The sequence below is a fragment of the Roseovarius halotolerans genome (assembly GCF_900172255.1).
GTDB lineage: Bacteria > Pseudomonadota > Alphaproteobacteria > Rhodobacterales > Rhodobacteraceae > Roseovarius > Roseovarius halotolerans.
Genome location: NZ_FWFU01000001.1, coordinates 1,010,411 through 1,420,803, shown reverse-complemented (window position 1 = coordinate 1,420,803; position 410,393 = coordinate 1,010,411). Strand labels below are relative to the sequence as shown.

Below are 410,393 nucleotides of genomic sequence, written 5' to 3'. Positions count from 1 at the left end.
TGGGGAAGAAGGGCTCAAGACGCGCCATCTGCGCATCCGTCAGCCAGAAAAGATCAGACATGCTCACCGCTCAGTTTTCGAAGCGTGAATCATGCTCCAACGCGGAAATCAATGGGTCCTGAGCCTAAGCGGCACGAACGCTGGAAGCGGCCCGCCGAACATTGCGTCGCGGCGAGTGTGGGAGCCTTATGGACCCGCTGCTTGTTTGCGTGTATGGCGGCTGGGCCCGCGATGGGCGGTCGGCAACTTCGATGGGAGCCACGTTTTCTGAGGGCCTCTGCCGCGTAGCACTGTTCTGTGCGGGGCCGCTGAAAAGAACGATGCCACTATCGCTTATTTGAAGGACGCCGCCTTGACCTCGATTTCTGCCGATCACCGCGAGAACCTGCTCGGCGGGAGCTTCATGATTGGCGCCATGGCCGCCTTCGCCGCCGAAGACGCGCTGATCAAGGCCGCTTCTGAAACGCTGCCAGCCGGCCAAATCCTGATCTTGTTCGGCCTCGGCGGCGCGCTTCTTTTCGCAGCACTTGCCATGATCGATGGGAAACCGCTCTTCAGTGCTGCCGTCGTTTCACGCCCAATGTTGGCCCGTGTCGTCTTCGAAGTCGTCGGCCGGCTGTTCTACGTCCTGGCCCTGGCGCTGATCCCTCTGTCCACAGCGACGGTCATTCTGCAGGCCACGCCGCTCGTCGTGGTGATCGGCGCAGCGGTCTTCTTCGGCGAAAGTGTTGGCTGGCGCAGATGGGGTGCTGTCGTGCTCGGCATGATCGGGGTGCTGGTGATCGTGAAGCCCGGCACGGAGGCATTCTCACTCCTCTCCCTCCTGGCGGTCATCGGTATGATCGGGTTCGCGGGACGGGATCTTGCCAGCCGCGCGGCGCCCCGGTCTCTCGCCACTTCGATACTCGGGCTCTACGGATTCCTTGCCGTTCTGGTCGCGGGAGTGCTCTTCTCATTCTGGCAGCGCGCCCCGTTCGTCGTCCCTGATCGCGACGCTGCGCTCTACCTCACGGTCGCCGTGCCTGTCGGGGTGGGTGCCTATGCCCTTCTCATGCGGGCGATGCGGACCGGTGATGTATCCGCCGTCACGCCGCTTCGCTACACGCGGCTTCTCTTTGGCATTGCGCTTGGAATCGTCCTCTTCGGCGAACGATTGAACACCTCAATAATTGTCGGCTCCGCCTTTATTCTCCTTTCGGGTCTTTTCGTCATCTGGCGCGGGAAGAGAGCCGAGCTTTAGCTCTGGCCCTGTCTCTTGAGAAACGCACGGCCTGTCACCGACTGTCCCCGCGCAAATCGGGAGAATGTCCGCTGAGCCGCCGATCTATGCCGTTCAAAGGTTGGGGATGAATGGCTGGTTCATCGCGTCGAAGCCACCAGCGGGCTACCACCCAAGAGGAAGACCCCACCTGCATAGCCCTTCGACTTTCGCGCACGTAAGCTCTTGATACGGTGGCGGGCCTGAGCTGCCAACAGCGCATATCCAAACAGGATCAGAAAAACGACCGCGCAGGAAATTGCCATAAGGACCTGGAACTGGGGCGCCATTGGGAGTTCCGGGTTCATGAATTGCGCAAGAAAGGCCATGTGGAACCTGATGGTCTTGGGATTGAGAATCCCGGTCAGGAGTCCCGCTCGCAGGTTTGCGGATCGGTACCCGACAAATCCGATGTCGTTCACATCTGCTTCGCGAAGTCAGCGTGCCGTCCGTTTGGACAGTGATCGCACACATGGATACTCGGCGATCAAGAAACTATACTTCTGCCGGGGCAATGTGCTCACATGTCTAGAGGACTGTGAATGGACGATAAATTGATCACCGGACAGTGCCTGTGTGGCACTGTGAAGTTCTGTATATCAGGAGAGTTCGAGAGCTTCTTCCTTTGCCACTGCCGCCGCTGCCGCAAGGACAGCGGTTCGGCCCATTCGGCAAACCTGTTTTCGTCCAAGGCAAAGATCGCTTGGGTCGCAGGTGAGGAGAACATCAAGACATTCCAGCTTTCTGGATCCCGGCACGTGAAGAGCTTTTGCATGGATTGCGGCTCTGCACTGCCGGTTTCTCAAGCAGACGGTGGTCTTATTGTCGTTCCAGCAGGGTCGCTTGATAGCGAGATCGACATACGACCCAACGCACATATCTGCCTTGCCAGCCGTGCGAACTGGGACAACGACCTGGCTTCTGTCGAAAGGATCAACGGACTGCCTCGCTGAGCATGCCTGATGTCAGACACTCATTCTGTCGAAACCGCTCTAGCTGCGAATGGCGGCGATCAGTGTCTCCTGAAATGACTGTGTCTTGGCCGGGTCAAGCCATCGCGTCACGGCGACGATGTCATCCTCGGGATTGATCCAGATGCAATGTCCGCCCGCTCCCAGGGCGCTGAAGGCGTTGGAGGGCAGATTGGGATTGGCGTCAACGCCGCGGTTCAGCCACCAGAGGAAGCCGTACTTGTCGAGTGTCGGTGTCGGGGACACAGATTGCGCCATCCAGTCTTCCGGCAGGATCTGTCGGCCATCCCAGCGGCCGTTCTGGCTGATGAACAGGCCAAAGCGTGCGTGATCATCGGCGCTGATGACCAAGCCGCCGCCCCAGTGGCCGCCGCCGGTAACCGATTGCATGCGCTGGCCGTCAATCTCTACCCAGGATGTGGAGTATCCGTCCCAGCGCCAGCCGTCCGATGCGCCGATCGGGCCCATGATCCGCTCGCGCAGGACATCGGGCAGGGGGCGGCGGAAACGGCACAGCAAGGCATAGGCGAGGGCATTCACTCGCACATCGTTGTATTCATAGTAGCTTCCGGGGCGGCCAACCTGGCGCAGTTGCCCTTTTCGGCTATTGTCCGCGCCGACACCGATCTGCCGAAAATGGTCAATCTGGTCATCCTTGCCGAAGAGCTCCCCGCGCCATTCGCTGTTCATCTGCAGCATGTGGCGCCATGTTATGGCGCGGTTGTGCTCGCTGGAGAAGTGTGGCCCCGCCACGGTGGCGCTGACCGGTTCATCGAGATCCGTGATGAGATTGTCCTGAACGGCGATGCCGGCGAGTACCGAAAGATAGCTCTTCGCGATCGAAAACGTCATGTCGGGACGTGACGTGTCACCCCATTCCGCAACACGTTCGCCGCGATGCAGGATGACTCCGGCAGGACCGCCGCGTTCGGTCACGGGACCGACGACTTCAGCCCAGGGGCCGGACTCGTTCCATTCCGCACTTCCAGCATACCTGCCGTCGGCGTGGTACATGTTCCGGGGCCAGTTGGTTTCATTTGCGAGGGCGATATCGACAACAGATTGAAGGGCCGGGTCTACGGCTTGAGACGTCATGTGGGGTCTTTCTTTTCTTGGGATTGTCGGAGTTTTGAATGCGTGGGCGGGGCGATCTGTGTGGCTGGAACAATGAGAGGTCAAGCGCCTGTATTGACGCGTTCCGCGGAGAGAAGGATGAGTTCCGCCAACCTGTTGATGGCGGGAGTCCGGGTTCGCCAACGGGGGAAGAAGATCACGTATTCCAATGTCAGCTTCGGAACGAAGGGGCGGATCACCATGTTCGGTCTCATACTCGAGCGCGCGACAAACCCATCGGCGACGGAAATTCCCAACCCTCGTGCTGCGAGTTCACAGGCCACGACCCCATTGGGTGTTTCAAGCCGGATGTTTGGCGTCGCTCCCTTCCTTCTGAAAAGCGCGTCAATCCGTTGGCGCATGACCGTGCGGGGACTGTTGATGACCAATGGCTCGTTGATCAGGTCGTCAAGAGACACCTCGTCCTGCGCGGCCAGAGGATGATCCTCGTGCATCACGGCGACGGCATCTACCGATGCCATGGGTTCGATATCTATGGAGCTGTCATCCAGCGGCAGCACCGAAATGCCGACATCGAATTGCTCGCGGCCGAGCCAGATGTCGATGTCGATACGGGTCCGGCTGTCAATCGTGGCGGTGAACTGAGGGTCTTCTTTTGTGAAGGTCGCGATGGCCTCTGCGACGAGGGCATTGGTCACGTGAGGTGCGGTCAGGATGCGCACATGGCTGCGTTGATGGGCTTTGATACGCCGCGCCTCGTTCTCGACTTCGTCAAGAGACGACAGCGCGCGTTCGACCTGTGAGTAGAGTTCGCGCGCTTCGCGGGTCGGATTGAGGCGCCGACCCTTGCGCACGAAAAGGGTGAAGCCGACCTCGTCCTCGAGCATGGACAGAAGCCTGCTGACCTGTGGCTGGGTCCGATGCAGCCTTTCCGCCGCGTCGTTTACCGACCCGCCCTCCATGAAGGCACGGAAGGCCAGAAGACTCTTGTGGTTCACTGCAGCGCCCCCAATCAACACATGCAATTTTCGCATGTATTCGTACGAAAACCGAATTTGACTTATATGATAGGCCTGCGGCAGGTTCGTGCAAAGCATAAAATGCAGCCGGGTCGCCGGCGCGGAAACAGGGTGGTTGATGTCAGACTTCGACGGAAATGGTGCGGCCTGGGTCATGTCCCCGTCGCAATACTTGGAGAAGCGTCCGGCAACATACGCGCTGCCGGAACAGCCGCTCTCGCAGTATGTCGAAATGCATGACGGGTGCAGATTGGCGGTCGATACATACCTGCCGCAATCGGACGACCCAAGTTCCGGCCGCTTTCCGACGATCTTGATCCTGACTCCCTATTACCGCCGGTTCGCGCTTCGGGATGGGTACAGCCCGGCGACAGAGCCCAGCCCGAACATTGCGCTCTACCGTGACTTCTTCGTGCCGCGAGGCTACGCGGTGGTGGTCGTGGATGTCCGTGGCACCGGGGCGAGTTTCGGCACAAGGGACAGCTTTCGCTCGCCGACGGAGCGGGAGGACTTTCACACTATCGCGGATTGGATCGTCGATCAGGATTTTTCGGACGGGACGATCGGTTCCACCGGTATCTCGTATCTCGGGGCCGCGGCGTGTTTCCTTGCAAGTACGGGGCATCCGGCAGTCAAGGCCATCGCGCCGCTTTTCGCGGTCTGGAACACATATGCGGATCATTTCTATCCCGGTGGTGTGCTGCTGAACCAGCTTGCGACGACATATGATGATATCATGGTCGGGCTCGACCACGACCGCCCGGATGTGCTGCAGGCGTTTTCGTATTTCAACAACCCGGATTATGCCGGCCCGCAGCCCGTGGATGAAGACCCCGACGGGGCGCTGAAACGCGCAGCTGTGAAGGAGCATCTGGGCAACTTCCACATGCCGGATTTCATCACCGAATTCAGGTTCACCGATGATCGTCTGCCGTATGATCCGGATTTCGGCAGCCACTCCTTCAGCCCATACCATTATGCCGACACGATCTCGGAAGATGTGGCGATTCTGTCCGTGTCAGGCTGGATGGACGGCGCGGGCTTTGCAAACGGGTCAATTGCCCGGTTCCTGTCCCTGCCAAATCCCGACCAGCATGTGCTGCTGGGGCCTTGGGATCATGGCGCACGCAGCAACGTATCGCCCTGGCGCAAAGAGGCGGGCAGTCAATTTCCCATGATGGGCGCAGTTCTGCGTTTCTTCGACCAATACCTGATGGGGCTTGATACACAGCTGAAAGAGGAAGCGCCCATCCACTATTTCTCGCTGCACGCGGAGGAGTGGCGCGCGGCACAGCAATGGCCCCCGCTCTCCGAGACACGGCGCCTCTACGCTGACAATGACAACACCTTGTCTGCCGATCCGGGTGAGGGGGGTGTGGATCGTTTCCGTGCCGATTTCACCTGGGGAACCGGTTTTGGCACCCGCCACGAGCGTTTGTCGGCGCAGCCGGTCACGGACTACTACACCGACTGGGCGCAAAAGGAGAGCAGTCTGCTGTCGTGGACATCGCCACCGCTGGAATCCGCGTCCGAAATTGCCGGACATCCGGTCGTGAACCTGTCGATAACGTCAAGCGAGGCCGATGCGGTCCTGCATGTCTACCTGTCGGAGCTGGAAGCGGACGGCAGCCTGCGATACGTCACCGAAGGTGTGTTGCGCGCGTTGCATCGCAAGGTCGTTCCTGCGCCCGCGGATCAGAATTGGTCATGGCCGTACCGCGACTACAGTCGCAAGAACAGCGCGCCGCTCGTGCCCGGCGAGCCGGTCGAGCTCAGGTTCGCTCTGTTGCCGACCGCGTGGCGCTTTGAGCGCGGCAGCCGGATCCGCGTCTCCGTCGCGGCAGCGGATGCTGACCATTACGTGCAGTTGCCTTACGGACGCCCGCCCGAGATCGAGATCCTGCGCGGCGCGGATGACGCGACATGGCTCGAGTTGCCGTGGCGCGAAATCGGATAGTCGAACAACAACACCATTAACAAGGAGGAATACCAACCTATGTTACTTTCGAGAACCATATTGGCGAGCGGGATACTTGCGATCACCGCCGCGTCCGCTCAGGCGGGCAAGGAGAACGACACGTTCGTCTGGTCCACATCCACGGAAATGGACACGGCGGACATCTACTATGGCAACCAGCGCGAGGCGCTGATCAATGCCTACGCCATGTGTGACGGCCTGCTGCACCGGGACCCGATCACCAACGAATTCCAGGCTCTGCTGGCGACCAGCTGGGAATGGACCGACGATACCACGCTCGAACTGGAACTGCGTGAAGGTGTCAAGTTCCACGATGGCACCGACTTCGATGCGGAAGACGTGGCCTATACGCTCAACCACGTGGCCGACCCCGACAGCGACATGAAGATCCGCGTCCTGGTGGACTGGATCGACAATGTCGAGGCGGTGGATACCTACAAGGTCCGCATCAACGCCAAGCGGCCGACTCCGGCGGCGCTTCAATACCTGACAGGCACCTCGCCGATCTATCCGTCCGGCCACTATGAGGATGCGCCTGTCGTCCCCGGAGCCGATGGCGCGGAGCGTCGTGACTGGGGCGCTGTTCAACCGGTCTGCACCGGACCCTACAAGCTGGCAGAGTACGTCGCCGGCGAGTCCCTGACGCTGGAGGCCAACCCCGACTATTTCGAGGACAGCCCCAAGGGCAAACCGTCGATCGGGACCCTTGTCTACAAGACGATCAAGGATCCCGAAACTCAGATCGCCGAAGTCGTGACCGGTGGTGTCGACTGGATCTGGGGTGTTCCGCCCGAGAACGCGGAAATGCTTTCGTCCATGGGCAATCTGACCGTTGTTTCCGCGCCTACCATGCGAATGTCGTTCCTGTCTCTGGATGCGGCGGGCCGGACGGGCGATACGCCGATGACTGACCTGAAGGTTCGCCAGGCAATCGCCCATGCCATCAACCGCGAGGCGATCGCCGAGAACCTGGTCGGCGACGGCGCCGAGGTTCAGAAATCCATGTGTGCGCCGGTCCAGTTCGGCTGCGAAACGGATGTGAAGCAATATCCCTACGATCCGGAAAAGGCCAAGGCGCTGCTGGCAGAGGCCGGCTATCCCGATGGCTTCAGTGTCCCGTTCCATGCGTATCGTGACCGCGCATATAGCGAGGCGGTTCTGAACGATCTGCGCGCGGTGGGCATCGAGACCGATCTTCAGTTTCTGCAATGGCGTGCTTTGCGCCCGAAGATCGTCGATGACGAGGTGCAGATCGGCCATCTGACCTTTGGCTCGAACGGGATTCTCGATGTGTCCGCTTCGACAAGCTACTACTTCACGGGCGGCCCCGACGACTATGCGCGTGATGAAGAGGTCAAGGCCTGGCTGGAAGAGGCGGATCGCACCACCGACCAGGAAGAGCGCAAGGCACTGTATTCGAAAGCTTTGAACAAGATCGCGAACCAGGCCTACTACATCCCGCTGTTCATGTACGGCCGGACCTACGCGTTCAACAAGGATCTGGACTATCCGGTAACGCCGGACGAGATGGCACATTTCTACTTGGCCAAGTGGAAGTAACCCAGTCCGATCCAGCAGGAATGCATGTGGAGGGCCAAGTGCCCTCCACATGTTTCGTCAGGAGACCCACATGCTCGTATACCTATCCAAGCGGCTCTTGATGACGTTCCTCGTCATCGCCGTGACATCGGTGATCGCTTTTCTACTCGTCCATCTTTCTGGTGATCCGGCAGCAGCGATGGCGGGCGAGGGTGCCAGCCAAGCCGATATCGAGACTGTTCGGGAGACCTACGGTTTCGATCGACCGCTCTACGTCCAGTACCTGGACTGGGTGAGCCGTGTCGTGACCGGCGATCTTGGCCGGTCCACCTATCTGCGTGCCGACGTGACCGACGTTCTGGCACGACACCTGCCGGTCACCGCCACGCTTGGCGTCTGCGCGTTGGGGTTCGCACTGGCTTTGTCGATCCCGCTGGGGGTTCTTGCCGCTCTGCGGCCCAACACGATGATCGACCGGTTTTCACTCTGGTTGGCCGTCGCGGGGCAGGCCCTGCCATCGTTCCTGTTCGCTTTGGGTTTGATGTATCTTTTCGGTGTCTACCTGCGCGTGCTGCCGATTTCGGGTAGCGAGACCTGGTGGCATTTCATAATGCCGTCGGTCGCGCTGGGCTATTACGCGACACCGGCGATCATGCGCCTTACGCGTTCGGGTATGCTGGACGTGATGCTGTCCGATCATGTGCGCACCGCGCGCGCCTATGGCCTGTCGCCTTGGCGTGTGGTTGTCCGGCACGGGTTGCGCCATGCGATCATTCCCGTCGTTTCGCTGGCTGCCGTGCAGCTTGGTTTCATGCTCGGCGGATCGATCGTCATCGAAACGATTTTTTCACTCAAGGGGATCGGGCATCTCGCGTGGGAGTCTATCCAGCGCGCCGATATCGAGGTGATCCAGGCGATACTCCTCGTCATCGCGGTGGCGTACGCCGTTCTCACCCTTCTTGCCGACCTTCTCAATGCGGCACTTGACCCTCGGATTCGGATCTCATGACTGATTTGACTACGTCCACTCAAGACACGAGCCCGATCTCGATGTCACCGGGCCGGGTCGCGCTGCGTCGCGCCATTCGCCACGGCGGCTTCTGGATTGGCGGCACGATCATTTTCGTGATCGTCCTGATGGCGATCTTCGCGCCGCTCCTGACACCCTACGATCCTTCGGTTCAAAGCCTGTCAGAAGGCTTCGTGCCCCCCGTCTGGGCCGAAGCCGGGAGCTGGGAACACCCCCTGGGCACCGACAATCTTGGCCGGGACTACTTTGCGCGTCTCTTGTACGGCGCAAGGATTTCGCTCGGGCTCGGTCTGCTGACGGTCATCATCTCGGGAACGATCGGAACCGCGATGGGCATCACCGCCGGCTATTGGGGCGGTTGGCCGGATATGATCATCAACTTCTTCATCACGGTGCGGCTGACGCTGCCGGTCGTTCTGGTGGCGCTCGTCGTGGTTGCCCTGATCGGCAGCTCTCTCTGGCTGCTGATCCTTGTGATCGGTCTGTTGCTGTGGGACCGCTTCGCGATCGTGGTGCGAAGCGCGACGCAACAGCTGGCGCAGCGCGAATATATTACGTCAGCGCGTGCAATCGGCAGTTCGACGCCGCGGATCCTGTTCCGGGAAATACTGCCGAATATCACCGGACCGCTGGTGGTGGTGACCTCCATCGAAATCGCACATGCCATTCTGCTGGAAGCTGCGCTGTCCTTCCTGGGACTGGGCGTGCAGCCGCCCGACGTATCGTGGGGGCTGATGGTGGCGGAGGCGAAGGCGCAGCTTCTGTTCCGCCCCTGGATGATTGCGATCCCGGGGGCCGCGCTGGTTTTGCTGATCTTCGCGATCAACCTTGTCGGCGATGCGCTGCGCGACGTTACAACGCCAGAAGGGAAGGCCTGACATGTCCGATGACACGCGAATCCTGAGCGTCCGGGGACTCAATGTGCAGATCCCGATCCCTGGATCGACCTTGTGGCCGGTGCGCGATGTAAACATTGATGTCGGACGTGGCGAGACGGTTGCCGTGGTCGGTGAATCGGGCTGTGGCAAAAGCCTGACGGCCCTGGCCATCATGGGTCTCTTGCCGCGCCAGGCAAAGGTGCAATCCGAAGCCTTGCGCCTGAATGCGGAGTCGCTTGCCGAAGCCAGTCCAAAGCGTTGGCGGCAGCTGCGTGGCGATCGGATCGCCATGATCTTTCAGGACCCGATGACAGCTTTGGACCCCTGTTATCGCATCGGGGACCAGATGTGCGAGATATTGCAGCAGCACCGCAAGATTTCGCGATCCGCCGCAATGAAGCGGTCGCTGGACCTGCTGGGCAAGGTGGGCATTCCCGCGCCAGAGGAGCGGTTGAAGCAATATCCGCACCAGTTGTCGGGCGGGTTGCGCCAGCGTGTCATGATCGCGATGGCGCTGCTGTGTGAGCCCGAACTGATTATCGCGGACGAACCGACGACCGCCCTGGACGTCACGATCCAGGCGCAGATCCTGCGGCTGTTGCGGGACATTCAGCGCGAGACGAATATCGGCCTTTTGCTGATTACCCACGACCTTGGCGTTGTGGCTGGCATGGCTGACCGGATCGTCGTGATGTATGGCGGCGAGGTCGTTGAGGTTGGCACCTGCGACCAGGTGCTGGCCCAGCCGCTGCACCCTTATACCGAAGGGCTGGTGCGTTCGATCCCGGTGCCCGGCGAGACCGAGCAGGGTGAGGCGCTTGGGTATATTCCCGGAATCGTGCCGCGACAGGTGGGCGAGCGCACGGCCTGTGGCTTCGTGGATCGCTGTCCCTATGCGACAAGCGCATGCCGCGAGGAACCGATCGCGATGCGAGACGCCGGCGACGGGCGGCTCATGCGGTGCATTCTGCCTACGGATGGCAGCGCGCGCGATCCGGACGTCTGGATCCTGCCCGATGAAACATCCGCGCAAAGCGCAACCAACAGCGGGAGCCTGTGATGCCCGAAGTTCTGACGATGCGGGGCGTCACCCGCGACTACAGCGTTGGCAGCGGGTTCGCGCGTAAACAGACATTGCGTGCTCTGCGGGGTGTCGACCTGGGTGTTGAACGCGGCAAGACCCTTGGCCTGGTAGGCGAATCCGGCTGCGGGAAAAGCACGCTCGCCAAGATCCTGCTGGGAGTCGAGGAGCCAACGAGCGGTGAAGTTCTGGTCGGCGGCAAACCAATCCAGAGTTATGACCGGATTGAACGTGCGCGCTTGATCCAGCCGGTATTCCAGGATCCGTATTCATCTCTCAACCCGCGCATGACCGTCGAGGCGATCATAGCCGCGCCGATGCGCGTGCGCGGCGAGGGCGGGCGTTCGCTGCAGGCGAAGGTGCACGAACTGGCCGGTGAGGTCGGTTTGCCCAGGCACCTTGTCGAGGCCTATCCCAGCCAGCTGTCGGGCGGACAAAGACAGCGGGTGGCCATCGCGCGGGCGCTGATCGGTGAGCCCGAGATCCTGATCTGCGACGAGCCGACTTCGGCGCTGGATGTCTCGGTGCAGTCGCAGATCCTGAACCTGCTTCACAATCTAAAGCGTCAGTTGAACCTGACGATGATTCTGATCAGCCACAACCTTGCCGTCGTCCACCACCTCGCAGACGACGTTGCCGTCATGTATCTTGGTCAGATTGTCGAGCGCGGACCGAGCCGCGATATCTTCGAGGCGGCGCGGCATCCGTATTCCGACGCCTTGTTGAAGGCTGTGCTGCCGCCGAGAGCCGGCGTGCGCCTGCCCGAAATGGGGCTTGAGGCGGAGTTCCCCAGCCCGGTCAATCCGCCGAGCGGCTGCACCTTTCATCCCCGGTGCCAGAAGGCGCGCGCCCTTTGCGCAGAACAGGCCCCGTGTCGCACCGACGCGGATGCCGAACACAGCTATCGCTGCCACTTTCCAAACAATCTGAAAGATGAAGAATGTCCGCAAGTTTGATCGACTATCGGGTCACCGACTTCCGCGCCTTTGCCGCTGGCAAGCGTTTTGGTGAAACAGGCGCGTATGAGCGTCTGAAGGGCAGGGTGACCTTTCGTGTCGATCCTGCGGCGCCGGGCGTTCGGGATGTGACCGATATAGAGCTGGCCCCCCGTGACGAAACGGGGCGGGTCAGATTTGAGGCGGACTTCTGCATTCTGCGCCCAGTGGACCCGGACAAGGGAAACGGCCGACTTTTTTACGATTACGGTAACAGAGGCGACAAGCGGGCGTTGCAGTTTTTCAACGTAGCCACGGGCAGCAATGACCCGCTGGACGAAGACCATGCCGGCGATGGATACCTCATGAAGCGGGGATACACGGTTGTCTGGATGGGATGGCAGGGCGACCTGCTGCCGGGTGATGGTCGCCTGTTGCTGGACGTTCCGGTAGCCACGCATGAGGGCGCGCCCGTCACTGGAACGATCTGCACCGAATTCATCGCGTCGGAGCATGGACGTCATGAGATGCCGCTCAGTACACAGGCGTCGACGCGAAGCTATCCGGCGGTTTCGCTTGATACGACACGCGCGACGTTGAGCCGGCGCGCCTATGCGACTGCGCAAAGGGAGGAAATCGCGCCGGACGCGTGGGCATTTGCGCGGCTGGAACGGGGTGGAAGTGTCGACAGCAAGAAGACGGATACGGCCCTGATCCCGTCGGACAGCAACATCTATCTGCGCGATGGTTTCGAGTCTGGCTGGATTTACGAGCTGATATACGAGGCACGCGATCCGCTGGTGCTGGGGCTTGGACATGTCGCAGTGCAGCAGTTCATAAGCTACCTGAAAAAGGGTGATGCCAAGGCAGAAGGGCAGCCGGCGCTTGCGCTCTGCCCATATGAAAAAGCCTATGCATGGGGGCGCTCGCAGACGGGGCGGTGCATTCGCGATTTCATCTATCTGGGGTTCAACGATGACGGCCAGGGAAACCGGGTTTTCGATGGCGTGATGCCGCACGTGGCTGGCGCAGGCAAGATGTGGATGAACCACCGCTTCGCGAATCTCACGCTGTTGCCCGGTCAGGAGCATGAGAACCACTTTTCGCCCGTGGACAGTTTTCCGTTTTCGTATGCCCGTAGCAGGGATCACCTGACGGGGGCCGAGGACGCCATTCTGAAGCGGCCCGAGACGGACCCGCTTGTCATCCACACCGATACATCTGCCGAATATTGGCATCGGCGTGCGTCCCTGGTGCATACCGACACGCAGGGCGAAGACCTGGAGCAACCCGACGGCGTGCGGATCTACCTTTGGGCAAGCTCGCAGCATTTCGCGGATCCGCTGATGACTGCGCCTGTTGCCGGGCTTGCTCAGACCATGTGCAACGTGGTCGCGACGCATTACTTCTTTCGTGCCGCGCTCGACCGGCTTGACGCGTGGGCAACCGATGGTGTCTCGCCGCCGCCGAGCCTGTATCCGAAGCGGGCAGAGGGGACGCTGGTGACGGAGGAGGAATGGCGCGCGGCCTTCCCCGCGATCCCGGGCGTGGCCCTGCCGCGGGGGCCAAGCAAGTTGGAACAACTGGATTTCGGCGCCGATTTTGCCGAGACGGGCGCCATTGGCGCGCCTGCGCGCATCGTGTCGGAGCAGGGATACGCGGTTCTCGTGCCTGCCGTGGACGAAGATGGAAATGACCTTGGCGGGCTGCGCGCGCCGATGGCCGCAGCACCCCTGGGAACCTATACCGGGTGGAGCCTGCGTCGGCGTGACATGGGACATGGCGCGATGGTCGGGATCACCGGCAGCTACATACCATTGCCCGACACCGACGAAGAACGCAGTCAGACCGGTGATCCGCGCGCATCCATTCTGTCGCGCTTTGCAGATTCGACCGCCTACGAAAAGGCAATCCGTGAAGCGGCGGAGGCGTTGTGCAAGCAGGGCTACATTCTGGAAAGTGATATCGCCGCCTGTGTCGCACTTGCGCAGGATTGGGGGCGCCCGAGACATCTGACACGCCTGCCGGTCGCAGCTGCACGAAATCGTTCGGGCTTCGGAGGCACCAATAAATGACACGCGATGCGATGATCGTCTGTCCGCAGCCCGAGGCCGCCGAGGCGGGTGCGGATATCCTTCGGATGGGAGGCAATGCCATCGACGCCGCCGTGGCCTGCGCCTTTGCGCAAGGGGTTGTCGACCCGTTGATGTGCGGGATCGCGGGCTTTGGTAGCATGGCCGTCTACCGCCCCGAAACCGGAAAGACGGAGTATCTGGATTTCCACGCCCGCGCGCCGCTCGCTGCACATGCCGACATGTGGGCCGATCTGGTCGAGGGCGAAACCCGTGACGGGTTCGGTTTCGTCTTGAAGGGTCGGATAAATGACCTCGGCTATCAGTCCATCTGCGCACCCCCGGCATTGCGGGCCTATGCAGAGGCTCATGGGAAGTATGGCAGACTGCCCTGGGACACCGTGCTGGCGCCGGCCATCGAATGGGCAGAAGAGGGATATTTCGTACGCCCTGCCATGCAGACCTTCTTTGCCGAAGGATCCGGCATGGGGCGTGCCGCTACCTCCGAGAGACTGGGCTTCAGTGCCGAAGGTCGCGCGCTTTACTGCCGGGAGGATGGCCAGCCCAAGGCGACCGGAGCAGGGATCCGCAATCCGGATCTTGCCAAGACGCTGCGCATCATTGCCAGCGAAGGCGCAGACACGTTCTATAGCGGCCTGATCGCACAACAGATACTTGCGGATATGGAGGCCAATGACGGCTTGCTGACCGCAGCGGACTTAGAGGGTTGCGCAGCCGAATGGAGCGCGCCGCTCGAAGGCAGCTATCGCGGTAGAAGGATCGTGACGAACCCGCCACCGGGTGGCGGGGTGATGCTGCTGGAGATGCTGAACATTCTCGAGAGTTTCGATCTGGCCGATCTGGGGCATAACAGCCCCGCCTATATCGCCCTCGTGTCGGAAGCGATGAAACGCGCCACGATCGACAAGGACCGCTTTGTCGGCGACCCGCGTTTCGTGGATGTGCCGCTCGAGCGCCTCACGGACAAGGATTACGCCGCAGGCCTTGCCGCCGAGATACGTCGTGGCGAACGCGCGACGGTGCAACGCCTGCAGGCGACGGATGTGGTGCCGCGCGACACGACGCATATCTCGGTGACGGATGGCGACGGCAATTGCGTATCCATGACCCATTCGCTCGGGATGCCGTCCGGCGTCATCACGCCCGGTCTCGGCTTCATGTATAACGGATGCATGGGCGTGTTCGATCCGCGCCCGGGCCGGACTGGATCCATTGCCCCCGGCAAGTCGCGTTTCAGCGCGATGTGTCCCACCATCATGTTCGACGATCAGGATCCGACACTGGTGCTCGGCGCGCCCGGCGGGACACAGATCGTGATGGGGGTCCTTCAGACGATCCTGAACAGTGTGGATTTCGGCATGCCGGTTTCCGAAGCTGTCTCGGCTCCGCGCTTTTCATCGACCGGTAATGCGATCGATGTGTCCAACAGGATTCCGCGGTCCGTGACCAGGGCACTGGAGGCCGATGGCCGGGATGTTATCCGAAATCCCTACGGCCATACGATTGGGTGGGTTCACGCGATCAGCCTTGCGGACCGGCGGATCGACGGCATGGCGGATCCGGGCCGTGACGGGGTGGCATACCGTGTGACACCTGCGGAAGTCATGTCGAAATGACCACCGAAGGATCGCTGCGTTGCGCAGAGCGATCGATGGAGATGTATCTATGAACTATGGCGCCACACGGCCCGATTGCCTTGATTTCAACCCGTTCAAAGCGATCGTCTCACCGCGACCCATCGGCTGGATCGGCACGCTGGATGACGGTGGTTGTGCGAATCTGGCTCCCTATTCCTTTTTCAACGGATTGGGCGCCTATCCAGAGCAGGTTTACTTTGCCAGCGATGGCGCCAAGCACAGCTTTGTCAATGCCAAGGACCGCGGCGAATTTACATTTTCCCTGGCGACAGAAGAGCTGGCCCAGGCGATGAACATTTCCGCCGAGAGTTTGCCGTACGGGACGAGCGAGTTCGATGCCGCGGGTCTCGAACGGGGTAATCCGGTTGAGATTGCGACGCCTTTTGTTGCAGCAAGCCCTGCAGCCTTCGAATGCGTTACGATCCAGACCCTGCAGTTGGAGGACCGGAACGGGAAGCTGATCGATCGTTACATGGTCATTGGCGAGGTGGTCCGTACCCATATCCGCGATGAGTTTATCCGCGATGGCCGTTTCGATACATTGAAAGCCCGTCCGATAGCGCGGATGGGTTATCGCGATTACACGACCGTCAACGAAGCCTGGGAACTGATGCGTCCCGATGATTGAAGGCAGATGACCCCCCAACGCAGCTGAAATGCGGTCACGATTGCCAACTGCTGGTGCTGTCAGGCGAATTCGAGCCAGTCCCAGTCGGGGCAGGAGACCTGCTCCTCATGTCATGCTGGGGGCGCGCGACTGGTCGAGAGCGGCGGTGCGGTTCCGTTCGAAATCTGACCTTCCGCAGAGGTTGCGCTCCGGGTCTGACATTGTGCGTCGCTCGTGAAACCGGGGCGCAACGTACCGCAGTGAAAGCGGAAACCGGACATAAAGCTCTGCGATCAGACGGACGATTTCCTGGATGCGATGGCCTGCCCACCTGCTCAAATCGTTCGCGATGAATTGTTCCTGATCGCGGTGACGAGTCCCGGCGGCGGGTGCAGCCTCAATCTGCTTCCAGAACCGGAAAGGAGGATGCGCCACGCATCGGACAACACGATCAGTCCCGCAGAATGCGCCGCATGGAAGTGGGCGCGGGCGAAGTTTACGAAAACCGTAAAAAACTCAATGCATTATGATTCATGTGGTAGGCCCGGAGGGACTCGAACCCCCAACCAAAGCGTTATGAGCGCTCTGCTCTAACCAATTGAGCTACAGGCCCGACCTGGGGCTTTTGCTAAGCTGGCAGAGCAGGGGCGTCAAGGCTTTCAGATTGCGCCGGGGAGGGGGATCGTCTAACGGAGAGCCAGGATTTTCTGGAGGGCCGAGAATGAGCGAACGCAGGAATGGTCTGACCTATGCGGATGCGGGCGTGGACATCGATGCGGGCAATGCCCTGGTCGACCGGATCAAGCCCGCCGCCAAGCGCACCGACCGCCCCGGCGTGATGGCGGGGCTGGGTGGTTTCGGGGCGCTGTTCGACCTCAAGGCGGCCGGATATAGCGACCCGATCCTGGTGGGTGCGACCGACGGCGTGGGCACCAAGCTGCGCATTGCCATCGATACGGGCAACGTGGACGGCGTGGGCATCGACCTGGTGGCCATGTGCGTCAACGACCTGGTGTGCCAGGGCGCCGAGCCGCTGTTTTTCCTAGATTATTTCGCCACCGGCAAGCTTGAGACCGACAAGGCCGCGCGGATTGTCGAAGGGATCGCCGAGGGTTGTGTGCGTGCCGGTTGCGCGCTGATCGGCGGCGAGACGGCCGAGATGCCGGGCATGTATCCAGCGGGCGATTTCGACCTTGCGGGTTTTGCCGTGGGCGCGATGGATCGGGGTGCGGAGCTGCCCGCAGGTGTGGCCGAGGGTGATATCCTGCTGGGGCTGGCGAGCGACGGCGTGCATTCCAATGGCTACAGCCTCGTGCGCAAGCTGGTCGAGATCTCGGGGCTGGACTGGCAGGATGACTGCCCCTGGGCGACGGGCACGCTGGGCGAGGCGCTGCTGACGCCCACGCGGCTTTATGTGAAACAGGCGCTGGCGGCGGTGCGCGCGGGAGGCGTTCATGCGCTGGCGCATATCACCGGCGGGGGCCTCAGCGAGAACATCCCGCGCGTCTTGCCCGAGGGGCTGGGCGTGGCGGTCGACCTTGACGCATGGGATCTGCCGGCGGTCTTTGGCTGGCTCAATGAACAGGGCGGCATGGAGCAGAGCGAGCTGCTCAAGACCTTCAATTGCGGGATCGGCATGGTGCTGGCGGTCGCGCCCGACAGGGCCGCGGCGCTGGAGGCGCTGTTGAGCGAGGCGGGCGAGCGGGTTTGCCGCATGGGCCATGTGATTGCGGGCGAGGGCGTCATCTATAGCGGACGGCTTAAGTGACGCATGAACGGGTCGCCATCCTGATTTCGGGCAGCGGGTCGAACATGGTCACGCTGGCCGACAGTATGGTGGGCGATCATCCCGCGCGCCCGGTGCTGGTTCTGTCCAACCGCCCGGATGCGGGGGGCCTTGAAAAGGCGGCGGCGCGGGGCATTCCCACGGCTGTGGTCGATCACCGGCCCTTCAAGGGTGATCGCGCCGGTTTCGAGGCCGCCTTGCAGGCGGTGCTGGACGCGGCCCGGCCCGATATCATCTGCCTTGCCGGCTTCATGCGGGTTCTGAGCGCGGATTTCGTGCAGCATTGGCAGGGCAGGATCCTGAATATCCACCCGTCGTTATTGCCGAAGTATCGCGGGCTCGACACCCATGCGCGCGCGCTTGCCGCCGGTGAGAGTGAGGCGGGTTGCACCGTTCACGAGGTGACACCGGCGCTGGATGACGGCCCGGTTCTGGGACAGGCAACGGTGCCGGTCAGGCCCGGTGACACGCCCGAAACGCTGGCCGCGCGGGTGCTGGAGCAGGAACACAGGCTTTACCCCGAGGTGCTGCGCCGCTTTGCGGCGGGTGACCGGCGCCCGGTGATGCTGAACTGAGCGGGCGAGCCCATTTTCATTCCGCCGCGCTTTGCCTTATACCGGGTGGAAAGTGCCGCGCGGACGCATTTGCAGGAGCATACACCCTTTGATGAAGACACTGACCACCACCGAGGAGCTTGCCGAATTCTGCACCCGCGCACGGGGCTTCGATTATGTCACCGTCGATACCGAGTTCCTGCGCGAGCGCACCTATTATTCCAAGCTCTGTCTTGTGCAACTGGCCGTGCCGGGCGACACCCGCGACGATGCGGTGCTGGTCGATCCGCTCGAAGGCGGCCTGTCGCTTGAGCCGCTTTACGAGCTGTTCCGCGATCCGTCTGTGGTCAAGGTATTTCATGCCGCGCGCCAGGATCTGGAGATATTCTATGTCGATGCGGGCGTCATTCCCGAGCCGATGTTCGACACGCAGGTGGCGGCGATGGTCTGTGGCTTTGGCGAGCAGGTGGGTTACGAGACATTGGTGCGGCGCATCGCCAAGCAGCAACTGGACAAGACCTCGCGTTTTACCGACTGGTCGCGCCGCCCGCTGACCGAGGCGCAGAAGAAGTACGCGCTGGCTGATGTGACGCATCTGCGCGACATTTACGAGTTTCTCGCACGCAAGCTGGAGCAGACAGGACGCGATAAATGGGTCGCCGAGGAATTGCGCACGCTGACCAACCCCGAGACCTATGTCGTCAAGCCCGAGGATGCCTGGAAACGCATCAAGACGCGCAACGGGTCGGGGCGGTTCCTGGCGGTCCTTCGCGAGCTGGCGCGGTTTCGCGAAGGCTATGCGCAGTCGCGCGACGTGCCGCGCAGCCGGGTCTACAAGGACGATGCGATGGTCGAGCTGGCCTCGACCAAGCCGGCGACGTTGCAGGACCTGTCGCGCTCGCGCCTGTTGTTGCGCGAGGCGCGCAAGGGCGAGATCGCCGAAGGTATCCTGAAGGCCGTGGAGGAGGGGCTGAAATGCCCGCCCGAAGATATGCCCAAGCTCGACACTGCGCGCAGCAAGCTGCAGGTGAATCCGGCGCTGGCTGATCTTCTGCGGGTGCTTCTGAAGGCCAAGAGCGAGGAGTTCGGGGTGGCCTCGAAACTGATCGCCAGCGCCTCGGATCTTGACGAGCTGTCGGCGGGCGCACGCGATCTGCCGGCGTTGAGCGGCTGGCGGCGCGACGTGTTCGGAGGGGATGCGTTGCGGCTGTGCGATGGCGAGATCGCATTGGCGGCACGCGGCAAGGATATCTGCACGGTCGAGCTTTAGCCGCGCGGCAAAGGTAAGCGCGCGGCGTGGCCCATATGGCGCGCCGGGTCTAGCGGCTGCTGGTCTGGCTGTTGCGCAGGCCGACGACGCGAATCGCGGAAATCCGGGACAGGTCCTGATCCGACACGAAACGTCCGGCATGGACGCGGCGCGTGGCCTCGGGGCCCTGGGGTGTGTCGTCGGGCTGCATCGCCCTGAGCTCCAGCGTCAGAAGCCCATCGACCGGCGTGCCATCGTTGGCGGCGACGAGGCGCACGTCATAGGCGCCCTGGCGCAGGGTCCGGCCGGTGACCCGGATGATCGCGCCGCCACCCGAGGGTTCGACCGAAAGTGCGGTGATCTGATCGACGGGGCTGCCCAGATAGGGTGCCTCCTGGTTGCGGCGCTTGAAGATGCTGCTGCTGCGATCGGGGATCAGCGGATTCGTCTGACCGGGATCCTGCGCCGGAACCGGTGCGGAACGGCTGTTGCCGAACCAATTGACCGGATTGATCCGCGAGTCGCGCCAACCACACGCCGAAAGCGCCATCGAAAGGATCACCAGAACTGCAATAGATTTCCGCATCACGACCGCCCCTTTGCCTTTCCCCTCGGTTACCCTATCCGGGCCGAGTTGAAAAGGTGCAAGCTGGGTCTGGACCTTCGCTTCTTGGCGACTTAGGTCTGAGACAGGCAGATCGGAGCGCTACCATGGCCAGCGAGGCATTCGAGGAGATTGTCGCGGATTTCGAGTTTCTCGAGGATTGGGAAGACCGATACCGCTATGTGATCGACAAGGGCAGGGCGATGGACCCGCTTGAGGATGCGTTGAAGGTGCCGGCCACCAAGGTCGAGGGTTGCGCCAGCCAGGTCTGGCTGCATCCGCGCATCGAGGCGGGGCGGTTTTCGTTCGATGGCGACAGCGACGCGATGATCGTGCGCGGGCTGATCGCCGTGTTGCGCGCGCTTTACAACGGGCTCGCGGTCAGCGAGGTGCCGAAGGTGGATGCGGCGGGTGAGCTGGCACGGTTGGGACTCAACGAACATCTTTCGGCGCAACGCTCGAACGGGTTGCGGGCGATGATCGAGCGAATCCGTGGGGTCGCCGCCGAGGCGGCATGAGCGGTGCACCGGTGTGAAAAGGCAGGAATGAGGGGCGCTGCCCCTCATGCTCCCCGGGATATTCTCAAACAGAAGAAGATCAGGTTTTTTCGGCCTCTGCGCGCAGTGCGTGCGCAAGATCGCCATAGCCCGTGAAGCGATATTCAAAGGCGAGCCCGAGCCGGTCGGCGCAGTCGCGCGCCTTGGCCAGCAGCGCGGGGTCTTCTGTCTGGGCCTGGTAGACCAGCTTCGTGTAGTTGCCGAACAGCATGTCGCGCAGTTCGGGGTGGCGGTCGAGCCCCATCGGTTTCCAGACGAAGGCGTCGAACTGCTTGACCAGGAAATCGGTAAGATAAAAGGCGGTGATTTCATCCTCGGCGCGGGCGGCGAAGGCGTCGTTGCCCTCGAAGAAGGCATAGCAATGTGGACCCGCCACCATGTTGACGCCGAGTTCGGTGCATTTCGCCTGTAGTTGCCCGCCGGTGCCGCAATCGGCATAAACCACGAAAATGTCGTCATAGGTGGCGCGGTTGCGCGCCACGGCCTCTTCGACGGCGGTGACGATCCGGTCGGGATAGAGGTGCAGCTTGGCGGGCAGGCATTGCAGGTCCATGTGGTCCCAGCCATTGAGGCGGATGAGCGCGAGGATCTCGCGCGCCAGCGCGCCGCAGGCGATCAGCAGGATGCGCCCTTTGCCTGCGCGCAGATCGAGCCCGGATTCGGTGAGAGTGTTGTCATCGGGCAGATCGGTCATGATGTCCTTGCCTTGCAACGCCAAGCGGCCCGCGAGGGCGGGCCGCTGATCGGTTGCGCCGGGTGGCGAAAACTCAGGCGGTCGCGCCCTGGTTATGCTTGCGCTTGACGAAATCCTTGGCGGTTTCCACCGCCACGGCCGCGTCGCGGCAATAGGCGTCGGCGCCGATGGCCTTGCCGAATTCCTCGTTGAGAGGGGCGCCGCCGACCAGCACGATATAGTCGTCGCGCAGTCCCTGTTCGATCATCGTGTCGATCACGACTTTCATGTAGGGCATGGTGGTGGTCAGCAGGGCCGACATGCCGAGAATGTCCGGCTTGTGCTCGGCCAGGGCCTCGAGATAACTTTCGACCGGGTTGTTGATGCCCAGATCCACGACCTCGAACCCGGCGCCTTCCATCATCATCGACACGAGGTTCTTGCCGATGTCGTGGATGTCGCCCTTGACGGTGCCGATCACCATCGAGCCCATGCGCGGTGCGCCGGTTTCGGCCAGCAGGGGCTTGAGGATGAACATGCCGCCCTTCATGGCGTTGGCAGCGAGCAGCACTTCGGGGACGAAGAGGATGCCGTCGCGGAAGTCCTTGCCGACGATGGTCATGCCGCCGACCAGTGCCTCGGTCAGGATGCGATAGGGCGCCCAGCCGCGCTCGAGCAGGATGTTGACGCTTTCCTCGATCTCTTCCTTGAGGCCGTCGTAAAGGTCGTCCCACATCTGTTCGACGAGTTCCTCGTCGCTGAGATCCGCCAGGATGATGTCGTCTTGGTCTTCCGACATGGCCGGGTTCCTTGCTGTGGTGGCGCTGACACGCGCGGTTGTCTGGCGCAGCTTTCGTCAATTTGTCGCAATCGGACTTTCCGAATTGCGACACTGGCCGCACTTGTACCGACCTATACCCCGGAATTGCAGGGGGTGTTGCTGAAAACTAATCATGAAGTATATGGCCTTATTGCAAGTGTTCCCCATATGTTCCATTCATGGGGCCATGACGCGCGACGATAGCACAGATCCCGGACTACGCCTTGCGGGGCGGGGTGCGAACAGCAATGAGGCTGGGCGCTATGAGCGGCATGGACGCGCCTATGAGAGCGACGGCTGGGCCGGAGAGGACAGCGGAACGCGGGTGTTGCGCACCGAGGTCAGTCTGGAGCGGCCGCGCAGCGTGATCACTTATAACCGCTCGCCCGACCTGCCGTTTGACCGTTCGATCAACCCTTACAGGGGCTGCGAGCATGGGTGCATCTATTGTTTCGCGCGCCCGACCCATGCCTGGCTGGGCCTGTCGGCGGGGCTTGATTTCGAGACGAGGCTGATCGCGCGGCCCGAAGCGCCCGAGGTGCTGGCGCGGGAGTTGCGCAGACCGCGCTACAGGGTGGCGCCGATCGCTATCGGGACCAACACCGACCCCTATCAGCCGATCGAACAGCGCCACGGCGTGACGCGCGCCTGTCTGGAGGTGCTGAGCGATTTCAACCATCCGGTCGCTATCGTGACCAAGGGAACGCTGATAGAGCGCGATCTGGATATCCTGTCGGACATGGCGCGGCGCGGTCTGGTCAGGGTGGGGATTTCGATCACGACGCTCGAGGCAGGATTGGCGCGGCGCCTTGAGCCGCGCGCGCCTTCTCCGGGTCGGCGGTTGGCGGTGATCGCGGCCTTGGCCGGGGCCGGGGTGCCGGTCCGGATCATGGTCTCGCCGGTGATGCCGGGTTTGAGCGACCATGAGACCGAGGCGATCCTGACGGCGGGCCGTGATGCGGGGGCGCAGGCGGCGAGCTGGATCATGCTGCGTCTGCCGCGCGAGGTGGCGCCACTGTTCCGGGATTGGCTGGAGGCGCATTATCCGGAGCGCGCGTCGCGGGTGATGGGATTGGTGCGCGCCATGCAGGGCGGGCGCGATTATGACCCGGAATGGGGACGCAGGATGCGCGGCACGGGCGCATATGCGCAGATGCAGGCGCGGCGTTTCGATATCGCGGCGCGGCGGTTGGGGCTGGATCGCGCGCAGCCGCCGCTGCGCTGCGACCTTTTTGCGCCGCCCGCCAGGGCGGGCGAGCAGATGCAGCTGTTTTAGCGAGGCGCGTGTCAGCGCCGTTCAGCCTCCGCGGCGGCGGTTCCGGCGCTTGGGCGTGGCGCCTTCGTCTTCGCCAGTGCCATCGGCGGCCGAGGAGAACGGGCCGAGCGCGTCGGTGATCTGATCGAGGGTCGGGCGTTCGCCGCGGGGACGGGTGCTGAGCGCTTCATGCATCTTTTCAAGATGTTCGGCGGTGGTGCCGCAGCAGCCGCCGATGATCGTGGCGCCGCAATCGCGTGCCAGCACGGCGTAGTCGGCCATCAGTTCGGGCGTGCCGTCATAATGGATATGGCCGTCATGGTATTTCGGAATCCCGGCATTGCCCTTGGCGATGATCGGGCGTTCGGTGCCTTGCGCGGCAAAGCCCAGGACGGTGCGCAGGAGGTCCGATGCGCCGACGCCGCAATTGGCGCCGAAGGCCAGCGGAGGATAGCGCAGCCCGTCGACGAGGCTGACCATATCCGCCGAGGTGAGGCCCATCATCGTGCGTCCGGCGGTGTCGAAGCTCATGGTGCCGCACCAGGGCATCCCGGCCAGTTTGAAGGCTTCGGCGGCGGCCTTGTATTCCTCGGGGGCCGAGATCGTCTCGAGCCAGAGGACGTCGGCGCCGCCTTCCTTGAGGCCGTCGGCCTGTTCATGGAAGATTTCAACCGCGAGATCATGGGTGAGGGCGCCCATCGGGGCCATGATTTCGCCGGTGGGGCCGACGGAACCTGCCACGACGACGGGGCGGTCGCGCTTGTCGGCGACCTCGCGTCCGATCTCGGCGGAGATGCGCGAGAGGGCGCGGGCGCGCTTCTCCTCGCCATGCAGTTTGAGGCGCGCGGCGTTGCCGCCGAAGGAATTGGTGAGGAAGATGTCGCTGCCCGCATCCACGGCCATCGTGTAGAGCCGGGTGATCCGGTCGGGGTGGGTCTCGTTCCAGAGTTCGGGCGCATCGCCCGATTCCAGCCCCATGTTGAAGAGGTTGGTTCCCGTCGCGCCATCGGCCAGGAGCCAGTCGCGAGAGGCGAGGAGTTTGGACAGGGCGTTGGTCATGGCAGGAATCCTTGGTGATTTCGTGCGCGCGTCACAGGGCACGGATGTGTCATGTTTGGCGTGACTGCGCAATTTCATTCTGCTCACGCAGATGATGAGGCGGACTCAGGCTGAGAACGGGAAAGCCCAATGAAAGCAGGGCCGCCCGGTTGTCCGAACGACCCTTGTCCGCGTGCCGCAGAGAGGCGGAATCAGGCTTCCTTGACCAGCTGCGCCTTGGCGACGCGCAGCAGTTCGGCCATCTTGCCGCGGATCGTGTCGGCATCGGCCAGATCGCCCAGGTCGGCTGCGACCTTGCGCACGACATCCTCGTGACCGGCTTCCTCGAAATCGGAGAGCACCACTTCCTTGGCGTAGGCGTCGGCATCGTCGCCGGTCTTGCCCAGAAGCTCGGCGGCCCAGAGGCCAAGCAGCTTGTTGCAGCGTGCCTGAGCGCGGAATTTCATTTCCTCGTCATAGGCGTATTTGTTTTCGAAGGCGTTCTCGCGATCGTCGAATGTGGTCATGGCTAACCCCTTTGGTGTTCCCGTCGTCAACAGGTATGCGCGGCGTTGATAGAAAAACAGTCCCGAAAAGTATAGTCGCAAATCGGGCCGGATGGTGGCGAAACCACAGACCCGCCCCCGGCCAGCCGACGACCCATTGCCGCAGTTCGGTCGCGTTTCCCTTTTTGCAGGTGTTTCGGGACCATCCTGAGGGACGAGTAGCGCGCAAGGGTTACGATCTTCTTTATGTCCGGCAATTCCGGCCGGTCTGGTCGCGAAGGCCCGGATGTCGCGTGTTTGGGGGCGGCGCGCCCATATCGGTGGTTTTAGCGCAACGCGAACAAACTCCGCTAAAAACGGTCACAATTAAGCCGTTTTAAACCCAAGATGGCGATTTATTCGGGGACTCGCGTTAGTTGGTCGTCGTGTTCGAGAGTTAAATGTCCTTTACCTTCAGTATCATCGAGTGGTCGTCCGTCAACGATCCCGATTCCCTGTTCAGGACAACAGGGACGCACGAGGGCGATAGCGACTCGGGTGGCATCCCGGGTGTTACGCAGGTCAGTTTCGACGCCACCTCCACGCAGCACGTCACCACCGCCACCACGTCGGGCGACCCGGACTATCCCGATGACGGCGGCGCGCGGCTGGATCAGAGTGTCACTCTGAACGGTGTGACCTATCCGGCAGGGTCGGATGTGGAGGCGGATTTCGAGGTTATCCTGCGCGATCCGAACACGGGCTATTATTTTCGCGCCACATGGCTCGCGATCGACAACCAGCCGGTCGGAATCTCGCTGTCGCGCGCCTGGGACGCCTCGACAGGGGAGTTCGTGCCCGGTGCGGCGGGAAACTACGTGCCGGGCACGCAGTTGACGCTGATCGACGGCGACGATCTGGATGGCACGCTGAACATTTCGGCCTTTGCGACCGACAGCAATTATGTCTCGAATGGTGTCGGTAACGATGCGGTTCTGAATGACTCCAACGGCGGTGCCATATGTTTCGCTGGTGGCACCCTGATCAAGACGCGGCGCGGCGAGGTGCGGGTCGAGGATCTGCATGTCGGGGCCGACGAGGTGCTGACGCTGGATCAGGGCTACAAGCACCTGCGATGGATCGGATCGCGGCATCTGTCGCAGAGCGATCTTGCGCGCTATCCCAAGCTGCGCCCGGTGAGGATCTGCAGTGGGGCGCTTGGGGTGAACCTGCCCGAGCATGACCTTGTGGTGTCGCCCCAGCACCGGATCATGCTGCGCTCGAAGGTGGCAGCGCGGATGTTCGGGGTGAACGAGATCCTGGTCCCGGCCAAGGACCTGCTGGCGCTGGACGGGATCGAGACCGCCAGCGACCTGAGTGAGGTCACATATTGGCACTTCATGTGCGACGACCATCAGGTGGTGTTCGCAAACGGGGCCATCGCCGAAAGCCTTTATGCCGGGCCGGAGGCGCTCAGTTCGCTCGATCCCGAGGTGCGAGAGGAGATTCTGGCGATCTTTCCCGAACTGGCGCAGAGCGAAAGCCAGAGACCGGTGCCGGCACGCATGATCGCCAGGGGGCGGCGCGTGCGCCACATGGCGGAGCGGATCGCGCGCAATCGCAAGCCGCTGGTGGCATGATCGCCCCGCACCCGCAGGCCGATTTCCCAAGAGCCCAGCTTGCAGCGTCGTCGGCGTTGCTCTAAGACAGCGCTGTAATCCCCGAGGCACGCCCAAAGGGCGTAACGCTGGAGTGGCCATGGCACGGCGCACAAAGATCTACGAAGGCAAGGCGAAAACTCTGTATGAAGGCCCCGAGCCCGGGACCCTTGTGCAGTATTTCAAGGATGACGCGACCGCTTTCAATGCTCAGAAGAAGGACGTGATCGAGGGCAAGGGCGTTCTCAATAACCTCCTGTCCGAGTATTTCATGACCGGGCTGACCAATGTCGGCATCCCCAATCATTTTCTGAAGCGACTCAACATGCGCGAGCAACTGGTGCGCGCCTGCGAGATCGTGCCGCTGGAAGTGATCGTGCGCAACTACGCCGCCGGAACGATGGCGACGCGGCTGGGTATCGACGAGGGCACGCAATTGCCGCGCCCGGTGGTGGAATATTGCCTGAAGGATGACAAGCTGGGCGATCCGCTGGTCACCGAAGAGCATATCGCCGCCTTCGGCTGGGCCAGCCAGCAGGACATGGACGACATCCTGAGCCTGGCGCTGCGGGTCAATGACTTCCTGTCGGGCGTGATGTATGGCGTCGGCATCAGGCTGGTCGATTTCAAGATCGAGATCGGCCGCGTCTATGACGGCGATTTCCAGCGCCTGATCGTGGCCGACGAGATCAGCCCCGACAGCTGCCGTTTGTGGGATATCGAGACCGGTCAGAAACTGGACAAGGACGTGTTCCGCCGCGATCTGGGCAGCCTGACGGATGCCTATACCGAAGTGGCCAACCGCCTGGGCGTGATGCCCAAGGGCGCCACGCCGATGAACCGGCCGACCCTGATCAACTGACGGGTGGCCAAAAGGGGCGGCGCGCGGCGCCGCGCGACAAAAACGGGAAGACAGACATGAAGGCACGCGTTCACGTCATGCTGAAAAACGGCGTTCTTGACCCGCAGGGCGAGGCCGTGCGCCATGCGCTTGGCCAGCTGGGGTTCGAGGGGGTCGAAGGGGTCCGCCAGGGCAAGGTGATCGAATTGGACCTGGCCGAGACCGATGCCGACAAGGCTCGCGAGACCGTGACCGAGATGTGCGAGAAGCTGCTGGCGAACACGGTGATCGAAAGCTACGCGGTGGAGATCGCCTGATGCATGCTGCAATCATCGTCTTTCCCGGATCGAACTGCGACCGCGACCTGGCCGTCGCCTTCGAGAGGGCAGGCGCCAAGGTGTCGATGGTCTGGCACAAGGACACGGCGCTGCCCGCGGATGTCGATATCATCGGCGTGCCGGGCGGTTTCTCGTTCGGGGACTACCTGCGCTGTGGCGCGATCGCGGCGAATTCGCCGATCTGCCGGTCGGTGGTGCAACATGCAGAAAAAGGCGGGTACGTGCTGGGCATCTGCAACGGGTTCCAGGTGTTGACCGAAACAGGTCTGCTGCCGGGCGTTCTGCTGCGCAACGCCAATCTGAAATATATCTGCAAGCCGGTCGACCTGAAGGTCGAGACCGCCGACAGCCCGTTCACGGCGGGGTATGAGGCCGGGCAGGTGGTGACGGTGCCGATCGCGCATCACGACGGCAATTACTTTGCCGACAGCGAGACGCTCAAGCGGCTGCATGGTGAGGCACGGGTGGCATTCACATATTGCGACAATCCCAACGGATCGCAGGACGATATCGCCGGGGTGCTGTCGCAGAACCGCCGGGTCATGGGCATGATGCCCCATCCCGAGCGCATGTCGGAGCCGTTGCAGGGCGGCACCGATGGCGCCGCGATGTTCGAAAGCCTCGTTGGCCAGCTGACCGAAGCGTGATGCTTGAGCGGCGCCGCGCACCGGCGTAGATTGTCAGGATGAGAAACCCGACCTCGCCCGCATCGTTGCAGGGGCCGCGCACGACTTCGTGGCGGATGCGGCTGGTATTCATCATGCTGGTGGCAGTGGCGGTTGCGGTGGTGTTCGTCACCAACCGCCTGCTGACCGACCGCTTTACCGAATCCACCCGCAACCGGGCCGAGCTGCGGCTCGTGCTCTATTCCGGCAACCTGCTGAGCGAGCTGCGCCAGAACGCGGTAGTTCCGCAGCTTCTCGCCCGCGACCCGACGCTGATTTCGGCGCTCAATACCGGCGATTACGCGCAGTCGACGCAGCGGCTGATTTCCTTTCTCGAAGAGATCGGCGCGGCGTCGCTGACGATGTTGGACAGGGACGGGCGCACGGTGGCGGCGACGGATCGCAGCCTGTTGGGGCAAAGCCATCGGCAGGCGCCGTATTACGTAGATGCGCTGCGCTCGAAGGATACTGTTTTCAAGGTGCTCGAAAGCGAAACCGGGCAGTATCGCTTTACCTATTCGCGCCGCGTCGAAAGCCAGAACCAGGTGGTTGGCGTGATCGTCGTGGATGTGGACCTAGCCAAATACGAGCGGGCCTGGGCGGGCATTTCGGATGCGGTTCTGGTGGCCGACAGCGAGGGGCGCATCATCCTCGCGACCGAGCCGCGCTGGCGCGGGCTGAGCGAGGCCGAGGCGCTGGCGAGAGAGCCGGTGGACAGCGCCATCGAGCGCGCCATCCAGGCGACCCAGAGCTGGACCGCGCTGCCGGCGGATGCCTATGTGCGCGGCGAGGCCGTGATGCGGGTCGAGGGGCGGGTGGCGTTTCGCGGCTGGCGCATCGCCAGCTTCACCACCTATGCCAGCGTGCGCGAAAAGGTGAACGGCTTTTTGGCGCTCGAGATCATGGGCTTCGCGATTCTTCTGGCGCTGGCATTCTGGGTGATGAACCGCAAGACGGTGGTGCGGATGGCGGTCTTTCAGCGTGAATCGGCAGAGCTTCGCGCATTGAACGCCCGCTTGCAGCGGGAAATCGCCGAGCGCGAACGCGTCCAGGAGAACCTTGCGGTGGCCGAACAGACCCTTGCGCAGAGCTCGAAACTGGCGGCCTTGGGCGAGATGTCGGCGGCGGTCAGCCATGAGCTCAACCAGCCGCTGGCGGCGATGAAAACCTACCTTGCGGGGGCGCGGCTGCTGATGAGCCGGAACCGCCCCGACGAGGCGTTGTCGTCCTTTCAGAGGATCGACGACCTGTTGGAGCGGATGGGGTCGATTACGCGCCAGCTCAAGTCCTATGCGCGCCAGAGCGGGGACACGTTCGAGCCCGTGAATCTTGGCGATGCGCTGTCGTCGGCCCTGTCGATGATGGAGCCGCAACTGCGCCAGCGAAAGGTGAATATCACCCGCACGCTGCCCGAGGAGCCGGTGCGGGTGATGGCCGACCGGGTGCGCGTCGAGCAGGTGATGATCAACCTCCTGCGCAACGCGATGGACGCCACCGAAGGGGTCGACGAGCCCACCATCGAGATCCTGCTGGCGGCGGGCGAAACAGCGGTGTTGACGGTGCGCGACAACGGCCACGGGATCGACAATTTCGACAACCTGTTCGAGCCGTTCTACACCACCAAGCAGCCCGGCGACGGCGTCGGACTGGGGCTTGCCATTTCTTCGGGGATCGTCAACGACCTTGGTGGCCGCCTGACTGCAAGAAATGCGTCGGCGGGGGGGGCTGTATTCGAGGTGCAGCTTCCTATCTTGACTGAAGAAACCCGTGCAGCGGAGTAACCTGCCATGCCGAGTGCCATGAAAATCGCGATTGTCGACGACGAAAAGGATATGCGTCAGTCGATCAGCCAGTGGCTTGCCTTGTCCGGCTACGACACCGAGGCCTTCCCGAGCGCCGAAGAGGCGCTGAAGGTTCTGGGGCCGGATTATCCCGGTATAGTCGTCACCGACATCAAGATGCCCGGCATGGACGGGATGCAGTTCCTCAAGAAGCTGATGGGCTCGGATTCGAGCCTGCCGGTGATCATGATCACCGGTCATGGCGATGTGCCGATGGCAGTCGAGGCGATGCGCATGGGGGCCTATGATTTTCTGGAAAAGCCGTTCAACCCCGACCGGATGAGCGAGCTGGCCAAGAAGGCGACCAATGCACGCCGCATGACGCTGGACAGCCGGGCCTTGCGGCGCGAGCTGTCGGATGGCGGGCAGCTGATGAAGAAGCTGATCGGCGCGAGCCCGGTGATGGAGCGCCTGAAAGAGGATATTCTGGACCTCGGGCAGGCGGATGGCCATGTGCTGATCGAGGGCGAGACCGGCACCGGCAAGACGCTGGTGGCGCATGCGCTGCATGCGGTGGGGTCGCGCGCGGGGCGCAAGTTCGTGCTGGTCTCCTGTTCCGCCTACGAAGAAGAGGCGCTGGCCAAGCGGCTGTTCGGCCCCGTCCAGCCCGAGGACAGTCAGCTTCCGGCGGTCGAGGAGGCCCGCGGCGGGACGCTGGTGCTGGAGGATGTGGAGACGCTGAGCGACACGCTGCAAGCGCGCTTGCTGACCTTCATCAATGACGAGGGCACGCCGCCCGAAACCCGCATCGTGGCGATTTCCAACATGCAGGAGCAGGACCGCACCAGCGAGGATGCCTTGCGCGCCGATCTTTTCTACCGCCTGGCCAGCCTGCGCATCACGGTGCCGCCCCTGCGCCAGCGCGGCGAGGATATTCTGACGCTGTTCACCCGCTTCGGCGAGCAGTTCGCCGATGATTACGGCTGTGAGGCGCCGCAGGTTTCCGCGCAGGAGGCCGCGCAGCTGTTGCAGGCCCCCTGGCCGGGCAATGTGCGCCAGCTCTTCAATGTCGCCGAGCGCGCCGTGCTGCAGGCGCGGCGGGGCAGCGGCACGATCGCGTCGCTGTTGATGTCGGATCATCAGGACATGCAGCCGGTGATGACGACCGAGGGCAAGCCGCTCAAGGAATATGTTGAAGCCTTCGAGCGGATGCTGATCGACAACACGATGCGCCGCCACAAGGGCTCGATCGCGGCGGTGATGGACGAGCTGTGCCTGCCACGCCGGACGCTGAACGAGAAGATGGCGAAATACGCACTGCAGCGATCGGACTATCTGGACTAGGCGATGAGGCGGGCCGGGGCGCTTTTTGCGAGCTCCGGCAACGCGATAGTTGGCCCGTGCGCCGCATTTTGCGAGACCCGCCGGGCCGACATGACAGATTTGCCATTGTCAGCCGGGTGCAAATGCCTCTATCAAGGGGAACGGTTGCCCGCGTATTCGCGCCGGGCCCGTACCAAAAAGTTTCGCTGTTTCGGGCCGCGCGGGTCGATCAAGATCCGCAGCCTTTGACAGACCGATCAGGCCTCGCTTCGAGGGGCCGCATATATGCCTGCCCCGGCGAAATCCCGGTCCTGCAGGCCAGAGTAGGCCCCGACAAGGGCCGGAGACCAAGAACCGCGATGCAACGCGCACAACTGACATACCACAGAGCAGGGCCCTTAACAGGCGCTCTTGGATGTGCGACCGTCATCGCCCCCAACTTATACCCGCCGCAGACAGCCGCCCCGCCGGGGTGCGCCGCCTTGCCGCGGAGCAAACGGACATCATGGCCAAGAAAATGCTTATCGATGCCACCCACGCGGAGGAAACTCGCGTCGTGGTGGTGGATGGAAACAAGGTCGAGGAATTCGACTTCGAATCCGAAAACAAACGGCAGATCGCCGGAAATATCTATCTTGCAAAGGTAACACGGGTCGAACCGTCGCTTCAGGCGGCGTTTGTCGATTACGGCGGAAACCGACACGGGTTTCTCGCCTTCTCGGAAATCCACCCGGATTATTACCAGATTCCGGTCGCCGACCGCGAAAAGCTGATGGAAGAAGAGCGCGCCTATGCCGAGGCGATGCGTGCGCGTGACGACGAGGACGAAAAGCCCAAATCCAAGCCGCGCCGCTCGCGTTCGCGCAGCAAGGCCGAGAAGGTCACCGACAAGGATGCCGTTCTCAAGGATGAGAATGGCATCGCCGGGATGGAAACCATCGACCTCGACGAAGATGTGCCCGAAGGCACCTCGCCGATGGAAACCGTCGGCGAAACACCTGTCGAGGAGCCCGACGAGCAGGGCAGCCACAATGGCAATGGCGACCACGACAGCCATGACTCGGATCGCGATGAGCGCCGCTCGGATGCCGCGGCGAAGGACGATTCGATTGAATCCGTCGCCGATGACGACGATCACGATGATATCCGCCCGGTGCACAAGACGCGGCCGCGCAAATACAAGATCCAGGAAGTCATCAAGGTCCGCCAGATCCTGCTGGTTCAGGTCGTGAAGGAAGAGCGCGGCAACAAGGGCGCCGCGCTGACGACCTATCTGTCGCTGGCCGGGCGTTATTGCGTGCTGATGCCCAACACCGCACGCGGTGGCGGGATTTCACGCAAGATCACCAATGCCGTGGACCGCAAGAAGCTTAAGGAAATCGCTGCCGAGATCGACGTGCCCCAGGGCGCGGGCCTGATCGTGCGCACGGCGGGTGCCAAGCGCACCAAGTCGGAAATCAAGCGCGATTACGAGTATCTTCAGCGCCTCTGGGAGCAGATTCGCGAACTGACGCTGAAATCCATCGCCCCGGCGAAGATTTACGAAGAAGGCGACCTGATAAAACGCTCGATCCGCGATCTCTATAACCGTGAGATCGACGAAGTTCTGGTCGAAGGCGAAGGCGGGTACCGCATCGCCAAGGACTTCATGAAGATGATCATGCCGTCCCACGCGAAGAACGTGAAGCATTACGCCGACGCGATGCCGCTGTTTGCGCGCTATCAGGTGGAAAGCTACCTGAGTTCGATGTTCAATCCGACCGTGCAGTTGCGGTCCGGCGGTTACATCGTGATCGGCGTGACCGAGGCGCTTGTCGCCATCGACGTCAACTCGGGGCGGGCCACGAAGGAAGGCTCGATCGAGGAGACCGCGCTCAAGACGAACCTTGAGGCCGCCGAGGAGGTGGCCCGCCAGCTGCGCCTGCGCGACCTGGCCGGTCTGATCGTGATCGACTTCATCGACATGGACGAGCGGCGCAACAACGCATCGGTCGAGAAGCGGTTCAAGGACAAGCTGAAATCGGATCGTGCGCGGATTCAGGTGGGCCGCATCTCGGGCTTCGGCCTAATGGAGATGTCGCGCCAGCGCCTGCGCCCCGGCATGATCGAGGCCACCACCCAGCCTTGCCCGGCCTGCCACGGCACCGGGCTGATCCGCTCGGACGACAACCTTGCGCTGTCGATCCTGCGCCAGATCGAGGAAGAGGGCGTGCGCCGTCGCTCGCGCGAGGTCTTGGTGAAGTGCCCGGTCGCGATCGCGAATTTCCTGATGAACCAGAAGCGCGAGCATGTCGCGCAGATCGAGGCGCGGTACGGCTTGTCGGTGCGCATCGAGGGCGATCCGATGTTGATCAGCCCCGATTTCTCCATCGAGAAGTTCAAGACCGCCACCCGCAGCGTGCCCGAAGCGACCGCGCCTGTCGTGTCGGTAGACAGTTCGCTTATGGATGATGTCGACGACGACAGCGAGACCGAGGCAGAGACCGAGGCCGATAACGCGCCCGAGGAACAATCTGCGTCCGAGAACGGCCAGCCGGAGAATGGCGAGGGTCGTCCCAAGAAGCGCCGTCGCCGTCGCCGCCGCTCGAAATCCAAAGGCAACGGAGGAGAGTCGCAATCCAGCGATGCCAATGGCGACCAGCAGGGTGGCCAAGCCCAGCAGGAGCGACAGCCCGAGTCCGAGCCCGAAGCGGCAACGGCTGAGGCGCCAGCGGATACCCCGGCAGCAGACTCCGAGGCCGAGAAGCCGAAATCGCGGAGCAAATCGGGTTCGAGCAGCCGAAAGCGCCCCGCCGTGTCGCGCAAGAAGAAGAGCGATGCGGATGAGCCTGAGGCGGATGCCGTGGCAGAGCCTGTGAACGAGGCCGCGAATGCGGGTGCGGGCGAAGCTGCCGAGGCTGCGCCCGAAGCCGAGCCCAAGCCCAAGCGCAAGTCACGCGCCCGCAAGTCCCCGGCGGCCAAGGCAGCCGAAGCGGCGCCGGAGGCCGAAGCAGGCGCCGAGGCGCAGGCGCAGGATGACGCGGCCAGTGCAGAACCAACTTCGGCTCCCGAACCGGTTGCCAAGAAGCCGCGCAGCCGCAAGAAGCCTGCTGCGGAACCTGCCAAGGCCGAAGAGGTCGACGAACCCCAAAAGGCGCCCGCGCTGGCCGAAGCTGCCAGCGAGGAAAAGCCTGCTGCCGAGGACAAGCCCAAGCGGCGTGGCTGGTGGTCGATGGGTCGCTGAGAGGCGAGGATATCTTGCAAGGCGCCGCGCGGTCATTCGCGCGGCGTTTTGCGTTTCGGGGTCAGGTCTTGCGCACGCGGTAGAGCTGCGCTCCATCGTGCGTGCTGACCGACATCAGTTCATGACCGGACTGCGCGCAGAAATGCGGTACATCGATGATTGCCGCGGGATCGTCGGCCAGCAGCTCGATGGATTGCCCGGCCGCCAGCCCCTGAAGCCGTTTGCGCAGCTTGAGAACCGGAAGCGGGCACAGCAGGCCGAGAGCGTCGATGCGGTCGGGGGTGTCGTTCATGGCTGCGGCATAGTCGCCTTGTTTCAGCCTGTCCACAAGGATGTGACAATGCGTGGCGTGACGCCGCCCGCAAGATGGATTATGCGGGGCGCATGTTCGGATTTGAAATCATCGATGCGGCCCTGATTCCCGCCATGGCGATCGCGCTGATGGCTGGGGTAATCTCTTTTCTCAGTCCCTGTGTGCTGCCCATCGTGCCACCTTACCTGGCCTATATGAGCGGCGTCGCCATGAGCGATCTCACTGACAGCGAGGATGGTGCGCGCCCGCGCGCAAGCGCGCTGGTGCCAGCGATCTTCTTCGTAATGGGCCTGTCGACGGTGTTCCTTTTCCTGGGTTTCACCGCATCGGCCATCGGCACCCTGTTCCTGCAATACCAGGATTGGTTCAACACCATCGCCGGGGTGATCGTGATGATTTTCGGCGCCCATTTCGTGGGGGTCTTCCGGATCGGTTTCCTTGACCGAGAGGCGCGCATGGATGTGGGCGACCGGGGCGGGTCGTCCTTCGGGGCCTATGTTCTGGGCCTTGCCTTTGCCTTTGGCTGGACGCCCTGCATCGGCCCGCAACTGGGGGCGATCCTGTCGCTGGCTGCGAGCGAGGCCAATGTGGCGCGCGGCACCCTGTTGCTGGCGGTCTATGCCATCGGGCTTGGTGTTCCCTTCCTTCTGGTGGCCGCGTTCCTGCCGCGCATGGCCGGGGTGATGGGCTGGATGAAGCGCCATATGGAGCGCATCGAGAGGGTCATGGGCCTTCTGCTCTGGACCATCGGCTTGCTGATGCTGACAGGCGGCTTCTCGGCCTTTTCCTTCTGGCTTCTCGAGACATTTCCGGCGCTGGCGGTGCTGGGTTAGGGCTTACGCTGGCGGCAGGGCTGCGCTAGACTCGGTCCGACGCGCGCCAGAGACGTGAGGTAGGACAGTTTGGCCAGTTCGAGGGTTCAGCGCAGGCGCGTCTTCTACATTCCCGGATATGATCCGATCCACCCGCGCCGCTATCGCGAGCTTTACCGCAAGGAAGGCGCGATGCAGGCCGCCCTGTCGGACTACCAGTTGACGCTCTCACCCAAGACCGGGGAGGGGCGCTATGGCTGGCAGATCGATGCGCTGATCGGCGGCCAGCAGACGCATAGCGATTTCGAGGTGCTGGTCTGGTCCGATATCGTGCGCGAAAGCATGGATCAGGGGGTTCTGGGCACTTATCTGCTGCTGGTGCGCACGGCCTGGACCTATATCGCTTCAGGTGCGCTGTTCCGGCTGATGCGGTTGCGCAAGGGGCCTCTGATTGCGGCGCTGTATCCGGTGGGATTCCTTTTGGTGCAGCTGGTGCTGGCACTGTTGCTGGCCTGGGGGGTGGGGCGGTTGTTGGCGCTGCTCAATCCCTGGCTGGCCTGGGCGGGGCTCTTGGTGGTGCCGTTCGTGCTGGAGTGGTTCCGGCGCAAGGACAACCGCTTTTTCGTCTATTACCTGATGCATGACTATGCCTATTCGGCGCGCCACCGGGGCGCGAACCCGCCGGAGCTTGAGGCCAGGATGGCGGAGTTCGGCGACGAGATTGCCGCGGCGCTGGCAGATGAGACGCTCGACGAGGTGCTGGTCGTGGGGCATTCATCTGGGGCGCATCTGGCGGTGTCGGTGCTGGCGCAGCTTCTGCGTGACGGGCGTGGGCCGGGGCAGGGGCAAAGCGCGCCTGTGCTCTCGTTCCTGTCGCTGGGGCAGGTGGTGCCGATGGTGTCTTTCCTGCCCGACGCGCATGCGCTGCGGCGCGATCTGCAGTATCTGAGTGCGCGCGATGCGCTGACATGGGTCGATGTGACCGCGCCGGGTGATGGCTGTGCCTTTGCGCTCTGCGATCCTGTCAGCGTGAGCGGTGTCGCGCCCGAGGACAAGCGCTGGCCGCTGCTGGTGTCGGCGGCGTTCACCCAGACGCTGAGCCCCGAGCGCTGGCGCGCGCTGCGCTGGCGGTTCTTCCGACTGCATTTTCAATATATGTGCGCCTTCGATCGCCCCGGCGATTACGACTATTTCCAGATCACCGCTGGGCCGGACACGCTGGCGGAGCGTTACCGGGGGCGCGCGGCCTCTCCCAGCCGGATCGAAACGCCGGTATCGGGCTATCGTGGAGTTTCGGCATGACGCTTCCTCCCAAACCGCAGGCGCGCGCGGGGCGCGTGTCGCTCTGGCGCTATGCGCGGCTCTTTCGCGAGGATCTGCTGTCGGCGCAGCCTGCGCGGCTCTATCACGCCTGGATGGCCGAGTTCCGGACGCCGTTCTTTCGCTCGTTCCTGTGCAATCAGCCCGAGCTGGTTGATCTGGTGCTCAAGGAACGGCCCGACGATTTCCCGAAATCCAACCGTATCCGCGAGGGGCTGGCGCCGCTCCTAGGGAATTCGGTTTTCGTGACCAATGGCGAGACATGGAAACGCCAGCGCCGGATCATCGACCCGGCCTTCGAGGGCGGGCGGTTGCGCGACGCGTTCCCGGCCATGCTGGAGGCGGGTCAGAGCGCGGTGGCTAGGCTGGAAAAACTGGTAGCGCAGGGCGATGCGCCTGTCGAGATTGAGGCCCAGACCAGCCATGTGACGGCGGATGTGATCTTTCGCACATTGTTTTCGATCCCGATCGAGAACGAGGTCGCGGCGCAGGTGTTCGAGAAGTTCCGCGATCATCAGCGAGCGCAGCCAGTGCTGAACCTCGGGGCGCTCTTGCCGCTGCCGCGCTGGTTTCCGCGCTTCCACCGTCGCCGCGCGAAGGAAACCGCCGCCGCGATCCGGGCGCTGATCACCGGGCTGACGGCGGGGCGCAAGGCCGAGATCGAGGCGGGCACGGCACCGGATGATCTGGCGACCAAGATCATGACCACGCCCGACCCGGTGACGGGTGCGCTGTTTGATACCGAAGAGATGGTCGACCAGGTGGCGATCTTCTTTCTGGCGGGACATGAGACCAGCGCCTCGTCGCTGGCATGGGGGCTATATCTGCTGGCGCTATATCCCGAATGGCAGGAGAAGCTGGCCGAGGAGGCGCAGAGGGTCATGCCCGATGGCGCGCCGGGGTTCAGCGATATCGCGCGGCTGAACCTGACCCGCGACGTATTCCGCGAGACGCTGCGCCTTTACCCGCCCGTGCCGATGATGGTGCGCGAGGCGACGCAGCCCGAGCGGTTCCGCAACCGCGATGTGTCCAAGGGTGCGCAGATCGTGCTGAGCCCTTGGCACCAGCACCGCCACGAGCGCCTTTGGGACAATCCCGACGCGTTCGATCCGGCGCGCTTTGCCACAACCAACGGACGGGAGGGACTGCGCCGCGCTTTCATGCCGTTTTCCGCTGGGCAAAGGGTCTGTACGGGGGCGGGTTTTGCGATGATCGAAGGGGTCTTGCTCTTGGCGCTGCTGGCTCGCGCCTTTCGCTTTGAGGCGGTGCGCGAGCTCCCGGCGATGCCGGTGGCGCATCTGACGGTGCGCGGCAAGGACGGGATATGGTTGCGGATCAGGTCGCGCGAGGCATCCTGACAAGGCGCAGCGTCAGCTTTCGCGCCCCTGTGCCTTGAGGCGGGCATGCAGGGTCTTTGCTTCGGCGGCACCGGCCTCGAGCGCGAAAACGTAGGCATGCGTCAGGAAAAAGCAGGATGCATCCCGGTCATTCACGCTGTCGGCGGCCTCGCTATAGAGCTTGATCAGGGCCATGCGATCTTGCGCGGCATGGGCGCTGATCATGCGATGGTCGAGATCCTTCATTGCGCGGCCTTTGCGCTGGCGCGGTGGGTGTCGATCTTGCTGGCGACCCAGTCGTGAAAGCAATGGGTGGGGCTGTCCATCACGGGTGAGAAGCGCCCGCCGTCGAAACGATTGGCGTGGCGACCGCGCTGCATGCCTTCGACGACAAAGATGTCTTCCTCGAAAACGGTTTTCCAGAGCTGTGAGTTGCGCATGCGCAGCCCTTCGTCGCTATCGGGTACGGAGTAATAGAGGTGGATATGTTCGGCCGTGCGCTCGCATCCGCGCGGTTCGAGAATGATCGCGAAGGCGTGGTCGCGATGGGTGCCCAGAAGGACATTGGGATAGACCGCGATGTATTCGGCCTGTTCGTTCCACTTGGCGCCGACATCGGCAAAATCGGGGAAACGCTCGCCGTTTTCGTTGGTCAGCTGGCGATAGACCATCGTGCCCTGGCCGGAATACTGGCCCGGTTTCTCGATATGGTAATGGTCCTCCAGCTTGGAATAGCTGTTGAGGCCGGGATGGACCCAGGGCAGGTGATAGCTTTCGCAGTAATTCTCGACCGCCAGTTTCCAATTGCTGGCAACCTCGAGCGTGAAGCGGCTGTCATGCCCGCCGTGATAGAGCGGCAGGTCGAACTCCCGCCAACGTGCGATGACGTCAGACATGGCATCGGCGAATTCGGGCGCGTCGCCCGAGACGTTGATCCAGACCACGTCGCGCCAGATATGGCTGCGGATTTCGATCAGCCCCAGGTCTTCGCGCCGGATCGCGGGATGGGTGTTGTGACCGGGGCCGCCCACATGCGGGGTGGCCACCAGGTTGCCTTTGGTCGAATAGCACCAGGAATGATAGGGGCAGCGGATTGCGCCTTCGATCTTTCGGGGCTGTTCCACGAGGATCATGCCGCGATGGCGGCAGATGTTCTGGAACACGCGCACCGCGCCGTCCTTGTCGCGCAACAGCAGGAGCGGCATGCCCAGAAAATCAAGCGGCACCGCGTCGCCCGGTTCGGGCACGTCGGCGGCCACCGCGAGCCCTGCCCATTGCGAGAACAGGAGCGCCTCTTTTTCCTCGTCGAAGATCGCGGGGTCGATGTAGTGGGCATTGGGCAGGCCATTGGCCAGTTCGACGCTGCTGCGGACATTGGACAGGTCGGTGACGGGCTCTGACATGTTAAGTCTCCTGATGTACGGATACCCATTGCAGAGCAGGAAACCGACACGTTCAACCGACGAATCGCGACCTCGTTTTCCTCAAGGCGACAGATTCAGCGGAATTCCTCTTGATTCCGCAGAAGGGCCAGATGCGGCGCCTGGATGTCGGTATCGGCCTTCAGCCCCGCTTGGCGTGCGGCGGCGCGGATCGCCGAAGGTGACTCGCCCAAATGCTGGTAGATGACCCGACCGACGCGCCGGGTGGTCGGTTTTTCGCGCGCGGACCGGGCGGCGAAGCCTTCCCAGAGAGGGGCGGGAAAGATGCGTTCGAGCGTCAGGTAAGTGATGGAGCAGGACATCGAATGGCGTCGCATGGTGATTGCCATGACGCCTTCGTCCTGGCGCAGGACCACGCCGCGATACTCGCGTTCTCGCGCGGGGATGCGGATGCCGACATTTCCCAGCACCTTGGACGGTTCGTAGCCGCGAATGAAGGTATAACCCGAGCGGCGAGTGACATGGACGAGACCGACGACGTAATGATCCTCGGAATAGAAGCTCCCCCGGATGAAGCGGTAGAAGCCGCTGGGAAACAGGCTTTCGGGCACTTCGGCGGGCTGACGCCCGAAAAACGCCCTGATCTGGGGGTGATCGAGCAGGCTTTCGTTGGGGTTCTTGATGGTGGCGACTGGCTCCAGGAGGATACGGGCGTCGACACCGAAGAAGCGGCAGATCTTGTGAAGCACATCGGGGCGCGGAAAGCTCTCGCCGGTCAGGTAGCGGTTGAACTGCGTCCGGTTGATCCCGAGCTTGCGACAAAGCGAGGCGATCGAGCTGTGCTCCTTGCTGAGATGGCGCAGGTTCTGCCCGAACACCGCACGCAGTTCGGAAGGATCGGGTTCGGGACAGGTCGGTTTACTCGGACTAATCACTAGGCACATGCTCCGCAGAACGGATGGTAAAACGGCGAGTGTCGCCAAATAGAGCTAGGGCAGAACCGTGAATTTATCCAGCATTTCCGCGCTGCGGCGGGGTGATGTGACGCCAAGTCGCGTCAAAAGCGGCTCTTCCTGATACAAGTTGTTACCTTGCGTCAACCCGAGATGCGTGACCATTTAGAAACGGGTTTTCAGTTTCTTTCGTTGTGTTTTTCAAGGGTGCGATATGTATGGTGTCGTCTTGTGGTCTGATCGCAGTCACGAACATGCGGTCATCTGGTGCGAGGATCATGGTGATCTGGCGTTCCATGTGCCCGATCATGTCTCGTCCGGCTGTGTCAGTCTTGCGCATGGCGATGTGATCGCGTTCGAACTTGATCCCGAGGCCTCATTTCGCCGTATCTGCAATGTCCGGCTTGTCGATTGCGATGCCTACCCCGTGCTGGCCCGATCCCTGAAAGAGATTGCAGAAACGCTTCGGAATATCCCTGCGGACGATCATACCCGTGCCCTCACGGGTGGGGGCAGGTCCAATGTCGTACCGTTCGCGGCCCGAACCCCGGTGCGACGGAGCCAGCGAGTGCGGCGCAGCGCACACTAGCAATACTCTCGAGGTGCGCGAGCTCAGCCTTCGGCGATACGGCCACGGGGCAGGGCGGCAACACCGGTGCGCGCGATCTCGTTGAGGCCCAGCGGGCGCATGAGCTCGGCAAAGGCATCGATCTTTTCGGGCGTGCCGGTCAGTTCAAAAACGAAGCTGTCCAATGTGCTGTCCACAACGCTGGCGCGGAAGATATCCGCGAGGCGCAGCGCCTCGACCCGCTTTTCGCCGCTGCCCTGCACCTTGAGCAAGGCAAGTTCGCGTTCGACCGCACGGCCCTCGGCAGTCAGATCATGCACCTCGTGAACCGGGACGATCCGGCCAAGCTGCGCCTTGATCTGTTCGATCACCTGCGGGGTGCCGGTGGTGACGATGGTGATGCGGCTCATGTGGCCGGTATGGTCCACCTCGGCCACGGTTAGGCTGTCGATATTGTAGCCGCGCCCCGAGAACAGCCCGATCACCCGCGCCAGAACCCCCGGTTCGTTGTCGACGATCACCGCCAGCGTGTGAGATTCGATCTCGTCCGAGAATGTGGGCCGAAGGTTGTAGGCCGAATGCTTGGACGAGCCTTTCTTGATTTTCAGAGCCGACATGTGAGTCATTCCTTGTTCTTGTCGCGCATTCAGAAAGTGGCGCCCGGCCAGAGGGACGGGCGCCGCAGACATGGCATCGGCGTTACACCAGCACCGCGCCGCCTTCCTTGATGGCGCCCTTGGTGCTGGCCTCGCCCAGAAGCATCTTGTTATGCGGCTCGCCCGACGGGATCATCGGGAAGCAGTTCTCGTGTTTTTCCACAAGGCAGTCAAAGATCACCGGCCCGTCATGGTTGATCATTTCCATGATCGCATCGTCCAGATCGGCGGGATCCTTGCACAGGATACCCTTGGCGCCAAAGGCTTCGGCCAGCTTGACGAAATCGGGCAGGGCTTCGGACCAGGAATGCGAATAGCGTTCACCATGCAGCAATTCCTGCCATTGGCGCACCATGCCGAGGCGTTCGTTGTTCATGATGAACTGCTTGACGGGGAGGCGGAACTGCACTGCGGTGCCCATTTCCTGCATGTTCATGAGCCACGAGGCCTCGCCCGCAACATTGATCACCAGCGCGTCGGGATGCGCCATCTGCACGCCGATCGAGGCCGGGAAACCATAGCCCATCGTGCCAAGCCCGCCGCTGGTCATCCAGCGGTTGGGTTCGTTAAAGCCCAGATACTGCGCCGCCCACATCTGGTGTTGGCCGACCTCGGTGCAGATATAGCGGTCATGGTCCTTGGTCAGTTCCTCAAGCCGCTGCAGCGCGTATTGCGGCTTGATCGCCTTGCCGGTCTGTTTGAAGGCAAGGCAATCGACTTTGCGCCAGGCATCGATCTGCGCCCACCACTTCTGCAGGCCTTCGCGATTCATCTTGCGGCCACGCGACTTCCAGACCTTGAGCACGTCTTCGAGCACATGCGCCACATCGCCGATGATCGGGATGTCGGTCTTGATGACCTTGTTGATCGAGCTGGGGTCGATATCGATATGGGCTTTCTTTGAATGCGGGCTGAACGCATCGACGCGCCCGGTGATCCGGTCGTCGAAGCGCGCGCCGATATTGATCATGAGATCGCAGCCATGCATCGCCATGTTGGCCTCGTAAAGCCCGTGCATGCCCAGCATTCCCAGCCAATTCTTGCCATTGGCGGGATAGGCGCCCAGCCCCATCAGCGTCGAGGTGATCGGCATGCCGCTGGCCTCGACCAGCTCGCGCAGAAGCTGGCTGGCGGCATTGCCCGAGTTGATCACGCCGCCACCGGTGTAGAGGATAGGCCGTTCGGCCACCTCAAGCGCCTCGACCAGCTCGGTGATCGCGGCCATGTCGCCCTTGACCTGCGGCTGGTAATGCGCGGTGCGGGCCTTTTGCGGCGGAACGTATTCGGCGCTGGCGAACTGCACGTCCTTGGGCAGGTCCACGAGCACCGGGCCGGGACGCCCCGAGGTCGCCACGTGAAAGGCCTGGTGGATGACATCCGACAGGTTCTTGGTGTCGCTGACAAGCCAGTTATGCTTGGTGCAGGGGCGGGTGATGCCCACCGTATCGGCCTCTTGAAAGGCGTCGTTGCCGATCATGAAGGTCGGCACCTGGCCCGACAGCACGACGATCGGGATCGAATCCATCAATGCGTCGGTCAGCCCGGTCACCGCGTTGGTGGCGCCGGGGCCGGAGGTGACAAGCGCCACGCCGGGCCGCCCGGTCGAGCGCGCGTAGCCCTCGGCGGCGTGAACCGCGCCCTGTTCGTGGCGCACAAGGATGTGACGAATGTCATTCTGCTGAAAGATCTCGTCATAAATCGGTAGCACCGCGCCGCCGGGATATCCGAATACGACGTCCACGCCCTGGTCCTTGAGGGCCTGAACCACCATTTTCGCTCCGGTCATCTGACGTGTCATCGCATTGCTCCGTTCATGACGTCATTCATTGTTTTACGCACAAAAAAGCCCCCGAATTGGCGGGGGCGCATGGGGTACCGTTATGGTGTCCGTTACCGGCCCATGCGCCATTTTCCTACAATGCCTACAAGCGTTGCCATTCGAGGCGACTCCTATGCTGCGTGCGCGGGACATTAGGTTGGGGGGCAAGGGGCGTCAACCACAATTCGACGGAAAAATGTCGCGGTCCGGGGGTGAATCTTTGCATTTGTTGCGCGAAAGGCCGGTCAGCCCGCAATCGGGATCCTTACCGGTGTCAGAGGCTGACCCGTGTGCCGCCCTGGAGGACGCCGTGTTCCAACGCGTATCGGGTCAGGCCCGCTGTCGAACTGATGCCCAGCTTGCGCTTGATGTTCTTGCGGTGCGTCTCCACCGTGCGCACCGAGATATCCAGCGCGGCGGCGACCTCGCGGTTCGACCGCCCCTGCGCCAGTTGCAGGAGGATCGTCTGCTCGCGGTTGGTAAGCTGTTCGCGCGCGGGGTCCTGATAGGGTTCAAGCGAGCCCTGCGCGCCGGTGCAAAGATAACGCTGCCCGGCCATCACCGCGTCGATGGCGCGTTTGATCTCGTCTGTCGGTACGTCCTTCAGCACGTAACCCACTGCACCATGACTGAGCGCCGAAGAGATGTATTCCGGACTGTCATGCATCGAGAGGATCAGGATGCGCGTTTCGGGGCGGCGCTCGAGGATGATCTCGGTCGTCGAAAGCCCGCCGATCCCCGGCATGTTGAGATCAAGCAGGATCACGTCGGGGGCCAGCGTTTCGACCTGGTCGATGATGTCATTGCCGTTCGACAGCGTCGCGATCACTTCGACATCGTCATAGCTTTCGAGGATCGCCTGAATGCCCTCGGCGATCATGGGATGATCGTCGACCACGGCGATACGGATCGGGGCAGGGCGTTTGGTCATGCGTTTGCTTTCGTGTGCGAATCGGAGCGGTCTTCTGGCGGAAGAAGATGCGTCAGCGGCACAGTGGCTTCAATAACCGTGCCGCTGTTCGCCGACAGAATGCGCAGGGTGCCGTCCAGTTGCTCGACCCGTTCCTGCATGTTGCGCAGGCCAAGCCCCGCGCCGGTCGATGGCGCGCTGCGGGTGGCTTCGATCCCCTTGCCGTCATCGGAAATACGCAGGGTGGCGCCCCGGCTGTGGCCGCGCAGGGCGATGGATACGGTGTTGGCGCGCGAATGGCGCTCGATATTGGTCAGCGCCTCCTGGGCAACGCGGTAGAGTGCGATCTTGGCCTCGTCATCGAGCCGGTTGCGGAACACCACGGTATCGAATTCGGTTGCGACCCCGGTGCGCTGGCCGAAATCCTCGATCAGGGCTTTGAGTGCGGGGCCAAGCCCCAGATCGTCCAGCGCGCCGGGGCGCAGGTCGCGGCTGATGCGGCGGACTTCGTGAATGGCGCCTGAGAGATGCGCGATGCCGCGATCGAGATCGCTTTCGGCGCGCGCATCGCCGCTGGCAAGTCGCCGCTTGGCGATGTCGAGCGCATAGCGGACCCCGACGAGGATCTGGCTGATGCCGTCATGCAGTTCACGCGCGACCCGGCTGCGCTCTTCTTCCTGCGCGTCAAAGACGCGTTGCGTCAGTTTCTTGAGCTTGGCATCCGCCAGGCGGCGTTCGCGGATGGTGATGAACAGCCCGCTGCCGAACACCAACAGCAGCGCCGCCAGCGTGATCGCCCCTATATACAGGAACGTGCGCTCGACGCGGGCTTCGACCTGGTCGCGCGCGGCGGCAACCGTGGCCAGCACATCATCCACGAACACGCCGGTTCCCACCGCCCATCGCCAGTCCTGATAGCCGATCACATAGGTGATCATCCGGGCGATCTCGCCGGTGGAGGGTTTGGGCCAGTCATAGCTGTGATAGCCGCCGCCCGAACGCGCGAGACGGATCAGTTCATCGGTGACGGAAACCCCATTGGGATCCGTCAAGCCGCGCCAATTGGCGCCGATCAGGTCGGTTTCGCGCGGGCTGACAAGATTGTTGCCCGCATAATCATAGACGAAGAAATACCCGTCCTGCCCATAGAGCATCGCCGACAACGTCTGCGTGACCAGCAGCTTGGCGACCTCGTCGTCGGGAGCAGCGCGGCCATAGACATTGACCACGGCATTGCGCGCGATCGAGATGTAGTTCTTCAGCTCGGCGCGCTTGGCGTCTATCAGCTGGCGCTCGAGCTGATGGATTTCGCGTTCGGCCAACTGGCGCGACTGAAGCGTCACCAGCACCGAGACCAGCACCGCTGCGGCCAGAAAGGGCAGGGTGGTGATCAGGAACAGCTTTTGTCCGTAGTTCATCCGCTGGCCGAAGCGCCAACCGCCCGTGCCGCCGCGCAAGGGGTGGATATCGCGCAGTCGTGCCTTGGTGGAGCGCCGGAATGGCCAAAGATGCGCTCTTTCGCCGCCATTTTCGCGCTCTTTGGCACCCGATCTACGCAAAAGTAGGTATTTCCAACGGCTTTGCGTCACTGTAGCGTCCTGTCACTCGGAATGATCCAACTGTCGGGCAGTCTGCCCGCAATGGATGTATCTTGTCATGGGAGGATAATACATGGATCGTCGTTCATTCTTGAAGAATTCCGCTCTGGGCGGGTCGGCTGCGGCCGCAACGGCGCTGGCCGCGCCGGCATATGCACAGGGCAAACGCACGCTGACGCTTGTGACCACCTGGGGCCGCGGGCTCGCGGGCGTGCATGACGCCGCGCAATACTGCGCAGATAACATCACCGCAGCAACCGACGGCCAATTGACCGTCGATCTCAAGGCCGGTGGCGAATTGGTTGGCGCCTTCGAGGTGTTCGATGCCGTTTCCGCTGGTCAGGCCGATATCTATCACGGCGTCGACTACTACTTCCTGGGTCAGCACCCGGCGCTGGCGTTCTTCTCGAACATTCCCTTCGGCATGACCTTCCAGGAATTCAGCAACTGGTATTACCATGACGGCGGCCGCGAGCTGCAGGATCAGGTGTCCGAGATCTTCGGTCTCAAGACATTTGCCGCAGGCAATACCGGCCCGCAATCGGGTGGCTGGTTCAACAAGGAAATCAACTCGCCCGCCGATTTCGAGGGCCTGAAGTTCCGCATGCCCGGGCAGGGTGGCGAAGTTCTGGGCCGTCTGGGCGCATCGGTGCAGAACCTGCCCGGCTCGGAAGTTTATCAGGCGCTGGCATCCGGCGCGATCGACGGGACCGAGTGGATCGGCCCCTGGGCCGACGAAAAGGCCGGTTTCCAGGAGATCACCAAGACCTACTACACTGCCGGCTTCCATGAATCCGGTCCCAACCTGTCGCTGGCCTTCAACCGCGAGGTGTTCGACTCGTTCACGCCCTCGCAACAGGCGGCGGTCGAGAATGTCTGCGCGGCCGCGAATATCTGGAACATGTCGCAGTTCATGGCCAACAACTCCGCGGCGCTCGAGCGTCTGCAATCGGGTGGCGTCAAGGTCATGGAATTCCCCGACGAGGTCTGGGATGCCTTTGGCACCAACTCCGTCGAGGTGGTCCGCCAGCATCTGGACGACCCGCTCTACAAGGAAATCTACGACAGCTACATGACGTCGATGAAGAAATCGGCGGCCTGGATCAGCCGCTCGCAAGGGGCCTACACCGCACAGCGCAACCGCGTTCTGGAAGCGATGTAATCCACCTGTCGGCAATCTGCTCCCCCGGTCGCGAGGCCGGGGGAGCAAGTCTGGACTCTGCTGAAAACACGCCCGCCGCGCCATCGGCGCGGGACCGGGGCAGACTCCATGCGAGGGGACCATGCAGCAAGACTCGAGTGTGACGATCCTTGACATTCTGACCGCGCTTGGCGGTGCGGTATTGTCGTTCTTTCAGAACATCGCCCTGGCGTTCTACAATCTCGGATACGCGCTGTCGCACCCGGCGCTCTGGCTGGACTGGTCCAACAAAGAATCGCTGATGCGCTTTGTGTATTACGGCGGCTCGGTCGAGTTCTTCTACGTCGTGTTCACGGCCCTTCTGGTGGCCACTGCTTTCGGCCTGTGGCGCAACAGCGTCATGTGGGCCTATGTGCGCGTGCTCGAAGGTTTCGCCAATACGGTGGGTCGGTTCTTTGCCTGGGCCGGACTCTTGATGGTGCTGCAACAGATCATCATCGTTTTCGTGCAGCGCATCTTTGCACGCCCCGATATCGTCATCGGGCTCGGGATTCCGATCCATCTCGATATCAGCTGGTGGTCCGAGGAGCTGAAGCTTTACAACGCGATGGTCGTCTCGCTTTGCGCCACGTACACCTTCGTGCAGGGCGGGCATGTGCGGGTTGACCTGATCTATTCGGCGGTGCGCTTTCGCACCAAGAAGATGATCGATATGTTCGGCTCGCTTTTCTTCATGATGCCGATGGCGGTGCTGATCTGGCTTTACGGGTGGTTCTTCCTGTGGCGGCACCTGATCGTGCCCAACCCGTCGGCCAGCGAAAGCCTGGAGCGGCTGTTGATGAAATCCCGCGCGCTGCGCTGGAATGTCGAGACCATCGGTTTCTCGCCCAACGGGTTCAACGGCTATTTCCTGTTCAAAATTCTGCTGGTGGGGTTCGCCGCGATGATTTTCCTTCATTCAATCGCGTTTTTCTTCCGCTCCTATCTTGAGTGGAAGGAAGGCGAGGAGAGCGAAAACAAGTATCTCGACAAGGACAGTCTTGGCGAGGGCGAAGAAGCCTTTGAAGGCACGCATTAAAAGGGCGGGACACCATGCTATTCGGACTTGATGGCGTCGAGATCGGGCTGATCATCGTCTTCCTGTGCCTCTTCGGCGGCATTCTCTCGGGCTTTCCGGTGGCTTTTGCCATTGGTGGCGCGGGGGTCATATCGTTTGCGATCATCGCCGCGCTGGACAGTGCGGGGCTGCTCATTCACCAAAGCATCGACACCGCCAGCGACGCCTATCGCGCGCTGGTGGCGGACGGGGTGAGGCCAGACGCGATATCGGTGTTCCGATACCCCGATCTGCCGAGGCTGGGCGAGCCGGTCTTTCCGCGCGGCTGGGAAGTGGCGCTGGATCGCAATGTGAGCTTCATCGTCAATCGTATCAACGAGCGCGTGCTGGCGGGCCAGTCGATCGAAACCCTGCTGGCGGTTCTGATGTTCGTGCTGATGGGGATCACGCTGGAGCGGTCGAAAATCGCCAACGACCTTCTGACCACGATGGCCCGGGTTTTCGGCCCGCTGCCGGGCGGTTTGGCCGTGTCGGTGGTCGTCGTGGGCGCTTTCTTGGCCGCTTCGACCGGGATTGTCGGCGCGACGGTGGTGACGATGGGACTGTTGTCGCTGCCCACGATGCTGCGCAACAATTACAGCCCCGAGATCGCGACCGGCGTCATTGCCGCCAGCGGCACATTGGGGCAGATCATCCCGCCATCGATCGTGATCGTCCTTCTGGGGACGCTGGCGGGCGACCTCTATGCCACCTCGCAGGAGGCGCGCGCGCAGGCGGCGGGCTGCGGGGATGCGCTGACCTATCTGGGCCAGCCTGCCGTGGTTTCGGTGGGCACGCTGTTTCAGGCGGCGCTGTTGCCGGGGATCCTGCTGGCGCTGCTTTATGCCCTCTATGCTTTTGGCTATGCGCTGTTTAATCCCAAGCGCGCACCGGCGGTGGAACTGGGCAGTGCCAATGCCGAAGCCATCACGCGCAGCGAGGCGTTCACATGGTTCCTGGGGGTGCCGGTGGGGCTGATCGCAGGGGTGCTCTTGCTCGCCCAGGTCGGAGTCGTCGGCCCGCAAAGCCTGCAGGTCGACACCTTTACCGACCGCGGCGAAGCGGCCGCCCTGCGCACCAATGTGGGCGAGGAATGCAAGGCCGCGATGATCGAGCTGCACGGGCAGGAGGCCTGGGACGAAGCCGTCGCCCAGCAGGAGGCCATCGACGCCGCAGGCGGGGTGGATGAAAGTCATCGGCTGACCCCCGAAGAAATCGCCGAACGCGTCGCCGAGAAAGAGGCCAATGCCGCACCTATCGGCACGGGCGTCGCCACGATCCTGCTGATCTTCGCGCTGGTATTGGCGGTGGCGCGCGGGGTGATGCCGTCAGCACCCGCCAAACCGCTGCTGATCGGGGCGCTTGGGGTGGTTCTGGGCCTTCTGGCCGATATCCTGCTGATCGCGCCCTCGACTAGTTCGGGCGTGTCGCTGGTGATCCTGGCCATTCCATATGCAATGGCGTTCTACGGCGGTGTGCATGCCGCAGGGCGGTTGGCGCAGAACGACATGATCCGCGTGGTCTTTCCGCCGCTGGTGCTGATCGTCGCAGTGCTGGGGTCGATCCTTGGTGGCATCACCAACCCGACGCCCGCGGCGGCGCTTGGTGCGGGCGGCGCGATCATGCTGGCGGCCTATCGGCGGCTCAAGGATTTGGATCGCTCAGGCATGGTGATCATCTGGTCCACCTTTGCAATCGTGGTGGCGATCTTGCTCGGCATCAATTTCGACCTGCGCATCACCCGCGATGAGGTGCCGCTGGAAAGCTGGATTGCCTTTGTCGGTGCTTATGCCGCGTATCTCTATGCGGTGTTCGGGCTGCTGTATTCCTGTTGGGTGCTGTTCACCGGCGGCGTCCTGACGCCGGTGGTGCGCGAAACCGCCAAGGTCACGTCGATGGTCTTTACCATCCTCATTGGCTCGCAACTGCTGAACCTCGTGGTGATCTCGTTCGGTGGCGAGCATTACATCCAGCAATTCCTGCGCAGCTTCGACAACGAGTACAAGGTCTTCCTGATCGTGATGCTGGTGCTGTTCATCCTGGGCTTCGTGCTGGATTTCCTCGAGATCATCTACATCGTGGTCCCGATCGTGGGGCCGGTGATCTATGGTGGCACCTTCGATCCCAAATGGGTGACGATCATGATCGCGGTGAACCTGCAGACAAGTTTCCTGACGCCACCTTTCGGTTTTGCGCTGTTCTATCTGCGTGGCGTCGCGCCCAAGGAGGTCACGACCGGCCATATCTATCGAGGGGTGGCGCCATTCGTGCTGATTCAGGTGCTGGGGCTGGGAATCCTGTGGTTCTTCCCCGGAATCGTCACCATCGTGCCGTCGCTTCTGGGACGATGACGCGCGCCCCCGGACTATGGGGCGCGCGGCGCTAACGCAGCAATTCGCGCATGCCGCGGTCGATCCCCTCCAGGGTCATCGGCATCATCCGCCCTTCAAAGATATCGGCGATCATGCGGATTGAATGGGTATAGCCCCATTGCGCCTGCGGTACCGGGTTGATCCAGACATGCGCGGGCCACTGGGCGCGGGCGCGTTCAAGCCAGACCTGCCCGGCCTCGGAGTTCCAGTGTTCGTTGGCACCGCCCGGATAGGCGACCTCGTAGGGGCTCATGCTGGCGTCGCCCACGAAGATGCATTTGTAATCCGAGCCATATGTATGGAGCACGTCCCAGGTCGGGGTCTGCGCATCCCAGCGGCGGGTGTTGTCGCGCCACACGCCCTCGTACAGGCAATTGTGAAAATAGTAGTATTCCAGGTGCTTGAACTCGGCGCGCGCGGCGCTGAACAATTCCTCGACCACCTTGATATGCGGGTCCATCGACCCGCCCACATCCAGGAAAAGCAACACCTTGATCGCGTTGCGCCGCTCGGGTCGGGTCTGCACGTCGAGATAGCCGTGCTCGGCGGTGGCGCGGATCGTACCATCGAGATCCAGCTCGTCATGCGCCCCGTCGCGCGCCCATTGGCGCAGCCGCTTGAGCGCGATCTTGATGTTGCGTGTGCCCAGTTCGACGCTGTCGTCGAGATTGCGGAACTCGCGCTTGTCCCAGACCTTGACGGCGCGCTGGTGGCGGGACTTGTCCTGACCGATGCGCACGCCCTCGGGGTTGTAGCCATGCGCGCCGAAGGGCGAGGTGCCCGCGGTGCCGATCCACTTGTTGCCGCCCTGATGGCGCTTCTGCTGTTCACGCAGCCGCTCCTTGAGCGTCTCCATCAGCTTGTCGAACCCGCCAAGGGCCTCGATCTCGGCTTTCTCTTCCGGGGTGAGGTGCTTTTCGGCCATTTTTTCAAGCCAGTCGGCGGGGAGGTCGACGGCATCCAGCACATCCTGTGCCGAAAGCGCCTCGAGCCCCTCGAAACTGGCCGCGAAGGCGCGGTCGAAACGGTCGATCATCCGTTCGTCCTTCACCATCGCGCTGCGGGCGAGGTAATAGAACCCTTCCAGGTCGTAGGTGACCAGTCCGGCGCTCATTGCTTCGAGGAAGGTCAGGTATTCGCGCAGGCTGACGGGAACGCCGGCCTTGCGCAGATTGTCGAAGAAGGGCAGGAACATGCGCGCCGCCTCAGACCGAGGAGCGGTGGACGATCAGCGTGATGAAGAGACCAGCAAGCGCGAAGATAAGCGCATAGACGAAAGCGTATTGCAGGATGTCGGCCACACGCCCCTTGCGGCGCTTGGCGATCAATGCGCCGCTGACGGCGCCAAGGATGGCTCCCAGAATGACAATCATGTGCTAGCGCTACCTGTTCGATCCCTTCATCGGGCTGAGCATCGCGACCTCGCGCAGCTTCGCCCGCACGGCCCAATCCGCCCCGAACCCGTAACGCGCCCAGCCCAGACTGTCCAGACGGACCGCCTGCGCCTCGGCGACGCGGCCGGTCATGTCCAGCGCTTCGGCCCGCAGCATCATGAGCGAGGCCAGAAGCGCGGCGTTCTCATGCTTTTCGGCAACGGCGAGGTAGGGATTGATCAGAAGCAGCGCCTCGGCGCCACGTCCCTGGCTCAGCGAATAGGCGGCCAGCTGAGATGCGGCATAGGCGCGGTGCAGCTGGGTGCCGGGGCTGCGTTCGTAGTATTGATCGGCGATCAGGAATTGTTGCTGCGCCAACTCCGGGTCGACCGATTGCGACAGTCGGCCAAGCGCGAAATGGCTGAACGCGCGGCGATGATCCTGCCATCCCATGACCTGGGCGATATGCACCGCCTCGCGCGCGGCCTCGCGGCGTTGGTTGGGCCGCGCACCCGGCCCGAGGGCGGTCTGGATAGCGTCGATCCAGGCGCGCGGGGTGGAACCCAGATAGCGTGTCGCGCGGGATTCACCGGACGGGTTGAGACGGCTCAGAATTCCCGGCAGACGGGCCGCCACCTGAGCGCGCGTCATTCCCGAACGCAGCGAGGGCGAGTAATAGGCGCGCAGGATCAGCATGTCGAAACCGGTCAGCACGGCATGAACATTATCGTCGTTGAAGACGGAATCCGGCAACCGGTAAAGATCGTTCAGCGGGCCAAGCGCCTGCGCGACTTCCTCGTGCAGGCAGTCGCGCACCTCCTGGGGCGAGGAGTCGTTAGGGATGAACACCGCGAGCTTTTCGCGCTTGGTCATCATGCTCCAGTTGGTGGCGCGGCTGAGACGGGCAGCGCGATATTGTGACAGGCGCGATATGTTGGGCACCACGAAACAGGCTGCCTTGGGCAGGTGGCGGCGGATATCGGCGCGGCTCACGGCCTCGATGGTGATATTGGCCTCACCCGATTGCACCTGGCTGATGTCGATCCCGGCCTCGCTGCGCAGTCGATGGATCAGCCGGTTGAGATCGGGAATGAGCGTTGGCGGCGGTGCGCCGGTGACACGCACGCTGATCGGCTGCTCGAAGCGGGTGAAATAGGGCAGGGTGCGTCCCGATTCCAACTGGAAACTCAATTCCATGAAATCGCGCTTGATGTCGCGATTGGACCGCAGGACGGGCATCGGCTGTGGCGCCGTGAAGGATTTCATCGCCGGCATCGTGCTGGCTTCATGCGTGGCCGCGCGCGACGGCATTTCACTGGATGGGCCGGGCGCACAGGCCCCCAGCAGGAAACTTGCAAACAGAACGATGCGGCGCATATGCCCCCCGATACCTATTGAACTCACACTCAATGGCACACGTGCAGAACCTGCCCGTGCGACACGGCCACCGCGCGGCGTGAGACCGACGGGGGAGTGCGGCCAACTGACATGAGCTTGCTGTCTTGGGTAAGGAAGCATGGGGGCAAAACTGTGACCGGCTTCACGCGCCAAGGCGTCGGCGGCGGGGTCTTGCGGTGAAAGCCGGGAAAATACTGCCATTAATAGGGTCTCGCCTGGATCAACGGGATCGTCGCGCCATGAAGGCGAGTCGTTCGAAAAGATGCACGTCTTGCTCGTTTTTCAAAAGTGCGCCGTGCAATCTGGGCAGCGCATCGGCGCCATCCCGCTTGAGATCCTCGGCATCGAGATCCTCGGCCAGCAGCAGTTTCAGCCAGTCCAGCACCTCGGATGTCGAAGGCTTCTTCTTGAGGCCGGCCTGCTCGCGGATTTCGTAGAACTGCGTCAGAGCGGTGGTCAGAAGTTGCTCCTTGATGCCGGGATGGTGGACGTCGACGATCTGCTTCATCGTCTCGAGATCGGGAAACCGGATATAGTGGAAGAAACAGCGCCGCAGAAACGCGTCGGGCAGTTCCTTTTCGTTGTTCGAGGTGATGATCACGATCGGACGGTGGCGCGCGCGCACGGTCTGGCCGGTTTCGTAAACGTGAAATTCCATCCGGTCGAGTTCCTGCAAGAGATCGTTCGGAAACTCGATATCCGCCTTGTCGATCTCGTCGATCAGGAGAACCATCTTCTCGTCTGCGTCGAAGGCCTGCCAGAGCTTGCCCTTGCGAATGTAATTGTTCACGTCATGAACGCGTTCATCACCCAGTTGGCTGTCGCGCAGGCGCGACACCGCATCGTATTCATAAAGCCCTTGTTGAGCCTTGGTGGTGGATTTGATGTTCCATTCGATCATCTCGAGGCCAAGCCCCTGCGCCACCTGCCGGGCCAGCTCGGTCTTACCCGTTCCGGGCTCGCCCTTGACCAGCAGCGGGCGCTCCAGCGTCACCGCCGCGTTCACGGCCACGGTCAGGTCGCCGGTGGCGACATAGGAGTCTGTGCCCTCGAATTTCATTTCGTTTTCAATCCTTTTTGCGATCTGGTCTCCGGCTGAACTTTGCACATTAAGCCGATCGGCAAAACACATCAATGCAGCGTGATTGCCTAGTGACATTCCCATTCTCGGGGTGTAATCCCTGCGCCGAGGGTGCGCCACGATCTGAGGAGATTACGATGCCAGACGTTGGCCTGGATGAGGGAAGCACGATGAAAGCCGAAGTCTTTCTGCCCGAACATTACCGTCCGGCTGAAGATGAACCGTTCATGAACGAACGGCAATTGGAATACTTTCGCAGAAAGCTGGTCGACTGGAGGAATGATCTTCTGGAAGACAGCCGTGACACGATCGAGGGGCTTCAGGATGGCACGCGCGCCATTCCCGATGTCGCAGACCGCGCCAGCGAAGAAACCGACCGCGCGCTGGAGCTGCGCACGCGCGACCGCCAGCGCAAGCTGGTCACCAAGATCGACGCTGCGCTGCGTCGAATCGATAATGGCGAATACGGCTATTGCGAAGTCACCGGCGAGCCGATCAGCCTGAAGCGTCTGGATGCGCGCCCGATCGCGACCATGACCCTTGAGGCGCAGGAGCGCCACGAGCGCCGCGAAAAGGTTCATCGCGACGATTGACGTCGTTCCCGACAAAAATTCATGGATAAGCAGACGCCGGGGCTTTCGCTCCGGCGTTTTTCGTTCCATTACAACGCTATGAGTCTGTCTGGCATGAATATAATCGTGATCGGTGCGGGGATCGGCGGGTTGGCGGCGGCGCGGGCGCTGGCGCTGCGCGGGGCGGATGTGACCGTGATGGAGCAGGCCCCGGAAATCACCGAGGTCGGCGCCGGTCTTCAGATCAGTCCGAACGGTTTCGTGGTGCTCAATGCGCTTGGCCTCGGCAGTGCTGTCAAGGCGCGCTCGGTCGAGGCCGGCGCGGTGTGCCTGCATGATTATCGCGGTCGTCGTGTGGTGCGCCTGGATCTGGCGCGTCACGGGCTGTCGGACTATCTTTTCGTTCACCGTGCCGACCTGATCGACCTTTTGGCCGAAGGCGCGCGCGCTGCCGGCGCCAAGCTGCGCCTGCTGCAGAAGGTCTCTTCGGTCACGCCCGGCACGCGCCCGCGCATCGACCTTGCCAATGGCGCGTCCCTTTCGGCCGACCTGGTGATCGGTGCGGACGGGCTGCACTCGAAGGCTCGTGAGGCTCTGAACGGCAGTATCGCGCCCTTCTTCACGCGTCAGGTGGCCTGGCGCGCGGTGATTCCCGAGGACGGATCTCAACCCGCCGAGGCGCGCGTATATATGGGGCCGCACCGCCATCTGGTCAGCTATCCGCTGCGCGACGGACGGATACGTAACATCGTCGCGGTGCAGGAGCGCGCAGCCTGGGCCGCCGAAAGCTGGTCACAGGAAGACGATCCGATAGCAATGCAGGCGGCCTTCGGTGATTTCTGCCCTGAGGCGCGCGATCTGCTGGCGCGGGTCGAACGGGTCAATCTCTGGGGGCTCTTCCGCCACCCGGTCGCGCCGTCCTGGCATGGCGGCGGCGTTACAATTCTGGGGGATGCCGCGCATCCGACACTGCCCTTCATGGCGCAGGGCGCCTGCATGGCGCTCGAGGATGCCTGGGTGCTGGCGGATACGCTGGCAGGGCAGGGCGGCGCGCTCGAGGGCAGGCTGGCCGCCTATCAGGCCCGCCGCCATAACCGGACCCGGCGGATCGTCGAGGCCGCCAATGGCAATGCGTGGAAATACCACCTGTCGTTCAAACCGCTCAGATGGGCCGCCCATTCGGCGATGCGCCTTGGCACGACGCTGGCACCCGAACGCATGCTGCGCCAGTTTGCCTGGATCCACGGCCATGATGTGACCGCGCAGGCCTGATACGGCTGCGCCTCAGGCCTCGTCGTCCAACGTGATCCAGATCGGAACGTGGTCCGACGGCTTCTCGCGCCCGCGAACCTCCTTGTCGATCTGGCAATCGCTCAACAGATCGGCCGCCTGGGGGCTCAGCAGGAAATGGTCGATGCGGATGCCGTCATCGCGGTTCCACGCCCCGGCCTGGTAATCCCAGAACGTATAGTGACCGGGGCCTTGATGGCGCGCGCGGAAGGCTTCGGTGAAGCCAAGGTTCAGGATCCGGCGATAGGCCGCACGGCTTTCGGGCAGGGCCAGCGCATCCTTGGCCCAGGCGTCGGGGCGCTTGGCGTCCTCGTCCTGCGGGATGATGTTGTAATCGCCGGCCATCAGGAACGGCTCTTCGCCGCGCAACAGCTCTTCGGCGCGCTGCTTGAGCCGCGCCATCCACGCCAGCTTGTAGTCGTATTTCGGCCCTGGCGCGGGGTTGCCATTGGGCAGGTATAGCCCACAGACCCGCAGCGCGATGTGATCGCCGATCACTGTGGCCTCGATCCAGCGCGCCTGCTCGTCGCTTTCGTCGCCGGGCAGCCCTCGGGTGACATCCTCAAGCGGCAGCTTCGACAGGATCGCCACACCGTTGAACCCCTTCTGACCGTGGGTTTCAACGCGATAGCCGCGGTCTTCGATCATCTCGCGGGGGAAATTCTCGTCGACCGACTTGATCTCCTGCAGCAGCGCCACGTCGGGCTGCGCCTCGTCCAGCCAGTCCAGCAGCGCCTGTGCGCGGGCCTTGATGCCGTTGATGTTGAAACTGGCGATCTTCATGTCGGCGGGTCTCCTTGGCTGCGCGGACTCTATCGCGCAGCACGCGCCGCATGGCAAGAGAGGGCGCCGTCATTCGCTCTGAAATCACACGGAAAAAAAGATCAACAACGCCCCGTAATCACCTGATTACATTGCGAAAGACGTTCCGCAGCCGCACGAGCTGCTGACATTGGGATTTTCGATCGTGAACCGCGCGCCGATCAGCTCTTCGGAAAAGTCGATCACGGCCCCTTCAAGGAACGGCAACGAGACGCTGTCCACGACAACCTTCTGCCCGCCGCCTTCAAGGACCAGATCGTCCTCGGCGGGGCGGTCCAGCCGGATGTCGTACTGGAATCCCGAACAGCCGCCGCCCTCGACGGCGACGCGCAGGGCCTGACCCTGATCACCCGCGCCGATCTCGGCCAGCCGGGCAAAGGCGCGCTCGGTCACTTTCGGGGGCAACTGCATGACGATCTCCTGACGGTTCCGTTGTCTTGCGCTTTGCAATATATGGGTTGCGGAAACAGGCGACAAGGATAGCCGACATGCAAATGCCCTATGCCTCGGATCCCGCGCGCACGCGCGGTCGCCTGGTGGCCGAAGAGGAAAGCGCGTTCCGCTCCTGTTATCAGCGCGACCGCGACCGCATCATCCATTCCAGCGCGTTCCGCAGATTGAAACACAAGACGCAGGTCTTCGTCGAGCATGAGGGCGATTATTTCCGCACCCGCTTGACCCATTCGATCGAGGTGGCTCAGGTGGCGCGCACCATCGCCGGCGCGCTTGGCCTCAATCAGGAACTGACCGAGGCCGTGGCACTGGCGCATGATCTGGGGCATACGCCCTTCGGCCATACCGGCGAGGATGCCCTCGATGCAATGATGCAGCCCTATGGCGGGTTCGATCACAACGCGCAGGCCGTGCGGATCGTGACGGCGCTCGAACGGCACTATGCCGAATTCGACGGCCTCAATCTGACCTGGGACACGCTGGAAGGGATCGCCAAGCATAACGGTCCTGTCACCGGCGTTTTGCCCTATGCACTTGCCGATTACGACGCCCGGCACGACCTGGAACTGCATACTCATGCCAGCGCCGAGGCGCAGGTTGCCGCGCTGGCGGATGACGTGGCCTATAACAATCACGACCTGCATGATGGGTTGCGCGCGCGGCTTTTCGACGAGGCGGAGATCGCTGAACTGCCGATCATCGGTGCCTGCTACGGCGAGGTGGATCGCAAATATCCCGACCTCGATCCCTATCGGCGCCGTCACGAGGCGCTGCGCCGGGTGTTCGGGGTGATGGTGGGCGATGTGATCGAGACCTCGCGCAGCGCGTTGGTCGAGATCGCACCGAGTACCTCCGAGGAGGTGCGCCATCTCGGTCGCCCGGTGATCCGCTTTTCGGACGGCATGTGGGCCGACCTCCAGCAGATCCGCAAGTTCCTGTTCGCGCGGATGTATCGCGCGCCCTCGGTGATGGCGATGCGCGCCAAGGTGACCTGCGTGGTTGAGGAATTGTTCCCCTTCTACCTTGAAAAGCCCGAGCACCTGCCCGACCGTTGGCGTAAGGATGTCGAGGCGGCGCAGGGTCAGACCGCTCTGGCCCGGCTGGTAAGCGACTACATTGCCGGGATGACCGACCGTTTCGCGCTGCAACAGCATGCGCGGCTTCTGGGCGGTCCCGGTGGGGCAGGGGCATGGGGAGACGGCTGAATCATGGCAATGGGAACCTTGGCTGACGGGGCTCTGGCCCCGGTGCTCAGTTTCGCTCTGGTCGGCGCGCTTGGCGTCGGGGCGCAATGGCTGGCCTGGCGGCTGCGTATGCCCGCCATCGTGCTGATGCTTCTGGCGGGCCTGTTGATCGGGCCGGTTCTGGGCGTGTTCGATCCGGCGCGCGATATCGGGCCGCTGATGGGGCCGATGATCTCGCTTGCAGTGGCGATCATTCTCTTTGAAGGCGGGATGACCCTGAGCGCGCACAGCCTGCGTGGCGCCGCGGAGGGGGTGAAACGGCTGGTCTTTTTGGGCGCGCCGCTTGGCTGGCTCTTTTCGGCGCTGGCGCTGCACTACGTGGCGGGGCTTGGATGGGCGTCCTCTGCGGTGTTCGGCGGCATCATGATCGTGACCGGCCCCACCGTGATCGCGCCGCTTCTGCGACAGGCGCGTCTCAAACGCCGCCCCGCGCAGCTGCTGCAATGGGAGGCGATCGTCAACGATCCCATCGGCGCGCTGGCGGCGGTGCTGGCCTTTGAGGTGGTGCTGGTACTCAACACCGCCGAGACGATGGGTGTTGCGGCGTGGGAATTCGCGCGCGGCATCGCGCTGGCGTCGGCTCTCGGGATCGCGGGGGGCTGGATCATCGCGGAATCCTTTCGCCGGGCATGGGTGCCTGAATTCATGAAGGTTCCGGTTCTCTTCGCGCTGCTTCTGGCCGTGTTTGCGCTGTCGGACACGGTGCTGCATGAAAGCGGTCTGTTGGCGGTGACGGTGATGGGCATCTGGATCGCCAATGCGGACCTGCCCAGCTATACCGAGCTGCGCCGTTTCAAGGAACATGCCACGATCCTGCTGGTATCGGGCGTGTTCATCCTTCTGGCGGCGAATATGGATTTTGAAACTCTGGCAAGGCTGAACTGGCGGGCGGCTGCATTTGTCGTCGCGGTGGTGTTGCTGGTGCGTCCGATGACCGTGCTGATTTCGCTCTTGGGCACCGCGATTCCGGTCCGCGAGCGACTTCTGGTGGCCTTTACCGGTCCGCGCGGCGTGGTGCTGGTGGCGGTGGCGGGGCTCTTTGCGGAACGTCTGGTGGCGTCGGGCATCGAGGACGCCGCGTTGCTGACACCGCTCGCCTTTGCCTTGGTGGCGGCGACGGTGGTGTTGCACGGGTTTTCCCTTCGGCCGATCGCGCGCGGGCTCGGGCTGGCGGGGGCGGCGATACCCGGCGTGATCTTCGTCGGTGGGTCGCGCTTTGCCGCAGCGTTTGCCGAGGCGTTGCGCGATCTCGAGGTGCCGGTGCTGATCGCCGACGCCAACCGCGCCCGGCTGCGCTCGGCGCGCGAGGCCGGCCTGCCGGTGTTCTTCGGCGACATCCTGTCCGAGGCAGCCGAACATGGCGTCGAGATCATGAGCTTCGGTCAGGTCATGGCGGTGAGCGACAACGACGCCTACAATACCTTGGTTGCCACCGACCTCGCCCCGGAATTCGGACGCGAGAGCGTATTCCAGATCAAGCGCGCCAAGCAGGAAAGCCGCCGCCATGCGCTGCCCGCCACACTTGGCGGGCGCTCGATCGTCGGCGGCCTGACCTATTACGAGATCGCCGGGAAGATGAACGAGGGCTGGGACGTGCGTAAGACCCGCCTTTCCGAGGACTTCGATTTCGAGGCATGGCGCGCCCGCAATCCCGATGCCGTTCCCGTCGCCGAATACGATGAAAACAGCGGGCTTCGCCTGATTCCGACGGATGAGGACCCGCGCAAGACCTCGGGCATCCAGCTTCTGTCCTTTGCACCCGCCAGAGGCGACGACGCCGACAAGGCCGGCGATGCGCCCGCTGCCCGGCAGACGGCCAATGGTGAACGTTGATCCCGACGCAGCGCGGTGTTAACGATTTGCCGTTTGGTGGGATATGAGTGCCTTTGGTGCCTGAAAGAGAATTCTCTGGTCAGACCGTTCTGATCGCTGCAGCAGGCTGTGAACAGGGCGTGGCCTTGGGTCATGCCTTTTGTGCTGCGGGCGCGCGGGTGGTGCTGGTGGATCGCGACGAGGCGCGCATCATCGAGATCGCGACTCTGGCGCGCGACCGGATCGAGCCGCTGGCGCTTGACCCGCTGCGCCCAGACCTCTGCCGACGTCTGGGCGAGATCTGGGCCGACGAGCCGCTGGCTGCACTGATCCACCTCCAACCGCTGCGTCATCCCGAACGGATCGGTGCAACATTGACCGCGATTCCGGCGCTGACGCGTGATCTGGCCGGTGCGCTGCGCGCGGGGCAGGGCAGCGTGCTGACGCTCTTCAGCGCACCCAATGCGCTGGCGGGGGTTGATCGGCAGTTGTTCGACCGGGCCTTGTCGGCGATGCCGGAAACGCTTCAGGGCAAGCTGGACGCGCGCGGGATCCGGGTGAACGGCTTGCGCCTGCCCGCATCGCGCTGCGAAAGCGTGCCCGAACAGGACCTGACCGCCGCGGCGCTGTTCCTGTGCGGGGTGCGGGGCAGGGCGGTTGGCGGGGCATTGCTGCCGCTTCGGGCGCGTTGCGATTGACGCGCGCCGCTGCGGTGGTAAACCGGCGCGCGACGCAAAAGGAATGATCTGATGAATTTGTTCACCGAAATCCACGCGCTGGTCCTCGAGGCGCTGGCCGCGCTCGAGGCCGAGGGCACGCTGCCCGCCGGGCTCGATTTCGCGAATGTCACCGTCGAGCCGCCGCGCGATCCGGCGCATGGCGACATGGCCACGAATGCCGCGATGGTGCTGGCCAAGCCTGCGGGCCTCAAGCCGCGCGACATCGCCGAGGCGCTCGCTGCGCAGCTGTCCGGCGATCCGCGCATCGAAAGCGCCGAAGTGGCCGGGCCGGGCTTTCTCAACCTGCGGCTGGCCAATGGCGTCTGGCACGCGGTCCTGCGTGACGCCCTGCAGCAGGGTGCCGATTTCGGACGCTCGACCCTTGGCGCGGGCAAGTCCGTGAATGTCGAATATGTCAGCGCCAATCCGACCGGGCCGCTGCATGTGGGCCATACGCGCGGTGCGGTCTTTGGCGATGCACTGGCCAGCCTGCTCGATTTCGCAGGCTACAAGGTCACGCGGGAATACTACATCAATGACGGCGGCGCGCAGGTCGATGTGCTGGCGCGCTCGGTCTACCTGCGCTACCTCGAAGCGCACGGGCAGGCCGTCGCCTTCGAGGACGGCACCTATCCGGGCGACTACCTGATCGCCGTCGGCGAGGCCCTGATGAAAGAGGTCGGCGACGCCTATGTCGACCAACCCGAAGCGGTTTGGCTGGCCGAGGTGCGCAACTTTGCCACCGAAGCGATGATGGAGCTCATTCGCGATGACTTGAAGGCGCTTGGCGTCGAGATGGACGTGTTCTATTCGGAAAAATCGCTCTATGGCACCGGCTTGATCGAAGAGGCGCTGAAGGCGCTCGAGGACAAGGGCCTGATCTATGAAGGCGTGCTCGAGCCGCCCAAGGGCAAGACGCCCGAAGACTGGGAGCCGCGCAAGCAAACCCTGTTCCGTTCGACCGAACATGGCGACGATGTCGATCGTCCGGTCAAGAAATCCGATGGCAGCTGGACCTATTTCGCGCCCGATATCGCCTATCACTACGACAAGGTGCAGCGCGGTTTCGACGTGCTGATCGACGTGTTCGGGGCTGATCACGGCGGCTATGTCAAACGGATGAAAGCGGCGGTTTCAGCGTTGACCGACGGGCGCGTGCCGCTCGACATCAAGCTGTGCCAGCTGGTCAAGCTCTACAAGAACGGCGAGCCCTTCAAGATGTCCAAACGCGCGGGCACCTTCGTGACCCTGCGCGACGTGGTCGATCAGGTCGGCCCCGACGTGACACGCTTCGTCATGCTGACCCGCAAGAACGACGCGCCACTGGATTTCGACTTCGACAAGGTGCTCGAGCAATCCAAGGACAACCCGGTCTTTTACGTCCAATACGCAAATGCGCGGGTGAACTCGGTGCTGCGCAAGGCGCGTGAGGCGGGGATCGACGTGGATGATGCCACGCTGGCGGGCGCCGCGCTCGAGACCCTGACGCACGAGGCCGAACTCAGCGTTGCGCGCAAACTGGCCGAATGGCCGCGCCTCATCGAGATCGCCGGTCGCAGCAACGAGCCCCACCGCGTCGCCTTCTATCTCTATGATCTGGCGTCGGAACTTCATGCGCTGTGGAACCGTGGCAATGACGAACCCGCGCTGCGCTTCCTGCAAGAGGACGATCCGGTCACGAGCCAGTCCAAAATCGCCCTTGTGCGGGCCGTGACCGTTGTTATTTCCGCAGGTCTTGGTATTCTTGGCGTAACCCCGGCCGAGGAAATGCGGTAAAAACCGCGCATGCGCGCCGGGGCGGCAGTAAAGAACCCGGCGGCCACGTATCGCCGGTGCGAGAGCGAGGCGAAACATGGCAGAGATGCAGGGCGCGCAGCCGGATGCTGCGCCGGGGCAGGGCAGCAGAATCGCAGGATTGACCAACCTGGCGGGGGCGGCGGTTTCCATGCTGCTGATCGTCGGGGTCGGTATCTGGGGCTACAAGCTTCTGGTGCGCGATGTCAGCGGTGTGCCAGTGGTGCGCGCCGCCGAAGGGCCGATGCGGGTTCAACCTGAGGATCCGGGCGGGCGTCAGGCGCTCAATCAGGGCCTTTCGGTCAATGCGGTCGCGGCAGATGGCACCGCCGAGAAACCCGCAGACCGTCTGATACTTGCGCCCAAACCCCTGGACCTTACGCTTGAGGACGCACCCGCCAGCGAATTGGCGGCAGCGCGCCCCAAGCCGAAGCCCGAACCCACACCCACAGCCGAACCGGCAGACAAGGTGCAAGCCGAAGCGACCCCGAGCGCCGAGGCGGGCGAACCCGCGCCCGCGGCCGGCCAACCCGTGCAACTGGCCGCCGTCGAGGCGCTTGCCACCGAACTCACCGATCAGGGCGACCTTGCCGAAGCGGCCAGTGTCGAACCCGCCGATGATCCGGTCCCCGAAACCGAGGACCTGGCCGCGCGCGAACCTGCGGTCGAGGCCGCCATCGCCGAGGCGCTGCGCGTCGAAGGCGGGATCGGGCGTTCGCTGCGTCCGCAGTTGCGCCCCGTCTCGCTGGGACAGCAGGCCCGGCAACAGACCGCCACCGCCGCCCCGTCGCAAAGCGGGCCGCGCGATATCGACCCCGAGGCGATCCCGGCAGGCACCCGCCTTGCACAGCTTGGCGCCTTCGAATCCGCCGACATCGCCCGCCAGGAATGGAAGCGCCTTGACGGTCGCTTCGGCGAATACCTGGAAGGCAAGGATCGCGTGATCCAGAAGGCGCAGAGCGGCGGACGCACTTTCTATCGCCTGCGCGCGATCGGTTTCGAAGATCTGAGTGATGCGCGCCGCTTCTGCTCGGCTCTGGTCGCGGAAAACGCCGAATGCATCCCGGTGGTCACCCGTTGAGCCGCCATTTCGGGGCCTCGATCCTTGATGCCGAAGGGCTGCGGCTGAACGCCGGGGAGAAACGGCTGTTCAAGGATGCCGACCCCTTCGGTTTCATCCTCTTCGCGCGCAATATCGATACGCCCGAGCAGGTGCGCGCGCTTTGCGCCGAGATGCGCGATGCCGTGGGCCGTGATGCCCCAATCACCATTGATCAGGAAGGCGGGCGCGTGCAGCGCCTGCGCGCGCCGCTCTGGCGCGAATGGCTTGCGCCGCTCGATCATGTGGCGGCTGTCGGCGACAGGGGCGAAGAGGCGATGTATCTGCGCTATCGCCTGATCGCCGCCGAACTGCATGATCTGGGCATCGACAGCAATTGCGCGCCGCTGGTCGATGTGGCCGCGCCCGAAACCCATGATTTCCTGAGGAACCGCTGCTATGGCTGCGACCCTGACACGGTGGCGCGCCTGGGGCGGGCGGTCGCGGACGGGTTGCTTGCGGGGGGCGTCTTGCCGGTGCTCAAGCATATCCCCGGACATGGCCGCGCACAGGTCGACAGCCACCTCGACCTGCCCGTGGTCGATGCCGCCCATGCAGACCTGAGCAAGCAGGATTTCGCGCCCTTCCGCGCGCTTAACGACTTGCCGATGGGGATGACCGCGCATCTGGTCTACAGCGCCATCGACTCGCGCGCCGCAACGCTGTCGCCAGTGATGATGCGCCTGATCCGCGACGAGATCGGCTTTGACGGGCTGATCATGACCGACGATATCTCGATGAAGGCGCTCAAGGGGTCGCTGGCAGCGAATGCCCGCGCCGCGATCGATGCGGGATGCGATGTGGTGCTGCATTGCAATGGCACGCTCGACGAACGCATCGCCGTGTCGGACGCTTCCGGGCGCCTCTCGGCAGTGGGTCAGGCCCGTGCCGAACGCGCACTGGCCGCACGACGCAAGCCCGACGAGGTTGACATTCCGGCCCTTGAGGCAAAGCTTGACGCGCTGATAAACGGGCGCGGTGATGGTTGAAGATGATTTCGAGGAAGGTCAGGCGCGGGTGGTTCCCGTTGCCGAACGTGTGGCCGCCGAGGCACTGATCGTCGATATCGACGGATTCGAGGGTCCTCTCGACGTGCTCCTGACGCTTGGCCGCACCCAGAAGGTCGATCTGCGCAAGGTGTCGATCCTGGAACTCGCGCGCCAATACCTTGCCTTTGTCGATCAGGCCAAGCAACTGCGCATCGAACTGGCCGCCGATTACCTGGTGATGGCCGCTTGGCTTGCCTTTCTCAAATCGCGGCTCTTGTTGCCGCCCGATCCCGCCGAAGACGGCCCCTCGGGCGAGGAAATGGCCGCGCATCTTGCCTTTCAGCTCGAACGGCTTCAGGCGATGCGTGAACATGCTGCCATGCTGATGGCGCGTGATCAGCTGGGCCGCGATTTCTTTGCGCGTGGCATCCCCGAGGATGTGACCCGCGTCAAGCGCGTGACCTATACCGCGACGCTTCTCGACCTCATGCAGGGCTATGCGCGCATCCGCACCAAGGATGAGTTCCGCCCCTATGCGATGGATCGCGAATCGGTCTTCACCATGGAACAGGCGCTTGAGCGGATGCGCTCTCTCATCGGTTTCGCCGGTACCTGGACCGACATTTCCACCTATCTGCCCGAAGGCTTCACCAGCGATCCCGCCCGCATCCGCTCGGCGACGGCATCGACATTCGCGGCCTCCCTGGAGCTGGCCAAGGAAGGCAAGATCGAGCTGCGCCAATCCGATACATTCGCTCCGATAGAGCTGCGCCGGAAAGATTAGGAACATGTCAGAAGAGACTGAGAGAAAAGAAGAAAGCCTTTTCGCGGCGCCCCCGATAGCCGAGCAGGAGCGCATGTGCGAAGCGATCCTCTTCGCTACTGCGGAACCAGTCACCCTCAAGGAGATCGAGGCCCGGATGCCGCATGGCTGCGATGCGGCCGAGGCGTTGACGCATCTGCGCAAACGCTACGAGGGGCGCGGCGTTCGGGTGGTCAAGGTCGGCGATGCCTGGGCGATGCGCACGGCACCCGATCTCGGTTTCCTGATGCAGAAAGAAACCGTGGAAACCCGCAAGCTCAGCCGCGCGGCGATCGAAACGCTGGCAATCATCTCTTATCATCAGCCGGTGACGCGCGCCGAAATCGAAGAGATCCGCGGCGTCTCGGTCAGCCGGGGCACGGTCGATCAGCTGCTCGAGATGGAGTGGATCCGCTTTGGCCGCCGCAAGATGACGCCGGGGCGACCCGTGACCTTCGTGGTCACGCAGAATTTCCTCGATCATTTCGGCCTCGAATCCGCGCGCGACCTGCCGGGTCTCAAGGAGTTGCGGGCCGCCGGCCTTCTGGAGAACCGCCCGCCGCCCGGCTCGATGCCGCAACTGGGCGAAGACGGCGACGACAATGACGACGCGGATGAGGACGATCAGAGCGAACTTTTCGAGGAGTGATCGCGCCGATCCGAAACGCCCTGAAATCGGCATGGTTTCATGCTATGCCATGCCACAGAGGCAGAAAGCGAGGCTACCATGAACGCTAATCGGATCGTTACGATGATCATCCGCATGGTCATGCGCCAGTTGATGAGCCGCGGCGTGAATGCTGGAATCAGCGCAATGGGCAACCGCAAGGGCAAGTCGCAGGGGCAGGGACAGACGCAGCGCGGCCAACAGCAGGCCGGGCAGGGGCAGGGGCCTGACACGCGCAAGACTCAGCAGCGCGCCCGTCAAGCAATGCGCCTTGGCCGGCGCTTCGGCAAGTTCTGATCCGGCTCAGCGGGCCCGGAAGTGCTTGGACAGTTTCAGCCCCTGGCCTTGGTAATTCGAGCTGATTCCGGCGCCGTATAGCTGCGCGGGTTCCTGATCCATCTTCTCATAGACCAGCCGCCCGACGATCTGACCGTGCTCCAGCACAAAGGGCGCTTCGTGGCAGCGCACCTCCAGCACGCCGCGCGACCCGGCGCCTCCGGCCGCGTCATGGCCGAATCCGGGGTCGAAGAAGCCCGCGTAATGCACACGGAATTCCCCCACCATCGCCAGGTAGGGCGCCATTTCAGCGGCATAGGCGGGCGGGATATGCACGGCCTCGCGGCTGACCAGGATATAGAACGCGCCGGGATCGAGGATGATGCGGCCATTGTCGGAATGCACCTCCTCCCAATACTCGGCCGGGTCATATCCGCCGATATTGTCGAGGTCGATCACGCCGGTATGGGGCTTTGCGCGATAGCCGACCAGTGTGCCACTCTGGGGCTTGAGATCCACCGAAAAGCCCAGGCCGTCACCGATCACCGGCTCGTCATCGACAAGCGGCATGCTGGCATGCAGCGCGCGCAGTTCATCATCGCCCAGCACCGCCTGACCGTCGCGGAAACGGATCTGGTTGAGCCGCATGCCGGGACGCACCAGGACCGAGAAGGAACGCGGGCAGATCTCGGCGTAAAGCGGGCCACTGTAACCTGCCGGGATGCGGTCGAACTCGGTGCCGCCATCGGTGATCGTGCGCGTCAGAAGGTCCAGGCGCCCGGTCGATGACTTGGCATTGGTAACGGCCTGCAAACCGGCCGGAAGGTCCAGAACCTCCATCAAGGGCACGACATAGACGCAGCCCTTTTCCAGCACCGCACCATCGCGCAGGTCAATGCGGTGCATCTCGAATTCGTCCAGTCGCTCGGTGACGCTGCAATCGTGGCCGGCCAGGAACGAGGCGCGCACGCGGTAAGCTACATTGCCAAGCCTCAGATCGAGGCTGGCGGGCTGCACCTGTTCGGGAAGGATTGGTTTTTGTGCCGAAAGTCGGCCATCGGCGATGAGTGCCGAAATCTGCTGGCTCGCAAGAACACCGGTCATGTCATCCATCCCCAATTCACTGGGCACGGGCGCCGCTGGCATCTGCCGGCGCCCCTGCCGGGGCGATTATGGGGGCGGTGAAATGGTCGGGCTAGCAGGATTCGAACCTGCGACCTCCCGTCCCCCAGACGGACGCGCTACCAGACTGCGCTATAGCCCGACATGAGGCCGTTACATACCGGTTTTGACACCGGGAACAAGAGGGGAAATGGGAATTTTCCCATCACCGGCTGCGCTGCGGGCCGCCTTTGTCACTCGCGCTGTGCAGGCGATCGCACAAACTGGCCAGACGGGCGCGCTGCTCGGGGGCAAGCGACCCCGAGAATCGGCTGAGCTGCGTCAGCAACCCGGCAGGGGCAGGGGTATTGTCGGGCGGATCGTCGGGCACCGTAACGATGGCCGGCCGGGGTGCGGTTGGGGGCGCTTCGGTTTCGTCGATGGGGCCGGGCTCCGCGTCAGCCGCGATGTCATCGTTTGAGGTGCCGAACACATCGTCGGCTGTCGGGGGGTGCAGCGCGTCCGCGTCCAAAGGCGGCGCCCCCGCCGCCTCAGGAGCGTCCTCTGTGGCTGCGTCCGCGGTGTCTGTGGTAAAGGTGCTGTCCGTGTCGGTCACGCTCTCGTCACACTCATGCGCGACCGTATCAGGTGCCGGAGTGTCGCTCATGTCGGTTGGCGCTTCGGCCGGTGTCTCGGGTGCAGGGGCAGGGGGCGCGCTTGCGGGCGGGGCGTCTGGCGCGTCATCGTCGTCCGCCCCGGCTGCGCTGGCCTGTCCGTCCCTGAAGTTCAGCACCTGGGCGGATTCGGGTGGTGTCTCGGGCGCAATTTCAAGCCGGGCCTCTTCGATGTCGTGAGCCTCGCCTTCCAACGGCTGCGACAAGGCGGTGACATGCCTGACGCCTTGTTCCCGAAGGATTTTCTGCACGCCCTTGATCGTCATGCCGTCATCATGCAGCAGTTTCTTGATCCCGCTCAGCAGCTGCATGTCGGCAGGCCGGTAATAGCGCCGCCCGCCCGCGCGCTTCACGGGTTTGACCTGGCTGAACTTGCTTTCCCAGAAGCGCAGAACATGCGCGGGTGTTTCCAGCCAGTCGGCTACTTCGCTGATGGTGCGGAAGGCGTCGGCTGATTTGGCCATTTCCGGCTTGTGTCCTAGCTTTTGTTGCCGTCGGCGACCCGGTCCTTCATCAGATGCGACGGACGAAATGTCAGAACGCGCCGGGGGTTGATCGGGACTTCCTCGCCTGTCTTGGGATTGCGCCCGACCCGTGCGGATTTCTCGCGCACCGAGAAGGTTCCGAAGGACGAAATCTTGACTTGCTCTCCGCGCACCAACGCGTCGGACATATGTGACAACACTGTTTCCACGAGCTGCGCGGAATCGTTACGCGAAAGCCCGACTTCCCGGAAGACGGCCTCGCTCAGATCCATTCTGGTGATTGTTTTCTCGCTCATCTCATCCCCTCTGTCATTGCCAGACTTTATGGTGGAAGGAATTTCCGAGTCAATGTCAACGACTTGCGAAGGGCTCTTTAAGCGAAGATCGGTTGGCGAGCCATCTACCAGCGCAGCACGACAGAGCCCCAGGCCAGCCCGCCGCCGATCGCTTCGGACAGCAGCAGGTCGCCGCGCTTGATCTGTCCGCGCTCCACCCCGACCGACAGCGCCAGCGGGATCGAGGCCGCCGAGGTATTGCCGTGGTCCTGCACGGTGACGATCACATGGTCCATCGACACGCCCATTTTCTTGGCGGTGCCCTGGATGATGCGGATATTGGCCTGGTGCGGCACGATCCAGTCCACGTCCGCGCCGCTCAGCCCGATCTTCGCCAGCGCGGTTTCCGCGGTGCTGGCCAGTTTCTCCACCGCCTGGCGGAACAGCGGATTGCCCTGCATGCGCAGCTTGCCCGCCTCGCCGGTGGTGGACACGCCACCATCGACATAGAGCATCTCGCGATAGCGCCCGTCGGAATTGAGGTCGGCCGACAGGATCCCGCGATCCTCGTTGCTGCCCTTGCCCTCTTGGCCGCGCAGCACCAGCGCCCCGGCGCCATCGCCGAACAGCACGCAGGTGGACCGGTCGTTCCAGTCCATGATCCGGCTGAAGGTTTCTGCGCCGATCACCAGCAGGCATTGGGCCTGACCGGCCACGATCAGCGCATTGGCATTGGTCAGCGCATAGACGAACCCAGCGCAAACCGCCTGCACGTCAAAGGCAAAACCGCGCGTCATGCCCAGCTCTTGCTGCACCATCGTGGCGACCGAAGGAAAGGTGAGGTCCGGCGTCGATGTGGCGACGATGATTCCATCCACATCCGAAGCACTCAGCCCGGCATCGCCCAGCGCCGCGCGCGCCGCACGCACTGCCAGGTCCGACGTGGTCTGGTCGTCGGCGGCAAAGTGCCGTCGCTCGATGCCCGAGCGCGTGCGGATCCACTCGTCCGACGTGTCGAGCGATTTTTCAAATTCGGAGTTGGGAACGATACGGTCCGGCAAGTAGTGCCCGACGCCTTCCACGACGGCGCGCAGCGTCATTCGGTTTCACCGTTGTCTGAATTGTTGGTCGCGGCATCTTGGTCAAGCATGCTGGCGGATGCAACCCGTGCGGCCAGCTTTTCGGTAAACCCCGTCTCGGCCAGCTCGAAAGCAAGCTTTACAGCCGCCGACACGCCGGTCGCGTCCGCTGACCCGTGCGATTTCACCACCGTGCCGTTCAGGCCAAGGAACACACCGCCATTGGCGCGACGCGGATCGATTCGTTTCTTGAGGCGCTGGAGGGAGGTATAGGCCAGCACCGAGGCCAGCCGCGAGAGGGGCGAATACTGGAACGCCTCGCGCAACAGCGCCGAGATCAGCGAGGCGATGCCTTCCCCGGTCTTCAATGCGACATTGCCGGTGAACCCGTCGGTCACGATCACATCGCACAGCGTGCCGGGCAGGTCGCGGCCCTCGACGAATCCGACGAACTCGAAATCGGCGTTGCGGGCATTGGCCGAGATCAGATCATAGGCTTCCTTGAGCTCGGCGCGGCCCTTGTGCTCTTCGGTGCCCACGTTCAGAAGCCCGACGCGCGGCTTGGTCAGCCCGAATCCGTTGCGCGCATAGGACGTGCCCATCAGCGCGTATTGCATCAGGTCCTTGGCATCGGCGCGGATATCGGCGCCCCCGTCCAACATGATGTTGAAACCCTGCGGGTTGCGCGAGGGCCACAGCACCGCGATCGCGGGACGATAGATACCGGTCAGCTTGCGAAGCCGCATCACCGACAACAGCATCAGCGCGCCGGTATTGCCGCAGGAAACGCAGACCGTCGCCTCGCCATTGCGCACCGATTCCAGCGCCGACCACATCGAGGTCTCGCGCCCGGTGCGCAGCACATGGCTGGGCTTGTCCTCCATCTGCACCACATCGGGCGCATTTCGGATCTGGCAGCGGCCATGCAGATTCCGCCGCTTGGCGACAAGCGGTTTCAGCACATCCTCGGGACCATGCAGGATGAACCCGATATCGGGGTTCTTCTTGGCCGAATACGAAATGCCGGCAACAACGGTTGCCGGCCCCTCGTCGCCGCCCATGGCGTCTACGGATATGATGGTGCGTCCGGCACCCGCGTGAGATTTTTCCATCCGTGCGGTCATGCGGACGCTCGCCTTCTGAATGTTCAGGCCGCGTCTTCGTCCAGATCGACTTCGTCAACCATGGCAACGACTTCGCGGTCGGCATAATGGCCACACGCCGCACAGACATGGTGCGGACGCTTCAGTTCGCCACAATTGGGGCATTCGTTCGGGTTGGCCGCAACCAGCGAGTCATGTGCCCGGCGGTTATTGCGGCGCGATTTCGATACCTTGTTCTGTTGGACAGCCATGTCGCAACCTCAATTCCTGTGGGCCATCATGGCCCGGTTTCACGAGTGTCCGCGGCTCTTAATCGTTAGCGAGCCTTCGGTTCAACCCCAAATTCCGATGAGAGCGCGAAAATACAGCGAATCCGGGTCAGGGCAAGTGATTTTTTCCAGCTTCACTCATCACGTTCGAGTTTCTGTTTCAACCCGGCAAGTCCGGCAAAGGGCTTGGTCTCTTCGTCCTTGATCGGCTCGGCACCGGGCGGCGTGAATGTGCGTTGTTCCAGTTCGGCTTCGTTGCGACGTGGATAGTCGGGCAGGGCCAGTGTCAGCGCCTCGATCATCACCGCTTCAAGGTCGATCGTATCGCGCAGCGGCTCGACGGATTCGTCTTCGGGCATTTCGATCTCGTCGCTTTCGGGCGTCTGGGGCATATCCGCCACGAAAAGCCGACTCACATCCTCGTCCAGCCGCGTCGTCACCGGGTCCAGCGAAACGACGCAGGGCTGCACCACCGTCGCACCCAGGCGCGCATCCAGCCGCCAATCGTGCTTGCCTTCTGAATGCAATTCGCCTGTGAAAGACAGCTTGCGCAGGGCGATCAGGTCAAGATGGACGCGAATTCGCTCCATCGTGGCGTTGTCCGGCCGCAAATTAAAGCCAAGTGGCCTGTGCGGCGACAGCTCGGTTATGCGAAATACCGTCTTCGGTGTCGTGTCGTGCTGTGCCAAGCCGGAGTCTTCCTTTCTTGAACCAGTGGGCCACCTTGTTGTAAGCGGGATAAAAGGCATGTCGGGCCAAGATCAAGAGGGCGAGGATGATTGGTATCACAAAACGATTGAGCGGCGCACTGGCCGCCATGAGCCTTCTTGCCATGACGGCCTGCTCGGCGACCTACAAGAATCACGGGTATATCCCACCTGAAGAGGATCTTCAGCAGCTGGTCGTCGGCGTCGATACGCGGGCCTCGGTGGATGACGTCGTCGGGCCGCCCACGATGGGCGGAGTGCTCGAGGGTGGCGATTACTACTATGTGCGCAGCCGGATTCGGGAATATGGCATGTTCCGCCCCGAGGTGGTCGAACGCCAGGTGCTCGCGATCAGCTTCAACGAGACCGACACCATCGCCAATATCGAGCGTTTCGGCCTCGAGGACGGTCAAGTCGTGCCGCTGTCGCGCCGGGTCACAGACAACTCGGTCGTGAACAACAACTTCATCCGCCAGATGATCAGCAATATCGGCAATATCGATCCCGGCCAGATCTTCAACTGATCCTGTCACAGCTGCGTCACAGCTTGTATGCTAGGGCTGCGCCGGATACAGATTTCCCGTGGCTTGGGATCATTGTCATGCCGGCATTGAGCAGGGGGCGCTACAAGGCGCGCATCGCAGAGAACGCTGCGGATATTCGTGCCGCGCAGGAATTGCGCGGCGCGGCCTTTCTTCGGACTGCGCCGCCCGGCACGCTTGATCGCGATACCTTTGACGATGTCTGTGCGCATTTCCTGATCGAGGACGTGAACAGCGGGCAGCTCGTCTGCTGCTTTCGCCTTCTGCCCCTGACCGGCGGCGCAGAGATCGGCCGCAGCTATTCGGCGCAGTTCTACGAACTCTCCGCCCTGTCCAGCTTTGATGGTCCGATGGTCGAACTCGGCCGTTTCTGCATCCGCCCCGGCCTTAAGGATCCTGATATCATGCGGGTCGCCTGGGGCGCGATGACACGTTTCGTCGATGCGCGCGGGATCGAGATGCTGTTTGGCTGTTCCTCGTTTCAGGGTGCCGACGCGCAGGCCCACCTGGATGCCTTCACCATGCTTGCGCATCGCCATATCGCGCCCCGACGCTGGCTGCCGCGCGTCAAGGCGCCCGCCGTGTTCCGTTTTTCCCAAAAGCTCGGGCGCCGCAGCCCCGATGCGAAACAGGGAATGTTGCGGATGCCACCGCTGCTGCGCAGCTATCTCGTGATGGGGGGATGGGTCAGCGATCACGCCGTGGTCGACCGTCAGCTCGACACGCTGCATGTGTTTACCGGCCTCGAGATCGCGGCGATTCCGCCCGCGCGAAAGCGACTTTTGCGGGCGGTGGCGGGTTAGCCGCGCCGCGGCTGTGATTCCGACGCGATACCGACGTCATACCGACATGATACCGATGCCGGTTTCGCTGTCGCCGCTTGACGGCTGACAGGCGGCGGGATAGCCCGCTGACATGGCTCGCGCACCGCTTCTGCAACTTTCCGATGTTTCGCTCACCTTCGGCGGAGACCCCGTGTTCGACGGGGTGTCCCTTGTCGTGCAGCCCGGCGACCGCGTGGCCCTCGTGGGCCGCAACGGATCGGGCAAGTCGACCCTGATGAAAGTGATGGCGGGGTTGGTTGAAGCCGACAGTGGTGCGCGCGTGCTCACCCCCGGAATCAGTGTGGGCTACATGGAGCAACACCCTGAAATGTCGGGGTTTTCCACATTGGGTGACTTCGCTTCAAGCGCCCTGGACGCCGCTGAGTCCTACCGCGTCGAGATGGCGGCAGAGGGGCTCAAGTTCGACCCCTCGACACCCGTCGCGACCGCTTCGGGCGGCGAGCGGCGCCGCGCGGCGCTGGCCAAGCTGATGGCCGAAGCACCCGATCTCATGCTGCTGGACGAGCCGACGAACCATCTCGACATCGAGGCGATCGCCTGGCTCGAGGCTGAGCTGAAACAGACCCGCGCGGCCTTTGTTCTGATCAGCCACGACCGCGCATTTCTGCGTGAGCTTACGCGTGCAACCCTCTGGATAGACAGGGGAATTATTCGCCGTCAGGAAAAAGGCTTCGAAGCCTTCGAAAGCTGGCGCGACAAGGTCTGGGAAGAAGAAGACCAAGCCCGCCACAAGCTCAACCGCAAGATCAAGGCCGAGGCCCGTTGGGCCGTCGAGGGAATCAGCGCCCGGCGCAAACGCAATCAGGGTCGCCTGCGAAACCTTCAAGCCATGCGCGCCGACCGCGCCGCCCAGATCAAACGTCAGGGCGCCGCGGCGATGGCGCTGGAATCCGGGCCGAAATCGGGCAAGCGCGTGATAGAAGCGCGAAGTATATCAAAGGCTTACGATGGAAACGTCATCCTGAACGATTTCTCCATCCGCATCCAGCGGGGAGAGCGGATCGCCTTTGTCGGGCCGAATGGCGTTGGCAAGACCTCGCTTCTCAAGATGCTGCTCAAGGAGATCGAGCCGGATAGCGGGACGGTGGATCACGGCACCAACCTTATGCCGGCGGTGTTCGATCAGGCGCGTGCCCAGCTGGAGCCCGAAATGACGCTCTGGGACAGCCTGACAGGCGACAAGGAGATGCGCGTTTCAGGGCAGGCCGACCAGGTCATGGTGCGCGGCAATCCGCGTCATGTGGTGGGCTATCTCAAGGAGTTCCTGTTTGACGAGCAACAGGCGAGAGCGCCTGTTAAGTCATTGTCAGGTGGTGAAAAAGCGCGATTGCTTTTGGCCAAGCTGATGGCGCGGGAAAGCAATCTTCTGGTGCTGGATGAGCCGACCAACGATCTTGATATCGAGACGCTGGACCTGCTTCAGGAACTGCTGGACGATTACGACGGCACGGTGCTGTTGGTCAGTCACGACCGCGATTTTCTGGACCGGGTGGCGACGACGACCATTGCGATGGAGGGCGATGGCCGGGCGACGGTCTATGCCGGAGGGTGGACGGATTACCAGAGCCAGAGGGGTTCGGGGGCGCAAGGACCGGCGGAAAAAAATAGCAAGAAAACAATAGACTACAAGCCGAAGCCAAAGCAGGATAAGGGGCCAGAGAAGACCATGCGGTGCGGGTTGTCCTTTACCGAAAAGCACCGGCTGGAGGCCTTGCCGGCCGAGATGGCGAGGCTCGAGGGGGAGATTGCCAGGCTCGAGGAGTTGCTGGCCGATCCGGAGCTGTTCACCCGTGAACCGATCAAGTTTCAAAAGGCGACCGAGGCCTTGAGCACAAGGCAGACGGCTTTGCAGAAGGCTGAGGACGAGTGGCTGATGCTTGAGGAAAAGGCGGAAAATGCTGGCTGAAAACCCCTCTCGGTATTACGTCGGTATCACGTCGGTATAAGGTCGGTGCGCGGATGCCAGAGGACAAGACAGTCAAGGATCGGATCAGGCTGCTCTATGAGGGCCGCAGCAAGCGTGCCACGAACTTTCGCTACGGGCTTCTGATTTTCGACGCGTGCTCGATTCTCTTCTTCCTTGCGACTGCGCCGTTGCCACTGACGCGGGCGATCTTCATTGCGGATGTTCTGATCGGCGTGGTGATCGTGGCCGATCTGGTGATGCGGTTCTGGATCAGTTCCAACCGGATGCGCCTGTTGCGCCGGATCTATGTGCTGGCGGATTTCGTGGTGCTTGCGTCACTGATCGCGACGCCGTTCTATGGTCAGGAACTGGCGATGCTGCGGGTGCTGAGGTCGCTGCGACTGGTGCATTCCTACCACCTGCTGCGTGACTTGCGCAGGGACGCGACCTTTTTCCGGCGCTACGAGGACCCGATCCTGGCGGCGGTCAACCTGCTGGTGTTCATCTTCGCGACGGCGGCGGTGGTCTATACCCTGCGCGGCGGCAACGAGCCGGATCTGAACAACTATATCGACGCGCTCTATTTCACCGTGGCGACCCTGACCACGACGGGATTCGGGGATATCGTCATGACCACGTCCTGGGGGCGGTTGTTGACGATGGGGATCATGGTGATCGGCGTGGGCCTGTTCCTGCAACTGGTCCGGTCGATTTTTTCGCCTGCCAAGGTCAAGCACAAGTGTCCCGAATGCGGGCTGCTAAAGCATGATACCGACGCGATCCACTGCAAGCATTGCGGTCATGACCTCAAGATCGAGACCGAGGGCGCGATCTAGAGGCGGCGGGCCTATTGCATCCGCAAGGCGCCATCGAGGCGGATCACATCGCCGTTGAGGTAATCGCATTCCACGATGAAGCGCGCGAGCGCGGCGTATTCCGCCGGGTCGCCCAGACGTTTGGGAAAGGTCACGTCCTGCGCCAGTTGATCCTGAACCTCCTGGGGCAGGCCCTGCATCATCGGTGTCAGGAAGATCCCCGGCGCGATGGCCATGACACGGATGCCTTCGCGCGCCAGATCGCGCGCCATTGGGAGGCTGAGCCCGACGATGCCACCCTTGGACGCCGCATATGCGGTCTGGCCCTTTTGCCCGTCAAAGGCGGCAATGGAGGCGGTGTTGACGATCACGCCGCGCGAGCCGTCGGGGCCGGGGTCGTTGCGGGCGATTTCGGCAGCGGCGAGGCGGGCGACGTTGAAGGTGCCCACGAGGTTGATGTCGATGGTTCGGCGGAACGCGTCGAGGTCATGCGGGCCGTCCTTGCCAAGGGTCTTCTGGCCGGTGGCGATCCCGGCGCAGTTCACCGCGGCGGTGATCCGGCCCATATGATTGCGCGCGGCAGATATGGCATCGCGCACAGAGGTCTCGTCGGTCACATCGGTTTTTGCGAAACCTGCGCCGATTTCCTCGGCCACGGCGGCGCCGCGCGACGCGTCACGGTCGAGAATCGTGACATCGGCGCCCATCTGGCGGAAATGGCGTGCGGTGGCCTCACCCAGGCCCGAGGCCCCCCCGGTGACGATGGCGGCGGTTTCGTTAATGCGCATGGCGAGACTCCGATCCTTAAATGAACGTGTGTTCAGATAGCGCAGGCACGGAAACCTGTCAAAGGTGGCGGCGCAGCCAGCGTGCGGAGAGGCCGAGCCCCACCACGGTAATCAGGATGCGCCAGATATGGTGCAGCGTCACCAGCGCCGGGTTGGCCTGAAGCGAGAGCGCGATCAATGCCATCTCGGTCACGCCGCCGGGGGCAAAGCTGATGAGCATGACGTCAAAGGGTTCGCCGACGGCGACATGCAGGATTTCGGCGAAGAAAGCCGCGAGCAACAGCATCCCGCCCACTGACATGAGTGCAAGGCGCGTGCCGCGCAGGATGAGGCGGCGGCTGATACCGGTGAAGCGCATGCCAAGGGCGCTGCCGATCACGATCTGCGCCACATTCACCAGCCATTGCGGAATATCGAGCGGGTAAAGCCCGCTGACCGACAGAATTGCCGCCAGTGCCAGAGGGCCGGTCAATTGCCCGGCGGGCAGGCGCAGCACGCGCCCCAGAAGGTAGCCTGCACCACCGGCCAGCACGATCCAGGGCAGGTCGGACCAAGGCACGGCGTGACGCGCCAGCGTCATGCCACCCGAACTGCCGACCGGCTGGCCCAGCCAGATTTGCAGACCAAGGGGCAGGACCGTCACCACCACGATGATCCGAAGGAACTGCTGCAGCATGAGGCGGGCCATGTCGGCGCCGGCCTCTTCGCCAAGGGCGATGGATTCGTAGAGCCCGCCCGGTGTGGCCGCGTAAAAGGCGGTGGCCCGGTCATAGCCGCCGATACGGCGAAACACCGTGTAGTTGAAAGCATGGGCGGTCACGGTGAACAAGGTCAGCGCCGCGAAGCTGAGCATCAGGCGCGGGGCGGCGGCAAGCAGTTCCGCCGTGACCTGAGCGCCGATCATCAGCCCGATCACCGAAATGAAGACGATGCGCAGGCCGGGGGGAAACTTGTAGCCTTCGGGAAGGCGCTCGGGCAGGGCGGTGGCGATGATTCCGGTCAGGATCAATGGCCCGATCATGAAGGGCAGCGGCAAGCCAAGCGATCGGGCGAGAAGCCCGCTGAGAGAGGAGAGTGCCAGAAGCAGGAGCGTTGTGAGAAGGTGGCGCATGCCTTCTTGAAGCACCAGCGGCGGGGCAAGGCAAGGCCCGCTTCGGTCAGACGAAATCCATGTCCCGGACAAAGGGCATCTGGCGCAGGCGAATGCCGGTCGCGGCGAAGATCGCATTGGCCAGCGCAGGCGCGGCAGGGGGCACCGGGGGCTCGCCGATGCCGCGCACGCGGGAATCGTTTTCCAGCCCGCGCACGATGATCTCGGGGCATTGATACATGCGCATGAAGCGGAAGCTGTCGAAATTCCTCTGTTCGGCCATCCCGTCATCATAGGTGGTTTCGGCAAGGATCGCATGGCCCAGGCCCCAGATGACGCCGCCTTGCACTTGGTTCTCGAAATTCACCGGATCGATGACGCGGCCCACCTCGGCGGCGACATGGACCTTGTCGATACGGATGCCGGACTCGGTGACGGTGACCTCAACGACCTCGGCGCAGGGGGTGCCGAAGGACAGGCAGAAGGCGATGCCGCGCGCGCGCCCCTCGGGCAAGGGCGCACCCCAGTCCGACATCTCGCCCACCGTTTCGAGCACCTTGCGCGAAGGGGCGTGGTTGCACAGGCGCAGACGTTCCTCGAGCGGGTCGGCCCCGGCGGCGTGGATCAGTTCATCAAGGAAGCTCTCGTGAAAGAAGCCATTGGTCGAGGCGCCGACCGAGCGCCAGGAGCTGATCGGCGCAAGGTCGGGCGCGCGGTAGCCGCTCACTCGGTAATCGGGGATGGCGAAGGGCTGGTCCCAGGCGCCCGCGACGATCTGAAGATCGGCACCCATCATCGGCATACCGAGCCGGCGCATCTGAGAGCGCATGATCGAGGGCATGGCGATGCCAAGGTCGAAGGCCTGCACATGGCCGCCCGAAACGGTGCCACGGCCACGCGCCATGGCGATCTGTCGGGGGTAGTCATGCGCCATGTCCTCTTCGCGCGAGAGCGTCAGCTTGACCGGCCTTCCATCGGCTTGCATGGCGAGTTCGGCAGCGCGGCGCACCATCATGTCTTCGAGCCGGTGGCCGAAACTGCCGCCGCTCATCGTGACATGGACATGGACCTGTGCGGGTTTCACGCCGACGACGCTTGCGACGTTCTTCTGAACGAAGCGCGGGATCTGGGTGCCGGTCCAGATATCGACTTTCCCGTCCTTGATCTGCAGGGTCGCGTTCATCGGCTCAAGCGGTGCATGGGCGAGGTAAGGCGCGCGGTACTCGGCCTCGAGCGGGGTGGTGGACGCGAGGGTGGCATCGACATCGCCGTCATTGCGCAACCGGCTGTCGCGGCGCTTGTCGGTGAAGCTGTTTTCAAGCGCGCGCCAGTGTTCGCCCTGATGCGGGCGATAGGGGGCGGGACCCCAATCGATGCGAATGGCCTCGACCGCGCGCATGGCGCGCCAGCTGTTATCGGCCAGAACGCCGACCCCGCCGGTGACCGGCACGATCTTGTGGACGCCGCGCATGGTTTCGGCGCGCGACGCGTCATAGCCCAGCATCTCGCCGCCCTGCCGGGGATTGGTGCGGAGCGCGGCGAACAGCATGCCGGGCAGGGTCACGTCGATGCCGTAGAGCTGCTGGCCGGTCGATTTCGCCGTGATGTCGCTGCGCATGGTCGGCTTGCCGATCAGTCGCCATGCGGATGGGTCGCGCAGGGTAACGTCGGTGACCGGGTCGATCTCGGCGGCGCGGGCGGCCAGCCCGGTATAGGGCAGGCGGGTGCCATCGGGCAGCAGCACCGCGCCGCCACGGGTGCGAAGGTCACTGACCGGCAGGCCGGTTTCAAGCGATGCGGCGGCCTTCAGCGTCTCGCGGGCGACCGCACCGGCAACACGCAGTTTCTGCCAGCCATCGGGCACGGTGGTCGAGCCGCCGGTGATCTGGATGCCCAGGAACTTGATCGGCGCATCCATCAGCGAGCGGGCGGTTTCGGCCAAGCGGGATTCGTTGGTGGATGCGAAGGGCAGCGCTTCGCGTGAAAGGGCGGTGTTGTAGTAGGCGGCACTTGGCGGGCCGGGATCAAGGCCGACCTGGTCAAGTTCGATATCCAGCTCTTCGGCGATCAGGAGGGCCTGGACATGCGCCGCGCCCTGTCCGAGATCGGCGCGCGGTGTGATCAGCGTGACGCCGTCCGGGCGGATGAGCACATAAGGGGTCAGTGCGGCCTCGCCCTCGTGCAGGCCCGCAGCGAGCGGGTTCGCCGAGGGGCGGCGATACATGTAGACGCCAAAGGCGACGCCGCCGGCGGTGGCGATCGAGCCGGTCAGGAACGTCCGGCGCGCGATTTTCCCGGCGCGGCTCATTGGGTGCCCTCTTGCAGGGTCCGGGCGGCGGTCCTGACGGCCGCGCGGATGCGCGGATAGGTGCCGCAGCGACAGAGATTCATGCTCATGGCGTCGTCGATTTCCTGATCGGTAGGGTCCGGCGTCTGCGCCAGCAATGCGGCGGCCTGCATGATCTGACCGGACTGGCAGTAGCCGCATTGCGCCACCTGGTGCTTGACCCATGCGGCCTGCACCGCATGGAGCGTGCCGGGGGCCGCGAGGCCGTGGATCGTGGTCACCTCGCCCCAGACATCGCCGACGAGCGTCTGGCATGAATGCACGGCCTGCCCGTCGATATGAACCATGCAGGCGCCGCATTCGGCGATCCCGCAGCCATATTTCACGCCCGTGAGGCCCAGTTCGTCGCGCAGCACCCATAGAAGCGGCATGTCGGTTTCGATATCGAGCTCGTGCTCGGTGCCGTCGACGGTCAGTTTCATGTCTCGGTCCCGTGGAGAATATGATCATCCTTCAGGGTAAACCGATCCGTTCAGTTGTCCAGAGGCTTGATGCGCGCGCATGTGGGCCGCGGGGTCAGTCAGTTCTCGATTTCCGAAGCATCGCAGCCCGTTTCCACCGGCGTACCAGTTTTCGCAGGGGGCCGATGCGCGGTTCGTCGAGATGCCAATGCCGGACACCGACCGTGGCGAGTTCGTCGCGGTATTCGTCATATTCGGTATTGAAAAGCGTAATGTCGCCATCAACGACGCGCCGCCGCTCCCCGTTGCCGGCAGGGCGCTTTTCGATGATCCGCCAAGGGCTTCCGGCGTGGTCGTATGTGCCGGCAATCATGGGTGTTCTTTCGGGGCGTCCGGTGGTGAGGTTGATCGCCGCGCCAAGATTGGCGGGACCGACCATCTCATAACCGACAAAAGGTCTTTCTGAGAGAACGAGCCCGGTCGCGCGGTCGATCGCGCGCTTGAGGAACGGATGACGGGGTGTTGCGGCGATGAAGGCGTTGAACACGGCCGAGGGGACATTCCCGCCCGTGTCGGGCGCGACGAATGCGTCCTCGGCTCGCAAGCTCCGGGTCAGATCGCTGCGGCAGACCGTGTCGATATCGGCGTAGACCCCGCCATGTATCCAGAGAACGCAATAGCGCCAGAGATCGGCGCGAAAGGCTCCGCCTTCGATCTTCTGATAAGCGGAGAAGACGTCAGGGTCGAAATTGTCCCGGATGAATGCGGCCTGCGCATCGTCGTCAAAGAAGCGGTATTCGAATCCGGGATTATGTTCGATCCAGCTTTGTACGGCCTCATACATGAGGTTGGGCAGTTCGGGGGTCTTGAACGTCTGGAAGATCAGCGGCGGGATGCGGCGGGATTCGCCATGCGGCAAGGGCACCCGTGCCGGAATTGTTTTGTCAATCAACGGCATAAAATGTCCTTTCGCTCTTCCGACGACCGTTCTTTGCAGGTTCAGGTGTCAAATTCACCCGATGAAAAGCCCATTTTTGTGGCGAATTAATGTTTCGGTATGTCAAACCCGTGTAGCATTCGCGGGTTCCTTTAGAGCTCTTGTTGGATAATCTTCAAACTTAAACCGATTTTGCAAAGCAGCATTTTGAAGCGCGCGGCGAGACTCGATGTCCATGATCGTTCGTCACTCAAAGGAGTTCTGAGTTGTTCACATCTCTGATTGTGATGACTCTTCCATCGACAACGAGGCCGGACAACTTGACGAATTCGACGGTGTTTCAGGTCCAGGATCGACGGGTGTCACAACTTGGGACGCATTCAGTTCGGTCATCGGCCGTTGCGTATCCTGTGCGATTACTTGGCAAAAGGACTTCAAAGCCCATTGCACACCAAGACATGAAGGAACTTGAAAGCGATCGCGTCAGCCGGTTTCTGTCAAACTTCTATCGAGATGACTTCGCGCTGCACGAAGCGCTTTCAAGGAAATGGAAGACAGCCTGAATTGTGCTCCGCCATCTTCAGGCGAAGGGCGCAGCGGCAAATGTGGGAGTCATGAAATTCAAGGAGGGGGGTAAGTGGCGGACCGAGGAGGATTCGAACCCCCGACCCCCTGATTCGTAGTCAGGTACTCTATCCAGCTGAGCTATCGGTCCGTGAGGGCGGGATTTAGACTTTGCCGCCGGGCAATGCAAGGGGGCAGAGAAGAAAAACTCAGCCCATTTCGACACCGCCGCGCGGCAGCGAGATACGAAAGGCGGTGCCGGTCTCGTCGCTGCGCTCGAGCGTCAGCGCGCCGCCGTGGCCGCGCACGAGTTCGGCGGCGATATTGAGGCCGAGTCCACTGCCGCCCTTGGCCGCGCGGCCCTGGAAAGGCTGGAAAAGATGCTCGCGCGCCTTTGGCGGCAGGCCGGGGCCGGTGTCGGTGATGGTGATGATCCAGTCGTCATCGGTCTCGGTGGCGGCGACGTTGATCTCGCCCTGCTTGCCTGTGGTGACGATGGCCTGACGCGCATTGCGCACGAGATTGGAAATCACGCGATACAGCTGTTCGGCGTCGGCGCGGATCATGAGCGCTGCGGGGATGTCCTCGGAGAAGCTGACCTCGCCGTCGCCCACGGAGAGGCGTTCGCTGTCGATCACGTCGCTGACGATATCGGCCAGCAACACGCGGCTGAGGGCGGGGGCGGGTTCCTCGGCGCGGCCATAGGCGAGGGTGGCTTCGCACAGATGCACCGCGCGGGTGATGGAATTGACCAGCTTCGGGGCCATGCGCTTGACGGTCGGGTCCTCGCTCAGTTCGAGGCGGTCGGTGAAAAGCTGCGCTGACGTCAGGATATTGCGCAGGTCATGGCTGACCTTGGCGACCCCGCCGCCAAGCTGCGCCAGCCGGTCCTTCTGCTTGAGCGCGCTGGTCAGTTGGGTCTGCATCAGTTTCAGCGTTTCTTCGGCCTCGCGCAGTTCGGTGACGCCGGCGGATGGCGAAATGACCCGGCGCGCATCTTCGGGCGCGGCGGCGTAGGATTGCATGTGGCCGACGACCCGCTTGATCGGCTTTACCAGAAGGCTGCGCACCGCGAGGAACAGCAACAGCGCGGTAACCCCAGAAATCACAGCAGACAGGAGCAGGATGCGCAGGCCGTAATCGATCATGGCGGTGCGCAGTTCGCTGGTTTCGAGGGTGACTTCAATCAGGAGGCCTGCCATGCGCACCGGGTCGCCGATGACACGGATCACCTGTGGTTCGGGCGTGACCAGGCGGGTCATCGCATCGCGAATAAGGTCAATCGCGCTGGCATTCCGCAGGTCATAGGTGGCGGTGATCGGCGAGGGAATCGGCGAGGACAGCACGAGCTGCCGGGCATCGTTGCGCCGCAGGACCACGTTGAAGACGCCGGCATTCTGCAAGAGCTCGTCCTGAAGCTCGGGGGAGATGTCATCATTCGCGAGCAGCGCCAGCGAGGCGATCTGCGAACGCTCGAGCCGCGACATCAGGTAATCCTCGCGGAAACGCGCAATCGAGGGCACGAAGATCAGGACTTCGGCCAGCATGACGAATACGATCGTCAGGATCAGGAAGCGTCCCGAAAGAGATTTCAGAAACCGCATGCGTTATGTCCGCCCCTTTCAGGGTATCCAGCGTTGTACCAGCTTCACGATCGTCTTGATCTTAGGACTATCAAACAGCTTTGGCGAGAAATAGGCCCCAGCCGCACGCTTGTTCAATTCGCCCAGCGTCGGGTAGGGCGCGACCATCTTTGCCACATGCTTCATCTTGAGCCGGTTGGCCATGACAAAGGCCCAGAGGCCGATCAGCTCGCCGGCCTGCGCCCCGACGATGGACACGCCCACGGGGCGGCCAGAGACGACCATCACCTTGATAAGCCCCAGCGGTCTGCGCTCTGCGATGGCGCGGTCGTTCTGGTCATAGGGAAAGCGCACCAGTTCGAGTTTCTCGCCGTGGATTCGTTTCGCCTCGTCCTCGGTCAGGCCGATCTGGGCGAGTTCGGGGGCGGTGTAGGTGACCCAGGGGATATGGGAGGTCTCGGCCTTGGCGGGCAGGCCGAAGAGGGCCGAGCGGATGACGATCCCCGCATGATACCCCGCCACATGGGTGAATTGCAGCCCGCCTGCCACATCGCCGATGGCGTAGACCTTGGGGTTCGTCGTCTTGAGCGCGGCATCGATCTTGATTCCGGTCTTTGTCGTCTCGATTCCGGCTGCCGCCAGGTCGAGGCGTTCGATATTGGGTTTACGCCCGACCGCCATCAGAAGATGGGTGCCCTTGAACAGGCGCCCGTCGCGGGTTTCGATCTCGATAGCACCGGGTTTGCCGCGAATTTCGCTGGCAAGCGCGTCTTCGGCTATCTCGATGCCTTCGGCGCGCAACGCATCAAGCAGGACGGCAGCGGTTTCGGGATCGTCGCGGCCGAGAGCCTTGGCACCCTCGATCACGGTGACCCTGGCGCCAAGGCGGCGCTGTGCCTGCGCCATTTCCATGCCGATGGGGCCGCCGCCGACGATCAACAGGTGCTCGGGCTGATCGCGCTGTTCAAAAAGGGTTTCGTTCGTCTCGTAAGGCACTGAATCAAGGCCGGGAATCGGCGGCACCAGCGGCGAGGAACCGGTCGCGATCACCACCCGGCGGGCGGTGATCAGATGCGCGCCCGCCCGGACCTGATGGGGCGAGACGAAGCTGCCATGCTCGCGGATGACCCGGACGCCGAGGGATTCGAAGCGTTCCTGGCTGTCATGCGGCGCGATCTGGGAAATCACGTCCTGCACATGGTCGATGGTGGCGGAATAATCGACCTTGGGTGAAACGTCGGCGATGCCGAAGGCGGCAGCGTGGGACTGGGCATGGGCGGCCTTGCCCGCCGCGATCAGCGCCTTGGAGGGAACGCAGCCGAAATTGAGGCAATCGCCCCCCATGCGGTTTCCTTCCAGCAGGATGACATCGGCCCCCATCTGTGCGGCGCCCGCGGCCACTGAGAGGCCGCCGGATCCTGCCCCGATGACCAGAAGGTCGGTCTTGAGTTCGCTCATGATCAGATGTCCTTGCGGCCGCGAATGGCCTTGATGAGGATGGGAAGGGCGGCCAGCGCGCAGAGGCCGAGGATGGGGCCGATCACCTGCGGCTCCCAGAGAAGCGAGAGATCGGGGCGTTCGCCGCGGTCGAAGACCTCGCCGATGCCGACCCCGATCCAGGTGAAGACCAGCGCGCCGGGGATGATCCCGAGCACCGTGGTCAGGGCGAAGTTGACGAAGCGGACCCCGACCAGCGCGGGCAGGAGATTGGCCACGAAGAAGGGCACGACCGGCACGAGGCGCATCAGAAAAAGAACCGATATTTCATTGTTGTGCAATCCGTTCTTGATGTTCTTCAAGGTGCCGTCGGATGTTTCGATCCGGGCGCTCAGAACGCGCCCGAGGCCGAGGCGCGCGGCCCAGAAGATCGCGATTGCCCCGATCGAGGCGGCCAGCACGTTGAGCGTGGTGCCAAGCCAGAGGCCGAAGAGGAAGCCGCCGGTCACCGAAGCGACCGCCGCGCCGGGAAGCGAGAAGGCGACGATCAGGATATAGGCGCCAAGGAACAGCGCCACGATCCCCGCGAAATTGGCGTCTCGAAAACCCAGCAGGGCTTCGCGGTGGGTCTGGAGCGTGTCGAAACTGAGGTGGTCGCCCAGCAGGAATGATCCGGCCAGTGCAACAATCAGGATCGCGGCAAGCGGCAGGTGTCGCCAGAGGGCGGGCTTGCGAGGGCGGGTGGTATCCTTCATGGCGGCATGCGCTCCTGATCCTGTATGGATCGAACATGCGCAGGTCGGAGACCTTTGGCCATAGGGCTCACAGGAGGGTGATGCCGGGTGATGGGATCGGGCCGGTTTTCATGGGTTTGTGACAGGTTTGTGCACCCGGCGAAGGTTTTTGTTGCAAAAGGCGCGGGGCGGGTTTGACTTGGGGCGAAGGGGCCACTATAGACCGGGCCTCGAACATATACAGGGCGTGGCCGCGATTCTGATGGCGGTGCCGCCCCGCAAAGACCGGAGACGGAGCGATGAAACGCACCTACCAACCCTCGAACCTGGTTCGCAAGCGCCGCCACGGGTTTCGTGCACGCATGGCCACGAAGGCCGGCCGCAAGATCCTGAACGCGCGTCGTGCGCGCGGCCGCAAGTCGCTGAGCGCCTGAGCAGGCGCAGCAGTAACAGGACTACGGACATGATGCCGCCGGAGGCCCCCGACAGGAATGCGGGGATGAAGCCCCCGGCGGTTTCCGTTTGTCTTCAGACACTTAAAGACCGCCCGGATTTCCTTCGCGCGGCGCAGGCCCGGCGCCAGAGCACCGTTTCGATGGTGGTGCAGGGGCGCGAGCGGCACGATGGCGACCCGGCGATCCGGGTCGGGTTCACCTGTTCAAAGAAGGTCGGCAATGCCGTGGCGCGCAACCGCGCCAAGCGGCGGTTGCGCGAAGCGGCGCGCGCGGTGCTGCCCGAGGCGGGCAGGCCGGGCTGGGACTACGTGCTGATCGGGCGCGCCAATGCCACCGCCGCGCGCCCCTTCGAGGCGCTGAAATCCGACTTGCGAAACGCGCTAAGTTCAATCCACGGAACAAGAAAATGAGCCCGCTGGCGCATGTCTTGTCATGGCCGGTGAGGGCCTATCGGCTGATCCTGTCGCCCTGGGTCGGACATGGCTGCCGGTTTCAGCCCACCTGCAGCCAATATGCGCTCGATGCGCTGAAGCATCACGGCGCGATCAAGGGCGGCTGGCTGGCGCTCAGGCGCATTCTGCGCTGCAATCCCTGGGGTGGGTGCGGCTATGATCCGGTGCCGGGATGCGACGGGGGTGAGGGCGGGTCCTGCGACGACCACGCGAATCATCCCTAAGGCATTGATTAAAGGCAAAAAACACCATCGGTATTGCAACGGTATCGCGTCGGTAACGCGTCGGTATCCTGTCGGAAAACGCGGCGGGTTAACCGACCGCACGATGCGTTGCGTACATTTTGCCCACCCGTTCTGCACAGAACGGAACGCGAAGCACGGGCGCAAATGCGGTGTCGCAGGCGCGTGAAACTGTTTAAGAGGCGGCAGCGACCCAAGGAGACACAGATGCCAAGCGACACCCCTCAGCCTGATTTCGTGCTGGTGCGCCCGCAGATGGGCGAGAATATCGGCGCGGCGGCGCGCGCGATGTGGAATTTCGGGCTGGACCGGATGCGGCTGGTGGTGCCGCGCGATGGCTGGCCCAATTCGAGCGCGGTGGCGATGGCCAGCGGCGCGGGGCGCGTTCTGGACGAGGCGAGGCTGATGGGGGACGTGGCCGAGGCGGTGGCGGATTGCCATTACGTGATGGCGACCACGGCGCGGGCGCGCGGGCTTACGAAGCCGGTGCTGAGTCCCGAGCGCGCCATGCAGGTTGCCGCCGAGCGGATCGCGGCGGGCGAGAAGGTCGCCGTGTTGTTCGGTCCCGAGCGCGCGGGGCTGGAAAACGAGGACGTGTCCAAGGCCAATGCGATCATCAACGTACCCGTGAACCCGGCGTTTCCCAGCCTGAACCTGGCGCAATGCGTGCTGCTGACCGGCTATGAATGGCGCCGCGCTCAGGGCGGGATCACGCCCGAGCGGGTCGACATGGCGCGTGCCGACTGGGCCGAGCAGATCGAGGTCGAGAAGCTGGCCGAGCATTACGAGACACGACTTGAGGACGCCGGGTTCTTTTTCCCCGAGCACAAGGCACAGGGGATGCGCACCAACCTGCGCAACATGTGGAGCCGGATGCCGCTGACGCGGGCGGATGTGCAGATGCTGCACGGCGTCCTGCGGCAGATGGTCCGCTGGAAGGAACGCGGTGATTGAGGCCGCTTGAAGGGGGGTGCGGGGCGCACTAACCTTTGGGCCGATCAGCAGGCAGGGGAAACGAGATGAGTGGCAAGCGCAGCATTTTCGAGGATGTGGGCGAGGGTGAGGCCCCGAAGGCCGCGCCGACGGGCGGGATGATCGACGCACGCCCGCGCGGGGCGCGCCGCGCGATCCGTGCCTGGCTGATGGTGCTGTTCGCGCTGGTGGTGGTGATGATCGCCGTGGGGGGCCTTACGCGGCTGACCGACAGCGGGCTGAGCATCACCGAATGGAAGCCGGTCACGGGTGCGCTGCCGCCGATGAGCGAGGCGGCCTGGGAAGAAGAGCTGGAGAAATACCGCCAGATTCCCGAATACCAGTTGCAGAACAAGGGCATGAGCATGTCCGAGTTCAAGCGCATCTATTGGTGGGAATGGGGACATCGCCAGCTGGGCCGGGTGATCGGGCTTGTCTGGGCTGTCGGTTTCGCGGGTTTCCTTGTGGCGCGCAAGATCCCGGTTGGCTGGAGCGGGCGCTTGCTCATGCTGGGTGTGCTGGGCGGCGCGCAGGGGGCGATCGGCTGGTGGATGGTCAGTTCGGGCCTTGAGGGCGAGATGCTGGATGTGGCGAGTTATCGTCTGGCCACGCATCTGGGGCTGGCCTTTGTGATCCTCGGGTTCATCGCCTGGTATGTGATGCTGCTGGGGCGCGAGGAGCGCGATCTCATGCAGGCGCGGCGCGCCGGTGAAGCGAAGCTGTTCGGGCTGGCGACGGGCTGGCTGCATTTCGCGTTTCTGCAGATCCTGATCGGCGCGCTGGTCGCGGGGATCGATGCGGGGCGCAGTTTCACCGACTGGCCGTTGATGGCGGGGGGGCTGTTGCCGCCCGATATGTGGATGAGCGACCTGGGCTGGCGCAACCTGTTTGAGAATCCGGGGCTTGTGCAGTTCATTCACCGGATGGTGGGCTATGCGCTGTTGGCGTTTGGCGTGATGGTCTGGATCAAGGGCCGGCGCAGCGCCAACCGGGCGACCGGCGCGGCCTTCAGCGCGGCGATGATCGCGCTTCTGGCGCAGGTGGTGCTGGGGATCGCGACGGTGCTTTACATCGCACCCTGGCAGATCGCGATTGTCCATCAGTTCGTCGCGGTGGTGCTGTGGGTGTTGATCCTGCGGGCGCGGTTCCTGAGCGCCTATCCGGTGGCGCAATCGGTGCGGGGCTGACGCGATGAGCGCATATGACGAGCTGATGGCGTTCACGCGCGAGACCGAGGCGCTGGCGCAGGTGGCGGGGCTTTTGTCCTGGGACCAGGAGACCATGATGCCGCGCGGCGCGGCGGCGCAGCGATCCGAGGCGATCGGCGCGATGGAAAGCGTGCTGCATGCGCGGCGCACCGATCCGCGGCTGGGGGAGTGGCTGGCCAGCGCCGAGGCGCCGGACGAGGGCGGGGCGGCGCAGTTGCGCCTGCTGCGCCATGACCATGAACGCGCGCTGCGCGTGCCCGGCGATCTGGCGACGGCGCTGGCGCGGCTCACGAGCCATGCGCAGGGTGTCTGGGCCGAGGCCCGCGCGGCGGATGATTTCGCCGCTTTCGCCCCGGTGCTGCGCGATGTGCTGCGCCTCAAGCGCGAGGAGGGCGCGGCGCTGGCGGCGGGGGGAGATCCCTATGAGGCGCTGCTTGACGGGTTCGAGCCGGGCGCGCGGGCCGATGACCTTCAGGCGATGTTCGACGAGATGCGCCCGGCGCTGGTGGCCTTGCGCCAGAGGGCGCTTGAAGCGCCCGAGCGCGCGCCGCTCTGTGGCGATTTCGATGCGGATGGCCAGATGCGGCTGGCGCGCGAACTGGCCGAGCGGTTCGGCTATGATTTCAGCCGCGGGCGGATCGACAAGGCGGTGCATCCATTCTCGTCAGGTGGCGGGGACGATGCGCGCATCACCACGCGGATCAGTGCCGAGGATCCGTTCAACTGCCTGTATTCCACCATCCACGAGGTCGGCCATGCCTGTTACGAGCAGGGCATCGACAAGGCCTGGCATCTGAGCCCGGTGGGGCATGGTGTTTCGATGGGTGTGCATGAAAGCCAGAGCCGCATCTATGAGAACCAGCTGGGGCGCAGCCGGGCGTTCTGCCATTTCCTTTACGGGCGGATGCGCGACATTTTCGGCGATATCGGGGTGGCGGACGAGGACAGTTTCTATGCCACGGTAAACCGGCTTCATCGAGGGCATATCCGCACCGAGGCCGACGAGGTGCAGTATAACCTGCATGTGATGCTGCGGTTTGATCTGGAGCGCGCGCTGATCGCGGGGGATTTGCAGGTGGATGACCTGGAAGCCGCCTGGAACGACCGGTTCGCGGCCGATTTCGGCTATCCGGTGGGGCGGGCCTCGGAGGGGGTTTTGCAGGATGTGCATTGGTCGGTGGGGCTGTTTGGCTATTTCCCGACCTACTCCCTGGGCAATCTTTATGCCGGCTGCCTGCATGAGGCGATGCGCGCGGAGCTGCCGGGGCTGGACTGCGATCTGGCGAAGGGCGATCCGGGTGCGGCGACCGGTTGGCTGCGCGAGAATGTGCAGCGGCATGGCGGTCTGCGCACGCCGCGCGAGACGATCGCACGCGCCTGTGGCGGCAAGGCGCCAGGGGCGGGGCCGCTTCTGGATTACCTTGAGGACAAGTTCGGGGCGCTTTACCCGGCGTGACGGCGGCCCCTGCGCCGGGGCAGGCCGGTTTCGATCAGCAGCAGGAGGTCGAAGCAGAGGTTGCGCCTGGCGGCCCAGATGAGGTCGAGCCGCGCTTTGCGGGGCACGCAGCGGGCGTTGTAGACGCGGTCGGTTTCCTCGGGCGTGGTGCAGGCGGCGAGCAGGCGTTCCTCGGTGCGGTGATAGCGCAGGGTGGCAAGGCCGGTGACGCCGGGGCGATGGCGCAGGATGCGGGCATAGAGATCGGGGTGGCGGTCGACATAGGCGCGCAGGGGCGGGCGCGGTCCGACGAAGCTCATCTCGCCGCGCAGGATGTTGAGAAGCTGGGGCAGTTCGTCGAGCCGGTGACGGCGCAGGACAGATCCGAGCGGCGTGATCCGCGCGGACTTGTCGCCGCCGGTGACGCCGCTGTCATCGTGCGCGGTGGTCATGGTGCGGAATTTCCACAGGCGGAAGGCGCGCGAGGGGGTCATCATGCGTTCGGAGCGGTAGAAGACCGGGCGCCCGTCGATGAACGCGACCAGCAGGGCGGTGAGCGCGATCACCGGCACGAGAAGCACGAAGAGCACAAGCACCAGCGCGATATCCATGAGCCGCTTGCCGGGGGTCATGACTCGCTCCCGGCGAGGGCCATCACGTCGCTGTCGGGCGGCAGGGCGGGCAGGAGGGCAGAGAGTGCGGATCCGTCGAGCGTCACCGCCGCCAGCGCATCATCGGCTGCGGGCCGCCATGCAAGCTGACACCCCGCCGCGTGTACCAGTGTTTCCATACGCAGCGGCGGGGCGCTGGCGACATTCAGGAGCGGCGGCAGGCGTGATGCCGGCAGGCGGGTGAGCGCGAGGAGCACGCGCGCCAGTGCCGCGGGCGAAATGTAGCTGCGCAAGGGGCCGTGACCATCGGCAAAACGGTCGAGCGTCACCGGCGCGCCGCTGGCGAGCGCGGGCGTGAGACTGTCGGCACCGAGCACATTGGCAAGACGCAGGCAGCAATGGCTGAGCCCTTCGCGGCGCGGAAGGGCCGCGATCGTGTGCTCCATCGCCAGCTTGGCGCGTCCATAGGCCGAGACGGGGCGCGCCGGGTCGCTTTCGCGCAGGTCCAGACCGCCGCCATAGACCGCCGCCGACGACAGGTGAATGACCCGCGACGCGCCTGCGGCGATCGCGGCGCGGCGCGCCTGACGGGCAAGGGCGCTATTGCTGGCAAGCGCGGCATCATCGCCCGATGTCACGCCCCAGAGCGCCAGGACCGCGTCGCAGGTGGGCACGGGCGGGCAGGGCGCGGTGACGGGGCTCCAGACCACATCGGCGCCGGGGCTGCGCGAGAGGGTGACGATGCGCGGCGCATCCGGCGCCCCGGCAAGTGCGCGCAGCACGAGCTGCCCGACCCGTCCGCCCGCGCCGGTCACAAGAATCTGGTTGGGGGGGCGATCGGAAAGGGGCAGGGGCTCGGACTTTTGACGCGAAGTGGATTTTCCGGTTTCTACCATGAATTGAGTGCGCTATGGAAGATGCATGTCAAGAGCTTGGGGGTGATGGGCATGGTGCGAGTTCGCCGATTCTTGGTGCAGGGGGCTTGCCTGTTGCTGCTGGCGGCCTGCAGTCTGCCGCGCGGTGCGGCGCTGCAATCCGAAATCCTGAACGAGACCGGGGCAAGACACCCGAGTTTCCAGGTGGTGAAGGTGACGCGCGAGAGCGCGCCGCGACTGGCGGGCTGGCCGGTCACCGGCTGGTCGGGCGGATACCGCTGGTTCGCCGCCAGCAGAGGACCGGATGCAGCGCTGATCCAGAGCGGTGACAGGCTGGAACTTGCGGTCTGGGAATCGCAGGAGAACTCGCTTCTGGCGGGAGCGGGCAGCAAAATGACGGCGCTTCCGGCGATGATGGTGTCGTCCGGCGGCACGGTCTTTGTGCCTTATGTCGGCGAGGTCGCGGTGCGCGGCCTGACCGAGACCGAGGCCCGCAACAGGATCCAGAAGGAACTTGAGGATATATCGGTATCGTCGCAGGTGCAGATCTCGGTGGTGGCGGGGCGCAACAATTCGGTCGATCTGGTGGGTGGCGTCGGCGCGCCGGGGCGCTATCCGCTGGAGGGCCGCAACGAAAGCCTGCTGGGCGTGATCGCGCAGGGCGGCGGCATCCTGCCCGGATTGCGCAACCCGCTGGTGCGGTTGCAGCGCAACGGGCAGGGGTATGAGGTGCTGGCACGGCGCCTGCTGGAAACACCGGATTACAATGTGTGGTTGCGCGGCGGCGACCAGATCACGGTGGTCGAGGACACGCGCAGTTTCAACGTGCTGGGCGCGGCCGGGCGGCAGGAGCGGATCTATTTCGAGACCGAGCATATGAGCGCGATGGATGCTCTTTCGGCGATGGGCGGGCTTGATGCGGGGCGGGCCAACCCGCGCGGCATCCTGATCCTGCGCGATTACCGGGCGGATGACCTGAACCCCGGTGGCGCGGGGCCGGAGATGCAACAGGTGGTCTTTACCATCGATCTGACCGGCGCTGACGGGCTGTTCGCGGCGCGCAGCTTTCGCGTCAATCCGGGGGATACGCTGCTGGCGACGGAATCGCCGGTGAATGGCGCGCGTACGATCCTTGGCCTTTTGGGCACGGTAATCGGGCTTGGCAATGCGGCGAACGATGCCTGACGCGGGTTTCAGACCGGGGTGAGAACGGCCTTGGGCCGTGCCGGGAGTTCGGGCTGCACGCCGTCCGAAGGGACGGCCTTCACAGCCTCGGCGGCCTGAGCGGCCTGCGCGACGCGACGCAGTTCGGCGCGCTTGGCGGCGGCTTCCTCGGCGGCGAGGCGTTTGCTGGGTTTGCCGGTGGCGATGCGCCGGGGGTGAACCCGCCGGGCCTGACGCAGGGCGAACCTTGCGGGCCTGCCGGGTGCGCGCGGCTGCATCGCCACGGCCCCCGGCAAGACCGCACAGGCAAGGACGACATCCCGCCAGAAGCCCTGAAGATCGGCCGACGCAGGAGAGAGCAGATTCTGCGCCGCACTGGAGCCGATGACGAAGAGCGCAAGACTGGCCGAGAACAACCGCAGGCCGAATCCTGCCATGAAGGCGAGAGCCAGCGCACAGAGTGTCACCGTCCCTGCCAGATCACCCGTTGCGGGACCAAGGGCCGGAACGAACAGCGCCGCCGGATCGACACCGGCCACAAGGCCCAGTGCGATGGCGACGACATATGTCCCGACAACGATACGGATGATGGTCAAAGCGGTGAAATTAAGCCAGCTGTCCTGCATGTCCTGCGCTCTTTCCTTTCGCTGCCGGTTGATCCGGCGCCTGCTTTAGGAGAACTCGCAAGTCGGCAACTCAACTTTAACACTTGCAGAATGCGCTGAGAAATAAGGCTGAATTTTGCCCCGCAATCCGAAGATGCGGGGCAAATTCCGGGCAAAATCGTGGCAATGCCCGTTAAAGGAGATCAATCGCCGCTTGTGGGCGTGCTGCTGTCGCCCGCGCTGTCGGCCACGTTGACGTCGCCGGTTTCGGCGTCGATCTCGTCTTCGTCGCCATTGTCGGCGATCCAGGCGACGCTGACCACTTCTTCGCCCTTGCGGGTGTTGAACACCTTGACCCCGCCAGCCGAGCGCGAGCGGAAGGAGATGCCCTCGACCGGCACGCGGATCGACTGCCCGCGCGAGGTGGCGAGCATGATCTGGTCGTCGGTTTCAACCGGGAAGGAGGCAACCAGAGCGCCCGCGCGCATCGCCTTGTCCATCGCCTGTACGCCCATGCCGCCACGCCCGCGCACGGGGTAGTCGTGGCTGGAGCTGAGCTTGCCTGCGCCCTGCACGGTGATGGTGAGGATCAGGTTTTCGGCGCCATACATTTCCTCGAAACGCTCGGCGGGAATGTCGCCGGCGGGGGTTTCGGGCTCGTCGCCGTCATCGGGTGCACCGGCCATCGCGCGGCGCATCTTGAGGTAGGCGGCGCGCTCGTCGGAGGTGGCGTCGAAATGGCGGATGACCGACATCGACACGACGCGGTCGTCGCCCTGCAGGCGGATGCCGCGCACGCCGGTGGATTTGCGGCCCTTGAAGACGCGCACCTCGGTCGTGGGGAAGCGGATCGCGCGGCCCGCACGGGTGACGAGCATGACATCGTCATCCTCGGCGCAGATGCGGGCGTTCACGAGTTCGATCCCTTCGGGGAGGTCCATGGCGATCTTGCCGTTGCGCTTGACGTTGGTGAAGTCGCTGAGCGCGTTGCGGCGCACGTCGCCCGCCGTGGTGGCGAAGACGATCTGCAGGTCGTTCCATTCCTCCTCGGGGCGGTCCACCGGCATGATCGCCGCGATCGACACGCCAGTCGGGATCGGCAGGATGTTGACGATGGCCTTGCCCTTGGAGGTGCGACCGCCCTGGGGCAGGCGCCATGTCTTGAGCTTGTAGACCATGCCGTCGGTGGTGAAGAACAGAAGCTGGGTATGCGTGTTGGCCACGAAGAGGGTGGTGACCACGTCCTCTTCCTTGGTCTGCATCCCCGAGAGCCCCTTGCCGCCGCGCTTCTGGGCGCGGAAATCGGCCAGCGCGGTGCGCTTGATATAGCCGCCCTGGGTGACGGTCACGACCATGTCCTCGCGCTCGATCAGGTCCTCGTCATCCATGTCGCCGGACCAGTCGACGATCTGGGTGCGGCGGGGCACGGCGAACTGGCCCTGAACCTCGCGCAGTTCCTCGGCGATGATCGCCATGATGCGCTCGCGGCTGGCGAGGATGGCGAGGTATTCCTTGATCTTGCCGGCCAGGTCCTTGAGCTCGTCGGTGACTTCGTTGACGCCGAGCTGTGTGAGACGCTGAAGGCGCAGGTCGAGGATCGCGCGGGCCTGGGTTTCCGACAGGTTATAGGTGCCGTCCTCGTTGGCCTTGTGCGTGGGATCGTCGATCAGGGCGATATATTCGAGGATGTCGCCTGCGGGCCAGCGCCGTGTCATCAGCTTCTGGCGGGCCTCGGCGGCATCGGCGGAGGCGCGGATGGTGGCGACCACCTCGTCGACATTCGAGACCGCCACGGCGAGGCCGCAAAGCACATGGCTGCGGTCGCGCGCCTTGCGCAGTTCGAACGCTGTGCGCCGGGCGACCACCTCTTCGCGGAACGAGATGAAGGCGGTCAGGAAGCGGCGCAGGGTCAGCTGCTCGGGCTTGCCGCCGTTGAGCGCCAGCATGTTGCAGCCGAAATGGGTCTGCATCGGGGTGAAGCGGAACAGCTGGTTGAGCACCACCTCGGCGGTGGCGTCGCGCTTGAGTTCGATCACGACGCGCACGCCGTGGCGGTCGGATTCGTCCTGGACGTGGCTGATCCCATCGATCCGCTTCTCGCGCACGGTCTCGGCGATCTTCTCGATCATCGCGGCCTTGTTCACCTGGTAGGGGATCTCGTCGATGACGATGGCATAGCGATCCTTGCGGATCTCCTCGACGCGGGTCTTGGCGCGGATGACGACGCTGCCGCGGCCCTCGAGATAGGCTTTGCGCGCTCCCGAGCGGCCCAGCATGATGCCACCTGTCGGGAAATCGGGGCCGGGGATGTATTCGATCAGATCCTCGGAGGTGAGATCGGGGTTCTCGATCAGCGCCAGCGTGGCATCGCAGACCTCGCCCAGGTTATGGGGCGGGATGTTGGTGGCCATGCCGACGGCGATGCCGCCCGCGCCGTTGACCAGCATGTTGGGAAAACGTGCCGGGAGGACGGACGGTTCAAGATCCTTGCCGTCGTAATTGTCCTGGAAGTCGACGGTGTCCTTTTCGATATCGGCCAGAAGCGCCTGCGCGGGCTTGTCCATGCGCACTTCGGTATAGCGCATGGCGGCCGGGTTATCGCCGTCCATCGAGCCGAAATTGCCCTGCCCATCCAGCAGCGGCAGCGACATCGAGAAATCCTGCGCCATGCGCACCAGCGCGTCATAGATCGCACTGTCGCCGTGGGGGTGGTATTTACCCATGACATCGCCGACGGCGCGGGCCGATTTGCGATAGGGCTTGTCATGCGTGTTGCCGCCCTCGTGCATCGCGTAGAGAATGCGCCGGTGCACCGGTTTCAAGCCGTCGCGCAGATCGGGAATGGCGCGGCTGACGATCACCGACATCGCATAATCCAGATACGAGGTCTTCATCTCGTCCGAGATCGACACCGTCGGCCCGTCATAGGCGGGGCGCTCTGGCGGCATTTCTTCTGGGTTCTCAGGGGGTTGTGGCGTGTCGTTCAAGTCGCGGCCCGTCCTGTCATGCGTGCTCTATATATTGTTGCCCGGACTATATCAGAGGGCGGATATTGGGTGCAATGCCTGACGCGACGGCCTGTTGGCAGCCAGCGCGGCTGGGTGATAACATACTGTTTTCATTGAAAAACAAAATCATTCGGGCATCATTGGAGGACAAGAAGAAAAAACAGCACCACAGAGGAGCCAGGCGATGCAGATGAGCGAATGCGAAATGTTGCTGAAAGGATACGGGCTGACCACGGCCGAATTCTATTACCGGATGCCCGATTATACCAATGTTCTCAATACTTTCATCTGGCAGGATTACGACACCGCGCCGGATCACCCGCGCCTGTTCGGGTTCGTGGAATTCTGGCAGGGCGAGATCGAGGGCGCGCTGCATTCGGTGCGCTTCACCCATCGCAAGCTGGTCGCGCCGGGCGAATGGCGCAACATGGTGGGCGAATTCACCCTGCACTGAGCGGGAGACGGGCTTCATCTTGCCGGAAACACTCCGGGGGTGGATTGGCCGGAGGCCAAGAGGGGGCGGCGCCCCCTCCACCGATCGGATCAGGGAATGATCCGGGTATATTTCATGCCTTCGAGGCTGGCCCCGGCCATCGCGCCGGCCTGTCCGAAGATCACGGCCACGACAGGCGCGGTGCTGGTGGTGGTGTCGGCGCGGATATTCTCGCCCCTGTCGTTGAAGACATATTCGATATCGGCGCCCGCGACCCAGCCCGAGCCACGGCGGAAACGCTCAAGCGCGTCCTGCGTCATGAAGAACAGCACATGGGCGAATTGCTGCGCGCCGATCTGAAGGCCGAACGAGCCCTTGGTGGACGAATAGTAGTCCACGGTCGAGTTGTTGATCTTGAGCGCGCCGCGCCCGTAGCCGCCGCCGAACATGAAACCGGCTTCGGTCATCAGCGGCATGACCAGCATGCCGGTCGATTTCGCGGCAAGGTCGCGCGTGTTGGGGTAGTTGGAATAAAGGTGGTTCAGGGTCGAATCGACGCGCGCGTCGATCTTCTGTGCGCTGGTGGAGCCCACGCCATTGCCACAGGCCGCCAGAAGCGGGGTGCCTGCGATGACGCCGAGGGTAAAACCGCGTCGTGTGAGTTTGCTCATGATGTTGCCTGTTCGTTGCCTGACATGATGCCGGTCTTATTGAATGACCGGTCGCGCGCAGTATAGGTGGGCAACGCGCCGCTGTCACCCGTTTGTGGCAAGATGGGCGTGTTACTGCAGGGCGCGGGCGGCGGCGGGGGCGAAATAGGTGAGCACACCGTCGCAACCGGCGCGTTTGAAGGCCATCAGGCTTTCGAGCATGGCGCGGTCGCCGTCGATCCATCCCTGCTGCGCGGCGGCCTGGATCATCGCGTATTCGCCCGACACCTGGTAGGCGAAGGTGGGGGCAGCGAATTCATCCTTCACCCGGCGGCAGATATCGAGATAGGGCATGCCCGGCTTGACCATCACCATGTCGGCGCCCTCGGCGAGGTCGCGCGCCACGCAGCGCAGCGCCTCGTCGCTGTTGGCGCAATCCATCTGGTAGGTCTTCTTGTCGCCCCTGAGCGCGCCCGACGCCCCGACCGCATCGCGGAACGGGCCATAGAAGGCACTGGCGTATTTGGCGGCGTAGCTGAGCAGCAGGACGTTGTGATGCCCGCCCGATTCCAGCGCCGTGCGGATCGCGCCGATGCGCCCGTCCATCATGTCCGAGGGGCCGATGATGTCGACCCCGGCCTCGGCCTGGCTCATGGCCTGTTTGACCAGCGCCTCGACGGTTTCGTCATTGACGATCTCGCCATCGACGACGAAACCGTCATGCCCGGTGTCGGAATAGGGATCGAGCGCCACATCGGTCATGATCGCGAGGTCCGGTACGGCCGATTTGATGGCGCGGGTGGCGCGGTTCGAGAGGTTATCGGGGTTCCAGGCCTCGGCGCAGTCGGATGTGCGCTTGTCCGCGCCGGTATAGGGAAAGAGGCAGATCGCCGGGATGCCGAGCGCGTGGGCCTCGCGGGCCACCTCGACCAGCTTGTCGACGCTGCGCCGCACCACGCCGGGCATCGAGGGCACCGGCTCTTCCACGCCCTCGCCGTCGCGGACGAAAAGCGGCCAGATCAGGTCGCCGGGTCCAAGCGTGTTTTCCGCCACCAGCGCGCGAAGTGCCGGGCTCTTGCGCTGGCGGCGCAGGCGGGTGGCGGGGAAGGTGGCTTGGGTCGGTTTCATGGGCGGACTTTCGCAGAATGGGTCGCCGATGTCAGTGGCATGGAAATTCACGCATCTCAAGGGTAGGAATTGCCGCGCAGCGGGTCTAATACCTGTCGGCAGGCAATTCGGGAAGACCTACGGTGAACTGGTACGAGACGGTTTTCGAGCTCATCGACATGCGCAGTTTCAGCAACCTGTGGTTCTGGATCGCGTTGGCGGTGCTGTGGTCATCGACCAGCCACTGGGTGTTGGGCGTGCCCTGGGACATGGTGACGCGCGCCCGCAAGGCCGAGCGCACCGGCGAGGATGACCAGAGCGTCATCGACCTGCATGACATGGTGCGCATCAACACCAATCGCATCCTTTATATCATGCGCGAATCGGGGCTTCTGGCCTCGGGGTTCGCCTGTTTCATCCTGACGGCCACCTTCATGCTGGGTTTCTATTACCGCATCGAGTTCGCACAGGCGGTGTTCCTGCTGGCGATGCCGATGAGCCTGGTGGCGCTGCTGTCGTTCTGGAGCGCGCGCAAGATCCGGCTGCGCGAGATGCAGGGCGCATTGCTGTATCGGCAGATGCACCGGCACCGGCTGGTGACGCAGGTGATCGGCATGGTGTCGATCTTCATCACCGCGATGTGGGGCATGTTGCAGAACATGACGCTGGGCGTTCTGGGCGGCTAGGGCTGTTGCTTGCGCCCTGCGCGCGGGGCTTGTATCGGGCGTGGAATGAGCGGATCTGATCATATCACCCTTGGTGGCGCCCCCGAGGGGTTCGACGCGCGGCTGCTGCTGAACGAGGCGGCGCGGCGCGAGGCGCCCGTCATCCATGTGGCGCGCGACGACAAGCGGCTTGCGGCGATGGCTGATGCGCTGCGCTTTTTCGCGCCCGACATGCCGGTGCTGCGCTTTCCGGGCTGGGATTGCCTGCCCTATGACCGGATTTCCCCCAATGCCGATATTTCAGCCGCGCGCATGGCCACGCTCGCGGGGCTGGTGCATGGGATGCCCAGCCGTTTCGTGCTGTTGACCACGCTCAATGCCGCCACCCAGCGGGTGCCGGCGCGCGAGGTGCTTAAGGAGGCCGCCTTTACCGCGGATTTGGGCCAGCGCATCGACGAGGCGGCGCTCAAGGCGTTCCTGGTGCGCATGGGGTTCAGCCAGGCGCCCACGGTGATGGAGCCGGGCGATTACGCCGTGCGCGGCGGGATCATCGACATCTACCCGCCGGGCGAGGGCGGGCCGGTCAGGTTGGACCTATTTGGCGATGTGCTGGACGGGCTGCGCCGGTTCGATCCGGTCACGCAGCGCACCACCGAGAAGCTGGAGCGCATCGAGCTGGCGCCGGTGAGCGAGGTGATCCTGGACGAGGCGGCGATCACGCGATTCCGGCAGAATTACCGCATCGAGTTCGGCGCGGCGGGCACGGATGATCCGCTTTACGAGGCGGTGAGCGCGGGGCGCAAACATGCCGGGATGGAACACTGGCTGCCGTTCTTCCATGAGCGGCTGGAGACGCTGTTCGACTACCTGCCTGAAGCGAGTGTCACGCTGGACGATCAGGTGACGCCCGCGCGGCTGGCCCGCTGGGAGTCCATCGCCGACCAATACGAGGCCCGCCAGCACGCGCTGAAACAGAAGAGCCGCGAAGACACGATCTACAAGCCGGTGCCGCCGGGGCTGCTCTATCTCGACGATGGGGCCTGGCAGGCTGGCATGAGCGATCGGAGGGTCGTGCAGCTCAACCCGCTGCCGCAGGCCACCGGCCCCGGCGTGATCGACGCGGGCGGGCGCATCGGGCGCAATTTCGCGCCTGAACGCCAGAACGAGTCCCTGAGCCTGTTCGGTGCGCTCAAGGATCACATCGAGGCACGGCTGAAGGACGGCCCGGTCCTGCTGGCCAGTTATTCTGAGGGTGCGCGCGAGCGTCTCGAGGGGCTGCTGGAGGATGAGGGCCTGATCGGCGCGGTCACCGTGAGGGATGCCACAAGGATCGACAAGCGCGGCCTGCATCTGGCGGTCTGGTCGCTGGAACACGGGTTCGAGGCGCCCGACCTGACGGTGATCGCCGAACAGGACGTGCTGGGCGACCGGCTGATCCGCGCCCCCAAGACCCGGCGGCGGGCGGAAAACTTCCTGACCGAGGCTCAGAGCCTCAGCCCCGGTGACCTGGTGGTGCATGTGGATCACGGGGTCGGGCGTTACCAGGGGCTTGAGGTGGTGACGGCGGCGGGCGCGGCGCATGAGTGCCTGTTGCTGGAATATGCCGAGAATTCAAAGCTCTACCTGCCGGTCGAGAATATCGAACTGCTGAGCCGCTATGGTCATGAAGAGGGTCTTCTGGACCGGCTGGGCGGGGGCGCGTGGCAGGCCAAGAAAGCCAGGCTCAAGGAGCGCATCCGCGAGATGGCCGACCGGCTCATCCGCATCGCCGCCGAGCGCGAATTGCGCAAGGCCCCGGTGCTGGAGGCCGAGCATCACGCATGGGAGGCGTTCTCGGCGCGGTTCCCCTATACGGAGACCGACGACCAGCTGCGCGCCATCGAGGACGTGTTGGGCGATCTCGATGCGGGCCGCCCGATGGACCGGCTGATCTGTGGCGATGTGGGCTTCGGCAAGACCGAGGTGGCGATGCGCGCGGCCTTCGTGGCAGCGATGTCGGGTGTGCAGGTGGCGGTGATCGCGCCGACCACACTGCTGGCGCGCCAGCACTACCAGAGCTTCGCCGAGCGGTTTCGCGGCTTCCCGGTCACGGTGCGGCCGCTGTCGCGTTTCGTCAGCCAGCGCGACGCCAACCTCACGCGCGACGGGCTGACCAAGGGCACGGTGGATATCGTGGTGGGCACCCATGCGCTGCTGGCCAAGGGCGTGCGCTTCAAGAACCTGGGCCTGCTGGTGATCGACGAGGAGCAGCGTTTCGGCGTGGCGCACAAGGAGCGACTGAAGCAGCTGCGCTCGGACGTGCATGTTCTGACCCTGACCGCGACGCCGATTCCGCGCACGCTGCAATTGTCGCTGTCGGGGGTGCGGGACCTGTCGATCATCGGCACGCCGCCCATCGACCGCCTGTCGATCCGCACCTATGTGAGCGAGTTCGACGCGGTGACGATCCGCGAGGCGCTGCTGCGCGAGCATTACCGGGGCGGGCAGTCCTTTTTCGTGGTGCCGCGCATCAGCGATCTGCCCGAGATCGAGGAGTTCCTGAAAACCCAGGTGCCCGAGGTCACATATGTGGTCGCGCATGGGCAGATGGCGGCGGGCGAGCTGGATGACCGGATGAACGCCTTTTACGATGGGCGTTACGATGTGCTGCTGGCGACCACGATCGTGGAATCGGGGCTGGATATCCCGACCGCCAACACGATGGTCGTGCATCGCGCGGACATGTTCGGGCTGAGCCAGCTTTACCAGATCCGGGGACGGGTGGGGCGCGCCAAGACGCGGGCCTATGCCTATCTCACGACGAAGCCGCGGATGCGCCTGACCGCCGCCGCCGAAAAGCGGCTGCGGGTGCTGGGCAGCCTGGACACGCTTGGCGCGGGATTCACGCTGGCCAGTCAGGATCTGGACATTCGCGGTGCCGGGAACCTTCTTGGCGAAGAGCAGTCGGGCCAGATGCGCGATGTGGGCTATGAGCTTTATCAATCCATGCTGGAAGAGGCGATCGCCAAGATCAAATCCGGCGAGATGGAGGGGCTGACCGAGGATGACGGCCAATGGGCGCCGCAGATCAATCTGGGCGTGCCGGTTCTGATCCCGGAAAGCTATGTGCCGGATCTCGATGTGCGCCTCGGGCTTTATCGCCGCCTGAGCGGGTTGACGACCAAGGTTGAACTGGAAGGTTTCGCCGCCGAGCTGATCGACCGTTTCGGCAAGCTGCCCAAGGAGGTGAACACATTGATGCTGATCGTGCGGATCAAGGCGATGTGCAAGCGGGCGGGAATCGCCAAGCTGGATGGCGGGCCGAAGGGTGCGACGATCCAGTTCCATAACGACAAGTTCGCATCGCCCACCGGGCTGGTCGAGTTCATCGGGGCGCAGAACGGTCAGGCCAAGGTCAAGGACAACAAGATCGTCGTGCGCCGCGACTGGCGCAAGGACAGCGACAAGATCAAGGGTGCCTTCGCGATTGCCCGCGATCTTGCCGAAAAGGTGGTCGCCGAAAAGAAGAAGGCCAGGAAAGATGCTTGAAGACGGGCTGAATGGCGTGCCTGAGGGGCATACCGCCTCGGTGGTGACGCATCTCGAGATGCTGGAAGAAGCGCCGCAGAGGCCGGAGGCCGACCTGGCGCTGGAGCTTGAGCGCGTGGAGCGGCCCGGCGCGGACTGGTATCTGGACCTGTTTCGCGCGGTCGGGTCGCCGTGGCTGTGGTTCGGGCGGCTGGCGATGGCGCGCGCTGAGCTCGAGGCGCTGCTCAATGATGCGCGCGTGCATGTCCATGTGCTGCGCGACAAGGGCCGCGATGCGGGGCTGCTGGAACTGGATTTCCGCGTGCCGGGCGAATGCGAGCTGGCCTATTTCGGGCTGGTGCCGGGGGCTGTCGGGGGCGGCGCGGGGCGCTGGCTGATGAACCGGGCGATCGGTATGGCCTGGGAGCAGGGGATCGGACGCTTCCATGTCCATACCTGCACGCTGGATCATCCCGCCGCGCTGGATTTCTATTGCCGCAGCGGCTTTGTGCCCTTTCGGCGCGAGGTGGAGATTGCGCCCGATCCGCGCCTGATCGGGCTGTTGGCGCGTGATGCCGCGCCGCAGGTGCCGCTGATCGGGGGGTGAGGGCGCGCGCTTAGCCGTTGCGCGCGAACCAGTCGCGGATTTTCGGCAATATCCAATCCCAGAGCGCGGGGGCGCCGCGGGTGATGGGCGCGCCGACGCGGGTTTCGACCTGCGCGAGCGTCGCGTGATGGTCGCGCCAGCTGATCCCGTCCGAGGCGAGGTTCTGATTGGGCGGCTGGAAGCGGTCGAGCGCCTTGGCGAAACGGGCGTCGGCGGTTTCGGCGGCTTCGAATTCATCCCAGAGCGCGCGCAGATCTGCGGCCTGATCGGCGGGCAGGAGCGAGAAGATGCGCGTGGCGGCGGCCTCTTCGGCGTTGGCGATGGCGGCGCGGTCGGCATCGGCATAGAGCGGCGTGTCGCCCGCGTCGATCTCGACGAGGTCATGCAGGAGCAGCATCTTGATGACCCGTTGGGTATCGACGCCGTCGGGGGCATGTTCGCCCAGCACGAGCGCATAGAGGGCGAGGTGCCAACTGTGCTCGGCCGAGTTTTCATAGCGCGAGCCGTCGCAGAGCGTATTGGCGCGGGTGACGGATTTCAGGCGGTCGGCCTCGCCGAGGAAGGCGAGCTGCGCGTCGAGTCGCGAGGGGTCGCTCATCCCTTGTCGGCCGTGCCGGGGCTGTTGTCCTGCTGGAACTTGCGGGCGCGTTCCATCAGCATCGCGCGCGCCTTCATGTTGGCGCGCCGCACCCGGAGCGAGGTCAGGAAGGCTTCTTCGGCGGTCTGCGACGAGGCGCCGAGCAGCTTGATCATGTCCGACACGACATCTTCGTCGCCGGTCGCCTCGATATACTTGATCACGTCCTGCGCCAGCTGGTCGGCCATGTCCTCGGTCACGCCCATGAGATCACCGTGTCGTTTCGGTAAGGCGGCGTTTCACATAGGTCGTGGTCGTGTCGATCAGCGTCTCCATGTGCGGTTCCTTGAAGAAATGGTCGGCGCCCTCGACCTCTTCGTGGGTGATGGTGATGCCTTGCTGTTCATGCAGTTTGCCCACCAGCGCGGTGGTATCGGCGGGCGGCGCGACACGGTCGGCGCTGCCGTTGATGATCAGCCCCGAGGCGGGGCAGGGCGCAAGGAACGAGAAGTCATACATGTTGGCAGGGGGCGAGACGCTGACGAAGCCGGTGATTTCGGGGCGGCGCATCAGAAGCTGCATGCCGATCCATGCCCCGAAGGAGAACCCGGCGACCCAGCAATGCTTGGAATTGTTGTTCATGGATTGCAGGTAGTCGAGCGCGGATGCGGCATCCGACAGTTCACCCACGCCCTGGTCGTATTCCCCCTGGCTGCGCCCGACGCCGCGGAAGTTGAAGCGCAGCACCGTGAAGCCCATGCTGTAGAAGGCGTAATGCAGGTTGTAGACGACCTTGTTGTTCATCGTGCCGCCGAATTGCGGGTGCGGATGCAGCACGATGGCGATGGGAGCGTCTTTTTCCCTTTGAGGGTGGTAACGACCTTCGAGACGGCCTTCTGGGCCGGGAAAGATGACCTCGGGCATAGGGCCTGTATCTCCTAGGTTCGGCGCGCGACTTTCTTGACGAAATCGCTCAAGCACCTTAGAACGGTTCTAAAGTCCAGCTAAGGGCTGGAATCTTCAAGCCAGATAAGGCTTGCATGGCGTCACGTCAATCTATTCGCGGGGGAATCGGCGATGAAGCTGAGCACGAAGGGACGATATGCGATGGTGGCCCTGGTCGATATCGCGCTTCAGGATGGTGACGATCTGGTGACGCTGAACGAAATCGCGAAGCGTCAGGATATCTCGCTGCCTTATCTAGAGCAACTGTTCGTCAAGCTGCGCCGGGCGGAACTTGTCGCTTCGGTGCGCGGACCGGGGGGCGGTTACAGGCTGGCGCGCCCGACATCGGAAATCCGGGTGGTCGATGTGCTGGCGGCAGTGGACGAGAGCGTGAGCGCCTTGCAGAAAGGGGCCGGGGCTTCGGGTGCGGCCAGCGGCTCGAAGGCGCAATCCATGAGCAACCGGCTGTGGGAATCGCTGAGCGCGCAGGTCTATGTGTTTCTGCACCAGACCCGGTTGAGCGATGTGGTCAGCAATACGCTGGCGCCTTGCCCGGCGGTGCCGACCCTGTTCGCTGTGGTCGACGAGGATTGAGCGGCGCGCGTCCCCGGGGCGCGGGCCAAAGAAGGATGATCGGTGGCTGAGATGGCAAGGGCCTATCTGGATTACAACGCGACGGCCCCGCTGCGCCCGGAGGCGCGGGCGGCGATGCTGGAGGCGATGGACCTTGTGGGCAACCCTTCGAGCGTCCATGCCGAGGGGCGCGCGGCCAAGGCCATGATCGAGCGCGCCCGCGCCGATGTGGCGGCGGCGTTCGGCGCCGAGGGCCATGATGTGATCTTCACCTCGGGCGCGACAGAGGCGGCGGCGATGGCCTGCGCGGGGCGCGGGCTGCACGGTGCCATGATCGAACATGATGCGGTCAAGGCTTGGATCACCGCCGATCTGGCGGTGGATGCTCAAGGACAGGTGACGGTGCCCGATCCGGGGCAGTCGGTGCTGCAGCGCGCGAATTCCGAGACCGGCATTGTTCAGGCGCTGCCCGAGGGGCTGGAAGTGAGCGACATGACCCAAGCGTTCGGCAAGCTGCCCGATGCCTTCAACTGGTCGGGCTGCCGGATGGCGCTTTTGTCGGCGCATAAGCTGGGCGGCCCCAAGGGCGTGGGTGCGCTGGTGGTCAGGCGCGGCACCGATCTGCCGGCGATGATACGCGGTGGCGGGCAGGAGATGGGTCGCCGCTCGGGGACGGAGAATGTGATTGGAATCATGGGGTTCGGAGCCGCTGCCAAGGCGGCGGCGCGGGATCTGGCCGATGGGGTCTGGCAACGGGTCGCGGAATTTAGAAGGATTCTAGAAAATACGGTTGCAGCCGGGGCAAATGAGACTATTTTTGTCGGGAAAGATGCCGCGCGCCTGCCCAACACGTCGTGTTTCATAACGCCGGGTTGGAAGGGGGAAACGCAGGTGATGGCGCTGGATCTGGCGGGGTTCGCGATTTCGGCCGGTTCGGCCTGTTCCAGCGGCAAGGTGCGCAGCAGCGGTGCGTTGCAGGCGATGGGGTTCAGCGAGGCCGACGCGGGCTGCGCGGTGCGGGTCTCGCTGGGGCCGGACACGACCGAGGACGAAATCATGCGCTTCGCCGAGACATGGCTGAAGCTGAGACAGAAACACCGCGCCCGCGCGGCGTAGTCGATCAAGGAGGAATGCCGATATGGCGGCACTGGATGACACCAAGGTCAAGGAAGGCGTCGATCAGGAGACGGTCGATGCCGTGCGCGAAATGGCCGGCACCTACAAGCACGGCTGGGAAACCGATATCGAGATGGATTACGCCCCCAAGGGGCTGACCGAGGATATCGTCAGGCTGATTTCGGAAAAGAACGAAGAGCCTGAGTGGATGACCGAATGGCGTCTTCAGGCCTATGCCCGCTGGCTTCAGAAGGAAGAGCCCGACTGGGCGATGCTGGATTATCCCGAGGTGGATTTCCAGAACCAGTATTACTATGCGCGGCCCAAGAGCATGGCGACCAAGCCCAAATCGCTGGACGAGGTCGATCCCAAGCTGCTCGAAACCTACGCGAAACTGGGCATCCCGCTGAAGGAACAGATGATCCTTGCCGGTGTCGAGGGCGCCGAGGCGGCCCCGGCCGAAGGGCGCAAGGTGGCCGTGGATGCGGTGTTTGATTCCGTGTCGGTGGGCACGACGTTTCAGAAGGAGCTGAAAGAGGCGGGCGTCATCTTCTGTTCGATCTCGGAGGCGATCCAGAACCATCCCGAACTGGTGCGCAAATACCTGGGTTCGGTGGTGCCGGTCAGCGACAATTTCTACGCGACGCTGAATTCGGCGGTATTCTCGGACGGGTCGTTCGTCTACGTTCCGCCCGGTGTGCGCTGCCCGATGGAGCTGAGCACCTATTTCCGCATCAATGCCGAGAATACCGGCCAGTTCGAGCGCACGCTGATCATCGCCGACAAGGGGTCCTATGTCAGCTACCTCGAAGGTTGCACCGCGCCGCAGCGCGATGAAAGCCAGCTTCACGCGGCGGTGGTCGAGATCATCGTCGAGGAAGACGCCGAGGTGAAATATTCCACGGTGCAGAACTGGTATCCGGGCAACGAGGAAGGCAAGGGCGGCATCTACAACTTTGTCACCAAGCGCGCCGATTGCCGGGGCGACCGGGCCAAGGTGATGTGGACGCAGGTGGAAACCGGCAGTGCGGTGACGTGGAAATACCCGTCCTGCATCTTGCGCGGCGATGACAGCCAGGGCGAGTTCTATTCGATCGCCATCACCAACAACTGGCAGCAGGCCGATACCGGGACCAAGATGATCCACCTGGGCAAGAACACGCGTTCGCGCATCGTGTCCAAGGGGATCAGCGCCGGCCAAGCGCAGAACACCTATCGCGGCCTTGTCAGCATGCATCCCAAAGCCAAGAACAGCCGCAACTATACCCAGTGCGACAGCCTGTTGATCGGCGGCAAATGCGGCGCGCACACGGTTCCCTATATCGAGGTCAAGAACAACTCGAGCCGGGTCGAACACGAGGCGACGACATCCAAGGTGGACGATGACCAGCTGTTCTATTGCCGCCAGCGCGGCATGGACGAGGAAGAGGCCGTGGCCCTGGTGGTGAACGGGTTCTGCAAGGACGTGTTGCAGGCCCTGCCGATGGAATTCGCGATGGAAGCGCAGCAGCTGGTCGCGATCTCGCTGGAGGGCTCCGTGGGCTGACGCAAGCCGCCCGCAACGGAATTCAACGAACAATGCGGCCCCCGCGGCCGCCGAAGAGACAGAAACGAGGAATCTCAAAGATGCTGGAAATCAAGAACCTGCATGTCGATCTGGAAGACGAGGAAAAGACCATCCTCAAGGGTGTGGATCTGTCCGTGGAAGCGGGCAAGGTGCATGCGATCATGGGACCGAACGGGTCGGGCAAATCGACGCTGAGCTATGTTCTGGCGGGGCGCGACGGCTATGAAGTGACTGAGGGATCGGCGACGCTGGACGGGGTCGACATCCTTGACATGGAGCCCGAAGAGCGCGCCGCGGCGGGCCTGTTCCTGGCCTTTCAGTATCCTGTCGAAATCCCCGGCGTGGGCAACATGACCTTCATGCGCACGGCAGTGAACGCGCAGCGCAAGGCCAAGGGCCTTGACGAGATGAGCGCCACCGATTTCCTGAAGATGGTGCGCGAAAAGGCCGCGACACTGAAGATGGATAACGAGATGCTCAAGCGCCCGGTCAATGTCGGGTTCTCGGGCGGCGAGAAGAAGCGCAACGAGATCCTGCAGATGGCGGTGTTGGAGCCGAAGATGTGCATCCTCGACGAGACCGACTCGGGTCTCGATGTGGACGCTATGAAGCTGGTGGCCGAAGGCGTGAATGCGCTGCGCAACGAGGGGCGCGGTTTCCTTGTCATCACCCACTACCAGCGCCTGCTGGATCATATCAAACCCGATGTCGTGCACATCATGTCCGAGGGCCGCATCGTCAAGACCGGCGGTCCGGAACTGGCGCTGCAGGTCGAGCGCGAGGGCTATGAGGATATCAAGGCGGAGGTGGCGTAATGGCATTGCCGCAGGCGAAACTGGATGCGACCGAGGCGCGGCTGGCCGTTGCCGCCCGCCCGAGCGGCGCGGCCTGGGCCGATGCGGCGCGCGATGGCGCGCTGGCGCGGTTGCGCGCTCAGGGGCTGCCGCACCGGCGCGACGAATATTGGAAGTTCACCAACCCCGACACGCTGGTTCAGCCCGAAGCGCCCGAGGCGGCGACCTTCGACGAGACCGACGCACCGATCTTCGACGCGGTCGAGCGGCTGAAGATCGTGTTCGTGGACGGTGTCTTTGATGCGGGTGCGAGCGACGATCTGGCGCTTGAAGGTGTCACGATCGAGCGGCTGAGCGAGGCCGCGCAAAGCGATATCCACTGGGCCAAGGAGCTTTATGGCGTGCTTGAAGAGCGCGGGCAGGATCCTGTCGCGCGTCCGCTGGCGGCGCTCAACACGGCGCTGGCCGATGACGGTGTCCTGATCCATGTCACAGGCAAGGCCAGCAAGCCGATCAACCTGATCTATCACCACCAATCGCCCCGCTCGGACGCGATGCTGCATCATGTGGTCAAGCTTGATCCGGGTGCGGAGGTCACATTGCTGGAAAACGGCCCCGCCGCCGCACGGTTCAACGCGGTGATGGAGGTCGAGGTGGCCGATGGCGCCGCGTTCCATCATGTGCGCGCGCAGGGGCGCGATCACGAGCGGCGCACGGCGACGCATCTGTTCGCCCGCCTTGGTGAGGAGAGCACCTTCAAGACCTTTACCCTGACCGCCAACGGGGTGCTCACGCGCAACGAATGCGTGGTCGAGATGAAGGGTGACGACGCGGCGGCACATATCGCCGGGGCCTGTGTGGGCGATGGTGATTTCCACCATGACGACACGGTTTTCGTGACCCATGACGCGGTCAACTGCGAAAGCCGCCAGGTGTTCAAGAAGGTGCTTCGCAACGGTGCGCGGGGTGTGTTCCAGGGCAAGATCCTGGTGAAGCCTGACGCGCAGAAAACCGATGGCTACCAGATCAGCCAGTCGCTGCTTCTGGATGGCGACAGTGAGTTCGACGCCAAGCCCGAGCTTGAAATCTATGCCGATGACGTGGCCTGTTCGCATGGCTCGACATCGGGGGCGATCGACGAGGAGGGGCTGTTTTACCTGCGTGCGCGCGGCGTGCCCAAGGATATTGCCACCGACCTTCTGACGCTGGCCTTTCTGGCCGAAGCCGTGGACGAGATCGAGAACGAGGATTTGCGGGCCGAACTGGTCAACCTGCTTGAGGGTTGGCTGGGGCGTCGACGCGGCTGATGCCCGTCACAACCGATATCGTGGCCACCTACCGGCGGCCACGGACGGTCATGCGGCAGTTGCTGGCGATGCCCGAAAGTGAAGGGCGCGCGCTGGCGATTGTCATGTCGGCCTGTCTGGTGGTGTTCATCGCCCAGTGGCCGCGGCTGGCAAGGGTCGCGCATCTGAACGATCAGGAAATCAACCCGCTTCTGGGAGGGGCATTGATGGCGTGGGTCTTCATCATGCCGCTGGTGCTCTATGCGCTGGCCTTCCTGAGCTTTGTGGTGTTACGCATCTTCAGTGCGCGGGCGAGCGGCTATCGCTGCAGGATGGCGCTGTTCTGGGCGGTGCTGGCGGTGAGCCCCTTGTTCCTGCTCAACGGACTGGTGGCCGGTTTCATCGGCGCGGGCGCGGGGCTGCAACTGGTTGGCCTCGTGACTCTTTTGGTATTCATGTGGTTCTGGCTTGCGAACCTGCGTGAGGTTGGATGGGGCGAGACATGACGGCCAATCACTTCAAGGACCTTGTGCGGCAGACACTGTTCCAGCCGGGAGATGCGGCGCGCCAGCTGATCGAGTTCAGCCTACCGCGCCAATGGCTGTGGATGGCGATTGCACTTGTCTCGGTCCTCGGCTCGATACTGTTTTCGGCGTCGCTGCAGATGTCGCCACCCGATGCGCAATCGGCCGCGCTCATTCCTTCGGCGCTCCGCTCTCCGATCCTTTTTGCGGTGTTGCTGTTCGCGGGTTTCGTGGTCTTTTCCGCCACGCTGTTCTATGTGGGTCGATGGATGGGCGGCACGGCGGAAGCGATCGACGACATCTTCGCCCCGCTTGTGTGGTTCCAGATCCTGCGGCTGGTGGTGCAGGCCATCGTTCTTCTGCTGTCATTCGTCGCCCCGGGTCTTGTGTCGATCATCGTGGTGGTCGTGTTCGTCTGGGAAACCTACATTCTTGTTTGCTTTGTCGATGCGGCCCATCGTTTTGGCAGCGTGTTGAAGGCGGCGGGCGCCGTGATCCTTTCAACCTTGCTGATCGGCATCGCGCTGAGCGTCATTTTCAGTTTCATCGCGCTCACGATGACGGAAGGAGCCTGACATGCTGGACGTCGAGAAAATCCGCGCCGATTTTCCGATCCTTGGCCGCGAGGTGAACGGCAAGCCGTTGGTCTATCTCGACAACGGTGCGTCGGCGCAGAAACCGCAGGTGGTGATCGACGCGATCACCACGGCCTACAGCCACGAATATGCCAATGTGCATCGCGGGCTGCATTACCTTTCCAATGTCGCGACCGAGAAATACGAGGCGGTGCGCGGCATCATTGCGCGGTTTCTGGGCGTTGCGGATGAGGATCAGATCATCCTCAATTCCGGCACTACCGAAGGTATCAACATGGTCGCCTATGGATGGGCCATGCCGCGGATGGAGGCGGGCGACGAAATCGTGCTGTCGGTGATGGAGCATCACGCCAATATCGTGCCCTGGCATTTCCTGCGCGAGCGGCAGGGTGTGAACCTCAAGTGGGTGGATGTGGATTCCACCGGTGCGCTCGACCCGCAAAAGGTGATCGATGCGATCGGGCCGAAAACGAAACTGGTGGCGATCACGCATCTCTCGAATGTTCTGGGCACCCGCGTGGATGTAAAGGCGATCTGCGATGCCGCGCACGAAAAGGGCGTGCCCGTCATGGTCGATGGCAGCCAGGCGGCGGTGCATATGCCGGTCGACCTTGATGCCCTGGGGTGCGATTTCTACGCCATCACCGGGCATAAGCTCTATGGCCCGTCAGGGTCGGGCGCGATCTATGTACAGCGCGACCGGTTGGCCGAGATGCGTCCGTTCATGGGCGGCGGCGACATGATCCGCGAGGTCAGCAAGGATCAGGTGACCTATGCCGATCCGCCGATGAAGTTTGAAGCCGGGACGCCAGGCATCGTGCAGATGATCGGGCTTGGCGCGGCGCTCGAATACATGATGGCGGTCGGGATGGAGAATATCGCGGCCCATGAGGCCGGGCTGAGCGCCTATGCACAGGAACGCCTGACCGGGCTGAACTGGCTGAGCCTGCAGGGCACGACGCCGGACAAAGCGGCGATCTTTTCGTTCACGATGGACGGGGCGGCGCATGCGCATGACATCTCTACCATCCTGGACAAGAAGGGCGTTGCGGTCAGGGCCGGGCATCATTGCGCGGGGCCGCTGATGGATCACCTCGGGGTCAGCGCGACCTGCCGGGCCTCGTTCGGGATGTATAACACGACCGATGAGGTCGATGTCCTGATCGAAGCGCTGGAACTGGCGCATGACCTCTTCGCCTGATCGTCGACACGGTCAACCGGGGCCGAGCAGGCGGGCTATCGGGGCGTAATCGTCGCTGAGCACCACGGGATCGCGCGCCTTCAGCATCGTGTCGACGAAGCGATCCGACAGGGCGCCGTAGCGTGTGGGTTCGGGTGCGGGAAACTGCACGCTGTCGACGGGGCTTGGCCCGTCCGAGGCGACCAGCACGAACACCATCCGCTCGCCCGGTTCGGGCCGGCGCTGTTCGGTCCAGATCTCGACGTTCGGAAAGACGGTGGCCAGCGTCGCATGGATCGCCGCCAGCGCATCGAGCCGGTCCTCGAAATCGATCACATTCATCAGGTAGATGCCGCCCGGATTGAGCCGCTCGCGCACGAGGGTGAAGAACTCCTGTGTGATCAGGTGCGAGGGCACGGCGATATCGGTGAAGGCATCGCCCAGGATCACGTCATAACGGGTATCGGGGCGTGAGGTGAGCGCGCGGCGGGCGTCTTCGTGCAGCACAAGGGCGCTCTTGGGATCGAACCAGAAATCGTCTGCGGCGACGCGGGTCACGACCGGGTCGATCTCGGCCACGGTCAGCGGGCCGATGCCCCGATCCGCCCATGCGCGCGGGATCGTAAAGGTTCCGCCCCCGACGAAGAACGCCGAGAAAGGCCGCGCGCCCATGCGCATCCGCGCCAGCCCGTCGAGCATCGCGCCATGATCCGAGAACATCACCTGCGGCAGGTCGCGCGCGCTGATGCCATGCGCCAGGTGATCGAGCACCATCAGGTTCACGGGGCGCGAGGGATCGGCGGCGATATCCTCGGTGCGGATGCAGAAATAGCGGCTTTCATGGTCGCAGGGGCTCGACATCGTGGCGCCAAACCCGGTCATTGCCAGCACGCCTGCCGCCATCGTCAGCGGCAATGCCTGCCAGGCGCCTCGCGCGAGCCAGAGGCAGGCCAGCGCGCAGATCACGTAGCAGAGCGTCACGATTGCGAGCGTGAGCGTACTGCCGAGCCATGAAATGAACAGGAACCCCGCCAGAAGCGTCCCTCCGATCGCGCCGATTGCCCCGGCGGCGAACATGGCGCCCAGTGCGCGCCCCGAACGGTCCGACGTGGTGACCGCGATCTGCGCCAGCACAGGGGCCGGGACACCGGCAAAGAAGGAAGGCGCAAAGAAGGCCGCCGCGCAAAGCAGGGTGATCGCCCAGACCGGATGCGTGACCATCTCGAGGAGCGGCCCGGCGCTGCTGCGAAGGAGCAGCCCCGCGACCGCCGTGGTTGCCGCCGCCGCCAGAAGCGCCCAGCCGGTCTCGCGCAGGGCGCGGGGCGCGGGCCTTTCGGCAATGCGCCCGCCCCACCAGTGGCCCGCCGAGAACCCCGCCAGGACCACCGCGATCACCGCCGTCCAAGTATATAGCGACATGCCCACATAGGGTGCCAGCATACGCCCCGCGACGATCTCGACGACGAGGCTGGCAGCCGATACGACGCCCTGCAGGAATACAAGAAACCAAAGTCTGGATCGGGACATGATACGGCCTTCACGGTTGAGTCCAGCGCCTATAACGACCGATTTTGCCCAGGGTTTCAAGCTGCTTGCCAGTGCCGGATTTCCGATTGCAGGCTGAGGCGCTTTGCCCTATAGCCTGTGCCGCACGCACCTGTAGCTCAGCTGGATAGAGCGCTGCCCTCCGAAGGCAGAGGCCAAAGGTTCGAATCCTTTCAGGTGCGCCAAATTCCTCTCATTTGTCTTGCCGCGTTACAACAGCACGCCATAGCTCCAGATCACTGCGAACAGCAGCGGTTGGTGGAGGAGGTAAAGCGGCAGCGTGTTGCGTCCCGCCCAGAGCAGCCAGCGGCGGGGGCCTGTCATCGCCTCCGGATCATAGCGCGTGGCATGGTCGAGCCAACCCAGTCGCGTGGCGAGGCGCAAGGTGGCAAGTCCGGCGAGGAAGATGGCGAACCAGGGAAAGAGCGGCTCGAAGTCGAGAGCGGGCGCCGGATCGGGCGAGAGGCCCAGCCACCAGAGCGCCGGATGGGTGAAGGCCTCGCCCTCTACGAAGCGCGGAAGGAGGAACACGCCAAGCGCCGTCAGCACCACCAGGATGAGCGGCAGACGCAGGAACGCAAGGCCCAGGAGGCTGAAGGTGGCGATGGCATGCAGGATGCCGAAATAAACGAAGAATTGCGGCATCATCGCGTAGGTCACCAGGGTGATCAGCAAGGCGGCCAGACCGATCTTGCCAACGCGCTTCAAGGCTTCGGGCCAGCGGATACGCGCCCTGTGAGCCAGATAGAGGCTGGCCCCGGCCAGGAAGATGAACCCGCCGGCCACCAGATGCGCCAGGGCATCCCAGCCGGGCTGATGCACCGTGCCGGGCGGAAGATGGCCGAAGAACTGCAGGTCATAGACGAAATGAAACAGCACCATCCCGGCCAGCGCCGCGGCGCGCAGCGCATCGAGCAGGAGGATGCGCCCGCTGCGCGCGCTCATGCTCATGGCTTCCACACGCGGCCGCGCGGATCGGGGGAGAGCGCCTCGGGCCAACCGAAGAGATGTTCATAAGCGAGGATCGCAAGGCAGATCAGCACGATCGCCAGAAAAAACCTGACCTGCCGCTTGCTGGGCGGGTTCTGGGCCCAACGGGCCATGCGGAAAAGGAAACGGATATTCATGACTTGGTGAACAGCACCGTTCCGATATAGGGCAGGTTGCGCCCTTTGCGGGCATAGTCGATGCCGTAGCCGACCACGAATTCGTCGGGGATTTCAAAGCCGGTCCAGTTGGCGACGGTGGGCATCTCGCGGCGTGCGGGCTTGTCGAGGAGGGCGACGCTGCGCAGGCGGGCGGGCGCGCGGGCGCTCAGAAGTTCGAGGACTTGGGTCAATGTGCGCCCGGTATCCACGATATCCTCGATTACGAGCACGTCGCGCCCTTTGATGTCGGTCCCCAGATCCTTGACGATTTCGACCTGGCGGCGTGACTGGGTGCTGTCCCCGTATGAGGAGAGCTCCATGAACTCCATTTCAACCTCGAGGTCGAGCGCCCGCACGAGGTCGGCGGCGAAGATGAACGCGCCCCGCAGGACGGTGACCACCAGAAGATTCCGGCAACCGGCGAAATCACTTTCAATTTCGCGCGCAAGGCTTTGAACCCTCAGAGAAATTGTCTCGGCCGGGATCATGGGCAGGATCTCGTAGGCCCGGTCCATGATGGGACCCCCCTTGAATTTTTTCCACCAGTCTATGAAAAAGCGCGGCACTGTCACGACAAATCCGGACCACGCCGCAATGCCAGCACATGCCGAAACACGCCAGGTCCCTTATTCGGCCCGGCAAATGTACGACCTTGTGGCCGACGTGGCCAGATACCCGGAGTTCCTGCCCTGGACAGCGGCGGCACGGGTGCGCAAGGTGACACCGCAGGCGGATGGGTCTGAGTTGATGGAAGCCGATCTTGTCATAAGTTTCAAGGTCTTCCGGGAACGTTTTGGCAGCCGCGTGGTGCTTTGGCCTGAAAAGAACCTGATCGAGACCGAATATCTGGACGGCCCGTTTCGCCACATGAAATCAAGCTGGCGGTTCGAGGATGACGCGCAGGGCTGCCTGATCCATTTCGACGTGGATTTTGAATTCCGCAACATCCTTCTGCAGAAGGCCGCAGGGTTGTTCTTCTATGATGCGATGCAACGGGTGGTGAAGGCGTTCGAGTCGCGGGCGCGTGATCTTTACGGCTGAGCGCCGGTCAGCTGAGGGCGCGCGAGAGAAGCACCAATGCGTGATCGCGTGACCTGCGACGCACCTCGGCGCGTCCGATGCTACCGAACTCTCGTGTTTCAGTGAATGTTTTCAATCCCTTGCGGGCCAATCCGAAACAAACGCGCCCCTCGGGTTTGTGCTCGGAGCCGCCCGGACCGGCGATTCCCGTGACCGATACGGAAAGCTGCGCGGCGGAATGGGAGAGCGCGCCATCGGCCATTTCGCGGGCGACGGGTTCGGAGACGGCACCGTGGGTGGCCAGGGTTTCGGGTAGGACGCCGAGCATGTCGGTCTTGGCGGCGTTGGAGTAGGTCACGAAGCCGCGATCCACCACCGAAGAAGAGCCTGCGATATCGGTCAGCGCCGCGATGACCATACCGCCCGTGCAGGATTCGGCAGTGGAGATCATCACGCCCTGCGCCTTGGCCAGTTCAAGAACTTCTTCTGAAATCAACGCATTAAGATCCCATGTGAAAGTGCAGCGAGGGCCATTACGCCAATCGCGGCGAAGGCCCCGGCGATGATATCATCAAGCATCACGCCAAGCGAATCCCCGCGGCGGTCGGCCCAGCCGACGGGGCCGGGTTTCCAGATGTCGAACAGGCGAAACAACAGGAAAGCGGCGATCCAGCCGGGATAGAGCGCGGTGAGCGAGGCGCCGACATGGGCGGCGCCGAGGGACACGGGGAGGAAGGCGAGCCATTGGCCAGCGACCTCGTCGATCACGATCTCGGATGGGTCGTGATCCGATTTTCCCTTTGTTTCCAGTTCTGTAGCCCACCAGCCGAGCGCGAAGACCAGCACGGTCGCCGCGATCAGAAGCCAGGGACCGCCGAGGATGTGCACGCCCCAGGCCACGGGAATGGCCGCCAAAGAGCCCCAGGTTCCGGGTGCGGGGCGCAAGTGGCCGACAAGAAAAAACGTTGTAATGAAATGGGTTACGGTCATGTCTTCACCAATGTGACGGCGGCCTGCGCGGCGATTCCTTCCTCGCGGCCGGTGAAGCCGAGGCGTTCGGAGGTGGTGGCCTTGACGGAAATGCGGGTTGGGCAGAGGCCGGTGATGGCGGCGAGGGTGTCGACCATGGTCGGCGCGTGGGGTGTGATCTTGGGCCGTTCGCAGATAAGAGTGACGTCCATGTTATTGATAACAAAACCATTATCAGATGCCATCCCCACGGCGTGACGCAGGAATATGTGGCTTTCGGCGCCTTTCCACTGGGGGTCGCTGGGGGGGAAGTGGCGGCCGATGTCGCCTTCGGCCAGCCCACCATATATGGCGTCGGTGAGCGCGTGCATCGCAACATCCGCGTCGGAATGGCCCTGGAGGCCACGATCATGGGGGATGCGCACACCGCAGAGGGTGACATGGTCGCCATCCCCGAAACGGTGCACATCATAGCCTTGGCCGATACGTATATCCATTTGATCTTTCAGTATTTTCTCGGCCCGAATGAAGTCTTCGGGGTGGGTGATCTTGAGGTTGTCCTCGTGGCCTTCGAGGATGCGGACGGGGATCTGGGCGGCGCGGGCGATCTCGACATCGTCGGCGGCGTCACTGCGATGCCCGCGGTGCGCCGAAAGAATATCCGCAAAACCAAAGGCTTGCGGGGTCTGTGCGCGCCAGAGCCCGGTGCGGTCACGGGTGCCGGTGACATGGCCATCCGCGCCGGTCCAGAGGGCGTCGGTCACCGGCAGAGCCGGTGCAACGGCGCGGGTGCCGGGCTGTCGGAGAGCGTACAAAACGTCCGTTATGTACGCCGGTTTTGTACAGGCGCGGGCGACGTCGTGGATCAGGACGTACAGAATGCCGGATTCGCCCATATCGGCGGCCAGATGTTCGAGCCCGCAGCGCACGGAGTCGGCGCGGGTCGCACCGCCGGTCGTGACGGTGACGCGCCCGCGGGGCGTGAAGCGGTCGAGGTCGTCGGGATGGAGCACGACGACGATATGGTCGATCTCGGGAACGGCCTCGAAAGCGGCGACGGTCCAGTCGATGACGCGGCGCCCGGCGAGGGGTTGCCACTGCTTTGGCATCTCTCCTCCGGCGCGGCGGCCACGGCCCGCGGCAACGATGATGGCGGCGTTCGTCATGCGATTTGATACCGCGCGGGCGCGGGCAAGCGCAATGGCGCGAACGGCTGCCTATATTTTAGGCAAAGCGCCCTCATGCGGGCTGGAAACACCGTGCAAACATTGTTTAAGACATGGTGAGTGGATAGAACGGCCTACGTGCACAAGGATTAATCACGTGACACCACCCCTGACGACGAACCAACAGACAGTCCCGGTTTTCCTGGCCCCGCTGGCGGGAATCACCGATCTGCCGTTTCGCAACCTCGTGTCGCGCTTCGGGGCGGACCGGGTGGTGAGCGAGATGGTCGCGAGCCAGGAGATGGTGCAGGCCAAGCCGGGTGTGCGTGAAAGGGCCGAACTGGGCCTTGGCAGCGGAAACACGGCCGTTCAGATCGCCGGGCGAGAGGCGCATTGGATGGCCGAGGCGGCGCGACAGGTCGAGGGGCGCGGCGCCAAGATCATCGATATCAACATGGGCTGTCCTGCCAAGAAGGTCACGAGCGCCAGTGGCGCGGGTGCGAGCGGGTCGGCGCTGATGAAGGATCTCGACCACGCGCTGTCGCTGATCGAGGCCGTGGCCGAGGCGGTCAGCATTCCGGTCACGCTCAAGACGAGGCTGGGATGGGATGACAACATGCTGAACGCGCCCGAGCTGGCGCGGCGCGCGGAGGCGGCGGGTGTGGCGATGATCACCATTCACGGGCGCACGCGCTGCCAGTTCTACAAAGGGCGTGCCGATTGGGCGGCGATTGCGCGGGTCAAGGCGGCGGTCGGCGTTCCGGTGATCGCCAATGGCGATATCGTGGATGCGCAGAGCGCGCGCGAGGCGCTGGCGCTGTCGGGTGCCGATGGGGTCATGATCGGGCGCGGTGCGCAGGGGCGGCCCTGGCTGCTGGCGCAGGTGGCCGCGCAGCTGGCGGGCAGGGCGCAGGACGGCCCGGATGTGCCCGAGGGCGCGGCGCTGGCCGATATGGTGTGCGGGCATTACCAGGACATGCTGGCATTCTACGGGGCCGATCTGGGCAACCGGGTCGCGCGCAAGCACCTGGGCTGGTACCTGGCGGATGCGGGGTGCAACGCGGGGTTGCGCAAGCGGGTGCTGACCAGCCGTGACCCCGACGAGGTGCTGCGCCTGTTGCCCGATGCGCTGAGCGATGGCGAGAGGGCGGCGGCATGATCGAGCAGAATGACGCGCTGTGGGTGTCCTTGCCGGTGCCGGCGCTGTTGCTGGACGGGCGCGACCGGATCGTGCAGATCAACCCGGCGGCGGAGGGTTTCCTGATGACCTCGTCGAAGGCGATCGCGGGGCAGCCTGTCTGGGACAAGCTGATGGTGGATGCGCCGCTGGAAGAGGCCTTCGAGCGGGCGCGCGAGAATGACTCGCCGCTGTTCGTCAATGACGTGGATGTGGGAACGGGCGACCGCGCGCCGCTGCATTGCAACTTGCAGATCGCGCCGCTGAGCCATGCGCCGGGGCATATGCTGTTGCTGATTTCGCCGCGTGAGCTGGCGGGCCGGGTCACGCAGGGCCAATCGGTGAAGTCGGCGGCGAAATCGGCCATCGGGATGGCCGAGATGCTGGCGCATGAGATCAAGAACCCGCTGGCCGGGATCACCGGGGCAGCGCAGCTGTTGTCGATGAACCTGAGCAATGACGATCTGGAACTGACCGATCTGATTGTCAGTGAAAGCCGCCGGATCGTCGGGCTGCTGGAGCAGGTCGAACAGTTCGGCAATGTCACCGCGCCGAAGCTTCAGGCGGTCAACCTGCATGATGTGCTGGACCGGGCGCGGCGTTCGGCGATCCTGGGGTTCGCGGCGGACATGACCGTGATCGAGGATTACGACCCGTCGCTGCCGCTGGCGCTTGGGGATCCCGACCAGCTTTTGCAGGTGATCCTGAACCTCTTGCGCAATGCCGCCGAGGCGGCGGGCCGGAGCGGGGGCGGCGGCGTGATCACGCTGCATACCTATTACGAGCAGTCGCTGAGGGTGCGGCGCGGCAATGGCGGGGGCAAGTCGTTGCCCTTGCAGATCGAGGTGATCGACGACGGGCCGGGGCTTCCGCCGGAGATTGCCGAGGACATATTCGACCCGTTCGTCTCGGGGCGCGAGAACGGCACGGGTCTGGGGCTGGCATTGGCAGCGAAGATCATCTCGGATCACGATGGCTGGATTTCGGTCAGTTCGGTGCCGGGGCGGACGGTGTTCCGGATCTCGCTTCAGCGTGCGCCCGACGAGATGCCAGAGACCATGGAGGACAAGGCAGATGGATGGCACGGTACTGGTCGCGGATGACGACCGAACGATCCGCACGGTTCTGACCCAGGCGCTGACGCGCGCGGGATGCAAGGTGCATGCGACCAGTTCGCTGACAACGCTGATGCGCTGGATCGGCGAGGGCAAGGGCGATGTGGTGATTTCGGACGTGATCATGCCCGATGGCAACGGGCTTGAGATGCTGCCCAAGATCGCGCAGGACCGGCCCGGCCTGCCGGTGATCGTGATTTCCGCGCAGAACACGATCATGACGGCGATCAAGGCCGAAGAGGCCGAGGCCTATGATTACCTGCCCAAGCCATTCGATCTGCCGGACCTGATGAAGCGCACGGCGCGGGCGCTGGAAAGCCGCGCGCGCAGCTCGTCGAGCGCCGTCGAGGACGAGCGGCCCGATGAATTGCCGCTGATCGGGCGCACTGCGGCGATGCAGTCGCTTTACCGGGTGGTGGCGCGGATCATGAATACCGACCTGCCGGTGCTGATCACCGGGGAATCGGGCACCGGCAAGTCGCTGATCGCGCGGGCGATCCATGATTTCTCGGACCGGCGTACCTTGCCCTTCATCACGGTGACGCCCGCGGATCTGGCCGACCTGGAAGGCCCCGCCAAGGTGATGGCGCGCGCCAAGGGCGGCACGATCGTGCTGGACGAGGTGACGGATCTCGATGCGGATTCGCAGGGCCGGGTGGTCAGGATGATGGATGCGCCGGGCGATCACGCGCCGCGTTTCATGGCCACGAGCCAGGCGCGTTTGTCGGACCGGCTGGAGGGCGGGCGGCTGCGCGAGGATCTCTATTATCGCCTGTCGGGGGCGGTGATCGAGGTGCCGTCGCTGCGCGAGCGGGTCGAGGACATTCCGCTGCTGGCGGCGCATTTCCTGGCGCGGGCGGAGCGCGAGGGCAACCCGCCGCGCGCCTTGTCGGAAGGGGCCGAGGAGCTGATGCGCGCCTATAGCTGGCCGGGGAATGTGCGCCAGCTGGAAAACGCGGTGCGCCGCATCGGGCTGACCGCGCGGAGCGAGGAGATCAGCCGCGCCGAGGTCGAGGCGGTGCTGGGCAATCAGCCCGCGGCGCAGCCGGTGCTGGGGCAGGGCGATGGCGAGAAGCTGTCGGCGTCGGTGGCGCGCCACCTTCAGCGGTATTTCGACCTGCATGGCAACATGCTGCCGCCGCCGGGGCTTTATCCGCGAATCCTGCGCGAGGTGGAGGCGCCGCTGATCGAGATCGCGCTGGATGCGACCGGGGGAAACCAGGCGAAATGCGCCGATCTGCTGGGGATCAACCGAAATACGCTGCGAAAGAAGATCAAGGACCTTGATATTCTCGTGACTCGCCGCCGCAAGTTGATGTAAAACTGCAACATTGATGTGGCATTTTGGGCGAACGTCGTTACGGCGCCATATGCTGTGGTGCGCCCAGAGAGGCGCCACAACCTGATGGGGGCAGTGCGTGGCGGTAAACACACGCAAATGGACGTGGGAACGGGTGAGCCGGTTGCGGCGCATCCGGCGCGTGCAGACATTCGCGACATTCGGGCTGGTGGTGCTGGGGCCGGTCCTGGCGGTGCTGACCTACATGGTCATGGGCCCGCTGGATCAGGGCTCGTCCTCCAACTCGCTGCGCGTGGTGATGCTGTCCGACCTGGTCTATGTGATCATCGTCGCGGCGCTGGTGCTGCAGCGGGTGGCAAGGATGGTGGCCGCGCGGCGCAAGCGCTCGGCGGGGTCGCGGCTGCATCTGCGGCTGACCGGGGTGTTTGCGCTGATGGCGCTGTTGCCGACGATCACGGTGGCGGTCTTTGCGACATTGTCGGTGAACATGGGTCTGGAGGCGTGGTTCTCGGACCGGGTCGGGCGTGTGGTGGACAGTTCGGTCGCCGCCGCGCAGGCCTATGAGGAGGAGCACCGGCGCGACCTGATCGAGGATGCGCGGGTTCTGGCCTCGGTCATCAACGCGACCAAGCGGGCGACGGTTTTCATGGATGACGGCGACATCCGCGCGGTGCTGTCGCGCGGTCAGCGCGAGATCCAGAGGGGGCTGCGCGAGGCCTTCGTGATCGACGGCACCGGCGATATCCGGGCGCGCGGCGAAAGCTCTTACCTGTTCGATTACGAAGAGCCTGCGCCCGAGCAGATCCGCCGCGCGGCGGAAGAGGGCGTGGTGGTCATCCAGGACTGGGAGAACAACGAATTCCGCGCGCTGATGCCGCTGGAAACGCTGCCCGACCGCTATCTTTACGTGAGCCGCAACGTGGACGGCGCGATCCTGAACCTGCTGGACGAGACCCAGGAAACCGCGCGGTTCTATGAGCAGCGCGAAAGCGAGCGCGGCCGGGTGCTGTTTGAATTCGCGCTGGTCTACCTGGGCTTTGCGCTGATCCTGATCCTGGCGGCGGTCTGGATGGGGATGCTGTTTGCCGAGCGTCTGTCGCGGCCGGTCGGGCAATTGACCAGCGCGGCGCAGAGAGTCGGCGAGGGCGATCTGGATGTGACCGTGCGCGAAGAGGAGGGCGATGACGAGATCGCCCAGCTTGGCAGTTACTTCAACCAGATGACCCGGCAGCTGAAGGGCCAGCGCGAAACGCTGCTGGCCAATACCCAACAGATCGAGCGCCGCCGCCGCCTGTTCGATTCGGTGCTGGGGTCGGTGTCGTCCGGCGTGGTCGGGCTGGATGTGCGCGGGCGCGTGACCTTCGTGAACCGCGCCGCGGAGCGGTTGCTGGACTGGCAGGAGGATCAGGCGTCGACGTCGCTGAGCGTGGCGGTGCCGGAATTCGGGGAGCTGTTTGAAAAGCTGAAATCGAGCCCCGGCGGATTCGTGCAGGAAGAGATCAAGGTCAGTCGCGGCGGGCGGGTCGAGAACCTGCTGGTGCGGATGTCCACAAGGCGCAGCGAGTCGGGCAAGCGCGAAGGCTACGTGGTGGCGTTTGACGATGTGACCGACCTGGTGGCGGCGCAGAGGCTGGCCGCCTGGGGCGATGTGGCGCGGCGCATCGCGCATGAGATCAAGAACCCGCTCACGCCGATCAAGCTGTCGGCCGAGCGCATCAAGCGCAAGTTCAGCAAGGTGCTGGAGCCCGATCAGGCCGAATCGTTGATCCAGCTGACCGATGTGGTGATGCGCCAGACCGACGATCTGCGCCGGATCGTGGACGAGTTTTCAAAATTCGCACGTATGCCGGAGCCCGATGCGAAACCCGAAAGCCTGACACGGCTTGTGCGCGAGGCGGCGTTGTTGCAGGAAGCGGGGCAGCCCGATGTGCATTTCGACATTGCGCTGAGCGAGGACGAGTTGTGTGCGAGTGTCGATGCGACGATGATCAGCCAGGCGCTGACGAATTTGATGAAGAACGCAGGCGAGGCGATCGAGAGCCTTCAGGAGGCGGGTGCGCCCGAAGGGCATGCCCCCGAGATCCGCATCACCAGCGATTTCGAGGACGGCCAGGCGGTGTTGCGCATCGCCGACAACGGCATCGGCCTGCCGGAGGATCGCTCGCGTCTGTTCGAGCCTTACGTCACCACGCGCGAAAAGGGCACGGGGCTGGGGCTGGCGATCGTCAAGAAGATCATCGAGGAGCACGGCGGCAGTCTTGTGCTGGAGGATGCGCAGCCCTTTGCCGAGGGTGCGCGCCGCGGAGCGATGGCAGTGGTGCGGTTGCCCCTGCTGAACGCCGGGGAGGAGCAGGCAATGGAACGGGAAGCGGTGTGAGGCATCATGGGTGACATACTTATTGTCGACGACGAGCGCGATATTCGCGAGCTGATCGCGGATATCCTTCAGGACGAGGGTTACGAGACGCGGCTGGCGGGCACTTCGGATGCCTGCATGGCGGCCATCGCCGAGGCCGCGCCGTCGCTTCTGATCCTGGATATCTGGCTCAAGGACAGCCAGATGGACGGGATCGACATCCTGAAGGCGGTGAAGCGTGACCACCCGGAAATCCCGGTGGTCATCATCTCGGGGCATGGCAATATCGAGATCGCGGTCGCCGCGATCAAGCAAGGGGCGTATGATTTCATCGAGAAGCCCTTCAATATCGACCAGCTTCTGGTGGTGATCCGGCGCGGCATGGAAACCAGCCGTCTGCGGCGCGAGAACCAGCAATTGAAGCGGCGCGAGACCGAACCGGCGCAGATGCTGGGGGAAAGCGCTGCGTTCCGCACGCTGGTGTCGCAGCTTGACAAGGTGACGCGCTCGAACGGGCGGGTGATGCTGACCGGGGCGGCGGGATCCGGCAAGGAGCTGGCTGCGCGCTATATCCACGCCAATTCGCAGCGCGCAGACGGGCCGTTCGTCTGTGTGAGCTGCGCCTCGATCGAGCCCGAGCGCATGGAAGAGGTGCTGTTCGGGCGGGAAACCGAAGAGCGCGGCGTCGAGGTGGGCCTTTTGGAGGAGGCCAATGGCGGCATCATCTATTTCGACGAAGTGGCCGACATGCCGCTTGGCACGCAATCCAAGATCCTGCGGGTTCTGGTGGACCAGACCTTTCTGAGGGTCGGGGGCGGCGACAAGGTGGAGGTGGACCTGCGGGTGATCTCGTCGACGAGCCGCGATCTTGAGGCGGAGATCAGCGCCGACCGGTTTCGCCGCGAGCTTTATCATCGCCTGAACGTGGTGCCGATCGAGGTGCCGGGGCTGGAGGAGCGGCGCGAGGACATACCCGCGCTTGCGAACCATTTCATCGAGATGCTGAACCGCACTCAGGGCCTGCCGCTGCGCGAGATGAGCGAAGAGGCAGCCGCCCTGCTGCAGACGATGAACTGGCCGGGGAATGTGCGCCAGCTGCGCAACATGATCGAACGGGTGCTGATCCTGGGCGAGGCGGGTGGCGAGATCCGCGCCGCCGAGCTGCCCGGCGACAGCGAGGCCCCGGCCGAGGATGGCCGGGTTGTGCTGGCGGGGTCGGTGGCGACGATGCCGCTGCGCGAGGCGCGCGAGGCATTCGAGCGCGAATACCTGATGACCCAGATCAACCGCTTTGGCGGCAATATCAGCCGCACCGCCGAATTCGTCGGGATGGAGCGCAGCGCGCTGCACCGCAAGCTGAAATCGCTGGGGGTCGTGACCGGCGCCAAGAATGGTCGCGCCAAGGGCGAGGACGGCGAGGACGAGGCTGCCGAGGGCTGAGGCTCAGCGCGCGGGGGTGTGGATGCGCCAGTTGCCTGCAGTGGTGCGCAGCGCGCAGCTGTCTGCGCCCAGCACCGGCATCGGATCGCTGGAACGGATCGTCACGGTGCCCGCGACCGAGCCGTCGCAGGGCGGGAGGTTGACGGTCGCATAGCCGCGATCGGCCATGCATTGGCGCACCACCTGTGCGCGCAGCGACTGGTTGGCGTCGTAGCGCTCGTATTGGGCGGGGCGGATCAGCACCCGGCGCCAGGTGCAGTAACCATTGGGAAAGCAAACCGGCTGGGTCGCGTATTCGGGCGGGGTGTAGCGGGTGCGGATGCGCTCGGGCACCTGACGCAGGGCGCTGACCTGGCAGGCGGTTTCGTCGCGATCGAGCTGCGCCACGGTGGTTCCGGGTTTGTAATAGAGCGCGGGCGGCGAACAGGCGGCCAGCGCCAGAAGCGCGATCAGGACGGGCAGGACATGGCGGCGCGATTCAGGCATGTCGCCAGTCTAGCGCGCGCTCGGCCGGGGGACAAAGGAATTGACCCCGGTTGGGGCTTCTGTCATGCAGCATTTCCAGACAGCGATGAGGCGTGAGGCATGAAGGTCATCATCTGCGGGGCGGGCCAGGTCGGCTGGCAGATCGCCCGCCACCTGTCGGGCGAGAACAACGACGTCACGGTGGTTGACAGCAACCCGGACCTCGTGCGCCGGGCGACCGAGACGCTGGACGTGCAGGGCATCGCCGGTTTCGCCAGCCATCCCGACGTGCTTGAGCGCGCAGGCGCGCGCGACGCCGACATGATCATCGCCGCCACCTATTCGGACGAGGTCAATATGGTGACCTGCCAGGTGGCGCATTCGGTCTTTTCCATCGGGCGCAAGATCGCGCGGCTGCGCAGCCAGTCCTATCTGACGGCGATCTATTCCGATCTCTACCGGCGCGAACACCTGCCCATCGACGTGGTGATCAGCCCCGAGCGCGAGGTCGCCGAGGCGGCGATGCGGCGGCTGTCGTCGCCCGCGGCCTTCGATACCGAGATGTTCCTTGACGGCAAGGCGCAGCTTTTGGGGTTGCGCCTGCAGGAGGATTGCCCGGTTCTCAACACGCCGCTGCGCCAGCTGAGCGACCTGTTCTCGACCCTGCGGGTGGTGGTTCTGGCGGTGCGCCGCGAGGGGCGGCTGTTCGCGCCGGATTCGGGCGATCAGCTGTTTCCGGGCGACGAGGCCTACATCCTGGCGCCGCTCGAGGATATTCCGCGCACGCTTGAGGTGTTCGGCAAGTCGCAGAAGAAGCAGGAACGGCTGGTGATCGTGGGCGGCGGCAATATCGGGCTGGCGGTGGCGCAGGCGATGGAGGCGCGCGGCGCGCGCACCCGCACCAAGATGATCGAGCGCGACCGGCGGCGTGCGGAACTCGCTGCCGATGCGCTGGAGCGCACCATCGTGCTGAATGGCGACGGGATGGATTCGTCGCTCTTGCATGAGGCCGGGATCGCGCGCGCCGATGCGGTGCTGGTGGTGACGGATGACGACAAGACCAACATGCTGGCCGCCGTGCGCGCCAAATCCGAGGGCTGCCCGTTTGCGATCTCGCTGATCAACGACCCGACGCTGGTGCCGCTGATGGAGCCGCTGGGGATCGACGCCTATATCAACCCGCGTGCCACCACCGTCAGCTCGATCCTGCGCCATATCCGGCATGGCCGGGTCAAGGCGGTCTATTCCATCGGCGATGCCGAGGGCGAGGTGATCGAGGCAGAAGTGCTGTCCACGTCGAGCATCGCCGGCTCGGCGATCCGCGAGATCGACTTTCCCGAGGGGGTGCTGGTGGGCGCGGTGCGCCGGGGCGAGAAGATCCTCAAGCCGACCGGCGGGATGCGGGTCGAGGCGGGCGACGTGATCGTGGTCTTTGCGCTGGCCGATGACGTGGTGCGGCTGGAACAGCTGTTGCAAGTCTCGTTCGATTATTTCTAGTCCGATGAAAGAGCGTCTGCTGACCTTTCCGCTGATCCTGATCCTGGCCGGGGTCGCGGCCCTTGCGATGATGATTCCGGGGTTGCACGCGCTGGTGCAGGAGGAGCACCGGGTCGCGCGCGCCTTCGTCTATTCCAGCATTCTCGGTCTTGTGCTGCTGTTTTTGGTGGGGCTGGCGATGGCGGGGCGCGCGACGCGGGGCAATACCGACCTGCAGAACCTGTTTTCGCTGCTCATGGCCTATACGCTGTTGCCGCTGTTCCTGGCGCTGCCGTTCTACGAGGGCATCGCCAATACCAGTTTCATCAATGCCTATTTCGAGATGGTCTCGAGCCTGACCACCACCGGCGCGACGATGTTCGACACGCCCGGACGTCTGGTGGACAGCCTGCATCTGTGGCGCGGCATGGTCGGCTGGCTGGGCGGGCTGTTGATGTGGATCGCGGCATCGGCGGTGCTGGCGCCGCTGCACCTTGGGGGGTTCGAGGTGACCGCGAGCGGTGAGCCGGGCCAGGAGGTGAGCGAACTGGACCGGTTCGAGCGCGCCAGCCCCGGCAAGCGGCTCGCGCAGACCACCTATCAGTTGTTGCCCGTCTATGGCGGGCTGACCGCGGCGCTGTGGCTGATGCTGATGATCGGCGGCGACCGACCGCTCGTGGCCTTCATGCATTCGATGTCGACGATGGCGACAAGCGGCATTTCCCCAATCGGCGGCATCGAGAATGCCGGGTCGGGTTATGGCGGCGAGGCGGTGATTTTCCTGTTCATGCTGTTTGCGCTGTCGCGGCTGACCTTTTCATCCGACACGATCACCACGGCCCGTCCCGGCCTGCATCACGACCCCGAATTCCGATTTGGCATGGCGCTGGTGATCGGGGTGCCGCTGCTGCTGTTCTCACGTCATTGGCTGGGCGCTTTCGAGGTCGACCAGACCGAGAGTTTCGCGCTGGCGGCAGAGGCATTGTGGGGCGGGATGTTCACGGTGCTGTCATTCCTGTCGACTACGGGTTTCGAGAGCGCCGCCTGGGAGGGCGCGCGCAACTGGTCGGGTCTGGGCACGCCGGGACTGATCCTGATGGGGCTGTCGCTGGTGGGGGGCGGTGTTGCCACCACGGCGGGTGGCGTCAAGCTGTTGCGTGTCTATGCCCTCTACCTCAACGGGCGGCGCGAGATGGAGCGGCTGGTTTACCCGTCATCGGTGGGGCGCGCACAGGCGGGCAGCCGCCGGATCCGCCGTCAGGGCGCGTTCATCGCCTGGATATTCTTCATGCTGTTCGCGCTGTCGCTGACGCTGGTGACGGTGGCGCTGACCGCGTTGGGGCAGGGATTCGAGCCGGCTATCGTGCTGGCGGTGGCGACGCTTTCGACAACGGGGCCGCTGATAACGGTCGCAACCGAGACGCCTATTCAACTGTTGACACTTGCGGGGCCCACCAAGCTGGTGTTATGCGCGGCGATGGTGTTGGGTCGTCTTGAGACATTGGCGATCATCGCGCTGCTCAATCCCGGCCTGTGGCGCAATTGACGCTCTGGTTTCGCTCGCGCCGGGAAGGATTTGATTTTGGACTGGAAAGTCGCGCGCACCCGCTTCATACTCTGCCGGTGAGGGAGTGACCGTGCCGGTCCGCGGCGCATGCAAGAATAAAGGCTTTGGATTACGATGGCATCTGATAGGCAAAATCTGCAAGACGCATTTCTGAATCAGGTTCGCAAGACCAAGATTCCGGTCACGATCTTCCTGATCAACGGCGTGAAATTGCAGGGTGTGATCACATGGTTCGACAATTTCTGCATCCTGTTGCGTCGCGACGGGCAGGCCCAGCTTGTCTACAAGCACGCGGTGTCGACCATCATGCCGTCGCAGCCGATCAGCCTTTACGAGGGTGACGACGCGTCTTGACGCAAAGCACCGAGAACGCCGAGACCCGCGCCTGGGTCCTGCATCCCGATATTCCTGCAACGGCCCATGGCCGTGATGCCAAGCTGGCGCTGGCGGAAGCCGAATCGCTGGCCCATGCGCTGCCCGGCCTGACGGTTGTGGGCGCCGAACTGGTGCGCCTGCCCAAGCCGCATCCGGGCACGCTGTTCGGCAAGGGCAAGCTGGCGGAGCTGAAAGCCCGGATCGAGGCCGAGGAGATCGGCCTCGTGCTGATCGACGGGCCGGTGAGCCCGGTGCAGCAACGCAATCTCGAGCGCGAGTGGGGCGTGAAGCTGCTGGATCGCACCGGGTTGATCCTCGAGATTTTCAGCGACCGGGCGGCGACGCGCGAGGGTGTGCTCCAGGTCGAGATGGCCGCGCTCAGCTATCAGCGCACGCGGCTGGTGCGGGCCTGGACCCACCTTGAGCGTCAGCGCGGCGGGCTTGGATTTGTCGGCGGCCCCGGCGAGACCCAAATCGAGGCGGACCGGCGCGCCATCGACGAGCAGCTTGTGCGGCTGCGGCGTCAGCTGGAAAAGGTGGTGCGCACGCGCGAGCTTCACCGTGCGGCGCGCGCCAAGGTGCCGTTTCCGATCGTGGCGCTGGTCGGCTACACCAATGCCGGTAAATCCACCCTGTTCAATCGGATGACCGGCGCCGAGGTGATGGCCAAGGACATGCTCTTTGCCACGCTCGATCCGACCATGCGGCGCATCGAGCTGCCGGGTGGCGGACCCGAGGTGATCCTGAGCGACACGGTGGGCTTCATCAGCGATCTGCCCACCGAACTGGTCGCGGCCTTCCGCGCCACCCTTGAAGAGGTGCTGGCGGCGGATCTGATCCTGCATGTGCGCGACATCTCGCATCCCGAATCCGAGGAGCAGGCGCGCGATGTGCGCGCCATTCTCGAAAGCCTTGGCGTGCGCGAGACAACGCCGCAGATCGAGGTCTGGAACAAGATCGACCGGCTGGCACCCGAGGCGCGCGAGGCGGCGCTGGTGCGCGCGGCGCGTCATGACCATGTGCAGGCGCTTTCGGCGGTGACCGGCGAGGGGATGACGGCGCTGGTGGAGGCGATCGCGGACGCGATCACCGAGACGACCCATGAAACCGAGCTGCACCTGCGCTTTGACGAGGGGCGCAAGCGCGCCTGGCTGTTCGATCGGGGGCTGGTCGAGGGCGAGACCCAGACCGAAGAGGGCTTCACCCTGCAAGTGCGCTGGAGCACCAAGCAGGAGGCGCAGTTCGCCCGGCTTTAGGCCCGCGTCAGTGCGGCGTGGCGGAAGAGAACAGCTGGATCACCAGGATGCCGCCGAGGATCATGCCGGTGCCGATGATGGCGGGGGCGTCGAGTTTCTGGCCGAAGACGACGAAACCGATCATCGCGATGAACACGATCCCCAGCCCCGACCAGACCGCATAGGCCACGCCGACGGGGATGTATTTGAGCGTCAGCCCCAGAAGGTAGAGCGCGATGGCATAGCCCACCATCGCCACCAGCGTCGGCACCAGCCGGGTGAATTGCTGGCTGGCCTGAAGCGCGGTGGTGCCGACGGTCTCGGCGGCAATCGCGCAGATCAGCAGAAGATAGACCTTGGTCATGGCGATGAGTCCTTGTGGTGCGGGGCGGGCGATCAGCCCTTGAGGGCGGCGTCGAGATTGCTGTCGATCTTCTCGAGAAAGCCCATCGTCGTCAGCCAGCCCTGATCGGGGCCGACCAGCAGCGCGAGATCCTTGGTCATGTGGCCCGATTCCACGGTGTCCACCACGACCTTTTCGAGGGTCTCGGCGAAATGCGCGAGCGCCGTGTTGTCGTCGAGCTTGGCGCGGTGCTTCAGCCCGCCGGTCCAGGCGAAGATCGAGGCGATCGAGTTCGTCGAGGTCTGCTCGCCCTTCTGGTGCTGGCGGTAATGGCGGGTGACGGTGCCGTGGGCGGCCTCGGCCTCGACGATCTTGCCGTCGGGGGTCATGAGCTGGCTTGTCATCAGCCCGAGGCTGCCGAAGCCCTGCGCAACGGTATCTGACTGCACGTCGCCGTCGTAGTTCTTGCAGGCCCAGACGAAGCCGCCGTTCCATTTCATCGCGCAGGCGACCATGTCGTCGATGAGCCGGTGTTCATAGGTGATCCCGGCCTTTTCAAACGCGTCGCGGAATTCCTCGTCATAGACTTTCTGGAAGAGTTCGAGGAAGCGTCCGTCATATTGCTTGAGAATGGTGTTCTTGGTCGAGAGATAGACCGGCCATCCCATGTTCAGCCCGTAATTGAGCGAGGCGCGGGCAAAATCGATGATCGAGGAATCGAGGTTATACATGCCCATGTAGACGCCCGCGGAGGGTGCGTCATAGACCTCTTCCTCAATCACGGTGCCGTCCTCGCCGACGAACTTCATGCTGAGCTTGCCGGGGCCGGGGAATTTCATGTCGGTGGCGCGATACTGGTCGCCGAAGGCGTGGCGGCCGATCACGATGGGGCGGGTCCAGCCGGGCACGAGGCGGGGCACGTTGCGGCAGATGATCGGCGCGCGGAACACCACGCCGCCAAGGATGTTGCGGATGGTGCCGTTGGGGCTGCGCCACATCTTCTTGAGGCCGAATTCCTCGACGCGGGCCTCGTCGGGGGTGATGGTGGCGCATTTGACGGCGACGCCCACCTCCCTGGTCTTTTCGGCGGCGTCGATGGTGATCTGGTCCTCGGTGCGGTCGCGTTCCTCGATGCCGAGATCGTAATAGAGCAGGTCGATATCGAGATAGGGCAGGATCAGCTTCTGCTTGATGAAATCCCAGATGATCCGGGTCATCTCGTCGCCGTCCATCTCGACGATGGGGTTTTCTACCTTGATCCTGGACATGTCGCGCTCCGCTTGGGGTGGGGTTGATCCGGCTATAGCAGCGATGCGGCGATGCAGAAAGGGTGTTGGGGCGCAGTGCTGGCCGCCGGGTGGGCGATGCAACGTTTGTGGGGTGCAGTTTATGCCTGCCAAGCCCGTCGTCGGTCACATCGATGCGCGACGTTGCAAGAGCGCCCGCCCGAGGGGGCGGCCGGGCGCCGCGCAGGGGCCTGAAGGCCGCTATTCGCGCGAGGGTGGGGAGGGTAGTTTGGAAAAAAAAGGCGACGACCAATGCGGATATTGGCGCGGTGGGCACCGACCCATCCCGAGACCAACCTTGCGCAGGCGTTTCATGGTAGGCACATTACTCAAATCTGATGTGTAGCTCTGGTGAAGACGATGAAATGTGCGTCCAGTTTTGAGGTGTTAAGCGGATGCTCTGTTTGCGACGACGACAAGTTCTTGGAGATAAATCATCCCCGTGGTCTCTATCGCGCCCGCATCAAGAACATCCCGCGTAGGGAGTACACCAAACCGTTCCTTCTGGAGGTTCACCTTTACTTCAGCGCTCCAAATTTGGATGAAGCAAGAGATATTGCTGAAGGTCACTTAGCCGACGTCCTCAATTTCTTGTCCGTTTCTGCCGGAGCACCGTACAAAAAAAGCCGAATTCGGCAGATCATTGATGCCGGAGAGATTGAGGATCCATCTTCGAGAACGATCTTATGCTGGGGTGATCGCCCCGAATACGATGACCCCCAGCCATTTCTGGACGATTTAGTCGTGAATTCCATGGAAACGCTGATGCAGTTCGACCACCCCCCAGCGGTAAGTAGGGCAATGAGATGGTTTAGAACTGGGCTGAATGCTGAGTTTCGGGACGACCAGTTCACGTATTTCTGGTTGGCGATCGAGATACTCGCCACCCACGCCAAAACGAGTTCAAAAGTTCCCGACAAATGCCCACACTGTCGGGGTTCACTTTACTGCCCAGAGTGCGAAAAAACACCGTTACATAAGCCCTACGAAAAGCAGGCCATTCGCGATCTGTTGCTGAAGTTTCAGGACATCTGCGACGAGGAGAAAGCGACGCTTCTGGCACAAACGCGGAATAGCCTAATGCACGGAGCCACACTTCGTGAGATACAGGGCTCCCTTCCTGACGGTTACGATAATGTCGTGGATTGCCTTGGAGAGCTTGTTTGGCGCGCGATTGTCATTCAGTTTCCACCTGAGTTGGTTCACGGTATCCCGCTTGGCCAACCGGGAACATATTTTGAGCCTACGATGACTGCCGTGGCGACAATTCAGACCGCTGTTCCACAAGACTCCGATGGGAACTTTGAAATCGATTTTAGCGGGGTTCAGGTGCAGATGAAACCTTTTGGCCCGCCGCAAAGTGCGCGCCGGTACGCCGTCGAAGTTTCTCAGGAGCAATTTGATCAGTTGAGAGGCCTGTCGTTTAGAACGGGAGACGACCAAGAGATGCTGCAAAGAGTTGCTCATGAACTTTACGAAGGTTCCGACAAACCATTCATCGGCGTCTTGGCTACTGATATGGCCGAGATTCGGCAAAGAGTGGAACAAGGCGAACAAGGCGAATGGCAGACGATATTTCGACAGATATTCGATACCGGAGCGAAGATTGGCCGCATCCAGTAGCGGCGAGCAGGCGGTCCGCCAGAATGAGCGTTTGACTGAGACGAAGGGCCTTTTCCTCTAAAGTCGCATCGCTGCCCCTTCACCCCCCCCAAAAAAAAGCCAGGGGCCGGATGAACCGGCCCCTTTGTCGTTTATCCGATGATCCCGTTCAGGGTTGCGCTTGGGCGCATGACCGCGGCGAGTTTTTCCGGGTCGGGGTGGTAGTAGCCGCCGATATCGGCAGGCTTGCCCTGGGCTGCGGCCAACTCGCCGGTGATCTTGGCCTCGTTCTCGGCCAGGGCCTTGGCCATGGGCGCGAATTCCTCGGCCAGCGTCGGGTTGTCCGTTTGCGCGGCGAGGGCCTCGGCCCAGTAGCGGGCGAACCAGTAATGGCTGTCGCGGTTGTCGGGCTCGCCGACCTTGCGGCTCGGGGAGCGGCCATTGTCGAGAATGCCCTGGGTCGCCTTTTCCGCCGCCTCGCCAAGGATGCGGGCGCGGGCGTTGTCGTGGACTTCGGCCAGGAACTTGAGGCTTTCGCCAAGAGCGCAGAATTCTCCGAGGCTGTCCCAGCGCAGGTGGTTTTCCGACTGGAGCTGCTGCACATGCTTGGGGGCCGAGCCGCCGGCGCCGGTCTCGAACAGGCCGCCGCCATTCATCAGCTTGACGATCGAGAGCATCTTGGCCGAGGTCGCGAGTTCCAGGATCGGGAACAGATCGGTCAGGTAGTCGCGCAGCACGTTGCCGGTGATGGCGATGGTGTTCTCGCCCCTGGTGATGGTTTCGAGGCTGGCGCGGGTCGCTTCGCGCGGCGCCATGATCTCGAACTTGTCGGCAACGCCCTTGGCCTCGAGGAGGGGGCGGACGTATTTGATGAGTTCGGCGTCATGGGCGCGGGTCTCGTCGAGCCAGAAGATCGCGCGGAAGCCGGTGGCCTTCTGGCGTTCGATGGCGAGGTTCACCCAATCCTCGATCGGGGCCTTGCGGGCCGAGGCCGAGCGCCAGATATCGCCCGCCTGAACGGCATGCTCATGCAGCACGGTGCCGTCATCGAGTTCCATGCGCACGGTGCCGTCTGCGGGGATCTCGAAGGTGGTGGGGTGGCTGCCGTATTCCTCGGCCTTCTGGGCCATGAGGCCGATATTCTGCACGGTGCCTGCGGTGGCCGGGTCGAGCTTGCCGTTCTCCTTGAAGAACTTGATCGCCTCGTCATAGACGGGCGCGTAGCTGTCATCGGGAATGACGCAGACGGCGTCATGTTCCTTGTTGTCAGGCCCCCAGCCCTTGCCGCCCGAGCGGATCAGCGCGGGCATCGAGGCGTCGATGATGACATCCGAGGGGACATGCAGGTTGGTGATGCCGCGGTCGCTGTCCACCATATACATGGGCGGGCGTTCGGCGCGCACGGCTTCGATGGCGGCCAGGATCTCGGGCTTGTCCGAGACGCGTTCGAGCAGGGCGCCAAGGCCCGCATTGGGATTGACCCCGGCGGCGTCGAGTTCGGCGCCGAACTTGTCGAAGACGGGCTTGAGCCATTGCTTGACCGCGTGGCCGAAGATGATCGGGTCCGAGACCTTCATCATCGTCGCCTTGAGGTGGAGCGAGAAGAGCACGCCTTCGGCCTTGGTCTTTTCGATCTCGTCGGCGAGGAAGGAATCGAGCGCGGCGGCGCTCATGTAGGTCGCGTCAACGACGGTGCCCGCCGGGTAGCTGACGCCGTCCTTGAGGACGGTTTCAGCGCCATCCGCGCCGGTCAGCACGATCTTGGCGGTGGCCGCGTCGGCCAGCGTCGCGGAGGTCTCGTTCGAGCGGAAATCGCCGCCATTCATCGAGGCGACGCGGGTCTTGCTGTCGGATGACCAGTCGCCCATGCGATGCGGGTTGTTCTGGGCGAAGCTCTTGACGGCGGCGGCGGCGCGGCGGTCGGAATTGCCTTCGCGCAGGACCGGGTTCACCGCCGAGCCCTTGATCGCGTCATAGCGCGCGCGCACGTCCTTTTCGGCATCGGTTGCCGGGTCGGAAGGGTAGTCGGGCAGGGCATGGCCCTGTTCCTGGAGTTCGCGGATCGCGGCTTCGAGCTGCGGGCCGGAGGCGGAGATGTTGGGCAGCTTGATGACGTTGGCGTCGGGGGATTTCACCAGTTCGCCAAGATCGGCGAGGTCGTCATTCACGCGCTGCGCTTCGGTCAGGCATTCGGGGAAGGCCGCGAGGATACGCCCGGCCAGCGAGATGTTGCGCGTGCCGACGGTGATTCCGGCGGCGGAGGCGAAGTTCTCGATGATGGGCAGGAGCGAGGCGCTGGCGAGTTCGGGCGCTTCGTCGACCTTGGTGTAGATGATGTCGGGATTGGGGGTATCGGCCATCTGTGATCCCTTTCGATCTGGTTGTGAGCTTGCCGCCTCATAACGCAATAAGGGCGCGCGGGAAAGATCGTATGCGACAGTATACAAAAAATATTTACACGCGGCGGCGAGGGTCGGGCGGAGGGCGGCGTTCAGGTGGCGAAGCGTTCAGCGCGCTTGAGGCGGATCATTAGAAGCCGCGCCGCGCTGACCGCGCAGAGCACCGCCACGAAGAGCGGAATCGGCGTGCCGTCGAACATGAGCCCCACCGGCACGGTCAGGAGGACCGAGCCCACCGTCGCGATACAGGCGATCACGCTGGCGGCCATGCCGGCGATATGGCCGAGCGGCTCCATCGCGAGCGCGTTGATATTGCCGAGCGTCAGCGCGGCGTGGGCGAAGACCGTGGTCTGCCAGGCGACATAGAGGGGGAATTGCAACGCCGGGGGCAGGCCGAGGGTGAAGGCGAGCACGATGCCGAGCGTGAGGGCGATTTCGATGCCAAGCGCGCCCGCCACCATCCGCCGCATCCCGAAGCGCATCACGATCGAGGCGTTGACGAGGCTGCCTGCGCCCGCGAAGAGCGCCATGCAGAAGAACCAGAACGGAAATTCGGGGCCACGGGCGAAGGATTGTTCAAAGATCTGCTGGATCATCGAGATCGAGCAGAACAGCGTCGTCATGCACAGCATCTGCACGGCGATGGCCAGCCGCACGGTCGGAATGGACAGCACTTCGCGCATGGCAAGCACCAGCGCGGCGCGGCGAAAGGGACGGCGGCGCGCGGGGGGCAGGGGTTCGTCCAGGCGCAGCGACAGCCAGAGGCTGCTTGCCAGCGCGAAGAGGATGAAGGTGAGGAAGATGGCGCGCCAGCCCGCCAGCGCGATCACGCCGCTGCCCGCCAGCGGAGAGACGGCGGGGACCAGCGTGAACACCATCATCACGAAGCTCATGAGCCGGGCCATGTCGCGCCCCGAATAGAGGTCGCGCACGATGGCCATCGCCACGATGCGCGCCGCCGCAGCGCCGAGCCCCTGCACGATGCGCGCGGCGATCATGAGTTCGAGCGTGGGCGCGGCCCAGGCCAGTGCGGCCCCGGCCATATAGACGCCGGCACCTGTCAGGAGCACCGGCTTGCGCCCGAAACTGTCGGACAGCGGCCCGGTCAGCAGCGTGCCGAGTCCGAGGCCGAAGATGAAGGAGGTGACCACGAGCTGCGCGCGGTTGGGCGCGTCGGGGGTCAGGTTCTCGCCGATCTGGGGCAGGGCGGGCAGCATGGAGTCGATGGAAAAGGCGACTGTCGCCACCAGCATCGCCATCATCGCCACGAATTCGACCCGGCCAAGGCGGCTCTGGCCGGTCATGTCTCGGGTCTTTCGGGGTCGTTGGCGGGCTTGTCATCGCCCCGGTGGTGCTTGTCGGTATGTCCGAGCCGCGCGATCAGCCATTCGGTATGTTCTTCGCGCTTGCGCACGGCATAGGCGCCGAACTGCTGGATCGTCACGGCAAAGACACCAAGGCCGAGAAGGATGAAGATGGTGGTGCCGATCTTGCCGAGCGGCGAGGCGGGGACCAGTTCTCCGTAACCCACGGTGGACAGGGTGACGACGGTGAAGAAATAGCTGTCGAGCCAGCTCCAGCCTTCGACATGGCGGAAAAACACCGTGCCCGAGACGATGATCAGAAGCAGCATCGCCAGAAGCGTGAGGGCGTTGATGCCGCGCATGGTTCAGCCCTCGCCGGGTTGGGCGGCAAGCTGCGCGGTGATGTCGTCGATCACCTGCAGCCAGAGCTCGGGCGGCTGTGCGCCGGGAACGGCGTGCTGGCCTGCGACGATAAAGGTCGGCACCGAGCTGACGCCCATCTCGCGAAACTGCGCATCGCGCTTGCGGATCGCGTCCTCGTCGGCGTCCGAGGCCAGCAGGCGGCTGACCACGGCGGCGTCCATTTCGAGTTCGTCCGCCAGGTCGGCCAGCACTTCGTGATCGCCGATATCGCGGCCCTGTTCAAAATAGGCGCGAAACAGCGCCATCGCCATCGGGGTCTGGCGGTCCTCGATGCCGGCCCAATGCAGCAGGCGGTGCGCATCGAGCGTGTTGGGGGTGCGGGTGATCGCCTCGAAGTCGATGTTGAGCCCGGCCTCGGCCGCCTTTTCGGCGACCGGCATATATGCCTTTACCGCGCCGTCCTTGCCGCCGAATTTCTGTTCGAGATAGGCGCGCCGGTCCATGCCCTCGCGCGGCATGTCGGGGTTGAGCTGGAACGGATGCCATTCAATGGTGAAGGGGTGGTCGGGGCGTTCCTTGAGCGCGGCGTCAAGAAGCGCCTTGCCGATATAGCACCAGGGACAGATCGGGTCGGAGACGATATCAAGCTTGACCATTGAGGGCCTCGTAGATCGGGCGCAGTTCGCGCCGCAGGAGTTTACCGTTGGCACCCGTTGGCAGGGCTTGGACGTGGAAATAGCCGCGCGGTCGCTTGTAGGCGGCAAGGTTCTCTTTCACATAGGCATCAAGGGCGGCTTCGTCCACCGGGGCGGGGCCGCTGTAGAAGGCCATGATGAGGCGGGTATCCTGTTTCACCTCGATATCGGTCACCGCGGATTGGGTGATGCCGGGGAAATGGTTGAGCACGGATTCGACCTCGATGGGCGACACGCGATAACCGCCCGCGTTCATCATGTCGTCGGCGCGCCCGAGATAGGTGATCGCGCCGTTTTCATCCATGCAGCCCTGATCGCCGGTCAGGAACCAGCCGTCCTGAAAGCGTGCGGCAGTGTCTTCGGGCGCGTCGAGATAGCCCAGCATCAGCCCCGGATCGTCGCGATCGATGGCGATGGTGCCTTCGGTGCCGAGGGGAACCGGGCCATCGGGGCCGACAATGGCAACGCGGCGTCCGGGCTGTGGACGGCCCAGAGTTCCGGGGGCGGCGGGGTGATCGGGGCTTGCCGAGATGAAGGTCGAGCATTCGGACATGCCGTAAGCCTCGTGGATGGCGGTGCCGGTGGCCTGTTCCCAGGCAAGGCGGATGCTGTCCGAGAGCTTTTCGCCTGCGGCCAGCCCGTGACGCAGTTTCGGCAGCGAAAGCGGCGTGCCGGGTTGCAGCATCTTGCGATAGACGCCAGGGGCGGCGGCGAAGATGGTCGCATCGTGTCGCTTGAGCAGGAGCGGAAGCTGCACGGGATCGATGCCGGGTTCGGGAATGAGCGCGGTGGCGCCGATGGTCCAGGGGTCCATGAGCCCGGTGCCCAGCGTATATGTCCAGTTGAAGGCGCCCGCGTGCAGCATCCGGTCCTGCGGGCCAAGCCCATACCAGCCCGTCATCATCATCTGGCGCGCCCAGATCGCGCGATGCGCATGGCACACCGCGCGCGCCACGCCCGAAGTGCCTGAGGTGTAGATGATATAGGCCAGCCGGTTCGGGTCGCCCATGTCCCAGTCGGCGGCGGGCAGGCCGCGCATCGCCTCGAGGGCGGGCTGGTCGATCACCGGCATGTCGGTTTCGGGGCAGGCGATGCCGGGGCCGCGCAGGATCGCGGCGGGGGCAAGCGTGTCGATCATCCTGGCCACTTCGGGTGCGGTGAGCTGCGAGGATGTCGGCACCGGCACCAGCCCCACGGCGATCGCGCCCAGATAGGCGATGGGAAATTCCACCGTATTGCCAAGGCGCATCAGCACCCGGTCGCCGGGCACGAGCCCGGTGCGCAACAGTCCCGTGCCGGTGCCGAGCACTGCCTGCTTGAGGCGCGCGTAGCTCCAGCGTTCGGCGCCTGAGAGGCCCAGAACCGCCAGCGCCACCTTGTCGGGCGTGTCGTCGGCATGGGCCAGCACATGCGCGGCCAGGTTGAAGGGGGCGGCACAGGGCGGGTGCGCGGCGGTGCGTGTCACAGAAAGCATGTTCACCGATTAGGCCGCGCGCCCCTCAGTTGCAAGTGGCAGGGGCGGGGCTTATAGGATTTCGCTATGAAGCGCACGACGCCAGAGAACCTGATCCGCGTGGCCCGCGAGAATGGCCGGCAGGACAGCGCAGAACCGCTGAACCTAGGCGAGAGGGTGCGCGAGCTGCGCAAGGCGCGGGGCTGGACGCTGGAACAGGCTGCGGGTCAGGCGGGGCTGGCGAGATCGACCCTGAGCAAGATCGAGAACGGGCAGATGTCGCCCACCTACGAGGCGCTGAAAAAGCTGGCGGTTGGGCTGGAGATCTCGGTGCCGCAACTGTTCACGCCGCCCCAGCGCGAAAAGGTCAGTGGCCGCATGGCGGCGACGCGGGCGGGCGAGGGGCAGCACCAGGCGACCACCACCTATGAGCATGAATTGCTGGCCGAGACCCTGACCAAGAAGCGGATGCTGCCTTATCGCGCGCGCATCCGGGCACGGGATGTTAGCGAATTCGATGGCTGGGTGCGCCATGACGGCGAGGAATTCCTTTATGTGCTGACCGGAGTGATCCGGCTATACACCGAGTTCTACGAGCCGATCGAGATGCGGCGCGGCGACAGCGCCTATTACGACGCGACGATGGGGCATAACGTGATTTCGGTCAGCGAAGAGGATGCGACCTTGTTGTGGGTCACATCCCTGACCTGAGCGCCGCGGCGGCGGTCAGAACATGCTGCGCACACCGCGGGCGGCGTCGGAGATATCGCGCCCCATGCCTTCGACGGTGCCGCAGGCGGTGAGTGCGGCGAGAAAGCTGAGAACCAACAGTTTTTTCATGGCTGCCCAGATCCTGGTCTAGTCTTCTTCATACCACCAGACCTCGGGAAGGAAACCGATGCCGTCCCCGTAGATTGGCAGATCGTCTTCTGGATAGCGCAATTCCTTCAGGTGGGCAATCCGGCCCACGGCGTAGTTGTGGATCGGGATGACGTAGCGTCCGGCGGTCAGGACCCGGTCGAGAGCGCGGGTCGCGGCGATGAAATCGGCGCGGCTGCGGGCCTTGAGCATGGCGTCGATCATGGCGTCGGCAGCGGGGGACTTCATGCCCATGAGGTTGCGGCTGCCGGGCTGGTCGGCCACGTCCGAGCCCCAGTAGAAGCGCTGTTCATTGCCGGGGCTGAGCGAGAGCGAGCGGCGCATGAAGGTCAGGTCGAAATCATACTGGCGCTCGCGTTCGCTGTATTGCGCCTTGTCGGTCGATTGGACGTTGAGGCGGATGCCGAGGCGCTCGAGGGCCTTGGCGTAGATATCCATGATCGCGCTGGCCTGCTGGATGAGCGCGTCCTGCTGCAGGAGCACCGTCAGTTCCAGCGCCTCGCCGGCGGCGTTGCGCAAGCGGCCGTCCTGCACCGTCCAGCCCGCCTCTTCGAGAAGCTGCACGGCACGGCGCAGGTTGGCGCGGTTGCGCTTGGAGCCGTCGCCGGAGGGCAGGGTGTAGCCGTCGAGCGTTCCGGGCGGCAGCGTGTCGGCAAAAGGCGCGAGCAGCGCGCGCACCGCGTCATCGGCGGGGCCGGGGCGCATCCCGAGTTCGGAGTTCGAGAAGTAAGAGGTGATGCGCGGCTGGCGCCCGCCGGTGAGCGTGTCGTTGATATAGTCGAAATTGAACGCCAGGATCAGTGCTTCGCGCACACGCCAGTCATCGAGCGGCGGGCGGCGGGTGTTCATGACGAAGCCGGTCATGCCCGAGGGCTTCTGGTGGGGGATTTCGGATTTGACGATCTCGCCGTTCCGGACGGCGGGGAAATCATACTGGGTTTCCCAGCGCTCGGCGTTGAATTCGCGGATCCATGAAAGGGTCTGGGCCTTGAACGCCTCTTTGAGGACGGTGTTGTCGCCGTAGTATTCGATGCGGATCTCGTCGAAATTGTTGGTGCCGCGCCGCAGGGGCAGATCGGCGCCCCAGTAATCGGGGTTGCGCCTGAGCAGGACGAAGCGGCCGATCTCGTGGTCGGCCACCACATAGGGCGCGGAACCAAGGGGGATGTCCTCGCGCCCGGACTCGGCGAAATCGCGCCCGTCCCATTGCGCCTTCTTGAGGATCGGGCGCAACCCTGCGATGAGCGCCAGTTCGCGATCCTCGGTCGAGAAGGTCAGGCGCACCTTGCGCGGGCCGGTCTGTTCGATCCGCGCGACCTGATCCCAGAAGGCGCGGTAGCGGGGGTGCCCATCGGTGCCCAGCACCTCATAGGACCAGATCACGTCCTCGACGGTGACCGGGCTGCCATCGGAGAATCGGGCCTCTTCGCGCAGGGTGAATTCGACCCATTCGCGGTCGGGGCCGGTTTCGACCGATTCGGCCAGAAGGCCGTAAAGCGTGAAGGGTTCGTCCCAGGAGCGGCCCATCAGCGATTCATGCGTGAGATACTGAAGCTGCCAGGGCGGGGTGCCCTTGAGGGTGAATGGATTGAGCGAATCGTAGCTGCCGACATTGCCGGTCGTCACGCGCCCGCCCTTTGGGGCGTCGGGATTGGCATAGGGGAGCGACACAAAATCCGGTGGCAGCGCGGGGTCGCCATACATAGCTATGCCATGTGTGGGCTCTGACGCCCCCGGAAGCGCGCTGGCACAGAGGAAAAGACAGGCCGTCGCGGCGCGTCCCCAGGAGAAAAAATCCGGTCTCATTCTGGCAACAATTCCCGATGGCCCATGTATGCTTGAGCCCGGACCCTAGAGGCGGATTTATGTCTTTTCAAACTTTTAGCTTGGATGATGGCGCCGGATTGCTTATAAAGGGGGCACTGCTCGATAGGTTTCTTGCCTGTATGAAACCTGCCTCAATAACTTAACGCCGGCTTCGCGCCGGCGTTTTTTTTTGGTCATTTCAGACCGAGGCGCGGGGCGGGTCTGCGCTATGTGGCATCTCGTTGCCCGGCGTGCCAGAGCTTTTGTTTTCAGGTGGCATTCGCGGCCATGACGATTATGCTGCAGCTGCAAAACGTCACAGGAGGGCATTGCAATGAGCGTTGCAGGCAAGACGGCCGTCGTCACCGGCTCGAATTCGGGAATCGGTCTGGGAATCGCCGAGGAGCTGGCCAGGGCCGGTATCAACGTGGTCCTGAATTCCTTTACCGATTCGGAGGATGACCACGCGCTGGCCGAGAGGATCGCCAAGGAGCATGGCGTGAAGGCGCGCTATATCCAGGCGGATATGTCGGACCCTGATGCTTGCCGTGCCCTGATCGAAAAGGCGGGGGCCTGCGATATCCTGGTGAACAATGCCGGTATCCAGCATGTCGCGCCGATCGACCAGTTCCCGGTCGACAAGTGGAACGCGATCATCGCCATCAACCTCAGTTCGGCCTTTCACACCACGGCGGCCGCGCTGCCTGTGATGCGCAAGGCGGGCTGGGGCAGGGTGATCAACATCGCCAGCGCCCACGGGTTGACCGCGAGCCCGTTCAAGTCGGCCTATGTCGCCGCCAAGCACGGGATTGTCGGGCTGACCAAGGTGACGGCGCTGGAAACCGCGCAGGAGCCGATCACCGCCAATGCGATCTGTCCGGGTTACGTTCTGACCCCGCTGGTCGAGGCGCAGATCCCCGACACGATGAAGGAATACGACATGAGCCGCGAGGACGTGATCCGTGATGTCATGTTGCAGCGTCAGCCCTCGAAGGAATTCGCCACGGTGGAGCAACTGGGCGGCACTGCGCTGTATCTCTGTTCGGATGCGGCGGCGCAGGTGACCGGCACCACGATCAGCGTCGATGGCGGCTGGACCGCGCTTTGAGCCTGTCGTGACCCGCAGGAGCAAGAAAGCCACCAAGCGCATCAACCTTGCGCTTCAGGGCGGAGGCGCGCATGGGGCCTTTACCTGGGGTGTGCTGGCGCGGCTGCTGGAGGACGAGGATATCGAGATCGCGGCGATCTCGGGGGCCTCGGCAGGGGCGCTGAATGGCGCGGCGCTGAAATCGGGTTTGCTGGAGAACGGGCGCGAGGGCGCGCTGGCCAATCTCAACTGGCTATGGGAGCAGATGGGCGCGGTGCAGGACATGCGGATGCCCGCCTGGATGATCGGCGCACTGCCCGCGCCGGGGATGATGAGCGCGGCGCTGGAGGCGTCGATGCCCTTTGCCGCGGTGGAGTCCCTTACGCGGATGGTGTCGCCCTATGCCTATGGCCCGTTCTATCGCAACCCGCTGGAGCGGATCGCGCAGCAGTTCCATTATGACACGATCTGTGCCGCCGAGGGGCCGCGGTTTTTCGTCGGCGCGACCAATGTGCATAGCGGCAAGATCCGGATCTTCACAGGCGACGAGATTTCGACCGAGACCCTGTTGGCCTCGGCCTGCCTGCCGACGCTGTTCAAGGCGGTGGAGATTGAGGGCGAGCATTACTGGGACGGTGGCTATACCGGCAACCCGGCGCTGTTTCCTTTGTATGCGCAGGACTTGCCGCAGGATGTGCTGATCGTGCATATCAACCCGCTGGAGCGCGCCGAGGTGCCGCGCAATCCGCAGGCGATCCAGAACCGGATCAACGAGATCAGCTTCAATTCCTCGTTGCTGCGCGAGATGCGGGCGATCCGTTTCGTGCATCGCCTGCTGGATGATGGCGCGCTGAGCGAGGGGGCGATGAAGCGGGTGCATGTCCACATGGTCGCCAATGACGACCTGATGCAGGAGCTGTCGCTGGCGAGCAAGATGGTCCCGGCGCCTTACCTGCTGCACCGGCTTCACGATGCGGGCTACGAGGCGGCGGGGACGTTTCTGGCGAACCATCGCGACGATCTCAATACGCGCGGCACGGTCGATCTCGAGGCGATGTTCAGCTAGGTGCGCGGCCGGATGCGTTCGGGCTCGTCGCTTTCGAGATAGGCTTCTTCCTCGGGGGTCAGGGTGACCTTTTCAAAGCCGGTGATCATGGGTTTCACATGCGCGCGGAAGGAATGGCCGACCGTCAGCAGATAGACATGCGCGACGATGAAGGCGGCGATGGCATAGGCCGAGAGCAGGTGGATGTCCGTGACCCAGCCCGCCAGCGCCAGAGCATTCGGGGCGTCCTCCCAGAGGTTCCAGCCCAGCGCGAGAAGGCCGGTGATCCAGATTGCGGGAAAGAGGATGATCTTGAGAGCGAGATAGGTGATCGCCTGAAGCGGGTTGTGCTTGCGCCAATAGGCCTTGCGATAGGGGTGCGGGCCGCCCTTGAAGATGTCCCAGACGTAAAAGCGCGCCACCTTCAGCAGCCCGTCGCGCGAGGGCACATAATGTTTCCAGGTGCCGGTGGTCAGGTGCCAGAAGATCGCGAAGACCCAGAGCACGATCAGCGCGAGCGCGGCCATGGTGTGGATCATTACCGCCGGGCCGAAGGGGATCGCGCCATGCAGCCCGTTGAGCCCGAGACCGGTGAACAGGAGGATCACGATCAGCAGCATCTGTGCCCAATGCCAGAAGCGCTCGAAGCGGGGGTAGACCTTGACGTAACGCTCAGTCATGGGAGGCTCCGTTTTTCGAGGGGCGCAGGACGCGGATGGCGGCGTGGATCAGAACCCCGCCCAGCGCCGAAAGGAACAGCGCAAGGCCAAGCGTGCCGGCCCAGTCAAAGGGTGCCGTGCCGGGCATGTTGATCCCGGCAAGGCCGGCCATGCGGCCATCCCTGGCGTGGCAGCTTTCGCATTCCACCGCATCCTTGGCCGGGGCGACCATGTGGGCGATCGGCCAATACATGTGGGTGTCGACGAAACCGAATTCGCCGGAATATTCCTCGCCCGCGGCCTTCATCCCCGCATCGATCGCCTTGGCCCAGTCGAAATTGGTCCAGAGCGCGGTATCGGTATCCGGCCCCCAGACCTGCGTGTAGACCAGTTCGTTGAGCTGGCTGTCATAGGCCTGCCGCCCTTCCATGCGCTTGAAGGGCCAGATCCGGTTGCCCTCTGCGTCAGGGGTGCCGTGGATCGGGTTGATCTCGACCGTTTGGGTCGGGTCGATCTTGCGGTCGCCGGTGGTGTATTCGACGACGCCGTCGAACCAGGCGTAATGCGGCGTGACGTTCTCGCCCCATTCGAAATCGCCCTTGGTGGACAGGTAGGTGTGGCGGTGGTCGCCATCGGCCTCAAGATAGTCCGAGATGGCGATGGCGCGGCCCTGTTCATCCAGCTTGCCGGCGGTCGACCAGTCCCAGACCGTCTTGGTGGCGACGCCGCCGCGGGCGAATTCGGGAATGTGGCAGGACTGGCAGGCCAGGGTATCGGTATGATCGTTGAGCTTGAGTCCCTTGATGTTGGCGGGGTGGGGCGTATTGCCGTGGCAGCTTTCGCAGGTGGCGGTGGTGCGGGCCTCGCCGGGTTTGCCGGTGCCATGCGGGTCGGTTGCCTGCGCCATGTAGCGCGACCCGGCCCAGTTGTGGCGGTCGCTGACATGGCAGGTGGAGCAGGTGAAGTCGCCGCCCTCGGGAGACATGTGGACATCGGTCGATAGTGCGGGTTCATAGAGCGCCGAGGAAAGGTCGCCGTGTTTCACGTTGTCGCCGCCGCCGCCATAGAAGTGGCAATTGCCGCAATTGGCGCGGGTCGGCTGGCCGACGCTGCGCGCCGCCTTGCCCAGATCGACCGCCCACGCGGGCGCGCCGGTGATGGTCTTGGATTTCGCGGGAACGGGGTCGAGCGGCGGATGGCCCGAGCGGTCGTCGGCCTTGGTGTATTGACCGGAGCGATCGTGGCAGACGAGGCAGTCGGGCGTGGCGCCGGCCTCGGCGGAACTCTGGTGCATGTCGTCCCAGCCATAGCCCGCATGACAGGACGTGCAGCGCGGTTCATTGCCCGGAACCGAGCCGCAGAACGCGTTGATGACGTTGCGCTTGCCGAGCAACTGGCCGGTCTCGGGATGCTCGAATTCCCATTTGAAATGGATCGAATGCATCACCTGGTCGTCGGCGTTGTTATGGCAGCTGAGGCAGGCCTCGGTGACTTCGGGGCCGGTCTTGAAGTCCTTCTTGAGGATTTCGAACTTTGAATGATCCGCCGTGCTGTCCGCACCGGGGAGCGCGGGTGCGCCGCTCTGTTGCGCGGCGAGCGGACCTGCGACGGCCAGCATCGTCAGCAGCAGGGAGAGCAGGAAGCGAATCATAGGCACGGCCCGTTTGTTAAGAAAATCCACATTCCTGATCTGGAATGTATATTTCCCTACCGCATTGATCCAGCGCAAGGCGCGGCCGAGCGCCGATCGCTATAGCGCGCGCCGCGCCAGCGCACCCGGCGCGCGGACAAGAGTGTGTGGCCTGTGCGAAAGCGAATGCGGAATCAGACCGCGCCCAAAATGGCGCGGTGCGAGAATGACGCAGGCGCGATTCAGGTCCTTCGCTTCAGTCTTGGGTCGTCGGGGTTGACTTCGCCGGGATAGACAAGCCCGGCCGAGATGACCAGCTTGGCGGCATCCTCGACGCTCATGTCGAGTTCGATCACGTCCTCGCGCGGGAAGAACAGGAGAAAACCGCTGGTCGGGTTCGGGGTGGTGGGCACGAAGATGCTGAGCAGGTCCGAGCCGGTTTCGGCCTTGGTGTTGACCTCGCCCTTGGCGGCGGTCGAGATGAAGCCGACGGCCCATATGTCCTTGCGCGGATATTGTACGAGGCAGGCTTTCTCGAAGCTGCGTTCGGACTGGGCAAAGACGGTTTCGGCGATCTGCTTCACGCCCGAATAGATCGAGCGCACCACCGGCATCCGGTTGACCAGCGATTCAGCGAAGCGGATCAGGGATTTGCCGATCAGCCCCTTGGCGATCCAGCCGACGATGATGGTGAAGACCAGGAAGATGATCACGCCGACGCCGCGCAGGTTGATGCCGATGTAATGTTCGGGGCGCAGGTTGGTCGGGATGAGCGGCAGCACGAAGCTGTCGACCCAGCCCATCAGGGTCCAGATCAGCCAGATCGTCAGCGCCACCGGCGCGATGACCACGAGGCCCGTGAGGAAGCTGGCGCGCAACCCCGAGAACATGCCCGGTTTGCGCAGCGGTTGGGGCTCTTCGTCGAATGGGGTTGTCATTGGGGTTGTTCTGTCTTCCGTTCACGACATAGATCGCTATCTAAGCTCTTTGCGCGGGCGGAACAATGGGATTTGCGCCGGATTCACGGGCACGACACGCGGAACGCGACCCTCTGCCGGGAAATGAGGCAAAGCGGTGTGCCCGGCGGTTGTCTGGCGGTCGCGAAAAGCCCGGCAAGGGGTTGCGCCCCGTCAAGGGCGGTAGTATACGCGCGCCACTCAACACCGCAGGCATGGGCGGGCCGATGGGGGAGACATCCTCATCCGTCCACCGGTTGAAGCGACGCTTCTCATCCCGTGCCGAGGCTAAAACCGGAAAGGAAACGGACATGGCTCTTCCCGAGTTCTCCATGCGTCAGCTGCTTGAAGCCGGCGTTCACTTTGGTCACCAGACGCAGCGTTGGAACCCCCGTATGGGCGAGTTCATCTATGGTGCGCGCAATGGTATTCACATCGTCGACCTGACGCAGACCGTGCCGCTGCTGGATGCGGCACTGAACGCGGTTCGCGAGACCGTCGCCAAGGGCGGCCGCCTGCTGTTCGTGGGCACCAAGCGCCAGGCCGCGCAACCGGTGGCGGATGCCGCCGATCGCTGCGCACAGTATTACATGAACCACCGCTGGCTGGGCGGCACGCTGACCAACTGGCAGACCGTGTCGAAGTCGATCAAGCGCCTGCAGGAGATCGACGAGATCCTTGCCGGTGGCGCCGAGGGCCTGACCAAGAAAGAGCGTCTTGGCCTGGAACGCGACCAGTACAAGCTGGACGCCAGCCTGGGCGGTATCCGCGAGATGGGCGGCCTGCCGGACATGCTGTTCGTCATCGACGTGAAAAAGGAAGCGCTGGCCGTGGCGGAAGCCAACAAGCTGGGTATCCCGGTCGTGGCCGTGGTCGACACCAACTGCTCGCCCGATGGTGTGGATTACATCATCCCCGGCAATGACGACGCCGCCCGCGCGATCTCGCTCTACTGCGATCTCGTGAGCCGCGCCGCTCTGGACGGCACGGCCGTGCAACTTGACGCCGCAGGCGTTGACGTGGGCGCGCTGAGCGAAGCGCCGGTCGAAGAGGCTGCCGCAGAAGCACCGGCGGAGACGCCTGCTGAGGCTCCGAGCGAAGCGGCCGCAGAGGCACCGGCGGATCAACCCGCGGAAAGCTGAGCGGCGTTCACGAAAACGACACGGGGGCAGGGGTATCCCGCCCCCGGTATAATCCGAATATCCGAAGGAGAGCCAAGATGGCGATCACTGCTGCACAGGTGAAAGAACTGCGCGACAAGACCGGCGCAGGCATGATGGACGCGAAGAAGGCGCTGAGCGAGAACGATGGCGACATGGATGCCGCCGTTGACTGGCTGCGCACCAAGGGTCTGGCGAAAGCCGCCAAGAAATCGGGCCGCACCGCCGCCGAGGGCCTCGTGGCCGTCAAGGTCGATGGCGGAAAGGGCGTTGCCGTCGAGGTGAATGCCGAGACCGACTTCGTCGCCAAGAACGGCGAATTCCAGGAGATGGTCGGCAAGATCGCCGAGGCCGCTCTTGGTGCCGCTGACATCGAGGCGCTGAAAGCCGCCGATCTGGGTGGCAAGAGCGTGGCCGACACGATCACGGACAAGATCGCCACCATCGGCGAGAACATGTCGCTGCGCCGCATGGACGCCATCGAGGGCGATACCGTTGTGTCCTATGTCCATAACGCGATGACTGACGGCATGGGCAAGATCGGCGTTCTCGTCGCGCTGAAGGGCGGCGACGAAGCGTTCGGGCGCCAGGTTGCGATGCATATCGCCGCCACCAACCCCGCCGCGCTGAACGAGGCGGAGCTCGATTCCGCCGTGGTCGACAAGGAACGCCAGGTCCAGATCGACATCGCACGTGAGTCGGGCAAGCCCGAAGCGGTGATCGAGAAGATGATCGAAGGCCGGATGAAGAAGTACATGGCCGAAGTGACCCTGCTGGGTCAGGCCTTTGTCATCAATCCCGACCTGACCGTCGAAGCCGCCGCGAAGGACGCGGGCGCCGAGATCCTGGGCTATGTGCGCCTGGAAGTGGGCGAAGGCATCGAGAAGAAGGAAGAGGATTTCGCGGCTGAAGTCGCGAAGGCCGTGCAGGGCTGAGGCTCGCCGATCCACAATGCAGATCCTGAAATGACCGGTGCCGCCCCTTGGGCGGCACCGGTTTTTTTGCACGAACCATCAATTGGGGATCGAATAGAACGCAGCAAGGTCCGACCGCCGACCTGACGAATAAGACCGGCGGCCGGGGTCCGGTCAAAAACCGGCAGGTCGGAGAGCCTTGAAATGACAAGGAATCCGAACCCAGGTTCCCAGGCCAAAATGCCACCACTCACGGAACGTCATAATTCTGCGCCTTAATGTCGCATAACGGAAGTATGTAATTCCTTACCCTAACGTAAACCATTGACACGGCGGCATACTTTAAGGGTCGAGCACGAACATCTGGTTCTGGAATGCGGCTTTCAGCACTGCCTGTGCGGTGGTTTCGACTCCGAGCGCCTCGCGGGCAAGTCGCAGGTGCTTTTCGACGGTGGCGGGATTGAGCGACATCAGGAGCGCGATATCCTGAATCGTCTTGCCATCGCCGACCCATCCCAGGACCTCTCTCTGGCGGCGCGTCAGGGCGCGTTTCTCGGTGCTGTAGGGCAGGGTCTGGATGCGCAGGTGGACGATATTGTTGAGCGCAAGGATCTCCTGCCCGTGTTCGGTCCAGATCGAATCCAGTGCCGCCTGATCGAGGTCATTTCGCCCGGTCAGCGCGATCGCGCCCTTGCTGCGTGTGGAGAGGCTCTTGAAGCTGATCGAGTAGCCCGCCGTCACGCCCTGGCTGCGGTTGAACTCGACCACGCGGCGTTCGCCGTCATTGAGCACTCCTTCATTCAGCATCCGGCGCAGCACCGACCATGAACAGGCGCCCTCGTGTTCCAGCGCCCAGCGCACCATCGGCGCATGGGTATAGAGGCTTTCGCCGATATAGACGTCGGTATAGTCGCGGCTGTGATTGGTCAGCAGGATGAAATCATCCGGGTCGCCGAGCGATGTAGGGGTGCGATAGCGCGTGTAGCCATAGAGAATGCGGTCGAACCCATAGCCGGCCATGTGCTGCGTGTGCAGATCCCAGAGCTGTTCGATGCTCGAGACGTTGATGAGCTCGTTGATCCGGTCGCAGCAGACCATTCAGCTCTCCAACTGCGCTGTCATCGCTTCGAGCGCCAGTTCGTAGCCCTTGGCGCCGAAGCCGCAGATCACCCCGATGGCGGCCCGCGCGATGAAGGACTCGTGGCGAAACGGTTCGCGCGCGTGGATGTTGGAGAGATGCAGCTCGATCGCGGGCAGTTCGACCGAGAGGAGCGCATCCATCAGCGCGATGGAGGTATGCGTATAGGCCCCGGCATTGAGGATGATCCCGTCATGGGTGCCGCGGGCGGCATGGATCGCGTCGATCAGCGCGCCTTCGCTGTTGTCCTGACGAAAATCCATCGCAATCCCGAGCGCCTTTGCCTTGTCGCGGCAGAGCGCCTCGATATCGGCGAGGGTGGTGGCACCATAGACATCGGGCTGGCGTTGCCCCAGCAGGTTGAGGTTCGGCCCGTTGAGGATCAGGATCGAGGTCATGCGATGTCTTCCCTTGTTCCCTTGGGTTGTAGACCGTCATGCAAGCTCATGTCGAGGGTCCGCGCACGCGCGCTCTGACCGGAGCGGCACGTGTCGCACGCGCGGCACATGACATAGACGTCACAAACAGCTATCGGGATGTGCCATATTGCCGGATTTCTGAACGAAATCAAGAGCAAATGGCGGAGAGACAGGGATTCGAACCCTGGGATCCCGTGAAGGATCAACGGTTTTCGAGACCGCCCCGTTCGACCACTCCGGCACCTCTCCGCGGGGTCTGGAGGGTGCGTTTAATTCGCTTTGCCTGGCATGACAAGGGGGATTTGACGTTGTTTGATCATTGTTTTTGCCTAGCTTAGACTTGCAGGCAGCAAAGGAAAGGACAGCCCATGATCGCCGCGCGCCCCAACGCCCTTGTCCGGCAGGTTGTTTCGCCGGTTCTGATGCTGGCCCTGGCCCTTGTCCTTGTGATGGCGGCAAACGCCGCGCGGGCCGCCGAGAGGGACCGGCTGGTCGCCTTTCTCAACGTCACGGGGTTTGATGTGGCGCTGGACAGTATCGCGCTGTCGGCGGCGAAAGCGCCGGGCATGCTGGGCCTGTCGGCCAGCGATTTCGGCGAGCAGTGGAGCCGGATCGCCGAGGATGTCTTTGGAACCGGCAAGATGCGCACGATGGCGCTGGATATTCTGGAAGAGACCCTGTCGGACGAAGACCTGGCCCATGCCGCGGCGTTCTATGCCACGCCGCTGGGGCAGCGGCTGGTCGAGGTCGAGAATGCCTCGCACATGGTGGGCGAGGAGATCGACAAGCGCGCCATCGGTGAGGAGCTGATTGCCCGGATGGTCGAGACGGGGTCGCCACGCGCCGGACTGCTGAGCGATCTCAACGCGGCCGTGGATAGCGGTGACGTGGCTGTGCGCGCGGTACAGGAGTTGCAGCTGCGCTTCATGATGGCCGCCTCGAATGCCGGGGTGCTGGAGCGGCGGATCGACGAGGGACGGCTGCGCGCGCTGATGCGCGAGAACCGGGATTCGCTGCGGCTGGATCTGAAACGCTCGGGGCTGGCGGCGGCGGCCTACACCTATCGCGACATATCGGATGAGGATCTGCGCGACTACCTGGAGGCGCTCCGGGATCCGCAGATGCAGCGGGTCTATGAGTTGATGAATGCCGTTCAATGGGAGGTGACCGCCGACCGTTACGAGGCGCTTGCCAAGCGGATGGCCGAAGTCGGCACGGGGCAGGAGCTGTGAGCGGCGCCGTGATCGGCCGGATGCTGGCGGGACTTGTCCTGGCGCTTGGCATGATGTCCCAGGCCTGGGCGCAGCAGGGCGCTGAGCGGGGCGCGCAGATCGACGCCCTGATCGCGGCGCTCAGGATCGGTGATACTGTCGCGTTGATGCGTGAGGAGGGGCTGGTCTTTGGCCGCGAGATTGGCAGCGACATGCTGGCTGACGGCGAATCCGATGGCTGGCCGGCGGTGGTGTCGCGGATTTACGATACCGAGAAGATGCAGGCGCTGGTGGCGCAAGGCCTTGGCGAGGCGCTTGACGAGGCGGACCCCGCGCCGATGATCGCGTTCTTCGCTTCGCCGCGCGGACAGGAGATCATCGCGCTGGAACTGGCGGCGCGACGGGCGTTTCTGGACCCGGTGGTCGAGGAGGGTGCGCGCGAGCGGCTGGAAATGCGGCGCGACGAGGATGATCCGCTGCTCGGGCATGTGGACCGGCTGATCGAGGACAGCGATCTGATCGAGCGCAATGTTAGCGGCGCGCTCAATGCCAACCTCATGTTCTACAAGGGCCTGGTGGACGGAGGCGCGCTGGAGATGTCGCAGGACGAGATCCTGGACGATGTCTGGAGCCAGGAGGAAGCGGTGCGCGAAGATGCGCAGGGCTGGCTGCAATCCTTCCTGATGATGGCCTATGACCCGCTGTCCGGGAGCGACCTTGAGGCCTATGCCGCGTTCTATCGCAGTGCCGAGGGGCGGGCGCTCAATCGTGCGACCTTCACGGCTTTTGACCGCATGTACGAGGAGATATCCTATCTTCTCGGGCGTGCCGTGGCGGAGCGTATGCAAAGCGAACGGCTTTGAGGGGAAAAACCCCGGCGGCCCCCTTGACTTTGCGGCCCAGTTTTTGAATAAGCGCGCATCCCGGCGGGGGTTTCCCGTGCGGGTCATGTAATGATCGCCCATCAAGGGCGCGCTGTTCGAGGTGGTCTTGGCCAAGCGGGCCGGACCGGGAACATCGGGAAACCGGGACCGAAGAACGCGGCAAGCGAAAAGGAAATGAAGATGTTTGCGGTTATGAAAACCGGTGGCAAGCAGTACAAGGTGCAGTCCGGCGACGTGCTGCGCGTTGAGAAACTGGCAGCCGATGCCGGTGAGAAAGTTCAATTCAACGAGATCCTGATGCTGGGCGGCGACAAGCCGGTGATCGGCACGCCTTTCGTCGATGGCGCGGCCGTGCAGGCCGAAGTGGTCGACCAGGTCAAGGGCGACAAGGTCATCAATTTCGTCAAGCGCCGTCGTAAGCATGGCTCCAAGCGCACGGTCGGGCATCGTCAGAAGCTGACCCTGCTGCGGGTGACCGAGATCCTCGAGAAGGGCGCCGACAAGTCGGGCGTCAAGGCCGCACTGGGCGCGGGGTCGATCGCGGCTGTCGCCGCAGGTGCCGCCGAAGCCAAGGCACCCGCCAAGAAGGCAGCGCCGAAAAAGGACGCCCCGAAGAAGGCCGAGGCCGAAGCCAAGGCTGCGCCGGCCAAGAAAGCCGCGCCCAAAGCGGCTGCGAAGGCCGACGCGGGCGGCGACGATCTCAAGCAGCTGTCGGGCGTTGGCCCCGCGCTTGAGAAGAAGCTGCAAGAGGCCGGCGTCACCACTTTCGCGCAGATCGCGGCGTGGACCGAGGCCGATATTGCTGATATGGATGAAAAGCTGTCCTTCAAGGGCCGGATCGAGCGCGAGGGCTGGGTCGACCAGGCCAAAGAGCTGACCAAAGGCTGAAGGGCGAAAGGAGTAACACGATATGGCACACAAGAAAGCAGGCGGTTCCTCCCGTAACGGTCGCGACTCAGCGGGTCGCCGTCTTGGCGTGAAGAAATATGGCGGCCAGGCCGTCATTCCGGGCAACATCATCGTGCGTCAGCGCGGCAACAAGTTCTGGCCGGGCGAAGGCGTCGGCCAGGGCAAGGATCACACGATCTTTGCCACTGCCGAAGGCGCCGTGAAGTTCCACAAAGGCCTCAAGGGCCGCACTTTCATTTCGGTGGCTCCAGTCGCGGAGGCTGCCGAGTAAGCCGATCTGAGAGAGTTCAGACAATTTGGGGATCGGCGCCAGCGCCGGTCCCCTTTTCATTTCGGGTCAATCCGTCGGGATGCGAAGGGACGAGGGCAACATGCCCACGGTGAGAGGTGCATTCCCCCGAAAGCGCAATCTGAGGAGAGAACGCGCATGTTACACGACCTGATCGTCAATCAGCCGGTGATCGAGACCGAACGTTTCGACCTGCGCCCGCTGCGTCCGTCGGATGCCGGGCTGATCGAATTCTTTACCGCCGATCAACGGGTGGCCTCTGCCACGACGTCGATTCCCCATCCGCTGCCGCCTGGCACGACCGAGGCCTTCATCGCGCGCGCTCTTTCAAAGGAACGCACCGAGGATGTCTGGGCGCTGGACGGCACGCGCAGCGACGGGCCGGAGGTCATGGGCGTGATCGGCCTTGAACGGGTTGATCTGGGGCAGTGCGAGATCGGCTATTGGGTCGCGCCGGCCTATTGGAACAGCGGTGTCGCCTCGGCGGCGGTGGCCGCGCTGATCGCGGCCAACCCGCTGGAGTGCCGCACGATCTTTGCCACGGTCTTTCAGGATAACCCGGTCTCGGCGAGGGTTTTGACCAAATGCGGTTTCGCCTATCTTGGGGATGCCGAAAGCTTCTCGGTTGCGCGTGGTGCCAAGGTGCCCACATGGACCTACAGTCTGAAAATGGATTGAGCCCGGAGTGGCCTTTGCATAAGGAAACGACATGAAATTTCTCGATCTTGCAAAGGTTCACATTCGCTCGGGTGCGGGCGGGGGCGGCTGCATCAGCTTTCGCCGCGAGAAGTATATCGAATATGGCGGTCCTGATGGCGGCGATGGCGGCAGCGGCGGTTCGGTCTGGGTCGAGGCGGTCGAGGGGCTGAATACGCTGATCGATTTCCGCTATCAGCAGCATTTCTTCGCCAAGAACGGCCAGCCCGGCATGGGCAAACAGCGCACCGGCAAGGATGGCGACGATATCGAGCTGCGCGTGCCGGTGGGGACCGAGATCCTCGACGAGGACCAGGAAACGGTGATCGCCGACCTGACGCTGGTGGGCGAGCGTGTGCTGTTGGCCAAGGGCGGTAATGGCGGCTGGGGCAACCTGCATTTCAAAAGCTCGACGAACCAGGCGCCCCGGCGCGCCAATTCCGGTCAGCCGGGGGTCGAGCGCACGCTGTGGCTGCGCCTGAAGCTGATTGCCGATGTGGGTCTGTTGGGGCTGCCCAATGCGGGCAAGTCCACCTTTCTTGCCGCCACGTCGAACGCGCGCCCGAAGATCGCGGATTACCCATTCACGACGCTGCATCCCAACCTTGGTGTTGTGGGCGTCGATGACGTGGAATTCGTGGTGGCCGACATTCCCGGCCTGATCGGCGGCGCGCATGAGGGGCGCGGATTGGGTGATCTGTTTCTCGGGCATGTGGAGCGTTGCGCGGTGCTGCTGCATCTGGTCGATGGCACATCGGACAGCATCGCCGAGGATTACCGGACGATCATCCAGGAACTCGAGGCCTATGGCGGTCATCTGGCCGACAAGCCCCGGATCACGGTTCTCAACAAGATCGATGCGCTGGACGACGAAGAACGCGCGGCGGCGCATGCAGAGCTGGAAACCGCCTGTGGTGGCCGCGTCCTCGAGATGTCGGGGGTGGCACGAGAGGGCGTCATCGAGGTGCTGCGCGCGCTGCGTGCCCAGATCGACGACGATCGCCTGCGCCAGCGCATAGCAGAGGACGAACCCGAACCGTGGCAGCCGTGAAAGACGCCAGGCGCCTGGTCGTGAAGATCGGCTCGGCGCTGCTTGTGGATCGACAGACCGGCAAGCTGCGCACCGAGTGGCTGCGCGCGCTGGCCGAGGACGTGGCGCGGCTGAGGGCGCGGGGAACGGATGTGATCCTGGTGTCGTCGGGCTCCATCGCGCTTGGCCGTGCGGAGCTCGGCCTGCCCGCGAGCGAATTGACCCTTGAGCAGAGCCAGGCCGCGGCGGCGGTGGGGCAGATCGAACTGGCGCGCGCCTATGCCGAGGCGCTCGCGGCGCATGGGCTGCGCGCGGCGCAGGTTCTGGTCACGCTGGAGGACAGCGCCGACAGGCGGCGCTATCTCAATTCACGCGCCACGCTGGAGCAGTTGTTGAAACTTGGCGTCGTTCCCATTGTCAACGAAAACGACACCGTCGCCACGGATGAAATCCGCTATGGCGACAATGACCGCATGGCCGCGCAGGTGGCGGTGACGGCGGGGGCAGATCAGCTGATCCTGTTGTCGGATGTCGACGGGTTCTATTCCGCCAATCCGGCGCAGGATCCCGATGCACGGCGCTTCGAGGTGATCGAGGCGATCACGCCCGAGATCGAGGCGATGGCGGGCGACGCGGGTTCGGGCCTGAGCAAGGGCGGCATGAAGACCAAGCTGATGGCGGCCAAGACGGCGATCGCGGCGGGATGCGACATGGCGATCACCGAAGGTTCGGTGCTGCATCCGATACAGGCGCTGGAGAATGGCGCGAATGCAACCTGGTTCCGGGCGCAGGGCGATCCGCAGCAAAAGCGCAAGGCCTGGATCGCCGCGATGAAGCCGCGCGGCCGCGTCGTGGTGGATCAGGGCGCCGCTGGGGCGCTGGCGCGCGGGAGCAGCCTGCTGGCGGCGGGGGTGCTGCGCGTCGAGGGGCGGTTCGGGCGAGGTGATCCGCTGGAAATCGCCGATGAGGCAGGACATGTGATGGGACAGGGGCTGACGCGCTACGACGCGGGCGATGCCGGGAAAATCTGCGGGCTGCGTTCGGATCGGATCGAGGACGTTCTGGGTTATCCGGGGCGCGGACCGTTGATCCATCGTGACGATATGGCGTTCTGAGGTGCGGCGGTGATAAGAACCGTCCCATGAATTCAGGGAAGTGAACGATGAAAGACGTGGATGACATTCCCGCATTGATGGCCGGGATCGGCCAGCGTGCAAGGGCCGCGGCCAGTGAACTGGCGAGCGCCGGCGCGGATGCCAAGCGCAAGGCGCTGGAGCTGGCAGCCGATGCGGTCTGGAACGGGCGCGCCGCGATCATGGCGGCCAACGAACAGGATATGGCTTTTGGGCGCGACAAGGGCCTGTCGGATGCCATGATGGACCGCCTGCTGCTGACCGAGGACCGGATCGGCGGCATTGTCACGGGCCTGCGTGCAGTGGCCGCGCAGGACGATCCGGTGGGCGAGGTTCTGGCCGAGTGGGACATGGAGTCGGGTTTGCATATCCGCCGGGTGCGCACCCCCATCGGCGTGATCGGCGTGATCTATGAAAGCCGCCCGAATGTCACCGCCGATGCCGGTGCGCTTTGCCTCAAGGCGGGAAATGCGGTGATCCTGCGGGGCGGGTCCGAGAGCTTCCATTCCTCGAGCGCGATCCATGCCTGCCTTGTCGAGGGGCTGCGCGCCGCCGGTCTGCCCGAGGATGCGATTCAGCTTGTGCCGACGCGCGACCGCGCTGCTGTGCAGGCAATGCTGACCATGGTGGACGATATCGACGTGATCGTGCCGCGTGGCGGCAAGGGCCTTGTGGCGCTGGTGCAGAACGAGGCGCGGGTGCCGGTCTTTGCGCATCTCGAGGGTATCGTGCATATCTTCATCGACCGCGAGGCGGATCCTGAAAAGGCCCTGAAAGTGGTGCTGAATGCCAAGACCCGGCGCACAGGTATCTGCGGCGCGCTTGAGTGCCTGCTGATTCATCGCGATATCGTCGATACGATCGGCCAGGGCGTGGTGCGCGCGTTGATGGATGCCGGGGTCGAAGTGCGCGCGGATGAGACATTGCAGGCGATCGAGGGGACGAAGGCCGCCACTGATGCGGATTGGGGTTGCGAATACCTGGACAGTATTGTCGCCGCGCGCGTGGTGGATGATCTCGATGGGGCCATCGCGCATATCCGCCGCTATGCTTCGCAGCATACCGATTGCATCATCACCGAGGATGATTCCGCCGCCGCCGCGTTTTTTCAGCGGCTCGATTCCGCGATCCTGATGCGCAACGCCTCGACCCAGTTCGCCGATGGCGGCGAGTTCGGCATGGGCGCCGAGATCGGCATCGCGACGGGCAAGCTGCATGCGCGCGGGCCGGTCGGGGCCGCGCAGCTGACCAGTTTCAAGTATCTTGTCGAAGGCGATGGCGCGACCCGTCGCTAGCTCTGGCGCCCGATGGTGATTTCAACGCTGTCGGGGCCGGTTTCAAACGAACAGCGGCGGTTCATAGACGCCATTTGCAGCGGCAGAAGCAGGAACTGCACCGCCGCCGGGGGCACCTCGGCGGTCTGTGCTTCGCCGCGCAGCAAGCCCCAGAAACCGGGATCGAGCCGCAACCGTTCGCCCTGAGCGCGGATATGCCATGCATCATCGCCGATGCGGACGCAAAGCGCGCCGCCATAGGGCAGGGCGTGTTCGCAGCAGAGCGTTGCCAGCAGCACCACCTGCGCGATGCGCCGCGCCATGCTGTCCGCCGGGGCCCAGTCAAGGGTGATGCGGCTGCCGTCATAGATCTCCGAAAGGATGCGGCGAATTTCCTCGGCGCTGACCATCTGCGCATCCGAGGCGATACCGAAGGCGAGGCGAAACAGGCGGATACGGGCATTGGCATGGGCGGCACTGTCGCTGACCAGCGCCATCTCGGGCCGCTCATCCGCGCCGGAAAGCCGCAGCAGTTCGAGGCCATTGGCGACGGCGCCGATCGGGCTGATGAGGTCATGGCAGATCCGCGAGCCTATCAGTGCGGCCAGTGTTTCGCTATGGTGGGGCATGTCGATCACTCCGAAGGGCGCACGCATATGTCGGACCTCAATTCACTTCTCGAACCCGGCATGCTGGTGCGGCATCCGGAGCAGCCCGATTGGGGGATCGGGCAGGTGCAATCCAACATCGGCGGGCGCATCACGGTGAATTTCCGGGAGACCGGAAAGATGGTGATCGACGCGAACCGCGTGGCGTTGCTTCCTGTCATAGAGGACCGATAGAGTTACCAAATGATTAACGCGGCTGCGGGTGCAGGGTGATCGTGCGCGGGCGTTGCCATTGTGCAGAGCCTTCACTACAACCACGCCACATGCCGCAAAGCAGCTCGAGGCACGATGGATTCAGCACATGTTCCTCAGTTTCGCGTGAAGCTGGCCAGCAGCGAAGACGAGCTGCGCGCTGCGCAGCGTCTGCGCTACCGCGTCTTTGTCGAGGAACTGGGCGGCGACGGGCCGCTGGTGGATCACGATGCGCGCCTTGAGCGCGACCGGTTCGACGAATGGTTCGATCACCTCCTCCTGATGGACGATGCAAGGGGCGGCGATGTCATCGGCGTCTACCGGGTGCTGCGCGATGACCGGGCGCGATGTGCAGGGCAGTTCTATTCCGAGGATGAATACGATCTCGACATCCTCAAGCGTTCGGGGCGGCGGCTGATGGAGCTGGGCCGCTCCTGCCTCGATGCCGACTACCGGGGCGGTGCGGCGATGTATCATCTCTGGACGGGACTGGCGGGCTATGTCGCCGAGCACGGGATAGAGATCCTGTTCGGCGTGGCCAGCTTTCACGGCACCGACCCGCAGGAACTGGCGCAGCCGCTCTCGCTACTCCATCACCGGCACCTGGCGCCGCCGCCGCTGCGGGTGCGCGCACAGCCCGCGCATTTCCAGAGCATGGACCTTGTTCCCGAGGCCGATCTCGACCGGCGCGCGGCGATGTTGCAGGTTCCGGCATTGATAAAGGCCTATCTGCGCCTTGGCGGTTATGTCGGCGAGGGCGCCTTTGTCGATCACGATTTCAACACCACGGATATCTGCCTGGTGATGGATACCACCCGCATGAGTGAAAAGCAGAAAACCATTTATACAAAGGATGCTGCGGGGTGAACTTCACCTGGGACTCGGGCGATGTGCCACCCTTGGCCCCGATCGGAGTCGCGGGCTGGCTGCGGGTCGGAATCCGGGGCGGGGCAATGGCTGTTCTGCTGGTGGGCGGTCTGGTGCTGCTGCTTGCGCTGCGCGGGATCGAGCGGCCGATTCACGGGCTTCACCGCCCCTGGACTGCGCATGTTCCAGAACGCGTCAGCCGCGCGATGTTCCGTATATTGGGGATGCGCCATGAAATCGAAGGGCGCCCGATGCGCAAGCATGGTGCGGTGGTCGCCAACCATTCGTCATGGCTCGATATCTTCGCGCTGAATGCACGCAAGCGGATCTATTTCGTGTCGAAATCCGAAGTCGCGGGCTGGCCCGGGATCGGCACGTTGGCGCGTTGCGCGGGAACCGTCTTCATCAGTCGCGACCCGAGGGAGGCTCGTGCCCAGACCGAGCTTTTCGAGGCAAGGCTGCTGGCGGGACACAGGCTCTTGTTCTTTCCCGAGGGCACATCGACCGACGGGTTCCGGGTGTTGCCGTTCAGGACGACCCTGTTTCAGGCGTTCTATGCACCAGACCTTCTGCATGATGTGCATATTCAGCCGGTCAGTGTGATCTACAGCGCACCCGAGGGCGCGGACCCGCGATTCTACGGCTGGTGGGGCGACATGGATTTCGCGCCGCATCTTCTGGCGATGCTGGCTGCGCGCCGACATGGTGCCGTCAGGGTCGTTTATCATGATCCGGTCAGGGTCGATGGTTTTGACAACCGGAAGGCGCTGGCCGCCCATGTCGAGCGTATCGTGCGCGTAGGAATGCCGCCCGACCGTCAGGCTGCGGGCTGAGCAGTCAGCCCATCGCCGCGATCAGCGCGCCAAGCGCTTTGGCGGGATCGTCGCTGCCCCAGATCTCGTCGCCGATGGCGAAGAAATCGGTGACCGGCGCAAGGGCCTCCATCAGCGCCGCGTCCAGCGCACCCTCGGCGACCACCGGCAATTCGATCATCTGCGACCACCATTCAAACAGCTCATGCCCGGCGAGCGACCCGTCGCCAAGCGCGGTTGCGCCGACCGGACCGAAACCGATGTAATCGGCGCCCGCTTCACCCGCGTTCATGCCCTCGTGCCGTGAGGCGGCGCAATAGGCCCCGACGATGGCATCGCTGCCAAGCGCCTTGCGCGCCGTGCGCACGGAACGCGCGCCATCGGTCAGGTGCACGCCGTCCAGGCCCAGTCTTTCGGCCAGGATCAGGTGGCTGTCGATCACCAGCGCGATGTCGCGCGCATGGGTGATCTCGCGGCAGGCATCGGCCGCGCGCGACAGGCGGTCCTCGTCCTGCGTGGCGAGCGCAAGGCGGACACAGGCGATTTCATGCGCATCGAGCACCGCGGCAAGCCGGTCGCAGAACGCCGAGAGCTCGAATTCGCGGGGTGTGACAAGGTAGATCTGGGGCTGCTCGGCTTCGGCCATGGGATTTGTCCTGACTTTGGTTTGCGCCCCTATAGCGCGGAAGCCGGGCCAAGGCCAAGCATCCGATGCGCCCGACAAGGTCAGAATGGTCTTTCACCCGACCGCGATCCATGAAATAGGGAAGCGCCAAACGATCTGTCCATGGAGAAACGCGATGGAGATTCGTGAGGCGCTGACCTTCGACGATGTTCTGCTAGTCCCCGCAAAGTCCAGCGTGCTGCCAAGCACGGCGGATACCCGCACGCAGGTGACCCGATCGATTGCTCTCAATATTCCCTTGCTCAGCTCGGCCATGGATACCGTGACCGAAAGCAGCATGGCGATATGCATGGCGCAGGCGGGCGGCATGGGGGTGGTTCACCGCAACCTGACCGTCGAGGAGCAGGCGAGGGAAGTGCGCCGGGTGAAGCGCTTTGAGTCGGGTATCGTCTACAATCCGATCACATTGACCCCGGACCAGACGCTGGCCGACGCAAAGGCGCTGCAGGACCGTTACAACGTCACCGGCTTTCCGGTGGTCGATGAGGCCGGGCGCGTCGTCGGGATCGTGACCAATCGGGACATGCGTTTCGCCGACCGTGACGACACGCCGGTGCGGGTGATGATGACCTCGGAGCGGCTGGCGATCCTGCAGGAGCCCGCCGACCGCGAGGAGGCGAAATCCCTGATGAAAGCGCGCCGGATCGAGAAATTGCTGGTCACAGACGGGCAGGGCAAGCTGACCGGCCTCCTGACGCTCAAGGATACCGAACAGGCAGTGCTGAACCCGACGGCCTGCAAGGACGAGCTGGGACGCTTGCGTGTTGCCGCCGCCTCGACCGTGGGCGATGCTGGCTTCGAGCGTGCGCAGGCGCTGGTCGATGCGGGTGTGGACATGATCGTGATCGACACGGCGCATGGCCATTCAGAGGGTGTCGCCCATGCGGTCGAACGCGCCAAGGCGCTGTCGAACGAGGTGCAGGTGGTGGCCGGCAATGTCGCCACCGCTGAGGCCGTCAGGGCGCTGATCGGCGCCGGTGCGGATGCGATCAAGGTGGGCATCGGACCGGGCAGTATCTGCACCACGCGGATGGTGGCGGGCGTCGGCGTGCCGCAGCTGACCGCGATCATGGATTGCGCGCAGGCAGCGGGCGACGTGCCGGTGATCGCCGACGGGGGCATCAAGTTCTCGGGCGATTTCGCCAAGGCGATTGCGGCGGGCGCGTCCTGCGCGATGGTCGGCTCGATGCTGGCAGGCACCGATGAAAGCCCCGGCGAGACGATCCTTTACCAGGGCCGCAGCTTCAAGGCCTATCGCGGCATGGGGAGCCTTGGCGCGATGGCGCGCGGCTCCGCCGACCGCTATTTTCAGAAGGATGCCGCCAGCGATAAGCTGGTACCCGAAGGGATCGAAGGGCAGGTGCCCTACAAGGGTGCGGCCGGCAACGTCCTGCATCAGCTTGTCGGCGGTCTGCGCGCGGCGATGGGGTATACGGGCTGTGCGACAGTTGAAGAGATGCGCCGCGACTGCAAGTTCGTGCGGATCACCGGCGCTGGTCTCAAGGAAAGCCATGTGCATGATGTGCAGATCACACGCGAAAGCCCGAATTACCGGATCGGCTAGACCCGGCAGGGCCGCGCCATGACACCCGGCGCGCGGATCGCCGCCGCGATCGGGGTTCTCGATGCGGTGCTGGCGGGCGAGGCGGCTGAAAAGGCGCTGACCGGCTGGGCGCGCGGCGCGCGCTATGCGGGGTCGAAGGACCGCGCGGCGGTGCGTGATCACGTCTACCAGGCGCTTCGCTGTAAACGCTCCTATGCATGTCTTGGCGGCGCGATGACGGGCCGGGGCCTGATGCTTGGGGCAGTGCGGGATGCGAATGAACCGATCGGGGCACTATTTTCGGGTGAGGGCCACGCGCCCGCGCCCCTGACCGCGGATGAAGCCGCCGGCGGTCATCAACCCGAGAGCGATGGCGAGCGGTTGGACCTGCCCGACTGGATGCTGAGCCTTTTCGATGAGTCACTTGGCAAGCGCGCCGAGGAGGCCGCGCTTGCGCTGCGCGGGCGCGCGCCGCTCATGTTGCGGGTGAACGAGCGGCGCGCCACGCGCGACGAGGTCATTGCGATCCTCGCCGAGGATGGGCTGGCCGCCGAGCCGGTCGCCATAGCCCCTATGGCGCTGCGCCTTGATAAAGGCGCCCGCGGGGTTGCGAATTCGCGGGCGTTCATCGAGGGCATGGTTGAATTGCAGGACGGATCGAGCCAGGCCGCGATGGCGGCGCTTGATCTGTCGGGGGCAGGGCGGGTGCTTGACTACTGCGCAGGCGGGGGAGGCAAGGTTCTGGCGCTGGCGGCACGTGCCGATTCCGCCTTTTACGCCCATGACGCGGCACCGCGCCGGATGGCCGATCTGCCGGCCCGCGCCGCGCGTGCCGGGGTCGATGTTCAGCTGCTGGACGATGCCGAGGAAGCTGCGCTTTATGATCTAGTGCTTTGCGATGCACCCTGTTCGGGCAGTGGCACCTGGCGGCGCAGCCCGGATGAGAAATGGCGCCTGTCCGCCGAGCGCCTTGGCGAGTTGACTCGGATTCAGGGCGATATCCTTGATCGGGCGCAGGCGCTGGTCGCGCCGCAAGGGCAATTGGCCTATGCGACCTGTTCGCTGTTTCACGCCGAGAACGAGGCGCAAAGCGATCATTTCATGGCCCGCCATCCCGGCTGGCGCGAGACCCTGAGACGACGGTGGCCCATCGGTGACGAAGGCGACGGTTTCTACCTGTGGGTTGTCCAGCGGCGTTCATGATGCGGGTATACAACCTTGACGGGTGTTTTCGGTCTATCTTAACCTTCGCGAAAGGGTTTTCGGCCAGAACGGTCTGAACCGAATCGAAGACCGGGGGTCAACAGGTGACAGAAACCGCTCAATTCCCGAGGCCGCTGCACCGGGCCACAACGGGCATGCGGTCGCGGGTCGTTGCGATTCTCGCTGCGGCGGTCATCTTTGCTGCGACCGGCGTGATTTTCGGGGCGGGACTGGTGCAGGCGCTGGTCTGGCTGATCGCGGGAACGCTGGCCATGACAGCGGGATGGGTCGCGCTTCTTTCCTATCTGCGGGCGCGGGCGGATCGCGTGCTTCAGCGCAGGCTCGCGCAGCTTCTGGATCATGACCCGACGCCCAGTCTTGTGGCGCGCGAAGATGGCACGCTTGTCCATCTCAATCCCGCCGCCGAGCGCCAGCTTGATGCCGGGAGAGCCAGCACGCTGGCAGGGGTGATTCAGGGTGCGCTCGCCAATCCGGGGATGGTTCTGTTCCGGCTGGAAAGCCGTGCGCGCGCACGCGGGGCAGCGCGCGAGGCGGTCGTCACACGGCAGGGTCATGTGCAGATATCGGTGCATCGCGTCGGACCCGAGGCCTTTCTGTGGCGGGTAGAGAAGCCGCTTGGCGGCGTTCAGATCCATGCCGATCCTATGCCGCTGCCGCTTTTGACGGTGGGGCGAAAGGGTACGGTGCTGTTCATGAATCCGGCCGCGCGCAGCCTGGTGGGGGAGCGGGTGCGCAGCCTTGATGCGATTTTTTCGCGGTTACCGCCGCGCCCCGGTCAGGTGAACGATATCATCACCCGCACCGGACCGATGCCATGCCTCGTGGTCGAGCTTGAAGGAGCGACGGGGCGACGTGAGCTGTTCCTGCTGCCGGGGATCGCCGCGCCCGAGCGACAACCCGATGGCTGGGCGTTCTTCGATGAGCTGCCTGTTCCGCTGCTGAAACTGGCGCCGAGCGGCGAGATTGAATTGTCGAACCGCCCGGCGCGTGATCTGCTGGGTGTCACCGCCTGTCAGGACCGGCGTCTTGGCGACCTTCTGGAGGGGTTGGGCCGTTCGATCACCGACTGGCTGGGCGATGCCGCCGCCGGGCGCGGCGCCAGCCATTCGGAATTCATGCGGGTGCGACGGGACGATAAGGAGGTGTTCGCGCAAGTGACCCTGAACCGCGTGAGCGAGGGCGACAAGATCGTTCTGATCGCGGTTCTGAGCGATGCCACGAAGCTCAAGTCGCTGGAGGCGCAGTTCGTCCAGAGCCAGAAGATGCAGGCAATCGGCCAGCTTGCCGGCGGGGTGGCGCATGATTTCAACAATCTGCTGACGGCGATCACCGGCCATTGCGACCTTGCGCTGTTGCGACACGATCAGGGCGATGCGGATTACGCGGACCTCGTGCAGATCAGCCAGAACGCCAACCGTGCTGCGGCACTGGTCAATCAGCTGCTGGCCTACTCACGCAAACAGACCCTGCGCCCCGAGATCATGGACATGCGCGACATGCTGGCCGATCTGACCCATCTGCTGAACCGGCTGGTGGGTGAAAAGGTGATGCTCGCGCTCAGCCACGACCCGATGCTCGCGAAGATCCGCGCCGACAAGCGGCAGCTTGAGCAGGTCCTGATGAATCTGGTGGTCAATGCACGCGACGCCATGCCCGATGGCGGCGAGATTCGGATCGTGACGGAGAATCTCGATCTTATGCAGCCGATGCGGCGGGGACGGGCGGTGGTTGCAGCGGGGCGCTATGTTTCTGTCAGGGTCATCGACGAAGGCGTCGGCATTCCCGCCGACAAGCTGCAAAAGGTGTTCGAGCCCTTCGTGACGACCAAGCGTCCGGGCGAGGGCACGGGGCTAGGCCTGTCGACGGCCTATGGCATCATGAAGCAGACCGGCGGTTTCATTTTTGTCGACAGCGTGGTTGGTGCGGGCACGACGTTCCAGTTGCTTTTGCCTGCCCATGACGCGCCGGTTGAACCTGCGAAGGCGCCCGAGATCAGCACCAAGGGCAAGGCGCACGCCGATGGTGTCGTGCTGCTGGTCGAGGACGAGGCGCCTGTGCGCGCCTTCGCCAGTCGCGCGCTGCAACTGCGTGGTTACACCGTGCTTGAGGCGGAAACGGGCGAAGACGCGCTTGAGCTGCTGAAGGACCCCGAAATGAGGGTCGACGTCTTCGTGAGCGACGTGGTCATGCCCGGCATTGACGGGCCGAGCTGGGTGGCGCAGGCCCTCAAGGATCGCCCCGACGTGCATGTGGTCTTTGTCTCCGGCTACGCCGAGGAGACGTTCGGGGATGCGCAAAAGGCGATTCCGAATTCGGTCTTCCTTCCAAAGCCGTTTTCGCTGACCGAACTCACCGAGACCGTGCAGCGCCAGATGGCTGAAATCGTCGGTCCGGCCTAGGCGGGCTGCAGAGGACGATAAGCCCCTCCAGTGCCGATCCCCTCCCAAAGGGTGAACTCGTGGGCGCATTTGCGGCGCATCTTTTCTGTGGTCGCCTCGGAGAGGTCCAGCGCCATCGCGGGCGAGGCGTTTTCTTCTGCGGTCTCGAAGGTGATCTCGAGCCTCTCCTGAAGAAAGGCCTTGAGCCCGGCCTGATCCTCGTAGCGGAAAAGATGCGTGACTGCGGTGCCGTTCTTCTGCGGCTCGAGGAACTTTGCCTGCGAACCTACATTGGCGAAAGAGGGTCTTTCGCCTTTGGTATAGGCGTCGACGAAGGTGTCGAAATCGATGTCATGGGTGGCGTTTCGCTGTCCCTTCATGAAGGGGCGGCGGCGATACCGGTACCAGCTTCCCAGCCAGTCGACGGGCTCGCGCATCACCGCCACGACATCGAGCGGCGCGCCGATGAATTTCTCGAGCGCGGGGCGAAAGAAGCGGTTATAGCGGAACACCGGCGCGTGCTTGAGCTCGGGCGGATCGCTCACGACCATCGCCGCATGCGGTGCCAGCGCGGCCTGATAGGCGGTGGTGCCGGTCTTTGGCACCGAGAGGAACACCAGCCTGGCCTTTGAAAACACGAGCATTTCTGCACCTTTCCGACAGCAACCGAACATATCCGCCGCGCGTTAACGACATTTTCATATCTGCGCGAAAAACTGGACGCTGTGAACAATTATCTTGAAATGTTCTCCTTTTGTCTTCATATCTCTGGGAACAAGAGGTGAACACAGGCAGTGATTGCCGCCCGAAACAGGGTGTGAAATAAGGGACCGAAACAATGGCAACGGCAGATCTTTTGACCATGGACAGCAAGAAGAACGCGGACAAGCAGAAAGCGCTCGACAGCGCGCTTGCGCAGATCGAACGCCAGTTCGGCAAGGGCTCGATCATGAAGATGGGATCGGACAACCCGGTCGCTGACATCGAGGCCACGTCGACCGGCTCGCTGGGGCTGGATATCGCGCTTGGAATCGGGGGGCTGCCCAATGGCCGCATCGTCGAGATTTACGGCCCTGAAAGCTCGGGCAAGACCACGCTCACCCTGCACTGCATCGCAGAGCAGCAGAAGAAGGGCGGGGTCTGCGCCTTCGTCGATGCCGAACATGCGCTGGACCCGGTCTATGCCAAGAAACTTGGCGTCGACCTTGACGAGCTGCTGATTTCGCAGCCCGACACGGGCGAGCAATCGCTCGAGATCGTGGACACGCTGGTGCGCTCGGGCGCGGTCAGCATGGTGGTGGTCGACTCGGTCGCCGCATTGACCCCGAAATCCGAACTCGAAGGCGAGATGGGCGATTCCAGTGTGGGTGTGCAGGCGCGGCTGATGAGCCAGGCGATGCGCAAGCTGACCGGTTCGATCAGCCGCAGCAAATGCACGGTGATCTTCATCAACCAGATCCGCATGAAGATCGGCGTGATGTTCGGCAGCCCCGAAACCACCACCGGCGGCAATGCGCTCAAATTCTACAGCTCGGTGCGCCTCGACATCCGCCGGATCGGCGCGGTCAAGGACCGGGACGAGGTTGTCGGCAATGCCACCCGCGTCAAGGTCGTCAAGAACAAGGTCGCGCCGCCCTTCAAGCAGGTGGAGTTCGACATCATGTATGGCGAAGGCATCTCGAAGACCGGCGAACTGCTGGATCTCGGGGTCAAGGCCGGTGTGGTCGAGAAATCGGGCAGCTGGTTCAGCTATGGCGACGAGCGGATCGGCCAAGGCCGCGAGAACGTGAAACAGTTCCTCAAGGACAACACGCAGATCGCTCTTGAGATCGAGGACAAGATCCGTGCCGCACATGGGCTGGAATTCGACATGCCCGAAGGCAAGGGCGGCAGCAAAGGCGATGACGACGCGGATATCCTCGAAGCCTGATCGCGGCACGCAGAAGGCATTGGGTGCAATCTGGCCCGGACGTGGAGAGCGTTCGGGCCTTTTCTTGCTGTGGACACCGGTGCTGGCCGTCGATAAAGCTGCACAACGCAAGGTCAGATGCCCCGATAAAGAACGAGTCCCAGATGCCCACGCTGAATGAAATCCGCTCAACCTTTCTGAATTTCTTCGACAGGAACGGACATCAGATCGTCGACAGTTCGCCGCTCGTGCCGCGCAACGATCCGACGCTGATGTTCACCAATTCGGGGATGGTGCAGTTCAAGAACCTCTTTACCGGGGTCGAACATCGCGATTATCAGCGCGCGGCGACCAGCCAGAAATGCGTGCGTGCCGGAGGCAAGCACAACGATCTGGACAATGTCGGCTATACAGCGCGTCACCATACGTTCTTTGAAATGCTCGGCAATTTCAGCTTTGGCGATTATTTCAAGGATCAGGCGATACCCTACGCCTGGGACTTGCTGACCAAGGACTTCGGGATCGACAAATCCAAGCTTCTGGTGACGGTCTATCATACCGATGACGAGGCTGCCGATATCTGGAAGAAATACGCGGGCCTGCCCGAAGAGCGGATCATCCGGATCGCCACGGATGACAATTTCTGGTCGATGGGCGCGACCGGCCCCTGCGGCCCCTGCACCGAGATATTCTACGATCACGGCCCCGACATCTGGGGTGGCCCGCCGGGCAGCCCCGAGGAAGATGGCGACCGATTCATCGAGATCTGGAACCTCGTTTTCATGCAGAACGAGCGTTTCGAGGACGGCACGCAACGCGACCTCGACATGCAGTCCATCGACACCGGCATGGGGTTGGAGCGGATCGGAGCGCTGCTTCAGGGCAAGCATGACAATTACGACACCGACCTGCTGCGCGCCCTGATCGAGGCCAGCGCCAATATCACCGATTGCGAGCCGGACGGGCCGGGCAATGTGCATCACCGGGTGATCGCGGACCATCTGCGCTCGACCTCGTTCCTGATCGCCGATGGGGTGATGCCCTCGAACGAGGGGCGCGGTTACGTGCTGCGCCGGATAATGCGCCGCGCGATGCGTCATGCGCATCTGTTGGGTGCGCAGGATCCGGTGATGTATCGCCTTGTGCCGAGCCTCGTGACCCAGATGGGCCAGGCTTATCCCGAACTTGGCCGCGCGCAGGCCCTGATCGAAGAGACTCTGAACCTTGAGGAGACGCGCTTTCGCCAGACCCTGGACCGGGGTTTGCGGCTTCTTGATGACGAGCTTGGCAAGCTGTCGGATGGGGCGCCCTTGCCGGGCGAGGCGGCGTTCAAGCTATATGACACGTTCGGCTTTCCGCTGGATCTGACGCAGGATGCGCTGCGCGAGATGGGCCGCGCGGTGGATGTTGCGGGCTTTGATGCCGCCATGGCCGAGCAGAAGGCCAAGGCGCGCGCCGCCTGGAGCGGATCGGGCGAGGCCGCCGATGCAACGATCTGGTACGACATTGCCGATAAGATCGGAACGACTGATTTCCTTGGTTACGATACCGAGATCTCCGAAGGGCAGATCACCGCCCTGGTGCGAGATGGCAAGCCTGTCGACAAGGCGGAAGCCGGGGAAGAGGTTCAGATCGTGCTGAACCAGACGCCGTTTTATGCGGAATCGGGCGGTCAGGTCGGGGATAGCGGGACGCTCAAAACCGATGCGGGTCAAGCGCGCATTACCGACACGCGGAAAGTGGCGGGCGTGTTCATCCATGTCGCCGAAGTGACCAGCGGGGTGATCGCCAAGGGTGAGGCTGCGCAGCTTGAGGTGGACCACGCGCGCCGCAGCGCCATCCGCGCCAACCACTCGGCAACGCACCTGTTGCACGAGGCGCTGCGCGAGACGCTCGGGGATCATGTTGCACAGCGCGGAAGCCTCAATGCCCCGGACCGTCTCAGGTTCGACTTCAGCCATGCCAAGCCACTGAGCGACGACGAACTGGCGCAGGTCGAAGGCGACGTAAACGCCTTCATCCGTCAGAACGCGCCGGTCGAAACGCGGATCATGACCCCCGACGATGCGCGTGCATTGGGTGCGCAGGCGCTGTTTGGGGAAAAATACGGCGACGAGGTGCGCGTCGTGTCGATGGGCACGCAGGATGGTTCCGGCAAGGGCATGGACGGGCGGACCTATTCGATCGAGCTGTGCGGTGGCACTCATGTGCGCCAGACGGGCGATATCGGGGTTTGCGTCATCACCGGCGATCAGGCGTCGAGCGCGGGCGTGCGCCGCATCGAGGCGCTGACCGGGCAGGCGGCGCTCGAGTACCTGGGCGCGCAGGCCAAACGCGTGGATGCGCTGGCAGGTGAGCTGAAGACCCGGCCCGAGGATGTGGTGTCGCGTGTCAAATCGCTGATGGATGAGCGCCGGCAGCTCGCAAATGAAGTGGCGCAGCTGCGCCGCGAGTTGGCGATGGCAGGTGGAGCGGGGCAAGGCGGTGGCGCCGAGCCGCGCGAGATCGGCGGCGTCAAGTTCCTGGCGCAAGTGCTGAGCGGAGTGTCGGGCAAGGACCTTCCAGCGCTCATCGATGAACACAAGACACGGATCGGTTCCGGCGCGGTCTTGCTGATCGCCGAGGCCGATGGCAAAGCGGCGGTCGCGGCAGGCGTCACCGACGATCTGACGGGCCGTATTTCGGCCGTCGACCTTGTGCGTGCCGCAACGCCCGAACTGGGCGGCAAGGGCGGGGGCGGGCGCCCGGACATGGCGCAGGGCGGCGGGCCTGACGCAGGCAACGCCGAGTCCGCGATCAAGGCCGCCGAGGCGGTGCTGGACGCGCGGGAGGCGGCGAAGTGACAGCCTATCTGATCGCCCGGATCGATGTGACCGACCCCGATGACTATCGCGCCTATGCCAGCCAGACCGTCGCGCTGGCCGAAAAGGCGGGTGGCGCGTTCCTGGTCAAGGGTGGCGCGCAGAGCTTTGTCGAAGGCGACGGGCCGGATCGCCATGTGATTATCGCCTTTCCGAGCCGGGAGCAGGCGCTTGCCTGGTATGAGTCGCCCGAATACCAGGAGATTTTGCCGATCGCGCTGCGCAGCTCGCGACGCGACATCGTCATTGTGGAAGGAATTTGACCATGCCAGCACTCTGGATTGCCCATGTTACCGTCACCGACGAGGAGGCCTATGGGCGCTATGCCGCACTGGCCGGACCTGCCATCGCCAAGCATGGCGGGCAGTTCATTGCCCGGGGCGGGCGCTATGTGCAGCTTGAGGGTAAAGAGCGCCCGCGCAACGTGGTGGCGCGCTTTCCCAGTGTCGAAGCCGCCGAGACCTGTTATCACAGCCCCGAATACCAGGAGGCGCTGAGCCATGCGCGAGGTGCCTCGGAGCGTGAGCTGTTGATCGTCGAGACCAGCGAGTAGGAACTGGCCGGCCCGTCGCGTCGCTCTATCCTTTCCTTGAACGGAAAAGGGAAGGGTGCCATGCGAGCTATCCTCATCGCGGCAATGATTTCGCTTGTGGCGGGCCTGACGTCAGGTGCCAGGGCGCAGGATCTCTCGGCGCTCGAACGACCCGGAATAGTGGCACTGATGCGTCATGCGCTGGCGCCCGGCACCGGCGATCCGGCGGGGTTCGATCTGGCTGATTGCTCGACGCAACGGAACCTTGATGAGCGCGGCCGCGAACAGGCACGCCGGATCGGGAGGGCAATGCGCGCGGATGGCGTGCATTTCGATGCGATCTGGTCCAGCGAGTGGTGCCGCGCGCGCGAGACCGCGGAGTTGCTTGGTTTCGACGAAGTAGTGGAAGAGCCTGCGCTCAATTCGTTCTTTGCCGGGCGTGGCGACCGCGCGGCGCAAACCGTCGAGATACTGAAACTGATCGAGGCGCAGCCGACGGATTCCCGGCTGCTGCTGGTGTCTCATCAGGTTAACATCAGTGCCCTGACCGGCAGTTTTGCTGGATCGGGAGAGATCATCGTAACCCGCCGCGCGGATGGCGGCGGGCTTGAGGTGATTGACCGGATCGCGATTGCGCCCTAGGCGGTTTTCGCCGCGCGTTTGCGCTCGTGCGGGTCAAGGTGGCGCTTGCGCAGGCGGATCGCGTTGGGGGTGACCTCGACCAGCTCATCATCATCGATATAGGCGATGGCCTCTTCGAGGCTCATGGTGATCGGCGTTGTCAGGCGCACGGCGTCATCGGTGCCCGAGGCGCGCACGTTGGTCAGTTTCTTGCCCTTGAGCGGGTTCACCTCGAGATCGTTTTCGCGGCTGTGTTCACCGATGATCATGCCCTGATAGACCTTGGCCTGAGCCCCAATGAACATGCGGCCGCGCTCTTCGAGGTTCCAGAGCGCATAGGCCACCGATTCGCCGTCTTCCATCGAGATCAGCACGCCTGCACGCCGGCCCGGAATCGCTCCCTTGTGGGGCGCCCAGCCATGAAATACGCGGTTCAGCACACCGGTGCCGCGCGTATCGGTGAGGAATTCGCCCTGATAACCGATCAGCCCGCGCGAGGGGACAAGGGCGATGATCCGGGTCTTGCCCGCACCTGCGGGTTTCATCTCGGTCAGTTCGCCCTTGCGGGTGCCGGTGATCTTTTCGATCACCGCGCCGGAATACTCGTCATCGACGTCGATGGTGACTTCCTCGATGGGTTCCAGCCGCTTGCCGTCGGCATCTTCGCGCATCAGCACCTGCGGGCGCGAAATGCTGAGCTCGAATCCTTCGCGGCGCATGTTCTCGATCAGGACGCCCATCTGGAGCTCACCCCGGCCAGCCACCTCGAATGCCTCTCCGCCCGGCGTGTCACTTACACGGATGGCGACATTCGATTCGGCCTCTTTCATCAGGCGGTCACGGATCACGCGTGATTGCACCTTCTTGCCGTCACGTCCCGCCAGCGGGCTGTCGTTGATGCCGAAGGTCACCGAGATGGTGGGCGGATCGATCGGTTGCGCTTCGAGCGGTTCGTCGACCGCAAGCGCGCAGATCGTGTCGGCAACGTTGGCCTTCTGCATGCCGGCGATGCTGACGATGTCACCGGCGACGGCCTCGTCGATATCCTGTTGCCCAAGACCGCGGAAGGCACGAATCTTGGTGACGCGGAACTGTTCGATCTTCTGGCCGATCCGGCTGATCGACTGCACGGTCTGGCCGACCTTGAGGCGACCGGTTTCAACCCGACCGGTCAGGATGCGCCCGACGAAGGGGTCGGCGCTCAGCGTGGTCGCGAGCATGCGGAAATCGTCGTTCGCGTGGGCCTGCTGGCGCGGCGGGGGCACGTGGTTCACGACCAGTTCGAACAGCGCCGAAAGATCCTTGCGCGGGCCGTCAAGCTCGGCGTCGGCCCAGCCCGAGCGACCAGAGGCATACATATGCGGGAAATCGAGCTGGTCCTCACTGGCATCGAGATTCGCGAAGAGATCGAAGCATTCGTTCAGCGCGCGGTCGGGTTCGGCATCGGGCTTGTCGACCTTGTTGAGCACCACGATCGGGCGCAGGCCAAGCGCCAGCGCCTTGGAGGTCACGAATTTGGTCTGCGGCATCGGCCCTTCGGCAGCATCGACCAGAAGGACGACTCCGTCGACCATGCTCAGGATACGCTCAACCTCGCCGCCGAAGTCGGCGTGACCGGGTGTGTCGACGATATTGATGCGGGTGCCTTTCCACTCGACGCTGGTGGCTTTGGCAAGGATGGTGATGCCGCGCTCCCGCTCCAGATCGTTGGAATCCATTGCGCGCTCGTCGACGGCCTGGTTGGCGCGGAATGCGCCCGATTGCTTGAGAAGCTCGTCAACCAGCGTGGTTTTGCCGTGGTCGACGTGAGCGATGATCGCGATGTTGCGCAGGTCCATGTGTGTCCGTTCCCGGGAAAGTTTCACAGCGCCCTATAGGCAGAGCGACCGAAAAGCCAGAGGCAAATCGCCAGCACCCGCAGAGGGATGCGGAATGCGGCGCATCGGTCCCGCTAACCGCAGCATGGCAGGGCCGATAGGGCGGGGTTTCGCACCGCTGCCGATCTTGAACCGGGCAAGGCCGGGCGCGCCAGATGTATCGACCAGCCCCAGATCAAGCCGGGTATGACCACGCGCCGCGAGCCAGTTCGCCGCTTCCCAGAGCAGGAGATGATGCGCCGAGAGGCTGCGCCCTTGAGGCCCGGTCCAGCCGATCTGATAGGTCGCGATCGGCGGGTGCAGAAGGAATAGCATGAAGGCGAGGTTTTCGCCACCGCGACGGGCGAGAAACAGCCGCGTGGCGCCTGGCGCGCTGCGCGCCCAGGCCAGCACAAAGCCTGTCGGCAGGGCGGCATAGCCGCGCGCGCGGCGCTGAGCAGCCTCCTGCTGCAACAGCGGCTGGTCACACAGCGGATCGAGCCGTCGCGACAGGATCTCGATCCCGCCGGATTGGGCGCGGCGCAGTCGATTGCGCCATTTGCCGTGCTGATCCGCCAGCATTCGGGCGACCGGGCGGGTCAGGTCGAACTCGGCCGTGTATTGCGGGGTCATCAGGGCGCGAAACCCAACACTGCGAAAGATGGCCGTGTCCGCGCTGCTCTCGGGGGCGGCGAGCCAGAGCGCGCGGGGCAGGCTCCGGAGCATTTCGCGCAGAATCCGGGCGCGGACAGGATCGTCCATTCCCTCTGCCCAGACCGGGCCGCGCGGAAGGTAACAGGTCAGCAACGGCCCGAGGCGTCGTTGCAATATCTGGGCGGATGCCAGCACTTGACCGGCCTCGCGGGCATGAAGCGATACGACCTGGGCACTAGAATCCGCCAAGGCGCGGCCATAGAACGGATGCTGTTGCAGCGCGCAGGGGCCGGGAGGCGCAGCGCAGGGGGCAGAGGCGATGTCCATGCCCCATTAACCGAATGAAAACCTAAAGCGGGGTTAATCAACTCATGAAACCGAAACGAGATACCGTGCTGGGTCACCGCGCGCCGGGCGCGCGGCCGACTGCCCTTGGCGTGGTGCTTTTGATCGGTGCCGTGTCCCTACCGTTTCTGGCGGTGATGGCGCTGCTGGGGCTGGATTTCAAATGAAAAGGCCGCCCCCGGTGGGAGCGGCCCGCGATTGCCTTGGGGCGGGTGTGATCAGAACGGGATCTCGTCGTCGATGTCACGCGACGGGCCGCCCGAGGGGCCGTCTTGCGACGGGCCGCCGCCGTAGTCGCCACCGTAATCGCCGCCATAGCCGCCGCCCTGACTTGAGCCGCCACCGCCGCCGCCTTCGCCGCGGCCGTCGAGCATCACCAGCGTTCCATCGAAGCCTTGCAATACGACCTCGGTCGAATACCGGTCCTGGCCAGACTGGTCTTGCCATTTGCGGGTCTGCAGCTTGCCTTCCAGATAGACCTTCGAGCCCTTGCGCAGATACTGTTCGCAAACCCGCACGAGCCCTTCGGAGAAGATCGCGACGCTGTGCCATTCGGTGCGTTCGCGGCGCTCACCGGTGTTGCGGTCTTTCCAGTTCTCGGATGTGGCGATGCGGAGGTTGCACACTTTGCCGCCGTTCTGGAAAGTCCGAACCTCAGGGTCGCGGCCAAGATTGCCGATGAGAATTACCTTGTTCACTGAGCCGGCCATCGTGACCTCCTTACAGATGTGTTTTTGCTTTGCTGCCAGCGTTACACCATCACGGGGGGATGAAGGAAAGTTTAAAATTCTCCGAAAAGATATGCCTTTGCGGCCAAATGAAGGTTTCACGCGCGCAAGAGGCCTGAATTTCGGTTGAATCTGGAAATCGGAATCGATTCAGGTATAGTGCGCTGCAAGGAAAACGCTGCGAGGGACATGGGGCGAATGCGATATTTCACGATTGCGCTTGTCGCGACGGCACTGATCATGCCTTTTGGTGCGTCTGCCGATGTGCTGTCGACCAAAAACCGAAGCATATTGTTCAAATCCCAGATCGGGGTTCTGGATAACCGCGCAAAGCAGCAATACAACAACTCGGTACGCTTGCAGCCGCAAAAGGTGCATACGCCCACCAAATGGGGCGATGGTCCTGCGAAGGGTTATAGCGGCGAGTATCGCGGGCACTATCTCCAGATGGCCAAGGATGCCGCAAGCCGTCACGGGGTGCCGCAAGATCTGTTCCTGAAGCTGGTGCAACAGGAATCGGGCTGGAACGACAAGGCGCTTTCGCACAAGGGCGCGATCGGGCTGGCACAGTTGATGCCCGGCACGGCGCGGCTGTTGCGTGTCAATCCGCATGACCCTTACGAAAATCTCGATGGCGGCGCTCGCTACCTGGCGGAGCAATACAGGACGTTCCGGTCCTGGCAACTGGCGCTCGCGGCCTATAATGCCGGTCCGAAGGCAGTTGAGAAATACGGCGGCGTTCCACCTTTCGAAGAGACCCGCAATTACGTGCGGATCATCTGGGGAAGCTGACGGGACCCGTCGTCGCGCATGACGCAAGCGTCAGGCCGCGAAACCGATCCGATAGAGATGAATTTCATTTGCCGGGTGACGCTCGGCATTGACCAGTTGCCCGTTATGGTGATTGAAGAGCGCACGCCAGAACGGCTGGATGATCACACCTTCGTCGCGCAGGATGGCTTCGATCCGGGCAATCACCGGGCGGCGTGCCTCGGGATCGGTCAGCGCCATCGCCTGATCGAGAAGCGCGTCGAAGGCATCGTTTGCAAAGCCGGTTTCATTCCACGGGGCGCCTGAACGATAGGCGAGGTTCAGCACCTGCACATCGAGCGGGCGGTGGTTCCATTCAGTCAGCGAGAATGGAAAATCCTTCCAGTTCTCCCAGAAGCTCCTGCCGGGCAGAATCGCCCTTCGCACCGTAAGCCCCGCATCGCGCAGTTGCGCGGCGACCACGTCGCCAGTGTTGCGCTGCCATTCGTCATCGAGGGTGATCAGTTCCAGCTCGAACCCCTCCATGCCAAGATCCCGGATATCCGAAAGTGCCTGAGCGGGGTCGAATGGCGCGGGGCCGATATCGGCATAGGCAGGATGAATCGGGCTGATATGGTGGTTGGCGGCGACGCTGCCCCCGGCCACATAGCCCAGTTCAAGGCAGATTTCGTTGTTTACGGCCAGCGCCAGCGCACGGCGCAGGCGCGGATCGGAATACGGGGCCTCGCCATTCACCTCGGCGCGCGCATTGGCGCGGATCACGGCCGTGGCGGCGCTTTCGGTGCGGGTGCCGGTCCAGCCGATATCGTCCATGACCTCGATGAAGTCGCCCACCGTTTCATAGAGAAGATCGACCGAGTCCGCCTCGGCCGCTGCCACCCAGTTGGCGGGATCGGTACCGAAGTCGATGAACTCGATCCGGTCGAGATAGGGGCCGCCGAAAACCTCGCTGCCCCACCAGTCGTGGTCGGGGTGGCGTTCGAGCACGCATCTATCGCCCGGAACCAGGCTGACCGGGCGGTATGGGCCGGTGCCGATCCCGTGGGCGAAGGGGTCGCCGCCCGCGTAGCTGGCATGCATGACGGCGGCGGGATAGTCGGACATGTTGGCTATCAGGGCGATGTCGGGCTGCGACAATTGCAGCATCACGGTCAGATCGTCGGGCGTTTCGACCGCGCCGTCGCGCAACTGCCCTGTATCGGGTTCGATGAGGCCGGGGAACCGGCCCGACATGGAATTACCCGGCACGCTGCTGTCGCACCAGCGCGCGATATTGCGGGCGACATCCTTCGAGGTGAAGGAATCACCGTTGTTCCACCGGATGCCGGGACGCAGATTTAGAATGTATCGGGTCGCGTCGTCATTCACCGACCAGGATTTCAAAAGCATCCCCCGGAAGGCGCCATCCCTTCCATACTCGACCAGATATTCAAGAAAGCCGCGTGTAAGATTGCCCATTTCGCTCCAGTCATAGGCGCGCGGATCGTCGAGCGCCTTGACGTTCTGCTGTATGCGAAGCGTGCCGCCTTCGGCGATCCGTGCTTGCGCACGGGCAGGGGCGGGCAGCGCCCCAAGCGTCGAGGCCGCCGCGACACTCATCCCGAGGCTGGTGGCACGTGCCAGGAATTCTCGCCGTCCCATGCGCCCCGCCTTGAGAGCACGGGCAAGTCCGGGAGCTGCGGGATGCAGAGAAGATGGCATGGTCAGGGCTCGCTTTCGGGCTGGCGGCGGGGAAAGGACATCGTGTCGCCGCCATTACACATAGAGCCCGACCAGAGATCAACCCACGCCGGGCATCCTTGTTGCGGGTGCGACGGCTGTTTTCGGTGCTGAGGCCTCCGCATCGCGGCGCAGCTGTGTCGGGGTGAAGCCGGTGTGATGCAGCACGAAGCGTGAGAAATAGGCCGCGCTGCGAAAGCCCAGCATCGCTGCTATCAGTTTGAAGGGATGGTCTGACTGCACCAGGAAACCCCGCGCCGCATGGACGATGCGCTGTGTCAGAAGCTGCGCGGCGCTCATACCGGCCACGGTCCGGCAGGTGCGGGTCAGATGTGTCGGTGTGACCCCGAGTGCAGCGGCATAGTCGGCCATTGGCCTGCCGCTGGCGAAGTCGCGTTCGATCAGGGCGGCGTAGGCCCGCACCAGCCGCTCGGACGCGGGCGGGCGTGGCGGGCTCGGGGCATCGATCATGGTGCGGCGCAACCAAACCCCGAGAAGCACCGCATATGCGCTCATCGCTTCGTCGTGGAAATGACGCGCTGTGTTGTCTTCGCGCTGCATCGTTTCAAGGATCGTGGCCAACTCCGCCTGAGCCTGTGAGTCGCGCACGCGCAATTGTTGCGCGGTATCGGGCATCGGCACCGACGCGACCGGCGGGATTGTGCAAACGAGACCGAAACCCTGTTTCCCCAGATCGGTGGCAAAGAGCGTGCCCGCCGGGATCACAAGTGCGTTGTGGACGCCGACGCCGCGGCGCAAACCCTCGAGCAGGCAGCGGCCCTGGCCGCGCGTCACCCAGACGAAGGCATGGGTTTCGCGGCTGTGGGGCAGTTCCGACTGCCAGCGCGCGGGACCTGCCCATTGGGCGAGGGTCATGATTCTGGGATAGTCTTGCACGATCCGCCGACACCTTGAAAACACTATATTTATGACAGTGTATGCGAAAAAACCTATGTATAACAGACTCGATTGTTGAGAATGTCAAAGCCTCGCTGCATCAACTGCCTGCCAGGCCCGCATCCGGGCGCGAAACCAGGTGCGTTGCCGCTTTGCGAATTGGCGGGTGGCAATGGTCGCAGCTTCGCGGGCCTCGTCCAGTGTCATGCGGCCTTGAAGATGTGCGATCAGTTCTGGCGCGCCGATCGCCTTGGAGGACGGGCGGGCGGGGTCCCAGCCCGGCAGGTTGGCACGCGCCTCGTCCAATGCGCCCGCAGCCAGCATCGCATCGAAGCGCTGCGCGATACGGATATTGAGCCACTCTCGGTCGGCATCGACCAGCAGCGCGGTGCAGTCCCCGAGCGGCAGGACAGGTGGCGGTGTCTCGTCCTGCCATGCGGCAAGGCCGCGCCCGGTGGCGCGTTGCACTTCCCAGGCGCGCTGCACCCGCATGGGATTTCGCGTGTCGATCCGAGCGCGGGTGTCAGGATCGAGGTCACGCAGCAGCACGCCTAGGCCCTCATCGCGCAGCAGCGCGTCGGCGGTCGCGCGGATATCGGGCGGGGTTGGCGGGATGGGCGCGAGCCCCTCGGTCAGGGCACTGAAGTAAAGCCCGGTCCCGCCGATGATGATAGGGCGCGCGGGACCTTCGAGCAGGGGGAGGATCTCGCGCAGCCAATGGCCCACGGAATATTCTCCATCCCACGGCACATGACCATAGAGGCGATGCGGCGCCGCGGACTCGTCTTCCGGCGAGGGGCGGGCGCTCAGGATGCGCCAATTGTCATAGACCTGGATCGCATCGGCGTTGAGGATCACGCCACCATCCCGCGCGGCCAGCCGCAGGGCCAGAGCGGATTTACCCGACGCGGTCGGCCCGGCGATCAGAACCGGGCGGTCGGAAGGGATATCGGGCAGGGCGCTCATCGCCATGTCAGATAAGCGAATTTGCCCTCCGATGCGAGAGGCAGGGCGGCAAATCGTCGACATGGCCGGTTTCGGTGATTGAACCCCGCTGCGTTTTACTACATTTTGCGCGCGACCCGGAACCTGCATGGAGCCCCCCGATGTCTGACACAGCCCCCCCCGAGACCAGGTTCAAGCGCGTCATGTTGAAGATATCGGGTGAGGCGCTGATGGGGGATCAGGGCTATGGTTTGCATCCGCCGACGGTGGAGCGCATCGCGCGCGAGGTGAAGTCGGTCCATGATCTGGGGGTCGAAATCTGCATGGTGATCGGCGGCGGAAACGTGTTTCGCGGCCTCGCCGGCAGCGCCCAGGGGATGGAGCGCACCACGGCCGATTACATGGGGATGCTTGCAACTGTGATGAACGCCCTGGCTGTCCAGAGCGCATTGGAGAAGCTGGGCGTCTTTACCCGCGTTATCAGCGCGATCCGGATGGACGAGGTGGCCGAGCCCTATATCCGCCGCCGCGCGGTGCGCCACCTCGAGAAGAAGCGCGTGTGCATTTTCGCGGCGGGCACCGGCAACCCGTATTTCACCACCGATACCGCCGCCACGTTGCGCGCCAACGAGATGGCGTGCGAGGCGATCTTCAAGGGCACCAAGGTGGATGGGGTCTATGACAAGGACCCGCTGACCAATCCCGATGCCAAGCGTTTCGAGCGCGTCACCTATGACGAGGTGCTCGCGCAGCATCTCAAGGTGATGGATGCCAGCGCCATCGCGCTTGCCCGTGACAATAACCTGCCGATCATTGTCTTCAGCCTGGACGAACCGGGAGGCTTCAAGGGAATCCTCGCCGGGAACGGAACCTATACAACCGTGCACGGCTGAGGCAAAAGAGAACGACAGAACGCAAGACCCGCGAGAAGGAAAACGGAACATGGCTGAAGAGTTCGAACTTGACGTGGCCGATCTGGAACGGCGAATGGACGGGGCGATGAGCGCGCTGCGCACTGAGTTCGCTTCGCTGCGCACCGGGCGGGCGTCGGCCTCGATGCTGGAACCGGTGATGGTCGAGGCCTATGGCCAGAAGACACCGATCAACCAGGTCGGCACTGTCAACGTGCCCGAGCCTCGGATGGTGACGATCAACGTCTGGGACAAGTCGCTGGTCAACGCTACGGAAAAGGCGATCCGCGACAGCGGCCTCGGGATCAACCCGCAGCTCAACGGCACCATCATCATGCTGCCGATCCCCGAGCTGAACGAGGAGCGTCGCAAGGAACTGAGCAAGGTCGCCGCGCAATATGCCGAACATGCCCGTGTCTCGGTGCGCAATGTGCGCCGCGATGGCATGGACCGGATCAAGAAGGCCAAGGCCGACGGCATGTCCGAGGATGACCAGAAATTCTGGGAAACCGAGGTGCAGGAGCTGACTGACAAGTTCATTCATCAGGTCGACGAGGCGCTGGAAGGCAAGCAGGCAGAGATCATGCAGGTCTGAGACGCGAGGACAGCGACATGGCAAGGAACAGCCCAGACACGAGCGGACCGCGCCATGTTGCGATCATCATGGATGGCAATGGCCGTTGGGCTCAGGCGCGCGGGCGCCCACGCCTGTTTGGCCACCACGCCGGCGCGCGGCGCGTGCGCGAGATCGTCAGTGCCTGCCCCGATTTGGGGGTCGATTACCTGACGATCTTCGCCTTCTCGACCGAGAACTGGAAGCGCACGCAGACCGAGGTTTCCGGGCTGATGGCGCTTTTCAGGCGCTATATCGTCAAGGAAATGCAGGAGTTCGTGAAAGAGAACGTGCGCGTGCGTTTCATCGGCGACCGCACGCGGCTGGACAAGCCCCTGCAGGACCTGATGGACGAAGCTGAGGAGATGACCAGTCGCTGCACCCGTCTCAACCTGACGATCGCGCTGAATTATGGGGGGCGGGACGAGGTCGCCCGCGCCACGAGGCGGTTGGCGCAGGATGTGGCGGATGGCAAGCTCGACCCTGCCAAGGTCGATCAGGAGACGCTGCCGCGCTACCTTGATACCTGCGTCCTGCCCGACCCGGATCTCGTCATCCGCACCAGCGGCGAAGCGCGGATCTCGAATTTCCTGCTCTGGCAGTCGGCCTATTCCGAATACGAGTTCATCGATACGCTGTGGCCCGATTTCACCCGTGCGATCTTTACCGATGTCCTGCGCAACTATGGTGCGCGCGAACGGCGGTTCGGGGCCGCGACCGGATGAGTCAGCAGGCCCGATGGTCCGATCTTGCGCCACGCGTGCTGTCGGGGCTGGCGATGGCCGGCATCGGTGCGGGCGCGATCTGGATCGGGGGCTGGCTGTTCAACGGCCTGATCTGTGCGCTTGGTGGCCTGATGATATGGGAGGCCGCGCGCATGGCTGGGGCGCGGGGCGCGGTGTCGGCGGGATTGCTTGCTGCGGTCGCGCTGGCGCTGGCGCTCTTGCTGCCGGGGATATTGGTCCTGCCCTTGCTGGCTGCGGCTGCCCTGGTCGGTGCCGGGCAGGCCCCTCGGGACAAGGGGCTACATGTGCTGTTCGCCTTTTGGATCCTGCTGGGATGCTACGTCACTGCGCAATTGCGACAAGAGGCCGGGTTCGGCTGGATGGTCTGGCTTGTGCTGGTGGTGGTGGTCTCGGACGTGGCGGGGTATTTTGCGGGCCGGATGCTGGGAGGCCCGAAATTCTGGCCCCGTGTCAGTCCAAAAAAGACTTGGTCGGGCACGCTTGCCGGATGGGTCGGTGCCGGGTTTGTGGGCTTGCTCTTGGCGGAGTCTCTGGCAGCGGGTGCGGGGCTTGTCGCGGTGTCGATGCTGGTCGGGTTCGCCGGGCAATTGGGCGATATCGCTGAAAGCGCGATCAAGCGGCGTTGCGGCGTCAAGGACAGCTCCGATCTCATTCCCGGACATGGCGGCGTACTGGACCGGTTTGATGCCATGCTGGGCGCGGCAATGATGGTGATGGTGTTGCGGCTGTTGTCTTTGATGCCGGGGCTGCAATGAGGAGGATCACGATTCTGGGTGCCACGGGATCGATCGGGCAGAGCACTCTTGACCTGATCGCGCGCGAACCGGACCTCTTCGAGGTGGTCGCCCTGACCGGTGGGCGCAATATTGAACGGCTTGCCAGCGATGCGCGCGTCTGCGGCGCGCAGATCGCGGTCACCGCGCATGACGATCTGCTCGATGATCTGCGCGCTGCGCTTGCAGGTTCGGGAATCGAGGCCGCGGCCGGAGCGGAGGCGATATCCGAGGCCGCGGCACGGCCTGCCGATTGGGTGATGTCCGCCATTGTCGGTGCTGCGGGCCTTCCGCCGGGATTGAAGGCACTCGAGCAGGGCGCGACCCTGGCGTTGGCGAACAAGGAGTCGCTGGTGGCGGCCGGGCCGCTCCTGATGGAGACCGCAGCGCGACATGACGCACGCATTCTGCCGGTGGACAGTGAGCATTCCGCAGTATTCCAAGCGCTTACCGGCGAAAGCATGGATGCCGTGCGGCGTGTGATCATCACCGCCAGTGGCGGCGCCTTTCGCGACTGGCCGCGCGAACGGCTGGCGAATGTCACGGTCGAGCAGGCTTCGACGCACCCGAACTGGGCCATGGGCCAACGGATCACCATCGACAGCGCTTCGATGTTCAACAAGGCGCTCGAGATGATCGAGGCGCGCGAGTTCTTCGACCTTGTTCCCGAGCAGATCGAGGTGCTGGTTCACCCGGAATCACTGGTCCATGCGCTCGTGGGTTTTTGCGACGGCGCACTGATGGCACATGTCGGCCCGCCAGATATGCGCCACGCCATTGGATATGCCTTGAACTGGCCCGAGCGTCGCGCGCTGCCGGTGGCGGCGCTCGACCTTGCGGCTATCGGAACGCTGAGTTTCAGCGCGCCTGACGCTGGCCGCTACCCGGCCCTGCGCCTTGCGCGCGAGGTCATGGCAAAGCGCGGCCTCGCGGGCGCTGTCTTCAATGCCGCCAAGGAGCGGGCGCTGGATCATTTCATCGCCGGACGCATCGGATTTCTGGCGATGAGCGACGTTGTCGAAGAGGTGCTGACCCGGCTTTGCGCCGAGAAAGGCCTGGTTGATGCAGCGATCAGCCTTGATAGTGTGACCCATCTTGACCATCTGTCACGCAGATGTGCCGACAGGGTCGTCAAAGAGCAGGACAGATAGGACAACAGGCGTGGATATAATAGGGTTTCTGCCGCAATTCGGCAGCATTTTCATGACTTTGCTGGCTTTCGTGGTCGCTCTTTCCGCCATCGTGGCGGTGCATGAATACGGTCATTACATCGTCGGGCGCTGGTCGGGTATCAAGGCCGAGGTCTTTTCACTCGGGTTCGGCCCGGTTCTCTGGGCGCGTCGCGATCGCCACGGCACTCAGTGGCAGGTGGCGCTTCTGCCCTTTGGAGGATACGTCAAATTCAAAGGCGATGCCGACGCTGCGAGCGCGCAAAGCGCCGACTCCGTGCGCGAGATGTCGCCGCAGGAACGGCGCGAAACGATGGCAGGCGCGCCGCTTTGGGCACGCACGGCGACGGTCGCGGCAGGGCCGGTTTTCAACTTCGTCCTTTCTATCCTGATTTTCGCCGCAGTGATGATGGCCCAGGGCAAGGTTTCGGAACCGCTGGCCGTCGGCAGCCTGAATCCCCTGCCGGTCGAAGGGATCACCTTGCAGGAAGGCGATGAGCTGATCACTGTCGCTGGTGTAGATGTGCCCCAGTTCGGCGAATCCGATCAGTTCGATCCCTTCATCGACCAGCTTCCCGCCGAGCCGTTGCTCGACTACCGCGTGCTGCGCGATGGTCGCGAAGTATCTGCCATGGGGCCATATCCGATGCCGCCGATGGTTGCGCAGCTTGCACCGCAATCCGCGGCTTACGATATCAACATGCGCGCGGGCGATGTCATTACCGCAGTCGATGGCACCGCGATCCACAGCTTTTCCGAGCTCAAGGATATCGTCGAGGGTTCCGAGGGACGGGCGCTTGAACTCAGGGTGTGGCGCGATGGCGAGATGCTCGATTTCGTACTCGCGCCGCGCCGGATGGACGAACCGCAATCCGAAGGCGGGTTCCAGAGCCAATGGCGCATCGGAATCGCCGGCGGGCTGGCGTTTGAACCCGCGACCGAACGGCTTGGCCCGCTCGAGGCGGTATCACGTGGAACGGTGCAGGTCGGGCGGATCATCGAAGGTTCGTTCTCAGGTCTCTATCACATGGTCACCGGCGCAATCAGCAGCTGTAACATGTCCGGCCCGATCGGAATCGCCGAGGTATCTGGCGCGATGGCGAGCCAGGGCGCGCAGAACTTCATCTGGTTCATCGCGGTCCTGTCGACCGCGGTGGGGCTGTTGAACCTGTTTCCCATCCCGGTGCTCGATGGCGGCCACCTTGCGTTCTATGCCTATGAGGCGGTCAGCGGAAAACCTCCTAGCGAAACGGCACTCAGGGTCATGATGACAGTGGGGCTGGTATTTGTCCTGAGCCTCATGGGTTTCGCGCTTTTCAACGATTTGTTCTGCCCCTGAGCCGGGGAAAGCGAGACGTAACACATATGAGACCTGTGCGTGCGACGTACGCGGGCAGGGCGCGCGCCATGATCTTGCCTTATTTCAGCCCCTATTGTTGCCGCATTCTGCGCGCACATCTTCATCAGACAGAACCGTCAGGAATTGGTGATGCAACATATCGTAAGCGGATACCGTGGGCTCAGCCTTCTGGTGAACCTCAATTGGGATCGGATTCTTTATCTGGTCACGATTCTGGTTGCGCTTCTGGCCGGTGGTTTCATCGGGTCGTTGTGATCTGTCCGATGCACCGTCGCATCGAAGCAAATTTTGTCTGAAAATCTTGCTCCCCGCGTTTTGACAAGCCTCTACATACCGGATACTGACATCTCTAACAGGGATGTTTGACCGGGGTACTTGAGACATGGGAAATGAGCAGCACCGTTGCATCCGGCGCGCGGATTCCTCGCAAAGCGTATTGTTCGTTGTCCGGGCGTTCTGCCTCGCTCTGCTGACAGCGGCAATCATTGGCCTTCCTGGCGATGCAAACGCCCAGTCCTACCGCTTCAACAGCGTCGTGGTCGAAGGCAATCAGCGCATCGAAGCAGACACGATTCTGAACTACGCCGGGATCGCCCGCGGCGAGACGGTTTCGGCCGGCAAGTTGAACGATGCCTATCAGAGCATCCTCGGCAGCGGCCTGTTCGAAAGTGTCACGCTCGAGCCGCGCGGCGGACAGCTGTATATCCAGGTGGCAGAGTATCCCACGATCAACCGCATCGCCTTTGAAGGCAATCGGCGCATGAAGGACGAGGACATGCGGCGGTTCATCGACAGCCAGCCGCGCCAGGTGTTCAGCCCGGCCAAGGCCGAGCGCGATGCCGCGACCCTGACCGAGGCGCTTTCCCAGAACGGTCGCCTTGCAGCGCGCGTTACCCCCAAGGTCATCCGCCGCAGCGATAACCGCGTCGATCTCATCTTCGAGATTTTCGAGGGCAGCAAGGTCGAGGTTCAGCGCATCGGTTTCGTTGGAAACCGCGCCTATTCGGACCGTCGCCTGCGCCGCGTCATCGACAGCAAGCAGGCCGGGCTTCTGCGCGCGATCATCGAGCGCGATACCTTTGTCGAGGACCGGATCCAGTTCGACCGTCAGCTTCTGACCGATTTCTACAACTCGCGCGGTTACGTGGATTTCCGCGTGACCGGGACCAATGCCGAGCTCGCGCGCGGGCGGGACGCGTATTTCGTGACCTTCAACATCCAGGAAGGCCAGCAGTTCCGCTTTGGCGAGATCACGACCGTCAGCGACCGCAACGATGTCGATCCCGAAGAATATCACAACGTTCTCAAGGTCCGTTCGGGCAGTGTCTATTCGCCTACGGAGGTCGAGAACTCGATTTCACGCATGGAACGCCTGGCGATCAAGAACGGTGTCGATTTCCTGCGTGTCGAGCCGCGGATCACCCGCAATGACCGTGACCTGACACTGGACGTCGAGTTCGCGCTTGTGCGTGGACCGCGTGTGTTCGTCGAGCGGATCGATATCGAGGGCAACACCACCACGCTTGACCGCGTGATCCGCCGTCAGTTCGACCTGGTTGAGGGCGATCCCTTCAATCCGCGCCAGATTCGTGAGGCCGCCGAACGCATCCGGGTGCTGCGTTATTTCTCGGACGTGGACGTGAATGCACGCGAAGGTTCGCGCCCGGACCAGGTGGTCGTGGACGTGAATGTCGAGGAAACCACAACCGGGTCGCTGTCCTTTGGCGCCAGTTATTCGACCAACTCGGGCGTCGGCGTCAGCGTCGGGTTCAGCGAGCGCAACTTCATGGGGCGCGGGCAGAAACTGACGGCGCAGATCGCCGCATCCGAAACCACCGCCCAGTACAACATCAACTTCGTCGAGCCTGCCTTCCTGAGCCGCAATGTCGAGTTCGGTCTGGATTTCTCGCTGATCGAAACCGACAGCGATTTCAGCCTTTATGACACCACGATCGGCGTTTTCCGTCCCAGCCTGACCTTCCCGGTCAGTGAGAACGGTCGCTTCGGTGTCTTCTACAACGCGACCTACAACGACATGAAGGACTACACCGGCAATTCCGGTGTGCTTGCTGCCGAAGTGGCGCAGGGCGAAACATGGGCCAGCGCGATCGGTTATCGCTATACCTATGACACCCGACGCACCGGGCTTGATCCGAATTCGGGCATCATGTTGTCCTTCGGTCAGGAATATGCCGGCTTGGGTGGTGACAGCGAGTATCTCAAGACGAGCGCCCGTGTCATCGCTCAGACGAGGGTGCTGAACGAGGAAGTCACGCTGCGTGCCACGCTTGAAGGCGGTGCGCTGGAGTTCATGGGCAGCAATGAAAGCCGCGCCGTGGACCGCTATACGTCGCAGGTCATGCGCGGTTTTGAACCCAATGGCATCGGCCCCATCGAGGGCACCGAACATCTGGGCGGCAACTACTTCGCCGTGGCCAAGTTCGAGGCCGAGTTCCCGCTGGGGCTGCCGGAAGAATACGGCATCTCGGGCGGCGCGTTCTACGATGTGGGCGCGATCTGGGGCGTCGATTCCACCAATGCTGCCTTCCCGGTCCGTTCCAAGAACTTCGAGCCGCGCCATGTGGTCGGTCTGTCTCTGTTCTGGGAGTCTCCCTTCGGCCCGTTGCGGCTGAACTGGTCCACGGCACTCAAGAAAGAGCCGGGCGACCTCGAACAGAGCTTTGACCTGACCGTCCGAACAGAATTCTGAGCGCGAGATGCCAGCTGGGGCATTTCTCAGAAGTTCTCTCATGGCGCTTTGTCTGACCCTTGGCGCAGGTTCAGCGACAGCGCAGGACGTCGGTGTCGTTCAAAGCGATGTCCTGGTGATCAATCCCGACAGGCTGTTTGCCGAAACCGGGCTGGGTCAGGCCATGAACGACGAGCTTCAGGCGCAGCGCGACAGCCTGATCGCGCATAACCGGAAGCTGGAGGCCGAGCTCGAGGCCGAGGAGAAGGCCCTGAGCGAGTTGCGCAGCGAAACCAACCCGGATGAGTTTCGTGATCTCGCCGACGCCTTCGACACGAAAGTCCGCAGCATCAGGCAGGACAGCGAGCGGCGTGCGCGCGATCTCGATCGGGCGCGTGCGCAGGCACCGGTGACCTTCATGCGCCTCGTCGAGCCGGTGCTGGTCGATATCATGCAGGATGCAGATGCGGCTGTCATCATGGACAGCCGAACGGTTCTGCTGCGGGTCGAGGTGGTTGAGATCACCGACGTCGCGATCTCGCGGATCGACGAGCAGATCGGCAGCGAACTGCCCGAGGGCGTCAGCATGGGCCGCGGCGCACCGGTCAGCGAAGGCAACAATGATGCACCCGACGCGGATTGAGCCGCACGCTTGCCCATCGCAGGGCAAGTTGCTAGTGACATCCAAGCAATCCTTGCAAAGGACCACGCCATGACAGAGCCGCTGAAAGCCGCGGATATCCACTTGATCCAACGGCTTATCCCGCATCGCTACCCGTTCCTTCTGGTGGACAAGGTGGTCGATATCGAGGGCTATGCCAGAGCCCGGGGGATCAAGAACGTCACCATGAACGAGCCTCATTTCCAGGGCCACTTTCCGGGCAAGCCGATCATGCCGGGCGTGACCATCGTCGAGGCGATGGCGCAGACGGCGGCGGTCATGGTGGGAACGGCGCTCGGCATGGAGGACCGCAACATGCTGGTCTATTTCATGTCGATCGACAAATGCAAGTTTCGCCGGATGGTGGTTCCGGGCGATGTGCTTGAAATGAAACTGGAAACGCTGCGTGGCAAGCCGGGTGGCAAGGTCTGGAAATTCGGCGGCGTTGCCGAGGTTGAAGGTGATATGGCCGCAGAGGCCGAGTTCACCGCGATGATGGATTTGCCCAAGGAGTGAGCTCTATGTCCGACGGGGTGGAAACCTTCGTTCATCCGACCGCTTTGGTCGAAGAGGGCGCTGAGCTTGGCGCTGGCTGTCACGTCGGGCCGTTCTGTCATGTCGGCCCGGACGCAAGGCTGGGCGCGCGGGTGGTGCTGAAATCGCATGTGGTGATTGCGGGTGACACCAGCATTGGTGAAGACAGCGTGATCTTTCCCTTCGCCTGCATTGGCGAGGTACCGCAGGATCTCAAGTTCAAGGGCGAGCGCACGCGTCTGGTGATTGGCGCGCGCAACCGTATCCGCGAGCATGTAACAATGAACACAGGCACTGCGGGCGGCGGGGGCGAAACGCGCGTCGGCGACGACGGGCTGTTCATGGCCGGCTGCCATGTGGCCCATGACGTGCAGGTCGGCAACCGCGTGATTGTCGTAAATAATGCTGCATTGGCAGGGCATTGCGTGCTGGAAGACGACGTGATCATCGGCGGATTGTCGGGGGTGCATCAGTGGGTGCGGATCGGGCAGGGTGCGATCATCGGCGCGGTAACAATGGTTACCAACGATGTGATTCCCTATGGGCTGGTCCAGGCGCCGCGTGGCGGGCTGGACGGGCTGAACCTTGTCGGGCTCAAGCGCCGGGGCGTGCCACGGGCGGATATCACCGCGTTGCGGGCAGCGTTTCAGATGCTGGCGCAAGGCGAAGGCGCGTTTCAGGATCGTGCGCGGCGACTGGGTGATGAAACCGAGAGCGACTATGTGCGGCAGATCGTCGAATTCGTGACCAGTGCGAGCGATCGGTCCTTCCTGACACCCGGAGAGGGCTGATCATGGCCGGCAAGCTGGCGATACTGGCCTGTTCGGGCGCGCTGCCGGTGCGGATCGCGGAGGCGCAACCCGATGCCCTGCGGATCGGATTTCAAGGTATTCCCAATGACTTGGAAGGCGAAGTTGAGGTTCATCGATTCGAGAAGATGGGCACGCTTTTCGACGCGCTGAAGGATCAGGGCGTCGAACGTGTGGTGTTTGCGGGATCGCTTGCACGCCCGCCGCTGGATCCGTCGGCCTTCGATGCGACCATGCTGGCGCTGGCGCCGCGGCTGATGGTTGCGATGCAGGGCGGGGATGACGCGCTTCTGAGCCAGGTGATCGAGATTTTCGAGGAACAGGGCTTTGCGGTGATGGGCGCGCATGAGTTGGTTCCGGGCCTGACCGCCGAGGAAGGGCTGTTGATCGGCACGCCGCCGACAGACGCCGATCTATCCGATGTTTCAAGGGCTTGGGACATATTGATGGCGCTGTCTCCGCTGGATGTGGGCCAGGGCTGCGTGGTGGCGGGCGGCCAGTGTCTGGGCATCGAGACGGTGCAGGGAACCGATGCGCTGCTGCGTTTCGTGGCCGAGACGCCGCAGAATTTACGCCGTGGTTTCAAGGGCGTGTATGTCAAAGCCGCGAAGCGCGGCCAGGATCTGCGAATCGACATGCCGGTGATCGGCCCCGCGACGATCGCGGCGGTGGCCGAGGCCGGTTTGGCCGGGCTGGTGATCGAGGCAGGGCGGGTCATGATCATTGATCGCAAGAACACTTTGGAAGCGATTGAAAGGGCAGGACTTTTCCTGACATCAAGGGTGCTGTGATGAAGGTGTTCCTGATCGCCGGGGAAGCCTCGGGCGACAGGCTGGGCGCGGCGCTGATGGCGGGCCTGAAATCCCTTGAAAACGTTGAATTCCAAGGGGTTGGCGGCCCGTTTATGGAAGCCGAAGGGATGCAGAGCCTGTTCCCGATGGATGAGCTCAGCGTTATGGGGCTGGCGGAGATTCTGCCGAAATACCCGCAACTCAGACGGCGCTTGCACCAGAGTGCCGAGGCGGTGCTCGAGGCGCGGCCGGATGTGCTGATCACCATTGACAGCCCCGATTTCTGCCTGCGGATCGCGCGGCTCGTGAAGGCAAAAAGTGACATAAGAACAGTGCATTACGTCGCGCCATCGGTCTGGGCCTGGCGGGCGAAGCGCGCGCGCAAGATGGCAGGGGTGATCGATCATGTGCTGGCGCTGTTGCCGTTCGAGCCGCCCTATATGGAAGCCGAGGGGATGGAATGCGACTTCGTCGGCCATCCGGTGGTCAGCGAGCCACAAGCGAATGCGGAGGAAATTCAAGAGTTTAAGGACCGCCACGACATCACGAACCCGATCTGGATGATCCTGCCGGGATCGCGCAGGGGCGAGATCCAGGGCCTCGGCGCGCGATTCTCGGAGGTGGTCCGGCGGGTCTTGGAAGATAAGCCCATGCTTTCATTGGTGATTCCGACCACGGCCAATGTCGCGCCGCTGGTGCGCGAGATGGTCCGGGACTGGCCGGTGAAGCCCTTGATCCTGAGCCCGGAAGGGATGGACCCCGCGGCGTTCAAGGCCGAGAAGCGCGCGGCCTTCGGTGCGGCGGACTGGGCGCTTGCGGCATCGGGCACGGTGTCGCTGGAACTGGCGGCGGCGGGCACGCCGATGGTTATTGCCTATGACCTCAAGCCATTGAGTCGTATCATTATTTCACGGATGCTGAAGGTCGATACGCTGACCCTTGTGAACCTCGTTTCGGAGACTCGGGTGATCCCGGAATTCATAGGCAATCGCTGTCGCTCCGAGCTGATCGCGCCCGCGATGCTGGCGCTGATGGAGGCGTCGGGGGAGCAGCGCGCGGCGATGGCGCTGACGATGGAGCGGTTGGGGCGCGGCGGCGAGGCGCCCGGATTGCGCGCGGCAAGGGCGGTTCTGACCCGGATGAAGGTGGCGAGAGGTTAACGCGGCGCACCTGTACAAAACGTCCGTTTTGTACGCGGGTTTTGTACCGAAAGCGGAGATTGCGCGCGGCGTTTGGTACAGACCGCGATTTTCTGGACCCGCGTCGGGGGGCCAGCCCCCCGGACCCCCCGAGGTATTTCGGGCCAGATGAAGAGCGGACGGGTCTTGGTCAGGGTGGTGGTCAGTGGCCGCGCCAGATCCAGCCGCCGCCGAGGATGCGGCTGCCGCCGGTCTCGTAGAAGACGCAGGCCTGGCCGGGACTCACGCCTTCTTCGGGGGTGAGAAGTTCGACCGCGGCTTCGGTTTCCGAGAGCGGGCGGATGATCGCCTCTTGCGGGGGGCGGGTCGAGCGCAGCTTGACCGAGACATGCCATTCGGGGCGCGCGGTGAAGGGGGTGTCGCCGAGCCAGTTGATCTCGCGCACGGGCACGGTGCGGGTGGCGAGCATCTCCTTGGGGCCGACGATGACGCGGCGGGCGTCCACATCGAGGCGCACCACGTAGAGCGGTTCACTGAGCCCGCCGATGCCGAGGCCGCGGCGCTGGCCGATCGTGTAGTGGATCACGCCCTCATGGGTGCCCAGAACCCGGCCATCGGCGTGGACGATCTCGCCGGGTTCGGCGGCGCCGGGGCGCAGTTTCTCGATCACGCCGGCATAGTTGCCGTCGGGCACGAAACAGATGTCCTGGCTGTCGGGCTTGTCGGCCACCTGCAGCCCATAGCGCGCCGCCAGTTCGCGGGTGGCGCTTTTCGAGGGCAGGTGGCCCAGCGGGAAGCGCAGGAAGGCGAGCTGTTCGGGGGTGGTCGAAAACAGGAAATAGCTTTGATCGCGGTTGGCGTCGGCGGCGCTGTGGAGTTCGGGCCCGTGCGCGCCCAGCTTGCGCTGGATGTAATGGCCGGTGGCCATGCAATCGGCATCGAGGTCACGGGCGGTTTCCAGCAGATCCTTGAACTTCACCCGCTCGTTGCAGCGGATGCAGGGCACCGGCGTGGCCCCGGCGAGGTAGCTGTCGGCGAATTCGTCGATCACCGCGTCGCGGAAGATGTTCTCGTAATCGAGGACGTAATGGGGAAAACCCATGTCCTCGGCAACGCGGCGGGCGTCGTGGATGTCGATCCCCGCGCAGCAGGCGCCTTTCTTGGCGAGCGCCGCGCCGTGATCGTAGAGCTGCAGGGTGACGCCGACCACGTCATAGCCTTCTTCGGCCAGTTGCGCGGCCACGACCGAGCTGTCGACGCCGCCCGACATGGCGACGACGACACGGGTGTCGGCGGGGGACTTGGCGAAGCCAAGCGAATTGATCGCGGTGTCGAGGGGCATGGGCGTCTCCTTGATGCAGCGGAATATAGGAAAATGCGAGGTAGTCTCAAGGGGCGGTTTCACCGGTCGTTAAGGGGGCAGGCGTCAGTTTGCGGACGGGATCTGTCGAGAAGGGGTGAAACCATGTTCCTGAAGAAGATGAACGGAAAACGGATCGTGAAGCTGCCGGATGGCAGCGTGATGAGCTGTGCCGACCTGCCGGCGCCGGACACCCGGCGCTGGACGGCGGCGCGCAAGCTGGCGGTGGTGCGCGGAGTGGCGCATGGGCTGATGGAGAAGGAGGCGGCGCTTGAGCGTTACGGGCTGAGCGAGGCGGAGTTCCTGGAATGGGTCAAGGGTGCCGGGGCGGGCGGATTGAGCGGCTTGAGGGCAACGATCCGAAAGAAGACGGATACAACCGACGATTGAAAAATATGTTTGCGCCTATCCGGTAACTTGTGGTTAACCAATAAGAGTCAAGGTGATGGCTGACTGACTGGAGTTGAAGTGGAGTTGAGTTAATGCGTGTGCTTTTGGTTGAAGACGACCCCACCACCGCGAAGAGCATCGAGATGATGCTGAACCATGCCAATCTGAACGTCTATACGACGGATCTGGGCGAAGAAGGCATCGATCTTGCCAAGCTCTATGATTACGATCTGATCCTGCTGGATCTGGGGCTGCCGGACATGAATGGCCATGAGGTGTTGCGACAGCTGCGCCTGGCGCGGGTGGAAACGCCGATCCTGATCCTGAGCGGGGCGGATGATACCGACAACAAGATCAAGGGATTCGGCTTTGGCGCGGACGACTACCTGACCAAGCCGTTTCACCGCGAGGAGCTGGTGGCGCGGATCCATGCGATCATCCGCCGCTCGAAGGGGCATTCGCAATCGGTGATACGGACCGGGCGGATCAATGTGAACCTCGATGCGAAGACGGTGGATGTGGACGGGCGGGCGGTGCATCTGACCGGCAAGGAATACCAGATGCTGGAGCTGTTGAGCCTGCGCAAGGGGACGACACTGACCAAGGAGATGTTCCTGAACCATCTTTATGGGGGCATGGACGAGCCGGAGCTCAAGATCATCGACGTGTTCATCTGCAAGCTGCGCAAGAAGCTGGGCGAGGCGACGGGCGGGCAGAACCATATCGAAACGGTCTGGGGGCGGGGTTATGTGCTGCGCGACCCGGAACCCGGACAGGCCAGCGCGGACCGCTTTGCCATCGGCGCCTGAGCGGGCAGGCGCGGGGAGCCTGCTCATGGCGGGGATGATGCCACTACTCACGACTGGACCTCGCACCGCGCGCACCCTATCACTTTGACCGACGGATGCGGGGCCGTGTGGCCCCGGCGCGGATCAAGGCGGAGGGCCGCAATGGGCAGGAAACGCGGGCAACAGGACGCGAAGGACCACACGGGCGCTGATGCCGGGGCGCCGCGGGCGCGGGATGACGCCGAGGGCACCGCGGATGCGCCGGGTGCGGGCGATTCCGGCGGTGATGCCGGTGATGATCTTCGCGCGGCCGACAGCGATGCCGCAGGGGTTTCTGCCGGCGATCAGGCGGGCGCAGGTGATGACGCTGCTGCTGGCGGTGATGCCGGTGATGATGCGGATGCGTCGGGCGGTGAAGATGGACGCGAAAGGCGCGCTGCGCAGGGCCAGGGTTTCGGCAATGTCGCGGTCGCTGAACTGACCCCGGAGCAAGCCGGGGCCGAACTGGAGCGGCTGGCCAGCCTGTTGACGCAGGCCGACCGTGCCTATCACGGCGACGATGCGCCGATCATGGCGGATGCCGATTACGACGCGCTGGTGATCCGCAATCGCGAGATCGAGGCGCGGTTTCCCGATCTCAAGCGCGCGGACAGTCCCAGCGAAAGGGTCGGATTCACGCCCTCGGAGGGGTTTTCAAAGGTCACCCATGCGGTGAGGATGCTGAGCCTTGGCAATGCCTTTGACGAGGATGAGATCGCGGAATTCGACAGCCGCATCCGCCGTTATCTGGGGATGGGGACGGGCGACAGGCTGACCTATACGAGCGAGCCCAAGATCGACGGGCTGAGCCTGAGCCTGCGCTATGAGAATGGTGCGCTGGTACAGGCGGCGACGCGCGGCGACGGGGCGGTGGGCGAGAATGTCACCGCCAATGCCCGCACCATCAAGGACATCCCGGGGCGGCTCGAGGAAGCGCCGGATGTGCTGGAGGTGCGCGGCGAGGTCTATATGGCGCATGCGGATTTCGCCGCGCTCAATGAACGCCAGGCCGACAGCGCGCAGAAGGTTTTCGCCAATCCGCGCAACGCCGCAGCCGGCAGCCTGCGCCAGCTTGACCCGGCGATCACGGCAAGCCGCCCGCTCAGGTTCTTCGCCTATGCCTGGGGAGCGCATAGCGAACCGCTGGGCGAGACGCAGATGGAGTCGATCGAGCGGCTGGCCGCGCTTGGCTTTGTCACCAACCCGCTGACCACACGCTGCGACGGGCCTGACGAGATGCTGGCGCAATATCGCCGGATCGAGCAGATGCGCGCCGAGCTTGGCTATGACATCGACGGGGTCGTCTACAAGGTGGACGACATCGCGCTGCAGCACCGGCTGGGCTATCGCAGCACCACGCCGCGTTGGGCGATTGCCCACAAGTTTCCCGCCGAGCTGGCCTGGACGCGGCTGGAGGCGATCGACATCCAGGTGGGGCGCACCGGCGCGCTGAGCCCGGTGGCACGGCTGCATCCGGTGACGGTGGGTGGTGTCGTGGTCAGCAATGCGACGCTGCATAACGAGGATTACATCGCGGGGCGCGATGCGCGCGGCAACGAGATCCGCGGCGGCAAGGATATTCGCGTGGGCGACTGGGTGCAGGTCTATCGCGCGGGCGATGTGATCCCCAAGATCAATGATGTCGACCTGGAAAAGCGCCCCGAGGGCGCGCAGCGCTATGATTTCCCGAAAACATGCCCCGAATGCGGCAGCCCCGCCATCCGCGAGGAGGGCGATGCGGCGCGGCGCTGCACGGGCGGGCTGATCTGCCCGGCGCAGGCGGTGGAGAAGCTGAAGCATTTCGTGTCGCGCGCGGCCTTTGACATCGAGGGGCTGGGCGCCAAGCAGGTCGAGCAGTTCTATCGCGATGGCTGGATCGGCGAACCGGCGGATATCTTCACGCTGAAGGATCGGTATGGGCCGGGGTGCATGACGCAGCTCAGGAATCGCGAGGGCTGGGGCGAGACATCGGCGGGCAACCTGTTCGAGGCGATCGAGGATAAGCGCAGCATCCCGCTGGCGCGGCTGATCTTTGGCCTCGGTATCCGTCATGTGGGTGAGGTGGCGGCGCGCGATCTGGCGCTGCACTATCGCGACTGGGACGCGATGGCACGCGCAGTCGATCTGGCGCGCCCGGCGGCGCTGGCGCATCGGGCTGCCGACGAAGCCGAGGACGCCGAGCGGATCGCTGCCGGCGAGGAGGGGCGGCGCGCGCGCATCAAGGAAAGCCGCGAGTCGGCCATCGCGGCGCTGGATGTGCCGGACGCGGCGCGCGCGGCCTGGGAGGACCTGATCGGGATCGACGGGATCGGCGCGGTGCTGGGCCTGTCGCTGAGCGATGCCTTTGCCAATGACCACGAGCGCGCGGCCTTTGATGCGCTTTGCAAGCATCTGACGATCGAGCCGCCCGATGCCCCGGCCTCGGACAGTCCGGTTGCGGGCAAGACGGTGGTCTTTACCGGCACGCTGGAAAAGATGACCCGCGCCGAGGCAAAGGCCCGCGCAGAGGCACTTGGTGCCAAGGTCTCGGGCAGTGTCAGCGCCAAGACCGATCTGCTGGTCGCGGGGCCGGGTGCGGGGAGCAAGGCGAAGAAGGCCGCCGATCTGGGCGTCGAGACCATCGACGAGGATGGCTGGCTGCAATTGATCGGCGGGTCATGAGCGGGCGGCCCGAAGCCCTTTTTCCGCTTTTTGCGGGGCTTGATACGCTGGAAGGCGTGGGGCCGAAAACCGTGCAGAACCTGGCGGCGCTTGAGGTGACGCGGCCGCGCGACCTGATCTTCACGCTGCCCTGGACGGGGGTGGACCGGCGCAAGCGCGCCACCGTGCAGGGTGCCGAGATCCCCGGCGTCGTCACGGTGGAGGTGGTCGTGGGCCAGCATCGTGCGCCCGCGCGCCGGGGCGGCGCCTATCGGGTGACGGTCGAGGATGCAGCGACCAGCTTTCAGCTGGTGTTCTTTCATGCGCGCGACGATTACCTGCGCCGCATCCTGCCCACCGGGGCGCGGCGCATCGTGTCGGGCAAGGTCGAGCTGTTCGACGGTGTGGCGCAGATGGTGCATCCCGATCACGTCCTTTTGCCCGAGGAAGCGGGCGAGATCCCCGATTTCGAGCCGGTCTATCCGCTGACCGCCGGTGTCACCCAGAAAATGATGCGCAAGGCGGCGCAGGCGGCGCTGACGCGGCTGCCGGAGTTGAAGGAATGGATCGACCCCGCGCAGAAGGCGCAGGCCGGTTGGCCCGACTGGGCCGAGGCGGTGCGGCGCGCCCATGATCCGCAGGAACAGCGCGACCTGAGCCCGGCCGACCCCGCGCGCGAGCGCCTCGCCTATGACGAGTTCATGGCCCATCAGATGACGCTGGCCCTGGCGCGCGCCCGGCTGCGCCGGGCCAAGGGGCGCGCCACGATGGGCACAGGCGCGTTGCAGGCCAAGGTGCTTGAGGCGTTGCCCTATGAGCTGACCGGCGCGCAGACACGGGCCATTTCCGAGATCGCGGGCGACATGGCGCAGGAGACCCGGATGAACCGCCTGCTTCAGGGCGATGTGGGCGCGGGCAAGACGCTGGTCGCGTTGAAGGCCCTGCTGATCGCTGTCGAGGCGGGCGGGCAGGGCGTGATGATGGCCCCGACTGAAATCCTGGCGCGTCAGCATTTGCAGGGCCTGCGCCCGCTGGCCGAGGCGGCTGGCGTTGTGATCGAGATCCTGACCGGGCGCGACAAGGGCGCCGAGCGGCGCGCCAAGCTCAAGGCGCTTGCAGCGGGCGATATCCAGATATTGGTGGGCACTCATGCGGTGTTCCAGAAGGACGTGGTATTCCATGACCTGCGCCTTGCCATCGTCGATGAGCAGCACCGGTTCGGCGTGCGCCAGCGACTGGAACTGGGCGCGAAGGGCGAGCGCGCCGATGTGCTGGTGATGACCGCAACGCCGATCCCGCGCTCGTTGTCGCTGGCGCAATATGGCGACATGGATGTGAGCGTGCTTGATGAAAAGCCGCCGGGGCGCAAGCCGATCAAGACGGCGCTGATCAACATGGCCCGAATCGACGAGGTGGTCGATCACCTGCGCCGCGCCATTGCCGAGGGGCGGCAGGCCTATTGGGTCTGCCCGCTGGTCGAGGAAAGCGAGGCGGTGGACCTGTCGAGCGCCGTTGACCGGTTCAAGCGGCTGCGCGCCGCCCTCGGCGAGGGGGTGGTGGGGCTGGTGCATGGCCAGATGCCGCCCGAGGAAAAGGATGCCGCGATGGCCGCGTTCCAGCGCGGCGATACGGTGGTTCTGGTGTCGACCACGGTGATCGAGGTGGGGGTGGATGTGCCCAATGCCTCGATCATGGTGATCGAGCGGGCCGAGCATTTCGGTCTGGCGCAGCTTCATCAGCTGCGCGGGCGCGTTGGGCGGGGCGAGGCGGAATCGACCTGTCTGCTGATGTATCAAGGGCCGCTGAGCGAGGGCGGCGAGCGGCGCCTGACCACGATGCGCGATACCGAGGACGGGTTTCGCATTGCCGAGGTGGATCTGGAGATGCGTGGCGCGGGCGATCTGATCGGGACGGCGCAATCGGGCCTGCCGAAGTTCCGCATCGCCGATATGGAGGCGCAGGCGGCGCTGATGGCCGTGGCGCAGAGCGACGCGCGCAAGTTGCTGGCGGATGACCCGGTGCTGGAAAGCGAACGGGGCCGCGCGGCGCGGGTGCTGTTGTGGCTGATGGAACAGGACCAGGCGATCAGGCTGATTTCGGTCGGCTGAAAGGCCTGAAAAGTTTCGTTTCAGATCAAATGCTTGACTCTGGTTGTGCCGGTTTGTTCGCCAATGTTCTCATAAAGTTCTTTACAGGCTCGGCCCAAAATGAGAACAAAGAGGCAACACAGTTAACCGGAAAGGAGCCTCCCGATGCTTCGCCAGATCAAGGCCACTGCCGAACGGTCCTCGGACACCCTGTTTGGGGATTTCCTGGGCGCTGCCGCCTTGATGGTGATGCTGGTGGCGGGGCTTTACCTGCCGGGTCTTGTCTGAGTTTCTGCCTGCGACGTTCCGCGCCCGTCATGAAAATCGGTATCGCCTGTCCCCTTGTGCCGGTGCCGATGTGAGTGACCGTCTGTCCCGAGGTCCTGGCCGGGGGTGATCTGCCTTTTCACCCCGACCGGCCGATGACGGGAACCTGCGGAGCCCGCTTTTCCTGCCGCCGCCACCTGCCTGGGTGCGCGGCGGTTTTTTTATTTGCGGCGGGCCGTGGGCGATGGTCCGCAGATGCCTGAAATCGCCGCCGGATCGCCATCTTGAGGCCGGACTTGGGTGATTGGCTTTGCGGGCGGTTCGAGTTGCGAGGCACGAGACATGTTCAGTTGGCACAGCCTGGTTCTTGTCGTCGTCATGGGATTGACGATGCTGGGCGTCGATATTCATCTCCAGGTGCAGAAATCGGGGGGGTCGTTCCGGGAGCTTGGGCTTGCGGGCTATCGGGAAACGATCCGCGCGCGCATCGAGGCGCGCGGCGGGACGCAGGTGGCGAGCAAGGCGCGCGAGGCACGGGAGGCGCAGCGCCTTCCAAAGGGCGGGCAGCCCTATATGGACGCGATCGCGGAGATGACCAGCCATCCCGCGCCGGGGCGCCGGGCGGATGCGCCGCTGCCTGTCCTGGACCCGCCTGAACGCGCACGCGCCACGGGTGGGAGACCACCGGAGGCAATGCCGGAGCCGACGCCGGAAACGGTGGCGGGCAGGATGGCGGGCGGGAGCGGCATCGGCGAGGCGCGGGGCGGCGCCCTTGGCGCCATGCTGAAGCGGTTCGCGGATGACGGGCTGAGCGGCATGATGGACGAGCTGCGCGGTGGCGCCGGCGCCCGGTTTGACGGCGCGCAGGTTCCGGCGGCATCGCAAGGCACCGTGACCCAGGGCGGCATCGCGGGGTCGGGTGCGGTCAAGCGGTTCAAGGCGGGTGTTGCTGTCTGCACCACGAATGGCGGCATCAAGCGCTGCCGTATCGGGGGGTGACGCGGTCAGGTCAGGCGCAGGAATGCGCAGCGCGGGCCTGTTCCATCGCCTCGACGATGGCATCGAGCGTCAGCATGATCGAGGCGTGGCGGTTCTTGTACTCGCGCGCGGGGCGCAGCACCTCGAGCCCGTCAAAGGGCGCGGGCGGGGTCGGCCCGTCCTGTTTGAGCATGGACTTAAGCGCATCGCGCGCGGCTGAGACCTGATCGTAGCTGCAGCCGATCACATGCGCGCCCACCACGCTGGCGGCGGCCTGGCCCAGGGCGCAGGCCTTCACCTCGGCGGCGTAATCGGTGATGGTCTCGCCATCGGTGGCGATATCCACCGTCACCGTCGAGCCGCAGAGCGGCGCGCGTTTCTTGACGCTGGCATCGGGCGCGTCGAGCCGCCCGTGATGCGGAATGTCGGCGGCCAGTTCGAGAATCCGGGCCGAATAGAGCTTGATAAGGTCGGTTTCGCCGCTCATGGCTTTCCCTTTGCTGCGTGACTCAATAGATAGAAGTCCTGACGCGAGATGCAAAAGGTTTTAGGACATGGCGTTCGATCCGGGCTCATTGAAATACGACGATCGCGGGCTGATCCCCGTCATAGCGCAGGCCGCCGAGGGGGGCGAGGTGCTGATGATGGCGTGGATGAACAGCGAGGCGGTGACGCGGACGCTGGAGACCGGGCGGGTGACCTATTGGAGCCGCTCGCGCCAGGCGTTCTGGGTGAAGGGCGAGAGCTCGGGCCATGTGCAGCACCTGGTCGAGATGCGGGTGGATTGTGACCGCGATTGCCTGCTGGTGCTGGTCGAGCAGGTCGGACCGGCCTGTCACACCAACCGGCGCAGCTGTTTCTACACGGCGCTGCGCGATGGCGAGGAAACCGAGATCATGGCGCCCCTGGGCGCGTGATGCGCGTGGGGGTTTTGCACCCCCACACCCCCACAGAGTATTTCCGGCAAGATGAATCCCGCTCAGAGGCCGAGGCGGGCGCGCAGTGATTGCGGGCTGTCGCCCTGGGCGCGGTAGGTGGCGATGGCGCGGGCATCGTCGCGTTTGGCGAGGCGCTTGCCCGCGGAATCGCGGATCAGGCGATGGTGGTGATAGAGCGGCACCGGCAGTTCCAGAAGCTGTTGCAGGAGAACATGGATCTGCGTGGCCTCGAAGAGGTCCTGGCCGCGGATCACATGGGTGATGCCTTGCGCCGCGTCATCGACCACGACGGATAGGTGATAGGAGGCGCCAAGGCCGGGGCGCGCCAGCGCCACATCGCCGACTCTGCCGGTCATGTCCTCCGGCGTGATGCGCCCGGTTTCGCCCGCAGGGCCGGTGCCGGTTTCGGTGAAGGTGACGGGTGCGTCGAGGCGGGCGAGGGCGCGCGCCATGTCGAGGCGCAGCGGCATGTCGGGCATGGCGCCCGAGGGCGGTGCCTTGGGGCGGCAGGTGCCGGGATAGATCAGCCCGTCGGGGCCGTGGGCGGGCGCGCCTTCCTGCGGGGCGGAGACGGCGGCGCGGATATCGGCGCGCGAGCAGCTGCAGGGAAAAAGCAGGCCCATGTCCCAGAGGCGCTCGAGCGCGGCGCGGTAGGCGGGCAGGCGCTCGGACTGGCGCAGCACGGGGCGGGGCCAGTCGAGCCCGAGCCAGGCGAGATCGTCGAATATCTGCGCCTCGTATTCGGAGCGGCAGCGGGACGTGTCGAGATCGTCGATGCGCAACAGGAAACGCCCGCCTGCCGCATGTGCCATGTCATGCGCCAGAAGCGCCGAATAGGCATGGCCCAGATGGAGCGGGCCGGTGGGGGATGGGGCGAATCGTGTGGTGAAGCTCATGAAGGGATGAGATCGGCGGTTTCGCCCAGCCAGTCGCGCCAGGCCGATTTGGCGCGGTCGGTATAGGCCTTGTAGCGGTCACGCCGCCCGCGCCGCCCGCCCTTGAGGCCTTCGACGGGGCGAAACAGACCGAAATTGACGTTCATGGGCTGGAAGGTCTTGGCCTCGGCGCCGCCGGTGATGTGATGGATGAGCGCGCCCATCGCCGAATCCTGCGGCGGCGGGGGGAGGTCGCGCCCGAGGATCTCGGCAGCGGCGAGGCGGCCCGCCAGCAGGCCCATCGCGGCGGATTCGACATAGCCTTCGACGCCGGTGATCTGCCCGGCAAAGCGGATATGGGGGCGGGCGCGCAGGCGCATCTGCGCATCAAGCAGGCGCGGAGAGTTGATGAAGGTGTTGCGATGAATGCCGCCGAGCCGGGCGAAACGGGCGTTTTCGAGCCCCGGAATCATCCGCAGCACCTCGGTCTGGGCGCCGTATTTCATCTTGGTCTGGAAACCGACGATATTGTAGAGCGTGCCGAGCGCGTTGTCGCGGCGCAGTTGCACGATGGCGTGGGCCTTGGTTTCCGGCTGGTGCGGATTGGTGAGGCCGACGGGTTTCATCGGCCCGTGGCGCAGGGTTTCGCGGCCCCGTTCGGCCATGACCTCGATCGGCAGGCAGCCGTCGAAATAACCGGCGGTCTCGCCCTCGTGGAACTCGGTCTTGTCGGCGGCGAGCAGCGCGTCGATGAAGGCTTCGTAGGTGTCGCGGTCCATCGGGCAGTTGAGATAGGCGGTGCGTTCGGCCTCGGTTTCGCCCTTGTCGTAGCGCGATTGCATCCAGGCCTTGGAGAGGTCGATCGAGTCGAAATAGACGATCGGCGCGATGGCGTCGAAAAAGGCCAGCGCCTCGCGGCCGGTTTCGCGTGCGATGGCCTGACCCAGCCCTTCGCTGGTCAGCGGCCCGGTGGCGATGATCCAATGGCCTTCGGCGGGCAGGTCGTTGATCTCGCCGGGTTCGATGGTGACCAGCGGGTGGTCGCGCAGCGCCTGCGTCACGTCACGCGCGAAGGCGTCACGGTCGACGGCGAGGGCGCCGCCCGCGGGCAGGCGGTGACGGTCGGCCATCGCCATGATCAGCCCGTCGGCGGCGCGCATTTCCCAATGCAGAAGACCGACGGCGTTCTGTTCGTCGTCATCCGAGCGCAGCGAGTTGGAGCAGACCATCTCGGCCAGGTCGCCGGTGCGATGGGCGAAGGTGCCGGTCTTGGGGCGCATTTCATGGATCACCACGGGCACGCCCATATTGGCGGCCTGCCATGCAGCCTCGGACCCGGCCATGCCGCCACCGACGATATGAAGTGTCGTATTCATGCGCCGCGATGTAGGCGATTGCGCGGGCTTTGGAAAGGGCGCGGGAAATGGGGCGGAAATGGGGCAGGGGTGGAAACGGATTGTCGCGTGGACGGAAACAGCCGTCGCAACGTGAAAATCACCTTGCAAGACTTTGATGTCAGGAGGAATCGTGGGGTTGACGCAAGCCGTAATGCTTTGCTGCTAAAAACCCGAATTCGAACCAATCGAATGATACTTGCACCAACCCCGCATCAAAAATGGCAGAATTGTGCCGGGCGGAAAAACCAGTGTTCTGGAAACGGTTTGTTTCCTTTTGGGCAACGAAAGCGGTAAATCCCTGCGCCGGATCAATAAATGCCATCCAGGGCGCGCGGCGATTTCGTCGGGAAATCGACACCAGCTGCGTTTATCGTTGCCTTTCAGGGGACAATTTGCGCCCAGGAGCGTTGATTATGGCGCGGGTGGGGTCAGTCCTGATGCCAGTCGGGGGTGCGCTTTTCGAGAAAGGCGCTGATTCCCTCGGCTGTGTCCTCGACCATCATGTTCTCGACCATCACCGCGCCTGTATGGGCATAGGCCTGATCGAGGCCCATTTCGATCTGGTCGTAAAAGGCGCGTTTGCCGATCCGCACGGCGGTGCCGAGCTTGCTGGCGATCTGGCGCGCCAGGGCGTCGGTTTCGGCGGCGAGGTCTTCATGGGGGACGGCGCGGTTGATGAGTCCGAGCGCCGCGGCGCGGTCGGTGTCGATGAAATCGCCGGTGGTCAGCATCTCGAAGGCCTGTTTGCGCGGGATGTTGCGGCTGAGCGCCACCATCGGGGTCGAGCAGAACAGGCCGATATTGACGCCGTTGACGCCAAAGCGCGTGCCGTTGGCAGCCACGGCAAGGTCGCAGGAGGCGACGAGCTGGCAGCCGGCGGCGGTGGCGATGCCGTGAGGCTGGGCGATGACCGGCTGGGGCAGGGCGCGGATTGCCGTCATCACTCTTGCGCAGCGGGTGAAGAGATCGGCGAAATAGGCGCGCCCGCCATCCTCGGCCTGGCGCCCGGCGGTCATCTCCTTGAGATCATGCCCGGCGCAGAAGGCCTTGCCGGCGCCGTCGATGATGACCACGCGGATCGCGCTGTCACCGGCGAGGCGGTCGAACTGATCCTGCAGGGCGGCCAGCATCGCGTCGCTGAGCGCATTGAGCTTCTCGGGGTGGTTGAGGGTCAGCCGGGCGACGGGGCCGTTATCGCTGCGCTCGAGAATTGCCATCTTGAACCTCCGGTTTCGTTATGGGCAACCTTACGCGCGTATGGGCAGGGAGGGAAGCGGATGAGCCTGAAAATGACACGCGCGGCGCTGGAGGATTTCCTGGCGGCGGAATTTCCGCAGGTCGCGGGGGATTTCGAGATCGAGGAACTGGGTGAGAACCGGATCCGGGTGCGGCTGGCGACGGCGGATCGGCACCTGCGCCCCGGCGGGACGGTGTCTGGGCCGAGCATGTTCGCGCTGGCGGATGTGTCGGTGTACCTGGCGATCCTGGCGATGATAGGGCCGGAGGCGCTGGCCGTGACCACCAATTGCAGCATCGATTTCATGCGCAAGCCCGCCGCGGGGGCCGACCTGATCGCCGAGTGCCGGATCCTGAAGCTGGGGCGGGTGCTGGCGGTGGGCGAGGTGCTGATCTTCTCGCTGGGCGTCGATGCGCCGGTGGCGCGCGCGAGTCTCACCTATTCTATACCGCCCGCGCGGGAGTGAGCGGGAAGGGGGGCTGTCTGCCCCCCGCCGCGCCGCTGGCGCGACTCCCCCCGAGGATACTTGGGAACAGAAGAAGGGTGCGGGCGGTGCGATCTAGGCGGAGAATACAAATATCTGACCGAGTTTCGTGGAGAATCCTCAATGAAGTTGAGGAGGCGTTTGAGCGGGCGCTTGCTAAAATAATCCGCCCAGATGATGCCTTACGAGTCGATTAGTTTTTTCCAACTCCGTCCTTAAATCCTCTTGATTGAACGAAACCCTAAAGCCTTTTTTTAAAGCGGTTTCGTGCAGCCAGGGCCAAGCTGGATCTTCGGTAACGGCCCAGTCATAGTCTTCTTTTCCTCGCTGCCATACTCGAACAAGCCACGCCCACATATCTGCCGCCTGAAGTGGTGGTGATCGATCCTCTCTGTCAAACACAGGGGTGCTACCAAGAAGGCGTTTTATATCGTCTGGAACGCTATCATTCACGTGGTGCCAAGCATTTAAGATCTTCTGTTGCTCACTACGCTCGTCAAAAACAAAGTTCACGGGACCATGAACGCCAAGTTTCACTTGAACTCGAGTAAGTTTTAGCACCATTGCGCGCACTGCGAAAATGTAAGGATTTGTTAGGTCTCGTCTAAACTGCGACCAATTGGTTATCTTGTTAGACGGCCAAATCACCTCATCAAACGCGGCAAGCAGCTCATTCTTTCGCAATGTGCATGACATTGAGATAAGATCAGCGTTCTCAATCAGCCTGTAGAAAGCAAGAGCGCGCTCACTGTAATAATCTGAACCCATAAGATCGCTCATTTTGAATACGCCATCCATGTATGATGGAAGGAACGACAACAAGTCCTCCCATTCACACGAGAACTTATCCCATGTTTCAGCGGTTGCGACATAGCCACCGATGATAAACCAATCATCGTCAGTGCTTTCATCGCAGTAGGCGCGCCAAAACACTATTAGCGATCCAGCCGACTTGCGGCCATAACCACACACTTGACTGTGTATCCAGTCGGCTGCAAAAGACATCCCCCCCTTTGTGGTTGCTGAAGTTGCTCAAAACCTACGTCCCATGATTGGGTACGGCAAATACAATACTGCCAAGTATATGGGGTAAAATGATACCGTAATTGCAAGGCATTGAATTTGCGTGATTTATTGCGGTACATGGCTATTGACCTGCGCGGCGCAGGGTTTATAACCGCGCCATCGTATGAAGGGGCTGCGCGATTGCGCGCCCGGCACGTCAACCAAGGGATTTCCCTGCAATGAAAACATTCTCTGCAACTCCGGCAGATATCGACAAGAAATGGATCCTGATCGACGCCGAGGGTGTCGTTCTGGGCCGTCTTGCCTCGATCATCGCCATGCGCCTGCGTGGCAAGCACAAGGCATCGTTCACGCCCAACATGGACATGGGTGACAACGTCATCGTCATCAATGCCGACAAGGTCCAGCTGACCGGCGCCAAGCGCGACAAGCCGAACTACTGGCATACCGGCTATCCGGGCGGCATCAAGTCGCGCACCACCGGGCAGATCCTGGAAGGCGATCACCCCGAGCGGGTCGTCATGCAGGCCGTCAAGCGGATGCTGCCGGGCAACCGCCTGTCGCGCAAGCAGATGACCAATCTGCGCGTCTATGCCGGCGCCGAGCATCCCCACGAGGCGCAAGGCCCCGAGGTGCTGGACGTCAAATCCATGAACAAGAAGAACACGCGGGTGGCTTACTGATGGCTGAAGAAATCAAAACACTCGAAGGTCTGGAAGCGGTCGCCGACGGCGTCGTCGCCGAGGCCGAGGTCGAAACCCCGCGCGAGCCGGTCCGTGACGATCTGGGCCGCTCTTATGCCACGGGCAAGCGCAAGGACGCGGTCGCCCGCGTCTGGATCAAGCCCGGTTCGGGCAAGGTCAGCGTGAACGGCAAGGAGCTGAACAAGTATTTCGCCCGCCCCGTTCTGCAGATGATCCTGCGCCAGCCCTTTACCGTCGCCGGTGTCGAGGACCAGTTCGACGTTCAGGCCACCGTCAAGGGCGGCGGTCTGTCGGGCCAGGCCGGTGCGGTCAAGCATGGCATCTCGAAGGCGCTGCAGCTGTACGATCCGGCGCTGCGCCCGGCGCTGAAAGCGGCCGGTTTCCTGACCCGCGACAGCCGCGTGGTGGAACGCAAGAAATACGGTCGCCGCAAGGCGCGCCGGAGCTTCCAGTTCTCCAAGCGCTGAGCGTCATCACGACAACGTATGCCGGAAAAGCGCAGCCCGTGGGTTGCGCTTTTTCATTTTGGGGCAGTATCAGGCGGTGCAGGTATCGTTGCAGCTGGCAGGGCGGTGATTGTTAGCATGAAATACAGACGCGAGATTGACGGCCTGCGGGCTGTGGCCGTTGTGCCGGTTATCCTGTTTCACGCCGGGTTGAGCGTGTTTTCAGGCGGCTATGTCGGGGTGGACGTGTTCTTTGTCATCTCGGGCTACCTGATCACGACGATCATCATCACCGAGCGCGAGGAGGGGCGGTTCTCGATCCTGCGCTTTTACGAGCGGCGCGCGCGGCGCATCCTGCCGGCGCTGTTCCTGGTGATGGGGCTGTGCCTGCCCTTTGCCTGGTTCTGGCTGCCACCCGAACCGTTCGACGATTTCCTGCGCAGCCTGTCCTATGCGGCGCTGTTCATCTCGAATGTGCATTTCCTTGAGAATACCGGATATTTCGCCGAGGCCGCCGAGCTGCGTCCGCTGCTGCATACCTGGAGCCTTGCGGTCGAGGAGCAGTATTACATGGTGTTTCCGCTGCTTCTGGCGCTGCTGGGCGCGTTCGGGCGGCGCAAGCACATCGTGGTGATCGGGCTGCTGGCGGTGCTGTCGCTGGCCTTGAGCGAATGGGGCTGGCGCAATTTTCCCGAAGAGAACTTCTTTTTCACGCTGTCGCGCATGTGGGAGCTGTTTGCCGGGTCGATCTGCGCCTTCATCGTGTTTCGCCGCAGCCTTGAACCCAATGGGCCGCTGGCGGCGCTCGGGCTTGGGCTGATTGTCTATTCGATCTTCTTTTACGACGGTGCGGTGCCGTTCCCGTCGGTCTACGCGCTGGCGCCGGTCGTGGGCACCTGCCTGGTGCTGCTGTTCGCCACGCAAGGGACGATGGTGGCGCGGATCCTGTCGATGAAAGTGCCGGTGGTAATCGGGCTGATCAGCTATTCCGCCTATCTGTGGCATCAGCCGCTGCTGGCCTTCGCGCGGGCGCGCTCGATGCATGAACCGGCGCTCTGGCTGTTGCTGGCGCTGGGGCTGGCGAGTTTCGTGCTGGCGGGCTTGAGCTGGCGCTTTGTCGAGCAGCCTTTTCGCGCGGGGCCGAACAAGCTTTTGCGCGGACGCATGGCGCTGTTCGGCGTGAGCGGCGCCGGGATCGCCGCATTCGCGGCCTTCGGTTTCGTGGGGATGGACCAGAACTGGGCGGAAGCGCGCTATGACAATAAGATGCCGCCGTTCTACAAGGAAGTCATCGCCAGCATGAAGGGCCATAACCTGACGCGGGCCTGCTATGCGGGGACCAGGAATGACGAGACCCGTGCCGATCGCTTCTGCAAGGTGTTCGACGGGGCCGGGCCGGGCGAGACGATCGCGATCTTCGGTGACAGCCATTCGCAGGCGATCCTGCCCGCCTTCGGGGCCTATGCCGAGGAAAGCGGTGCGCGGATCATCAAATCCGGGCTTGGCGGCTGTCCGCCGCTGATCGGGACCTATGTGGCCAGCGGCAATTACAGCCTTGGCACCTGCAACACGCTGACGCAGGAACAGGCCGCCTATGTGGCGCAGAACGATGTGACGACGGTGGTGCTGGTGGCGCGCTGGTCGCTTTACGCGCAAGGCGGCTATTCCAACGACCAGCGGCATTTCCTGCTGAATTCGGAGCCGCGCCCGCAGCTGGGCGGGCGCGAGGCATCCTTCGAGGTCTTTGCACAGGCGCTGCCCGCCACGGTGGATTTCTACCGCAGGCTGGGGGTGCGGGTGATCGTGCTGCAGCAATTGCCGGAAATGCAGGTCCATCCACGGCGCGGTGTCTATGCGGCGGTCGCGCGCGGATACACGCCCGAAGAAGCGACGGAGATCTTCGAGGCATCGGCGCTGCCGGTGGCTGAACATGATGCCTTGCAGGCCGCGGCGCGGTCGGTCTTTGACGGGCTCGAGGGGGCCGAGGTGGTCGACCTCGCTGATGTGTTCCGCGAGGACGGGGTCTATCGATGGTTCATCGACGGGCGCTCGGCCTATAGCGATCTGGATCACGTATCGGGCTATGGCGCGTCGCTCCTGAGGGCGCGCATGGCGGAGGCCCTGTCGCAGGACTGAGCCTGATTCAGTCGTCAGGTGCGATGAGGCCAAGACCGCGCAGGTAGATGCCGATGCCGCTTTCCAGGAGGTCTTCGGGCGGGAAGGGCGAGGCGGTGCCGGGCGAATTGCGCGCGAAAAGCTCCACGACGCCATGCGACATGGCCCAGATATGGGCGCTGAACATCGCTGCGGGGGGCCGTTTCGAGGGCGGGATGTGCTGGCTCAGTTCGTCGGCGGCGCGTTCGATCACGGCGCGCGCGCGGGATGCCTCATGCGCCAGTTCGGGGGTCCGGTTGACCGAGATGCCGCTTTCGAACATCGCGATGTAGTGGCCCGGATATTGCCGTGCGAAGGCAAGGTAGGCGCGCCCCGTCGCCTCGAAGCTGGCCAGCGCCGACGGCTGACCCTTTTCATAGGCATAGCGCATGACGTCGGCGAAGATGGCATAGCCCTGACGCGCGGCCTCGGCGATGAGGTCCTCGCGCCCGGCGAAATGGCGATAGACGGCGGCCGGGGTGACGCCGGCCAGCTTGGCGGCCTCCGATAGGGTGAAGCCGGCGGGGCCGCGGCTTTCGATCAGGCCGAGCGCGGCCTCGACCAGCGCCTGGCGCAGGTTGCCGTGATGATAGCCGCGTTTAGACATCCCATATCTCGGGACCGCCGCAGACCAGCGGATCGGGCTTGCCGATGGCGCGCAGGTCCTTGTGGGCGTAATCCACCTGAAGCAGGACGTGGCGCAGGGCTTCGATGCGGGCGCGCCGCTTGTCATCCGAGCGGATGATCGTCCAGGGCGCGTGGTCTGTGTGGGTGCGCGCGAAGGTCTCGCGGATGGCGGCGCTGTACTCGTCCCAGAGGCGCAGCCCCTCGACATCGATTCGGCTGAGCTTCCATTGCTTGAGCGGGCTGGCCTCGCGCTTGAGGAAGCGGCGCAGCTGTTCGGCGCGTCCGACATTGAGCCAGAATTTCACGAGGTGAATGCCCTCATCCACCAGCATCCGTTCGACATCGGGGGTCTGGTCGAAGAAATGTTCGCGCGCGGAGTCCGAGCAGAAGCCGAACACCTTTTCGACGACGCCGCGATTATACCAGCTGCGGTCATAGAAGACGATGTCGCCGCCGGCCGGCAGGTGATCGATGTAGCGCTGGAAATACCATTGCGTCGCCTCGGTCTCGGTCGGTTTGGAGAGCGCCACAAGCCGCGCGCCGCGCGGGTTCAGATATTCGCGAAAGCGCTTGATCGTGCCGCCCTTGCCGGCGGCGTCGCGCCCCTCGAAGACGATGGCGATGCGTGCGCCGCTGTCCTTGGCCCAGGACTGCATTTTTGCAAGCTCGATCTGAAGCGCTTCGAGTTCTTTCTCGTAATGCTTGCGCGGCAGGCGTTCGGAATGAGGATAGCCGGGATCGAGGATATCGCCGCTATCGGCACGCCGGATCGCGTTGCGGATCGGTTCGGGGGCGTCATTGGCAAAGAAGGCCGAAATCGCACCATCGAATGGGAGCTCCATGAGCCTCTCCTTTTTTGGGGATACTATGACGGGTCAGTCGGCGGGGTGCAATCCGGCGCGCCCCGCGGCGCGATCGATGGCGGCGACCACGGCGTCCTCGTCGGCGTGCTGGGGCATGTGGCCGGTGCCGGGCAGGCGCGTGAGGCTGGCGCTGTCCAGCTGGCGCGCCAGGGGTTCGGCATGGATGTGCAGCCCGACAGTGGTGTCGGCGGTGCCGTGGACAAGCTCGATCGGCAGGTCCAGCGCATCGAGCGCAGGTTGCAGCGCGGTGATCTGGTCAAGCAGCTGTGCGCGTTGCAGGGCGTTGGCGCGCAGGCTGTTCCGGCGCAGGGTGAGCGGCGCGCCTATATGGGCGATATAGCCGGGCGGCACCGGGTCGGGCTCGAAAATCGACTCGACGGCGCGTTCGACCCGTTCGTCCTGCACGAAGGCGGTGAGGAAAGGGATCACCAGCGGCCCCAGCACCGGGTGTGAAAGCAGCTTGTAATAGGCCGAGAGGTCGCTGTCCCAGGGTTTGGCCGGAGAGGACAGCGGCACCAGCGCCGCGATGTGATCGGGGCGATGCACCGCCCATGCCAGCGCGACGGCGCCGCCATAGGAATGGCCAAGCACGATCGGGTTCTCGACGCCTATCTGGCGCGCGGCGTCCGAGAGAAGCTCGGCCTGCTGGCGGATGGTCGCGCCGGACCGGTTGATCCGATCCGTGTAGCCGAGACCGGGGCGGTCAAGGAGAGTCACGCGGTAGCGTTTGGCAAGGCGTGGCGCGAGACTCAGCGTCATGTCGCGCAGGTTGCCGCTGGCGCCGTGGATCAGCACGATATCCGGTCCGCTGCCCATGCTGAGCGCATGGACGCGGTGGCCGTTCACCTCGAGAATGCGGCCCTCGGGGGGAAAGGCGGCTTCGGCGCGGGCCTCCTGGGTGCGGGCGCGCGATTGCACCACGACCCAGAGCAGCGCCAGCGCCAGCAGGAGCGCAAGGGCGATCCTAACGGCCAACGGCATGAAGATCGAAGGGCGTTGTCTGGTAGATCTGGTTGATCCAGTTGCCGTAGAGCAGATGCGCATGGCTGCGCCAGCGGTTCTGCGGCGGGCGCTGGGGATCGTCGCCGGGATAGTAGTTGCAGGGCAGGGTGACGGGCGTGCCATTGGCCACGTCGCGATCATATTCCTGCTTCAGGGTGTCGCTGTCATATTCCAGATGGTTGAAGATATAGAGCGCGCGATGCGCCGCATCCTCGACCAGACAGGGGCCGACCTCGTCACTGTGCAAAAGAATATCGAGATCGGGCACCGCTTCGATCTCGTCGCGGCGCATTTCCGTCCAGCGGCTGACGGGGATCACGCAATCGTCGGAAAACCCGCGCAGATAGGGCGAGGCCGGCGCCATGTTGCGATGGCGGAAGCAGCCGAAGGCCTTTTCGTCGAGCAGGTGTTTGGGCACGCCGTGAAGATAGTTCATCATCGCCATGCCGCCCCAGCAGACCCCGAAGGTGGAATGCACATGGGTCCGGGTCCAGTCAAAGACCTGGCAAAGCTCGGACCAATAGGTGACCTCGCTGAAGGGCAGGTGCTCGATCGGTGCGCCGGTGATGATGAGACCGTCGAATTTCTCGCCGCTGGCCAGCACATCCGAGAACGGGCGGTAAAAGCTGCGCATGTGATCGGCGGCGGTGTTGCGGGTGCGGTGCTCGCTCATGCGAATGAGGCTGAGTTCGATCTGAAGCGGCGTCGCGCCGATCAGGCGGGCGAACTGGTTCTCGGTCTGGATCTTCTTGGGCATCAGGTTCAGCAGCCCGATGCGCAGCGGGCGGATATCCTGACGGTCGGCCTGATCCTCGGTCATGACCATGACACCTTCGCGCGTCAGCACGTCGAAGGCGGGCAGGTCGGCGGGGATCTTGATGGGCATCTGTGGTCAGTCCTTGCTTTGGCAGTCAGGTGCGGCGCGCGAGAGCGGCGGCGATGAGGGTTTCAAAGGCGTCGGTGTCAAGGGTGGCGGCGACCTCGTCGGCGGTGATGGTGACACCCCAGCGGGCCATCGCCTCGTAGCGGGGCTGACGATGGGCGAGCGCGCGTGCATAGGTCCAGCGGATGAAGGCATCCGGATCAACTTCGTCCGCTTGAACGTTGTTTTCACGCAGATATTCATCCCAGGCGGCATCGAGAAACTCGGGCTGGTACGCCATCGGCTTGGGCGCGCGGTCAAAGCGGCGAATGAGTTCCTTCGTATGCGCCTCGGAGCCTTCGATATGGATCAGCAGGCAGTGGCGCGAAAGCTCGTTGAGCAGCGGATCGTCGGGATCGTTCCCATCGACCCATTCGCAGATCGACCCGCCGGTATCGCAGACAAAATGCGGATAGCCGTAAAGCTGACCTGCGCGGGTGATGAAATGCGCGGTATCCTGAAGCGCCGCGATCTCGGCATGGCGGAACTGTTCCTGCCGGCGGCGATATTCGTCGATGGGAAAGCCGCCCTTGTCCGGATCGCCCGGCTTGCCGAGATAGGTCGAGACCGGCGCGAGATTGTCGAAGGTGATGTTCGAGCCGATATAGATCGAATCCGTCAGGAGAAGGTCGCGCAAGAACGGGACCTTCATGGCGTGGGCCTTGGCGTTGTCGGCAATGAGTTCGCCCATGTAGCGGGTGCCGATGCGGTAATCGATCGAGTAGTGGAACCAGTCGCCGGACTCGCGCAGCATGTTCGACAGATGCGTCTTGCCAAGCCCCGACATCCCGAAAAACAGGACGCGCTTGTGCGTGGCGTCGCGCCAGGCCTGGGCGGATGGATAGATCATGGGCGGATCCTTTCTGCCGGGATGTCGTAGCCAGCGGCGCAGGGCAGGTCAATGGCAAGCGGGGGACAACGAAAAACCCCGCCCGAGTGATCGGGCGGGGCGATATCTGCCGTGATGGCGCGGATCAGTAGTTCCAGCCGACCTTGACACCGACACCGATGGCCGAGTTGTCGGTGAATTTCGGACGCAGCGGCCCGATGGCGGTGGTGGCATCGCCGATCCAGGTATAGTTGATGCCGGTCGAGACCGAGAAGTTCTCGTTCTTGTAGCGGGCGCCGACGGTGACGCCGAACTTGCCGCTGGTCGGGCCGAGGTTCGAGACCGGGGTGACCGAGTCGCCGTCTTCATAGGTCAGCGAGACCGAGCCGCTCCAGGTGTCGGTGAACCGGCGCCCCACACCCATCGTGTAGGTATAGGTATCGTCGGCATAGGACAGGAAGGCGTTGCCGGTCGCACCGCGATAGATCAGCGGGTCGATGGTGAAGTCGCTCCAGTTGACCCAGCGGATGCCGCCGAAGATCAGGGTGTCCTTGGCGATGCCGGTCTGGAAATCCAGGTTGACGGATTGCGGGGTCTCGACCTCGGTCTTGGTGACCAGGGCGGTGACCGGCGCGGTCAGGGTTTCCAGCGTGGTATGCGAGGTCTTGATCTTGGAGTTGTAGGTCAGGGCCACGCGCAGGGCGATGTCGGGGCGCTCATAGGATGCACCGGCCACGTAGCCGACGCCGTAATCCGAATCTGCCGTGGCGTTGTAGCCCGCGACGATGGGGAAGCGCGCACGTGCCTCGAGGCGCTGCAGGCGCAGACCGCCGTGAATGCCGAAACCGTTATCCATGCGATAGCGCAGAAGACCCGTCAGTGCGGCGGTTTCCAGCGTGGCGTTGCTGGTGGCCAGCGGATAGGGCACGCCGGCGCTGTACTGGACATTGGCGCCGAAGGGCTGGTCGAAGATGACCGCGTAGCTGAGGTTGTCGTTGATCTGCTGCTTGTAGGCCGCGCCCACCTGCCAGTAGGGGTCGGCCATGTTGCCCGAGCCGACGCCCAGCACGCTGCCCGAAACCGAGGGTGAGACCGAGCCGAGGCTGAATTCTGCGTAGTTGCCCTGCTCGAACAGGGCTGCGATCGACTGTCCCGAGCGGTCGATGCCGCCAGCATGTGCCGCGCCGGTGGCGGCGCAAAGGGCTGCGGCGGTCAGTATGGTTCTTGTCATTCTGGTGGCTCCTCCGAATTTCCAGCCATGCTATCGGGAAGCGGGAATGGGTCAATCTTTGACGCGGCGTCAGTTACGCCACGTCGCGAAAAGGTGGTGCGAGCGCAACAGTTAGGCGGGTTTCGGGCCGCAAAACGAGGTGAATCAGCGGGTTCTGGCCACACCCTGACGGCCCTTGCGGGTCTCGGACCAGAGGTTGAGATAGTTCGCGCCAAAGATGATGAGGGCGCCCAGAATCACGAAGAGGTTGATCGGCTCGTCGTAAAACAGCAGACCGATCACCGCGATCAGGGGCAGGCGGGCGAAATCGACCGGGCTGACCAGCGTCGCAGGCGCGATGGAAAGGGCCGTGGTCAGGCAGAAATGCGCCATCAGCCCGCCGCTGGCGATGACCACGAGCCAGGGCAGCGACAGGGCCGAGGGCAGGGCGATATCGCCGTCGATCCCGGCGCAGATGAGGCCGAACAGGCTTTGGCTGAGGGTCATCCAGAACAGGATGCACGCGAGCGTCGCGCCCCGCGTCAGCACCTTGGTCGTCAGGATCGACCCGGCAAAGCCGATGGCGGCGCCCATCGCGGCGAGCGTGCCGATATTGAGCGTGTCAGGGCTGGGCCGGGCGACGATCAGGATGCCGATGAAGCCAAGGCAGGCCGCCAGCACCCGCACCCGCGTCAGTCTTTCGTTGAGCACCAGTGGCGAGAGGATCAGCACCCAGAGCGGCGAGGTGAATTCCAGCGCGAAGACCTGCGCCAGAGGGATCACGGTGATCGCGTAGAACCAGAGGTTCTGGCCGGTGAAGTGAAACAGGTTGCGCACCAGGTGCAGGCCGGGGTTACGAGCGTCGATATGGCGCCACGCTCCGGTCGCAGAGGCCACGAGCATCACCAGCAAGAGCCCGATCACGCTGCGATACATCATGATTTCGAAGGTATCGAGCTCGAAGCTGACCGAGCGCCCGCCCACCGCCATTGCCGAGAACGAGACGACCGCGCCCATCATCCAGAGCGCGGCGCGCAGAACGTCGCCGGTATCGGCCTTGAGCGGGTCGGGAACGCTGGGGGTCATTCCCACTCGATGGTGCCGGGGGGCTTGGATGTCACGTCATAGGTGACGCGGTTGATGCCCTTCACCTCGTTGATGATGCGCGTGGCGGTCTCGCCCAGGAATTCATGGCTGAACGGGTAGTAGTCCGCCGTCATCCCGTCGACCGAGGTCACGGCGCGCAGCGCGCAGGCATAGTCATAGGTGCGCCCGTCGCCCATCACGCCGACCGTGCGCACCGGCAGGATGGCGACAAAGGCCTGCCAGATCTCGTCGTAGAGTCCGTGCTTGCGGATCTGGTCGATATAGACTGCATCGGCCTTGCGCAGGATCTCGAGCTTGTCGCGGGTGATCGCGCCAGGGCAGCGGATGGCGAGGCCGGGGCCGGGGAAGGGGTGACGCCCGATGAAGGAGGCGGGCAGGCCCAATTCGTGGCCAAGCGCGCGCACCTCGTCCTTGAACAGTTCGCGCAGCGGTTCGACCAGCTTGAGGCCCATCTTTTCGGGCAGGCCGCCGACATTGTGGTGGCTCTTGATCGTCACCGAAGGTCCGCCCGAGAAACTGACGCTTTCGATCACGTCCGGGTAGAGAGTGCCCTGCGCCAGGAACTCGGCGCCATCGATCTGTCCGGCGTATTTCTGGAATACGTCGATGAACAGGCGGCCAATCGTTTTTCTCTTTTCTTCCGGGTCACTTACGCCTTCAAGTTCACCCAGGAAAAGATCGGCCTCGTCGGCGTGGATCAGCGGGATGTTGTAATGGTCACGGAACATCGTGACCACTTCCTCGGCCTCGTTGTGGCGCAGGAGGCCGTGATCGACGAACACGCAGGTCAGCTGATCGCCGATGGCCTCGTGGATCAGCACCGCCGCCACCGATGAATCGACCCCGCCCGACAGACCGCAGATCACCTGCTTGTCGCCCACCTGATCGCGGATCAGGCGGATCGCCTCGTCGCGGTAGGCCGCCATCGTCCAGTCGCCCTTGAACCCGGCGAGGCGGATGAAGTTCTCGTAAAGGGTCTTGCCGTTCGGGGTGTGATGCACCTCGGGATGGAACTGCACGGCGAAGAAATTGCGCGACAGGTCCGCGGTGATCGCGAAAGGCGCATGGGGCGAGGTGCCATAGACCGCGAAGCCCGGCGCAAGCTGGCTGACATGGTCGCCGTGGCTCATCCAGACCTGCTCGCGTTCCTCGAGGAACCAGCCGTTCAGGAGGTCGATGCGCGATTCGGAGGGGCTGACATAGGCGCGGCCGAATTCGGCGGTGCCGTGACCGCGCTCGACCCGCCCGCCCAGCATCTCCATCATCACCTGCTGGCCATAGCAGATGCCGAGGATCGGCACGCCGAGTTCAAAGACCTTTTGCGGCGGGCGCGGCGAACCCTCGTCGATCACGCTGGCAGGCCCGCCCGAGAAGATCACGGCGCGCGGCGCGAAGTCGTCGAGAAACGCGTCGGTGACGTTCTGGAAGGGGTGGATTTCGCAATAGACGTTCAGTTCGCGCAGGCGGCGCGCGATCAGCTGCGTCACCTGGCTGCCGAAATCTATGATGAGAAGGCGGTCATGCGATGTCTGGCTCATGCATTGCCTAGTAGGACGCGGCCGCGACTTGCGCAAGACCCGGCGAGAATTCCGCCGAATTCGGCGGTTCTGTCGCGTCACATGTCGCTTTAGCCCCCAATGCGGCGCAAATCTCTGATGAGGGGCGGGTGTGCTGCGCTAAGGATGCCCTCAGCGGCCCCGCGGAAAGGGGCGATTCAGGACCTTTCGGGGGGAACGCATATCATGGTCGAAGCAACAGCCCGCAAACGTGGACGAGGGGGCGGAGGTGCCGCGCGCCGCGCCGAGCGCACTGCCGTCAGCATCGAGACCGCGCGCTTTATCGAGCGCAACGTCCCGCTTTACGATATCCTCGACGATGCCGCGCTGGAGACCATCGAGGCCAATGCCGAGATCATCCTCGAAGAGGTCGGGGTGAATTTCGTCGAGAACCCCCGCGCGCTGGAACGCTGGCGCGAGGCGGGCGCCGATGTTCGGGGCGAGCGGGTGCATATCCCGCGGGGGCTTGCGCGCAAGCTCTGCGCGACCGCACCGTCGCGTTTCACCCAGCACGCCCGCAACAGCGCGCGCAATGTCGAGATCGGCGGCAACACGCTGGTCTGTGCGCCGGTCTACGGGCCGCCCTTCGTGCGCGACATGGAAGGCGGGCGGCGCTATGCCACGATCGAGGATTTCCGTCGCTTCGTGAAGCTGGGCTATATGTCGAAATGGCTGCACCATTCGGGCGGCACGGTCTGCGAGCCGACCGACGTGCCCGTGAACAAGCGCCACCTCGACATGCTGCACGCCCATATGACCCTGAGCGACAAGCCCTTCATGGGGTCGGTCACCGATCCGAGCCGTGCCCAGGACAGCGTCGAGATGTGCGAGATCCTGTTCGGCAAGGAGTTCGTGCAGGAAAACACGGTGATGACCTCGCTCATCAACATCAACTCGCCCCTGACCTTCGACGAGGTGATGATGGGGGCGCTGGAAATCTATGCCGAGAACAATCAGGCCTGCATCGTGTCGCCCTTCATCGTCGGCGGCGCGATGGCGCCGGTTTCGGTCATGGGCACGCTGACCCAGGTCCTGGCCGAGGTGCTGGCCGGTATCGCCTACAGCCAGCTGGTGCGCCCCGGCGCGCCGGTGATCTTCGGCGCCTTCGTCAGTTCCATCGACATGAACAGCGGCGCGCCCACCTTCGGCACGCCCGAAGCCAGCCAGATCATCTATGGCGCCGGGCAATTGGCGCGCCGGATGGGCCTGCCGTTCCGGTCGGGCGGCAGCCTGTGCGGCTCCAAGCTGCCGGATGCGCAGGCGGCTTATGAAACCGCAAACACCTTCAACGCGGTGATGATGGGCGGCGTGAACTTCATGCTGCACAGCTGCGGCTGGCTCGAAGGCGGGCTGGTCGCCGGGTTCGAGAAATTCGTGATGGATGCGGACCAGCTGGGTGCGCTGCATCGCTTTGCCGAGGGCGTTCCCACCGACGAGAACGGCCAGGCGATGGATGCCATCCGCGAGGTCGGACCGGGCGGGCATTACCTGGGCTGCGCCCATACGCAGGCCAATTTCAAGAAGGCCTTCTGGCGGTCGGACGTTCTGGACTACAAGCCGTTCGAGACCTGGCACGAAGAGGGCGAGCGCGACACGATGGTGCTGGCCAATGCCAAGATGCACCAGATGCTGGCGAATTATCAGCAGCCCGCCCTCGATCCGGGCATCGCCGAGGCGCTCGATACCTATATCGCCGCGAAAAAGGCCTCGATGCCCGACGCCTTCAGCTGAGCGTGTCGGCCGTGTTGGCGGATTGCGAGGCGCGCAAAAGACGCGCCTCGCCCATCATGGCGATCAGAACATCCACATGGCGCATGACGCGGTAGCCCGCGTCATCCTGCTTGCGCGCGCGTTCGATCACCGCCTCGAGCAGCATCAGTTCGACCAGCGCGGGGCCGCTGCGCGGCAGCGGGCCATAGCCCAGATGCCGTGGCAGATGCGCTGTGCGGCGGTATTCGGGCAGGCCGAAACGCGCGGCGTTGATCAGCAGGCGGGGGCGGCGCAGATCGTCCAGGGCCGACAGGATGTCTTTCATCGATAATCTCCTTGGTCAGGGGAGAATACCTTGCCACAACCTTAACGCGTGTTGCGCGTTCGCCGGATCGAGCGTGCGCTGCGCTATGAATTTGTTCATGTTTTGGAAACAAGTGTTGATGAAACCTAGCCGATTAACGAACTGGTAACATTTACCCGCTTAGGTTGTGCGAAAACCTGTGGATAACTGGCCGGACTGGCAACGGCCCCGACGGTGGAGGGATCTCGTGAAGGGCAATTCCGGGTGCGACGAAACGCTGGCCGGTGTGCCGGGCTGGCTGCCTCAGCCGGCGCGACATTACCTGGCCCATATCGAGGCCGGAACCCCGATCCGGGCGCTGGCGCGGCGCGCGGGCTGCCATGCCTCGACCGTTCTGCGCCAGATCCGCGCCTGCGAGGCGCTGCGCGACGACATCCTGGTCGACTCCGCGCTTCGGCGCCTGGGCCGACGGGTGCCGCGCGATCGCACCGGACACGGATTGATCAAGGAGACCTGGGACATGGACGGACGACTGGACAAGGACGGCACGTTTCTAAGCGAGGATCGGTTGAACAGCGAGGCTGGCCGCATTCTGCGCCGCCTGTGCGAGGGCGGGTCGGTTCTGGCGGTGGCGGCGGATATGGAAAAGGCGGTTGTGCTGCGCGATTTCGGCAATGGCGAGACCAGCCGCGCGGCGGTTGTGGACCGCGCCGTGGCCGAGGCGATGGCGTTGAAGCAATGGATCGCCTGCGATGCGCCGGGGCGGGTGTCACGCTATCGGATCACTGCGGCGGGGCGCGCCGAGATCCAGCGGATGCTGGCCGAGGATACCGCCGGACCCACGGGTTGCGCCGAAGCGCCGCGCGCGTTTCTGGGGGCGGTGCGCGCGGTCGGGATGGACGGCGCACCGACATCGAAACGCATCCGCTATGGCGCGGCCGAAACCCCGCTGATGGCGCTGGCGCGGCGGCGCGACCGCGATGGCGCACCGTTCCTTGCGCCGGAACTTGTGCGCGCGGGCGAACGTCTGCGCGAGGATTTCGAGCTCTCGGGTCTGAGCGACCGACGCGGCACGCCCTGGGACCGTTTCGTTGCGGAGGCGGCGCCGCAACAGGGCGAACTCTCGCGCACGCAGGCGCTGGCACGGACACGGGTGCTGGGGGCGCTGCGGGACCTCGGGCCGGGGCTGGGCGATGTGGCGCTGCGCTGCTGTTGTTATCTCGAAGGGCTGGAAACAGCGGAAAGGCGCATGGGATGGTCGGCACGCTCGGGCAAGATCGTGCTGCGGATCGCACTGCAACGGTTGCGCCGGCATTTCGAGGACCTGGGCGATGGCGGCGGGCTGATCGGCTAGCCGCCGACGATGGCGCCCACCACATAGGCCACGATGGCACAGACCGAACCGACCATCACCGTTTCCCCGATCGAGCGGCTCAGTCGCTCGCGCGTCGCGCTGAAGCGCAAGAGGCCAAGCCCGACAAGTGCGCTCAGCGTGGTGCCGATCGAGATGTAGAAGGTGCTCTGAGTCGGTTCGAGCAGGAAATAGGGCAAGAGCGGCGCGGAGCCGAACACGACGAAGGACGTGAAGGTGAAGAGCCCGTTGAGTGCAGGGCTTTCCTCGTCGGGGTCCTGCATGCCGAATTCATAGGTCATCATGAGGTCGGCCATGAGCTGCGGGTGGCGCGACAGGATTTCGGTGGTGGTGTCGGCCTCGCCTGCGGGCAGGCCGCGCTGGCGCAGGATCTCGAACAGTTCCATGCGTTCCTGTTCGGGGTCCTCGGCGATGGCACGCAGTTCGTTGTTGCGCTGCGCGCGGTAAAGATCGTGCTGGGAACGCGCCGAAAGGAACTCGCCAAGGCCCATGCTGACCGCATCGGCAAAGAGATTCGCGAGCCCGAAGACCAGCACCGCGATGCCGCCGATCTGCGCAACCCCGTCCGCGGCCGCCCCGGCGAAACCGGCGACGATGGCAAAGGTGGTGACGATCCCGTCATTGCCGCCATAGACGATCTGCTTCAGAAATTCCTGCGTCCTGCCCAAGGCATGCGCATCGCGCCTGTGCGCCTGCCAATCCATATCGCGACTCCTCGTTCTCTTTCCGGTGCCTGGCGCGCACAATAGTCATGGCCGCGCGCATCGCAACCGGGGACTTGGCGCGACCGGGATGCGGTCTGCACGCGGCGCAGGGCGGGGCTGCGCGCGGGAACTGGCACTTGCCTTCGCCATGCTTTAAGGTCGGAGGCGCAAGCCAATGATGTGCGGGGACGATTCCGTGAGAGATCTGAAGATTCCAAGCCAGCGTCACCCCGAAAAGGCCCATCGCCCGGACAATGCGCAGATGCGCAAGCCGGACTGGATCAGGGTGAAGGCGCCGACCGGGCAGGGCTATCGCGAGACCCACAAGATCATGCGCGAGCATAATCTTGTGACGGTCTGCGAAGAGGCGGGCTGCCCCAATGCCGGCGAATGCTGGAGCGCGGGTCACGCCACCATGATGATCATGGGCGATATCTGCACGCGCGGATGCACCTTCTGCAACGTCGCCACCGGCAAGCCGCAGGCGCTCGATGTGTTCGAGCCGGGCCGGGTGGCGGACGCGGTGCAGAAACTGGGGCTCAATCACGTGGTCATCACCAGCGTCGATCGCGACGATGTGGATGATGGCGGCGCCGAGCATTTCGCCCAGACGATCCGCGCCGTGCGCCATCGCAGCCCCGGCACCACGATCGAGATCCTGACGCCGGATTTCCTGCATTGCGATCCTTCGGTGCTGGAAACCGTGGTCGCGGCCAAGCCCGACGTGTTCAACCACAACCTTGAAACGGTGCCGTCGATCTACCCGACGGTCCGCCCGGGCGCGCGTTATTTCCACTCGCTGCGCCTGTTGCAGCGCGTAAAGGAAATCGACCCCAGCATGTTCACCAAGTCGGGGATCATGGTCGGCCTTGGCGAAGACCGCCAGTCGGTGCATCAGGTGATGGACGACATGCGCGCCGCCGATATCGATTTCCTGACCATCGGCCAGTATCTGCAACCCACGCCCAAGCACCACGCGGTCGAACGTTTCGTTCATCCCGACGAATTCGCGGCCTATGAGAAGGCGGCCTATGGCAAGGGTTTCCTGATGGTGTCGGCGACACCGCTGACGCGGTCAAGCTATCACGCGGGCGAGGATTTCGCCCGGCTGCGCGCCGCGCGTCTGGCCAAGCTGGGCTGAGCCGCGCCGAACCGGTTGCCCAAGGAAAACGCCCCGCCAGGGAACTGACGGGGCGTTGATCGTTGGAATGGTGCGGGATGCGCGGGCTCAGCTGCCCCAGGTGCGCACCGGACCGCAATCCATATGCACGAAATTCGAGCCGGAATAGCGCCCGACACCGCCACCGCGGCAGGCCTTGGCGGCATTGTACATCTGCCCGACCGAGCGCGACCCGAGCCGCAGGTCGGCGGCCTGACCCTGAAGGTGGCGCGAATTCTTGGCAACGCCGCTCGAGCGGCTGCGCAGCATGGCGTTGGTCTTGGGGCTGCGATAGCCCGAAAGAAGCATGTAGGGTTCGTCCACATCCAGCAGCCCGTGGGCCGCCGCCATGATGTCGATCGTGCGCAGGTCGATGCTGTGGATGTCATTGGTGCGCCAGTCGCGCATGAACAGTTCGACTTCGCGCACCGCGTCGCGGATATATTCGCCTTCGATCCAGTAGATCGTGTCGATGCTTTCGCCGGTACGTGGCGAGGTCATCCTGATCCGCCGGATATCGCCGGCGCCGCGAAGAAAGCCTGCTGCATTGGAGTAGGTCGGGGCGGTCATCACCGCGGTGGCTGCGAAAGCACCCAATACCGCGCGCCGCGTCATGCTCGAAGAGCTGTAGTCAGTCATTGTAAGTCGCGCCTGTCCCGTCGCTTGCTTGTACGTACCCGCCTGCCAGCGGGCCGTGCTATTTCGATCCCCAAGTGCTGCCCTTGTATTACATATCCGGAATCAGGGACCAAGTGCGTTTTGACGCAGGTTCCCATATTCAAGTTTTTTCGGCAGATTTTTGCGCAAATCACGAAACTGTGCCCGGATTGCGCCAATGGCGATGCGTTTTCGCCGCAGAGGCATGGCCGATTTCCGACCTCTTCAAGAATTGAATGGACAAGAACCGTTGCACACATGCGAGGATTTAAACCAAGAAATGTGAATGAACTTTTACGGGGAACTGCAATGTTTTCGATCTCTGCCACCCGGTTCCGGGCGGTCTTGCTGGGTGTCAGTCTTTGTCTTGGTCTGACCGGGCTCTGGAATGCCCCGGCGCAGGCGCAGGTTACGGCCTTCAAGCAGGCGGTGGCCGAAGCTGCCGCGCGCGACCGCGATCTGGCGGCCTTCTACCAGGCGAACGACTACCAGCCGATCTGGACCGGAGCGTCGGACGCCGACCGCGCGCGGCGGGCCGCACTGTTCGAGGCGATTGCCGCCGCCGACAGCCACGGGCTGCCGGTGGCGCGCTATGATGCCGAAGGGCTGATGGCGCGGCTGAAAGTGGCGCGCTCACCCCGCGAGGCGGGTCTGGCCGAGGTCGAGATGAGCCGCACCTTCCTGCGCCTTGCGCGCGAGATGCAGACCGGCGCACTGATTCCGAGCGAGGTGGATGGCGACATCAAGCGCGAGGTCGCCTATCGCGACCGTGGGTCGTATCTGACCAGCCTGATCCAGAGCAGCCCGCGCGCCTTTTTCCGCGCGCTGCCGCCGCGCAGCAACGAATATGCCCGCCTGATGAAAGAGAAATTCCGCCTCGAGTCGCTGGCGAAGACCGGCGGCTGGGGGCCGAAAGTGCCGGGCGAGGCGCTCAAGCCCGGTCAGTCGGGCGCCGCCGTGGTGGCGCTGCGCAACCGGCTGATGGCGATGGGCTTCATGGGCCGTTCGGCGACCCAGACCTATGACGAGTCGATGATGATCGCGGTGCAGCAGTTCCAGATGGCGCACGGGCTGACACCCGATGGCGTCGCGGGCCCCGGCACCATGGCGCAGGTCAACACGACCGTGAGCGACCGCCTGAAATCGGTGATCGTGGCGATGGAGCGGGAACGCTGGCTGAACCAGGAGCTGGGCGCGCGCCATATCATCGTGAACCTGACTGATTTCAACGCCCGTATCATCGAAGACGGCCAGGTGGCCTTCGAGACCCGCGTGGTGGTGGGCAAGAACACCGGCGACCGGCGCAGCCCCGAGTTCTCGGATTCGATGGACCACATGGTGATCAATCCCACCTGGCATGTCCCGCGCTCGATCGCGGTCAAGGAATACCTGCCCAAGATGCAGCGCAATCCCAATGCCGCCAGCCACCTTCGGCTTTACAACAGCCGAGGCCAGCAGGTCAGCCGCGGCGCCGTCAACTTCAACGCCTATTCGGCCAGCAGCTTTCCCTTCTCGATCAAGCAGCCGCCGTCGCAGGGCAACGCGCTTGGGCTGGTGAAGTTCATGTTCCCCAACAGGTACAACATCTACCTGCACGATACCCCCGCCAAGAGCCTGTTCGAGCGCGAGACGCGCGATTACAGTCATGGTTGCATCCGGGTGCAGAAACCCTTCGAACTGGCCTACGAGCTTCTGTCCCCGCAGGAGGCCGACCCGAAAGGCAAGTTTCATTCGATCCTGAATACCGGGCGCGAGACGCGGGTGAACCTGGAACGCGAGGTGCCGGTGCACATCATCTATCGCACCGCTTTCACCTCGGCCAAGGGTCACATGCAGTATCGCCGGGATGTTTACGGGCGTGACGCAAAGATATGGGATGCCCTTGGCAAGGCGGGGGTTTCGCTGCACGCGGTTCAGGGCTAAACCACCCCCGAACGAAGGGGAGTCCCATGTCCTATACCATCCAGGAAATCGCAGAGGCGCTTGGGGCCAAGGCCCTGGGCGCAATCGATCTGAAGATCGACAGCGTCGCCGAGCCCGCCGAGGCCACCGCCAGTCAGCTGGCACTGGCGATGAAGCCCGAATTCGCCGCGCAGATTGCCGCAGGGCAGGCGCGTGCTGCAATGCTCTGGGAGGGTGCGGACTGGGAATCGCTGGGCCTTGAGGCCGCGATCCTGGCGCCGCGGCCGCGCTTCGCGCTGGCGGGATTGTCGGCGATGATGGATCCGGGGCAGGGCTGGGCCACGGGCATCCACCCGTCGGCCGTGGTCGACCCCGCCGCCGAGCTGGCAGACGACGTGAGCGTAGGGCCGCTGGCGGTGATCTGCGCCGGGGCACGGATCGGCGCGGGCACGGTGATCGGGCCGCATTGTTTCGTCGGCGCGGACTGCGTGATCGGCGAAGGCGGTTTCCTGCGTGAAGGCGTGCGGATCGGCGCGCGGGTGCGGATCGGCGCGCGTTTCACCGCCCAGCCCGGCGCGGTGATCGGCGGCGACGGGTTCTCTTTCGTCACCCCCGAGGTGTCGGGCGTCGAGCGCGCGCGAGAGACCCTGGGCGACCAGGGCGATGTGCAAAAGCAATCCTATGCCCGCATCCACAGCCTTGGCAGCGTCACCATCGGCGACGATGTCGAGATCGGCGTCAATGCCTGCGTTGATCGCGGCACGGTGCGCGACACCCGGATCGGCAACGGCACCAAGCTCGATAACCTCGTGCAGGTCGGTCACAACGTGGTCGTTGGAAACGATACGCTTCTGTGCGGGCAGGTCGGCATCGGCGGATCGACCGTGATCGGCAACAACGTGGTGCTGGCCGGGCAGACCGGCGTGGGCGACAACCTTTTCATCGGCGACAACGCGATAACGGGCGGCGGTACCAAGGTGCTGGCCAATATTCCCGCCGGTCGCGTCATGCTGGGTTACCCGGCGATGAAGATGGAAAGCCAGATGGAAGTCTACAAGGGCTTGCGCCGCCTCAAGCGGCTGTTCGCGGATGTCGCAGAGCTCAAGAAAACTGTTTCAAACGACGCCGAGAGCAATTAAATCCAACGCGACGAAAGCGGGAAGGCGACACTCATGAGCAGCATCAAGGACCGCGTGATCGGAATTATCGCCGAGCAGGCCGTGCTCGACCCTTCGGATGTGACCATGGACAGCACGCTCGAGGATCTGGGGATCGACAGCCTCGGGCTGGTGGAAAGCATCTTCGCCATTGAAGAGGAATTCGATGTCTCGGTGCCGTTCAACGCCAACGAGCCCGAAGCCAGCGATTTCGATATCTCCTCGGTCGCATCGATCGTGGCGGGGATCGAGAAACTGATCGCAGAGCAGTCGTGAAACGGGTCGTCATCACGGGCGCGGGCACGATCAACGCGCTCGGCCACAACGTGCCAGACACGCTCGAGGCCATGCGCGAGGGGCGCTGTGGCATCCGCGAGCTTGAGTTTCGCGATGTCGACCGCCTGTCGATCCGGATCGGCGGGCAGGTGCGCGACTATGACCCAGAGGCGCGTTTCAACCGTCAGCAGATGGCGCTTTATGACCGCTTCACCCAGTTCACCCTGATCGCCGCGCGCGAGGCGATCGCGCAGGCCGGTCTGGTCTTTTCGGGCGAGCTGGCGGCGCGGGCCGGGGTGGTTCTGGGCAATTCGGGGGGCGGCATGACCACCCTCGATGAAAATTACCGCTCGGTCTACGAGGACGGCAAGAACCGGGTGCATCCCTTCGTCGTGCCCAAGCTCATGAACAACGCCGCCGCCAGCCACGTGTCGATGGAATTCAACCTCAAGGGGCCGAGCTTTACCGTCTCGACGGCCTGTGCCTCGTCCAACCACGCGATGGCGCAGGCCTTTCAGATGGTGCATGGCGGCATGACCCCGGTGATGGTGACCGGCGGTTCGGAATCCATGCTGTGCTTTGGCGGGGTCAAGGCCTGGGAAGGGCTGCGGGTCATGTCCAAGGATGGCTGTCGTCCGTTTTCGGCCAACCGCAACGGCATGGTGCAGGGCGAGGGCGCGGGGATCTTCGTCTTCGAGGAATACGAGCACGCCCGCGCGCGCGGCGCCGAGATCCTGGCCGAGGTGGCGGGCTATGCCATGTCATCGGATGCCGCCGATATCGTCATGCCCTCGAAACAGGGGGCCTCGCGCGCGATCAAGGGCGCGCTGGCGGATGCGCGGCTGAACCTATCGGATGTGGGCTATATCAACGCCCACGGGACCGGCACCGCCGCCAATGACAAGACCGAAAGCGCCGCCGTGGCGGACGTGTTCGGCGCGCATGCCGACAGACTGATGATTTCCTCGACCAAGTCGATGCATGGCCACCTCATCGGCGGCACCGGCGCGGTCGAGCTGCTGGCCTGCATCATGGCGGTGCGTGACGGGGTGATCGCGCCCACCATCGGCTATCAAGAGCCCGACCCGGAATGCGCGCTCGATGTCGTGCCCAATGTGGCGCGCGAAGCGGATGTGAATGTCGCACTGTCCAACGCTTTTGCCTTTGGCGGGCTGAACGCGGTGCTGGCGCTCAAGCGTTTCGCGTGACAGGTGCCACGAAAAACGGCGCCGCGTGATCCACGCAGCGCCGTCCTGGGCCTGTCTGGCATTGCCGCGGGGGCCGTGCCTCAGTTCTTCATCACCGACACGTTGCTGTAAGCGGCCGTGAAACCGTCCAGCGACACCTTGATATCGACGGTCTGGTCGGGCGCCTGAGCGGGCACGATCTGCAACTGGCCTTCGGCACCGGCCTTGAGCTGATCGACATCGGCCTGCGTCAGGCCGATCCGGGCAAAGCAGCCGACCATCGTGCAGAAGGAATAGGAATAGGTCTTGGGCCGTCCGCCATCGACCGAGATCTTCAGCTCTTCGGGCAGAAGCGTGCCGAGCGGAACCACGATGGTCGCCCCGGCAGCGGCCTGCGCACCCTCGGGCAGGCGGAACAGGCTGAACTCGGCGACCGGGTTGCCGGCCTCCTCGGTCAGTAGCTGATACATCTGGCAGGGGTCTTCCTCGGCTTCGCTGCGGAAACACTTGAGCTGCCAGTCGCCGTATTCTTCCTTGATATAGGTCGGGTCCTCCTGCGCGGCGCGGCCGGTCTGCACCTGCGGCGTCGCATCGGTGGCCGGTTCGGCCGCAGGATCGCTCGCCTGATCCGACTCCGTCTCGGTGGCTCCGGCCTCGGCCTGTGTATCGGCGGCCGTGTCGGCGGTGGTGTCCTGCGCGCTCAGCGATGTGCCGAGGGCAAGAAGAGCGATCAAGGGAAGGGTCTGATAAATCTTGGGCATTGCGTCCCCGTGATTGGATGTGAAGGTTGCTGGCGCTCTAGCATGGCTGCGCAGCGGTGTCAGGAGAAAAACGAAAACGTTCAGCCGGTTCAAGGCGAAAATTCGCCAGCCGGGCAGCGCCTGACGGAGAGGCCGATCCGGAAAAAATGGAAAAGAGGCCAAGCGGCCTCTTTCCCTTTTATCTCCCCGTCGGACTGGCCGACTTAGTCATTGAAGGGGACGCTAGGACAGTTCTTGCAATCCGTCAACAGGCGAACTGCTTGAGGTGCCGCGAAAAAGCGTCGCGCGAAAAAAGGCCGCGCACAGGGGCGCGGCCAGTCTGACAGGGAGGAAGTCACCGGACCAGAGGACATGCTGTCCGGCGACGCGATTCATGCTGGCAGATAAAAGTTAACTTTGTATGTTCAGAGCGTGAAGAAATTCAGACCGGGGGCGAGTGACGTGGATAACAGGATTTTCATCGGCGGCGGCGGCGAAGGATATGGCACCAAGCAGGGGCTTTCGCTGAAATATGCCAACCGCCACGGGTTGATCGCGGGCGCCACCGGCACCGGCAAGACCGTGACCCTGCAGATCCTGGCCGAGGGGTTTTCATCGGCGGGCGTGCCGGTGTTCCTGTCGGACGTGAAGGGCGATCTTTCCGGGCTGGCCGAGGCCGGAAGCCCCGACGGCAAGCTGCATGAAGCCTTCATGAAGCGTAATGAAACCATAGGTTTCGACGATTTCACCTATGATGCCTTTCCGGTCACCTTCTGGGATATCTTCGGCGAGCAGGGCCACCCGGTGCGCACCACGCTGGCCGAGATGGGGCCGCTTCTGCTCAGCCGCCTGATGGATCTGAGCGATGCGCAGGAAGGCATCATGAACATCGCCTTTCGCGTCGCCGACGAAGAAGGCATGCCGCTGCTCGACCTGAAGGATCTGCAATCACTGCTGGTCTGGGTCGGCGACAACCGGGCCGAACTTTCCCTGCGCTACGGCAATGTTTCGCCACAATCGGTGGGCGCGATCCAGCGTCAGCTCCTGGTGCTCGAGAACCAGGGCGGCAATTCCCTGTTCGGAGAACCGGCGCTTGATCTCATGGACATCATGCGCAGCGATCCTGACGGGCGCGGGCGGATCAACATCCTCGCCTCGGACCGGCTGATGAATTCACCGCGCCTTTACGCAACCTTCCTTCTGTGGCTTCTGTCGGAACTCTTCGAGACCCTGCCCGAGGTCGGCGACCCGGAAAAACCCCGGCTGGTCTTCTTCTTCGACGAGGCCCACCTTCTGTTCGACGACGCGCCCAAGGCGCTGGTCGACAAGGTCGAACAGGTGGCGCGGCTGATCCGGTCCAAGGGGGTGGGGGTCTATTTCATAACCCAGAACCCCGACGACGTGCCCGAGGACATCCTCGGCCAGCTCGGCAACCGCTTTCAGCACGCGCTGCGCGCCTTCACCGCGCGCGACCGCAAGGCGCTGACGCGGGCGGCCGAGACCTATCGCCCCAATCCGCGTTTCGACACGGCCGACGCGATCCGTGACGTGGGCACCGGCGAGGCCGTGACCTCGATGCTCGAGGCCAAGGGCGCCCCCGGCATCGTCGAGCGCACGCTGATCCGCCCGCCGTCCTCCCGGCTGGGGCCGATTGGCGATCAGACGCGACGCGCGGTCATCGCCGCGTCTCCGGTCATGGGCAAGTATGACACGCTGATGGATCGGGACTCGGCCTACGAGATGCTGGCCCGGCGTGCCGATGACGCCGCGCGCGAGGCGGCCGAAGCCGAAGCCGCCGAGGCCGAGGCTCAATCCGCCGCCGAAAGCGAATTCAACGCCGCCCGGCGCTATTCGGGCAAGCGCGTCTCGCGTTCGGGCAGCTCCGCGCGCGAACCGGTCGGGTTCGGCGCCAGTATCGGTCAGGCGCTTGGCAACGCGGTGATGAAAGAGCTCAAGGGCACCACCGGCAGGCGCATCGTGCGCGGCATCCTTGGCGGCTTGTTCAAGGGCCGCTGAGCGGCAAACCCTGCCAGCCCCCGCCTAGATCTTGCGCAGGTCTTCGAGCAGCGCTTCGTACATGGCGTGGGCGCGGCGCACTCGCGAGCGTGTCATGTCGGCATGCTCGACCCGGATCAGCGCCTCGATTCCCAGCATGAAGGGCAGGATCAGCCGCCGCTCGGCCTCGGTCATCGCGAAGGTCTCGCTGAAGGCCTCGATCATCGCGCCATCCACCCCCAGAACGCGCGACCCCGACGGGATCAACCCGCGCCGTCCCATATGCATCAGGAACCGTGCCATGTCCTTGTAGATCGGCATCCGCGCAGAGCCGCCATTGTCGATCCCGGTCATGCGCGCGCCGTCCACGATCAGGTTGTTGGGATGAAAATCGCCGTGGCAGATCGCCGTGCGCCAGTCCAGCCCCTCGATCCGGGGCAGCAGCCGCGCCAGTTCTGCAAGGATCGGGCGCTCCAGCCTGTGCAGCTTGGAGAAGGGTTGTTTGGCGGCGGCGCGCTCGGCCCGCTTGAGCCAGCCTTCGGGCTTGGCGGGCCACCAGCTTTCACTGCTTTCCGTGTAACGGCGCAGCCAGCGCGCTGCCGGGATGATCAGTGCCTCGCGCTCTTCAAGCGGGCTTTGCCAGACCAGCGCCATCAAGGGCGTGCCGGCGATGAATTCCACTGCGACCAGCCCGAATTCAGGCGCATGGTAGAGCGGCGCATTGACCGTGTGGTCGTCATCGCGCATCCCGGCATGGACGCGCTGCAATTCGACCCATTCGCGCCCGGCCACACCGTCCTGCGGGCTGTGAAAAACACGCCAGATGCATTCCCGGCCCTGCACCGTTCCGCGGCAGATGGCGCGCTTGCCCGGCACATGGCGCAGCATCTCGCCCAGTTCCGCTCCCTCAAGCGCGGGGTCCGCCTTGACAGCCGCCTCGAACCGCGCGGCCAGCGCGATCATCGCATCCATCTCGGGAATGTCGGGTTTCGTCATGACGACAACAATCCTTCAGGGCCGGGGGGGGCGTCAACCGAATTGAACCCCGCCAGCGCCCCGGATAAGGTGGCCGCACAATTCCTCAGCCAACAGGATGCCAAAATGACAGACTCGCCGGTTTCCGAAATGTCGTTCGAAGATGCCATGAAGGAGCTGGAGCAGGTCGTCTCGACGCTCGAGCGCGGCGATGTGGCGCTCGAGGAATCGATCAAGCTCTATGAACGCGGCGCGGCGCTCAAGACCCGCTGCGAGGCCAAGCTGAAGGAAGCCGAGGAAAAGGTCGCCGCGATCACGCTCGACGCCGACGGCACCGCCACCGGAACGACACCCGCCGAAGGTCTCTGAACCCGATGAACAGCCAAGGCGCAGGTCAGGCCGCGCGTGTCCATGCCCATCTCGAAGCCGTGCTTGAACCGTTCGGCGATACACCGGTCGTCGCGGCGATGCGCTATGCGGTCGCGGGCGGCAAGCGCATCCGCGCGCGTCTCGTGCTCGAAGGCGCGCGGCTTCACGGAATTCCGGAGACGCGCGCTGTCTGGCCCGCCGCCGCCATCGAGGCGATGCATGCCTACAGTCTCGTGCATGACGATCTGCCCTGCATGGATGACGACGATCTGCGCCGCGGTCAGCCCACGCTGCATGTCAAATGGGACGAGGCCACCGCCGTGCTGGCCGGGGACGCGCTGCAATCGCTGGCCTTCGAGCTCGCCGCCCATCCCGAGGGCGCCGCGACGGACCATGCGCGCGCCGACCTCGCGCTCAGCCTTGCGCGCGCTGCAGGCGGGCAGGGGATGGTGCTGGGGCAGGCGCTCGACATCGCCGCTGAAACCGCATCGAGCGCGCTGACGCTCGATGAAATCACCCGGCTCCAGGCGGGCAAGACCGGGGCGCTCATCGAATGGGCGGCCTGCGCCGGGCCGCGCATGGCGGAGGCCGACACCGGCCCGCTTGCGGCCTATGCCGGGGCGCTCGGGCTGGCCTTCCAGATTCAGGACGACGTGATCGACGTGACCGGCGATGCGGATGCCGCGGGCAAGGCCGTCGGCAAGGACGCCGCCGCCGGCAAGGCCACCTTCGTGTCGCTGCTGGGGCTCGATGCCGCGCGCGCCCGCGCTCATGCCCTTGTCGAAACGGCCTGCGATGCCCTATCTCCCTACGGAGAGGACGCCGACAGCTTGCGGGCGCTCGCCCGCTTCGTTATCTCGCGTCATAGCTGAGTCTTGCCCCAAGGAGGGCGCCTGCCATCATGTCCGAACGCCCCGTCACGCCGCTTCTGGATCAGGTCGCCACGCCGGCCGATATCAAACAGCTGTCCGACAGCCAGCTGGTCACCCTGGCCGACGAGCTGCGCGCCGAGACGATTTCGGCCGTGTCGGAAACCGGCGGCCACCTGGGCGCGGGGCTGGGGGTGGTGGAACTGACCGTTGCGCTGCATGCGGTGTTCGACGCGCCGCGCGACAAGATCATCTGGGACGTGAGCCATCAAAGCTATCCCCACAAGATCCTGACCGGGCGGCGCGACCGCATCCGCACCCTGCGCCAGAAAGACGGCCTTTCCGGTTTCACCAAGCGCAGCGAAAGCCCCTATGACCCCTTCGGCGCGGCGCATAGCTCGACCTCGATCAGCGCGGCGCTCGGCTTTGCCGTGGCGCGCGATCTGGGCGGCGCCTGCGAGACCGGCCTTGGCGACGCCATCGCGATCATCGGTGACGGAGCGATGTCGGCGGGCATGGCCTTTGAGGCGATGAACAATGCCGGGCACCTGAAGAAACGGCTGATCGTCGTGCTCAACGATAACGAGATGTCGATCGCGCCGCCGGTCGGGGCGCTGTCCTCCTATCTTTCTCGGCTCTATGCGGGCGAACCGTTCCAGGAATTCAAGGCCGCCGCCAAGGGGGCGGTATCGCTGCTGCCGCCGCCCTTCCAGGAAGGCGCCAAGCGCGCCCGCGACATGCTGAAAAGCATGACCGTCGGCGGCACCCTCTTCGAGGAGCTCGGCTTCAGCTATGTGGGGCCGATCGACGGGCATGACATGGAGCAGCTTCTGCCGGTGTTGCGCACCGTCCAGGCGCGCGCCAGCGGGCCGACGCTCATTCATGTCTGCACCCGCAAGGGCAAGGGCTATGGCCCGGCGGAAACCCGGCGCGATGGCGGCCATGCCACCGGCAAGTTCGACGTGGTGACCGGCGAGCAGAAGAAAGCCCCCTCGAACGCGCCCAGTTACACACGGGTTTTCGCCGAGGCGCTGCTGGATCACGCGGCGCAGGATCCGCGCATCTGCGCGATCACCGCCGCCATGCCGGACGGCACCGGGCTTGACCTTTTCGATCAGCGCTATCCGTCGCGCTGCTTTGACGTGGGCATCGCCGAGCAACATGCGGTGACCTTCGCCGCTGGGCTTGCAGCCGCGGGGATGCGCCCGTTCTGCGCGCTCTATTCCACCTTCCTGCAACGCGGCTATGATCAGGTCGTGCATGACGTGGCGATCCAGCGCCTGCCGGTGCGCTTCGCCATCGACCGCGCCGGCCTCGTGGGTGCGGATGGCCCGACCCATGCGGGCGCCTATGATATCGCCTATCTCGCCAACCTGCCGGGCTTTACGGTCATGGCCGCCGCCGACGAGGCCGAACTCAAGCATATGGTCGCCACCGCCGCCGTCCATGACAGCGGGCCGATCGCCTTTCGCTACCCGCGCGGCGAGGGCGAGGGCGTCGAGATGCCCGCGCAGGGCACACCGCTCGAAATCGGCAAGGGCCGCATGATCCAGAAAGGCGGGCGCGTCGCGCTCCTGTCCTTCGGCACGCGCCTTGGCGAGGTCATGAAAGCCTCCGAGGCATTGCGCGCACGCGGCATCACTCCCAGCGTCGCCGATGCGCGTTTCGCCAAACCCCTCGATGCCGAGCTGATCCTCGATCTCGCCGCGCGGCATGAGGCGCTCATTACCATCGAGGAAGGCGCCATCGGCGGTTTTGGCAGCCATGTCGCGCAGCTCCTGGCCGAAAACGGCGCCTTTGACGAGGGGCTCAGGTTCCGCTCGATGGTGCTGCCCGACATATTCATCGATCAGGCCAGCCCGGCGGACATGTATGCCGCCGCCCGCCTCAACGCCGTCGATATCGAAGCCAAGGTGCTCGACACGCTCGGGATCGCCCGGATGTCCAGCCAACGCGCCTGACGCCAGCGCCGGACGCCTCCGGCGGGGGAGTATTTGAGGCAAGATGAAGCTGCGCGCCGCTGCCTTCATCTGGCGGAAAATACCTCGGGGGTCCGGGGGCCGCGCCCCCGGTTCCGGCCTATCGTTCGGGGATCAGCCCGCGCGGGCTGAAGCGCAGCACAAGCAACAGCAACAGCCCCATCGTGAACAGCCGCATATGCGCCGCGCTGCCCAGCAGATGCGCCTTCAACGCGCTGTCCTCGGCCAGCGGCGCGGTGATCATCTGCATCAGCCAATAGCCCATCGGCTCGACCTGGACCCAGAGGAACCAGATCAGGAACCCGCCCAGCACGGCGCCGAAATTGTTGCCCGAGCCGCCCACGATCACCATCACCCATATGAGGAAGGTGAAGCGCAGTGGCTGGTAGGAGGTCGGCACCAGCTGCCCGTCAAGCGTCGTCATCATCGCCCCCGCGATGCCGCAGACCGCGCTGCCCAGGATGAAGACCTGAAGATGGCGCCGGGTCACGTCCTTGCCCATCGCCTCGGCGGCAGTCTCGTTGTCGCGGATCGCCCGCATCATCCGCCCCCAAGGGCTGTTGAGCGCCAGTTGCGCCGCCAGCAGGATCACCAGCAGCACCACCGAGAACAGCCCCGCATAGCCCAGCTTGACCGCCAGCGACGATGACGTGACCGGATCGAGGCCAAAGCCCTGCACAGTCTCGACAAAGCCCGGATCGTTCTGCAGGTCGATCTCATAGGGCAGGGGGCGCGGAAGGCCGTTCACGTTCTTGACGCCCCGGCTCAGCCAGTCCTCGTTCTTGAGCACGGCTAGGATGATCTCGGCGATACCCAGCGTGGCGATCGCGAGGTAATCGCTGCGCAGCCCCAGCGCCGCCTTGCCGATGATCCAGGCTGCGCCGGCCGCAAGCAGGCCGCCCACCGGCCAGGCCAGCAGCACCGGCAGGCCCAGCCCGCCGAGATATCCCGTACCCGCCGGGTTCACGGCCTCCACCGCCTCGACGCCCGGATCGAACACCGCGCGATAGACAAAGAAGCCGCCGACAAGGACCACCAGAGTCACCAGCGCACGCGCCCGCCCCGGCCGCATCGCGCGGCGCAGAAGCACAACCGCCACCAGCAGCGCCGCGCCCGTCGCCAGCCCCGCCAGCACCCGCGCACCGCCTGCGGCCCAGGCCTCGCCCACCGGCGGCATCGCCACCAGCACCGTCGCCAGCCCGCCAAGCGCCACGAAGCCCATGACACCCACGTTGAACAGTCCCGCGAAACCCCATTGCAGGTTGACCCCCAGCGACATGATCGCCGAGATCAGACCCATGTTGAGGATCAGCAGCGCCGTGTTCCAGCTCTGGAACAGGCCGGTGAACACGATCAGCCCCGCGACCAGCGCGAAGAGGGCGGTTTTCTTCATCGTCTCGCTCATACCGCTTTCCCCCGGAACAGGCCCGTCGGGCGGAACAACAGCACGATCAGCAGGATCACGAAGCTGACCGCGAATTTGTAATCGGTGCTCAGAAGCTGCACCAACCCTTCAGGCTCCAGGCTCTCGGGCAGGGCATAGCCCAGAACCTTTTTCCAGGCATAGGTGATCGTCACCTCGCTGAAGGCGATGACGAACCCGCCGGCAATGGCGCCGATCGGATTGCCGAGCCCGCCGACGATGGCACTGGCGAAGATCGGCAGGAGCAGCTGGAAATAGGTGAAGGGCTTGAAGCTCTTGTCGAGCCCGTAGAGAACCCCCGCCACCGTCGCCAGCGCCGCCACGATCAGCCATGTGATCATCACCACCCGATCCGGGTTGATCCCCGACAACAGCGCCAGGTCCTCATTATCGGAATAGGCGCGCATGGACTTGCCGCTGCGGGTGCGGTTGAGGAACCAGAACAGCAGCGCCACCACGATCACCGCCGTGATCACGGTGATCCCCTGCGTGGTCTTGATCGCCAGCCCCTCCTCAAGTCCGGTCATGTCCTTGAATGTCCGCGCCGAGACGATGAACCGCTCGCCATCGGCGAAACGCTGGTCGCCGGGGCCGATGATGAAGCGCACAAGCCCGTTCATGATGAACATGACGCCGATCGACACGATCACGAGGATCACGGGCTTGGCTTTCTGCGCGCGGTAGAACCGATAGACCGCCCGATCCGTCACCAGCACCAGCGCCATGCAGCCGAGTATCCCCACCGGCAGCGCCAGCAATGCCGTCGGCAACGGTCCCAGCGACACGCCCATTGCCTGCAGACCCCATGTCGCCAGCACCGTGACCATCGTGCCGAAGGCCATCGTGTCGCCATGCGCAAAGTTGGAGAACCGCAATATCCCGTAGATCAGCGTCACCCCCAGCGCCCCCAGCGCCAGCTGGCTGCCATAGGCGATCGCCGGCACCAGTACGAAATTCGCAAGCGCGACAATGGCATTGAGCGCATCCATCAGGTATCCCCCCCGCGGCGCACCGCGCCTGGCTCTCTGATCCACATCCGCTTCATCCTCCCAGGAAACTGCGCCGCACGTCGGGATCGGCCAGCAACTCCTTGCCGGTGCCGGTATGGGCATTGGCCCCCTGTACCAGCACATAGCCCTTGTCGGCGATGGCCAGCGCCTGGCGGGCATTCTGCTCGACCATCAGCACCGGAAGGCCGGTGCGGGCGATCTCGATGATCCGGTCGAACAGCTCGTCCATCACGATCGGGCTCACCCCCGCCGTCGGCTCGTCCAGCATCAACACCTTGGGCTTCGTCATCAGCGCGCGCCCCACGGCGACCTGCTGGCGCTGGCCGCCGCTCAACTCGCCCGCCGCCTGGCGGCGCTTGTCGCGCAGGATCGGAAAGAGATCGTAAACCTGTTCCATCGTCTCGCCGATATCATCCTCGCGGATGAAGGCCCCCATCTCGAGGTTCTCCTCGACCGACATCGAGGCGAATATGTTCTGGTTCTGCGGCACGAAACCCATGCCCTTGCGCACCCGCTCCTGCGGGCTCAGCGCGGTGATGTCCTCACCATCGAGCCGCACCGCCCCGCGCCGCAGGCTGAGCATCCCGAAGACCGCCTTCATCGCCGTGGACTTGCCCGCACCATTGGGGCCGACGATCACCGCGATTTCGCCCGGTTCCACCGCCACGGTGCAATCATGCAGGATATCCGGCCCCGACTTGCCGTAGCCGCCGGTCATGTTCTCACCGATCAGGAACGCTTCAGCCATGCGCATGGCTCCCGTCTTCTTCTGTTCTCAAATATCCCGGGGGTCTGGGGGCAGAGCCCCCAGCCGGTCGCCCGGAACGGGCGAAACCCTTGATCGCCGGCGCGACCCGCCTCATGCGCCCACCATGTCGCGGTTCTTGAGGCCGGTGCCCAGATAGGCCTCGATCACATGCTCGTTGGCCTTGATCTCCTCAAGGCTGCCCTCGGCCAGCACCTTGCCCTCGGCCATGCAGATCACCGGGTCGCAGATCCGGCCGATGAAATCCATGTCATGCTCGATCACCACGAACGTGTAGTTCCGCTCGCGGTTCAGCTCGAGGATCGCATCGGCAATGGTGTTGAGCAGGGTGCGGTTCACCCCGGCGCCGACCTCGTCCAGAAAGACGATGCGCGCATTGACCATCATGGTGCGTCCAAGCTCCAGCAGCTTCTTCTGCCCGCCCGAGATTTCACCCGCGCGCTGATCGGCCAGATGCTCGATCGTCAGGAACTCCAGCACCTCGTCGGCCTTGGCACGCAGCGCGCGTTCCTCCTCGGCGATGCGCTTGCGCCCGAACCATGTGTTCCACAGCTGCTCACCCGACTGCCCGCCCGGCACCATCATCAGGTTCTCGCGGCAGCTCATCGAGGAAAATTCATGCGCGATCTGGAAGGTGCGCAAGAGCCCCTTGGCGAACAGATCATGCGGTGCCAGTCCCGTGATATCCTCGCCCGCCATGGTGACGCGCCCGGACGTGGGTTTAAGAACGCCTGCGATCACATTGAAAAGAGTTGTTTTTCCGGCGCCGTTCGGTCCGATCAGCCCGGTAATCGTGCCCTCGCGCACGCTCAGGCTCGCGCCATCCACCGCGTGGAATCCGCCGAAATGCTTGTGCAGGTTGTCGACCCTGATCATCGCGTGTCCGTTCCCCTTCCGGCCGCACCGCTCGCCCTGGCATGTCTCGCCGATGCCGCGGAGGCCTTTTATTGGAACAGCCCGGGGAGTCCATCCCCGGGCCGCTCTTTTTCATCTCAGGCGTGGCCGATCAGCGATAGCCGGCAGTGGTCAGTTTACCACCCTCGATCAGGATCTCGCGGTAGGACCCCGCGCTCTCGCCGCCGCCGATCAGTTCGACATCGGTCGCGCCGACATAATCGATATCGCCGCCACCCGCGAGGATCTCGAGACCCTTGGCCAGCTCACCGGGGAAGATCTGCTCGCCGGGCGCATTGGCCACGTCCATGATCTTGCCCTTGTAGTCGCCCGGCTCGACCGACCCGGCCGCCTGCATCGCCAGCAGGATCAGCGCCGCCGCGTCATAGCTTTCACCGACATAAGGGCTGGTGCCGTCGATGCCTGCGGCCGTGGCCATCTCCAGCATCTTGTCGGCGCCTTCGCTCTCGGTGCCCGGCACGGTGCCGATGGACCCGTCGATTTCGGACCCGAACGTATCCTCGAGCGCGCTGCCGATCATCCCGTCAGGCAGCACGAAGGTATCGAACGCCCCGGCATCGAGCGCGGCGCGAATGACGCCCGGACCGCCCTGGTCGACATAGCCCGCGACGACCAGCGCATCGCCGCCTGCCGCGGCCAGCGCGCCCACTTCGGCCGAGTAATCCGCCTTGCCGTCCTCATGCGCGGCGGTGGTGGTCACCTCGCCGCCCGCGGCCTCGAAGGCGGCGCTGAAGCTGTCGGCCAGCCCCTTGCCGTAATCGTTGTTGGTGTAGGTCACGGCAACCGATCCGATCCCGCGATCCATCAGCACATTGGCCAGAACCTCGCCCTGGCGCGCATCCGACGGTGCCGTGCGGAAGAACAGACCCTCATCCGCCGCATCCGACAGCGCCGGCGAAGTGGCCGAGGGCGAAATCATCACCATGCCGTTGGGCACGGCGACATTGGACAGGACCGCGCCGGTCACGCCCGAGCAATCCGCCCCCATGATGCCCTTCACGCCGACCGCGGTAATCAGGCGCTCGGCGGCGGCGCTGGCCGCGCCTGCGTCGATACAGGTCGAATCGGCGCGCTCCTGCGTCACCGTCATGCCATCGAGCAGCTTGCCGCTTTCGCTGACTTCGCTGATCGCCAGTTCCGCACCGCCCGCCATATGCGGGGTGAGGGATTCGATCGGGCCGGTAAAGCCGAGGATAATGCCCAGCGTGACATCTTCGGCGCTCGCGGCACTCGCGCCCACGCTCAATGCTGCGGTGGCGGTTGCCATCAGAAGTTTCTTCATTCTCTGTCTCCCAGTCAGAATTTCGGTCCGAACCGGACCGTATCCCGCCCACGCCGAAAAGCAAGAGGATTAGCGCGCAAGAGTGCGCTTGCAGCCATTGACCCAAGGGCAGGTTGCACCAACATCATGGGATGTCGCCCCCAGCACGATAAGGAGCCACGATGATCCGTCACGCCGCTGTCTGCCTTTTCGCTCTCGGCCTCGTCGCGACGCCCCACGGCGCGCAGGCGCAGACCGGGCTGTCGATCACCCCCGTCGCCGAGGGGTTCGACGCGCCCTGGGCCATCGGCTTCCTGCCCGATGACAGCATTCTCGTCACCGAACGCGGCGGGCGCCTCTGGCGGCTCGCCGATGGAATGCGCCACGAGATCACCGGCATCGGCGATGTCGCGGTCACGGGGCAGGGCGGGCTGCTCGATGTGCTGGTGCCGCGCGATTTCGCGCAGACCCGCGCGCTCTATTTCACCCATGCGAAGCCGCAGGGCGCGGGCGCGGGTACGGGGGTGGCGCGCGCCACGCTTTCCGAGGACGGGCGCAGCCTGACCGATTGGCAGGTGATCTGGGAAATGGAGCCGGGCAGTTCGGGCAGCCGCCATTTCGGCTCGCGCATCGTCGAGGCCCCCGACGGGCATCTTTTCGTCACCATCGGCGAACGCGGCGACCGCCCCTCGGCGCAGGATCTGTCGCGCCAGAACGGCTCTGTCATCCGCATCGCGCGCGACGGCACCCCGCCCGCCGATAATCCCTTTCAGGGTCAGGGCGGCACGCAGCCCGGCATCTGGTCCTATGGCCATCGCAACCCGCAGGGCGCGGCGCTTGATTCGCAAGGGCGACTCTGGGTCGTCGAACACGGCGCGCGCGGCGGCGACGAGGTGAACCTGATCGAGAAAGGCGCCAATTACGGCTGGCCGGTGATTTCCTACGGCACGCATTATTCCGGCGCGAAGATCGGCGAGGGCACATCGAAACCCGGCATGAAGCAGCCCGCCTTCTACTGGGATCCCTCCATCGCGCCCTCCGGCATGACGATCTACACGGGCGCGCTCTTCCCCGACTGGCAGGGCGACATCCTTGTCGGCAGCCTCAAGTTCGACCATATCGCGCGGCTCTCGGGCGACCCCCTGCGCGAGGTCCAGGAAATCAGCACCCCCGAAACCGTGCGCGTGCGCGACATACGTCAGGGCCCCGACGGCGCGATCTGGTTCCTCTCGGTCGGGCAGGGCACGCTTTACCGCATGACCCCCGACTGAGGCACCGCCACGCCTTTCACTGTTCAGGAAATACTCCGGGGGAGTCGCGCCCTGGCGCAGCGGGGGCAGCGCCCCCTCTTGTCCGCTCAGACAGACAGGCGCGCCGACTGTGCACCGCGCTCACGATAGGGCGTGGTGTTGTAATGCGCGCGATAGCATTTCGAGAAATGCGACGGGCTTGCGAAGCCACAGGCCAGCGCGACGTTGATCACCGTCATGTCGGTCTGCATCAGCAGGTTGCGCGCCTTCTGCAGGCGCAGTTCCATGTAATAGCGTTTGGGACTGCGGTTGAGATAGCGGCGAAACAGCCGTTCCAGTTGCCGTGTCGACATGCCCACGTCCTTCGCAAGGATCGACGGGCTGATCGGCTCCTCGATATTGGCCTCCATCATCTGGATCACCTGGCTCAGCTTGGGATGGCGCACACCGATCCTTGTCGGCACCGACAGGCGCTGCGTGTCCTGGTCGGTGCGGATCGAGGAATAGATCAACTGATCGGCCACCGCATTGGCCAGCTTCTCGCCATGCTCGTCGGCAATCAGCTTGAGGAACAGGTCGATCGAGGATGTCCCCCCGGCCGTGGTCATCCGGTTGCCATCCACCACGAAGACCGACTTGGTCAGTTCGACCTCATCGAATTCCTCGGTGAAACTGTCGTGGTTTTCCCAATGGGTCGTCGCGCGCTTGCCCTCCAGAAGTCCCGCGCGCGCCATCACGTAGGCGGCGGTGCACAGCCCCGCGATCTTGAGCCCGCGCCGTGCCTCCCGGCGCAGCCAGCTCAGCATCCGCTTGGTGGTCGCATGCTGCACATCCGCGCCGCCGCAGATCACGATCGTATCCTCGCGCCCCAGTTCATCAAGCCCGATATCGGTCTCGAACACCGCGCCCGCCGAACAGCTGACACGCGCATCCGGCGCCTCGCAGGCCAGCTTCCAGGCATAAAGCTCCTGTCCCGACATGCGATTGGCGATCCGCAGGCTGTCGACGGCGGCGGCAAAACTCAGCAGGGTGAAATTGTCCAGCAGCACGAACACGAACCGGCGCGGGGCCTTTGGGGCGTCGACGGGGACGGTCTGTGGTCCTGCCTGCATCATGCTGGGGCTCCTTGCCAGTGCGGCGCCAGTGTGGCGCATCCAGAACTGCGCCGCGGCGACATCGATCCTCGAGAAAACGCAGACCCGCGGTTTTGCGTCAAGAGGCACAAATCATATATGGTGTCCAGACCAGTGGTTTTGTATAGGAATGGTTCCCAAAGCCTGCAAGCGGAGAAACACCATGAGCGAATGGCACAAATCAGACTGGCGCGCCAAGCCGCGCGTCCAGATGCCCGACTATACCGACCCCGAGGCACTGGCCGAGGTCGAGGGCCGCCTGTCGCAGTTTCCGCCGCTGGTTTTTGCGGGTGAGGCCCGTCGGCTCAGGCAACATCTCGGCGCCGCATCGCGTGGCGAGGCCTTCCTGCTTCAGGGCGGCGATTGCGCCGAGGCCTTCGACCAGTTCTCGGCCGATGCGATCCGCGACACCTTCAAGGTCATGCTGCAGATGGCGATGGTGCTCACCTATGGCGCCAAGGTGCCGGTCATCAAGGTGGGCCGAATCGCCGGTCAGTTCGCCAAGCCCCGCAGCGCCCCGACCGAGGTGATCGACGGCGTGGAACTGCCCAGCTATCGTGGCGACATCATCAACGAACTGGCCTTCACTCCCGAGGCCCGGATTCCCGATCCCGGCCGGATGCTGCAAGCCTATACCCAGGCCGCGGCCACGCTGAACCTGCTGCGCGCCTTCTCGACAGGCGGTTTCGCGGATGTTCACCGCGTCCATGCCTGGACGCTCGGCTTCACCGATGACGAAAAGGCCGCGAAATACCGGGAAATGGCCAATCGTATCCAGGATACGCTCGATTTCATGGCTGCCGCCGGGATGACGGCCGAAACCCAGCACGAACTGGGCACGGTGGAATTCTACACCAGTCACGAAGCCCTGCTGCTGGAATACGAAGAGGCGCTGACCCGGCTCGATTCGACCTCCGGCAAATGGCTGGCGGGGTCCGGCCACATGATCTGGATCGGGGATCGCACCCGTCAGCCCGACGGCGCGCATGTGGAATACGCCCGCGGCGTGCTCAATCCGGTCGGCCTCAAATGCGGCCCCTCGATGGAATCCGACGACCTCAAGCGCCTGATGGCGCGGCTCAACCCCGAGAACGAGGCCGGGCGGCTTACACTGATCGCACGGTTCGGTGCGGGCAAGGTGGGCGATCACCTGCCGCGCCTGCTGCGCACAGTGGAATCCGAAGGCGCGAAGGTGACATGGGTCTGTGATCCGATGCATGGCAACGTCATCAAGTCCTCGACCGGCTACAAGACCCGGCCCTTCGACGCGATACTGCGCGAAGTGCAGGAATTCTTCGCCGTTCACCGCGCCGAAGGCACCATCCCCGGCGGCGTGCATTTCGAGATGACCGGCCAGGACGTGACCGAATGCACCGGCGGGATGCGCGCGCTTGGCGACGAGAACCTCTCGGCGCGCTACCACACCGCATGTGATCCTCGCCTCAATGCCAGCCAGTCGCTCGAACTGGCCTTCCTCGTGGCCGAGGAGCTCTCGAGCCTGCGCGAAAGCCGCCTGCAAGAGGCGCAATCGGCCTGACATGGCGTGCCGGGGCAGGCAGGTCAGCAGGGCGGCCTGAAAGGGCCGCCAGGCCTGCCCCGGCGCTGACCCATGCGCCTTTCTTGCTTCATGTGCCGTATGAAGTTCGCGAAGCAAGGCGCGAAATAGTAATGCAAAAATACAGACGCACCCGCTAAGCGGTTCTCTTTCGCCTGCGTTTCATCTGGACAGGCGATGCCGCACGGCCTCACGCTCGGACGATCCGTCGCCATCCGGCGCGGGCCGGCACCGGGCTTTCCGGGCACGAGAGGACGCGGCATGGCGCTACAGGTCATCGGCTCGGGCTTTGGACGCACCGGGACCAAATCGCTCAAGGCCGCGCTGGAACGCCTGGGTTTCGGGCCTTGTCACCACATGCACGAGATCATCGCCGATCCCGGACAGGTCAACCATTGGCAGACAGTCGCGGCGGGCGGCAAGGTGGATTGGAGCGTCGTCTTTGCGGGCTACCGCGCGCAGGTTGACTGGCCCGGCGCCCATGTCTGGCGCGACACCGCGCGCGCCTTTCCCCATGCGCGCATCGTTCATACGACGCGTCCCGACGATACCTGGTGGGCCAGTTTCGAGCGCACCATCGCCATGCTGATGCAACGGCGCGCCGATCTTGCGCTGCCGCAGCACATGCGCGACATGCTCGATGCGTGGGACGTGATGGTCGGGCAGGGGGTCTTTGGCGGCGATCTCACCGACCGCGACGCCGCGATCGAGGCGTACCACGCCCATACGCTCGCCGTCCGGCAAGAGCTTCCGCGCGAACGCCTGCTGCTGTTCGACGTGGCCGAAGGCTGGGCGCCGCTGTGTGATTTTCTCGGCGTGGATGTGCCGGACGAGCCCTTTCCCCATCACAACCTGCGCGCCGATTTCTGGGAGGCCCTGGGCGGCGATCCCACCTGATCAGTCGGTCTCGATCAGGCGCAGATGGGAACGGTCGCCATTGCCGCGCACCCGCGCGGGGACCACCGGGTCCAGCGGCTGATCGGCGCGGTATGCATCAAGCGTCAGCGGCGCAGCGGCCGCATCAGACGTGGCGCCGATCCGCACCACCTCGCTGCTGGTGATGGTAAAGCGGCGCGGCGTGCGTCCGGCAGGACCGTCGCTGACCAGACAGCCCACGGCGCGCGAAATGTCGCCAAGATCGCTGCGCAGCGGCAGGATCACCAGCCGCCCCGTCAGCGGCGGACGCCCGAAGGACCCGACCGAGGTCAACCCGATCTCCAGCCGCGCAGGCCCGTCGAACAGATCGACCAGCAGTTCCGCGAGTCGGTCCCGATCCTGTGGCTCGATGAGGGCGCTCAGCGGCATGCCGCGCACTTCCATGCCCATCAGGTCGCTCAGATGCATCCCCGCTATACGCAGCCGCGCAAGGCCGGGAGCGATGCGCTCGGCGATGAAGGCCTCGGACAGCAACGGGCTCATCCCGCGCGGGTCGATATCGGCGCGGCGCGGGACATCCGCGCCCTTGCGCATGGCCATCCAGTAGTCGAGGAAACCCGCCAGGTCCTGATCGCGCAGGCGCCGCGCCGGGCCGGTGCCGGGCAGATGGACGATATTGCCCTTGCGGGCGGTTTGGCTGAAGAAACTGTCGGACATCGTGACCATACCTGTCTGAACTGATTACCGGGCAGGGCTTCGATCCGCCCCGCGCAGGCCGCACCTGCTTTGCGTGATCCTCTTTTGGCATATTTCGATCAGGTTTTGTCTAAAAATCCGCATAAATGGTTAAGGTCCCGTGCGGCGCTTGCCAGCCCGCGCGTGACTGGCTAGGACAAGGGCGCAAGCGTCCGGAGGATCAACGTGCTGAATTCGATGACGGGGTTCGCCTCGGCCAAGGGAGCGCATGGTGCCCATGAATGGACATGGGAACTGCGCAGCGTGAACGGCAAGGGGCTCGATCTGCGGCTGCGCCTGCCGGACTGGATCGAAGGGCTGGAACCGGCGCTGCGCGCGCGCCTTCAGCAGGCGCTGGCGCGCGGCAATGTGAATCTCAATCTTCGGGTGCAATCCAGCGATCAGGGCGGGCGGCTGGCGCTCAATGGCGCGCAGCTTGACGATATCCTGGCCGCCCTGGCCGAGGTCGAAACCCGCGCGCTCGAGCGCGGCGTGACCCTCGCGCCCTCGCGCCCGGCCGATCTTCTGACGATCCGGGGTGTGCTGGAAACCGCCACTGCGGATTCCGACACAGCACCGCTTCGCGCCGCCATCCTTGCGGATTTCGAACCGCTTCTGGCCCAGTTCCTCGCGATGCGCCAAAGCGAGGGCACCGCCCTTGCAGCGGTGCTGAACGCTCAGATCGACCGCATCGCGGCACTCACCGACGCCGCCGCCGAGGTCGCCGAGAGCCGCCGCGCCGACATGACCGCCACGCTGCAAAAGCAACTGGCGCGGGTCATGGACAATGCCGAGTCCGCCGATCCGGCGCGGATCTCGCAGGAACTGGCGCTCATCGCCGTCAAATCCGACGTGACCGAGGAAATCGACCGCCTGCGCGCCCATGTCGCCGCCGCGCGCGCCCTTCTGAGCGAGGCCGAACCGACCGGGCGCAAGCTCGATTTCCTGGCGCAGGAATTCAACCGCGAGGCCAACACGCTCTGTTCCAAGGCCCAGTATGCGGAACTGACCTCGGTCGGGCTCGACCTCAAGGCGGTGATCGACCAGATGCGCGAACAGGTGCAGAATGTCGAATGAACGCATGTCCCTTGCGGGCCGCCGGGGGTTTCACCCCCGGACCCCCGAGAGTATTTCAGGAACGATGAAACGCAGGAGCGAAAGATGAGCGAACGGCGCGGGCTTCTGATCATTCTGAGCTCGCCCTCGGGGGCGGGAAAATCCACCCTTTCGGGGCGGCTGCGCGCGTGGGATGCAAGCATATCCTTTTCGGTCTCGGCCACCACCCGCACGCCGCGCGAGGGCGAAGTGGATGGCGAGGATTACCTGTTCCTTGGCGAAAGCGCCTTTCAGCGCGAGGTGGCGGCGGGCGAAATGCTGGAACATGCGCATGTGTTCGGCAATTTCTACGGCTCGCCCCGCGCCCCGGTGCAGGCGGCGATAGATGCCGGGCGCGACGTGCTGTTCGACATCGACTGGCAGGGCGCGCAGCAGATCCAGAACTCGGCGCTCGGGCCGCATACGCTGTCGATCTTTCTTCTGCCTCCCTCGATCCGCGAATTGCACCGCCGCCTCGAAGAGCGCGCACAGGACAGCGCCGAGGTCATCGCCCGGCGCATGCGCAAGAGCTGGGACGAGATCAGCCATTGGGCGGAATATGACTATGTGCTGGTCAATGACGATCTCGACGCCACCGAAAGGCGCCTCAAGACCATCATCGAGGCCGCGCGCCTCAAGCGGATCCAGCAACCGGGGCTGAACGCCCATGTAAAGGCCCTGCACAGTGAATTCGAGGAGATGACATGACCATCTACGCCCTTGACGGCCTCGCGCCGCGTATCGCCGAAGACAGCTGGATCGCGCCCGATGCCAACGTGATCGGCAATGTCACGCTGGAAGAAGGCGGCTCGATCTGGTTCGGCTGCACCCTGCGCGGCGACAACGAGCCGATCGTGATCGGCGCTGGCAGCAATGTGCAGGAAAACACCGTCATGCATACCGATCCCGGCTGCCCGCTGACCATCGGGGCCGGTTGCACCATCGGCCACAAGGCGATGCTGCACGGCTGCACCATCGGCGAGAACAGCCTGATCGGCATGGGCGCGACCGTCCTCAATGGCGCGGTGATCGGCAAGAACTGCCTGATCGGCGCCGGGGCGCTGGTGACCGAGGGCAAGGAGATCCCCGACGGCTCGCTGGTGGTCGGTGCGCCGGGCAAGGTGATCCGCCAGCTTGACGAGGCCGCGATCGAGGGGCTGCGCCGCTCGGCGCTGCACTACCAGCAGAACATGCGCCGTTTCCGCGCCGGGCTCGTGGTGCAGACGGGGCAATGACAGAAGACGGGATTTCGTCGTTTCTGCGGGCGATTCCGCTTCCCTCGCTTCTGATCGCGCATGACGAGCGGATACTTGGCGCCAACGACCTCGCGCTGTCGCTCCTGGGGACGCAGATCGTCGGGCGCCATTTCATCACCGCCCTGCGCCAGCCCGCCATGCTGGACGCGATCGAAGGCACGCTGCGCGACGGAAACCGGCGCACGACCCGCTACCTTGGCAGCGAGGGCAGCCAGGACACGAGCTTCGTCGTCACCGTCTCGAAGGTGGAAACCGATAGTGGCGCCGGGGCGCTTCTGTGTTTCGAGGATGTGACCCATCTTGAACAGGCCGGGCAGATGCGGCGCGATTTCGTCGCCAATGTCAGCCACGAGCTGCGCACGCCGCTGACCGCGCTGATGGGCTTCATCGAAACCCTGCAAGGCCCGGCAAAGGACGATGCGGCGGCCACAGCCCGATTCCTCGGCTTCATGCAGTCCGAGGCCCACCGGATGGAGCGGCTGGTGCGCGATCTGTTGTCGCTGAGCCGCGTCGAGGCCGAGGAACGCGTGCGCCCGATGGACCGCGTGGATCTTGGAAAATGCATCGGTTCGGTGCTGCACAGCCTGCGCGCCGTGTCCGACTCTGCCGGGGTGCGGATCGACCTGCAACAGCCCGAGACCCCGGTGATCGTGCCCGGCGATTTCGACCTTCTGACGCAGGTCGCCACCAACCTGATCGAGAACGCCGTCAAGTACGGCGCGCAGGGCAAGGTGGTGCATGTCACGCTGGAAACCACGCCCCATGCCACCGAACTGCGCGGCCCCGCCGCCATCCTGACGGTGCGCGACGAGGGGCCGGGGTTCGATCCGCTGCACATTCCGCGCCTGACCGAGCGCTTCTACCGCGTCGACACCCACCGCTCGCGCGAGATGGGCGGCACCGGGCTGGGACTGGCGATCGTCAAGCATATCGTCAACCGCCATCGCGGCCGCCTGCGGATCGCATCGGAACCGGGCAAAGGGGCGGAGTTCAAGGTGATCCTTCCCGCCGGCGGGCGCCCCGGCTGAGACGCTGAGGGGCTTTGCCCGACTTGCGTACAAATGCGCCGTACAAAACGGCCATTTCGTACAGGATCGCCGGTCACGGATCTCTATGCGCCGGGCGCAGGCCGCGCAAATGCGGAAATGTCATGGATCAGCGGGGCAGGGGATCTTCGTCCTCGGCCTGCGTCGCCAGCCACTCGCGGAACTTGATGAGCGCCGGGTCGCGCGCCTTTTCCAGTGGCCAGACCAGCTGATAGGCGCCCGGCATCCGCGTCGCCCCGCCCCATGCCATCACCAGCCGCCCCGTCGCCAGATCCTGCTCTGCCAGGTAATCGGGAAGCAAGGCCACACCCAGCCCGTGCAGCGCCGCCTGGGTGATCGTCGAGAACTGATCGTAGATCGTGCCGGTGACGATCTCGGCGGTGATGTCATGTGCCGCGAACCAGGCGCGCCAGGCCTCGGGGCGGGTTTCGATATGCAAAAGCGGCAGGTTCAGCAGATCCTGCGCGGCGCGCGGCGGGCGCGTTTGCAGCAATTCGGGCGAACAGACCGCGACCACCGCCTCGGTCTTGAGCGTGACCGCAGCCGTTCCGGGCCAATCCCTGTTTCCGAAATGTATTGCCGCATCAAATGGTTCCGCGCCAAAGTTGAAAGGTTTGATGCGGGTGGACAGGTTGATTGTCACCTCCGGGTGGCGGCGGGCGAAATCGGGCAGGCGCGGCACCAGCCAGCGCATCCCGAAGGTCGGCAGGATCGCCAGGTCCAGGCTCCCGCCGGCCGGGTTCACCGTCAGCTTAAGCGTCGCCTGGGTGATCTTCTGCAGCGCCGAGCGGATCTCGGCGGCATAGCCCGCGGCCTCGGGCGTCAGCAGCATGCGCCGCCCCCGCCGCAGGATGAGCGCCACGCCCAGCTGCGCCTCCAGCGTCTGAAGCTGACGGCTGACCGCGCTCTGGCTCAGGTTCAGCTCATTCGCGGCCGCCGTGGCGCTGCCCAGCCGGTCCAGGGTCTCGAGCGCGCGCAGGCTGGCGGTTGAGGGCAGGAAACGGCGCGGTGGCGGCGCGTTCAGGGGCCGGGCAGGGGGCACGGGCGTGTCAGCGACCATATATGCGGTTTCCTCATGAATGGATGCAGAATTCTCGATATTCCTTACCGCAAGGTTAATATACCCTGCAAGAAACCTGCAGAAACCGCATAAGGACCGATTTCCATGACCGCCGACGCCCCGACCATCCGTGACAAAGACCGTCCCAACCTTGGAAATTTCGACTGGCAGGACCCGTTTTACATTGAAGATCAACTGCTTGAAGAAGAGCGCATGATTGCGCAAAGCGCCCGCTCGTTTGCGCAGGAACATCTACAGCCGCGGGTCATCAAGGCCTATGCCAACGAGGAAACCGACCCCGAAATTTTCCGCGAGATGGGCGAGATGGGCCTTCTGGGCACCACGATCCCCGAAGAATATGGCGGATTGTCAGCGGGTTACGTCAGCTACGGCCTTGTCGCGCGCGAAATCGAACGCGTCGATTCCGGCTACCGCTCGATGATGTCGGTCCAATCCTCGCTCGTCATGTATCCGATCTACGCCTATGGCAGCGAAGAGCAACGCCGCAAGTACCTGCCGGGATTGGCAAAAGGCGACCTCATCGGCTGTTTCGGCCTCACCGAGCCCGACGCCGGATCGGACCCGGCGGGCATGAAGACCCGCGCAAAGAAGATCGACGGAGGGTATCTCCTCAGCGGCTCGAAGATGTGGATCTCCAACTCGCCCATCGCTGACGTCTTCGTCGTCTGGGCCAAGTCCGACGCCCATGACGGCAAGATCAGGGGCTTTGTTCTGGACAAGGGGACCAAGGGGCTGAGCGCCCCGAAAATTCAGGGTAAACAAAGCCTTCGCGCCTCGATCACCGGTGAGATCGTGCTTGATGGCGTCGAGGTGGGCGAAGACGCGCTCCTGCCCCATGTCGAGGGCCTCAAGGGGCCGTTCGGCTGTCTGAACCGGGCGCGCTATGGCATCGCCTGGGGCGTGATGGGCGCCGCCGAGGCCTGCTGGCACGCCGCGCGCCAGTATGGGCTGGATCGGCAGCAGTTCCGCCGCCCGCTCGCTCAGACCCAGCTTTTCCAGAAGAAACTGGCCGACATGATGACCGAGATCACGCTCGGCCTTCAGGCGGCGCTGCGCGTCGGTCGCCTGATGGACGATGCCCGCGCCGCGCCCGAGATGATCAGCCTCATCAAGCGCAACAATTGCGGCAAGGCGCTGGACATCGCGCGCATGTCCCGCGACATGCATGGCGGAAACGGAATTTCCGAGGAATTTCAAGTCATTCGCCACATGATGAACCTTGAAACCGTGAACACCTACGAAGGCACCCATGACGTTCACGCGCTTATCCTGGGCCGGGCGCAGACCGGGTTGCAGGCGTTCTTCTGATGCGGACGTGATGGCAGAACTTGCCTTCGGCGCGCCCACGGGTAACGTGCGTGGGATCAACGAAAGCACAGCCGCATGAATCACGATCTGACCAGATGCCGTTCTGACGGTGCCGCCAAATGAGCGACCTGGGTACCCTCTGGGCCGACAGCAGCGAAGAGACCTTCGCGGCCCCCACGCTGCAAGGTGAATTCAGCGTCGACCTGGTGATCCTGGGCGGCGGTTTCACCGGTTGCGCGGCCGCCCTGGAGGCCGCGGGGCAGGGTGCCGAGGTGGTCCTGATCGAGGCCGAAACCATCGGTCACGGGGGCTCGGGGCGCAATGTCGGGCTGGTCAATGCGGGGCTGTGGCTTCCGCCCGACGTGGTCTGCAAGACGCTTGGCGCACAGGCGGGCGAGCGCCTGAACAGCGCGCTCGCCGCAGCGCCCGATCGGGTCTTCGGCCTGATCGAGCGATTCGGGATCGCATGCAACCCGCGCCGCAACGGCACCTTGCACCTGGCCCATGCGCCGCGCGGTGTCGCGCAGCTTCAGGAACGCCATGTCCAGCAGGTCCGCCGCGCCGCGCCGGTCACGCTTCTCGATGCCGCGGAAACCCGCGCGCGCACCGGCTCAGACGCCTTTCACGGCGCGCTCTTCGATACACGCGCCGGAACGATTCAGCCGCTGGCCTATGCGCGTGGCCTTGCGCGCGCCGCGCAGGGGCAGGGTGCGCGCATATTCGAGAACAGCCCGGCACTTTCGGCGATCCGGCATGGCGGCCACTGGGTCATCCGCACCTCGGGCGGCAAGCTGCGCAGCAAGGCGCTTCTGGTGGCGACCAATGCCTATCACCAGCCCGTCGGTGACATGACCATCCCCAAGGTGCCACAGGTCAATTTCTTCCAGCTCGCCACCGAACCGCTGGGCGATAATATCGCGCGCGATATCCTGCCGGGCGGTGAAGGCTGCTGGGATACGGCGATGATCATGTCCTCGCTCAGGCGCGATGCGGCGGGTCGTGTCATTCTTGGCGGCATGGGCGACGATGTCGGCGTTCAGGCGGGCTGGGCGCGCCGCAAGCTGGCTCAGCTTTACCCGCAACTGGCCGATGCGGCGATCTCCCATGCCTGGGCGGGCCGGATCTCGATGACCTCAGATCATCTGCCGCGCATCCTGCGGGTCGGCGCAAGCGGTCTGTCGATCTTCGGCTATTCGGGCCGTGGCATCGCGCCGGGCACGGTCTTCGGCCAATCGGCGGCGCGCGCCTTGCTTGTCGGGGACGAGAGCGCGTTGCCGCTCGATCCGGTCGATGCCCATGCAGAACGCCTGACGCGCCTCAAGACCGCGTTCTTCGAGACAGGGGCGCGCATGGTCCACATGATATCCCGCTAGGGGGCGGTTTCGGGGGGTGATCGCCAAGGTCCGCTGCGCTACATCCAATAGGCGCATAATCAGTATTATGTTAACAGTTGCATACGCCAGACCACCGGTGAGACACGCAATATCGCACTGATATCAATACACTACCCGCCAAACCTAACCCAATCCCCCGGCGCCACAATCACGGAATCTCCCTGATTTCGTGCGCTTCACGCGCTGCTCATGCCGCAATTGCCTGTCACGCTCACATCTTGCGGCCATTCTGGCCGGCAGGAGATCGGATCATGCCAAAGGGATCTGCACAGCGACGCGAGCGGCTGTTCGAATATATCCGGCAGGACAACATGATACAGGTGCGCGCCCTGCGCAGGCCATCCCCGCCCGACCTCGGTGCCCCTGACATACGCGCTTTCCTCTCCAGGGCCGAGCGCTCCTTCGCCTTGGCTCAGCCCCTGAAACCCGTGGCGACGACGAATTTCTCCGAACTGTCGGCGCGCGAGGCCGGCGGCTTCATGTTGGCGACCTTGGTAAAGCGTTGCTTGAGAAGCTTCTGGAGCTCGCCTTCGGCGCCACCTGCCAGAACTTTCGAGACGAACGTGCCGCCTTCCTCGAGAATGTCGAATGCCAGCCACGCTGCGGCCTCGCACAGCGCGATGATGCGCAGGTGATCGGTCTGCTTGTGCCCGGAACTTGACGCCGCCATGTCGCTCATCACCACATCGGCCTTGCCGCCCAGCCATTCCTTGACCTGTTCGTCGGCGCCATCCTCCATGAAATCCAGCTGATAGAGATCGCAGCCGGCGATCGGCTCGATTTCCTGCAGGTCGATTCCCAGGATATAGCCCTGCGCCTTGCCCTGTTTCTCGCCAAGCGCATTCACGCGCGGCACCGCCACCTGGCACCAGCCGCCGGGCGCACAGCCAAGGTCCACGACCCGCGCACCGGGCACGAGGAATCGGAACTTGTCGTCGATCTCCATGATCTTGAACGCCGCACGCCCGCGATAGCCCTCGGCCTGCGCGCGTTTCACATAGGGGTCGTTGAGTTGCCGCTGCAACCACCGCGTGGAGGAAGATTTGCGTCCCCGCGCGGTCTTGACCTTGACGGTCAGGTCCCGCTGGCCGCGCCCCGAGGTGTTCTTGCCATCCGGTGTCTTCGCCATCATTCTACCCCTGCCCGTCCTGCAACACGCCATCCGCCGACATCAGCGCATACAGCATCCCTTCGCGCAGCCCGCGATCTGCGACCGACAGCCGGTCGGTGGGCCAGCAGCGCAGCAGCGCCTGAAGGATCGCCGCGCCCGACATGATGAGCGCCTGGCGGTCCATGCCGATCCGCGGGTCCTTGCGCCGCCCCAGCGGCCCGAGCGCCAGGTATTTTCGGATCACCAGGTCGATCTCGTCGCTGGTCATGCACAGCCCGTCCACCTTGTTGCGGTCATAGCGCTTCAATCCCAAGTGGCTCGCCGCCACGGTCGTGACCGTCCCCGAGGTTCCGATGATCTGGAACCCCTCGCGCGGCTGCTCGTTCTTGTAGGGTGCGAATTCGGCCAGGTTCTCCTCGAAGAACCAGCTCATCAGCGCGAAACGCGCGCTGTCATCCTCGACATCGTTGAACTGGTCGCGCAGCGTCGCAACGCCTAGCGGCACGCTGATCCAGTCGACCACCCGCGCCGATGGCCGGCCGGCCTCCTGGCATTTGAACCCGCCATGCATCCGCATGATCGCGCGGGCGCGCTCGGCCGGGGGCACATCGCGCAGGTCGATCCAGACCAGTTCCGTCGATCCCCCGCCGATATCCACGACCAAAAGCTGCTCGGTGCCCGGATTGACCAGCGGCGCACAGGAGACCACCGCCAATTGCGCCTCTTCCTGCGGCGCAATCATGTCAAGGCGCAGGCCGGTTTCCTTCTCGACCCGCGTCAGGAACGACTTGCCATTGGCCGCGCGCCGACAGGCTTCGGTCGCGACAAGGCGCATCCGTTCGACCTTGTGGCGTTTGATCTTCTGCTGACAGACCCTCAGCGCCTGCAATGTGCGATAGATCGCCGAGCGCGACAGACGCCCGTACTTTTCCAGACCCGATCCAAGCTGGACGGATTTGGAGAAACTGTCGACCACCTTGAACTGGCTGCCCTCAGGGCGGGCAATCAGCATACGGCAGCTGTTTGTGCCCAGATCCAGGGCGGCATAAAGACCGTCCGGACAGGGTGAGCTCAGTGCGGGGCTCTCAACCGTTTTCGGGACCGCGCCCGCACTTTCGGGACGCCTGGGCGCCATAACCACGCCCTCCATTTCGAGTTGCCTCCAAACTAATGTCTCGCGTCCCCCGGCGCAAGCTCTGCGGTGCCGCATAAACATCATGAAGGTTTTTCGTGATGGCCCCGGTGGCCCCCCGCGCGGCGCCGCGCTAGCCTTGAAAGGTCGCATGACGCGCCCGTTCTGTCGAAAACCGACTGAGCGACGCGCCCTGCCTGCATTAGACAAGAGCCACCGAGGAAGAGGAATCAGTCAATGGTTGACGTCACTATCGTCTATTGGAGGGACATTCCCGCACAGGTGATCGTCGGCAAGGGCCGCCGGGGCGCTAAGAAACAGCTTCCCGAACGGTTCGAACAGGCCATCGACCGGGCCGCGATGAAAAGCGGCGCCGCCGAGACCGATGACTACCTGGCCGAGTGGCGCAAGGCCGCCCCCTACCAGGTCGAGGGTGATCCTTCCGAAGTGGCCGAGGCCGAAGCGGCCCGGCTCGATACCGAATATGATCAGGATCGCATCAAGGCGCTGATCGGCAATGATGGCTGGGCATGACCCCCGGATCGCTATGGGAGGCCGCAATGGCTCTGTTGAACTTCAAGAAACGTGATGCCGGGTCCGCAGGCCCTGCCCCCGTCAATCCGCATGTCGAGGCCTTTCTCAAGGGCTATTCCATCGAGGTGATGCCGCGCACCTCCGAGAAGGTCGAGTCGTTCCGCGACCTGCTGCCCGAAGGCACCCGCGTCTATATCGCCCATATCGAGGGCACCCCGATCGAGGACATGGTCGCCACCGCCGCCCGCCTTGCACGCGAAGGCTATCCGGTGATGCCGCATTTCCCGGCCCGGATCATCCGCGACAAGGCCATGCTGGCCGACTGGATCGCCCGATACCAGGGCGAGGCCGGGGTCGATCAGGCGCTTTTGCTGGCCGGTGGCGTCGCCAGGCCGCATGGCGATTTCGACAGCTCCATGCAGCTGCTCGAGACCGGCGAATTCGATCGCGCCGGTTTCACCCGGCTGCATGTGGCCGGCCACCCCGAGGGCAACCGCGATATCGACCCGGATGGCGGGATGAAACTCGTCGAAGAAGCCCTTCAGTGGAAACAGAAATTCTCTGAACGTACCGATGCCGACATGGCCCTGGCCACGCAGTTCGCCTTTGACGCCAAGCCGATCATCGCCTGGGCGGACAGGCTCAGCGCGGCGGGCATCACCCTGCCCGTCCATATCGGCATCGCCGGTCCCGCCAAGCTGCAGACCCTGATCAAGTTCGCCATCGCCTGCGGTGTCGGACCGTCTTTGAAAGTTCTTCAGAAACGCGCTATGGATGTCTCCAAGCTGCTGCTGCCCTACGAACCCACCGAGGTTCTGACCGAACTGGCCGCCCACAAGGCCGCCAACCCCGATTTCAACATCGAGGCGGTCCATTTCTTCCCGCTGGGCGGCATCAAGACCAACGCCACCTGGGCTATCGAAAACGGCGGATCTTCCGCCGTCCCCGCAAACGCATCCTGAGCGAAGGACACAAATCAACAATGACCCGCACAGTCGTCGAAAGCAAAACCAAGACCGCCATCATCGGGTTCGATCAGCCCTTCTGCGTGATCGGTGAACGGATCAACCCCACCGGGCGCAAGAAACTCGCTGCCGAGCTTGAGGCGGGCGATTTCTCGACCGTCGAGAAGGACGCGCTGGCGCAGGTCGCGGCAGGGGCGACCGTTCTCGATATCAACGCGGGCGTGGTCTACAACTCCAACCCCAACCCGAACGAGACCGAACCGCCGCTGATGACCAAGATCATCGAACTGGTGCAGGGTCTCGTCGATGTGCCGCTCTGCATCGACAGCTCGGTGCCCGCCGCGCTCGAGGCCGGTCTCGCCGCCTGCGAAGGCCGCCCGCTCCTCAACTCGGTCACCGGCGAGGAGGACCGCCTCGAACTGGTGCTGCCGCTGGTCAAGAAATACAACGTTCCCGTCGTCGCCATCTCGAATGACGATACCGGTATTTCCGAAGACCCCGATGTGCGTTTCGCCGTCGCCAAGAAAATCGTGGAGCGCGCCGCCGATTTCGGCATCCCCGCGCATGACATCGTCGTCGACCCGCTGGTCATGCCGATCGGCGCGATGGGCACCGCCGGGCTTCAGGTCTTTACCCTGGTGCGGCGCCTGCGCGAGGAACTGGGCGTCAACACCACCTGTGGCGCCTCCAATATCAGCTTCGGCCTGCCCAACCGCCACGGCATCAACAACGCCTTCCTGCCGATGGCCATGGGCGCGGGCATGACCAGCGCCATCATGAACCCGGTGGCGCTGCCGGTGAAGCAATCCGAACTCGACGCCAAGAAGGCCGAAGTCGCCGCCGCGGGCATCGTGCTGCCCGAGGACATGGATGACGAGACCTTCTGCCAGCTCTTCGGGCTCGGCTCCACCCTGCCCCGCCCCGGCAAGGAGATGGAGGCCATCCGCGCCGCCAACTTCCTGACCGACAACGACCCGCATGGCGGCGCCTGGATCAAGTTCAACAAGGCCCCCGTCAAACCCGGCGAGGATGAAGCCGGCGCCCGTGGCGGCCGCTCCGGAGGCCGCCGCCGCCGCCGCGCCTGATCTTCAAAAGCCGACAGCATTCCAACGCCCCGCGCCCTCACCGGCGCGGGGTTTTTCGATGGGGGGTGTCGGAACCGCGCGTCGAAGCCGCGCGGCGGCCCGCTTTGGATCTTCAGCTTCTCATTCCGTCATCAAGGCCTTGATGCCGCTGATGAAACTGGCGTCATCCTGCTGTTTGCGCCGATCCAGCAAGTCGACGGCGTCCGGACCCGCGCGGAATCTCAGTTGGTCGCCGGGTTCGTTCGCGGCCTGCCAGATGACGTCGGCTACGACGTCGGGCGACGAAGGGTTTGACGCCAGCTTGCCAAAGAGCCGCCCCATGGCTTCGGCGGTTGGGGCGTAATCGGTCAGCGTTTCATCCATCGCAAAATCGAAGGAGCGACCGCCGAAATCCGTGTTGATCATGCCCGGTTCGACGATGCACACGCGGATACCCAGCGGTTCCAACTCGTAATGCAGCGCCTCGGACAGGCCTTCGACCGCGAATTTGGTGCCGTGATAGAGCGTCCCGAGCGGAAAGGTGATCTGCCCGCCGATGGAAGATATGTTGACGATGCTGCCCGAGCGGCGGGCACGCATATGCGGCAGGACGGCTTTTGTGACCTCCAACAGACCGATTACGTTGGTGTCGAACTGGCGGCGGATGCGGTCGGCCGAAAACGCCTCGAGCGGGCCGTAGGCACCGTAGCCCGCATTGTTCAGCAAAACGTCGATCGCGCCGAAACGGTCGATCCCCGCGGCCACCGCCGCGGCGATCGAGGCGGGATCGGTCACGTCGAGGCGGGTGACCAGCAGGTTGTCGCGCTCGGCGAAATCCGAGCCGGAGGGATCGCGCATCGTGGCGATCACGTTCCAGCCTTCGGCATGAAAGCGCAGCGCCGTGGCCTTGCCGATGCCGGAGGATGCGCCGGTGATGAGAATGGCAGGCATGATTTGGCTCCTTCAGGGGTTGAGGCGCAGCATCTCTTCGATGCCGAAATTGGTCAGGACGGTGCGGGTAACGTCATGCAAAGCGGTGTTGTAGCGCTCGATCTCGGGGCCGACGCCGGTGTGATCGACCACGGTGCGAAAGGGTTTCTGGCCAAAGGGCAACGCCAGCAGCGCGGTGACCGCTTCGGCGATACGCTCGGGGCGCTGGTCGGGCGTGGCCTCAAGCATCTGCGCCAGCCCCTGCGCCGAAAGATCCGGGACGGCGGCAAAATCCCCATATTCAGCCTCGCGCGCGGGATCGTCGGGCGTGACCATGCCGTCGAAAAAGGCCGTGGGCATCGCACCCGGCTCGATGATGCAGGATTCGATGCCAAAGCCCGAGAGTTCCGTGCGGTAGCATTCCACGATTGCCTCCAGCGCCCATTTCGACGCGCAATAGGTGCCGTAGAATGGCGTCGCGATGCGCCCGATCAGGCTCGAGGTATAGAGGACCGTTCCACGCCCCTGTGCGCGGAAATGGGGCAAGGCGGCGCGCATGACCCGCTGCACGCCGGTCACATTGACGTCGAAGACGCGGGCCATGTCCTCTGGCGACATCAGTTCCTGAATACCATAAGAGCCGATTCCGGCATTGTTGAACAGCACGTCCAGCCCGTTCAGCGCGCTGATTGCGTCGGCCACGCCTGCCTCGGCGCTCGCGTTGTCGGTCACGTCCATCTCGACGATCTGCGCGCCGAAGCCTTCCAGCGTGGCGACGGCGTCAGCGTTGCGGCCTGAGCGGTTTCGGACGCTGCCGGCCACCTGATGCCCCTGCGCTGACAGCGCCTTTGCGGTGGGTAGGCCAAAGCCGCCCGCAATTCCGGTGATGAAAATCTTTGCCATGTGCCCTGTCCTTTGTTGGTGATTGAGACACGATACTCCGGGCCATAAGTGGGTTCTTTCTCATTTATCCGAAAAACTTGCCTGATCCTCTGGGTGACGAAATTATCCTTCATGAAAACCGGGCGTGTCATGCTACGACATCCGTGAAAGGAGAGCCGCATGACCGGATTGCTGGACCGCGCCGTGGCGCTGATGGATCAGGCCGGGGAGCCTCGGGGCGGCCTTGCCCATGCCGAAAGCGGGATGCACTTCCTGCGGTTCACGGCGCCCAGCCCGCAGCAGGCAACCGTTTATCGCCCGCTTCTCTGTAGCGTCCTGCAAGGTGCCAAGCAGGTCAGCGCGGGCGCGCACAGCCTGACCGTAGCGAGCGGTCAATCTCTGCTCGTCAGCCATGCGCTGCCGGTCGTCTCCCGGATCACTCAGGCGACGCCCGAGACGCCCTATGTCGCGCTGGTCTTCCCGCTCGACCTCGACCTGCTGCGCGGCCTGGCACCTGCCATGCCGCCCGCGCGCGGAACGCGCAGCCAGGACCCGTTCTCGATCACGCTCTGCCCGACCGATCCCGCGATGCAGGACGCACTGACCCGGTATCTGGACCAATGCGCAGGCGATGCGACACGCCCATTGCTGGCCCCGATCACCCGGCAGGAAATCCACGCCCGGCTGCTTCTCGGTCCCCATGCCGACACGCTGCAAAAGCTGCTCTGGCACGAGACCACCGCCAGCCGCATCTATCAGGCGACGCGCGAGATCCAGTCCGATCTGTCGCGCACGGTGATCGTGGGGGAGCTTGCCGATCGCGTGGGCATGAGCCAATCCGCTTTCTTCGAGCATTTCAAGGCGGTCACCGGTACTTCGCCGCTGCAATACCAGAAAGACCTGCGCCTGCTGCACGCCCGCGACGCGCTGCGCTCCTCCGACGCCAAGGTGTCAGAGGTTGCCTTTCGCGTCGGCTACGAAAGCTCGGCTCAGTTCTCGCGCGAATATGCGAGGAAGTTCGGCCTCTCGCCACGGCAGGATCGGGCGGCTCTGGCGGCTGAGTGATCGTGCTGATGTATCAGGAACGCCCCCACCCCTCTTCCGTACAAACCACCCCGCCATTCATGACGAACTCTTTGTTAACCCCTACCCGGTGCGGTGCATGGCACCGACGCGATACCGACGTGATACAGCCGCAATGCCGATCACCGTTTTTCGTTGTTAATCAGTTGGTTGAAGGGTGATTCTCGGGCGAGGATCAGATTAGCCCCAGATCCCGCGCCAGCATCGCGGCATGGGTCCGGTTTCTTGCCCCCAGTTTGCGCGACAGGGTCTTTACGTGCAGTTTCACGGTGACTTCCTGGATATCGAAGTCACGGGCGATTTCCTTGTTGGATTTGCCCTCTGTCAGTCCCCGCACCACATCCAGCTCGCGCGGCGTCAGGTGCACGGCCTCGCTGCTATCTTCTTGATCCGTAAGGAATTCCTCTGGCCGATAGATGTTGCCCGCCAGCATCTCCCGCACCGCCTCGATCAGCGCCTTCGGGCCGAGGGTCTTGGGCAGGTAGCCCGCCGCCCCGGCCCGCAACGCCCGGCGCGCGATTTCGGGCGTGGCCGTGCCCGACAGGATCGCCACCGGGCAGCCGGTCTCGGCCCGCATCCGCCTCAACCCCGAAAGGGAATCCATCCCCGGCATGGAATAATCAAGTAAAACAATGTCATAGGGGCCGTTCTTGCGTTCGGCTTCCAGCGCGCTTTCCAATGCATCCGCCGACGCAACCTCGAACCCCCCCTGCAATCGCAAGTAATCCGCGATCGTTTCCCGGACCAGTTCATGGTCGTCGGCGATCAATAGCTTCTTCATGTCACGTTCCCGAACCAATCTCCCGCGCAGCGCCACCGCGCGCCCCGCCAGAGCCCCACTCACTTTACAGACCAAGCATGACAGGCTTACAGATAGTTTATGCGCTGCCTGCGGCATTGCATAGGAAAATGCCACCCGCGGGACAATGTTGCGCGGTTCTGGCCGATCTCGACGGAGCGTGCAATACAGTGTCGCGAAGCCATCGGAATACGAATTCGCCAGCGTGGGTCGCGGCGCTGCTCGGGCTGGCTGTCCTTGCCATGAGCGGCCCTGCCCGCGCTGCTGCGGATGAGGCGTCGCGACCTGTTCTTTCCCTTGAAATAATTGATGAATCCTCAGACGTGCGTTGCACGCGACAAACTGTCGAGATGACCTATTCCCAGCTCCTCGCGCTCCCCTCGGCCACCATCGAAACCAGCACCAACTGGACCTTCGGAACGCAGCGTTTTACCGGCGTCTGGCTTGCCACGCTGCTTGCTCATCATGGCATCCGCAGCGGCACGCTCGAGCTTTTCGCCGTCAACGACTACGTCGTGCGCATCCCGGTCGACGCGATCGAGGAAGGCGGTGAACTGCTGGCATATGAGCGCAACGGCAAGATCATGACTCTCCGTCAGAAAGGCCCGCTCTGGCTGGTTTATGACTGGGATCGCAACCCCGCGTACCGCACCGAAACCCACTATTCCCGCAGCATCTGGCAACTGGACCGCATCGTCGCGACGCGCTAGTGTATCGGCCTGCCGTAGAACGGATCGAAACGTGAGCGCGTTTGCACATCTCAAGACCCGCCTGTCCCGCCGCAACGCGCCGCTGGTCCTGTTCGGCGTGCTGTCGCTGGCATGTATGCTCGCAACCGCGTTCCTCGCTTTTCAGGTGTATTTCAAGCTCGATCGCTATGGCAGCGCCGCGCATGACAATATCGAATGGACATTGGCGCAGCTCGAGGTCGATCAGGTTAAACTCGCGCGCGCGCTCGACCGTCTGGACGACCCGGCTCCCGCCGATATCCACGAGGTTCGCCTGCGTTTCGACGTGCTTTACAGCCGCGCGACCACCTTCATGAGCAGCGGCGCATATCGCAAGGCATTCGCCGACAACAGCATGGCCCTCGCCGAGGTCGAAGCAATGTGCGCCACGTTGGACGACATGGCTGCACTGATCGACCTCGATGACGCTCAGATGGTCGCCGCGCGCAGCGCGCTCCTGCACGCCACCACCAGCCTGACGCCTTCGATCCGGCGTCTCTCCAGCGCGGGCATCGCCCTTGATGCCGCGCGTGCCGATGCGGAACGAACCTCGCTCACCACCACATTGCGGCAGATGACGGTCATCAGCCTTCTGATGTTGGCAGCCATGCTGTCGCTGATGTGGGTGCTCTGGCGGCTCAATGCGCTCAACCACCGGCGCGCACTGCAGAACCGGGCGACGCTCAACCGGCTCTCGACGATCCTCAATACCTCGGGGGATGCCATCCTGGTGGTCCGGCCCGATGGAAGTGTCGCCGAGACCAACGACACGGCGCGACGTACCTTTGACCTCGACCGTCCCGGCGACGCGCCTGTCAGGCTCAGCGATATCCTGTTGGCACGGGAGACCGATGGTAGCGTCAGCCCGATCGACAGCAGCCGTCTGCAGGCGCTTTCCGCAGGCCTGTGCAAGGCTCCCCCGCAGTTGCTGGCAAGGGCGGCAGATGGCGCGCTGGTCCCGGTCGAAGTGTCGGCCAACATGGCGATGCGGGCCAGCGATGCGGTCTGTGTCTGTTTCATCCGTGACATTTCGGACCGTGTTGCCGCCGAAGCCGAAGTCCAGGCCGCGCGCGACAAGGCGCTGTCCAGCGAACGCGCCAAGGCCCGTTTTCTGGGCCGCAGCAGCCACGAGATGCGCACGCCGCTACACGGGATCCTGGGGGCGCTCGACCTTCTGGATGGCACCCGTCTGTCGAAGGAGCAGGTGCGCTATACGGCGATCATGAAAAGCTCGGGGCAATTGCTGCTCAACCAGATCAACGATGCGCTGGATATCGCGCGCTCCGATGGGCGCCAACTGACACTGCGTGAAGCCGCCTTCGACCTCGAGGCGCTGATTGACGGAATCGTGACCGGCCAGCAGGCCGAGGCCGAGGCCAATGGCACCAGCATCCGCGTGCTCCCCGGCCGTGCGCCCGTAGGCGAGGTCTTGGGCGATCCCGATCGCGTTCAGCAGGTGCTCTTGAACCTCCTGTCGAACGCGATCAAGTTCACCCGCAAAGGTCAGATCACCATCGAATTCTCGCGCATCGCCAGCCCCGGCCAAGGCACCGATCTGATCGAGGTGCAGGTCGCCGATACCGGGATCGGTATTGACGAACAGGACCTTTCGCGCATCTTCGACGACTTTGTGCGCCTCTCTCCCGACGCCTCCCGTGTCGAGGGCACCGGGCTGGGCCTCGGGATTGCACGCAACCTTGTCACGCTCATGGGCGGCAAGATCGGCGCCGAGAGCATTCCCGGCGAAGGGAGCCTCTTTTGGGTGCGCCTTCCCCTGCCCGGCGTCGGTGACCGGATCATGGATCGTAAGACAGGCAGTGATCGCCCGCTAAAGCGGAGTCCGCCGCTGGACGTCCTGCTGGTCGAGGACAACGCCGCGAACCGGTTCGTTCTCGGCGAGATGCTGGAGCAGGACGGGCATAGCGTCAGCCACGCGCAGGACGGCGCCGCCGGGGTCAGCGCCGCAAATGCCAGGCGGTTCGACCTGATCATCATGGACATTTCGATGCCCGGCATGGACGGGCTCGAAGCCACCAGACGCATCCGTCACGGCCACGGTCTTTCGGCGGATACGCGCATCGTCGCCCTGACCGCCCATGTCGAACGCGAGGCGAGCAAACAGCTGCATGACGCAGGTATCGACGACGTCTATACCAAACCCCTGCGCCTGGCCGATCTGCGCCGTTTGCTGACAAGCACGGGGGCTTCCGACACCCGCAAGGCGCGCGAGGCGATCGATCCTTCGGTCACCGACGAGCTCTGCGCGATCCTGCCAGAGGAACAGTTCATCCGATTGATCGAAGGATTCAGGACCGAAGGCGAGGCCCTGATGAGGGTGCTGTCCTCCAGCGGGCCGAACGACCTCGAAACAATCGCGGGGCGCCTGCATCGTTTCGCCGGCGCTGCGGCAACGATCGGGGCGCTCGAGCTGCGCCGCGCCGCGGCGCGCGCCGAAAGCGCCGCGCACCAAGGCGATGCAGACGCATTGGCGAAAGCCGTTCCTGACATCGAGAGCGCCTGGGCGGCGACCATCGACTGGCTCGCCGCGCGTAATCGCGCCGCCTGAGGCGATATCGGCCCCGCAAGTCCTTATTCAGACCTCGACATATCGAATCCGTGATGCGGAAGGAGTTGCCAATTCCCCTGCCTCCTATACCTTATCCCGAACCGGCTTTAACGCGGGCTATTGCAAAGGGGTGACGGACGTGCCGATTTGGAAACAACTGCTGTTGATCGGCATTCTCGCGGCTATCGGATATGGCGGCTATGAAGGATATCAGAGGTATTTCGCTTCCGGCGAGACCGCAGCCGCAACGTCGGGCCGCGCCGACCGACCCACCCCCATCGAAATCACCACCGCCGAAGTTCGCACCCTCGCCCGCACTGTCGAGGCCGTCGGCACGACCCGTGCGCGCCAATCGGTCGACATCGTCCCCGAAGCAGACGGCCGGATTGTCGAGCTGGCAATTTCATCCGGGGCGATGGTTGAAAAGGGTGCCGTCCTCGTGCGTCTGGACGATGACATTGCCCGCGCGGACCTTGCCGAAGCCGAAGCGCGGCTCAAGGAACGCAGGCAGGCCCTGGAACGGGCCAGACAGCTACGCCTGTCCAACGCCGTGGCCGAAGCGACCCTGGAAGAGGCCGAGGCACGCCTTGCCGAAGCCGAGGCCCAGCTTGACCGCGCGGCCCGCCGCCTTCAGGAGCGCACGATCCGAGCACCGTTTCGCGGAGTTGTCGGGCTGACCAACATAGATCCCGGCGCCCGCGTCGTCCAGGGCACCACGATCACCCGGCTCGATGATCTGAGCGCGGTCGAGGTCGAGTTCGGCCTGCCCGAGGCGTTGTTCGCGCAGGTCTCGCACGACCAACCGCTGACCGCCACCACCGTCGCCTTCCCTGACGAGGTGTTCCACGGCAAGATCGAGGCCGTGGATAACCGCATTGATCCGGTCAGCCGTTCGTTCCGAACCCGCGCCATCATTCCCAACCCCGAAGGTACCCTGCCCGCGGGCATGTTCATGTCGCTGGAACTGACGCTGTCTCAGAACGAGCGCGTCGTCATCCCCGAGGAGGCGCTCGTGTTCCAGGCCGCACAAACGTATGTTTTCGTTGTTGAAAACGGGACTGCAAAGCGCGTTGTCGTGCGAACCGGCCTGCGGCGCGACGGGATGGTTGCGATCCTCGAAGGGGTCGATGAGGGCAGCACCATCGTCCTGCGCGGCCTTCAGAGCCTGCGCGACGGAAGCCCCGTCGAGATCATCGGCCAGAATGGCGACAGCGCTGATGTTGCCGCCGACAACGCGACCGAGGGCGACAACACATGACACTTTCGGACCTGTCCGTCCGCCGTCCGGTTCTGGCGGCTGTGGCCAGCCTGCTTCTGATCGTTTTCGGTGTCAGCGCCCTGCGCGATGTGCCGATCCGCGAACTTCCCGATGTGGACAACGCCGTTGTATCGATCACCACCACCTATCGCGGCGCCGCCCCAGAGGTGATCGACACCGACATCACCGAGACTATCGAGGGCGCCATAGCCTCGATCGCAGGTATCCGTTCGATAAGCTCCGAAAGCCGACAGGGCCGCTCCAGGGTCACGATCGAGTTCGATCCCGGCCGCGATATCGATGTCGCGGCCAATGACGTGCGCGACTCGGTCGGCAGGGTTCTTGACAACCTGCCCGAGGACGCCAATCAACCCGAGGTCGAGAAGGCCGACGCCGATGCAGATCCGGTGATGCGGTTGGCGGTCACATCCGACCGGATGACCACTGCCGAGATCACCGACTATATCGACCGGTTCATCGTCGATCGCCTTGCGACGCAGGACGGCATCGCCAATGTTCGTGTGTATGGCGATCGCTCTTTCGCGGTGCGGATCTGGCTGGACCGGCGCGCCTTGGCTGCGCGCAAGCTGACCGTGTCCGATGTGGAAGAGGCGCTGCGGCGCAACAATGTCGAGCTGCCCGCCGGCGAGGTCGAATCCGAGAACCGGCAGTTGTCGGTGCGTCTCAACAGCCGTCTCGCCAGTGTCGACGATTTCCGCGACGTGGTGCTTGACCGGGTCGCGGGCTATCCGGTCCGGCTCGGCGATGTCGCTCGGGTCGAACCGGGCGTCGAAAGCGATACGACCTTCGCGCGCAGCGACGGCAAGGACGCGGTCGGGCTTGCGATCCAGCGACAGAGCCAGTCCAACACGCTCCAGATTTCCAACGCGGTGCGCGCCGAGATCGCCCGCCTGATCCCGACCCTGCCCGAGGGCATGGAGATCATAATCGGTTCGGATGACGCGCTGTTCGTCGGCGCATCGATCCGCGAGGTCGTGATCGCGCTGTCGATCTCGCTGGCGCTGGTGGTGCTGGTGATCCTGTTGTTCCTGCGCAGTGTCCGGGCCACGCTTATCCCTGCGATCACCATTCCGGTTTCCCTCCTCGGCTGTTTCATCCTGATCGGGATCTGGGGTTTCTCCATCAACACGCTGACCTTGCTGGCGCTGTTGCTGGCCATCGGCCTGGTTGTGGACGACGCCATCGTCGTGCTCGAGAACATCCAAAGGCGGATCGAGAATGGCGAAAGTCCGCTTGTGGCCAGCCTGAAGGGCGCGCGCCAGGTGACATTCGCGGTGCTGGCCACCTCGGTGACGCTGATCGCGGTTTTCGTTCCGCTTTCCTTCATGCCCGGTCAGGTGGGCAAGCTCTTCGTCGAATTTGGCTGGGTCATGGCGGGGACCGTGGCGATCTCAACCTTCGTGGCGCTGACCGCGTGTCCGGCCCTTGCGTCGAAGGTTCTGAAGGCGGGCAAGACAACCGCACGGCGCAGCGAATACGCGCCGCGCGGCTGGCTGCAGGTTGGATACTCTGCGCTTCTGATCCGTGCGATGCGGGCGCCGCTGGTGGTGCTGACCCTTGCGCTGGTGCTCTCCGGGGGCGCGTTCCTGTTCTACGACGGGCTGGCACGCGAATTGGCGCCGCGCGAGGATCGCGGCGTGGGCTTCATACCGTTATCCGCTCCGCAAGGCAGTACCGTCGCCTATACCGACCGCGCAGCGCGTCAGGTCGAGGACATCCTCGCGCCAATGCGCGAGGAAGGCGTCATCGAATCCGTCTTTACCTTCACCGGTTGGGGCAACCGCGCATGGCGCAGCTTCGTCGTGTTCCGCCTCGCGCCCTGGAGCGAGCGTGACCTGACGGTATCCGAAGTGGTCGGACGTATCGCGCCCCAGATGTCACAGATCACCGTCGCGCGCGGCTTTCCTGTCACGCCTGCGGGCCTGGGGCTCAGGGGCAATTCTACGCCGGTCCGGGTTGTGATCGGCGGACCTGATTTCGACAGCGTCAAGACATGGTCGCTCGCCTTGCTGGAACGCGCCGAAAACATCGAGGGTCTGGTCAATCCCGAGATCAATTTTGAGCAGAACCTGCCACAGCTCGATGTCACCATCGACCGTGCGCGCGCCGATGACCTCGGTGTGTCGATCGACACCATCGCCAACACGATGCAGACCATGCTCGCCTCTCGGCAGATGACCACCTTCGTAAGCCGCGGCCGCGAGTACCCGGTGCTCGCACAGGCGATCGAGGAAGACCGCCGGACGCCGTCGGACATCGACAACATCTTCGTACGCTCCGGCGACGGCGAGACGCTGGTGCCGCTCGGAGCGCTGGTGACGGTGCGCGAGAACGCCGCGGCGCCATCTCTAAGACGCTTCGACAGGCTGCCGTCGATCCAGCTGTCGGGTGCGCTTGCGCCGGGTGCGGATCTCGGGACGGTGCTTGGCCGGGTCGAGGCCGCGGCCGCCGAGATCCTGCCAGCTGAAGCCTCGCTTGGCTACGAGGGGCAGTCGCGCACCCTGAAGGATACATCAGCCGGTGCTGGACTTGTCTTCGCCTTGTCGGTTTTGATCGTCTTTCTTGTTCTCTCGGCACAATTCGAGAGTTTCGTCCATCCGGTCACGATTCTTTTGACGGTTCCCGCAGGTGTCGCGGGTGCGATCTATGCAATGGCGATCGGCGGGCTTTCGATCAATGTCTACAGCCAGATCGGGATCATCCTTTTGATCGGGCTGGTGGCGAAGAACGGGATCCTGATCGTCGAGTTCGCCAACCAGCTGCGCGACGAAGGCCTTGATGTGCGCGAGTCGGTGATACGCGCCTCGGTCCTGCGGCTGCGCCCGATCGTGATGACCGTGATCTCCACGGTTCTCGGCGCCCTGCCCCTTGTTCTGGCCAGTGGCGCGGGTGCCGAAAGCCGCAATGCCATCGGCACGGTTATCATCGCAGGTCTGCTCATGGCGACGACCTTGATGTTGATCGTGACGCCGGTTCTCTACGATCTTCTGGGCCGGTTCACCCGTCCGCGCGGCGCTATCGAAGGCGCGCTCGAGAAGGAATTGTCGGAAGCGGATCACGCCATCTGATCCTACGGCATTTTTGCGCCATTCTTGGTGCGGAACGGTCGCATCCCGGTGCGCGTTCAGGTTACATCAGTCGCGGTAACGGAGCTCCATTTTGAACGAATCGATTCACTTGATGAAACGCATTGCCGTCTGTGTCGCGCTGATCCTGACCACGGGCGCGGCATTTGCCACCGAGCTCAAACTGGTCGCGCCGGGCGCGCCGGGATCGCTGGTGGACAAGCTCAAGTCCGCGTCGCTCACGCTTGCTGCGCCCGCTCGCGAAGAGCCGGTTACGCCGCAGGATCTTCTGGCGGCCGCGCGGGCCGATTACGGTCGCCTCGAAAGCGTGCTTTACGCGGCGGGCTATTATGGCGGCGTGATCCGGATCGTCGTGGATGGCCGTGAAGCCGCCGATATTCCACCGCTGGCGCAGATTAGCAGGATCGACCGTGTCGCGCTGCGAGTCCTGGCGGGGCCGCGATTCATCTTCGCCCGCACGAATGTCACCCCGCTTGCGCCGGGCACGGAACTGCCTGACGGCTTCAGGTTCGGCGCCTATGCCGAAAGCGGCCTGATCGCCGACGCCGCGAAAGCTGGCATCGATGGCTGGCGTGACCTTGGGCATGCCAAGGCCGAACTGGCCGGTCAGGATGTGATCGCCAACCACAAGACCAACATCGTGGCCGCTGATATTCGCCTGAATCCCGGACCTCGCCTTCGTTTCGGCGATCTTGTCGTTCGGAAGACCGGGCGCGTTCGTCCCGAACGGCTGCGCGAAATCGCCGGGCTTCCGACCGGTGAGACCTTTTCACCCGACGAGGTGGACGAGGCCGCCACGCGCCTGCGCCGTACCGGAACCTTTCGTTCCGTTTCAGTCACCGAGGCAGAGACACCCGCGCCGGACGGCACATTGGACATCGAGGCCCGCGTGGTTGATGAGAAGCCCCGTCGCATCGGGTTTGGCGCCGAAATCTCGTCTCTCGAGGGGCTGGGCCTGTCGGGGTTCTGGTTGCATCGCAACCTCCTGGGCGGTGCCGAGCGGCTGCGTCTTGACGCCTCGGTCGGCGGGATCGGCGGCGATACGGGGGGCGAGGATTACAACCTCTCGGCACGCTTTGACCGCCCGGCGACATTCACTCCCGATACCGGCCTGTATCTCGAGGCCCGCGCCGCAGAGGAGAACGAGCCGAACTACCGTGAACGCAGTATCGAGGTGGGCGGCGGTCTGACGCATATCTTCTCGGACAGCCTGACGGGCGAGGCCGGGATCGCATATCGCTATTCCGAGGTGGATGACGACCTTGGCGCGCGCACGCTCGAACATGTCCTGCTGCCGGCGCGCCTGACCTGGGACACCCGCGACAGTCAGCTTGACGCACATGAAGGGTATTATCTCGATGTCGAAGCGACGCCCTTTGTCGGCGTCAATGGCGGATCGGCAGGCGCGCGCCTATATGGGGACGCGCGCGCCTATCTCGGCTTTGGCAAGGATGACCGCTTCGTCCTTGCGGGGCGCGCGCAGGTCGGCTCGGTTTCTGGTGCCTCCGCTGCCGAGGTGCCGCCGGGGATGCTGTTCTATTCCGGTGGCGCGGGCACCGTGCGCGGGCAAGCCTATCAATCGCTGGCGGTTGATCTTGGCGGCGGCCGCGAGATCGGCGGGCGCTCCTTCATGGCCTTTTCGGGCGAACTGCGCGCACCGCTGCGCGACGCGCTGTCGCTGGTGGCGTTCTATGACGTGGGTTTCGTGGGCGCGGACAGCTGGGGCACCGAGAATGGCGGCTGGCATAGCGGCGCGGGACTTGGCCTGCGCTACGATACCGGTATCGGGCCGATCCGCCTCGACGTGGCAACGCCTGTCAGTGGCGGTTCAAGCGGCGCGATTGAGGTCTATATCGGCATCGGGCAGGCATTTTGATGCGCATTCTTCTGATCATATCCCTGTTCACCCTCTGGGCGAGCGGTCTTTCCGCCCAGGACACGGATGCGGACACGGCGCGCGATCGTGGACTTCTGCAAGCCTTCATCGAAGACAACCTGTCCCAGGCCGGGCGCGATGTGCGCATCACCGGCTTTCAAGGTGCGCTGTCTTCCGAGGCCAGCCTCGATGAGCTGACGATTGCGGATTCCGAAGGAGTCTGGCTCACGCTTCGCGATGTCACACTCGAATGGACCCGCAGCGCGTTGCTGCGCGGCCGCCTCGAGGTGAACCAGCTGACCGCACAGGAAATCATCCTAGAACGGCAGCCCAACACGGAGGCAAGCGAGCCCCGGCTCGATCCCGAGAATGCCGTTGCGAAGCCTTTCGCCCTGCCCGATCTGCCGGTGTCGGTTAATATCGGCGAAATCAGTGCCGCACGGGTCGAACTGGGTGCGCCGGTGCTGGGCGAGGCCGTGACCTTGTCGCTGGATGGCAGTCTCTCGCTGGAGGGGGGCGATGGTGCCGCCCGGCTTGCGGTCGAGCGTCTTGATGATGAAGGGATGCTGACACTCGACGCGGGGTATTCCAACGAGACCCGAGTTCTTGCGCTGGATGTCGAACTGCGCGAAGGCCCGGGCGGGATTGTCTCGGGTATGCTCAACATGCCCGACCGCCCTGCCCTTGGACTGACCTTGCGCGGCGAAGACCCGATCGAAGATTACGAAGCGCGCCTAGCGCTGTTGCGAAATGATATCCCGCGGCTGACCGGCGTGGTGCGTGTGACCGGTGAGAAGCCCACAAAGGATGCTGAAGGCAATGACAGCCGAGGCCCTGCGACGACAGATGACGGCGCACGATGGTTCGAAGCACGGCTGGGGGGCGATCTGCGGCCATTCTTCACCAATGAACTGCGTGGTTTCTTCGGCGCCCGCTCCCGCGTCGTGCTTGATGGTCAGCGCAATGCCGACGGCGCGATGATGATCGACAGGCTGACACTCAGCACCGAACAGCTGCGCCTTGATGGATCACTTGAGCTCGACCCTCAGGGCTGGCCGCTCAGCCTGTCGCTTGATGGTGAGCTCGATGCCGATGGCGCATTGGTGCGCCTGCCCATGAGCGGCCCACCAACACGGCTTGCAGGCGCGCGGATTTCTGCGCGCTACAACGCCGATGAGGGCCAGGGCTGGCAGGCAAATGCCACAATCGACGATCTGCAGCGGGACGGGATGCGCATTGCGCAGGCGCGCCTTGAGGGCAGCGGGCAGATCATCCTCGACGCCCCGCGCACGCTCGATGCGCTGCTCGACTTTTCGGTCGAGGATTTCAGCCATGACGACCCGGCACTTGCCGAGGCCGTGGGACCCGCCCCCGAGGGCGATGTGCGGCTGCGCTTGCGGGAGGGCGAGCCGTTGAGGGTCGAGCGGCTCCGGATCACCAGCGGCGATGCGACTTTGGACGCGCGGGGCGAACTCGATGGGCTTGCCGAGGGGTTCCCGGTCAGTGGCAAGGCAACGATAGCGGCTGCGGATCTTGCGCGCTTTGCCGCAGTTACCGGACGTGATCTGGCAGGTGAAGCACGCGCCAGCCTGTCGGGCGACGGCACGATTCTGGGCGGTTCATTCGACCTCTCCCTCGAAGCCAGAACCGACGGTTTGGCGGTTGGCGAGCCGCGGCTCGATCCGGTCCTGTCGCCGCCGACCTCGCTGCGCGTGGTTGCGCGTCGCGACGAGGACGGCACCGTGCTTGACCGCCTGCAGCTCGACAATGACGAGGTGAAGGCCGACATCTCGGGTCGGCTTGATGCTCAATCCGGCACGCTCGACCTTGCCGTGTCCCTGCGTGAAGCTGCGCTGATCGAGCCGCGCATCTCCGGGCCTGCGAAGGTCAATGGCGGGCTTGGCTGGACGGCGGGCGGCGCGCTGACCTTTCGCGACATCATAGCGGAGCTGGCGGGTGCCGAGCTGCGCGCGACGGGACAGATCACGCCCGAGGACGAAGCCCTTCCAGCAGCAGGTCGCATTGCGCTGACCGCACCGGATCTGTCGCGTTTCTCGGCGCTTGCGGGCCGGACGCTTGCCGGTGAAGTGGCGCTGCGCGGCGAAGGTGACGGCACGCTTCGCGAGGCGACCGGACGGCTGGACGTAGAGCTTGAAGGGCGCGGGCTGCGCAGTGGCATGCCGGAACTTGACAGGCTGATTGCCGGGCAGCTCGATGCTGCGCTCAGGGCGACGCGCGAACCCGGGCAGGTCGCGCTTGACCTGTTGTCGCTCAAATCCGGGCGCGTTTCGCTGATTGCAAAGGGCGGTGCTGCGGGCGCTCCGATCAACCTGACAGCGCGGCTTGACGATCTGGGCCTGCTGGCGCCTGGCGTTTCAGGACCTGCGGAAGCCTCCGGGCAGATCACCCTTCGCGATGACATGGGCCGAGATATCGGCGTCAACCTTTCGGCCACTGGCCCGGGCGGAACCTCTGCCCGCATCACCGGCGATATCCGGGATCTCGGTGAGCGGCTGAGTCTCAACGCCAGCGGTGCCGTCCCTCTGGCACTGGCCAACAGCTTCATCGCGCCGCGCTCGGTCGCCGGCACGGCACGCTATGATCTTTCCGTGAACGGTCCGCCCGCACTCTCGTCGCTGAGCGGCAAGATCGACCTGTCGGGCGCGCGGATTGCCTTGCCCACCTTTAACGCGGCGCTGACGGATATTGGCGGAGGCATCAGCCTTTCAGGTTCTCAGGCGCAGCTTGACCTGCGGGCCACGGGTGGCGAAGGCGGCGAGATAATCCTGCGCGGGCCGATCGGATTGACCCCGCCCTACCCGGCCGACCTGGCCGTCGTATTGGCTGCGCTGGTCCAGAGTGATCCCGACCTCTATCGCACTGCGGTCGGCGGCAGGCTGAGCGTTGCCGGGCCGCTTACTGGCGGTGCGCAGGTGTCGGGTGACCTGGTGCTTGGGCCTACGGAAATCCGCATCCCCTCATCTGACATTGCCAATGTGGGCCTGCTCCCGCAGATCCGGCATCGGAACGATTCCCCCGAAGTCATCGAAACCCGGCGCCGTGCGGGTCTGATCCGGGAAGAGAGCACGGCCGAAGCGCCTGCCCTTGGCCTCGACATCACGGTATCTGCGCCCAACCGGATCTTCGTGCGTGGCCGCGGGCTTGACGCCGAACTCGGCGGCAACCTCACGCTGAGGGGCACCACCAATGATGTGATCCCAAGTGGAACCTTTGCATTGCAGCGCGGGCGGTTGGACATTCTTGGGCGTCGGCTCGAGCTGACCGAGGGGCTCATCGACCTGCGTGGCGCATTCGATCCCTATCTGCGCTTCGTTGCGCAGACAGAAGCCGATGACACGAGCGTCAATGTCATCATCGAGGGGCTGGCGAGCGCGCCCGAGATCATCTTCACCTCGACACCGGAACTGCCGCAGGAGGAAGTCGTCTCGCGCCTGCTGTTCGGGCGTGACATTAACAACATTTCGCCCTTCCAGGCCGCACAGCTGGCCGCAGCCGTGGCCACGCTGACAGGTCAGCTTGACGGTGGCTTCATGACGGAGCTGCGCAATACCCTCGGCCTGAGCGACCTTGACGTGACCACGAATGCCGAGGGCACCACGGAGTTCACCGCCGGGGCTTATATCAGCAAGAACGTTTATTCAGAGGTCACAGCTGACAGCGAGGGAAATCAGAGGATCGACCTCAATCTCGATGTCAGTGACAACGTGACGGTGCGCGGCAGCGTCGGCACCGACGGCAATACCGGCCTCGGAGTGTTCTACGAACGGGACTACTGAGGCGCGCGGGCGGCCGCGACGCCTGATTCAAACAGGTATCGCGTGATCCGATAGCGTCTCTATTGCCGGTGCCGCAGCGTTGGTGCAGTCGCTGATCAGGGCGCGACCCGCTTCGGCTTCGGCTGTCAGGGTGCCAACGAAACAGGTCGTGCAAAGACCTGTCCATTCGCCCACATCCTGCGCGATCCGTCCCATTGATCCGGCTTGCCACACGTTCAGTATCTTGACTGAGGTGCCGGGATTGCTCAGCGCCGCCGCGCCCATCTGTTGCAAAGCATCAGCACCGGTGCGCGCAGCGATGCGGCGGCGCGTGAACCAAGCCTTGGTGAAGCCTTCGGCCTCATCCATGATCCGTTCTTGCGCTGCGCGCAGTTCATCGACCCGCGGCATCGCCAGGGATGCAAGGGCAACCGACGCGCGGGTCTGGCGCAATGCATGTCGTGTCAATGCTGTGTTCGGGGTGGTATCGGGCATGGACGGCTTCCTCGCATCATGTTTCAGTGAGTCCCAGAGCCCGCAAACTGGCCGGGAGAAATGTCAGGCATCGGCCAAAGCCCGCCGGTGCAGCGCGCCCCGGACGCGGAACGCCGCCGCATTTCTAATGATCGGACAAATGACACATGCGTGTCATTGACCAGGGTCAATACTGGTCCCAAATTTCCTGGCAGAGCCGACCCGGATCGCGCAGCACCCTGCCCGAAATGAAGGGGATTTCCTATGACTGAAATATTGGGCGGCGAGGCCCCACCCTGCATTTGCCAGTCGCTCTCCGCGCGCAACGGCAGCATTACTCAGAAGCTTGGCCCCCTGCCCGGCGAAGCGCTGAGCGCGATGCGCGGATATGGCATGGATGATTCCGAGATTGCCGCCTATTTCGGCGTGACTCTCTCGACATTGCAGCGGTTGCGCCGGACGCTGCCGGTGACCCAGCCCTGGCGCGGCTGACGGTTTCTGTCGCGGACCAGCTAGAGGCGCGCGCTCATACGACCGCGCGTGCGCCTGCTTTCAGCACTCCGTCAAGCGATGGCCCGGAGAGCGCGACCAGTCGCCGTGTATCGCGAATTTCGATCACGTTTGGCGAACTCACGAGCACAGCGCCCTGATCCGCCAGTGAATGCAGGCTGCGACACAGGGTTTCGGGCGTCATGTCCAGAAGACTGGCCAGATCCAGCCGTCCGAGACGTAGATCTATAAAACTGCGCCCGCCTGAGTTGATGGTCATGGCGTCGGCGCTGTCCCCGGTGATCAGTCGGAAGTAGAGATAGGCCGCAACCCGCTCGCGCGCCCTGCGCCCGCGCAGAAGGCACATCCAGACGCGCATCGAATCCATCTGTTCGAGCGTGGCGAGCAGATAACCATGCTCCAGGCTTGGCGAACGCGATAACAGTGCCTCGAACCCCTGCCGGTTGAACAGGCAAAGGGTTGCATCTGTCGCGGCCTCATATGAGAGCGGGATCACGGGTTCAAAGGCCCGCCCCAAGAAATGCCCGGTGAACAGCAGGGCAAGCACCTGCGTGTCGCCCGCCTCGGTCATATGCACGGTCTTGACGACTCCCGACGTCACGACCGCCAGATTCTTGGCGTTGTCGCCTTGGGTCATGATCGACTGCCCGCGCGCCACCCGCACACGGCGCGCAAGGCGACTGATATCGATCCTGGTCTGCGCATCGGCATGGCTGCACAGGCCGGTTTGAAGGATAGGACACTCGCCACACGGGCAGGAGGCGGTTTGCCTGATCGAAACGACGTTCATTTTTGTTCCCCGCTTTCGGTCGTGCCTTGGCGCGCACCGAACAAGATCGGCCGGAAAATGTCCGGTCAGCCCGCAACGGGAAAACTCTGGTTGGCGAAAATACAAGCCATGCGGGCACGACCATTGGACGCCGAATCAGCGGGAATGCAAACCCTTTATTCTGGAAAAACTCGCGGCACCCGCGCGCATGCACCGAACGCCGTGACCCTGCGTGGAAGATAGACGTTCAATCGGAGGGGGTTTTCGGCATGGCATCGATGCGGGCCGGCCCTTCATTCCTTGGTCTCGCCTCGTGCGTTCGCTTCCTGCATCATGTGAATTACCTCTTCATCTGTGACCTGATCGAACACACGATACGCAGCGCCAACCGCGCCAAAGCGAAGTTGGGGCTCAGGACAGATGATGGCGTCAGCCAGTCCGCGAAGGGTTTCCAGGGCCTCGGCGCTGGCAACGGGAACCGCCACGATCACGCGAGCAGGTGCGCGATTGCGCAAAGCCGTCAGAGCAGCGCGCAGCGTCGTACCCGTGGCGACGCCGTCATCGACCACGAGGACCGTGCGCCCCTTCAGTGGAAGGGGTGCGCGCCCGCCCACATAGGCATTGCGGCGCCGTTCAAGTTCCGTGCGCTCAGAGGCAGCCAGAGCGTCGATATCGCTTCGCGACAGGCCAAAGGCCCGCGCGGTCGGGACATTGACCAAGAGCCCCGCGTCGCCCGGACCGGTTACCGCTGCAACAGCCAGTTCGGGGTTGCGGGGCGCGCCAACCTTGCGCACGAGGATCAGGTCCAGAGGTGCGTGAAGCGACTCTGCGATCTCTGCTCCGATTGGCACGCCACCGCGGGGTAGCGCCAGGACAACGACATCCTCCTCCTCAAGGGGCGGCAACACCTGTAGCAATCGGTGCGCCGCATCATGCCGGTCGTCATAGACTGTCACGCCACCCGTCCCGCGAGGAGCAAGATCGCGCACCGCGCATCGCAAGCCCCTCGGTCCTTCATCTTCGATGTGAGGCCCTGGCCCGGGTGACCCCGGACTGAAGCGCCGTCTCTTCATTCTCTCGCCCGGGGTTGGCAACGTCATTGACGATCATCAACACCCGAAGGGCGTCAGAACCGGGCGGCGATCCGGCGCACCTCTTCCTGCCAGAGCGCAGCGAAAGCCGAAGCTAGCGCCGAAGGCGGACGGTGCGCCGGAGTCAGAACGTGAAACTCCACCGTGATCGCTGGCTCAAAGCGGCGAAACACGATCTCTTGCGCCTCGATCCCCCGATAGCCACGATAGCTTTCGGCGCTCATCGTATCGACCACCGCACAGGCCAGGCCGAGTTCAACGAAATTGAGAAGCGGGATGAAATACTGTGTCTCGTAACGCACATCGAACGCAGCGCCCGCCGCTTCAAACGCGCCACGGGTATCGCGGTGCGTTGCATGGTTCTCATGCAGCATCGCCATCGCCCGACCATCGAGGTCGCCGGGCGTCACCACCTCCTTTGCCGCAAGCGGATCATCTGCGGGAAGCGCACAGACGCAGCGGCTGGTCGTGGGGTGACTGGCGACCAGTTGCGACGATCTGTCGAAATCCGCGCTCATGTCGGCGATTCCGAAATCATAGGATTGCGTGGAGATCAGCTGATGCACCTGCGGCGAACTGCGGGTAATGATTGTCACGCGGATATCGTCGCGCCCTCTGGTCAGCCGGCTGACCAGCCGAGGCACCAGAAAGACGGATGGCCCCGGCATCGAAACGATCCGCAACTCGCCGCTGTCCAGCGACTTGAGGTTTCGCAGGTTCTGTCGGGCGCTGTCCAGCCTTCCGAGAATACCTGTCGCCTCGGCCAGCAGGTAATGCGCCTCGGGTACCGGATGGAGGCGGCGCGCGCGCCGCTCGAAGAGCTGCATGCCCAGTTCGGATTCGAGTGTGGCGATGGCGGTGCTGATCGCGGGTTGCGTGCGCCCTAGATTTCGCGCCGCCTGCGAGACGGATCCGGCCAGCATGACTTCGCGAAAGGCACTGAGTTGAGCAATGTTCATGACGAAATAAATATAAGCAACTTTTATGATAATCAATAAACTTTGAATTTGTGTTTATGGTGCGGAATTGGCACCGTGGGCGAACCGGGCGAATAGCGCCCTACGGACAGGCCGGATCAACCGGCCGCTTAAATCAATCGCTCTCAGGGAGACACACGACACATGGGACGTATCAGAAATCTGACAATCGCAACCATCGCAGGCCTCGCTATGGCCCTGCCCGCCACCGCGCAGGAGATGAAGTTCTTCCGCATCGGCACAGGCAGCGCGGGGGGCACCTATTTTCCGATTGGTGGCATCATCGCCAATGCCATCTCGAATCCTCCCGGTTCGCGCCCCTGCGAAGAGGGCGGCAATTGCGGTGTGCCGGGTCTCGTGGCAATCGCGCAATCCACCAACGCCTCTGCGCATAACGTGAACGCCGTCCAGGCAGGTCAGATGGAAGCCGGCCTAACCGGTGCCGCGACGCTGCATTTCGCCTATAAGGGCATCGGCGTTTTCGAGGGCAATCAGAAGCCCGACCTGCGCGTCATCGCCAACCTCTTCCCCGAAGATCTGCATCTCGTGTTGCCCAAGGGCGCCAAACTTGACAGCCTCAAGGATCTGGAAGGCAAGCGCGTCGGAATCGCGCAGGCCGGTTCGGGTACGCAGATCGCGATCGAGCTGATCCTCGCCACGCAGGGAATCACCCGCGACAACATCGAAGAGGCGGAACTCAACAACACCCAAAGCGCGGAGCGCCTGGCAGATGGCCAGCTCGACGCATACTTCTATGCCGCTGGCACGCCCGTGGCCGCGATGATCCAGCTCGACAATACCAAGGGCATGGAGCTCTATGACTGGTCCGAGGAAGAACTGACCGCCGGCAATGAGGCCGTTCCCTACTATATCAAGTCGATGATCCCGGCCGGCACCTATCCCGGCGTGGATTACGATGTGGACACGCTCGCTGTCTCGGGCATCCTCGTGACCAATGCCAATCAGGACGAAGAGCTGATCTACGAGATCACCAAGGCGCTGTGGTCGGATACCGCCCGCAACCTGATGGATAGCGGCCATCCCAAGGCGAAGGTCATCACGCTGGAAAGCGCGCTTGACGGTGTCGACGGCATCGGCGTGCCGCTGCATCCGGGTGCCGAGCGCTTCTACAAGGAAGCGGGCATGCTGAAGTGATCCGCTGACGTGAAGCGGGCCAGCCATCGCGGCTGGCCCATTTCGTTTCATCGCGATTCCATCGCATGGCTTGGCGCGCCCGCGTGCCACGCATTTTCATCCTCTCTGTTACCAAGGACATGCTCATGGCCAGTGATCGTCTGTCCACGGATCTGGACGCCCATCAGCTCGAAGAGCTGGAAAAGAAATACGACAGCGCCCTCAATACCCGCGACAACGGCCCGACGCTGACCCGCGCGATCTATTGGGCGACCATCCTGTTCGCCGCTTACCATGTCTGGACCGCAGGCTTTGGGACGCCTGTCGATCATGTGCATATGGGCATCCATCTTGCTGGACTGTTCCTGTTCATTTTCGTCTATTTCCCCGTCCGGCGCACCCCGCGCAGCCTGTCCTATGAGGGCGCGGGGCCGCTCAGGCCCGGCAACGTGCCGCTTTACGACTGGGCCATTGCGCTTTCGGGGATGCTGGCGGCGCTGTTCCTCTGGATCAGCTGGCGGGGGATCGATGGCTTTGGCCTCAACATCCCCGAGCAAGCATTGCGGCAGGGCAATCCCACCAGCGTGGACGTGATCCTTGGCACGATCCTGATATTCGCCACGCTCGAGATCGCACGGCGCACGATCGGCTTCGTGCTTCCGCTGATCATCATGGTCTTCATGGTCTATGCGCTGTTCGGACCTTCAATGCCGGTGCAGATCCTTCAGCATCCGGGCGTCGACTGGCACCAGTTCGTCAACAACATGTATTTCCCCTCCGAAGGCATCTTCGGCATCACGCTCTGGGTGGTGTCGACGGTCGTTTTCCACTTCGTGCTGTTCGGAGTCGTGGCACAGCGCATGGGCCTCGGGCAATTCTTCGTCGACAACGCGATGATGCTCGCCGGGCGCTATACCGGCGGCCCCGCCAAGGTGTCGGTGGTCTCGTCGGCCTTTTTCGGCACGATCTCGGGCAGCTCCATCGCCAACACAGTTTCGACCGGATCGCTGACCATCCCCAATATGAAGAAGATGGGCTATCCCGGATATTTCGCCGGCGGGGTCGAGGCCGCGTCCTCTGCGGGCGGCCAGATCACGCCTCCGATCATGGGCGCCGCCAGCTTCCTCATGGCCGAGTATCTCGAGGTGCCCTACACAACCATCGTAATCGCAGCCATCGTGCCGGCGCTCATGCATTACATCGGCGTGCTGTCCATCGTGCATTATACGGCCAAGCGCCTTGGCCTCCATGCCTATCCCAAGGACCAGTTGCCCCGCTTCCTCGAAGTCTGGCGCAAGGGCTGGTATACGATCATCCCTCTGATCGCGCTGCTGGTGGTGCTTTTCTCGGGCTATTCGCCCAACATGGCGGCATTCGTCGGGCTGTCACTTTGCATCGTGGTCGGGTTCTGCGGCGTCGACCGGCCACTGACGCTTGCGATTCCACTGGCGCTTCTGGCGTTCATCTTCTGGAAGGCATCACCGGCCAGCGGCGAAGGATTCTCGGCGACGCTGGCAGGCATTCTTGCCGCGCTGACGCTGGTTGGATCGATCCACCGAAATGAGCGCAAGGATTTCAAGGATCTTCTCAACAGCTTCCATGTCGGCGTTCAATATGCGCTTGCGGTCGGCGCCGCTTCGGCCGCGGTGGGGATCGTCGTGGGAGTTATCAATACCACCGGCGTGGGCTTCCGCATGGGCTTCATGGTGACCAACGGCGCCGCGGACATGGCGGCCTGGGTGCATCCCTTCCTCGGCTGGATTCCTTCCGAAGCCTTCAGCCTGACCTCTCTCCAGCAGTTCATCTCCCTGGTGCTGATCGCAATGGCCTGTATCCTGATGGGCGCGGGGCTGCCGACCACGGCACTTTACATCATGCTGGTCGCCGTCGCGACACCGGCATTGACGCAGCTGGGCGTGCCTCCGCTCGCGACGCATATGTTCGTGCTCTACTATGGCGTCATATCCGAGATCACCCCCCCGGTCTGCGCGTCGGCCTATGCGGCGGCGGGAATCGCCGGAGCGAACCCGTTCCGTACCGGGCTGAATGCTTTCACGCTGGGCCTTGGCAAGCTCCTAGTGCCCATGGTCTTCGTCTATGCCCCCACGATCCTGATCGTCCTGCCCGAGCATTTCACGCTCATGTCGTTCCTTCAGGTATCGATCACCTGTGCAACCGGTGTGTTTCTGATCGGGACGGCGGTGGCCGGCTATTTCATCACGGCCATGGGCGTCGGAGGCCGCATCCTGATGATCATCGGGGGGCTGTTGCTGGTGGCGCCAAGCGGCTCGAGCGACCTGATCGCACTCCTCGTCGTGGGGCTGACCGCCCTGCCGCAGGTGATACGCAAGCGCGCCGAAGGGGGCACCAACCATGCCACCCGATGACAGCGCCGGACCAGTCACTGTCCTGGGCGGCGGGGCCGTCGGGCTCTGCACCGCCCTTGAACTGGCCGAACGCGGTATCCCGGTCCGGCTGATCGACCGCGATGCACCGGGCCAAGGCGCGTCGATGGGCAATGCCGGTGTGATCTCACCCTTCTCGGTGGTGCCCCAATCCATGCCGGGGGTCTGGAAGAAGGCTCCCGGATGGCTTCTCGATCCCTTGGGGCCTGTTACGGTGCATGCGCGCCACCTTCCCCGTTTCCTCCCCTGGGCGCTCGATTTCTTGCGCAACGGCAGGAGCGAGCGGGTGCGTCAGATATCACTCGGAATGCACGCGCTGAGCGATGGCAGCGTCGATATCTATCGCCAGCATCTTTCAGGCACCGGCCAAGAGACCCTCTTGCAGGACAGCTGTTACGTGCTGGCGCATCGCAACCCGGCAACCGCCCGTGACACGGGACTGGACAGCGAATTGCGCCGCGCGGCAGGAGCCAGGGTCGAAGTGATCGGCGATGCCGCCCTGCGCGAGATGGAGCCCAACCTTTCACCCGAATTCCGCGCGGCGGTCGTCGTCCACGGGCAAGCACGCTGCACGTCGCCGGGCCGGATGATGCAGGTTCTCGCCGACAAACTGCGCAACATGGGTGGTGAAATCCTGCAGCACGAGGTCAAGACGCTTCAGCCCGTCACCGATGGCGGCTGGCAAGTCATCTGCGCTGGCGCGACATTGCAGGCCACTCGGGTCGTTATTTCCGCCGGCGCATGGTCGGCGCGTCTGCTGGAACCTTTGGGCCTGAAACTGCCCCTCGAGGCCGAGCGCGGATATCATGTGATGTTCGCCGAGCCGGGCGTACGCCTCAACAATTCCGTGATGGATACTGACCGCAAGTTCGTCGCAAGCTCGATGGAGCAAGGCATACGCGCAGCAGGAACTGCCGAATTCGGCGGGCTCGACAGGCCCCCTGACCCGCGCCGCGCCGACGTGATCGCAAAGCTGGCGCGCAAGATGATGCCGGGGCTGAACACCGCCTCTCGCACGACCTGGAGCGGCATTCGCCCGTCCTTTGCCGACAGCCTCCCGGTAATCGGCGAAATCCCCGGTCATCCCGGACTGTTCGGAGCTTTCGGCCACTCGCATTATGGGCTGATGATGGCGCCGCGCACCGGCCGCATCATGGCCGACCTTCTGAATGGCGTTCCACCCAATGTCGATCTGTCACCTTACCGCGCGGACCGCTTCGGATCGGTTTGAAACACCCTGGGTCCAGTGATATGTTATCGCTAACGCAAATCGCATGGACCGCAGGATGCAGCTTCACGCCACCATCGCGGATGTCACCGCCCGGATCAGGACACGCTCTGCGCAAAGCAGGCGCGCCTATCTCGACAGGGTGCGCGCCGCCGCCGAAGAGGGGCCACGCCGCGCGCATCTGAGTTGCAGCAACGAAGCCCATGCCTATGCCGCGATGGGCAGCGACAAGGACCGGCTGGCGCAGCATCGCGCACCGAACCTGGGCATCGTAACCGCCTATAACGACATGCTCTCGGCGCATCGTCCGTTCGAGTCCTTTCCGGAGATCATGCGCGACGCGGCGCGCCGCGCCGGGGGTACCGCGCAGGTCGCAGGCGGCGTTCCCGCCATGTGTGACGGGGTCACGCAAGGCCAGCCGGGGATGGAGTTGTCGCTGTTTTCGCGCGACGTGATCGCCATGTCAGCCGGGGTTGCGCTCAGCCACAACACCTTCGATGCGGCGGCCTATCTGGGTGTCTGTGACAAGATCGTTCCCGGTCTCGTGATCGCCGCCGCCAGTTTCGGCCATATCCCGGCGATCTTCGTTCCCGCCGGTCCCATGACCTCGGGTCTGCCCAATGACGAAAAGGCGACGCTGCGCCAGAAATTCGCCGCCGGTGAAATCGACCGGGACGCGCTGATGCGCGCCGAGATGGCCAGTTATCACGGACCGGGTACCTGCACCTTCTACGGAACCGCGAACAGCAACCAGATGCTGATGGAGTTCATGGGCCTGCATTTGCCTGGGGCGAGCTTCGTCAACCCGGGCACAGCATTGCGCGATGCGCTGACCGAGGCCGCCACCGAACGCGCGCTTGCGATCACTGCGCTTGGAAATGACTATACGCCGGCCGCCTCGGTGCTGGATGAGCGCGCCTTCGTCAACGGGATCGTCGGACTGATGGCGACAGGCGGATCGACAAATCTCGTGCTGCACCTGCCTGCGATGGCGCGCGCCGCCGGGATTGAACTGCGCCCCGAGGATTTCGCGGATATCTCTTCGGTCACGCCCCAGATGGCCAAGGTCTATCCCAACGGCCTTGCGGATGTGAACCACTTCCATGCCGCGGGCGGGCTGCAATACTTGATCGGCGATCTTCTGGCCGAGGGCCTCCTGCATGAAGATGTCACCACCGTGGCCGGACCGGGTCTGGCGCGTTATGCGCGGGAACCCAGCCTTGTGGATGGTCGCATCACATGGGGCAACGGCGCGGTGCGATCGCATAACGACAGGATATTGCGCCCCGCGCGCGATCCGTTCCAAACCACCGGAGGTCTCAGGGAACTGACCGGTAATCTCGGCGCCGGGATCATGAAGGTTTCCGCAGTGGCAGAGGATCTGCACGTGATCGAGGCCCCTGCCCGCGTGTTCGAGGATCAGGACGGGGTCAAAGCCGCCTTTCGCGCCGGAGAATTCAAAGGGGATTGCGTCGTCGTGGTCCGCTTTCAGGGGCCACGCGCCAACGGCATGCCCGAACTCCACGGGCTCACACCGATCCTGTCGGTGCTGCTGGAGCGCGGCTACCGCGTCGCGCTGGTGACGGACGGGCGCATGTCGGGTGCGTCGGGAAAGGTGCCCGCGGCGCTGCATGTCAGTCCCGAAGCCGCTCTCGGCGGCCCGTTGGCGCGTCTGCGTGACGGCGATATCCTGCGTGTGGATGCCAGTGCCGGGCGGCTGGACGTGATGAATGAAGACGCACTTGAGCGCGCCCCCGCGAGCCCTGACCTTGATGCCAACGCCCACGGGATGGGGCGCGAATTGTTTGCGCTTTTCCGTCAGAACGCCGGGCCCGCGACGCTTGGTGCCTCTGCGATCCAGCCGCCGGAGACAACCGGATGACCCCGCAACAGATCAGTCTCCGGACCCGCCAGCTTTGCGCAGTGGCTCCCGTTATCCCGGTGCTGGTTATCGAGGACGCCACGCAGGCCGCGCCTCTGGCACAGGCGTTGGTTGCGGGTGGTTTGCCTGTCCTCGAGGTCACGTTACGCACCCCGGCAGCGCTTGAGGCGATTGCAGCGGTCAGCAAGGTCAAGGGCGCCATTGTCGGCGCTGGCACGGTTCTGACGCCTGAGGATGCGCTGGCGGCGCGTGCGGCGGGTGCACAATTCGCCGTATCCCCCGGTAGCACCCCGCGCCTACTCGAGGCCTGCGAGGCGCTCGATCTGCCACTCCTGCCGGGCGCCGTCACCGCAACCGAAGCGATGCTGCTGCTGGAGCGCGGTTACGACATGCTAAAGTTCTTTCCCGCCGAAGCCTCAGGCGGGATCGCTATTCTCAAGGCCCTGGCCGGCCCCTTACCCAATGTGTCGTTCTGCCCGACCGGCGGCGTGTCACTGGCGAATGCGGGTGACTACCTTCGCTTGCCCAACACAGTTTGCGTAGGGGGCAGCTGGGTTGCACCGGATGACGCCATCGACGCCCGTGACTGGGAGCGGATAACAGGCCTTGCCCGGGATGCATGCCGACTGGTCTGAACACAGGCGCCCTGCTCATAGGGCGTTGTCGGCCGCGCCTTCCAACTTGCGGAAATGACCAACAACGGCTTCGCGCGCGACGCCGATGTGATAATCCATCGCGGCGCGGGCCGCGTCTTCGTCGCCTGAATCCAGCGCCTCGACAATCAGCGCGTGATTGCGCGCGACTTTCCCCGGTTCGTCAAACACCCGCTCGATCAATGCCGTGCAGGCCTGAATCTCCGATGCCAGCTTATCGAACACCGCCAGAAAGCGAAGATTGCCGCTGGTTTCCACGATCAACCGGTGAAACTGAAGATCCCCGCCGATCTGATGGATCAGCTGATTGTCCTCGGACATCACCACCATTTCTTTGATCTGATCCAGAAGACGGTCACGAATCTGCGCAACCCGCCCCTCGCGCACGGTGCGCGCAGCGGCTTCCCGCTCGATGCAGAGCCGAAGTTCATAAAGGGAATCAAGGTCATCGGCGTCGATTGTGCGCACGAAGAACCCGCGATTGGCCTTGGAGACCAGCAACCCCGCGCTTTCCAGCAGGCGCCCGGCCTCACGCACCGGCGCGCGACTGACGCCAAGATCGCGTGCGATTACCGATTCCGCGACGCGGTCGCCCGGCTTGAGCTTTCCGGACACGATGGCATCCGTCAGGATCCGCGCAATCCTTTGGGTCAGAGCATCGCGGGTGAGCGGTTTGAAAAGTGGCTCGGAATCCATCGTCATGCCTGCACGGTAGCTGCTGAATTGTCGCCTGTCGACAATTTCCCTTGACTCAGCGCGGGCCTGCCGATGAACTGTACTCAGGCGGCCTGCTCCGAGAAGAGCGGGTCGTGAACACAGCGTGCCGCAGAACCGGATCACCGGCAAGGCGCTTTACAAGATCACGGCGGGGGTCTGCCCGGCTTGCGATGTATCGCAGGTTAGGCGGTGGTCCTCGTGATTTGCTAACAGGGAGCCACTTGATGAAGAACATTTTAACTGCGTCACTTCTGTCCGCGGGGCTGGTCATGCCAGCCTTTGCACAGGATTCCGGTGGCCGTCTCGATATTGTCGTTCAGCCCGAACCGCCCAGCCTGATGCTGGGCCTCGTACAGAACGGGCCGACACAGCTGGTGGCCGGCGACATCTATGAAAGCCTGCTGCGCTACGATACCGATCTCAATCCGCAACCTTCGCTCGCGAAATCTTGGGAGGTGTCGGATGATGCGTTGACCTATACCTTCAAGCTGCACGAGGGCGTGACATGGCATGACGGCGAGCCTTTCACTGCCGAGGACGTGGTTTTTTCCGTCGACAAGTTCCTGCGTGAGACACATGCCCGGTTAAGGGTCAGTCTCGAGCACGTGGAATCAATTACGGCAGCCGACGATCACACTGTGGTCTTCAAGCTGAAGAACCCCTTTGGCCCGTTCATCGGCGTGTTCGAAGCCGGCACCATGCCGATGGTTCCCAAGCATATCTATGAGGGCACCGACTACGCGAACAACCCTGCCAACAACACACCGATCGGCACCGGCCCTTACAAATTCGAGGCCTGGGAAAAGGGCAATTACATTCACCTGGTCAAGAACGAGGACTATTACCTCGACGGGCAGCCCTATCTTGATGAGGTCTATTATCGGGTGATCCCGGATGCCGCCTCGCGTGCTGTTGCCTTCGAGAACGGTGAGGTCGATGTCCTGCCCGGCGGGTCGGTCGAGAACTGGGATGTGAAGCGACTGACCGAGATGGACAATGTCTGCTCGACCGGCAAGGGCTGGGAGTATTTCGCGCCGCACGCAATGGCATGGATGAACAACCGCGAAGGTCCGACCTCGAACAAGCTGTTCCGCAAGGCGGTCATGTATGCGATGGACCGTGAATTCGTCAAGGACGTGATCTGGAACGGCTTTGGCACCGTCGCCACCAGCCCGGTTTCGTCGAAGACGAATTTCTATACCGACGACACGATCATGTACGATACCAATCCGGAGAAGGCCAAGGAACTGCTCGAGGAGATGGGTTATGATGGCACAACCGTGCGCATCCTGCCCCTGCCCTACGGCGAGACCTGGCAACGCTGGGCCGAAGCGATGAAGCAGAACCTCGAAGAGGTTGGCATCAACGTCGAGGTGGTCGCGACCGATGTCGCCGGCTGGAATCAGAAACAGGCCGAATGGGATTTCGACATCGCCTTCACCTATCTCTACCAGTATGGCGACCCGGCTCTCGGCGTGGCGCGCAGCTATCTTTCGTCCAACATCGCCAAGGGCAGCCCATGGAATAACGTCGCGGGATACGAGAACCCCGAGGTGGATGAGATGTTCGCAGAGGCGGCTGTCGCCTCGACCAGCGAGGCCCGTCAGGAGATCTATACCAAGATCCAACAGCAACTGGTGGACGACGTGCCGGTTGCCTGGCTTCTCGAGATCGAGTTCCCGACGATCTATCGCTGCGAGGTCAAGGACTTGGTGACGACCGCAATCGGTGTGAATGACGGTCTGCGCGACGCGTGGATCGAACAATAAGCCGAACCGACAGATGGCATCCGGCGGGGCATGTTCCCCGCCGGGTGTACAGGGTTTTTCCTGACATTTTCAAACCGGCCGGGGCCAGACCATGACCATTGCCGTTGCGATCCTTGCGCGCGCCGCGAAAGCGGCGATCACGCTTTTGTTGATCGTCATCCTCAATTTCTTTCTGATCCATGCCGCACCGGGCGACCCGGCGATGGTGATGGCCGGCGAAGCGGGCGCGGCGGATGAGCAGTTCATCCAGCAGCTACGCGAGCAGTTCGGTCTCGATCAGCCGCTTTACGTGCAGTTCTGGAACTATGTCTCAGGCGTGCTGCAACTGGATCTGGGCTATTCCTATCGCCAACAGATGCCTGTTCTGGAACTGATCCTCGACCGGCTGCCCGCCACGCTGCTCCTGACTCTGACTGCATTTGGCATGTCGCTGCTTTTGGGCATCGTGTTCGGCCTCGCTGCCGCTGCTCGACAGGGACGATGGAGCGACTCGGCGATCACGTCGATGGCGCTTCTGTTCTATGCGACGCCCCTTTTCTGGGTGGCGCTGATGGCTGTGGTGCTGTTCTCGGTTCACCTTGGCTGGTTCCCAGCATTCGGATACGGAACCGTGGGTGCGGGCTTTACCGGTTTCGAGCTTGTCCTTGACCGGCTCAGACACTTATTCCTTCCCGCGCTGACACTGGGTCTGTTCTTCATGGCGGTCTATCTGCGCATGACACGCTCATCGGTGCTGGAAGTGAGCCAGATGGATTTCGTCAAGACCGCCCGCGCCAAGGGGCTGGCCGAAGGCACGATCCGGCGTCGTCATATCCTGCGCAATGCCTTGTTGCCGGTTGTGACGCTGGCAGGTCTTCAGGCCGGGCAACTGGTGGGCGGCGCGGTCCTGACGGAAACGGTCTTCGCCTGGCCGGGGATCGGACGCCTCATGTTCGAAAGCCTGACGGCGCGCGATTACAACACGCTTCTGGGTGTTTTCCTTGTGTCAGCGGCGATGGTGATCGTTTTCAACATCATCACCGATATTGTTTATCGGCTGATCGACCCACGGATATGAGGAGGCAAACCGATGATTGATTTCCTCAAACGTTTCTCACGCAACCGCGGCGGGTTGATCGGCCTGATCATCTTGCTGACGGTCATTCTGCTCGCGGTGTTCGCACCGCTGATCTATCCCGACAGCCCATGGAAAATGGTGCAGCGCCCATTCCTGCCACCCTTCACGGTCGATGGTTTTCCGCTTGGGACCGACACGCTGGGGCGCGACGTGGCCGCCGGGCTCGTGCATGGCGCGCGTGTTTCGCTGATCGTCGGGCTGGTCTCGACGCTGGTCGCCTTGCTGATCGGAGTCCCCTTGGGTGCTTTCGCGGGCTTTTACGGCGGGCTGGTGGATGATGGCGCGATGCGCTTTACCGAGTTCTTCCAGACCATTCCCAATTTTGCACTTGCCATCGTGCTGGTGGCGATCATGGAACCGACGCTGCCCACCATTACCCTTGCAATCGCGATTGTCAGCTGGCCGCCTGTCGCCCGACTGGTGCGCGCGGAAGTGCTGTCACTGCGCAGACGCGAGTTCGTCGATGCGGCGCGACTGGCGGGGCTTTCAAACACCCGCATCCTGTTTGGGCATATCCTGCCTAATGCAATGTCACCGATCATCGTCATGGCATCGCTGATGGTCGCCACCGCAATCCTGCTGGAAAGTTCTCTATCGTTCCTCGGGCTCGGTGATCCCAACATCATGAGCTGGGGTTACATGATCGGCGCCGCGCGCACGGTCATCCGCAGCGCCTGGTGGTTGAGTTTCATTCCCGGCGTCGCGATCCTCCTGACGGTGCTGGCGCTGAACCTGATCGGCGAAGGCCTCAATGACGCGCTGAACCCGCGTCTGGCCAGAAAGGGGCGCTGAGCATGAAACCCGTTCTTTCGATACGCGACCTGGCGATCTCGCTACCGCCGGGAGCAGACCGTGCCTTTGCCGTGCAGAATGTCTCCTTTGACCTCAACCAGGGCGAAATCCTCTGCGTGGTCGGTGAGTCCGGCTCGGGCAAGTCGATGACCGCCAATGCGCTCATGGGGCTGCTTCCCGACCAAGTCGAGGTGGCGCGCGGCGAAGCCGAGTTCGAGGGCCGCGATATCATGGCCCTGCCTGATGCCGAACGCCGCAAACTGCGTGGCGACCGGATCGGCATGATCTTTCAGGAGCCGATGACAGCGCTCAACCCCCTGATGCGGATTGGCGACCAGATCGCCGAGGTCTTCGAGGCCCATAACCGCCACACCCCGGCCGAGCGGCGCGAAAAGGCGCTGGCCCTGATTGGCGAGGTGGGCCTGCCCGATCCCGAAAAGATCATCCGTGCCTATCCGTTTCAGCTCTCTGGCGGGCAACGTCAGCGTGCGATGATCGCAATGGCGTTGGCGCTCGATCCCGCGATCCTGATCGCGGACGAACCGACAACCGCACTGGACGTGACCACGCAGGCGCAGATCCTCGACCTGATCAAGACGATCCAGCAGCGTCACGGCATGGCGGTGATGTTCATCACCCATGATTTCGGCGTCGTTGCGGAAATCGCAGACCGGGTGATCGTCATGCGTTATGGCGAAATCGTGGAACAGGGCAGCGCCACCGAGGTGCTCCAGTCCCCGCAGCACGACTATACCAAGGCGCTGCTTCGCGCGATTCCGACGGATCATGTGCCGACACCTGAACCCGTCATCGCTCAGCCGGTGCTTGAAGTGCGCGACCTGCGCAAGACCTTCGTCACATCGGGCGGATTCTTCAAACCCAAGCGCAGCGTGACCGCGATCGACGGAGTTTCATTCACCATCGCGCGCGGCGAGGTTCTGGGGATCGTCGGTGAATCTGGGTCGGGCAAGTCCACGGTCGGCCGCGCCATCGTCCGGCTGGTCGAAGCCGATAGCGGCGAGGTGATCCTTGACGGTCAGGACATGAACGCGCTCAACGCCGATCAGCTGCGCCGCGCGCGCCGTCGCGTGCAGATGATCTTTCAAGACCCCTATGCCTCGCTCAATCCGCGCAAGAAGATCCTCCACGCGCTTTCGGAGGGACCCATCGTGCAGGGCGTGCCGCGTGAAAAGGCCCATGCCCGCGCGCGAGAGTTGCTGGAGATCGTCGAACTCGATGCCGGGGCGGCGGATCGGTATCCGCACGAATTCTCAGGCGGGCAGCGCCAGCGCATAGGCATAGCCCGCGCGCTTGCGATGGACCCCGACCTGATCATCGCCGACGAGGCGGTATCCGCACTCGATGTCTCGATCCAGGCCCAGGTGCTGACGCTTCTGCGCGATCTTCAGGAACGGCTGCACCTTTCGTTGATGTTCATCACGCATGACATGCGCGTCGCCGCCCAGCTTTGCGACCGTGTCGCGGTGATGCAGCACGGCAAGCTGGTCGAAATCGGGCCGGTGCAGGATGTGTTCCTGTCGCCCAAGGCTGAATATACGCGAAACCTGCTGGCTGCCGTGCCGGGCACCGATTGGCGAAAGGGCGCCGCATGAACGACCTCTGGGCGTTGACGGCCACCGAGATGGCCACCCTGATCCGCCAACGCGACGTCTCCGCCCGCGAGGTCACCGAAAGCACGCTTTCCCGGATCGACCACGTTAACCCCGGCTGCAACGCCATCGTCGAGCGCTGCGACGACGAGGCTCTGGCCTCTGCCGATGCGATCGACCAGGCGCTGGCGCTTGGCCTCGATCCCGGCCCGATGGCCGGGGTGCCGGTGACGATCAAGGTCAATACCGACCAGAAGGGCTTTGCCACCACCAACGGTTTGCGCATCCAACGCGACCTGATCGCAGCCGAGGACAGCCCAGTCGTGTCCAACCTGCGCAAGGCCGGCGCGGTGATCGTCGGGCGCACCAACACCCCGGCCTTTTCCCTGCGGTGGTTTACCCGCAACGCGCTTCACGGCCACACCACCAATCCGCGAGTTCCCGGAATCACCCCCGGCGGATCCTCGGGCGGCGCCAGCGCTGCGGTTGCCGCAGGTATGGGGCCGATGGCGCATGGCACCGATATCGCAGGTTCGATCCGTTACCCAGCCTATGCCTGCGGCATCCACGGATTGCGCCCTTCGCTGGGCCGTGTACCGGCCTTCAATGGCACCGGACCCGATCGCCATATCGGCGCGCAGCTCATGGCCGTCTCCGGGCCACTGGCCCGCTCGATCGCGGATCTGCGCCTGTCGCTGACTGCGATGGCGCAACCCGATCTGCGCGACCCCTGGTTCATCGCCGCACCCATGCAGGGCTCTCCCCTGCCCCGGCGCGCCGCGCTGTGCCTTGCCCCCGACGGGATGGAGGTGGCCGCCCCTATCAAGGACGCCTTGCGCGCCGCTGCGCAAAGACTGTCGGTTGCAGGCTGGGAGGTTGTCGAATGCGACACTCCGCCTTTGCGCGAAGCGATGGAGCTGCAACTGATCATGTGGCTTTCGGAAATGCGCCGCGGCGCCGGACAGGCGGTGCGCGACGAGGCCGACCCCGATGCCGAGCGGATCTATGACTATCTTCAGGCGATCACCCCCGATGCCGACCTCAACATGCTCATGGACACGCTGCAATCGCGCTCTCGCCTGATGCGGGCATGGCGCGGCTTTCTGTCCGACTATCCCGTGATGCTCTGTCCGGTCTCAGGTGAGCTGCCCTTCGCTGATCTGCGCGATGTTGCAAGCCAGGCGGATTTCGAGGCAATCATCGCAGCGCAGATGCTTCAGATCGGCCTGCCCTTCCTTGGTCTGCCGGGTCTCACCGTGACCAACGGCGCTGCCAATGGCCTGCCCGTAGGCGTGCAGCTTGTCGCCAACCAGTTCCGCGAAGATATCCTGCTTGATGCGGGCGAGCTGATCGGCGAAACCGTTCCGACCACCGCCTGACCTTTCCCACCACTGAATCACCTGTCCACGCGCGCGATTTTGACCTTTCGGCAGAAACGCTCTTCTTCAAGAACGAAGTAAAGTCATGCACGCCGCCCAATCCGGGGCGAACTATCGCACGTCATGTCCCGCGACCTCGGTGCAGGTCTGCTTACCGTTCTCTTTTCCCGTCATTTCGCTTATTCCGGTTTCATGGATATTGTTCTGATCCTTACCATCCTCGCGGCGCTTTTCGTGGTGATCGGCATGGCCGAGCCGCTGGCCGCGCGTTTGCGGGTGCCCTTCGGGGTGATCCTTGCGGTGATTGGCATCCTGATCGGGGTGTCGGCGATCTTCTTTCTGCGCACAGACCTTACCGACGCGCTTGATCCGGTTGCCGAAGCGATCATGCAACTGCCGATCCGCTCGAACGTGTTCATCTACGTCTTTCTGCCGACGCTGCTGTTCCAGGTAACGCTGGGGATGAACCTGCGCCGGATGCTCGATGACTGGGTGCCGATCATCGTCCTGGCGGTGGTGGCTGTGATCGTCGCGACACTGAGCGTTGGATACGCCCTGCACTGGGCCAGCGCTCTGCCCCTCGCGGCGTGCCTTCTGGTCGGAGCGATCGTGTCGACAACAGATCCCTCCGCCGTCGTGGGCATCTTCCGCTCGATCTCGGCGCCGCGCCGACTGGCACGCATCATCGAGGGCGAAAGCCTGCTCAATGACGCCGCAGCCATCGCGCTGTTCGGTCTCTTCATGGGCTTCGTGATGCTGGGCGTTCCCGACCCGGCACTTGGGGATACATTCACGCGCTTTCCTATCCTGATCGCAGGCGGCGCGCTGGTCGGCTGGTTCGCTGCACGGATCGCGGTCTGGCTCATGGCGATGTTCTCTGAATACGAGCTGGCGCAGATATCGATTTCAGTCGCGCTCCCCTATCTTGCCTTCATCGGCGCGGAACAAAGCATCGGTGCCTCGGGTGTGATCGCGGTGGTCGTGGCGGGCATGACACTGAACCTGACCGCGCCCGGACGCCTGCCGCCGCAGACCTGGGCGAATATGCGTGAAGTCTGGGGGCTTCTGGCGCATTGGGCGGGGGCGCTGATCTTTATCCTGGCCGCTTTGCTCATTCCGCGCCTGCTCGAGGATGTGCGGGCTGATGATTTCCTGTTGATCGGTGTGGTCGTTCTGGCCGCGATCGCGGCGCGCGCGGTCATTCTGTTCGGCCTCTTGCCGACACTGACCGTGCTACGCCTTTCACCCGCTGTCGAGCGCAGCTACCGCACCGCGATCCTTTGGGGCGGTTTGCGTGGCGCGGTCACGCTGGCGCTGGCACTCGCGGTCACCGAGAGCTTCCGGGTTCCTCTCGAGATCAAGCGCGTCGTAGGCATCCTCGCCACCGGTTTCACACTGTTCACCCTGATAGTTCAGGGCACGACGCTGCGCTGGCTGATCAGCCGTCTTCGGCTGGATCAGCTTTCGCCCCTCGACAAGGCGTTGTCGCGCCAGGTCATCGCCGTCGCCCTGCAGACCGTGCGCGAGGATGTCGCCAAGACGACCGAGAATTACGAATTGAACCACGATATCGTGCGTGCCGAGGCAGTGCGTTTCGGCGAACGCCTGGAAGCAGCGGTGAAAACCGCCGAGGACAATCCGGAAGTGGCCGACCGCGACCGCATCACCCTTGGCCTGATCGCGCTGGCGGGAGCCGAGCGCGATACCATCCTCGCGCGGGTCCGCGAACGCACCCTTTCGGCCCGTCTGGCCGAACAGGTCCTGTCGGATGCCGGGCGCCTCATTGAATCCGCTCGCTCGTCCGGGCGCAGCGGCTATCAGCAGGCCGCGCGGCGCGTTGTCAGCTTCGGGCGCGGCTTTCGTTGGGCGGTTTTTCTTCACAACCGGTTGGGCATCTCTTTCCCGCTGGCGCGCTTGATGGCCGACCGGTTCGAGCTTCTGCTGTCGCAACGCCTGATTTTGAGGGACCTTGGCGGTTTCATCGACAGTCGTATCCGGCGCATCCACGGGCGTCGCGTGGCGGAACTGCTCAACGAGTTGCTGGCGCGCCGCGTCGAGATGGTCGAGACCGCGCTCGAGGGGTTGCGCCTGCAATATCCGGGCTATGCCGAAGAACTGGAACGCCGCTTCATCCGCCGCACCGCTCTGCGCCTTGAAGAGCGCGAATACGCCGCCATTCGCGAAGATGGTTTGATCGGGTCCGAAATCTATACCGCCCTGATGCAGGGGATCGCGCGCCGCCGTGCCGCTGCCGAAGACCGCCCGCCACTCGATCTGGCACTGCAACGGATCGAACTGGTCAAGAGATTCCCACTCTTCGCCGATCTCGATGCGCCGGTGCGCAAACGCCTCGTCCGCGCGCTCAGAACCCGTTACGTCAACGCGGGCGATCATATCCTGCGCAAAGACAGCCCTTCGCGACGGGTGTTCTTTATCGCCTCGGGAGCGGTTGAACTCCAGGCCGCCGGCCAGACATGGCGGCTGGGACGCGGCGAGATGTTCGGCCAGCTTGGGGTGCTGATGCAAAAACCACGCCGCACGGAAGCGCGCGCCATTGTCCCCTCGACGCTCCTTGTGCTGGACGAGACCAGGTTCCGCCGCCTTGTGAAGCGCAGCCCGATTCTGCGCGAGACCGTCCGCAAAAGCGCCGAAAAACGCGGCATCACCCTTGATCAAAGCCTCTCGGACAGCGCCCAGGCCGATTCCTGAATCCGTCTCAGGCGGTTTGCAGCCGACAGCCCTCTGCCGCCATGGCACGGGCCAGGTCCGGTTCAGGCGCGCAGTCCGAAACCAGGGTCATATCCGGGCCGAAGCGGGCCACCAGATCGGAATCGGTTCGCCCGAACTTGTGGCTGTCTGCCATGACGACCAGATGTTCGCTTTGCGCCAGCATCGCTCGCCTGACCCCGGCGAAACCCGGCACCGCCTCGCTGAAGCCGCGCTCGCTGATCCCCGACATGCCGACAAATGCTTGCGTGGCATGAAACCTGCGCAGGAAATCGATGGTCTCCGGCCCCACGACCGCAGCCTCGGCGGGCATGAAATCGCCGGGACACAGCAACACATGAGCGGCCCGGCTCTGGCCAAGGATGATCGCGGCGTTGACGCTGTTGGTGATGACCCTGACAGGGGTTTCGGAAAAGGCCAGTGCGCGCGCAAACTGGATCGTGGTCGATCCCGCGTCGATCATCACCAGATCGTCGGGACGCACCATTGCAGCGGCAAGCCGGCCGATCCTTTCGCGCTCGCCCAGATGCGAGCGGTTGCGGGTTTCGACATCCGGGCGCATGCCGGGCGTCGTGGCCGTGACCCCGCCGAAATCCCGGCTGACCTGCCCTGCCCCTTCCAATGCGGTCACATCCCGGCGAATCGTCTCGCTGGTTACGCCGAAGCGTTCGGCAAGATCGCTGGTCCGAAGATGCGGCCTGAGCCGCAATTCCAACAGAATCCGCTCGCGGCGGGTCTTCTTGTTCAGCTTGAGGTCCGGGTTGTTCATCGCGGTCTCCGGCACGCAGTTTGGCACGGCTTCATGACAATTCTATTGCATGACGCAATCTATAATGCTTGAAATATTGGAAGTCCCACATTTTTGCTTTGAAAAATCGGTTAAATCGGGGCGCTAGGAGGAGGAAGATATGACACCCACAACATTGATCCGCGGCATGGCCGCGGGCGCCGTCGCCATGCTCATGGCCAGCACGGCACAGTCTCAGGATTGCGAGCGCGGCGCTCTGGACAAGATGTTCTGCGATACCAACGGAGACATGGTCGCCGACGCGCCGGACGAGGGGTTGAAGAATCCCGACACCCTCGTCTTCGCATATACGCCCGTCGAAGATCCGGCCATCTACGAAGACATCTGGGCGCCCTTCATCCAACATCTTGAAGATGTCACCGGCAAAGACGTTCAGTTCTTCGCCGTTCAGTCCAACGCTGCCGAGGTCGAGGCGATGCGCTCGGGCCGCCTGCATATCGCCGGCTTCTCGACCGGGCCGACACCCTTCGCCGTCAACCTGGCGGGCGCTGTGCCTTTTGCCATCATGGGATCGGACGCGGGCGAGTTCGGCTACAAGCTGCAGGTCTACACCCGCAAGGACTCGGGCATCGACACGATGGAAGACCTTGCAGGCAAGCGCGTCGCGCATACCTCGCCCACGTCGAATTCCGGCAACCTTGCCCCGCGCGCGCTGTTTCCAAATCTGGGCGTGACTCCGGATGAGGATTACGAGGTGACCTATTCGGGTTCACATGACCAGTCGATGCTGGGTGTCGTCGCGGGCGATTACGACGCCGCGCCTGTCGCCTCGGAAGTTGTCGACCGGATGGCGGAACGTGGGCTCTATGACCCTGAGGAGGTGAAGATCGTCTGGGAATCCAAGCCCTTCCCGACCACATCCTATACCTATGCTCATGACCTCGACCCCGAACTGGTGGACAAGATCAAGCAGGCATTCTTCGATTTCAGCTTCGAGGGCACCGTTCTCGGCGAGGAATTCTCGGGCGTCAGCAAGTTCGTTCCGATCACCTACAAGGACGACTGGGCGGTGATCCGCGAGATTCACCAGGCCAACGGCGTGCAATATACGCCCGAAGGCTTGGCCTCGTCCAAGTGAACCTGCCGCGGGCCTGCCACAGCGCGGGCCCGCCGCACCCCTGCCGGAGAAATCCATGCTTCAGATAACCGATCTGGTGAAACGCTATGGCGCGGGTGAGCCCGTGCTCAAGAACCTCGACCTGAAGATCGAAGGCGAAAGCATCGTTTCGATCATCGGTTCGTCCGGTGCGGGCAAAAGCACCTTGCTGCGCTGCATCAACAAGCTGGTCGAACCAACATCCGGCAGCATTGTCCTGAACGGCACCGAACTGACCGCGCTCAAAGGCCATGCCCTGCGCGAGGCGCGCCGCAAGATCGGTATGGTCTTTCAGGGCTTCAACCTGGTCGATCGGCTGACTGTCATGGAAAACGTGCAATCGGGGCGGCTTGGCTATATCTCGTCCTGGGCCGCGATCATGCGCCGCTATCCCAAGGACGACATCCGCCACGCCTATGAGCTGATGGAGCGGGTCGGCATCGCCCATTACGCCAACAAGCGCGCCGATGAGCTTTCGGGCGGCGAACGCCAGCGCGTCGGCGTCGTGCGTGCGCTGATGCAAAGGCCTGAAATCCTTCTGGCGGACGAACCCACGGCTTCGCTCGATCCCAAGACATCGGAGCAGATCATGCAGCTTCTGCGTGACCTCTCGAAGGAACTCAAACTGCCGGTGCTCATCAACATTCATAACGTCGCCGAGGCGCGCGAATATACCGACCGTATCGTCGGTATGCGCTATGGGCGGATCATCTTTGATGGTCTGCCCGGCGAACTCGTGCCCGAGGCGATGGAGGAGATCTATGCCGGCGTCCCGTCTCAGGACCGTCAGCAAGGCACCGCCCCGAGCGCCGCGTTGAAGGCCGCGACATGAGCGACAAATCCTATCCCGACCATTGGCAGAAGCCGCCCTTCATCGCCAACCCGCTGCTGCGCTGGGGCGTATGGTTGGGCGTTGCGGCCTATGTCGTCACGACGATCTATGCGCTTCCGATCGACTGGGAACGCGTCAGCCAGGGCCTGACCCGCGCCAGCCGCATCTTTGGCGGCGCCTTTCCTCCGAGCTTCGCCCGCAGCGGCTTGCTGATAGACGGCTTCCTCGAAAGCCTGAAGATAGCGATCCTCGCCACATTCGGCGGCGTTCTCCTTTCGATCCCAATTGCCTTCATGGCCGCCAGAAACATTGCCCCGAAACCGATCTTTCTGCTGGGCCGCGCGATCATCATCCTCGCGCGGAGTTTTCACCCGGTGATCGTGGCGATCATCTTCGTAAAGGCCGTAGGTTTTGGTCCGCTCGCCGGGGTGCTGACGCTGATCGTCTATTCCATCGGTTTCGTCGCCAAGATGCTGGCCGAACGTATCGAAGAGATCGATTTCGGTCAGGTCGAGGCGATGCGCGCGGCGGGCGCTCCATATCTGTCGATGCTGTTCTACGCCATCTTCCCGCAGATCCTGCCGCGCCAGATCGGACTGTCGATCTATCAGCTCGACAGCAATCTGCGCGCCTCGGCCATGATCGGCATCGTCGGCGCGGGCGGGATTGGCGCGACGCTCGCCAACGCCTTTGGGCGCTACGATTATGATTTCGCATTGGCGATCACCATCGTCATCGTCGGCGCGATCCTCGTCAGCGAGGCAATCAGCGGGCGCATCAGGAAAATGCTATGACCGGAGCGAAGGACCACCACGAACGTTCCTCCACTCTGGCCGAGGACTGGACGCGGTTCACCCCGCAACAGCGGCTTGCGCGCTATCTGGGCCTTCTGGCCGCAGCACTCGCGATTGGCTGGTCGATCACCAGTATCGACGTGATCTGGGCCTGGGTCTGGGATGCGCCGCAACAGATGGGCGATCTTCTCGGGCGCATGGTGCCGCCCGACCCAACCAACCTTGCGACGATCCTCAAGGTGCTCTGGGAAACCGTGAACATCGCAACCATCGCCACCGCCTTTGCGGTGCTGGTGTCGCTGCCGGTGGCTTATCTTGCCGCGCAGAACACAACGCCAAATCGCGTGACGCTGTGGATCGGGCGTTTCATCCTGGTTTCGTCGCGCTCGATCAACACGATCATATGGGCGCTTCTTTTCGTCGCAATTTTCGGGCCAGGCATCGTTGCCGGGATCGTCGCGATCATGCTGCGCTCGATCGGTTTCGTCGGCAAACTTCTGGGCGAAGCCATCGAAGAGATCGATCGTCGCCCCGTCGAGGCGCTCGAAGCCACGGGAGCCTCGCGCATGAAGGTGATCGCCTATGCCATCGTGCCGCAGGTCATGCCGACCTTCTGGGCTGTGGCAATCCTGCGATGGGATATCAACCTGCGCGAATCCACGGTGCTCGGTCTGGTAGGTGCGGGCGGGATCGGTATCATCCTTCAGGGCGCGATCGACACGTTCAACTGGCCCGAGGCCGCAATGGTCCTCCTGTGCATCCTCGGCCTCGTGGTTCTGGGCGAGATTGTCGCGGCATGGCTGCGCAAGCGGATCCTGTGATGCAGGTCGCGACGCGTGACGGTCCCTGGGCTTTTGCGGCCTATCAGGCGATCCGCGCCCGCCTGCCTGCGCCGGGGCAGCCCGGTGCCTCCACGCGCGCACCCGATCTCAAGGCCGTGGCGGACCCCTTCGACCTGATCCTGCTGGACGCTTACGGCGTGCTCAATGTCGGAGAACGCCCGGTACAGGGCGCGGTAGAGCGCATGTTGGCGCTGCGTCGCGCCGGCAAGCGGCTTTGCGTCGTTACCAATTCGGCCGGCTATCCCAAGCGCCTGATGATGGAACGTCATGCGCGGCTCGGCTTCGACTTCGCCCCGCACGAAGTTGCCTCGAGCCGGGAAGCCCTGCTTGCACATCTCTCAGGCGACAGGCGCCACTGGGGCGTGATGCTTTCCCCGGAACATGGCGATGAGGATCTCGGCGGGCTCAGCCTGCGTTTCCTTGGCGACGATCCCAAGGATTATGCCGCGGTGGACGGGTTTCTGATGATCGGTTCCGCTGGTTGGACCGCCAAGCGTCAGGCGCTGCTCGAGTCCGCCGTCTTGCGCGATCCCCGCCCGGTGCTGGTCGGCAATCCCGACCTTGTGGCGCCACGCGAAGACGGATTGTCGCTCGAACCCGGACATTTCGCGCATCGCCTTGCCGACAAGACCGGCTGCGAGCCGCGCTTCTTCGGCAAGCCCTTTCCCGAGATATTCGACATCGCCGTTTCGCGCCTCGGCTCGCCGCCCGATCCGGCGCGGGTGCTGATGGTTGGCGACACGTTGCAAACCGATGTGCTCGGTGCGCAGGCGCTTGGGTTCAAGACCGCTCTGGTTCTGGGACACGGCATGCTCAAGGGGATGGATTGCGCGCGAGCATGCGCTGACTCCGGCATCTTTCCCGATTTCGTCCTGGAGCGCACATGACCGCCCTTCCCCGACTTGCCTCCAAGGCGGTGCCATGGCTTGGACCAGCCGCGCCGATAGCGCGCCATCTCGACGCCCACTTGCGGTTGCGGCGCCCCTTCGCTTGGCCTAACGTTCCTCATGCCCGCCCGTTGCCAGGCAGTCCAGACCGCACTCGAAGCAAGGCGAGCAAACACATGTACAGGGAGACACTCATGCAATTCATTCGCAGCGCACGCAATCTCGTCGTCGGGGCGGTGCTCGTCACCGGACTGGCGGCCTCCGCCACCGCGCAGGACCTCAAGTTCTTCACGATCGGGACGGGTGGTACGGCATACACCTATTACCCGGTTGGCGGCGTGATCGCGAACGCAATCTCCAAGCCCCCCGGATCGCGCCCCTGCGAAGAAGGCGGCAGCTGCGGCGTCGAAGGGCTGATCGCGTCGGCGGTTTCCTCGCGCGGCTCCGTGGACAATATCAATGCGATCGTCTCGGGCCTGCGCAACTCGGGCTTCGCCCAGTCGGACGTGGCCTATTGGGCCTATACCGGCACCGGCACGATGGACGGACAACCGCCTGCCGAAAACCTGCGCACCATCGCGGCCCTGTTCGAAGAGCATATCCACCTTGTCGCGCTGGCCGATAGCGGGATCGACTCGGTCAAGGATCTCGCGGGCAAGCGCGTCTCCCTCGACGAGCCGGGTTCGGGCACCTATGTCGATGCCGGACTCATCCTCGAGGCCAATGGCCTGTCGGTCGACGATGTGACCGCCGAGGCGCTCAAGGGCAACGCCGCGTCCGAGGCACTTCGCAACGGCAAGATCGACGCCTTCTTCGTGGTCGCGGGCTATCCCACCGGTTCGCTGGTGGAACTGGCGTCGGCAGAAGACATCAAGCTCGTGCCTATCTCCGGTGAAGGCGCCGACCAACTGACCAGCGAATTCGGATTCTTTGCCCAAAGCTCGATCCCCGAAGGCACCTATGAAGGCGTCCCCGCGACCGAAACCGTCGCCGTGGGTGCCCAGTGGTTCACGTCGGCCGAGGAAGACCCAGAACTGATCTACGAGATCACCAAGGCGCTCTGGAACGACAATTCGCGCAAGCTTCTCGATGTCGGCCACGCCAAGGGCAAGACGATCACCGCTGAAACCGCGCTCAGCGGGATCGGCGTGCCGCTTCACGATGGCGCGAAACGCTTCTACGAAGAGGCCGGTCTGATCAAGTGATCGCCCGCTCAAGCATGTCAGGCCCGGCCGCCATTTCGGTGGCCGGGCTTCTTTTGTCCTGATTGAACTTTCCGGGTGCAGACCATGGCCGATGAACCGACAAACGACCGCGAACTCACAGCCGAAGAGCTGCATGAGATCGAGCGCAAATACGATCCGGAACTGGCCTTCAGGACCACGGGCCGCAGCATCGCGCTCATTGTCTCGGTCATCCTGGTCGCGATGTCCGCCTATCATTTCTACGCGTCGGGGTTTGGCCTCGTGCGCGAGCTTCTGCATCGCGGCATTCACCTGTCCTTTGTGCTTGGGCTGGTGTTCCTCTTGTTCTCATGGCGGCGCAGCACACCCCAGGAGCCGCCGGCCCCTGCCTGGTATCGCCCCGGTGGCGTCCCTCTGCTGGACATGGTCTTCGCTATCATGGCGGTCGGGGCGGCGCTGTACCTTCCGCTTCTTCCGCCCCAGGTGGTTTCGATCCGTGTCGGCAACCCGTCTGAAATGGACGTTCTCATGGGCACGGCCCTTTTGCTGTTGACGCTCGAGGCGACGCGGCGCTCGGTAGGTCCGACGCTGCCTATTATCGCGCTGATCTTTGTCGCCTTCGCGATCTTCGGACCCTGGGCGCCGGGCGCGCTCAAGCATGGCGGCGCCAGCTGGGAAGCACTGATCAACCATCTCTACATGACCAACCAGGGGATCTACGGCATCGCCATCGGTGTCATGGCCCAGTATGTTTTCCTGTTCATCCTGTTCGGCGTTCTGGCAACGCGGATCGGATTGGGGCAATTGTTCATCGACCTCGCGATGGTGATCGCGGGACGTTACGCGGGCGGCCCTGCCAAGGTGGCGATCTTCTCATCGGCTTTCATGGGGACGATCTCGGGATCGTCGATCGCCAACACGGTCACGACCGGCGCACTGACCATTCCGGCAATGAAGCGCGTCGGCTATCCGGCGCATTTCTCGGGCGCGGTCGAGGCCACCTCATCGACCGGCGGTCAGATCACGCCACCGATCCTCGGCGCCGCGGCTTTCATCATGGTCGAATATCTGGAGATCCCGCTGCGCGATATCCTGGCGGCGGCCCTGTTCCCGGCCCTGCTGCACTATTTCGGGATCTTCATCATGGTCCATCTCGAGGCCCGCAAGCTGGGACTTCGCGGCCTCGCCGCGTCCGAGCTTCCCAAGGCGGGCCTCGTGCTGCGCCAACACTGGCTGTCCGTGATCCCGCTTTTCATCCTCGTGTACCTGATTCTGAGCGGCAAGACGCCGGATTATGCAGCGGTCTACGGGATCATCGCCTGTGTCGTCGTGGGCTTTCTCAATCCCGTGAACCGGCTGACGCTCACCGATCTGTGGCAGGCGCTTGCGGATGGCGCGCGCAACACGCTGGCGGTCGGGGCGGCTGCGGCGACCGTGGGCGTCGTCGTGGGCGTCGTCACCCTGACCGGCGTGGGCTTTCGCCTCGGCTATGTGGTGGTCCAGACCGCGACCGACATGGGCGGATTCCTGAGCGCCCTCTGGCCGCTAAGCTATTTCGCCATCGAACAATGGGCGCTGTTCGTCTCGCTTATCCTGATCGCCATCGCCTGCATCATCATGGGCGCGGGCATTCCCACCACCGCCACCTATATCATTCTCGTCGCGGTCGCGGCACCGGCGCTGGCGGTGTTGAACGTCGAACCCCTCGTGGCGCATTTCTTCGTGTTCTACTACGGCGTGCTCGCGGATATCACACCCCCAGTGGCGCTCGCGGCCTATGCCGCGGCAGGCATCGCGGGATCGAACCCCTTCAAGACCGGCAACACCGCCTTCCGGCTGGGGATCGCCAAGGCGCTCGTTCCCTTCGTCTTTGTCTATTCTCCCGCCCTTCTGCTGGTGACGGATGGCTTTACCTGGGCCTCCTTTACGATCACGCTGGCCGGAGCCATGCTGGGTATCGGCGGGCTTGGGGTGGCGTTCTCGGGCTTTCTGATTGCCCCGCTGACGCGGTTGGAACGTTGGGCGGTGGCACTCGTATCGCTGCTGTTCATCGCTCCCGGCCTCACCACGATGGCGATAGGGCTGGTCCTGTGGTCGCCGATTGCCCTTCTACAGCTCCAGCGCCGACGTGAGACGGGAAACACGGCGCAGTGAACCCGCGCCCCTGCGGATTGTGATAGGACTGGACGAATCTTCTGTCGGCGACTACGGCGCGAAGAGATCGCGGCCCTGTTTTAATTCGGACGCCCCTGACATACCATTCACGGTGTGGATCCCTTCACCCTTTTCTCCGGAGCGAACCCCATGACGACAAGCGAGACCCACGAAGATCTCTACGGCCTGAAACGCTGGGGACGCGGGTTTTTCGAGGTTCTCGAGAATGGCGACGTCGCGCTCAAGAACCCGCTCTCGCCTGACTCACCCCCGGTCAGCCTTCCGGGGATCATCCGCGATCTTGAAAAGCGCGGTATCCACACGCCTATGATCCTGCGCGTCAGTTCCTATCTCGAAGATGCCATCCGTCAGATCAACGAGAGCTTCCGCGACGCGATCAAGCGCACCGGCTATCAGGGGACATATCGCGGGGTGTTTCCGATCAAGGTCAATCAGCAGGCGCAGGTCGTCGACCGGATCGTCGAGTTCGGCCGCAAATACGATTTCGGGCTCGAGGCGGGGTCGAAACCCGAACTGGTGATCGCCCTCGCCCACAAGCTGCCTGATGACGCGCTGATCGTCTGCAATGGCGTCAAGGATGCGGAATTCGTCGGTTTGGCGATCCAGTCGCGCAAGCTCGGTTTCAATACGGTCATCGTTCTGGAAAGCACGATGGAGGTGGATACCGTCATCGAGACCAGCCGCGCGCTCGGGGTCGAACCGATGCTCGGTGTGCGCGTCAAGCTGACCAACCAGATCAGCGGCAACTGGGCCGCCAGTTCGGGGGATCGTTCGACCTTCGGGATGAACACGGCCCAACTCGTCGAGGTGATCGACAAGCTGCGCGATGCGGGTCTGCTGCACTGCCTGACCCTTCAGCATTCGCATCTGGGCAGTCAGGTGCCCGATGTGAACGATGTCCGCCGCGCCGTTGGCGATGCCTGCCGCTATTTCTGCGAAATGAAGGCCGAAGGGGCGCCGCTCACGCATCTCGATCTGGGCGGCGGGCTTGGCTTCGACTATACCGGCGAACAGAAAGCCACCGCCAATTCGATCAATTACAGTGTCGAGGAATACTGCGCCAACATCGTTGAAACGGTCGCCTATGCGATGAACGAGGCCGGGGTAGAGCATCCCACGCTGGTCACCGAAAGCGGACGCGCTTCGGTCGCAACCTCCTCTATGCTGATCTTCAACGTGCTCGAGGCGACGCTGTTCGATGCGCCTGACGCACCCGCCGTGGAGCCCGACGATCACCACTATGTCAGCGACCTCACGGCGGTCGGCGATTACCTGTCGGGCGACCGCCTGCGCGAATGCCTCAACGACGCCAGCTTCTATCGCAATGAAATGCGGGCCCTCTTTCGGCGCGGGCATGTCGGGATGCGCCAGATGGCCCGCACTGAAACGATCTACCGCCACCTGATGGCGCGTATCAAGGCGCTGGCCGCCAGTGACGAGCGCGGCGCGGATATCGAGGACGAACTGCACAAGCTCGCCGATATCTATCACTGCAATTTCTCGTTGTTCCAGTCGCTGCCCGATGTCTGGGCCATCGACCAGCTGCATCCGCTGATGCCCCTTCAGATGCTGGATCAGCCGCCCACCCGCCGCGCGGTGCTGTCCGACATCACCTGCGACAGCGACGGCAAGGTCGATCACTTCATCGTCGCTGACGGCACCTCGCCGTCACTGCCGGTGCATGACCTGCCCGAGGACCGGCCCTATCACATGGGCGTCTTCTTCGTGGGCGCCTACCAGGAAACCCTGGGCGATCTGCACAACCTGTTCGGCGATACCAACGTTGTCACGATAGACTTGCGCGACGATGCGGGATTTGATCTGCTTCACGAACAGGAAGGAGACACCATCGCCGAGGTTCTCTCTTACGTCGAATATGATCCCAGCGATTGCGTGGCCGCCTTCCGCAAGCTGGTGGATGGCGCGATCTCCAAAGGCATCATCAGCGTCGAGGAACGCCGCCCGCTGATGGCGGCTTATCGCGACAGCATCAACGGCTACACCTACTACGAATAAGCGAACAAACCCGGGAGACAGAGGTCATGGGAAACACACTCGTAATCGGCGCCGGCGGCGTCAGCCATGCCGCCGTCCACAAGATGGCGATGAATGCCGACATCTTCACGAAGATCACGCTGGCCAGCCGCACGAAATCCAAATGCGACGCCATCGCCAAATCGGTCAAGGAACGGGTCGGAGTCGATATCGACACCGCTGAGATCGACGCGATGGACGTGGCGGCAACAGTCGCCCTGATCCGCAAAACCGGTGCCGAGATCCTCGTCAACCTTGCGCTGCCCTACCAGGATCTCAAGCTGATGGATGCCTGCCTAGAGGCGGGCTGCCATTACCTCGACACGGCGAATTACGAACCCGAAGACGAGGCCAAGTTCGAATACAAGTGGCAATGGGCCTATCAGGACAAGTTCCACAAGGCAGGGCTGACCGCGATCCTAGGATCGGGGTTCGATCCCGGCGTGACCAGCGTCTTCGCCACCTGGCTAAAAAAGCACAAGCTCGACAGTATCCGCCAGATCGACGTTCTCGATGCCAATGGCGGCAGCAACGATCAGGCCTTCGCAACCAATTTCAATCCCGAGATCAACCTGCGCGAGGTCTTGCAGGACGCCAAGCATTGGGAGCGAGGCGACTGGAAGGTGACACCGGCCATGACCCACAAGGTCGAGTTCGATTTCCCCGGCATCGGCCCCAAGAACATGTATCTCATGTATCACGAGGAACTGGAAAGCCTGAGCACCCATTTCCCCGAGATCGAGCGCGCGCGGTTCTGGATGACCTTCGGGGATGCCTATATCACCCATGCCAAGGTCTTGCAGAATGTCGGCATGACTCGGATCGACCCGGTGATGCATAACGGGGTCGAGATCATCCCGATCCAGTTCCTCAAGACCCTCCTGCCCGACCCCGGCGAGCTGGGAGAACAGACCAAGGGCAAGGCCTGCATCGGCGACATCGCCACCGGCGAGGCCAAGGACGGGTCGGGCGAGAAGACCTATTACATCTACAATATCTGCGACCACGAGGAGTGCTTTGCCGAGGTCGGCAGCCAGGCGGTATCCTATACCACCGGCGTTCCGGCGATGATCGGCGCAGCACAGGTGCTCAAGGGCAACTGGACCGCGCCGGGCGTGTGGAACATGGAGCAGCTCGACCCCGACGACTTCATGGACATGCTCAATCAGCATGGCCTGCCCTGGCAGGTGCATGAGTTGGACGCGCCGGTCTCGTTCTGAAACGGGCGCAGGGAACAGCTACGCCATGACCCAGCCCATGCAAACCCAGGCCGGCGATGCAGGTGCCTTTCGCCAGTTCGACCTTGGCCGCGTGCCCTCGCCCTGTTTCGTGGTGGACGAGGTCGCGCTCGAGGCCAATCTCAAGGTGCTTGCGGATGTTGGCGCGGCCTCGGGCGCGCGGATGCTCAGCGCGCTCAAGGCGTTTTCCATGTTCGCTCTGGCCCCGCTGGTGCGCTCCTACCTCTTGGGCACCTGTGCCAGCGGATTGCACGAAGCGCGCCTCGGTCGCGAGGAATATGGCGGCGAGGTCACGACCTTCTCGACCGGCTACAAGGAGTCCGAGATCGACGAGATCCTGAGCCTCAGCGATCACCTGATCTTTAATAGTCTGGGCCAGAAGGACCGTTTTGGCGCGCGAGCGCAGGCGGCTGGCGTCTCGGTCGGGCTGCGCATCAACCCGCAGCACTCCGAAGGCGAAGTCGAGAAATACGACCCCTGCCAGCCATGCTCTCGCCTTGGCGTGCCGGTCTCCCACCTGAATTCCGCCGCGCTGGACGGGGTCGCAGGGCTGCATATGCACACGCTTTGCGAACAGGGCTTCGCGCCGCTCCGGCGCACCTGGGAGGCGGTGGAGCCTCTGCTGGCGCCGCATATGGCACGGCTTCAATGGATCAACCTGGGCGGCGGGCACCACATCACCCGCGACGATTACGACCGCGCCGGGCTGATCGAGTTCATCAAGCAGCTTCGCGCGCGCCACGGCGTCGAGGTCTACCTCGAACCCGGAGAGGCGGTGGCGCTCGATGCCGGTATTCTTGTGGGCGAGATTCTCGACACGTTCGAAAACACGATGCCCGTAGCGATCACCGATATATCGGCCACCTGCCACATGCCCGATGTGATCGAGGCCCCCTATCGCCCTGCCCTGATGGACGAGGCAGAAGCCGGACATACCTACCGGCTGGGCGGGCCGTCTTGTCTCGCGGGGGACATTATCGGCGACTACACCTGGGCCGCGCCACTTGAGATCGGCCAACGTTTCGCCTTTCTCGATCAGGCGCATTACTCGATGGTCAAGACGAACACCTTCAACGGCGTGCCCCTGCCCGCCATCGCCATCTGGAACAGTCGCACCGACGATCTGCGGATCCAGCGCGCGTTCGGCTACCAGGATTTCAAGGAGCGCCTGTCATGAGCAGCTTTCTTGCCAGTGAACTCAGCGCAGACGAGACAAGCGACGCCGCCCGCTTCCGTGTGATCCCGATGCCGCTTGAACGCACGGTGTCTTATGGCGCGGGCACAGCGCGTGGACCGGCGGCGATCATCGCGGCCTCAAATGAACTCGAGCGGCTCTGCGTCGGGCAGGAACCCTGCCGCGCCGGCATTCTGACCGAAACCCCCGTCGACTGCGACGGCCCCCTGCCCGAGGTGATGGAACGTCTGGCCACACGCACCGAAGCGGCGGCGCGGGCAGGCCGCATTCCGGTGACTCTGGGGGGGGAACATTCGCTCAGCTATGGTGCTGTGATGGGCGTTGCCCGTGCGCTTGGACAGCCGGTCGGGATCTTGCAGATCGACGCCCATGCGGACCTGCGTGTCGCCTATGAAGGCGAAGAACACTCCCATGCCTCGGTCATGCACCTGCTGACCCAACAGGGGATGCACCTCGCCCAGTTCGGCGTGCGCGCGATCTGCCAGCAAGAGGCCGACAGCCGCGAGGCGAACAAGGTGTTCTGGCGCGATGCCGAGGATCTTGTCACCAACCGCATTCATCAGGTGGATCTGCCTCCGGATTTTCCCGAACTCGTCTATGTCTCTTTCGATGTGGACGGGCTTGATCCTTCGCAGATGCCCGCGACCGGCACACCGGTACCCGGCGGGCTCGATTACTACCAGTCGCTGCACCTCGTGGAACATGCGCTCAAAGGGCGGCGCTGCGTCGGTTTCGACGTGGTGGAACTGGCCCCCGATGGCAATGCGGCATGGGATTTCACCGCCGCCCAGATCGTTTACCGCCTGATGGCGCGCTGCCTCTGATCCCCGTGCCGCGCCGGGCGCACCCCCGCGGCACGAGGCCAGAACGCTGATTGCCGCGCGCGCTACCCCGCGTCGCGCTTTTGGCGTTCCTCATCCGCTGCCTGCCAATGCGTCATCTGGTCGTTCATCGCCTTCTGAAAGGCAGGCCGTGCCTTGGCGCGCGCGACATAGTCGCTCAGCCCCGGCCAGTCAGCGAGCGCCCCCAGCCCCTCGACCGCGCGCAGAACATCGCTCATCGCGATATCGGCGATACTGAAATCCCCGACGAGCCAATTGCGCCCATCAAGCACCTCTTGCATGACCCGCAGCTTGTGGTTCATCGCCTGTCTTGCATAGGCGATGACTTCATCCTCCGGGGCAGGACCGAAGAAGTCCGGGAACTTCTGCGCCAGAACCATCTGCATCCATGAGCCGGAAACCATCTCGAGCGTGTTGAACGCAGCGAACATCCACTGGATCACCTCGGCGCGTTTCACTTCAGGCATCAGCGCGCTGCCTTCGCCCAGATGGATCAGGATCGCACCGCTCTCGAACACGCTCAGGTCATCGTCCCGGATGACAGGGACCTGCCCGAACGGCTGGATCGCGCAATGCGCATCGCTCTTGGGGTTCAGCGGGACCGTCTCGATGTTGTAGGGCTTCTCAAGCTCCTCCAGCACCCAACGCACCCGCAAATCGCGAACAAGAGTGCGTGGAAACTCGGGCACCCAGTCATAGGTGACAAGCGTGACAGTCATGACGCCACCTCCGAGTCGAAGATCGTCTCGAAACCCGCCCACATCATGCGCATTCCGTCAAACGGCATTGCGGACATGTCCATGTCACCCATCTCGGCTTCCATTGCCTTCGCCGCGGCATCGCAGGTTTCGCGATCCGGCCACGCCGCCCAACTGAAATACGGAACCTCCCCTTCTTCGGCCTTGGTTGCGCGGTAGAAATCAGTCTGCTTGCCATGCGGCACGTCCCGACCGCAGGTTTCGACCATTCCAAGGGCGCCATGCTTCGAGAATATCTCCCAGCCCTCACCGACAAGCGACACGTATGCCTTCTTGCTCTCTTCCGGAACCGCCAGCACAAACCCCTGGTAAAAGGGCGCGCCGTGGGGTTTGCCCTGCGTGAAGACAGGCTCAAATCCCCCGATGATCATACGCCGACCATCGAACGGCATCTCGGGAATGTCCTTCATTGCAGGATCATCGGCCATTTTCTCCCAACATGCGTTGGTGGTTTCCCGATCGGGCCATTCGATCCAGGAAAAGACGATGGTTTCCCCCTCCTTGGCGTCGACCGCGCCATAGAAATCGGTCACCTTGCCCTTGGGGACATCGACGCCCCACGTCTCGATCATCCGCTTTGCACCATAAGTTTTCAACACCCGCCAGACCGCGGCGACATGGTCCAAAAAAGCCTGTCGGTTCTCATCGGGCACGGAACCGACGGAGCCCGTAAAATATGTCATTATGCGTTTCCTTATATGCTTGGTTGGTTGCCGGCGAATCCTGCCAGCCACTAAAGCCTGCCAGTTGCAGTATTAAAACCCAACGGATAGTATGAATTCATGACCGAACCGGCAAAAAACCGACGTATCCGCTATGACGAAGGCTGCCTCGCGGCCCATGCTCTCAATCTTGTGGGTGATCGCTGGGCCCTTCTGGTGGTGCGTGAACTGATGTTCACGCCCAAACGCTTCCAGATGCTGCGTGCCGGTCTGCCCGGCATTACCGCCAGCGTGCTCACCGGGCGACTTTCACAGCTCGAAGAGGCCGGTGTCGTCAATCACGATCAACAACTCGGGATCTATACGCTGACAGATGCCGGACGCGATCTCCTTCCTGTGCTCGAAGCGCTTTGCCGCTGGGCGCTGCGCATCCCCGGCCATGATCCCTCGCGGTTCATCAGCCCGACGGCCCTGATGATTTCGATGGGGGTCAATCTCCGGCAGAACCACGCACAGGGTCGCGAAGCGCTGGCCGGTTTCGACTTCGGCAACGAAGCCTTCGAGATGCGGCTGTCCGATGGGCGCCTGCATACCGTCGCCACACCCCGCCCAGACGCGAACTTTGTCCTATCGGGGAATGGCAACAGGATGGCGATGGCCGTCTATGGCCCCGCGCCTCTCTCGGAACTTGTATCTGGCGGTGTCGTCAGCGCGACGGGCGATCTGTCGGCGGCGCAGGATTTTCTCGATCTCTTCGCGCTCGATCCGTGACATCCCCCTTGTCCGTCGCGCCGCATTCACGACCTGCCCACAGGCCAGAACCACCTTCCCGAAGCGCGACATAAAAATGTCCGGTCCGCCCCGGAACTCATCCTTTCGTTACGAATTCGCCCAGAGAAAGGAGGCGCCATCACCTATTTCCAGAGCCTCTCAGCCGCGGGCTTTGCCGCCACCGCGATCAGCTATGGCCCAGGCCGCATGGGTTTCGGGCTGTTCGTTCCCCAGTTCAAATCCGTCTTCTCGCTCTCCAGTTCGACCGTGGGCTTCATCGCCAGCCTTGGTTTCTGCGGCTTCTTCGTCGGCCTGCTGGCCGCACAGGCCCTGCTCAACCGCATGGGGCCCAAGACACCTGTTCTGACCGGCCTCTTCTCGGCGCTGACCGGCATGGGAATGATCGCGCTTGCGCAAGATACGGTCATGCTCGCGACCGGCGTCTTTCTGGCGGCCTCAAGCGCCGGTTTCGCCTGGACGCCGTTCAACGATCCGGTGCATCGCAAGATCCGCGATTGGGACCGCCCGACCGCGCTGGCGCGGATCAGCACGGGAACGAGCATCGGCGTGGTTGCGGCCGGTCTTGCCGCCCTGGCGCTGGTCTTTGCTGACCTGCCCTGGCGCTATTGCTGGGCGTTCTTTGCGATCGCCGCTTTGGCCGCGTTCATCCTCAACTGGTCGGTCCTGCGCCGGATCGACAAGCCGCAGCCAAACGCCACCGCGATGCCCTGGCGCGAGCTTTGCTCTTTCGCCGCATCCCCGCTTTTCGCGATTGCCTTCGTCTATGGTGCGAACTCCGCGATCTACATCTCCTTCGCACCCGACGCGTTCTTTGCGCATGGCGGCATCGCGGGCATTCCGAAGGCGGCAACGCCCGCCCTCGTCTTTCTCTGCTACGGGGTCTTCGGCCTGACCGGTCTGCTTGCCGGTGATGTGAAACAGGCCATCGGCATGTCGTGGCTGTTGCGCCTGCTCATGTCGGCAAGCGCGCTGTCGCTGATCCTGGTCGGCATCCTTCCCGCATCTGATAGCGCGCTGCTCGTTTCAGCGGGTCTGCAAGGCGTTCACGTGATGATGACAAGCGCCGTTCTGGCCTTCTGGTCCGAAAGGCTTTTCCCGGACATCCCATCGCTGAGCTTCACCGCCGCCCTGCTCGCCAGCGCCGCCGGAAGCATCCTTGGCCCGGCCACGGCAGGCTCGCTATCCGATACCTTCGACCCGGCGACGATGTTCTTGGCGACAGCCACCCTGCCCGTTGCGACCGCCTGCATCCTGCGCGACCGCCATGCGCGCGAACGTTCCGTCCGGCCCGACACCCCGGAGCCCTATCGTTACCCGCAATCACAATCCTAGACGCTGAACGCCTGGTTCGCGCGCCAACAAGCTCGCTAAAGGGAAAATGGCGGGGCACGCGGGATAGCGATGAGAACTACGTTTACTCTATAGCCCTCCATGACCCTCTAAAATAGCCCGGCGACCTATCCAGATGCCGTGAGCAACACACAAGGATCATCCTCCGGCGTGAGGATTGTGGTGCGTAGCTTTGCGCGTGTAACGCTGACGCGGAAATTCTGTCGAGCCTGCATCATCGGCCCGGCAGCAATATTCTCACGCACGATCCGGTCGAAGTTGGCCACGACCTTGCCTTTTGCACGCCTTGGCCATCCCTCGAAGATGATGACCTCATCGAATTGCTTCCCCTTGGCCTTGTGCATATTCATCACCACCACGCCGGTTTCCGGCTTGTGCGCCGTGGCAAAATGCTCCTGCACAAAGGATTGCCGCGTGATGGCAAGAGCATTGAGATAGCCGCCGGTATCTCGCCAATCTTGAGTTAAGCCCTGCCGAAGCTGGGTGCCGCGCTCGAGCAGGCGGACGTTGCGAACGTCTCCAGCTATCGCCCGCAATCTCGCACAACCGCCGGCCTCCAACGCCGCGCGGATCGCAGCCCAATCGCGGTCAGGATCGCCGGTCAGGCCAACATCTAGGGCGGTCGCATAAACCGCGGCAGTCGCGTTCAGCACGGAGTTTTTGGGAGGTGCCTTCCCCACTGCCAAGCACTGATTCCATTTCCCGAGCGCTGCATTGAGACGCGCCGCTTCCGTCAGATCGCCCGCTGTCGGCGCTGCGCCACCCCGGCCATGGTAGTAACTACAGAGCAGGTCCAAGAATTCGTCGAAATGGCCGGCATGACGCCCCTGTTGAAGCAGGAAGGCTACGATCTCCGCCGCGAGAATCGGCCCATCCATATCAACGGCCGCCGTATGTCCGATTGCTGGCACCTGCCCAAAGGGCTCGCGCAACACATCCGACACCAACCGGGTCATCTTCTTCGTAGGCACAAGGATCGCGAGCGACCAATTAGGTTTGCCGCTGTCTATCAGACGCTTGCGTGCTTGGAGCACATGACCAACCAAGCTAGCAAAGGCTTGGTTCTGGTTCGATTTAAACCCCTGAAAAGCGATGCCACTGTAGTTGCTTTGCCGGAATTTCCCGCTCAGGACATCGTTACCGAACAGGGCGATTTCGGTGCCTTTGCTGCGGTGGTTGTCTCCGGCTAGGTCATGTTCTGAGGGGTGAAACGCGGCGCGAAAATGATCCAAGCGTTCGGGGTCAGCACCGATGAAGTCGAATATCCGCTGCTCGGGATCAGCCAGTGCGATTAGTGTGCTGTTCGCGCCAAGCGCCTGGACTACGCGCCATTGATCCGCGCTAGTGTCCTGAAACTCATCGAGGATGATAAATGGATACATGGTTGAGATCAGTGTCCGAACCTTCGCCGAACCATGCAGCAACGTCGCAACCCGGTCGGCGAAAAGATCGAAACAGACCCGGCCTTCCTCCTTCGCCAGACGGTTCCGTTCAGCCTCTTCGCGCGCTTTCTTTTCGGCCTTCTCCGCGTCACTGAGCTTGGAGTTGGCCTTGTAGCCACTCCGCACCGCCGATAGGGCGATGGCCTCGTTAGGTGGTGTCAGGATCGCCAGCCGGCGCGGAAAGCCTACGAGATAGCCGTGCGTCTTGAGGATGCGCCAGAAGAACGCATGGTAGGTGTCCACCTCAATACGTCGCTTTTCGTCTCGTGAAATCCGGCTTTCCTCATCCATGGCCTCCAGGACGCGGGATACGGTTGCACGGGCGAAGCTGAGAAAAAGGATACGTTGCTCCGGTCGCAATGCCTCACGCGCGATTTTCGCTGCCTTGAGGATAGAAACCGTGGTCTTGCCCGATCCGGGGCCGCCAGTGACGAGTTGATAGCCGTCCGTGGCAAGCACATCCTGTTGGGCCTTCGTCAACTCGACCATAGCAGAGCACTCTAGCCAAAAATGTCAGCGAACAGGTCGCCACCATTAGCGCCCGCCGCCGGCGGCGCCGGCGGAGGATCGCATCGCTTGCGCAGTTCGATGCAGGCATCGCGTATCCATTGCGGAATCTCCGCCTCCGTGCATTGGGCGAGAAACTCCGCAATTCCCCAATTTCCCTTGGACCAGCCAAAATATGCCTTAAGAGCGGCGACAGCTTGAGCTTTGGGGTCAGGATATTGCGCGAGTAGATGCGGCGGCCAATCTAGCATCTCTGCGAACCGCCCAAGCGCGGCCGCCGTTGTGTTGTTCAGCACCAGATCCTCGATACCCTTTTCCTCGTGCATGAAAAGATGCTCAACTTGCGCCTCGATAGCTCCTTTGGCGGCATCGGTCTGCTTATCGCAAACCGCGAAGGTCCGCTTACCAAGACGTCGGTAAAGCAATGCCAGATCGGCAATCTGGCTTTCGCTACCGGCGTCGATGATGCACAGCCCCAACGCTTCCAGAGATGAATAGATTGCCGGGTTCAACTCCGCTAGCCGGCGCGCCGCTGCCGGAAAGGCGGTCGCCTCGGTCGCCCCCTCTGCGATCAGCACCCGCCGGGCGAGCAGCCCTTCGCAGAAACGTGTGCGGAACTCCTGGCGATAGCGCTTGTGTTTCACGCTGTCAGGCAGCGCGATCTTCGCTTGGCTGAGGTCGCCGCCGTCGGAACGCGCCAAAATTACGGTTTGCTCCAGCCCGAACTCCTCCAGCACATAGGGAGAGTGGGAGGTGATGATCGACTGCGCGGAGAGCTTGCGTAGCTCATGCACGATGCGCTTCTGCGCATAGGGCGGGATCGCGGTCTCGACCTCCTCCATAGCGAAGATCACGTTCTGCTTGTCCTCGGCAATTTGCGAAAGCATCGCCAGCACCAGCATGTTGATGGTGCCCGTGCCCTGTCGGTAGAACGGTGCCGCATGGTCGCCGTTGCCCGTGGCTATGAACGCGGTCACGACCTTGCGCAGATGCTCACGGGTGAGGCTGGATACTTTGAGGTGCGGCTTCGCTCCCCATTCTTGCGGGACATATTTTTTCAAAGACGTGTTGATACTTTCCAAGACGCCGGAAATCCCCAGCTCCGGGTCACTCGCCACGTCAAAGCCCGCGAGCGTCGCGATGGTTGCTTCCCACATCTGCGGCCGGATTTCCTTTAGGCGCAGGATAATGTCGAGCAGGCTGCCATGTTCGAGGCTGAGAGCGCGTGATCCGGTCCTGAGCGAGCGCAGATAGAGGAACCCGCAATGCTGCTTGTCCTTCTTTGAGAAGGTCGCTGGGGGATCGTCCTCCGTGAGACTGCGCGTGTAGTAGGTGTTGCCGTCGAAATCATCCTCATCGAAGTTGTATTCGCCAATGAATGTTACACGCAACGCTGCCACGATTGCGGCGGCATCGACACCTGCTGGGTTAGCCTCTGCATAAAGATCGCCGGTCTCGACGTTCAGCCACTCGATATGTCCGCCGAACCGCGCCTGCTGTTCGATGGAGAGATGAACGATAGTGACGTTAATCCTGATCTTGGGAGCATCGCCCTCGACGGCGTTCTCGCCCTCCGGCACGGCGGCGACATAACGACCCTGCCAGAAATCATGCTCATCCACGGGTGGACGACGGTTGAGGCGATCCGGTCCCAGAACTAGGTCGATGGCCTCGATCACCGACGACTTTCCCGTATTGTTGTCACCGATGAGCACCGCACGATCGGGCAACACGATTGTAGCCGTGCGGATGCCACGAAAGTTCTCGATGGCCACAGAGTAGATTTTCATTGCTCGCCCCCAAACATGGCAAAGTCGCTCGCCCCACTCAGGCATTTCTTCCTTGTTTGCCCACGACCCGCCGTATCATTTCGATATTCGATTTCACGGTGCTTAGAAAGGACTGAGCCTAAATCTCAGTTGCAAGGCGAAGCGGACTTGCTGCGCGGACGAGGCACTTCCGCATGGTCACGTGAAGACCTCGCCCGGCATTATGCGGCGATCAGTGTGTCAGGGCCTTCGGCTTTCCGGTTTCCCACATCCTGATCCTGTTCATACACCCGGCCGCCGCTTTGCTCTGGCCGGGCCGGTTGCTTGGGGGCGCTGCCCCCTGGCGCGGCACAAGGGCGGCCGGGCGGTATCCCCGACCTTCCGCGCGGATGCCAGCATCGCACCTTCGTCACGACTTCGATCCGCTTGTGCAGGCCGGGTGATCCCCCTCCGCCCGTCCGCCCTTGCACCTTGCACCCCCCGGTCTCGCCGACGGGCAGGGTTGCAGCGCAGCGCTGCGCTCCAACCCGAGCCCATGAAAGGAAAGACCATGACGACGAAGACACAGACCCCGACCGTTCCCGAACATGGCGAAACGGTCTTCATCCCGCTCAACAAGCTCAAGAAGCACCCGCAGAACGCCCGGAAGACCCCGCACAGCGAGGCGTCCATCGAGGCGAAGGCGGCGAGCATCGCCGCCAAGGGCATCCTGCAAAATCTGGTGGTGGAGCCGGAAACTGATGCGGAGGGCGAGCCGACCGGCTGCTATCTGGTGAGTGTCGGCGAAGGCCGCAGGCTGGCGCAGTTGCTGCGCGCCAAGCGCAAGGAGATCAAGCGGACCGAGCCCGTCCGCTGCGTCATCGACACGGCGAACGATCCCGCCGAGATCAGCCTTGACGAGAACGTGACCCGCGAAGACCTCCACCCCGCCGACCAGTTCGAGCGCTTCCGCGAGCTTGCGGAAACGCGCGGATGGGGCGCGGAGGAAATCGCGGCCCGCTTCGGCTTCACCGCGCATGTGGTGAAACAGCGGCTTCGCCTTGGCGCGATCAGCCCCAAGCTGATGCAGGTCTATCGTGACGGCGATCTGACCTTGGATCAGTTGATGGCCTTCGCCATTACCGAGGACCATGCCCGGCAGGAACAGGTTTACGAAAACCTGTCCTACAACCGCGAGCCGTGGATCATTCGCCGCGACCTGACCGCCAGCAACGTGGCGGCAACCGACCGGCGCGCGATCCTTGTCGGCGCGGAAGCCTATTCGGAGGCGGGCGGCACCATCATCCGCGACCTGTTCACCGAGGATCGCGGCGGCTTCTACGAGGATGCCGCGTTGCTCGACCGACTGGCCCTCGACAAGCTGGAAGGCATCGCGGCGCAGGTTCAGGAAGCCGAGGGATGGAAATGGGTTTCGCCCCATATCGACTGGCCCCACGCCCATGGACTGCGCCGCACCTATCCGCAGCCGGTGGAGCTTTCGGAAGAAGACAAAGCCGCCTACGACGCCGCGCAGGAGGAACTTGAACGCCTGTCGGCGGAATGGGAGGACGCGGACGTGGACCTGCCGCCGGAAGTGGATCAGCGCTTCGCGGAGCTTGAAGCCGAAATCGAGCGGATCGACGGCAAGCGTCATGCCTATGAGGCCGACGAGATCGCGCGCGCTGGCGTGTTCGTGGTTCTGAACCATGACGGAGAAGCCCGGATCGAGCGCGGGTTCATCCGCCCCGAGGACGAAGCCCCGGAACCGGAGGAACCCGACGCGGAGGACGGCAGCACCGTCATCGACGGGGTGCGCGTCAACGCCCATGGCGAAGTCATGGACGATGGCGAGCATGACGAGGACGGGAACCATGTTTCCGCGCTCGAGCCCGAGGACGAGGATGCGGAGGAAGACGGCAAGCCGCTGTCGGACTCGCTCATCCGCGACCTGACTGCGCATTGCACCCTTGCCCTGCGTCTCGCCCTTGGCGAGCAGCCGGACATGGCGCTAATCGCCGTCACCCATGCGCTTGCCGCGCAGACCTTCTATCGCGGTGGCGGGGATGCCCATTGCCTCGAAATCCGCCCGACGAGCAGCTACCTCGCCAGCCACGCGGACGGGATCGAGGACACGGCGGCGGCGAAGGCATTGGAGGATCGCCATGCCGGATGGGCGGCAGACATGCCGCGCGACGTGGCGGACCTTTGGGGCTTCATCGCCGGACTGGATCATGCCAGCGTCATGGCCCTGTTCGCGCATTGCGCTTCGCTGACCGTCAATGCCGTCAAGCAGCCGTGGGAAACCCACAAGCGCCATGCGCTCGCCACCGCCGACAGGCTGGCGACGGCGGTGGCGCTCGACATGACGGCGCACTGGACGCCCACGGTTCGGGCCTATCTCGGGCGTGTCACCAAGGCGCAAATCCTCGCCGCCGTGCGCGATGCCCTTGGCGACGAGGCGGCGGAGCGGATAGCGGACAGGAAGAAGCCGGAAATGGCGGAAGCCGCCGAGCGGCTTCTGGCCGGAACCGGCTGGCTGCCGCCCGTGCTGCGCACTGAACGGCCCGCATGGCTGGCCGACGAGCAGCCGAAGGCTTCCGCCTTGGCCGAGGACATGCCGGACGCCGAGAGCGCCGAGGCCACGGAGGACGAGGCTTTCCCCGTCGCGGCGGAATGAAAGGTGGGCCGGGGTCGCGCAAGCGGTCCCGGTCTTCCGCCCCCAAAAATCGCGGCCGCGCGGCTTCCCCGCGCGGCCGGATGACCTCGACAGTTTGGAACGATAACGGCACCATAAAGATGCGCAGCGACGGTGTTGACGACTGCGCGAAAGGCGGTGCTGCAAAGTCAAAGGAACAAAATCATGGTCGCCGTCATGTTCATGAGCGTTGCGCTGGTCGCGCTTCTCTGCCTTCTCGCCTACACGCTCGCCATTTACGCGCTACCCTTCTTCGTCGGGCTGGCCGCCGCGCAGTTCGCCTACCAGACCGGCTCCGGCCTGATCGGCGCGGGGCTGGTCGGGCTGTTCTCCGCAGGCGTCGCCTTCGGCATCCTGGCCGTGCTGTTCGAGACGATCCGCACACCTATCATCCGCCTGATCGTGGCGCTTGTCTTCGCCGCGCCCGCCGCCGTGGCCGGTTATGCATTGGTCCATGGCATCACCAAGGAAGCCGTGCCGTCCGAAATCTGGCGGCAAATCTTCTGCATCGTCGGCGGCGGATGCGTCGGCATCGCGGCATGGATGCGCCTGGCGACGGGCGTCGGCCAGCTCTCGGGTTAGCCGTGTCGCGCGATGCTGATCCTACCTTCGCCAGTTCTGTTTGAATTCATCGTCAAACCACATCTCCACGTCATAAGAGACGGAGGTGGTGGTGCGGAAATCAAGGTAAGATGAATAATTCTGCTGGACCCATGACAGGAAGCTGCCGAAGCTCAACTGGTCTGCCGGAGTGGACGAAAAGCCAGATTCTTTCCGCCATTGATGGCACAAATGCCGGACAGCCTGTTCGCATTCAGCTTTTTTCACGCGTGGTCCCCGTTCGCCGCGAAGATCACGATTTCAGGCTCCCAACCGGCAGAAAGCTCCGGTGGACTCACCGAGTCCAGATCGAGGCGGATAAACGACTTGAGAATCGACTGAAACGTGTCCGTATCCCGCGCCCAGTGAATGACGCCATCGAAATCTTTGGCGAGCTTGTGCGTCAAGTCGAGTGAAGACCGCCGATTGACCCCAACAGGACTGTCCACCTGCACGATGGCGATCCTGTCGCCGCCTACCCATCGCACGATGTCTTCAGGGAGTTCATGCGCATAGTTACGACGGCCATCCCAAACGGCGGTTCTGATGACTTTTCCGGCAGGAGTTCCAACCCGGAATATCCATGGCGAGTCTTCCTGCGTGACACCGGATGCTGGATAGAATCTGGGCGGCGGCGGTCGATTGAGCATCGAAGCTTTTTGTTCGCGTATCTTGCGCCGCTGCGCTTCGGTCAATCGGCCAAGCAAGGCGCCGCTTGGATCGAACTGACGGATATGTTTCGAGTACGAAACTTCAGCGGTGCCCGCATCGTAAACATCTGAATTCGGGAATGCGAACAACAATACCTGCCCCGTGAAGCTGCGCAGATGCCGCATCACGATGTCCCATGCGATGTCGTCGTGAACGATAGGCACAATGTGAAGCGCGGCTCCCGGCGCTTCCATCGACAGTCTTTCTATGACGGCGATACCAACAGCGCTGAAGGATTCGCCGTCACCGAGGCAGAATCCGACATGGAAGGTCCGCTCACCAACGACTGCTCTGAACGCGCGCAAGATGACCTGCGTCGTGTCCGGTATTGTATCGTCACCTGTCAGTTCGCGAATGCGTGCTCCGTCAATCTCCGCCGCCGGGGGCAAAACGTGAAGATCTATCGTGCCGTTGTAGCGATCAGAATCCAGCCAAGCCCGTTCTTGCCTCTTTCGCTTGGCTTCACCCATCGTATTTCTCCCAAACTCTAGCTAAACGCCGCGACCACGGTTTCGATAGGCAGGAACAGCGTCCGGCTGTCTTCGGGGTATTCGACGAACTCGGCACAGCGCAGATAGAAGTGTTTGGCCGCTTCATCCTTCGCCTGGACCATCACGGCCCCGATACCAATGCTTTGCGAAGCCAGCGCAATCCGGCGCAGCGCGTCCGCCAAAAGGTCCGCGCCGAGACCCTTTCCGGCGTGGTCGAGGTCAACGGCCAGCCGGCCGACGACCGAGACCGGAATCTGGTCGGGCGCGTTGCGCCGCACCTTTCCGGGAGCCGCACCGCGCTCGACTGACCCGGCCGAAATGCAAAAGTAACCGACGACCTGATTGCCCACGCACACGACATAGGTGCGCGAAAACCGGCTTTCGTTCTTCAAGGCGCGATGGCGCAACCAGTCGTTCAACGCGGGCTCACCGCAGTCGAATGCCGAAAGGTCATGCTCTGCCGTCAGAGGAACTGGAGCAGACAGTGGCAATTCGGGATGGTCGGGCGTGTCGTCTATTTCTGCCATGCCGGGGTCCGGCGCAGCAGGGCCTTGAGCTTCGGCCCCGGCGCGGGCGGATTGTCGAGCGCCTGCATGAAGGCGTCGTAGCGCTCGGGGTCGAGCGTGAACAGGCGCTGGTCGAGCAGCACGTCGACCGCTTGCCGCCGGGCGCTTTCCACCATGAACTCGGTGCGTGTCTTGCCGAGCACAGCCGCCGCATCGTCGATGAGCTGGCGCGTGCCGGTCTCGATCCGCAGATTGATGCTGCCCTTGGTGTCAGCCGTAGAGGCACGACCTGCAACCGCGGTGGTCGCAGAACGGGCAGATTCCGAAGGGACGATACGAGCTTTGGTCATGATCGCAATATGAGTGCGCGTATCCACAATGTCAATACGACGGGAGGAAGGGAAGACTCGGGCGTTGCCCTGCGGGCCGGGCTTTCGGCTGCGCCGGAACCACGCCCATGGCGCGTTTCCGCCATTCGGCTTCAATCCCTAACGCAAGGGGGCGGCGGCGTCCATTTCGCGGTAGGCTACACGCGGATAGACGGGAGCAATTCCGGGGCCTCGATCCCGGTCGCCGCGGCAGGCCCATGAGATTGGGTTTTCCATTCACTTCAATTGGCAGGCGGATCAGCACCGGGAAAGGCCAAATCATCCGCTTGGCCGAGCATGGCGCAACGCCCCGCAAGCGATCTTCCGGCCAAACCGGACACGGCAGCATCGGCGAAGGTCAGACGAAACCACACCCGCAGGCCCACGCTGGCGACAGCGCGAATTGGCCTTGCCGGTCGGATCAGGGAAAACCGCAGCCAACAAACCCGCGTAGAGTCCCCGATTCCGGCGAGGCACAGGACGGCCGCCATTGCCCTATTCCACGCGATTTCCTGTTATGAGCGCTCCATTCGCGTCCTCGATCTGGCAAGGTCTGACCGAAGACCGGCTTCGCCTCGCTCGTCTTCCCACAACGTCCGCCGCCAGCTTTTTTCCGCCGCCTTCGGCTTTGCAGCGCGAAACAAAAAAGCCGTCGCCGATCGCCTTCCACGATGTTCCAGCCCCAAGGGGTGCGGGGCTGATCGTCCCCGGTCTCACGACCGCCATCGAGGTCGCAATGGTGCGGCCCGACAGGAAAAGGAATACGACAATGGCAACCATCGGCACCTTCACCCAGAACGAGAACGGCGCGGGCTTCACCGGCGCGGTCAAGACCCTGACGCTCAACGTCAAGGCCAAGTTCACCGCCACCGAGAGCGACAGCGAGCGCGGCCCCGACTTCCGCATCTTCGCCGGAGCCACCGAGTTCGGTGCGGCCTGGAAGAAGATCGCCCGCGAGACACAGCGCGAATACCTCTCCGTCAAGCTGGATGATCCGAGCTTCCCGGCACCGATCTACGCCAGCCTGGTCGAAGCCGAGGACGGAAAATCCCACAATCTCATCTGGTCCCGCCGCAACGGCGACTGAGGCCGAAACCCGAGATCGCCCCGCTCATCCGAGCGGGGCTTCTTTTTGCTCATGGCCGCCGCCTCTCAAGGAATAAGGAGATCGGGACACACGGCTTTCCGGTTTTCAGGCTTTGCGTATCCCGATCAAATCTTATCCCCAGTCCGCCGCTTCGCTTTGGCCGGGCCGGTTGCTTGGGGGCGCTGCCCCCTGGCGCGGCACAAGGGCGGCCGGGCGGTATCCCCAGCCTTCCGCGCGGATACATGCTGCGCATTTTCGTCATCACGTCGATCCGCTTGTGCAGGCCGGGTGATGCCCCACCGCCCGGCCGCCCTTGCACCTTGCACCCCCCGGTCTCGCCGACGGGCAGGGTTGGAGCGCAGCGCTGCGCTCCAACCCAAGCCCATGAAAGGAAAGACCATGAACACCATGACCCTGAACCATCACCAGCAGCCCGTTTCCAAGGGCTTCCGCGTGGACATTTCGCGCGGCGAAAATATCGGCCGCGTTTCGTCGGAATGGTTCTCGCGCCCGGATGACGAACGCTATCTGTCGCTGACCGAGCTTTATGAAGCCGTGAAGTCCCGCGCGGATCGCGCCAAGGCCCGCACCGTGGAGAGTCGCACCGTGCGTGTGGAAGCCAGCCGCGACGATGCCGAGTGGCTTTCGCTGATCGTGCCCGGACAGGAGCAGCCCGTCGCCCCGACGCATTGGAGTTTCGGCCAGCTTTGCAGCCTTGTCGGCGCACCGGCCCGCTACCTGCGTGATCTTCCCGCACCGCTGGCGGGCATCAATCTGCAACATGGCCTTGTCAGTCATCGCGGCGAATTGGTGAAGACACTGGAAACCGAGGATGGGCGCGTTGAGCTTCGCGCCGTGACCGGCCCGGACTACGGGCGCATCTGGGACCATGAACTTGTCGCCGCCGTCATGAAGATCGCGGGCGATGGCGTCGGCGATACCATGTGGAAGGTGCCGGGCGTTCTGGATTGGGCGACCATGACGCACAATCCGTTCGTGGACGTGACCAAGGACACGACCACGCTTTATGCCAGCGACCGTGACGTGTTCCTGTTTCTGGTGGACGATACGCACCCCATCGAAGCCGGACGCCTGCCGAACGGCGACCCCGATCTTTATTTCCGGGGATTTTATTGCTGGAACAGCGAAGTCGGATCGAAGACCCTCGGCATCGCCTCTTTCTATCTCCGGGCGGTTTGCATGAACCGCAACCTTTGGGGCGTGGAAGGGTTCGAGGAAATCAGCATCCGGCACAGCAAGTTTGCCGCGCAGCGTTTCGCCCATGAAGCGGCTCCGGCTTTGACCAGCTTCGCCAATTCCTCGCCCGCGCCATTCGTGGCCGGGATCAGGGCGGCGCGCGAGCGGATCGTCGCCCGTACCGATGAGGACCGCGAGAGCTTCCTGCGCAAGCGCGGGTTCAGCAAGGCCGAGACCGGCAAGATCATCGAGACCGTGTTGCAGGAGGAAGGCCGCCCGCCCGAGAGCATCTTCGATTTCGTGCAGGGCATGACGGCCCATGCCCGCAGCAAGGTCCATCAGGACAGTCGCCTTGAACTGGAGGCGAAGGCTAAGACCTTGCTGGAGAAGGCCGCCTAATCAGCAGAGCCGCGCAGCCGGAAACCCGGTTGCGCGGCTTTCTGCTTTTCAGGCTTTCAGGGTTCCAAAATTTTCCGCCGATCCGGCGACGCGGATCGGCGTTGCGGCCATGCCCGATCACATGGCCGCGCTCGCCGGGCTGCGCCCGGCTCGCAAAATCACGCAAACACTGTTAAGAATAAAATAACTATAAGTGTTCTGGATATACGAACAACGTTTCAGATCATACAGACTATCTCCCGCATAGGTCGTGCCCGAAACTCCTTGGTCCGGGTGTCTCCCCAAGCACCCGTGAGTAAAGGGAGGGTGCGCCATGCTGAAGATCAATTGGCGGGCGCCGGCGGCCTACAGGCACACGCGCAAGATTCCCGCCGCCGGATTCGCCTGGGAGTATCTGCGTCGCAACGACGATTACCGAGAGGACTTCCGGCTTCTCGTCCGCGCGAAGCGCCCGGATGCGACCGAGCTGGAAGCCTTCGCCCGACGCTGGGGCTTGCGATTTCCCGCACGATCCCGACGCCGCGCCTGACCGCGACCCGCTGTTCTGGTCGCCCCGGTTTCAGCCGCAAGCCGTCAAACTGGTGCCGGCCGAACCGGATGAGACGGCCAGCCAGCCGACCGTCGTTCTCGCCCATCTCGACGGCCTCGACCTGCGCCGCGCCGCCGATGGCTGGCACGGCATCTGGCAGGCGGATGGCGTCGAGCACCAATTCTGGCTGTCCCAATCCGTGCCGGATGCGGCGGCGTTCTACGCCGTCGAACTGCCTCTGGACGACTTCATGGAGCTTCGCGCCCATGCGGCGCGGCGCTTCTGGCGATCCCTCAAGGGCCGAACGCCTGGCCCCGACTTCCGCAACATGCCCGCCCAGCTCCGGCAATGGCATATCCTGTCCCTGCGCGCCCTCGACGCCCGGCTGCGCGGCGAGAGCTATCGCACCATTGCCGAAGTCCTGCTTGGCTTTCGGGGCGCTAAGGAGGACTTCGAGAGCGATCCGAGCAAGAACAAGGCGCGTCGCCTCGTTGCCCACGGCATCAGGATGATGCGCGGCGGCTATCGTCTGCTGCTACACTATCCGATCAGGATTCAACCAAGGTAAGGTATCTTGCTATCGGCGTGGTCTCGACGGTAGCCGTATCAATTGTCGACCTTTGCGCGATGTGCTGCGGATGAAGCATCGCGTACTTCGCGAGTATAAACATTGAAGCGCGTTCGTTCGGTGATAGGCTCGGATGGGTGCTAATGGCAGGGGGGTAATAAAGTGAAGTTAGTTAAAGCGCGCGTTCAAAACTACCGTAGTGTTCGGGATACCGGTGAATTCGACGTAGAGGACGGCAAGACGATTCTCGTCGGGCCGAACGAGGCCGGTAAGTCCGCCGTTCTTCAGGCGCTACAACAGATATCTCGGCCCGACGAGGTGAAGCCATTCGATCAGCTTCGTGATTACCCGCGCGCGCTGCTCAACGACATCACGACAGGTAAAGTGAAGCCGACGAATGTTCCTGTCGCGACGGGTTGGTTCGCACTTGATGAGGACGACGTGGCTGAGTTGCCAGCGTCGCTTCAGTCGAGCGAAATTACTTATCGGTTCACTCGCTACCTTGATGATACGTTTACAAACCAATTGGAGGGCGCGCCCGACAGGCCATCCTACGGTGATTTGGAAGCCGATCTCGTCCGTCTCGTACGCCACCTCGACGCTCAAGCCGGTGATGAAGAGCCAAAACCAAGTGTGTCGCTATCCCAGATCACGGAGGGCTGGCAGAAGCATACCGTTGTTACGGGAGACAAGGCGCAGACTATGTCGAAGTGGCTCAGCGACATGCTCGCCGTTGTGAATGAAGATGACGAGCGCGAGAATACCCGGTTAGCAAAGATACGGGAGCGCGTGTCTATCTCCATCGACCGGGACGCCGCTGTCGCCACCCTGCGTAAGCGACTTCCGGTTTTCGTGTTGTTCAGCAATTACTTCCGTGTCCGCCCACTCATCCACCTCGGACATCTCGCGCAGCGGATCGCAAGCCAGGCATTCGATGACGATCAATACGACTACGGGAATGTTTGCCTTTTAAAGTTGCTTGGTCTCGACGCAGCTAAGCTGTCCGCGATGGGCAAGTCCGGCGTCGATGCGCATGGACAGCAGAATGCACAGCTCGATACGATCCGGGACGAACTCGACGCGCGGCAATATCAACTCAACGCGGCTAGCATCCGGCTAACGAAAGAGATCCGTTCGGCATGGAAGCCGAAAGTCGATCGAGGCGAGGCCGACACCCTCCGCATCACTTCGGACGGCCAGTACCTCAAAGTGGTTGTGGTGGACGACCTGGGCGTTGAAGTTGAACTCGATCAGCGGTCAGAGGGCTTTCAGTGGCTGGTCTCGTTCTTTGTGGTCTTCTTTGCCGAGGCTGAGGATAAGCACGAGAACGCCGTCCTGCTACTGGATGAGCCCGGCTTGCACCTTCATGGACTTAAACAGCGTGACTTCCGTGATACCCTTTCTCGCCTCGCGGAGGGCAACCAGACGCTCTACACAACGCATTCGCCGTTTCTCGTCGGACCCGACGAACTCGATCGCGTGCGTGTGGTGGAAATGACGGATCGGGAGGTCGGGACGAAAGTCCACACCAGCGTCACATCGAACGATCCCGCAGCCCTGCTGCCCCTACAGGAAGCTCTCGGCTACGACCTTGCGCAAAGTCTCTTCTCCCAGCAGCGCAACTTCATCGTCGAAGGGTTGACCGATTTTTGGTATGTCGGTGCCGTCTCGGAACTATTCGAGGAGGCGGGCCAGGACGGTCTTCGGAAAAACATAGCCGTGATTCCGGCCGGAACGGCGGGAAAGGTCGTTTATTTCGCGACGATCCTCCATGCACACAATTTGAGGGTGGCCGCACTTCTAGATTCTGACAGCGCAGGAGATTCCGCCGCCCAACAAGAAACGCTTATTCATAGTGTCGGGCATAAGGGTATCTTACGCACGGCCGATGTGCTGGATGGAACAGTGACCAATCCGGAGATCGAGGATTTGCTCCGAACCACCTTGGCCTCCGTTGCAAAGGATGAACTCGGTCATGAGTTGCCGGCGGTGACGGGCCAAACATCACGCTCGATGGCCTCGATCCTCAAGTCAGAGAAGCTGTCCAAATATCAGCTTGCCAAAGCATTTGTGCGGTGGTGCCGGAACCACAGCCTAAATGACTTGCTGGCAGAAGAGCGATCAGCTTGGGAAAAGCTATTTGCAAAGGCGAACTCTGCGCTGAAGTAGCACGCGCGACTGCCGCTCTTGCTGGCCTAGTGGTGCACGCAGACGTTCGTACAGGCCGCAGCGAACGTCCGTAGCCGCCCGACCAATCGCAACGCCGCCACTGTAGCAGCCATGTTGGGCAATTCTAGCCTACATAGTGGTCAGAATTCGCCTTTTCACGTCTTATTGGCAGCAGCCTGTTCCAGTATCCGCTTGTAACCCTCACGCGAAAGCCATTGCGCGCGTTCGAGATGGCTTTGCCAGCATCGGCGTGTCCTGAACTCGTCGCCGACCGGATCGCGGTGCAGCACGATTTGCGCCACTTCCTTCCAGTCCGCGCCTTCCGCCTTCGCGTCGAGCAGCCGCAGATAGGTCACGAAATGCGCTTCGTCATAAGGCGTGATGTCGTTTCCCGTTGGCGCTTCATCGTCCACATCGGGATCGAGTTCGACGGGCGTTCGCATCGTCGTTCCCCTTCTACCCGGGAGCCGTGGTTTGCGGTGCGCCCCCGCAATTGGCCCCTCTGACCTGGTGATCGGGGAGTTAGTAACCGTGACTAGACGGCCCTATGACCTTTAGGCGGGCAGCCCTGGACATACGCCATAGGCTCCCCGACCATAAGGTTCGAGGATGGTGGTGCCGTCACGGTCGGCACCTACCGCTAGTCAGGGGTTACTAAGCCCCAAAGCAGCGCGTCTGCTCCGCGTTCAGTCTTACCCGACCCGCACGGGATTGTCTTCGGCGAATTGGCGCGCGCCCCACTGACACGCTGAATCTCTCCATCTTTTCAGTCTGATCCCGCCCCGGAGGGGGGTGCCGCCAGCGCGCGTGCGCAAATGCGGCACGCTACAGGCCGCCGGTCCCTCGCCATGGTTCGCCATAGCGCGCCGCCGTCATCGGCAGCGCCATCCACTGACGAACCGGAGGTCATCCATGGCGAACCGCCGCAATGCGGACCTGCCGCCGCGCCTTCTGCGCACACAGGAAGCCGCACGCTTCCTCGGCATTTCGATCCGCACCCTTGAAAAGCACCGCACCTACGGAACCGGCCCGCTCTATCGAAAGATCGGCGGCCGTGTCCTCTATACCCTGCGCGATCTGGAAGCTTGGAGCGCCATCGGCACGCGCAAATCCACCAGCGACACAAGTGCCGGCACCGTCTTCGCCGCGCGCCCGCTCACCCCCGAAGAGCGGGACGAGTGCTGAATGTTGCGCGACGACGATGACAGCCCCGCGCAGCCGACCGACACCAGCGAGCGCAGCCGCCTCGACCCCTTTGTGGTCGCGACCGGCGACGCCGCGCCGCGCGACCAGCGCGACCTGATGGAACGGCCGTTCTTCTCGCTGGCGAAGCGGCCCCGCACAAAACCGATCCTCTATCAAACCGCCGATGTCGAGGTGCAGGTGTTCGCCATGCCCGAGCACGGCATGGCGACAATCTGGGATGCCGATGTGCTGATCTGGGCCGCAAGCCAGATCGTCGCGGCCGAGAATGACGGTTTCACCACGTCGCGCTTCTTTCGTTTCATGCCCTACCAGCTCCTGCGCGCCGTGGGGCGGGCCACCGGCAACCGGGATTACCTGTTGCTCAAGGCCGCGCTCGCCCGCCTGCAATCGACCGTCATCGCGACGACGATCCGTAACGGGAAGCATTGGCGGCGACGGCAATTCTCATGGATCAACGAGTGGGAGGAAATGACGACGCGCGCCGGCCGCGTCGAGGGCATGGAGTTCGTCCTGCCCGAATGGTTCTACAACAGCGTCATCGACCGTTCGCTGGTGCTGACCATCGACCCGGCCTATTTCCGGCTGACCGGCGGCATCGAGCGCTGGCTCTATCGCGTCGCCCGCAAACACGCAGGGCGCCAGCCCGAGGGCTGGGCTTTCGAGATCGCCCACCTTCACCAGAAATCCGGCAGTTCGGCGCGGCAGTCCGATTTCGCGCTCGACCTGCGCCGCCTCGCAGTTCGTCAGTCGCTGCCCGGTTACAGCCTCCAGATCGAGTGGGAAGACGGGCGTGAACTGCTGCGCTTTGTCCCCGAAAATCTATCCACAGTGCCTGTGGGAAACCATGTGAATCCCATCGGGACATTAGGCGCACGGACTATCGGGACATTAGGCGCAAATCGCACGCCGTACTCTATAGAAGAATCTAACAATAAAACTAACTCTTCTTCTTTGACGCGCGCGCACGCGACCCATGGTGCCGGTGCCGCGCGGCGCGGTGCGCCATGATCGTGGCGTTCCTCAATCAGAAGGGCGGCGTCGGCAAGACCACGCTGGCGCTGCATCTCGCCGGGGCCTGGGCGGCTGAAGGACGGCGCGTCATCCTGATCGACGCCGACCCGCAAGGCTCCGCGCTCGACTGGTCTGAGCGGCGCAGCCATGAGGGGCTGCCGAGGTCGTTTAGCACCATCGGCCTGGCCCGTGACACGCTGCACCGGGAAGCCCCGGAGCTGGCCCGCGACGCCGACATGATCGTCATCGACGGGCCGCCGCGTGTCGCCGGCCTCATGCGCTCCGCGCTGCTCGCCGCCGACCTCGTGCTGATCCCGGTGCAGCCATCCCCCTTTGATGGCTGGGCGTCGGCCGAGATGCTGACGCTTCTGAATGAAGCCCGCATCTACCGGCCCGAACTAGCCGCCCGTTTCGTCCTCAACCGTTGCGGCGCGCGCACGATCATCGCCCGCGAGACGGCCGAGACGCTGGCCGATCACGATCCGCCCTTGCTCACCGCCACCATCGGCCAGCGCGTGGTCTTTGCTGACGCCGCGCAGTCCGGCCGGCTTGCATCCGAGATCGACGTCGACAGCCCCGCCGCCCGCGAGATCGCGGCGCTGGCCGTCGAGATAGATCGGCTGCCCATCGGGAGAACCTTGCCATGACCGGGCGCATCCGCAAGCCCGGTTTCGCATCCCGGCCGGGCAATCCCGAAAGCTGGATCAGGGCGGGCGAAACGCCACCGAACGGCAAAGCCGCCGGCGAAGCGTTCACCGCCCGCCTGACCATCGACATCACGCCCGAGCTGCGCGGCCGCATCAAGGTCGCAGCCTTCCGGCGTGGGATCACCGTCACCGACATGCTGCGCGACCTGCTGGCGCGCGAATTTCCATCCTCCGAGGGAGATCAACCATGACCGGCAATGCGGCGCACCGCTTGCACGGCCGTCCGCTGCCGGACGAACCCGCGCCTTTCACCACCTTGGTCGAACTGACCTTCCAGAAACGCAAGATCGAGCACTGGATACGCTTCGGCCGCAAGAGCTACGAACAGATACTCGACCGCCGCCGCAGCATCGTCGGCTTCGCGCCCGGCAGCATCTTCGCCTTCGTGCGATGGGCGTCCGGCGCACATGGCACGATCGTTTCCCGCATCGACATCCTGCGTGCCATCGGCCGCGGCGAGCCGTTCCAGACGCTGCCCTTCGTCCGTCCCGGCGGCGACATCCTGTTGCGTCTCGATAGCTGGGCGAAGGTGCAGCGCGCATTGCAGGCCATCGACGCCGTGGAAGCGCTCGGCCTCGATCCTGCCGACATATCCCCGGAGCACTGGCGGCACGTCCACAATCGTCTGACTGCCGGTCTGGAGCCGCACGCCTATACGCCGGAGCGACACGCCGCCTGGCTCGGTCGCCAGAGGATCGACCCATGACGCGCCGCCGTATCCTCACGGTAACGGCGTTGGCCGTCACGGGCATCGCAGCCGCCAGCGTCGCCGATTGGCCTGCGAAACTGATCTGGAACGCGACCGCCAGCGCGCCCATCGGCTTCTACACGGTCAGGCCGGCCGACGCGCTCGACGTGCCGGAGCTGGTAGCCGTCATGCCGCCCGAACCGCTGGAGCGATTCATGGTCGAACGCGGCTATGTCGGGCGCGGCGTGCCGCTCCTGAAGCGCGTCCTCGGACTGCCGGGACAGCGGGTCTGCCGTTTGCGATCCGCGATCACGGTGGACGGGATCGAGATGGGCGAAGCGCTCGACCGCGACCGGATCGGCCGCGATCTACCCGTCTGGCAGGGCTGCCGCGTCATCGCCTCCAGCGAAATCTTCCTCATGAATTGGGAGGTCCGCGACAGCCTGGACGGCCGCTATTTCGGACCCATCCCAGCAAGTTCTGTCATCGGCCGAGCGGTCCCGCTCTGGACCGATGAGGAAGGCGACGGCCGCTACGAATGGCGCGCGCCGACCCAATGACCGCTTCCCCATCGGCGGGAGCGGTGCCCGCCGATGGTTTTCCCAACCTCACCGCCAAGGAGACTGTCATGCCCCAGATTGGTGAATTTGCGCGCGACGAGGCCGGCTTCATCGGACACTTCGGGACGCTCTTGCTGCATCAGGACATCATCATCGTCGCGGCTGAGTCGTCCGACGCGGAGAACGCACCGGATTATCGCGTTCACCTGTTCGACGGCATGAGCAACGAAACCGGCCCGGAGATCGGCGCGGCCTGGAAACGCACCGGCGAGAAGGCCGGCGAATATCTTTCCGTGCTGCTGGACGATCCCACGTTCCCGCATCCGATCCGCGCCAACCTGTTCCGCGACGACGACGCGGGCGCGTCGTGGTCGCTGCACTGGAGCCGCCCGAAACCGCGCGACGAGCGGGACTAAGGCCATGCAAACCCGCGTCATTCCCGCACTCAAGACCCTCATCCCGTTGTTCGCGGAAAGGCCGTCTCATCCCGTCGTCCCGCTCGGGCGCAAGACGGCCGGCGCGCGCAGCGCAGGTCAGGGGCGGCCATCGGCCGGCGCTTGCGCCTTGCCCTTGACCGCAGCGAGCACGCCGGCAGGCTGGGCTCAAAGCGGAGACAGGGCTGTATGGCGCTATGCCGTTCTGATAATGACCGCCATGCTGTCACTCGGCGCGGGATCGGCAATGGCCGTTGCGCAATCGACGCCGATGGTCCGGCCCGCCGCCGTCGATCCCAACGCCGCCCACATTGCCGAAGCGGCGCGGCGCTTCGGCATCCCCGAGCACTGGATTGTCGCCGTGCTGCGCGCCGAAAGCGCGGGCGACGTGCGCGCGGTGTCATCGGCCGGCGCGATGGGGTTGATGCAGGTCATGCCCGACACCTGGGCGGGCCTGCGCATCCGTCATCGGCTCGGCCGCGATCCCTACGACCCGCGCGATAACATCCTCGCAGGCACGGCCTATCTGCGCGAGATGTTCGACCGCTACGGCAATGTCGCGGCGATGCTGGCAGCCTACAATGCCGGTCCCGGTCGCTACGACGAATACCTTGCGACCGGCCGCGCATTGCCACCGGAGACCCGCGCCTATGTCGCCGCGCTAGCGCCGATCCTCGGCGGCGAGGCTTCTCCCGATGCAGCGCCGCCACCGCCCGACTGGCGCGAAGCCCCGCTCTTCGTCACGCGCCCGGCCGACGCGCGGACTGCCGCCGCGCCGCCATCCGGGGCGCAATCCGGCGACGGCCGCGCAACCATTCCGGTGCGCGATCCTGCCGATGCGGAGCCGGAAACCGGCAGCATTTTCGTGGCCCGCGCCGACGACGAGGGAACGCCATGAGGACGGCGATCCGGCGCACGGCGCGACCCGTTCCGGTGTCCAGTCAGGCAGGTTTGCGCCTGGCTGGAATCCCGGTGGGAAGGACGGAAAGGGCGATAAGAAGGGAGGGCAAGATTGAAGGAACCGGCACCATGTCGGGCCGGTTTCCGAAATTGTTGTTGTCTGCACACTGGTTAGGCCGCCGTTTCCGGCACCATGATCTTGAGCGGCGGAGTGCCGCGATTCCGTGCAACGCCCTGGCCTTGCAGGCTTTTGTTCGGCACCATGGCCGCCGATTGCCCGATTTTCCGCGATTTCGGCCGGAGGCGCATCCATGAGCGCCGATGACGAAAACCGCTTCCGGCCAAGGCCCGGCCGCATCCGCTCGGACACCCCACGCGCGGGCAAGACCAAGAGCTTCCTCACGCAGGCGAAGAAGATCGCCCGGCAGCAGCGCCGCACCTCGCCCCGAGGCGGTTTCGGAACGGCGGCGTTCACATCCGCAACCCCGGCCGGTTCGCATACGGTCCTGTCGAGCGGCAAGGGCGTGAAGCGCGGGCGCGGCGCGGTCTTCGTCCGCACCCGCAATCTCGGCGGCGGCTGGCATCATCGGCAGCCGGGCGCGCGTCGCGTCATGGTTCAGCAGCGCTACATCCTTCACCCTGGAAAGGGCCGGAAGGCGCACTCCCATCTGCGCTATATCCAGCGCGACGGCACCTCGCGCGACGGCGAGCGCGGCCAGCTTTATTCGCGCACCGAGGACCGCGCGGATGGCGACGCCTTCCTGGAACGCGGCCAGGATGACCGCCACCAGTTCCGGTTCATCGTCTCGCCCGAGGACGGCGCGGAGCTGTCGGACCTTACGGCCTATACCCGCGACCTCATGGGCCGGATGGAAGCCGACCTCGGCACCCAGCTCGATTGGGTGGCGATCAATCACTACAACACCGGCCATCCCCATGTGCATGTCATCGTCCGGGGCAAGGACGATCTGGGGCAGGATCTGGTCATCAACGGCGACTACATCGTTCATGGTGTCCGCGAACGGGCCAGCGAGTTGGCGACGCTGGAACTCGGTCCCGTTCGGGAGATCGAGCAGACCCGCAAGCTCACCGCCGAGATCGACCAGGATCGTTTTACCCGCATCGACAGGGCCATGGTCGAGGAAGCCGACCGACGGTTCCTCGACCTGCGCCACGAACCGGGGGAGCCAAAGCGGCAGTTCGAGCACACGCTTCGCCTGCGCCGGCTGTCCAAGCTGGGGCGGATGGGCCTCGCCACCGAACACGCGCCCGGCGTCTGGGAATTGAACGAGCGGCTTGAATCGACCCTGCGCGAGTTGGGCGAACGCGGGGACATCATCCGCACCATGCAAAGATCGCTCGCCGCCGATGGGCTTGAGCGCGATCCCATGACCTTCCGCATCCATGAGGGCGCACCCGCTGCACCCGTCACCGGCCGCGTCCTCGACAAATATCTCGCCAACGAGCTGGGCGACAATCTCACCGTCGTCGTGGACGGGATCGACGGACGGATGCACCACATCGCCAACATCGACCCCATGCAGTTGGAGGATGCCCGGATCGGCAGCGTCATCGAGATCGGTCGCACCGAGGCGACGGCCCGGCCGTCCGACCGCACCATTGCGACAATCGCCGAGGGCGGCATCTATCGCCCGAGCCGTCATTTGGAGCAGGCGAAGTTCGAGGGACATGTTCCGGGCGGAGACTATGAAGGCTATGTCGATGCCCATGTGCGCCGACTTGAGGCGCTACGCCGCACCCGGATCGTCGAGCGGATCGACGCTGACCAATGGCGCATCCCCCCCGACTTCGAGAACCGCGCCGCCGCCTATGACGCCGGTCGCGACAGACAGGCCAGCGTTCGCGTCCTTTCTCCCGTGAATCTGGACAGGCAGATCGGATCGGACGGCGCGTCCTGGCTGGACCGGCGACTGATCCATGGCGAGACGGCCGATCTTGCACCGACCGGTTTCGGCCAGCAGGTGCGCGAGGCCATCGACCGCCGCCGCGAGCATCATGTCGAACAGGGCGATGCTACCCGCGCACGCGACGGCCGCGTGCTCTATCGGCGCAACCTTCTCGCCATTCTGCGCGAGCGGGAGGTTTCCCGCGTCGGCGTGGAGATGGCTGAAAGAAAGGCGCTGCCGTTCCGCGCCACCACGGACGGCGAGAACGTCAGCGGCAAATTCACCGGAACCGTGCAGCTATCCAGCGGCAAGTTCGCCATCGTCGAGAAGGCGCACGAGTTCACGCTTGTCCCTTGGCGGCCGGTCATCGACCGCCAGCTCGGTCGCGAAGTTATGGGCGTCGTGCAGGGCGGATCGGTGTCGTGGCAATTGGGGCGACAGAGGGGTCTCGGATTGTGACGGGATCAAACTCCAACGAGAACGTCGCACACGTAGTGGCGGTTCGGGAATAACACAGCGCTCCTTTGTTCGATGCGAGGAAAATTGTTTTGACCGGAGCGCTCACGGCAATCCGAAGTTCAACGACTTATCGGCAGCCAGGGCAACAGCGGAGAGATGGTCCGGCGAAGCGGCGCCTGCCCCGCGACTATGGTCGCTTCGATACCGTCGAGATTCACGATGATGGACCAGGAAGCGTCACCTGGGATGCTCTCAACGGAACTGTTCCAGGGTGGGGCACCATGGGCGTTGTTGGCCTTATCGCCTTCGCTGCAATGCCGCTTGCCTTGCTCTCCTCTACGCCTAACGGGAAGGAAAATGCGAACATGCGCTCTGTCTGGATCTGCTCGGGCAACGATGTGATTGCCAATCTCGCTGTATGGCGGCCGGGTTCGGCTTTTTCGGCACCGGAACGGGATGGCTCGACATCATCATGGCGACACTGGCGCAGCAAAGAGCGGCACGATCGTCCGACGGGCTATGTCCGCGTTCCGGAATGAGCGTCGAGCCAATCCACTATCCAGCTCGAAATGAAGCTTCCTGTGGTTCTGAAGGGCGCCCGATCCGAAGAATGGAGGCACAGTAATTCTCTCAATCCGTTTCAGTTCGCTCTTTCTGTCATCGATTTGATCCACTTTTCATATGTGGTCTGGCTGTCCAGTTACAGATTTGTGGGCAGTTTCGTTGCTCTCAACGCATCGCTCTATCTCACGAACAGTATCTCGAGCGGTGCGTGCCGAACCGACAAGAGTTGCCGAGGCAAATCCGGTCCAGTCTCCATAACCCAGAAGCCAGAGACGCGGTTCATCGATCGAACGCGTTCCAGTCACCGCGATCTTGCCATCGGTTTGCTTGATGCCCAGGCCATCGAGATGATCCAGAGCGGGATGAAAGCCCGTGCACCAGATAACCGCGTCGACGGCGGTCGTTGTTCCGTCCTCCCAGACAACGCGGTCTTCCGTAAAGCGGACAGGAGGGCGCACGCTCCGAAGGATGCCGCGATCCCTGGCTTCGAGCACCGAAGGGACCATTACGATATCTCCCAGATCGGATAGAGGAGCACCGCCCTGAGGGCTCCCTTCACCGTAACGCGCGGAAGCCCGGTCGAACAAAACCCGTCCGTCCACATCGTCTGGCAGGAATTTCGGGGGGTGGAGCGTCGCCCAGATCGTACCGGCAACCCTCGAAAGTTCCGCGTAGATCTGGGCACCGGAGTTTCCACCGCCGATGATCAGGATACTTTTGCCCGTCAGTCCTTCTGGCGAAACGTATTCGGCAGAATGCAGCTGTTGCCCACGGAAGGTTTCAGCCCCGTCATAGTGCGGAATGTACGGCTTACTCCACGTGCCGGTCGCGCTGATCACCGCCTTTGCGAGCCACGTACCGTTGTCGGTTTGAACGCGCAGCGCGTTGGGCTGTTTCTCGATATTTTGCACGCGAACCGGTCTTTCGATCGGCAGTCGATAGCGGTTTTCGTAATCTTCCAGATAGTTGAGCACTTCGATGCGTGTTGGAAACCCATCACCTTTCGAAGGTGGCATTTGCCGTCCCGGCAGAGAACTGTACTCAGCGGGAGAGAAAAGCCGCAACGAATTCCAGCCTCGCTGCCAGGCGCCACCGGGATTACGCTGCGCATCGAGAATAACAAAATCGAGATCGCTTTTGCGAAGATAGTAGCTGGCGGACAGGCCAGCCTGACCGCCGCCAATGACAACGACGTCAACCACCAATTCGTTTGTATCGTTCATGTGTTCGGCCCCACTCATGGATTGACAGGCGATTGCAGACCGGCGCTTTCCCCGTCGCCGACTCACGGCAACAGAAAAGGCCCGGTTGGCGATCGGAGGTTTCAGCTCAAATCAGACGGAAACGTCGGTGTCGGGAGAGATTGGAACCATGCTCCGGGCGGCAGCCCTGGCATACGTCGTCAGTTTCGAGCCAAGCACCGTCTTTCCGGGTCGGTTTCCGATTTTTGCCTGTCCTTCATGCATCTGCGAAAATCGATCACGCGGCATCTTTCCCCTCCGCATCACCGGCGCAACACTCTTCCATAAGGAAGTCGATCAGCCGTTCGAGGTTCTGGAACTCGGGAATGCAGATGGTCGTTCGGCTGTGTTTTTCCTGCCGGATGAGTCGCACCTTCGTCATTCGTGCGAGATGATGTGACAGGGTAGACGCCGGGATGCCGAGTTCTTTCTGGATTTCCCCGACCGATGCGCCCTCATGCCCAGCCCTCACCAGGAAGCGGAAGACCGCCAATCGATGCGTGTTGCCGAGCTCGGTCAGGCTGTCTGCGGCTTGTTCGTGATCCATACCGTCCTCCATTAATTCGAGACCTCTAGAAATATGGTTGACCCGAGCGCGATAAGCAACTAGATCAGTGGAAATTTCGACATATCTAGAAGGATGGTTTCATAATGTCACCCCAACTGCAAGACACCCTCGGCATGTTCGTCTTTCTCGCTGTCGAACTCTCGGTTCTGTTCATCGGGATCAGTGCACTGGTTGGCGTTCTCCAGCGTCATATTCCCCCGGCCAAAGTGGAAGCGTTGCTCAGCTCCACCGGTACTCGCGGCTATCTCCTCGCCGCAGGTCTTGGGGCAATCACGCCCTTCTGCAGTTGTTCGACCATTCCGATGCTGAAGGGTTTGATCCGAGCGCGCGCCGGGTTCGGTCCGATGATGGTGTTTCTCTTCTCCTCCCCGCTCCTGAACCCGGTTGTTGTCGTTTTGCTGGCGGCCACGTTCGGACTGACTCTCACATCCACCTACGTGATTGCCGCCCTTGCAGTATCGCTGGGTGCCGGATGGCTGATGCATGCGTTCGGTTTCGAGCGGTATATCCGTCGCACAGCAACGAAAGAGACCGGCGGATGTGGCTCGTCGCAAAGCCAGTGTGGTGCTGCACCGGCCGTACCGGATTGCGGAAGTCCGAAAACCGATAGCTGCGGCTCTCGGTCGGAAAGCGCCTGCGGCGACACCGCAATCAAGATCACTCCTGCGTCCGGCAGCTGCTGTGACAGCCAGTCTTCCGTCCGAACGAAGGAGACGGGAAAATACAGCGGTGTGTGGCGGGATGCATGGATCGACTTCGTCGACGTGTTACCCTATCTGCTCGTCGGCATTGCGCTCGGCAGCTTGATCTACGGATTCATGCCGACCGCTCTGCTTGAGCAGTATGCCGGTCCGGACAATCCGTTCGCTATTCCTGTTGCCGCCGTCATTGGCGTGCCGCTGTATATCCGCGCAGAGGCGGTCATACCGCTCGCCGGGGCTCTTATGGCGAAAGGAGTGGGCGCAGGGACCGTCCTTGCACTGATCATCGGAAGCGCCGGGGCCAGTTTGACCGAACTCATCCTGCTGCGCTCCCTCTTCACGATGAAGCTTCTCGTGGCATTCGTCGGGGTCATCTTCGCCATGGCGATGATCGCAGGCTACGCGACCTACCTGTTTTTCTGACTTAGATCAGAGATGATTAAGTCCTCAAACCACTTGGATACCTTTCGCAGTCTTGGCCTTTTCTCTCCCGGCCAAGGCCAAGACTGCCGCCGGATGACAGGGGGCAGTTAGCGATGCGACGGAGACGGCGTTTGACGCTGACTTTAGATAGTCGATCGGGTATGCCTTCCCGGCTGGGATCACGCATTCCCCTTGTGTCGCTCATCCACACACTCGCCGTTGCCGAATATCTGAACTTCCGTCACGCTGCTAACGCGCTGGGTGTCAGCGTTTCGACTGTCAGCACCCGTGTGAAAACCTTAGAGGAAGACCTAGGCATCCTTCTGTTCGAGCGTCACGCACGCGGCGTCCGGCTAACCGATGCAGGTCATCGCTTTATCGAGCAAGTATCAGCGGGCGTCGATCAACTCGACCATGCGGTGAAGACCGCCGGCTTGGCCGCCTCGGGCGAGTGCGGTCGCCTGCGTCTCGGCATCCACGCCCTTATCCCGCGCAGCTTCCTCGCGGAACTCATCGCACAATATCGGGAGACCCATCCGGGCATCGCAGTCGAGATCACCGAAAGCACGGCCCGCGATGCGGTGATCCAGCTTCGCTCCGACCTTCTGGACCTGGCGTTCGTCGCCGGCCCGGCCGAGTTGCCCGATTTCCATTCCCGGCGCATTTGGACCGAGCCGCTGGTGGCGGTGCTGCCGGAACGGCATCCGCTCGCTGGGCAGTCGACCGTCACATGGCCTGATCTGGCGGGAGAGACCTTTCTCGTGCGCTATGACAGCACCGGCCCGCAGGTCCACGACCATATCATCCTGCGCCTCGCCGGGCGCTTGCCGCCGCCCTCGATTCAGCGCTTCGGTGTGGGGCGCGGCACGCTGCTGTCCATGGTCGAGCAGGGTTTCGGCATCACCATCGTCGGGGCCGCCACCGCGTTGCTGCCGACGACCGGCCTCGTCTTCCTGCCGTTCGCCGACGAGCCGGAGCCGGTTTCGTTCTCGGCCATCTGGTCGCCGTTCAACCAAAGCCCGGCCATCCGCAACATGCTGGTCCTCGCGGGCAAGCTGGGACGCATCTGCGATTCGGCTCCGGGTGGCATCCAGAATGAGCCGCGCGAGCGCCCGCAATGACGTGACCCGTCCTATTTGCCGCCGATAGTATCCGGCAGCCCTCCCGTATCCGTTTTCCTGTTGCCTGTAGTGGATTTGCCTATTCTCTGATCGGCTCCGTCTCTTTGTCCGACTGGAGCCCGTATGCGCGGAGGCCGAATCCTTTGGGGTCAGATTGCTATCGTCTTCACCATCGTTCTGGTGATGACCTGGGCGGCGACGCAATGGGTCGCCTTTCGCCTCGGCTTCCAGCCGCAGCTTGGAGCACCGTGGTTCGAGCTGGCGGGTCTGCCGGTCTATTACCCGCCAGCCTTCTTCTGGTGGTGGTTTTCCTTCGACGCCTATGCGCCCGCGATCTTCGTCGAAGGTGCGATCATCGCCGCGTCCGGCGGCTTCATTGCCATCGCCGCCGCCATCTTTATGTCGATCATCCGCGCGCGGGAGGCGAAGAACGTCGCCACCTACGGATCAGCGCGATGGGCGGAGGACAAGGAAATCCGCGCGGCCGGATTGCTCGGCCCCGATGGCGTCCTGCTCGGCCGCTACGAACGCGACTATCTGCGCCACGACGGTCCCGAGCATGTCCTTTGCTTCGCCCCGACGCGCAGCGGCAAGGGCGTCGGCCTCGTGGTGCCCACGCTCCTGACCTGGCCGGGAAGCTGCATCGTCCACGACATAAAGGGGGAGAACTGGACGCTGACAGCCGGCTTTCGCGCAAAGCACGGCCGCGTCCTGCTGTTCGATCCGACCAACGCGAAGTCGTCGGCCTACAATCCGTTGCTGGAGGTGCGACAGGGCGAGTGGGAAGTCAGGGACGTGCAGAATATCGCGGATATTCTGGTCGATCCCGAAGGCAGCCTCGACAAAAGAAACCATTGGGAAAAGACCTCCCATTCCCTGCTTGTCGGCGCGATCCTGCATGTTCTCTATGCCGAGAAGGACAAGACGTTGGCGGGCGTCGCCAGCTTCCTGTCCGATCCGCGCCGCCCGGTCGAGGCGACCTTGCGCGCGATGATGGACACGCCGCATCTTGGGCCGAGCGGCGTTCATCCCGTCATCGCATCGTCGGCGCGGGAGCTGTTGAACAAATCCGAGAACGAACGGTCGGGCGTGCTCTCCACCGCCATGTCGTTTCTCGGCCTCTACCGCGATCCCGTGGTGGCGCGTGTGACGGCGCGCTGCGACTGGCGCATTGCCGATCTGGTCGAAAGCAAGGAGCCGGTCAGCCTCTACCTCGTTGTGCCGCCATCCGACATCAACCGCACCAAACCGCTCATCCGCCTGATCCTCAACCAGATCGGCCGCCGGCTGACCGAGGACTTGAACACCTCCGGCAAGCGCCACCGCCTGCTGTTGATGCTGGACGAGTTTCCGGCGCTCGGCCGGCTCGACTTCTTTGAGAGCGCCCTGGCGTTCATGGCCGGCTACGGCCTCAAATCCTTCCTGATCGCGCAGAGCCTCAACCAGATCGAGCGCGCCTACGGCCAGAACAATTCGATCCTCGACAACTGCCATGTCCGCGTCAGCTTCGCCACCAATGACGAACGGACGGCCAAGCGGGTGAGCGACGCTCTCGGCACCGCGACCGAGTTGCGCGATTCCACCAACTATGCCGGCCATCGCCTCGCGCCCTGGCTCGGGCATCTCATGGTGTCCCGGCAGGAGACGGCTCGGCCATTGATGACGCCGGGCGAGATCATGCAGCTTCCGCCCACCGATGAAATCGTCATGGTCGCGGGCACGCCGCCGATCCGCGCCACCAAGGCGCGCTACTTCGAGGATTCGCGGTTCACTGAACGCCTCCTGACCCCACCCGATCCGGCGGCCGGTCCCGCCACGAACCCGTCATCCGATGATTGGTCGAGCCGGTTGGTCGCGCAGAAGGGCGATGCCCAGTCCATGGCTAGCGGAACGGAAGGCGATCCGGCCAATGCCGGCATCCGCCGTGAACCGGAATTGCCCGAGCATGAGGAAATCGTTCCGCCGCCGTCTCCGGCGCGGGAGTTCGACATCCTTGACGACGAACCGGACCTGGACGCGGCCAAAGCCCGCGCCCTGCGTCAGCGCATGCGCGCGGTCGCCCGGCAGGCGTCGATGAACCCCGATGACGGGATCGAGCTTTGAGGAACCCTCCCATGGCCACACGAACCCGCATGAACGTCTATTTCGATCCCGAATTGCTGCAACAGGTCGAGATGCTGGCGCTGCGCCGCAATGTCTCCAAATCCGCCATCGTGGAGGCGTCCGTCGCTTCCTTCCTGTCCGGCGACGCAGCGGATCGGCTGGAGGCGGCCATGACGCGCCGCCTGGACAGGCTCGGCCGACAGATGGACGGGCTCGACGAAGATCTCGCCGTGCTCGGCGAGACGCTTTCGCTGTTCGTCCAGTTCTGGTTGACGATCACGCCGCCGATCTCCGACACCGGGCAATCGTCCGCCCGCGCGAAAGGCGTGGAACGGTTCGAGGGCTTCATTCAGACCCTCGGCAAGCGCCTCGCCACCGGAGACAGGTTCCTCAAGGAGCTGTCGCGCGATGTCGATTCGCTTGGGGACAGTCCCGCGCAGCGGCCGTCCGACCCCGATAGCGACCGACCCTGAATTTTCAAACCGTCCTATTTGCCGCCGATCACCGCCGGTGGCCGCACGCGCGTAAATAGTTGTTGAGTCGGCCAAAAATCAGGTTCTTTTAATCGACCCCGATGCGGGGACCGACTGTCGTGCGCCCCGTCGAAAGCGGGGCCGACATGACTGCCACACATCACAGACCGGAGGCGATCCAGCGCGGCGCGCGGATGCTGCGCACGGCGCTCGGCCCGGCCATTGCCCGGTTTCTGGAAGACCCGGCCGTGGTCGAGGTCATGCTGAACCCGGATGGCCGCATCTGGATCGACCGGCTGTCCGAAGGATTGGCGGATACGGGCGAAACGATGCCGCCGGCCGATGGCGAGCGCATCGTGCGCCTGGTCGCACACCATGTCGGCGTCGAGGTTCATGCCCGCAGTCCCCGCGTTTCGGCCGAGCTTCCCGAGAGCGGCGAACGCTTTGAAGGCTTGCTTCCCCCGGTGGTTTCCTCGCCGGCCTTCGCCATCCGCAAGCCCGCCGTCGCGGTGTTCACGCTCGACGACTATGTGTCCGCCGGCATCATGTCCGCCGATCAGGCGGAAACGCTACGCGCGGCCGTCGCATCCCGCGCCAACATCCTCGTGGCGGGCGGCACCAGCACCGGCAAGACCACACTGACCAACGCGCTTCTGGCCGAAGTCGCCAAGGGCGCGGATCGTGTCGTCATCATCGAGGACACTCGCGAGCTGCAATGCGCCGCGCCCAACCTTGTCGCTATGCGGACGAAAGACGGCGTGGCGACGCTTTCCGATCTGGTCCGTTCCTCGCTGCGCCTGCGCCCCGACCGCATCCCCATCGGCGAGGTGCGCGGATCGGAAGCCCTCGATCTGCTCAAAGCATGGGGCACGGGCCACCCGGGCGGGATTGGCACCATCCACGCAGGCACCGGCATTGGCGCGCTGCGCCGGCTTGAACAGCTCATTCAAGAGGCTGTCGTCACCGTCCCGCGCGCCCTGATCGCGGAAACCATTGACCTTGTTGCCGTCCTTTCCGGGCGCGGTTCCGCGCGCCGGCTGGCCGAACTCGCCCGCGTCGAAGGGCTGGGGCCGGACGGCGACTACCGCATCACGCATCTCAGCCCCTTGGCAACCCCCACCAGAACTGGAGACCCCGAATGATCCGTCATACCATGCGCATCCGCCGCCACGTCGCCACGGCCGCGACCTTCACCTATGTCGGCCTCTTCATGGCTCCGGCCGCCCATGCCTCGGGATCGTCGATGCCGTGGGAAGCGCCGCTCCAATCCATCCTCGAATCCATCGAGGGGCCGGTCGCCAAGATCATCGCCGTCATCATCATCATCGTGACCGGCCTGACGCTGGCCTTCGGCGACACCAGCGGCGGTTTCCGTCGCCTGATCCAGATCGTGTTCGGCCTGTCCATCGCGTTCGCCGCATCGAGCTTCTTCCTGTCGTTCTTCTCGTTCGGCGGCGGGGCGCTCGTCTGATGGCGGGCGGTCTCGAACAACTGGACGCGGTGCCGGGATTCTCGATCCCGGTCCACCGGGCGTTGACCGAGCATATCCTGCTCGGCGGCGCTCCGAGAAGCATCGCCATCATGAACGGGACGCTTGCCGGGGCCGTGGGTCTCGGCCTGCGCCTCTGGCTGGTCGGCATCGCCATATGGGCCATCGGGCATTTCGCGGCGGTATGGGCGGCGAAGCGCGATCCCCAATTCGTCGAAGTCGGGCGGCGGCATCTGCGCATCCCGGCTTTTCTGGCGGTCTGAGGGGAGCCCATCCATGATGAACCTTGCCGAATACCGCCGCACCGCCGCGCGCCTCGCCGACTATCTGCCCTGGGCGGCGCTGGTCGGTCAGGGTGTCGTGCTCAACAAAGACGGATCGTTCCAGCGCACCGCGAAGTTTCGCGGTCCCGATCTGGATTCCGCCGTCGCCGCCGAGCTAGTCGCCGTCGCCGGTCGCATCAACAACGCCGTGCGCCGTCTCGGCTCCGGCTGGAGCATCTTCGTTGAGGCGCAGCGCAGCGAGGCCGCGACCTATCCCGACAGCGCCTTTCCCGACGCCGCCTCGGCGCTGGTCGATGCAGAGCGCAAAGCGGGTTTCGAAGAAGCCGGCACGCATTTCGTGTCCGGCTATTTCCTGACCTTCCTCTGGCTGCCCCCGGCCGAGGAAGCCGCCCGCGCGGAAAGCTGGCTCTACGAGGGTCGCGAGCAATCCGGCGTGAACCCGTGGGAGGTCCTGCGCGCCTTCATCGATCGCACCGATCGCGTGCTGGCGCTGCTCGACGGATTCATGCCGGAGTGCCGCTGGCTCGATGACGGGGAGACGCTGACCTACCTCCATTCGACCATATCGACCAATCGCCACCGTGTGCGCGTGCCCGAGGTGCCCATGCACCTCGACGCGCTGCTGGCCGATCAGCCCTTGACGGGCGGGCTGGAGCCGCGCCTTGGCGACGCGCATCTGCGCGTCCTGACCATCGTAGGTTTCCCGACCGCGACGACGCCTGGCCTGCTCGACGAGATGAACCGGCTGCCGTTCCCCTACAGGTGGAGCACGCGCGCGATCCTGCTGGACAAAGTGGACGCCACAAAGCTCCTGACCCGCATCCGCCGCCAATGGTTCGCCAAGCGCAAGAGCGTCGCCGCGATTCTGAAAGAGGTGATGACCAACGAGGCGTCCGCCCTTGTGGACACTGACGCCGCGAACAAGGCGCTCGACGCCGACATGGCGTTGCAGGAGCTTGGGGCGGACGTGGCGGGCATGGCCTACGTCACAGCGACCGTCACCGTATGGGATGCCGACCCGCGCCTTGCCGACGAGAAGCTGCGCCTGGTCGAGAAGATCGTTCAGGGCCGCGACTTCACCGCCATGCCCGAGAGCGTCAACGCGGTTGACGCATGGCTCGGCAGCCTGCCCGGACACGCCTACGCGAATGTCAGGCAATCGCCCATCAGCACTTTGAATCTCGCCCACATGATCCCGCTTTCGGCGGTGTGGGCGGGGCCGGAACGGGACGAGCATTTCGGTGCGCCCCCTTTGCTCTTTGGAAAGACCGAAGGCTCAACCCCGTTCCGGTTGTCTTTGCATGTCGGCGACGTAGGGCACACCCTTGTCGTCGGCCCCACGGGCGCGGGCAAGAGCGTGCTGCTCGCCCTCATGGCGCTCCAGTTCCGCCGCTACGAGGCCAGCCAAGTCTTCGCCTTCGACTTCGGCGGCAGCATCCGCGCCGCGTCGCTCGCCATGGGCGGCGACTGGCATGACCTTGGCGGCGGGCTGACAGAAGGGGCCGAGGCGTCCGTCTCGCTCCAGCCGCTGGCCCGCATCCACGACACCTATGAACGCGCATGGGCGGCGGACTGGATTGCCACCATCCTCATGCGCGAAGGCATCGCCATCACGCCCGAGGTCAAAGAGTATCTTTGGACGGCGCTGACTTCGCTCGCCTCCGCGCCGGTCGAAGAACGCACGATCACCGGCCTTGCGGTGCTGTTGCAATCCAACGATCTGAAACAGGCGCTCCGGCCGTTCTGCGTCGGCGGTGCCTATGGCCGGTTGCTCGACGCCGAGACAGAGCATTTGGGATCGGCGGACGTGCAGGCGTTCGAGATCGAAGGGCTGGTCGGCACCGGCGCGGCCCCGGCCGTTCTGTCCTACCTGTTCCATCGCATCGGCGACCGGCTCGACGGCCGCCCCACGCTGCTCATCATCGATGAAGGCTGGCTTGCGCTCGACGACGAGGGATTCGCCGGCCAGCTCCGCGAATGGCTGAAGACGCTGCGCAAGAAGAACGCCAGCGTCATCTTCGCCACGCAAAGCCTGTCCGACATCGACGGCAGCAACATCGCGCCCGCTATCATCGAGAGCTGCCCGACGCGGCTCCTGCTGCCGAACGAGCGCGCCATCGAGCCGCAGATCGCGGCCATCTATCGCCGCTTCGGCCTCAATGACAGGCAGATCGAAATCCTCGCAAGGGCCACGCCCAAGCGGGATTATTACTGCCAAAGCCGCAGGGGCAACCGCCTGTTCGAGCTGGGCCTGTCCGAAGTCGGCCTCGCCCTCTGCGCCGCATCCGCCAAATCCGACCAGACCCTCATTGCGCAGATCGTTGCGGAGCACGGCCGCGATGGTTTCCTCGCCGCATGGCTGCGCGAGCGCGGCGTCGAGTGGGCGGTCGAGCTGATCCCCAACCTCACCAATCTTGCCGACCGGCCGGAATCCGCCGCGCCGGCCCGACTCGATACCCCACAGGAGATTCTTCCATGACCTATTCCAAGTTTGTCGGGGCCTCGGCCCTTGCGCTGGCGCTCGCCATTCCGGTCGCGCTTTCGCCCATGCTGGCAAGCCCGGCCCATGCGCAATGGATCGTCTATGATCCGACCAACTACGCGCAGAACGTGCTCACGGCCGCGCGCACGCTGGAGCAGATTAACAACCAGATCACCTCGCTCCAGAACGAGGCCCAGATGCTCATCAATCAGGCCCGCAATCTGGCGAGCTTGCCATATTCCTCGCTCCAGCAGATTCAACAGAACGTCAGCCGCACGCAGCAGCTTCTCAGCGACGCGCAGAACATCGCGTTCGACGTGCAGAACATCGACCAGGCGTTCCAGAGCCAATACGGCAATGTGTCGCTGTCGGCGACCGACGCCCAGCTTGTCGCCGATGCGCGCGACCGTTGGCAAAACACGGTCGGCGGCTTGCAGGACGCCATGAAGGTGCAAGCCGGTGTCGTCGGCAATATCGACAGCAACCGCGCCGAGATGGCCGCGCTCGTCGGCCGGAGCCAGGGTGCGACCGGCGCATTGCAGGCCACGCAGGCCGGCAATCAGATCCTCGCCCTCCAGTCGCAGCAGCTTTCCGACCTGATCGCCATGCTCGCCGCCAACGGCCGGTCGGAAGCGCTGATCGAGGCCGAGCGTGCGACGGCCGCCGAACAGGGCCGTGTCCAGCGCGAGCGCTTCCTGACCCCCGGCAGCGGCTACCAGCCGGGCAACGCGCAGATGTTCAACGGCAACAACTGACCACGGGAGGGGCCGCCCATGGACGGCAAGATGCTGGCCCGGCTCGGGGCCGTCGTATTCGTCGCCATGGCCATCGCGGCCACGGTGATCGAGATGACCCGCAAGGACGATCCCGCGCCGGCCAGCACCGCACCGGCGCTGCAACCGCCGGCCGATCCGCTCCGCGCGACGCTTCGCCGGTGCCAGCAGCTTGGGGAAGCGGCGACGAGCGATCCGGTCTGCCTTTCCGCATGGGCCGAGAGCCGCGACCGCTTTCTTGGCCGGACGCCCGCCCAGACCGCTCCGCGACAGAACGAGGAACAGTGATCCATGGGCGGAACCGGCGTCATCGACTCGTTTCTTGGGGTCTTCACCAGCTACATAGATTCCGGCTTCGGCCTGCTCGGTGGGGAAGTGGCGTTTATCGCCACCACCCTGATCGTCATCGACGTGACGCTGGCGGCGCTCTTCTGGGCCTGGGGCGCGGATGACGACATTATCGCAAGGCTGGTCAAGAAGACCCTGTTCGTCGGTGTCTTCGCCTACGTCATCGGCAACTGGAACAACCTCGCCCGCATCGTCTTCGACTCATTCGCCGGTCTCGGTCTCATGGCGTCGGGCACGGGCTTTTCCGCTGCCGACCTCATGCGGCCAGGCCGGGTGGCACAGACCGGCCTCGATGCCGGCCGACCATTGCTCGATTCCATTTCCGACCTGATGGGCTACTGGTCGTTTTTCGAGAACTTCATCCAGATCGCCTGCCTGCTGTTCGCCTGGGCGCTGGTGATCCTCGCCTTCTTCATCCTCGCCGTGCAGCTCTTCGTCACGCTGATCGAGTTCAAGCTGACCACGCTGGCCGGCTTCGTGCTGATCCCCTTTGGCCTGTTCGGCAAGACCGCCTTCATGGCCGAGCGTGTGCTTGGCAACGTAATCTCTTCCGGCATCAAGGTTCTGGTGTTGGCCGTCATCATCGGCATCGGCTCAACCTTGTTTTCGCAGTTCACCGCCGGCTTCGGCGGCGTCACCCCCACGATCGACGATGCCATGGCGATTGTGCTCGCGGCCCTGTCGCTGCTCGGCCTCGGCATCTTCGGACCCGGCATCGCCACCGGCCTTGTCTCGGGCGGCCCCCAGCTCGGCGCGGGCGCGGCCGTGGGCACCGGCCTCGCCGCCGGCGGCATGGTGCTGGCGGGCGGTGCGGCGGCGGGTGGCGCGGCGATGCTCGGCGCAAAAGGCGGCGCTGCCGCTTTGTCCGGCGGGGCCGCGGCCGTTCGCGGCGGCGCGACGGCCGCAGGAGCCGCTTCCGCAGCCTACAGCCTCGGCTCGCTCGGCCAGTCCGGCGCGGCCGGTGTCGCGTCTGGCCTTGGCGGCGTCGCTCGCGCGGCAGGATCGGCAGCCGTCTCACCCTTGAAACGCGCTGCCTCCCGCGCGTCCGAAAGCGTCAAGTCCAGTTTCTCCGAAGGCGCGAAGGCTGGCTTCGGTGCGAGTGGCGGCGCGTCCACCATGGGCACGGCCGGAGGCGCGGCGGAAGCATCCGCCCCGGCCGCGTCCGCCTCGGCCACAGGCGCACCGCCTGCCTGGGCGCAGCGGATGCGCCGCTCGCAGGCCATGAACCACGGCACGACCATGGCCGCACACGCCGTCCGCTCCGGCGACAGCCATGGCCCCGGTTCTTCCGTCAACCTTTCCGAAAGTGACTGCTCATGAGCATCTTCAAACGACCCGCAGCCCATTACGGCAAGACGCCGGAACCCGAGACCCCGTATCAGAAGGCCGCGCAGGTCTGGGATGAGCGCATCGGCTCGGCCCGCGTGCAGGCGCGAAACTGGCGCTACATGGCGTTCGGTTCCCTGATCCTGTCGGCGGGCTTCGCCTCGGCGCTGGTGTGGCAGTCGGCGCGCGGGACCGTGGTGCCCTGGGTGGTGCAGGTCGATGCGCTCGGCGAAGCCCAGACCGTCGCACCGGCGAACGCCGACTATCGCCCGACCGATCCGCAGATCGCTTTCCATCTCGGCCGCTTCATCGAGCAGGTCCGCGCGATCCCGGCCGATGCGATCATCGTCCGCCAGAACTGGCTTCGCGCCTACGAGTTCACCACCGACCGGGGCGCTGCGGCTCTGAACGACTATGCCCGCGCCAACGATCCGTTCACCCGTGTCGGCCGCCAACAGATCGCCGTCGATGTGTCCAGCGTCATCCGGGCATCGCCCGGATCGTTCCGGGTCGCCTGGACCGAGCGCCACTACGAAAACGGCCAGCTTTCCGGCACCGAGCGATGGACCGCGATCCTGACCATCGTGATCCAGCCGCCGCGCACCGCCGAGAGGCTGCGCGCCAATCCGCTCGGCATCTATGTCAATGCGATTTCATGGTCGCGGGAGATGAGCCAATGACCCGCACGTCTTTCTGCAAAGCCGGCTTTCCGGTTTTCCGCAAACCCGCACTGGCGGCGTTGCTGCTTTCCGCGACCGTGCTGGCCGGCTGCGCCACCAACCGGACGCCGCAATTCTCCTATGACGACGCCGTGCCGCCGCTGCCGACGCCGCCTGCCGCTTCGGCAGAGGACACGCCCCGGCCGCTGCATGTTCCGCCCGCCTGGACCGTCGCGCGCGGCGGCGAGAGGGCGGGCACACCGACCGGCCGCGTCGAGAACGCCAACGCCGCCGCCCGCGTCGAGCCGCGCCGCGAAGGCTACTACAACGCCATCCAGATATACCCGTGGTCGGAAGGCGCGCTCTATCAGGTCTATGCCGCCCCCGGTCAAATCACCAATATCGCGCTGGAGCCGGGTGAAAACCTGACCGGCGCAGGACCGATTGCGGCCGGCGACACCGCCCGCTGGATCATCGGCGATACCGAGAGCGGCAGCGGCGCCAACCGGCGCGTCCATATCCTCGTGAAACCGACCCGCGACGACATCTCGACCAACCTTGTCGTGACCACCGACCGGCGAACCTACATGATGGAGCTGCGCGCGCGGGAAGCGCTCTACATGCCCGCCGTCGCCTGGGCCTATCCCGCGCCGCCGGCAGGCCAGCGCCGGGCCGTCCCGTCCGCGCCGGTCATCCCTGCCGAGGCGGCGCGGAACTATCGCTATGGATTGCAGGTGCAGGGCGACAGCCCGCCATGGCGGCCGGTTTCCGTCTTCGACGATGGCCGGCGCGTCTATGTCGTCTTCCCGCGCGGGATCGTGCAGGGCGAAATGCCGCCGATCTTCGTGCTCGGGTCGGACGGCGAGCCGCAGATCGTCAATTCCCGCATCTACCGGAACGTCCTGATCGTGGACCGTCTGTTTGGCGCGGCCGAACTGCGCCTTGGCAGCGGCAACCGCCAGCAGGTCGTCAGGATCGTCCGTATCGAGCAACGACAGGCCGCCGCTCAGCCCGCAGCCACCGGAGACTCGCCGTCATGACAGACAACCCGATCACCGACACCACAGCGCCCATGCGGCTGCGCGCAGAACCGCCGCGCGTCACCCGCCTGTCCCGCAAGATGCTGGCAGGCATTGGCGCGGTCGCGCTTCTCGGCATCGGCGGCGCGCTGATCTACGCGCTCCAGACCCGCGAGGCCGGACCGGGCGGCGAAGAACTCTATTCGACAGAAAACCGGCCCACGGCGGACGGACTCACGGGCTTGCCCTCCGACTACACCGGCCCGGTCCTCGGCCCCGCGCTGCCCGGCGACCTTGGCCGTCCGATCCTCGACGCCGAGAGGCGGGGCCAGCCGGTCGCAACGCCTGCGATCACAGCGCCCGCGGTCGATCCCGAGGAAGAACGCCGCCGCGCCGAGGAAGAAGCCGCGCGCCTGAGCAGCGTGTTCTTCCAGACCGGACCGCGCACAGGAACACCAGCCGGGACGGCCATGCCCGGCCTGGCCGGTCTCGGCGGGCAACCGGAGGGAGCGGCCGGTCAGAACCGCCATGCCGCCTTCCTGGGCGGCCCGGTGGACCGCCAGACCGTCGCGCCGGATCGCGTCACGCCGCCGGCCTCGCCCTATATCCTGCAGGCCGGGGCCGTGATCCCGGCCGCGCTCATCACCGGCATCCGTTCCGACCTTCCGGGCCAGATCACAGCGCAGGTGACGGAGAACGTCTATGACAGCCCGACCGGCTCGCTGCTCCTGATTCCGCAGGGCACCCGCATCATCGGCCAATATGATGACGGCGTGACCTTCGGCCAGCGCAGGGTGCTCTTGGTGTGGAATCGCCTGATCCTGCCGGGCGGCCGCTCCATCGTCCTTGAGCGCCTGCCGGGCGCGGACGCATCGGGCTATGCCGGCCTTGAGGATGGCGTCGATTATCATTGGTGGGATCTGATGAAGGCCGCAGGACTATCCACGCTGCTCGCAGTCGGCACGGAGCTCGCGACCAGCGACGAGGACCGGCTGATCCGCGCCATCCGCGACGGGGCGCAAGATACCGTCAATCAGGCAGGCCAGCAGATCGTCCAGCGCCAGTTGCAGGTCGCGCCCACGCTGACCATCCGGCCCGGCTTCCCGGTCAGGATAATCGTCACCCGCGATTTGATATTCGAGCCGGCAGGAGGTTGACCATGACCAAGCTGAAACTCGGCCCGCTGCCCGACGACAAGCCCGTAAAGGTGACCCTGGAGCTGCCCGCGCCGCTCCACCGCGATCTGGTCGCCTATGCCGAGGTGCTGGGGCGCGAGACGGGGCAAGCCGTTGCCGATCCCGTCAGGCTGATCGTGCCCATGCTGGAGCGGTTCATCGCCACGGACCGCGGCTTCGCAAAGGCGCGGCGGGGGGGGAAGTGGTCCAGTGGGATAAATGGCAACTGAGCGGCACGAAGCCGACATTGCCCGCACTCAGGCACGGGCGCTCGAAGCGTCGATCTCGGCTGTGAGTTGCCGGCACTTGGCGCTGGCCCATTCGTGCGCATCGGCGCCGAACAGGAGCCGTCGCGCTGGGTCGGGAGAGGACGCTTCAGAGACGATCAGGGCGGAAAGCGCCGCCGGATCGTTCTGCTGCGCGCCGTTCGCTTCTGCGATGAAGGTTCGGAAACCGGCCACCGCCTCGGCATAGTCGGCAATGTCCATATCCCCCTGCCGTGCAGTGGACGGATCAAGGAAGTTTGTGCGCATCATCCCCGGCTCCACGATGAGTGATCGGACGCCAAGCGGCGCGATTTCTTCGGCGAGGCCCTCCATCCAGCCTTCGAGCGCGAACTTGGACGCCGAGTAGACCGATCCACCGGGGTTCGAGACCAAGCCGTTCACCGAGGAGATCGTGACCACGAGGCCCGAGCGCTGACGGCGCATCGTCGGCAGCACCGCGCGCGCCACGTTCATCGCCCCGAAGAGGTTGATCTCGAACTGCCGGCGCACGTCCTCCTCCGGGATCGTCTCGAACCATCATCCAAGCTGGGCGCGGCCGGCGTTGTTGACCAGGATGTCGATCCGGCCAAACACCTCCATGGCTGCGTCATGTGCTGCCGAAGCCGCCCGGGCATCGGTCACATCGAGCGGTAACACGAGCAGGCTGTCGTCCGGAGCGGAGAGGCTTTCTGCAAGCCCGTCGACGCTTCGGCTGGTTGCCACGACCTTGTCGCCAGCGCGCAGCGCATCGCGAGAGAGCAGATGCCCAAGTCCCCTGCCAGCGCCGGTGATGAACCATACCTTTTCTGTCATTGTCAGCTCCTCTTGTCGTGCCGACGCGATATTAGCGCATCTATGCAGTGGGAGATTAGTACCTCGAAATTTGTCGGACCAAGTAGTATAGCTACTGAATGGACCCGCGTAAGTTCTCGGACCTCGTCATCTTCAATCGCGTTGCCGAAGAGCGCAGCTTCACCGCGGCGGCACGCAGCCTCGGCGTGACCCAGTCCGCCGTCAGCCAGACCGTAAAGCGCCTTGAGGCCGATCTGGGGATCAGGTTGCTGTCACGCTCGACACGCAGCATTGCCCCCACCGCGGCGGGCGAGCGGCTTCTGGCCACACTCGCGCCGGTCATCGCGGAGATTGATGCGGAAATCGACGATCTGGAACAGTTGCGTGAGGAACCGGGCGGACGTCTGCGGGTGACCTGCGGCAAACATGCCGCCGATACGCTCGTCTGGCCGGCCTTCTCGCGACTGATCGCTGCCCATCCCGAGATCGACGGCGAGCTGAGCGTGGAGAACCGGCATGTCGACATCGTTGCCGAGCGGTTCGATGTCGGGATACGGCTGCGCGAAGACTTGGAAATGGACATGGTCGCCGTGCCCGTTGGGCCCCACTTGCGCGCTGTCGTTGTGGGGGCGCCCCGGTATCTCGACAGCTGCGATCCTCCGCACACGCCGCGTGACGTGTCGGCCCACCGCTGCATCGGTTTCAGAAACGCGGGTGGCACCCTGTCGCCGTGGTCGTTTGAGAAAGACGGACATGCGGAGACGGTAAAAGTGTCGCCGTCCCTGATCGTCAATGACGGCGACGCACTCGTAGGGGCTGCCAGCGCGGGGATGGGTCTGGCCTACATGCTCGAAGATCTCGCCGCGCCCTTTCTGAACGACGGGCTGCTCGTCGAGGTCCTTGCCGATTGGTGTCCGCCGTTTCCGGGCTATCACGCCTTCTATTCGAGCCGGCGCCATCCGACCCGTGCTTTCACTCTCTTCCTGGAGAGTTTGCGGGCGGAGACCAGCGCGACAACCAGCAAGTAAGGCGCAACGGGCTCTGCGCCGACACTAGTAACAGGGGTGCCGTCAACGCATCGACGCAAATGCGGCACGCTACAGGCCGCCGATCCCCCTCCATGCTTCGCCTATTCCGGGCTTCCAGCCCCCGGAAAATCCCGCGAACCACGGAGGATTCCATGTCCACGAAACACCGCCACGGCAGCAGGGGCCGCCCACGGCAGCCGGTCCCCAAAACGCTCCCCGACGATCTCTACGACTACGACGACGACCCGACGCCGCGCGTCAGTCCGCCGCGTGGACGCCCGCTCCATCTCTTCGATGTCGAGCGGCTGCCGGTCATCGACGACTGGCCCGAGGACGTGCCGATCACCGAGGCCGAGATTCAGGTGTTCGAGCGCTGGTTCGCCGATGTGTTCGACGAGTTGTTCGGCTCGGTCGATCTGCCCGATGACTTGAAATCGTTATCGTATTATGATAATGAAAAACCCTGAACGATAATCGAGTCTTGCCATGTCCACATTGAAAGTCGGGATCGCCGATCCCGAGGAAATGAAGGCCCGCACCCTTCGGATCGCGCGTGGCGAGGAAAAACCGAAGCCCGGCGAGCCGACGGTCTGGTTCATCTCCACGACATCCTTCGCCAAATTCATGTCAGCGAGCAATTGCGAGATGCTGCGCATCATCTACGAACAGCAGCCAGCCTCGTTGGAAGAGCTGGCGCAGATGACCGGCCGCGCCAAGTCCAACCTGTCCAGAACCCTCAAGGCCATGGTCGGATACGGGCTTGTGCGCATGGAAAAAGGCCGGGGTCTGAGACTGGTCCCGAAGCTCGTTCATGACCGTGTGGAACTGGTCTTGCCTCTGGTCGAGCCTCGCAGGAAAGGAACCCGCAAATGAACGTCCACAATCCCAATGTCGCCCTGCGGGCTGCCCTCTACCTGCGCGTCTCCACCAGCCGGCAGGCCGAACATGACGTGTCGATCCCCGACCAGCGCAGGCAGGGCGAAGCATGGTGCGAAGCGAGGGGCTATCAGCTTGTCGAAACCTTCGTGGAGGCCGGCGCGTCGGCCACCAACGACCGCCGCCCCGAGTTCCAACGAATGATTGAGGCGGGAACGTCGAAGCCCGCGCCCTTCGATATTGTCGTGGTTCACAGTTTCTCGCGCTTCTTCCGCGATCATTTCGAGCTTGAGTTCTATGTCAGGAAGCTGGCGAAGAATGGTATTCGCCTCGTCTCCATCACGCAGGAGATGGGCGACGACCCCATGCACGTCATGATGCGGCAGATCATGGCGCTGTTCGACGAATACCAGTCCAAGGAGAACGCCAAGCATGTCCTGCGCGCCTTAAAGGAAAACGCCCGGCAAGGCTTCTGGAACGGCTCGCTGCCCCCGGTCGGCTATCGCGTCGTCGCAGCCGAGCAGCGCGGCGCGAAGGTCAAGAAGAAGCTGGAAGTCGACCCGCTGCACGCCGACACGATCCGCCTGATCTATCGCCTGGCGCTGGAAGGTGATGGCGATTCCGGTCAGATGGGCGTTAAGGCCATCGTCAAGCATCTGAACGGCAAAGGCATCTTCACCCGTGACGGCGGCCGTTGGGGCGTCGGCCAGGTTCACCGCATCCTGACCCGGCGCACCTATATGGGCGAGCATCAATGGGGCAAGAACCGGAAGAACAAGGCGGACAAGGAAGCCGATGAAATCGTCATCGTGCCGGTACCGCCGATCATCGACCGCGAGACCTTCGAGGCGGTGCAGAAGCTCTTGCAGGCCCGCAACCCCAAGACCGAACTGCCCGCGCGCGTCGTGATCGGTCCCACGCTTCTGACCGGCATCTGCTATTGCGGCAATTGCGGGGGCGCGATGACCATCCGCACCGGCAAGAGCGGCCGCTATCGCTACTATGCCTGCTCGATCCGGGCACGGCAGGGCGAAACCGGCTGCAAGGGGCGCGCGATCCCCATGGACAAGCTCGACACCATGGTTGCCGGTCATATCGAGGAACGCCTGCTTGATCCCGACCGGCTGGAGAAGCTGCTTGGCAGCGTCCTCGGTCGCCGAGAAGATCAGGCCGAGCGCCGCCGCCAGCACATCGCCGAATTGCAGCGCCGGGCTTCCGAATCGGAACTACGCCTCAAGCGTCTCTATGACGCCATCGAGGCCGGGGTTGCCGATCTGGACGACCCGGCGCTGACCGAACGCATCGCCGGCCTAAAGGTCATCCGCGATCAGGCGCGGGCGGACGCCGACCGCGCTCAGACGCTGCTCGACAGCCCCGGTCACAGCGCCGTCAGCCCGGCGATGATCCGGCAATTCTCGCAGATCGCTCGCGACCGTATCCGGGACCGTGAGGGCGGCTATCGGCGGGATCACCTGCGCGCCCTGGCGCAGCGTGTCGAGGTCGCCGACGACGCAATCCGCATCATGGGATCGAAAACGGAACTGCTGAGGACGCTTGCGGGCGGCCAGGTGCGGCAATCGGCGGCGATTGGCGTGCCCAGAGGCGGACTGAAGTGGCGGAGAGACAGGGATTCGAACCCTGGAGACGGTTACCCGCCTACACGCGTTCCAGGCGTGCGCCTTCGACCACTCGGCCACCTCTCCGTGCGGCTCTCTTTAAACGTCCACAAACGGGCAGTTCAAGGGGTTTCTGTCGGCCCGGTGCAATCGCCTCGCGGGGCGCGCTCAGCGTCCGTCCCCGCCACCGCCATCCGCTCCGTCTTCGCCGGAGGCGCCATCATCGTCGCGTACCGTCGCCTCGACGTCGCGCGCGCTCAGATGCGGCGTGGTGTCGGCGGTCGATGCCTTGCGCGGCTCCTGCGTTGCCGATCCCGCACCCGTCAGCGTCTCGGGGTTGCGCAGCCACAGATCCTGTTGCGGGAACGGAATCTCGATGCCTTCCTCGGCGAAGCGGCGGGCGATCTCGTGGTTCATGTCCGAACGCACGTTCAGAACGAAATTCACGTCCCGCAGGATCGCCCGGATCTCGAAATCCATCGAACTGTCGCCAAACCCCTGGAACACCACATAGGGCTTGGGATTGGCCAGGACCATCGGATGCGCCTCGGCGATCTCCTGCAGAATGGCCTCAACCTTGCGGGTGTCGGTCCCATAGGAGACGCCAACCGGCACAATGGCGCGCCCCACGGTGTTGCCACGCGTGTAGTTGGTGACGGTGCCGCTGACGAAATCCGCGTTGGGCACAATAACGTCAGTGCGATCGAAGGTCTCGATCCGGGTGGAACGCACCGAGATGTCGCGCACATAGCCATGCTGACCGCCCACCTCAATCCAGTCGCCTTCCGAAATCGGCCGCTCGATCAACAGGATGATCCCCGAGACGAAATTCGACACGATGTTCTGCAAACCGAAACCGATCCCGACCGACAACGCACCAGCCACAATGGCAAGGCTGCTCAGATCGATCCCGGCGCTGGTGATGGCGATGATGGCTGCCAGGAATATGCCCACATATCCCACCCCGGCCACGATCGCATTGCGCCCGCCCGGATCGATCCGGGTCTTGGGCAGGATCGAGTTCTTCAGCGCCCCCTGGGTCAGGCGCGTCACCAGGTAGCCAAGCGCGAACACCACCGCAAGGGTCAGAAAGATCGTCGGGGAAATCCGCGTGCCCCCGATCGACACCCCCTCCACGAAGCGTGTCCAGAGTTCGGTCAGATCGGCCACCCGCGCGCCCCAGATCAGCGCGAACAGCGGCAGGGACAGCAGCACCAGAACGAAACCCACCATGACCGGGATCAGGGATTCCGCCGCCCCAGCGACATTCCCGGTCAACAGCGCGTATAGCTCGACCACAACGCGCTGAAGAACCATAAGCCCCGCGATCAGCATCAGCGACAGCAGCGACGGGAACAGCAGGAACTTCGCCAGCGTGAAATAGCCCGCCGCAGCGAGGACCGGCACCACGACCGCCAGGATCGTGATTGCCCGCGTCATGATCCCGGCCAGTCGCGAATTGGGTGCCTCTTCGCCAGCCGCCGTATCATCTTCGTTCTGTGCATGCGTCGCCAGCAGGCGACCCAACCGCCACAGCAAGAGCGACGCGATCACCATGACCGGGAACAGGATCACATTGCCCGCCGCCTCGGACCATTTGAATATCTCGCGCATCCCGTTGCCCAGGTTCAGGGCCGCGATCACCAAGCCAAGCGCCGCGCCATACCAGCGCCCCCGCAGCCGCTCGTCCACCCCGAGGTCCAAGATCGGGCTGCGCGTGTCTTCAGCCGGAAACACCCGCGTCGCAAGCCATCTTGCCACCAGGAAAATCAGCGCGGCGCGCACGAATTCCTGCAAGAGCTGCTGGCCTTGTTCTCCCGCCAGTCCCGAAATCACGATCACGACGCTGAGGGCCACAAGCCCGAGATAGGGCAGCGCGAAACTGCCAAGCGACACCAGGAACCCGGCGATCCAGCGCCCGGCGCTTTCACGGTCCCGCAGGATCCGGCGGCTCAGCCCCCGGCTCCAGCGCCGCCCGCGCGCCATCAGCACAAGTCCAAGCACGAAAAGCGGCAGCGTCACCGGCAGGTTATCTCCGATGGTGCCCCGCTGCATCGCTTCCGAAAAGGAACTTCGCGCCTCGCTCACCAGCGATGTCCCGACCGAGAAAAGCGCACTCAGCGCACCCGGCCAATGCACGGGGTTCACCGGTGACGGTCCGACCTGCAGCAAGGCCTCGGTCTGACGGTCCCGGATCGTCTGATCGATGCTGCGGATCAACCCGTCGGCCCGGCTATAGGCCAGCTCGGCCCGTCTGCCCGGTGCCTGAAGCTCGGTCAGGCGGGCATTCAGCTGCTCGCGCTCCAGCGCGATTTCGGGGGATTCACCCCCATCTTCGGGCGCCGGCCCAAGCGCGTCAAGCTGGCGCTGCACCGTGGCGATGCTGCCCGAGTTGGCATTCTGCGCCCCAAGAAAGGTCTCACGCCACTCCGTCAGGTCCTCGCGCAGTTGCTCGAGCGTCTGGTTCTCGGTATCACCTGCTTCGACGGCGCTTTCCACCGACGCGGCGAACCGATCCCATTGATCGAAATCCGGTGTGCTGGCCGCCTCCTGCGCATGGGCGGGCGGCACAACGATGCCGCCGCCACTTCCGGCGAACAGGGCCAGCGTCAGCGCCAGCAGAACCTGACGGAAAATACGTGTCACTCGGCAAAGACTCCGGGAATGCTGCGAGGCGCCTCACTCAGCCAACCCGGCGTGGGCAGGCCCTTTTCGCGCAGGAATTCGGGATTGAACAATTTCGACTGATAGCGCGTGCCATAATCGCACAGCACCGTCACGATGGTGTGGCCCGGCCCCATGTCGCGCGCAAGGCGGATTGCCCCCGCCACGTTGATCCCCGAGGATGCGCCAAGGCACAGCCCTTCGTGCTCCAGAAGGTCGAACACATGCGGCAGCCCTTCTTCGTCGGGCACCTGATAGGCGAAATCGGGGGTGAATCCTTCGAGGTTGCGGGTGATGCGCACCTGCCCGATCCCTTCGGCGATGGAACTGCCATCGCCCTCCAATTCGCCGGTCTTGTAATAGGAATAGAGCTTCGCGCCCATCGGGTCGGCAATGGCTACCTTCACGCCCTTGGGCTGCAGGGCCGCGGCAACACCGGCCAGCGTGCCGCCCGACCCGACCGCGCAGCAGAACCCGTCGACCTTGCCGCCGGTCTGCTCCCAGATTTCGGGGCCGGTCGTTTCCACATGCGCCTGCCGGTTCGCGACGTTGTCGAACTGATTGGCCCAGATCACGCCATTTGGTTCGGTTTTCGCAAGTTCCTTGGCTAACCTCTCAGAATATCGAACAAAATTGTTCGGATTTGAATAGGGCGCGGCAGGGACCTGCACCAGATCGGCCCCTGCAAGGCGCAGCATATCCTTCTTTTCCTGGCTCTGCGTCTCGGGAATCACGATCACCGTCTTGAACCCCAGCGACGCGCCCACCAGCGCCAGCCCGATCCCGGTATTCCCGGCCGTGCCCTCGACGATGGTGCCGCCGGGCGCCAGTTCGCCGCGTGCCACCGCATCGCGGATGATGAACAGAGCAGCGCGATCCTTGACCGACTGGCCGGGATTCATGAACTCGGCCTTGCCGAGGATCTCGCAGCCGGTTTCCTCGCTGGCCCGGCGAAGCCGGATCAGTGGCGTATTCCCGACCGCTTCGGCCAGATCCTTCGCAATGCGCATTGCCGGTGCTCCTCTCTTCGCAGCTCTTCCCCAGACTTAGTGCCCGGTGCGCTGGAACTCAAGCAGACCCGCGCAGCCGTTCACGTTCGCGCGACAGCCAGACCAGCGACAGGACCAGCGGCCCGTTTTCCGCCTCGCCCGAGTTCAGCAATTCCATGGCGCGCTCAAAGGATATCACATGCGTGCGGATATCCTCGTTCTCGCATTCCAGCCCGCCACGGCCCTCGCCTTCCTCCGGCAGATCGCACAGACCCAGATAAAGGTAGAAATACTCGGTCGAACAGCCCGGCGAACAATAGTGGCCCGCGATCAGTTCCAGCCGATCGAGCGCCAACCCGGCTTCTTCCTCGCATTCGCGCCGCGCGGCGGCTTCGGGGGTTTCACCCGCATCAATGCGCCCGGCCACCGGCTCCAGCATCCAGGGGCGCGGATCGCCGCGCGCATAAAGCCCCATGCGGAACTGTTCCACCAGAAGCAGCCGGTCGGTCCGCGGATCATAGGGCAACACCAGCGCGGCATCGGCGGCAACAAACACTTCGCGGCGTAGTGGCGGGCTCATGCTGCCGTCGAAACCCGGATAACGCAGTGTATATTCACGGGTCAGGAAATAGCCTTCATGCGACGTATGGCGCGCAAGACAGGTCACTTCGCTTGCAGGGGTTGCGCTGCGCAAGGTCGCCGGGGCGCCCGCTGCCGCCAATTGGCGCGACCCGGCGCGCGACAGAATCATGGGCATCCGCCATGCCAGTCCGGCGGCATCGATCCGCCCGAAATAACACATCGCTTCCGCACAGGCATCGAGCGCCAACGCGCCCCATCGCGCTTCCCATGAGGCAGCAGGCCAGGGCATGTCATCGGTTTGCGATGCTTCGGTTTCACTTGCGACAAACGCCAGCCCCGCACTGCCATCCGCCAGGGTCACAGGACGCGCCTCAAGCCCCTGCCCTTCGGCGAAGAACGCCAACCGGTCCGCTGCCGATTGCGGGGCCGAGCGCAACAGCAGGCCTTCGGTCCGGGTGCCTTTTTCGGCGACAAGCGCGGGAAAACAGTTGAATTCGGCGGCGCTCAACGCGTGATCCGCCAAGGTCGCGGGCACCGCGTCAAGCTCGGCGCACCCCGTGATCTCCGTCAAAAGCGGCGCCCATGTCATGGGGCCGGCGACAAACACTGCCTCTGTTCGATCACGACCAGCGATGAGACACCCACTCCCCGAAAAGACCAATAAAGACACCGCCCCCGACCAGCAGACCAATCAACGGCACGTGAAGCAGCACCAGCGCATATTCGGTGGCGATATCGAAAATCGTTACCAAACCTTCCATCAGCCCCGTCACCCGGCGATCAAGCGCCAGTTCCAGCATCTTGTAGAGACTCAGCAGGAAGAGAGAGAGGACCACCAGCGACGCGACCCCGGTCAGCCCCGCGCTCAAGCCGTTCGACCAGCCAAAACCAAGCCGCTTGCCGATGACACGCCAGCCGCAGATCAGGCCAAGCGCCGCATTGACCTCGTTGAAATAGCCGAAATTGGTGCCCTCGGGCATCAGCGGGCGGATCATGTCCGACGCCACCCAGCCAAGCCCCGCCAGCAGCAGGGCGGCGATGGCGCGGGCCGCGGTGGGCATGGTGTCGGTGACAGGCATTCAGCCGGGCCTTGCAATCGTGATTTGTGTCACATCGCAATTACCCCCTCGAAAGGCCCCTGCACAAGAGGTCAGATAGAAATTCCACATCCGCCGGAACCTCTCGTCAAAGCCAAGCCGCGCCACGTCATCCCATTGCGCGTTGAAACTCTCGTGCCAACGCCGCAATGTCTGGCTGTAGCTCTGGCCGAACTCGTCCGAGCCACGGATCTCCAGCCCGCTGCGCCGGACCTCCTCGCTCAGGATGCGCGGGCTGGGCAGCATCCCTCCCGGAAAGATGTATTTCTGGATGAAATCGACGCCCTTGCGATAGGCGTCCCAACGGGCGTCGGCCACGGTGATGATCTGCAACACCGCCTGCGCTCCGGGGCGCAGACGCCCGTGCAGGCTGCGGAAATACACCGGCCAATAACGCCGTCCCACCGCCTCGAACATCTCGATGCTGGCGATCCCGTCATAGGTGCCGCGCTCGTCGCGATAATCCTGCAACTTGAACTGCACCCGGCCCGCAAGCCCCGCATTCTCGATCCGCTCACGGGCGTAATCATATTGCGCGCGGCTGATGGTCAATCCCGTCACCCTTAGGCCGCGCTCGCGCGCCGCGTATTCGGCAAACCCGCCCCAGCCACAGCCGATCTCCAGCACATGATCGCCCGGCCGCACGCCCATCCGATCAACCAGCCGGGCATATTTCGCCCTTTGCGCGGCTTCGAGACTTTCCTGACCGGTCTCGAAATACGCACTGGAATAGGTCATCGTGTCATCCAGCCAGAGCCGGTAGAACGCGTTGCCCAGATCGTAGTGATGGCTGATATTGCGCCGCGCCTGCTGGCGGGTATTGCGCTGCAACCAGAAGCGCAGCTTCTCGTAAAGCTGCACGATGTTCTGGCCTGGATAGCTGTTATACATCTCGTCATTGCCCGCATTGACCAGATCCATGAAGGCCTGAAGGTCCGGCGTCGACCATCCGCCATCGAGGTAGGCCTCGCAGAACCCCAGATAGCCCTCACGCACCATGCGGGTAAAAAGCTCCGGGTCATGCACCTCGACTTCGGCGACCGGGCCGGGCTTGCGGCCTTGTGCGCGAAACACCCGCCCGTCTGGCAGGCGCAGGTCAAGCCGCCCGCACTCAAGCGTGCGCGCCGCGGCGAAACATCGGGCGAAATAGCGTGGCAGTCCGGCCTGCCCGGTGGTTTGCGTCAGGATCATGTGCGCATCCCTGCTGATTGTGTTGCCCTCAAGGCTATTGCGGGCAGGTCGGATCGGGCAAGGATTTTCGCCCATAATCAGGCTTTTGCCGCCTCATAGGCCGCCAGCGCCCGCGCCCGTCCCTCCTTCAGCCCGACGATGGGCGCGGGATAGGGGTCGCCTGGGCTCAGGCCCCAGCTGCGCGGAATCGCCTTGAAATAGGACAGCGCCTCGGGCGCGGGTTCGCGTCGGCCTTCGGCGATCCAGCGATCCAGATAGACGCTTTCCGGGTCGAATTTCGCGGCCTGCGTCTCGGGGTTGAACACCCTGAAATAGGGCGTGGCATCTGGGCCGGACCCGGCACTCCATTGCCAGCCCATTGCATTGCTGGCCGGATCCCAATCCGTCAGGCAGCTCTCGAACCAGGCCTGCCCGATCCGCCAATGGCTCATCAGGTGCTTGGTGAGATAGCTCGCCACAATCATTCGCGCCCGGTTGTGCATCCGGCCGGTCACATACATTTCGCGCATCGCTGCATCGACAAAGGGGACGCCGGTGCGCCCCTGTTTCCAGGCGATCACTTCGGGGCGAGTCTCGTCACGGTTCCACGGAAAGGCATCCCATTCGCTGCGCCAGTTCGCATCGACGATACGAGGCGTGTGCCACAGGAGGTGATAGGCAAATTCGCGCCAGACCAGTTCCTTGAGCCAGGTTTCCGCCCCCGCCCTGCCCTCGTGCAGCGCGCGCTGTCCGGCGTACCAGCAACGCCTGGGCGAGATTTCACCAAGCGCCAGGTTCTCGGAAAGGCTCGATGTGCCATCCTCGCCCGGCAGATCGCGCCGCTCCCGGTAATCGCCTATCGCCCCGCTCACAAAGCCGCCCAGACGCCCAAGCGCCGCCGCCTCGCCCACACGCTGCCATGGGCCGCAGATATCGGCGCCGCGATTCATAGCCGCGCCCATGCGCCAATCCGACAGCGCATCGCTCTGCGGCCATGATACGGGCGCCGGGATGCTCTCGGGCGCAGCCGCGGGCGCATCCACGCTGCGATCCCTGACCGCGTTCCAGAACGGCGTGTAGACCTTATAGAAACTTCCGCTGCCGGTCTCGACGCTCCAAGGCTCGAACAGCAGATGCCCCGCATGGCTGCCCGCCTCCAGCCCGTCGCCGGTCAGGGCCGCCTTGACGGCCTTGTCGCGCGTCACGCTGTCGGGATCATAGGCACGCGACCAGAACACCGCGCCCGCCCCGGTTTCGCGCACCAGTTCACGCAGCACCCCCAGCGCCTCGCCCCGGCGCAGGATCAGGCGGCTGCCCGTCCCCTCAAGTCGCGACGCCAGGTCATCCAGCGACAGCGCGAGGCGCCATTTCGGCGCCGCGCCAAGCCCCTCGACCAGCGGGTCGTGAATGAAAACCGGGATCACCGGCCCGCCCCGCGCCAGCGCCGCCAGCAATGCAGGATGATCGCTCAGTCGCAGGTCGCGCCTGAACCACAGCAATGTGGGATGTGCCTGCTGCATGCCTCGCCTCTCGTTCCTTGTCCCTGTCTTACGGCGGCCGCACCGCCGCGGATCAAAGAACCTCGTCCAGCGCCGCGATCAGCCGGTCGATCTCGTCGCGGCTGGTGTAGTGGACAAAACTGAGCCGCAGAACGCCTTTTTCGGGATCGACACCAAGTGCCTTGAGCGGTCGCACCGCGTAGAAATCGCCGCCCCCCGCCATAATCCCGCGCTTCGCCAATGAGCGCGCGGCCTCGGCCCCCGGCTGTTCCAGCGCCAGCGCCACCGTCGGCGCACGCTCAGCCGCATCCGCCGGACCGATCAGCCGCACCTTGTTGCGATCCCGCAAATGATCCAGCAGCGGCTGCAGCAGCGCCGTTTCATGCGCCCGCATCAGGTCATGCACGCCCCGCATCCGTGCACCGGCATCGCCTTCGATCCCGTGATGCGCGGCCAGTGCGTCGATATAATCCGCCATGCCGGCGCTGGCCGCGACCTGCGCATGATCCGGCCCCGCCGGGGTGAACCGCTTGTAAAGAACGTCACCGTTGAAGAAATGTGCCTGGTTGGGCAGCAGATTTCCCAGCTCGCGCCGCATCACCATGATCCCCTGATGCGGCCCATAGGTCTTGTAAGCCGAGAAAAGATAGATATCCGGCCCCATATTGCCCACATCCGGCAAGCCATGGGGCGCATAGCTGACCCCGTCGACGCAGACGAAGGCGCCCGCGGCATGGGCCGCTGCGGTGATCGCGACCACCGGGTTCACCGCCCCTACCACGTTCGAGCAATGCGGGAAACAGACCAGCCGGACGGACTCGTCCAGAAGGCTTTCAAGGTCCTCCAGCCGGAGCAATCCCGTCTCGGGGTCGATCCGCCACTCGCGGATCTCGATTCCTTCATCGGCCAGCCGCCGCCACGGCCCCGAATTGGCCTCGTGATCCTGATCGGTGACGATGATCGCCTCGCCCGGCTTCATCCATTGGCCAAAGGCCTGCGCCAGAACATAGGTGTTCTGCGTCGTCGATGGCCCGAAACTCAGCTCATCCGTGGCCACGCCCAGCATTTCCGCAAGCCGCGCGCGCGCCTCGTCCATTTCCTCGCCGGCCAACCTGCTGGCCTCATAGGGGGCATAGGGCTGCACCTTGCGCTGGCGATAATAACGCTCAAGCCGGGCAATCACCGGCGCACAGGTATAGGAGCCCCCGGCATTCTCGAAAAACGCCTGGCCCTCAAGCGAAGGTTCTGAAAAGGCGGGGAACTGCGCCCGCACGAAATCTATGTCCATCTGCATGGCGCCACCAAAGCCCGCGCCGCGCCTTGCGTCAAGCGCGATGCGCGCCCTGCCCCCGGATCAAACGCAAAAAGGCCCCGGACAATGCCGGGGCCTCCTGCGTGCATTTCGCGAAAGCGCGGGTGATTGTCAGCCGCGTTTCTCGTTCGAAAGGCCTTTCCAGATCGCATAGCACATGACCAGCAATACCAGCGTGAATGGCAGCCCCGTCGAGATGACCGCCGATTGCAACGACGCCAAACCGCCTCCGATCAGCAGCACGATCGCGACGGCGCCCTCGAAGATGCACCAGAACACGCGCTGCGAGACCGGCGCATCCACCTTGCCGCCCGCGGTGATCGTGTCGATCACCAGCGAACCCGAGTCGGAGGAGGTGACGAAGAACACCACCACCAGGACGATCCCGATCACCGAGGTGATCGTCGACAGCGGAAGCTGCTCGAGCATGTAGAACAGCTTGAGCTCGAGCGCCGCATCCTGCGCCCCGGTATAGCCATCGCTGACCACCTGGTCGATCGCGGTGCCGCCAAAGACGGTCATCCACAGCACGCAGACCAGCGTCGGGATCAACAGCACGCAGGTGATGAACTCGCGCACGGTCCGTCCCCGGCTGACACGGGCGATGAACATGCCGACGAAGGGTGACCAGCTGATCCACCACGCCCAATAGAACGAGGTCCAGCCCTGGCTGAAGTTTACATCCTCACGCCCGAACGGATTGCTGAGCGCAAAGAGATTCTGGAAATAGGCCCACAGGCTGTCGAAGAACAGCGTGATCAGGAAGATCGGCCCCCCGACCAGGAACACGAACAGCAACAGGATCGCCGCCAGCCCCATGTTGATCTCCGACAGGACCTTCACGCCGCCATCAAGGCCGCGCACCACCGAAACCAGCGCGATCGAGGTGATCGCCGTGATCAACAGCACCAGCAGCAGCGGGTTGTTGGCCACGCCGCTTTCCTCGCTGTTGCCATAGGTGATCCCCATGAACGAACGCGTCCCCTCGGCGGCATCGCCCGAACCGAACAGGAATGTCAGGCCCGATGCCGTCTGTTCCGCGCCAAAGCCCAGCGATGTGGCAAGGCCGAACAGCGTGGCAAACACTGCCAGCGTATCGATGATATGGCCGGTCCAGCCCCAGACGCGCTCACCGAAAATCGGATAGAACGCCGAACGCAGCGTCAGCGGCAGGCCCTTGTTATAGGAAAACAGTGCCAGCGCCAGCGCAACAACCGCGTAGATCGCCCAAGGGTGCAGGCCCCAGTGAAAGATCGTCGCCGCCATGCCAAGTCGCTGCGCCGCCGCCTGATCGCCTTCCGCCGCGCCGATCGGCGCCCAGTCTGTGCGCAACCCGTCCTCGCCGACAGACACGCCGCCCATCGAGGATCCGAAATGGCTCATCGGCTCCGAAACCCCGAAAAACAGCAGGCCAATGCCCATGCCGGCCGCGAACAGCATCGCGAACCAGCCGATATAGCTGTAGTCGGGCGTCGCTTCAGCTCCGCCCAGCCTGACGCTGCCATATGGCGTCACGATCAGGAGAAGGCAGAATATCACGAAGATATTCGCCGCTCCCAGGAAGAACCAGTCAAACCCCTTGGTCACGGCCGAGAACAGCCAGCTGAACACCGCGCTTGCCTGTTCCGGCAAGGCCAGCGAGTAGAATACGAACAGCACCACCGCGAGGCCCGAGATGAAGAAGACCGGGTTGTGGATATCAAGGCCGAACGGACCGACCTTGGCTACGATATTGTCCTGACCGATCTCGTAATCGGTTTCAATGAGATCCGCGTGCCCCTCGGGCGCGGGTATCCCCTGCATGTCTGTTTCGTCGTCGGCCATGCAAGAAGGCCCCCTTTTTCTTGGCAATCCAGGTCAGTCGCGCCGGATAGGAAGGTCGCGCGCACGCAGCCCTTCTTGGGTCGATCCAAACGCCGCCCGTTGCTTGCGACATGGCGAGGCACCGCAAACAAGTGCCCGCGTTTCCCTCAGTTTTTCTCAGAGAAGGTGACGTTTCCGCACACCCTGTTCGCTCTCCTTATCCCAAGGGTAACAACCGGATTCACCCGATGGCAAGCAATTGCGCCCATTTTTTGGCTGATTGCGACCTGACTTACGCTTTGCGCGCGACCCTTTCGGGCGATGTCAAAGCTGCGGTGCAGCAAGTCCCTTGCCGATGATCGGCCCGGTCGGACGCCCCGTGGGCGAGCCGCCCTGCGGCTCCAGCGTCACCTCGTAGAGCTGCTCCGCGCCCGGATCCGGCAGATCCCCAAAGGCCAGCCGCGCCGCGCGCGTTCCCTCCAGCACACCGAGCGACACCGGCCCCATATCCTCTGACGGCAGGGTCCAGACCTGAAGCGAGCGGTCGGCAGGCACGTCGATATCCGTCACGAAACGCACGGTCGCGGTATCATTGCCGAAATCCTCGACAACGGCCTGCGGCACACCCTGCGCATCAAGCAGCACCGCAACGACGACCGGCTCGGGCATCGGACGCAACCAGCCGCCGCCAAAACCGAATCCCACGGCCAGACCGACCAGCGCCGCCGCGATCACCCGCCGGAACGACCGCGCCGGGGGACGGGTCATATTCGCCGCCATCGCGGCCGGGTCCGCCTCCTGTTGGCCTTGCGCCGCGATCGCGCTGTGAACCCGCGCCGTGAAATCTTCGGGCAGATCGCACGGCGACGCCGACAGGTCCAGCGGCAGCAGCCGGTCGCGCAGCGCCCCGACGCGGCGGGCGACCTCTTCGTCGCGCGCCATGATCTCCTCGAACAGCTCGGCCTCGCCCTGCGACATCAGTCCCAGCACATATTCATCCGAGAGCGCGATCATCTCGTCAGACAGCTTGGTCATGACAGACACTCCTTCAACGCCACGAGGCCCCTGCGGATCAGCGACTTGATCGTGCCAAGCGGCATGTTCTGACGCGCCGCGATCTCACCGTGGCTGAACCCCGCCACATGGGCCAGCAGGATGCTGTGACGGCTCTGGGGATCAAGCCTCCCAAGACAGTCGCTCAGCTTTCCCGGCCCCGACAGGATTTCCCAGCCCTCGGGCGGCACGATCTGCTGGCGCGCTTCCTGCACATGCGCCAGATCGCCCGGCGACAGCACGCTCAGCCTGCGCCCGTCGCGCAGGATATTGAGACAGCGGTTGCGCAGCACCGCATAGATCCAGCCCCGCGCCGAACCGCTTTGCGCACGGTATTGCGCTGCCTTGCTCCAAACCCGGATCATCGCGTCCTGCAACGCCTCTTCGGCCAGGTCGTAGCGCCCCAGAATGCGCATCGCCACCCCAAGAAGCTGGCGCCCCTCAAGCGTCAGGATCACGTCGATCCCCTCCGACCTGCCCGCCGCACAGGCCCCAAGCGCAGCGCTCAGTTGCGCGCCGTGCTCCTGGCCCGCCCTTGCCGGGCCGGGCGCGTCGTCCTTCTTCGTCATGTCCTGCCCTCGCGTCGCGTGATCCGACATTACGCAACCCGAGGCCCTCCTGATAGCGTGCGCCGGCATTTTTTTCTCCATTCCCATGACAGACACGCGCCGCGCCGCACTGGATGCAGAATAAATTTCACTTTCCTGCATCCAATTCCCGCCCCGGCGTGTCTTCGGGTTCAGGGACGGCGGCTCGCGTCGTGCCCGGCTTGAACCACGAGAGAGGATTTTCACCATGTTTCGCATTGCAGCAATGACCACCACCGCCTTGACGCTTTCGATGTCCGCCGCCATCGGCGCACCCGCCATCGGGCTGGTCGGCGACAAGACACTGGTCATGTTCGACACCGACAGCCGCGAGGTCAGCGGCACGATGGAGGTCTCGGGCGTCGACAGCCTTCTTGGTATCGACCTGCGCCCCTCGAACCAGACGCTTGTGGGCGTCACCCCCGACATGACCGTCGTCAGCATCGACCCGCGCACCGGCGCCGCGACGAAGATGTCGAGCATGGACAAACCGCTGCCCCTCGGCGACACGCCGGTGATCGTCGATTTCAACCCGGCCGCCGACAAGCTTCGCTTCATGACCGGCACCACCAACCACCGGGTAGACGTGGATAGCGGCGCCGTGACCGTCGATGGCAGCCTCAATTGGCAGGAGGGCGATATGCATGTCGGCGAAAAGACCGCCATCGTCGCCGCCGCCTACATCAACAGCTATGGCAAGCCTGATTCCACCAGCATGTTCGACATCGACTCGACTATTGTCGCGGTGATCCAGCAGGTCTCGCCCAATGACGGCACGCTCAGCGCGATCGGTAAGCTCGGCATCGACGATCCCGCCGCCGAATACGCCTTTGACGTCGCCACCGACAGCGAGGGCAACAACATGCCCTGGCTCGTCAATGGCAACATGCTCTATTCGGTCGATCTCGAAACCGGCGCGGCCACCGGCAAGGGCATGATCGAAGGCGTCGAAGGCACGATCCGCGACATCACCATCATGCCGGCGATGTAATCTCGCCCGATTACGGCGCGGCCTTCGCGGGCCGCGCCGACCCTGCAACTCTCCCCTTTGCAAATCGCACGACCCCACCTATATTCACAGTGTCCCTTCGGGGACTATGGACATAAACGCGCTCGTAATAAGCGGATCGGACCCGGGGGCGGTACCCGGCGGCTCCACCAATAAACCTTTCGTTGGAGGTGGTTTTGGGGCCGAAACAGGATCGACGAACGTCTAAAGGGGTTAGCTTTGTCCCGGTGAGATACCACCGTTATCGGTTCGCTAAAGCATAATTGCCAACGACAATCGTGCTCCGGTCGCCGTTGCTGCGTAAGCAGTAACAAGACCGAAATCTTAAGCCCAGTCCTCTAGCAAGGTCTGGCGGGGTTCGCAGGCACCTGGCAACAGAAGCCTGCACCTTACCTTCACAACACAATGCAAGTTCATGTTTTCATGATGTTTTTACGACATCCGTGAAAGCTCTTGAATTTACCTTGCAGCACGGTATGACGCTTGCATGGGACTAGGCCTCGTCAATCTCGTGCGCGTCTTCGGCCGCATCGGCTTGCTCTCTTTCGGCGGCCCTGCGGCGCAGATTTCCCTGATGCACAATGAACTGGTCCTCCGCCACAAGTGGCTGGAAGAAAAACAGTTTCTCGGCGCCCTGTCCTTCTGCATGTTGCTGCCCGGCCCCGAGGCGATGCAGCTTGCCACTTACGCGGGCTGGCGGCTGCGCGGGGTGCGCGGCGGCTTGATCGCAGGGCTGCTCTTCGTGTTGCCGGGGGCGCTCGTCATCCTCGGCCTTGCGCTGGGATACGCAAGCTACGGCCAGATGCCGGTGATCCAGGCGGTTTTCGCCGGGATCAAGGCGGCGGTGGTCGTGATCGTGCTTCAGGCGCTCCTCTCGCTCGCGCGCCGCGCGCTGTCGGGATGGGATGACTGGTGTCTGGCGCTCATGGCCTTCGCCGCGATGTTCTTTCTGTCGGTGCCCTTCCCGATCATCATACTTGGCGCGGCGCTATGGGGCCTTGCCCGCGCCGATGCCTCCGCGGCCACGGCCGCCACTGTCCCACCCGCACGGGTTCCCATCACGCAGACATTTGGCACCGTGGCTCTCTGGGGCACGCTCTGGGCGGCGCCGATCCTGCTGGCCTGGGCGATGGGCGCGAGTTTTCTGACGGAAATCGCGCTGTTCTTTTCGCAACTTGCCGTAGTTACCTTCGGCGGCGCCTATGCCGTCCTCGCCTACATGACCCAGGCCGTTGTCGAAACCCACGGCTGGCTGACCACACCGCAGATGATAGATGCGCTGGGACTTGCGGAAACCACGCCGGGGCCGCTCATCCTCGTGACCCAGTTCGTCGGCCTGCTGGCGGGATTCGCACAGGGCGGCATACCGTTGGCGCTCCTTGCGGGGGCGCTGACGCTCTGGGTCACCTTCACACCGTGCTTTCTCTGGATCTTCGCCGGTGCGCCCTATGTCGAGGCTCTGCTGGCGCGTCCGCGCCTCAAGGGCGCGCTTTCGGGTATATCGGCGGCGGTAACCGGCGTGATCCTCAATCTTTCGGTCTGGTTCGCGCTGCATGTGCTGTTCGACACGGTCGTGCGCACCCCCATCGGGCCGCGCCCCGACCTTGCCGGCTTTTTGCCGCTCAACGCCGCCCTGGTGGTGCTCGCGGGTGTCTTTCTTCTGGTCCTGCGCCTGCCCATGATCGTCGGTCTGGCCCTGATGGCGGCGGCAGCGGGCGGCTTGCATCTTCTGGGGTGAAACCGCGCAAGAGGGCCTTTCGTTTTGGTTCGAATCCCTTATGCTGAAATTCAGGAGGTTCGGGAAACAGATGTCTCGATCGATCGATTATGGAAAACTGATGCACGAGGCGATGCGCGGATTGATTCAGCGCGTCCTTGTCGGTGTCCAGGATAACGGCCTTCCGGGCGCGCATCATTTCTTCATCACCTTCGATACGACCCATCCCGACGCACGCCTCGCCGACTGGCTGAAGGAACGCTATCCTTCGGAAATGACGGTCGTGATGCAGCACTGGTTCGATGATCTCGACGTGACCGTTGACGGCTTCTCGATCACCCTCAATTTCGGCGACGCGCCCGAGACGCTCTATATCCCCTACGACGCGATCAAGACCTTCGTCGATCCGTCGGTCGAATTCGGTCTGCGGTTCGATTCGCAGGATGACGACGACGGGCTCGAGGGCGACGCCGATGACGATCCCGATTTCGATGAAGACGAGCACGACACCGCCGCCCCCACCAATGGCCAGGCCGACGTGGTCAGCCTCGACAGTTTCCGAAAATAGCACCGTCTTTTTCTGATCCCGGCGCGCCGCCGGACCGTTGGCGGTATTCCATTGCATACATCATTGATCTTTCCGCCCCGTCCGCTATGAGGGGGGCGGCCTTTTTCGCGAGGGAGATCCATCCATGACCGCCACCCGCACCGAAACCGACAGCTTCGGCCCGCTCGAGGTTCCGACCAATAAATACTGGGGCGCGCAAACACAGCGCTCGATCATGAACTTCCCCATCGGCTGGGAAACCCAGCCCGTCGCCATCGTGCGCGCGCTCGGCGTCATCAAGAAGGCCTGCGCGCAGGCCAACAAGGAAAGCGGCGCGCTCGATCCGAAACTGGCCGACGCCATCATCGCCGCCGCAGGCGAGGTGATCGACGGCAAGTTCGACGACAACTTCCCCCTCGTGGTCTGGCAGACCGGCAGCGGCACCCAGTCGAACATGAACGCCAACGAGGTGATCGCCAACCGCGCCATCGAAATTCTCGGCGGCAAGATCGGCTCCAAGGATCCGGTCCATCCCAACGATCACTGCAACATGGGGCAAAGCTCGAACGACACATTCCCCACCGCGATGCATATCGCCACCGCCATGAGCCTGCGCGACGTGCTGATGCCCGGCCTTGAAAAACTGCTCCGCGGGCTCGAGGCCAAGCAAGAACAGTTCAAGGACATCATCAAGATCGGCCGCACCCATACGCAGGACGCCACGCCGCTGACGCTGGGACAGGAATTCTCGGGCTATGCCCAGCAGATCCGCCAGGGCATCGCGCGCGTCAACGCCGCCCTGCCCGGCATCTACGAACTGGCACAGGGCGGCACCGCCGTCGGCACCGGGCTCAACACCCGCAAGGGCTGGGGCGAAACCGTCGCCGCCAACATGGCCGAGATCACCGGCCTGCCCTTCGTCACCGCGCCCAACAAGTTCGAATCCCTCGCCGCCCATGACGCGATGGTGTTCATGTCCGGCGCTTTGGCGACCGTGGCCGGCTCCTGCTACAAGATCGCCAACGACATCCGCTTTCTGGGTTCCGGCCCGCGCTCGGGCCTTGGCGAGCTGATCCTGCCCGAGAACGAACCCGGTTCCTCTATCATGCCCGGCAAGGTGAACCCCACCCAGGCCGAGGCCCTGACCCAGGTGGCCGCCCATGTCATGGGCAACGACGCCGCCATCAAGTTCGCCGGCTCACAGGGGCATTTCGAACTCAATGTCTACAACCCGATGATGTCCTATAACCTCCTGCAGTCGATCCAGCTTCTGGGCGACGCGACCGACAGCTTCACCGAAAGGATGCTGAACGGGATCGAGGCCAACGAGGACCGCATCGGCAAGCTGATGCGCGAGTCCCTGATGCTGGTAACGGCCCTTGCGCCCGAAATCGGCTATGACAACGCCACCAAGGTCGCCAAGACCGCGCACAGGAACGGCACCACCCTCAAGGAAGAGGCGATCAGCCTCGGCTTCGTCGACGAAGAGACCTTTGAGCGCGTCGTGCGCCCCGAACAGATGATCGGCCCGCGCGACTGATACACCATCGAAACGGCGGGCCGCCCTTCGGAGCGGCCCGCCCTCGCCTCTCAAACCTGTGGACGAACGGCGCCAAGCCGGTATGCTTGGCCCCATGAGCAAGGTCATCAACCTCAACAAGATCCGCAAGCAACGCGCCCGCGCCGCCAAGCGAGAGCAGGCCGATCAGAACGCCGCCCGTCATGGCCGCAGCAAGGCCGACCGCGCGCTCGATGCGGCGCGCAGCGACAAGGTGCTTCAGGATCACGAGGCCCACAGGCGCGACGACGACGAATGACGCCAGCGCGAAACGCCAGATGATGTCGGATCCCGTCAATGCCCGCCCGGTGAAACACTCGCTGACCCTTCATGGTCATCGCACCAGCGTGTCGCTCGAAGACGAGTTCTGGCAGGCCTTTCGCGCCATCGCCGCTGCGCGCGGTCAGCCCCTCAACGCGCTCGCCGCCGAAATCGACGCGGCGCGCGGGGTGGATACGGGCCTCGCATCGGCGATCCGCCTGTTCGTGCTGCGCCACTACCGCGACGGGCCGCGCTGATCGTCAGCTTGCCGCCGCATCGGCCGGTTTGCGCGCGACGATGAAATGCGCGCGCGGACGCGCCGGGTAATCGCCGGTTTCCTCGATCACGAACCCGGCGGCGCGCATCGCGCCCTGAACATCCTCCGGGCCGATGAACTGCAAGAAAGGCGGCGCCTTGCCCAACAGGCGCATCACCCCGATCAGCGCCCTGAAATGCCAGGCGTGACGCCCAAGGCAGATCGTCTTGCTGATGAACAGCCCTCCGGGTTTCAACAGCGCCTGCACCCGCGCCAGCGTCGGGTTCATGTCATCCAGCAGATGCAGGAAATTGAAGGCCAGCACCGCATCGAAACTGCCCGGCCCAAAGCTCTCGTCAAACGCATCGCTCCGGCGGAACTCGAGGTTGTCACCCTCGAAATCGGCCAGCTTCTCATCTGCGACCGCGATCATTCCGCCCGAAAGGTCGCTGGCGATCAGGTGCCCGACATCCGGCGCCAGCAACAATGCCGTGCTGCCGGTGCCGCAACCCAGCTCCAGCACCCTGTCCTCTTCGCGCAGCCAGGCGCGCGCGCGCGCCAGCGTGGTTTCATAGGCCGCCATATTGCCGATGGGGCGCGCCGCGTAACGCCTTGCGACCCGGTCCCAGAATTGCGTATCCGCCATGTCCGACCCTCATCTTCCGCGCGCCATCAGAGGCAGGCCTTGCACCTTAGCAGGTGCCCCCCGCCTTGCAAATCTGACGGTAAAGATGCCACGTGGCATGCCCCAGAAGCGGCAGGGTGATGAACAGACCAAGGAACCCCGGTATCAGCGCGACGAATGTCAGCGCCGCGATGAAGGCCGCCCAGGCCAGCATCGGCAGCGGGCTCCCCATCACTGTCTGGAAACTGCTGATCATGGCGGTCACGAAGTCCACCTCCCGATCCAGCAACAGAGGCAGCGAGACCACCGTGATCATGTAGAGCAACAGCGCGAAAGCCGCTCCCACCAGGGTCCCGAACCCCAGCATGCTCAGCCCCTCGCGGGTCATGAGAACCTCGAACGAGCTCGACACGTTGGTCATGGTCGAAAACCCCATGAACAGCGCAAAGATCATATGCGCCAGAAAGAACCAGAACAGGAACAACAAGACGATCACCGCGCAGATCGACGGCAATTGCCGCCGGCTCTGTGTCAGGACCACCCCGAAGATCGCCCCCGGCTCCAGCGGCGCGCCCATTTCCCGCCGATGGCTCACCTCATAGAAACCCACCGCCGCGAAAGGTCCGATCAACGGGAAACTGACCGCAGCGAAGATCAGCCAATAGCTCTGCCCGGTCACCCAGGTAACCCATGCCATGATCCAGCCGATCATCACATAGACACCGGCAAAGATCACGGCATAGCCCGGCGCGCGCCGCATGTCCTCCCAGCCACGCCTGAGCGCCTCCCCCAGCATCGCGAATGTCACCGGTCCCAGCTCAGGCACGCCAAGCGGCTTGCTTTCATCCATCACTCGCACTCCTCCTGCTGACGCGAGCCTAGCCAAGCCCGCGCGCTGCGCAAAGATGCATTTCGTGATCAGCTTTCGACAGGGTTTCGCTCCGGCCAGCGCGTCGCTTCGTGATAGGCCTGCCCCAGATCCAGAAGCCCGCGATCCGCGCCGCGCCGCCCGATCAGCTGCACGCCCATCGGCAGCCCGCCGACGCCAAAGCCCGCCGGAACCGCCAACGCGGGCAGGCCCGCCAGGCTCGCGGGCACCACGACTTCCATCCAGCGATGGTAGCTGTCCATCGCCTGCCCCGCGATCTCGCGTGGCCACGCCCATTCAAGCGGAAACGGCCAGACCTGCGCCGTCGGCATCACCAGCGCGTCATACCGGTCGAACAGTTCGGCGGCGCGCGTGAACCATTGCGACCGGATCACGCTGGCGCGGTGCACATCCAGGCCGCTCATCGCGCGCCCGCGCTCGATCTCCCATATGGCATCCGGCTTCAGGCGGTCCCGTGTCTCGGGCGATTCCAGCAGCGGCGACAGGTTACAGGCCACTGACCAGCTTCTGAGAGCGGTCCAGCTCTCCCAAAGCGCATCGCGGCTGAACGGCGGCGCCACGTCCTCGACGACGCAGCCCAGTTCCTCGAACACCGCGCAGGCCGCGCGGCCCAGGTCCATGATACCCGCCTCCATCGCAAAGGCCCCGCCCCAATCGCCCAGCCAGCCGATCCGCCGCCCCGCGATCTTCGCGGCAGGGTCCGGCGTCAGATCCGGTGCCGCCACCCCGTGCGCCTGGCGCGCATCCGGCCCCGCCATGACGCCCAGCAGCAGCGCCAGATCGCCGGGGTCGCGCGCCATCGGCCCCAGAGTCGACAGCTGGTGCAGGAACGTATCCCCCGCCGGCTCGCCCGGCACCAATCCCCAGCTCGGGCGCATCCCGTAGACATTGTTCCAGCCCGCCGGATTGCGCAGGCTGCCCATCATGTCCGATCCATCCGCGATCGACAGCATCCGCGCCGCCAGCGCCACCGCCGCACCCCCCGACGAGCCGCCACAGCTGCGCGTCTTCTCATAGGGGTTGCAGGTCACGCCATGCACCGGGTTGAAGGTATGGCTGCCCAGCCCGAATTCCGGCGTGTTGGTCTTTCCGATCACGATCGCTCCGGCGGCGCGCATCCGCGCCACATGAAGGTCGTCGCTCGCCGCGATCTGGCCCGCCAGCGCCGGCGACCCCTTCGAAGTCGGCAATCCGGCCACGTTCGACAGATCCTTCACCGCCACGGGCAACCCGTGCAGCGCACCGCGCGCCGGTTCCGCGTCGGCCCTGCGCGCCTCCTCCAGCAGATCCGCCTCGTCGCGCAGCGACACGATGGCATTGAGCGCGCCGTTCACCTCCCGCACCCGCTCCAGTGTGGCGCGCATCAGTGCCTCGGCGCTCAATTCACCGCCCGCGATCCGCGCCGCCTGCGCGCGCGCCGAAAGGGTCAGAACCTCATCCATGTCTTTCCTCCCGCCCCGGCGACCGGCTGCGGGCGCCCTGCTTCATCTTGCCGACAATACTCTGCGGGGGTGTGGGGGTGCAAAACCCCCACCGGCGCCTCACGCCTCGCCCTGCGCCTCGGCCCGCGACTTGCCACTGACGTTCATCGCCAGCGTCGCGGCCATGAACTGATCGAGATCGCCATCCAGAACGCCCTTGGTGTCGCTGGTCTCGACCCCGGTGCGCAGATCCTTCACCATCTGGTAGGGCTGCAGCACATAAGAGCGGATCTGGTTACCCCACCCGGCATCGCCCTTGGCCTCGTGGGCCTCGGCAATGGCCTCGTTGCGCTTGTCCAGCTCCAGCTGGTAAAGCCGCGACTTCAGCGCCTTCATCGCGATATCGCGGTTCTGGTGCTGGGATTTCTCGGAACTGGTGACCACGATGCCGGTCGGATGGTGGGTGATCCGCACCGCCGAGTCGGTCTTGTTCACATGCTGCCCGCCCGCGCCCGAACTGCGATAGGTGTCCACCCGGATATCGGACGGGTTCACCTCGATCTCGATATTGTCATCCACCACCGGATAGACCCCGACCGAGCAGAACGACGTATGCCGCTTCGCCGCCGAATCGAACGGCGAGATCCGCACCAGGCGATGCACGCCGGATTCCGACTTGAGCCAGCCATAGGCGTTATGCCCGCTGATCTTGTAGGCGGCCGATTTGATCCCCGCCTCATCGCCCGAGCTTTCGGATTGCAACTCGACGGTGTAGCCGTGGCTTTCGGCCCACCGCACATACATCCGCGCCAGCATCGCGGCCCAGTCGCAGCTTTCGGTGCCACCGGCCCCGGCGTTGATTTCGAGGAAGGTGTCATTGCCGTCGGCCTCGCCATCCAGCAGCGCCTCCAGCTCCTTGGCGGCCGCCTTGCGGGCAAGCGCCTTGAGCGTGGTCTCGGCCTCGCCGATCACCTCGCTGTCGCCCTCCATCTCGCCCAGTTCGATCAACTCGATATTGTCGCGCATGTCGCGGCTGATCGAGTCGTGTGTCTCGATCGCATCGACCAGCGCCTGCCGGTCGCGCATTAGCTTCTGCGCCTTGGCCGGATCGTCCCAGAGGTTCGGGTCCTCGACGCGCGCGTTGAACTCCTCGAGCCGGTGCTGCGCGGTCTCCCATCCCATCCGCTGACGCAACAGCTCCAGCGAATTCTCGATCTCGGAAACGACGGTCTGGATTTCGGCGCGCATGGATATGTCCCTGATCTGGCTCGGATGCGGGTGATAGCGCAGCCACGAGGCCCCGGCAAGATCACCCGGCTATCAGTAAAGCCCGCCCGAACTCATCGAGCCGAAGCTGGCCTTGCCCCCGACCTGCCCGGTGCGCCCGGTCGACGTGGTGACCTCCTTGACCTGCTCGCTCTCGCCGCGCTCGAACAGCTCCAGATCGGTTCCCATCGCAAAGCCGCCCGAGACGCTGAAGCCAAAGATCGGCTCCTCGCCGTCACGGAAATACTCGGCCACCACGAACTCACCCTGCGAATCGTCCGCCAGCCGCGCGCCGGTATAACGGTCGATCTTGATGAAATGCCCGCCCGGCGGAACCTCGAACGGGCCGCCGCCGTATTTCTTGATCGCCTCGCTCATGAACTCCTGGAAGACCGGCCCGCACATCGAGGCGCCATAGGCGCCGCGGCCAAGGCCGCGCGGCTGGTCGTAACCGATATAGCAGCCCGCGGCGATATTGCTGGTGAAACCGACGAACCAGACGTCGCGCGCATCATTGGTGGTCCCGGTCTTGCCCGCCACCGGCACCGGCAGGTTGATCGCCCCCGATGCCGTGCCGCGATCGACCACGCCCTTCATCATCGAGGTCAGCTGATAGGCCGTGATCGCATCGATCACCCGCTCGCGGTTCGACACGATGCGCGGGCCGCGGGTCTCGGGGATGGCTTCATCGCCGCAATCCACGCAGTCGCGCGGATCATGCTTGTAGACGGTGCGCCCGTCGCGGTCCTGGACACGGTCCACCAGTGTCGGCTCGACCCGCTCACCGCCATTGGCGAACATCGAATAGGCCGCCACCATGTTGTAAAGCGTGGTTTCCTCCGAGCCCAGCGAGTTGGCCAGAAACTGGCCCATGTTGTCATAGACCCCGAAACGCTCGGCGTAACGGGCGACAACATCCATGCCCACTTCCTGCGCAAGACGGATGGTCATCAGGTTCCGTGACTGCTCGACCCCGGTGCGCAGCGGCGTCGGCCCGTAGAACTTGTTCGACGAATTGCGCGGCCGCCACAGCCCCTGCGGCGTATCAATCTCGATCGGCGCGTCGATCACGATGGTGGCCGGGCTGTAACCGCTGTCCAGCGCGGCGGCATAGACGAACGGCTTGAAGCTCGACCCCGGCTGGCGCTTGGCCTGGGTCGCGCGGTTGAACACCGAATGCTGATAGGAAAACCCGCCCTGCATCGCCAGGACCCGCCCGGTATGCACGTCCATCGCCACGAATCCGCCCTCGACCTCGGGCACCTGGCGCAGGGTCCAGCGCAAGAAGGTACCATCCTCGTCGCGCGTCATCCTGCGGACATAGACGACCTCGCCACGCTCGAACGTCTCCTGGAAATTGCCCGGCAGCCAGCCGATATCGGCGCGCGGCACCACATGCGGCGCATCCGCGTCGGGTGCGACACCCTCGATGCCAAGACGCATCTGCTGATCTTCGATCTCAAGGATCACCGCCGGGTACCATGTTCCGTCCAGCTCGATATCCCGCGCCACACCGGCCTGCGCCAGCGCTTCGCGCCAGGCCTCCTCGCCGTCCTCCAGCGCATCTTCGGGCAGCACGATCCCGGTGCCGCGCCACTTGCCGCGCGCGCGGTCATATTGTTCCAGCTGCCGGCGCAGTGCGACCGCCGCCTCGGCCTGCATCTCGGGGTCGATGGTGGCGCGCACGCTCAGCCCGCCGCCAAAGAATTCGCCCTCGCCGAAATCCTCGCTCAGCTGACGGCGGATCTCGTCAGTGAAATAGTCGCGCGGCGGCAGCTCGGCGCTGTAGGGCTCGAAATCGCCATTCTGCACCGAACGCAGCGGCGCGGCCACCTCGGCCTCATACGTGGCGTCGTCCAGATATCCGTTCTCATTCATCTCGCGCAGCACGAAATTGCGCCGCTGAAGAAGGCGCTCGGCATTGCGCACCGGGTGGAAATCCGACGGCGCCTTGGGCATCGACGCGAGGAACGCCGCCTCGTGGGGCGCAAGTTCGCGCAGCGACTTGTTGAAATAGGTCTGCGCCGCCGCCGTCACGCCATAGGAATTCTGACCAAGGAAGATCTCGTTGAGATACAGTTCCAGGATCCGCTCCTTGCTCAGCGTCTCCTCGATCCGCGTCGCCAGGATGATCTCCTTGATCTTGCGCTCGATGCGCCGGTCGCCCGACAGCAGGAAATTCTTCATCACCTGCTGGGTGATGGTCGAGGCCCCGCGCACGGTTTCCCCGCGCGAGCGGACCGCCTCGAAGATCGCCGCGGCGATGCCGCGCGCGTCATAGCCGCCATGCTGATAGAAATTCTTGTCCTCTGCGCTGATGAAGGCCTGCTTGACCAGCACCGGAATATCCTCGGCCGGGGTGAACAGGCGCCGTTCGCGCGAGAACTCGTCGATGATCCGCCCCTCGCCGGAATAGATCCGGCTGATCGTCGGCGGTTTGTAATTGGCCAGCGACTCGTGGCTCGGCAGGTCGCGCCCATAGATGTGCAGCACCGCGCCAATGCTCAATGCGATCAGCATCAGGCCCAGGGTGACCAGGCTGAAGATCGTGCCGAAAAAAGTTCCTATCGCTCTGAGCACAGCCGCCCCCGCTCGGTTTCACCGCACCATATAGGCATCCCGCCGCAGGCCGTCAAAACACATCTTCCGGACGCGCGGGGCGCCGCTCTTTTCATTGCCGCACCAGGTCGGCGGCGGCCGCATCGGCATCCCGCCAGGTGTCGAGCCCCTCGCGCAGCGCCTCCGCCATGCCGGCGCGCCACGACGGATCGGCCAGGTTGGCCAGGTCGCGCGGGCTGGACATGAAACCAAGCTCCAGCAACACCGATGGTATGTCCGGCGATTTCAGCACCGAGAACCCGGCATGGCGCAGCGGGCGCGAATGCAGCGGCAGGCCCCTGGCCGCGATCGCCGCGCGGATCTCGTCCGCCAGCCGCTCGGCGCGGGGCTGGGTTTCCATCCGCGCGAGGTCCATCAGCACATCCGCCACCACGTCGTCCTTGCCGCTCAGGTCGATTCCCGCCAGCATGTCGGCGCGGTTATGGCGCTCCGCCAGCGCGGCGCTGGCCTCGTCGCTGGCGCTGTCGGACAGGGTATAGACCGTGGCGCCATGCGCCCGCCCCTCGCTGAGCGCATCCGCATGCAGCGACAGGAACAGGTCCGCTCCCATCCGGTGGGCAATCGCCACCCGCCGCTCCAGAGAGACGAAACTGTCATCCTCCCGCGTCAGCACCACGTCGAACCCGCCCGCACGCACCAGCTCTTCCTTCAGCTCCAGTGCGAAGATCAGCATCATGTCCTTTTCGGCCATGCCATCCACCTCGGCCCCCGGATCGATCCCGCCATGCCCCGGATCGAGCACCACGACCAGCGGCGCCTCGCCGCGCTGGCGCGGACGCTTCTCGGACTTGAGCCCGCGCCCCGGCGCCTCCCATCCCGGCAGTGCCGGCGCACCCGCACCCGCCGCGAATGCTTCTGCCGAGACCGGGTTCAGCACCACCTCAAGGCGCGCCGCGCCACTCAGGTCGTCGATCTTCATGCCCGCGCGCGTGACGGCCATCGGTCCGGCCAGATCGACCACCATGCGCGACCATCCGGGCCGGAATCCCCCGACCCGCACATCCTTCACCGCCGCGCCCGCGATCAGCGCGCCCGGCTCGACCCCGCTCCAATCCACTTCCCTGAAATCGAGAACCAGTCGCTCGGGCGCATCCAGCGTGAAGATCCGGTAGGGTACGCCCTGGCTCAGACCAAGGGCGATCACCACGCCGCCCTCGCCTGCCCTGACCTCGCTCGCCTGCATGTCCACCCGCGCCAGGCCGCTGAAATCGCGCGCCTGCGCCATCGCCAACCCGGCCCAAAGGCCAAGAAGCCCCGCCAACACTATCCTGATCATCCGCTCACCCGCCGCTCAACCGGTCGTCTTTGCGCGCAAGACTACACGACCCGCGCGCCGGTTGCACAGCCCCCGACTTCATCTGGCTGAAAATACCTTGGGGGAGTCGCAGCCCCGCTGCGACGGGGGCAGCGCCCCCTTCCCACCGCGCCCCGCGCGTGCCGTCCCGGCTCAGAGCGCGCCGCGCGCCGCCATGAAACGGCGCAGCCGCTCCAGCCCCTCCTCGATATCGGCCGTGGCGCGCGCATAGGAGAACCGGATCGTCCCGCGCCCGCGCACCGGATCGAAATCGAGCCCCGGCGTCACCGCCACGCCGGCCTTTTCAAGGATTTCAGCGGCAAAGGCCCGGCTGTCATCGGTGATATGGCTGACATCGGCATAGACGTAGAAGGCACCGTCAGGCGGCGCGATCCGGTCGAACCCGGCCTTGGGCAACCCTTCCAGCATCAGCGCCCGGTTGCGCCGATAGACCGCCATGTTGGCCTCCAGTTCCTCGCCGCACTCCATCGCCGCCAATGCGGCCACCTGACTCGCATGGGGCGGGCAGATGAACAGGTTCTGCGCCAGCCGCTCGATCACCCGCACATGATCGCCTGGCACCACCATCCAGCCCACCCGCCAGCCGGTCATGCTGAAATATTTCGAGAACGAGTTGATCACATAGGCCTCGTCGCTCAGTTCCAGCGCGCTCACGGCCTTCGCCTCGTATTCGATCCCGTGATAGATCTCGTCGCTGATGAAGCTCGCGCCCTCCGCCGCCGCCGCCTCCATCAGGTCCGCCAGCTCGGCGCGCCCCAGCATCGTGCCCGAAGGATTGGCCGGGCTTGCCACCATCAACCCCTTGAGGTCGCGCCCCTTCAGGTCACCCGGCACCGGCTGCAGGCGGTTTTCCGCCGCCGTCTCGATATCCACCGGCACAAGGTCGAGCGCGCGCAGGATCTGGCGATAGCTCGGATAGCCCGGCGCCCCGATTCCCACCCGGTCGCCCGCATCGAACAGCGCCGTGAACGCCAGGATGAACGCCCCCGACGATCCCGGCGTGATCACGACCCGCCCCGGATCGAGATCGACGCCATACCATTCCCCGTAAAGCCGCGCGATGCGCTGGCGCAGCGCCGGCAGGCCAAGCGCCACAGTATAGCCCATCGCATCCTCACGCATGGCACGGGTCAGCGCGGCGCGTGCCCCCTCGGGCGCGGCGGTGCCGGGCTGGCCCACTTCCATGTGGATGATGTGGCGCCCCTCGGCTTCGGCACTGCGCGCCGCTTCCATCACGTCCATCACAATGAAGGGATCGACCTTCGACCGGGTTGAGTTCCGCATGTCTTTCTTCCTAAAGTGGCACCGTCACGCCCAGCTTTCACTTGGAACAGGCCCCGCCGTCAATGCAGCTTCTCCGCGCCCTCGGCCTCTTTCTCGGGCTCTTCGCCCTGACCGCCACGACGCTCGCCAGCCCGGCGCGTGCGCTCACGCTGCTGCGCGACCCGGATATCGAATACGCGCTCAAGCAACTGGCCGCGCCGGTGCTCAAGGCCGCCGGCCTCAGCCCGACGGGGGTCGATATCCTGCTGATCGACGACCGCAATCTCAATGCCTTCGTGGTCGATCGCGACAGTATCTTCATCCATTCCGGCCTGATGCTGAAAATGAACAACGCCGCGATGCTGCAATCGGTGATCGCCCATGAGGCGGCGCATATCACCAATGGCCACCTTGTGCGCCGCCCGGTCAACATGCGCAACGCCCGCACCGCCGCCGGTCTGGGGTCGGTGCTTGCCGCCGCCGCCGCCATCGCCGCAGGCGCCGGCGAAGCCGCGGGGGCCGTCGCGCTTGGCGCGCAGACCACCGCGCAGCGGCTGTTCTTCGTCCACACCCGCGCCGAGGAAAACGCCGCCGACCAGTCCGGCCTTCGCTACCTGGCCGCCGCCGGGGTCGATCCGCAGGGCGCGGTCGAGATGATGGACATCTTCCGCGGCCAGGAGGCACTGTCGCAATACCGTCAGGACCCCTACGCGCGCACGCACCCGCTTTCGGCCGACCGCTTCCGCGTGATCAAGCGCCTCGCCGACGCCCATGCCGACAAGGCCCGCGCCAATCCCGAATCCGACTACTGGTTCGCCCGCGCCAAGGGCAAGCTCTCGGCCTTTCAGCGTTCGCCCAAATGGACGCTGACACGGGCCGGGGAATCCGGTTACGAGGATGTGAAACTGATGCGCCAGGCCGTCGCCCACCACCGCAGCTCGCAGACCTCCAAGGCCGTGGCCGCCATCGACCGCGCCATCGCCCTGCGCCCCAAGGACCCGTTCCTCTATGAACTCAAGGGCCAGATCCTGATGGAAAGCCGCAATTTCCGCGCCGCCACCGCCGCCTATGGCCGCGCCGTGAACCTCGCGCCGGATCACGCGCTGATCCTGGGCTCCTACGGGCGCGCCCTCATGGCCGAAGGCAAGGTGGCCGAGGCCCAGCAATATCTCGAGAAATCCCGCGCCCGCGACGGGCGCGACGCCCGCGTCATGCGCGACCTTGCCGCGACCCATGCCCGTCAGGGCAACAACGGCATGGCCTCGCTGGTGACATCGGAACGCTACGCGATGATGGGACGGCTCGAAGATGCCGGGATTCACGCGCAACGCGCCTCGGACCTTTTGCCGCGCGGCTCTACGGGCTGGCGGCGTGCACAGGATGTGCTATCAGCCGCCAAAGCCGCTGAAAACAAACGGAGATGACATCCATGAAATTCGCCCCTCCCACCGTGCTGACAGCGCTGGGCGCGCTGTTCACGGCCGCCACCTTGGCCATGCCCGCACAGGCCTTCGACCTTCAGGACATGAGCGCCGCCGAACGCGACGCCTTCCGCGCCGAGATCCGCACCTACCTTCTTGAGAACCCCGAAGTCATCATGGAAGCGGTCGCCGTGCTCGAAAAGCGCCAGGCCGAGGAACAGGCCCGCGGCGACAGCGACCTCGTGAAGGCCAATGCCGGGGCGCTCTTCGATGACGGCCATTCCTGGGTCGGCGGCAACCCCGAGGGCGACATCACGCTGGTCGAGTTCATGGATTACCGTTGCGGCTACTGCAAACGCGCCTTCCCCGAGGTCGAGTCCCTGCTCGAGACGGATGGCAATATCCGCCTCATCGTCAAGGAATTCCCGATCCTGGGCGAACAATCCGTGCTTGCCTCGCGCTTTGCCATCGCAACCCTGAACGTGGCGGGCGACGAGGGCTACAAGCAGGTGCATGACGCGCTGATGACCTTCCGCGGCGACATTACAGAGCCCGCGCTCGCGCGCCTTGCCGAAGGTTTTGGCCTCGATGCCGATGCGATCGCTGCCGAGATGGGCAGCGAGGCGGTGACCGAAGTGATCAACAAGAACCGCGCGCTGGGCCAGCGGCTCAACATCACCGGCACGCCCTCTTTCGTGATGGAAGACCAGATGCTGCGCGGCTATGTGCCGCTCGACGCGATGCAGCAGATCGTCGCCGACATCCGCGGCTGATGCCGCGCCGCCGGTTGCAGATAGCGTTTCGGGGCCTGCCGCTTGCGGCGGGCCTTCTGCTTGCGCTCTCGCCTGGCGCGGCGGTGGCCGAAACCGATTTCACGCGCCTTTCGCCCGCCGAACGCGCGATCTTTCACCAGCAGATTCGCGAGGCCCTCCTTGGGCTGCCCGAACTCCTTCAGGATGCGCCCGCCCCGTCCGCTCCGCCCGTCACCAGCGTCTACCAGGATGCCATCGACCAGGATCTCGCACGCCTCTCCGAACGTGACCAGGCGCTTTTCGGCCCCGACCTTCCCGGCTTCGGCCCGCCCGGTGCCGCCCTGCGCATCGCGCTCTTCACCGCGCCCGACTGCCCCGATTGCAACCGCGCCGAAGAGGATCTTCGCGCGCTGGCGCAGACCCACGACCTGCGCGTGACCCTGCTTGATATCACCCGCAACGCGGCACTGGCCGAAACCCTCGAAATCGACATGGCCCCATCTTACGTGCTGCCCGACATGATGCTGCGCGGGCATATCCCGCCCATCGTTCTGGAACGCTATCTGAAGCGATAGGCCCACCGCGACAAGCCCCGGCAGACAGGCTCTCAGGGTTCGCGTTCAACGCTGCAAGGCGTTCCGACACACTGCGTCATGCAACCCGCCCCAATCAGAACCAGCTTGGAAAGCTCGGGGTCCGCTGCGGCAACTTCAATCGCGACCGGCCCCGCCGAAAATCGCGTCGACGGGGCCGCCAGTGGTATTGCCGGTGATCTCGAGCGCGGCGCGATTGCGGGCCATGAGCGTGTCAAACGTGTAATCTTCACTGAATTCGGATGAGCAGCTCAAACCAGGCCTGCGCGGTGACGTTCCGGCCTTTGCAGCCCCTTCATTGCGAGGGAAATGCGCATGGCCTCTCGCGGCTTGGCGAAGCGCCTCCAGAAGCCGAACCCGTCACGCGCCCCGCAAGGGCCAGGCCGCCCGCCGATGCGGGCGCCCTGCGCCAGACGCGCCTCACCCCCTCAGCGGGGCAGCGGCAGCCCGTCCGCGATCATCCGGTTCAGCGTCTTGCGGTCGACATAGCCCGTCACCGGCAGCCCGCGCGCCTCCTGATACCGCTCCAGCGCCGCGCGGGTGTTGCCATCGAACTGCCCCTCCGTGCGTCCGGGGCTGAACCCCTGCGCCAGCAACTGCGCCTCGACAAGGCTGCGTGAAATCTGGTTGAGCCCCAGCGCCGCCTCGGCCTGGCGCGCCTCCGCCTCGGATATGGCGCCATCATCGACCGGCGCATCATCCGTCAGCGCCGCCTGGCGCCGCCGCGCACGCTCTGAAAACGCCCCCTCCGGGAAATCTTCGAGGTATCGCGCATAGGCCTGGGCGGTATCGGCCTCGCGCGCCTCTTCCCAGGCAGCCTTGTCGGCGGCCTCGGCTTCGCTTTCGACCAGTTCCTCGAGCCGCGCACGCGCACGCCCGGCAAACGCGCCATCCTCATGCGCATCGAGATACCGGCGATAGGCGGCTTGCGTGTCCTCCGCCTCGGCGCGCTCCCACGCCGCGCGGTCGTTCGCGCCCTCGATCTCGTCAAGACGCGCCCGCGCGACATCCGAAAACGCGCCATCCGGGTAACGGTCGAGATAGGCCCGCAAGCCCGCCTCGTCCTGGCCGCGCCCGATATCCTCCCAATAGGCGCGATCGGCGCGCTCACGCTCACGTTCCTGCCGGCGCTCTTCCTCGGCCTGCTCGGCGCGCCGCGCCTCGGCCATCTGGTCGAGATCGCTGATCTGCGCCGCGGTCAGGAAACCCGTCGCCTCGAACCCGTTCTCGCCTTGCCAGCGCCTGATCGCGCTGCGCGATCCGGGGCCGAAAATGCCATCGACACCGCGCGTCTCATAGCCCATCAACACGAGGTCGCGCTGGATCCGCTGGCGCGCATCGGAACTCAGGTCAAGAGCCGCCTCGATCCGCTCGGGATCGCGCGCGAAACCGTCGATCGCGGCGCGCGCTTCATCGGCAAAGGCACCGTCGGGATACTCCTCCAGATAGGCCCTGTAGGCCTCGATCGTGTCGGTCTCCCGGCTCTCCTGCCAGGCCTGCCGCTCACGCTCGGCCGCTTCGTCGCCCGCGTCAGGCGTGGCGGACACCTCGCGCGGCAGAAAGGTCACGAGCGGCGAGCGGAACCCGTAAGCATCCAGCGCCGACGCCCCCTCGAGCATCTCGGGCACGCTGCGCCCCCGCTCGACCAGCCGCGTTCCGGCGAAATCCGCGATATCGGGTATCGTGCCGGTGATCACCGTGACGCCCTGCGGCGGCTCGAGCCTGCCAAGACCCGCCGTCACGCCCGTGCCAAGCGCCACGCGCTCATCCTCCGGCGTGTCATGCGTCCGCGCCCCCAGCAACACCACGGCCCCGCCCGGCGAGCGGGCCGCGATCTCCATCACCGTGCCCAGCGACAGCGCGGCGCCATCCACATCGGCCAGCGACGGCGCATCGAGCCCGCCGGGAAGATACCAGCTCGCGCCGCCCGCATGGGCGAACCGCCCGCTCAACAGGATCACGCTGCGCTCGGGCGCATCTTCGCTCAGCAGGCTGCCCAGCAATTCGCGCGACGCCTCGATCTCGGAATCGAAAGCCGAAACCACCTTGAATCCGGCCCCCTCCAGCGCCTCGGCCGCTGCCGATATCCCCGCGCTTCCGGTCTCATCGCTTGCATCGCTGCCCGCGCCCAGAAGAACGGCGCGGTTCTCGGCCCCTGCGGCGGATGCCGCCATGCAGGCGCAGGCGAACAACAGGCTTAGTCTCATGATCCGAACTCCTTTTGCAGTGCCACTGACGCGGCTGCCCGGCAAACGGGCCGCACAACCCGTCACCCCAACGCGCAGCATCGCAAAAGGTTTCAGCCGCCCCCTTCCGGGCCGGTTTCGCAGATGGACAGGCCCGTGCCGTCATCGCGCAGGCCCCCGGGCTTCATCTTGCCCGAAATACTCATGTCCCGTCCTGTCCCCCGGCACCGCGCCGCGACGAGCGCGGCCCGCTCAGATATCGAGCGTGTTTTCCTTCTCCCAGCGGCTGAAATGGGACACGAACGAATTCCACTCCTTGGTCTTCATCTTGATGAAGGCCTGCGAGAATTCTTCGCCCATCGCTGCCTTGAGAACCTTGTTGCGGTCATAGGCACGGATCGCGTCCAGCATGTTGAGCGGCAGCTGCGGCGCGCCGCGCACCTTGTGACCCTCGGCATACATGTCGATCTCATGGCGCTTGCCGGGATCGGCCTTGGTGCGCACACCGTCCAGACCAGCGGCAAGCGTGACCGCTTGCAACAGATAAGGGTTGGCCGCGCCATCGGGCAGGCGCAGCTCGAAACGCCCCGGTCCGGGCACGCGCACCATGTGGGTGCGATTGTTGGAGGTCCATGTCACCGTGTTGGGGGCCCATGTCGCCCCCGAACTGGTCCGCGGCGCGTTGATCCGCTTGTAGCTGTTGACGGTCGGGTTGGTGATCGCCGCCATGGCGGTGGCATGTTTCATGATCCCGCCAAGGAAATTGCGCCCCTTTTCCGAAAGGCCCAGCTCCATATTGTCATCGGCAAACACATTGACCTTCGACTCGGCGCCCGGCGCATCCCAGACCGAGATATGCAGATGCGCGCCATTGCCGGTCAGCCCCTCAATGGGTTTGGGCATGAAGGTGGCACGAAAGCCGTGTTTCTCGGCGATCGACTTGGTCATGAACTTGAAGAACGAATGCCGGTCGGCGGTGACCAGCACATCGTCGAATTCCCAGTTCATCTCGAACTGGCCGTTGGCGTCCTCGTGGTCGTTCTGATACGGCCCCCAGCCCAGGTCCAGCATGTAGTCGCAGATTTCGCGCACCACGTCATAGCGGCGCATCACCGCCTGCTGATCGTAACAGGGCTTTTCCGCCGTGTCATAGGGATCGCTCAGCGCATTGCCATCCGGCGTCAGCAGGAAATACTCGGCCTCGACCCCGGTCTTGACATGAAGCCCCTCGCTCGCCGCTTCCTCGATCAGGCGGCGCAGCACGTTGCGCGGTGCCTGCGCGACATCCTCGCCCTCCATCACCGGGTTGGCGGCCACCCAGGCCACCTCGGGGTTCCAGGGCAGCTGCGTGACACTGTCGGGGTCGGGCACCGCCAGCATGTCGGGATGCGCCGGGGTCATGTCGAGCCAGGTCGCGAAACCGGCGAACCCCGCCCCGTCCGCCTGCATGTCGGCAATCGCCTGCGCGGGCACCAGCTTGGCGCGCTGGCCCCCGAAAAGATCGGTGAACGAAATCATGAAATATTTGACGCCGCGCTCGGCGGCATAGGCGGCCAGATCTGTTGTCATGGTCCTTCTTCCTTTTCCCTGTTGGCACTCAAGGGGGCGGTTTCCCCGCCCCCATTTTTATGTTCCGTCTTTTAAGTCGCGCTCAGAATGTCGTCCCCGGCTTGCCCGGCCACCAGCTTGTGCCGGCCAGCGGCACCTGCGCCATCGCCGCCGCTTCCAGCGTCAGTGCCACAAGGTCCTCGGGCTCCAGGTGCTGCACATGGTTCTTGCCACAGGCCCGCGCCAGCGTCTGCGCCTCAAGCGTCATCACCTTGAGGTAATTGCGCAGGCGACGCCCCGCCTCGACGGGATCGAGCCTCGCGGCCAGCTCCGGGTCCTGGGTGCTGATCCCGGCGGGGTCGCGGCCCTCGTGCCAGTCGTCATAGGCGCCCGCGGTGCTGCCGAGCTTCTGGTATTCCTCCTCGAATTTCGGGTCGTTGTCGCCCATCGCCACCATCGCAGCCGTGCCGATGCTGACCGCATCAGCGCCAAGCGCCAGCGCCTTGGCCACGTCCGCGCCGGTGCGGATGCCACCCGAGACGATCAGCTGCACCTCCCGGTGCATGTTCTGATCCTGAAGCGCGCGCACCGCGTCGCGGATACAGGCCAGCGTCGGCTGGCCCACATGCTCGATGAACACGTCCTGCGTTGCCGCCGTGCCGCCCTGCATCCCGTCCAGAACGACCACATCCGCCCCGGCCTTGACTGCAAGGGTGGTGTCGAAATAAGGCCGCGCGCCGCCCACCTTGACGTAGATCGGCTTTTCCCAGTTGGTGATCTCGCGCAGTTCCAGGATCTTGATCTCCAGGTCGTCCGGCCCGGTCCAGTCGGGATGCCGGCAGGCGCTGCGCTGGTCGATCCCCTTGGGCAGGTCGCGCATCTCAGCCACCCGGTCCGATATCTTCTGCCCCAGCAACATGCCGCCGCCGCCCGGCTTGGCGCCCTGCCCGACCACGACCTCGATCGCGTCGGCCTTGCGCAGGTCCACCGGGTTCATGCCATAGCGCGATGGCAGGTATTGATAGACCAGCGTCTTCGACTGGCCGCGCTCCTCGGGGGTCATGCCGCCGTCGCCGGTGGTGGTCGATGTGCCCGCAGCGCTGGCGCCACGGCCCAGGGCCTCCTTGGCCTGCGCGCTCAGCGCGCCGAAACTCATGCCCGCGATGGTGATCGGGATGTCCAGCTCGATCGGCTTCTTGGCGAACCGCGTGCCCAGCACGACATTGGTGTCGCAGCGCTCGCGATAGCCCTCCAGCGGATAGCGGCTCATCGAGGCGCCGAGGAACAGCAGGTCATCGAAATGGGGCACGCGCCGCTTGGCGCCGCCGCCCCGGATATCGTAGATGCCGGTCGCCGCCGCGCGGCGGATCTCGGCATTCACCTCGGGCGAGAAGGTCGCCGACTGAAGCGGCATGGTGCGCGGCGCGTGTTTGTCGTCCTTGGCCATGTCTGGTTTCCTCAATAGGCGTTGTCGATGTCGAAATTATAGAGCTTGCGCGCCGAGCCATAGCGCTTGAACTCCTCGGGGCGCGCGTCGACCTCCGCCCGCTCCAGCAGGTCGCGCAGGGTCTCCAGGTGCTCGGGGCGCATCTCCTTCTCCTCGCAATCCGCGCCAAGGCTCTTCACCTTGCCGCGCACGAACAGCCGCGCCTCGTAGATCGAATCCCCCAGCGCGTCGCCCGCATCGCCACAGACCACCAGGTTCCCCTTCTGCGCCATGAAGGCCGACATATGCCCGACATTCCCCGCCACCACGATATCGATCCCCTTCATCGAGATCCCGCAGCGCGAGCTGGCATTGCCCTTGATCACCAAGAGCCCGCCATGCCCGGTCGCCCCGGCATACTGGCTGGCATCGCCCTCGACGATCACGGTGCCGCTCATCATGTTCTCGGCCACGCCCGGCCCGGCGCTGCCCTTGATGCGCACCGTCGCCTGCTGGTTCATCCCCGCGCAGTAATAGCCCGTCGAGCCCCGCACCGTCACATCGAGCGGCGCATCGAGCCCCACCGCGATGGCGTGGCTGCCGCGCGGATTGACCACCTCCCAGGCGGTCTCGTTGGTCTGCGGGGCCTGCGCCTGCAAGGTCTCGTTGAGGGCGCGCAGGCCTTTGGCTTCCAGGTCGAATGTCTGCATGTCAGTGCTTCCAGAAATAGACGGTTGCGGGTTCGGGCTCCCAGACGCGGGCATCCTCGATCCCCGGCAGGTTGACCAGCGCACGGTATTCACTGCCGAAGGCGACATATTGATCCGTCTCGGCCATCACGGCGGGCTTGCAGGCGATGGGGTCGCGCACCACGCCGAACCCGTCCTTGGTGCCCACGACAAAGGTGTAGAACCCGTCCAGATCCTCCAGCCCCGATTCCAGCGCCTCGCCCAGGCTGTGCCCCTCCTGCATCTTCCATGTCAGATAGGCGGCGGCGACCTCGGTGTCGTTCTCGGTCTCCACGTTCACGCCCTCGCGCGCCAGCTTGCGGCGCAGCGAATTGTGGTTGCTGAGCGAACCGTTATGCACAAGGCACTGGTCCATCCCGGTCGAGAACGGATGCGCGCCCAGCGTCGTGACCGCGGATTCGGTCGCCATGCGCGTATGACCGATGCCATGACTGCCGGTCAGATGCGGAATGTCGAAGCGCCGCGCCACATCGCCCGGCAACCCCACTTCCTTGTAGATCTCGATCGCCTCTCCGGCGCTCATCACCCGTGCATCGGGGCAAAGCGTCTTCAACGAGTCGCGCGCCTCGGCCACCTTGCCGGCGGGCAGCTCGATCACCGCATGGGTGTCCTTGATCCTCAGGCTGACATCCGCCCCGATCGCCGCCGACATGGCGCTGTCCAGCCCCTCGAAACGCGCCGGGTCATCGGCCTGCACCGTCAATTTGGCGACCCCGGCGCTCGCGCCGGGATAAACGGCGATCCCCGCGCTGTCGGGACCGCGGTCCGACATGGTAATCAGCATATCGGTCAATAGCTCACCCAGACGCGGCTCCAGCGCCTTGTCCTTCAAAAACAGTCCGACGATTCCGCACATCGACGCCTCCATGATCCTGTCATGGAAAACGCTAGCGCCGAGTCGCGCGGATTTCAATATAAAGAATTTAATATTCCTGTCAGGAAACACCCTGACGCGGGAAACCGCTCAATATTTCAGCAGCCACGCCCCGGCACCCTCACTCGGCCGCCGTCAGCATATAGCCAATGCCCCGCACGGTCTTGATCCTCTGCGCGCCGCTGCCATCGGGAAACAGCTTCTGGCGCAGGCGGCTGACAAGCCCGTCGATCGCCCGGTCATTGGCCGCCCAGTCCGGGCCGCGCACCTTCTGCATGATCTGGCTGCGGGAAAACACATGGTTGGGCAAGGACGACAAAACCGCCAGCACATCGAATTCCAGCGTCGTCAGATCGACCAGCTCGCCGCTCTCCCGCTTCACGCTGCGCGACCCGCCATAGATCCGCAGACCGTGGGCGACGTGACAGGCGGTCTTCTCGACCGGCGCGATTTCGTTGCGCAACCGGCTGTAACCCCTCGTCCGGCGCATCACCGCATTCACCCGCGCGCGCAGCTCGCGCATCCGGAACGGCTTGACCACGTAATCATCCGCGCCCAGTTCCAGCCCCAGCACCACGTCGACCTCGTCGCTGGTGCAGGCCATCAGGACGATCCCCGCATCGGACTCGCTGCGCAATTCCTTGACCAACTGCACACCGTCCCCGTCCGGCAACCGCGCGTCGATCAGGAACACGTCGATATTGCGCTGCGCGACAATGCGCGAAAAGGCGTCGACAGTCTCGCAGGCCAGCGCGGAATATCCCTCTTCGGAAAGCGCATCGACGATGTGACGCCGCAGCGTCTCATCGGATTCCAGAACCAGTGCAATGGTCATCGGCACGGCCCTCCCTTCTGTGTCTGGCGACCCGTCAAACGCGGTTGATTCACCTGGCGCAGGGATCGCCTTGCAATGCATGTATTGCCCGTCATGCGGGCATGGCCGGCACATCGCCGGTCGGGATACTCACTGATGAAGAAGGTCGCTCACGGTAATCCGGGGCATCGCCCGATACACAGATCGGCCCCGGATAACTCTTTAGATGATTGTTATCGAAACAAAGTTCAATCTGATTTGCAAGTTTTTGAACAAACCCGCCTACAACCAGCCCTTTTTCCCGCCTAGCGGTAGGGGACACTAAATGAGGGAGGCACGGAATGGCGTTTCAGTTCTTTAACCAGAATGATCCCGATGAGAAAATCATACGGATTCCCGCAGCTTGCCAACGGACGGTAAAATGGTTGCCGCAGATCGGCGAGATCTTCCCCGATTTCACCATCGCCACGACTCAAGGCGAGATTCGTTTCTGGGATTGGGCGCCGGGCAACTGGGTCCACCTGTTCAGCCACCCGGCGGCCTATACTCCTGTCTGCACCACCGAACTCGCCTCCATCGCGCCTACCAGCAGGCCTGGGACGACAACGGCATCAAGCATCTGGCCCTCACCGGATCGCCGGTCGAAGAGCAAAGGACATGGCATGACGAGATCGAGGAATTCTTCGACGTGTCAGTCGAGTATCCGGGCGGCTACGATCCCGACCTCAGGCTAAGCCGCAATTTCGGGATGCTCCATGACAAGGAATCGAGCGCCTGCGTGATCCGCAAGAGCTTCATCCTCGATCCGGCGATGCGCGTGCACATGATCTCGGAATACCCGCTTTTCGTGGGGCGCAATATCGACGAATTGCTGCGCGTCATCCGCGCGCTGCAACTGCGCGCAGAAACCGGCGCCGCCACCCCTGCGGATTGGCATTGGGGCGATGTTGCGATCATCGCCGACAACCGCACCGAGGCCGATGTGATCCGTCAGTTCCGGGCGCGCTCGGCGCAGCTCATGCCTTACCTGCGCGTCGTGGACCCGACCCAGACCTGATCGTCATTCCCGCCGGGGGTTTCCCTCCGCCATCATCAGCCGCCCGGACCAAGCCTCTGGTCCGCGGGGCGTCCGGCCCGGCGGGCCAGGGTCGTTGTGACACCACTCACGGATGCAACGACCCAAAGGCGGGCGCGGCCCCTTCGCGGGGCCGCCCCGTCTCAGCTTCCGCGCTGCGGGTAAGAGATCACCGAAAGGTAGCGGATCGGCAGCCGGATCAGCTCGTCCGGCCCATGCGGCGCATCGGCATCGAAAAACAGGCTGTCACCGGGGCGCAGATGAAAGCTCTGGTCGCCATGCCGATACCCGACCTCGCCCTCCAGGATGTAGAGCAATTCGACCCCGTCATGCTGGAAGGTCGGAAAGACATCCGATTCCTCGCTCAGCGTGATCAGGTAAGGCTCGACCACCACACCCGAGTTATTGGCGCCCAGATGGCCCAGCAGGTTGTATTGATGCCCCGCCCGCGTGCCCGCGCGCTCGATCTCCAGCGCCTCGCCTGCCTTCACATGCACCGCTTCGCGCCGCTCCTCGAAGCGGCGGAAGAACGCCGTGACCGGCACGCTCAATGCCGCCGACAGCGCCTGAAGCGTGGTCAGCGACGCCGACGTCACGCCGTTCTCGATCTTCGACAGCATCCCCACCGACAGCCCCGTCACCTCGGCCAGGTCGGCGACCGTCATGCCCCGCGCACGGCGCACTTCGCGAACCTCGCGCCCGATCGCGGTCTCGAGATTCTTTTCCCGCGCCTCCTGGACCTTGTGGGGGTCCTGCCTGAGTTTTGAATTTGGCATTCCGTCTCCTGAAACCGCCGCCGCGCCAGCGAGCGATCACGATGGAAAATCCCGGCCCGGAATGCAAGTCCGCTGGCCGTCACGCGGGGTTTGTACACTCCGCGCGGCGCCGCGCGCGATCCTTGTACAGAACCGGGGGTAGAAACGTGCAAATCGTACAGAATATTTCGATTGCGACATGCTTCTTCAGGCCATGTCGCGAACGGGCGGCAAAGCGGCGCAATCCGTGCCTATGACCCGCGCCAACCGCAACGACGCAGCATCAACGCCCGTGGCTTCCAGACACCCTCACTCCTCCCGGGACACCCGGTTTCGGCGCTTTAGACTCGCGCCGCAATGGGTTGATATATCACACGAAAATCTCTTTGCGTTGCATAAGCGCCATAACGCGGATGCGCACCCGCCACATGCCACATTCCCGCCACATTTCACCACGATCCTGAACGGATAACAAAAGGCGCCAGCCGGGCGCCACCCGGCTGGTCTGCCTGATAAAATCGGAGCAGACAAATGGCATATAGCACCCACCCAACCCCCAAAACCGCCACAGGCACAGCCAAACCCCAACCCGCGCCCAGCGGTCCCTCGACCGAGGCCCAGACCGTTCCGTCGCGGGTTTTTAACGATTTCGCCAGCATCTAAGGCGTTGACGAACAATGAAAAAGGCCGCACCTGAGATCAGGCACGGCCCTTGCGTTTTCCGGTTGCCCGGCTGGTTTCGATCAGCCGACCAGCTCGAGACCCGAGAAGAAATACGCGATTTCGGCAGCCGCCGTCTCGGGCGCGTCCGAGCCGTGAACCGAGTTCTCGCCAACCGATTCCGCGAATTCAGCCCGCACCGTCCCCGGCGCCGCATCCGCCGGATTGGTCGCGCCCATCACTTCGCGGTTCTTCGCGATCGCGCCTTCGCCTTCCAGCACCTGCACCACAACCGGCTCAGACGCCATGAACGCGCAAAGTTCGTCATAGAACGGGCGTTCCTTGTGCACTTCGTAGAAGACGCCAGCCTGCTCCTTGGTCAGCTTGATGCGCTTTTGCGCGACGATGCGCAGGCCCGCATCCTCGAACTTGGCGTTGATCTTGCCGGTCAGGTTGCGCTTGGTCGCGTCGGGTTTGATAATGCTCAGCGTGCGTTCCACAGCCATGTCAGCCTCTTTCCTTTGAATCCGGCACAGGCCCTTTGCCCGCGCCCTCAATATCGCGGCTCCGATAGCATGGGGTCAGGGCTTTGAAAAGCTGCGATTGACGGCTGCCCGTGAATGCGGCACACCCCGGCCATGCTGCGTCTTGAAGATATATCATATGCGGTCGCGGGTCGTCCGCTGATCGAACATGCCACCGCCAACATCCCTGATGGTCACAAGGTCGGCATTGTCGGTCGCAATGGCACGGGCAAGACCACCCTGTTTCGACTGATCCGGGGTGAACTGGCGCTTGAAGGCGGCGAAATCAGCCTGCCCTCGCGCGCCCGCATCGGCGGCGTCGCGCAGGAAGTGCCCGGCAACGAGGTCTCGCTGATCGACACGGTCCTCGCCGCCGATACCGAGCGCGCGGCCCTCATGGCCGAATCCGAGACCTCCAGCGACGGCGCCCGCATCGCCGAGATCCAGACCCGCCTCGCCGATATCGACGCCTGGTCCGCCGAGGCCCGCGCCGCCAGCATTCTCAAGGGCCTTGGCTTCACCGATGCCGAGCAGGCCCAGCCCTGCAGCGCCTTTTCCGGCGGCTGGCGGATGCGAGTCGCGCTGGCGGCAGTGCTGTTTTCGGAACCCGACCTCTTGCTGCTCGACGAGCCGACGAACTACCTCGACCTCGAAGGTGCGCTCTGGCTTGAAACATATCTTGCGCGCTATCCCCACACCGTGCTGGTGATCAGCCACGACCGCGGGCTTCTCAACCGCGCTGTCGGCTCGATCCTGCACCTCGAGGACCGCAAGCTGACGCTCTATCAGGGCGGCTATGACCGCTTCGCCGAGACCCGCGCCGCCCGCCTTGCCGCCGCCCAGTCCGAAGCCAAGAAACAAGAGGCACGGCGTGCCCACCTGCAATCCTATGTGGATCGCTTCCGCTACAAGGCCGACAAGGCCAAGCAGGCCCAGGCCCGGATCAAGGCGCTGGCCCGGATGCAGCCTATCACCCAGCCGCAGGAGGCCGCGCTGCGCCGCTTCACCTTTCCCGAGCCCGAAGCGCTCTCGCCGCCGATCCTGCGCCTCGAGGGGGTCTCGGTCGGTTATGACGACAAGGTTGTGCTGCGCGATCTCGAACTGCGTATCGACCAGGATGACAGGATCGCCCTTCTGGGGCGCAACGGCGAAGGAAAATCCACGCTTTCCAAGCTCTTGTCAGCCAGACTTGATCCAATGGACGGACGCATCCACACCGCCTCCAAGCTGCGCACCGGCTATTTCGCACAACATCAGGTCGACGAACTGCATGTCGATGAAACCCCGATCGACCATATCCGCCGCCTGCGGCCCGGCGAGGCCCCCGGCAAGCTGCGCGCGCGCCTCGGCGGCTTCGGCATCGGCGCCGAACAGGCCGAAACCGTCGTGGGCCGCCTTTCGGGCGGTCAGAAGGCGCGCCTGTCGCTGATGCTGGCCACGCTCGATGCGCCGCATATGCTGATCCTCGACGAGCCGACCAACCATCTCGACATCGAATCCCGCGAGGCCCTGGTCGAGGCGCTGACCGCCTATACCGGCGCGGTGATCCTTGTCAGTCACGACATGCACCTGCTCAGTCTCGTGGCCGACCGGCTCTGGCTGGTCAAAGACGGCCATGTCGCGCCCTATGACGGCGATCTGGAGAGCTATCGCAAGATGCTGCTCCAGGGTGACAGCCCGACGAAAACGACTCCCAAGCAGGCGGCCAAACCCGCCCCCGAGAAACCGCGGCGCCAATCGCGCGATGCGATCCTCGCCCTGCGCGCCGATCTGCGCAAATGCGAGGAACGCGTCGAGAAGCTCAACGGGATGCGCGACCGCATCGCCGCCAAGCTCGCCGATCCCGCGATCTATGAAGACGCCCCCGGCGCCGGCGAATGGCAAAAGAAATATGCCGAGGTGACAGACGGGCTTGCGCGCGCAGAAAGCCTCTGGATGACGGCGCTCGAGCGGCTCGAAAAGGCCGGCGGCTAGGCCTCGCACTCTTGCGCGCGGGCCACGCGCCGCCTAAGCCTTGATAGACCCCAACCCGGACCCGTCATGGACAGTGCTTTTCTCATCACCGCCTTTGTAACGCTTTTCGTGATCATCGACCCGATCGGCATGACGCCGCTTTTCGTGGCACTGACCCAGGGCATGAACAGCGCGCGTCGCCGCAGCATCGCGCTGCGCGCCTGCATCACGGCGGCCTTCATCCTCATTGCCTTCGCCGCCTTCGGCGAGGCGGTGCTGGGCTTCATCGGCATCTCGATGCCCGCCTTCCGCATCGCGGGCGGCATCCTGCTGTTCCTCACTGCGCTCGACATGCTCTTCGAGCGGCGCAGCAAGCGGCGCAAATCGCAAGCCGATGAGGCCGAGGAAGAGGATGACAACGACGACCCCTCGATCTTCCCCTTGGCGATTCCCCTGATTGCTGGCCCCGGCTCGATCACCTCGGTGATCCTTCTGGCGGGCCAGAGGCCGGGCATCGAGGGGCTGGCGCTGGTCATCGGCGTCATGCTCTGCGTGGTCGCGATGGTGCTGGTGCTCTTTCTCTTCGCCGGCATCCTCGAGCGCGCGCTGGGGCGGGTCGGCATCAACGTGGTGACGCGGCTCCTGGGGATGCTGCTGGCGGCGCTGGCAGTGCAATTCGTCCTCGACGGGCTGCGCGGCTTCGGTCTGGCGGCCTGATCTTCCCAACCGCGCGCCGCGCGCCTATATGAGCCGCATGGACAACAGTGATTATGCCAGCCTGATCTATCTCGTGCTGCTGGGCGGCGCGGTGCTGATGTGGTTCTTCGCCCAGAACCGCGCCTCGATGGGCAAACTCACCCAGCAGGCGCTGGTCTGGGGGCTGATCTTTGTCGGGGTCATCGCCGCCGTCGGCCTCTGGGGCGATATCCGCCAGACCGTGCGCCCCAGCCAGACCGTGCTGGCGCAGGATCAGCGGATCGAACTGCCCCGTTCACCCGACGGCCATTACTACCTGACCGCCGAAGTGAACGGCACGCCGGTCCGCTTCGTCGTCGATACCGGCGCGAGCCAGATCGTCCTCACCCTCGCCGATGCGCGCGCCGCCGGGATCGATACCGACGGGCTCGCCTATGTCGGGCGCGCCAATACCGCGAACGGTACAGTGCGCACCGCGCCGGTGCGACTTGACCGCCTCAGCATCGGCCCGATCGAAGACCATGACCTGCGCGCCGTCGTCAACGAGGGCAGCATGTCCGAATCCCTGCTCGGGATGGACTATCTGCAACGCTATTCCAGCGTCGAGATCGGCGGCGGCAAGCTGGTGCTCAGCCGCTGAATGTGCCCCTTCCCCTTCCCCTTCTTCTGTTTGAAAATATCCCGGGGAGCGCGAGGGGCTGGCCCCTCGCATCCTCGTCCAAAAAGCCGGGCGCTCAGGCTTCGGCGCGCATTTCCCAACGGCCCGATTCCTCGGACCAGTACTGCGCCTTGCACCCCGCCCCGGTGAGCCCCTTCCACTGGCCGCGCGCCGCATCGAGCGCGGCGGCGTCATTGCCATCGAACAGGATGCAGACCCGCTCCAGCGCCTCCACCTCCTCCGGCGTCACCCCGGCGCCATCCACCGCCATCAGGCAGACGGCACCATTGGGCAGCGCCTCCTGCGTGGTCAGCAGGACCGGCTGATCCGCCTCATGCGCGCCCCCGGCCAGCCCATGCGGCAGGAACCCGTCCTCAGGCCCCAGCCACAGCTTTTCATCCAGCCAGGCCATTCGCCCGGCGTCCCGGCCGCGCACCGCCACGCGCCAACCCGCCTGCAGCGCCTTTGTCAGCAGCATCGGCAGCGTCGCCTCCAGCGGGCGCTGCGTCAGGTGATAGAAGAACGCCGCGCCCATCGGTTCAGCCCTGCTCGAACCTGTCCGCCACCAGCCGGTCCAGTGCCATCACACCCCAGCCCGAGGCGCCCTTGGGCGCATAGGTTGCATCCGTCTTGAGCAAGGTCACCCCGGCGATATCGAGATGAATCCAAGCCACGTCATCCCGCACGAAGCGCTGCAGGAACTGCGCCGCCGTGATCGACCCCGCCGCGCGTCCGCCGACATTCTTCATATCGGCGATATCGGATTTCAGCAGGTCGTCATACGGCTTGGCCAGCGGCATCCGCCAGGCGCCCTCGCCCTCGGTCCCGGCGGCCTTGAGGAACGCATCGCAAAGCGCGTCGTCATTCCCGAAAACACCCGCCTTCTCATTGCCAAGAGCGATGATGATCGCTCCCGTCAGGGTGGCCAGATCGACGATCCCCGCCGGGCTGAAACGTTCCTGCGCGTACCAGAGGACATCGGCCAGCACGAGCCGCCCCTCGGCATCGGTATTGATCACCTCGATCGTGTCGCCCTTCATCGACGTGACCACGTCGCCCGGCCGCGTGGCACGGTCCGAGGGCATGTTCTCGACCAGCCCGACAAGCCCGACAACATTGGCGCGCGCCTTGCGCAGCGCCAGCGCGCGCATCGTGCCGCACACGACCCCGGCGCCGCCCATGTCCATCGTCATCTCCTCCATGCCCGCCGCCGGCTTGAGGCTGATGCCGCCGGTGTCGAACACTACGCCCTTGCCGACCAGCGCCAGCGGCGCTTCGCCTTTCTCGCCGCCCTGCCATTCCATCACCGCCAGTTTCGATGGGCTGGCGCTGCCATGACCCACCGACAACAGCGCGCCCATGCCCAGTTCCGACATATCGGATTCTTCGAGGATGGTGATCTTCAGCCCGAGGCTCTCCATCGCGCTGATCCGGTCAGCGAATTCGGTGGTGGTCAGGTGGTTGGCAGGCTCCGAGACAAGATCGCGGGTAAAGAACACGCCTTCGGCGATCGCCGCCTTGGGCGCATAGGCGTCACGCGCCTCGTCGGGCTTCGCCGCCATCACCGTGATGGCGATCGTCTCGCGCTGTTCCTTGGGATCATCCGGCCGCTTGTGGGCCGCAAAGCGGTAGCTGCGCAGCACCAGGCCAAAGGCCAGCTCGGCCGACCGCCTGAGCGATCCCGCCAAAACGAGTATCGCACCGCCACCCGTGGCGGCGGCCTTGGCCAGCGCCACACCGCCCTTGCGTGCCGACTCGACACTGGCATTGCGCTCAAGGCACAGAACGTCGATCGCCTCGGCCTCCATGCCCGCGGGCCAGGCCAGCGTGCGCAGCTCTCCTTGTGCCATCTTCGCCCAGGAATCGCTCTCGACCAGCCGCTTGAGCGCCCCCTTGCAGAGCCGGTTCACCCGGCGCGCGCCTGAATCGAGCTTGCCATCCGGCGTGACGATCACCGCCACGCGGCCCGTCGCAGCGGCGATCCGCTCGATATCGGTTTCCTCGAAACTCACGGCAACGGGTGTGGTCATCATCCTGCTCCTTCGCTGGTCTGGCACGCGCGCCGCCCCCGGCGCGCCCTGTCCAAGTCCTAGCGCGCGACCGCGCGAATGACCAGTTGGCACTTAGCAGTTTTCCCCCGCCCTCAATTCCGATAAGTTGCCCACGAGAGTGCTGCCTTGGGGGGAACGCGTGACCAGATTCGACAGATACATGCTGTCGCAATTCATGGTTCTGTTCGGTTTTTTTGCGCTGGTTCTGGTTGCGATCTTCTGGATCAACAAGGCCGTGCGCATGTTCGACCGGCTGATCGGTGATGGCCAGCCCGCATGGGTGTTTCTCGAGTTCACGGCACTCACCCTGCCGGGGGTGATCGGCGTGGTGCTGCCGATCGCAGCCTTTGCCGGCACTGTCTATGTCACCAACCGCCTGAGCACCGAGAGCGAACTCACCGTCATGCAGGCCACCGGTTATTCACCCTGGCGTCTGGCGCGTCCCGTGCTGATCTTCGGGATCATCATCGCATTGATGATGTCCATCCTCACGCATCTGCTGATTCCGATGAGCCTCAGCCAGCTGAGCAACCGTCAATCCGAAATCAGCGAGAACATCACCGCCAAGCTGCTGACCGAGGGCGAATTCCTGCACCCGGCGCCGGGAATCACCTTCTATATCCGTGAGATCACCCCCGAGGGCCAGTTGCGCAACGTTTTCCTATCGGACCGGCGCAGCCGCGAGAACGCGGTCACCTACAGCTCCAACCGCGCCTACCTCCTGCAGGACTCCAATGGCGGCACGCGGATGGTGATGGTGGATGGGCTGGCGCAGAACATCCAGACCGACGGAAACCGCCTTTTCAACACGCATTTCAATGATTTCTCGTATGATATCAGCAACCTTGTGTCACGCAATCCCGCCGGCGCGGAAAGCGTGAGCTATGCCCGCACCACCGATTTGCTGCGCGACCCGGCCGGCGTGGCCGAACGCACCGGCGCGACCCTGTCGATGGCGCTATACGAACTGAACGGGCGCCTCAGCAACGCGCTGCTATGCATCTTCGCGGCGACGGTCGGCTTCGCGACCCTGCTTCTGGGGAATTACAGCCGCTTCGGGGTCTGGTGGCAGATCATGCTGGCATTCGGCCTGCTGGTTGTGCTCAAGCTGATCGAAAGCGCCGTTTCGGGCGTCGTGCTGCTCAATCCGACAGCTTGGCCACTGATGTATCTTCCCGCGCTGGCGGGGGCGGCGATGACGATTATGCTGCTGCTCACGGCCTCTTATCCCGGTCTCTGGACGCGGTTCCGGCGACGCCGCGCAAGTATCGCGGAGAAACCGGCATGATTCTGCATTTCTATCTCGCACGCCGGTTCCTGTGGACCTTCCTCGCGATCGTGATGATTTTCGTGGTTCTTCTGGCCCTGATCGAACTGATCGACGATCTGCGATCCTTCTCGGCGCTGCCCTTTGGCGACGTGGTCGAAATCGTCCTCCTGAAAGTCCCCGAGGCCAATTACGAGATCCTGCCGCTGGTGATCATTCTCGCCAGCGTGGCGATGTTCCTGCGCATGTCGCGCTCCTCGGAACTGGTGGTGGTGCGGGCCGCGGGCCGCTCGGGGCTGCGCGCACTCATCGCTCCCCTGACCGTCGCGCTGCTGATCGGCGTCGTTTCGGTCAGCATGCTGAACCCGATTGTCGCCGCCTCCGCCAAGCGGCACAACGACCTGGTCAACACCTATCTGGGCTGGGGTTCGGCCGTCATGGCCATCGCCCCCGAAGGCATCTGGCTACGCCAGGGCAACGACGACGGCCAGACCGTGATCCATGCGCGCCGGGCCAGCTCGGATGTCAGCGTTCTGTTCAACACCACCTTCTTCTCCTTTACCCATGACGGCGCGCCGCTGCGCCGTATCGCCGCCAAGGAGGCACGCCTCGGTGATGGGGCATGGCATCTTACCAATGTGAAGCTGTGGGATCTCTCGCTTGGCGTCAACGCCGAGGCCAACGCTCAGGAACTCGACAGCTACGATGTGCCGTCCTCCCTCACGCATGACAGGATCATCGACAGTTTCGGCAAGCCGGAATACATCTCGATATGGGATCTGCCAGATTTCATCGCACAGCTCGAACATTCCGGCTTTTCCGCGCGCCGCTATGCCGTTTGGTTCCAGATGGAACTGGCGCGCCCCCTGTTCCTGGTGGCGCTGGTGATGATGGCGGCGGCCTTCACCATGCGCCATTCGCGGCTTCACAACAGCGGCGTGTCGGTGCTGACCGCAGTATTGCTGGGCTTTGGGCTGCAT

At 63.8% G+C, this 410,393-nt stretch carries 386 protein-coding genes, 6 tRNA genes, 1 other RNA gene and 2 pseudogenes (1 of these 395 cut by a window edge); 233 read left to right on the top strand and 162 right to left on the bottom strand.

The genetic code is table 11. The features are described 5' to 3' along the window. Positions 1–403 precede the first annotated feature (403 nt). Positions 404–1,240 (top strand): DMT family transporter, encoded by an 837-nt coding sequence (locus ROH8110_RS06880; RefSeq protein WP_085817055.1) that lies wholly within the window; start codon positions 404–406, stop codon positions 1,238–1,240. Between the two features lie 119 nt (positions 1,241–1,359). Here ROH8110_RS06880 and ROH8110_RS06875 read toward each other — a convergent pair whose 3' ends face one another. After that, entirely contained in the window at positions 1,360–1,680 is a 321-nt protein-coding gene (locus ROH8110_RS06875; protein WP_085816896.1) for a LysE family translocator, read from the bottom strand. 120 nt (positions 1,681–1,800) lie between these two features. Here ROH8110_RS06875 and ROH8110_RS06870 point away from each other — a divergent pair, with 120 nt between their 5' ends. Then, the gene (locus tag ROH8110_RS06870; RefSeq protein ID WP_085816895.1) at positions 1,801–2,211 is read left to right on the top strand and encodes a GFA family protein; all 411 of its coding nucleotides are present in this window, start codon (positions 1,801–1,803) and stop codon (positions 2,209–2,211) included. Between the two features lie 39 nt (positions 2,212–2,250). Here the strand turns inward: ROH8110_RS06870 and ROH8110_RS06865 are convergent, their stop codons facing one another. Both ROH8110_RS06865 and ROH8110_RS18445 read right to left on the bottom strand, forming a co-directional pair. Then, positions 2,251–3,243: a serine hydrolase domain-containing protein gene (locus ROH8110_RS06865; protein ID WP_211330725.1), complete on the bottom strand. Its 993-nt coding sequence runs from the start codon at positions 3,241–3,243 to the stop codon at positions 2,251–2,253. A gap of 161 nt (positions 3,244–3,404) precedes the next feature. Then, on the bottom strand, positions 3,405–4,478 hold the full coding sequence (locus ROH8110_RS18445) for a LysR family transcriptional regulator (RefSeq protein WP_121143610.1): 1,074 nt from the start codon (positions 4,476–4,478) through the stop codon (positions 3,405–3,407). On the opposite strand from ROH8110_RS18445, the gene ROH8110_RS06850 reads away from it, so the two are divergent. The 9 genes from ROH8110_RS06850 to ROH8110_RS06810 all read left to right on the top strand — a co-directional run bounded on the left by ROH8110_RS06850 (position 4,477) and on the right by ROH8110_RS06810 (position 16,121). After that, positions 4,477–6,279, top strand: a complete 1,803-nt coding sequence (locus ROH8110_RS06850) for a CocE/NonD family hydrolase (RefSeq protein WP_217808219.1) — start codon at positions 4,477–4,479, stop codon at positions 6,277–6,279. The two genes, ROH8110_RS18445 and ROH8110_RS06850, sit on opposite strands and share 2 nt — an antisense overlap. Before the next feature lie 39 nt (positions 6,280–6,318). Next, positions 6,319–7,860 (top strand): ABC transporter substrate-binding protein, encoded by a 1,542-nt coding sequence (locus tag ROH8110_RS06845; RefSeq protein ID WP_085816891.1) that lies wholly within the window; start codon positions 6,319–6,321, stop codon positions 7,858–7,860. 70 nt (positions 7,861–7,930) lie between these two features. Then, positions 7,931–8,848, top strand: a complete 918-nt coding sequence (locus ROH8110_RS06840) for an ABC transporter permease (protein WP_085817054.1) — start codon at positions 7,931–7,933, stop codon at positions 8,846–8,848. Then, positions 8,845–9,747, top strand: a complete 903-nt coding sequence (locus ROH8110_RS06835) for an ABC transporter permease (RefSeq protein WP_085816890.1) — start codon at positions 8,845–8,847, stop codon at positions 9,745–9,747. The genes ROH8110_RS06840 and ROH8110_RS06835 overlap by 4 nt, the downstream gene beginning before the upstream one ends. Position 9,748: 1 nt before the next feature. Further along, complete coding sequence (locus tag ROH8110_RS06830; protein WP_085816889.1) at positions 9,749–10,807, top strand: ABC transporter ATP-binding protein; 1,059 nt, start codon at positions 9,749–9,751, stop codon at positions 10,805–10,807. Beyond that, positions 10,807–11,784, top strand: coding sequence for an oligopeptide/dipeptide ABC transporter ATP-binding protein (locus ROH8110_RS06825; RefSeq protein WP_085816888.1), 978 nt, complete (start codon positions 10,807–10,809; stop codon positions 11,782–11,784). The genes ROH8110_RS06830 and ROH8110_RS06825 overlap by 1 nt, the downstream gene beginning before the upstream one ends. Further along, positions 11,769–13,838, top strand: coding sequence for an alpha/beta hydrolase domain-containing protein (locus ROH8110_RS06820; RefSeq protein WP_139837392.1), 2,070 nt, complete (start codon positions 11,769–11,771; stop codon positions 13,836–13,838). Before ROH8110_RS06825 ends, ROH8110_RS06820 begins: the two co-directional genes overlap by 16 nt. Next, complete coding sequence (gene ggt / locus ROH8110_RS06815) at positions 13,835–15,472, top strand: gamma-glutamyltransferase (RefSeq protein WP_085816886.1); 1,638 nt, start codon at positions 13,835–13,837, stop codon at positions 15,470–15,472. Before ROH8110_RS06820 ends, ggt begins: the two co-directional genes overlap by 4 nt. Before the next feature lie 49 nt (positions 15,473–15,521). Then, positions 15,522–16,121: a flavin reductase family protein gene (locus ROH8110_RS06810; protein ID WP_085816885.1), complete on the top strand. Its 600-nt coding sequence runs from the start codon at positions 15,522–15,524 to the stop codon at positions 16,119–16,121. 515 nt (positions 16,122–16,636) lie between these two features. On the opposite strand, the gene ROH8110_RS06805 is transcribed toward ROH8110_RS06810, so the two are convergent. Next, a tRNA-Ile gene (locus tag ROH8110_RS06805) sits at positions 16,637–16,713 on the bottom strand. 108 nt (positions 16,714–16,821) lie between these two features. Between ROH8110_RS06805 and purM the strand changes: the two genes are divergently transcribed. From purM to rnd, 3 genes are all read left to right on the top strand, one after another. Further along, positions 16,822–17,868 (top strand): phosphoribosylformylglycinamidine cyclo-ligase, encoded by a 1,047-nt coding sequence (purM, locus tag ROH8110_RS06800; protein WP_085816884.1) that lies wholly within the window; start codon positions 16,822–16,824, stop codon positions 17,866–17,868. Next, entirely contained in the window at positions 17,865–18,461 is a 597-nt protein-coding gene (gene purN / locus ROH8110_RS06795) for a phosphoribosylglycinamide formyltransferase (protein WP_085816883.1), read from the top strand. The genes purM and purN overlap by 4 nt, the downstream gene beginning before the upstream one ends. Positions 18,462–18,552: 91 nt before the next feature. Then, on the top strand, positions 18,553–19,710 hold the full coding sequence (gene rnd / locus ROH8110_RS06790) for a ribonuclease D (RefSeq protein WP_085816882.1): 1,158 nt from the start codon (positions 18,553–18,555) through the stop codon (positions 19,708–19,710). Between the two features lie 49 nt (positions 19,711–19,759). On the opposite strand, the gene ROH8110_RS06785 is transcribed toward rnd, so the two are convergent. Beyond that, positions 19,760–20,275 (bottom strand): hypothetical protein, encoded by a 516-nt coding sequence (locus ROH8110_RS06785; protein WP_085816881.1) that lies wholly within the window; start codon positions 20,273–20,275, stop codon positions 19,760–19,762. Positions 20,276–20,400: 125 nt separating this feature from the next. Between ROH8110_RS06785 and ROH8110_RS06780 the strand changes: the two genes are divergently transcribed. Further along, positions 20,401–20,811: a SufE family protein gene (locus ROH8110_RS06780; protein WP_085816880.1), complete on the top strand. Its 411-nt coding sequence runs from the start codon at positions 20,401–20,403 to the stop codon at positions 20,809–20,811. 79 nt (positions 20,812–20,890) lie between these two features. Here ROH8110_RS06780 and ROH8110_RS06775 read toward each other — a convergent pair whose 3' ends face one another. Further along, complete coding sequence (locus ROH8110_RS06775) at positions 20,891–21,544, bottom strand: DUF1638 domain-containing protein (protein WP_085817053.1); 654 nt, start codon at positions 21,542–21,544, stop codon at positions 20,891–20,893. 73 nt (positions 21,545–21,617) lie between these two features. Beyond that, positions 21,618–22,322 carry a cobalamin B12-binding domain-containing protein gene (locus ROH8110_RS06770; RefSeq protein WP_085816879.1) on the bottom strand — a complete coding sequence of 235 codons (705 nt, stop codon included), beginning with the start codon at positions 22,320–22,322 and terminating at the stop codon, positions 21,618–21,620. A 208-nt stretch (positions 22,323–22,530) separates the two neighbouring features. On the opposite strand from ROH8110_RS06770, the gene ROH8110_RS06765 reads away from it, so the two are divergent. Next, on the top strand, positions 22,531–23,619 hold the full coding sequence (locus tag ROH8110_RS06765; protein WP_245962733.1) for a PA0069 family radical SAM protein: 1,089 nt from the start codon (positions 22,531–22,533) through the stop codon (positions 23,617–23,619). Between the two features lie 21 nt (positions 23,620–23,640). On the opposite strand, the gene bmt is transcribed toward ROH8110_RS06765, so the two are convergent. Together bmt and ROH8110_RS06755 are read right to left on the bottom strand one after the other, a co-directional pair. After that, on the bottom strand, positions 23,641–24,657 hold the full coding sequence (gene bmt, locus ROH8110_RS06760) for a betaine--homocysteine S-methyltransferase (RefSeq protein WP_085816878.1): 1,017 nt from the start codon (positions 24,655–24,657) through the stop codon (positions 23,641–23,643). A gap of 191 nt (positions 24,658–24,848) precedes the next feature. Beyond that, complete coding sequence (locus ROH8110_RS06755; RefSeq protein WP_085816877.1) at positions 24,849–25,163, bottom strand: DUF1476 domain-containing protein; 315 nt, start codon at positions 25,161–25,163, stop codon at positions 24,849–24,851. A 419-nt stretch (positions 25,164–25,582) separates the two neighbouring features. On the opposite strand from ROH8110_RS06755, the gene ROH8110_RS18900 reads away from it, so the two are divergent. The 7 genes from ROH8110_RS18900 (at position 25,583) to ROH8110_RS06720 (ending at position 34,950) form a co-directional block, all read left to right on the top strand. After that, the gene (locus ROH8110_RS18900) at positions 25,583–26,761 is read left to right on the top strand and encodes a Hint domain-containing protein (RefSeq protein WP_245962734.1); all 1,179 of its coding nucleotides are present in this window, start codon (positions 25,583–25,585) and stop codon (positions 26,759–26,761) included. A gap of 118 nt (positions 26,762–26,879) precedes the next feature. Continuing rightward, positions 26,880–27,641, top strand: coding sequence for a phosphoribosylaminoimidazolesuccinocarboxamide synthase (purC, locus tag ROH8110_RS06745; RefSeq protein WP_085817050.1), 762 nt, complete (start codon positions 26,880–26,882; stop codon positions 27,639–27,641). A 56-nt stretch (positions 27,642–27,697) separates the two neighbouring features. Continuing rightward, positions 27,698–27,937: a phosphoribosylformylglycinamidine synthase subunit PurS gene (gene purS / locus ROH8110_RS06740; RefSeq protein WP_085816876.1), complete on the top strand. Its 240-nt coding sequence runs from the start codon at positions 27,698–27,700 to the stop codon at positions 27,935–27,937. Continuing rightward, positions 27,937–28,605 carry a phosphoribosylformylglycinamidine synthase subunit PurQ gene (gene purQ / locus ROH8110_RS06735; RefSeq protein ID WP_085816875.1) on the top strand — a complete coding sequence of 223 codons (669 nt, stop codon included), beginning with the start codon at positions 27,937–27,939 and terminating at the stop codon, positions 28,603–28,605. The genes purS and purQ overlap by 1 nt, the downstream gene beginning before the upstream one ends. A 38-nt stretch (positions 28,606–28,643) precedes the next feature. Continuing rightward, entirely contained in the window at positions 28,644–30,404 is a 1,761-nt protein-coding gene (locus ROH8110_RS06730) for a sensor histidine kinase (protein WP_085816874.1), read from the top strand. Positions 30,405–30,410: 6 nt separating this feature from the next. Then, positions 30,411–31,748, top strand: a complete 1,338-nt coding sequence (locus tag ROH8110_RS06725) for a sigma-54-dependent transcriptional regulator (RefSeq protein WP_085816873.1) — start codon at positions 30,411–30,413, stop codon at positions 31,746–31,748. Positions 31,749–32,232: 484 nt separating this feature from the next. After that, on the top strand, positions 32,233–34,950 hold the full coding sequence (locus tag ROH8110_RS06720; RefSeq protein WP_085816872.1) for an Rne/Rng family ribonuclease: 2,718 nt from the start codon (positions 32,233–32,235) through the stop codon (positions 34,948–34,950). Between the two features lie 61 nt (positions 34,951–35,011). On the opposite strand, the gene ROH8110_RS06715 is transcribed toward ROH8110_RS06720, so the two are convergent. After that, complete coding sequence (locus tag ROH8110_RS06715) at positions 35,012–35,242, bottom strand: sulfurtransferase TusA family protein (RefSeq protein WP_085817049.1); 231 nt, start codon at positions 35,240–35,242, stop codon at positions 35,012–35,014. A gap of 92 nt (positions 35,243–35,334) precedes the next feature. On the opposite strand from ROH8110_RS06715, the gene ROH8110_RS06710 reads away from it, so the two are divergent. From ROH8110_RS06710 to ROH8110_RS06700, 3 genes are all read left to right on the top strand, one after another. Beyond that, positions 35,335–36,096, top strand: a complete 762-nt coding sequence (locus ROH8110_RS06710) for a cytochrome c biogenesis CcdA family protein (protein ID WP_085817048.1) — start codon at positions 35,335–35,337, stop codon at positions 36,094–36,096. A gap of 69 nt (positions 36,097–36,165) precedes the next feature. Continuing rightward, positions 36,166–37,377 carry a hypothetical protein gene (locus tag ROH8110_RS06705; RefSeq protein WP_085816871.1) on the top strand — a complete coding sequence of 404 codons (1,212 nt, stop codon included), beginning with the start codon at positions 36,166–36,168 and terminating at the stop codon, positions 37,375–37,377. Further along, a complete protein-coding gene (locus ROH8110_RS06700; protein ID WP_085816870.1) occupies positions 37,374–38,753 on the top strand; it encodes a cytochrome P450 in 1,380 nt (459 codons plus the stop codon). Before ROH8110_RS06705 ends, ROH8110_RS06700 begins: the two co-directional genes overlap by 4 nt. Positions 38,754–38,765: 12 nt before the next feature. Here the strand turns inward: ROH8110_RS06700 and ROH8110_RS06695 are convergent, their stop codons facing one another. From ROH8110_RS06695 to ROH8110_RS06660, 8 genes are all read right to left on the bottom strand, one after another. Next, on the bottom strand, positions 38,766–38,978 hold the full coding sequence (locus ROH8110_RS06695; RefSeq protein WP_085816869.1) for a hypothetical protein: 213 nt from the start codon (positions 38,976–38,978) through the stop codon (positions 38,766–38,768). Further along, positions 38,975–40,135 (bottom strand): aromatic ring-hydroxylating oxygenase subunit alpha, encoded by a 1,161-nt coding sequence (locus ROH8110_RS06690; RefSeq protein WP_085816868.1) that lies wholly within the window; start codon positions 40,133–40,135, stop codon positions 38,975–38,977. Before ROH8110_RS06690 ends, ROH8110_RS06695 begins: the two co-directional genes overlap by 4 nt. 95 nt (positions 40,136–40,230) lie before the next feature. After that, positions 40,231–41,058: a helix-turn-helix domain-containing protein gene (locus ROH8110_RS06685; protein WP_085816867.1), complete on the bottom strand. Its 828-nt coding sequence runs from the start codon at positions 41,056–41,058 to the stop codon at positions 40,231–40,233. Positions 41,059–41,200: 142 nt separating this feature from the next. Beyond that, positions 41,201–41,365 carry a hypothetical protein gene (locus ROH8110_RS18665; RefSeq protein WP_176236584.1) on the bottom strand — a complete coding sequence of 55 codons (165 nt, stop codon included), beginning with the start codon at positions 41,363–41,365 and terminating at the stop codon, positions 41,201–41,203. A 314-nt stretch (positions 41,366–41,679) separates the two neighbouring features. Beyond that, the gene (ilvN, locus tag ROH8110_RS06675) at positions 41,680–42,252 is read right to left on the bottom strand and encodes an acetolactate synthase small subunit (RefSeq protein ID WP_085816865.1); all 573 of its coding nucleotides are present in this window, start codon (positions 42,250–42,252) and stop codon (positions 41,680–41,682) included. 82 nt (positions 42,253–42,334) lie between these two features. Beyond that, entirely contained in the window at positions 42,335–44,089 is a 1,755-nt protein-coding gene (locus ROH8110_RS06670; RefSeq protein WP_085816864.1) for an acetolactate synthase 3 large subunit, read from the bottom strand. 295 nt (positions 44,090–44,384) lie between these two features. Further along, positions 44,385–45,041 carry a response regulator transcription factor gene (locus ROH8110_RS06665; protein ID WP_085816863.1) on the bottom strand — a complete coding sequence of 219 codons (657 nt, stop codon included), beginning with the start codon at positions 45,039–45,041 and terminating at the stop codon, positions 44,385–44,387. Continuing rightward, on the bottom strand, positions 45,038–46,438 hold the full coding sequence (locus ROH8110_RS06660; RefSeq protein WP_085817047.1) for a cache domain-containing protein: 1,401 nt from the start codon (positions 46,436–46,438) through the stop codon (positions 45,038–45,040). The genes ROH8110_RS06665 and ROH8110_RS06660 overlap by 4 nt, the downstream gene beginning before the upstream one ends. A gap of 253 nt (positions 46,439–46,691) precedes the next feature. Here ROH8110_RS06660 and ROH8110_RS06655 point away from each other — a divergent pair, with 253 nt between their 5' ends. The 3 genes from ROH8110_RS06655 to ROH8110_RS06645 all read left to right on the top strand — a co-directional run bounded on the left by ROH8110_RS06655 (position 46,692) and on the right by ROH8110_RS06645 (position 51,206). Continuing rightward, positions 46,692–47,780, top strand: coding sequence for a TRAP transporter substrate-binding protein (locus ROH8110_RS06655; protein WP_085816862.1), 1,089 nt, complete (start codon positions 46,692–46,694; stop codon positions 47,778–47,780). A gap of 121 nt (positions 47,781–47,901) precedes the next feature. Continuing rightward, the gene (locus ROH8110_RS06650; RefSeq protein ID WP_085816861.1) at positions 47,902–48,837 is read left to right on the top strand and encodes a TRAP transporter small permease subunit; all 936 of its coding nucleotides are present in this window, start codon (positions 47,902–47,904) and stop codon (positions 48,835–48,837) included. A gap of 14 nt (positions 48,838–48,851) precedes the next feature. Next, the gene (locus ROH8110_RS06645; RefSeq protein WP_085816860.1) at positions 48,852–51,206 is read left to right on the top strand and encodes a TRAP transporter large permease; all 2,355 of its coding nucleotides are present in this window, start codon (positions 48,852–48,854) and stop codon (positions 51,204–51,206) included. A gap of 31 nt (positions 51,207–51,237) precedes the next feature. On the opposite strand, the gene ROH8110_RS06640 is transcribed toward ROH8110_RS06645, so the two are convergent. The 4 genes from ROH8110_RS06640 to ROH8110_RS06630 form a co-directional block, all read right to left on the bottom strand. Further along, complete coding sequence (locus ROH8110_RS06640; protein ID WP_085816859.1) at positions 51,238–52,422, bottom strand: vWA domain-containing protein; 1,185 nt, start codon at positions 52,420–52,422, stop codon at positions 51,238–51,240. A gap of 10 nt (positions 52,423–52,432) precedes the next feature. After that, a complete protein-coding gene (locus ROH8110_RS18440) occupies positions 52,433–52,600 on the bottom strand; it encodes a solute carrier organic anion transporter (RefSeq protein ID WP_139837391.1) in 168 nt (55 codons plus the stop codon). 9 nt (positions 52,601–52,609) lie between these two features. Next, a complete protein-coding gene (locus ROH8110_RS06635) occupies positions 52,610–53,977 on the bottom strand; it encodes a DUF2927 domain-containing protein (RefSeq protein WP_085816858.1) in 1,368 nt (455 codons plus the stop codon). Positions 53,978–54,218: 241 nt separating this feature from the next. Continuing rightward, positions 54,219–55,058, bottom strand: coding sequence for an AAA family ATPase (locus ROH8110_RS06630; protein WP_085816857.1), 840 nt, complete (start codon positions 55,056–55,058; stop codon positions 54,219–54,221). Between the two features lie 158 nt (positions 55,059–55,216). On the opposite strand from ROH8110_RS06630, the gene dksA reads away from it, so the two are divergent. Then, positions 55,217–55,672 carry an RNA polymerase-binding protein DksA gene (dksA, locus tag ROH8110_RS06625; protein ID WP_085816856.1) on the top strand — a complete coding sequence of 152 codons (456 nt, stop codon included), beginning with the start codon at positions 55,217–55,219 and terminating at the stop codon, positions 55,670–55,672. A gap of 78 nt (positions 55,673–55,750) precedes the next feature. Continuing rightward, complete coding sequence (locus tag ROH8110_RS06620) at positions 55,751–56,923, top strand: FAD-dependent monooxygenase (protein WP_085817046.1); 1,173 nt, start codon at positions 55,751–55,753, stop codon at positions 56,921–56,923. Between the two features lie 12 nt (positions 56,924–56,935). On the opposite strand, the gene xth is transcribed toward ROH8110_RS06620, so the two are convergent. Further along, entirely contained in the window at positions 56,936–57,724 is a 789-nt protein-coding gene (gene xth / locus ROH8110_RS06615; RefSeq protein WP_085816855.1) for an exodeoxyribonuclease III, read from the bottom strand. A gap of 126 nt (positions 57,725–57,850) precedes the next feature. Continuing rightward, a complete protein-coding gene (locus ROH8110_RS06610) occupies positions 57,851–58,174 on the bottom strand; it encodes a HesB/IscA family protein (protein ID WP_085816854.1) in 324 nt (107 codons plus the stop codon). 77 nt (positions 58,175–58,251) lie between these two features. Here ROH8110_RS06610 and ROH8110_RS06605 point away from each other — a divergent pair, with 77 nt between their 5' ends. The 9 genes from ROH8110_RS06605 (at position 58,252) to ROH8110_RS06565 (ending at position 67,639) form a co-directional block, all read left to right on the top strand. Continuing rightward, positions 58,252–59,421: a deoxyguanosinetriphosphate triphosphohydrolase gene (locus ROH8110_RS06605; RefSeq protein WP_085816853.1), complete on the top strand. Its 1,170-nt coding sequence runs from the start codon at positions 58,252–58,254 to the stop codon at positions 59,419–59,421. A 9-nt stretch (positions 59,422–59,430) separates the two neighbouring features. After that, positions 59,431–61,293 (top strand): cation:proton antiporter, encoded by a 1,863-nt coding sequence (locus tag ROH8110_RS06600; RefSeq protein WP_121143612.1) that lies wholly within the window; start codon positions 59,431–59,433, stop codon positions 61,291–61,293. A 56-nt stretch (positions 61,294–61,349) separates the two neighbouring features. Then, complete coding sequence (locus tag ROH8110_RS06595) at positions 61,350–61,970, top strand: hypothetical protein (RefSeq protein ID WP_139837390.1); 621 nt, start codon at positions 61,350–61,352, stop codon at positions 61,968–61,970. Positions 61,971–62,021: 51 nt separating this feature from the next. Next, the gene (argS, locus tag ROH8110_RS06590) at positions 62,022–63,767 is read left to right on the top strand and encodes an arginine--tRNA ligase (protein WP_085816850.1); all 1,746 of its coding nucleotides are present in this window, start codon (positions 62,022–62,024) and stop codon (positions 63,765–63,767) included. Between the two features lie 76 nt (positions 63,768–63,843). Next, a complete protein-coding gene (locus ROH8110_RS06585; protein WP_085816849.1) occupies positions 63,844–64,866 on the top strand; it encodes an SPOR domain-containing protein in 1,023 nt (340 codons plus the stop codon). Continuing rightward, complete coding sequence (nagZ, locus tag ROH8110_RS06580) at positions 64,842–65,873, top strand: beta-N-acetylhexosaminidase (protein WP_085816848.1); 1,032 nt, start codon at positions 64,842–64,844, stop codon at positions 65,871–65,873. Before ROH8110_RS06585 ends, nagZ begins: the two co-directional genes overlap by 25 nt. Beyond that, a complete protein-coding gene (locus ROH8110_RS06575) occupies positions 65,866–66,657 on the top strand; it encodes a segregation and condensation protein A (protein WP_085816847.1) in 792 nt (263 codons plus the stop codon). The genes nagZ and ROH8110_RS06575 overlap by 8 nt, the downstream gene beginning before the upstream one ends. A 4-nt stretch (positions 66,658–66,661) precedes the next feature. After that, positions 66,662–67,324 (top strand): SMC-Scp complex subunit ScpB, encoded by a 663-nt coding sequence (scpB, locus tag ROH8110_RS06570; RefSeq protein ID WP_085816846.1) that lies wholly within the window; start codon positions 66,662–66,664, stop codon positions 67,322–67,324. Between the two features lie 78 nt (positions 67,325–67,402). Further along, positions 67,403–67,639, top strand: a complete 237-nt coding sequence (locus ROH8110_RS06565) for a hypothetical protein (RefSeq protein WP_139837389.1) — start codon at positions 67,403–67,405, stop codon at positions 67,637–67,639. 6 nt (positions 67,640–67,645) lie between these two features. Here ROH8110_RS06565 and ROH8110_RS06560 read toward each other — a convergent pair whose 3' ends face one another. The 8 genes from ROH8110_RS06560 to ROH8110_RS06525 form a co-directional block, all read right to left on the bottom strand. Beyond that, a complete protein-coding gene (locus ROH8110_RS06560; RefSeq protein ID WP_085817045.1) occupies positions 67,646–68,722 on the bottom strand; it encodes a 2'-deoxycytidine 5'-triphosphate deaminase in 1,077 nt (358 codons plus the stop codon). 83 nt (positions 68,723–68,805) lie between these two features. Continuing rightward, a tRNA-Pro gene (locus ROH8110_RS06555) sits at positions 68,806–68,882 on the bottom strand. 63 nt (positions 68,883–68,945) lie between these two features. Further along, positions 68,946–69,857 (bottom strand): MerR family transcriptional regulator, encoded by a 912-nt coding sequence (locus ROH8110_RS06550; RefSeq protein WP_085816844.1) that lies wholly within the window; start codon positions 69,855–69,857, stop codon positions 68,946–68,948. Positions 69,858–69,871: 14 nt separating this feature from the next. Continuing rightward, positions 69,872–70,174 (bottom strand): integration host factor subunit alpha, encoded by a 303-nt coding sequence (ihfA, locus tag ROH8110_RS06545; protein ID WP_085816843.1) that lies wholly within the window; start codon positions 70,172–70,174, stop codon positions 69,872–69,874. A 104-nt stretch (positions 70,175–70,278) separates the two neighbouring features. Beyond that, on the bottom strand, positions 70,279–71,253 hold the full coding sequence (locus tag ROH8110_RS06540; protein ID WP_085816842.1) for a beta-ketoacyl-ACP synthase III: 975 nt from the start codon (positions 71,251–71,253) through the stop codon (positions 70,279–70,281). After that, a complete protein-coding gene (gene plsX / locus ROH8110_RS06535; protein ID WP_085816841.1) occupies positions 71,250–72,356 on the bottom strand; it encodes a phosphate acyltransferase PlsX in 1,107 nt (368 codons plus the stop codon). The genes ROH8110_RS06540 and plsX overlap by 4 nt, the downstream gene beginning before the upstream one ends. Before the next feature lie 23 nt (positions 72,357–72,379). Further along, complete coding sequence (gene rpmF / locus ROH8110_RS06530; protein WP_085816840.1) at positions 72,380–72,586, bottom strand: 50S ribosomal protein L32; 207 nt, start codon at positions 72,584–72,586, stop codon at positions 72,380–72,382. Positions 72,587–72,738: 152 nt separating this feature from the next. Continuing rightward, positions 72,739–73,194: a YceD family protein gene (locus ROH8110_RS06525; RefSeq protein WP_245962735.1), complete on the bottom strand. Its 456-nt coding sequence runs from the start codon at positions 73,192–73,194 to the stop codon at positions 72,739–72,741. Between the two features lie 185 nt (positions 73,195–73,379). Here ROH8110_RS06525 and ROH8110_RS06520 point away from each other — a divergent pair, with 185 nt between their 5' ends. The 4 genes from ROH8110_RS06520 to ROH8110_RS06505 all read left to right on the top strand — a co-directional run bounded on the left by ROH8110_RS06520 (position 73,380) and on the right by ROH8110_RS06505 (position 77,440). Then, entirely contained in the window at positions 73,380–73,835 is a 456-nt protein-coding gene (locus ROH8110_RS06520) for an outer membrane protein assembly factor BamE (protein WP_085816838.1), read from the top strand. 77 nt (positions 73,836–73,912) lie between these two features. Further along, positions 73,913–74,656 carry a GNAT family N-acetyltransferase gene (locus tag ROH8110_RS06515; protein WP_085816837.1) on the top strand — a complete coding sequence of 248 codons (744 nt, stop codon included), beginning with the start codon at positions 73,913–73,915 and terminating at the stop codon, positions 74,654–74,656. Between the two features lie 112 nt (positions 74,657–74,768). Next, a complete protein-coding gene (locus ROH8110_RS06510; RefSeq protein WP_085816836.1) occupies positions 74,769–76,604 on the top strand; it encodes an ABC-F family ATP-binding cassette domain-containing protein in 1,836 nt (611 codons plus the stop codon). Between the two features lie 53 nt (positions 76,605–76,657). After that, positions 76,658–77,440, top strand: coding sequence for an ion channel (locus ROH8110_RS06505; RefSeq protein WP_085816835.1), 783 nt, complete (start codon positions 76,658–76,660; stop codon positions 77,438–77,440). 11 nt (positions 77,441–77,451) lie between these two features. On the opposite strand, the gene ROH8110_RS06500 is transcribed toward ROH8110_RS06505, so the two are convergent. The 9 genes from ROH8110_RS06500 to ROH8110_RS06460 all read right to left on the bottom strand — a co-directional run bounded on the left by ROH8110_RS06500 (position 77,452) and on the right by ROH8110_RS06460 (position 87,321). Further along, positions 77,452–78,207 carry an SDR family NAD(P)-dependent oxidoreductase gene (locus tag ROH8110_RS06500; protein ID WP_085816834.1) on the bottom strand — a complete coding sequence of 252 codons (756 nt, stop codon included), beginning with the start codon at positions 78,205–78,207 and terminating at the stop codon, positions 77,452–77,454. A gap of 58 nt (positions 78,208–78,265) precedes the next feature. After that, the gene (locus ROH8110_RS06495) at positions 78,266–79,318 is read right to left on the bottom strand and encodes an AbrB family transcriptional regulator (RefSeq protein ID WP_085816833.1); all 1,053 of its coding nucleotides are present in this window, start codon (positions 79,316–79,318) and stop codon (positions 78,266–78,268) included. A gap of 46 nt (positions 79,319–79,364) precedes the next feature. After that, positions 79,365–81,605 carry a xanthine dehydrogenase family protein molybdopterin-binding subunit gene (locus tag ROH8110_RS06490; RefSeq protein WP_085816832.1) on the bottom strand — a complete coding sequence of 747 codons (2,241 nt, stop codon included), beginning with the start codon at positions 81,603–81,605 and terminating at the stop codon, positions 79,365–79,367. Further along, positions 81,602–82,066, bottom strand: a complete 465-nt coding sequence (locus ROH8110_RS06485; RefSeq protein WP_085816831.1) for a (2Fe-2S)-binding protein — start codon at positions 82,064–82,066, stop codon at positions 81,602–81,604. Before ROH8110_RS06485 ends, ROH8110_RS06490 begins: the two co-directional genes overlap by 4 nt. A 94-nt stretch (positions 82,067–82,160) precedes the next feature. Next, a complete protein-coding gene (locus ROH8110_RS06480; RefSeq protein WP_170156428.1) occupies positions 82,161–82,997 on the bottom strand; it encodes a glycosyltransferase family 32 protein in 837 nt (278 codons plus the stop codon). A gap of 623 nt (positions 82,998–83,620) precedes the next feature. Then, positions 83,621–83,697, bottom strand: a tRNA-Arg gene (locus ROH8110_RS06475). A gap of 58 nt (positions 83,698–83,755) precedes the next feature. Continuing rightward, entirely contained in the window at positions 83,756–85,150 is a 1,395-nt protein-coding gene (locus ROH8110_RS06470) for a sensor histidine kinase (RefSeq protein ID WP_085816829.1), read from the bottom strand. 18 nt (positions 85,151–85,168) lie between these two features. Further along, positions 85,169–86,587, bottom strand: coding sequence for a dihydrolipoyl dehydrogenase family protein (locus ROH8110_RS06465; RefSeq protein WP_085816828.1), 1,419 nt, complete (start codon positions 86,585–86,587; stop codon positions 85,169–85,171). A gap of 2 nt (positions 86,588–86,589) precedes the next feature. Continuing rightward, positions 86,590–87,321: a TVP38/TMEM64 family protein gene (locus ROH8110_RS06460; protein WP_085816827.1), complete on the bottom strand. Its 732-nt coding sequence runs from the start codon at positions 87,319–87,321 to the stop codon at positions 86,590–86,592. A 278-nt stretch (positions 87,322–87,599) separates the two neighbouring features. Between ROH8110_RS06460 and rpmH the strand changes: the two genes are divergently transcribed. The 6 genes from rpmH (at position 87,600) to ROH8110_RS06430 (ending at position 92,085) form a co-directional block, all read left to right on the top strand. Next, on the top strand, positions 87,600–87,734 hold the full coding sequence (rpmH, locus tag ROH8110_RS06455) for a 50S ribosomal protein L34 (RefSeq protein WP_005980833.1): 135 nt from the start codon (positions 87,600–87,602) through the stop codon (positions 87,732–87,734). A gap of 29 nt (positions 87,735–87,763) precedes the next feature. Continuing rightward, positions 87,764–88,165, top strand: a complete 402-nt coding sequence (rnpA, locus tag ROH8110_RS06450) for a ribonuclease P protein component (protein ID WP_085816826.1) — start codon at positions 87,764–87,766, stop codon at positions 88,163–88,165. Beyond that, positions 88,162–88,431, top strand: a complete 270-nt coding sequence (gene yidD, locus ROH8110_RS06445; RefSeq protein WP_085816825.1) for a membrane protein insertion efficiency factor YidD — start codon at positions 88,162–88,164, stop codon at positions 88,429–88,431. The genes rnpA and yidD overlap by 4 nt, the downstream gene beginning before the upstream one ends. Before the next feature lie 225 nt (positions 88,432–88,656). Next, on the top strand, positions 88,657–89,403 hold the full coding sequence (locus ROH8110_RS06440; protein WP_085816824.1) for an RNA methyltransferase: 747 nt from the start codon (positions 88,657–88,659) through the stop codon (positions 89,401–89,403). Positions 89,404–89,468: 65 nt separating this feature from the next. Then, on the top strand, positions 89,469–90,608 hold the full coding sequence (ctaA, locus tag ROH8110_RS06435; protein ID WP_085816823.1) for a heme A synthase: 1,140 nt from the start codon (positions 89,469–89,471) through the stop codon (positions 90,606–90,608). A 4-nt stretch (positions 90,609–90,612) separates the two neighbouring features. Beyond that, complete coding sequence (locus ROH8110_RS06430; protein ID WP_085816822.1) at positions 90,613–92,085, top strand: carboxypeptidase M32; 1,473 nt, start codon at positions 90,613–90,615, stop codon at positions 92,083–92,085. Here the strand turns inward: ROH8110_RS06430 and ROH8110_RS06425 are convergent. Beyond that, positions 92,073–92,696 carry a sugar transferase gene (locus ROH8110_RS06425; RefSeq protein WP_085816821.1) on the bottom strand — a complete coding sequence of 208 codons (624 nt, stop codon included), beginning with the start codon at positions 92,694–92,696 and terminating at the stop codon, positions 92,073–92,075. The two genes, ROH8110_RS06430 and ROH8110_RS06425, sit on opposite strands and share 13 nt — an antisense overlap. Then, on the bottom strand, positions 92,693–93,571 hold the full coding sequence (locus tag ROH8110_RS06420; protein WP_085816820.1) for an NAD-dependent epimerase/dehydratase family protein: 879 nt from the start codon (positions 93,569–93,571) through the stop codon (positions 92,693–92,695). The genes ROH8110_RS06425 and ROH8110_RS06420 overlap by 4 nt, the downstream gene beginning before the upstream one ends. Positions 93,572–93,622: 51 nt before the next feature. Here ROH8110_RS06420 and ROH8110_RS06415 point away from each other — a divergent pair, with 51 nt between their 5' ends. After that, positions 93,623–94,735 (top strand): polysaccharide biosynthesis/export family protein, encoded by a 1,113-nt coding sequence (locus ROH8110_RS06415; protein WP_121143653.1) that lies wholly within the window; start codon positions 93,623–93,625, stop codon positions 94,733–94,735. 8 nt (positions 94,736–94,743) lie between these two features. On the opposite strand, the gene ROH8110_RS06410 is transcribed toward ROH8110_RS06415, so the two are convergent. Together ROH8110_RS06410 and gyrA are read right to left on the bottom strand one after the other, a co-directional pair. Then, on the bottom strand, positions 94,744–95,340 hold the full coding sequence (locus ROH8110_RS06410) for a hypothetical protein (protein ID WP_085816819.1): 597 nt from the start codon (positions 95,338–95,340) through the stop codon (positions 94,744–94,746). Positions 95,341–95,522: 182 nt separating this feature from the next. Next, a complete protein-coding gene (gene gyrA, locus ROH8110_RS06405; RefSeq protein WP_085816818.1) occupies positions 95,523–98,267 on the bottom strand; it encodes a DNA gyrase subunit A in 2,745 nt (914 codons plus the stop codon). A gap of 244 nt (positions 98,268–98,511) precedes the next feature. On the opposite strand from gyrA, the gene ROH8110_RS06400 reads away from it, so the two are divergent. Beyond that, positions 98,512–98,781: an usg protein gene (locus tag ROH8110_RS06400; RefSeq protein WP_085816817.1), complete on the top strand. Its 270-nt coding sequence runs from the start codon at positions 98,512–98,514 to the stop codon at positions 98,779–98,781. A gap of 89 nt (positions 98,782–98,870) precedes the next feature. Here the strand turns inward: ROH8110_RS06400 and ROH8110_RS06395 are convergent, their stop codons facing one another. Next, on the bottom strand, positions 98,871–99,431 hold the full coding sequence (locus ROH8110_RS06395) for a lipid-binding SYLF domain-containing protein (RefSeq protein ID WP_085816816.1): 561 nt from the start codon (positions 99,429–99,431) through the stop codon (positions 98,871–98,873). Positions 99,432–99,542: 111 nt separating this feature from the next. Further along, positions 99,543–100,538, bottom strand: a complete 996-nt coding sequence (hemB, locus tag ROH8110_RS06390; protein ID WP_085817043.1) for a porphobilinogen synthase — start codon at positions 100,536–100,538, stop codon at positions 99,543–99,545. Between the two features lie 122 nt (positions 100,539–100,660). Between hemB and ROH8110_RS06385 the strand changes: the two genes are divergently transcribed. From ROH8110_RS06385 to ROH8110_RS06375, 3 genes are read left to right on the top strand one after another with little or no spacing between them, the layout of a single operon-like run. Then, positions 100,661–101,203, top strand: coding sequence for a component of SufBCD complex (locus tag ROH8110_RS06385; RefSeq protein ID WP_121143613.1), 543 nt, complete (start codon positions 100,661–100,663; stop codon positions 101,201–101,203). A gap of 45 nt (positions 101,204–101,248) precedes the next feature. After that, complete coding sequence (gene mfd, locus ROH8110_RS06380) at positions 101,249–104,710, top strand: transcription-repair coupling factor (RefSeq protein ID WP_085816815.1); 3,462 nt, start codon at positions 101,249–101,251, stop codon at positions 104,708–104,710. Next, a complete protein-coding gene (locus ROH8110_RS06375) occupies positions 104,703–105,296 on the top strand; it encodes a GNAT family N-acetyltransferase (protein WP_085816814.1) in 594 nt (197 codons plus the stop codon). The genes mfd and ROH8110_RS06375 overlap by 8 nt, the downstream gene beginning before the upstream one ends. 10 nt (positions 105,297–105,306) lie before the next feature. On the opposite strand, the gene ROH8110_RS06370 is transcribed toward ROH8110_RS06375, so the two are convergent. Genes ROH8110_RS06370 through ROH8110_RS06360 form a run of 3 tightly spaced genes read right to left on the bottom strand, consistent with a single transcriptional unit; the run spans position 105,307 to position 106,797 of the window. Beyond that, positions 105,307–105,894, bottom strand: a complete 588-nt coding sequence (locus ROH8110_RS06370; protein WP_085816813.1) for an HD domain-containing protein — start codon at positions 105,892–105,894, stop codon at positions 105,307–105,309. After that, positions 105,891–106,139 carry a hypothetical protein gene (locus ROH8110_RS06365; RefSeq protein ID WP_085816812.1) on the bottom strand — a complete coding sequence of 83 codons (249 nt, stop codon included), beginning with the start codon at positions 106,137–106,139 and terminating at the stop codon, positions 105,891–105,893. Before ROH8110_RS06365 ends, ROH8110_RS06370 begins: the two co-directional genes overlap by 4 nt. A gap of 4 nt (positions 106,140–106,143) precedes the next feature. Further along, a complete protein-coding gene (locus ROH8110_RS06360; protein WP_085816811.1) occupies positions 106,144–106,797 on the bottom strand; it encodes an alpha/beta hydrolase in 654 nt (217 codons plus the stop codon). A gap of 153 nt (positions 106,798–106,950) precedes the next feature. On the opposite strand from ROH8110_RS06360, the gene iscR reads away from it, so the two are divergent. The 8 genes from iscR to ROH8110_RS06320 all read left to right on the top strand — a co-directional run bounded on the left by iscR (position 106,951) and on the right by ROH8110_RS06320 (position 114,475). Further along, the gene (gene iscR / locus ROH8110_RS06355; RefSeq protein ID WP_085816810.1) at positions 106,951–107,412 is read left to right on the top strand and encodes a Fe-S cluster assembly transcriptional regulator IscR; all 462 of its coding nucleotides are present in this window, start codon (positions 106,951–106,953) and stop codon (positions 107,410–107,412) included. 51 nt (positions 107,413–107,463) lie between these two features. Then, positions 107,464–108,507, top strand: coding sequence for a cysteine desulfurase family protein (locus ROH8110_RS06350; RefSeq protein ID WP_085816809.1), 1,044 nt, complete (start codon positions 107,464–107,466; stop codon positions 108,505–108,507). A gap of 22 nt (positions 108,508–108,529) precedes the next feature. After that, positions 108,530–110,053, top strand: coding sequence for a Fe-S cluster assembly protein SufB (gene sufB, locus ROH8110_RS06345; protein WP_085816808.1), 1,524 nt, complete (start codon positions 108,530–108,532; stop codon positions 110,051–110,053). 80 nt (positions 110,054–110,133) lie between these two features. Then, entirely contained in the window at positions 110,134–110,889 is a 756-nt protein-coding gene (gene sufC / locus ROH8110_RS06340; RefSeq protein ID WP_085816807.1) for a Fe-S cluster assembly ATPase SufC, read from the top strand. Continuing rightward, a complete protein-coding gene (gene sufD, locus ROH8110_RS06335) occupies positions 110,889–112,175 on the top strand; it encodes a Fe-S cluster assembly protein SufD (RefSeq protein WP_085816806.1) in 1,287 nt (428 codons plus the stop codon). Before sufC ends, sufD begins: the two co-directional genes overlap by 1 nt. After that, positions 112,175–112,660: a YIP1 family protein gene (locus ROH8110_RS06330; RefSeq protein ID WP_085817041.1), complete on the top strand. Its 486-nt coding sequence runs from the start codon at positions 112,175–112,177 to the stop codon at positions 112,658–112,660. Before sufD ends, ROH8110_RS06330 begins: the two co-directional genes overlap by 1 nt. Further along, complete coding sequence (locus ROH8110_RS06325; RefSeq protein ID WP_170156429.1) at positions 112,657–113,253, top strand: YIP1 family protein; 597 nt, start codon at positions 112,657–112,659, stop codon at positions 113,251–113,253. The genes ROH8110_RS06330 and ROH8110_RS06325 overlap by 4 nt, the downstream gene beginning before the upstream one ends. Before the next feature lies 1 nt (position 113,254). Next, positions 113,255–114,475 carry a cysteine desulfurase gene (locus tag ROH8110_RS06320; RefSeq protein WP_085816804.1) on the top strand — a complete coding sequence of 407 codons (1,221 nt, stop codon included), beginning with the start codon at positions 113,255–113,257 and terminating at the stop codon, positions 114,473–114,475. 12 nt (positions 114,476–114,487) lie between these two features. Here the strand turns inward: ROH8110_RS06320 and ROH8110_RS06315 are convergent, their stop codons facing one another. Then, complete coding sequence (locus ROH8110_RS06315; RefSeq protein ID WP_085816803.1) at positions 114,488–115,981, bottom strand: fused MFS/spermidine synthase; 1,494 nt, start codon at positions 115,979–115,981, stop codon at positions 114,488–114,490. A 126-nt stretch (positions 115,982–116,107) separates the two neighbouring features. Here ROH8110_RS06315 and ROH8110_RS06310 point away from each other — a divergent pair. After that, positions 116,108–116,184: transfer RNA gene (locus ROH8110_RS06310), tRNA-Arg, on the top strand. Between the two features lie 25 nt (positions 116,185–116,209). Here ROH8110_RS06310 and ROH8110_RS06305 read toward each other — a convergent pair. From ROH8110_RS06305 to hpt, 3 genes are read right to left on the bottom strand one after another with little or no spacing between them, the layout of a single operon-like run. After that, positions 116,210–116,944, bottom strand: coding sequence for a heparan-alpha-glucosaminide N-acetyltransferase (locus ROH8110_RS06305; RefSeq protein ID WP_170156430.1), 735 nt, complete (start codon positions 116,942–116,944; stop codon positions 116,210–116,212). Positions 116,945–116,946: 2 nt separating this feature from the next. Further along, a complete protein-coding gene (locus ROH8110_RS06300; protein WP_085816801.1) occupies positions 116,947–117,126 on the bottom strand; it encodes a hypothetical protein in 180 nt (59 codons plus the stop codon). Beyond that, on the bottom strand, positions 117,123–117,665 hold the full coding sequence (hpt, locus tag ROH8110_RS06295; protein WP_085817040.1) for a hypoxanthine phosphoribosyltransferase: 543 nt from the start codon (positions 117,663–117,665) through the stop codon (positions 117,123–117,125). Before hpt ends, ROH8110_RS06300 begins: the two co-directional genes overlap by 4 nt. A 76-nt stretch (positions 117,666–117,741) precedes the next feature. On the opposite strand from hpt, the gene ROH8110_RS06290 reads away from it, so the two are divergent. Beyond that, positions 117,742–118,188 (top strand): type II toxin-antitoxin system RatA family toxin, encoded by a 447-nt coding sequence (locus tag ROH8110_RS06290; protein WP_085816800.1) that lies wholly within the window; start codon positions 117,742–117,744, stop codon positions 118,186–118,188. Between the two features lie 7 nt (positions 118,189–118,195). Here ROH8110_RS06290 and ROH8110_RS06285 read toward each other — a convergent pair whose 3' ends face one another. Genes ROH8110_RS06285 through ROH8110_RS06275 form a run of 3 tightly spaced genes read right to left on the bottom strand, consistent with a single transcriptional unit; the run spans position 118,196 to position 120,302 of the window. Continuing rightward, positions 118,196–118,663: a CinA family protein gene (locus tag ROH8110_RS06285; RefSeq protein ID WP_085816799.1), complete on the bottom strand. Its 468-nt coding sequence runs from the start codon at positions 118,661–118,663 to the stop codon at positions 118,196–118,198. Further along, the gene (locus ROH8110_RS06280; RefSeq protein WP_085816798.1) at positions 118,660–119,157 is read right to left on the bottom strand and encodes a phosphatidylglycerophosphatase A family protein; all 498 of its coding nucleotides are present in this window, start codon (positions 119,155–119,157) and stop codon (positions 118,660–118,662) included. Before ROH8110_RS06280 ends, ROH8110_RS06285 begins: the two co-directional genes overlap by 4 nt. Then, positions 119,154–120,302, bottom strand: a complete 1,149-nt coding sequence (locus ROH8110_RS06275) for a bifunctional 2-C-methyl-D-erythritol 4-phosphate cytidylyltransferase/2-C-methyl-D-erythritol 2,4-cyclodiphosphate synthase (RefSeq protein WP_085816797.1) — start codon at positions 120,300–120,302, stop codon at positions 119,154–119,156. Before ROH8110_RS06275 ends, ROH8110_RS06280 begins: the two co-directional genes overlap by 4 nt. Positions 120,303–120,459: 157 nt before the next feature. Between ROH8110_RS06275 and dusB the strand changes: the two genes are divergently transcribed. The 5 genes from dusB (at position 120,460) to ntrX (ending at position 127,690) form a co-directional block, all read left to right on the top strand. Continuing rightward, the gene (gene dusB / locus ROH8110_RS06270; protein WP_245962737.1) at positions 120,460–121,461 is read left to right on the top strand and encodes a tRNA dihydrouridine synthase DusB; all 1,002 of its coding nucleotides are present in this window, start codon (positions 120,460–120,462) and stop codon (positions 121,459–121,461) included. After that, positions 121,458–122,582 (top strand): two-component system sensor histidine kinase NtrB, encoded by a 1,125-nt coding sequence (locus tag ROH8110_RS06265; RefSeq protein WP_085816795.1) that lies wholly within the window; start codon positions 121,458–121,460, stop codon positions 122,580–122,582. The genes dusB and ROH8110_RS06265 overlap by 4 nt, the downstream gene beginning before the upstream one ends. Further along, complete coding sequence (locus ROH8110_RS06260; protein ID WP_085816793.1) at positions 122,554–123,915, top strand: response regulator; 1,362 nt, start codon at positions 122,554–122,556, stop codon at positions 123,913–123,915. The genes ROH8110_RS06265 and ROH8110_RS06260 overlap by 29 nt, the downstream gene beginning before the upstream one ends. A gap of 97 nt (positions 123,916–124,012) precedes the next feature. After that, positions 124,013–126,271: a sensor histidine kinase NtrY-like gene (locus ROH8110_RS06255; RefSeq protein WP_370738111.1), complete on the top strand. Its 2,259-nt coding sequence runs from the start codon at positions 124,013–124,015 to the stop codon at positions 126,269–126,271. A gap of 6 nt (positions 126,272–126,277) precedes the next feature. Further along, complete coding sequence (gene ntrX / locus ROH8110_RS06250) at positions 126,278–127,690, top strand: nitrogen assimilation response regulator NtrX (RefSeq protein WP_085816791.1); 1,413 nt, start codon at positions 126,278–126,280, stop codon at positions 127,688–127,690. A gap of 3 nt (positions 127,691–127,693) precedes the next feature. On the opposite strand, the gene ROH8110_RS06245 is transcribed toward ntrX, so the two are convergent. Further along, positions 127,694–128,176, bottom strand: a complete 483-nt coding sequence (locus ROH8110_RS06245) for a hypothetical protein (protein ID WP_085816789.1) — start codon at positions 128,174–128,176, stop codon at positions 127,694–127,696. Positions 128,177–128,275: 99 nt separating this feature from the next. On the opposite strand from ROH8110_RS06245, the gene trkA reads away from it, so the two are divergent. The 4 genes from trkA to hflX all read left to right on the top strand — a co-directional run bounded on the left by trkA (position 128,276) and on the right by hflX (position 132,829). Further along, positions 128,276–129,652 (top strand): Trk system potassium transporter TrkA, encoded by a 1,377-nt coding sequence (trkA, locus tag ROH8110_RS06240; RefSeq protein WP_085816788.1) that lies wholly within the window; start codon positions 128,276–128,278, stop codon positions 129,650–129,652. 4 nt (positions 129,653–129,656) lie between these two features. Next, positions 129,657–131,177: a TrkH family potassium uptake protein gene (locus ROH8110_RS06235; protein WP_085816786.1), complete on the top strand. Its 1,521-nt coding sequence runs from the start codon at positions 129,657–129,659 to the stop codon at positions 131,175–131,177. A gap of 135 nt (positions 131,178–131,312) precedes the next feature. Then, positions 131,313–131,552, top strand: coding sequence for an RNA chaperone Hfq (hfq, locus tag ROH8110_RS06230; protein ID WP_085816784.1), 240 nt, complete (start codon positions 131,313–131,315; stop codon positions 131,550–131,552). After that, the gene (gene hflX / locus ROH8110_RS06225; protein ID WP_085816782.1) at positions 131,549–132,829 is read left to right on the top strand and encodes a GTPase HflX; all 1,281 of its coding nucleotides are present in this window, start codon (positions 131,549–131,551) and stop codon (positions 132,827–132,829) included. Before hfq ends, hflX begins: the two co-directional genes overlap by 4 nt. 7 nt (positions 132,830–132,836) lie before the next feature. Here hflX and ROH8110_RS06220 read toward each other — a convergent pair whose 3' ends face one another. Then, positions 132,837–133,172, bottom strand: a complete 336-nt coding sequence (locus ROH8110_RS06220; RefSeq protein ID WP_085816778.1) for a DMT family transporter — start codon at positions 133,170–133,172, stop codon at positions 132,837–132,839. A 32-nt stretch (positions 133,173–133,204) separates the two neighbouring features. Next, positions 133,205–134,419: an NADP-dependent isocitrate dehydrogenase gene (locus ROH8110_RS06215; protein WP_085816777.1), complete on the bottom strand. Its 1,215-nt coding sequence runs from the start codon at positions 134,417–134,419 to the stop codon at positions 133,205–133,207. 378 nt (positions 134,420–134,797) lie between these two features. Between ROH8110_RS06215 and mauJ the strand changes: the two genes are divergently transcribed. Further along, positions 134,798–136,060 carry a methylamine utilization protein MauJ gene (gene mauJ / locus ROH8110_RS06210; RefSeq protein WP_085816776.1) on the top strand — a complete coding sequence of 421 codons (1,263 nt, stop codon included), beginning with the start codon at positions 134,798–134,800 and terminating at the stop codon, positions 136,058–136,060. 131 nt (positions 136,061–136,191) lie between these two features. Here the strand turns inward: mauJ and ROH8110_RS06205 are convergent, their stop codons facing one another. The 5 genes from ROH8110_RS06205 to ROH8110_RS06185 form a co-directional block, all read right to left on the bottom strand. Further along, positions 136,192–138,399 carry an NADP-dependent isocitrate dehydrogenase gene (locus ROH8110_RS06205; protein WP_085816775.1) on the bottom strand — a complete coding sequence of 736 codons (2,208 nt, stop codon included), beginning with the start codon at positions 138,397–138,399 and terminating at the stop codon, positions 136,192–136,194. Positions 138,400–138,530: 131 nt separating this feature from the next. Further along, the gene (locus ROH8110_RS06200) at positions 138,531–139,742 is read right to left on the bottom strand and encodes an MFS transporter (RefSeq protein ID WP_085816774.1); all 1,212 of its coding nucleotides are present in this window, start codon (positions 139,740–139,742) and stop codon (positions 138,531–138,533) included. After that, positions 139,739–140,104, bottom strand: a complete 366-nt coding sequence (locus tag ROH8110_RS06195) for a potassium channel family protein (protein ID WP_085816773.1) — start codon at positions 140,102–140,104, stop codon at positions 139,739–139,741. The genes ROH8110_RS06200 and ROH8110_RS06195 overlap by 4 nt, the downstream gene beginning before the upstream one ends. Before the next feature lie 3 nt (positions 140,105–140,107). Then, positions 140,108–140,761, bottom strand: coding sequence for a DsbA family oxidoreductase (locus ROH8110_RS06190; RefSeq protein WP_085816772.1), 654 nt, complete (start codon positions 140,759–140,761; stop codon positions 140,108–140,110). Further along, positions 140,748–142,274 carry a class I adenylate-forming enzyme family protein gene (locus ROH8110_RS06185; protein ID WP_085816771.1) on the bottom strand — a complete coding sequence of 509 codons (1,527 nt, stop codon included), beginning with the start codon at positions 142,272–142,274 and terminating at the stop codon, positions 140,748–140,750. The genes ROH8110_RS06190 and ROH8110_RS06185 overlap by 14 nt, the downstream gene beginning before the upstream one ends. Positions 142,275–142,340: 66 nt before the next feature. Between ROH8110_RS06185 and ROH8110_RS06180 the strand changes: the two genes are divergently transcribed. After that, the gene (locus ROH8110_RS06180; protein WP_085816770.1) at positions 142,341–142,964 is read left to right on the top strand and encodes a helix-turn-helix domain-containing protein; all 624 of its coding nucleotides are present in this window, start codon (positions 142,341–142,343) and stop codon (positions 142,962–142,964) included. 15 nt (positions 142,965–142,979) lie between these two features. Here the strand turns inward: ROH8110_RS06180 and ROH8110_RS06175 are convergent, their stop codons facing one another. After that, entirely contained in the window at positions 142,980–143,093 is a 114-nt protein-coding gene (locus ROH8110_RS06175; protein ID WP_085816769.1) for an entericidin EcnA/B family protein, read from the bottom strand. 18 nt (positions 143,094–143,111) lie between these two features. After that, complete coding sequence (locus ROH8110_RS06170) at positions 143,112–144,938, bottom strand: extracellular solute-binding protein (protein ID WP_085816768.1); 1,827 nt, start codon at positions 144,936–144,938, stop codon at positions 143,112–143,114. A gap of 334 nt (positions 144,939–145,272) precedes the next feature. Here ROH8110_RS06170 and ROH8110_RS06165 point away from each other — a divergent pair, with 334 nt between their 5' ends. Together ROH8110_RS06165 and ROH8110_RS06160 are read left to right on the top strand one after the other, a co-directional pair. Next, positions 145,273–146,046 (top strand): 3-hydroxybutyrate dehydrogenase, encoded by a 774-nt coding sequence (locus tag ROH8110_RS06165; RefSeq protein ID WP_085816766.1) that lies wholly within the window; start codon positions 145,273–145,275, stop codon positions 146,044–146,046. Continuing rightward, positions 146,024–147,091 (top strand): patatin-like phospholipase family protein, encoded by a 1,068-nt coding sequence (locus ROH8110_RS06160; protein ID WP_085816765.1) that lies wholly within the window; start codon positions 146,024–146,026, stop codon positions 147,089–147,091. Before ROH8110_RS06165 ends, ROH8110_RS06160 begins: the two co-directional genes overlap by 23 nt. Here the strand turns inward: ROH8110_RS06160 and ROH8110_RS06155 are convergent. The 3 genes from ROH8110_RS06155 to ROH8110_RS06145 all read right to left on the bottom strand — a co-directional run bounded on the left by ROH8110_RS06155 (position 147,088) and on the right by ROH8110_RS06145 (position 150,297). After that, a complete protein-coding gene (locus ROH8110_RS06155; protein ID WP_085816764.1) occupies positions 147,088–147,750 on the bottom strand; it encodes a cytochrome b/b6 domain-containing protein in 663 nt (220 codons plus the stop codon). The genes ROH8110_RS06160 and ROH8110_RS06155 overlap by 4 nt on opposite strands. Beyond that, complete coding sequence (locus ROH8110_RS06150) at positions 147,743–149,380, bottom strand: tetrathionate reductase family octaheme c-type cytochrome (RefSeq protein WP_085816762.1); 1,638 nt, start codon at positions 149,378–149,380, stop codon at positions 147,743–147,745. Before ROH8110_RS06150 ends, ROH8110_RS06155 begins: the two co-directional genes overlap by 8 nt. 221 nt (positions 149,381–149,601) lie before the next feature. Beyond that, on the bottom strand, positions 149,602–150,297 hold the full coding sequence (locus ROH8110_RS06145; RefSeq protein WP_085816761.1) for a DUF502 domain-containing protein: 696 nt from the start codon (positions 150,295–150,297) through the stop codon (positions 149,602–149,604). A gap of 329 nt (positions 150,298–150,626) precedes the next feature. Here ROH8110_RS06145 and rpsB point away from each other — a divergent pair, with 329 nt between their 5' ends. Then, positions 150,627–151,457: a 30S ribosomal protein S2 gene (gene rpsB / locus ROH8110_RS06140; RefSeq protein WP_085816759.1), complete on the top strand. Its 831-nt coding sequence runs from the start codon at positions 150,627–150,629 to the stop codon at positions 151,455–151,457. A gap of 77 nt (positions 151,458–151,534) precedes the next feature. Beyond that, positions 151,535–152,410: a translation elongation factor Ts gene (gene tsf, locus ROH8110_RS06135; RefSeq protein WP_085816758.1), complete on the top strand. Its 876-nt coding sequence runs from the start codon at positions 151,535–151,537 to the stop codon at positions 152,408–152,410. Between the two features lie 321 nt (positions 152,411–152,731). Here tsf and ROH8110_RS06130 read toward each other — a convergent pair whose 3' ends face one another. The 3 genes from ROH8110_RS06130 to ROH8110_RS06120 all read right to left on the bottom strand — a co-directional run bounded on the left by ROH8110_RS06130 (position 152,732) and on the right by ROH8110_RS06120 (position 154,195). Continuing rightward, on the bottom strand, positions 152,732–153,487 hold the full coding sequence (locus tag ROH8110_RS06130; protein WP_085816756.1) for a LuxR family transcriptional regulator: 756 nt from the start codon (positions 153,485–153,487) through the stop codon (positions 152,732–152,734). Beyond that, the gene (aroQ, locus tag ROH8110_RS06125; protein ID WP_085816755.1) at positions 153,488–153,925 is read right to left on the bottom strand and encodes a type II 3-dehydroquinate dehydratase; all 438 of its coding nucleotides are present in this window, start codon (positions 153,923–153,925) and stop codon (positions 153,488–153,490) included. A gap of 180 nt (positions 153,926–154,105) precedes the next feature. Then, positions 154,106–154,195 (bottom strand) — tRNA-Ser (locus ROH8110_RS06120). Positions 154,196–154,314: 119 nt separating this feature from the next. Between ROH8110_RS06120 and ROH8110_RS06115 the strand changes: the two genes are divergently transcribed. The 8 genes from ROH8110_RS06115 (at position 154,315) to ROH8110_RS06080 (ending at position 161,393) form a co-directional block, all read left to right on the top strand. Continuing rightward, positions 154,315–155,178, top strand: coding sequence for a DUF2059 domain-containing protein (locus ROH8110_RS06115; protein WP_085816753.1), 864 nt, complete (start codon positions 154,315–154,317; stop codon positions 155,176–155,178). Next, a complete protein-coding gene (locus ROH8110_RS06110; RefSeq protein ID WP_245962739.1) occupies positions 155,175–156,020 on the top strand; it encodes a DUF2059 domain-containing protein in 846 nt (281 codons plus the stop codon). Before ROH8110_RS06115 ends, ROH8110_RS06110 begins: the two co-directional genes overlap by 4 nt. Positions 156,021–156,221: 201 nt before the next feature. Then, positions 156,222–156,929 (top strand): 50S ribosomal protein L21, encoded by a 708-nt coding sequence (locus ROH8110_RS06105; protein ID WP_085817037.1) that lies wholly within the window; start codon positions 156,222–156,224, stop codon positions 156,927–156,929. A 22-nt stretch (positions 156,930–156,951) separates the two neighbouring features. Further along, complete coding sequence (gene rpmA / locus ROH8110_RS06100) at positions 156,952–157,221, top strand: 50S ribosomal protein L27 (RefSeq protein ID WP_085816752.1); 270 nt, start codon at positions 156,952–156,954, stop codon at positions 157,219–157,221. Between the two features lie 156 nt (positions 157,222–157,377). Beyond that, positions 157,378–157,917 carry a GNAT family N-acetyltransferase gene (locus ROH8110_RS06095; RefSeq protein ID WP_085816750.1) on the top strand — a complete coding sequence of 180 codons (540 nt, stop codon included), beginning with the start codon at positions 157,378–157,380 and terminating at the stop codon, positions 157,915–157,917. A gap of 31 nt (positions 157,918–157,948) precedes the next feature. Further along, positions 157,949–158,986 (top strand): GTPase ObgE, encoded by a 1,038-nt coding sequence (obgE, locus tag ROH8110_RS06090; protein ID WP_085816749.1) that lies wholly within the window; start codon positions 157,949–157,951, stop codon positions 158,984–158,986. Then, complete coding sequence (gene proB / locus ROH8110_RS06085) at positions 158,974–160,080, top strand: glutamate 5-kinase (RefSeq protein WP_085816748.1); 1,107 nt, start codon at positions 158,974–158,976, stop codon at positions 160,078–160,080. The genes obgE and proB overlap by 13 nt, the downstream gene beginning before the upstream one ends. A gap of 47 nt (positions 160,081–160,127) precedes the next feature. Next, a complete protein-coding gene (locus ROH8110_RS06080) occupies positions 160,128–161,393 on the top strand; it encodes a glutamate-5-semialdehyde dehydrogenase (RefSeq protein WP_085816747.1) in 1,266 nt (421 codons plus the stop codon). Here the strand turns inward: ROH8110_RS06080 and ROH8110_RS06075 are convergent. After that, a complete protein-coding gene (locus tag ROH8110_RS06075; protein WP_170156431.1) occupies positions 161,390–162,001 on the bottom strand; it encodes a histidine phosphotransferase family protein in 612 nt (203 codons plus the stop codon). The genes ROH8110_RS06080 and ROH8110_RS06075 overlap by 4 nt on opposite strands. A 27-nt stretch (positions 162,002–162,028) precedes the next feature. Here ROH8110_RS06075 and ROH8110_RS06070 point away from each other — a divergent pair, with 27 nt between their 5' ends. The 3 genes from ROH8110_RS06070 to olsA all read left to right on the top strand — a co-directional run bounded on the left by ROH8110_RS06070 (position 162,029) and on the right by olsA (position 163,932). Beyond that, the gene (locus ROH8110_RS06070) at positions 162,029–162,214 is read left to right on the top strand and encodes a DUF3553 domain-containing protein (protein WP_085816744.1); all 186 of its coding nucleotides are present in this window, start codon (positions 162,029–162,031) and stop codon (positions 162,212–162,214) included. 114 nt (positions 162,215–162,328) lie between these two features. Then, positions 162,329–163,099, top strand: coding sequence for an L-ornithine N(alpha)-acyltransferase (gene olsB / locus ROH8110_RS06065; protein ID WP_085816743.1), 771 nt, complete (start codon positions 162,329–162,331; stop codon positions 163,097–163,099). Further along, positions 163,096–163,932 (top strand): lyso-ornithine lipid O-acyltransferase, encoded by an 837-nt coding sequence (gene olsA / locus ROH8110_RS06060; protein ID WP_370738110.1) that lies wholly within the window; start codon positions 163,096–163,098, stop codon positions 163,930–163,932. Before olsB ends, olsA begins: the two co-directional genes overlap by 4 nt. Before the next feature lie 4 nt (positions 163,933–163,936). Here olsA and ROH8110_RS06055 read toward each other — a convergent pair whose 3' ends face one another. After that, entirely contained in the window at positions 163,937–164,557 is a 621-nt protein-coding gene (locus tag ROH8110_RS06055) for a thiamine phosphate synthase (RefSeq protein ID WP_085816741.1), read from the bottom strand. A 154-nt stretch (positions 164,558–164,711) separates the two neighbouring features. Here ROH8110_RS06055 and guaB point away from each other — a divergent pair, with 154 nt between their 5' ends. From guaB to ROH8110_RS06040, 3 genes are all read left to right on the top strand, one after another. Beyond that, on the top strand, positions 164,712–166,160 hold the full coding sequence (guaB, locus tag ROH8110_RS06050) for an IMP dehydrogenase (protein WP_085816739.1): 1,449 nt from the start codon (positions 164,712–164,714) through the stop codon (positions 166,158–166,160). Between the two features lie 18 nt (positions 166,161–166,178). Continuing rightward, positions 166,179–167,342 (top strand): RsmB/NOP family class I SAM-dependent RNA methyltransferase, encoded by a 1,164-nt coding sequence (locus ROH8110_RS06045; protein ID WP_085816738.1) that lies wholly within the window; start codon positions 166,179–166,181, stop codon positions 167,340–167,342. A gap of 155 nt (positions 167,343–167,497) precedes the next feature. Next, the gene (locus ROH8110_RS06040) at positions 167,498–169,762 is read left to right on the top strand and encodes an ATP-binding protein (RefSeq protein WP_085816737.1); all 2,265 of its coding nucleotides are present in this window, start codon (positions 167,498–167,500) and stop codon (positions 169,760–169,762) included. On the opposite strand, the gene ROH8110_RS06035 is transcribed toward ROH8110_RS06040, so the two are convergent. Next, positions 169,759–170,385: a gamma-glutamyl kinase gene (locus ROH8110_RS06035; protein ID WP_085816735.1), complete on the bottom strand. Its 627-nt coding sequence runs from the start codon at positions 170,383–170,385 to the stop codon at positions 169,759–169,761. The genes ROH8110_RS06040 and ROH8110_RS06035 overlap by 4 nt on opposite strands. Before the next feature lie 194 nt (positions 170,386–170,579). Between ROH8110_RS06035 and recA the strand changes: the two genes are divergently transcribed. The 5 genes from recA to ROH8110_RS06010 all read left to right on the top strand — a co-directional run bounded on the left by recA (position 170,580) and on the right by ROH8110_RS06010 (position 175,685). After that, positions 170,580–171,671, top strand: coding sequence for a recombinase RecA (gene recA, locus ROH8110_RS06030; RefSeq protein ID WP_085816734.1), 1,092 nt, complete (start codon positions 170,580–170,582; stop codon positions 171,669–171,671). A 143-nt stretch (positions 171,672–171,814) separates the two neighbouring features. Then, positions 171,815–174,493 (top strand): alanine--tRNA ligase, encoded by a 2,679-nt coding sequence (gene alaS, locus ROH8110_RS06025; RefSeq protein ID WP_085816733.1) that lies wholly within the window; start codon positions 171,815–171,817, stop codon positions 174,491–174,493. Next, positions 174,490–174,774 (top strand): DUF1330 domain-containing protein, encoded by a 285-nt coding sequence (locus ROH8110_RS06020; protein WP_085816732.1) that lies wholly within the window; start codon positions 174,490–174,492, stop codon positions 174,772–174,774. Before alaS ends, ROH8110_RS06020 begins: the two co-directional genes overlap by 4 nt. A 2-nt stretch (positions 174,775–174,776) precedes the next feature. Then, positions 174,777–175,064 (top strand): DUF1330 domain-containing protein, encoded by a 288-nt coding sequence (locus ROH8110_RS06015; protein WP_085816731.1) that lies wholly within the window; start codon positions 174,777–174,779, stop codon positions 175,062–175,064. Positions 175,065–175,124: 60 nt separating this feature from the next. After that, a complete protein-coding gene (locus ROH8110_RS06010; RefSeq protein WP_085816730.1) occupies positions 175,125–175,685 on the top strand; it encodes a histidine phosphatase family protein in 561 nt (186 codons plus the stop codon). On the opposite strand, the gene typA is transcribed toward ROH8110_RS06010, so the two are convergent. Together typA and ROH8110_RS06000 are read right to left on the bottom strand one after the other, a co-directional pair. Continuing rightward, positions 175,682–177,502, bottom strand: coding sequence for a translational GTPase TypA (gene typA, locus ROH8110_RS06005; protein ID WP_085816729.1), 1,821 nt, complete (start codon positions 177,500–177,502; stop codon positions 175,682–175,684). The genes ROH8110_RS06010 and typA overlap by 4 nt on opposite strands. A gap of 33 nt (positions 177,503–177,535) precedes the next feature. Next, positions 177,536–178,501, bottom strand: a complete 966-nt coding sequence (locus ROH8110_RS06000) for a GNAT family N-acetyltransferase (RefSeq protein WP_085816728.1) — start codon at positions 178,499–178,501, stop codon at positions 177,536–177,538. 44 nt (positions 178,502–178,545) lie between these two features. Here ROH8110_RS06000 and ROH8110_RS18660 point away from each other — a divergent pair, with 44 nt between their 5' ends. Continuing rightward, the gene (locus tag ROH8110_RS18660; RefSeq protein WP_170156432.1) at positions 178,546–178,686 is read left to right on the top strand and encodes a hypothetical protein; all 141 of its coding nucleotides are present in this window, start codon (positions 178,546–178,548) and stop codon (positions 178,684–178,686) included. Positions 178,687–178,737: 51 nt separating this feature from the next. Here ROH8110_RS18660 and ssb read toward each other — a convergent pair whose 3' ends face one another. Continuing rightward, positions 178,738–179,229, bottom strand: coding sequence for a single-stranded DNA-binding protein (gene ssb, locus ROH8110_RS05995; RefSeq protein WP_085816727.1), 492 nt, complete (start codon positions 179,227–179,229; stop codon positions 178,738–178,740). Positions 179,230–179,445: 216 nt separating this feature from the next. Between ssb and ROH8110_RS05990 the strand changes: the two genes are divergently transcribed. Then, positions 179,446–180,039: a lytic transglycosylase domain-containing protein gene (locus tag ROH8110_RS05990; protein WP_085816726.1), complete on the top strand. Its 594-nt coding sequence runs from the start codon at positions 179,446–179,448 to the stop codon at positions 180,037–180,039. 30 nt (positions 180,040–180,069) lie between these two features. Here the strand turns inward: ROH8110_RS05990 and ROH8110_RS05985 are convergent, their stop codons facing one another. The 3 genes from ROH8110_RS05985 to miaA form a co-directional block, all read right to left on the bottom strand. Next, positions 180,070–181,659, bottom strand: a complete 1,590-nt coding sequence (locus tag ROH8110_RS05985) for an ABC transporter substrate-binding protein (protein ID WP_121143614.1) — start codon at positions 181,657–181,659, stop codon at positions 180,070–180,072. A 138-nt stretch (positions 181,660–181,797) separates the two neighbouring features. Beyond that, positions 181,798–182,634 (bottom strand): AraC family transcriptional regulator, encoded by an 837-nt coding sequence (locus ROH8110_RS05980; RefSeq protein WP_254903728.1) that lies wholly within the window; start codon positions 182,632–182,634, stop codon positions 181,798–181,800. A gap of 84 nt (positions 182,635–182,718) precedes the next feature. Then, complete coding sequence (gene miaA / locus ROH8110_RS05975) at positions 182,719–183,600, bottom strand: tRNA (adenosine(37)-N6)-dimethylallyltransferase MiaA (protein WP_085817036.1); 882 nt, start codon at positions 183,598–183,600, stop codon at positions 182,719–182,721. Positions 183,601–183,740: 140 nt separating this feature from the next. Between miaA and pyrH the strand changes: the two genes are divergently transcribed. The 13 genes from pyrH (at position 183,741) to lpxB (ending at position 195,795) form a co-directional block, all read left to right on the top strand. Beyond that, positions 183,741–184,472, top strand: a complete 732-nt coding sequence (gene pyrH, locus ROH8110_RS05970; RefSeq protein WP_085816721.1) for a UMP kinase — start codon at positions 183,741–183,743, stop codon at positions 184,470–184,472. A 49-nt stretch (positions 184,473–184,521) separates the two neighbouring features. Beyond that, complete coding sequence (gene frr / locus ROH8110_RS05965) at positions 184,522–185,085, top strand: ribosome recycling factor (RefSeq protein ID WP_085816720.1); 564 nt, start codon at positions 184,522–184,524, stop codon at positions 185,083–185,085. Between the two features lie 17 nt (positions 185,086–185,102). Further along, entirely contained in the window at positions 185,103–185,828 is a 726-nt protein-coding gene (uppS, locus tag ROH8110_RS05960; protein ID WP_085816719.1) for an undecaprenyl pyrophosphate synthase, read from the top strand. Next, on the top strand, positions 185,825–186,604 hold the full coding sequence (locus tag ROH8110_RS05955; RefSeq protein WP_085816718.1) for a phosphatidate cytidylyltransferase: 780 nt from the start codon (positions 185,825–185,827) through the stop codon (positions 186,602–186,604). The genes uppS and ROH8110_RS05955 overlap by 4 nt, the downstream gene beginning before the upstream one ends. Beyond that, positions 186,601–187,773, top strand: a complete 1,173-nt coding sequence (gene dxr, locus ROH8110_RS05950) for a 1-deoxy-D-xylulose-5-phosphate reductoisomerase (protein WP_085816717.1) — start codon at positions 186,601–186,603, stop codon at positions 187,771–187,773. The genes ROH8110_RS05955 and dxr overlap by 4 nt, the downstream gene beginning before the upstream one ends. A 10-nt stretch (positions 187,774–187,783) precedes the next feature. Further along, on the top strand, positions 187,784–189,130 hold the full coding sequence (gene rseP / locus ROH8110_RS05945; RefSeq protein ID WP_085816716.1) for an RIP metalloprotease RseP: 1,347 nt from the start codon (positions 187,784–187,786) through the stop codon (positions 189,128–189,130). 150 nt (positions 189,131–189,280) lie between these two features. Then, on the top strand, positions 189,281–189,406 hold the full coding sequence (locus ROH8110_RS18895) for a hypothetical protein (protein WP_254903727.1): 126 nt from the start codon (positions 189,281–189,283) through the stop codon (positions 189,404–189,406). Positions 189,407–189,533: 127 nt separating this feature from the next. Continuing rightward, entirely contained in the window at positions 189,534–191,861 is a 2,328-nt protein-coding gene (bamA, locus tag ROH8110_RS05940) for an outer membrane protein assembly factor BamA (RefSeq protein WP_085816715.1), read from the top strand. A gap of 40 nt (positions 191,862–191,901) precedes the next feature. Next, positions 191,902–192,483 carry an OmpH family outer membrane protein gene (locus ROH8110_RS05935; protein WP_085816714.1) on the top strand — a complete coding sequence of 194 codons (582 nt, stop codon included), beginning with the start codon at positions 191,902–191,904 and terminating at the stop codon, positions 192,481–192,483. A 69-nt stretch (positions 192,484–192,552) separates the two neighbouring features. After that, positions 192,553–193,017: a 3-hydroxyacyl-ACP dehydratase FabZ gene (fabZ, locus tag ROH8110_RS05930; RefSeq protein ID WP_085816713.1), complete on the top strand. Its 465-nt coding sequence runs from the start codon at positions 192,553–192,555 to the stop codon at positions 193,015–193,017. Positions 193,018–193,022: 5 nt separating this feature from the next. Beyond that, positions 193,023–193,826: an acyl-ACP--UDP-N-acetylglucosamine O-acyltransferase gene (gene lpxA / locus ROH8110_RS05925; protein ID WP_085816712.1), complete on the top strand. Its 804-nt coding sequence runs from the start codon at positions 193,023–193,025 to the stop codon at positions 193,824–193,826. 2 nt (positions 193,827–193,828) lie between these two features. Next, the gene (locus ROH8110_RS05920; RefSeq protein WP_085816711.1) at positions 193,829–194,635 is read left to right on the top strand and encodes an LpxI family protein; all 807 of its coding nucleotides are present in this window, start codon (positions 193,829–193,831) and stop codon (positions 194,633–194,635) included. Continuing rightward, positions 194,635–195,795 (top strand): lipid-A-disaccharide synthase, encoded by a 1,161-nt coding sequence (gene lpxB / locus ROH8110_RS05915; protein WP_085816710.1) that lies wholly within the window; start codon positions 194,635–194,637, stop codon positions 195,793–195,795. The genes ROH8110_RS05920 and lpxB overlap by 1 nt, the downstream gene beginning before the upstream one ends. A gap of 181 nt (positions 195,796–195,976) precedes the next feature. Here the strand turns inward: lpxB and mnmA are convergent, their stop codons facing one another. Next, positions 195,977–197,116, bottom strand: coding sequence for a tRNA 2-thiouridine(34) synthase MnmA (gene mnmA, locus ROH8110_RS05910; RefSeq protein ID WP_085816709.1), 1,140 nt, complete (start codon positions 197,114–197,116; stop codon positions 195,977–195,979). A gap of 123 nt (positions 197,117–197,239) precedes the next feature. Here mnmA and ROH8110_RS05905 point away from each other — a divergent pair, with 123 nt between their 5' ends. The 6 genes from ROH8110_RS05905 (at position 197,240) to ROH8110_RS05885 (ending at position 204,344) form a co-directional block, all read left to right on the top strand. After that, entirely contained in the window at positions 197,240–197,524 is a 285-nt protein-coding gene (locus ROH8110_RS05905) for a DUF1153 domain-containing protein (protein WP_085816708.1), read from the top strand. Between the two features lie 92 nt (positions 197,525–197,616). Then, positions 197,617–198,333: a response regulator transcription factor CtrA gene (ctrA, locus tag ROH8110_RS05900; protein ID WP_085816707.1), complete on the top strand. Its 717-nt coding sequence runs from the start codon at positions 197,617–197,619 to the stop codon at positions 198,331–198,333. 141 nt (positions 198,334–198,474) lie between these two features. Continuing rightward, on the top strand, positions 198,475–201,012 hold the full coding sequence (gene ligA / locus ROH8110_RS05895; RefSeq protein ID WP_176236583.1) for an NAD-dependent DNA ligase LigA: 2,538 nt from the start codon (positions 198,475–198,477) through the stop codon (positions 201,010–201,012). After that, positions 201,009–203,099: an ATP-dependent DNA helicase RecG gene (recG, locus tag ROH8110_RS05890; RefSeq protein ID WP_085816706.1), complete on the top strand. Its 2,091-nt coding sequence runs from the start codon at positions 201,009–201,011 to the stop codon at positions 203,097–203,099. Before ligA ends, recG begins: the two co-directional genes overlap by 4 nt. A gap of 144 nt (positions 203,100–203,243) precedes the next feature. Continuing rightward, entirely contained in the window at positions 203,244–203,366 is a 123-nt protein-coding gene (locus tag ROH8110_RS18890; protein WP_254903725.1) for a hypothetical protein, read from the top strand. A 321-nt stretch (positions 203,367–203,687) separates the two neighbouring features. Next, complete coding sequence (locus ROH8110_RS05885) at positions 203,688–204,344, top strand: hypothetical protein (protein WP_085816705.1); 657 nt, start codon at positions 203,688–203,690, stop codon at positions 204,342–204,344. Positions 204,345–204,354: 10 nt separating this feature from the next. Here ROH8110_RS05885 and ROH8110_RS05880 read toward each other — a convergent pair whose 3' ends face one another. Beyond that, on the bottom strand, positions 204,355–204,810 hold the full coding sequence (locus tag ROH8110_RS05880; RefSeq protein WP_085816704.1) for an iron-sulfur cluster assembly scaffold protein: 456 nt from the start codon (positions 204,808–204,810) through the stop codon (positions 204,355–204,357). Between the two features lie 67 nt (positions 204,811–204,877). Here ROH8110_RS05880 and hisI point away from each other — a divergent pair, with 67 nt between their 5' ends. Beyond that, a complete protein-coding gene (gene hisI / locus ROH8110_RS05875) occupies positions 204,878–205,240 on the top strand; it encodes a phosphoribosyl-AMP cyclohydrolase (RefSeq protein ID WP_085816703.1) in 363 nt (120 codons plus the stop codon). 62 nt (positions 205,241–205,302) lie between these two features. Here the strand turns inward: hisI and gluQRS are convergent, their stop codons facing one another. The 4 genes from gluQRS to ROH8110_RS05860 form a co-directional block, all read right to left on the bottom strand. After that, positions 205,303–206,157 (bottom strand): tRNA glutamyl-Q(34) synthetase GluQRS, encoded by an 855-nt coding sequence (gluQRS, locus tag ROH8110_RS05870; protein ID WP_085816702.1) that lies wholly within the window; start codon positions 206,155–206,157, stop codon positions 205,303–205,305. Continuing rightward, positions 206,154–207,512, bottom strand: a complete 1,359-nt coding sequence (gene trmFO / locus ROH8110_RS05865) for a methylenetetrahydrofolate--tRNA-(uracil(54)-C(5))-methyltransferase (FADH(2)-oxidizing) TrmFO (protein WP_085816701.1) — start codon at positions 207,510–207,512, stop codon at positions 206,154–206,156. The genes gluQRS and trmFO overlap by 4 nt, the downstream gene beginning before the upstream one ends. A 139-nt stretch (positions 207,513–207,651) precedes the next feature. Next, positions 207,652–207,855: a hypothetical protein gene (locus ROH8110_RS18435; RefSeq protein WP_139837387.1), complete on the bottom strand. Its 204-nt coding sequence runs from the start codon at positions 207,853–207,855 to the stop codon at positions 207,652–207,654. A gap of 106 nt (positions 207,856–207,961) precedes the next feature. Continuing rightward, positions 207,962–208,750, bottom strand: coding sequence for an enoyl-CoA hydratase (locus ROH8110_RS05860; RefSeq protein WP_085816700.1), 789 nt, complete (start codon positions 208,748–208,750; stop codon positions 207,962–207,964). A 60-nt stretch (positions 208,751–208,810) separates the two neighbouring features. Between ROH8110_RS05860 and ROH8110_RS05855 the strand changes: the two genes are divergently transcribed. Next, positions 208,811–209,236 (top strand): PaaI family thioesterase, encoded by a 426-nt coding sequence (locus tag ROH8110_RS05855; RefSeq protein WP_085816699.1) that lies wholly within the window; start codon positions 208,811–208,813, stop codon positions 209,234–209,236. A gap of 174 nt (positions 209,237–209,410) precedes the next feature. Here the strand turns inward: ROH8110_RS05855 and ROH8110_RS05850 are convergent, their stop codons facing one another. Beyond that, the gene (locus ROH8110_RS05850; RefSeq protein ID WP_085816698.1) at positions 209,411–210,259 is read right to left on the bottom strand and encodes a DUF3800 domain-containing protein; all 849 of its coding nucleotides are present in this window, start codon (positions 210,257–210,259) and stop codon (positions 209,411–209,413) included. Between the two features lie 239 nt (positions 210,260–210,498). Between ROH8110_RS05850 and rplM the strand changes: the two genes are divergently transcribed. The 3 genes from rplM to ROH8110_RS05835 all read left to right on the top strand — a co-directional run bounded on the left by rplM (position 210,499) and on the right by ROH8110_RS05835 (position 213,566). After that, positions 210,499–210,963, top strand: a complete 465-nt coding sequence (gene rplM / locus ROH8110_RS05845) for a 50S ribosomal protein L13 (RefSeq protein WP_085816697.1) — start codon at positions 210,499–210,501, stop codon at positions 210,961–210,963. After that, positions 210,963–211,451 carry a 30S ribosomal protein S9 gene (rpsI, locus tag ROH8110_RS05840; RefSeq protein WP_085816696.1) on the top strand — a complete coding sequence of 163 codons (489 nt, stop codon included), beginning with the start codon at positions 210,963–210,965 and terminating at the stop codon, positions 211,449–211,451. Before rplM ends, rpsI begins: the two co-directional genes overlap by 1 nt. A gap of 117 nt (positions 211,452–211,568) precedes the next feature. Beyond that, positions 211,569–213,566: an acyltransferase family protein gene (locus ROH8110_RS05835; RefSeq protein ID WP_170156433.1), complete on the top strand. Its 1,998-nt coding sequence runs from the start codon at positions 211,569–211,571 to the stop codon at positions 213,564–213,566. Positions 213,567–213,573: 7 nt separating this feature from the next. Here the strand turns inward: ROH8110_RS05835 and ROH8110_RS05830 are convergent, their stop codons facing one another. From ROH8110_RS05830 to guaA, 8 genes are all read right to left on the bottom strand, one after another. After that, a complete protein-coding gene (locus ROH8110_RS05830) occupies positions 213,574–214,191 on the bottom strand; it encodes a TetR/AcrR family transcriptional regulator (protein ID WP_085816694.1) in 618 nt (205 codons plus the stop codon). Then, on the bottom strand, positions 214,184–215,053 hold the full coding sequence (ppk2, locus tag ROH8110_RS05825) for a polyphosphate kinase 2 (RefSeq protein ID WP_085816693.1): 870 nt from the start codon (positions 215,051–215,053) through the stop codon (positions 214,184–214,186). Before ppk2 ends, ROH8110_RS05830 begins: the two co-directional genes overlap by 8 nt. A 33-nt stretch (positions 215,054–215,086) precedes the next feature. Continuing rightward, positions 215,087–216,055 (bottom strand): alpha/beta fold hydrolase, encoded by a 969-nt coding sequence (locus ROH8110_RS05820; protein WP_085816692.1) that lies wholly within the window; start codon positions 216,053–216,055, stop codon positions 215,087–215,089. Beyond that, a complete protein-coding gene (metA, locus tag ROH8110_RS05815; RefSeq protein ID WP_085816691.1) occupies positions 216,039–216,962 on the bottom strand; it encodes a homoserine O-acetyltransferase MetA in 924 nt (307 codons plus the stop codon). The genes ROH8110_RS05820 and metA overlap by 17 nt, the downstream gene beginning before the upstream one ends. Positions 216,963–216,987: 25 nt before the next feature. After that, on the bottom strand, positions 216,988–217,848 hold the full coding sequence (locus ROH8110_RS05810) for an ATPase (RefSeq protein WP_085816690.1): 861 nt from the start codon (positions 217,846–217,848) through the stop codon (positions 216,988–216,990). A 124-nt stretch (positions 217,849–217,972) separates the two neighbouring features. Next, positions 217,973–219,058, bottom strand: a complete 1,086-nt coding sequence (locus tag ROH8110_RS05805) for an OmpP1/FadL family transporter (RefSeq protein WP_085816689.1) — start codon at positions 219,056–219,058, stop codon at positions 217,973–217,975. A gap of 144 nt (positions 219,059–219,202) precedes the next feature. Continuing rightward, a complete protein-coding gene (locus ROH8110_RS05800; RefSeq protein ID WP_245962743.1) occupies positions 219,203–220,123 on the bottom strand; it encodes a DMT family transporter in 921 nt (306 codons plus the stop codon). Further along, positions 220,120–221,682, bottom strand: coding sequence for a glutamine-hydrolyzing GMP synthase (gene guaA / locus ROH8110_RS05795; protein WP_085816688.1), 1,563 nt, complete (start codon positions 221,680–221,682; stop codon positions 220,120–220,122). Before guaA ends, ROH8110_RS05800 begins: the two co-directional genes overlap by 4 nt. Positions 221,683–221,886: 204 nt before the next feature. On the opposite strand from guaA, the gene ROH8110_RS05790 reads away from it, so the two are divergent. Further along, complete coding sequence (locus tag ROH8110_RS05790; protein WP_085817033.1) at positions 221,887–223,431, top strand: trimethylamine methyltransferase family protein; 1,545 nt, start codon at positions 221,887–221,889, stop codon at positions 223,429–223,431. On the opposite strand, the gene ROH8110_RS05785 is transcribed toward ROH8110_RS05790, so the two are convergent. Then, entirely contained in the window at positions 223,424–223,735 is a 312-nt protein-coding gene (locus ROH8110_RS05785; protein ID WP_085816687.1) for a DUF6477 family protein, read from the bottom strand. The two genes, ROH8110_RS05790 and ROH8110_RS05785, sit on opposite strands and share 8 nt — an antisense overlap. Before the next feature lie 226 nt (positions 223,736–223,961). Here ROH8110_RS05785 and ROH8110_RS05780 point away from each other — a divergent pair, with 226 nt between their 5' ends. Next, complete coding sequence (locus tag ROH8110_RS05780; protein ID WP_085816686.1) at positions 223,962–225,068, top strand: DUF6456 domain-containing protein; 1,107 nt, start codon at positions 223,962–223,964, stop codon at positions 225,066–225,068. Here the strand turns inward: ROH8110_RS05780 and ROH8110_RS05775 are convergent. Beyond that, positions 225,065–225,790, bottom strand: coding sequence for a VIT1/CCC1 transporter family protein (locus ROH8110_RS05775; RefSeq protein ID WP_085816685.1), 726 nt, complete (start codon positions 225,788–225,790; stop codon positions 225,065–225,067). The genes ROH8110_RS05780 and ROH8110_RS05775 overlap by 4 nt on opposite strands. Positions 225,791–225,986: 196 nt before the next feature. Here ROH8110_RS05775 and lipA point away from each other — a divergent pair, with 196 nt between their 5' ends. Beyond that, the gene (gene lipA, locus ROH8110_RS05770; protein WP_085817032.1) at positions 225,987–226,931 is read left to right on the top strand and encodes a lipoyl synthase; all 945 of its coding nucleotides are present in this window, start codon (positions 225,987–225,989) and stop codon (positions 226,929–226,931) included. A gap of 87 nt (positions 226,932–227,018) precedes the next feature. On the opposite strand, the gene mepK is transcribed toward lipA, so the two are convergent. Then, positions 227,019–227,588, bottom strand: a complete 570-nt coding sequence (gene mepK / locus ROH8110_RS05765; RefSeq protein ID WP_085816684.1) for a peptidoglycan L,D-endopeptidase MepK — start codon at positions 227,586–227,588, stop codon at positions 227,019–227,021. A 327-nt stretch (positions 227,589–227,915) separates the two neighbouring features. Between mepK and ROH8110_RS05760 the strand changes: the two genes are divergently transcribed. Genes ROH8110_RS05760 through ROH8110_RS05745 form a run of 4 tightly spaced genes read left to right on the top strand, consistent with a single transcriptional unit; the run spans position 227,916 to position 232,149 of the window. Continuing rightward, positions 227,916–229,529, top strand: a complete 1,614-nt coding sequence (locus tag ROH8110_RS05760) for a L,D-transpeptidase family protein (RefSeq protein ID WP_085816683.1) — start codon at positions 227,916–227,918, stop codon at positions 229,527–229,529. Positions 229,530–229,555: 26 nt separating this feature from the next. After that, on the top strand, positions 229,556–230,647 hold the full coding sequence (gene lpxD / locus ROH8110_RS05755) for a UDP-3-O-(3-hydroxymyristoyl)glucosamine N-acyltransferase (RefSeq protein ID WP_085816682.1): 1,092 nt from the start codon (positions 229,556–229,558) through the stop codon (positions 230,645–230,647). A 33-nt stretch (positions 230,648–230,680) separates the two neighbouring features. Beyond that, on the top strand, positions 230,681–230,941 hold the full coding sequence (locus ROH8110_RS05750) for an acyl carrier protein (protein ID WP_085816681.1): 261 nt from the start codon (positions 230,681–230,683) through the stop codon (positions 230,939–230,941). Further along, positions 230,938–232,149 carry a beta-ketoacyl-[acyl-carrier-protein] synthase family protein gene (locus tag ROH8110_RS05745; RefSeq protein ID WP_085816680.1) on the top strand — a complete coding sequence of 404 codons (1,212 nt, stop codon included), beginning with the start codon at positions 230,938–230,940 and terminating at the stop codon, positions 232,147–232,149. Before ROH8110_RS05750 ends, ROH8110_RS05745 begins: the two co-directional genes overlap by 4 nt. Before the next feature lie 80 nt (positions 232,150–232,229). Here the strand turns inward: ROH8110_RS05745 and ROH8110_RS05740 are convergent, their stop codons facing one another. Continuing rightward, entirely contained in the window at positions 232,230–232,889 is a 660-nt protein-coding gene (locus ROH8110_RS05740; RefSeq protein ID WP_085816679.1) for an invasion associated locus B family protein, read from the bottom strand. A 441-nt stretch (positions 232,890–233,330) separates the two neighbouring features. Between ROH8110_RS05740 and ROH8110_RS05735 the strand changes: the two genes are divergently transcribed. Beyond that, positions 233,331–234,884: a helicase HerA-like domain-containing protein gene (locus ROH8110_RS05735; protein WP_085816678.1), complete on the top strand. Its 1,554-nt coding sequence runs from the start codon at positions 233,331–233,333 to the stop codon at positions 234,882–234,884. Between the two features lie 24 nt (positions 234,885–234,908). Here ROH8110_RS05735 and ROH8110_RS05730 read toward each other — a convergent pair whose 3' ends face one another. Then, positions 234,909–235,859, bottom strand: a complete 951-nt coding sequence (locus ROH8110_RS05730) for a phosphotransferase (protein WP_085816677.1) — start codon at positions 235,857–235,859, stop codon at positions 234,909–234,911. 105 nt (positions 235,860–235,964) lie between these two features. Here ROH8110_RS05730 and ROH8110_RS05725 point away from each other — a divergent pair, with 105 nt between their 5' ends. Genes ROH8110_RS05725 through dxs form a run of 3 tightly spaced genes read left to right on the top strand, consistent with a single transcriptional unit; the run spans position 235,965 to position 239,037 of the window. Continuing rightward, positions 235,965–236,207 carry an exodeoxyribonuclease VII small subunit gene (locus tag ROH8110_RS05725; protein ID WP_085817031.1) on the top strand — a complete coding sequence of 81 codons (243 nt, stop codon included), beginning with the start codon at positions 235,965–235,967 and terminating at the stop codon, positions 236,205–236,207. Between the two features lie 5 nt (positions 236,208–236,212). After that, positions 236,213–237,079: a polyprenyl synthetase family protein gene (locus tag ROH8110_RS05720; protein WP_085816676.1), complete on the top strand. Its 867-nt coding sequence runs from the start codon at positions 236,213–236,215 to the stop codon at positions 237,077–237,079. 29 nt (positions 237,080–237,108) lie between these two features. Beyond that, positions 237,109–239,037, top strand: a complete 1,929-nt coding sequence (dxs, locus tag ROH8110_RS05715; RefSeq protein WP_085816675.1) for a 1-deoxy-D-xylulose-5-phosphate synthase — start codon at positions 237,109–237,111, stop codon at positions 239,035–239,037. A 118-nt stretch (positions 239,038–239,155) separates the two neighbouring features. Here dxs and ROH8110_RS05710 read toward each other — a convergent pair whose 3' ends face one another. The 5 genes from ROH8110_RS05710 to ROH8110_RS05690 all read right to left on the bottom strand — a co-directional run bounded on the left by ROH8110_RS05710 (position 239,156) and on the right by ROH8110_RS05690 (position 244,451). Beyond that, positions 239,156–240,460 (bottom strand): branched-chain amino acid ABC transporter permease, encoded by a 1,305-nt coding sequence (locus ROH8110_RS05710; RefSeq protein ID WP_085816674.1) that lies wholly within the window; start codon positions 240,458–240,460, stop codon positions 239,156–239,158. Continuing rightward, positions 240,457–241,467, bottom strand: a complete 1,011-nt coding sequence (locus ROH8110_RS05705) for a branched-chain amino acid ABC transporter permease (protein WP_085816673.1) — start codon at positions 241,465–241,467, stop codon at positions 240,457–240,459. Before ROH8110_RS05705 ends, ROH8110_RS05710 begins: the two co-directional genes overlap by 4 nt. A gap of 52 nt (positions 241,468–241,519) precedes the next feature. Next, positions 241,520–242,236, bottom strand: a complete 717-nt coding sequence (locus tag ROH8110_RS05700; RefSeq protein ID WP_085817030.1) for an ABC transporter ATP-binding protein — start codon at positions 242,234–242,236, stop codon at positions 241,520–241,522. Between the two features lie 111 nt (positions 242,237–242,347). Continuing rightward, on the bottom strand, positions 242,348–243,130 hold the full coding sequence (locus tag ROH8110_RS05695; protein WP_085816672.1) for an ABC transporter ATP-binding protein: 783 nt from the start codon (positions 243,128–243,130) through the stop codon (positions 242,348–242,350). 130 nt (positions 243,131–243,260) lie between these two features. After that, positions 243,261–244,451 carry an ABC transporter substrate-binding protein gene (locus tag ROH8110_RS05690; protein WP_085816671.1) on the bottom strand — a complete coding sequence of 397 codons (1,191 nt, stop codon included), beginning with the start codon at positions 244,449–244,451 and terminating at the stop codon, positions 243,261–243,263. 161 nt (positions 244,452–244,612) lie between these two features. Between ROH8110_RS05690 and ROH8110_RS05685 the strand changes: the two genes are divergently transcribed. After that, on the top strand, positions 244,613–245,701 hold the full coding sequence (locus ROH8110_RS05685) for a PQQ-dependent sugar dehydrogenase (RefSeq protein WP_085816670.1): 1,089 nt from the start codon (positions 244,613–244,615) through the stop codon (positions 245,699–245,701). 86 nt (positions 245,702–245,787) lie between these two features. Here ROH8110_RS05685 and ROH8110_RS05680 read toward each other — a convergent pair whose 3' ends face one another. Then, positions 245,788–246,792 (bottom strand): GlxA family transcriptional regulator, encoded by a 1,005-nt coding sequence (locus ROH8110_RS05680; RefSeq protein WP_085817029.1) that lies wholly within the window; start codon positions 246,790–246,792, stop codon positions 245,788–245,790. Between the two features lie 184 nt (positions 246,793–246,976). Here ROH8110_RS05680 and ROH8110_RS05675 point away from each other — a divergent pair, with 184 nt between their 5' ends. Further along, positions 246,977–248,350: a class II 3-deoxy-7-phosphoheptulonate synthase gene (locus ROH8110_RS05675; RefSeq protein WP_085816669.1), complete on the top strand. Its 1,374-nt coding sequence runs from the start codon at positions 246,977–246,979 to the stop codon at positions 248,348–248,350. 279 nt (positions 248,351–248,629) lie between these two features. Continuing rightward, positions 248,630–249,265 (top strand): sulfotransferase family protein, encoded by a 636-nt coding sequence (locus ROH8110_RS05670; RefSeq protein ID WP_085816668.1) that lies wholly within the window; start codon positions 248,630–248,632, stop codon positions 249,263–249,265. Here the strand turns inward: ROH8110_RS05670 and ROH8110_RS05665 are convergent, their stop codons facing one another. After that, a complete protein-coding gene (locus ROH8110_RS05665) occupies positions 249,266–249,961 on the bottom strand; it encodes a PAS domain-containing protein (RefSeq protein ID WP_121143655.1) in 696 nt (231 codons plus the stop codon). A 204-nt stretch (positions 249,962–250,165) separates the two neighbouring features. On the opposite strand from ROH8110_RS05665, the gene ROH8110_RS05660 reads away from it, so the two are divergent. From ROH8110_RS05660 to ROH8110_RS05645, 4 genes are all read left to right on the top strand, one after another. Then, the gene (locus ROH8110_RS05660) at positions 250,166–251,056 is read left to right on the top strand and encodes a YicC/YloC family endoribonuclease (protein WP_245962744.1); all 891 of its coding nucleotides are present in this window, start codon (positions 250,166–250,168) and stop codon (positions 251,054–251,056) included. A gap of 84 nt (positions 251,057–251,140) precedes the next feature. After that, positions 251,141–251,782, top strand: a complete 642-nt coding sequence (gmk, locus tag ROH8110_RS05655; protein ID WP_085816665.1) for a guanylate kinase — start codon at positions 251,141–251,143, stop codon at positions 251,780–251,782. Further along, complete coding sequence (locus tag ROH8110_RS05650) at positions 251,779–252,309, top strand: gamma carbonic anhydrase family protein (RefSeq protein WP_085816664.1); 531 nt, start codon at positions 251,779–251,781, stop codon at positions 252,307–252,309. Before gmk ends, ROH8110_RS05650 begins: the two co-directional genes overlap by 4 nt. Beyond that, positions 252,306–253,358 carry a sensor histidine kinase gene (locus ROH8110_RS05645; protein WP_085816663.1) on the top strand — a complete coding sequence of 351 codons (1,053 nt, stop codon included), beginning with the start codon at positions 252,306–252,308 and terminating at the stop codon, positions 253,356–253,358. The genes ROH8110_RS05650 and ROH8110_RS05645 overlap by 4 nt, the downstream gene beginning before the upstream one ends. Before the next feature lie 127 nt (positions 253,359–253,485). Here the strand turns inward: ROH8110_RS05645 and ROH8110_RS05640 are convergent, their stop codons facing one another. After that, positions 253,486–254,436, bottom strand: coding sequence for a LysR family transcriptional regulator (locus ROH8110_RS05640; protein WP_085816662.1), 951 nt, complete (start codon positions 254,434–254,436; stop codon positions 253,486–253,488). A gap of 105 nt (positions 254,437–254,541) precedes the next feature. Between ROH8110_RS05640 and ROH8110_RS05635 the strand changes: the two genes are divergently transcribed. Continuing rightward, positions 254,542–255,765, top strand: coding sequence for an acyl-CoA dehydrogenase (locus ROH8110_RS05635; RefSeq protein WP_085816661.1), 1,224 nt, complete (start codon positions 254,542–254,544; stop codon positions 255,763–255,765). 119 nt (positions 255,766–255,884) lie between these two features. Then, a complete protein-coding gene (locus ROH8110_RS05630) occupies positions 255,885–257,138 on the top strand; it encodes an NAD(P)/FAD-dependent oxidoreductase (RefSeq protein ID WP_085816660.1) in 1,254 nt (417 codons plus the stop codon). Positions 257,139–257,571: 433 nt separating this feature from the next. Here ROH8110_RS05630 and ROH8110_RS05625 read toward each other — a convergent pair whose 3' ends face one another. Beyond that, positions 257,572–258,288, bottom strand: coding sequence for an RlmE family RNA methyltransferase (locus ROH8110_RS05625; RefSeq protein ID WP_085817027.1), 717 nt, complete (start codon positions 258,286–258,288; stop codon positions 257,572–257,574). Positions 258,289–258,292: 4 nt separating this feature from the next. Further along, on the bottom strand, positions 258,293–259,405 hold the full coding sequence (locus tag ROH8110_RS05620) for a Ppx/GppA phosphatase family protein (RefSeq protein ID WP_085817028.1): 1,113 nt from the start codon (positions 259,403–259,405) through the stop codon (positions 258,293–258,295). Positions 259,406–259,639: 234 nt separating this feature from the next. On the opposite strand from ROH8110_RS05620, the gene ROH8110_RS05615 reads away from it, so the two are divergent. The 3 genes from ROH8110_RS05615 to ROH8110_RS05605 are packed head-to-tail and all read left to right on the top strand — an operon-like array spanning position 259,640 to position 261,986. After that, the gene (locus ROH8110_RS05615) at positions 259,640–259,936 is read left to right on the top strand and encodes a virulence factor (RefSeq protein WP_085816659.1); all 297 of its coding nucleotides are present in this window, start codon (positions 259,640–259,642) and stop codon (positions 259,934–259,936) included. 26 nt (positions 259,937–259,962) lie between these two features. After that, a complete protein-coding gene (locus tag ROH8110_RS05610; RefSeq protein WP_085816658.1) occupies positions 259,963–260,898 on the top strand; it encodes a methylenetetrahydrofolate reductase in 936 nt (311 codons plus the stop codon). 20 nt (positions 260,899–260,918) lie between these two features. Continuing rightward, positions 260,919–261,986 carry a methyltetrahydrofolate cobalamin methyltransferase gene (locus tag ROH8110_RS05605; protein ID WP_085816657.1) on the top strand — a complete coding sequence of 356 codons (1,068 nt, stop codon included), beginning with the start codon at positions 260,919–260,921 and terminating at the stop codon, positions 261,984–261,986. A 120-nt stretch (positions 261,987–262,106) separates the two neighbouring features. On the opposite strand, the gene ROH8110_RS05600 is transcribed toward ROH8110_RS05605, so the two are convergent. After that, positions 262,107–262,916: an SDR family oxidoreductase gene (locus tag ROH8110_RS05600; RefSeq protein WP_085816656.1), complete on the bottom strand. Its 810-nt coding sequence runs from the start codon at positions 262,914–262,916 to the stop codon at positions 262,107–262,109. 12 nt (positions 262,917–262,928) lie between these two features. After that, a complete protein-coding gene (locus tag ROH8110_RS05595; protein WP_085816655.1) occupies positions 262,929–263,798 on the bottom strand; it encodes an SDR family NAD(P)-dependent oxidoreductase in 870 nt (289 codons plus the stop codon). A gap of 159 nt (positions 263,799–263,957) precedes the next feature. On the opposite strand from ROH8110_RS05595, the gene ROH8110_RS05590 reads away from it, so the two are divergent. Next, positions 263,958–264,842, top strand: a complete 885-nt coding sequence (locus tag ROH8110_RS05590; protein ID WP_085816654.1) for an AraC family transcriptional regulator — start codon at positions 263,958–263,960, stop codon at positions 264,840–264,842. A gap of 193 nt (positions 264,843–265,035) precedes the next feature. On the opposite strand, the gene ROH8110_RS05585 is transcribed toward ROH8110_RS05590, so the two are convergent. Beyond that, complete coding sequence (locus ROH8110_RS05585; protein ID WP_085816653.1) at positions 265,036–265,641, bottom strand: response regulator transcription factor; 606 nt, start codon at positions 265,639–265,641, stop codon at positions 265,036–265,038. 368 nt (positions 265,642–266,009) lie between these two features. Between ROH8110_RS05585 and ROH8110_RS05580 the strand changes: the two genes are divergently transcribed. From ROH8110_RS05580 to ROH8110_RS05555, 6 genes are all read left to right on the top strand, one after another. Further along, the gene (locus tag ROH8110_RS05580; protein ID WP_121143616.1) at positions 266,010–266,369 is read left to right on the top strand and encodes a putative pterin-binding protein; all 360 of its coding nucleotides are present in this window, start codon (positions 266,010–266,012) and stop codon (positions 266,367–266,369) included. 31 nt (positions 266,370–266,400) lie between these two features. Continuing rightward, complete coding sequence (locus ROH8110_RS05575; RefSeq protein WP_170156434.1) at positions 266,401–268,953, top strand: hybrid sensor histidine kinase/response regulator; 2,553 nt, start codon at positions 266,401–266,403, stop codon at positions 268,951–268,953. Positions 268,954–269,092: 139 nt separating this feature from the next. Continuing rightward, positions 269,093–270,211, top strand: coding sequence for an efflux RND transporter periplasmic adaptor subunit (locus tag ROH8110_RS05570; protein ID WP_245962745.1), 1,119 nt, complete (start codon positions 269,093–269,095; stop codon positions 270,209–270,211). Next, positions 270,208–273,300 (top strand): efflux RND transporter permease subunit, encoded by a 3,093-nt coding sequence (locus ROH8110_RS05565; RefSeq protein WP_085816650.1) that lies wholly within the window; start codon positions 270,208–270,210, stop codon positions 273,298–273,300. The genes ROH8110_RS05570 and ROH8110_RS05565 overlap by 4 nt, the downstream gene beginning before the upstream one ends. A gap of 112 nt (positions 273,301–273,412) precedes the next feature. Next, the gene (locus ROH8110_RS05560; RefSeq protein ID WP_085816649.1) at positions 273,413–275,194 is read left to right on the top strand and encodes an autotransporter assembly complex protein TamA; all 1,782 of its coding nucleotides are present in this window, start codon (positions 273,413–273,415) and stop codon (positions 275,192–275,194) included. Then, a complete protein-coding gene (locus ROH8110_RS05555; RefSeq protein WP_245962746.1) occupies positions 275,194–278,991 on the top strand; it encodes a translocation/assembly module TamB domain-containing protein in 3,798 nt (1,265 codons plus the stop codon). The genes ROH8110_RS05560 and ROH8110_RS05555 overlap by 1 nt, the downstream gene beginning before the upstream one ends. 27 nt (positions 278,992–279,018) lie before the next feature. Here the strand turns inward: ROH8110_RS05555 and ROH8110_RS05550 are convergent, their stop codons facing one another. Beyond that, the gene (locus ROH8110_RS05550; RefSeq protein WP_139837386.1) at positions 279,019–279,465 is read right to left on the bottom strand and encodes a hypothetical protein; all 447 of its coding nucleotides are present in this window, start codon (positions 279,463–279,465) and stop codon (positions 279,019–279,021) included. Between the two features lie 243 nt (positions 279,466–279,708). Between ROH8110_RS05550 and ROH8110_RS05545 the strand changes: the two genes are divergently transcribed. Continuing rightward, positions 279,709–279,936: a hypothetical protein gene (locus ROH8110_RS05545; RefSeq protein WP_085816646.1), complete on the top strand. Its 228-nt coding sequence runs from the start codon at positions 279,709–279,711 to the stop codon at positions 279,934–279,936. Between the two features lie 34 nt (positions 279,937–279,970). On the opposite strand, the gene ROH8110_RS05540 is transcribed toward ROH8110_RS05545, so the two are convergent. From ROH8110_RS05540 to ROH8110_RS05530, 3 genes are all read right to left on the bottom strand, one after another. Further along, a complete protein-coding gene (locus tag ROH8110_RS05540; protein WP_085816645.1) occupies positions 279,971–280,744 on the bottom strand; it encodes a Crp/Fnr family transcriptional regulator in 774 nt (257 codons plus the stop codon). 272 nt (positions 280,745–281,016) lie between these two features. After that, positions 281,017–281,679, bottom strand: coding sequence for a phosphoribosyltransferase (locus ROH8110_RS05535; protein ID WP_085816644.1), 663 nt, complete (start codon positions 281,677–281,679; stop codon positions 281,017–281,019). A 170-nt stretch (positions 281,680–281,849) separates the two neighbouring features. Continuing rightward, on the bottom strand, positions 281,850–282,773 hold the full coding sequence (locus ROH8110_RS05530; RefSeq protein WP_085816643.1) for a LysR family transcriptional regulator: 924 nt from the start codon (positions 282,771–282,773) through the stop codon (positions 281,850–281,852). Positions 282,774–282,935: 162 nt separating this feature from the next. On the opposite strand from ROH8110_RS05530, the gene ROH8110_RS05525 reads away from it, so the two are divergent. From ROH8110_RS05525 to eda, 5 genes are all read left to right on the top strand, one after another. Continuing rightward, positions 282,936–283,946: a TAXI family TRAP transporter solute-binding subunit gene (locus tag ROH8110_RS05525; RefSeq protein ID WP_085816642.1), complete on the top strand. Its 1,011-nt coding sequence runs from the start codon at positions 282,936–282,938 to the stop codon at positions 283,944–283,946. Positions 283,947–284,071: 125 nt separating this feature from the next. Further along, a complete protein-coding gene (locus ROH8110_RS05520; RefSeq protein ID WP_085817025.1) occupies positions 284,072–286,312 on the top strand; it encodes a TRAP transporter permease in 2,241 nt (746 codons plus the stop codon). Beyond that, complete coding sequence (locus tag ROH8110_RS05515; protein ID WP_085816641.1) at positions 286,299–287,561, top strand: NAD(P)/FAD-dependent oxidoreductase; 1,263 nt, start codon at positions 286,299–286,301, stop codon at positions 287,559–287,561. The genes ROH8110_RS05520 and ROH8110_RS05515 overlap by 14 nt, the downstream gene beginning before the upstream one ends. A 55-nt stretch (positions 287,562–287,616) precedes the next feature. Next, the gene (gene edd, locus ROH8110_RS05510; RefSeq protein ID WP_085817024.1) at positions 287,617–289,440 is read left to right on the top strand and encodes a phosphogluconate dehydratase; all 1,824 of its coding nucleotides are present in this window, start codon (positions 287,617–287,619) and stop codon (positions 289,438–289,440) included. Next, a complete protein-coding gene (gene eda, locus ROH8110_RS05505) occupies positions 289,437–290,075 on the top strand; it encodes a bifunctional 4-hydroxy-2-oxoglutarate aldolase/2-dehydro-3-deoxy-phosphogluconate aldolase (protein ID WP_085816640.1) in 639 nt (212 codons plus the stop codon). The genes edd and eda overlap by 4 nt, the downstream gene beginning before the upstream one ends. 15 nt (positions 290,076–290,090) lie before the next feature. Here the strand turns inward: eda and ROH8110_RS05500 are convergent, their stop codons facing one another. Next, positions 290,091–290,795 carry a GntR family transcriptional regulator gene (locus tag ROH8110_RS05500; protein ID WP_085816639.1) on the bottom strand — a complete coding sequence of 235 codons (705 nt, stop codon included), beginning with the start codon at positions 290,793–290,795 and terminating at the stop codon, positions 290,091–290,093. Positions 290,796–291,034: 239 nt separating this feature from the next. On the opposite strand from ROH8110_RS05500, the gene ROH8110_RS05495 reads away from it, so the two are divergent. From ROH8110_RS05495 to ROH8110_RS05470, 6 genes are all read left to right on the top strand, one after another. Beyond that, positions 291,035–292,579, top strand: a complete 1,545-nt coding sequence (locus ROH8110_RS05495; RefSeq protein ID WP_085816638.1) for an ABC transporter substrate-binding protein — start codon at positions 291,035–291,037, stop codon at positions 292,577–292,579. Between the two features lie 91 nt (positions 292,580–292,670). Then, positions 292,671–293,636 carry an ABC transporter permease gene (locus ROH8110_RS05490; RefSeq protein WP_085816637.1) on the top strand — a complete coding sequence of 322 codons (966 nt, stop codon included), beginning with the start codon at positions 292,671–292,673 and terminating at the stop codon, positions 293,634–293,636. 12 nt (positions 293,637–293,648) lie between these two features. Beyond that, on the top strand, positions 293,649–294,488 hold the full coding sequence (locus ROH8110_RS05485; RefSeq protein WP_211330731.1) for an ABC transporter permease: 840 nt from the start codon (positions 293,649–293,651) through the stop codon (positions 294,486–294,488). A gap of 2 nt (positions 294,489–294,490) precedes the next feature. Then, positions 294,491–296,101, top strand: a complete 1,611-nt coding sequence (locus ROH8110_RS05480; RefSeq protein ID WP_085816636.1) for an ABC transporter ATP-binding protein — start codon at positions 294,491–294,493, stop codon at positions 296,099–296,101. After that, positions 296,098–297,477: an amidase family protein gene (locus ROH8110_RS05475; RefSeq protein WP_085816635.1), complete on the top strand. Its 1,380-nt coding sequence runs from the start codon at positions 296,098–296,100 to the stop codon at positions 297,475–297,477. Before ROH8110_RS05480 ends, ROH8110_RS05475 begins: the two co-directional genes overlap by 4 nt. 192 nt (positions 297,478–297,669) lie before the next feature. After that, entirely contained in the window at positions 297,670–300,186 is a 2,517-nt protein-coding gene (locus ROH8110_RS05470; protein WP_085817022.1) for a cation:proton antiporter, read from the top strand. Between the two features lie 7 nt (positions 300,187–300,193). Here the strand turns inward: ROH8110_RS05470 and ROH8110_RS05465 are convergent, their stop codons facing one another. Further along, positions 300,194–300,973, bottom strand: coding sequence for a DeoR/GlpR family DNA-binding transcription regulator (locus tag ROH8110_RS05465; RefSeq protein WP_085816634.1), 780 nt, complete (start codon positions 300,971–300,973; stop codon positions 300,194–300,196). Between the two features lie 166 nt (positions 300,974–301,139). Here ROH8110_RS05465 and phnD point away from each other — a divergent pair, with 166 nt between their 5' ends. The 11 genes from phnD to speB all read left to right on the top strand — a co-directional run bounded on the left by phnD (position 301,140) and on the right by speB (position 314,113). After that, complete coding sequence (gene phnD, locus ROH8110_RS05460; RefSeq protein WP_121143617.1) at positions 301,140–302,090, top strand: phosphate/phosphite/phosphonate ABC transporter substrate-binding protein; 951 nt, start codon at positions 301,140–301,142, stop codon at positions 302,088–302,090. Between the two features lie 55 nt (positions 302,091–302,145). Next, entirely contained in the window at positions 302,146–302,940 is a 795-nt protein-coding gene (gene phnC / locus ROH8110_RS05455) for a phosphonate ABC transporter ATP-binding protein (RefSeq protein WP_085816632.1), read from the top strand. Next, positions 302,937–303,734, top strand: coding sequence for a phosphonate ABC transporter, permease protein PhnE (phnE, locus tag ROH8110_RS05450; RefSeq protein WP_085816631.1), 798 nt, complete (start codon positions 302,937–302,939; stop codon positions 303,732–303,734). The genes phnC and phnE (ROH8110_RS05450) overlap by 4 nt, the downstream gene beginning before the upstream one ends. Then, positions 303,731–304,555, top strand: a complete 825-nt coding sequence (gene phnE, locus ROH8110_RS05445) for a phosphonate ABC transporter, permease protein PhnE (RefSeq protein ID WP_085816630.1) — start codon at positions 303,731–303,733, stop codon at positions 304,553–304,555. Before phnE (ROH8110_RS05450) ends, phnE (ROH8110_RS05445) begins: the two co-directional genes overlap by 4 nt. Beyond that, positions 304,555–305,463 carry an HAD-IIA family hydrolase gene (locus ROH8110_RS05440; protein WP_085816629.1) on the top strand — a complete coding sequence of 303 codons (909 nt, stop codon included), beginning with the start codon at positions 304,555–304,557 and terminating at the stop codon, positions 305,461–305,463. The genes phnE (ROH8110_RS05445) and ROH8110_RS05440 overlap by 1 nt, the downstream gene beginning before the upstream one ends. Before the next feature lie 194 nt (positions 305,464–305,657). After that, the gene (locus tag ROH8110_RS05435) at positions 305,658–306,668 is read left to right on the top strand and encodes a TAXI family TRAP transporter solute-binding subunit (protein WP_085816628.1); all 1,011 of its coding nucleotides are present in this window, start codon (positions 305,658–305,660) and stop codon (positions 306,666–306,668) included. An 84-nt stretch (positions 306,669–306,752) separates the two neighbouring features. Beyond that, positions 306,753–308,801: a TRAP transporter permease gene (locus tag ROH8110_RS05430; protein WP_085816627.1), complete on the top strand. Its 2,049-nt coding sequence runs from the start codon at positions 306,753–306,755 to the stop codon at positions 308,799–308,801. 150 nt (positions 308,802–308,951) lie between these two features. Further along, positions 308,952–310,838: a biosynthetic arginine decarboxylase gene (gene speA / locus ROH8110_RS05425; RefSeq protein WP_085816626.1), complete on the top strand. Its 1,887-nt coding sequence runs from the start codon at positions 308,952–308,954 to the stop codon at positions 310,836–310,838. A gap of 26 nt (positions 310,839–310,864) precedes the next feature. Continuing rightward, entirely contained in the window at positions 310,865–312,076 is a 1,212-nt protein-coding gene (locus tag ROH8110_RS05420) for a saccharopine dehydrogenase family protein (RefSeq protein ID WP_085816625.1), read from the top strand. A 25-nt stretch (positions 312,077–312,101) separates the two neighbouring features. Next, positions 312,102–313,271: a carboxynorspermidine decarboxylase gene (gene nspC, locus ROH8110_RS05415; RefSeq protein ID WP_085816624.1), complete on the top strand. Its 1,170-nt coding sequence runs from the start codon at positions 312,102–312,104 to the stop codon at positions 313,269–313,271. Then, on the top strand, positions 313,268–314,113 hold the full coding sequence (gene speB, locus ROH8110_RS05410; RefSeq protein ID WP_085816623.1) for an agmatinase: 846 nt from the start codon (positions 313,268–313,270) through the stop codon (positions 314,111–314,113). Before nspC ends, speB begins: the two co-directional genes overlap by 4 nt. A gap of 62 nt (positions 314,114–314,175) precedes the next feature. Here the strand turns inward: speB and ROH8110_RS05405 are convergent, their stop codons facing one another. Together ROH8110_RS05405 and ROH8110_RS05400 are read right to left on the bottom strand one after the other, a co-directional pair. Further along, on the bottom strand, positions 314,176–314,850 hold the full coding sequence (locus tag ROH8110_RS05405) for a glutathione S-transferase family protein (RefSeq protein ID WP_085816622.1): 675 nt from the start codon (positions 314,848–314,850) through the stop codon (positions 314,176–314,178). Next, the gene (locus ROH8110_RS05400; RefSeq protein WP_245962747.1) at positions 314,847–315,623 is read right to left on the bottom strand and encodes a DUF1428 domain-containing protein; all 777 of its coding nucleotides are present in this window, start codon (positions 315,621–315,623) and stop codon (positions 314,847–314,849) included. Before ROH8110_RS05400 ends, ROH8110_RS05405 begins: the two co-directional genes overlap by 4 nt. Positions 315,624–315,671: 48 nt before the next feature. Between ROH8110_RS05400 and ROH8110_RS05395 the strand changes: the two genes are divergently transcribed. Together ROH8110_RS05395 and ROH8110_RS05390 are read left to right on the top strand one after the other, a co-directional pair. Then, positions 315,672–316,322 carry a winged helix-turn-helix transcriptional regulator gene (locus tag ROH8110_RS05395; RefSeq protein WP_085816620.1) on the top strand — a complete coding sequence of 217 codons (651 nt, stop codon included), beginning with the start codon at positions 315,672–315,674 and terminating at the stop codon, positions 316,320–316,322. Between the two features lie 24 nt (positions 316,323–316,346). Continuing rightward, positions 316,347–317,675 (top strand): MFS transporter, encoded by a 1,329-nt coding sequence (locus ROH8110_RS05390; RefSeq protein ID WP_306372203.1) that lies wholly within the window; start codon positions 316,347–316,349, stop codon positions 317,673–317,675. A gap of 125 nt (positions 317,676–317,800) precedes the next feature. Here ROH8110_RS05390 and ROH8110_RS05385 read toward each other — a convergent pair whose 3' ends face one another. Then, on the bottom strand, positions 317,801–319,624 hold the full coding sequence (locus tag ROH8110_RS05385) for a UvrD-helicase domain-containing protein (protein WP_036173060.1): 1,824 nt from the start codon (positions 319,622–319,624) through the stop codon (positions 317,801–317,803). Positions 319,625–319,635: 11 nt separating this feature from the next. After that, complete coding sequence (locus ROH8110_RS05380; protein WP_085816618.1) at positions 319,636–321,432, bottom strand: ATP-dependent nuclease; 1,797 nt, start codon at positions 321,430–321,432, stop codon at positions 319,636–319,638. Positions 321,433–321,961: 529 nt separating this feature from the next. On the opposite strand from ROH8110_RS05380, the gene ROH8110_RS05375 reads away from it, so the two are divergent. Together ROH8110_RS05375 and ROH8110_RS05370 are read left to right on the top strand one after the other, a co-directional pair. Next, positions 321,962–324,067, top strand: coding sequence for a ParB/RepB/Spo0J family partition protein (locus ROH8110_RS05375; protein WP_036173052.1), 2,106 nt, complete (start codon positions 321,962–321,964; stop codon positions 324,065–324,067). Between the two features lie 183 nt (positions 324,068–324,250). Next, on the top strand, positions 324,251–324,667 hold the full coding sequence (locus tag ROH8110_RS05370; RefSeq protein WP_036173047.1) for a hypothetical protein: 417 nt from the start codon (positions 324,251–324,253) through the stop codon (positions 324,665–324,667). 21 nt (positions 324,668–324,688) lie between these two features. Here ROH8110_RS05370 and ROH8110_RS18430 read toward each other — a convergent pair whose 3' ends face one another. The 4 genes from ROH8110_RS18430 to ROH8110_RS05355 are packed head-to-tail and all read right to left on the bottom strand — an operon-like array spanning position 324,689 to position 326,743. Continuing rightward, positions 324,689–324,913 (bottom strand): hypothetical protein, encoded by a 225-nt coding sequence (locus ROH8110_RS18430; protein WP_139837385.1) that lies wholly within the window; start codon positions 324,911–324,913, stop codon positions 324,689–324,691. Next, positions 324,910–325,866 (bottom strand): hypothetical protein, encoded by a 957-nt coding sequence (locus ROH8110_RS05365; protein ID WP_085816617.1) that lies wholly within the window; start codon positions 325,864–325,866, stop codon positions 324,910–324,912. The genes ROH8110_RS18430 and ROH8110_RS05365 overlap by 4 nt, the downstream gene beginning before the upstream one ends. 17 nt (positions 325,867–325,883) lie before the next feature. Beyond that, positions 325,884–326,414 (bottom strand): GNAT family N-acetyltransferase, encoded by a 531-nt coding sequence (locus tag ROH8110_RS05360; protein WP_036176787.1) that lies wholly within the window; start codon positions 326,412–326,414, stop codon positions 325,884–325,886. After that, positions 326,402–326,743, bottom strand: coding sequence for a type II toxin-antitoxin system TacA family antitoxin (locus ROH8110_RS05355; RefSeq protein ID WP_036176790.1), 342 nt, complete (start codon positions 326,741–326,743; stop codon positions 326,402–326,404). The genes ROH8110_RS05360 and ROH8110_RS05355 overlap by 13 nt, the downstream gene beginning before the upstream one ends. Positions 326,744–327,530: 787 nt before the next feature. Here ROH8110_RS05355 and ROH8110_RS05350 point away from each other — a divergent pair. The 5 genes from ROH8110_RS05350 (at position 327,531) to ROH8110_RS05330 (ending at position 332,710) form a co-directional block, all read left to right on the top strand. Further along, entirely contained in the window at positions 327,531–327,848 is a 318-nt protein-coding gene (locus ROH8110_RS05350; protein WP_034827213.1) for a DUF736 domain-containing protein, read from the top strand. A 399-nt stretch (positions 327,849–328,247) separates the two neighbouring features. Next, on the top strand, positions 328,248–329,444 hold the full coding sequence (locus ROH8110_RS05345) for a hypothetical protein (RefSeq protein WP_036176793.1): 1,197 nt from the start codon (positions 328,248–328,250) through the stop codon (positions 329,442–329,444). 313 nt (positions 329,445–329,757) lie between these two features. Further along, entirely contained in the window at positions 329,758–329,973 is a 216-nt protein-coding gene (locus ROH8110_RS05340) for a transcriptional regulator domain-containing protein (protein WP_036176795.1), read from the top strand. Further along, complete coding sequence (locus ROH8110_RS05335) at positions 329,900–330,541, top strand: DUF2285 domain-containing protein (protein ID WP_081904500.1); 642 nt, start codon at positions 329,900–329,902, stop codon at positions 330,539–330,541. Before ROH8110_RS05340 ends, ROH8110_RS05335 begins: the two co-directional genes overlap by 74 nt. A gap of 162 nt (positions 330,542–330,703) precedes the next feature. Then, positions 330,704–332,710: an AAA family ATPase gene (locus ROH8110_RS05330; protein ID WP_036176798.1), complete on the top strand. Its 2,007-nt coding sequence runs from the start codon at positions 330,704–330,706 to the stop codon at positions 332,708–332,710. A 155-nt stretch (positions 332,711–332,865) separates the two neighbouring features. Here the strand turns inward: ROH8110_RS05330 and ROH8110_RS05325 are convergent, their stop codons facing one another. After that, positions 332,866–333,153 (bottom strand): DNA -binding domain-containing protein, encoded by a 288-nt coding sequence (locus ROH8110_RS05325; protein ID WP_036176810.1) that lies wholly within the window; start codon positions 333,151–333,153, stop codon positions 332,866–332,868. A 469-nt stretch (positions 333,154–333,622) separates the two neighbouring features. On the opposite strand from ROH8110_RS05325, the gene ROH8110_RS05320 reads away from it, so the two are divergent. The 10 genes from ROH8110_RS05320 to ROH8110_RS18425 all read left to right on the top strand — a co-directional run bounded on the left by ROH8110_RS05320 (position 333,623) and on the right by ROH8110_RS18425 (position 341,121). Then, positions 333,623–333,895 (top strand): helix-turn-helix transcriptional regulator, encoded by a 273-nt coding sequence (locus ROH8110_RS05320; protein WP_036176815.1) that lies wholly within the window; start codon positions 333,623–333,625, stop codon positions 333,893–333,895. After that, positions 333,896–334,924, top strand: coding sequence for a replication initiator protein A (locus ROH8110_RS05315; RefSeq protein WP_036176818.1), 1,029 nt, complete (start codon positions 333,896–333,898; stop codon positions 334,922–334,924). Next, positions 334,921–335,574, top strand: coding sequence for a ParA family partition ATPase (parA, locus tag ROH8110_RS05310; RefSeq protein WP_036176821.1), 654 nt, complete (start codon positions 334,921–334,923; stop codon positions 335,572–335,574). Before ROH8110_RS05315 ends, parA begins: the two co-directional genes overlap by 4 nt. Beyond that, positions 335,571–335,825, top strand: coding sequence for a hypothetical protein (locus ROH8110_RS05305; protein WP_036176824.1), 255 nt, complete (start codon positions 335,571–335,573; stop codon positions 335,823–335,825). The genes parA and ROH8110_RS05305 overlap by 4 nt, the downstream gene beginning before the upstream one ends. Next, the gene (locus tag ROH8110_RS05300; RefSeq protein WP_036176827.1) at positions 335,822–336,340 is read left to right on the top strand and encodes a DUF2840 domain-containing protein; all 519 of its coding nucleotides are present in this window, start codon (positions 335,822–335,824) and stop codon (positions 336,338–336,340) included. The genes ROH8110_RS05305 and ROH8110_RS05300 overlap by 4 nt, the downstream gene beginning before the upstream one ends. Continuing rightward, a complete protein-coding gene (locus tag ROH8110_RS05295; RefSeq protein ID WP_036176830.1) occupies positions 336,337–336,882 on the top strand; it encodes a S26 family signal peptidase in 546 nt (181 codons plus the stop codon). Before ROH8110_RS05300 ends, ROH8110_RS05295 begins: the two co-directional genes overlap by 4 nt. Continuing rightward, positions 336,861–337,298: a DUF736 domain-containing protein gene (locus ROH8110_RS05290; RefSeq protein WP_425466425.1), complete on the top strand. Its 438-nt coding sequence runs from the start codon at positions 336,861–336,863 to the stop codon at positions 337,296–337,298. Before ROH8110_RS05295 ends, ROH8110_RS05290 begins: the two co-directional genes overlap by 22 nt. A gap of 229 nt (positions 337,299–337,527) precedes the next feature. Beyond that, the gene (locus ROH8110_RS05285) at positions 337,528–338,214 is read left to right on the top strand and encodes a lytic transglycosylase domain-containing protein (RefSeq protein WP_200879666.1); all 687 of its coding nucleotides are present in this window, start codon (positions 337,528–337,530) and stop codon (positions 338,212–338,214) included. Positions 338,215–338,527: 313 nt separating this feature from the next. Next, entirely contained in the window at positions 338,528–340,582 is a 2,055-nt protein-coding gene (locus ROH8110_RS18995; RefSeq protein WP_034827204.1) for a relaxase/mobilization nuclease domain-containing protein, read from the top strand. A gap of 281 nt (positions 340,583–340,863) precedes the next feature. Further along, positions 340,864–341,121, top strand: a complete 258-nt coding sequence (locus ROH8110_RS18425) for a hypothetical protein (RefSeq protein WP_034827205.1) — start codon at positions 340,864–340,866, stop codon at positions 341,119–341,121. A 138-nt stretch (positions 341,122–341,259) separates the two neighbouring features. Here ROH8110_RS18425 and ROH8110_RS05275 read toward each other — a convergent pair whose 3' ends face one another. Beyond that, positions 341,260–342,369 (bottom strand): ArsO family NAD(P)H-dependent flavin-containing monooxygenase, encoded by a 1,110-nt coding sequence (locus tag ROH8110_RS05275; RefSeq protein WP_034827223.1) that lies wholly within the window; start codon positions 342,367–342,369, stop codon positions 341,260–341,262. Positions 342,370–342,625: 256 nt separating this feature from the next. Further along, positions 342,626–342,934 (bottom strand): ArsR/SmtB family transcription factor, encoded by a 309-nt coding sequence (locus ROH8110_RS05270; RefSeq protein WP_085817021.1) that lies wholly within the window; start codon positions 342,932–342,934, stop codon positions 342,626–342,628. A 104-nt stretch (positions 342,935–343,038) separates the two neighbouring features. Here ROH8110_RS05270 and ROH8110_RS05265 point away from each other — a divergent pair, with 104 nt between their 5' ends. The 15 genes from ROH8110_RS05265 (at position 343,039) to ROH8110_RS05195 (ending at position 357,561) form a co-directional block, all read left to right on the top strand. Further along, complete coding sequence (locus tag ROH8110_RS05265) at positions 343,039–344,079, top strand: permease (protein WP_034827206.1); 1,041 nt, start codon at positions 343,039–343,041, stop codon at positions 344,077–344,079. A gap of 131 nt (positions 344,080–344,210) precedes the next feature. Beyond that, the gene (locus tag ROH8110_RS05260; protein WP_233346795.1) at positions 344,211–345,200 is read left to right on the top strand and encodes a LysR family transcriptional regulator; all 990 of its coding nucleotides are present in this window, start codon (positions 344,211–344,213) and stop codon (positions 345,198–345,200) included. 123 nt (positions 345,201–345,323) lie between these two features. Then, positions 345,324–347,303 (top strand): conjugal transfer protein TraG, encoded by a 1,980-nt coding sequence (locus ROH8110_RS05255; protein WP_036173421.1) that lies wholly within the window; start codon positions 345,324–345,326, stop codon positions 347,301–347,303. 11 nt (positions 347,304–347,314) lie between these two features. Further along, complete coding sequence (locus ROH8110_RS05250; RefSeq protein WP_034828596.1) at positions 347,315–347,776, top strand: ribbon-helix-helix domain-containing protein; 462 nt, start codon at positions 347,315–347,317, stop codon at positions 347,774–347,776. 194 nt (positions 347,777–347,970) lie between these two features. Then, a complete protein-coding gene (gene trbB / locus ROH8110_RS05245) occupies positions 347,971–348,918 on the top strand; it encodes a P-type conjugative transfer ATPase TrbB (protein ID WP_425466427.1) in 948 nt (315 codons plus the stop codon). Then, positions 348,915–349,247 (top strand): TrbC/VirB2 family type IV secretion system protein, encoded by a 333-nt coding sequence (locus ROH8110_RS05240; RefSeq protein ID WP_034828598.1) that lies wholly within the window; start codon positions 348,915–348,917, stop codon positions 349,245–349,247. The genes trbB and ROH8110_RS05240 overlap by 4 nt, the downstream gene beginning before the upstream one ends. Beyond that, positions 349,247–349,528 (top strand): VirB3 family type IV secretion system protein, encoded by a 282-nt coding sequence (locus tag ROH8110_RS05235; protein ID WP_026782251.1) that lies wholly within the window; start codon positions 349,247–349,249, stop codon positions 349,526–349,528. Before ROH8110_RS05240 ends, ROH8110_RS05235 begins: the two co-directional genes overlap by 1 nt. A gap of 13 nt (positions 349,529–349,541) precedes the next feature. After that, the gene (trbE, locus tag ROH8110_RS05230; protein WP_034828599.1) at positions 349,542–352,028 is read left to right on the top strand and encodes a conjugal transfer protein TrbE; all 2,487 of its coding nucleotides are present in this window, start codon (positions 349,542–349,544) and stop codon (positions 352,026–352,028) included. Continuing rightward, entirely contained in the window at positions 352,025–352,786 is a 762-nt protein-coding gene (gene trbJ / locus ROH8110_RS05225; RefSeq protein WP_034828600.1) for a P-type conjugative transfer protein TrbJ, read from the top strand. Before trbE ends, trbJ begins: the two co-directional genes overlap by 4 nt. 18 nt (positions 352,787–352,804) lie before the next feature. Next, on the top strand, positions 352,805–353,092 hold the full coding sequence (trbK-alt, locus tag ROH8110_RS05220) for a putative entry exclusion protein TrbK-alt (RefSeq protein WP_034828601.1): 288 nt from the start codon (positions 352,805–352,807) through the stop codon (positions 353,090–353,092). 3 nt (positions 353,093–353,095) lie between these two features. After that, entirely contained in the window at positions 353,096–354,472 is a 1,377-nt protein-coding gene (trbL, locus tag ROH8110_RS05215) for a P-type conjugative transfer protein TrbL (protein WP_085816616.1), read from the top strand. Continuing rightward, positions 354,469–355,158: a conjugal transfer protein TrbF gene (trbF, locus tag ROH8110_RS05210; protein WP_034828168.1), complete on the top strand. Its 690-nt coding sequence runs from the start codon at positions 354,469–354,471 to the stop codon at positions 355,156–355,158. The genes trbL and trbF overlap by 4 nt, the downstream gene beginning before the upstream one ends. Then, positions 355,155–356,177 carry a P-type conjugative transfer protein TrbG gene (gene trbG / locus ROH8110_RS05205; protein WP_034828167.1) on the top strand — a complete coding sequence of 341 codons (1,023 nt, stop codon included), beginning with the start codon at positions 355,155–355,157 and terminating at the stop codon, positions 356,175–356,177. The genes trbF and trbG overlap by 4 nt, the downstream gene beginning before the upstream one ends. Further along, positions 356,174–357,313, top strand: coding sequence for a TraB/TrbI/VirB10 family type IV secretion system protein (locus tag ROH8110_RS05200; protein WP_034828166.1), 1,140 nt, complete (start codon positions 356,174–356,176; stop codon positions 357,311–357,313). Before trbG ends, ROH8110_RS05200 begins: the two co-directional genes overlap by 4 nt. A 2-nt stretch (positions 357,314–357,315) precedes the next feature. Continuing rightward, entirely contained in the window at positions 357,316–357,561 is a 246-nt protein-coding gene (locus tag ROH8110_RS05195; protein WP_036173413.1) for a DUF2274 domain-containing protein, read from the top strand. A gap of 27 nt (positions 357,562–357,588) precedes the next feature. Here the strand turns inward: ROH8110_RS05195 and ROH8110_RS05190 are convergent. Continuing rightward, positions 357,589–358,410, bottom strand: a pseudogene (locus ROH8110_RS05190) (SDR family oxidoreductase). A gap of 98 nt (positions 358,411–358,508) precedes the next feature. Between ROH8110_RS05190 and ROH8110_RS05185 the strand changes: the two are divergent. The 4 genes and pseudogenes from ROH8110_RS05185 to ROH8110_RS18885 all read left to right on the top strand — a co-directional run. Next, positions 358,509–359,417 (top strand): LysR family transcriptional regulator, encoded by a 909-nt coding sequence (locus ROH8110_RS05185; RefSeq protein ID WP_034828162.1) that lies wholly within the window; start codon positions 358,509–358,511, stop codon positions 359,415–359,417. Positions 359,418–359,569: 152 nt separating this feature from the next. Continuing rightward, positions 359,570–359,884, top strand: coding sequence for a hypothetical protein (locus tag ROH8110_RS05180; RefSeq protein WP_034828160.1), 315 nt, complete (start codon positions 359,570–359,572; stop codon positions 359,882–359,884). Between the two features lie 19 nt (positions 359,885–359,903). Beyond that, positions 359,904–360,290 carry an HVO_A0114 family putative DNA-binding protein gene (locus tag ROH8110_RS05175; protein WP_034828158.1) on the top strand — a complete coding sequence of 129 codons (387 nt, stop codon included), beginning with the start codon at positions 359,904–359,906 and terminating at the stop codon, positions 360,288–360,290. Continuing rightward, positions 360,287–361,330, top strand: a pseudogene (locus ROH8110_RS18885) (recombinase family protein); the annotation flags it as partial. The gene ROH8110_RS05175 and the pseudogene ROH8110_RS18885, both read left to right, overlap by 4 nt. A 273-nt stretch (positions 361,331–361,603) precedes the next feature. On the opposite strand, the gene ROH8110_RS18880 reads toward ROH8110_RS18885, so the two are convergent. From ROH8110_RS18880 to ROH8110_RS05115, 12 genes are all read right to left on the bottom strand, one after another. Next, positions 361,604–361,870 carry a hypothetical protein gene (locus ROH8110_RS18880; protein ID WP_034828152.1) on the bottom strand — a complete coding sequence of 89 codons (267 nt, stop codon included), beginning with the start codon at positions 361,868–361,870 and terminating at the stop codon, positions 361,604–361,606. A 36-nt stretch (positions 361,871–361,906) separates the two neighbouring features. Then, positions 361,907–361,996 (bottom strand) — tRNA-Ser (locus ROH8110_RS05165). 81 nt (positions 361,997–362,077) lie between these two features. Next, positions 362,078–364,555 (bottom strand): DUF3772 domain-containing protein, encoded by a 2,478-nt coding sequence (locus tag ROH8110_RS05160; RefSeq protein ID WP_085816615.1) that lies wholly within the window; start codon positions 364,553–364,555, stop codon positions 362,078–362,080. Then, positions 364,552–365,583 (bottom strand): cysteine synthase A, encoded by a 1,032-nt coding sequence (locus ROH8110_RS05155; protein WP_085816614.1) that lies wholly within the window; start codon positions 365,581–365,583, stop codon positions 364,552–364,554. The genes ROH8110_RS05160 and ROH8110_RS05155 overlap by 4 nt, the downstream gene beginning before the upstream one ends. Positions 365,584–365,641: 58 nt before the next feature. Further along, a complete protein-coding gene (locus tag ROH8110_RS05150; RefSeq protein WP_254903712.1) occupies positions 365,642–366,715 on the bottom strand; it encodes an NUDIX domain-containing protein in 1,074 nt (357 codons plus the stop codon). 49 nt (positions 366,716–366,764) lie between these two features. Beyond that, positions 366,765–367,205 (bottom strand): TrgA family protein, encoded by a 441-nt coding sequence (locus tag ROH8110_RS05145; protein ID WP_254903711.1) that lies wholly within the window; start codon positions 367,203–367,205, stop codon positions 366,765–366,767. 18 nt (positions 367,206–367,223) lie between these two features. After that, the gene (locus ROH8110_RS05140; protein ID WP_085817020.1) at positions 367,224–368,432 is read right to left on the bottom strand and encodes an SAM-dependent methyltransferase; all 1,209 of its coding nucleotides are present in this window, start codon (positions 368,430–368,432) and stop codon (positions 367,224–367,226) included. A 77-nt stretch (positions 368,433–368,509) separates the two neighbouring features. Next, positions 368,510–369,931 carry a cryptochrome/photolyase family protein gene (locus ROH8110_RS05135; RefSeq protein WP_085816611.1) on the bottom strand — a complete coding sequence of 474 codons (1,422 nt, stop codon included), beginning with the start codon at positions 369,929–369,931 and terminating at the stop codon, positions 368,510–368,512. Between the two features lie 52 nt (positions 369,932–369,983). After that, complete coding sequence (locus tag ROH8110_RS05130) at positions 369,984–371,204, bottom strand: aminotransferase class V-fold PLP-dependent enzyme (RefSeq protein ID WP_085816610.1); 1,221 nt, start codon at positions 371,202–371,204, stop codon at positions 369,984–369,986. Positions 371,205–371,333: 129 nt separating this feature from the next. Continuing rightward, entirely contained in the window at positions 371,334–373,046 is a 1,713-nt protein-coding gene (locus ROH8110_RS05125) for a BCCT family transporter (RefSeq protein ID WP_085816609.1), read from the bottom strand. A 303-nt stretch (positions 373,047–373,349) separates the two neighbouring features. Continuing rightward, positions 373,350–374,060 (bottom strand): anti-sigma factor, encoded by a 711-nt coding sequence (locus ROH8110_RS05120; protein WP_085816608.1) that lies wholly within the window; start codon positions 374,058–374,060, stop codon positions 373,350–373,352. Continuing rightward, positions 374,057–374,647, bottom strand: a complete 591-nt coding sequence (locus ROH8110_RS05115; RefSeq protein ID WP_085817019.1) for a sigma-70 family RNA polymerase sigma factor — start codon at positions 374,645–374,647, stop codon at positions 374,057–374,059. The genes ROH8110_RS05120 and ROH8110_RS05115 overlap by 4 nt, the downstream gene beginning before the upstream one ends. Before the next feature lie 226 nt (positions 374,648–374,873). Between ROH8110_RS05115 and ROH8110_RS05110 the strand changes: the two genes are divergently transcribed. The 7 genes from ROH8110_RS05110 to ROH8110_RS05080 all read left to right on the top strand — a co-directional run bounded on the left by ROH8110_RS05110 (position 374,874) and on the right by ROH8110_RS05080 (position 380,014). Further along, positions 374,874–375,656, top strand: coding sequence for a DUF4394 domain-containing protein (locus ROH8110_RS05110; RefSeq protein WP_085816607.1), 783 nt, complete (start codon positions 374,874–374,876; stop codon positions 375,654–375,656). A gap of 52 nt (positions 375,657–375,708) precedes the next feature. Further along, positions 375,709–376,063: a transfer-messenger RNA gene (gene ssrA / locus ROH8110_RS05105) on the top strand. Between the two features lie 98 nt (positions 376,064–376,161). Further along, the gene (gene chrA / locus ROH8110_RS05100; RefSeq protein ID WP_085816606.1) at positions 376,162–377,412 is read left to right on the top strand and encodes a chromate efflux transporter; all 1,251 of its coding nucleotides are present in this window, start codon (positions 376,162–376,164) and stop codon (positions 377,410–377,412) included. A gap of 70 nt (positions 377,413–377,482) precedes the next feature. Further along, entirely contained in the window at positions 377,483–377,959 is a 477-nt protein-coding gene (locus ROH8110_RS05095) for an SspB family protein (RefSeq protein ID WP_085817018.1), read from the top strand. Between the two features lie 124 nt (positions 377,960–378,083). After that, complete coding sequence (fumC, locus tag ROH8110_RS05090; RefSeq protein WP_085816605.1) at positions 378,084–379,478, top strand: class II fumarate hydratase; 1,395 nt, start codon at positions 378,084–378,086, stop codon at positions 379,476–379,478. Between the two features lie 94 nt (positions 379,479–379,572). Next, on the top strand, positions 379,573–379,755 hold the full coding sequence (locus tag ROH8110_RS05085; protein ID WP_085816604.1) for a DUF4169 family protein: 183 nt from the start codon (positions 379,573–379,575) through the stop codon (positions 379,753–379,755). A 22-nt stretch (positions 379,756–379,777) separates the two neighbouring features. Further along, complete coding sequence (locus ROH8110_RS05080; RefSeq protein WP_085817017.1) at positions 379,778–380,014, top strand: ribbon-helix-helix domain-containing protein; 237 nt, start codon at positions 379,778–379,780, stop codon at positions 380,012–380,014. A gap of 3 nt (positions 380,015–380,017) precedes the next feature. Here the strand turns inward: ROH8110_RS05080 and ROH8110_RS05075 are convergent, their stop codons facing one another. From ROH8110_RS05075 to ROH8110_RS05045, 7 genes are all read right to left on the bottom strand, one after another. Further along, positions 380,018–380,659 (bottom strand): class I SAM-dependent methyltransferase, encoded by a 642-nt coding sequence (locus ROH8110_RS05075; protein ID WP_085816603.1) that lies wholly within the window; start codon positions 380,657–380,659, stop codon positions 380,018–380,020. Positions 380,660–380,705: 46 nt separating this feature from the next. Further along, positions 380,706–381,488, bottom strand: a complete 783-nt coding sequence (locus ROH8110_RS05070) for a DUF2189 domain-containing protein (protein WP_085816602.1) — start codon at positions 381,486–381,488, stop codon at positions 380,706–380,708. A gap of 68 nt (positions 381,489–381,556) precedes the next feature. Then, positions 381,557–382,969: an amidase gene (locus tag ROH8110_RS05065; RefSeq protein WP_085816601.1), complete on the bottom strand. Its 1,413-nt coding sequence runs from the start codon at positions 382,967–382,969 to the stop codon at positions 381,557–381,559. A 99-nt stretch (positions 382,970–383,068) separates the two neighbouring features. After that, positions 383,069–384,196 carry a peptide chain release factor 2 gene (prfB, locus tag ROH8110_RS05060; RefSeq protein WP_085816600.1) on the bottom strand — a complete coding sequence of 376 codons (1,128 nt, stop codon included), beginning with the start codon at positions 384,194–384,196 and terminating at the stop codon, positions 383,069–383,071. Between the two features lie 72 nt (positions 384,197–384,268). Further along, entirely contained in the window at positions 384,269–386,794 is a 2,526-nt protein-coding gene (locus tag ROH8110_RS05055) for a penicillin-binding protein 1A (protein ID WP_085816599.1), read from the bottom strand. Positions 386,795–386,885: 91 nt separating this feature from the next. After that, on the bottom strand, positions 386,886–388,109 hold the full coding sequence (locus ROH8110_RS05050; RefSeq protein WP_085816598.1) for an N-acetylmuramoyl-L-alanine amidase: 1,224 nt from the start codon (positions 388,107–388,109) through the stop codon (positions 386,886–386,888). A gap of 171 nt (positions 388,110–388,280) precedes the next feature. Continuing rightward, positions 388,281–389,432 (bottom strand): pyridoxal phosphate-dependent aminotransferase, encoded by a 1,152-nt coding sequence (locus ROH8110_RS05045; protein WP_085816597.1) that lies wholly within the window; start codon positions 389,430–389,432, stop codon positions 388,281–388,283. Between the two features lie 62 nt (positions 389,433–389,494). Here ROH8110_RS05045 and ROH8110_RS05040 point away from each other — a divergent pair, with 62 nt between their 5' ends. From ROH8110_RS05040 to ROH8110_RS05030, 3 genes are read left to right on the top strand one after another with little or no spacing between them, the layout of a single operon-like run. Continuing rightward, positions 389,495–390,835, top strand: coding sequence for a M48 family metalloprotease (locus tag ROH8110_RS05040; protein WP_085816596.1), 1,341 nt, complete (start codon positions 389,495–389,497; stop codon positions 390,833–390,835). Positions 390,836–390,840: 5 nt separating this feature from the next. After that, positions 390,841–391,605 carry a DsbA family protein gene (locus tag ROH8110_RS05035; RefSeq protein WP_085817016.1) on the top strand — a complete coding sequence of 255 codons (765 nt, stop codon included), beginning with the start codon at positions 390,841–390,843 and terminating at the stop codon, positions 391,603–391,605. After that, positions 391,605–392,159 (top strand): glutaredoxin family protein, encoded by a 555-nt coding sequence (locus ROH8110_RS05030; RefSeq protein WP_121143618.1) that lies wholly within the window; start codon positions 391,605–391,607, stop codon positions 392,157–392,159. Before ROH8110_RS05035 ends, ROH8110_RS05030 begins: the two co-directional genes overlap by 1 nt. 446 nt (positions 392,160–392,605) lie before the next feature. On the opposite strand, the gene ROH8110_RS05025 is transcribed toward ROH8110_RS05030, so the two are convergent. From ROH8110_RS05025 to ROH8110_RS05000, 6 genes are all read right to left on the bottom strand, one after another. Continuing rightward, positions 392,606–394,384 (bottom strand): peptidoglycan-binding protein, encoded by a 1,779-nt coding sequence (locus tag ROH8110_RS05025; RefSeq protein WP_139837384.1) that lies wholly within the window; start codon positions 394,382–394,384, stop codon positions 392,606–392,608. A gap of 231 nt (positions 394,385–394,615) precedes the next feature. Beyond that, the gene (gene glnT, locus ROH8110_RS05020) at positions 394,616–395,932 is read right to left on the bottom strand and encodes a type III glutamate--ammonia ligase (RefSeq protein WP_085816594.1); all 1,317 of its coding nucleotides are present in this window, start codon (positions 395,930–395,932) and stop codon (positions 394,616–394,618) included. Between the two features lie 82 nt (positions 395,933–396,014). Beyond that, positions 396,015–397,358 carry an FMN-binding glutamate synthase family protein gene (locus ROH8110_RS05015; RefSeq protein WP_085816593.1) on the bottom strand — a complete coding sequence of 448 codons (1,344 nt, stop codon included), beginning with the start codon at positions 397,356–397,358 and terminating at the stop codon, positions 396,015–396,017. 11 nt (positions 397,359–397,369) lie between these two features. After that, on the bottom strand, positions 397,370–398,047 hold the full coding sequence (locus ROH8110_RS05010; protein WP_085816592.1) for a GltB/FmdC/FwdC-like GXGXG domain-containing protein: 678 nt from the start codon (positions 398,045–398,047) through the stop codon (positions 397,370–397,372). 1 nt (position 398,048) lies between these two features. Then, positions 398,049–398,942, bottom strand: coding sequence for a class II glutamine amidotransferase (locus ROH8110_RS05005; RefSeq protein ID WP_085817014.1), 894 nt, complete (start codon positions 398,940–398,942; stop codon positions 398,049–398,051). Positions 398,943–399,081: 139 nt separating this feature from the next. Then, on the bottom strand, positions 399,082–399,795 hold the full coding sequence (locus ROH8110_RS05000; RefSeq protein WP_170156437.1) for a response regulator transcription factor: 714 nt from the start codon (positions 399,793–399,795) through the stop codon (positions 399,082–399,084). A 320-nt stretch (positions 399,796–400,115) separates the two neighbouring features. Here ROH8110_RS05000 and ROH8110_RS18875 point away from each other — a divergent pair, with 320 nt between their 5' ends. Together ROH8110_RS18875 and ROH8110_RS18870 are read left to right on the top strand one after the other, a co-directional pair. After that, entirely contained in the window at positions 400,116–400,508 is a 393-nt protein-coding gene (locus ROH8110_RS18875; RefSeq protein ID WP_121143620.1) for a redoxin domain-containing protein, read from the top strand. Then, complete coding sequence (locus ROH8110_RS18870; RefSeq protein WP_147430601.1) at positions 400,463–400,831, top strand: thioredoxin domain-containing protein; 369 nt, start codon at positions 400,463–400,465, stop codon at positions 400,829–400,831. Before ROH8110_RS18875 ends, ROH8110_RS18870 begins: the two co-directional genes overlap by 46 nt. Before the next feature lie 161 nt (positions 400,832–400,992). Here ROH8110_RS18870 and ROH8110_RS04990 read toward each other — a convergent pair whose 3' ends face one another. Then, positions 400,993–401,625, bottom strand: a complete 633-nt coding sequence (locus ROH8110_RS04990; RefSeq protein WP_085816589.1) for a helix-turn-helix domain-containing protein — start codon at positions 401,623–401,625, stop codon at positions 400,993–400,995. 722 nt (positions 401,626–402,347) lie between these two features. After that, entirely contained in the window at positions 402,348–402,770 is a 423-nt protein-coding gene (gene ndk / locus ROH8110_RS04985; RefSeq protein WP_085816588.1) for a nucleoside-diphosphate kinase, read from the bottom strand. A 132-nt stretch (positions 402,771–402,902) separates the two neighbouring features. Here ndk and ROH8110_RS04980 point away from each other — a divergent pair, with 132 nt between their 5' ends. The 3 genes from ROH8110_RS04980 (at position 402,903) to ROH8110_RS04970 (ending at position 406,077) form a co-directional block, all read left to right on the top strand. Then, on the top strand, positions 402,903–404,762 hold the full coding sequence (locus ROH8110_RS04980) for an ABC-F family ATP-binding cassette domain-containing protein (protein ID WP_085817013.1): 1,860 nt from the start codon (positions 402,903–402,905) through the stop codon (positions 404,760–404,762). Between the two features lie 66 nt (positions 404,763–404,828). Continuing rightward, on the top strand, positions 404,829–405,458 hold the full coding sequence (locus ROH8110_RS04975) for a MarC family protein (RefSeq protein ID WP_085816587.1): 630 nt from the start codon (positions 404,829–404,831) through the stop codon (positions 405,456–405,458). A gap of 37 nt (positions 405,459–405,495) precedes the next feature. Beyond that, positions 405,496–406,077 (top strand): retropepsin-like aspartic protease family protein, encoded by a 582-nt coding sequence (locus tag ROH8110_RS04970; RefSeq protein ID WP_085816586.1) that lies wholly within the window; start codon positions 405,496–405,498, stop codon positions 406,075–406,077. Between the two features lie 94 nt (positions 406,078–406,171). Here the strand turns inward: ROH8110_RS04970 and ROH8110_RS04965 are convergent, their stop codons facing one another. Further along, positions 406,172–406,630, bottom strand: coding sequence for a DNA polymerase III subunit chi (locus tag ROH8110_RS04965; RefSeq protein ID WP_085816585.1), 459 nt, complete (start codon positions 406,628–406,630; stop codon positions 406,172–406,174). A 4-nt stretch (positions 406,631–406,634) separates the two neighbouring features. Next, positions 406,635–408,125, bottom strand: a complete 1,491-nt coding sequence (locus ROH8110_RS04960; protein WP_085816584.1) for a leucyl aminopeptidase — start codon at positions 408,123–408,125, stop codon at positions 406,635–406,637. 181 nt (positions 408,126–408,306) lie between these two features. On the opposite strand from ROH8110_RS04960, the gene lptF reads away from it, so the two are divergent. Further along, on the top strand, positions 408,307–409,434 hold the full coding sequence (gene lptF, locus ROH8110_RS04955) for an LPS export ABC transporter permease LptF (RefSeq protein ID WP_085816583.1): 1,128 nt from the start codon (positions 408,307–408,309) through the stop codon (positions 409,432–409,434). Next, positions 409,431–410,393: the 5' portion of an LPS export ABC transporter permease LptG gene (lptG, locus tag ROH8110_RS04950; RefSeq protein WP_085816582.1), read on the top strand. The gene runs 129 nt beyond the window's last position; the window shows 963 of its 1,092 coding nt (coding positions 1–963); its start codon is at positions 409,431–409,433; the stop codon falls past the right edge of the window. Before lptF ends, lptG begins: the two co-directional genes overlap by 4 nt.

Coding starts and splice junctions, on each gene's coding strand:
- ROH8110_RS06880 (WP_085817055.1), top strand. CDS start 404: ATGATTGGCGCCATGGCCGCCTTCGCCGCCGAAGACGCGCTGATCAAG.
- ROH8110_RS06870 (WP_085816895.1), top strand. CDS start 1,801: ATGGACGATAAATTGATCACCGGACAGTGCCTGTGTGGCACTGTGAAG.
- ROH8110_RS06865 (WP_211330725.1), bottom strand. CDS start 3,243: ATGTACCACGCCGACGGCAGGTATGCTGGAAGTGCGGAATGGAACGAG.
- ROH8110_RS06850 (WP_217808219.1), top strand. CDS start 4,477: ATGTCCCCGTCGCAATACTTGGAGAAGCGTCCGGCAACATACGCGCTG.
- ROH8110_RS18445 (WP_121143610.1), bottom strand. CDS start 4,478: ATGACCCAGGCCGCACCATTTCCGTCGAAGTCTGACATCAACCACCCT.
- ROH8110_RS06845 (WP_085816891.1), top strand. CDS start 6,319: ATGTTACTTTCGAGAACCATATTGGCGAGCGGGATACTTGCGATCACC.
- ROH8110_RS06840 (WP_085817054.1), top strand. CDS start 7,931: ATGCTCGTATACCTATCCAAGCGGCTCTTGATGACGTTCCTCGTCATC.
- ROH8110_RS06835 (WP_085816890.1), top strand. CDS start 8,845: ATGACTGATTTGACTACGTCCACTCAAGACACGAGCCCGATCTCGATG.
- ROH8110_RS06830 (WP_085816889.1), top strand. CDS start 9,749: ATGTCCGATGACACGCGAATCCTGAGCGTCCGGGGACTCAATGTGCAG.
- ROH8110_RS06825 (WP_085816888.1), top strand. CDS start 10,807: ATGCCCGAAGTTCTGACGATGCGGGGCGTCACCCGCGACTACAGCGTT.
- ROH8110_RS06820 (WP_139837392.1), top strand. CDS start 11,769: ATGTCCGCAAGTTTGATCGACTATCGGGTCACCGACTTCCGCGCCTTT.
- ggt (WP_085816886.1), top strand. CDS start 13,835: ATGACACGCGATGCGATGATCGTCTGTCCGCAGCCCGAGGCCGCCGAG.
- ROH8110_RS06810 (WP_085816885.1), top strand. CDS start 15,522: ATGAACTATGGCGCCACACGGCCCGATTGCCTTGATTTCAACCCGTTC.
- purM (WP_085816884.1), top strand. CDS start 16,822: ATGAGCGAACGCAGGAATGGTCTGACCTATGCGGATGCGGGCGTGGAC.
- rnd (WP_085816882.1), top strand. CDS start 18,553: ATGAAGACACTGACCACCACCGAGGAGCTTGCCGAATTCTGCACCCGC.
- ROH8110_RS06785 (WP_085816881.1), bottom strand. CDS start 20,275: ATGCGGAAATCTATTGCAGTTCTGGTGATCCTTTCGATGGCGCTTTCG.
- ROH8110_RS06780 (WP_085816880.1), top strand. CDS start 20,401: ATGGCCAGCGAGGCATTCGAGGAGATTGTCGCGGATTTCGAGTTTCTC.
- ROH8110_RS06775 (WP_085817053.1), bottom strand. CDS start 21,544: ATGACCGATCTGCCCGATGACAACACTCTCACCGAATCCGGGCTCGAT.
- ROH8110_RS06770 (WP_085816879.1), bottom strand. CDS start 22,322: ATGTCGGAAGACCAAGACGACATCATCCTGGCGGATCTCAGCGACGAG.
- ROH8110_RS06765 (WP_245962733.1), top strand. CDS start 22,531: ATGACGCGCGACGATAGCACAGATCCCGGACTACGCCTTGCGGGGCGG.
- bmt (WP_085816878.1), bottom strand. CDS start 24,657: ATGACCAACGCCCTGTCCAAACTCCTCGCCTCTCGCGACTGGCTCCTG.
- ROH8110_RS06755 (WP_085816877.1), bottom strand. CDS start 25,163: ATGACCACATTCGACGATCGCGAGAACGCCTTCGAAAACAAATACGCC.
- ROH8110_RS18900 (WP_245962734.1), top strand. CDS start 25,583: ATGTCCTTTACCTTCAGTATCATCGAGTGGTCGTCCGTCAACGATCCC.
- purC (WP_085817050.1), top strand. CDS start 26,880: ATGGCACGGCGCACAAAGATCTACGAAGGCAAGGCGAAAACTCTGTAT.
- purS (WP_085816876.1), top strand. CDS start 27,698: ATGAAGGCACGCGTTCACGTCATGCTGAAAAACGGCGTTCTTGACCCG.
- purQ (WP_085816875.1), top strand. CDS start 27,937: ATGCATGCTGCAATCATCGTCTTTCCCGGATCGAACTGCGACCGCGAC.
- ROH8110_RS06730 (WP_085816874.1), top strand. CDS start 28,644: ATGAGAAACCCGACCTCGCCCGCATCGTTGCAGGGGCCGCGCACGACT.
- ROH8110_RS06725 (WP_085816873.1), top strand. CDS start 30,411: ATGCCGAGTGCCATGAAAATCGCGATTGTCGACGACGAAAAGGATATG.
- ROH8110_RS06720 (WP_085816872.1), top strand. CDS start 32,233: ATGGCCAAGAAAATGCTTATCGATGCCACCCACGCGGAGGAAACTCGC.
- ROH8110_RS06715 (WP_085817049.1), bottom strand. CDS start 35,242: ATGAACGACACCCCCGACCGCATCGACGCTCTCGGCCTGCTGTGCCCG.
- ROH8110_RS06710 (WP_085817048.1), top strand. CDS start 35,335: ATGTTCGGATTTGAAATCATCGATGCGGCCCTGATTCCCGCCATGGCG.
- ROH8110_RS06700 (WP_085816870.1), top strand. CDS start 37,374: ATGACGCTTCCTCCCAAACCGCAGGCGCGCGCGGGGCGCGTGTCGCTC.
- ROH8110_RS06695 (WP_085816869.1), bottom strand. CDS start 38,978: ATGAAGGATCTCGACCATCGCATGATCAGCGCCCATGCCGCGCAAGAT.
- ROH8110_RS06690 (WP_085816868.1), bottom strand. CDS start 40,135: ATGTCAGAGCCCGTCACCGACCTGTCCAATGTCCGCAGCAGCGTCGAA.
- ROH8110_RS06685 (WP_085816867.1), bottom strand. CDS start 41,058: ATGTGCCTAGTGATTAGTCCGAGTAAACCGACCTGTCCCGAACCCGAT.
- ROH8110_RS18665 (WP_176236584.1), bottom strand. CDS start 41,365: ATGGAACGCCAGATCACCATGATCCTCGCACCAGATGACCGCATGTTC.
- ilvN (WP_085816865.1), bottom strand. CDS start 42,252: ATGTCGGCTCTGAAAATCAAGAAAGGCTCGTCCAAGCATTCGGCCTAC.
- ROH8110_RS06670 (WP_085816864.1), bottom strand. CDS start 44,089: ATGACACGTCAGATGACCGGAGCGAAAATGGTGGTTCAGGCCCTCAAG.
- ROH8110_RS06665 (WP_085816863.1), bottom strand. CDS start 45,041: ATGACCAAACGCCCTGCCCCGATCCGTATCGCCGTGGTCGACGATCAT.
- ROH8110_RS06660 (WP_085817047.1), bottom strand. CDS start 46,438: ATGAACTACGGACAAAAGCTGTTCCTGATCACCACCCTGCCCTTTCTG.
- ROH8110_RS06655 (WP_085816862.1), top strand. CDS start 46,692: ATGGATCGTCGTTCATTCTTGAAGAATTCCGCTCTGGGCGGGTCGGCT.
- ROH8110_RS06650 (WP_085816861.1), top strand. CDS start 47,902: ATGCAGCAAGACTCGAGTGTGACGATCCTTGACATTCTGACCGCGCTT.
- ROH8110_RS06645 (WP_085816860.1), top strand. CDS start 48,852: ATGCTATTCGGACTTGATGGCGTCGAGATCGGGCTGATCATCGTCTTC.
- ROH8110_RS06640 (WP_085816859.1), bottom strand. CDS start 52,422: ATGTTCCTGCCCTTCTTCGACAATCTGCGCAAGGCCGGCGTTCCCGTC.
- ROH8110_RS18440 (WP_139837391.1), bottom strand. CDS start 52,600: ATGATTGTCATTCTGGGAGCCATCCTTGGCGCCGTCAGCGGCGCATTG.
- ROH8110_RS06635 (WP_085816858.1), bottom strand. CDS start 53,977: ATGCGCCGCATCGTTCTGTTTGCAAGTTTCCTGCTGGGGGCCTGTGCG.
- ROH8110_RS06630 (WP_085816857.1), bottom strand. CDS start 55,058: ATGAAATTCGAGGGCACAGACTCCTATGTCGCCACCGGCGACCTGACC.
- dksA (WP_085816856.1), top strand. CDS start 55,217: ATGCCAGACGTTGGCCTGGATGAGGGAAGCACGATGAAAGCCGAAGTC.
- ROH8110_RS06620 (WP_085817046.1), top strand. CDS start 55,751: ATGAGTCTGTCTGGCATGAATATAATCGTGATCGGTGCGGGGATCGGC.
- xth (WP_085816855.1), bottom strand. CDS start 57,724: ATGAAGATCGCCAGTTTCAACATCAACGGCATCAAGGCCCGCGCACAG.
- ROH8110_RS06610 (WP_085816854.1), bottom strand. CDS start 58,174: ATGCAGTTGCCCCCGAAAGTGACCGAGCGCGCCTTTGCCCGGCTGGCC.
- ROH8110_RS06605 (WP_085816853.1), top strand. CDS start 58,252: ATGCAAATGCCCTATGCCTCGGATCCCGCGCGCACGCGCGGTCGCCTG.
- ROH8110_RS06600 (WP_121143612.1), top strand. CDS start 59,431: ATGGGAACCTTGGCTGACGGGGCTCTGGCCCCGGTGCTCAGTTTCGCT.
- argS (WP_085816850.1), top strand. CDS start 62,022: ATGAATTTGTTCACCGAAATCCACGCGCTGGTCCTCGAGGCGCTGGCC.
- ROH8110_RS06585 (WP_085816849.1), top strand. CDS start 63,844: ATGGCAGAGATGCAGGGCGCGCAGCCGGATGCTGCGCCGGGGCAGGGC.
- nagZ (WP_085816848.1), top strand. CDS start 64,842: ATGCATCCCGGTGGTCACCCGTTGAGCCGCCATTTCGGGGCCTCGATC.
- ROH8110_RS06575 (WP_085816847.1), top strand. CDS start 65,866: ATGGTTGAAGATGATTTCGAGGAAGGTCAGGCGCGGGTGGTTCCCGTT.
- scpB (WP_085816846.1), top strand. CDS start 66,662: ATGTCAGAAGAGACTGAGAGAAAAGAAGAAAGCCTTTTCGCGGCGCCC.
- ROH8110_RS06565 (WP_139837389.1), top strand. CDS start 67,403: ATGAACGCTAATCGGATCGTTACGATGATCATCCGCATGGTCATGCGC.
- ROH8110_RS06560 (WP_085817045.1), bottom strand. CDS start 68,722: ATGACCGGTGTTCTTGCGAGCCAGCAGATTTCGGCACTCATCGCCGAT.
- ROH8110_RS06550 (WP_085816844.1), bottom strand. CDS start 69,857: ATGGCCAAATCAGCCGACGCCTTCCGCACCATCAGCGAAGTAGCCGAC.
- ihfA (WP_085816843.1), bottom strand. CDS start 70,174: ATGAGCGAGAAAACAATCACCAGAATGGATCTGAGCGAGGCCGTCTTC.
- ROH8110_RS06540 (WP_085816842.1), bottom strand. CDS start 71,253: ATGACGCTGCGCGCCGTCGTGGAAGGCGTCGGGCACTACTTGCCGGAC.
- plsX (WP_085816841.1), bottom strand. CDS start 72,356: ATGACCGCACGGATGGAAAAATCTCACGCGGGTGCCGGACGCACCATC.
- rpmF (WP_085816840.1), bottom strand. CDS start 72,586: ATGGCTGTCCAACAGAACAAGGTATCGAAATCGCGCCGCAATAACCGC.
- ROH8110_RS06525 (WP_245962735.1), bottom strand. CDS start 73,194: ATGGAGCGAATTCGCGTCCATCTTGACCTGATCGCCCTGCGCAAGCTG.
- ROH8110_RS06520 (WP_085816838.1), top strand. CDS start 73,380: ATGATTGGTATCACAAAACGATTGAGCGGCGCACTGGCCGCCATGAGC.
- ROH8110_RS06515 (WP_085816837.1), top strand. CDS start 73,913: ATGCCGGCATTGAGCAGGGGGCGCTACAAGGCGCGCATCGCAGAGAAC.
- ROH8110_RS06510 (WP_085816836.1), top strand. CDS start 74,769: ATGGCTCGCGCACCGCTTCTGCAACTTTCCGATGTTTCGCTCACCTTC.
- ROH8110_RS06505 (WP_085816835.1), top strand. CDS start 76,658: ATGCCAGAGGACAAGACAGTCAAGGATCGGATCAGGCTGCTCTATGAG.
- ROH8110_RS06500 (WP_085816834.1), bottom strand. CDS start 78,207: ATGCGCATTAACGAAACCGCCGCCATCGTCACCGGGGGGGCCTCGGGC.
- ROH8110_RS06495 (WP_085816833.1), bottom strand. CDS start 79,318: ATGCGCCACCTTCTCACAACGCTCCTGCTTCTGGCACTCTCCTCTCTC.
- ROH8110_RS06490 (WP_085816832.1), bottom strand. CDS start 81,605: ATGAGCCGCGCCGGGAAAATCGCGCGCCGGACGTTCCTGACCGGCTCG.
- ROH8110_RS06485 (WP_085816831.1), bottom strand. CDS start 82,066: ATGAAACTGACCGTCGACGGCACCGAGCACGAGCTCGATATCGAAACC.
- ROH8110_RS06470 (WP_085816829.1), bottom strand. CDS start 85,150: ATGCGGTTTCTGAAATCTCTTTCGGGACGCTTCCTGATCCTGACGATC.
- ROH8110_RS06465 (WP_085816828.1), bottom strand. CDS start 86,587: ATGAGCGAACTCAAGACCGACCTTCTGGTCATCGGGGCAGGATCCGGC.
- ROH8110_RS06460 (WP_085816827.1), bottom strand. CDS start 87,321: ATGAAGGATACCACCCGCCCTCGCAAGCCCGCCCTCTGGCGACACCTG.
- rpmH (WP_005980833.1), top strand. CDS start 87,600: ATGAAACGCACCTACCAACCCTCGAACCTGGTTCGCAAGCGCCGCCAC.
- rnpA (WP_085816826.1), top strand. CDS start 87,764: ATGATGCCGCCGGAGGCCCCCGACAGGAATGCGGGGATGAAGCCCCCG.
- yidD (WP_085816825.1), top strand. CDS start 88,162: ATGAGCCCGCTGGCGCATGTCTTGTCATGGCCGGTGAGGGCCTATCGG.
- ROH8110_RS06440 (WP_085816824.1), top strand. CDS start 88,657: ATGCCAAGCGACACCCCTCAGCCTGATTTCGTGCTGGTGCGCCCGCAG.
- ctaA (WP_085816823.1), top strand. CDS start 89,469: ATGAGTGGCAAGCGCAGCATTTTCGAGGATGTGGGCGAGGGTGAGGCC.
- ROH8110_RS06430 (WP_085816822.1), top strand. CDS start 90,613: ATGAGCGCATATGACGAGCTGATGGCGTTCACGCGCGAGACCGAGGCG.
- ROH8110_RS06425 (WP_085816821.1), bottom strand. CDS start 92,696: ATGACCCCCGGCAAGCGGCTCATGGATATCGCGCTGGTGCTTGTGCTC.
- ROH8110_RS06420 (WP_085816820.1), bottom strand. CDS start 93,571: ATGGTAGAAACCGGAAAATCCACTTCGCGTCAAAAGTCCGAGCCCCTG.
- ROH8110_RS06415 (WP_121143653.1), top strand. CDS start 93,623: ATGGTGCGAGTTCGCCGATTCTTGGTGCAGGGGGCTTGCCTGTTGCTG.
- ROH8110_RS06410 (WP_085816819.1), bottom strand. CDS start 95,340: ATGCAGGACAGCTGGCTTAATTTCACCGCTTTGACCATCATCCGTATC.
- gyrA (WP_085816818.1), bottom strand. CDS start 98,267: ATGCCGCCAGAGCGCCCCGCCTATGACGGGCCGACGGTGTCGATCTCG.
- ROH8110_RS06400 (WP_085816817.1), top strand. CDS start 98,512: ATGCAGATGAGCGAATGCGAAATGTTGCTGAAAGGATACGGGCTGACC.
- ROH8110_RS06395 (WP_085816816.1), bottom strand. CDS start 99,431: ATGAGCAAACTCACACGACGCGGTTTTACCCTCGGCGTCATCGCAGGC.
- hemB (WP_085817043.1), bottom strand. CDS start 100,538: ATGAAACCGACCCAAGCCACCTTCCCCGCCACCCGCCTGCGCCGCCAG.
- mfd (WP_085816815.1), top strand. CDS start 101,249: ATGAGCGGATCTGATCATATCACCCTTGGTGGCGCCCCCGAGGGGTTC.
- ROH8110_RS06375 (WP_085816814.1), top strand. CDS start 104,703: ATGCTTGAAGACGGGCTGAATGGCGTGCCTGAGGGGCATACCGCCTCG.
- ROH8110_RS06370 (WP_085816813.1), bottom strand. CDS start 105,894: ATGAGCGACCCCTCGCGACTCGACGCGCAGCTCGCCTTCCTCGGCGAG.
- ROH8110_RS06365 (WP_085816812.1), bottom strand. CDS start 106,139: ATGGGCGTGACCGAGGACATGGCCGACCAGCTGGCGCAGGACGTGATC.
- ROH8110_RS06360 (WP_085816811.1), bottom strand. CDS start 106,797: ATGCCCGAGGTCATCTTTCCCGGCCCAGAAGGCCGTCTCGAAGGTCGT.
- iscR (WP_085816810.1), top strand. CDS start 106,951: ATGAAGCTGAGCACGAAGGGACGATATGCGATGGTGGCCCTGGTCGAT.
- ROH8110_RS06350 (WP_085816809.1), top strand. CDS start 107,464: ATGGCAAGGGCCTATCTGGATTACAACGCGACGGCCCCGCTGCGCCCG.
- sufB (WP_085816808.1), top strand. CDS start 108,530: ATGGCGGCACTGGATGACACCAAGGTCAAGGAAGGCGTCGATCAGGAG.
- sufC (WP_085816807.1), top strand. CDS start 110,134: ATGCTGGAAATCAAGAACCTGCATGTCGATCTGGAAGACGAGGAAAAG.
- sufD (WP_085816806.1), top strand. CDS start 110,889: ATGGCATTGCCGCAGGCGAAACTGGATGCGACCGAGGCGCGGCTGGCC.
- ROH8110_RS06330 (WP_085817041.1), top strand. CDS start 112,175: ATGCCCGTCACAACCGATATCGTGGCCACCTACCGGCGGCCACGGACG.
- ROH8110_RS06325 (WP_170156429.1), top strand. CDS start 112,657: ATGACGGCCAATCACTTCAAGGACCTTGTGCGGCAGACACTGTTCCAG.
- ROH8110_RS06320 (WP_085816804.1), top strand. CDS start 113,255: ATGCTGGACGTCGAGAAAATCCGCGCCGATTTTCCGATCCTTGGCCGC.
- ROH8110_RS06315 (WP_085816803.1), bottom strand. CDS start 115,981: ATGTCCCGATCCAGACTTTGGTTTCTTGTATTCCTGCAGGGCGTCGTA.
- ROH8110_RS06305 (WP_170156430.1), bottom strand. CDS start 116,944: ATGAGCGCGCGCAGCGGGCGCATCCTCCTGCTCGATGCGCTGCGCGCC.
- ROH8110_RS06300 (WP_085816801.1), bottom strand. CDS start 117,126: ATGAATATCCGTTTCCTTTTCCGCATGGCCCGTTGGGCCCAGAACCCG.
- ROH8110_RS06290 (WP_085816800.1), top strand. CDS start 117,742: ATGCCAGCACATGCCGAAACACGCCAGGTCCCTTATTCGGCCCGGCAA.
- ROH8110_RS06280 (WP_085816798.1), bottom strand. CDS start 119,157: ATGACCGTAACCCATTTCATTACAACGTTTTTTCTTGTCGGCCACTTG.
- ROH8110_RS06275 (WP_085816797.1), bottom strand. CDS start 120,302: ATGACGAACGCCGCCATCATCGTTGCCGCGGGCCGTGGCCGCCGCGCC.
- ROH8110_RS06265 (WP_085816795.1), top strand. CDS start 121,458: ATGATCGAGCAGAATGACGCGCTGTGGGTGTCCTTGCCGGTGCCGGCG.
- ROH8110_RS06260 (WP_085816793.1), top strand. CDS start 122,554: ATGGATGGCACGGTACTGGTCGCGGATGACGACCGAACGATCCGCACG.
- ntrX (WP_085816791.1), top strand. CDS start 126,278: ATGGGTGACATACTTATTGTCGACGACGAGCGCGATATTCGCGAGCTG.
- ROH8110_RS06245 (WP_085816789.1), bottom strand. CDS start 128,176: ATGCCTGAATCGCGCCGCCATGTCCTGCCCGTCCTGATCGCGCTTCTG.
- trkA (WP_085816788.1), top strand. CDS start 128,276: ATGAAGGTCATCATCTGCGGGGCGGGCCAGGTCGGCTGGCAGATCGCC.
- ROH8110_RS06235 (WP_085816786.1), top strand. CDS start 129,657: ATGAAAGAGCGTCTGCTGACCTTTCCGCTGATCCTGATCCTGGCCGGG.
- hfq (WP_085816784.1), top strand. CDS start 131,313: ATGGCATCTGATAGGCAAAATCTGCAAGACGCATTTCTGAATCAGGTT.
- ROH8110_RS06220 (WP_085816778.1), bottom strand. CDS start 133,172: ATGACCAAGGTCTATCTTCTGCTGATCTGCGCGATTGCCGCCGAGACC.
- ROH8110_RS06215 (WP_085816777.1), bottom strand. CDS start 134,419: ATGTCCAGGATCAAGGTAGAAAACCCCATCGTCGAGATGGACGGCGAC.
- mauJ (WP_085816776.1), top strand. CDS start 134,798: ATGAAATGTGCGTCCAGTTTTGAGGTGTTAAGCGGATGCTCTGTTTGC.
- ROH8110_RS06205 (WP_085816775.1), bottom strand. CDS start 138,399: ATGGCCGATACCCCCAATCCCGACATCATCTACACCAAGGTCGACGAA.
- ROH8110_RS06200 (WP_085816774.1), bottom strand. CDS start 139,742: ATGACCGGCCAGAGCCGCCTTGGCCGGGTCGAATTCGTGGCGATGATG.
- ROH8110_RS06195 (WP_085816773.1), bottom strand. CDS start 140,104: ATGCGCGGCATCAACGCCCTCACGCTTCTGGCGATGCTGCTTCTGATC.
- ROH8110_RS06190 (WP_085816772.1), bottom strand. CDS start 140,761: ATGGTCAAGCTTGATATCGTCTCCGACCCGATCTGTCCCTGGTGCTAT.
- ROH8110_RS06185 (WP_085816771.1), bottom strand. CDS start 142,274: ATGCTTTCTGTGACACGCACCGCCGCGCACCCGCCCTGTGCCGCCCCC.
- ROH8110_RS06180 (WP_085816770.1), top strand. CDS start 142,341: ATGAAGCGCACGACGCCAGAGAACCTGATCCGCGTGGCCCGCGAGAAT.
- ROH8110_RS06175 (WP_085816769.1), bottom strand. CDS start 143,093: ATGAAAAAACTGTTGGTTCTCAGCTTTCTCGCCGCACTCACCGCCTGC.
- ROH8110_RS06170 (WP_085816768.1), bottom strand. CDS start 144,938: ATGAGACCGGATTTTTTCTCCTGGGGACGCGCCGCGACGGCCTGTCTT.
- ROH8110_RS06165 (WP_085816766.1), top strand. CDS start 145,273: ATGAGCGTTGCAGGCAAGACGGCCGTCGTCACCGGCTCGAATTCGGGA.
- ROH8110_RS06160 (WP_085816765.1), top strand. CDS start 146,024: ATGGCGGCTGGACCGCGCTTTGAGCCTGTCGTGACCCGCAGGAGCAAG.
- ROH8110_RS06155 (WP_085816764.1), bottom strand. CDS start 147,750: ATGACTGAGCGTTACGTCAAGGTCTACCCCCGCTTCGAGCGCTTCTGG.
- ROH8110_RS06150 (WP_085816762.1), bottom strand. CDS start 149,380: ATGATTCGCTTCCTGCTCTCCCTGCTGCTGACGATGCTGGCCGTCGCA.
- ROH8110_RS06145 (WP_085816761.1), bottom strand. CDS start 150,297: ATGACAACCCCATTCGACGAAGAGCCCCAACCGCTGCGCAAACCGGGC.
- rpsB (WP_085816759.1), top strand. CDS start 150,627: ATGGCTCTTCCCGAGTTCTCCATGCGTCAGCTGCTTGAAGCCGGCGTT.
- tsf (WP_085816758.1), top strand. CDS start 151,535: ATGGCGATCACTGCTGCACAGGTGAAAGAACTGCGCGACAAGACCGGC.
- ROH8110_RS06130 (WP_085816756.1), bottom strand. CDS start 153,487: ATGGTCTGCTGCGACCGGATCAACGAGCTCATCAACGTCTCGAGCATC.
- aroQ (WP_085816755.1), bottom strand. CDS start 153,925: ATGACCTCGATCCTGATCCTCAACGGGCCGAACCTCAACCTGCTGGGG.
- ROH8110_RS06115 (WP_085816753.1), top strand. CDS start 154,315: ATGATCGCCGCGCGCCCCAACGCCCTTGTCCGGCAGGTTGTTTCGCCG.
- ROH8110_RS06105 (WP_085817037.1), top strand. CDS start 156,222: ATGTTTGCGGTTATGAAAACCGGTGGCAAGCAGTACAAGGTGCAGTCC.
- rpmA (WP_085816752.1), top strand. CDS start 156,952: ATGGCACACAAGAAAGCAGGCGGTTCCTCCCGTAACGGTCGCGACTCA.
- ROH8110_RS06095 (WP_085816750.1), top strand. CDS start 157,378: ATGTTACACGACCTGATCGTCAATCAGCCGGTGATCGAGACCGAACGT.
- obgE (WP_085816749.1), top strand. CDS start 157,949: ATGAAATTTCTCGATCTTGCAAAGGTTCACATTCGCTCGGGTGCGGGC.
- ROH8110_RS06080 (WP_085816747.1), top strand. CDS start 160,128: ATGAAAGACGTGGATGACATTCCCGCATTGATGGCCGGGATCGGCCAG.
- ROH8110_RS06075 (WP_170156431.1), bottom strand. CDS start 162,001: ATGCCCCACCATAGCGAAACACTGGCCGCACTGATAGGCTCGCGGATC.
- ROH8110_RS06070 (WP_085816744.1), top strand. CDS start 162,029: ATGTCGGACCTCAATTCACTTCTCGAACCCGGCATGCTGGTGCGGCAT.
- olsB (WP_085816743.1), top strand. CDS start 162,329: ATGGATTCAGCACATGTTCCTCAGTTTCGCGTGAAGCTGGCCAGCAGC.
- ROH8110_RS06055 (WP_085816741.1), bottom strand. CDS start 164,557: ATGGCCGAAGCCGAGCAGCCCCAGATCTACCTTGTCACACCCCGCGAA.
- guaB (WP_085816739.1), top strand. CDS start 164,712: ATGGAGATTCGTGAGGCGCTGACCTTCGACGATGTTCTGCTAGTCCCC.
- ROH8110_RS06045 (WP_085816738.1), top strand. CDS start 166,179: ATGACACCCGGCGCGCGGATCGCCGCCGCGATCGGGGTTCTCGATGCG.
- ROH8110_RS06040 (WP_085816737.1), top strand. CDS start 167,498: ATGCGGTCGCGGGTCGTTGCGATTCTCGCTGCGGCGGTCATCTTTGCT.
- ROH8110_RS06035 (WP_085816735.1), bottom strand. CDS start 170,385: ATGCTCGTGTTTTCAAAGGCCAGGCTGGTGTTCCTCTCGGTGCCAAAG.
- recA (WP_085816734.1), top strand. CDS start 170,580: ATGGCAACGGCAGATCTTTTGACCATGGACAGCAAGAAGAACGCGGAC.
- alaS (WP_085816733.1), top strand. CDS start 171,815: ATGCCCACGCTGAATGAAATCCGCTCAACCTTTCTGAATTTCTTCGAC.
- ROH8110_RS06015 (WP_085816731.1), top strand. CDS start 174,777: ATGCCAGCACTCTGGATTGCCCATGTTACCGTCACCGACGAGGAGGCC.
- ROH8110_RS06010 (WP_085816730.1), top strand. CDS start 175,125: ATGCGAGCTATCCTCATCGCGGCAATGATTTCGCTTGTGGCGGGCCTG.
- typA (WP_085816729.1), bottom strand. CDS start 177,502: ATGGACCTGCGCAACATCGCGATCATCGCTCACGTCGACCACGGCAAA.
- ROH8110_RS06000 (WP_085816728.1), bottom strand. CDS start 178,501: ATGGACATCGCCTCTGCCCCCTGCGCTGCGCCTCCCGGCCCCTGCGCG.
- ROH8110_RS18660 (WP_170156432.1), top strand. CDS start 178,546: ATGAAACCGAAACGAGATACCGTGCTGGGTCACCGCGCGCCGGGCGCG.
- ssb (WP_085816727.1), bottom strand. CDS start 179,229: ATGGCCGGCTCAGTGAACAAGGTAATTCTCATCGGCAATCTTGGCCGC.
- ROH8110_RS05990 (WP_085816726.1), top strand. CDS start 179,446: ATGCGATATTTCACGATTGCGCTTGTCGCGACGGCACTGATCATGCCT.
- ROH8110_RS05985 (WP_121143614.1), bottom strand. CDS start 181,659: ATGGGACGGCGAGAATTCCTGGCACGTGCCACCAGCCTCGGGATGAGT.
- miaA (WP_085817036.1), bottom strand. CDS start 183,600: ATGAGCGCCCTGCCCGATATCCCTTCCGACCGCCCGGTTCTGATCGCC.
- pyrH (WP_085816721.1), top strand. CDS start 183,741: ATGTCTGACACAGCCCCCCCCGAGACCAGGTTCAAGCGCGTCATGTTG.
- frr (WP_085816720.1), top strand. CDS start 184,522: ATGGCTGAAGAGTTCGAACTTGACGTGGCCGATCTGGAACGGCGAATG.
- uppS (WP_085816719.1), top strand. CDS start 185,103: ATGGCAAGGAACAGCCCAGACACGAGCGGACCGCGCCATGTTGCGATC.
- ROH8110_RS05955 (WP_085816718.1), top strand. CDS start 185,825: ATGAGTCAGCAGGCCCGATGGTCCGATCTTGCGCCACGCGTGCTGTCG.
- dxr (WP_085816717.1), top strand. CDS start 186,601: ATGAGGAGGATCACGATTCTGGGTGCCACGGGATCGATCGGGCAGAGC.
- ROH8110_RS18895 (WP_254903727.1), top strand. CDS start 189,281: ATGCAACATATCGTAAGCGGATACCGTGGGCTCAGCCTTCTGGTGAAC.
- bamA (WP_085816715.1), top strand. CDS start 189,534: ATGGGAAATGAGCAGCACCGTTGCATCCGGCGCGCGGATTCCTCGCAA.
- ROH8110_RS05935 (WP_085816714.1), top strand. CDS start 191,902: ATGGCGCTTTGTCTGACCCTTGGCGCAGGTTCAGCGACAGCGCAGGAC.
- fabZ (WP_085816713.1), top strand. CDS start 192,553: ATGACAGAGCCGCTGAAAGCCGCGGATATCCACTTGATCCAACGGCTT.
- lpxA (WP_085816712.1), top strand. CDS start 193,023: ATGTCCGACGGGGTGGAAACCTTCGTTCATCCGACCGCTTTGGTCGAA.
- ROH8110_RS05920 (WP_085816711.1), top strand. CDS start 193,829: ATGGCCGGCAAGCTGGCGATACTGGCCTGTTCGGGCGCGCTGCCGGTG.
- lpxB (WP_085816710.1), top strand. CDS start 194,635: ATGAAGGTGTTCCTGATCGCCGGGGAAGCCTCGGGCGACAGGCTGGGC.
- mnmA (WP_085816709.1), bottom strand. CDS start 197,116: ATGCCCCTCGACACCGCGATCAATTCGCTTGGCTTCGCCAAGTCCCCC.
- ROH8110_RS05905 (WP_085816708.1), top strand. CDS start 197,240: ATGTTCCTGAAGAAGATGAACGGAAAACGGATCGTGAAGCTGCCGGAT.
- ctrA (WP_085816707.1), top strand. CDS start 197,617: ATGCGTGTGCTTTTGGTTGAAGACGACCCCACCACCGCGAAGAGCATC.
- ligA (WP_176236583.1), top strand. CDS start 198,475: ATGGGCAGGAAACGCGGGCAACAGGACGCGAAGGACCACACGGGCGCT.
- recG (WP_085816706.1), top strand. CDS start 201,009: ATGAGCGGGCGGCCCGAAGCCCTTTTTCCGCTTTTTGCGGGGCTTGAT.
- ROH8110_RS18890 (WP_254903725.1), top strand. CDS start 203,244: ATGCTTCGCCAGATCAAGGCCACTGCCGAACGGTCCTCGGACACCCTG.
- ROH8110_RS05885 (WP_085816705.1), top strand. CDS start 203,688: ATGTTCAGTTGGCACAGCCTGGTTCTTGTCGTCGTCATGGGATTGACG.
- ROH8110_RS05880 (WP_085816704.1), bottom strand. CDS start 204,810: ATGAGCGGCGAAACCGACCTTATCAAGCTCTATTCGGCCCGGATTCTC.
- hisI (WP_085816703.1), top strand. CDS start 204,878: ATGGCGTTCGATCCGGGCTCATTGAAATACGACGATCGCGGGCTGATC.
- gluQRS (WP_085816702.1), bottom strand. CDS start 206,157: ATGAGCTTCACCACACGATTCGCCCCATCCCCCACCGGCCCGCTCCAT.
- trmFO (WP_085816701.1), bottom strand. CDS start 207,512: ATGAATACGACACTTCATATCGTCGGTGGCGGCATGGCCGGGTCCGAG.
- ROH8110_RS18435 (WP_139837387.1), bottom strand. CDS start 207,855: ATGGCATTTATTGATCCGGCGCAGGGATTTACCGCTTTCGTTGCCCAA.
- ROH8110_RS05860 (WP_085816700.1), bottom strand. CDS start 208,750: ATGGCAATTCTCGAGCGCAGCGATAACGGCCCCGTCGCCCGGCTGACC.
- ROH8110_RS05855 (WP_085816699.1), top strand. CDS start 208,811: ATGAGCCTGAAAATGACACGCGCGGCGCTGGAGGATTTCCTGGCGGCG.
- ROH8110_RS05850 (WP_085816698.1), bottom strand. CDS start 210,259: ATGTCTTTTGCAGCCGACTGGATACACAGTCAAGTGTGTGGTTATGGC.
- rplM (WP_085816697.1), top strand. CDS start 210,499: ATGAAAACATTCTCTGCAACTCCGGCAGATATCGACAAGAAATGGATC.
- rpsI (WP_085816696.1), top strand. CDS start 210,963: ATGGCTGAAGAAATCAAAACACTCGAAGGTCTGGAAGCGGTCGCCGAC.
- ROH8110_RS05835 (WP_170156433.1), top strand. CDS start 211,569: ATGAAATACAGACGCGAGATTGACGGCCTGCGGGCTGTGGCCGTTGTG.
- ROH8110_RS05830 (WP_085816694.1), bottom strand. CDS start 214,191: ATGTCTAAACGCGGCTATCATCACGGCAACCTGCGCCAGGCGCTGGTC.
- ppk2 (WP_085816693.1), bottom strand. CDS start 215,053: ATGGAGCTCCCATTCGATGGTGCGATTTCGGCCTTCTTTGCCAATGAC.
- ROH8110_RS05820 (WP_085816692.1), bottom strand. CDS start 216,055: ATGCCGTTGGCCGTTAGGATCGCCCTTGCGCTCCTGCTGGCGCTGGCG.
- metA (WP_085816691.1), bottom strand. CDS start 216,962: ATGCCCATCAAGATCCCCGCCGACCTGCCCGCCTTCGACGTGCTGACG.
- ROH8110_RS05810 (WP_085816690.1), bottom strand. CDS start 217,848: ATGATCTATCCATCCGCCCAGGCCTGGCGCGACGCCACGCACAAGCGC.
- ROH8110_RS05805 (WP_085816689.1), bottom strand. CDS start 219,058: ATGACAAGAACCATACTGACCGCCGCAGCCCTTTGCGCCGCCACCGGC.
- ROH8110_RS05800 (WP_245962743.1), bottom strand. CDS start 220,123: ATGACCCCCAGCGTTCCCGACCCGCTCAAGGCCGATACCGGCGACGTT.
- guaA (WP_085816688.1), bottom strand. CDS start 221,682: ATGAGCCAGACATCGCATGACCGCCTTCTCATCATAGATTTCGGCAGC.
- ROH8110_RS05790 (WP_085817033.1), top strand. CDS start 221,887: ATGGTCGAAGCAACAGCCCGCAAACGTGGACGAGGGGGCGGAGGTGCC.
- ROH8110_RS05785 (WP_085816687.1), bottom strand. CDS start 223,735: ATGAAAGACATCCTGTCGGCCCTGGACGATCTGCGCCGCCCCCGCCTG.
- ROH8110_RS05775 (WP_085816685.1), bottom strand. CDS start 225,790: ATGGATTGGCAGGCGCACAGGCGCGATGCGCATGCCTTGGGCAGGACG.
- mepK (WP_085816684.1), bottom strand. CDS start 227,588: ATGACTGACTACAGCTCTTCGAGCATGACGCGGCGCGCGGTATTGGGT.
- ROH8110_RS05760 (WP_085816683.1), top strand. CDS start 227,916: ATGTTTTCGATCTCTGCCACCCGGTTCCGGGCGGTCTTGCTGGGTGTC.
- lpxD (WP_085816682.1), top strand. CDS start 229,556: ATGTCCTATACCATCCAGGAAATCGCAGAGGCGCTTGGGGCCAAGGCC.
- ROH8110_RS05750 (WP_085816681.1), top strand. CDS start 230,681: ATGAGCAGCATCAAGGACCGCGTGATCGGAATTATCGCCGAGCAGGCC.
- ROH8110_RS05740 (WP_085816679.1), bottom strand. CDS start 232,889: ATGCCCAAGATTTATCAGACCCTTCCCTTGATCGCTCTTCTTGCCCTC.
- ROH8110_RS05730 (WP_085816677.1), bottom strand. CDS start 235,859: ATGACGAAACCCGACATTCCCGAGATGGATGCGATGATCGCGCTGGCC.
- ROH8110_RS05725 (WP_085817031.1), top strand. CDS start 235,965: ATGACAGACTCGCCGGTTTCCGAAATGTCGTTCGAAGATGCCATGAAG.
- ROH8110_RS05720 (WP_085816676.1), top strand. CDS start 236,213: ATGAACAGCCAAGGCGCAGGTCAGGCCGCGCGTGTCCATGCCCATCTC.
- dxs (WP_085816675.1), top strand. CDS start 237,109: ATGTCCGAACGCCCCGTCACGCCGCTTCTGGATCAGGTCGCCACGCCG.
- ROH8110_RS05710 (WP_085816674.1), bottom strand. CDS start 240,460: ATGAGCGAGACGATGAAGAAAACCGCCCTCTTCGCGCTGGTCGCGGGG.
- ROH8110_RS05705 (WP_085816673.1), bottom strand. CDS start 241,467: ATGGATGCGCTCAATGCCATTGTCGCGCTTGCGAATTTCGTACTGGTG.
- ROH8110_RS05700 (WP_085817030.1), bottom strand. CDS start 242,236: ATGGCTGAAGCGTTCCTGATCGGTGAGAACATGACCGGCGGCTACGGC.
- ROH8110_RS05695 (WP_085816672.1), bottom strand. CDS start 243,130: ATGATCAGGGTCGACAACCTGCACAAGCATTTCGGCGGATTCCACGCG.
- ROH8110_RS05690 (WP_085816671.1), bottom strand. CDS start 244,451: ATGAAGAAACTTCTGATGGCAACCGCCACCGCAGCATTGAGCGTGGGC.
- ROH8110_RS05685 (WP_085816670.1), top strand. CDS start 244,613: ATGATCCGTCACGCCGCTGTCTGCCTTTTCGCTCTCGGCCTCGTCGCG.
- ROH8110_RS05680 (WP_085817029.1), bottom strand. CDS start 246,792: ATGCAGGCAGGACCACAGACCGTCCCCGTCGACGCCCCAAAGGCCCCG.
- ROH8110_RS05675 (WP_085816669.1), top strand. CDS start 246,977: ATGAGCGAATGGCACAAATCAGACTGGCGCGCCAAGCCGCGCGTCCAG.
- ROH8110_RS05670 (WP_085816668.1), top strand. CDS start 248,630: ATGGCGCTACAGGTCATCGGCTCGGGCTTTGGACGCACCGGGACCAAA.
- ROH8110_RS05665 (WP_121143655.1), bottom strand. CDS start 249,961: ATGTCCGACAGTTTCTTCAGCCAAACCGCCCGCAAGGGCAATATCGTC.
- gmk (WP_085816665.1), top strand. CDS start 251,141: ATGAGCGAACGGCGCGGGCTTCTGATCATTCTGAGCTCGCCCTCGGGG.
- ROH8110_RS05650 (WP_085816664.1), top strand. CDS start 251,779: ATGACCATCTACGCCCTTGACGGCCTCGCGCCGCGTATCGCCGAAGAC.
- ROH8110_RS05645 (WP_085816663.1), top strand. CDS start 252,306: ATGACAGAAGACGGGATTTCGTCGTTTCTGCGGGCGATTCCGCTTCCC.
- ROH8110_RS05640 (WP_085816662.1), bottom strand. CDS start 254,436: ATGGTCGCTGACACGCCCGTGCCCCCTGCCCGGCCCCTGAACGCGCCG.
- ROH8110_RS05635 (WP_085816661.1), top strand. CDS start 254,542: ATGACCGCCGACGCCCCGACCATCCGTGACAAAGACCGTCCCAACCTT.
- ROH8110_RS05630 (WP_085816660.1), top strand. CDS start 255,885: ATGAGCGACCTGGGTACCCTCTGGGCCGACAGCAGCGAAGAGACCTTC.
- ROH8110_RS05625 (WP_085817027.1), bottom strand. CDS start 258,288: ATGGCGAAGACACCGGATGGCAAGAACACCTCGGGGCGCGGCCAGCGG.
- ROH8110_RS05620 (WP_085817028.1), bottom strand. CDS start 259,405: ATGGCGCCCAGGCGTCCCGAAAGTGCGGGCGCGGTCCCGAAAACGGTT.
- ROH8110_RS05615 (WP_085816659.1), top strand. CDS start 259,640: ATGGTTGACGTCACTATCGTCTATTGGAGGGACATTCCCGCACAGGTG.
- ROH8110_RS05610 (WP_085816658.1), top strand. CDS start 259,963: ATGGCTCTGTTGAACTTCAAGAAACGTGATGCCGGGTCCGCAGGCCCT.
- ROH8110_RS05605 (WP_085816657.1), top strand. CDS start 260,919: ATGACCCGCACAGTCGTCGAAAGCAAAACCAAGACCGCCATCATCGGG.
- ROH8110_RS05600 (WP_085816656.1), bottom strand. CDS start 262,916: ATGCCTGCCATTCTCATCACCGGCGCATCCTCCGGCATCGGCAAGGCC.
- ROH8110_RS05595 (WP_085816655.1), bottom strand. CDS start 263,798: ATGGCAAAGATTTTCATCACCGGAATTGCGGGCGGCTTTGGCCTACCC.
- ROH8110_RS05590 (WP_085816654.1), top strand. CDS start 263,958: ATGACCGGATTGCTGGACCGCGCCGTGGCGCTGATGGATCAGGCCGGG.
- ROH8110_RS05585 (WP_085816653.1), bottom strand. CDS start 265,641: ATGAAGAAGCTATTGATCGCCGACGACCATGAACTGGTCCGGGAAACG.
- ROH8110_RS05580 (WP_121143616.1), top strand. CDS start 266,010: ATGACCTATTCCCAGCTCCTCGCGCTCCCCTCGGCCACCATCGAAACC.
- ROH8110_RS05565 (WP_085816650.1), top strand. CDS start 270,208: ATGACACTTTCGGACCTGTCCGTCCGCCGTCCGGTTCTGGCGGCTGTG.
- ROH8110_RS05560 (WP_085816649.1), top strand. CDS start 273,413: ATGAAACGCATTGCCGTCTGTGTCGCGCTGATCCTGACCACGGGCGCG.
- ROH8110_RS05555 (WP_245962746.1), top strand. CDS start 275,194: ATGCGCATTCTTCTGATCATATCCCTGTTCACCCTCTGGGCGAGCGGT.
- ROH8110_RS05550 (WP_139837386.1), bottom strand. CDS start 279,465: ATGCCCGATACCACCCCGAACACAGCATTGACACGACATGCATTGCGC.
- ROH8110_RS05545 (WP_085816646.1), top strand. CDS start 279,709: ATGACTGAAATATTGGGCGGCGAGGCCCCACCCTGCATTTGCCAGTCG.
- ROH8110_RS05540 (WP_085816645.1), bottom strand. CDS start 280,744: ATGAACGTCGTTTCGATCAGGCAAACCGCCTCCTGCCCGTGTGGCGAG.
- ROH8110_RS05530 (WP_085816643.1), bottom strand. CDS start 282,773: ATGAACATTGCTCAACTCAGTGCCTTTCGCGAAGTCATGCTGGCCGGA.
- ROH8110_RS05525 (WP_085816642.1), top strand. CDS start 282,936: ATGGGACGTATCAGAAATCTGACAATCGCAACCATCGCAGGCCTCGCT.
- ROH8110_RS05520 (WP_085817025.1), top strand. CDS start 284,072: ATGGCCAGTGATCGTCTGTCCACGGATCTGGACGCCCATCAGCTCGAA.
- ROH8110_RS05515 (WP_085816641.1), top strand. CDS start 286,299: ATGCCACCCGATGACAGCGCCGGACCAGTCACTGTCCTGGGCGGCGGG.
- edd (WP_085817024.1), top strand. CDS start 287,617: ATGCAGCTTCACGCCACCATCGCGGATGTCACCGCCCGGATCAGGACA.
- eda (WP_085816640.1), top strand. CDS start 289,437: ATGACCCCGCAACAGATCAGTCTCCGGACCCGCCAGCTTTGCGCAGTG.
- ROH8110_RS05500 (WP_085816639.1), bottom strand. CDS start 290,795: ATGACGATGGATTCCGAGCCACTTTTCAAACCGCTCACCCGCGATGCT.
- ROH8110_RS05495 (WP_085816638.1), top strand. CDS start 291,035: ATGAAGAACATTTTAACTGCGTCACTTCTGTCCGCGGGGCTGGTCATG.
- ROH8110_RS05490 (WP_085816637.1), top strand. CDS start 292,671: ATGACCATTGCCGTTGCGATCCTTGCGCGCGCCGCGAAAGCGGCGATC.
- ROH8110_RS05485 (WP_211330731.1), top strand. CDS start 293,649: ATGATTGATTTCCTCAAACGTTTCTCACGCAACCGCGGCGGGTTGATC.
- ROH8110_RS05480 (WP_085816636.1), top strand. CDS start 294,491: ATGAAACCCGTTCTTTCGATACGCGACCTGGCGATCTCGCTACCGCCG.
- ROH8110_RS05475 (WP_085816635.1), top strand. CDS start 296,098: ATGAACGACCTCTGGGCGTTGACGGCCACCGAGATGGCCACCCTGATC.
- ROH8110_RS05470 (WP_085817022.1), top strand. CDS start 297,670: ATGGATATTGTTCTGATCCTTACCATCCTCGCGGCGCTTTTCGTGGTG.
- ROH8110_RS05465 (WP_085816634.1), bottom strand. CDS start 300,973: ATGAACAACCCGGACCTCAAGCTGAACAAGAAGACCCGCCGCGAGCGG.
- phnD (WP_121143617.1), top strand. CDS start 301,140: ATGGCCGCGGGCGCCGTCGCCATGCTCATGGCCAGCACGGCACAGTCT.
- phnC (WP_085816632.1), top strand. CDS start 302,146: ATGCTTCAGATAACCGATCTGGTGAAACGCTATGGCGCGGGTGAGCCC.
- phnE (WP_085816631.1), top strand. CDS start 302,937: ATGAGCGACAAATCCTATCCCGACCATTGGCAGAAGCCGCCCTTCATC.
- phnE (WP_085816630.1), top strand. CDS start 303,731: ATGACCGGAGCGAAGGACCACCACGAACGTTCCTCCACTCTGGCCGAG.
- ROH8110_RS05440 (WP_085816629.1), top strand. CDS start 304,555: ATGCAGGTCGCGACGCGTGACGGTCCCTGGGCTTTTGCGGCCTATCAG.
- ROH8110_RS05435 (WP_085816628.1), top strand. CDS start 305,658: ATGCAATTCATTCGCAGCGCACGCAATCTCGTCGTCGGGGCGGTGCTC.
- ROH8110_RS05430 (WP_085816627.1), top strand. CDS start 306,753: ATGGCCGATGAACCGACAAACGACCGCGAACTCACAGCCGAAGAGCTG.
- speA (WP_085816626.1), top strand. CDS start 308,952: ATGACGACAAGCGAGACCCACGAAGATCTCTACGGCCTGAAACGCTGG.
- ROH8110_RS05420 (WP_085816625.1), top strand. CDS start 310,865: ATGGGAAACACACTCGTAATCGGCGCCGGCGGCGTCAGCCATGCCGCC.
- nspC (WP_085816624.1), top strand. CDS start 312,102: ATGACCCAGCCCATGCAAACCCAGGCCGGCGATGCAGGTGCCTTTCGC.
- speB (WP_085816623.1), top strand. CDS start 313,268: ATGAGCAGCTTTCTTGCCAGTGAACTCAGCGCAGACGAGACAAGCGAC.
- ROH8110_RS05405 (WP_085816622.1), bottom strand. CDS start 314,850: ATGACTGTCACGCTTGTCACCTATGACTGGGTGCCCGAGTTTCCACGC.
- ROH8110_RS05395 (WP_085816620.1), top strand. CDS start 315,672: ATGACCGAACCGGCAAAAAACCGACGTATCCGCTATGACGAAGGCTGC.
- ROH8110_RS05385 (WP_036173060.1), bottom strand. CDS start 319,624: ATGGTCGAGTTGACGAAGGCCCAACAGGATGTGCTTGCCACGGACGGC.
- ROH8110_RS05380 (WP_085816618.1), bottom strand. CDS start 321,432: ATGAAAATCTACTCTGTGGCCATCGAGAACTTTCGTGGCATCCGCACG.
- ROH8110_RS05375 (WP_036173052.1), top strand. CDS start 321,962: ATGACGACGAAGACACAGACCCCGACCGTTCCCGAACATGGCGAAACG.
- ROH8110_RS05370 (WP_036173047.1), top strand. CDS start 324,251: ATGGTCGCCGTCATGTTCATGAGCGTTGCGCTGGTCGCGCTTCTCTGC.
- ROH8110_RS05365 (WP_085816617.1), bottom strand. CDS start 325,866: ATGGGTGAAGCCAAGCGAAAGAGGCAAGAACGGGCTTGGCTGGATTCT.
- ROH8110_RS05360 (WP_036176787.1), bottom strand. CDS start 326,414: ATGGCAGAAATAGACGACACGCCCGACCATCCCGAATTGCCACTGTCT.
- ROH8110_RS05355 (WP_036176790.1), bottom strand. CDS start 326,743: ATGACCAAAGCTCGTATCGTCCCTTCGGAATCTGCCCGTTCTGCGACC.
- ROH8110_RS05350 (WP_034827213.1), top strand. CDS start 327,531: ATGGCAACCATCGGCACCTTCACCCAGAACGAGAACGGCGCGGGCTTC.
- ROH8110_RS05345 (WP_036176793.1), top strand. CDS start 328,248: ATGAACACCATGACCCTGAACCATCACCAGCAGCCCGTTTCCAAGGGC.
- ROH8110_RS05340 (WP_036176795.1), top strand. CDS start 329,758: ATGCTGAAGATCAATTGGCGGGCGCCGGCGGCCTACAGGCACACGCGC.
- ROH8110_RS05335 (WP_081904500.1), top strand. CDS start 329,900: ATGCGACCGAGCTGGAAGCCTTCGCCCGACGCTGGGGCTTGCGATTTC.
- ROH8110_RS05325 (WP_036176810.1), bottom strand. CDS start 333,153: ATGCGAACGCCCGTCGAACTCGATCCCGATGTGGACGATGAAGCGCCA.
- ROH8110_RS05320 (WP_036176815.1), top strand. CDS start 333,623: ATGGCGAACCGCCGCAATGCGGACCTGCCGCCGCGCCTTCTGCGCACA.
- ROH8110_RS05315 (WP_036176818.1), top strand. CDS start 333,896: ATGTTGCGCGACGACGATGACAGCCCCGCGCAGCCGACCGACACCAGC.
- parA (WP_036176821.1), top strand. CDS start 334,921: ATGATCGTGGCGTTCCTCAATCAGAAGGGCGGCGTCGGCAAGACCACG.
- ROH8110_RS05305 (WP_036176824.1), top strand. CDS start 335,571: ATGACCGGGCGCATCCGCAAGCCCGGTTTCGCATCCCGGCCGGGCAAT.
- ROH8110_RS05300 (WP_036176827.1), top strand. CDS start 335,822: ATGACCGGCAATGCGGCGCACCGCTTGCACGGCCGTCCGCTGCCGGAC.
- ROH8110_RS05295 (WP_036176830.1), top strand. CDS start 336,337: ATGACGCGCCGCCGTATCCTCACGGTAACGGCGTTGGCCGTCACGGGC.
- ROH8110_RS05290 (WP_425466425.1), top strand. CDS start 336,861: ATGGCGCGCGCCGACCCAATGACCGCTTCCCCATCGGCGGGAGCGGTG.
- ROH8110_RS05285 (WP_200879666.1), top strand. CDS start 337,528: ATGACCGCCATGCTGTCACTCGGCGCGGGATCGGCAATGGCCGTTGCG.
- ROH8110_RS18995 (WP_034827204.1), top strand. CDS start 338,528: ATGAGCGCCGATGACGAAAACCGCTTCCGGCCAAGGCCCGGCCGCATC.
- ROH8110_RS18425 (WP_034827205.1), top strand. CDS start 340,864: ATGGGCGTTGTTGGCCTTATCGCCTTCGCTGCAATGCCGCTTGCCTTG.
- ROH8110_RS05275 (WP_034827223.1), bottom strand. CDS start 342,369: ATGAACGATACAAACGAATTGGTGGTTGACGTCGTTGTCATTGGCGGC.
- ROH8110_RS05270 (WP_085817021.1), bottom strand. CDS start 342,934: ATGGATCACGAACAAGCCGCAGACAGCCTGACCGAGCTCGGCAACACG.
- ROH8110_RS05265 (WP_034827206.1), top strand. CDS start 343,039: ATGTCACCCCAACTGCAAGACACCCTCGGCATGTTCGTCTTTCTCGCT.
- ROH8110_RS05255 (WP_036173421.1), top strand. CDS start 345,324: ATGCGCGGAGGCCGAATCCTTTGGGGTCAGATTGCTATCGTCTTCACC.
- ROH8110_RS05250 (WP_034828596.1), top strand. CDS start 347,315: ATGGCCACACGAACCCGCATGAACGTCTATTTCGATCCCGAATTGCTG.
- trbB (WP_425466427.1), top strand. CDS start 347,971: ATGCTGCGCACGGCGCTCGGCCCGGCCATTGCCCGGTTTCTGGAAGAC.
- ROH8110_RS05240 (WP_034828598.1), top strand. CDS start 348,915: ATGATCCGTCATACCATGCGCATCCGCCGCCACGTCGCCACGGCCGCG.
- ROH8110_RS05235 (WP_026782251.1), top strand. CDS start 349,247: ATGGCGGGCGGTCTCGAACAACTGGACGCGGTGCCGGGATTCTCGATC.
- trbE (WP_034828599.1), top strand. CDS start 349,542: ATGATGAACCTTGCCGAATACCGCCGCACCGCCGCGCGCCTCGCCGAC.
- trbJ (WP_034828600.1), top strand. CDS start 352,025: ATGACCTATTCCAAGTTTGTCGGGGCCTCGGCCCTTGCGCTGGCGCTC.
- trbK-alt (WP_034828601.1), top strand. CDS start 352,805: ATGGACGGCAAGATGCTGGCCCGGCTCGGGGCCGTCGTATTCGTCGCC.
- trbL (WP_085816616.1), top strand. CDS start 353,096: ATGGGCGGAACCGGCGTCATCGACTCGTTTCTTGGGGTCTTCACCAGC.
- trbF (WP_034828168.1), top strand. CDS start 354,469: ATGAGCATCTTCAAACGACCCGCAGCCCATTACGGCAAGACGCCGGAA.
- trbG (WP_034828167.1), top strand. CDS start 355,155: ATGACCCGCACGTCTTTCTGCAAAGCCGGCTTTCCGGTTTTCCGCAAA.
- ROH8110_RS05200 (WP_034828166.1), top strand. CDS start 356,174: ATGACAGACAACCCGATCACCGACACCACAGCGCCCATGCGGCTGCGC.
- ROH8110_RS05195 (WP_036173413.1), top strand. CDS start 357,316: ATGACCAAGCTGAAACTCGGCCCGCTGCCCGACGACAAGCCCGTAAAG.
- ROH8110_RS05185 (WP_034828162.1), top strand. CDS start 358,509: ATGGACCCGCGTAAGTTCTCGGACCTCGTCATCTTCAATCGCGTTGCC.
- ROH8110_RS05180 (WP_034828160.1), top strand. CDS start 359,570: ATGTCCACGAAACACCGCCACGGCAGCAGGGGCCGCCCACGGCAGCCG.
- ROH8110_RS05175 (WP_034828158.1), top strand. CDS start 359,904: ATGTCCACATTGAAAGTCGGGATCGCCGATCCCGAGGAAATGAAGGCC.
- ROH8110_RS05155 (WP_085816614.1), bottom strand. CDS start 365,583: ATGCGCATTGCGAAGGATCTGGCCGAAGCGGTCGGGAATACGCCACTG.
- ROH8110_RS05145 (WP_254903711.1), bottom strand. CDS start 367,205: ATGCCCACCGCGGCCCGCGCCATCGCCGCCCTGCTGCTGGCGGGGCTT.
- ROH8110_RS05140 (WP_085817020.1), bottom strand. CDS start 368,432: ATGATCCTGACGCAAACCACCGGGCAGGCCGGACTGCCACGCTATTTC.
- ROH8110_RS05135 (WP_085816611.1), bottom strand. CDS start 369,931: ATGCAGCAGGCACATCCCACATTGCTGTGGTTCAGGCGCGACCTGCGA.
- ROH8110_RS05130 (WP_085816610.1), bottom strand. CDS start 371,204: ATGCAGATGGACATAGATTTCGTGCGGGCGCAGTTCCCCGCCTTTTCA.
- ROH8110_RS05125 (WP_085816609.1), bottom strand. CDS start 373,046: ATGGCCGACGACGAAACAGACATGCAGGGGATACCCGCGCCCGAGGGG.
- ROH8110_RS05120 (WP_085816608.1), bottom strand. CDS start 374,060: ATGACCAAGCTGTCTGACGAGATGATCGCGCTCTCGGATGAATATGTG.
- ROH8110_RS05115 (WP_085817019.1), bottom strand. CDS start 374,647: ATGACGAAGAAGGACGACGCGCCCGGCCCGGCAAGGGCGGGCCAGGAG.
- ROH8110_RS05110 (WP_085816607.1), top strand. CDS start 374,874: ATGTTTCGCATTGCAGCAATGACCACCACCGCCTTGACGCTTTCGATG.
- chrA (WP_085816606.1), top strand. CDS start 376,162: ATGGGACTAGGCCTCGTCAATCTCGTGCGCGTCTTCGGCCGCATCGGC.
- ROH8110_RS05095 (WP_085817018.1), top strand. CDS start 377,483: ATGTCTCGATCGATCGATTATGGAAAACTGATGCACGAGGCGATGCGC.
- fumC (WP_085816605.1), top strand. CDS start 378,084: ATGACCGCCACCCGCACCGAAACCGACAGCTTCGGCCCGCTCGAGGTT.
- ROH8110_RS05085 (WP_085816604.1), top strand. CDS start 379,573: ATGAGCAAGGTCATCAACCTCAACAAGATCCGCAAGCAACGCGCCCGC.
- ROH8110_RS05080 (WP_085817017.1), top strand. CDS start 379,778: ATGTCGGATCCCGTCAATGCCCGCCCGGTGAAACACTCGCTGACCCTT.
- ROH8110_RS05075 (WP_085816603.1), bottom strand. CDS start 380,659: ATGGCGGATACGCAATTCTGGGACCGGGTCGCAAGGCGTTACGCGGCG.
- ROH8110_RS05070 (WP_085816602.1), bottom strand. CDS start 381,488: ATGGATGAAAGCAAGCCGCTTGGCGTGCCTGAGCTGGGACCGGTGACA.
- ROH8110_RS05065 (WP_085816601.1), bottom strand. CDS start 382,969: ATGGATGAGGTTCTGACCCTTTCGGCGCGCGCGCAGGCGGCGCGGATC.
- prfB (WP_085816600.1), bottom strand. CDS start 384,196: ATGCGCGCCGAAATCCAGACCGTCGTTTCCGAGATCGAGAATTCGCTG.
- ROH8110_RS05050 (WP_085816598.1), bottom strand. CDS start 388,109: ATGATCAGGATAGTGTTGGCGGGGCTTCTTGGCCTTTGGGCCGGGTTG.
- ROH8110_RS05045 (WP_085816597.1), bottom strand. CDS start 389,432: ATGCGGAACTCAACCCGGTCGAAGGTCGATCCCTTCATTGTGATGGAC.
- ROH8110_RS05040 (WP_085816596.1), top strand. CDS start 389,495: ATGCAGCTTCTCCGCGCCCTCGGCCTCTTTCTCGGGCTCTTCGCCCTG.
- ROH8110_RS05035 (WP_085817016.1), top strand. CDS start 390,841: ATGAAATTCGCCCCTCCCACCGTGCTGACAGCGCTGGGCGCGCTGTTC.
- ROH8110_RS05030 (WP_121143618.1), top strand. CDS start 391,605: ATGCCGCGCCGCCGGTTGCAGATAGCGTTTCGGGGCCTGCCGCTTGCG.
- ROH8110_RS05025 (WP_139837384.1), bottom strand. CDS start 394,384: ATGAGACTAAGCCTGTTGTTCGCCTGCGCCTGCATGGCGGCATCCGCC.
- glnT (WP_085816594.1), bottom strand. CDS start 395,932: ATGACAACAGATCTGGCCGCCTATGCCGCCGAGCGCGGCGTCAAATAT.
- ROH8110_RS05015 (WP_085816593.1), bottom strand. CDS start 397,358: ATGGCCAAGGACGACAAACACGCGCCGCGCACCATGCCGCTTCAGTCG.
- ROH8110_RS05010 (WP_085816592.1), bottom strand. CDS start 398,047: ATGCAGACATTCGACCTGGAAGCCAAAGGCCTGCGCGCCCTCAACGAG.
- ROH8110_RS05005 (WP_085817014.1), bottom strand. CDS start 398,942: ATGTGCGGAATCGTCGGACTGTTTTTGAAGGACAAGGCGCTGGAGCCG.
- ROH8110_RS05000 (WP_170156437.1), bottom strand. CDS start 399,795: ATGACCATTGCACTGGTTCTGGAATCCGATGAGACGCTGCGGCGTCAC.
- ROH8110_RS18875 (WP_121143620.1), top strand. CDS start 400,116: ATGGCGTTTCAGTTCTTTAACCAGAATGATCCCGATGAGAAAATCATA.
- ROH8110_RS04990 (WP_085816589.1), bottom strand. CDS start 401,625: ATGCCAAATTCAAAACTCAGGCAGGACCCCCACAAGGTCCAGGAGGCG.
- ndk (WP_085816588.1), bottom strand. CDS start 402,770: ATGGCTGTGGAACGCACGCTGAGCATTATCAAACCCGACGCGACCAAG.
- ROH8110_RS04980 (WP_085817013.1), top strand. CDS start 402,903: ATGCTGCGTCTTGAAGATATATCATATGCGGTCGCGGGTCGTCCGCTG.
- ROH8110_RS04975 (WP_085816587.1), top strand. CDS start 404,829: ATGGACAGTGCTTTTCTCATCACCGCCTTTGTAACGCTTTTCGTGATC.
- ROH8110_RS04970 (WP_085816586.1), top strand. CDS start 405,496: ATGGACAACAGTGATTATGCCAGCCTGATCTATCTCGTGCTGCTGGGC.
- ROH8110_RS04965 (WP_085816585.1), bottom strand. CDS start 406,630: ATGGGCGCGGCGTTCTTCTATCACCTGACGCAGCGCCCGCTGGAGGCG.
- ROH8110_RS04960 (WP_085816584.1), bottom strand. CDS start 408,125: ATGACCACACCCGTTGCCGTGAGTTTCGAGGAAACCGATATCGAGCGG.
- lptF (WP_085816583.1), top strand. CDS start 408,307: ATGCTGTCGCAATTCATGGTTCTGTTCGGTTTTTTTGCGCTGGTTCTG.